At 43.4% G+C, this 457,818-nt stretch carries 492 protein-coding genes, 1 tRNA gene, 1 other RNA gene, 21 pseudogenes, 3 riboswitches and 4 other annotated features (2 of these 522 only partly in view); of the genes and pseudogenes, 98 read left to right on the top strand and 417 right to left on the bottom strand.

From position 1 onward, the window contains the following. From aspB to JMN17_RS03585, 14 genes are all read right to left on the bottom strand, one after another. Nucleotides 1–839, bottom strand: the 5' portion of a protein-coding gene (aspB, locus tag JMN17_RS03650) for an aspartate transaminase AspB (RefSeq protein ID WP_202327423.1). Its footprint begins 343 nt before the window's first position; only the first 839 of its 1,182 coding nucleotides appear in the window; its start codon is at nt 837–839; its stop codon lies beyond the left edge, outside the window. Nucleotides 840–861: 22 nt separating this feature from the next. After that, entirely contained in the window at nt 862–1,347 is a 486-nt protein-coding gene (tseB, locus tag JMN17_RS03645; protein WP_202327421.1) for a cell wall elongation/penicillin-binding protein regulator TseB, read from the bottom strand. An 8-nt stretch (nt 1,348–1,355) separates the two neighbouring features. After that, nucleotides 1,356–1,526: a YpmA family protein gene (locus tag JMN17_RS03640; RefSeq protein WP_003225588.1), complete on the bottom strand. Its 171-nt coding sequence runs from the start codon at nt 1,524–1,526 to the stop codon at nt 1,356–1,358. Between the two features lie 142 nt (nt 1,527–1,668). Beyond that, on the bottom strand, nt 1,669–4,464 hold the full coding sequence (gene dinG, locus JMN17_RS03635; protein ID WP_202327419.1) for an ATP-dependent DNA helicase DinG: 2,796 nt from the start codon (nt 4,462–4,464) through the stop codon (nt 1,669–1,671). A 125-nt stretch (nt 4,465–4,589) separates the two neighbouring features. Further along, nucleotides 4,590–4,973 carry an aspartate 1-decarboxylase gene (panD, locus tag JMN17_RS03630; RefSeq protein WP_087990512.1) on the bottom strand — a complete coding sequence of 128 codons (384 nt, stop codon included), beginning with the start codon at nt 4,971–4,973 and terminating at the stop codon, nt 4,590–4,592. Nucleotide 4,974: 1 nt separating this feature from the next. Beyond that, nucleotides 4,975–5,835 carry a pantoate--beta-alanine ligase gene (panC, locus tag JMN17_RS03625; RefSeq protein ID WP_087990513.1) on the bottom strand — a complete coding sequence of 287 codons (861 nt, stop codon included), beginning with the start codon at nt 5,833–5,835 and terminating at the stop codon, nt 4,975–4,977. Between the two features lies 1 nt (nt 5,836). Further along, nucleotides 5,837–6,670 (bottom strand): 3-methyl-2-oxobutanoate hydroxymethyltransferase, encoded by an 834-nt coding sequence (panB, locus tag JMN17_RS03620; protein ID WP_087990514.1) that lies wholly within the window; start codon nt 6,668–6,670, stop codon nt 5,837–5,839. Between the two features lie 244 nt (nt 6,671–6,914). Further along, nucleotides 6,915–7,892 carry a biotin--[acetyl-CoA-carboxylase] ligase gene (locus JMN17_RS03615; RefSeq protein WP_202327412.1) on the bottom strand — a complete coding sequence of 326 codons (978 nt, stop codon included), beginning with the start codon at nt 7,890–7,892 and terminating at the stop codon, nt 6,915–6,917. After that, complete coding sequence (locus JMN17_RS03610) at nt 7,877–9,070, bottom strand: CCA tRNA nucleotidyltransferase (RefSeq protein WP_202327410.1); 1,194 nt, start codon at nt 9,068–9,070, stop codon at nt 7,877–7,879. Before JMN17_RS03610 ends, JMN17_RS03615 begins: the two co-directional genes overlap by 16 nt. 4 nt (nt 9,071–9,074) lie before the next feature. Next, nucleotides 9,075–10,208 carry an N-acetyl-alpha-D-glucosaminyl L-malate synthase BshA gene (gene bshA, locus JMN17_RS03605; protein ID WP_087990517.1) on the bottom strand — a complete coding sequence of 378 codons (1,134 nt, stop codon included), beginning with the start codon at nt 10,206–10,208 and terminating at the stop codon, nt 9,075–9,077. Continuing rightward, nucleotides 10,205–10,915 (bottom strand): bacillithiol biosynthesis deacetylase BshB1, encoded by a 711-nt coding sequence (gene bshB1, locus JMN17_RS03600; protein ID WP_202327408.1) that lies wholly within the window; start codon nt 10,913–10,915, stop codon nt 10,205–10,207. The genes bshA and bshB1 overlap by 4 nt, the downstream gene beginning before the upstream one ends. Continuing rightward, a complete protein-coding gene (gene mgsA, locus JMN17_RS03595) occupies nt 10,908–11,321 on the bottom strand; it encodes a methylglyoxal synthase (protein ID WP_087990519.1) in 414 nt (137 codons plus the stop codon). The genes bshB1 and mgsA overlap by 8 nt, the downstream gene beginning before the upstream one ends. Before the next feature lie 15 nt (nt 11,322–11,336). Then, nucleotides 11,337–12,140 carry a 4-hydroxy-tetrahydrodipicolinate reductase gene (gene dapB, locus JMN17_RS03590; RefSeq protein ID WP_202327406.1) on the bottom strand — a complete coding sequence of 268 codons (804 nt, stop codon included), beginning with the start codon at nt 12,138–12,140 and terminating at the stop codon, nt 11,337–11,339. Nucleotides 12,141–12,151: 11 nt separating this feature from the next. Beyond that, a complete protein-coding gene (locus tag JMN17_RS03585) occupies nt 12,152–12,487 on the bottom strand; it encodes a nucleotide pyrophosphohydrolase (protein ID WP_039074303.1) in 336 nt (111 codons plus the stop codon). Between the two features lie 139 nt (nt 12,488–12,626). Between JMN17_RS03585 and JMN17_RS03580 the strand changes: the two genes are divergently transcribed. Further along, nucleotides 12,627–13,499 carry a YitT family protein gene (locus JMN17_RS03580; protein WP_087990521.1) on the top strand — a complete coding sequence of 291 codons (873 nt, stop codon included), beginning with the start codon at nt 12,627–12,629 and terminating at the stop codon, nt 13,497–13,499. A gap of 286 nt (nt 13,500–13,785) precedes the next feature. Here JMN17_RS03580 and ypjB read toward each other — a convergent pair whose 3' ends face one another. The 36 genes from ypjB to JMN17_RS03400 all read right to left on the bottom strand — a co-directional run bounded on the left by ypjB (nt 13,786) and on the right by JMN17_RS03400 (nt 45,608). Further along, complete coding sequence (gene ypjB / locus JMN17_RS03575) at nt 13,786–14,580, bottom strand: sporulation protein YpjB (protein WP_087990522.1); 795 nt, start codon at nt 14,578–14,580, stop codon at nt 13,786–13,788. Between the two features lie 68 nt (nt 14,581–14,648). Then, a complete protein-coding gene (locus tag JMN17_RS03570; protein WP_176365269.1) occupies nt 14,649–15,242 on the bottom strand; it encodes a DUF1405 domain-containing protein in 594 nt (197 codons plus the stop codon). A gap of 112 nt (nt 15,243–15,354) precedes the next feature. Continuing rightward, nucleotides 15,355–16,122 carry a menaquinol-cytochrome c reductase cytochrome b/c subunit gene (locus JMN17_RS03565; RefSeq protein ID WP_087990523.1) on the bottom strand — a complete coding sequence of 256 codons (768 nt, stop codon included), beginning with the start codon at nt 16,120–16,122 and terminating at the stop codon, nt 15,355–15,357. Nucleotides 16,123–16,156: 34 nt separating this feature from the next. Further along, the gene (qcrB, locus tag JMN17_RS03560) at nt 16,157–16,831 is read right to left on the bottom strand and encodes a menaquinol-cytochrome c reductase cytochrome b subunit (protein WP_003225560.1); all 675 of its coding nucleotides are present in this window, start codon (nt 16,829–16,831) and stop codon (nt 16,157–16,159) included. A 1-nt stretch (nt 16,832) separates the two neighbouring features. Next, complete coding sequence (locus JMN17_RS03555; protein ID WP_003230627.1) at nt 16,833–17,336, bottom strand: ubiquinol-cytochrome c reductase iron-sulfur subunit; 504 nt, start codon at nt 17,334–17,336, stop codon at nt 16,833–16,835. A gap of 142 nt (nt 17,337–17,478) precedes the next feature. Further along, a complete protein-coding gene (locus JMN17_RS03550) occupies nt 17,479–17,925 on the bottom strand; it encodes a YpiF family protein (protein ID WP_202327404.1) in 447 nt (148 codons plus the stop codon). 54 nt (nt 17,926–17,979) lie between these two features. Further along, a complete protein-coding gene (locus JMN17_RS03545) occupies nt 17,980–18,519 on the bottom strand; it encodes a ReoY family proteolytic degradation factor (RefSeq protein ID WP_087990525.1) in 540 nt (179 codons plus the stop codon). Nucleotides 18,520–18,590: 71 nt separating this feature from the next. After that, nucleotides 18,591–19,862 (bottom strand): tetratricopeptide repeat protein, encoded by a 1,272-nt coding sequence (locus JMN17_RS03540; RefSeq protein WP_087990526.1) that lies wholly within the window; start codon nt 19,860–19,862, stop codon nt 18,591–18,593. Nucleotides 19,863–20,209: 347 nt separating this feature from the next. Then, nucleotides 20,210–21,496: a 3-phosphoshikimate 1-carboxyvinyltransferase gene (aroA, locus tag JMN17_RS03535; RefSeq protein ID WP_202327402.1), complete on the bottom strand. Its 1,287-nt coding sequence runs from the start codon at nt 21,494–21,496 to the stop codon at nt 20,210–20,212. Nucleotides 21,497–21,507: 11 nt separating this feature from the next. After that, nucleotides 21,508–22,623 carry a prephenate dehydrogenase gene (locus JMN17_RS03530; RefSeq protein ID WP_087990528.1) on the bottom strand — a complete coding sequence of 372 codons (1,116 nt, stop codon included), beginning with the start codon at nt 22,621–22,623 and terminating at the stop codon, nt 21,508–21,510. A gap of 48 nt (nt 22,624–22,671) precedes the next feature. Then, nucleotides 22,672–23,754 carry a histidinol-phosphate transaminase gene (gene hisC / locus JMN17_RS03525; RefSeq protein ID WP_087990529.1) on the bottom strand — a complete coding sequence of 361 codons (1,083 nt, stop codon included), beginning with the start codon at nt 23,752–23,754 and terminating at the stop codon, nt 22,672–22,674. A gap of 6 nt (nt 23,755–23,760) precedes the next feature. Beyond that, complete coding sequence (gene trpA, locus JMN17_RS03520; RefSeq protein ID WP_202327400.1) at nt 23,761–24,567, bottom strand: tryptophan synthase subunit alpha; 807 nt, start codon at nt 24,565–24,567, stop codon at nt 23,761–23,763. Beyond that, on the bottom strand, nt 24,560–25,762 hold the full coding sequence (gene trpB / locus JMN17_RS03515; RefSeq protein WP_087990531.1) for a tryptophan synthase subunit beta: 1,203 nt from the start codon (nt 25,760–25,762) through the stop codon (nt 24,560–24,562). Before trpB ends, trpA begins: the two co-directional genes overlap by 8 nt. Beyond that, the gene (locus JMN17_RS03510) at nt 25,743–26,390 is read right to left on the bottom strand and encodes a phosphoribosylanthranilate isomerase (RefSeq protein ID WP_202327398.1); all 648 of its coding nucleotides are present in this window, start codon (nt 26,388–26,390) and stop codon (nt 25,743–25,745) included. The genes trpB and JMN17_RS03510 overlap by 20 nt, the downstream gene beginning before the upstream one ends. 4 nt (nt 26,391–26,394) lie before the next feature. Beyond that, nucleotides 26,395–27,147 (bottom strand): indole-3-glycerol phosphate synthase TrpC, encoded by a 753-nt coding sequence (gene trpC / locus JMN17_RS03505; RefSeq protein ID WP_202327396.1) that lies wholly within the window; start codon nt 27,145–27,147, stop codon nt 26,395–26,397. After that, complete coding sequence (gene trpD, locus JMN17_RS03500; protein ID WP_087990534.1) at nt 27,140–28,156, bottom strand: anthranilate phosphoribosyltransferase; 1,017 nt, start codon at nt 28,154–28,156, stop codon at nt 27,140–27,142. Before trpD ends, trpC begins: the two co-directional genes overlap by 8 nt. Next, entirely contained in the window at nt 28,128–29,675 is a 1,548-nt protein-coding gene (trpE, locus tag JMN17_RS03495) for an anthranilate synthase component I (RefSeq protein ID WP_202327394.1), read from the bottom strand. The genes trpD and trpE overlap by 29 nt, the downstream gene beginning before the upstream one ends. Nucleotides 29,676–29,888: 213 nt before the next feature. Beyond that, nucleotides 29,889–30,272 (bottom strand): chorismate mutase, encoded by a 384-nt coding sequence (gene aroH, locus JMN17_RS03490; protein WP_087990536.1) that lies wholly within the window; start codon nt 30,270–30,272, stop codon nt 29,889–29,891. Further along, the gene (aroB, locus tag JMN17_RS03485; RefSeq protein WP_087990537.1) at nt 30,269–31,357 is read right to left on the bottom strand and encodes a 3-dehydroquinate synthase; all 1,089 of its coding nucleotides are present in this window, start codon (nt 31,355–31,357) and stop codon (nt 30,269–30,271) included. Before aroB ends, aroH begins: the two co-directional genes overlap by 4 nt. Further along, nucleotides 31,357–32,529 (bottom strand): chorismate synthase, encoded by a 1,173-nt coding sequence (gene aroC / locus JMN17_RS03480; protein WP_202327392.1) that lies wholly within the window; start codon nt 32,527–32,529, stop codon nt 31,357–31,359. Before aroC ends, aroB begins: the two co-directional genes overlap by 1 nt. Nucleotides 32,530–32,603: 74 nt before the next feature. After that, nucleotides 32,604–33,374, bottom strand: coding sequence for a protein-glutamate O-methyltransferase (locus tag JMN17_RS03475; RefSeq protein WP_202327384.1), 771 nt, complete (start codon nt 33,372–33,374; stop codon nt 32,604–32,606). A 233-nt stretch (nt 33,375–33,607) separates the two neighbouring features. After that, complete coding sequence (ndk, locus tag JMN17_RS03470) at nt 33,608–34,057, bottom strand: nucleoside-diphosphate kinase (protein WP_087990540.1); 450 nt, start codon at nt 34,055–34,057, stop codon at nt 33,608–33,610. A gap of 114 nt (nt 34,058–34,171) precedes the next feature. Beyond that, nucleotides 34,172–35,134, bottom strand: a complete 963-nt coding sequence (gene hepT / locus JMN17_RS03465) for a heptaprenyl diphosphate synthase component II (RefSeq protein WP_176365272.1) — start codon at nt 35,132–35,134, stop codon at nt 34,172–34,174. A gap of 25 nt (nt 35,135–35,159) precedes the next feature. Further along, the gene (gene menG, locus JMN17_RS03460) at nt 35,160–35,861 is read right to left on the bottom strand and encodes a demethylmenaquinone methyltransferase (protein WP_087990542.1); all 702 of its coding nucleotides are present in this window, start codon (nt 35,859–35,861) and stop codon (nt 35,160–35,162) included. Nucleotides 35,862–35,867: 6 nt separating this feature from the next. After that, nucleotides 35,868–36,623, bottom strand: coding sequence for a heptaprenyl diphosphate synthase component 1 (gene hepS / locus JMN17_RS03455; protein ID WP_064812849.1), 756 nt, complete (start codon nt 36,621–36,623; stop codon nt 35,868–35,870). A gap of 163 nt (nt 36,624–36,786) precedes the next feature. Next, complete coding sequence (gene mtrB / locus JMN17_RS03450) at nt 36,787–37,014, bottom strand: trp RNA-binding attenuation protein MtrB (RefSeq protein ID WP_087990544.1); 228 nt, start codon at nt 37,012–37,014, stop codon at nt 36,787–36,789. A gap of 21 nt (nt 37,015–37,035) precedes the next feature. After that, nucleotides 37,036–37,608 (bottom strand): GTP cyclohydrolase I FolE, encoded by a 573-nt coding sequence (gene folE, locus JMN17_RS03445; protein WP_202327382.1) that lies wholly within the window; start codon nt 37,606–37,608, stop codon nt 37,036–37,038. A 187-nt stretch (nt 37,609–37,795) separates the two neighbouring features. Next, nucleotides 37,796–38,074, bottom strand: a complete 279-nt coding sequence (hbs, locus tag JMN17_RS03440; protein ID WP_003153447.1) for a non-specific DNA-binding protein Hbs — start codon at nt 38,072–38,074, stop codon at nt 37,796–37,798. A gap of 375 nt (nt 38,075–38,449) precedes the next feature. Next, nucleotides 38,450–39,928 carry a stage IV sporulation protein A gene (spoIVA, locus tag JMN17_RS03435; protein ID WP_087990546.1) on the bottom strand — a complete coding sequence of 493 codons (1,479 nt, stop codon included), beginning with the start codon at nt 39,926–39,928 and terminating at the stop codon, nt 38,450–38,452. Nucleotides 39,929–40,110: 182 nt separating this feature from the next. After that, entirely contained in the window at nt 40,111–40,845 is a 735-nt protein-coding gene (locus JMN17_RS03430) for a hypothetical protein (protein ID WP_087990547.1), read from the bottom strand. 21 nt (nt 40,846–40,866) lie between these two features. Beyond that, the gene (locus JMN17_RS03425; RefSeq protein ID WP_087990548.1) at nt 40,867–41,070 is read right to left on the bottom strand and encodes a DUF2768 domain-containing protein; all 204 of its coding nucleotides are present in this window, start codon (nt 41,068–41,070) and stop codon (nt 40,867–40,869) included. A 338-nt stretch (nt 41,071–41,408) separates the two neighbouring features. After that, the gene (locus JMN17_RS03420) at nt 41,409–42,446 is read right to left on the bottom strand and encodes an NAD(P)H-dependent glycerol-3-phosphate dehydrogenase (RefSeq protein ID WP_202327381.1); all 1,038 of its coding nucleotides are present in this window, start codon (nt 42,444–42,446) and stop codon (nt 41,409–41,411) included. A gap of 17 nt (nt 42,447–42,463) precedes the next feature. Further along, entirely contained in the window at nt 42,464–43,774 is a 1,311-nt protein-coding gene (gene der, locus JMN17_RS03415) for a ribosome biogenesis GTPase Der (RefSeq protein WP_202327380.1), read from the bottom strand. A gap of 153 nt (nt 43,775–43,927) precedes the next feature. Next, the gene (locus JMN17_RS03410; protein ID WP_087990551.1) at nt 43,928–44,122 is read right to left on the bottom strand and encodes a capping complex subunit for YIEGIA; all 195 of its coding nucleotides are present in this window, start codon (nt 44,120–44,122) and stop codon (nt 43,928–43,930) included. Further along, the gene (locus tag JMN17_RS03405; RefSeq protein ID WP_202327373.1) at nt 44,119–45,012 is read right to left on the bottom strand and encodes a YIEGIA family protein; all 894 of its coding nucleotides are present in this window, start codon (nt 45,010–45,012) and stop codon (nt 44,119–44,121) included. The genes JMN17_RS03410 and JMN17_RS03405 overlap by 4 nt, the downstream gene beginning before the upstream one ends. Then, entirely contained in the window at nt 45,009–45,608 is a 600-nt protein-coding gene (locus tag JMN17_RS03400) for a YphA family membrane protein (RefSeq protein ID WP_202327371.1), read from the bottom strand. Before JMN17_RS03400 ends, JMN17_RS03405 begins: the two co-directional genes overlap by 4 nt. 77 nt (nt 45,609–45,685) lie before the next feature. Between JMN17_RS03400 and JMN17_RS03395 the strand changes: the two genes are divergently transcribed. Then, nucleotides 45,686–45,817 carry a YpzI family protein gene (locus JMN17_RS03395; RefSeq protein ID WP_141113372.1) on the top strand — a complete coding sequence of 44 codons (132 nt, stop codon included), beginning with the start codon at nt 45,686–45,688 and terminating at the stop codon, nt 45,815–45,817. A 41-nt stretch (nt 45,818–45,858) separates the two neighbouring features. On the opposite strand, the gene fni is transcribed toward JMN17_RS03395, so the two are convergent. The 17 genes from fni to JMN17_RS03310 form a co-directional block, all read right to left on the bottom strand. Then, the gene (fni, locus tag JMN17_RS03390) at nt 45,859–46,908 is read right to left on the bottom strand and encodes a type 2 isopentenyl-diphosphate Delta-isomerase (RefSeq protein WP_202327369.1); all 1,050 of its coding nucleotides are present in this window, start codon (nt 46,906–46,908) and stop codon (nt 45,859–45,861) included. A gap of 12 nt (nt 46,909–46,920) precedes the next feature. Then, nucleotides 46,921–48,069, bottom strand: coding sequence for a 30S ribosomal protein S1 (gene rpsA, locus JMN17_RS03385; protein WP_087990555.1), 1,149 nt, complete (start codon nt 48,067–48,069; stop codon nt 46,921–46,923). Between the two features lie 232 nt (nt 48,070–48,301). Continuing rightward, nucleotides 48,302–48,976: a (d)CMP kinase gene (cmk, locus tag JMN17_RS03380; RefSeq protein WP_202327367.1), complete on the bottom strand. Its 675-nt coding sequence runs from the start codon at nt 48,974–48,976 to the stop codon at nt 48,302–48,304. Between the two features lie 78 nt (nt 48,977–49,054). Continuing rightward, nucleotides 49,055–49,231 carry a YpfB family protein gene (locus tag JMN17_RS03375; protein WP_087990557.1) on the bottom strand — a complete coding sequence of 59 codons (177 nt, stop codon included), beginning with the start codon at nt 49,229–49,231 and terminating at the stop codon, nt 49,055–49,057. Nucleotides 49,232–49,275: 44 nt separating this feature from the next. Continuing rightward, a complete protein-coding gene (locus tag JMN17_RS03370) occupies nt 49,276–49,929 on the bottom strand; it encodes a flagellar brake protein (RefSeq protein WP_087990558.1) in 654 nt (217 codons plus the stop codon). Nucleotides 49,930–50,022: 93 nt separating this feature from the next. Then, entirely contained in the window at nt 50,023–51,375 is a 1,353-nt protein-coding gene (gene ypeB, locus JMN17_RS03365; protein ID WP_087990559.1) for a germination protein YpeB, read from the bottom strand. A 36-nt stretch (nt 51,376–51,411) separates the two neighbouring features. Beyond that, on the bottom strand, nt 51,412–52,323 hold the full coding sequence (gene sleB / locus JMN17_RS03360) for a spore cortex-lytic enzyme (RefSeq protein ID WP_087990560.1): 912 nt from the start codon (nt 52,321–52,323) through the stop codon (nt 51,412–51,414). A gap of 149 nt (nt 52,324–52,472) precedes the next feature. Then, nucleotides 52,473–53,129: a glutamic-type intramembrane protease PrsW gene (gene prsW / locus JMN17_RS03355; RefSeq protein ID WP_087990561.1), complete on the bottom strand. Its 657-nt coding sequence runs from the start codon at nt 53,127–53,129 to the stop codon at nt 52,473–52,475. Nucleotides 53,130–53,251: 122 nt separating this feature from the next. Beyond that, a complete protein-coding gene (locus JMN17_RS03350; protein WP_202327362.1) occupies nt 53,252–54,223 on the bottom strand; it encodes a YpdA family putative bacillithiol disulfide reductase in 972 nt (323 codons plus the stop codon). A gap of 110 nt (nt 54,224–54,333) precedes the next feature. Further along, nucleotides 54,334–55,608 carry an NAD-specific glutamate dehydrogenase gene (gene gudB, locus JMN17_RS03345; protein WP_087990563.1) on the bottom strand — a complete coding sequence of 425 codons (1,275 nt, stop codon included), beginning with the start codon at nt 55,606–55,608 and terminating at the stop codon, nt 54,334–54,336. A 158-nt stretch (nt 55,609–55,766) separates the two neighbouring features. Further along, nucleotides 55,767–56,351: a genetic competence negative regulator gene (locus JMN17_RS03340; RefSeq protein ID WP_087990564.1), complete on the bottom strand. Its 585-nt coding sequence runs from the start codon at nt 56,349–56,351 to the stop codon at nt 55,767–55,769. Nucleotides 56,352–56,509: 158 nt separating this feature from the next. Then, a complete protein-coding gene (locus JMN17_RS03335; RefSeq protein WP_202327360.1) occupies nt 56,510–57,289 on the bottom strand; it encodes a metallophosphoesterase in 780 nt (259 codons plus the stop codon). An 84-nt stretch (nt 57,290–57,373) separates the two neighbouring features. Beyond that, nucleotides 57,374–57,817 carry a YpbF family protein gene (locus JMN17_RS03330; protein ID WP_087990566.1) on the bottom strand — a complete coding sequence of 148 codons (444 nt, stop codon included), beginning with the start codon at nt 57,815–57,817 and terminating at the stop codon, nt 57,374–57,376. A gap of 66 nt (nt 57,818–57,883) precedes the next feature. Continuing rightward, nucleotides 57,884–58,621 carry a LysM peptidoglycan-binding domain-containing protein gene (locus JMN17_RS03325; RefSeq protein ID WP_087990567.1) on the bottom strand — a complete coding sequence of 246 codons (738 nt, stop codon included), beginning with the start codon at nt 58,619–58,621 and terminating at the stop codon, nt 57,884–57,886. Beyond that, the gene (locus tag JMN17_RS03320) at nt 58,572–59,174 is read right to left on the bottom strand and encodes a CPBP family intramembrane glutamic endopeptidase (RefSeq protein ID WP_176365270.1); all 603 of its coding nucleotides are present in this window, start codon (nt 59,172–59,174) and stop codon (nt 58,572–58,574) included. The genes JMN17_RS03325 and JMN17_RS03320 overlap by 50 nt, the downstream gene beginning before the upstream one ends. A gap of 26 nt (nt 59,175–59,200) precedes the next feature. Continuing rightward, nucleotides 59,201–60,691, bottom strand: a complete 1,491-nt coding sequence (locus JMN17_RS03315) for a RecQ family ATP-dependent DNA helicase (RefSeq protein WP_087990568.1) — start codon at nt 60,689–60,691, stop codon at nt 59,201–59,203. Further along, on the bottom strand, nt 60,684–61,742 hold the full coding sequence (locus JMN17_RS03310) for a helix-turn-helix domain-containing protein (protein WP_202327724.1): 1,059 nt from the start codon (nt 61,740–61,742) through the stop codon (nt 60,684–60,686). Before JMN17_RS03310 ends, JMN17_RS03315 begins: the two co-directional genes overlap by 8 nt. A gap of 265 nt (nt 61,743–62,007) precedes the next feature. Between JMN17_RS03310 and JMN17_RS03305 the strand changes: the two genes are divergently transcribed. Then, a complete protein-coding gene (locus tag JMN17_RS03305; RefSeq protein ID WP_003225461.1) occupies nt 62,008–62,256 on the top strand; it encodes a ferredoxin in 249 nt (82 codons plus the stop codon). Nucleotides 62,257–62,295: 39 nt separating this feature from the next. Here JMN17_RS03305 and fmnP read toward each other — a convergent pair whose 3' ends face one another. Beyond that, nucleotides 62,296–62,868, bottom strand: coding sequence for a riboflavin transporter FmnP (gene fmnP, locus JMN17_RS03300; protein ID WP_087990569.1), 573 nt, complete (start codon nt 62,866–62,868; stop codon nt 62,296–62,298). Nucleotides 62,869–63,019: 151 nt separating this feature from the next. Further along, a riboswitch (FMN riboswitch) is annotated at nt 63,020–63,155 on the bottom strand. Between the two features lie 206 nt (nt 63,156–63,361). Between fmnP and serA the strand changes: the two genes are divergently transcribed. Beyond that, the gene (gene serA, locus JMN17_RS03295; protein WP_087990570.1) at nt 63,362–64,939 is read left to right on the top strand and encodes a phosphoglycerate dehydrogenase; all 1,578 of its coding nucleotides are present in this window, start codon (nt 63,362–63,364) and stop codon (nt 64,937–64,939) included. 42 nt (nt 64,940–64,981) lie between these two features. Here serA and aroD read toward each other — a convergent pair whose 3' ends face one another. From aroD to scpA, 15 genes are all read right to left on the bottom strand, one after another. Continuing rightward, complete coding sequence (gene aroD / locus JMN17_RS03290; RefSeq protein WP_087990571.1) at nt 64,982–65,749, bottom strand: type I 3-dehydroquinate dehydratase; 768 nt, start codon at nt 65,747–65,749, stop codon at nt 64,982–64,984. 109 nt (nt 65,750–65,858) lie between these two features. After that, nucleotides 65,859–66,965 (bottom strand): GerMN domain-containing protein, encoded by a 1,107-nt coding sequence (locus JMN17_RS03285; RefSeq protein WP_202327358.1) that lies wholly within the window; start codon nt 66,963–66,965, stop codon nt 65,859–65,861. Beyond that, on the bottom strand, nt 66,901–67,485 hold the full coding sequence (sigX, locus tag JMN17_RS03280) for an RNA polymerase sigma factor SigX (protein ID WP_202327357.1): 585 nt from the start codon (nt 67,483–67,485) through the stop codon (nt 66,901–66,903). The genes JMN17_RS03285 and sigX overlap by 65 nt, the downstream gene beginning before the upstream one ends. A 204-nt stretch (nt 67,486–67,689) precedes the next feature. Next, nucleotides 67,690–69,459: a sensor histidine kinase ResE gene (resE, locus tag JMN17_RS03275; protein WP_202327355.1), complete on the bottom strand. Its 1,770-nt coding sequence runs from the start codon at nt 69,457–69,459 to the stop codon at nt 67,690–67,692. Continuing rightward, nucleotides 69,456–70,178: a DNA-binding response regulator ResD gene (gene resD, locus JMN17_RS03270; protein ID WP_087990574.1), complete on the bottom strand. Its 723-nt coding sequence runs from the start codon at nt 70,176–70,178 to the stop codon at nt 69,456–69,458. Before resD ends, resE begins: the two co-directional genes overlap by 4 nt. A gap of 81 nt (nt 70,179–70,259) precedes the next feature. Then, nucleotides 70,260–71,435: a cytochrome c biogenesis protein ResC gene (gene resC / locus JMN17_RS03265; protein WP_202327353.1), complete on the bottom strand. Its 1,176-nt coding sequence runs from the start codon at nt 71,433–71,435 to the stop codon at nt 70,260–70,262. A gap of 37 nt (nt 71,436–71,472) precedes the next feature. Then, the gene (gene resB / locus JMN17_RS03260; RefSeq protein ID WP_202327350.1) at nt 71,473–73,083 is read right to left on the bottom strand and encodes a cytochrome c biogenesis protein ResB; all 1,611 of its coding nucleotides are present in this window, start codon (nt 73,081–73,083) and stop codon (nt 71,473–71,475) included. Next, nucleotides 73,080–73,619: a thiol-disulfide oxidoreductase ResA gene (gene resA / locus JMN17_RS03255; RefSeq protein ID WP_087990577.1), complete on the bottom strand. Its 540-nt coding sequence runs from the start codon at nt 73,617–73,619 to the stop codon at nt 73,080–73,082. The genes resB and resA overlap by 4 nt, the downstream gene beginning before the upstream one ends. Nucleotides 73,620–73,713: 94 nt before the next feature. Beyond that, complete coding sequence (gene rluB / locus JMN17_RS03250) at nt 73,714–74,448, bottom strand: 23S rRNA pseudouridine(2605) synthase RluB (RefSeq protein WP_087990578.1); 735 nt, start codon at nt 74,446–74,448, stop codon at nt 73,714–73,716. Nucleotides 74,449–74,539: 91 nt separating this feature from the next. Continuing rightward, nucleotides 74,540–75,076, bottom strand: coding sequence for a spore maturation protein SpmB (gene spmB, locus JMN17_RS03245; RefSeq protein ID WP_087990579.1), 537 nt, complete (start codon nt 75,074–75,076; stop codon nt 74,540–74,542). 4 nt (nt 75,077–75,080) lie between these two features. Further along, nucleotides 75,081–75,671, bottom strand: coding sequence for a spore maturation protein SpmA (gene spmA, locus JMN17_RS03240; protein WP_024121904.1), 591 nt, complete (start codon nt 75,669–75,671; stop codon nt 75,081–75,083). Next, entirely contained in the window at nt 75,659–76,807 is a 1,149-nt protein-coding gene (locus JMN17_RS03235) for a D-alanyl-D-alanine carboxypeptidase family protein (RefSeq protein ID WP_202327348.1), read from the bottom strand. Before JMN17_RS03235 ends, spmA begins: the two co-directional genes overlap by 13 nt. 122 nt (nt 76,808–76,929) lie before the next feature. After that, the gene (locus tag JMN17_RS03230; RefSeq protein WP_087990581.1) at nt 76,930–77,469 is read right to left on the bottom strand and encodes a YpuI family protein; all 540 of its coding nucleotides are present in this window, start codon (nt 77,467–77,469) and stop codon (nt 76,930–76,932) included. Between the two features lie 55 nt (nt 77,470–77,524). Beyond that, on the bottom strand, nt 77,525–78,118 hold the full coding sequence (gene scpB, locus JMN17_RS03225) for an SMC-Scp complex subunit ScpB (RefSeq protein ID WP_087990582.1): 594 nt from the start codon (nt 78,116–78,118) through the stop codon (nt 77,525–77,527). Next, nucleotides 78,108–78,863 carry a segregation/condensation protein A gene (gene scpA / locus JMN17_RS03220; RefSeq protein ID WP_202327346.1) on the bottom strand — a complete coding sequence of 252 codons (756 nt, stop codon included), beginning with the start codon at nt 78,861–78,863 and terminating at the stop codon, nt 78,108–78,110. The genes scpB and scpA overlap by 11 nt, the downstream gene beginning before the upstream one ends. A gap of 273 nt (nt 78,864–79,136) precedes the next feature. On the opposite strand from scpA, the gene JMN17_RS03215 reads away from it, so the two are divergent. Then, the gene (locus tag JMN17_RS03215; RefSeq protein ID WP_202327340.1) at nt 79,137–79,661 is read left to right on the top strand and encodes a DUF309 domain-containing protein; all 525 of its coding nucleotides are present in this window, start codon (nt 79,137–79,139) and stop codon (nt 79,659–79,661) included. 13 nt (nt 79,662–79,674) lie between these two features. On the opposite strand, the gene ribT is transcribed toward JMN17_RS03215, so the two are convergent. The 8 genes from ribT to JMN17_RS03175 all read right to left on the bottom strand — a co-directional run bounded on the left by ribT (nt 79,675) and on the right by JMN17_RS03175 (nt 85,492). Next, nucleotides 79,675–80,049 (bottom strand): GNAT family N-acetyltransferase RibT, encoded by a 375-nt coding sequence (gene ribT / locus JMN17_RS03210; protein WP_087990585.1) that lies wholly within the window; start codon nt 80,047–80,049, stop codon nt 79,675–79,677. A gap of 113 nt (nt 80,050–80,162) precedes the next feature. Then, on the bottom strand, nt 80,163–80,627 hold the full coding sequence (gene ribH / locus JMN17_RS03205) for a 6,7-dimethyl-8-ribityllumazine synthase (protein WP_202327339.1): 465 nt from the start codon (nt 80,625–80,627) through the stop codon (nt 80,163–80,165). A gap of 32 nt (nt 80,628–80,659) precedes the next feature. Beyond that, entirely contained in the window at nt 80,660–81,856 is a 1,197-nt protein-coding gene (locus JMN17_RS03200) for a bifunctional 3,4-dihydroxy-2-butanone-4-phosphate synthase/GTP cyclohydrolase II (RefSeq protein ID WP_202327338.1), read from the bottom strand. A gap of 14 nt (nt 81,857–81,870) precedes the next feature. After that, entirely contained in the window at nt 81,871–82,518 is a 648-nt protein-coding gene (gene ribE / locus JMN17_RS03195) for a riboflavin synthase subunit alpha (RefSeq protein ID WP_087990587.1), read from the bottom strand. A gap of 10 nt (nt 82,519–82,528) precedes the next feature. After that, nucleotides 82,529–83,614 carry a bifunctional diaminohydroxyphosphoribosylaminopyrimidine deaminase/5-amino-6-(5-phosphoribosylamino)uracil reductase RibD gene (ribD, locus tag JMN17_RS03190; RefSeq protein ID WP_087990588.1) on the bottom strand — a complete coding sequence of 362 codons (1,086 nt, stop codon included), beginning with the start codon at nt 83,612–83,614 and terminating at the stop codon, nt 82,529–82,531. Between the two features lie 130 nt (nt 83,615–83,744). Next, nucleotides 83,745–83,889, bottom strand: a riboswitch (FMN riboswitch). 119 nt (nt 83,890–84,008) lie between these two features. Then, nucleotides 84,009–84,353, bottom strand: a complete 345-nt coding sequence (locus JMN17_RS03185) for a hypothetical protein (RefSeq protein ID WP_087990589.1) — start codon at nt 84,351–84,353, stop codon at nt 84,009–84,011. Between the two features lie 232 nt (nt 84,354–84,585). Next, nucleotides 84,586–85,140 (bottom strand): signal peptidase I sipS, encoded by a 555-nt coding sequence (gene sipS / locus JMN17_RS03180; protein WP_202327336.1) that lies wholly within the window; start codon nt 85,138–85,140, stop codon nt 84,586–84,588. Between the two features lie 94 nt (nt 85,141–85,234). Next, complete coding sequence (locus JMN17_RS03175; protein WP_202327334.1) at nt 85,235–85,492, bottom strand: hypothetical protein; 258 nt, start codon at nt 85,490–85,492, stop codon at nt 85,235–85,237. A gap of 15 nt (nt 85,493–85,507) precedes the next feature. On the opposite strand from JMN17_RS03175, the pseudogene JMN17_RS03170 reads away from it, so the two are divergent. After that, a pseudogene (locus JMN17_RS03170) lies at nt 85,508–85,745 on the top strand (hypothetical protein). On the opposite strand, the gene JMN17_RS03165 reads toward JMN17_RS03170, so the two are convergent. Next, on the bottom strand, nt 85,688–85,894 hold the full coding sequence (locus JMN17_RS03165; RefSeq protein ID WP_087990592.1) for a zinc ribbon domain-containing protein: 207 nt from the start codon (nt 85,892–85,894) through the stop codon (nt 85,688–85,690). The pseudogene JMN17_RS03170 and the gene JMN17_RS03165 sit on opposite strands and share 58 nt — an antisense overlap. 299 nt (nt 85,895–86,193) lie before the next feature. Between JMN17_RS03165 and JMN17_RS03160 the strand changes: the two are divergent. Next, nucleotides 86,194–86,400, top strand: a pseudogene (locus JMN17_RS03160) (spore germination protein). A 173-nt stretch (nt 86,401–86,573) separates the two neighbouring features. Here JMN17_RS03160 and JMN17_RS03155 read toward each other — a convergent pair. Beyond that, nucleotides 86,574–87,005 carry a peptidylprolyl isomerase gene (locus tag JMN17_RS03155; RefSeq protein WP_087990809.1) on the bottom strand — a complete coding sequence of 144 codons (432 nt, stop codon included), beginning with the start codon at nt 87,003–87,005 and terminating at the stop codon, nt 86,574–86,576. Between the two features lie 257 nt (nt 87,006–87,262). Between JMN17_RS03155 and JMN17_RS03150 the strand changes: the two genes are divergently transcribed. Then, a complete protein-coding gene (locus tag JMN17_RS03150) occupies nt 87,263–88,135 on the top strand; it encodes a DUF1002 domain-containing protein (RefSeq protein WP_087990593.1) in 873 nt (290 codons plus the stop codon). 30 nt (nt 88,136–88,165) lie between these two features. Here JMN17_RS03150 and lysA read toward each other — a convergent pair whose 3' ends face one another. The 23 genes from lysA to ansA all read right to left on the bottom strand — a co-directional run bounded on the left by lysA (nt 88,166) and on the right by ansA (nt 108,040). Continuing rightward, complete coding sequence (gene lysA / locus JMN17_RS03145) at nt 88,166–89,485, bottom strand: diaminopimelate decarboxylase (protein ID WP_202327723.1); 1,320 nt, start codon at nt 89,483–89,485, stop codon at nt 88,166–88,168. Nucleotides 89,486–89,591: 106 nt separating this feature from the next. After that, the gene (locus JMN17_RS03140) at nt 89,592–91,073 is read right to left on the bottom strand and encodes a spore germination protein (RefSeq protein ID WP_087990595.1); all 1,482 of its coding nucleotides are present in this window, start codon (nt 91,071–91,073) and stop codon (nt 89,592–89,594) included. Further along, on the bottom strand, nt 91,018–91,635 hold the full coding sequence (spoVAEA, locus tag JMN17_RS03135) for a stage V sporulation protein SpoVABEA (protein ID WP_087990596.1): 618 nt from the start codon (nt 91,633–91,635) through the stop codon (nt 91,018–91,020). The genes JMN17_RS03140 and spoVAEA overlap by 56 nt, the downstream gene beginning before the upstream one ends. 7 nt (nt 91,636–91,642) lie before the next feature. Next, nucleotides 91,643–91,993, bottom strand: a complete 351-nt coding sequence (gene spoVAE / locus JMN17_RS03130) for a stage V sporulation protein AE (RefSeq protein ID WP_087990597.1) — start codon at nt 91,991–91,993, stop codon at nt 91,643–91,645. Nucleotide 91,994: 1 nt separating this feature from the next. Beyond that, nucleotides 91,995–93,011, bottom strand: a complete 1,017-nt coding sequence (gene spoVAD / locus JMN17_RS03125) for a stage V sporulation protein AD (protein ID WP_087990598.1) — start codon at nt 93,009–93,011, stop codon at nt 91,995–91,997. 13 nt (nt 93,012–93,024) lie between these two features. Continuing rightward, a complete protein-coding gene (gene spoVAC / locus JMN17_RS03120; RefSeq protein ID WP_202327333.1) occupies nt 93,025–93,477 on the bottom strand; it encodes a stage V sporulation protein AC in 453 nt (150 codons plus the stop codon). Between the two features lie 12 nt (nt 93,478–93,489). Then, nucleotides 93,490–93,915 carry a stage V sporulation protein SpoVAB gene (gene spoVAB / locus JMN17_RS03115; protein WP_087990599.1) on the bottom strand — a complete coding sequence of 142 codons (426 nt, stop codon included), beginning with the start codon at nt 93,913–93,915 and terminating at the stop codon, nt 93,490–93,492. Further along, nucleotides 93,905–94,525: a stage V sporulation protein SpoVAA gene (gene spoVAA / locus JMN17_RS03110; protein WP_202327331.1), complete on the bottom strand. Its 621-nt coding sequence runs from the start codon at nt 94,523–94,525 to the stop codon at nt 93,905–93,907. Before spoVAA ends, spoVAB begins: the two co-directional genes overlap by 11 nt. A gap of 126 nt (nt 94,526–94,651) precedes the next feature. Continuing rightward, entirely contained in the window at nt 94,652–95,419 is a 768-nt protein-coding gene (gene sigF / locus JMN17_RS03105) for an RNA polymerase sporulation sigma factor SigF (protein WP_087990601.1), read from the bottom strand. Nucleotides 95,420–95,430: 11 nt separating this feature from the next. Continuing rightward, complete coding sequence (spoIIAB, locus tag JMN17_RS03100) at nt 95,431–95,871, bottom strand: anti-sigma F factor (RefSeq protein WP_087990602.1); 441 nt, start codon at nt 95,869–95,871, stop codon at nt 95,431–95,433. Then, nucleotides 95,868–96,221, bottom strand: a complete 354-nt coding sequence (spoIIAA, locus tag JMN17_RS03095; RefSeq protein WP_087990603.1) for an anti-sigma F factor antagonist — start codon at nt 96,219–96,221, stop codon at nt 95,868–95,870. The genes spoIIAB and spoIIAA overlap by 4 nt, the downstream gene beginning before the upstream one ends. A gap of 95 nt (nt 96,222–96,316) precedes the next feature. Next, nucleotides 96,317–97,486, bottom strand: coding sequence for a D-alanyl-D-alanine carboxypeptidase DacF (gene dacF, locus JMN17_RS03090; RefSeq protein ID WP_202327324.1), 1,170 nt, complete (start codon nt 97,484–97,486; stop codon nt 96,317–96,319). A gap of 153 nt (nt 97,487–97,639) precedes the next feature. Further along, nucleotides 97,640–98,455 (bottom strand): purine-nucleoside phosphorylase, encoded by an 816-nt coding sequence (locus JMN17_RS03085; RefSeq protein ID WP_087990605.1) that lies wholly within the window; start codon nt 98,453–98,455, stop codon nt 97,640–97,642. A 12-nt stretch (nt 98,456–98,467) separates the two neighbouring features. Further along, entirely contained in the window at nt 98,468–99,652 is a 1,185-nt protein-coding gene (gene deoB, locus JMN17_RS03080) for a phosphopentomutase (RefSeq protein WP_202327317.1), read from the bottom strand. A 161-nt stretch (nt 99,653–99,813) separates the two neighbouring features. Next, entirely contained in the window at nt 99,814–100,704 is an 891-nt protein-coding gene (gene xerD, locus JMN17_RS03075; RefSeq protein ID WP_087990607.1) for a site-specific tyrosine recombinase XerD, read from the bottom strand. A 7-nt stretch (nt 100,705–100,711) separates the two neighbouring features. Continuing rightward, complete coding sequence (locus JMN17_RS03070) at nt 100,712–100,939, bottom strand: YqzK family protein (RefSeq protein ID WP_003223970.1); 228 nt, start codon at nt 100,937–100,939, stop codon at nt 100,712–100,714. Nucleotides 100,940–101,063: 124 nt separating this feature from the next. After that, a complete protein-coding gene (gene fur, locus JMN17_RS03065; protein ID WP_010328189.1) occupies nt 101,064–101,513 on the bottom strand; it encodes a ferric iron uptake transcriptional regulator in 450 nt (149 codons plus the stop codon). 112 nt (nt 101,514–101,625) lie between these two features. After that, a complete protein-coding gene (gene spoIIM, locus JMN17_RS03060; protein ID WP_202327315.1) occupies nt 101,626–102,270 on the bottom strand; it encodes a stage II sporulation protein M in 645 nt (214 codons plus the stop codon). Between the two features lie 101 nt (nt 102,271–102,371). Then, nucleotides 102,372–102,587 carry a hypothetical protein gene (locus JMN17_RS03055; protein ID WP_087990609.1) on the bottom strand — a complete coding sequence of 72 codons (216 nt, stop codon included), beginning with the start codon at nt 102,585–102,587 and terminating at the stop codon, nt 102,372–102,374. Nucleotides 102,588–102,690: 103 nt separating this feature from the next. Beyond that, complete coding sequence (locus JMN17_RS03050) at nt 102,691–104,010, bottom strand: NAD-dependent malic enzyme (RefSeq protein WP_087990610.1); 1,320 nt, start codon at nt 104,008–104,010, stop codon at nt 102,691–102,693. A 17-nt stretch (nt 104,011–104,027) separates the two neighbouring features. Next, nucleotides 104,028–105,434, bottom strand: coding sequence for a malate-H+/Na+-lactate antiporter MleN (gene mleN / locus JMN17_RS03045; RefSeq protein ID WP_087990611.1), 1,407 nt, complete (start codon nt 105,432–105,434; stop codon nt 104,028–104,030). Between the two features lie 143 nt (nt 105,435–105,577). Then, entirely contained in the window at nt 105,578–107,005 is a 1,428-nt protein-coding gene (aspA, locus tag JMN17_RS03040; RefSeq protein WP_087990612.1) for an aspartate ammonia-lyase, read from the bottom strand. Nucleotides 107,006–107,050: 45 nt separating this feature from the next. Continuing rightward, entirely contained in the window at nt 107,051–108,040 is a 990-nt protein-coding gene (gene ansA / locus JMN17_RS03035; RefSeq protein ID WP_202327305.1) for an asparaginase, read from the bottom strand. 180 nt (nt 108,041–108,220) lie between these two features. Between ansA and ansR the strand changes: the two genes are divergently transcribed. Further along, complete coding sequence (gene ansR / locus JMN17_RS03030; protein ID WP_202327303.1) at nt 108,221–108,571, top strand: HTH-type transcriptional regulator AnsR; 351 nt, start codon at nt 108,221–108,223, stop codon at nt 108,569–108,571. Between the two features lie 8 nt (nt 108,572–108,579). Here ansR and JMN17_RS03025 read toward each other — a convergent pair whose 3' ends face one another. Further along, nucleotides 108,580–109,743 (bottom strand): TIGR00375 family protein, encoded by a 1,164-nt coding sequence (locus tag JMN17_RS03025; RefSeq protein ID WP_202327301.1) that lies wholly within the window; start codon nt 109,741–109,743, stop codon nt 108,580–108,582. Continuing rightward, a complete protein-coding gene (gene nudF / locus JMN17_RS03020; protein WP_202327300.1) occupies nt 109,740–110,297 on the bottom strand; it encodes an ADP-ribose pyrophosphatase in 558 nt (185 codons plus the stop codon). The genes JMN17_RS03025 and nudF overlap by 4 nt, the downstream gene beginning before the upstream one ends. A gap of 74 nt (nt 110,298–110,371) precedes the next feature. Between nudF and mciZ the strand changes: the two genes are divergently transcribed. Together mciZ and JMN17_RS03010 are read left to right on the top strand one after the other, a co-directional pair. Further along, the gene (gene mciZ, locus JMN17_RS21625; RefSeq protein ID WP_014114281.1) at nt 110,372–110,494 is read left to right on the top strand and encodes a Z-ring formation inhibitor MciZ; all 123 of its coding nucleotides are present in this window, start codon (nt 110,372–110,374) and stop codon (nt 110,492–110,494) included. Between the two features lie 63 nt (nt 110,495–110,557). Then, complete coding sequence (locus JMN17_RS03010) at nt 110,558–111,478, top strand: aldo/keto reductase (RefSeq protein ID WP_087990617.1); 921 nt, start codon at nt 110,558–110,560, stop codon at nt 111,476–111,478. A gap of 289 nt (nt 111,479–111,767) precedes the next feature. On the opposite strand, the gene JMN17_RS03005 is transcribed toward JMN17_RS03010, so the two are convergent. Continuing rightward, complete coding sequence (locus JMN17_RS03005; protein ID WP_087990810.1) at nt 111,768–111,992, bottom strand: YqkE family protein; 225 nt, start codon at nt 111,990–111,992, stop codon at nt 111,768–111,770. Nucleotides 111,993–112,157: 165 nt separating this feature from the next. Between JMN17_RS03005 and JMN17_RS03000 the strand changes: the two genes are divergently transcribed. Then, entirely contained in the window at nt 112,158–113,078 is a 921-nt protein-coding gene (locus JMN17_RS03000) for an alpha/beta hydrolase (RefSeq protein ID WP_087990618.1), read from the top strand. Nucleotides 113,079–113,156: 78 nt separating this feature from the next. Here JMN17_RS03000 and JMN17_RS02995 read toward each other — a convergent pair whose 3' ends face one another. The 7 genes and pseudogenes from JMN17_RS02995 to JMN17_RS02965 form a co-directional block, all read right to left on the bottom strand. Beyond that, on the bottom strand, nt 113,157–113,396 hold the full coding sequence (locus JMN17_RS02995; protein WP_003236767.1) for a YqkC family protein: 240 nt from the start codon (nt 113,394–113,396) through the stop codon (nt 113,157–113,159). A 14-nt stretch (nt 113,397–113,410) separates the two neighbouring features. After that, nucleotides 113,411–113,734 (bottom strand): iron-sulfur cluster biosynthesis family protein, encoded by a 324-nt coding sequence (locus tag JMN17_RS02990; protein WP_087990619.1) that lies wholly within the window; start codon nt 113,732–113,734, stop codon nt 113,411–113,413. Then, the gene (locus tag JMN17_RS02985; protein WP_202327293.1) at nt 113,731–114,762 is read right to left on the bottom strand and encodes a bifunctional GNAT family N-acetyltransferase/GrpB family protein; all 1,032 of its coding nucleotides are present in this window, start codon (nt 114,760–114,762) and stop codon (nt 113,731–113,733) included. Before JMN17_RS02985 ends, JMN17_RS02990 begins: the two co-directional genes overlap by 4 nt. Next, nucleotides 114,755–115,100, bottom strand: a pseudogene (locus JMN17_RS02980) (antibiotic biosynthesis monooxygenase family protein). The gene JMN17_RS02985 and the pseudogene JMN17_RS02980 overlap by 8 nt, the downstream one beginning before the upstream one ends. Nucleotides 115,101–115,109: 9 nt before the next feature. Further along, nucleotides 115,110–115,580: a GNAT family N-acetyltransferase gene (locus JMN17_RS02975; RefSeq protein ID WP_087990621.1), complete on the bottom strand. Its 471-nt coding sequence runs from the start codon at nt 115,578–115,580 to the stop codon at nt 115,110–115,112. A gap of 192 nt (nt 115,581–115,772) precedes the next feature. After that, on the bottom strand, nt 115,773–116,111 hold the full coding sequence (locus tag JMN17_RS02970) for a YolD-like family protein (RefSeq protein WP_087990622.1): 339 nt from the start codon (nt 116,109–116,111) through the stop codon (nt 115,773–115,775). Further along, on the bottom strand, nt 116,108–117,346 hold the full coding sequence (locus tag JMN17_RS02965) for a DNA polymerase IV (protein ID WP_087990623.1): 1,239 nt from the start codon (nt 117,344–117,346) through the stop codon (nt 116,108–116,110). The genes JMN17_RS02970 and JMN17_RS02965 overlap by 4 nt, the downstream gene beginning before the upstream one ends. 167 nt (nt 117,347–117,513) lie before the next feature. On the opposite strand from JMN17_RS02965, the gene JMN17_RS02960 reads away from it, so the two are divergent. Next, nucleotides 117,514–117,720 carry a YqzH family protein gene (locus JMN17_RS02960; RefSeq protein ID WP_148961969.1) on the top strand — a complete coding sequence of 69 codons (207 nt, stop codon included), beginning with the start codon at nt 117,514–117,516 and terminating at the stop codon, nt 117,718–117,720. Nucleotides 117,721–117,783: 63 nt separating this feature from the next. Here JMN17_RS02960 and JMN17_RS02955 read toward each other — a convergent pair whose 3' ends face one another. After that, nucleotides 117,784–117,957 carry a hypothetical protein gene (locus JMN17_RS02955; protein ID WP_202327287.1) on the bottom strand — a complete coding sequence of 58 codons (174 nt, stop codon included), beginning with the start codon at nt 117,955–117,957 and terminating at the stop codon, nt 117,784–117,786. Between the two features lie 303 nt (nt 117,958–118,260). Between JMN17_RS02955 and JMN17_RS02950 the strand changes: the two genes are divergently transcribed. Next, nucleotides 118,261–119,493 carry an MDR family MFS transporter gene (locus tag JMN17_RS02950; RefSeq protein ID WP_202327285.1) on the top strand — a complete coding sequence of 411 codons (1,233 nt, stop codon included), beginning with the start codon at nt 118,261–118,263 and terminating at the stop codon, nt 119,491–119,493. Nucleotides 119,494–119,698: 205 nt separating this feature from the next. Here JMN17_RS02950 and JMN17_RS02945 read toward each other — a convergent pair whose 3' ends face one another. The 5 genes from JMN17_RS02945 to JMN17_RS02925 form a co-directional block, all read right to left on the bottom strand. Continuing rightward, complete coding sequence (locus tag JMN17_RS02945) at nt 119,699–120,085, bottom strand: VOC family protein (protein ID WP_087990626.1); 387 nt, start codon at nt 120,083–120,085, stop codon at nt 119,699–119,701. Nucleotides 120,086–120,089: 4 nt separating this feature from the next. Beyond that, nucleotides 120,090–121,049, bottom strand: a complete 960-nt coding sequence (gene coaA, locus JMN17_RS02940; protein WP_087990627.1) for a type I pantothenate kinase — start codon at nt 121,047–121,049, stop codon at nt 120,090–120,092. Between the two features lie 71 nt (nt 121,050–121,120). Beyond that, complete coding sequence (gene dsdA, locus JMN17_RS02935; RefSeq protein ID WP_087990628.1) at nt 121,121–122,455, bottom strand: D-serine ammonia-lyase; 1,335 nt, start codon at nt 122,453–122,455, stop codon at nt 121,121–121,123. Between the two features lie 78 nt (nt 122,456–122,533). Then, nucleotides 122,534–123,313, bottom strand: coding sequence for an SDR family NAD(P)-dependent oxidoreductase (locus tag JMN17_RS02930; RefSeq protein WP_087990629.1), 780 nt, complete (start codon nt 123,311–123,313; stop codon nt 122,534–122,536). A 5-nt stretch (nt 123,314–123,318) separates the two neighbouring features. Then, on the bottom strand, nt 123,319–124,278 hold the full coding sequence (locus tag JMN17_RS02925) for an MBL fold metallo-hydrolase (protein ID WP_087990630.1): 960 nt from the start codon (nt 124,276–124,278) through the stop codon (nt 123,319–123,321). A gap of 402 nt (nt 124,279–124,680) precedes the next feature. Between JMN17_RS02925 and proC the strand changes: the two genes are divergently transcribed. Further along, nucleotides 124,681–125,511 (top strand): pyrroline-5-carboxylate reductase, encoded by an 831-nt coding sequence (gene proC / locus JMN17_RS02920; protein ID WP_202327283.1) that lies wholly within the window; start codon nt 124,681–124,683, stop codon nt 125,509–125,511. Nucleotides 125,512–125,554: 43 nt separating this feature from the next. On the opposite strand, the gene JMN17_RS02915 is transcribed toward proC, so the two are convergent. Then, nucleotides 125,555–127,189, bottom strand: a complete 1,635-nt coding sequence (locus tag JMN17_RS02915) for a M20/M25/M40 family metallo-hydrolase (protein WP_202327281.1) — start codon at nt 127,187–127,189, stop codon at nt 125,555–125,557. Nucleotides 127,190–127,362: 173 nt separating this feature from the next. Between JMN17_RS02915 and namA the strand changes: the two genes are divergently transcribed. Together namA and JMN17_RS02905 are read left to right on the top strand one after the other, a co-directional pair. Then, the gene (namA, locus tag JMN17_RS02910; RefSeq protein WP_148961976.1) at nt 127,363–128,379 is read left to right on the top strand and encodes an NADPH dehydrogenase NamA; all 1,017 of its coding nucleotides are present in this window, start codon (nt 127,363–127,365) and stop codon (nt 128,377–128,379) included. 109 nt (nt 128,380–128,488) lie between these two features. After that, nucleotides 128,489–129,250, top strand: a complete 762-nt coding sequence (locus tag JMN17_RS02905) for an alpha/beta fold hydrolase (protein WP_202327280.1) — start codon at nt 128,489–128,491, stop codon at nt 129,248–129,250. A gap of 42 nt (nt 129,251–129,292) precedes the next feature. Here JMN17_RS02905 and rpmG (JMN17_RS02900) read toward each other — a convergent pair whose 3' ends face one another. Then, a complete protein-coding gene (rpmG, locus tag JMN17_RS02900) occupies nt 129,293–129,442 on the bottom strand; it encodes a 50S ribosomal protein L33 (RefSeq protein ID WP_003226511.1) in 150 nt (49 codons plus the stop codon). Between the two features lie 81 nt (nt 129,443–129,523). Next, on the bottom strand, nt 129,524–130,447 hold the full coding sequence (gene rnz / locus JMN17_RS02895) for a ribonuclease Z (RefSeq protein WP_087990635.1): 924 nt from the start codon (nt 130,445–130,447) through the stop codon (nt 129,524–129,526). Nucleotides 130,448–130,673: 226 nt separating this feature from the next. Here rnz and zwf point away from each other — a divergent pair, with 226 nt between their 5' ends. Beyond that, nucleotides 130,674–132,143: a glucose-6-phosphate dehydrogenase gene (gene zwf / locus JMN17_RS02890; RefSeq protein WP_087990636.1), complete on the top strand. Its 1,470-nt coding sequence runs from the start codon at nt 130,674–130,676 to the stop codon at nt 132,141–132,143. 111 nt (nt 132,144–132,254) lie between these two features. On the opposite strand, the gene gndA is transcribed toward zwf, so the two are convergent. Together gndA and JMN17_RS02880 are read right to left on the bottom strand one after the other, a co-directional pair. Beyond that, a complete protein-coding gene (gndA, locus tag JMN17_RS02885; protein ID WP_087990637.1) occupies nt 132,255–133,664 on the bottom strand; it encodes an NADP-dependent phosphogluconate dehydrogenase in 1,410 nt (469 codons plus the stop codon). A 109-nt stretch (nt 133,665–133,773) separates the two neighbouring features. After that, the gene (locus JMN17_RS02880; RefSeq protein ID WP_202327278.1) at nt 133,774–135,018 is read right to left on the bottom strand and encodes a DNA polymerase IV; all 1,245 of its coding nucleotides are present in this window, start codon (nt 135,016–135,018) and stop codon (nt 133,774–133,776) included. A 72-nt stretch (nt 135,019–135,090) separates the two neighbouring features. Here JMN17_RS02880 and mifM point away from each other — a divergent pair, with 72 nt between their 5' ends. From mifM to JMN17_RS02865, 3 genes and pseudogenes are all read left to right on the top strand, one after another. Beyond that, complete coding sequence (gene mifM, locus JMN17_RS02875; RefSeq protein ID WP_075746683.1) at nt 135,091–135,378, top strand: membrane protein insertion/folding monitor MifM; 288 nt, start codon at nt 135,091–135,093, stop codon at nt 135,376–135,378. Nucleotides 135,379–135,407: 29 nt separating this feature from the next. Then, nucleotides 135,408–136,235: a membrane protein insertase YidC gene (locus JMN17_RS02870; protein WP_202327276.1), complete on the top strand. Its 828-nt coding sequence runs from the start codon at nt 135,408–135,410 to the stop codon at nt 136,233–136,235. Nucleotides 136,236–137,447: 1,212 nt separating this feature from the next. After that, nucleotides 137,448–138,176, top strand: a pseudogene (locus tag JMN17_RS02865) (YqjF family protein). A gap of 47 nt (nt 138,177–138,223) precedes the next feature. Here JMN17_RS02865 and JMN17_RS02860 read toward each other — a convergent pair. The 3 genes from JMN17_RS02860 to mce are packed head-to-tail and all read right to left on the bottom strand — an operon-like array spanning nt 138,224 to nt 141,292. Beyond that, a complete protein-coding gene (locus JMN17_RS02860) occupies nt 138,224–139,339 on the bottom strand; it encodes a tripeptidase T (RefSeq protein ID WP_087990640.1) in 1,116 nt (371 codons plus the stop codon). A 17-nt stretch (nt 139,340–139,356) separates the two neighbouring features. Then, the gene (locus JMN17_RS02855) at nt 139,357–140,880 is read right to left on the bottom strand and encodes an acyl-CoA carboxylase subunit beta (protein ID WP_202327722.1); all 1,524 of its coding nucleotides are present in this window, start codon (nt 140,878–140,880) and stop codon (nt 139,357–139,359) included. Beyond that, nucleotides 140,873–141,292: a methylmalonyl-CoA epimerase gene (mce, locus tag JMN17_RS02850; protein WP_087990812.1), complete on the bottom strand. Its 420-nt coding sequence runs from the start codon at nt 141,290–141,292 to the stop codon at nt 140,873–140,875. The genes JMN17_RS02855 and mce overlap by 8 nt, the downstream gene beginning before the upstream one ends. Before the next feature lie 89 nt (nt 141,293–141,381). On the opposite strand from mce, the gene prli42 reads away from it, so the two are divergent. Next, nucleotides 141,382–141,474, top strand: coding sequence for a stressosome-associated protein Prli42 (gene prli42, locus JMN17_RS02845; protein WP_003226489.1), 93 nt, complete (start codon nt 141,382–141,384; stop codon nt 141,472–141,474). A 20-nt stretch (nt 141,475–141,494) separates the two neighbouring features. Here prli42 and JMN17_RS02840 read toward each other — a convergent pair whose 3' ends face one another. The 6 genes from JMN17_RS02840 to brxB all read right to left on the bottom strand — a co-directional run bounded on the left by JMN17_RS02840 (nt 141,495) and on the right by brxB (nt 146,048). After that, a complete protein-coding gene (locus JMN17_RS02840) occupies nt 141,495–142,028 on the bottom strand; it encodes a L,D-transpeptidase (RefSeq protein ID WP_087990641.1) in 534 nt (177 codons plus the stop codon). A gap of 51 nt (nt 142,029–142,079) precedes the next feature. Continuing rightward, on the bottom strand, nt 142,080–143,048 hold the full coding sequence (locus JMN17_RS02835) for an aromatic acid exporter family protein (RefSeq protein WP_202327274.1): 969 nt from the start codon (nt 143,046–143,048) through the stop codon (nt 142,080–142,082). Nucleotides 143,049–143,120: 72 nt separating this feature from the next. Then, nucleotides 143,121–143,843: an arginine ABC transporter ATP-binding protein ArtR gene (gene artR / locus JMN17_RS02830; RefSeq protein ID WP_087990643.1), complete on the bottom strand. Its 723-nt coding sequence runs from the start codon at nt 143,841–143,843 to the stop codon at nt 143,121–143,123. Continuing rightward, nucleotides 143,836–144,495 carry an arginine ABC transporter permease ArtQ gene (artQ, locus tag JMN17_RS02825; RefSeq protein WP_087990644.1) on the bottom strand — a complete coding sequence of 220 codons (660 nt, stop codon included), beginning with the start codon at nt 144,493–144,495 and terminating at the stop codon, nt 143,836–143,838. Before artQ ends, artR begins: the two co-directional genes overlap by 8 nt. An 80-nt stretch (nt 144,496–144,575) precedes the next feature. Further along, on the bottom strand, nt 144,576–145,343 hold the full coding sequence (artP, locus tag JMN17_RS02820) for an arginine ABC transporter substrate-binding protein ArtP (protein WP_087990645.1): 768 nt from the start codon (nt 145,341–145,343) through the stop codon (nt 144,576–144,578). Between the two features lie 267 nt (nt 145,344–145,610). Next, nucleotides 145,611–146,048, bottom strand: coding sequence for a bacilliredoxin BrxB (gene brxB, locus JMN17_RS02815; RefSeq protein ID WP_087990646.1), 438 nt, complete (start codon nt 146,046–146,048; stop codon nt 145,611–145,613). A 156-nt stretch (nt 146,049–146,204) separates the two neighbouring features. On the opposite strand from brxB, the gene JMN17_RS02810 reads away from it, so the two are divergent. From JMN17_RS02810 to JMN17_RS02800, 3 genes are all read left to right on the top strand, one after another. Then, entirely contained in the window at nt 146,205–147,098 is an 894-nt protein-coding gene (locus tag JMN17_RS02810; protein ID WP_202327272.1) for a YegS/Rv2252/BmrU family lipid kinase, read from the top strand. A gap of 101 nt (nt 147,099–147,199) precedes the next feature. Further along, on the top strand, nt 147,200–148,369 hold the full coding sequence (gene bmr / locus JMN17_RS02805) for a multidrug efflux MFS transporter Bmr (RefSeq protein ID WP_087990648.1): 1,170 nt from the start codon (nt 147,200–147,202) through the stop codon (nt 148,367–148,369). Between the two features lie 71 nt (nt 148,370–148,440). Continuing rightward, nucleotides 148,441–149,280, top strand: coding sequence for a MerR family transcriptional regulator (locus JMN17_RS02800; RefSeq protein ID WP_087990649.1), 840 nt, complete (start codon nt 148,441–148,443; stop codon nt 149,278–149,280). Between the two features lie 57 nt (nt 149,281–149,337). Here the strand turns inward: JMN17_RS02800 and JMN17_RS02795 are convergent, their stop codons facing one another. The 8 genes from JMN17_RS02795 to JMN17_RS02760 all read right to left on the bottom strand — a co-directional run bounded on the left by JMN17_RS02795 (nt 149,338) and on the right by JMN17_RS02760 (nt 159,408). Then, on the bottom strand, nt 149,338–150,612 hold the full coding sequence (locus JMN17_RS02795) for a dihydrolipoamide acetyltransferase family protein (RefSeq protein ID WP_202327262.1): 1,275 nt from the start codon (nt 150,610–150,612) through the stop codon (nt 149,338–149,340). A 21-nt stretch (nt 150,613–150,633) separates the two neighbouring features. Next, complete coding sequence (gene bfmBAB / locus JMN17_RS02790) at nt 150,634–151,617, bottom strand: 3-methyl-2-oxobutanoate dehydrogenase subunit beta (RefSeq protein WP_087990651.1); 984 nt, start codon at nt 151,615–151,617, stop codon at nt 150,634–150,636. A gap of 13 nt (nt 151,618–151,630) precedes the next feature. Next, nucleotides 151,631–152,623 carry a 3-methyl-2-oxobutanoate dehydrogenase subunit alpha gene (gene bfmBAA / locus JMN17_RS02785; RefSeq protein WP_202327260.1) on the bottom strand — a complete coding sequence of 331 codons (993 nt, stop codon included), beginning with the start codon at nt 152,621–152,623 and terminating at the stop codon, nt 151,631–151,633. A gap of 21 nt (nt 152,624–152,644) precedes the next feature. Further along, a complete protein-coding gene (gene lpdA, locus JMN17_RS02780; RefSeq protein WP_202327258.1) occupies nt 152,645–154,069 on the bottom strand; it encodes a dihydrolipoyl dehydrogenase in 1,425 nt (474 codons plus the stop codon). A 20-nt stretch (nt 154,070–154,089) separates the two neighbouring features. Next, nucleotides 154,090–155,181, bottom strand: a complete 1,092-nt coding sequence (gene buk / locus JMN17_RS02775) for a butyrate kinase (RefSeq protein ID WP_087990653.1) — start codon at nt 155,179–155,181, stop codon at nt 154,090–154,092. 18 nt (nt 155,182–155,199) lie between these two features. Continuing rightward, on the bottom strand, nt 155,200–156,294 hold the full coding sequence (gene bcd / locus JMN17_RS02770) for a Leu/Phe/Val dehydrogenase (protein ID WP_202327256.1): 1,095 nt from the start codon (nt 156,292–156,294) through the stop codon (nt 155,200–155,202). 11 nt (nt 156,295–156,305) lie between these two features. Further along, nucleotides 156,306–157,205, bottom strand: coding sequence for a phosphate butyryltransferase (gene yqiS / locus JMN17_RS02765; RefSeq protein WP_202327249.1), 900 nt, complete (start codon nt 157,203–157,205; stop codon nt 156,306–156,308). Between the two features lie 124 nt (nt 157,206–157,329). After that, complete coding sequence (locus tag JMN17_RS02760) at nt 157,330–159,408, bottom strand: sigma 54-interacting transcriptional regulator (protein ID WP_202327247.1); 2,079 nt, start codon at nt 159,406–159,408, stop codon at nt 157,330–157,332. Between the two features lie 151 nt (nt 159,409–159,559). Here JMN17_RS02760 and JMN17_RS02755 point away from each other — a divergent pair, with 151 nt between their 5' ends. Next, a complete protein-coding gene (locus JMN17_RS02755) occupies nt 159,560–159,796 on the top strand; it encodes a DUF2627 domain-containing protein (protein WP_087990657.1) in 237 nt (78 codons plus the stop codon). Between the two features lie 43 nt (nt 159,797–159,839). On the opposite strand, the gene prpB is transcribed toward JMN17_RS02755, so the two are convergent. The 7 genes from prpB to JMN17_RS02720 form a co-directional block, all read right to left on the bottom strand. Then, complete coding sequence (prpB, locus tag JMN17_RS02750; protein ID WP_202327240.1) at nt 159,840–160,745, bottom strand: methylisocitrate lyase; 906 nt, start codon at nt 160,743–160,745, stop codon at nt 159,840–159,842. 16 nt (nt 160,746–160,761) lie between these two features. Beyond that, nucleotides 160,762–162,180, bottom strand: a complete 1,419-nt coding sequence (locus tag JMN17_RS02745) for a bifunctional 2-methylcitrate dehydratase/aconitate hydratase (RefSeq protein ID WP_202327238.1) — start codon at nt 162,178–162,180, stop codon at nt 160,762–160,764. 21 nt (nt 162,181–162,201) lie between these two features. Further along, nucleotides 162,202–163,320 carry a citrate synthase gene (gene mmgD, locus JMN17_RS02740; protein ID WP_202327230.1) on the bottom strand — a complete coding sequence of 373 codons (1,119 nt, stop codon included), beginning with the start codon at nt 163,318–163,320 and terminating at the stop codon, nt 162,202–162,204. A 37-nt stretch (nt 163,321–163,357) separates the two neighbouring features. Continuing rightward, nucleotides 163,358–164,491 carry an acyl-CoA dehydrogenase gene (locus JMN17_RS02735; protein ID WP_202327228.1) on the bottom strand — a complete coding sequence of 378 codons (1,134 nt, stop codon included), beginning with the start codon at nt 164,489–164,491 and terminating at the stop codon, nt 163,358–163,360. 31 nt (nt 164,492–164,522) lie between these two features. Then, nucleotides 164,523–165,386 carry a 3-hydroxybutyryl-CoA dehydrogenase gene (locus tag JMN17_RS02730; RefSeq protein ID WP_087990661.1) on the bottom strand — a complete coding sequence of 288 codons (864 nt, stop codon included), beginning with the start codon at nt 165,384–165,386 and terminating at the stop codon, nt 164,523–164,525. Nucleotides 165,387–165,411: 25 nt separating this feature from the next. Beyond that, entirely contained in the window at nt 165,412–166,593 is a 1,182-nt protein-coding gene (locus JMN17_RS02725) for an acetyl-CoA C-acetyltransferase (RefSeq protein ID WP_087990662.1), read from the bottom strand. Nucleotides 166,594–166,720: 127 nt separating this feature from the next. After that, complete coding sequence (locus JMN17_RS02720; RefSeq protein WP_087990663.1) at nt 166,721–167,452, bottom strand: glycerophosphodiester phosphodiesterase; 732 nt, start codon at nt 167,450–167,452, stop codon at nt 166,721–166,723. Nucleotides 167,453–167,859: 407 nt separating this feature from the next. Between JMN17_RS02720 and JMN17_RS02715 the strand changes: the two genes are divergently transcribed. Next, nucleotides 167,860–168,978 (top strand): NADH-dependent flavin oxidoreductase, encoded by a 1,119-nt coding sequence (locus JMN17_RS02715; protein WP_087990664.1) that lies wholly within the window; start codon nt 167,860–167,862, stop codon nt 168,976–168,978. Nucleotides 168,979–169,194: 216 nt separating this feature from the next. Here the strand turns inward: JMN17_RS02715 and JMN17_RS02710 are convergent, their stop codons facing one another. The 28 genes from JMN17_RS02710 to JMN17_RS02575 form a co-directional block, all read right to left on the bottom strand. Continuing rightward, on the bottom strand, nt 169,195–169,380 hold the full coding sequence (locus JMN17_RS02710; protein ID WP_207194082.1) for a hypothetical protein: 186 nt from the start codon (nt 169,378–169,380) through the stop codon (nt 169,195–169,197). 123 nt (nt 169,381–169,503) lie between these two features. Continuing rightward, on the bottom strand, nt 169,504–170,307 hold the full coding sequence (gene spo0A, locus JMN17_RS02705; protein WP_003226427.1) for a sporulation transcription factor Spo0A: 804 nt from the start codon (nt 170,305–170,307) through the stop codon (nt 169,504–169,506). Between the two features lie 275 nt (nt 170,308–170,582). Beyond that, nucleotides 170,583–171,863 (bottom strand): SpoIVB peptidase, encoded by a 1,281-nt coding sequence (gene spoIVB, locus JMN17_RS02700; RefSeq protein WP_202327226.1) that lies wholly within the window; start codon nt 171,861–171,863, stop codon nt 170,583–170,585. Between the two features lie 174 nt (nt 171,864–172,037). After that, the gene (gene recN / locus JMN17_RS02695; protein WP_202327224.1) at nt 172,038–173,768 is read right to left on the bottom strand and encodes a DNA repair protein RecN; all 1,731 of its coding nucleotides are present in this window, start codon (nt 173,766–173,768) and stop codon (nt 172,038–172,040) included. 37 nt (nt 173,769–173,805) lie between these two features. Continuing rightward, nucleotides 173,806–174,255 carry an arginine repressor ArgR gene (gene argR, locus JMN17_RS02690; RefSeq protein ID WP_087990667.1) on the bottom strand — a complete coding sequence of 150 codons (450 nt, stop codon included), beginning with the start codon at nt 174,253–174,255 and terminating at the stop codon, nt 173,806–173,808. Between the two features lie 96 nt (nt 174,256–174,351). Then, the gene (locus tag JMN17_RS02685) at nt 174,352–175,197 is read right to left on the bottom strand and encodes a TlyA family RNA methyltransferase (protein WP_202327222.1); all 846 of its coding nucleotides are present in this window, start codon (nt 175,195–175,197) and stop codon (nt 174,352–174,354) included. Further along, the gene (gene dxs / locus JMN17_RS02680) at nt 175,194–177,095 is read right to left on the bottom strand and encodes a 1-deoxy-D-xylulose-5-phosphate synthase (RefSeq protein ID WP_087990669.1); all 1,902 of its coding nucleotides are present in this window, start codon (nt 177,093–177,095) and stop codon (nt 175,194–175,196) included. The genes JMN17_RS02685 and dxs overlap by 4 nt, the downstream gene beginning before the upstream one ends. A gap of 180 nt (nt 177,096–177,275) precedes the next feature. Next, on the bottom strand, nt 177,276–178,166 hold the full coding sequence (locus JMN17_RS02675) for a polyprenyl synthetase family protein (protein ID WP_202327220.1): 891 nt from the start codon (nt 178,164–178,166) through the stop codon (nt 177,276–177,278). Beyond that, nucleotides 178,156–178,410, bottom strand: a complete 255-nt coding sequence (locus JMN17_RS02670) for an exodeoxyribonuclease VII small subunit (protein WP_003226409.1) — start codon at nt 178,408–178,410, stop codon at nt 178,156–178,158. Before JMN17_RS02670 ends, JMN17_RS02675 begins: the two co-directional genes overlap by 11 nt. Next, nucleotides 178,407–179,753 carry an exodeoxyribonuclease VII large subunit gene (xseA, locus tag JMN17_RS02665; protein ID WP_087990672.1) on the bottom strand — a complete coding sequence of 449 codons (1,347 nt, stop codon included), beginning with the start codon at nt 179,751–179,753 and terminating at the stop codon, nt 178,407–178,409. Before xseA ends, JMN17_RS02670 begins: the two co-directional genes overlap by 4 nt. Nucleotides 179,754–179,890: 137 nt before the next feature. After that, nucleotides 179,891–180,742, bottom strand: coding sequence for a bifunctional methylenetetrahydrofolate dehydrogenase/methenyltetrahydrofolate cyclohydrolase FolD (gene folD / locus JMN17_RS02660; RefSeq protein WP_087990673.1), 852 nt, complete (start codon nt 180,740–180,742; stop codon nt 179,891–179,893). Between the two features lie 11 nt (nt 180,743–180,753). Next, nucleotides 180,754–181,149 (bottom strand): transcription antitermination factor NusB, encoded by a 396-nt coding sequence (nusB, locus tag JMN17_RS02655; protein WP_087990674.1) that lies wholly within the window; start codon nt 181,147–181,149, stop codon nt 180,754–180,756. A gap of 264 nt (nt 181,150–181,413) precedes the next feature. Then, a complete protein-coding gene (gene yqhY / locus JMN17_RS02650; protein ID WP_010328286.1) occupies nt 181,414–181,821 on the bottom strand; it encodes a fatty acid biosynthesis protein YqhY in 408 nt (135 codons plus the stop codon). A gap of 20 nt (nt 181,822–181,841) precedes the next feature. Then, the gene (accC, locus tag JMN17_RS02645) at nt 181,842–183,194 is read right to left on the bottom strand and encodes an acetyl-CoA carboxylase biotin carboxylase subunit (protein WP_202327218.1); all 1,353 of its coding nucleotides are present in this window, start codon (nt 183,192–183,194) and stop codon (nt 181,842–181,844) included. Nucleotides 183,195–183,205: 11 nt separating this feature from the next. After that, nucleotides 183,206–183,688 carry an acetyl-CoA carboxylase biotin carboxyl carrier protein gene (gene accB, locus JMN17_RS02640; protein WP_087990676.1) on the bottom strand — a complete coding sequence of 161 codons (483 nt, stop codon included), beginning with the start codon at nt 183,686–183,688 and terminating at the stop codon, nt 183,206–183,208. 156 nt (nt 183,689–183,844) lie between these two features. Continuing rightward, the gene (spoIIIAH, locus tag JMN17_RS02635; RefSeq protein WP_202327216.1) at nt 183,845–184,507 is read right to left on the bottom strand and encodes a stage III sporulation ratchet engulfment protein SpoIIIAH; all 663 of its coding nucleotides are present in this window, start codon (nt 184,505–184,507) and stop codon (nt 183,845–183,847) included. Next, on the bottom strand, nt 184,508–185,197 hold the full coding sequence (gene spoIIIAG, locus JMN17_RS02630; RefSeq protein ID WP_087990678.1) for a stage III sporulation protein AG: 690 nt from the start codon (nt 185,195–185,197) through the stop codon (nt 184,508–184,510). Beyond that, nucleotides 185,190–185,810, bottom strand: coding sequence for a stage III sporulation protein AF (gene spoIIIAF, locus JMN17_RS02625; RefSeq protein WP_087990679.1), 621 nt, complete (start codon nt 185,808–185,810; stop codon nt 185,190–185,192). The genes spoIIIAG and spoIIIAF overlap by 8 nt, the downstream gene beginning before the upstream one ends. Nucleotides 185,811–185,823: 13 nt before the next feature. Further along, entirely contained in the window at nt 185,824–187,023 is a 1,200-nt protein-coding gene (spoIIIAE, locus tag JMN17_RS02620) for a stage III sporulation protein AE (RefSeq protein ID WP_087990680.1), read from the bottom strand. A gap of 18 nt (nt 187,024–187,041) precedes the next feature. After that, the gene (spoIIIAD, locus tag JMN17_RS02615; RefSeq protein ID WP_003230228.1) at nt 187,042–187,443 is read right to left on the bottom strand and encodes a stage III sporulation protein AD; all 402 of its coding nucleotides are present in this window, start codon (nt 187,441–187,443) and stop codon (nt 187,042–187,044) included. A gap of 6 nt (nt 187,444–187,449) precedes the next feature. Then, nucleotides 187,450–187,656 (bottom strand): stage III sporulation protein AC, encoded by a 207-nt coding sequence (spoIIIAC, locus tag JMN17_RS02610; protein ID WP_003153142.1) that lies wholly within the window; start codon nt 187,654–187,656, stop codon nt 187,450–187,452. Nucleotides 187,657–187,678: 22 nt separating this feature from the next. Then, nucleotides 187,679–188,194: a stage III sporulation protein SpoIIIAB gene (spoIIIAB, locus tag JMN17_RS02605; RefSeq protein WP_202327206.1), complete on the bottom strand. Its 516-nt coding sequence runs from the start codon at nt 188,192–188,194 to the stop codon at nt 187,679–187,681. Beyond that, nucleotides 188,188–189,111, bottom strand: a complete 924-nt coding sequence (gene spoIIIAA / locus JMN17_RS02600; RefSeq protein ID WP_087990682.1) for a stage III sporulation protein AA — start codon at nt 189,109–189,111, stop codon at nt 188,188–188,190. The genes spoIIIAB and spoIIIAA overlap by 7 nt, the downstream gene beginning before the upstream one ends. Nucleotides 189,112–189,187: 76 nt before the next feature. Next, complete coding sequence (locus JMN17_RS02595) at nt 189,188–189,469, bottom strand: YqhV family protein (RefSeq protein WP_003226379.1); 282 nt, start codon at nt 189,467–189,469, stop codon at nt 189,188–189,190. Between the two features lie 143 nt (nt 189,470–189,612). After that, entirely contained in the window at nt 189,613–190,170 is a 558-nt protein-coding gene (gene efp / locus JMN17_RS02590) for an elongation factor P (RefSeq protein WP_148962031.1), read from the bottom strand. A 24-nt stretch (nt 190,171–190,194) separates the two neighbouring features. After that, a complete protein-coding gene (gene papA, locus JMN17_RS02585) occupies nt 190,195–191,256 on the bottom strand; it encodes an aminopeptidase PapA (RefSeq protein ID WP_087990684.1) in 1,062 nt (353 codons plus the stop codon). Beyond that, nucleotides 191,253–191,699, bottom strand: coding sequence for a type II 3-dehydroquinate dehydratase (gene aroQ, locus JMN17_RS02580; RefSeq protein WP_087990685.1), 447 nt, complete (start codon nt 191,697–191,699; stop codon nt 191,253–191,255). Before aroQ ends, papA begins: the two co-directional genes overlap by 4 nt. 88 nt (nt 191,700–191,787) lie before the next feature. Beyond that, on the bottom strand, nt 191,788–192,327 hold the full coding sequence (locus JMN17_RS02575) for a YqhR family membrane protein (protein WP_087990686.1): 540 nt from the start codon (nt 192,325–192,327) through the stop codon (nt 191,788–191,790). Between the two features lie 224 nt (nt 192,328–192,551). Between JMN17_RS02575 and JMN17_RS02570 the strand changes: the two genes are divergently transcribed. Together JMN17_RS02570 and JMN17_RS02565 are read left to right on the top strand one after the other, a co-directional pair. After that, nucleotides 192,552–193,508 carry a DUF1385 domain-containing protein gene (locus JMN17_RS02570; protein ID WP_087990687.1) on the top strand — a complete coding sequence of 319 codons (957 nt, stop codon included), beginning with the start codon at nt 192,552–192,554 and terminating at the stop codon, nt 193,506–193,508. Nucleotides 193,509–193,547: 39 nt separating this feature from the next. Further along, entirely contained in the window at nt 193,548–193,943 is a 396-nt protein-coding gene (locus JMN17_RS02565) for an SA1362 family protein (RefSeq protein WP_003226367.1), read from the top strand. Here the strand turns inward: JMN17_RS02565 and JMN17_RS02560 are convergent. The 3 genes from JMN17_RS02560 to lipM form a co-directional block, all read right to left on the bottom strand. Continuing rightward, nucleotides 193,940–194,815: a patatin-like phospholipase family protein gene (locus JMN17_RS02560; protein ID WP_087990688.1), complete on the bottom strand. Its 876-nt coding sequence runs from the start codon at nt 194,813–194,815 to the stop codon at nt 193,940–193,942. The genes JMN17_RS02565 and JMN17_RS02560 overlap by 4 nt on opposite strands. 126 nt (nt 194,816–194,941) lie before the next feature. Then, nucleotides 194,942–195,370 (bottom strand): transcriptional regulator MntR, encoded by a 429-nt coding sequence (mntR, locus tag JMN17_RS02555; protein ID WP_003236923.1) that lies wholly within the window; start codon nt 195,368–195,370, stop codon nt 194,942–194,944. A 99-nt stretch (nt 195,371–195,469) separates the two neighbouring features. Further along, the gene (lipM, locus tag JMN17_RS02550; protein ID WP_087990689.1) at nt 195,470–196,306 is read right to left on the bottom strand and encodes an octanoyltransferase LipM; all 837 of its coding nucleotides are present in this window, start codon (nt 196,304–196,306) and stop codon (nt 195,470–195,472) included. A gap of 190 nt (nt 196,307–196,496) precedes the next feature. Between lipM and JMN17_RS02545 the strand changes: the two genes are divergently transcribed. Beyond that, nucleotides 196,497–196,877 carry a rhodanese-like domain-containing protein gene (locus JMN17_RS02545; protein ID WP_014664580.1) on the top strand — a complete coding sequence of 127 codons (381 nt, stop codon included), beginning with the start codon at nt 196,497–196,499 and terminating at the stop codon, nt 196,875–196,877. 36 nt (nt 196,878–196,913) lie between these two features. Here JMN17_RS02545 and gcvPB read toward each other — a convergent pair whose 3' ends face one another. The 3 genes from gcvPB to gcvT are packed head-to-tail and all read right to left on the bottom strand — an operon-like array spanning nt 196,914 to nt 200,837. Beyond that, nucleotides 196,914–198,380, bottom strand: a complete 1,467-nt coding sequence (gcvPB, locus tag JMN17_RS02540) for an aminomethyl-transferring glycine dehydrogenase subunit GcvPB (RefSeq protein WP_202327204.1) — start codon at nt 198,378–198,380, stop codon at nt 196,914–196,916. Then, entirely contained in the window at nt 198,373–199,719 is a 1,347-nt protein-coding gene (gene gcvPA, locus JMN17_RS02535) for an aminomethyl-transferring glycine dehydrogenase subunit GcvPA (protein ID WP_087990690.1), read from the bottom strand. Before gcvPA ends, gcvPB begins: the two co-directional genes overlap by 8 nt. 29 nt (nt 199,720–199,748) lie before the next feature. Further along, the gene (gene gcvT / locus JMN17_RS02530) at nt 199,749–200,837 is read right to left on the bottom strand and encodes a glycine cleavage system aminomethyltransferase GcvT (RefSeq protein ID WP_087990691.1); all 1,089 of its coding nucleotides are present in this window, start codon (nt 200,835–200,837) and stop codon (nt 199,749–199,751) included. Between the two features lie 172 nt (nt 200,838–201,009). Beyond that, nucleotides 201,010–201,111, bottom strand: a riboswitch (glycine riboswitch). A gap of 168 nt (nt 201,112–201,279) precedes the next feature. On the opposite strand from gcvT, the gene JMN17_RS02525 reads away from it, so the two are divergent. The 4 genes from JMN17_RS02525 to sinR all read left to right on the top strand — a co-directional run bounded on the left by JMN17_RS02525 (nt 201,280) and on the right by sinR (nt 204,494). After that, entirely contained in the window at nt 201,280–202,953 is a 1,674-nt protein-coding gene (locus tag JMN17_RS02525; RefSeq protein WP_202327203.1) for a DEAD/DEAH box helicase, read from the top strand. A gap of 20 nt (nt 202,954–202,973) precedes the next feature. Next, nucleotides 202,974–203,768, top strand: coding sequence for a YqhG family protein (locus JMN17_RS02520; protein ID WP_202327201.1), 795 nt, complete (start codon nt 202,974–202,976; stop codon nt 203,766–203,768). 183 nt (nt 203,769–203,951) lie between these two features. Further along, nucleotides 203,952–204,125 carry an anti-repressor SinI gene (gene sinI / locus JMN17_RS02515; RefSeq protein ID WP_087990694.1) on the top strand — a complete coding sequence of 58 codons (174 nt, stop codon included), beginning with the start codon at nt 203,952–203,954 and terminating at the stop codon, nt 204,123–204,125. Between the two features lie 33 nt (nt 204,126–204,158). Further along, entirely contained in the window at nt 204,159–204,494 is a 336-nt protein-coding gene (gene sinR, locus JMN17_RS02510; RefSeq protein ID WP_003226345.1) for a transcriptional regulator SinR, read from the top strand. A 91-nt stretch (nt 204,495–204,585) separates the two neighbouring features. On the opposite strand, the gene tasA is transcribed toward sinR, so the two are convergent. The 3 genes from tasA to tapA all read right to left on the bottom strand — a co-directional run bounded on the left by tasA (nt 204,586) and on the right by tapA (nt 206,751). Beyond that, nucleotides 204,586–205,371, bottom strand: a complete 786-nt coding sequence (tasA, locus tag JMN17_RS02505) for a biofilm matrix protein TasA (protein ID WP_087990695.1) — start codon at nt 205,369–205,371, stop codon at nt 204,586–204,588. A 62-nt stretch (nt 205,372–205,433) separates the two neighbouring features. Then, complete coding sequence (gene sipW, locus JMN17_RS02500) at nt 205,434–206,006, bottom strand: signal peptidase I SipW (RefSeq protein WP_202327721.1); 573 nt, start codon at nt 206,004–206,006, stop codon at nt 205,434–205,436. Further along, the gene (gene tapA / locus JMN17_RS02495; protein ID WP_202327199.1) at nt 205,990–206,751 is read right to left on the bottom strand and encodes an amyloid fiber anchoring/assembly protein TapA; all 762 of its coding nucleotides are present in this window, start codon (nt 206,749–206,751) and stop codon (nt 205,990–205,992) included. The genes sipW and tapA overlap by 17 nt, the downstream gene beginning before the upstream one ends. Nucleotides 206,752–207,012: 261 nt before the next feature. Between tapA and JMN17_RS02490 the strand changes: the two genes are divergently transcribed. Further along, nucleotides 207,013–207,342 carry a YqzG/YhdC family protein gene (locus JMN17_RS02490; protein ID WP_202327720.1) on the top strand — a complete coding sequence of 110 codons (330 nt, stop codon included), beginning with the start codon at nt 207,013–207,015 and terminating at the stop codon, nt 207,340–207,342. 43 nt (nt 207,343–207,385) lie between these two features. On the opposite strand, the gene JMN17_RS02485 is transcribed toward JMN17_RS02490, so the two are convergent. The 10 genes from JMN17_RS02485 to JMN17_RS02440 all read right to left on the bottom strand — a co-directional run bounded on the left by JMN17_RS02485 (nt 207,386) and on the right by JMN17_RS02440 (nt 213,216). Continuing rightward, nucleotides 207,386–207,565, bottom strand: a complete 180-nt coding sequence (locus JMN17_RS02485) for a YqzE family protein (protein WP_087990697.1) — start codon at nt 207,563–207,565, stop codon at nt 207,386–207,388. 68 nt (nt 207,566–207,633) lie between these two features. Beyond that, entirely contained in the window at nt 207,634–208,008 is a 375-nt protein-coding gene (comGG, locus tag JMN17_RS02480) for a competence type IV pilus minor pilin ComGG (protein ID WP_202327198.1), read from the bottom strand. Beyond that, complete coding sequence (comGF, locus tag JMN17_RS02475) at nt 208,009–208,416, bottom strand: competence type IV pilus minor pilin ComGF (protein ID WP_284690388.1); 408 nt, start codon at nt 208,414–208,416, stop codon at nt 208,009–208,011. Nucleotide 208,417: 1 nt separating this feature from the next. Next, nucleotides 208,418–208,765 carry a competence type IV pilus minor pilin ComGE gene (comGE, locus tag JMN17_RS02470; RefSeq protein ID WP_087990700.1) on the bottom strand — a complete coding sequence of 116 codons (348 nt, stop codon included), beginning with the start codon at nt 208,763–208,765 and terminating at the stop codon, nt 208,418–208,420. Continuing rightward, the gene (gene comGD, locus JMN17_RS02465) at nt 208,749–209,180 is read right to left on the bottom strand and encodes a competence type IV pilus minor pilin ComGD (RefSeq protein WP_087990701.1); all 432 of its coding nucleotides are present in this window, start codon (nt 209,178–209,180) and stop codon (nt 208,749–208,751) included. Before comGD ends, comGE begins: the two co-directional genes overlap by 17 nt. Further along, a complete protein-coding gene (gene comGC, locus JMN17_RS02460; protein WP_087990702.1) occupies nt 209,170–209,466 on the bottom strand; it encodes a comG operon protein ComGC in 297 nt (98 codons plus the stop codon). The genes comGD and comGC overlap by 11 nt, the downstream gene beginning before the upstream one ends. Before the next feature lie 13 nt (nt 209,467–209,479). Further along, a complete protein-coding gene (gene comGB, locus JMN17_RS02455; protein ID WP_202327196.1) occupies nt 209,480–210,517 on the bottom strand; it encodes a competence type IV pilus assembly protein ComGB in 1,038 nt (345 codons plus the stop codon). Continuing rightward, nucleotides 210,504–211,574, bottom strand: coding sequence for a competence protein ComGA (comGA, locus tag JMN17_RS02450; RefSeq protein WP_087990704.1), 1,071 nt, complete (start codon nt 211,572–211,574; stop codon nt 210,504–210,506). Before comGA ends, comGB begins: the two co-directional genes overlap by 14 nt. A gap of 215 nt (nt 211,575–211,789) precedes the next feature. Continuing rightward, on the bottom strand, nt 211,790–212,200 hold the full coding sequence (locus JMN17_RS02445; RefSeq protein ID WP_087990705.1) for a CBS domain-containing protein: 411 nt from the start codon (nt 212,198–212,200) through the stop codon (nt 211,790–211,792). A gap of 62 nt (nt 212,201–212,262) precedes the next feature. Continuing rightward, complete coding sequence (locus JMN17_RS02440; protein WP_202327194.1) at nt 212,263–213,216, bottom strand: magnesium transporter CorA family protein; 954 nt, start codon at nt 213,214–213,216, stop codon at nt 212,263–212,265. A 143-nt stretch (nt 213,217–213,359) separates the two neighbouring features. On the opposite strand from JMN17_RS02440, the gene JMN17_RS02435 reads away from it, so the two are divergent. Next, the gene (locus JMN17_RS02435; RefSeq protein WP_087990707.1) at nt 213,360–214,688 is read left to right on the top strand and encodes a hemolysin family protein; all 1,329 of its coding nucleotides are present in this window, start codon (nt 213,360–213,362) and stop codon (nt 214,686–214,688) included. Nucleotides 214,689–214,747: 59 nt separating this feature from the next. Here JMN17_RS02435 and JMN17_RS02430 read toward each other — a convergent pair whose 3' ends face one another. Next, a complete protein-coding gene (locus tag JMN17_RS02430) occupies nt 214,748–215,587 on the bottom strand; it encodes an STAS domain-containing protein (protein ID WP_087990708.1) in 840 nt (279 codons plus the stop codon). 88 nt (nt 215,588–215,675) lie between these two features. On the opposite strand from JMN17_RS02430, the gene JMN17_RS02425 reads away from it, so the two are divergent. After that, a tRNA-Gln gene (locus JMN17_RS02425) sits at nt 215,676–215,746 on the top strand. Nucleotides 215,747–215,812: 66 nt separating this feature from the next. Here JMN17_RS02425 and mgsR read toward each other — a convergent pair. Next, a complete protein-coding gene (mgsR, locus tag JMN17_RS02420) occupies nt 215,813–216,190 on the bottom strand; it encodes a transcriptional regulator MgsR (RefSeq protein WP_202327193.1) in 378 nt (125 codons plus the stop codon). A gap of 231 nt (nt 216,191–216,421) precedes the next feature. Here mgsR and JMN17_RS02415 point away from each other — a divergent pair, with 231 nt between their 5' ends. Next, entirely contained in the window at nt 216,422–216,667 is a 246-nt protein-coding gene (locus JMN17_RS02415; protein WP_003226300.1) for a DUF2626 domain-containing protein, read from the top strand. Nucleotides 216,668–216,706: 39 nt separating this feature from the next. Here the strand turns inward: JMN17_RS02415 and JMN17_RS02410 are convergent, their stop codons facing one another. Continuing rightward, a complete protein-coding gene (locus JMN17_RS02410) occupies nt 216,707–217,342 on the bottom strand; it encodes an MBL fold metallo-hydrolase (RefSeq protein ID WP_202327185.1) in 636 nt (211 codons plus the stop codon). A 155-nt stretch (nt 217,343–217,497) separates the two neighbouring features. Between JMN17_RS02410 and JMN17_RS02405 the strand changes: the two genes are divergently transcribed. Then, on the top strand, nt 217,498–217,671 hold the full coding sequence (locus tag JMN17_RS02405; RefSeq protein ID WP_202327183.1) for a DUF2759 domain-containing protein: 174 nt from the start codon (nt 217,498–217,500) through the stop codon (nt 217,669–217,671). Nucleotides 217,672–217,702: 31 nt separating this feature from the next. Here JMN17_RS02405 and JMN17_RS02400 read toward each other — a convergent pair whose 3' ends face one another. The 12 genes from JMN17_RS02400 to JMN17_RS02345 all read right to left on the bottom strand — a co-directional run bounded on the left by JMN17_RS02400 (nt 217,703) and on the right by JMN17_RS02345 (nt 227,966). After that, entirely contained in the window at nt 217,703–218,017 is a 315-nt protein-coding gene (locus JMN17_RS02400) for an MTH1187 family thiamine-binding protein (protein WP_202327181.1), read from the bottom strand. 2 nt (nt 218,018–218,019) lie between these two features. After that, nucleotides 218,020–219,075: a YqgU-like beta propeller domain-containing protein gene (locus tag JMN17_RS02395; RefSeq protein ID WP_202327178.1), complete on the bottom strand. Its 1,056-nt coding sequence runs from the start codon at nt 219,073–219,075 to the stop codon at nt 218,020–218,022. Nucleotides 219,076–219,143: 68 nt separating this feature from the next. After that, entirely contained in the window at nt 219,144–220,274 is a 1,131-nt protein-coding gene (locus JMN17_RS02390) for a M14 family metallopeptidase (protein WP_202327719.1), read from the bottom strand. 81 nt (nt 220,275–220,355) lie between these two features. Beyond that, a complete protein-coding gene (locus tag JMN17_RS02385; RefSeq protein WP_087990715.1) occupies nt 220,356–222,272 on the bottom strand; it encodes an LTA synthase family protein in 1,917 nt (638 codons plus the stop codon). Between the two features lie 115 nt (nt 222,273–222,387). Beyond that, on the bottom strand, nt 222,388–223,353 hold the full coding sequence (gene glcK / locus JMN17_RS02380) for a glucose kinase GlcK (protein WP_087990716.1): 966 nt from the start codon (nt 223,351–223,353) through the stop codon (nt 222,388–222,390). 17 nt (nt 223,354–223,370) lie between these two features. After that, nucleotides 223,371–223,574: a YqgQ family protein gene (locus JMN17_RS02375; protein WP_087990717.1), complete on the bottom strand. Its 204-nt coding sequence runs from the start codon at nt 223,572–223,574 to the stop codon at nt 223,371–223,373. Nucleotides 223,575–223,684: 110 nt separating this feature from the next. Next, nucleotides 223,685–225,211 (bottom strand): rhomboid protease YqgP, encoded by a 1,527-nt coding sequence (yqgP, locus tag JMN17_RS02370; protein WP_202327176.1) that lies wholly within the window; start codon nt 225,209–225,211, stop codon nt 223,685–223,687. An 88-nt stretch (nt 225,212–225,299) separates the two neighbouring features. Next, nucleotides 225,300–225,473 (bottom strand): hypothetical protein, encoded by a 174-nt coding sequence (locus JMN17_RS02365; RefSeq protein WP_087990719.1) that lies wholly within the window; start codon nt 225,471–225,473, stop codon nt 225,300–225,302. Nucleotides 225,474–225,540: 67 nt separating this feature from the next. After that, nucleotides 225,541–226,104, bottom strand: coding sequence for a 5-formyltetrahydrofolate cyclo-ligase (locus JMN17_RS02360; protein WP_087990720.1), 564 nt, complete (start codon nt 226,102–226,104; stop codon nt 225,541–225,543). An 82-nt stretch (nt 226,105–226,186) separates the two neighbouring features. Beyond that, nucleotides 226,187–226,336, bottom strand: coding sequence for a 50S ribosomal protein L33 (gene rpmG / locus JMN17_RS02355; protein ID WP_003153056.1), 150 nt, complete (start codon nt 226,334–226,336; stop codon nt 226,187–226,189). 83 nt (nt 226,337–226,419) lie between these two features. After that, nucleotides 226,420–227,499, bottom strand: coding sequence for a glycosyltransferase family 4 protein (locus JMN17_RS02350; protein WP_087990721.1), 1,080 nt, complete (start codon nt 227,497–227,499; stop codon nt 226,420–226,422). Continuing rightward, nucleotides 227,496–227,966, bottom strand: coding sequence for a hypothetical protein (locus tag JMN17_RS02345; protein ID WP_202327161.1), 471 nt, complete (start codon nt 227,964–227,966; stop codon nt 227,496–227,498). The genes JMN17_RS02350 and JMN17_RS02345 overlap by 4 nt, the downstream gene beginning before the upstream one ends. A 179-nt stretch (nt 227,967–228,145) precedes the next feature. Here JMN17_RS02345 and JMN17_RS02340 point away from each other — a divergent pair, with 179 nt between their 5' ends. Both JMN17_RS02340 and JMN17_RS02335 read left to right on the top strand, forming a co-directional pair. Continuing rightward, nucleotides 228,146–228,499, top strand: a complete 354-nt coding sequence (locus JMN17_RS02340) for a hypothetical protein (RefSeq protein ID WP_087990723.1) — start codon at nt 228,146–228,148, stop codon at nt 228,497–228,499. Beyond that, on the top strand, nt 228,496–228,960 hold the full coding sequence (locus JMN17_RS02335; RefSeq protein ID WP_087990724.1) for an endolytic transglycosylase MltG: 465 nt from the start codon (nt 228,496–228,498) through the stop codon (nt 228,958–228,960). The genes JMN17_RS02340 and JMN17_RS02335 overlap by 4 nt, the downstream gene beginning before the upstream one ends. A gap of 29 nt (nt 228,961–228,989) precedes the next feature. Here the strand turns inward: JMN17_RS02335 and pstB (JMN17_RS02330) are convergent, their stop codons facing one another. The 9 genes from pstB (JMN17_RS02330) to JMN17_RS02290 form a co-directional block, all read right to left on the bottom strand. Next, nucleotides 228,990–229,772, bottom strand: a complete 783-nt coding sequence (pstB, locus tag JMN17_RS02330) for a phosphate ABC transporter ATP-binding protein PstB (RefSeq protein ID WP_087990725.1) — start codon at nt 229,770–229,772, stop codon at nt 228,990–228,992. A gap of 10 nt (nt 229,773–229,782) precedes the next feature. Beyond that, entirely contained in the window at nt 229,783–230,592 is an 810-nt protein-coding gene (pstB, locus tag JMN17_RS02325; protein ID WP_087990726.1) for a phosphate ABC transporter ATP-binding protein PstB, read from the bottom strand. 20 nt (nt 230,593–230,612) lie between these two features. After that, entirely contained in the window at nt 230,613–231,497 is an 885-nt protein-coding gene (gene pstA / locus JMN17_RS02320; protein WP_087990727.1) for a phosphate ABC transporter permease PstA, read from the bottom strand. Further along, nucleotides 231,497–232,426, bottom strand: coding sequence for a phosphate ABC transporter permease subunit PstC (gene pstC / locus JMN17_RS02315; RefSeq protein WP_087990728.1), 930 nt, complete (start codon nt 232,424–232,426; stop codon nt 231,497–231,499). The genes pstA and pstC overlap by 1 nt, the downstream gene beginning before the upstream one ends. Before the next feature lie 68 nt (nt 232,427–232,494). Next, nucleotides 232,495–233,397, bottom strand: coding sequence for a phosphate ABC transporter substrate-binding protein (locus JMN17_RS02310; protein WP_202327159.1), 903 nt, complete (start codon nt 233,395–233,397; stop codon nt 232,495–232,497). Nucleotides 233,398–233,552: 155 nt separating this feature from the next. Then, the gene (pbpA, locus tag JMN17_RS02305) at nt 233,553–235,694 is read right to left on the bottom strand and encodes a penicillin-binding protein 2A (protein WP_087990730.1); all 2,142 of its coding nucleotides are present in this window, start codon (nt 235,692–235,694) and stop codon (nt 233,553–233,555) included. Between the two features lie 113 nt (nt 235,695–235,807). Continuing rightward, entirely contained in the window at nt 235,808–237,100 is a 1,293-nt protein-coding gene (locus JMN17_RS02300) for an MFS transporter (RefSeq protein WP_087990731.1), read from the bottom strand. A gap of 106 nt (nt 237,101–237,206) precedes the next feature. After that, nucleotides 237,207–237,815 carry a superoxide dismutase SodA gene (gene sodA / locus JMN17_RS02295; RefSeq protein ID WP_087990732.1) on the bottom strand — a complete coding sequence of 203 codons (609 nt, stop codon included), beginning with the start codon at nt 237,813–237,815 and terminating at the stop codon, nt 237,207–237,209. A gap of 181 nt (nt 237,816–237,996) precedes the next feature. Next, nucleotides 237,997–238,479 carry a DUF456 domain-containing protein gene (locus tag JMN17_RS02290; protein ID WP_087990733.1) on the bottom strand — a complete coding sequence of 161 codons (483 nt, stop codon included), beginning with the start codon at nt 238,477–238,479 and terminating at the stop codon, nt 237,997–237,999. 109 nt (nt 238,480–238,588) lie between these two features. Between JMN17_RS02290 and JMN17_RS02285 the strand changes: the two genes are divergently transcribed. From JMN17_RS02285 to ispG, 3 genes are all read left to right on the top strand, one after another. Beyond that, nucleotides 238,589–239,350: a DUF1189 domain-containing protein gene (locus JMN17_RS02285; RefSeq protein ID WP_087990734.1), complete on the top strand. Its 762-nt coding sequence runs from the start codon at nt 238,589–238,591 to the stop codon at nt 239,348–239,350. A 94-nt stretch (nt 239,351–239,444) separates the two neighbouring features. Then, nucleotides 239,445–239,744 carry a LysM peptidoglycan-binding domain-containing protein gene (locus tag JMN17_RS02280; protein ID WP_087990735.1) on the top strand — a complete coding sequence of 100 codons (300 nt, stop codon included), beginning with the start codon at nt 239,445–239,447 and terminating at the stop codon, nt 239,742–239,744. Nucleotides 239,745–239,865: 121 nt separating this feature from the next. Further along, on the top strand, nt 239,866–240,999 hold the full coding sequence (gene ispG, locus JMN17_RS02275; protein WP_087990736.1) for a flavodoxin-dependent (E)-4-hydroxy-3-methylbut-2-enyl-diphosphate synthase: 1,134 nt from the start codon (nt 239,866–239,868) through the stop codon (nt 240,997–240,999). Nucleotides 241,000–241,023: 24 nt separating this feature from the next. Here ispG and JMN17_RS02270 read toward each other — a convergent pair whose 3' ends face one another. Then, nucleotides 241,024–241,410: a hypothetical protein gene (locus JMN17_RS02270; protein ID WP_087990737.1), complete on the bottom strand. Its 387-nt coding sequence runs from the start codon at nt 241,408–241,410 to the stop codon at nt 241,024–241,026. Between the two features lie 132 nt (nt 241,411–241,542). Here JMN17_RS02270 and JMN17_RS02265 point away from each other — a divergent pair, with 132 nt between their 5' ends. After that, nucleotides 241,543–242,124, top strand: coding sequence for a hypothetical protein (locus JMN17_RS02265; protein ID WP_087990738.1), 582 nt, complete (start codon nt 241,543–241,545; stop codon nt 242,122–242,124). Between the two features lie 37 nt (nt 242,125–242,161). Here JMN17_RS02265 and zur read toward each other — a convergent pair whose 3' ends face one another. Beyond that, nucleotides 242,162–242,599: a zinc uptake transcriptional repressor Zur gene (zur, locus tag JMN17_RS02260; protein ID WP_087990739.1), complete on the bottom strand. Its 438-nt coding sequence runs from the start codon at nt 242,597–242,599 to the stop codon at nt 242,162–242,164. Nucleotides 242,600–242,731: 132 nt separating this feature from the next. After that, on the bottom strand, nt 242,732–243,613 hold the full coding sequence (locus JMN17_RS02255) for a YitT family protein (RefSeq protein ID WP_087990740.1): 882 nt from the start codon (nt 243,611–243,613) through the stop codon (nt 242,732–242,734). 115 nt (nt 243,614–243,728) lie between these two features. On the opposite strand from JMN17_RS02255, the gene JMN17_RS02250 reads away from it, so the two are divergent. Then, complete coding sequence (locus JMN17_RS02250) at nt 243,729–243,983, top strand: DUF2624 domain-containing protein (protein WP_202327157.1); 255 nt, start codon at nt 243,729–243,731, stop codon at nt 243,981–243,983. Between the two features lie 25 nt (nt 243,984–244,008). On the opposite strand, the gene JMN17_RS02245 is transcribed toward JMN17_RS02250, so the two are convergent. Continuing rightward, nucleotides 244,009–244,902, bottom strand: coding sequence for a deoxyribonuclease IV (locus JMN17_RS02245; protein ID WP_202327156.1), 894 nt, complete (start codon nt 244,900–244,902; stop codon nt 244,009–244,011). A 9-nt stretch (nt 244,903–244,911) separates the two neighbouring features. After that, nucleotides 244,912–246,228 (bottom strand): DEAD-box ATP-dependent RNA helicase CshB, encoded by a 1,317-nt coding sequence (cshB, locus tag JMN17_RS02240; RefSeq protein WP_087990742.1) that lies wholly within the window; start codon nt 246,226–246,228, stop codon nt 244,912–244,914. Nucleotides 246,229–246,395: 167 nt separating this feature from the next. Between cshB and vrrA the strand changes: the two genes are divergently transcribed. Together vrrA and JMN17_RS02230 are read left to right on the top strand one after the other, a co-directional pair. Continuing rightward, entirely contained in the window at nt 246,396–247,118 is a 723-nt protein-coding gene (vrrA, locus tag JMN17_RS02235; protein WP_087990743.1) for a VrrA/YqfQ family protein, read from the top strand. 122 nt (nt 247,119–247,240) lie between these two features. Beyond that, a complete protein-coding gene (locus JMN17_RS02230; RefSeq protein WP_087990744.1) occupies nt 247,241–248,185 on the top strand; it encodes a 4-hydroxy-3-methylbut-2-enyl diphosphate reductase in 945 nt (314 codons plus the stop codon). A 24-nt stretch (nt 248,186–248,209) separates the two neighbouring features. Here the strand turns inward: JMN17_RS02230 and JMN17_RS02225 are convergent, their stop codons facing one another. From JMN17_RS02225 to rpsU, 25 genes are all read right to left on the bottom strand, one after another. Beyond that, on the bottom strand, nt 248,210–249,331 hold the full coding sequence (locus tag JMN17_RS02225) for a Nif3-like dinuclear metal center hexameric protein (RefSeq protein WP_202327154.1): 1,122 nt from the start codon (nt 249,329–249,331) through the stop codon (nt 248,210–248,212). Beyond that, on the bottom strand, nt 249,324–249,974 hold the full coding sequence (locus tag JMN17_RS02220) for a tRNA (adenine(22)-N(1))-methyltransferase TrmK (RefSeq protein ID WP_242519863.1): 651 nt from the start codon (nt 249,972–249,974) through the stop codon (nt 249,324–249,326). The genes JMN17_RS02225 and JMN17_RS02220 overlap by 8 nt, the downstream gene beginning before the upstream one ends. Before the next feature lie 254 nt (nt 249,975–250,228). Next, nucleotides 250,229–250,591 carry a cytochrome c550 gene (cccA, locus tag JMN17_RS02215; RefSeq protein ID WP_087990746.1) on the bottom strand — a complete coding sequence of 121 codons (363 nt, stop codon included), beginning with the start codon at nt 250,589–250,591 and terminating at the stop codon, nt 250,229–250,231. A gap of 328 nt (nt 250,592–250,919) precedes the next feature. Further along, nucleotides 250,920–252,035: an RNA polymerase sigma factor RpoD gene (gene rpoD, locus JMN17_RS02210; protein ID WP_003226225.1), complete on the bottom strand. Its 1,116-nt coding sequence runs from the start codon at nt 252,033–252,035 to the stop codon at nt 250,920–250,922. A 199-nt stretch (nt 252,036–252,234) separates the two neighbouring features. Beyond that, a complete protein-coding gene (gene dnaG / locus JMN17_RS02205) occupies nt 252,235–254,046 on the bottom strand; it encodes a DNA primase (protein WP_202327146.1) in 1,812 nt (603 codons plus the stop codon). 33 nt (nt 254,047–254,079) lie between these two features. Beyond that, nucleotides 254,080–254,574: a YaiI/YqxD family protein gene (locus JMN17_RS02200; RefSeq protein ID WP_087990748.1), complete on the bottom strand. Its 495-nt coding sequence runs from the start codon at nt 254,572–254,574 to the stop codon at nt 254,080–254,082. A gap of 255 nt (nt 254,575–254,829) precedes the next feature. Next, a complete protein-coding gene (locus JMN17_RS02195; protein ID WP_087990749.1) occupies nt 254,830–255,642 on the bottom strand; it encodes a pyruvate, water dikinase regulatory protein in 813 nt (270 codons plus the stop codon). A 25-nt stretch (nt 255,643–255,667) separates the two neighbouring features. Beyond that, on the bottom strand, nt 255,668–256,306 hold the full coding sequence (ccpN, locus tag JMN17_RS02190) for a transcriptional regulator CcpN (RefSeq protein ID WP_003237058.1): 639 nt from the start codon (nt 256,304–256,306) through the stop codon (nt 255,668–255,670). 133 nt (nt 256,307–256,439) lie between these two features. After that, nucleotides 256,440–258,479: a glycine--tRNA ligase subunit beta gene (glyS, locus tag JMN17_RS02185; protein WP_202327144.1), complete on the bottom strand. Its 2,040-nt coding sequence runs from the start codon at nt 258,477–258,479 to the stop codon at nt 256,440–256,442. Then, nucleotides 258,472–259,359, bottom strand: coding sequence for a glycine--tRNA ligase subunit alpha (gene glyQ / locus JMN17_RS02180; RefSeq protein WP_087990751.1), 888 nt, complete (start codon nt 259,357–259,359; stop codon nt 258,472–258,474). The genes glyS and glyQ overlap by 8 nt, the downstream gene beginning before the upstream one ends. Before the next feature lie 87 nt (nt 259,360–259,446). Then, nucleotides 259,447–259,623: a binding site (T-box leader), on the bottom strand. Nucleotides 259,624–259,662: 39 nt separating this feature from the next. After that, nucleotides 259,663–260,430, bottom strand: coding sequence for a DNA repair protein RecO (gene recO, locus JMN17_RS02175; RefSeq protein WP_087990752.1), 768 nt, complete (start codon nt 260,428–260,430; stop codon nt 259,663–259,665). Between the two features lie 36 nt (nt 260,431–260,466). Continuing rightward, entirely contained in the window at nt 260,467–260,610 is a 144-nt protein-coding gene (locus JMN17_RS02170; protein ID WP_087990753.1) for a YqzL family protein, read from the bottom strand. Between the two features lie 143 nt (nt 260,611–260,753). Further along, entirely contained in the window at nt 260,754–261,659 is a 906-nt protein-coding gene (era, locus tag JMN17_RS02165; protein ID WP_087990754.1) for a GTPase Era, read from the bottom strand. Next, nucleotides 261,640–262,050, bottom strand: a complete 411-nt coding sequence (locus JMN17_RS02160; RefSeq protein WP_010330699.1) for a cytidine deaminase — start codon at nt 262,048–262,050, stop codon at nt 261,640–261,642. The genes era and JMN17_RS02160 overlap by 20 nt, the downstream gene beginning before the upstream one ends. 121 nt (nt 262,051–262,171) lie before the next feature. Then, complete coding sequence (locus tag JMN17_RS02155; protein WP_087990755.1) at nt 262,172–262,543, bottom strand: diacylglycerol kinase family protein; 372 nt, start codon at nt 262,541–262,543, stop codon at nt 262,172–262,174. Next, entirely contained in the window at nt 262,524–262,997 is a 474-nt protein-coding gene (gene ybeY / locus JMN17_RS02150; protein ID WP_087990756.1) for an rRNA maturation RNase YbeY, read from the bottom strand. Before ybeY ends, JMN17_RS02155 begins: the two co-directional genes overlap by 20 nt. After that, complete coding sequence (pgpH, locus tag JMN17_RS02145) at nt 262,998–265,133, bottom strand: cyclic-di-AMP phosphodiesterase PgpH (RefSeq protein ID WP_087990757.1); 2,136 nt, start codon at nt 265,131–265,133, stop codon at nt 262,998–263,000. A gap of 78 nt (nt 265,134–265,211) precedes the next feature. Further along, nucleotides 265,212–266,171: a PhoH family protein gene (locus JMN17_RS02140; RefSeq protein ID WP_087990758.1), complete on the bottom strand. Its 960-nt coding sequence runs from the start codon at nt 266,169–266,171 to the stop codon at nt 265,212–265,214. Continuing rightward, nucleotides 266,168–267,364, bottom strand: a complete 1,197-nt coding sequence (gene yqfD / locus JMN17_RS02135) for a sporulation protein YqfD (RefSeq protein ID WP_087990759.1) — start codon at nt 267,362–267,364, stop codon at nt 266,168–266,170. The genes JMN17_RS02140 and yqfD overlap by 4 nt, the downstream gene beginning before the upstream one ends. 18 nt (nt 267,365–267,382) lie before the next feature. Beyond that, entirely contained in the window at nt 267,383–267,664 is a 282-nt protein-coding gene (gene yqfC, locus JMN17_RS02130; protein WP_003237082.1) for a sporulation protein YqfC, read from the bottom strand. Nucleotides 267,665–267,720: 56 nt separating this feature from the next. After that, a complete protein-coding gene (locus JMN17_RS02125; protein ID WP_087990760.1) occupies nt 267,721–268,137 on the bottom strand; it encodes a hypothetical protein in 417 nt (138 codons plus the stop codon). Between the two features lie 24 nt (nt 268,138–268,161). Next, nucleotides 268,162–269,157: a flotillin-like protein FloA gene (floA, locus tag JMN17_RS02120; RefSeq protein WP_087990761.1), complete on the bottom strand. Its 996-nt coding sequence runs from the start codon at nt 269,155–269,157 to the stop codon at nt 268,162–268,164. A 21-nt stretch (nt 269,158–269,178) separates the two neighbouring features. Beyond that, nucleotides 269,179–270,492, bottom strand: coding sequence for an NfeD family protein (locus tag JMN17_RS02115; RefSeq protein WP_202327137.1), 1,314 nt, complete (start codon nt 270,490–270,492; stop codon nt 269,179–269,181). Between the two features lie 129 nt (nt 270,493–270,621). Next, a complete protein-coding gene (locus JMN17_RS02110; protein ID WP_087990762.1) occupies nt 270,622–271,068 on the bottom strand; it encodes a GatB/YqeY domain-containing protein in 447 nt (148 codons plus the stop codon). A 14-nt stretch (nt 271,069–271,082) separates the two neighbouring features. Then, a complete protein-coding gene (gene rpsU / locus JMN17_RS02105) occupies nt 271,083–271,256 on the bottom strand; it encodes a 30S ribosomal protein S21 (RefSeq protein WP_003152957.1) in 174 nt (57 codons plus the stop codon). A gap of 172 nt (nt 271,257–271,428) precedes the next feature. Between rpsU and JMN17_RS02100 the strand changes: the two genes are divergently transcribed. Further along, entirely contained in the window at nt 271,429–272,352 is a 924-nt protein-coding gene (locus tag JMN17_RS02100) for a Na/Pi symporter (protein ID WP_202327718.1), read from the top strand. Nucleotides 272,353–272,386: 34 nt separating this feature from the next. On the opposite strand, the gene mtaB is transcribed toward JMN17_RS02100, so the two are convergent. The 12 genes from mtaB to gpr form a co-directional block, all read right to left on the bottom strand. Beyond that, on the bottom strand, nt 272,387–273,742 hold the full coding sequence (gene mtaB, locus JMN17_RS02095) for a tRNA (N(6)-L-threonylcarbamoyladenosine(37)-C(2))-methylthiotransferase MtaB (protein WP_087990764.1): 1,356 nt from the start codon (nt 273,740–273,742) through the stop codon (nt 272,387–272,389). After that, nucleotides 273,742–274,512 carry a 16S rRNA (uracil(1498)-N(3))-methyltransferase gene (locus JMN17_RS02090; RefSeq protein ID WP_148962092.1) on the bottom strand — a complete coding sequence of 257 codons (771 nt, stop codon included), beginning with the start codon at nt 274,510–274,512 and terminating at the stop codon, nt 273,742–273,744. The genes mtaB and JMN17_RS02090 overlap by 1 nt, the downstream gene beginning before the upstream one ends. Before the next feature lie 22 nt (nt 274,513–274,534). Then, nucleotides 274,535–275,470 (bottom strand): 50S ribosomal protein L11 methyltransferase, encoded by a 936-nt coding sequence (gene prmA / locus JMN17_RS02085; RefSeq protein ID WP_202327135.1) that lies wholly within the window; start codon nt 275,468–275,470, stop codon nt 274,535–274,537. A 24-nt stretch (nt 275,471–275,494) separates the two neighbouring features. Beyond that, nucleotides 275,495–276,622, bottom strand: coding sequence for a molecular chaperone DnaJ (dnaJ, locus tag JMN17_RS02080; protein WP_087990767.1), 1,128 nt, complete (start codon nt 276,620–276,622; stop codon nt 275,495–275,497). Between the two features lie 200 nt (nt 276,623–276,822). After that, complete coding sequence (dnaK, locus tag JMN17_RS02075) at nt 276,823–278,658, bottom strand: molecular chaperone DnaK (RefSeq protein WP_148962094.1); 1,836 nt, start codon at nt 278,656–278,658, stop codon at nt 276,823–276,825. Nucleotides 278,659–278,681: 23 nt separating this feature from the next. Further along, entirely contained in the window at nt 278,682–279,245 is a 564-nt protein-coding gene (gene grpE / locus JMN17_RS02070; protein WP_202327133.1) for a nucleotide exchange factor GrpE, read from the bottom strand. Between the two features lie 71 nt (nt 279,246–279,316). Further along, nucleotides 279,317–280,348, bottom strand: a complete 1,032-nt coding sequence (gene hrcA, locus JMN17_RS02065; protein WP_148962096.1) for a heat-inducible transcriptional repressor HrcA — start codon at nt 280,346–280,348, stop codon at nt 279,317–279,319. 80 nt (nt 280,349–280,428) lie between these two features. Next, nucleotides 280,429–281,568, bottom strand: coding sequence for a radical SAM family heme chaperone HemW (hemW, locus tag JMN17_RS02060; RefSeq protein WP_202327131.1), 1,140 nt, complete (start codon nt 281,566–281,568; stop codon nt 280,429–280,431). Nucleotides 281,569–281,624: 56 nt separating this feature from the next. After that, entirely contained in the window at nt 281,625–283,460 is a 1,836-nt protein-coding gene (gene lepA / locus JMN17_RS02055; protein ID WP_087990772.1) for a translation elongation factor 4, read from the bottom strand. Between the two features lie 133 nt (nt 283,461–283,593). Beyond that, nucleotides 283,594–283,932: a YqxA family protein gene (locus JMN17_RS02050; RefSeq protein ID WP_087990773.1), complete on the bottom strand. Its 339-nt coding sequence runs from the start codon at nt 283,930–283,932 to the stop codon at nt 283,594–283,596. Between the two features lie 17 nt (nt 283,933–283,949). Continuing rightward, nucleotides 283,950–285,155: a spore autolysin SpoIIP gene (gene spoIIP, locus JMN17_RS02045; protein ID WP_087990774.1), complete on the bottom strand. Its 1,206-nt coding sequence runs from the start codon at nt 285,153–285,155 to the stop codon at nt 283,950–283,952. 62 nt (nt 285,156–285,217) lie between these two features. Continuing rightward, the gene (gene gpr, locus JMN17_RS02040) at nt 285,218–286,324 is read right to left on the bottom strand and encodes a GPR endopeptidase (RefSeq protein ID WP_087990775.1); all 1,107 of its coding nucleotides are present in this window, start codon (nt 286,322–286,324) and stop codon (nt 285,218–285,220) included. Between the two features lie 203 nt (nt 286,325–286,527). Here gpr and rpsT point away from each other — a divergent pair, with 203 nt between their 5' ends. Then, complete coding sequence (gene rpsT / locus JMN17_RS02035; RefSeq protein ID WP_087990776.1) at nt 286,528–286,794, top strand: 30S ribosomal protein S20; 267 nt, start codon at nt 286,528–286,530, stop codon at nt 286,792–286,794. 14 nt (nt 286,795–286,808) lie between these two features. Here the strand turns inward: rpsT and holA are convergent, their stop codons facing one another. Beyond that, entirely contained in the window at nt 286,809–287,852 is a 1,044-nt protein-coding gene (gene holA / locus JMN17_RS02030; protein ID WP_202327129.1) for a DNA polymerase III subunit delta, read from the bottom strand. 39 nt (nt 287,853–287,891) lie between these two features. Next, nucleotides 287,892–288,041, bottom strand: a complete 150-nt coding sequence (locus JMN17_RS02025) for a hypothetical protein (protein ID WP_202327128.1) — start codon at nt 288,039–288,041, stop codon at nt 287,892–287,894. Nucleotides 288,042–288,081: 40 nt separating this feature from the next. On the opposite strand from JMN17_RS02025, the gene JMN17_RS02020 reads away from it, so the two are divergent. Next, nucleotides 288,082–288,216 carry a YqzM family protein gene (locus JMN17_RS02020; RefSeq protein ID WP_003229983.1) on the top strand — a complete coding sequence of 45 codons (135 nt, stop codon included), beginning with the start codon at nt 288,082–288,084 and terminating at the stop codon, nt 288,214–288,216. Between the two features lie 40 nt (nt 288,217–288,256). Here JMN17_RS02020 and JMN17_RS02015 read toward each other — a convergent pair. From JMN17_RS02015 to JMN17_RS02005, 3 genes and pseudogenes are all read right to left on the bottom strand, one after another. Continuing rightward, nucleotides 288,257–290,586, bottom strand: a pseudogene (locus JMN17_RS02015) (DNA internalization-related competence protein ComEC/Rec2). 3 nt (nt 290,587–290,589) lie between these two features. Further along, a complete protein-coding gene (locus tag JMN17_RS02010) occupies nt 290,590–291,159 on the bottom strand; it encodes a ComE operon protein 2 (protein WP_003237106.1) in 570 nt (189 codons plus the stop codon). 66 nt (nt 291,160–291,225) lie between these two features. Beyond that, a complete protein-coding gene (locus JMN17_RS02005; protein WP_202327126.1) occupies nt 291,226–291,840 on the bottom strand; it encodes a helix-hairpin-helix domain-containing protein in 615 nt (204 codons plus the stop codon). An 83-nt stretch (nt 291,841–291,923) separates the two neighbouring features. Between JMN17_RS02005 and comER the strand changes: the two genes are divergently transcribed. Then, nucleotides 291,924–292,745, top strand: coding sequence for a late competence protein ComER (gene comER / locus JMN17_RS02000; RefSeq protein WP_087990781.1), 822 nt, complete (start codon nt 291,924–291,926; stop codon nt 292,743–292,745). Nucleotides 292,746–292,810: 65 nt separating this feature from the next. On the opposite strand, the gene JMN17_RS01995 is transcribed toward comER, so the two are convergent. The 8 genes from JMN17_RS01995 to JMN17_RS01960 are packed head-to-tail and all read right to left on the bottom strand — an operon-like array spanning nt 292,811 to nt 297,823. Then, nucleotides 292,811–293,554 (bottom strand): class I SAM-dependent DNA methyltransferase, encoded by a 744-nt coding sequence (locus tag JMN17_RS01995; RefSeq protein WP_087990782.1) that lies wholly within the window; start codon nt 293,552–293,554, stop codon nt 292,811–292,813. Continuing rightward, nucleotides 293,551–293,907, bottom strand: coding sequence for a ribosome silencing factor (gene rsfS / locus JMN17_RS01990; RefSeq protein ID WP_019258939.1), 357 nt, complete (start codon nt 293,905–293,907; stop codon nt 293,551–293,553). The genes JMN17_RS01995 and rsfS overlap by 4 nt, the downstream gene beginning before the upstream one ends. Nucleotides 293,908–293,924: 17 nt before the next feature. Further along, nucleotides 293,925–294,485 (bottom strand): bis(5'-nucleosyl)-tetraphosphatase (symmetrical) YqeK, encoded by a 561-nt coding sequence (gene yqeK / locus JMN17_RS01985; RefSeq protein WP_087990783.1) that lies wholly within the window; start codon nt 294,483–294,485, stop codon nt 293,925–293,927. Beyond that, the gene (locus JMN17_RS01980; protein ID WP_087990784.1) at nt 294,475–295,044 is read right to left on the bottom strand and encodes a nicotinate-nucleotide adenylyltransferase; all 570 of its coding nucleotides are present in this window, start codon (nt 295,042–295,044) and stop codon (nt 294,475–294,477) included. The genes yqeK and JMN17_RS01980 overlap by 11 nt, the downstream gene beginning before the upstream one ends. Before the next feature lie 11 nt (nt 295,045–295,055). Then, nucleotides 295,056–295,346 (bottom strand): ribosome assembly RNA-binding protein YhbY, encoded by a 291-nt coding sequence (yhbY, locus tag JMN17_RS01975; protein WP_003226133.1) that lies wholly within the window; start codon nt 295,344–295,346, stop codon nt 295,056–295,058. Further along, nucleotides 295,340–296,182: a shikimate dehydrogenase gene (gene aroE / locus JMN17_RS01970; protein WP_202327125.1), complete on the bottom strand. Its 843-nt coding sequence runs from the start codon at nt 296,180–296,182 to the stop codon at nt 295,340–295,342. The genes yhbY and aroE overlap by 7 nt, the downstream gene beginning before the upstream one ends. An 18-nt stretch (nt 296,183–296,200) precedes the next feature. Then, on the bottom strand, nt 296,201–297,301 hold the full coding sequence (yqeH, locus tag JMN17_RS01965) for a ribosome biogenesis GTPase YqeH (RefSeq protein WP_087990786.1): 1,101 nt from the start codon (nt 297,299–297,301) through the stop codon (nt 296,201–296,203). A 3-nt stretch (nt 297,302–297,304) separates the two neighbouring features. Next, on the bottom strand, nt 297,305–297,823 hold the full coding sequence (locus JMN17_RS01960; protein WP_087990787.1) for a YqeG family HAD IIIA-type phosphatase: 519 nt from the start codon (nt 297,821–297,823) through the stop codon (nt 297,305–297,307). Between the two features lie 357 nt (nt 297,824–298,180). Between JMN17_RS01960 and JMN17_RS01955 the strand changes: the two genes are divergently transcribed. Beyond that, complete coding sequence (locus JMN17_RS01955; RefSeq protein ID WP_003226124.1) at nt 298,181–298,321, top strand: sporulation histidine kinase inhibitor Sda; 141 nt, start codon at nt 298,181–298,183, stop codon at nt 298,319–298,321. A 304-nt stretch (nt 298,322–298,625) separates the two neighbouring features. On the opposite strand, the gene JMN17_RS01950 is transcribed toward JMN17_RS01955, so the two are convergent. From JMN17_RS01950 to JMN17_RS01945, 3 genes and pseudogenes are all read right to left on the bottom strand, one after another. Beyond that, a complete protein-coding gene (locus JMN17_RS01950; protein ID WP_087990788.1) occupies nt 298,626–299,357 on the bottom strand; it encodes an SGNH/GDSL hydrolase family protein in 732 nt (243 codons plus the stop codon). A gap of 248 nt (nt 299,358–299,605) precedes the next feature. After that, nucleotides 299,606–299,701 (bottom strand): annotated as a pseudogene (locus tag JMN17_RS22055) (peptidoglycan-binding domain-containing protein); the annotation flags it as partial. A gap of 12 nt (nt 299,702–299,713) precedes the next feature. Beyond that, a pseudogene (locus JMN17_RS01945) lies at nt 299,714–300,147 on the bottom strand (peptidoglycan recognition protein family protein); the annotation flags it as partial. A gap of 254 nt (nt 300,148–300,401) precedes the next feature. Between JMN17_RS01945 and JMN17_RS01940 the strand changes: the two are divergent. Further along, complete coding sequence (locus tag JMN17_RS01940) at nt 300,402–301,028, top strand: TVP38/TMEM64 family protein (protein WP_087990789.1); 627 nt, start codon at nt 300,402–300,404, stop codon at nt 301,026–301,028. Nucleotides 301,029–301,046: 18 nt separating this feature from the next. Here JMN17_RS01940 and gnd read toward each other — a convergent pair whose 3' ends face one another. After that, nucleotides 301,047–301,940, bottom strand: a complete 894-nt coding sequence (gene gnd / locus JMN17_RS01935) for a phosphogluconate dehydrogenase (NAD(+)-dependent, decarboxylating) (RefSeq protein WP_202327124.1) — start codon at nt 301,938–301,940, stop codon at nt 301,047–301,049. Nucleotides 301,941–302,321: 381 nt separating this feature from the next. Here gnd and JMN17_RS01930 point away from each other — a divergent pair, with 381 nt between their 5' ends. Next, a complete protein-coding gene (locus JMN17_RS01930) occupies nt 302,322–303,044 on the top strand; it encodes a YqeB family protein (RefSeq protein ID WP_087990791.1) in 723 nt (240 codons plus the stop codon). A gap of 32 nt (nt 303,045–303,076) precedes the next feature. Here JMN17_RS01930 and JMN17_RS01925 read toward each other — a convergent pair whose 3' ends face one another. Continuing rightward, the gene (locus JMN17_RS01925) at nt 303,077–303,451 is read right to left on the bottom strand and encodes a sporulation protein (RefSeq protein ID WP_202327123.1); all 375 of its coding nucleotides are present in this window, start codon (nt 303,449–303,451) and stop codon (nt 303,077–303,079) included. A 198-nt stretch (nt 303,452–303,649) separates the two neighbouring features. On the opposite strand from JMN17_RS01925, the gene sigK reads away from it, so the two are divergent. After that, nucleotides 303,650–304,378: an RNA polymerase sporulation sigma factor SigK gene (sigK, locus tag JMN17_RS01920; RefSeq protein WP_013308023.1), complete on the top strand. Its 729-nt coding sequence runs from the start codon at nt 303,650–303,652 to the stop codon at nt 304,376–304,378. Between the two features lie 120 nt (nt 304,379–304,498). Here the strand turns inward: sigK and JMN17_RS01915 are convergent. The 12 genes and pseudogenes from JMN17_RS01915 to JMN17_RS21615 all read right to left on the bottom strand — a co-directional run. Then, nucleotides 304,499–304,603, bottom strand: a pseudogene (locus JMN17_RS01915) (recombinase family protein); the annotation flags it as partial. Beyond that, nucleotides 304,561–304,739 (bottom strand): annotated as a pseudogene (locus JMN17_RS21980) (hypothetical protein). The pseudogenes JMN17_RS01915 and JMN17_RS21980, both read right to left, overlap by 43 nt. 451 nt (nt 304,740–305,190) lie before the next feature. Continuing rightward, the gene (locus JMN17_RS01910) at nt 305,191–306,204 is read right to left on the bottom strand and encodes an NADP-dependent oxidoreductase (protein ID WP_087990821.1); all 1,014 of its coding nucleotides are present in this window, start codon (nt 306,202–306,204) and stop codon (nt 305,191–305,193) included. Between the two features lie 463 nt (nt 306,205–306,667). After that, entirely contained in the window at nt 306,668–307,417 is a 750-nt protein-coding gene (locus JMN17_RS01905) for an SDR family NAD(P)-dependent oxidoreductase (RefSeq protein ID WP_087990793.1), read from the bottom strand. A 359-nt stretch (nt 307,418–307,776) separates the two neighbouring features. Then, entirely contained in the window at nt 307,777–308,562 is a 786-nt protein-coding gene (locus JMN17_RS01900; protein ID WP_087990794.1) for an SDR family NAD(P)-dependent oxidoreductase, read from the bottom strand. Nucleotides 308,563–308,898: 336 nt separating this feature from the next. Next, complete coding sequence (locus tag JMN17_RS01895; RefSeq protein WP_087990795.1) at nt 308,899–309,957, bottom strand: alkene reductase; 1,059 nt, start codon at nt 309,955–309,957, stop codon at nt 308,899–308,901. A 14-nt stretch (nt 309,958–309,971) separates the two neighbouring features. Beyond that, nucleotides 309,972–310,820, bottom strand: coding sequence for an alpha/beta fold hydrolase (locus tag JMN17_RS01890; protein WP_087990796.1), 849 nt, complete (start codon nt 310,818–310,820; stop codon nt 309,972–309,974). Between the two features lie 111 nt (nt 310,821–310,931). After that, nucleotides 310,932–311,507, bottom strand: coding sequence for a TetR/AcrR family transcriptional regulator (locus JMN17_RS01885; RefSeq protein ID WP_087993865.1), 576 nt, complete (start codon nt 311,505–311,507; stop codon nt 310,932–310,934). Between the two features lie 217 nt (nt 311,508–311,724). Beyond that, nucleotides 311,725–311,867 (bottom strand): annotated as a pseudogene (locus JMN17_RS01880) (tryptophan--tRNA ligase); the annotation flags it as partial. A 224-nt stretch (nt 311,868–312,091) separates the two neighbouring features. Beyond that, nucleotides 312,092–313,096 (bottom strand): NADP-dependent oxidoreductase, encoded by a 1,005-nt coding sequence (locus JMN17_RS01875; RefSeq protein WP_202327122.1) that lies wholly within the window; start codon nt 313,094–313,096, stop codon nt 312,092–312,094. Nucleotides 313,097–313,106: 10 nt separating this feature from the next. After that, nucleotides 313,107–313,409 (bottom strand): annotated as a pseudogene (locus tag JMN17_RS01870) (zinc-binding dehydrogenase); the annotation flags it as partial. 128 nt (nt 313,410–313,537) lie between these two features. Then, a pseudogene (locus tag JMN17_RS21615) lies at nt 313,538–313,659 on the bottom strand (TetR family transcriptional regulator); the annotation flags it as partial. A gap of 526 nt (nt 313,660–314,185) precedes the next feature. Between JMN17_RS21615 and rapE the strand changes: the two are divergent. The 4 genes from rapE to JMN17_RS01845 all read left to right on the top strand — a co-directional run bounded on the left by rapE (nt 314,186) and on the right by JMN17_RS01845 (nt 317,884). Further along, complete coding sequence (rapE, locus tag JMN17_RS01860; RefSeq protein ID WP_087993863.1) at nt 314,186–315,313, top strand: response regulator aspartate phosphatase RapE; 1,128 nt, start codon at nt 314,186–314,188, stop codon at nt 315,311–315,313. After that, the gene (gene phrE, locus JMN17_RS01855) at nt 315,303–315,437 is read left to right on the top strand and encodes a phosphatase RapE inhibitor PhrE (RefSeq protein WP_014114495.1); all 135 of its coding nucleotides are present in this window, start codon (nt 315,303–315,305) and stop codon (nt 315,435–315,437) included. Before rapE ends, phrE begins: the two co-directional genes overlap by 11 nt. Before the next feature lie 220 nt (nt 315,438–315,657). Further along, nucleotides 315,658–317,583: a ribonuclease YeeF family protein gene (locus JMN17_RS01850; RefSeq protein ID WP_087993862.1), complete on the top strand. Its 1,926-nt coding sequence runs from the start codon at nt 315,658–315,660 to the stop codon at nt 317,581–317,583. A 13-nt stretch (nt 317,584–317,596) separates the two neighbouring features. Continuing rightward, entirely contained in the window at nt 317,597–317,884 is a 288-nt protein-coding gene (locus tag JMN17_RS01845; RefSeq protein ID WP_087993861.1) for a hypothetical protein, read from the top strand. A gap of 66 nt (nt 317,885–317,950) precedes the next feature. Here the strand turns inward: JMN17_RS01845 and JMN17_RS01840 are convergent. The 4 genes and pseudogenes from JMN17_RS01840 to yrkP form a co-directional block, all read right to left on the bottom strand. Further along, nucleotides 317,951–318,201: pseudogene (locus tag JMN17_RS01840) on the bottom strand (IS3 family transposase); the annotation flags it as partial. 888 nt (nt 318,202–319,089) lie between these two features. Continuing rightward, the gene (gene psiE, locus JMN17_RS01835) at nt 319,090–319,506 is read right to left on the bottom strand and encodes a phosphate-starvation-inducible protein PsiE (RefSeq protein ID WP_087993860.1); all 417 of its coding nucleotides are present in this window, start codon (nt 319,504–319,506) and stop codon (nt 319,090–319,092) included. A 45-nt stretch (nt 319,507–319,551) separates the two neighbouring features. Then, the gene (gene yrkQ / locus JMN17_RS01830; protein ID WP_087993859.1) at nt 319,552–320,850 is read right to left on the bottom strand and encodes a two-component system sensor histidine kinase YrkQ; all 1,299 of its coding nucleotides are present in this window, start codon (nt 320,848–320,850) and stop codon (nt 319,552–319,554) included. Further along, a complete protein-coding gene (yrkP, locus tag JMN17_RS01825) occupies nt 320,837–321,532 on the bottom strand; it encodes a two-component response regulator YrkP (protein WP_087993858.1) in 696 nt (231 codons plus the stop codon). Before yrkP ends, yrkQ begins: the two co-directional genes overlap by 14 nt. A gap of 267 nt (nt 321,533–321,799) precedes the next feature. Between yrkP and JMN17_RS01820 the strand changes: the two genes are divergently transcribed. Next, entirely contained in the window at nt 321,800–322,996 is a 1,197-nt protein-coding gene (locus JMN17_RS01820; protein ID WP_087993857.1) for a DUF418 domain-containing protein, read from the top strand. Nucleotides 322,997–323,527: 531 nt separating this feature from the next. Further along, entirely contained in the window at nt 323,528–324,085 is a 558-nt protein-coding gene (locus JMN17_RS01815; RefSeq protein WP_202327121.1) for a GNAT family N-acetyltransferase, read from the top strand. A gap of 60 nt (nt 324,086–324,145) precedes the next feature. On the opposite strand, the gene JMN17_RS21610 is transcribed toward JMN17_RS01815, so the two are convergent. Together JMN17_RS21610 and JMN17_RS01805 are read right to left on the bottom strand one after the other, a co-directional pair. Next, a complete protein-coding gene (locus JMN17_RS21610; RefSeq protein ID WP_242519851.1) occupies nt 324,146–324,523 on the bottom strand; it encodes a hypothetical protein in 378 nt (125 codons plus the stop codon). Nucleotides 324,524–324,604: 81 nt separating this feature from the next. After that, nucleotides 324,605–325,053: pseudogene (locus JMN17_RS01805) on the bottom strand (ArpU family phage packaging/lysis transcriptional regulator). A 257-nt stretch (nt 325,054–325,310) separates the two neighbouring features. Here JMN17_RS01805 and JMN17_RS01800 point away from each other — a divergent pair. Next, the gene (locus tag JMN17_RS01800) at nt 325,311–325,577 is read left to right on the top strand and encodes a transcriptional regulator (RefSeq protein ID WP_087993855.1); all 267 of its coding nucleotides are present in this window, start codon (nt 325,311–325,313) and stop codon (nt 325,575–325,577) included. A gap of 135 nt (nt 325,578–325,712) precedes the next feature. Here JMN17_RS01800 and JMN17_RS01795 read toward each other — a convergent pair. After that, nucleotides 325,713–326,229: pseudogene (locus JMN17_RS01795) on the bottom strand (DUF421 domain-containing protein); the annotation flags it as partial. 200 nt (nt 326,230–326,429) lie between these two features. Between JMN17_RS01795 and JMN17_RS01790 the strand changes: the two are divergent. Together JMN17_RS01790 and JMN17_RS01785 are read left to right on the top strand one after the other, a co-directional pair. Continuing rightward, on the top strand, nt 326,430–327,293 hold the full coding sequence (locus JMN17_RS01790; RefSeq protein ID WP_202327717.1) for a ferritin family protein: 864 nt from the start codon (nt 326,430–326,432) through the stop codon (nt 327,291–327,293). Between the two features lie 345 nt (nt 327,294–327,638). Next, nucleotides 327,639–328,016, top strand: a pseudogene (locus JMN17_RS01785) (glycosyltransferase); the annotation flags it as partial. Between the two features lie 799 nt (nt 328,017–328,815). Here the strand turns inward: JMN17_RS01785 and JMN17_RS01780 are convergent. Together JMN17_RS01780 and JMN17_RS01775 are read right to left on the bottom strand one after the other, a co-directional pair. Then, complete coding sequence (locus JMN17_RS01780) at nt 328,816–329,172, bottom strand: hypothetical protein (RefSeq protein WP_242519850.1); 357 nt, start codon at nt 329,170–329,172, stop codon at nt 328,816–328,818. 115 nt (nt 329,173–329,287) lie between these two features. Next, entirely contained in the window at nt 329,288–329,455 is a 168-nt protein-coding gene (locus JMN17_RS01775) for a hypothetical protein (protein WP_202327120.1), read from the bottom strand. 274 nt (nt 329,456–329,729) lie between these two features. On the opposite strand from JMN17_RS01775, the pseudogene JMN17_RS01770 reads away from it, so the two are divergent. From JMN17_RS01770 to JMN17_RS01760, 3 genes and pseudogenes are all read left to right on the top strand, one after another. Further along, nucleotides 329,730–329,900: pseudogene (locus JMN17_RS01770) on the top strand (transcriptional regulator); the annotation flags it as partial. A gap of 335 nt (nt 329,901–330,235) precedes the next feature. Then, nucleotides 330,236–331,078 (top strand): sialate O-acetylesterase, encoded by an 843-nt coding sequence (locus tag JMN17_RS01765; protein ID WP_202327118.1) that lies wholly within the window; start codon nt 330,236–330,238, stop codon nt 331,076–331,078. Next, on the top strand, nt 331,075–331,602 hold the full coding sequence (locus tag JMN17_RS01760) for a PadR family transcriptional regulator (protein WP_202327716.1): 528 nt from the start codon (nt 331,075–331,077) through the stop codon (nt 331,600–331,602). The genes JMN17_RS01765 and JMN17_RS01760 overlap by 4 nt, the downstream gene beginning before the upstream one ends. A 196-nt stretch (nt 331,603–331,798) precedes the next feature. On the opposite strand, the gene JMN17_RS01755 is transcribed toward JMN17_RS01760, so the two are convergent. From JMN17_RS01755 to JMN17_RS01740, 4 genes are all read right to left on the bottom strand, one after another. After that, on the bottom strand, nt 331,799–332,059 hold the full coding sequence (locus JMN17_RS01755) for a hypothetical protein (protein WP_087993830.1): 261 nt from the start codon (nt 332,057–332,059) through the stop codon (nt 331,799–331,801). Nucleotides 332,060–332,683: 624 nt separating this feature from the next. Continuing rightward, on the bottom strand, nt 332,684–333,253 hold the full coding sequence (locus tag JMN17_RS01750; RefSeq protein WP_087993829.1) for a flavin reductase family protein: 570 nt from the start codon (nt 333,251–333,253) through the stop codon (nt 332,684–332,686). 413 nt (nt 333,254–333,666) lie between these two features. Then, nucleotides 333,667–334,512: a MerR family transcriptional regulator gene (locus tag JMN17_RS01745; RefSeq protein WP_202327117.1), complete on the bottom strand. Its 846-nt coding sequence runs from the start codon at nt 334,510–334,512 to the stop codon at nt 333,667–333,669. Between the two features lie 440 nt (nt 334,513–334,952). Next, a complete protein-coding gene (locus JMN17_RS01740) occupies nt 334,953–335,303 on the bottom strand; it encodes a DUF2200 domain-containing protein (protein WP_087993827.1) in 351 nt (116 codons plus the stop codon). A gap of 404 nt (nt 335,304–335,707) precedes the next feature. Between JMN17_RS01740 and nikA the strand changes: the two genes are divergently transcribed. The 5 genes from nikA to nikE are packed head-to-tail and all read left to right on the top strand — an operon-like array spanning nt 335,708 to nt 340,800. Beyond that, entirely contained in the window at nt 335,708–337,327 is a 1,620-nt protein-coding gene (nikA, locus tag JMN17_RS01735; protein WP_087993826.1) for a nickel ABC transporter substrate-binding protein, read from the top strand. A gap of 9 nt (nt 337,328–337,336) precedes the next feature. Next, the gene (gene nikB, locus JMN17_RS01730; protein WP_202327116.1) at nt 337,337–338,281 is read left to right on the top strand and encodes a nickel ABC transporter permease subunit NikB; all 945 of its coding nucleotides are present in this window, start codon (nt 337,337–337,339) and stop codon (nt 338,279–338,281) included. Beyond that, nucleotides 338,278–339,108 (top strand): nickel ABC transporter permease subunit NikC, encoded by an 831-nt coding sequence (gene nikC, locus JMN17_RS01725; RefSeq protein ID WP_202327114.1) that lies wholly within the window; start codon nt 338,278–338,280, stop codon nt 339,106–339,108. Before nikB ends, nikC begins: the two co-directional genes overlap by 4 nt. Before the next feature lie 18 nt (nt 339,109–339,126). Then, on the top strand, nt 339,127–339,954 hold the full coding sequence (nikD, locus tag JMN17_RS01720) for a nickel import ATP-binding protein NikD (RefSeq protein ID WP_202327113.1): 828 nt from the start codon (nt 339,127–339,129) through the stop codon (nt 339,952–339,954). Between the two features lie 24 nt (nt 339,955–339,978). Further along, the gene (gene nikE / locus JMN17_RS01715) at nt 339,979–340,800 is read left to right on the top strand and encodes a nickel import ATP-binding protein NikE (protein ID WP_087993822.1); all 822 of its coding nucleotides are present in this window, start codon (nt 339,979–339,981) and stop codon (nt 340,798–340,800) included. Between the two features lie 203 nt (nt 340,801–341,003). On the opposite strand, the pseudogene JMN17_RS01710 reads toward nikE, so the two are convergent. Together JMN17_RS01710 and JMN17_RS01705 are read right to left on the bottom strand one after the other, a co-directional pair. After that, nucleotides 341,004–341,602 (bottom strand): annotated as a pseudogene (locus tag JMN17_RS01710) (autotransporter-associated beta strand repeat-containing protein); the annotation flags it as partial. A 149-nt stretch (nt 341,603–341,751) separates the two neighbouring features. Continuing rightward, nucleotides 341,752–342,507, bottom strand: coding sequence for a metal-binding protein ZinT (locus tag JMN17_RS01705; RefSeq protein ID WP_202327112.1), 756 nt, complete (start codon nt 342,505–342,507; stop codon nt 341,752–341,754). A gap of 425 nt (nt 342,508–342,932) precedes the next feature. Here JMN17_RS01705 and JMN17_RS01700 point away from each other — a divergent pair, with 425 nt between their 5' ends. The 5 genes from JMN17_RS01700 to JMN17_RS01680 are packed head-to-tail and all read left to right on the top strand — an operon-like array spanning nt 342,933 to nt 345,250. Further along, nucleotides 342,933–343,178, top strand: a complete 246-nt coding sequence (locus tag JMN17_RS01700) for a spore gernimation protein GerQ (protein ID WP_087993820.1) — start codon at nt 342,933–342,935, stop codon at nt 343,176–343,178. A gap of 17 nt (nt 343,179–343,195) precedes the next feature. Beyond that, a complete protein-coding gene (locus JMN17_RS01695; RefSeq protein ID WP_087993819.1) occupies nt 343,196–343,564 on the top strand; it encodes a spore coat protein in 369 nt (122 codons plus the stop codon). Between the two features lie 18 nt (nt 343,565–343,582). Continuing rightward, nucleotides 343,583–344,719, top strand: a complete 1,137-nt coding sequence (locus JMN17_RS01690; protein ID WP_087993818.1) for a zinc-dependent alcohol dehydrogenase — start codon at nt 343,583–343,585, stop codon at nt 344,717–344,719. An 18-nt stretch (nt 344,720–344,737) separates the two neighbouring features. Then, nucleotides 344,738–344,935: a hypothetical protein gene (locus tag JMN17_RS01685; RefSeq protein ID WP_087993817.1), complete on the top strand. Its 198-nt coding sequence runs from the start codon at nt 344,738–344,740 to the stop codon at nt 344,933–344,935. Between the two features lie 15 nt (nt 344,936–344,950). Continuing rightward, nucleotides 344,951–345,250 (top strand): spore coat protein, encoded by a 300-nt coding sequence (locus JMN17_RS01680; protein WP_202327110.1) that lies wholly within the window; start codon nt 344,951–344,953, stop codon nt 345,248–345,250. A 112-nt stretch (nt 345,251–345,362) separates the two neighbouring features. Here JMN17_RS01680 and JMN17_RS01675 read toward each other — a convergent pair whose 3' ends face one another. Both JMN17_RS01675 and adhR read right to left on the bottom strand, forming a co-directional pair. Then, nucleotides 345,363–345,641 carry an HPr family phosphocarrier protein gene (locus JMN17_RS01675; RefSeq protein ID WP_087993816.1) on the bottom strand — a complete coding sequence of 93 codons (279 nt, stop codon included), beginning with the start codon at nt 345,639–345,641 and terminating at the stop codon, nt 345,363–345,365. 237 nt (nt 345,642–345,878) lie between these two features. Then, nucleotides 345,879–346,277, bottom strand: a complete 399-nt coding sequence (gene adhR, locus JMN17_RS01670; protein WP_087993815.1) for an aldehyde stress transcriptional regulator AdhR — start codon at nt 346,275–346,277, stop codon at nt 345,879–345,881. A gap of 180 nt (nt 346,278–346,457) precedes the next feature. Here adhR and JMN17_RS22050 point away from each other — a divergent pair, with 180 nt between their 5' ends. The 3 genes from JMN17_RS22050 (at nt 346,458) to yraA (ending at nt 348,655) form a co-directional block, all read left to right on the top strand. Further along, the gene (locus JMN17_RS22050) at nt 346,458–346,757 is read left to right on the top strand and encodes a 4-carboxymuconolactone decarboxylase (protein ID WP_087993814.1); all 300 of its coding nucleotides are present in this window, start codon (nt 346,458–346,460) and stop codon (nt 346,755–346,757) included. Nucleotides 346,758–346,945: 188 nt separating this feature from the next. After that, complete coding sequence (locus JMN17_RS01660) at nt 346,946–347,995, top strand: NAD(P)-dependent alcohol dehydrogenase (protein ID WP_087993813.1); 1,050 nt, start codon at nt 346,946–346,948, stop codon at nt 347,993–347,995. A gap of 150 nt (nt 347,996–348,145) precedes the next feature. Beyond that, nucleotides 348,146–348,655 (top strand): cysteine protease YraA, encoded by a 510-nt coding sequence (gene yraA / locus JMN17_RS01655; protein ID WP_087993812.1) that lies wholly within the window; start codon nt 348,146–348,148, stop codon nt 348,653–348,655. Nucleotides 348,656–348,751: 96 nt separating this feature from the next. Here the strand turns inward: yraA and JMN17_RS01650 are convergent, their stop codons facing one another. From JMN17_RS01650 to JMN17_RS01615, 8 genes and pseudogenes are all read right to left on the bottom strand, one after another. Then, a complete protein-coding gene (locus JMN17_RS01650) occupies nt 348,752–350,785 on the bottom strand; it encodes a GH32 C-terminal domain-containing protein (RefSeq protein WP_202327108.1) in 2,034 nt (677 codons plus the stop codon). Further along, nucleotides 350,718–350,860, bottom strand: a pseudogene (locus JMN17_RS01645) (hypothetical protein). Before JMN17_RS01645 ends, JMN17_RS01650 begins: the two are co-directional and overlap by 68 nt. Before the next feature lie 85 nt (nt 350,861–350,945). Continuing rightward, nucleotides 350,946–351,773, bottom strand: a complete 828-nt coding sequence (gene levG / locus JMN17_RS01640) for a PTS fructose transporter subunit IID (RefSeq protein WP_014114571.1) — start codon at nt 351,771–351,773, stop codon at nt 350,946–350,948. A 22-nt stretch (nt 351,774–351,795) separates the two neighbouring features. Next, entirely contained in the window at nt 351,796–352,602 is an 807-nt protein-coding gene (gene levF / locus JMN17_RS01635; RefSeq protein WP_087993810.1) for a PTS fructose transporter subunit IIC, read from the bottom strand. 16 nt (nt 352,603–352,618) lie between these two features. Continuing rightward, a complete protein-coding gene (gene levE, locus JMN17_RS01630) occupies nt 352,619–353,107 on the bottom strand; it encodes a PTS fructose transporter subunit IIB (protein ID WP_087993809.1) in 489 nt (162 codons plus the stop codon). Then, the gene (gene levD / locus JMN17_RS01625) at nt 353,107–353,547 is read right to left on the bottom strand and encodes a PTS fructose transporter subunit IIA (RefSeq protein ID WP_087993808.1); all 441 of its coding nucleotides are present in this window, start codon (nt 353,545–353,547) and stop codon (nt 353,107–353,109) included. Before levD ends, levE begins: the two co-directional genes overlap by 1 nt. A gap of 189 nt (nt 353,548–353,736) precedes the next feature. Continuing rightward, complete coding sequence (levR, locus tag JMN17_RS01620; protein WP_202327107.1) at nt 353,737–356,544, bottom strand: transcriptional regulator LevR; 2,808 nt, start codon at nt 356,542–356,544, stop codon at nt 353,737–353,739. Between the two features lie 363 nt (nt 356,545–356,907). Further along, nucleotides 356,908–357,498 carry a hypothetical protein gene (locus JMN17_RS01615; protein WP_242519848.1) on the bottom strand — a complete coding sequence of 197 codons (591 nt, stop codon included), beginning with the start codon at nt 357,496–357,498 and terminating at the stop codon, nt 356,908–356,910. A gap of 431 nt (nt 357,499–357,929) precedes the next feature. On the opposite strand from JMN17_RS01615, the gene JMN17_RS01610 reads away from it, so the two are divergent. After that, nucleotides 357,930–359,318 carry an amino acid permease gene (locus tag JMN17_RS01610; protein WP_087993805.1) on the top strand — a complete coding sequence of 463 codons (1,389 nt, stop codon included), beginning with the start codon at nt 357,930–357,932 and terminating at the stop codon, nt 359,316–359,318. A 123-nt stretch (nt 359,319–359,441) separates the two neighbouring features. Here the strand turns inward: JMN17_RS01610 and JMN17_RS01605 are convergent, their stop codons facing one another. After that, nucleotides 359,442–360,071 (bottom strand): LysE family transporter, encoded by a 630-nt coding sequence (locus tag JMN17_RS01605; protein WP_087993804.1) that lies wholly within the window; start codon nt 360,069–360,071, stop codon nt 359,442–359,444. A 151-nt stretch (nt 360,072–360,222) separates the two neighbouring features. On the opposite strand from JMN17_RS01605, the gene JMN17_RS01600 reads away from it, so the two are divergent. Further along, the gene (locus JMN17_RS01600) at nt 360,223–361,050 is read left to right on the top strand and encodes a TrmB family transcriptional regulator (RefSeq protein WP_087993803.1); all 828 of its coding nucleotides are present in this window, start codon (nt 360,223–360,225) and stop codon (nt 361,048–361,050) included. Between the two features lie 355 nt (nt 361,051–361,405). Here the strand turns inward: JMN17_RS01600 and JMN17_RS01595 are convergent, their stop codons facing one another. Beyond that, the gene (locus JMN17_RS01595; RefSeq protein ID WP_087993802.1) at nt 361,406–362,665 is read right to left on the bottom strand and encodes an MFS transporter; all 1,260 of its coding nucleotides are present in this window, start codon (nt 362,663–362,665) and stop codon (nt 361,406–361,408) included. A 21-nt stretch (nt 362,666–362,686) separates the two neighbouring features. Next, the gene (locus tag JMN17_RS01590; protein ID WP_202327101.1) at nt 362,687–363,082 is read right to left on the bottom strand and encodes a hypothetical protein; all 396 of its coding nucleotides are present in this window, start codon (nt 363,080–363,082) and stop codon (nt 362,687–362,689) included. Between the two features lie 183 nt (nt 363,083–363,265). On the opposite strand from JMN17_RS01590, the gene JMN17_RS01585 reads away from it, so the two are divergent. After that, entirely contained in the window at nt 363,266–363,562 is a 297-nt protein-coding gene (locus tag JMN17_RS01585; RefSeq protein WP_087992244.1) for a YrhK family protein, read from the top strand. Nucleotides 363,563–363,797: 235 nt separating this feature from the next. Here JMN17_RS01585 and cypB read toward each other — a convergent pair whose 3' ends face one another. The 7 genes from cypB to JMN17_RS01550 form a co-directional block, all read right to left on the bottom strand. Continuing rightward, nucleotides 363,798–366,962, bottom strand: a complete 3,165-nt coding sequence (gene cypB / locus JMN17_RS01580) for a bifunctional cytochrome P450/NADPH--P450 reductase CypB (RefSeq protein ID WP_202327100.1) — start codon at nt 366,960–366,962, stop codon at nt 363,798–363,800. A gap of 18 nt (nt 366,963–366,980) precedes the next feature. Then, a complete protein-coding gene (fatR, locus tag JMN17_RS01575; RefSeq protein WP_087992246.1) occupies nt 366,981–367,571 on the bottom strand; it encodes a transcriptional regulator FatR in 591 nt (196 codons plus the stop codon). Nucleotides 367,572–367,793: 222 nt separating this feature from the next. Further along, nucleotides 367,794–368,345 (bottom strand): class I SAM-dependent methyltransferase, encoded by a 552-nt coding sequence (locus tag JMN17_RS01570; RefSeq protein ID WP_301272139.1) that lies wholly within the window; start codon nt 368,343–368,345, stop codon nt 367,794–367,796. 178 nt (nt 368,346–368,523) lie between these two features. After that, nucleotides 368,524–368,682, bottom strand: a complete 159-nt coding sequence (locus JMN17_RS01565; protein ID WP_003229817.1) for a hypothetical protein — start codon at nt 368,680–368,682, stop codon at nt 368,524–368,526. 156 nt (nt 368,683–368,838) lie between these two features. Next, nucleotides 368,839–368,988 (bottom strand): YrzI family small protein, encoded by a 150-nt coding sequence (locus tag JMN17_RS01560; RefSeq protein WP_087992248.1) that lies wholly within the window; start codon nt 368,986–368,988, stop codon nt 368,839–368,841. A 394-nt stretch (nt 368,989–369,382) separates the two neighbouring features. Continuing rightward, entirely contained in the window at nt 369,383–370,183 is an 801-nt protein-coding gene (locus tag JMN17_RS01555) for a formate/nitrite transporter family protein (RefSeq protein WP_087992460.1), read from the bottom strand. Nucleotides 370,184–370,444: 261 nt separating this feature from the next. Further along, complete coding sequence (locus tag JMN17_RS01550) at nt 370,445–370,813, bottom strand: DUF2294 domain-containing protein (protein WP_024714924.1); 369 nt, start codon at nt 370,811–370,813, stop codon at nt 370,445–370,447. Between the two features lie 314 nt (nt 370,814–371,127). Here JMN17_RS01550 and fdhF point away from each other — a divergent pair, with 314 nt between their 5' ends. Next, the gene (fdhF, locus tag JMN17_RS01545) at nt 371,128–374,070 is read left to right on the top strand and encodes a formate dehydrogenase subunit alpha (RefSeq protein WP_202327091.1); all 2,943 of its coding nucleotides are present in this window, start codon (nt 371,128–371,130) and stop codon (nt 374,068–374,070) included. Nucleotides 374,071–374,088: 18 nt separating this feature from the next. Further along, nucleotides 374,089–374,571, top strand: coding sequence for a DUF1641 domain-containing protein (locus JMN17_RS01540; RefSeq protein WP_202327089.1), 483 nt, complete (start codon nt 374,089–374,091; stop codon nt 374,569–374,571). Between the two features lie 35 nt (nt 374,572–374,606). Here the strand turns inward: JMN17_RS01540 and JMN17_RS01535 are convergent, their stop codons facing one another. The 5 genes from JMN17_RS01535 to JMN17_RS01515 form a co-directional block, all read right to left on the bottom strand. Then, a complete protein-coding gene (locus JMN17_RS01535; RefSeq protein ID WP_087992250.1) occupies nt 374,607–374,837 on the bottom strand; it encodes a YrhC family protein in 231 nt (76 codons plus the stop codon). Between the two features lie 82 nt (nt 374,838–374,919). Beyond that, a complete protein-coding gene (locus JMN17_RS01530; RefSeq protein WP_202327088.1) occupies nt 374,920–376,059 on the bottom strand; it encodes a bifunctional cystathionine gamma-lyase/homocysteine desulfhydrase in 1,140 nt (379 codons plus the stop codon). 1 nt (nt 376,060) lies between these two features. After that, the gene (locus tag JMN17_RS01525; protein WP_202327086.1) at nt 376,061–376,984 is read right to left on the bottom strand and encodes an O-acetylserine dependent cystathionine beta-synthase; all 924 of its coding nucleotides are present in this window, start codon (nt 376,982–376,984) and stop codon (nt 376,061–376,063) included. 61 nt (nt 376,985–377,045) lie between these two features. Continuing rightward, nucleotides 377,046–377,741 (bottom strand): 5'-methylthioadenosine/S-adenosylhomocysteine nucleosidase, encoded by a 696-nt coding sequence (gene mtnN, locus JMN17_RS01520; protein WP_087992253.1) that lies wholly within the window; start codon nt 377,739–377,741, stop codon nt 377,046–377,048. A gap of 20 nt (nt 377,742–377,761) precedes the next feature. Beyond that, a complete protein-coding gene (locus JMN17_RS01515) occupies nt 377,762–378,403 on the bottom strand; it encodes a class I SAM-dependent DNA methyltransferase (protein ID WP_119996184.1) in 642 nt (213 codons plus the stop codon). Between the two features lie 191 nt (nt 378,404–378,594). On the opposite strand from JMN17_RS01515, the gene JMN17_RS01510 reads away from it, so the two are divergent. Next, a complete protein-coding gene (locus tag JMN17_RS01510; protein WP_003225924.1) occupies nt 378,595–378,798 on the top strand; it encodes a YrzA family protein in 204 nt (67 codons plus the stop codon). Nucleotides 378,799–378,815: 17 nt separating this feature from the next. Here the strand turns inward: JMN17_RS01510 and JMN17_RS01505 are convergent, their stop codons facing one another. From JMN17_RS01505 to cymR, 22 genes are all read right to left on the bottom strand, one after another. Beyond that, nucleotides 378,816–378,986: a hypothetical protein gene (locus tag JMN17_RS01505; protein ID WP_202327085.1), complete on the bottom strand. Its 171-nt coding sequence runs from the start codon at nt 378,984–378,986 to the stop codon at nt 378,816–378,818. Between the two features lie 102 nt (nt 378,987–379,088). After that, a complete protein-coding gene (locus tag JMN17_RS01500) occupies nt 379,089–379,796 on the bottom strand; it encodes a YrrS family protein (protein WP_087992254.1) in 708 nt (235 codons plus the stop codon). Between the two features lie 64 nt (nt 379,797–379,860). Then, nucleotides 379,861–381,615, bottom strand: coding sequence for a peptidoglycan D,D-transpeptidase FtsI family protein (locus JMN17_RS01495; protein WP_202327083.1), 1,755 nt, complete (start codon nt 381,613–381,615; stop codon nt 379,861–379,863). 53 nt (nt 381,616–381,668) lie between these two features. Then, complete coding sequence (gene greA / locus JMN17_RS01490; protein ID WP_087992256.1) at nt 381,669–382,142, bottom strand: transcription elongation factor GreA; 474 nt, start codon at nt 382,140–382,142, stop codon at nt 381,669–381,671. Between the two features lie 250 nt (nt 382,143–382,392). Beyond that, complete coding sequence (gene udk, locus JMN17_RS01485) at nt 382,393–383,028, bottom strand: uridine kinase (protein ID WP_003225916.1); 636 nt, start codon at nt 383,026–383,028, stop codon at nt 382,393–382,395. Nucleotides 383,029–383,034: 6 nt separating this feature from the next. Then, a complete protein-coding gene (locus JMN17_RS01480; RefSeq protein ID WP_087992257.1) occupies nt 383,035–384,303 on the bottom strand; it encodes a peptidase U32 family protein in 1,269 nt (422 codons plus the stop codon). A gap of 18 nt (nt 384,304–384,321) precedes the next feature. Continuing rightward, on the bottom strand, nt 384,322–385,251 hold the full coding sequence (locus JMN17_RS01475) for a peptidase U32 family protein (protein ID WP_087992258.1): 930 nt from the start codon (nt 385,249–385,251) through the stop codon (nt 384,322–384,324). A 5-nt stretch (nt 385,252–385,256) separates the two neighbouring features. Continuing rightward, nucleotides 385,257–385,910 carry an O-methyltransferase gene (locus JMN17_RS01470; RefSeq protein WP_087992259.1) on the bottom strand — a complete coding sequence of 218 codons (654 nt, stop codon included), beginning with the start codon at nt 385,908–385,910 and terminating at the stop codon, nt 385,257–385,259. A gap of 152 nt (nt 385,911–386,062) precedes the next feature. Further along, on the bottom strand, nt 386,063–387,145 hold the full coding sequence (mltG, locus tag JMN17_RS01465; protein WP_202327081.1) for an endolytic transglycosylase MltG: 1,083 nt from the start codon (nt 387,143–387,145) through the stop codon (nt 386,063–386,065). Between the two features lie 135 nt (nt 387,146–387,280). Then, complete coding sequence (locus JMN17_RS01460) at nt 387,281–387,562, bottom strand: DUF1292 domain-containing protein (protein WP_087992261.1); 282 nt, start codon at nt 387,560–387,562, stop codon at nt 387,281–387,283. 17 nt (nt 387,563–387,579) lie between these two features. Then, nucleotides 387,580–387,996: a Holliday junction resolvase RuvX gene (ruvX, locus tag JMN17_RS01455; protein ID WP_087992262.1), complete on the bottom strand. Its 417-nt coding sequence runs from the start codon at nt 387,994–387,996 to the stop codon at nt 387,580–387,582. A 7-nt stretch (nt 387,997–388,003) separates the two neighbouring features. Then, nucleotides 388,004–388,270: an IreB family regulatory phosphoprotein gene (locus JMN17_RS01450; RefSeq protein WP_003225903.1), complete on the bottom strand. Its 267-nt coding sequence runs from the start codon at nt 388,268–388,270 to the stop codon at nt 388,004–388,006. Nucleotides 388,271–388,354: 84 nt separating this feature from the next. Further along, nucleotides 388,355–390,991: an alanine--tRNA ligase gene (alaS, locus tag JMN17_RS01445; RefSeq protein ID WP_202327079.1), complete on the bottom strand. Its 2,637-nt coding sequence runs from the start codon at nt 390,989–390,991 to the stop codon at nt 388,355–388,357. 337 nt (nt 390,992–391,328) lie between these two features. Then, nucleotides 391,329–392,390, bottom strand: coding sequence for an AI-2E family transporter (locus JMN17_RS01440; RefSeq protein ID WP_087992264.1), 1,062 nt, complete (start codon nt 392,388–392,390; stop codon nt 391,329–391,331). A gap of 96 nt (nt 392,391–392,486) precedes the next feature. Continuing rightward, complete coding sequence (locus tag JMN17_RS01435) at nt 392,487–392,618, bottom strand: YrzQ family protein (protein ID WP_087992265.1); 132 nt, start codon at nt 392,616–392,618, stop codon at nt 392,487–392,489. Between the two features lie 21 nt (nt 392,619–392,639). After that, entirely contained in the window at nt 392,640–392,831 is a 192-nt protein-coding gene (locus JMN17_RS01430) for a hypothetical protein (protein ID WP_087992266.1), read from the bottom strand. A gap of 11 nt (nt 392,832–392,842) precedes the next feature. Beyond that, nucleotides 392,843–393,367 (bottom strand): PRC-barrel domain-containing protein, encoded by a 525-nt coding sequence (locus tag JMN17_RS01425; RefSeq protein WP_087992267.1) that lies wholly within the window; start codon nt 393,365–393,367, stop codon nt 392,843–392,845. A 55-nt stretch (nt 393,368–393,422) separates the two neighbouring features. Continuing rightward, on the bottom strand, nt 393,423–395,819 hold the full coding sequence (gene recD2, locus JMN17_RS01420) for an SF1B family DNA helicase RecD2 (RefSeq protein WP_202327077.1): 2,397 nt from the start codon (nt 395,817–395,819) through the stop codon (nt 393,423–393,425). 23 nt (nt 395,820–395,842) lie between these two features. Then, nucleotides 395,843–396,463 carry a tetratricopeptide repeat protein gene (locus tag JMN17_RS01415; RefSeq protein ID WP_242519862.1) on the bottom strand — a complete coding sequence of 207 codons (621 nt, stop codon included), beginning with the start codon at nt 396,461–396,463 and terminating at the stop codon, nt 395,843–395,845. An 85-nt stretch (nt 396,464–396,548) separates the two neighbouring features. Continuing rightward, nucleotides 396,549–397,664 carry a tRNA 2-thiouridine(34) synthase MnmA gene (mnmA, locus tag JMN17_RS01410; protein ID WP_202327074.1) on the bottom strand — a complete coding sequence of 372 codons (1,116 nt, stop codon included), beginning with the start codon at nt 397,662–397,664 and terminating at the stop codon, nt 396,549–396,551. A 28-nt stretch (nt 397,665–397,692) separates the two neighbouring features. Beyond that, nucleotides 397,693–398,835 carry a cysteine desulfurase family protein gene (locus JMN17_RS01405; protein ID WP_202327072.1) on the bottom strand — a complete coding sequence of 381 codons (1,143 nt, stop codon included), beginning with the start codon at nt 398,833–398,835 and terminating at the stop codon, nt 397,693–397,695. Between the two features lie 18 nt (nt 398,836–398,853). After that, complete coding sequence (gene cymR / locus JMN17_RS01400) at nt 398,854–399,270, bottom strand: cysteine metabolism transcriptional regulator CymR (RefSeq protein ID WP_003225879.1); 417 nt, start codon at nt 399,268–399,270, stop codon at nt 398,854–398,856. Nucleotides 399,271–399,470: 200 nt separating this feature from the next. Here cymR and JMN17_RS01395 point away from each other — a divergent pair, with 200 nt between their 5' ends. Beyond that, the gene (locus tag JMN17_RS01395; protein WP_202327070.1) at nt 399,471–400,736 is read left to right on the top strand and encodes a replication-associated recombination protein A; all 1,266 of its coding nucleotides are present in this window, start codon (nt 399,471–399,473) and stop codon (nt 400,734–400,736) included. 43 nt (nt 400,737–400,779) lie between these two features. On the opposite strand, the gene JMN17_RS01390 is transcribed toward JMN17_RS01395, so the two are convergent. The 5 genes from JMN17_RS01390 to JMN17_RS01370 form a co-directional block, all read right to left on the bottom strand. Further along, the gene (locus tag JMN17_RS01390) at nt 400,780–401,544 is read right to left on the bottom strand and encodes a tRNA threonylcarbamoyladenosine dehydratase (RefSeq protein WP_087992273.1); all 765 of its coding nucleotides are present in this window, start codon (nt 401,542–401,544) and stop codon (nt 400,780–400,782) included. Nucleotides 401,545–401,626: 82 nt separating this feature from the next. Continuing rightward, nucleotides 401,627–401,819, bottom strand: a non-coding RNA gene (gene ssrS, locus JMN17_RS01385) — 6S RNA. A gap of 60 nt (nt 401,820–401,879) precedes the next feature. After that, nucleotides 401,880–403,658: an aspartate--tRNA ligase gene (gene aspS, locus JMN17_RS01380; RefSeq protein ID WP_202327068.1), complete on the bottom strand. Its 1,779-nt coding sequence runs from the start codon at nt 403,656–403,658 to the stop codon at nt 401,880–401,882. 13 nt (nt 403,659–403,671) lie between these two features. Next, a complete protein-coding gene (hisS, locus tag JMN17_RS01375; RefSeq protein WP_087992275.1) occupies nt 403,672–404,946 on the bottom strand; it encodes a histidine--tRNA ligase in 1,275 nt (424 codons plus the stop codon). Between the two features lie 90 nt (nt 404,947–405,036). Continuing rightward, nucleotides 405,037–405,268, bottom strand: a binding site (T-box leader). Nucleotides 405,269–405,328: 60 nt separating this feature from the next. Then, nucleotides 405,329–405,499 (bottom strand): YrzK family protein, encoded by a 171-nt coding sequence (locus tag JMN17_RS01370; RefSeq protein ID WP_087992276.1) that lies wholly within the window; start codon nt 405,497–405,499, stop codon nt 405,329–405,331. A gap of 132 nt (nt 405,500–405,631) precedes the next feature. Here JMN17_RS01370 and JMN17_RS01365 point away from each other — a divergent pair, with 132 nt between their 5' ends. Further along, complete coding sequence (locus JMN17_RS01365) at nt 405,632–407,185, top strand: SH3 domain-containing protein (RefSeq protein ID WP_087992277.1); 1,554 nt, start codon at nt 405,632–405,634, stop codon at nt 407,183–407,185. Nucleotides 407,186–407,210: 25 nt separating this feature from the next. Here the strand turns inward: JMN17_RS01365 and dtd are convergent, their stop codons facing one another. From dtd to comN, 8 genes are all read right to left on the bottom strand, one after another. Next, nucleotides 407,211–407,651, bottom strand: a complete 441-nt coding sequence (gene dtd, locus JMN17_RS01360) for a D-aminoacyl-tRNA deacylase (RefSeq protein WP_087992278.1) — start codon at nt 407,649–407,651, stop codon at nt 407,211–407,213. 12 nt (nt 407,652–407,663) lie between these two features. Continuing rightward, nucleotides 407,664–409,868 (bottom strand): GTP diphosphokinase, encoded by a 2,205-nt coding sequence (relA, locus tag JMN17_RS01355; protein WP_087992279.1) that lies wholly within the window; start codon nt 409,866–409,868, stop codon nt 407,664–407,666. Between the two features lie 167 nt (nt 409,869–410,035). Continuing rightward, nucleotides 410,036–410,548 carry an adenine phosphoribosyltransferase gene (locus JMN17_RS01350; protein ID WP_087992280.1) on the bottom strand — a complete coding sequence of 171 codons (513 nt, stop codon included), beginning with the start codon at nt 410,546–410,548 and terminating at the stop codon, nt 410,036–410,038. A 5-nt stretch (nt 410,549–410,553) separates the two neighbouring features. Beyond that, a complete protein-coding gene (gene recJ / locus JMN17_RS01345; RefSeq protein WP_202327066.1) occupies nt 410,554–412,914 on the bottom strand; it encodes a single-stranded-DNA-specific exonuclease RecJ in 2,361 nt (786 codons plus the stop codon). Between the two features lie 66 nt (nt 412,915–412,980). Then, a complete protein-coding gene (locus JMN17_RS01340; protein WP_202327064.1) occupies nt 412,981–413,313 on the bottom strand; it encodes a LapA family protein in 333 nt (110 codons plus the stop codon). Nucleotides 413,314–413,389: 76 nt separating this feature from the next. Then, nucleotides 413,390–413,887, bottom strand: a complete 498-nt coding sequence (locus JMN17_RS01335; protein WP_087992283.1) for a cation:proton antiporter regulatory subunit — start codon at nt 413,885–413,887, stop codon at nt 413,390–413,392. A gap of 159 nt (nt 413,888–414,046) precedes the next feature. Then, a complete protein-coding gene (gene secDF, locus JMN17_RS01330) occupies nt 414,047–416,260 on the bottom strand; it encodes a protein translocase subunit SecDF (RefSeq protein ID WP_087992284.1) in 2,214 nt (737 codons plus the stop codon). Nucleotides 416,261–416,298: 38 nt separating this feature from the next. Continuing rightward, the gene (gene comN / locus JMN17_RS01325) at nt 416,299–416,595 is read right to left on the bottom strand and encodes a post-transcriptional regulator ComN (RefSeq protein ID WP_087992285.1); all 297 of its coding nucleotides are present in this window, start codon (nt 416,593–416,595) and stop codon (nt 416,299–416,301) included. 116 nt (nt 416,596–416,711) lie between these two features. On the opposite strand from comN, the gene spoVB reads away from it, so the two are divergent. Further along, nucleotides 416,712–418,268, top strand: coding sequence for a stage V sporulation protein B (gene spoVB, locus JMN17_RS01320; protein ID WP_087992286.1), 1,557 nt, complete (start codon nt 416,712–416,714; stop codon nt 418,266–418,268). Nucleotides 418,269–418,271: 3 nt separating this feature from the next. Here spoVB and JMN17_RS01315 read toward each other — a convergent pair whose 3' ends face one another. After that, nucleotides 418,272–418,928: a DUF421 domain-containing protein gene (locus tag JMN17_RS01315; RefSeq protein WP_202327062.1), complete on the bottom strand. Its 657-nt coding sequence runs from the start codon at nt 418,926–418,928 to the stop codon at nt 418,272–418,274. A 197-nt stretch (nt 418,929–419,125) separates the two neighbouring features. On the opposite strand from JMN17_RS01315, the gene JMN17_RS01310 reads away from it, so the two are divergent. Next, on the top strand, nt 419,126–419,515 hold the full coding sequence (locus JMN17_RS01310; protein WP_202327061.1) for a TIGR04086 family membrane protein: 390 nt from the start codon (nt 419,126–419,128) through the stop codon (nt 419,513–419,515). 68 nt (nt 419,516–419,583) lie between these two features. Here the strand turns inward: JMN17_RS01310 and yajC are convergent, their stop codons facing one another. The 9 genes from yajC to iolG form a co-directional block, all read right to left on the bottom strand. Further along, nucleotides 419,584–419,850, bottom strand: a complete 267-nt coding sequence (yajC, locus tag JMN17_RS01305) for a preprotein translocase subunit YajC (RefSeq protein ID WP_087992289.1) — start codon at nt 419,848–419,850, stop codon at nt 419,584–419,586. 40 nt (nt 419,851–419,890) lie between these two features. Then, nucleotides 419,891–421,036 carry a tRNA guanosine(34) transglycosylase Tgt gene (gene tgt / locus JMN17_RS01300; protein WP_087992290.1) on the bottom strand — a complete coding sequence of 382 codons (1,146 nt, stop codon included), beginning with the start codon at nt 421,034–421,036 and terminating at the stop codon, nt 419,891–419,893. 26 nt (nt 421,037–421,062) lie between these two features. After that, nucleotides 421,063–422,091, bottom strand: a complete 1,029-nt coding sequence (gene queA / locus JMN17_RS01295; RefSeq protein WP_202327060.1) for a tRNA preQ1(34) S-adenosylmethionine ribosyltransferase-isomerase QueA — start codon at nt 422,089–422,091, stop codon at nt 421,063–421,065. Between the two features lie 29 nt (nt 422,092–422,120). Next, on the bottom strand, nt 422,121–422,321 hold the full coding sequence (locus JMN17_RS01290) for a DUF2905 domain-containing protein (protein WP_087992292.1): 201 nt from the start codon (nt 422,319–422,321) through the stop codon (nt 422,121–422,123). After that, nucleotides 422,314–423,318 (bottom strand): Holliday junction branch migration DNA helicase RuvB, encoded by a 1,005-nt coding sequence (gene ruvB, locus JMN17_RS01285; RefSeq protein WP_072183425.1) that lies wholly within the window; start codon nt 423,316–423,318, stop codon nt 422,314–422,316. The genes JMN17_RS01290 and ruvB overlap by 8 nt, the downstream gene beginning before the upstream one ends. A gap of 10 nt (nt 423,319–423,328) precedes the next feature. Continuing rightward, entirely contained in the window at nt 423,329–423,934 is a 606-nt protein-coding gene (ruvA, locus tag JMN17_RS01280) for a Holliday junction branch migration protein RuvA (RefSeq protein WP_087992293.1), read from the bottom strand. Nucleotides 423,935–424,072: 138 nt separating this feature from the next. After that, on the bottom strand, nt 424,073–424,585 hold the full coding sequence (locus JMN17_RS01275; RefSeq protein WP_087992294.1) for an intercompartmental signaling factor BofC: 513 nt from the start codon (nt 424,583–424,585) through the stop codon (nt 424,073–424,075). 47 nt (nt 424,586–424,632) lie between these two features. Further along, a complete protein-coding gene (locus JMN17_RS01270; protein ID WP_202327058.1) occupies nt 424,633–425,940 on the bottom strand; it encodes an MFS transporter in 1,308 nt (435 codons plus the stop codon). Nucleotides 425,941–426,012: 72 nt separating this feature from the next. Further along, entirely contained in the window at nt 426,013–427,038 is a 1,026-nt protein-coding gene (gene iolG, locus JMN17_RS01265) for an inositol 2-dehydrogenase (protein ID WP_087992296.1), read from the bottom strand. A gap of 236 nt (nt 427,039–427,274) precedes the next feature. On the opposite strand from iolG, the gene JMN17_RS01260 reads away from it, so the two are divergent. After that, nucleotides 427,275–427,922, top strand: coding sequence for a phosphotransferase (locus tag JMN17_RS01260; protein ID WP_087992297.1), 648 nt, complete (start codon nt 427,275–427,277; stop codon nt 427,920–427,922). Between the two features lie 45 nt (nt 427,923–427,967). Here the strand turns inward: JMN17_RS01260 and JMN17_RS01255 are convergent, their stop codons facing one another. After that, entirely contained in the window at nt 427,968–428,090 is a 123-nt protein-coding gene (locus tag JMN17_RS01255; RefSeq protein ID WP_141113410.1) for a hypothetical protein, read from the bottom strand. Nucleotides 428,091–428,274: 184 nt separating this feature from the next. On the opposite strand from JMN17_RS01255, the pseudogene JMN17_RS01250 reads away from it, so the two are divergent. Both JMN17_RS01250 and JMN17_RS01245 read left to right on the top strand, forming a co-directional pair. Continuing rightward, a pseudogene (locus JMN17_RS01250) lies at nt 428,275–428,597 on the top strand (DUF5412 family protein). Between the two features lie 259 nt (nt 428,598–428,856). Continuing rightward, nucleotides 428,857–430,311, top strand: coding sequence for an alanine/glycine:cation symporter family protein (locus JMN17_RS01245; protein ID WP_087992298.1), 1,455 nt, complete (start codon nt 428,857–428,859; stop codon nt 430,309–430,311). 40 nt (nt 430,312–430,351) lie between these two features. Here the strand turns inward: JMN17_RS01245 and JMN17_RS01240 are convergent, their stop codons facing one another. From JMN17_RS01240 to nadB, 6 genes are all read right to left on the bottom strand, one after another. Further along, complete coding sequence (locus JMN17_RS01240) at nt 430,352–431,074, bottom strand: YebC/PmpR family DNA-binding transcriptional regulator (RefSeq protein WP_087992299.1); 723 nt, start codon at nt 431,072–431,074, stop codon at nt 430,352–430,354. 101 nt (nt 431,075–431,175) lie between these two features. Next, on the bottom strand, nt 431,176–431,772 hold the full coding sequence (locus tag JMN17_RS01235) for a YhcN/YlaJ family sporulation lipoprotein (RefSeq protein ID WP_087992462.1): 597 nt from the start codon (nt 431,770–431,772) through the stop codon (nt 431,176–431,178). A gap of 146 nt (nt 431,773–431,918) precedes the next feature. Then, nucleotides 431,919–433,094 carry a spore coat assembly protein SafA gene (gene safA, locus JMN17_RS01230; RefSeq protein WP_202327056.1) on the bottom strand — a complete coding sequence of 392 codons (1,176 nt, stop codon included), beginning with the start codon at nt 433,092–433,094 and terminating at the stop codon, nt 431,919–431,921. 114 nt (nt 433,095–433,208) lie between these two features. Then, nucleotides 433,209–434,315 (bottom strand): quinolinate synthase NadA, encoded by a 1,107-nt coding sequence (gene nadA, locus JMN17_RS01225; RefSeq protein ID WP_202327054.1) that lies wholly within the window; start codon nt 434,313–434,315, stop codon nt 433,209–433,211. Next, complete coding sequence (gene nadC, locus JMN17_RS01220) at nt 434,302–435,171, bottom strand: carboxylating nicotinate-nucleotide diphosphorylase (protein ID WP_202327052.1); 870 nt, start codon at nt 435,169–435,171, stop codon at nt 434,302–434,304. Before nadC ends, nadA begins: the two co-directional genes overlap by 14 nt. Further along, nucleotides 435,125–436,717 (bottom strand): L-aspartate oxidase, encoded by a 1,593-nt coding sequence (gene nadB / locus JMN17_RS01215; protein WP_087992302.1) that lies wholly within the window; start codon nt 436,715–436,717, stop codon nt 435,125–435,127. The genes nadC and nadB overlap by 47 nt, the downstream gene beginning before the upstream one ends. Before the next feature lie 102 nt (nt 436,718–436,819). On the opposite strand from nadB, the gene JMN17_RS01210 reads away from it, so the two are divergent. Together JMN17_RS01210 and JMN17_RS01205 are read left to right on the top strand one after the other, a co-directional pair. Beyond that, nucleotides 436,820–438,007 (top strand): IscS subfamily cysteine desulfurase, encoded by a 1,188-nt coding sequence (locus tag JMN17_RS01210; RefSeq protein WP_202327050.1) that lies wholly within the window; start codon nt 436,820–436,822, stop codon nt 438,005–438,007. Next, complete coding sequence (locus JMN17_RS01205; RefSeq protein ID WP_087992304.1) at nt 437,967–438,509, top strand: transcription repressor NadR; 543 nt, start codon at nt 437,967–437,969, stop codon at nt 438,507–438,509. The genes JMN17_RS01210 and JMN17_RS01205 overlap by 41 nt, the downstream gene beginning before the upstream one ends. A 23-nt stretch (nt 438,510–438,532) precedes the next feature. Here the strand turns inward: JMN17_RS01205 and pheA are convergent, their stop codons facing one another. The 4 genes from pheA to spo0B are packed head-to-tail and all read right to left on the bottom strand — an operon-like array spanning nt 438,533 to nt 441,806. Further along, nucleotides 438,533–439,390 (bottom strand): prephenate dehydratase, encoded by an 858-nt coding sequence (gene pheA / locus JMN17_RS01200; protein WP_087992305.1) that lies wholly within the window; start codon nt 439,388–439,390, stop codon nt 438,533–438,535. 16 nt (nt 439,391–439,406) lie between these two features. Next, the gene (gene thrR, locus JMN17_RS01195; RefSeq protein WP_003222630.1) at nt 439,407–439,850 is read right to left on the bottom strand and encodes a transcriptional regulator ThrR; all 444 of its coding nucleotides are present in this window, start codon (nt 439,848–439,850) and stop codon (nt 439,407–439,409) included. Between the two features lie 57 nt (nt 439,851–439,907). Continuing rightward, entirely contained in the window at nt 439,908–441,194 is a 1,287-nt protein-coding gene (obgE, locus tag JMN17_RS01190; protein ID WP_087992306.1) for a GTPase ObgE, read from the bottom strand. 33 nt (nt 441,195–441,227) lie between these two features. Then, the gene (spo0B, locus tag JMN17_RS01185) at nt 441,228–441,806 is read right to left on the bottom strand and encodes a sporulation initiation phosphotransferase Sop0B (RefSeq protein ID WP_087992307.1); all 579 of its coding nucleotides are present in this window, start codon (nt 441,804–441,806) and stop codon (nt 441,228–441,230) included. Between the two features lie 62 nt (nt 441,807–441,868). Here spo0B and JMN17_RS01180 point away from each other — a divergent pair. Next, nucleotides 441,869–442,007 (top strand): annotated as a pseudogene (locus JMN17_RS01180) (hypothetical protein). Between the two features lie 118 nt (nt 442,008–442,125). On the opposite strand, the gene rpmA reads toward JMN17_RS01180, so the two are convergent. The 16 genes from rpmA to valS form a co-directional block, all read right to left on the bottom strand. Continuing rightward, nucleotides 442,126–442,410: a 50S ribosomal protein L27 gene (gene rpmA, locus JMN17_RS01175; protein ID WP_003152662.1), complete on the bottom strand. Its 285-nt coding sequence runs from the start codon at nt 442,408–442,410 to the stop codon at nt 442,126–442,128. 12 nt (nt 442,411–442,422) lie between these two features. Next, a complete protein-coding gene (locus JMN17_RS01170; RefSeq protein WP_003229669.1) occupies nt 442,423–442,761 on the bottom strand; it encodes a ribosomal-processing cysteine protease Prp in 339 nt (112 codons plus the stop codon). 2 nt (nt 442,762–442,763) lie between these two features. Then, nucleotides 442,764–443,072 carry a 50S ribosomal protein L21 gene (gene rplU, locus JMN17_RS01165; protein WP_087992308.1) on the bottom strand — a complete coding sequence of 103 codons (309 nt, stop codon included), beginning with the start codon at nt 443,070–443,072 and terminating at the stop codon, nt 442,764–442,766. Nucleotides 443,073–443,085: 13 nt separating this feature from the next. Continuing rightward, nucleotides 443,086–443,159: a sequence feature (ribosomal protein L21 leader region), on the bottom strand. A gap of 57 nt (nt 443,160–443,216) precedes the next feature. Next, a complete protein-coding gene (gene spoIVFB, locus JMN17_RS01160) occupies nt 443,217–444,083 on the bottom strand; it encodes a stage IV sporulation intramembrane metalloprotease SpoIVFB (protein WP_087992309.1) in 867 nt (288 codons plus the stop codon). Further along, complete coding sequence (gene spoIVFA, locus JMN17_RS01155) at nt 444,076–444,870, bottom strand: stage IV sporulation protein SpoIVFA (RefSeq protein ID WP_087992310.1); 795 nt, start codon at nt 444,868–444,870, stop codon at nt 444,076–444,078. Before spoIVFA ends, spoIVFB begins: the two co-directional genes overlap by 8 nt. Before the next feature lie 154 nt (nt 444,871–445,024). Then, on the bottom strand, nt 445,025–445,831 hold the full coding sequence (gene minD, locus JMN17_RS01150) for a septum site-determining protein MinD (protein WP_087992312.1): 807 nt from the start codon (nt 445,829–445,831) through the stop codon (nt 445,025–445,027). 1 nt (nt 445,832) lies between these two features. Further along, nucleotides 445,833–446,513, bottom strand: a complete 681-nt coding sequence (minC, locus tag JMN17_RS01145; RefSeq protein ID WP_087992313.1) for a septum site-determining protein MinC — start codon at nt 446,511–446,513, stop codon at nt 445,833–445,835. A 51-nt stretch (nt 446,514–446,564) separates the two neighbouring features. Continuing rightward, nucleotides 446,565–447,083, bottom strand: coding sequence for a rod shape-determining protein MreD (gene mreD / locus JMN17_RS01140; RefSeq protein WP_087992314.1), 519 nt, complete (start codon nt 447,081–447,083; stop codon nt 446,565–446,567). Further along, the gene (mreC, locus tag JMN17_RS01135) at nt 447,080–447,952 is read right to left on the bottom strand and encodes a rod shape-determining protein MreC (RefSeq protein WP_087992315.1); all 873 of its coding nucleotides are present in this window, start codon (nt 447,950–447,952) and stop codon (nt 447,080–447,082) included. The genes mreD and mreC overlap by 4 nt, the downstream gene beginning before the upstream one ends. A 30-nt stretch (nt 447,953–447,982) precedes the next feature. After that, a complete protein-coding gene (gene mreB, locus JMN17_RS01130; protein WP_087992316.1) occupies nt 447,983–448,996 on the bottom strand; it encodes a cell shape-determining protein MreB in 1,014 nt (337 codons plus the stop codon). A gap of 91 nt (nt 448,997–449,087) precedes the next feature. Further along, nucleotides 449,088–449,783 carry a RadC family protein gene (radC, locus tag JMN17_RS01125; protein WP_087992317.1) on the bottom strand — a complete coding sequence of 232 codons (696 nt, stop codon included), beginning with the start codon at nt 449,781–449,783 and terminating at the stop codon, nt 449,088–449,090. 36 nt (nt 449,784–449,819) lie between these two features. After that, a complete protein-coding gene (locus JMN17_RS01120; RefSeq protein ID WP_087992318.1) occupies nt 449,820–450,389 on the bottom strand; it encodes a Maf family nucleotide pyrophosphatase in 570 nt (189 codons plus the stop codon). Between the two features lie 151 nt (nt 450,390–450,540). Next, nucleotides 450,541–451,539, bottom strand: coding sequence for an SPOR domain-containing protein (locus JMN17_RS01115; protein WP_202327048.1), 999 nt, complete (start codon nt 451,537–451,539; stop codon nt 450,541–450,543). 133 nt (nt 451,540–451,672) lie between these two features. Beyond that, the gene (locus JMN17_RS01110; protein ID WP_202327046.1) at nt 451,673–452,419 is read right to left on the bottom strand and encodes a prepilin peptidase; all 747 of its coding nucleotides are present in this window, start codon (nt 452,417–452,419) and stop codon (nt 451,673–451,675) included. Between the two features lie 135 nt (nt 452,420–452,554). Further along, nucleotides 452,555–453,847, bottom strand: coding sequence for a bifunctional folylpolyglutamate synthase/dihydrofolate synthase (locus tag JMN17_RS01105; protein ID WP_202327044.1), 1,293 nt, complete (start codon nt 453,845–453,847; stop codon nt 452,555–452,557). A gap of 59 nt (nt 453,848–453,906) precedes the next feature. After that, complete coding sequence (gene valS, locus JMN17_RS01100; protein ID WP_202327042.1) at nt 453,907–456,549, bottom strand: valine--tRNA ligase; 2,643 nt, start codon at nt 456,547–456,549, stop codon at nt 453,907–453,909. Between the two features lie 59 nt (nt 456,550–456,608). After that, nucleotides 456,609–456,832: a binding site (T-box leader), on the bottom strand. A gap of 165 nt (nt 456,833–456,997) precedes the next feature. Between valS and JMN17_RS01095 the strand changes: the two genes are divergently transcribed. Next, nucleotides 456,998–457,189, top strand: a complete 192-nt coding sequence (locus JMN17_RS01095) for a hypothetical protein (RefSeq protein ID WP_202327033.1) — start codon at nt 456,998–457,000, stop codon at nt 457,187–457,189. 18 nt (nt 457,190–457,207) lie between these two features. Here the strand turns inward: JMN17_RS01095 and cotN are convergent, their stop codons facing one another. Next, nucleotides 457,208–457,818: the 3' portion of a spore coat protein CotN gene (gene cotN / locus JMN17_RS01090; RefSeq protein WP_202327032.1), read on the bottom strand. 415 nt of this gene lie beyond the right edge of the window; the window shows 611 of its 1,026 coding nt (coding positions 416–1,026); its start codon lies beyond the right edge, outside the window — the gene reads right to left on this strand; the stop codon is at nt 457,208–457,210.

Here is a 457,818-nt window from a genome sequence, read left to right as displayed (position 1 = left end):
GCAATCGCTCCGTACTGTGCGATTGATGTCGGATTTGACGTGCTGTGGCTTGCAAGGTTAGTCATTGCTTTAATAATGTCTTCGGCCCCCGCCGCATAACCGATTCTCCAGCCCGTCATGCTGTGTGACTTCGACACGCCATTAATAATAACCGTTTGCTCTTTCAGGCTGTCAGACAGCTGTGCAATGGAAACGTGTTTCTTTCCGCTGTATGTAAGTTTTTCATAAATTTCGTCAGACACAATCAGGATGTCATGTTCAAGGCACACTTCACCGAGCGCCGCCAGTTCGTCTTCCGTATACATAACACCAGTCGGGTTGCTTGGAGAATTAATGACGATCGCTTTTGTTTTTTCCGTGATCGCATATTTCAGCTGTTCAGGAGAAATTTTGAAATGATTTTCCTCAAGCCCTTCTACATAAACAGGCTTTCCGCCAGCGAGTTTCACCTGCTCCGGATAGCTCACCCAGTAAGGTGTTGGAATAATAACTTCATCTCCTTCATCCAAAATCACTTGGAAAAGGGTGTACAGAGCATGTTTGGCACCTGTGCAGACAATCATTTGAGACGGTTTGTAATCAATATTCTGGTCACGTTTAAATTTCTCTGCAATGCTGTTTTTGAGTTCAGCCAGACCACCTGAAGGCGTGTACTTCGTATGGCCTTCGTTCATAGAACGTACAGCGGCATCAATGATGTGCTGCGGTGTATTAAAGTCAGGTTCGCCTGCCCCTAGGCCGATGACATCATGGCCTGCCGCTTTCAGTTCTTTCGCTTTTGCTGTGATTGCCAGTGTGGTAGACGGTGTTAATGCGGATACTCTTTTTGCCAGTTTCAACTTGAACTCCCCCTAATTCGTCTTAAGGCGTCATATTTTTGAGAATCTTTCCAGTTGTAAAGTCCACATAACTTAAACTGTATTGACCTTCTTTGTCTAAGTACGTTACTTCCCAAAGCAGGACATTTCCCTCTCTTGCCAGATGAACCTCTTTTTGCTTTGAAACCAGTCCTTCATCCTGTATGATTTTCGCCGCTTTGTCTTCGGAGATTCCCTCTTTTGCTTCTTTTGAGAGAATTTTTGCTTTTTTATCGGCCGGAACCCAGACATATAATTTGCTTCCTATTTTGTCCGTTCCCTTTACAACATAATATTTTTCTTTTCCGACAAATGTTTCGACTTGATCAACGTTGGCGAGATCGGTTTCTTTTTTAGCTTCAGCAGCTGCTGCTTCGTGCCCCTCTTCCTTTTGTGCCATGGCTGATTTATAAATGCTTGCCGAGACAAGAAGTACTGCTAAAAAAATAATACCAAAAATGGCGGTAAATATTAATGCTTTTTTTCTCATCTTCTCACCTACGTACGATAAATGGTAAAAACGGCTTGGTTTTTGTTTTCTTCATCCAGCGCAAGACCGAACATCAGATTATCTCTTTTCAGTGTCCGATTCAGTGTGTCTACAATTTTATAAAGGTCATCAGAATGCTCTACATTAATTGTTGAAAGAATCTCGATTTTGCTTTCCATTTTTTCATCCTCCAGTTTGAACAAATATTGTTAGTCATACTCCGTTTTAGGACATGCCATACTAGTATCACAGAGCGGCAAAACCGCTTTTAAATAAAACACCATCCTATTCCCACACCGCAAAAGCCGCTTTATGCGGCTTTTATTCTTTTTCCCATGCAACGTAAGCCTCAAGCTCGCTGTCAGTCATTTCGGATACGTAAGTTGTCGGCAGGGCATCAAGAAACAACCGGCCATAACCTGCCGTTTTAATCCGTCTGTCCAATATGACAATCGTCCCTTTGTCTCCCGCTGTCCGCAGCAAACGGCCGATTCCTTGCCTGAAGGTCAGCACAGCTTCCGGAAGTGATACTGTTTGAAACGGATTCCGCCCTTGTTTTCGGGCAAGCTCACATTTCGCAGCATGAAGCGGATGATCAGGGGACCGGAATGGAAGCCTTGCGATCATTACCGTTGTCAGCTCATCACCAGGAAAATCAACGCCTTCCCAAAAGTGATTTGTACCAAGCAAGATCGCCTGATTGGATGTTTTAAAAGTTTTCATCAGTTTGCCTGGACTTCCGCCTGAAATTCCTTGCGCCAAGAGCTGAATGCCGGAAGCACTCATCGCTTGCTTCAGCTCCTGATGAACCTTTTTCAGCATATCATGAGACGTGAACAGCACAAGGATTTTGGGCTGTTTTTCCTTTGCCATCAGTTCAATATAACGGGCCGTATCCTGTATAAATTCAGTTTGCCCTGTATCTTGAATTGATTTCATTTCTTTTGGAATCATCACCCGCATGCGCTCATCGTAATAAAAAGGCGACTCAATTCTCATTGTTCGCGGGAAAAAGTCATCCAGTCCCAGACGTTCAATCATAAATTGAAATGAATCTTCGACAGTAAGGGTTGCAGATGTCAGCACCACACTGTTTTTGCGCGCGAAAAACTGATCAGCCAGGAGTTCACCAGGTTCAAGCGGCTGTGCGTAAATGGCCACTGCGTTTTTTGCTCCCTTTGCGTCTATTTCAACCCAAACCGCTTCATCGTCATCAGACTCGAAGAACAGCTTCTGCAACGTTAGACAGTAATGCTGCAAGCCTTTCATGACTCTTTGATATTCATCGGCTAAATAAGCGGTTTTGCTCTTCATACTCGTCAGATGTTTTTCCATCAGAGCCGACTGTGCCTCAAAAAGCTGCTGCAAATGTGTCAGCATGGAACAAAGCCTCTCTGCTCCATCCGTTAAAATAGGCCAGCTTTTATCTTGGCTTTCTTTGTTCACCTTATAGACTAGACGGTTTAAGTCTTCTTTAGGTTTTCTTCGTTTGACAAAAGAATGCACAGAGCTGAAGAAAGCATCACTTTCTGCTTGGATGTGCTGAATCCACTCTTCCAATTCGAAAAAAGAATCAACGGGCAGGCTGTTTCGCTGAAATAGCTGTCTCATCTTTTTTAGAAGCCCCTGTTCCTTCAGAGTGCCGATTCTGTTCAATTTAGAATGCAATTCTATATACGTGGCTCTTTTTCCTAAATGTTCGCTCGCCGCACGTTCAAAATGATGGGCTTCATCGATAATAAATGTGCCGCTTTCAGGGAGTCTTTTTTTCTGGCTACCTTCATCGGTCAGCAAAAGGGAATGGTTGGTAATCACCAAATCGGAACGCATGGCAATCTCCTTGGCACGCTCATAAAACCCGGTCACACTTTCATGTCGACTTCTTTTATAGGAGCCCTCGTCATAAGCCAATCTGTCCCACAGCAATTTTCCGCCTGAAGGCAGATTCAGTTCAGCTACATCTCCTGTGTTTGTCTCAGTCAGCCAAACGAGGAGCTGTGCCTTTGTCAATACGGCATCATAATTATCATCTTCTTCATGAAGCACCTGCTCGAATTTATACAGGCATAAATAATGCGATTGTCCTTTTAAAACCGCCGCTGTTACCGGAAATGGAAACAGATCTTGGACAATCGGCAAATCCTTTGTCAAAATCTGCTGCTGTAAAAGCGTTGAATACGTGCTGATAATGACCGGTTTTTTTGATTTCTTGGCAAAAAGCGCAGCCGGAATGAGGTAGCCAATCGTTTTTCCGATTCCCGGAGGAGCTTCAATCAGCGCATGCTCACGATTCGCAAACGCTTCAGCCACCTCTTTGATCATCATCATTTGGCCGTCTCTTTTTTCATAACCGGGCATTAACGCAGACAGCGCTTTTTCATTGCCCGCTTCCCAATTTTCCATCTCAAATGAGAAGTTTCCGTCTTCATTGACACGTTCATCGATCGTTGCAGGTTCTCTGACAGAAAAGGAAGAAAAGCGCGCATAGCCGGGTATTTCGGTATGTTTGTTTTCATAAATGAACATATCCAACAAATGCGTCAGATCACTGATAAAATGCTGCGAAAGTCTTCTTAACTGTTTTAATGTCGGATCAGGAAGCTGCCGCAGCTTTTCAAGGATTTCCAAAAAAATAAGCCCTGTCACTTCAGCGTCGCTGTCAGCCCGGTGCGGCTGATCATGCCGCAGTTGAAGCTCCTCGCTTAATTCGGTCAGCTTATACCCTTCAAACCCCGGAAAAACAATACGGGAGAGTTCGACAGTATCCAGCACTTCACAATCTGGGAGCTGAAAGCCCGCCTTATGTAACTCATACTTGACAAATCCAAGGTCAAAATGGATATTGTGGGCGACAAAATAAGCGCCGTCAAGCAAATGAAACACTTCCTCAGCGACAGCCTCAAACGGCTGTTCATGCTCTACCATTTGATTGGAGATTCCTGTAAGCTGCTCAATGAAAGCAGGAATGGATTTATTTGGATTAATGTATTTTGAAAACCGCTCAGTAATTTGTCCATTTTCAATTACAACCGCTGCGATTTGTATGATTTTATCGCCTTTCTTCGGCGAATTCCCTGTTGTTTCTACATCTATAACAACGAACCGTTGCTTATTCATTAAAATGGACACCTCAATTCTTGCATACGACAAAAGTGTAACACGTTTTGTACGGAAATGGAGCGGCAAAACCGTTTTACTCTCAAAATCTTAAAAGAAAACCCCCGATAAAGGGGGCTTTTCTTCTACAACATTGTACGGGCTGGTTCGTTCCCCAGCATTTGTTCAATTTTGTTTTGATCATTCAGAACAGCCACTTTTGGCTCGTGGCTTGCCGCATCTTGATCAGACATCATTTTGTAGGAAATGATAATAACCTTATCTCCTACCTGCACAAGGCGTGCGGCTGCACCGTTTAAGCAGATGACGCCGCTTCCGCGTTCACCAGGAATAATATACGTTTCCAGACGCGCTCCATTATTATTATTCACAATTTGCACTTTTTCATTAGGAAGCATTCCCACTGCATCAATAAGATCTTCATCAATTGTAATGCTTCCCACATAGTTCAGATTTGCTTCCGTAACGGTTGCCCTGTGAAGCTTGCCGCTCATCATCGTGCGATACATATTATATTCTCTCCATTTCTCGAATATCAATAATGATATTATCTATTAAACGCGCTTTTGAAAAAGCAACTGCAACAGCCAGAATGACCTTTCCTTCCATTTTGTCCGCAGGCTCGAGTTTCGGATAGGAATAAAGCTCCACATAGTCAATGGTGCCGCTTGTCGTTTCAATGATTTCTTTCGCCGCTTTTATCACCGCTTCAGGGTCTCTTTCGCCGGCTCTGATCAGCTCCGCACTTGTTTGAAGGGCCCGATACAGCTTAGGCGCTTCTTTTCTTTCCTCAGCAGTTAAGTATACATTGCGGGAGCTTTTGGCTAAGCCGTCTTCCTCTCTGACTGTATCGACAGCAACCAGTTCAATATCCATGAAGAAATCGCTGATTAAGCCATCAACAACCGCCACCTGCTGTGCATCCTTTAAACCGAAATAGGCACGGGTCGGCTGCACAAGATTGAACAGCTTCGTCAGTACAATTGCAACACCGTCAAAATGTCCTTCTCTTGAGCGTCCGCATAAAACATCCGTGCGTCTTTCGACGCGAATCGTGACATTCTTTTCGCCAGGATACATATCATGGGCACTAGGCGTAAAAAGAATATCGACGCCTGCGTTATCTGCAAGGCCCGCATCCCGCTCAATATCGCGCGGATATGCCTCAAAATCTTCATTAGGACCGAATTGCGCAGGATTCACAAAAATACTCATAACGACGGCGTCATTTTCTTGTCTTGCTTTGTCTGCCAAGGTTAAATGCCCCTCATGCAGAAAGCCCATCGTCGGAACAAATCCGATTGACTTCCCCTCTGACTGGTATTGTCTTATGGCTTCTTTCAGCTGTGAAATATCTGTAATCTGTCTCATCTTATTTTCCTCCGTACAAGCCGTCCAGCACTGTCTGATTCATTTGAAAGGAATGTTTTTGTTCAGGGAAAGCACGATGTCTTACATCCTGGACATATCCGCTGATTGCTGTTTCGATTGTTTCGTCAATTCGCGTATATTGCTTTACAAATTTAGGTGTTCTCTCTACACCGTGGCCGATAATATCATGATAAACGAGAACTTGTCCGTCCGCTTTCACACCGGCACCGATTCCGATGACAGGTATGCTTAGCATCTCGGCAATTTTGGCTGTGAGTTCTGCAGGCACACATTCCAGCACAAGCATCATAGCTCCTGCTTCTTCGCATTTTATACTGTCTTCTATTAATTTTTTGGCGCTTTGTTCGTCTTTGCCCTGTACTTTATATCCACCCAATACACCGACTGACTGCGGTGTCAGGCCTAAGTGACTGACTACCGGAATGCCCCCAAGCGTCAATGCGCGAATGGATTCAAACACGCCTTCTCCGCCTTCAAGCTTCAGTGCGTCGGCTCCGCTTTCCTGAACGATAGCCGCTGCATTTTTCAGCGTATCTTCCTTGGACAGGTGATAAGACATAAACGGCATATCCGTTACGATAAATGTATTTGGCGCGCCCCTTTTAACGGCTTTTGTATGATGGATCATGTCCGCAACTGTCACGCCGACAGTTGAATCAAGTCCGAGGACGACCATTCCGAGTGAATCACCGACTAAAATCATGTCAACTCCCGCTTGTTCAGCAAGCTTAGCTGCCGGATAATCATAAGCGGTCAGCATCACAATCGGTTCTTCAGTCTGCTTCATTTTTAGAAAATCGAGTTTTGTTTTCATGTTTTCTCCTCCTCATGTTTAGAGGAGATGAGCTGCCGTTTTCTTATACAAGCCAAAAAACCTTCCGTTACACGAGAAGGATTCTTCACTTTCTAAAGTTCGGCGAGTTTCATCCCTCTGTCCCAGTCCTTTTTTGGATCAAGGCAGACTGCTGCAATGTCAATCTATTTTTATAATAGGTGCAGTTCGCAGGCGATACTGCCCAATGGAAGTATACCAAAATCAACGGGCTTGTACCAACACATTAACCTAATTCTATATCGGCAGAATAGATTTTTTTAATGCCTTCCTTCGTTTCTAAAAGAAGAACACCTTCATCATCTATACCTAACGCCTTCCCGTAAAATGTTCCATTTAATGTTCTGGCCCTCATATTAGTGCCGATTCCCAGCGCATAGCTTTCCCATAAAAGCTTAATCGGCGTAAAACCGTGCGTCATATAATCCCGGTACCGTTTTTCAAAGGAAAGCAAGATATGCTGGATGACACCGGCCCGGTCAATTTTTTCTCCGGCGGCTTGGCTGAGGCTTGTCGCAATGTCCTTCAGGTCATCTGGAAAATCATCCGACTGCTGATTGACGTTAATGCCGATCCCGATGATGACCGAACGTACGCGGTCTTCCTCGGCCTGCATTTCTGTTAAGACGCCGACTGTTTTTTTTCCGTTAATCAAAATATCATTAGGCCATTTTATATCCGTTTGGATGCCTGCTGCCTCTTCTATTCCCTGCACAACAGCTACTGCAGCAAGTAATGTGAGCTGCGGTGTTTTTTGGAGCGGAATGTCAGGCCGTAAAATCAGGCTCATCCAAATACCGTTTCCCTCTTGGGAATGCCACACCCTTGACATTCGCCCTCTGCCGGCTGTTTGTTTGTCAGCCACGACGAGAGTGCCCTCTGCTGCGTTATTATTTGCAAGCTCATGCGCCGTTTTTTGCGTGCTTGATAGAACGTCGTGATAAATAAGGTGCTGGCCCATCACTTCCGTTTTCAGTCCGAAGCGAATTTCACTTTCACTGAGTTTCCCGGGCTTTTTGATGAGACGATATCCTTTTCTCCTAACAGCTTCTACTTCATAGCCCTCTTTCCGAAGCTCTTCAATATGCTTCCACACAGCAGTTCTGGAACAGCCGAGGGCGTCACTGATTTTTTGGCCGGAAATAAATTCATTTCCAGCCTGAGAAAATAATTCAATAAGATCTTTTCTTAATGTTGACCGCATGTCTTCAGCCACTCCTCTATGTGCTTCTTTTGATTGGAGAGCTTTCCCGTCAAAACAGCCTGCTCAATCCGCTGTAATTCTTCCGACACCCATTGTCCGGCAGGCCGGTTTCGCAGAGCAAGCAAATCCTTACCCGTGATATCAAGATCCTTAAGGTTTTTAATCGGCAGGCTTTGATAAGCGTTTTGGATGTCCTTCAATTTTTCTTCATCTAGTTTTTCGTTTTGCCGAAGCTGTGATATTCTGGCCGCTGAAAGAAGTGCTTTTTCCCCAGCCTCGTACATTGACATAGCGTCAAGGCTTTGGCCAAACGTATAGGCAATGTGAATGGCTTCCTTCATTACTTTTCCCGGAAGCTTCCATGCTTTCAGGAAAAGCGGCGCATCTTTCAAATCTATTTCAAGATCAATTAAAAGCGCAGCCCAAAGCTCCTCACGGGATGTTAAAGAGTCAAACGAAAACTCACTCGCCGCAAGCAGGTTCTCTCGTTTATGATAAAAACCAGGCAGTTCTTCGTACAACCCAGTTTGAATGAGAGTTTGAAGCGCCTGGCGGGACGCTCTTCCCTTTAGCAGTTTCTCGAACTCTATTGTTTTTCGTTCAACTGAAACATGGGATAAGAGTGTTTTTTCCTTCGTGATCGCTTCTTCTGTTTCTAGTGAAAGCGTAAAGCCAAGCTGGCTCATAAAACGTACGGCTCTCAGCATGCGAAGCGCATCCTCTTGAAATCTGTCCTTGGGCCTTCCGACGGTTCGAATCAGCTTCTGATCAATATCTTTCTTGCCGCCAAAATAATCAAGCACTTGACCTTCCGCTGTCATGGCCATCGCGTTAATCGTCAAATCCCTGCGTTTCAAATCCTCTTCTAATGATGTGATAAAGTTCACTTCTGAAGGTCTTCTATAATCCTCATACTCTGATTCAGTCCGGAATGTCGTGACTTCATAGGTTTCATCTTCCCAGAGCACAATAATGGTCCCGTGCTCTTTTCCTACATCAACCGTCCGCTGAAACAGCCGTTCTACTTGATCCGGTGCCGCATCAGTCGCAATATCGACATCTCCGATCGTTCGTTTCATATAGCTGTCTCGAACTGCGCCTCCCACAAAATAAGCCTGGTGGCCCGCTTCAATTAAGGTGTGGAGCACGGGAAGCGCTTTGATAAAAACTTGTTCCATATGATCACTCCGGTTCTGCTAAATCGGCATAAATCTGTTCATACTGGCTGACAATTTTTTGTGAAGAAAATTCATTTTTTAGCATTTCCATTGCCGCCTTTGTAAAACCCTTGCTTAGCTGTTCATCTTCTAAAATACGCATCGCGCAGGCTGTTGCGGCTGCAACGTCGCCGACATCCACCAAAAATCCGCTCACACTGTTTTTAATAACCTCCGGGATACCGCCAGTGTTTGTTCCGATACAAGGCACTCCGCAAGCCATCGCTTCAAGCAGGACAAGTCCGAAGCTTTCTTTTTCGGACAGCAGCAGTTTCAGATCGCTAATAGAATAAAGCTCCTCAACACGGTCTTGATTTCCAAGCATTAAGACTTGGTTTTCCAATCCATATTTTCTGACAAGCTCACAGGCCGTCGACTTCTCCGGGCCGTCCCCGACTAAAAGCAGCTTGGCTTTCGTTTTGCCGGCGATATTCCGGAACACGCGGATGACATCCTGCACGCGTTTGACCTTTCTGAAGTTAGACACATGGATGACGACTTTTTCGTCTGGTAAAATACCATGTTTCTCTTTAATCGCTCCATTGTTTTTCTTCAAATACACGCGCTCATCTATAAAGTTATAAATCGTTTCTATTTTTTTCTCCGGTTTAATTAAATCGTACGTTTCAGCTGCAAGCGCTGAGGAGACAGCGGTCACCCTGTCTGATGCCTCAATGGCAAAACGGATAAGATCTTTTAGAGACGGGTCATAGCCTAGCACCGTAATATCCGTGCCATGCAAAGTTGTCACAATGCCGATATTCCGTTTCAGCATCTGCTTTGCTAGATAGGCGCAAACGGCATGCGGGAGAGCGTAGTGAGCATGTATAATGTCTAAATTCTCCCGTTCCGCCACCTCAGCAATTTTGCTTGCCAATGCCAAATCATACGGCGGATACTTAAAAACAGCATATTGATTAACCTCAACCTCATGAAAATGAATATTGGGGTGATATGTATTCAGTCTAAACGGGATGCTTGATGTGATAAAATGGATTTCATGTCCTTTTTCAGCAAGCTGCTTCCCCAGTTCTGTCGCAATGATACCTGAGCCTCCGACGCTCGGATAACATGTGATCCCTATTTTTAGTTTTTTCATTGTTCGCCCCCAAGCACATCATGATCGAGCAACAGCATCCGTTTGGAAAAGAAACCCTCGGCATACTCCACACCCGCTTCTTTACCGTAAAGCTTTTCTCTCGCTTCAACGATCTCGATATAGCCATTCGTCAGAGGAGTTGAAACTGAATTCTTTGACGGTATAAACTGGCTTTTGTAGGCATTAAGGCTTTGTTTCTTGGCCTCTATTGTATCCGATATATCAATGACAAAATCAGGCTGATGAAAACCATTTATCATATAGTAGTAAACCTTGCTTATTTTATGCGCGGGAAGGCTCTTTTCATCTTTATATTTATGGATTCCTGCGGAAAAGATTGCTTCTTCCACCAGTGCAGCGGCATTGCCGTGATCCGGATGGCGATCCTTTTTATATGGCATAAAAACTGTTTTTGGCCGGCAGGTTCTGATCACACTGACAATCGCCCGAATGGCCTGATCACTCATCATCAGGCTGCGGTCTGGAAGCGTCAGCTGCATTCTTTTTTCTGCGCCTAATATACGGGCTGCGTCAGCTGCTTCTTCTTTACGTAAACTGACCGTTCCGTTTGAAGAGAGTTCCGCTTCGGTCAAATCGCATATCATTACTTTTTTTCCTTGTTTGACAAACTTTGCGATTGTGCCGCCCATTCCGATCTCGACATCATCACTGTGGGCGCCAAAAGCAAGAACGTCAGCATTATACATTCGGCTCTTCTCCCCTAAGAAGATTGCGGAATTCGAAAACACCTTCATCAAGGGTGCGGACAAGAATCTCCGCGGTACCCATATTTGTGGCGAGCGGAATGGAATACACGTCACATAACCGGATTAATGCCGAGACATCCGGTTCATGCGGCTGCGCGGTCAGCGGGTCGCGCAAAAAAATGACAAGGTCGAGTGCATTGGCTGCAATCAGTGCGCCGATTTGCTGGTCTCCCCCTAAAGGGCCGGATTGAAAACGTTCAATTTGAAGACCTGTCGCCTCTTGAATTTTCAACCCCGTTGTTCCGGTTGCGTATAGGTCGTGATGCCTCAAAATATTCCGATAGGCAGTCGTGAATTGAATCATATCCTGTTTTTTCTTGTCATGCGCGATCAAAGCAATTTTCATCATTTATCCCCCTGTCTAATCAATGATATTTTCTAATCCATACACAAGCTGGTCAATCTTCATGACTTGTTCGACTGACAGTTTAACACCTGACATGAAAGAAGCGCGGTTATAGGAATCGTGGCGAATCTGAAGCGTTTGGCCATCCATGCCGAACATGACTTCCTGATGTGCGATCAGCCCCGGAAGACGCACGCTGTGCAAGCGGATACCGTTTTGCTCCGCTCCTCTTGCTCCTGGGAGAATTTCTTTTTCATCGGGATGTCCTTGTTGTTTTTCTTTACGGACTTCTGAAATCATTTCCGCTGTTTTAAGTGCAGTTCCGCTCGGTGCGTCAAGCTTTTGGTCATGGTGAAGCTCAATAATTTCTACATCCTCAAAGTAGTTGGCAGCCATTTTCGAAAATTTCATCATCAGCACCGCACCAAGTGCAAAGTTTGGAGCGATGATGGCTCCGATTCCCTTCTCTTCTGTTAGAGACGTGAGCTCATTTAAATCATCTTCTGAGAAACCGGTCGTTCCGACAACAGGACGAACTCCGTACTCTAATGCAATTTTTGTATGTATTTTCCCAATTTCAGGCGTTGTTAAATCAATTAAGACATCCGGCTGTGTTTCTGTAAAGCAGGCATGGATATCTGTGTAAATCAGAGCCTCTGACTCAACAGACATCACATCAGATAATTTTTGCCGGTCGTATGTATGGTCAATGGCCCCAACAAGGTCAAACTGAGGTGTTCGTTCCGCCAATTTCACAGCTTCCTGCCCCATTCTTCCACGCGGCCCTGCAATGACTACTTTAATTGTTTCGTTTGACATCATGATCTCCTCTACTTTCCTTCTTCTATTCTAGTCCAGCGATCTTTATCTCTCGTATTAAATTTATACATCACTCGGTCGTGGGCTTCCTCTAATGAAATATCAAGTGAGTTGGCTAAACAAACCAACACAAACAGCACGTCGCCCATTTCCTCTTCCATGCTTTTATCATCTTCAGTCGCTTTTTTTGGTTTTTCTCCATAACGATGATTGACTTCTCTGGCAAGCTCGCCCAGTTCTTCGGTCAGCCTTGCCATCATGGCAAGCGGGCTGAAATACCCTTCTTTAAATTGGCCAATGTAACGGTCTACCTCAGCCTGTATGTCTTTCATTGTTTTTTCACTCACTGCACGAAACCTCCTATCATCCTCTTACATGTTAGCTAATTCAGATACGTTTGACAAATGTTTAAGCACGTTTGCTGTTTTCTTTTTCATCCACTATAATATAAACGCTATCCAATGGAAGGAAAAGGGGTTTTGTGTGATGCTTGGAGAAATTAGATTAAAAAACATATTTTTCATTTTAATCGGAGCGGCAATTTTTTCATTCGGCTTGGTTCATTTCAATATGCAGAACAATCTGGCTGAGGGCGGTTTTACAGGTATTACACTTTTGCTTTATGCCCTTTTCCATATCAGCCCCTCTATCTCGAACCTGGTTTTGAACATCCCGATCTTTTTTATCGGCTGGCGTTTACTTGGCAGGACTATGTTTGTTTATACCCTTGTCGGCACTGTCGCCTTGTCTTTGTTCCTCAGCATCTTTCAGCGATATGAAATACATATGCCTCTTCAGCATGATTTAGCGCTCGCTGCTTTATTTGCCGGCGTGTTTATCGGAGCCGGATTAGGAATTATATTTAAGTTTGGCGGAACGACAGGCGGGGTTGATATTATCGCCCGTTTGGTCAATAAGTATTTTGGGATTCCGATGGGCAGAACGATGTTTGCTTTCGATGCCTGCGTCATCATTTTGTCTTTGCTTACTTATCTCTCCTATAAAGAAGCGATGTATACCCTGGTGGCTGTATTTGTAGCTGCAAAACTCATTGATTTTATTCAGGAAGGCGGATACACTGCTAAAGGCGCTACGATCATCTCATCGAAAAACGACCGGATTCAGAAAAAGATTCTTGAAGAAATGGAACGAGGCGTCACCATTTTGAAAGGACAGGGTTCCTATACAAAAGAGGATATAGATGTCCTTTATTGTGTGGTGCCGAAAAACGAATTGGTAATGCTGAAAAGTGTGATTAACTCCGTTGATCCTCATGCCTTTGTGGCGGTAAGCGATGTCCACGATGTGCTCGGAGAAGGATTTACGCTTGATGAAAATAAAAATCCGCTTCCCCGCTGATATTTAATTATAAAAAGGCGGCTGCCGCCGCCTCAGATTGTTGACAAAATCCTAAAACGACTTTCGTTTTAGGATTTTGTCATCTTTTCAGCGTGATTGAAAACCTTTGAAGTCTAGGAAGGACGAGCATTGGAGCAGGCTTCCGCAGGATGCGGTGACAGCGGCGTCTGAGCAGGGCGCTCTAGCTTTTAGCCGCTGATCTTTTTTTACGCGAGCACCAACGCGCAGGACTGACAACGAATGCGAGGGTTTGCCGACACGCTGAGGCAGCTGCCGCCCCTCATGCTTATTTAGGGTAGTCCCGTTTTTTCAGCTTGTTTTTTTCCGCTTTGTATTTTCTGTAGCCGACATAGGTGAGAGCAGTAATAATGATACTGCCGGTTGTGATCATCACCCAGAGCAAAGACGGATCAGCATCATCCTCTTCCACCCTGTCAAATACGTTTTTCAGATCATGCTGAAGAAGGGATAGCCGTTCAAGCTTCGTGCTCTCGGTCATTTGCTGAAATTCCTCTTGCTCAATGACTTCTATATGTTTTCCGACTGTTTCAAGCTGATCCTCTGATACATCGATTGTAAGACTGGGATAAATCAAATCATATAAACTGATAAATTCATTCCATTTTTCATGAAAGCTCGTGCTTTCATTCTTTTGAACATCCTGCTTAAGTTCAGCAAAGGCTTCCATAATCGGTTTTTCCAGTGAGCCCCAAAGCGGAACGGATCGATTCTCAACCGCATCCACCAGCATTCTGAATTGCGCGGCTGCTCTGAGTTTTTGTATATCTGATGTATCAGTCTGCTTTAAGCTCCGTACCATATCGTTATAGCCCAGTGTGATTTGACGGATTTGGGCTCCGGTTAGCATGAGGTCTTGCTGTTTTTTTTCAGCGGATTTTAATGTTTTTTCAAAATAATCCAAGACTTGCAGCGCCTCTTCATATTTCGACTGGCGGGTCATTTGAAAGACTGTATCGGATAAATCATTCAATTCTTCGAGGCTTCCCCGCTCTGCAGCCTTGGCATTTCCATTATAAAAAATAAGAGCAATCAACAAACAGATCGTCAGCTTTCGTTTCATGCAGGTCCCTCCCACTCTCTCTCCTTACAGAATATGAAGAAAGGGACAAGGATAGACCAAGATTGTCTTTACATCAGGTCAAGCTTTGTTTGCTTTTTTGAAACCACTAAAAAGTAAGCTAGCCCGATTGAAAAGATGCTGAGCCAAAATGTTCCGTACCCTATATCTGTCATATAATCAGAAAGCATAGAGTATTGAGGCATCATGTCAAACAAGTAATCAATGACATCGTTATGCAGCGTCCAGACTGCAGCAATTGCAAGATGCCAAAAAGAAAAACGAAAATACGGACTGTACAATACGCCTTGGACCGCCATTGCAAAATGCGAGGCAATCAGCATATAGCCCTCCCACGGCAAGTCACCTGTTACAGCCAGCACAAGAAAATTCATAGCGACCGCCCATAGACCGTACTTTACGAGGGTGACTAGCGCAAGCGCCTCAAAGAGCGGAGCGTTCCGTTTCATGATAAAGGCGAGCAGCACAAACAGAAAGAAAAATGTTGCTGTCGGACTGTCCGGAACAAAAATCAGGAAACGGGCCGGTGTCTCCAGAAGCTGCGGCAAGTACCAATAGTACCCGTAAACCGTTCCCAGAAAATTAATGGCTAAGACAAGAATCAGCATCGGGCGCTGTCCTAATACATATTGAAACCATTTCACATCATATCAACTCTCAGTCTGTAAAAAATAAGGTGTCCATATAAAAAAGCTGACGCCGGGTCAGCTTTTGATATTCAAAGTATATCCTTCCATTACACCATTCACAATATGTTTATTTTGCGGTTGTTTCCGAAATGAATTTCGCAAGTTCTTCGAGCTGCTTATCATTCCCTTTAAACACACCCGCCGGCATTTGGCCTTTCCCTTCGACAGCGATTTTTTTGATTTCTTCCGGTTTCAGTCCAGTGTCCACTAATGAAGGCCCGGCCGCTCCCCCTTGAAGGTTATCCCCATGGCAAGAAATACAGCCCTGCTCCTTAAAAATCTTATATCCTTCCGCATTGGTGTCAATGTCGGCTTCTTTTGTGATTTTTCCCTGTTCTTCTGCCTTGGCCCAGTCGTGAGTCGCAACTGACTGCCACGTCAAAAATACAGCAGCGGAAATGGCCAGAAGCATCATACCGACAGCAACAGGACGCTTCCAAGGCCTTCTTTCCGTTCCTCTGTCAAGAAATGGCGCCAAAAGCAGGGCGCCAAAAGCGAGCCCCGGCATAATCATGGCGCCGACCACTGTAAAGCTCCCGGCGGCGTATTCATACTTCAACAGCTGGTATAAGAAAAGAAAATACCAATCCGGCAACGGAATATAACCAGTATCAGTCGGGTCCGCCATCCGCTCCAAAGGCGGCTGATGCACAATCGTCAAAACAAGAAAACCGATCAGAAAGACAGCGCCAACCATCCATTCCTTCAACAAGAAATTCGGCCAGAAAGCCTCTGTTTTCCCGGGATACTCCGAATAATCCTTCGGTATATTCGGCTTTTTTTCAGCCGGTATCCTTGAGTCGCCTACAAATTTCATCCCTTTGCCCCGGTGCATGTCATCCCCTCCCTTTTATTCGCAGATCAAGAGTTTAAAGCGGTCCTGAAATCCCCTGCTTTCGGATCATAATAAAATGTGCAGCCATCAGCCCGAACAATGCGGCAGGAAGAAAGAATACATGGATCGCAAAAAACCTAGTCAGCGTTTGGGCGCCTACAATATCCGGGTGCCCCGCAAGGAGTGTTTTGACTTGCGTCCCGATCAAAGGCGTGGCTTCAGCGATCTGCAGCCCGACTTTTGTTGCGAACAGAGCCTTCATGTCCCAAGGCAGCAAGTAACCTGTAAAGCCAAGCCCGAGCATGACAAAAAAGATCAGCACACCGACAATCCAGTTCAGCTCGCGCGGCTTTTTATACGCCCCTTGGAAAAAGACCCTCAGCGTATGTAAAAACATCATCACAATGACCAGGCTCGCACCCCAGTGGTGCATCCCCCTGACAATCTGGCCGAATGCCACTTCATTTTGCAAATAATATACCGATTCCCAGGCATTTTTAATATCAGGCACATAGTACATCGTTAAAAACATTCCAGATAACACTTGGATAACGGTTACAAAAAACGTCAATCCTCCAAAGCAATACACAAACGCAGAGAAATGATGGGCGGGATTTACATGTTCCGGTACTTCGTGATCGGCAATATCCCTCCACATCGGTGTAATATCAAGCCGCTCATCTACCCAGTCATAAATTTTGTTCAGCATGTCACCCTTCCCCCTTAGGCTTTGCTTTTCCAAGATACAGGAAGCCGTCTTTTACTTCTTGCTCATAATGATCAAGAGGCGCTAGCGGCGGCGTGCCCGGGACATTGGTGCCGTCCTTTTCATAGAGTCCGTAATGGCATGGACAAAAGAATTTATTCGGATTTTTAGGATCACTATTCCAGTTCACCGTACATCCTAAATGTTTGCAAATTGGCGAAAGCGCTACAATTTCATCCCCGTTTTTGAAGACCCAGGCTGATCTTGACTCTTCTGACTCATACCAGGCATCGACTTGATTAATTTTGAAATCAAAACGCTGCGGTTCTTTTGTCAGCTCATCTACGCTGACAACCTGAACCATATCCTGCTTTCCTGTCGATTTTAATACCGGGTCGAGTGCGAAGCGAACCATAGGCATGAGCATACTAGCCGCCATAAAACCCCCTACGCCTGTAAGCGTATAATTTAAAAATTGACGTCTGGATATATCATGTTTTCCGCCCATCTTTTCTCCCCCCTCTAGGTCACCCCTGCAAACTGACTAAAATAGAAAATATTGCAATAACACTAGACACCCTCATAATATATGAATCTCTCAACAAGGTCAATATAGCCAAAATATTGTTTATCAGGAAATGTAAGTGTTTTTATGAAGCGCTCCACAACTGTAACAAAACGTTCAAAATTTCAGCAGTGCGTTCATCTAATATTTTTCTTTTTAAAGAGTCATTCAAATGCTCTAACGGAACAGACGGTGTCACAATGATTTCACCTAATGCATGCTCGTTTTTCCAATTTTCGTCAGATGTGAGCAACACAACATGCGGAAATTCTGATATGAGCTCTTCCCGTAAATCTTGTAGTCCATGAACGGTTTTTTCATTTCTATCAACATATGTATAAGGGGGCAGTAAATATACCCGTCCCTTTAGCTGCCTTTCCAGTTCTTCTGACAGAAGCTGCGTGAATTCGCCTTTCTCGGCCGCCATTTTGAAATGGCCCCCTACTTTAATGTTAATTAGTGGAATGACAGCGGTATCAATATAATCTTTTGCTTGTAAATAGTCCTTGGCATCAGTGATTCTCCACCTCATCGTTCTCCCCCTTTACGACAACAAGCCTTGCAATACGCTGCAAGGCTGGTCTTATTATGTGAGCTGATTCAATTGGCGCGATAATTGTTCAAATGCGTCTTTATCATGACGATCTAGCGCGTCGTCAATATCTTTTAATAATTTTTCTTTTTGGAATGTAGAAATAGCGTGCTCCAAAATTTGTTCAGCCAACCCCTGATCTTTTTTGTTCTCAAACAGATCCTTTGGAATATGCGGATTGGACTCCAGCACCGCCGCATACTCAGGTGAGCTGTAAGCTGAACGGAAATTAAGCTGGATAAACAAATCCTGCTGTTTATTTAATCTAATATCATGAAAAGATTTTTCCGCGTCGGTTGTCATGACATTCTCTTTATAGAACCGAAACGGAACTTCTTCAACACAATGTGTTGACATGATGATGCCTCTCGGACAAAATTCTGCCTGCTCTACAAAATGAACCTTCTCCATGAGAGAATCATGGCTCATTAAGTAGTTCAAGATCCAAACGCACTCTCGGCGCTTTAACTGATAATGGTTTAAAAACCAACGGATAAAATCCTTTTTCTCATTGACAGAAACAGGGGTCTGCATGTAATTCCCTCCTCTATCGTTCGTATAATCTATATACTTATATGTTCCACATGAATGGTGATCATTCCTGCTTATCTAGAAAATTCATCTTCGATTCGCAAAATCGTTTCTTCCAGCTCTTCATTGGTTCCGTCAATTTCAAGAACCTTTTTCAAAAGCGGCAGCGCTTCTTTTTGAAGGCCTTCTTCTAACAGGAAGCTTCCGTATTCATATAAGAAATCTCTGTCATCCCGGTAGTGAAGAAAGGCAGCCTCAAAGGATTGTTTTGCTTTCTCGTAATGCTCCAATTCGGTATATGCGCTTGCAAGATACCAGTTGTATTTCGGATCTTCTTCTCCGTAGCCGCGCACCTCTTGAATAAGATCAATGATCAGTTCATAATCCTCTTCTTTATGATACACGGCAAGCAGTGTATGAAGTGCTTCGACGAAGCCCGGATCAAGCGCAAGCGCCTCCTGAAGCAGCTTTTTCCCATCTTCTGACTTCCCGATTTTCAAGGCCATTTTTGCAGCATAGAGGAAAAGTTCTTTGTTATATTCATCATAACTGATACCCTCTTTTGCCGTTTTTAATGCCTCTTCATACATTCCTTCAGCTTCATAGCTTTTCGAAAGCGGCATATAAAGTGAAGAATAAGACGGATCAAGCCCCTTTAAATCAGACAGCTGCTTAATCGCTGTTTTAACAAACCCCGCCTGTAAGGCTGTAAACCCATAGCCGAAAATCGTATTAGGATCAGGATTCTCATCAGCAGCTTTCTCGTACCACGGAATGGCATCCTCAAATTCACCTGAGGCACTTAACGATTCTGCAAGTCTTTGATGGACGTTAACGCCACCGATCTCACTCTGCTCCTCAGCCGTTGTTTTAAAATATTGAACCGCTTTTGCATAGGCTCCCTGAGTAAAGTAAAGTTCACCCAGTGCGAAATCAATAATGGGTTCATTGGCCAAAATGGACTTTGCTTGTAAAAGCTTTTGTTCACTGACTTCGAATAACCCCTGCATCTGATAAAGATCCGCCATAAGCAGCAAACTTTCCGGATATGATGGATCTGTTTCCGGAATGGTTTCCAGCACAGCGAGGGCTTTTTCTTCTTCGTCAATATCTATTAAAAGTTCAGCATAAAAATTCGTCAGTTCTGTTTCATTCGGATATAAATCATGTAAGTCACTGATCAGTGAAATCGCTTTTTCTACATTGCCCCACTCGTAATACAGCTGGGCTGCGATGGCTTTATCTTCATCATGGAGCTGTTTTTCGGCTTTTGACAGAGTATTGAGGCCTTTTTCTGTTTCACCTGCTTCAACTAATTTTATGGCTTCTTGAATCAATGTATTCAAATCGGACCGGTCCTTTCTTTTCCTATACAACATCAACCATACAAAAAACTTTATTTGTTGGGGTTAATCTTATCATAATTCAGACGATTGCCCCCGGCAAATAAGATGCTTGCTGTACGGCAGGGAATGATTGAGTCTTTTTAGTTTACCAAAAGATCTTGAGATAGAAAATGAAAAAAGGAAGATCGCCCTCTGTACAGTAAAGCAGCTCTCTGACCTGCCGGCTTGTAAGTAAAGCAAATCCCCCCTTTTCGTTTTTCTTTTCCCTCTATAAGACAAGCTATGTTTTTTTCCTTGAATTGTGATTCTTACAGCCAATCCGCACAAAAAATCCTGAAGCAAGAACTTCAGGATTTGTTTGAAAGCGTCGTTAAATGCTCGAAGAAGGTTGGATAAGAGACATGAATGGCATCTGTCTGCTCGATTTCAATCGGCTCCTCCGTTATAGAGGAAGCGATGCCAAGCATCATTCCGATTCGATGATCTCCATGACTGGACACTGTGGCGCCGCCTTTTAGTGTTTGTTTGCCATGAATCATCATTCCATCTGCTGTCGGTTCAATCTCAGCACCCAGCTTACGAAGCTCGGAAACCACAGTGTCAATGCGGTTTGTTTCTTTTACTTTAAGCTCTGCCGCGTCCTTAATTACGGTGATTCCTTCCGCCTGAGTCGCAAGAAGCGCGATGATAGGGATTTCATCAATTAAACGCGGAATAATATTTCCTCCGATTTCAACCGCTTTTAGAGATGACGTTTCTATGACCAAATCTCCGTAAGGCTCCGCACTGCTGTCAGCAGACGGTTTGATGTCAAGTTTTGCCCCCATGTTTTGAAGGACGTCAATGATACCTGTCCGAGTCGGATTTAAACCTACGTTTTTCAGTACAATGCTGCTGTTTGGAACCATTGCACCCGCAGCAAGGAAAAACGCCGCTGAAGAAATGTCCCCAGGAACAAAAATATCTGCAGCTGTCAGTTTCTGGCCTCCTGCAATAGAAACACTCGTTTGATCTTCAGAAAGTTTAACCCCAAAAGCAGAAAGCATCCGCTCAGTGTGGTCACGAGATTTATGAGGCTCTGTGACGGTTGTTGTGCCCTCAGCTTGCAGTCCGGCCAGCAAAACAGCCGATTTAATTTGCGCGCTTGCAACAGGTGAGACAAAATCAATTCCTTTTAATGAAGCGCCGCTCACTGACAGAGGTGTAAATTCTCCGCCGGATCTGCCGTCGATTTTAGCCCCCATTTGTTTCAAAGGCTCAGTTACACGTTTCATAGGGCGCTTTGCAATGCTCTCATCTCCAGCTACCGCACTGTAAAAAGGACGGCCCGCCAAAATTCCGAGCATCAGGCGAATCGTTGTGCCTGAATTTCCGACGTCTAAAAAGCTTTCTGGCTCGCTCAGGGAATCGATTCCTTTTCCGTAAATCACTACATCGCTGCCGTTTTGCTCGATTTGAACACCCATTTTTCTAAAGCAATCGATCGTGCTCAGACAATCCGCTCCCGGCAGAAAGTTTTTAACAGTTGTTGTGCCTTTCGCCAGCGCCCCAAACATGACGGAGCGATGAGAAATGGATTTATCACCGGGAATCTGTATTTCTCCGTTTAAAGCCTGCACCTTTTCTCTTTTCATTATTTTCCACCTCAATCAGCATAAAAAGTTTCATATTCCGCCCGGGCTTCAATGCAATGTTCAGCCCGTTTGCGGTCGTCATCAGACTGAAAACTGATCCTTAAAATCCCGTTAATATCTTCTCGTGTTTCAATAATGCGGATATTCGTAATACTGATGCGCTCCGCAGCTAATATAGCCGTTATCTCGGAAATCACACCCGGATGGTCGGGAACATCCACATATAAATCATAAAATGCAGGGATCGCACCCTTCTGCCGAAGCGGCAGCCCGTCGCGATAATCCTTAGCGTTTTTAAAATAACGAAATAGATTTTCCGCATCTTCTTGTTCTACATATGTCCGGATCGTCTCGATTTCTCGAATCCACTCATCAAAACGATCCAAGATTTTATCTTTATTATGTAATAGAATATCCCGCCACATTGCCGGGCTGCTCGATGCAATCCTCGTAATATCCCTGAACCCGCCGGCAGCAAAACGCTTAACAAGCGGATAAAGCTCTTCCGAATGATGGGTTTGGTGAACAAGGCTTGCTGCGACAATATGCGGAAAATGACTGATCACACTTGTCACGCCATCATGCTCTTCCGGTGACATTTCCACAAAATGGGCATTTGTCCCGTTCAGCAGGTTTTTTAACTGTTCTACCGCTTGTCTTTCCGTTTTATGCCCTGGCGTTAAAATATAAAATGCATTTTCAAACAGGAATTCCTTCGCAGCAGCCACTCCTGATTTGTGTGACCCCGCCATCGGATGCCCTCCGACAAATTGATAGCGGCTAGGCAGCACTTGATCAGCATATTGAACCACTTTTTGCTTTGTGCTTCCTACATCGGTAATCAAAAGCTGGTGTTCAATTCCTGAATGAGCCAGCTCATCAAGCATAAGCAGCGTTTGCGCGACAGGTGTCGCAATGATCACTGTAGCTGCCTCTTTCGCACCGCTAATAAACGAATCAGCACGCTCGTCAATCACACCTAATTTTAAAGCGGCTACCGCCTGTTCATCAGAAATGTCGATCCCGATAATCCGTTTGCCGGGATGCTTTTTTTTGATCGCTAACGCAATCGAACCGCCTATCAATCCGAGACCGGCGAGCAATATTGTGTCTTTCATTCGATTCATACGTCATCACCTGGTTTATAGACTAAAGAGGTGATATTTAATCACCTCTTATAAAATTTCAGCTAAAATTGCAAGGATTTCTTCATTTTGCTCTTTTGTTCCGATCGTTATCCGGAGTGATGTCGGGAAACCTAATGCATTTCCTGACCGGACAATATAGCCTTTTTCCAGGAGAGCCTGAAACAGTTCATCGGAAGGACGGTTACAGTCTATTAACACAAAATTTGTTTCTGAAGGGTAGCACTTTAAACCATGAGTCTGAGCAAAATCAAAATATTGCTGAAGGCCTGCTTTATTTTGCTCGACACAGGACGTAATAAACGCTTGGTCATCAAGCGCTGCGATCGCCGCAGCCTGGCCTAGACGGCTCGTGTTAAAAGGCTCTCTGGCCGGCTCAATCTGGCGAATCAGGTTCTCGTCAGCAATTCCGTATCCGACTCTGAGCGCTGCCAGTCCGTAAGCCTTTGAAAATGTGCGCAATATCATTAGATTGGAATAGTTGCTTAAGAGCGGCACGGTTTCCGGGTAATCCTCTGCTGTTACATATTCATAATATGCTTCGTCAAGCACAACGAGGACACGAGAAGGCACGCGCTCCAGAAAAGCAAGTAATTCTCCTTCTGATGTATAAGTGCCAGTCGGGTTATTCGGGCTGCATATCCAAACGACTTGTGTCTGTTCGTCAATCGCTTCAAGCATGGCGTCTACATCATGTGAGCCGTCAGGACGAAGTGCGATTTCACGAACTTCAGCACCTTCAATGACCGCATTGTGTTTATATTGCGGAAAAGTCGGTGCAGCTGTTATCGTGTTGGTTTTCTCATTTAAAAATGCCCGGCAGATGATCTGAATGATTTCATCTGAACCGTTTCCGAAAATAAGCGATGTTTCGCTGACATTGAGGTGCTCACTGAGCCTTGTCCGCAAAGCGGCGCTATACCCATCGGGGTAAAGGGCAAGCTGTTGAATCTCATGATGAAGCGCCTCTTTTGCCGCTTCTGAACAGCCGTAAGGGTTCTCATTTGAAGCTAGCTTCACGACTTTATCCAAGCCATATTCTAATTTCACTGCTTCAATCGGCTTACCAGGCTGATAAGGCTTCAGCTGTTTTAAATGTTCTTTGATACGCAAATCCAGTCACCTCTTTAAACTGTACAAGCCGCCAAACGCCGTTGCGTAATCTTCAAACTCCTGCAGCGCTTGATCTCTCGTTTCAGCGCTGATGAGCCGGTCCTTTAGCTCTTCTATTTTTCTGACGAGCGCACTTCCCACTACGACACCGTCACAAATTTTATTCATCTTCATAACCTGTTCGCGGTTTGAAATACCGAATCCTACAGCAACCGGAACAGTACTGAGATCCTTCACTGCCCGGATGAACGGATAGACGGATGAATTGAACTCATTGCGGACACCGGTCACACCTAGAGAAGATACACAGTAGACGAAGCCCTCGGCTTGTTCAATAATGGTTTTCAAACGGCTTTCGCTTGTCGGCGCAACCAAAGAAATATACGTCACCTCATGATTTTTGCATTCCGCTTGGAGGCTGGCGCTTTCTTCTAATGGCAGATCCGGAACAAGCAGACCGTCAATATGATTTTCCCGCAGTAAAGCGAAAAAGTATTCTTTGTTCAATTGTAACACAGGATTATAATACGTAAAGAGGATAATCGGAATATCCACTCCGTTTTTTTTCATTTTTCCGCCTAATTCGATTGCCTTTACGATATTCATTCCATGATCAAGCGCCCGCTTTGAAGCTCTCTGGATCACCGAACCGTCTGCAAGCGGGTCTGAGTATGGAACACCAAGCTCCAATGCCGTGGCACCTGCTTTTTGGAGAGACTTCGCCAGTTCAATCGAAACCTCAGGCAATGGATCACCCGCTGTAATAAACGGGATAAACAATTTTTCTGGCGATTGAAGGTTTAATTTAAACATGCGCTTTCACCTCTTCTTCCAATACATTCATTAATGTGTTGACATCCTTATCTCCCCGTCCTGATAAACAGACAAGAATGATTTGATTGCGATCCATCTCTTTGGCGAGTTTGAATGCTTTCGCTAACGCATGGGCAGATTCAATCGCCGGCAAAATTCCTTCTTTTTCTGATAAGAGTTTTAATGCATCCACCGCTTCTTCGTCTGTGATACTGTCATAAGTGACACGGCCGCTCTTATGCAAATAAGCGTGCTCCGGACCGATTCCAGGGTAGTCGAGTCCTGCTGAAATGGAGTAAGGCTCAATAATTTGCCCGAACTCATCTTGAATGAGATAAGTCAATGAACCGTGAATAACGCCTACGGTTCCTTTCGAGATAGTAGCGGCATGAAGAGGAGTATCAATTCCTTTTCCGGCTGCTTCAGCACCGATCAGTTCAACGTCTTCATCTAAAAACGACTGAAACATGCCCATCGCATTACTTCCTCCGCCTACACACGCCACTACTTTATCAGGCAGAGCGCCTTCAATGCGTTTCAGCTGATCCTTCGCTTCTTCTCCGATCATTTTTTGAAATTCACGAACCACTTGCGGATAAGGGTGCGGTCCGACAACTGATCCAATCATGTAAAAATGATCCTCGCAATGTTGAACCCAGTACCGAATCGCCTCATTTGTGGCATCCTTCAATGTGCCGTTTCCGCTTGTTACAGGCACAACTTCCGCTCCAAGCAGCTTCATGCGGAAAACATTCAGAGACTGGCGGGCAACATCCTCCTCGCCCATAAACACAGTGCAGGAAAAGCCGAATTTAGCTGCGACTGTCGCTGCGGCAACACCGTGTTGACCAGCGCCGGTTTCAGCAATGATTTTCGTTTTTCCCATTTTCTTAGCGAGCAGCGCTTGACCTAACGCATTATTGATTTTATGAGACCCTGTATGGTTCAAATCTTCTCGTTTCAAATAAATTTTCGCGCCGCCTAAATACTCAGTAACTCGATCAGCAAATGTGAGTGCAGTCGGCCTACCGGAATAGTCATTTAACAGCTTGTAATATTCATTACGAAAAACAGGATCATCCTTGATTTCTTTAAATGCGGTTTCAATTTCTTCTAACGGCTGCATCAGTGTTTCCGGAACAAACTTTCCGCCAAAATCGCCGTATCTGCCTATTTCATTCGGGTATGGATACATATTGATTCATCCTTTCTTCTAAAAACCTCATCAGATTCTGATCTTTTTGTCCGTTTTTTTCGATTCCGCTGGCTAGGTCAATTCCTGCCGGATGATATTTCAATAGGTCTGTGATGGTATCAGGATTCACGCCGCCTGCGATAAAACAGCGTTTGCCTATAGCCGCCTGCTGGTATTCCGGCACACAATCCCACGAAAAAGCAACACCAGTGCCGCCTCTTGCCCCTTTGACAGATGAATCAATCACAAAGCCGTCCACATCACCTTTAAAGCGGGCTATTTCTTGAGTTGTGTTCTCATGATGGTGAAGCGCCTTCCATATTTCACAATCTGTCAGCATGCGAAGCGCCTCGGCATCCTCAGGTTCCTCATCACCGTGAAGCTGAATGACGTCGAGATTCAAGTCTTCGGCAATGCGTGACATCATCTCTATCGATTCATTAACAAAAACCCCTGCAACCTGTTTTTCGACACGAACTTGACTCAGCCACTTTTTCACATCTTGCGGAGATACTTTTCGTTTGCTTTCAGCAAAAATAAAGCCCAGATAATCAGCCTGTGAGTCCGCTGCAAGCTGCAAATCCTGCAATGACCGTATGCCGCAATATTTTAATGCCGGCTTCTTCACATCCTCACTCCCCAAACAAAGCATAGATTGCTTTTTGCTGTGATGTTTGTCTCATCAATGATTCACCGATAAGCACAGCTTGTGCCCCTTGTTCTTTGACGAATGTTAAGTGTTCTAAAGAACCGATCCCGCTTTCGCTGACTAGCAGTGATTCTTTCGGAACTAGAGTTGCGATTTGTTCTGTCTGTTTTATAGAGGTTTCAAATGTTTTTAAGTTTCGATTGTTGATGCCGAGAATATCAGGTGTGAACACTTTCAATATTTGTTCAAGCGTTGATGCATCATGAACCTCCACTAACACGTCCAGCTGCTTTTCACCTGCTTCCAGATACAGTTCGTGAAGTTGGAAAGGATCAAGCGCCTCACCGATTAACAATATGGCATCCGCTCCGATTCTTTTTGATTCCTCCACTTGCAGAGAATCAATAATAAAATCTTTTCTAAGTACAGGTATTGAAACAGCGCGCTTCACGTCTGATAAATAGCTGTTTTCCCCTTGAAAAAACGGGGTGTCAGTTAAAACGGAAAGCGCATCTGCCATCGCATTTTGATAGTCTTTTGCAATCCGCTCAGGGACAAAATCCTTTTTAATAAGCCCCTTAGACGGCGAAGCTTTCTTCACTTCGGCAATCAACCCGATAAACCGATTCGGGCTTGCCAGCGCCTCTTTAAATGAACGTTTTTCGAAAGGCTGCTCTTCCGGCAGGACCAGTGTTTTTACTTCTTCTTTCTTTTGTTTGATGATGTTTTCAAGCATAGATCTCTTCCTCTTTCTGCTTTAGTCGTTCGAGCTGCGCGGCTGCGCCTCCGCTTGTAATCGTCTCTAACGCTAGCTCGGTTCCTTCCTTCAATGAGGCGGTAATCCCCGCCGTGTATATCGCAGCCCCTGCATTAAAAGCAGTAATAGATAAAGCGGAACTGCTGCTTTTATTTTCAAAAATATTCTGAATGAGATAGGCACTCTCTTTCGGTGACTGCACCTGTAAATCTTCAAGTCTGCCATTTGTGAAACCGAAATCTTCGGGTGATACGGTATATTCCCGGCGCTCCCCGTCCTTTAATTCAATTACATCAGTCGGTGCTGTAATGGAAAGCTCATCTAAACCGTCACGGCTTGCTACGAACAGGACGTGCTTCGGCTGAAACGGCTCCAGCGCGCTTGCCATTAGTCCCGCTTTTTCAGCGGAATAGACTCCGATCACCTGACGCTTCGCTTGTAAAGGATTGCTGAGCGGTCCGAGCAGATTAAATACCGTTCTAAAACCTAGTTCTTTTCTTGTACCGGCTACATGTTTCATAGACGAATGATAAAGCGGGGCAAAGAGAAAACCCATATTGTAAGTTTCAATGCTGCTTTTAACCTTCTCGGGAGTAGTTTGAATCGGAACCTCTAACTCCTCTAGTACATCAGCGCTTCCGCTTTTAGAAGAGACAGAGCGATTGCCGTGCTTAGCGATTTTTGCACCGGCTGCAGAGGCAACAATTGCCGATGCTGTTGAGATATTAAAAGTGGAAACACCATCTCCTCCGGTACCGCATGTATCAACTACATCAGGAAGTCCATCGACTGCAAGAGCTCGCGCCCGCATCGCCTTCACAAAACCCGTAAGCTCTGCTGGCGTTTCTCCCCGATGGGCAAGGATAGACAATATACCGCCCATTTCAGAAGGAGCCATTTCCGCTGTCATCATCATATTCATCAGTGCTTCAGCCTCACCGGCAGTAAGTGTTTTTCCGTCAACGCACAATTGTAGAAATTTGTTCATCAGCTTTATCCTCCTTGCTATGGAACATGTCTTCTGCAATATGAATCGTTTTCAGCAGCGCACCCGCTTTATTGCAGCTTTCTTCATATTCGGATTCCGGAATAGAATCAGCAACAATACCAGCTCCTGCTTGTATTGATGCAACACCGTTCTTTACACTCATCGTGCGAATCGTAATACAAGAATCGATATTCCCGTCAAATCCGATGTAAGCGATACAGCCGCCGTATGTCTCTCTCGGCGTGGGCTCAAGCTCTTGCAAAAGCTGCATGGCACGGATTTTTGGAGCACCTGTTAAAGTTCCTGCCGGGAAAGCGGACATCAGTGCATCGACAGGATGAACACCTTCTTTCAAGCGGCCAGTAACCACTGAGATAATGTGCATAACATGCGAAAAGGAGACAATTTTGGTGAACTCCGGCACAGAAACAGATCCGTATTCTGCTACTCTGCCGACATCGTTCCGAGCAAGATCAACGAGCATGTAGTGCTCCGCTTTTTCTTTATCATCCTTCATCAGCTCAGCTTTGAGTTTTTCATCCTCCTCTTTGTCTGCGCCTCGTTTTCTCGTTCCGGCAATCGGATGGATTTCCAAGTGCCCGTCCTGAACGTGGATTAACCGTTCTGGAGAGCTGCCGACTATTTCTCTGTCTTGGAGTTTCATATAATACATATACGGAGAAGGATTGACGATCCTAAGCACTCGGTATAATTCAAAGGCCTCTGCTTTTATCGGAATCTCAAATTTCTGTGACAAAACGCCTTGGAAGATATCGCCCGCTTTTATATATTCTTTGATTTTCTCTACATCAGCCATAAAAGCCGATTTTTCATAATTAGAAGACACGGTTTCAAAGCTGGGTGTCTGATATGAATCAGCAGATAGAAACAGCTCTTTTATATTTTTTTGATTCATCATTTTTTCAATGAGATCTTGGAGCTCCTGATGATGTTGATGAAACACATCGATTTTTTCGTTTTCTGTTTCTTGTCCATTGAGTCTCGCATATTGGATAAAGTGGACATTTTTGGTTTCATGATCATACGCAATTAATGTCCGACAAACAAAGAGCATACACTTTTCCAATCCTGTTTCCTTTGCGTGCGGAGGAACAGATGACTCAATCAGCGGAATCATATCATAGCTTAAGTATCCGACAGCACCGCCGACAAAAGGAATACCAAGCTCCGGCGTTTTGATTTTGTACGTGGTATTCATCCAGTTCAGCACTTCTTTTAATTCGTTTCCTGTGTAAAGAGATCTGCCGTCCTGATCAGCAGCTGTAAAACGGCTCTCCTCTTCTTTAATCGTGAGAAATGGATTCAGGCCGATAAACGAATATCTTGACCAACTGGATGTATCATCCTTGCTTTCAAGAAGATATGTAATCTCCCTGTCGAGCTTCTCTATCATTTGAATGGGTGTCAGCGTATCGACTGTGAAGGTCTCCACAATCGGTATAGTGTGGGAGGACAAGCTGTCCTCTAAAAATGCAGAAATGTTTGATTGGAAATTCATAACTCTCACTCCTTTTGGCAAGGAGAATGAGAAGATGGCATGAGAGGATAAAACGATATAACAAATAAACCCAAAAGAAAGGCTTCTTTTGGGTAGAATAAACATACATGTCTCAGCTCAACTAAACTCATTCTCTGCTACCCTATTCTCTGACTCAACTCATTTAATCGCTTTATACACGCTCTTGTGTATTTCTAAGCTGTTCTTATCGTATTACAATTCAGTATTTTTTGTCAATGATAAATCGGGTCTTAATACGACGGCTTTTTCTAAATATACATGTCTGATCTGATCCTGAGGAACATCTGTCTGGACGGTCATCATGACTCTTATGCACTTTTTCAGACCGCCGGCCACATCCATTTCCTGCATACATGTTACCGGCACATACTGCCAGCCTGAAAGCTCACGAACAGCTTTTGCCGGAAAAACGGAGTGCAAATCAGGTGTCGCCGAAAGAAGCATTTGAACAACATCTTCGGGCTTTGTTTTGTTTTCTTCTATGATTTTCTCTAACAGCTGTTTTGTTTTTTGTAAAATTTCTTCTTCAGTATCCCGTCCAACTGTAGTTGCTCCGCGAATTCCGCGAATCATCATGATGTTACCTCCAATCGCCATTTGTTCAGCCAGCTCTCTAGTTCATTTTTGGAAAATGTGCGATCAGCAACTTTTCCTAATTCGTTGAGCACGATAAACTGAATCATCCCGCCGCGGGTTTTCTTATCATTCATCATGCGATCTAAAAGAACTGAAGATTGCGCCTCTTTTTTGATTCGACTTGGATACCCCAAGCTTTTTAGCCAGCTGACCAAACGTTTTCTGTCCATTTCACAGCCCGCTGTCTTTTCGCTTAAATATAAAGCAAACTGCATCCCGAGGGCTACGGCATCACCGTGAGTGATCTGCCCGTATCCATATTCCGCCTCAACGGCATGGCCGAGCGTATGTCCAAAGTTTAAGTAAGCTCTTATCCCCTCTTCTTTTTCATCCTGCTGAACAACAGACGCTTTAATTGAAATGCCTTTAAAAATCATATCATTCAGCTGATCACTTGTAATATCGTGCAATGAATGGATATTCAGCAGCTCTTCCAGAAACGATTTGTCATAGATAAAAGCGTGTTTAATCACTTCTGCCATCCCGGACCGAAGCTCCTTTTCGGACAGAGAACGAAGGAAGTCTGTATCGTAGAGCACGGCTTTCGGCTGATAAAACGCACCGATTAGATTTTTTCCGAGCGGATGATTCACGGCCACTTTTCCTCCGACGGCGCTGTCATGCGCTAAAAGCGTCGTAGGCATTTGAATAAAATCAATGCCGCGCATAAAAGTAGCAGCCACAAATCCGGCAAGATCTCCTACAACACCGCCACCGAATGCGATGATGCATGAGGAGCGATCCATATGAAAACGAATCGCTTCACTCTGCAGTTTTGTGTACATGTCCATAGATTTCGCCTGCTCTCCGCTCGGCACCGTCACTTTTTTCACAGGCCATTTTTCTTCCAGCAAATGAAGCATTTCATCACCATACAGGCGATCCACCTCTTCATCTGTGACAAGCATAATTCGTGTTAAAGGCCTGTTTAAAGAGGTTAATAGTTCACAAACCTCTTTTCTGATGCCTTGTCCGATAAAAACAGGATACGACGAGGAAGCGGTTTGAACATGCAGTGTTCTCATTAAAATTCCCTCGACAGTTTTCTCATATTCTCCACATTTTCTCTAATGCGGTCGATTTGATCTAAGCCGAATTGTTCAACGACTGCGTTCGCAATTTCCCATGCGACAGCGGCTTCAGCTACTACACTTGCCGCAGGCACTGCACAGCTGTCTGAACGTTCAATGCTGGCAGAAAATGGTTCTTTTGTTTCAATATCCACGCTTTTCAGCGGTTTATACAAAGTCGGAATCGGCTTCATGACCCCGCGGACAACAATCGGCATACCTGTTGTCATGCCGCCTTCCAGTCCTCCAAGTCTGTTTGTAGCGCGAGTATATCCCTTTTCCTCGTCCCAAATGATCTCATCATGAACTTCGCTTCCATTTCTGCCGGCCGCCTCAAAGCCGATGCCGAATTCAACACCTTTAAATGCGTTAATTGAAAGTACAGCAGCAGCAAGCTTGCTGTCCAGCTTGCGGTCATAATGGACGTAGCTGCCCACGCCTACTGGCATTCCCTCGACAATGACTTCTACAATTCCGCCGATGGAATCGCCGTTTGCCTTCGCTTCATCAATGGCAGCCATCATTTTGTTGCCTGCTTCTTCATCGTAGCATCTGACCGGAGACTCCTCCGTGACACGCTGCAGGTCATCAATTGACGTATATTCTGTTTTCTCAGCTTTAACTGCGCCAATTTGCAATACATGGCCCGCCACCTTAATGCCCAGCTCAGAAAGAATCTTTTTAGCGACAGCTCCTGCCGCCACTCTGACAGTTGTTTCCCTTGCTGAAGAGCGCTCCAGCACATTTCTCATATCGCGATGATTATATTTAATCGCACCGTTTAAGTCAGCGTGACCTGGTCTCGGTCTGGAAATTTGACGCTTCATTTCCTTTTCTTCATCCTCTGTAATCGGAGCCGGACCCATGATTTTAGTCCAATGTTTCCAGTCGTTGTTTTCTACTGCGAGAGCAATTGGTGAACCGAGCGTTCGGGCATGGCGCACCCCGCTCATAATTTTGGCCTGGTCTTTTTCAATCTGCATGCGGCGGCCGCGGCCGTGGCCTTTTTGGCGTCTGGCAAGCTCAAAATTGATATCTTCCTCCATTATGTAAAGCCCGGCAGGCACACCTTCAATAATGGTCGTCAGTTGGGGGCCGTGTGATTCTCCGGCTGTTAAATATCTCATGACTTCTTCTCCCTTCATCGCATTAACGCTTTTAAGTAAAACTACTATAACATATTTTTCAGCAAAAAGTCAGTCTATCTTTTTTGATAAAAGAATGTATCAGCTGAAACCAGGCCGAATTTCTCAGGATTGAAGATTTGCTCGGTGCTGCCGACAAAAAGAATCCCATTCTTTTTCAGGCTCTGTGCCATTTTTAAATAAAGCTCATCCTTTGCGCTTTCTGTAAAATAAATCAATACATTTCGGCACACGATTAAGTCAAATTCTTGTTCATAACGGTCCGCCAGCAGATTGTGCTTTTTGAATGTAATATTATTTTTGATTTCCGGTTTTACTTCATAACTTCTATTTGCATGCTGAGTAAAATAACGATCCTTCACAGATGTCGGCACTTCCTGTAAAGACCGCTCCTGATACACGCCTTTTTTCGCTTTCTCCAATGCTTTTTCATCAATATCAGTCGCCAGAATCTGAAAGCCGGGAAGACCTTTTTGCTGATTCAAAAGCATGGCAAGCGTATAAGGCTCCTCACCCGTTGAGCAGGCGGCACTCCATATCTTTAAAGGCTTAGAATGCTTGATTAACGGCAGAATAGCAGTCTCAAGCACTTCCCATCTTTTATAATTACGATAAAATTCAGAAACATTAATCGTCATTCTGTCCAGTGTTTCATTTAAGAGCGCTTGATCCTTTTCCAAGGCTGCCGCAAAATCCTTAAAGCTTTGAAACCCCTTTTTCTCATAAAGCGACGTCAGCCTTCTCTTCATTTGTGCTTCTTTATATAAAGTTAAATCAACACCGGTTAATTGTTTCCATTTTGTTATAAATAAGCTGTATGTATCCATCTCTACTCTCCCAGTCTCGCTGTCTTTTTGTCCTAGTATAGCTTGTTTTCTCAGAAAATTGTATTGTTTCAATAAAAAAATCAGCTTTTCAGCTGATTTTAGATCATTGGGAAGGCAGGAATCTGATCAACATTGCCATTAACCCCTTATTCACTTAATGTAAACCTTTACAAAAGAAAACGAAAACCGGCGTCATTACATAGTGCCGGCCCTGCTACTTATTTTCATAATGATTAATAGATCCAGCCTGCCATGAGCTGTTGATATGATACTAATTCTTCATTCTTAAAGAAAATGTTAATCTCGCGTTCAGCACTTTCGAGAGAATCAGAGCCGTGGATGATGTTTTTTCCGACAAACATGCCATAATCTCCACGAATTGTGCCAGGCAAAGCTTCTTTAGGATTTGTCTTTCCGATCAGCTGTCGTGTCACTTCAATGACATTTTCGCCTTCCCAAACCATTGCGAATACAGGTCCTGAAGTAATAAACTCAACGAGCTCTCCGAAGAAAGGCTTCCCTTGATGTTCGGCGTAGTGTTTCTCAGCTATTTGTTCAGTCACTCTCATTAACTTGGCACCAGATAATTGTAAGCCCTTACGTTCGAATCTCGACAAAATATCACCAATGAGCTGACGTTGGACACCGTCTGGTTTCACCATAATAAAAGTCTTTTCCATCACATTCTCCACCCCATCATTATGTATGTATAGGCTTTCACACTGCACACCGAAATCGTAACATCTTTCTGAAAATTAATCAATCCGGGGCGGAGAAATTTCTAAATATCTACAAAATTAAAATTTTCTTTTTCCGATATATTTTGCGATGGCCGCAAGAGACGAACGTGCACGCCCTCTCGGAAGCGTGTTTAATTTCTGGAAAGCTTTCTGCAGATACATTTCGCTTACTGCCATAGATGCTTCAATTGCATCTGTTTTTTTCATTTCTTCAATGATCGGCTCAAGCTGTTCCTGCGTTGTCTCGGTGTTAATCAATTTAAGCTGATTTTTTAATGCTGGATTTTTCAGGGCATACAGCACTGGCAATGTAACATTTCCTTGAAGTAAATCTCCTCCAACAGGTTTGCCCAGCTCTTCTTCCGTTGAAGTAAAATCAAGAATATCATCAATGATTTGATAAGACATGCCGACGTAATACCCAAACCAGTACAGCGCCTTATGAATCTTTTCATCAGCGCCGGACGCAATGGCACCGAGCTGGCAGCTGACCGCGATAAGGAGCGCCGTTTTTCTTTTGATGCGGCGGAGATATGTTCTGAGGTTTTGTTCCATGTTGTATTTGTCTTTGATCTGCTCGATTTCCCCAAGACAAACTTCAACAATCGTCTGCGACAAAATCCTATGGGCTTTCGGTTCGTTAATTCTCGTCATCATTTCAAGAGATCCCGCAAGCATATAATCACCTGTGTACATCGCAATGCGATTGTCCCACTTTGCTTTGATTGTCGGCTTCCCTCTGCGAAGCTCCGCATCGTCAATGACATCATCATGAACCAAAGATGCCATGTGAATCATTTCCAAAGTGACGGCGACATATTTAATCTTATTAATGTCATAATCGCCAAACATGCCGGAAAGCAGCACGAAAACAGGGCGTATGCGTTTCCCTCCCGCCTGCAGCAGATGAAGACCCGCCTCGCTTAAAAGCGGGTAATCGGAACGTACGGTTTGTTCAAGTTCTCTTTCAATTACATCAATATCGTCATTTAAAAAAGAGTAGGCCATTTTAAATTTCATATCATTCACCCAAACATCTGTGTTTTCATTTCCATCCGATATGCGTGGCAGCGACTCCGCCAGTAAACGAATGATATTTGACATTTTTCAAGCCCGCCTCTTCAAACAGGCCCGCCAGTTCTTTCATTCCAGGGAATTCTCTGGCTGATTCTTGAAGCCAAGAATATTCTTTATAGCTCTTCGCAAACAATTTCCCGAAAAACGGCATAATATACTTAAAGTACATAAAGTAAGCCTGTCTGAATCCGAACGTTTCCGGCTGGGACGTTTCCAGACATACCACCTGGCCGCCCGGCTTCACCACACGTCTCATCTCTTTCAGTACGGTCAAGTAATCAGGGACATTGCGCAGTCCGAAGCCAATGGTCACATAATCAAATGTATCATCATCAAAGGGAAGCTCCATCGCATTTCCGTGCAGCAGTTCAATTTGGCTGAATCCGCCGTCTTTTACTTTCTGCTGGCCGACACTCAGCATATTTTCACTGAAGTCCAAGCCCTTGATCTCACCGCTTTTACCGGCTGCTTTTGCAAGAGCGATCGTCCAGTCAGCCGTTCCGCAGCAGACATCAAGTGCCTTGGCGCCTTCTTTTACATTCATGATGCGCATCGTTTTGTCGCGCCATTTTTTATGCTGCTGAAAACTGATGACAGAGTTCATTTGGTCGTAGTTTTTATATATTTTTTCAAATACTCCGTGTACGCGCTGTTCTTTTGAGTCCTGCATAATGGTTTACCCTTCTTCCACTTTCTGATGATAGGTTTGATCTTGGCTGATTGTCTTCAGGCGGTTTAATAAAATATGCTGAATAGGTGAATTTAGAGGCAGAAGTGACTCAATGCTGTTTTTCGCTTTTTTAAAACAATCTTCTAATATCTCTTCTTTTGTTTTTCCCAGCTGTATAAAACTGCCGATCACATCCAGAAATGTATCATTCCCGTTCATAAGCCGCTTAAATACAAAAAAATCACTCGACAGCTTTTTCCAGCGCGGGAGGTTGAAGTGTTCCGCCACCCGATGGAATAAAGCTGACTCAACAATGCCGACACTTTCGAAAAAATCGTGTTCATCCTTGAAAGAACGGTCATATAGCCGAATTTTGTGTTCATTGATTTCTTTGATAGCTGTAGCAAGCGTCCGAATCATGTAGATATCCTTCATTTCAGATAGTAAAGAGTAGTACAGCCCGCTGAAATAATCGCCTGCGAGAACAGTCAATTGGCGGTTTTTGTTTTCGTCTCGTTTTATGACTCTGGCTGTCGTCACTTCATCATGGGTATCAAGGGCGCTTTGTACAAGCATCGCTGTTACAATATAATTTTCTCTGTCATTGTTTTTTATGTCGGCTTCTTCAAATAAAGCATGAAAAAGAAGAAGCTTATCCTCATCAATTTTCGGCGCAGAAATATGCTTCGCTAAATAAGGATGAGACAGCTTTTGTTTTAATTTTGTGTTCAGATTGGCTAAAGTTCCGTAGATGTCTTGCAAAAATATCACCCTTGTCCCCAAATTCACATTTATTTCTTAATCTATGTATGAGTTTTATCTTTTCATTCACTTACGCATGTATCATTATAGCATAAAAAAAAGAAATTGGCTGTATCCTCCCGCTGTTTGCGAGCATTTGCTTTTAACAGCGGGGACAGCCAGCTTATTTTTTTTCGCTTTTCATTTCTCCGTATGCGGTTTGAATGAGTGCCTCTCCTCTGATTTTAATGGCCGAAGTATGCTCTGTAAACTGAGCGATGATTACTTCTCCCTTGTCGAGTTTTTCGGAATGGTGAAACTTTGTATCGGTTCCTCTTGTCAGGCCGATCACATTCACTCCGTCTTCAACCGCTTTTATGATGACAAAATCACTTGAATGCTTTTCGTTCATTTCTAGCACCCTCTATCTTTATTAGTCCTGGTGTTTAATATGTTCCAATACTTCGGCACGGGCAGCTGCATCATCTTTAAAAATGCCTCTGACTGCTGAAGTGACGGTTTTTGCACCCGGTTTTCTCACACCGCGCATCGTCATGCACATGTGTTCTGCTTCAACCACTACCATGACGCCATACGGGTCAAGCGTTTCTACGATGCTTTCCGCAATTGTAGATGTGATACGCTCCTGAAGCTGCGGACGCTTTGCAACGGCTTCAACGGCACGCGCCAATTTACTGAGCCCTGTGACCTTTCCGCCTCGCGGTATATATGCAACGTGCGCTTTTCCATAAAAGGGAACAAGGTGATGCTCACACATAGAATGAAACGCGATATCTTTTACAAGAACAAGCTCCTCATGGTTTTCACCGAAGATAGTCTGGAAATGTTCTTTTGGGTCTTCATTCAAGCCGGAGAATACTTCGGCGTACATCTTTGCGACTCTTTTCGGAGTATCAAGAAGCCCTTCTCTGTTCGGGTCTTCTCCGATCGCTTCTAAAATTTGACGAACAGCTTGTTCGATTTGCTCTTTATTAACTTCTTTCATGTTCTATGTCCTCCACCAATGAATACATTTAATTTCGATTCTAGCACACATGCCCCGCTAAAAGCAAAGTGAATGCCCTGTCAGGAAGCCCATGCCCTTGAAATATGAAAAGCCCCTTGGAAAGGGGCTTTTCTGTGAAGAAATAAAGTGTATGTAAGCTAGATGCATACACGATCTATATTCACAATTATTTTCCGGCAACTGCGTCTTTAAGCGCTTTACCTGGTTTGAAAGCAGGTACTTTGCTCGCTGGAATTTCGATTTCTTCACCTGTTTGAGGGTTGCGTCCTTTACGTGCAGAACGTTCACGCACCTCGAAGTTACCAAAACCGATCAGTTGAATTTTATCACCGTTTTTAAGTGCATCTAAGATCGTATCAAAAACAGAGTCAACTGCTTTTGTAGCGTCTTTTTTAGACAATTCGCTTGCTTCTGCAACCGCATTGATAAGTTCTGTTTTGTTCATGCCTTTCACCTCCTCCCAAAAGGGATACATTCAGTTCGTTTATTATCATTTCTTCACAGTTCAGTCTGATTCTAAACCTGGCCCAGAAAAAAATCAGAGCAGGCAAGAGAAAGACAATTAAACGGCTTTTTAAGAAAAACTGCACTCTGAGGAATGTTTGTCCAACAAAGTGAAGAATTTCTGTATGTAGAGTAACACATATAAAAAGCCATATCAAGCATTTTAAAGCGTCAATCCCTTGCTCGTCAAGGATTTAACGTGGTTTACCGAACAAATATTCCTTTTTTTTGCTTTTTTCATCCTATTCTTTGATCCTTTTCCATTATTAAGAGCAAAGAAAAAAGACCTCCCATTCTATAAAGAGGTCTTCCGGTATTACAGGATGATGGCGATTAAGCCGCCAGAGCCTTCGTTTATAATTCTTTCTAACGTTTCTTTTAATTTATACCGCGCGTTTTCAGGCATTAATGACAGCTTTGCCTGAATCCCTTCTCTCACAATTGAGCTCAGTGATCTTCCGAAGATATCGGAGTTCCAGATGGAGAGCGGATCATCCTCAAAGTCCTGCATTAAATAGCGTACAAGCTCTTCGCTTTGTTTTTCCGTTCCGATAATCGGCGCGAATTCGCTTTCGACGTCTACTTTGATCATATGGATCGATGGCGCGACAGCTTTTAGCCTCACACCGAATCGTGAGCCCTGCCTTATAATTTCCGGCTCATCGAGACTCATATCAGTTAAAGCAGGCGCTGCAATGCCGTATCCCGTCTGTTTGACCATTTTTAAGGCATCAGACACTTGATCATATTCTGTTTTCGCATGGGCAAAGTCTTGCATGAGTTCAAGCAAATGGTCTCTTCCTCTGATTTCAACACCCACCACTTCTTTCAAGATTTGATCATATAAGTGGTCCGGCGCGTACAAATCGATTTCTGCGACCCCTTGACCCAGCTCAATTCCGGCTAATCCGGCACTTTCAATAAATTCAAACTCGCTGAATTGGCCGACAACCCTGTCTACGTCCCGAAGCCGCTTAATATCCTTAACAGTTTCCTTCACGGATTCCTGGTAGCTTTCACGCAGCCAATGGTTTTCTTTTAGCACCATTACCCAGCTTGGGAGGTTGACATTTACCTCAAGCACCGGAAACTCGTAGAGGGCTTCTCTGAGCACACTCAGCACATCTGATTCCCGCATGCTTTCCACGCTCATTGCCAAAACCGGGATATCATATTTTTCGCTTAAATCCTGGCGCATGGCTTCTGTTTCCGGATGATACGGCCTGACTGAGTTGATGACCATAATAAAGGGTTTGCCAACCTCTTTCAGCTCTTCAATGACTCTTTCTTCAGCCTCTATATAGTCACTTCTGGCGATATCACCAATGGTGCCGTCTGTTGTAATGACAACTCCGATGGTCGAGTGTTCTTGAATGACTTTTCGCGTGCCAATTTCAGCAGCCTCATGAAATGGGATCGGTTCTTCGTACCAAGGCGTGTTAATCATCCGCGGCCCGTTTTCATCTTCATATCCTTTAGCGCCGGGTACTGTGTAGCCTACACAATCTACTAATCTTATATTGACATCGAGTCCGTCTGACACGTGAACAGACATCGCCTGATTCGGAACAAATTTAGGCTCTGTAGTCATAATCGTTTTGCCGGCCGCGCTCTGCGGCAACTCATCCTGCGCACGGGCCCGGTCTGCTTCGTTACCGATATTCGGGAGCACCACAAGCTCCATGAATTTTTTAATGAACGTGGATTTTCCTGTACGGACAGCACCTACGACTCCTAAGTATATATCGCCTCCTGTTCGTTCAGCGATATCCTTGAAAATATCGACCTTTTCCAAGTGAATCCCTCCCGGACTTCCTATCCTTATCAATTTTATTAAGCTCTTTCAATCAAACACAGGACACTATATGTGTATGACGTTGTCCTATTTCAATATGACATCTTTAGAAAATTTTCCGTCCTCAATCTATTAAAGTATAAAAAAACCTTTCTCCCTATTTGTATGCAAGGGAGAAAGGTTCATTCCTTTTTCATATCATTTTCTAAAAAAACAGGTTCCTGTTTGTCATTTACCGTATATTTCACAGAAAACGCCGGGACGAAAGGCGTTTCTTGCCAAATCATATCCTGAATTTCAGATCCGGGCTTAAACGTTTTTTTGCTTTTTTTGAGCCAAGAAGCCAGCTCAGTCCGGTAATCGGCATATATTTCTCCGTCTCCGTCAATCATAAGCGGCAAGGAATTCCCTGAGATTGGGCTTGTCACTGTAAGAGAGCTTCCAACCCCCAGCTTCTTCTCATCTAGTGTAAATAAATCACGTGACAGCACATCCTGATAAGGCGGATATTGATGCTCCTGGCGGTACATTTGGACACGCAATTTCACATCGCGGATTTTTTCAGCCATCTTTAGATCAATCAATTTAACAGTCGGATCGTTCTCTACGTCGACAAGCACGTATTGATAGTCTCCTCCGCTTTCATATGCCGTGCTTGGAGGTTCGGCCATATACCTCGGCGCTAAACGGTTAAAGTCTATCGGATATTTTTGATACAGAGGTGTCGACATATCTTTTGTTTGAATGGGAAGCAGTCCTCCATTTGCCTTTTGGAATTCGTCAACAGCAGACTGGACCTGCTCTAACTGGTCCTGATAAGGAATGGCATGTACACTGCTTTTCCGCTCATTTGGATATAAACAGCCTGATAAAAACACGACTGCCGCAAAAATCATAGCGCACTTCAGTTTACCCATACAGCACTTCCTTTTACAGCTTTATTCATTGACAGGACCGCTGAATACCACGACAAACACAATAATTCCCGATATGAGCATACACATGTAAGCAAACGATGAAACCGCAATCTTCAGAAAACGATTCCGAAACTTAAACCGGCTTAAATAGATGGACGCTACAGCCAGAAACATCAGGCCCATGGACCCCAGTGCAAACCACATTTTCATCAATGCCAGACTCAATGACCTGCGCCTCCCCCTAATATGTATGATGTAAGCGTTATATTTCATTTTAATATACAGCGCCGGTAAAGATCAACCAGATTTTCCATCCTTTGATAGAACAAAAAACTGAAGCAAAGAGGGGGACCTTCGCTTCAGTCAAATTGACTATATTCACCTGCACGTTTAAGAAACACTCTCTTGGACTTCGATGCTATAGTATGCGACTTGGCATACAGATGCATCCTCTATTGCCTAAATCAGCAAAATGTTTCAGGAGATCCCAAGACTTGGGTGTTCTACTGTTTTTCGGGCTTTCGTTCAATTAAGATATGCGGTCGTCAATACAATTGACACTTTTACTTCACTTGATTTTCAAACGTATTTACCAGATCCTCCATCTCGTGGGTTTTCCCTCTCGCCATTAAAGATTCAACAGCAGTTTCCACTTTTTGTCCGTTAAATAGAACTTGATGGAGTGCTTTTGTAATCGGCATTTTCACATCATATTTCTCCGAAAGCTGGTAAGCCGCTTTTGTCGTACGGACGCCTTCGACTACCATTCCCATCTCTTCAAGAACGTCTTTGAGCTTGTACCCTTTTCCGAGCAAATTGCCGGCACGCCAGTTTCTGGAATGAACACTTGTGCACGTCACAATCAGATCGCCCACTCCTGTCAATCCAGAAAACGTCAGGGGATTCCCGCCCATTTTCGTTCCGAGTCTCGCGATTTCGGCAAGTCCGCGCGTAATCAATGCAGCTTTGGCATTGTCGCCATACCCTAAACCGTCTGTAATTCCTGCGGCAAGTGCAATGATATTTTTTAAAGCCCCGCCGATCTCAACTCCGATAATGTCAGGGTTTGTGTACACCCGGAAATTGTGATTAATAAATAAATCCTGCACCTCTTCTGCTGCCCGCATGCTTTTTGAAGATGAAGTAACGGTCGTCGGATGGCGCAGCCCCACTTCTTCCGCATGGCTCGGGCCGGAAAGGACCACAACATCTTTTCTGACATCGCTTGGGAGCTCGTCTTCCATAATCTCAGAAATGCGAAGGAGCGAATCAGGCTCTATTCCCTTGCTGACATGAACAAAGACTGCCTTTTTCGTGATAAAAGGCACAGCCTGTCTCAGCACTTCCCGAATCGCTTTTGTCGGAACCGCAACAATAATGAAATCTGCGTCCGAAACAGCTTTCCCGATATCCGTTGTAGCCTCTATTGATTCCGGCAGCTTGACGTTCGGCAAATAATCCTTATTTTCATGCTGATCATTGATTTGATCAATCAGATCTGCACGGTGCCCCCACATGGTTACATTGTGATGATTATCGGCTAACACTAAAGCCAGTGCCGTCCCCCAGCTTCCCGCTCCGAGCATAGTGACTTTTTTCATATTTGCTTCACACCTTTTTATTTTCTAGCTCTTGCAAATATTTTGATTGGTGTCCCTTCAAAATCGAACGCGTCTCTGATTCGGTTTTCTAAAAAGCGTTCGTACGAGAAATGCATTAATTCCGGATCGTTTACAAACACAACGAAACTCGGCGGTTTTACCGCCACTTGGGTCGCATAATAAATCTTCAAACGAGAACCGTTATGAGTCGGCGTCGGATTCATTGCCACAGCGTCCATGATGACATCATTTAAGACATTCGTTTGAACCCGCAGTGAATGATTTTCACTCGCTTTGATAATCGCAGGCATCAGCGTATGAATCCGTTTTTTCGTTAAGGCTGACATGAATAAGATTGGCGCATAATTAAGAAATTGAAAATGGTCACGGATATTTTCTTCAAATTCTTTCATCGTGCTTTCATCTTTGTCAACAGCATCCCATTTGTTTACGACGATCACGACAGCTTTGCCCGCTTCGTGTGCATAACCGGCGATGCGCTTATCCTGTTCAATAATGCCTTCTTCGCCGTCCAGCACAACCGCAACGACTTCTGAGCGGTCGATTGCTTTCAGCGCCCGCAGTACACTGTACTTTTCAGTCGTTTCATAGACTTTCCCTTTTTTTCGCATGCCGGCAGTATCAACAATGACAAACTCCTGCTGGTTGTACGTAAATGCCGTATCAACAGCATCTCGTGTCGTTCCTGCCACGTTGCTCACAATGACGCGCTCTTCGCCGAGCATCGCGTTCACTAGGGAGGACTTTCCGACGTTCGGGCGTCCGATCAGGCAGAATTGAACCACTTCTTCATCGTATTTCGTTTCAGGAATGTTTTTAAAATGCTCTGCAACGGCATCCAGCAAATCACCTAATCCGAGTCCGTGTGTTCCCGAAATTGGATACGGCTGGCCAAAGCCAAGCGAATAAAAATCGTAAATATCCGCTCTCATTTCTGTGTTATCCAGTTTATTAACTGCCAAAACAACTGGCTTTTTCGTGCGGTACAAAATTTTCGCTACTTCTTCATCAGCAGCAGTCACGCCTTCACGGCCGTTCACCATAAAGATAATGACATCCGCTTCATCCATGGCGATTTCAGCCTGCTGGCGAATCTGCGCTAAGAACGGCTCATCACCGATATCAATACCGCCAGTATCAATTAAATTAAAATCATAATTCAGCCACTCAGCCGAGCTGTATATCCGATCCCTTGTCACACCAGGGGTATCTTCTACTATTGAAATTCTTTCTCCCGCAATCCGGTTAAAGATTGTGGATTTTCCTACATTTGGTCTCCCGACAATGGCTACGACAGGTTTACCCATAGTACCCTTCCTTTCGATCCAGCCGCTTTCATTTTTACATAAATTTTCAACCGGTTATTAAAATCATTTCATTCACTTTTATGAAAAGAAACCCTTCAGAGGAAGGGCTTAACTCATTTATTATATCAGTTTTTACTGGGATCACAACTATTCTTAAAAATGTTTCACGATCAAATACACGTCATCTCCAATTCTGTGCGCTATTCCATCAAGGATCGCCTCAAGATTTTTAGCGAAAAGCTCCATCTCCTTTTTGTCATTACAAAAAAAGACAGGAGCTCCCCCCGCAGCCCTGTTTCGGTTCGTCGTAATCACAGACAAAATCATTTTCGTAAGAGATTCGCTCATTCTATCACCTTATCCTGGTTCTTGATAAATTCCGTCGGCATTCTGATCGCGTTTTCCAAAGTTGGAACATTGCTGATAATCTGAACAGCTGTTTCGGGGTGGTTAATTTGCGGAAGAACAAAAACTGCCACTCTCCCGTCATTTAAATCGCGTTTTGCAATTGGAGTGAGAGACGGCTCGCCCGAATCCCGATAAACCCCGAGTACATTCGAAACATCAAATAAAATGGCCTGGCGCTGCCCTAAGTTGGCAATGGTCGCTGCTGAATTAAAGTTTTTTGGCGTTAAAATAAATCCCATTCCGTGCTTTAAAATCAGCTCCTGTTTTTCCGGAAGCCCAATATTCATCATATAAATATTATCAACAAACAGTCCCGGGCCGTCAAAGCGCGGCTTTATGTACTCGATATCTACAATCTCCTTCAACACACTGCCCGACATAAATTTCATTGCCAGCAAGAAACAAACAATAGCCGCTATGACTGCAGCCCAAATGGATAAAAGCACATACGCAGAGGTTGTCAAAAGAGCTGTAAAGATCACGATATAATTTCTGCTTTCAAACGCAATCGCAATTCCCTCAATATATGTGCTTCCCCTTGAGACAAGTTCATACGAATCCATTTGCGTCAGTGTGTTCCGCTCCATGTTTCGAACATCTCTAAATTGCGTCGCTGCCAATGTTAAAAACGTGATGGCCGTAAATTCCTCCTGCAAAAGCGCCGGCATAATAATGGCCCCTAAACCAGCCGCAATCAGCCCTAGTGCAATGTGAATGACTTTCCCATGAACATAGGTCGGATACTGGCGGTAATCCGTTTTCAGCATATAAAGCCGTGTCGCGACCCCGGCAATGACCCCAGCAATAATTGGATAAATGTAATCACTCATGACATTTTGGTAGCTCCTTTGTTTGATCTTTTGCTCTTTTGACCAACCTGGCTTGCCAGCTGTTCGTATCTCGATATGCCAAACAGCAATATAATACCCGCGGAACACGTATTCAGCCATTGAAAGCCACCGACAGCCAAAGCCCCGGCCAGCTTCTGAATCACAAACGAATACATCAGTTCGCCTTGGCACATCCCTAGCACAAATAATGTAAGCTGTTTCTGGAACTCCCTTTCAACCGAAGCTGTCAAAAGCACTAATAATATTACGGCAGCCCACTCAGGTTTTATGATAAACCAAACTGGATCATATAATGCAAAAAGATAAACAAACGCATACCCGGCAATAAGCATCAGATAGACCATGAGATAACGAAAACGATACATTCTCAAATACCCTGCATAGACACACCCGCAGAAAAAAAACATCATATAAGCAGTATTTAGGGAAAAATATAAAGTGATGTCATGTATGCTTAGAATCATATTAGTCAAAATAAAGACAGAGACGGCAAATCGCCTTTTCGTCTTTTCAAAAATAAAGGTCGTCAGAACCCACAGAAACCACATTGACCAATAGTAATAAAATTGTTCCATTTTGCTTCCTCCATACTCCCAGTATGGAGCCCGAGCGCTTTTTTTAAACAATCCACTTCACAATAAGGAGTATGATCATGGGAAAAGACAGACAGGAAAAAAAACTCAAAGCTTCTGGCAGAGTCGAATCAGATCGCGACCATTCCATTCACTATGACGGAGCAACAAGCCTTGAACAAAACGGAAAATTCAAAAAGCGAAAATCATAATCAAAAGCCCAAAACTCATAAGGTTTTGGGCTTTTGATCATTCATCGCACACTATAGCTGGACGTATCAATCCCTCTCTCTGTGAGCCAGTGATGGGTTTCACCTTTGATCACAAGAGGTGTCTTTTGCAAATCAGTAATCGTTCTGGCGCCCAGTACGGTCATAATCATTTTTAATTCGTCAAGGATCAGCTGAACCTCCTCAAGCAGTCCTTCCTCTCCTCTTTCAGTCAGCGCTTTTAAAAAGTGTCCTGCCATTCCGGTGCAAGAGGCACCCAGCGCTATTGCCTTTGCCACATCAAGCGCATCCTGCAGGCCTCCAGACGCCATCATTGTACTTGCGGGAAACGCAGAGTGGATTTCCGCCAAACTTGCTGCTGTCGAAATGCCCCACGAGTTAAAAAAGGTGATTTGCCGATGTCTTCGGAGATTTTCGATTTTCGAGAAATTCGTGCCCCCGTAACCGCCGATATCTACAGCCGCAGCACCAGCTTCATAAAGCTTCCTTGCTGATTCTTTGCTCATACCGAAGCCGACCTCTTTCACAATGACCGGCACACTGACCTGACTGCAAATTTGTTCAATACGGTCCAGAGCTCCGCTAAAGCTTCTGTCTCCTTCAGGCATCACAATTTCCTGAATCACATTCAAGTGAATCTGCAGTGCGTCTGCTCCAATCATTTCCACTGCTTCCTTTGCCTGATCAGCTGTCGCCTCGCTTCCCAAGTTGGCAAAAATCAGTCCGTTTGGGTTTTCTTTTCGAACGATTTCATACGAAAAACGCTCTGAGGGATCTTTTAATGCTGACATTTGTGATCCGACAGCAAGAGGTATACCGGCCTGACGAGCCGCTCGTGCAAGTGATTGATTAATATCATATGTAAGTTGTCCGCCGCCGCCAGTCATTGCATTGATAAAAATCGGCGAACTGCTTGAAAGTTCGCCGATTTTTGTGGAAATATCTACTTGTTCTAATGCAAGATCGGGCAGACTGGCATGAACAAACGTAATATCATCAAGACCCGTGTCCCGCTTTTGTCCAGTGGACAGGGCATGATTGATGTGTTGTTTTTTCCGTTCTGCTCGAGTCACGTTTATCACCAATTATTTTAGTTTATTCAGCTTATCTCCGATCAAATCACCAAGCTGGAAGCCAGTGCTTGTTTCTTCCTTCGCCTGATATTGACGGTAATCTTCCTGATCGGCTTTAGGCGCTTCTTCAAGTTCACGCATACTTAATGAAATGCGCTCCTCATTTTCATTCACATCAAGAACCTTCACTTTTACAGTCTGTCCTTCTTCAAGGACTTCATGCGGCGTGCCGATGTGTTTGTTGGAAATTTGAGAAATATGAACGAGACCTTCAACACCCGGAAAGATTTCAACAAAGGCTCCGAAGCTTACAAGACGCTGCACAGTTCCTTCAAGCACATCGCCTGGTTTCACTTTCTCGCCGATTTGGCTCCACGGTCCAGGCAGTGTGTCTTTGATAGATAAAGAAATACGTTCATTATCACGGTCAACGGATAATACTTTCACTTTTACTTCTTGTCCTTCTTCAACAACGTCAGACGGCTTCTCCACATGGGAGTGGGAAAGCTGCGAAATGTGTACAAGTCCGTCGATACCGCCGATATCAACAAACGCACCAAAATCAGTCAGGCGCTGCACTTTGCCATCAAGTACACTTCCAACTTCGAGAGACTGAAGAAGTTCTTGTTTTTTATTTACTTGCTCACTTTCAACAACGGCACGGTGTGAAAGGATCACGCGGTTTTTATCACGGTCAAGCTCTACAACGAGCAGAGACAGTGTTTTTCCTTTATAATCAGTAAAATCTTCAACGAAATGCGCTTCAACAAGTGATGCCGGAATAAAACCGCGAACGCCGATATCAACGACAAGTCCGCCTTTCACGACATCTTTAACTTCAGCTTCAAACACTTCTTTTGTTTCAAATTTTTTCTCAAGGTCTTCCCAAGCGCGGTCTGCATCAACAGCACGTTTAGATAAAATCAAAGCATCGTCTTCCACTTTTGTTACTTTCAGGTCAAGCTCGTCGTCTACTTTTACAACATCCGATGCTTTCTCTACATGAAGACTTGATAATTCACTGATTGGAATAATACCGGACTGTTTGACATTGATAATTTCAACATCCACATGCTTATCCTCTACCTTTGTCACAATCCCTTTAACTACATCTCCAACCTCTGGCACTTGAACATCAATTTGATTCATTTCCTCTGTCATTTGAATAACCTCCTTGGTCCAAACCTACACAGCTTAATTAAAACGGTTTGAAAGCTGGACATATAACATGCCCGCTTTTAGCCGAATATGTATTAAAGAATCATCCAAAAAAGTTTTTTGAATGATCAATAAAAAGTTTTATTAGTATTAACTTCTAATAAAAGGACAGGTTTGTCAAGCAATAACATTCTTTCTTGGCTGAAAAAATCCAAAAAAGTGGCATTCGCCATAATCAGCGGGACTTTTGCTCCACTGCCTTGAGGATTTTATCAGCTACCTCTTGAATGGAAAGAGATGTCGTATCGATTTCAAGAGCGTCTTCTGCTTTGCGCAATGGTGATACTTCGCGCTCTGAATCAAGCTTGTCTCTTCTTGCAATTTCCTCAATCAATGTCTCATAGTTGACATCGTAGCCTTTTTTCACGTTTTCTTCATAACGGCGTTTCGCTCTTTCCTCAACAGAAGCCAAAAGAAAGATTTTCACTTCAGCATTCGGCAGCACGTGAGTCCCGATATCACGTCCATCCATGACGACGCCGCCTTTTTCCCCAAGCTGCTGCTGGCGTTTCACCATTTCTCCCCTGACGCTTCTGTGCTTTGCTGCTATTGAAACTTGGTTGCTGACTTCGTCTGTTCGGATCGCCTCAGTTACATCGGTGCCGTTAACGAGCACTTTTTGTCCTTCTTCTGTTGTCATCAGTTCAATGTTTGTCCGCTTTAGCAGCTCAGCCAGTTTTTCTTCATTTGCCAGGTCAATGTTTTCTTGCAAAGCCGTATACGTTATCGCCCGATACATCGCTCCTGTATCAATATATATGTACGATTTCTTCTCAGCCACAATTTTGGCAACGGTGCTTTTCCCCGCAGCTGCCGGGCCGTCAATTGCAATCGATAATTTCTTTTCCATAATTCCTCTCCTTGCTCTTTTCTCCTCTATGGATTGTATCACGAACTTTATGAAAAAGGGTGGAAAATTGATGAATAATTAATGTTTGAAGGTTTCAATCCTATTGTTCTCCTCCATTTTATCCACCCCTTCATATTGAATCACTTTTGATACATAAGGCTCAATATGCTCATAGTGAAAAAGAATCTGGACACCAAGTAAAATGATGGCCTGAATGAACAATAATTTGATCAGCAGCCGTTCAAATGTTTTCATCGGAGCACCTCCATCACAAATAGTATGGAAGTGTTTGCCGATGTTTATTCCATCCGTGCCTTTCTTCTCTTATTTAACTGGCGCCGGATGCAATATTGAAGCAGAAACTGCTGGTCACTCGCTGAGATTCCCGTATACTCAAGGGTCATTTTATGCTTCCCTGTTTTCGGATCGTCAAAGACTCGTCTGACAACGGCTTCTGTTTCTATTTGACGTATGTTTTCATTTTCAGAAAGACTGATAATCAGGCTTAATGATTCCCCGGATTGAAAGGAATGGCCATCCGCTAAAATTAAGGCGATGCCGCCCGCGCTGATATTATAGGAAAGTGTGCTGAACTCTTCCTCAGCTGCCGGCTGCATTCGCACATCCAATACCGCATCAGTTCTCACATACTGGCGGCGCTGGATCCGTTTCACCTTTTCACGGGGAGGCACTTCAAGACAGATCATTTGAAGTTTGTCCTTCACTTTACCTTTTATACGGCTTGTAAAGCGGTAAGGAACTTCGTCTTTGCCCACAAACTCTACCGTTACTTCCATATCGTTATGCAAAATCACAGTTCGCCCTGTAGCTACATCAACCGGGTACGCGATCAAAAGCTCATTGTTTTCGTTGCTTACAGCTTTACTTTTCGCTTTTTTCAATTCATTTTCTTCTATATATTCTAAATATATATTTTCCCCAATCTCAATCATTAACTTCACTCTTTCGTATTCAATATACTCTCATTTTTATTAAAGCACGTTATGAAAAAAAGGAAAAGACATTTAGTCCTTTCCTCCTGTTTTTTATAGGTCTTTATATATAGGTTCAGCATTTTTTAATTTTTCAACCTTTTCTTCCGAACCATCACTGGCATTTATATACATTCTGAATGTGTCATTTTCAATTGTCCCGAGCATTTCATAGCATAACACTTCTTGGCCAAGTTCATTTGTAATCAAAGCAAGCCTTGTTTCTCTTACTTGTACATTTTTATTTAATTTCGATTTCGCTTCTGCCTCAGTAATGGCCGGCTTAGGAATATTTCTTTTTCTGTGGGATGTTAGGAAGTCCCTTGCTGAAAAGCCTACAACCTCACCGTCATCCAAAGCCACTTTCATGCGAATGGCTTCCGGGTACATTCGGATTTTATTTTCAACAGGCACATATGAAAATACGCCGATTTTATCATATTGGGCACTTTCATCAATTTCCAAATCATCTGTTTCAAATCCGTTTTTCTTTAAAAAGGCGAGCGCGCGGTTCGACCCGTCATTCAAACTGAATTTCTGATTCTTCACTTTTCTGTTTTGGATCAAATATACCGGATGCCCGCCCTTTCTCGTAATATCCATATAAATCGCTGCTTTATGGTCTGGGTCTTTCATGCTGACGCTATATACGTCGCGGTTTGTTTTTTTTCCACTTTTCACCACTTTAATTGAATAATTGTCATCCGGGGCAAAACGCTCAGCAATTTGTTTTGCTTCCTGTTCGGAAATTTGTTTTCCTTTCAGATGGCTGAAGCCCTTCTCTTCTTTTTTGGTGCTGGTGAAACTCGGGCCAAGGTCTGTTCCGGTGGAGAATGCACCGACATTTTTTTCGACGGTTTTAAAGCTGTTGATAATCGTATTATCGCTTTGTTTTTCGTCAGAAGCCAGTGCCATCTCTACGTCCATCCAGCGAAGGTTTTTGCTCATAACAAGGTGCTGAACATGACGCAATTCATTTTGTATATCTTCGGATTGCTGATATAGCTTATTTAGTGATGTATACTCTTTTTTATCTAGCGGCTTTTGCTCCAAATCTCTGACTGACGTTTTATAACTGAAATCGCCGATCTTTGATAATAACTCTTCTGTTTTGTTAAACGGCATTAATGTAAGCGGCAGCTGACTGACACTGTTATGGGCTTCAGATGTAATCCTCCACACATCTACCAATGCAGGTGACAGTGATTTTTGGCTGTTCATGGCGAGTGTTGTTCCGATTTTATCGTGAAGCTGATCCATCTGATAGGTAAGTTCATGGAACGCCCGCTGGTAGTTATTTTCAGCATGAAGAAGAACTGCGTCTTTTTCCTGGTGTTCTTTGTATCCCCAGTAGCTTGTACCGACAATTGCAATACCGAGCAACGCGATTAAAATACCTCTGATCATTTATCACACCTCATTTTTATGCTTTCTTATATCCTGCTACTCACAGAAAATGTGTTTTCCGATTCTCTTGATCTGCGGGCGTCCCCAAATCCATGCGCTGGTCGCTGTATCCGGATTAAAGTAGTACAGTGCTTCCTCGGTTGGATCCCAGCCATTAATGGCATCCAGCACTGCTTCTCTTGCCGTTTCATTCGGCTGCATATAGATTTGCCCGTCAGCCACTGCTGTAAAAGCAAGCGGTTCAAAAATAATACCAGCAACTGAATTGGGAAATAACGGACTGTTCAACCGGTTCAAAATAACTGCCGCGACGGCAACCTGACCCTCGTACGGTTCTCCCCGTGCTTCCCCGTAAACCGCTTGAGAAAGCAGCCGAATATCATTGTTGGAAAATCCGCCAGGCATGTTAGCTGCGACCGCGTCCTGTTTTCTTGTTTTTTCAGGTGTGTTGTTTTGCTGTTTATCCGCTTTAGGCTGCTGCGTTGTTTTTTCCGCAGGCTGTTTCTGCCGCGCTTCTGCTTGCTGTCTTGCTTTTTGTGTTGCTGCTTTTGACGGTTTCGTCTGATACTTTAGCGGAATTTTTCCGTAATGCGTGAACGTATTCCCTTTTTGAAGCTGTTCCATGACATATTCACGATAGTATTTAGATTTAGATATTAGGGTTTGCTTTGTTTTAGCCCCTACAAGGCCATCAACCTCTTTTAACCCGAATTGATCCTGAAAATTTCGAACTGCCCAGTACGTTCCCCATCCATAAACCCCGTCAATTTTTCCGTTATAGTATCCATTATATTGAAGGCGCGCTTGGAGTTCGATCACATCGTCTCCTGTAGCCCCTCTTTGAATGACCTGATTGGAAAAGGCAGAGATGGTTTCAGTATTGATAAACGTCGTTATTGTAAAGGAAAAAAGGATGAGACATGCCATAATCGTTCCTTTGGACTTCATCTTTTCAAGCCTCCTACAGCAAATTTTTGAGTGTAATCGTATTTTCTGTAACGAGGTTATTTTTATACACTCTTTCCTTGTTATCCCTCAGAACATAAATCTCATTTGATAAATCGGCACACAAAAAGCCGCACGGTTCTGTGCGGCTTCTATACTTGCATCATATTGACGGAACGGGCTTTTTTCGCTTTGCGCAAACCAAACCACCATAAAAACAACATAAATGGAAACATATAATAAATCCAATTGCTGAGTGCTGTCAGAATAAAATCATACGATCCATGCAAAAGTGACGGAACAGCTAAAGAAAGAATAAGCCACTTCACACGCGCCTTATGAGCGGAAAAACGGGCTTTCCCAAGGTAAAATCCCATAATAACACCTATCAAGGCATGGCATGAAACTGGCAGCAGCGCCCTGACAAACGCATGCTCCACACCGTGGCCGATTAAGTAAAGAATATTTTCGAGAGTTGCAAAACCGAGCGATACACTGGCCCCGTACACAATCCCGTCATAATGCTCATCAAAGTGGGCGTGCGGGTATACACTGACCATCAGAATAAACCATTTCAGTGATTCCTCCAAAAACCCTGAAGTCAAAAAAGAAACGAAAAAGCTTCCGCCTCCCACATTCTCTTTTTCAAGCACGTACTGGATAAACATTGTGGGAAATACAAGAACAACTCCCAGAAAAAACGACCGAAGCACCATATGTACAGGTTCATTATCATACTGATCTTTTAAATAAAAATAACTTAACAGCGCGATGCCGGGAGCGATTCCTGCAGAGATGATTGCAAACATCAGGCAACCTCTTTCCTTTATATTCCTAAGTCTATCCTACCATGTTGTTTATGATTTTACATCTGTCTGAACTTAAAAAAACAAAAAGAGCATACGAATTCTTCATATGCTCCCCTTCTTTATCAATTTTCTCTTTTGGCGATTTCTGCTGCGATATGTCCCCCGTGAAATCTGCCGTTTTCAATAAATATTTCATTTGCATTGTTCCCGGCAACAATGACCCCGGCAATAAAAATGCCTTCAACGTTTGTTTCCATCGTTTCTTCATTAAAAAATGGACGTCCTGTTTCTTGATCAATTTTAACACCCATTTTTTCAAGAAATTGATGATCGGGATGATAGCCTGTCATGGCAAATACAAAATCATTTTTAATGGTAATGGGTTCCTTCTCGCCGGAGCGGAATACCACTTCATCCTCGGTGATTTTTTCGACACATGCCCCAAATTCCATGCGAATTGTCCCGTTTCTGACGAGCGACTCAAATTCAGGCAGGATCCACGGCTTAATGCTTGGCGAATACTCATTGCCCCTGTATAAGACTGTGACACGCGCTCCAGATTTCACGAGTTCAAGCGCAGCGTCTACGCTTGAATTTTTGCCGCCGATGACGACGACATCTTTATCAAAGTACGGATGGCCTTCTTTAAAATAATGGAATACTTTTGGCAAATCCTCACCGGGTACGTTCATATAGTTTGGATGATCATAATAGCCTGTTGCAATAATACAATACGGTGTCGTGTAAGTTCCTTTTGACGTCTCTATAACAAATGAATTGTTTTCCGCTTTCGTGACTCTATGCACCATTTCAAACGCATTGACACGGATGTTTTTCCGTTTGACGACTTCCCGGTAATACGACAAAGCCTGAATTCTGACAGGTTTTCTGTTTTCCGTAATAAATGCCACGTCTCCAATTTCAAGCTTTTCACTTGAGCTGAAAAAGGTTTGATGCGTCGGATAATTGTAAATGCTGTTAACGACATTGCCTTTTTCAATGACGAGGGCATCAATGCCAATTTGTTTTAGGTGAATGGCAGCAGATAGTCCACAAGGTCCTCCACCAATAATTATTGCTTTTTCTTGAATCATTTCCGTCAACTCCTGCGATTGGCATTTCACTTCATATTTTTATATATCCGAATAAAAAAAATCTCCTATTTTATCATAGGAGATTTTTTATTTTTATGCAAATTATCAACTTATATCCAGCCTCTAAAGCGCGAAGCTTCAGCCATTTTGCGAACACCGACCATATAAGCAGCGAGCCTCATGTCAATTCTTCGGTTTTTAGCCATTTCATAAATATTGTTAAATGATTTGATCATCATTTTTTCTAATTTCTCTTCTACCTCTTCTTCACTCCAGTAGAAGCCTTGGTTATTCTGAACCCATTCAAAATATGAAACCGTTACGCCACCGGCGCTTGCCAGTACGTCTGGCACAAGCAGAATGTCCCGGTCTGAAAGAATTTTTGTTCCTTCAAGCGTTGTTGGCCCGTTTGCCGCTTCAACGACAATTCCAGCCCGGATATTATGGGCATTTTCTTCTGTAATTTGATTTTCAATTGCGGCAGGAACAAGGATATCACAATCCAGCTCCAGCAGCTCCTGGTTCGTAATAGTATCGTTGAAAAGCTTTGTTACGGTACCGAAGCTGTCGCGGCGGTCGAGTAAGTAATCGATATCGAGGCCTTCCGGATCATAAAGTCCGCCATACGCATCTGAGATGCCGACAACCTTTGCTCCCGCATCATGCATAAATTTAGCTAAATAGCTTCCCGCGTTTCCGAAGCCTTGAACAACGACACGCGCACCATTAATATCGATGCCTTTTTTCTTTGCCGCTTCTTTAATACAGATCGTTACGCCTTTTGCTGTCGCAGATTCTCTCCCGTGAGATCCGCCAAGCACAAGCGGCTTGCCCGTAATAAATCCAGGCGAATTAAATTCATCAATTCTTGAATACTCATCCATCATCCAAGCCATGATTTGTGAGTTTGTAAATACATCCGGTGCCGGCACGTCTTTTGTCGGGCCGACAATTTGGCTGATTGCTCTGACGTATCCTCTGCTCAGACGCTCCAGCTCTCTAAACGACATATCCCTTGGATCACAAACAATTCCGCCTTTACCACCGCCATATGGAAGATCAATTATGCCGCATTTTAAACTCATCCAAATAGAAAGCGCCTTCACCTCTTTTTCTGTTACGTTCGGGTGAAAACGTATCCCGCCCTTCGTCGGACCGACAGAGTCATTGTGCTGCGCACGATAACCTGTAAAAATCTGTACTGAACCGTCGTCCATACGAACAGGTATTTTTACCGTTAATAATCTCATCGGCTCCTTTAACAGTTCGTAGACTTCTTCGGGATATCCCAATTTTTCCAGAGCCTTATGTATTACGGTTTGGGTTGATTTTAACACATCAAGTTTGTCCTCTTCTGTATGACCGGTGTTTCGATCGGCTGCCATTTGAGTTAACCTCCTAGAATCTTCTGTTTCTCACATGCTCCCTTTCAGAGAATAGTATACACCTTCATATGATTTATGCATAGAATAAACGTTATGTTTTTCCATGTTTTTTAACTCAAAAAAAACTGCTGTCAAATCAGCAGTTTTCCGTTGCATTTTTATAAAAAATGAGTCTGTATCGTCTCAACAGCATTATCGTCCATAATAAGCTTACCATACTCTTGCAAGCGATAAATCGTTAAAGTTGTCGGATTGCCGTATTCAGCCAGAACCGACACAACTCCCTCAGTCGTATGTGACCCCAGGTCTTCAAGGCTTAAAAAGTACTGTCCCTCATAGTGGTAGACAGTCCCCCCTGTGATACCGATTCGCTGTAAGCTTTCTGAAAGCTGAATGATATCTTCAAAGGAATGGAATTGATAAATGATGTCCGCGCTTTCATCAAGCTTGACTTGCATTTCGATGTAATCATCATCATACTCATCGTCTTCGGAATCTGCTTCCTGGTTCTTTGTTACGATCACAACCATCCCTTGTGCTTGGAGAGAATACACTTCCACTGCAATCGGTCCATTCGCTTCAAAGCCGAGCTCTGTATTAGCTTCATTCATCATATCTTTAAATAACTGGTGGACTTTAAATGAGTCCTTCCAGAGGTCTTCTTTTGTCAATCCCCGGTCTGTCAAATCATCGAGGGTTAAAAAGATTTTAATCTTATTATAATTCAGACGCTCAAGCCGCATAACGTTCCCTCCTGCCTCTACTTGCACACAAATCATATAACACATTATATGAGATGATGAGTCATAGGTTCTTAATTGTTATCAGTTTACACTGAGTTCACTAGTAAGACAAGCACAATGCAGTTTTTATTGCCTTATGGATTTTTGCTTTTGAGAAGTTATTCTGGCGCGCAAAGAGTTACAATATGTGTTTCCGGCTCAGCACCTAAACGAAAAGGCACTTTTGTCGTGCCATATCCGTTGCTGATCAGATACGCCGCATGTTTAACAATACCTGTTTTTCCAAGCTCATACGGGCCGAATTTCCCAAATCTGATCTGACCGCCATGGGTATGTCCGCTGAATATCGCATCAATACCGTCGGTTTCATTGATTTGTTCGTGGATTTCCGGGTTATGGCAAACCAGAATATTCAGCTGGCTTTTGTCGAGCTCTTTAATGGCTTCCTCATAATGATCCATCTCCATCTTGATATCATCAACTCCCGCAATCGCAATCGTATGCCCATTGTGCGAAAACGAAACTGATTCATTCCTCAGGCTGATGACACCGTATGCTTTGAATATGGAATACAGCTTATGCTGTCTGACTTCATAATCGTTATTTCCCCACACAAACACAACAGGGACCCCAATATTTGAGAGCCGTTTGATGTTTTCCTCGATTCTCGTACTGGGCACCCCGCCCTCGGCTAAATCACCGCCGATGATAACCAGGTGAGGGGCATGACTACGCGCTTTTTGTAAAAGGTCTTGATCGATGGAACGTTTATGAATGTCCGAAATAAAAAAGATTGTAAGAGGCAATTTGCCCTTCATTTTTGATAAAAGAAACGTATGTGTTTTCAAATGGTTGCCTTTTGCTGTTGAATACATTTTTGCCGTCATAGCCGCTGCGGCAACAGTTAGCACACCGGCAATTTTCACTGATAGCTTCATAAAAACTCTCCATTCTTTTTAGAACTTATCAATAAGACGGACAATAAAAAAAGACGTTTCTATCGTTTGAGAAAACGCCCCATTTTATTTACTTTCAAAATATAGATTAATATCATATTTGTGCTTCATCATTTGAAAAACAGACTCTCTCGCCTTCCATTTATCCGGCTGCGGCCAAAGATCAGTGCTCTTCTGAATAATTTCGCATCTCAGTTTATGGAAATCGCCCTCAGCTTTATCTTCCTTTTTCTTAAAATAAAATGAAGTGCAGTATGCAAAAGCGGTGGCCATCATCCAAAATAAATAAAAGGTACGGCTTAGCATTTCTTGAAGAACGAGCTGAGGCGCCGGGCTTTTGATCATGATCATAAGACATAATAAGCCCAAGCAAATGAGTGAAGCCCATCGCCATCTGCGGCATTGCGCTGCATAATTTTCAAATTTTTGTTTTCGTTTCACCAGCGCTTGGAGCATCTGTTTAGTCGGCGCATCTGTAAACTGATCGAGCTGATTCCATAAGGATTCCATACGCTTCACACCTTGTCCATTTTCATTGCTACAATATATGAGCGTGAATTAAAAAAAATGCCCTATTCATCCATCAAGGGGGATGTCCAAAACTTGTCCGGTGTATACGTCATTTCCATTCAAATGATTATACGCACGGATTTTTTCTTCTCCCGACCGGCTTTTATAATATTTCATGGAAATGCGGTACAGCGTTTCTTTCTTTTGGACGGTGTGCTTAACTACTCGTTTCGCCTTAGATTGAACTGGTTCTGCCGGCTGCTGTTCTTTTTGGGCTGCTGTTTGTTGGGAAGAGGAAGCAGCCGCGGCGGTTGCTTCCTCCTTATTTTCTGAGTCTTCTGTTTCCGCTAAAGCAGGCTGTTTTTTATCAGTTGTTGTTTTTGCCGGCTCTTTAGCCTTTGTATTCTCAGACTTTTTTTTGGACGCTTGCTGCAGTGCAGTCTCTTTGGTGTCGTCTTCTTTGGTGTTTTTTTTACCCTCTGATTTCGATACAACCTCATATTTGCTTTGGCTGCTGTCGATAAAAACATCTTCATAATCGTCACGGTGATCCGGGTGGTTTTTTAGATAAAATAAACTGACTAAAACGATAACCGGGACAAATACAAATAATACAGCGAGCACAGTGAATAATGGCGTTTTTGTTTTACCTTGCTTTTTTTTCTGTTCTCTTTGATTTTTTACAGATTGTCTTGTCGGAAGGCTTTCTCCATCATCATCGAAATATTCGTCCGCCAAGGCGGCGTTTTGATCTTCATAAAGATTCTGGTTTTTTCTTCGCTCTACTCTCGACATGTTCGTCATGTTTATCCCTCCTCACATGTTCAAAACGAATCTGACAGGCAAACACGGCATCAATGATAAAATGCGCCGTCATCGGAACAAATAAGTTACCGGTCCATTCATACATCAGTCCGAGCAAAAAGCTGATTGCTGTCACCATGATAAATAACAGCCATTTTGACAAATACCGAAAATGAAGAACGGCAAATACAAGGCTGGCCGCCCATAAACCGATATGAGTCTGCAGCACTCCTCTGAATAACATTTCTTCCGCGAAAGCAATCAGAAGCGTTAAAAATATAATATGAGGGATTGACCTCTTACTGAATATTTTTTTATTGATTCCCCCGTCATCATATAGATGGGGCGGGCACCATTTCATCACTGCCATATCGGCTAAAATCACAATAACAGCAATAGAAACACCGTACCATATGATTCGCATATCGCTAATATCCCAGAGTTTTAGTACGTCTCTGACATCCTTAAAAAAGAACAATCCTGCTGCAGCTGCGGCGATGAGGATCAAAAGCTGCGTCAAATATAACTGCTTCAGCATATCACGGTCTGACATTTGCTGAATGAAATCCTTTTGCTGTTTCAGTCCAGTTCACCTACAGTCTGCAAGCTGAATATTCGGTGCAATTCCGAACTCCAGCTGTCTAATGAAGCCTTTTTATTCCGTTCTTCTTTTTGTTCATACAAGGATAGATCGAAACCGCAATGAGAACAGCACGGGAGGTTTCCGTCCTCAGGATCGTATGATTCATCAAAATAGGTTAACAGCGATTGTCTTATACAGCCATCACGCTGAAGCAGCAAAGATACGCGGCGAACTTTTTCCAGCTTAAGTTCCATGCGATAAGAAATCTCCCGCTTCACCAGTTCAATTGATGTTTTGCCCTGCATGAAGAGATGTATTATCATACGGCCTTGGGTCTCTCCGATATCATATTGCATTAATAAGTCACGCAGCCTTCTCTCATCCCGCTCCTCCGTCTCCTCAAGCACACGGATCACATTGGCGATTTCTTCAGCTGTAACACTCTCCATTTGGATAATCTGCTCCTGAAGTTCAAAATCCCCTGGCGCCCGCAGCAAAATGCTGACACTCGGTTTTCCATCGCGTCCCGCTCTGCCGATTTCCTGCATAAAAGCTTCAGCCGTTTGCGGGAGGTGAAAATGGATCACATATCTGATATCAGGTTTATCGACACCCATTCCAAACGCATTCGTACAACATATCACATCAAGCTGGTTATGAATAAACTGCTGCTGAATTAAAATCCTGTCGCCAGATTCCATACCGCCATGGTAAAAGTCGGCTCTGCTGCTCGTTTTGCTTTTAATTTCACCCGCTAATTCCTCAGCCCATTTCCTTGTCGGACAATAAACAATTCCCGGACCTTGCAGGTTTTCAACCAGCTGAATGACCCTATCTATTTTTTCGACAGTATCAGCCGCATGTTCAACCCTGAGCGCGATATTTGGACGATTGACTGAATTGAGATGCCGTTCGGCATGCTGCAGCTCAAGCAGGTCCGTGACATCTTGCAGCGTAGCCTTTGTAGCTGTAGCGGTCAATGCCAGAACCGGCGGATGCCCAAGTTTTTTTCTCAGCTGTCCAAGCTTTGAATAGTCAGGCCTGAAGTCATGCCCCCATTCAGATATACAATGCGCCTCATCAATAACAAATAGGCTGATCGATACGCTTTTCAATTTTTCCAATACATATGGGGACTGCAAAGCCTCAGGAGACAAGTACAAAAATTTATAGCGATGAATATGATCTAAAACGAATTGTCTCTGCTGCATGCTAAGCATGCTGTTCAAAGCTGCCGCACGCTTTTCACCCCGCGCCTTCAGCTGCTGTACCTGATCCTCCATTAAGGAAAGCAATGGAGAAACGATTAATACCATGCCGTCAAGCATATAACCAGGCAGCTGGTAGCAAAGCGATTTTCCTCCCCCAGTCGGGAGCATCGCAATGGTATCCTTCCCGCTAAGTATGCTTCTAATAATGTCCTCCTGCCCTTTTTTAAAGGAAGTAAAACCAAAAAACTGATATAACGTTTGCTGTAATTTAGTCATATTGCTGCACCTGCTTTGTCAATGCCAATCTGATTTGAAAATAGCTGAACCGCTGTTCCATCCCGTCGCGAATTTGTTTGATTTTGTTCGTTCTCATCCGTTTGGCAAACTCTGCAATTTTGAGCTGGTCTTCCGCTGATACATAGTCATCTATCTTAAACGCAGGCTCGTGGAGAGAAATCTCGACAATATGGTCTTCGATCGTCGCTGTTTTCAGCTTTCTGATTTCTGCAATTCGCTGTATCGGGATCCCTTGTTTGACCATCTGCCATGTTTTTCTCGTTGACTCTGTCAGGGCATTCTCAACATGCACATCAGAGAGGAGGTCCTTTAACAGAGAATGTTCACACTCCGGAAGAGAATGTATAAAATAATGTACGGAAGCCCAAAACATGATATAAACATACCATTCATCTTCTTCCAGCGTGTCAGCAAGCTGTCTGCTCGTATAGCCGATCCTATCGTGCGAGGTTAAAGAGTAGACAAAAATTTTCGCTTCTTTGTCATCAATCTTATACAAATGCTCCTCCAGCATGGCAAAAAAGCTGCGTGCCATCTCTATATGATCCGTATGGCTGGAGAGGTATTTCTTTACCCAGTGAAGCGTCTTATAATCCTTTGTGACAGGAATATACTGCCTGCTCCCTTGCAGTTTATTAGATAAGACCTGCACAAGCAGGGAAAGCCTTCTCCAAAGCACACCGGCAGCCTGCTGGTAATAAGCGCCGTGGCAATGAACAGGCCAAGGCCGTTCATTGAGAGCATGACTCAATGCCGCTGCGCCGCTGGCTGTCACTTTATATGTATCTGTTTCAGCCATTGGTTCGAGATATGAATGCTGTTCGAGCTTGGTGATTGACGCTAAAATATCGCTTCTCGAACATTTCCGCGCCATTCCAAAGTATTTTGCAGTCTGAAATAAGCCGGCGTCTTGAATGGTTTGTGACGATCTTTTGCCTTTGAATAGGTGAAAAACAGCGCTTCCCGAACGTTCTCCGTTTATTTTGCAAAGGCAATCGAGAACCATAATATCGAAGTAATTTAATGACAACCTATCCACCCACATTCTTCCTGACAAAAATCGTTGATTTGCTCTTTTTATTTTAACAGATTTTAAACAGAAATCGACGTTTAAAGTCATCGTTAGGGGGGATGTTATGTAGATAACCCCTTATGTGATAAGCATTCTCAATCATTTTTCTGTTGAAATGTGGCAGCAACATCATTACAATAAGTAAGAGGAATAGGTGTTAAATTGATTAAATATAAAGATTGATCCATTTGTTCCACCAAGAACAATCTGGGAGGTTTTATTCATGGCAAAGTACACAATCGTAGACAAAGATACATGTATTGCATGCGGCGCTTGCGGAGCTGCTGCACCAGACATTTACGATTACGATGATGAAGGCATCGCGTTCGTAACGCTTGATGAAAACAAAGGCGTTGTTGAAGTTCCTGAGGTACTGGAAGAAGATATGATTGACGCATTTGAAGGATGTCCTACTGATTCCATCAAAGTGGCGGATGAGCCATTTGAAGGCGACCCGCTTAAATTTGAATAGAAGTATGGAAAAAGCTCCCCTGCGGGAGCTTTTTATATTTTAATGGATATGAGCGCTTCGCTGCTGTTCAATCCATGGCTTCAACTTGATGAAAATAAGTGAGAAAACAATCGTAATCACAATGCCTTTTATGATGTTAAACGGCAGAATACCAGCGACGACGGCTGTTTTCAGCGCGCTGTCGGATAATGCCGGCGAATGTAAAAACCACGTGTAAGCCGGAAGAATCAGTACATAATTTAAAATACTCATCAAAACGGTCATCGCTGCAGTTCCCAGAAGCAGACTGACAGCCATCCCCTTTGCTGAGCTCAGCTTTTTAAATAAGAAAGCAGTCGGCAAGATAAAGAGTGTTCCTGCGATAAAATTCGCAGTCTGCCCGACAGGAACTCCGGCCATGCTTCCCTGAATAATATATTGAAGAACGTTTTTTATCGCTTCGACGGCAATTCCCGCCAAAGGACCGTAAATCAGAATGGCAATAATAGCGGGCACGTCGCTAAAATCAATTTTCAAATAATCCGGAAGCCCCGGAAACGGGAAATTTAACAGCATCAAAACAAATGCAATGCTGCTCAGCATACTGATCACAACTAATTTTTTCACTTTCACTTCACTCTCTCCTTTTCGATCACATCTTACTCGAAAACGGAAAGGTTCTTTTCCAGCCAATAAAAAAACCGCTTCATCTAAAAAGCGGGGTTTCGAAAATTAGGCTAGGCAAAGAAACGTTTGAGAAATAAATTTCAAAACGCTTATGAACCTCCATCTTCTCCCATCCAGACTGTACTGTCGGCTCCGGAATCTCACCGAATCCTGCTGTAAAAAACAGCTCGCGGGCTTAGAGCCATCGGCTCATCACCGCCGGTAGGGAATTTCACCCTGCCCCGAAGATTGATCATATGAATTTAGTTCCATTATAAACGATAACTTGTTGCCTGTATAGAGAATTGCTTCAAATTATAAATAATACCCAAAAGCTGTGAAAACATTGATTTTCAAGCTTTCCTTTTACCCTTTACTGCGTCAATACACGTTGACACTCTATTGAGAATATGTTAAATTATCAGATATTTAGTTTGTCAATTTAGGAGGAAATCTAACGATGTTTCGAGTATTGGTCTCAGACAAAATGAGCAACGACGGCTTACAGCCACTTATTGAATCAGACTTTATTGAAATCGTTCAAAAAAACGCAGCAGAAGCAGAGGATGAATTACATACTTTCGATGCTCTTTTGGTGCGAAGCGCAACAAAAGTAACAGAAGACCTTTTCAACAAAATGACTTCTTTAAAAATTGTCGGAAGAGCCGGTGTCGGTGTAGATAATATCGATATTGACGAGGCGACTAAACACGGCGTCATCGTAATTAACGCTCCAAACGGCAACACCATTTCGACAGCTGAGCATACATTTGCGATGATCTCTTCTTTAATGAGACACATTCCTCAGGCTAATATCTCCGTGAAATCCAGAGAGTGGAACCGCACGGCTTATGTCGGTTCAGAGCTTTACGGGAAAACGCTTGGGATTGTTGGATTAGGCCGCATTGGAAGCGAAATCGCACAGCGTGCGAGAGCGTTCGGTATGACCGTTCACGTTTTTGATCCTTTCTTAACTGAAGATAGAGCGAAAAAAATCGGTGTAAACAGCCGTACATTTGAAGAAGTTCTTGAAAGCGCAGATATTATTACTGTTCACACACCTTTAACAAAAGAAACAAAAGGCTTGTTGAATAAAGAAACGATTGCAAAAATGAAAAAAGGTGTTCGCTTAATTAACTGCGCACGAGGCGGTATTATCGATGAAGCTGCACTTCTCGAAGCTTTGGAAAGCGGGCATGTTGCCGGAGCGGCGCTTGACGTTTTTGAAGTTGAACCGCCTGTTGACAATAAACTCGTTGATCATCCATTAGTCATTGCAACTCCTCACTTGGGAGCATCGACTAAAGAAGCACAGCTGAATGTCGCGGCTCAAGTCTCAGAAGAAGTTCTGCAGTTCGCAAAAGGTCTTCCTGTCATGTCAGCTATCAACCTGCCAGCCATGACAAAAGATGAATTCGCTAAGATTAAGCCTTACCATCAAATCGCAGGAAAAATTGGCAGCCTAGTATCCCAATGCATGAAAGAGCCGGTACAGGATGTTGCCATTCAGTATGAAGGCACAATTGCTAAACTTGAAACATCGTTCATTACAAAAAGCCTTCTGTCAGGCTTTTTAAAACCGCGCGTTGACTCAACTGTTAACGAAGTCAATGCCGGCGGTGTCGCAAAAGAACGCGGCATCAGCTTCAGTGAAAAAATTTCCTCTTCTGAATCTGGATACGATAACTGCATCAGCGTAAAAGTAACGGGAGACCGCAGCACCTTTACTGTGACGGCTACGTATATCCCTCATTTCGGAGAACGTATTGTCGAGATCAACGGCTTTAATATCGATTTTTATCCGACAGGTCACTTGGTATATATCCAGCATCAGGATACAACAGGTGTCATCGGCCGAGTAGGACGTATTCTCGGAGATAACGATATTAACATTGCAACCATGCAGGTTGGCCGTAAAGAAAAAGGCGGAGAAGCCATCATGATGCTTTCCTTTGACAGACATTTGGAAGATAAAATCGTGAAGGAACTAACAGAAGTTCCCGATATTGTATCTGTTAAGCTCATTGATCTTCCATAAATCAAAAAAACTCAAGCTATATAGCTTGAGTTTTTTATTGTTTTATTTTCGTATGTTTTTGTGCAAAATGTCTAAGACACTCCTCAGCTCAGAAACAGGTATTTGACCAGGTGCCGAGGCCTCTTCTCCGGCGCCAAAAGTACAAGCTGATCCAAAAACCTCGCCGCTCAGTCTGCTGATCAGTCCTGTTGCAGCCATGGACATTGTAATGATTGGACGGTTTGCATATTTTGTTTTCATTGTATACGTTGCATCAAGCAGCGTTAAGAGATCTCCTGTATCATTCGGCATGACAGCCATTTTTGGAATATGCGCCCCTAAATCCTGCATTTTTCGAAGTCTCGAAAGAATTTCATCTTTCGCAGGCGTTTTCTCAAAATCATGATTTGACATCACCACATAGACATTATGTTCTTCTGCCAGCGATACTAACGCTTTCACATTTGCATCTCCTGAAAATAATTCAATGTCAATAAGATCGATGTCTTTTGTCTGGACTGCCGCTTCCAACAAGGCAATATATGAGCTTTCATCCATTTCCATACTGCCGCCTTCTTTATGGGTTCTGAAGGTAAATAGAAACAGCTTGTCAGCTACAGACTCCCGAAGCTTAGAAATCATCTGTGTGACAGCTTCTTTGTCGTTTGCTTTTTCAAATAGGTCGACTCGCCACTCCACAATGTCCGGATCCAGTAATTTTACAGCTTCTGCTTCGTTCAAAATTTGTTTTTCCGTTTTTCCCATCAACGGAATGATGATTTTCGGCATCCCTTCTCCGATGGAAACTCCTTTGATTGTTAACACGTTCACTCATCTCAAATCCTTTCAATCGTTACCTTGTTTTATTATACACGCACAACTATTTTTTGAAAATTTCTATTATATGAAAGGCAACTAAAAAAGACCCTGAGGGCCACTTTTAGTTTAAAGAGATGGGGTTTGGAGCAGCAGGTACCGGAATAGCACCTGATACGTCATACCTGCCGATTTTTTTTGTTCTGGTTTCCGTAAAGGTCACCTTTGTAAAACCAAATTCCTTTGCTGTTAAAAGAAGTCCTTCAAGCATTAAGATACCAGCAATAGAATCGTCAACTTTTGAGTCTTTTGAGAAGTGGATATATAAGTGTTTCTTTTTCTTCGTTACAGATTTGACAGCTCCCGCTTGAAAAAGAGGTGTTGTATCTTGTTGGTTGCTCGATTCCATTTCCTTAATCGCTTCTTTTACCGTATCAAATGTTTTTTCTGATGGTACGAGAAAGTCTTGTCCTTGTTTATTTCGGTACAAGTAGTAGGCTCTTTTCGACTGTTTGGGAATCGAAATTTCCGTAAAAGTGCCATATGAGCCAATACGGATGCCACCATCGTTTTGATCCGATAAAAATTTGATTTTTTCATAAGGACTCCATTTTAAAGATTCTTTCAGCAATTTTTTTAACAGTGTATCATCTTTTACAGAAAAATCCTGAACCGGCTGATGGACTCGTATACTCAATTCCTTCTGGTTTGGTTTTTCCTTTACCTCTATTTCATCTATGAAGGATGGGATCGTAATGGCATGATCCAAAATACCCAGTTCACTACTTTCAAACAACATCTCCTGTATCGTTTGGTCTTCGTTTGTTTTTTTGATGCTAAGAGGTATAATTGCGGATGTTTCGGCATCAGCAATCGCTACAGTGATGTAATTGTTCTGTTCCTTTTCAGAAACAACATACGATGTCTGATCCAGGGATGATGCAGCCTTTGGGCTGTCTGCTGTCTCAGTTTTCGTCACAGCGTTCTCTTGGGACGCTTCTTTTTGTTGAGGTTGTGCCTGATCAAAAAATTGAGGAGAAATAATGAAGGCGATATAAACCGCAATTGCAGTGGCACACGCGGGGCCAATCCACCTAACAGCTGGCTTTTTTTTGATTTTTGCCATCGTCAGCCGCTTGTAAATATCTTGGGGCGAACGATGGTCTTTAACTGCCGGAAGTTGACTTAACAACTCCTTTATCTGCTCTTCGTTCCAATCTGACTTCATCATCCATTAGCTCCTCCCTCAAAAGCTCCATATGTTTCCGAAGTACTTTGAGCCCTCTGTGTTGGGTCGTTTTGACTTTGCTTTCCGAGAAGCGCAGAGCATTGGCTGTTTCCTGTATTGAATATCCCTGAATAAACCGCAAGATAATCACAGCTCTTTGATCGATCGTACATTGATCAAGCGCAGCATAAATTTCCCGGACATTTTCATTTTGAACCGCAAGTTCATCCGGAAGCAATTGCTGATCTCTGACATCCTGTGTATCCCAATCAAATGTGCCGAGTATACGCTGTCTGATCGTCTGCTGTTTACGGAACCAGTCTATCGCAACATGGCGCGCGACAGACAAAAGCCATGTTTTTTCACTGCTTCTTCCTTCAAACGTATGATAAGAATGTAATACCCGGATATAAACCTCCTGAAGAAGATCTTCAGCCTGGTTTTTATCCTTTACCATATAAAATAAAAACTGGTATAAATCTTGATGATAAGTATCATATAACAATTGAAAGGTTTCTTCCATTTGAAACCCCTCCGTTCACTTTTTTGTCGTATTAATAGCTTGAAAAGTTACATTACAACTATATTACGAGAAACTGGAATTTGGAAGGGAATTTATATTAACATATCCTTAAATTTTATTAATATTGGCTTTTAAAAAAACACCCGCTAAGATCAGCGGGTGTTTCTTATGGAACAAGATTCTTCGGCAAATTCAGACTCGATTTTATGGTTTTGTCGGAATATAAAATGTAAATGTCGTTCCTTTATCCATTCGGCTGTGCACCGTAATTGACCCGTTGTGGGCCTCCACGATATTTTTAACAATAGCCAGCCCAAGTCCGGTTCCTGCTCTGCCTCTAGTCCTCGCTTTATCTGCCTTATAGAACCGCTCAAAGATAAAAGGGAGATCTTCTTCCGGTATACCGGATCCAGAGTCTTTGATATCGATTTTCAATCCATCCTTCACAGAATGGACTTCAATAGAAACACTGCCGCCGGATGAAGTATGCCGCAGCGCGTTATCGACCAAATTGGTAAATACCTGCTCCATCTTGTCTTCATCAAACATAAATTCCTCTTCTATGAGAGAAACGTCTTGATGTAAAGCGATATTTTTTTCTTTAGCAACGCCGGAAAATTTCCGGATGATCTTCTCTAAAAATTCATTAACATTGATTTTTTCATAATGCAAGCCTGTATGGCCTGATTCCATTCGGGCTAAATCAAGCAGATCGTTGACTAAGCGGCCCATTCGCAGCGATTCATCATAAATGATTTGAGCAATTTCTTTTCGGTCTTCTTCAGAGCTTGCAATGTCATCGACAATCGCTTCACTGTATCCCTGAAGCATGGAAATCGGTGTTCTCAACTCATGACTGACATTTGCGATAAAATCCTCACGCAGCTTATCAAGGCGTCGTTCTTCCGTCATATCGCGCAGCACGGCAACCGCTCCTCTGACGTGCGCTTCCGCATAAAGCGGCGACATCAAAAGCACCCATGATCTGCCTTGCAGCGTCATTTCTATCATTTGTTCTTTTTCGGTGCTGACAGCGTTTTGGAACAGCTCTTTTGCTTCAGGCGGAAGATTATCCCCTTCTTTAATATTCATGTTCTGCTCATAATACCAAGCTTGAAGAAAACGTTCAGCCGGCGGGTTTGTCACAAGAATCGTACCGTCAATATTAATGGTAATGACCCCGTCAGCCATACTGCTCAAAATATTAGAAAGCTGCTCTTTTTCTTGATTGAGCGCATTAATATGAAAGTTAAGCTGCCGCCCCATTTGATTAAAAGCAGTTGCCAGTTCACCGATTTCATCCTGAGTTAAAATTGGGATTTTTGTATCAAACTTGCCCTTAGCCAAGTCCTGTGCGCCCTCTCTCATTTTGCGAAGCGGATACGTGACCCTGCTTGATAAGAAGAAAGCGAAAAACGTGGTCAGTACAATCGCAATCCCCGCGGCCAGAAAAATATAGCGGGTCGTGTGTTTTGTTGTATCTTTAACGGCAAGCAAAGACTGGGATAAAAAGACCATGCCTTTCTTTCCGTCTTTTTCATACGGGACACCTACAATCAGACGCTCATTATCCGTGTCTGTATCGCTCAGCCCCGATCGTTTGCTTACTTTTTTATGATCTTGGAGAGCTTGATTTAAGTCATTGTCATGCTGTATTTGCTCAACCGTAATAGACGACAGGCGATTTTTATCATTCGGAGAATACCAATACTGTTTCTCATCTTGAATGATTGCAATGCTTGTTAAGTTATCAGCGAGCTCCCAAGTGATTGATCTTGCCAGCGCCTGGTCCTCGTGATTTTCTAAGATGACAGCAACTTTATTCGCAAGCTGTGTTAAATCATTCTCGGCTTCTTCCACATGGTAATTTTCAATAAACTCCAACAAAAGAACCGTTAAAATAAATAATACGATCAAAACGAGTGAAAGGATCGTAAACCACAGCTTGCCTACTACGCTTTTCCAAAATTTCATTCAGCGCCTACCTCAAATTTATAGCCTACACCCCATACGGTGACAATTTTTTTCGCAGCTTCCGGGGATACCTTGTTCAGCTTCTCTCTCAGGCGTTTAACATGAGTGTCCACTGTCCGCAGATCACCAAAAAACTCATATTGCCACACTTCTTTGAGAAGCTTTTCCCGATCATACACTTTGTCAGGAGTTTTCGCTAAGAAGTGTAGGAGCTCATACTCTTTCGGCGTTAGGCTTACTTCTGTTCCCTCAGCCGTTACGCGGTGGGCATCATGGTCAATGGACAGATGTGAAAACACAAGCACATTTTTCGTCGGTGTATTGGCGTTGATATAAGAGGTTTGGGATGCTCTTCTCAAAAGGGCCTTTACCCGCAGCACGACTTCTCTCGGGCTGAACGGCTTGACAATATAATCATCTGTTCCCGCTTCAAACCCCTGCACCCGATTTGTTTCTTCTCCTTTTGCGGTCAGCATGATGATTGGTGTCGCTTTTTTTTCCCGAAGTTGCCGGCACACTTCAATTCCATCAGTCCCCGGCATCATCAGATCAAGCAAAATCAAGTCATAATTGGCTTCAAGTCCTTTGGCAATGGCTTCATCACCATTTTCCGCTTCGTCTATGACATAATTTTCACGTTCCAGATACATTCTTAAAAGGCGGCGAATTCTGGCTTCGTCATCAACTACTAATATTTTGGTTTCGTTCGTTTGGTCCATCGTTTTCCCCCTGCTTTCCTTCTGTTACTTTCATTTTATCAAATCGTGAGAAAGTTTGAGAACTGTGTCGCTTTCTTAGGACTAAGCATAAGAATGAAGTCCGGCAAGCACTAGATTTACGAATATTAAATTAAACATAATAATAGCAAAACCAATTACGGCCAGCCATGCTGACTTCTCACCGTGCCAGCCTCTTGACAGTCTTAAATGCAAATACGCGGCATAAAACAAAAAGGTGATCAGCGCCCATACTTCCTTCGGGTCCCAGCCCCAAAATCTGGTCCATGCGAGCTGAGCCCAAATCATTGCAAAGATCAGCGCGCCGAGCGTAAAGATCGGAAACCCGATTGATACGGCCCTGTACCCAACCTCATCCACCAGATCAAGATTGACGTTTTTCACAAGCGGATGTAAAAGGGCACTGATTCTTTTTCTGATAATCAGACGAAGCGCGCCGTACAAAACCAGCCCTGTGCCAAATGACCAAATGACAGTGTTCACCTTTCTGCCTGAGAAAAGAGCAGGAAGCTCAACAAGCGGCTCCATTTTTTCCTCGGTCAAAAGCTCTCCCTGATGCGGGCCGACAAGCGCAGGCATTTCGTACACCATCACGCTTTTTTCCTTATTTTTATCCACCCAGTTGAACTCCGCCTCATAGCCTGCAAGACGAAATGCTGATGTGATCAAAATAAAAGCGACGGTTGTGACGAGGATAAACATAATCGCTTCAAGCCAGAAGGTTTTTTTGCTGCGTTTTGTCTGGTCTACATGCTTCAAAAGAAAGATGACACCTGCGACAAAGCTGATGGCAAGTATAGCTTGCCCAAGCGCGGCCGTTGTTACGTGAATATACAGCCAATTGCTCTGCAGGGACGGAATTAATGGCGAGATATCCGTCGGAAACATGCTGGCGTATGCAATCAGCAATAAAGCGATTGACAGCGTAAACAAGCCTAATGAAGGCAATCTATAGATAAAATAAAGAATAATAAACGCTAAAACGAGCATCATGCCAAACGCGGTGGTGAATTCAAACATATTGCTGACAGGCGCATGGCCGCTGGCAGCCCACCTTGTGCTGAAATATCCAAGGTGGCAAAGAAAACCGATAATAGAAAGAGTGATTCCAATGTTTGCCCATCGGTTTGGCTTGCCCTTTTGATCTTTATTTCCTCGTATGGCCCCGCCGAAAATCGGGACAGCGATTAAATACACAAGAAAGGCCGCATAAAGAAAATTTCCGCTCAGCTCTGCCATGTCATCACTCCCTTTTCGCCTATTTCTGTGTTTTGATTCATTCTTTTTGGTCCGCCGGTTCAGTCAGTCCGGAATCAGCCAATACAAATGCTAAATCCTTCTTAAGGCCATACCAGTTTTTATTGGTATGCGCCGCCACCATAACTGCCCCGCCCTGTGAGCGCAGCCAGATTCTTCGGTGCTGCCAGTACATTCCTTGAATGACACCGATCATAAAAATAGCTCCGCCGACGGCAAGCACCCAAAGTGTCAGATCCTTTCTGACTGTAAGTCCGGTAATGCTTTTCGTTTCGACATGGTCAAATTTCAGCTTGTATTTATTGCTGCCGGAGCCTTCGATTGTTTCTTGGATGGCGACAAAGCTCTTTTCACCCTTCGGTTTGTCCGGTGTTATGACATTAAAGACAAAAGCCGGATTGTTAGGGAGCTTTGTTTTCGTGCTCGGTTCCCCGTCCTGATTAAAATAGAAGTCTGGCAGGTAGCTGGCTATTTCAATTTTGTAACCGTTGCCAAGATCATAAACCGAATCTGGATCCAAAAGGTTGATCTTCATGCTCCCAAAGGATTTTTTTGTTTTTTTGTCTATAAGCTGAAACACCATTTGATCAAGCTGATTCTCTTTATAATCCACCTGGTAAACGGAAAAAGAATCAAAACGCAGCGGCTGATTGACTCGGATATCCTCTTCTGATACTTTTTTCAGTTTTGGCTTCTCACCGTAAACAATTTTTCCTTCTCTCTTGTAGAGTACGGCATCTGTTTGAAAGTTCTTTGCCACTTTCCCGTCCCCGACTCTGTCAATGGCATCTGCGAATACCTTTTTTTCCGTTTTACTGTTATAGGTCTCTACGCTGAATTGATTGTTTTTTAAATAATATTTACCGTCTGTTCCCGGGATTGCCGCGGTCTCGCCTTCTCTGACCCAAAGCGTCTCATCAACGTACATGCCAGGCACAAATCTCAGCATCGCACCAATCAGAAAGATAATCAATCCAATGTGGTTGACATACGGGCCCCAGCGGGAAAAACGCCCTTTTTCGGCAAGGATGCTTCCCTCTTTTTCTCTGATTCTATAATGCTTTTTCTTTAAGAGAGCTACAACCTTTTCTTTTGCTTCCCCATCCAATCCAGTATCCGTTTCACTGAACAAGCGCTGCCTTCTTAAAAAAGCAGGACTCCTTTTGACACCTTGTTTCTTTAACGCCCTGTACAACGGAATGACCCGATCGAGGCTGCAAATCACGAGTGAAATGCCGATCGAGGCGATAAGCAGCAAATACCACCAAGAACCATATAAATGATGAAATCCGAGCAAATAATAAAGCTGACCAAATGTGCCGTACTGCTCTTTGTAATAAGTGTCAGCCTGTGCGCCCGGAGGCAAATAGGCTTCTTGGGGAAAAATGGTACCGAACGCTGATGCAGCAAGGGTTATCATGATAAGCCAGATTCCAACCTTAACCGAAGAAAAGAAATTCCAAATTTTATCAATAATTGTTTTGTTATAAGTTTGTGAACGCCTTGCGCTTCCGTCATATCTCATATCAGCAAGCGGAGGCTGAGTGACTTGGAGAGCTCTTCCGCACGATTCACATAGAACGGTTCCGACCGGGTTTACATGTCCGCATTCACATTTGACTTGCTTCATCCCGAAGTCTCTCCGGGTTTTATCAGATTCATATAATCATGGATCATGCTTTCTGTCATAGTGCCGGTCACCACCTTGACAACTTTTCCTTCCGGATTGATTAAAAAGGTTGTCGGAAGCGGAGATACGTCATAGGCATCAAGCACTTGGCGATCTGTATCCAGAACAACCGGGAAATTGACTCCGTAGGATTTCATAAAATTATGTACTGCTATCTTTGACTCCCCAACATTTACCGCGACAACTTCAATACCTTTGTCTTTAAAATGCTTATATTGGTTCGCCATATAAGGAAATTCTTTTTTGCACGGTTCACACCATGTACCCCAGAAATTCAAAAAAACACCTTTCCCTTTTAAATCACTGAGCTCGATACGCTTCCCATTCGTATCTTCAAGGACAAAATTCGGTGCGTCGGACCCTTCGGATATGCTCTCTTTGCCGGCAAATACAGCATTGTAAATCGTATAGCCAAGCGCGCAGATTAAAACGAGAAGGATGCCGGTCCGAATGAATAAACGCCTTTTTTTCTTCATTGTCCACTGCCCCCTTCCCCCTATTGCAGATCCATTCAATTATATCATTGCACATTCATTTCACATTTCTTACTTTTTGAAGGTTATGTGAAATTTAGAAAGCGTTTTTACCGTGCTCCGCCAGCGCTCTGAGTCTTTTGACTTCATGCGGCGTAAGTTCTCTGGCATCTCCCGTGTGCAAGCCTCGCAGGTTTAAAAACGCGTATTCTTCGCGCTTCAGCTTGATTACCTCATGCCCGATCGCTTCGAACATGCGGCGCACCTGTCTGTTGCGTCCTTCATGAATTGTCAGCTGAATAATGCTTGTCTGCTTTTTCTTATCCAAAGACAGAAGCTTCGCTTTAGCAGGCGCCGTTTTGCCTTCTTCCAGCATAATTCCGCGCTCCATCTTTCTGAGCAGCTCTTTAGGCGGAATGCCTTTCACCTTCGCCACGTATGTTTTGTCTATTTCATATTTAGGATGCATCAGCTTATTGGCAAACTCGCCGTCATTGGTTAAAAGCAAAAGACCGCTCGTATCATAATCCAAACGCCCGATCGGATAAATGCGCTGCGGGACTTCTTTAAAAAAGTCTGTCACGACTTTGCGTCCTTTGTCATCTTGGGCTGCAGAAATAACGCCTCTTGGTTTATATAAGAGAAAGTAAACCGGCTCCTCACGTTCAACCTTTAACCCGTTTACCTCAACCTGATCAGAACCGGTGACCTTAACACCAAGCTCTGTTACTACTTTGCCGTTCACCTTTACTTTTCCTTCTTTAATCAGCTCTTCTGCCTTTCTGCGCGATGCAAATCCGGCATGAGCAATCACTTTTTGCAGTCTTTCCATGTCTTTCACCTCAAGTATTATCTTACTTTTTTCGACCTGAACAAACAAGCTTTTTCAGACTGTATGCGCCCAATCTAAAAAAACGCCGTTTTCAGGCGCCCCCAAATAATAACGTAACGATGATGATAGATGCAACTACACCGATTAAATCAGCAAGAAGTCCCACCTTTAATGCATCACCCATTTTTTTAATGCCGACTGCCCCGAAGTACACAGTCAGCACATAAAGCGTTGTATCCGTTGACCCCTGCATAACGGATGCCAGTCTGCCAATGAAGGAGTCCGGCCCGTAAACTGCAATTATATCGGTTGTCATACCGAGTGCAGCCGTACCCGAGATCGGGCGGATCAGGGCAAGCGGAACCACCTCAGCGGGTATACCGATAGCGGAGAAAACCGGTTTTAATAGGTCCATTATAAAATCAAGCGCGCCTGATGATCTGAAAACAGTAATGGCGACAAGCATTCCGACTAAGTAGGGGATAATGGAAAAGGCGATCTCTATGCCTTCTTTTCCGCCTTCTACAAATGATTCATATGTGGGAACCTTTTTGATTGTTCCATAAAGAAGAATGCCGGCAATAATGATCGGAATCATGGCTAAAGACAGCCAATTAATGATTTCCATCCGCTCACCTTCCCTTCTTTTTGCGGCGGTAATAAAAATACCTGTCAATGATAATGGCGCCGATTCCAGAAATGAGGGTCGCCAAAATACTTGGTCCGACGATATCTGTCGGTGTTTTGGAGGAATAAGCCATTCGGACAGCGATTACGGTTGTCGGAATGAGAGTGATGCAGGACGTATTGACAGCTAAAAAAGTAATCATCGACCGGCTTGCTTCCGATCGGTTTCCATTCAGCTTTTTCATTTGCTCCATTGCTTTAATGCCCAGCGGAGTTGCCGCATTCCCAAGGCCGAAGAAGTTCGCCATGAGATTAGATAAAATGTAGCCCATCGCCGGGTGATCCGGAGGGATATCCGGGAACAGCTTAGATATAAAAGGCCTGCACATCCGGCTGAAAATATCCAAAAGCCCTGACTGCTCGGCTATTTTCATTAAGCCAAGCCAGAAAACAAGCACGCTCATCAGCCCGAATGAGATCGTAACGGCTTCCTTTGCCCCCTTAAACACAGCTTCATTTACATCTTGCAAGGTTCCGTTGCACATCGCAAAAACAAGTCCGATCACAGTTAAGCTGACCCATATTATATTGACCATTTTGCCCCGCCAGCCGCATTCAGAAAGATTGATTTGAACGTTTCAAAAAATTGTTTCTTCGGTTTTTGATTTCGTTCATTTTCATAATAGATCGGCACTTTTGCGATGGTTTCATCGTTAAACATGATCTTCATGTGCCCTACGATGTCGGGAATCTTTGAGGCGTCTTTTTCCCATGCTTTTTTCGGTTTAAGCAGCGTGGTTTGAATGTTGACCTCTTCTTTTTCCTCTTCGGTTAACAAATAGGTGATGTCCCGTTTAATAAAAGCCTTAGATTCATAAAATGTGCCATTCAGCTTTGGAATGTCCCCTTTTTTCGCGATTAAATAGGTTTGATAATGATTAAACACATAGTTAAACATTTTCATATGATCATCCCAATCGTCAGGATCATTGATGGTCACGGCTATCAGGTCAATGCTATCCTTTGTGGCTGTTGAGACCAGTGTCCGTTTTGCAAGTTTTGTATAGCCTGTTTTCCCTCCTGTGCTGTATCGATAAAGCATCGTCAGCAGTTTATTTTTGTTTTTCCAAACGCTTTCCATCGTTTCTGCTCTGTATACTTTTGTGCCTGAAATTTTTTGATAGTCTTTCAGCTTCATAGCGTATTTGGTTAAAATGGCCATATCAAAGGCTGTTGAATAATGGTTTTTGTGGTCGTCCAATCCGTGCGGGTTTTGAAAACGGGTATTCTCCATACCAAGCTGCTCGGCTTTTTGATTCATCATATAAACAAATCCATCAAGACTTCCGCCGACATGTTCAGCAATCGCAACAGCGGCGTCGTTTCCTGATCTCAGCATGAGGCCGTACACAAGATCTTTTAGTTTCACTTTTTGGCCTTCTGTTAAATAAATGGCAGAGCCTTCTGTTCTGACAGCATTTGCCGAAACCGTCACCGTTTCATCCATTTTGCCGGATTCGATGGCGAGAACAGCCGTCATGATTTTTGTGATGCTTGCAATCCGCCTTTTTTCATGCTCGCTCTTGGCAAATAACACTCTGCCTGACGCTCCATCAATGACAATCGCACTTTTTGCACTGACATCTATAGCAGCATGTGCTGTGTTCACATTTACATTTGCAAAAAGAAAAGAAATCATAACCATGAATACTGCTTTTTTGAAAATGCGCATGTTTGCTCACGTCCTTGTGGTGGTTTGTACAAGTTTATGCGCATGTCCACCAGTTATGAATACCAATTATAGATCTGCAGGCAAACATAAAAAAACTCTCCCTGAAAAAGGGAGAGTAAACGTTATCTGATTGGCGCCATGCTTGATCCGGACGCTTCGTAATGAGCCAGCTCTTCTCTCATTCTCAGAAAGGCTGCGCTCAGCGGCAATAATAATTGCTCAAGCGACGCAGGAACAGCATGGTAAAACTCAATTGCGCTGACCCCGGTATAAGACGCCCGGCTATTTTCACACCACGTGTCCTTTTTGGGCATAAAGAACTCTTCAATGCATTGGTGATACACCTTGTAAAGTGTTTTTCCCGCTCTGGCTTCTTGAAAAGGCTCCTGCATCAGGAGACGGCGGCACGCTTCTGCGCCTCCTTCACAATATACTGTCATTCTTCTCAGAGTGCTCAGCACATCACAGCAGTATCCTTTCTCAATAGGCAATTCAGCCTGCAAGGACGCAAGCGTTGTTTGGTTTAGGTAATCGTTAACAGTATTGACAACCATTGATAAGAATTCGTCTGTTTTTTGAGTCTGCGCTCGCACAATCGAATGTCTCATTTCGTTTGGTATCTTCCCCTCATGTCTTTGTCTCTCACATTTTGCTTCTTTCATAATAGCTTCTTTCCTTATATCTTATGTTGATGAAAAAGCGCGATTCATTAAACATCTATTTTATATCTTCGAAGGTTTGGTTAAAGTTTTCAAAAAATAAATCTGCTTCTTCTTGAAGAACGTCTTCTTCCGCATTTTCAGGCAGCGGCGGAAGCTCGTCCAGCGTTTTCAAACCGAATTGTTCAAGAAAAGTCGGCGTGGTGCCGTATAATATGGCCCGTCCCGGACCGTCAGCCCGTCCAACTTCACACAATAAAGCCTTCGCGACGAGGCTATGTAAAATCCGCTCTGATTTCACGCCTCTGATTTCTTCAATTTCTGCTCTGGTAATCGGCTGTTTATAAGAAACAATGGCCAGCACTTCTAATGAAGCTTGAGAAAGGCCCTTTGACGGCACTTCTATTAGTTTTTTCAAATACGGCGCAAAGGCTTTTTTGGTAGAGAGCATGTACGTATCTGCATATGTAATAAGTTCAATGCCCCTTGCATCCCCGCGGTATTCTTCCGCCACATCCGCCATAATGGTGTTCAGTTCAGGCTCTTCGATTTCAAGCACTGTTAACAGCTGCTTTTTTGTGAGCCCTTCATCGCCTGCCGCATAAAGAAGGGCTTCCACTATAGCTTTCCAATTCACGATATCAAGCCCCATGAATGGATTCACTCCCCGTAATGTAAATATCTGAAAAATTGTGCTCCTGTTCAATGAGAATCCGCTGATTCTTCATCAGCTCGAGAACAGCTAGAAAAGTTACAACCAAATGGTCTTTTTGCTCATACGGAAACAGCTCCATAAAGTTGATTCTCGTTCCTCTAGATTTCAGGCTGTGCACGATTTCGTTCATTCTGTCTTCGATTGGTATTTCTTGTCTGGTAATTGTTGTTTCCATCGGTTTTGTTATTTTTTTGCGTTTCAGCACTTTTTGAAAAGCCCCGATCATGTCATAGACCGTGACTGAGAGCTTTTGCTCAGACTGTTTGACTTCTTTTGCATATTCACTCAAATCACTCGGCGGTTTCGTGAACGATTTTTGTCTTTCTTCTTCCCGTTCTTTTAAATCCTTCGCCGCATCTTTATATTTTCTATACTCAATCAGCTTTTCAATCAGTTCCTCCCGCGGATCCTCTTCTTCAAGTAATTCATCTTCAAAAAGCTCCTCCTCTTGCTTCGGGAGCAGCATTCTGCTTTTAATGCTGAGCAGCGTGGCAGCCATGACCAAATACTCGCTGGCAATATCGAGCTCAAGCACACGCATCGTATGTACATATAATAAATATTGTTCAGTGATCTTTGCCACAGGGATATCATATATGTCAATTTCAAGACGATTGATTAAATGAAGCAGCAGGTCCAATGGGCCCTCAAACGTATCAATTTTCACTTGATATTCTTCCATCATCTCACCATTTTCAAGTATCACTCTCATTGCCGGTTAAACTGGCTATCCTTTAGTATAAGGCACCAAAAAGCTCTCGTCCAATACTATTTCATTTCCTGTTTTGAAGCTATTTGTACTGAATATTCAAAACAATAAAGGAGTTGCGAGAAAGGCCCCCGCGGCGGTTTCCCTTTCAATTGTCGTGATAAACAAAAAATCAATCAGGGCTGAGCGTTTTTTTCTTTTATTCTTCCTATGTTACACTGAAAGCAGATTAAAGGAGGAAGCATCGTGTACCCGAAAGCTTATATCGATTATCTCGTTGAGTTTCACGCAACACGGGATTATTTTGAATGCCATGAAATTTTAGAAGAATATTGGAAGGAAGACCCTCCAAATCAACGAAAAATGTATTGGGTCGGCTTTATTCAGCTTGCGGTTGCTTTGTATCATCATAGAAGGCAGAATACAGCCGGTGCAAAAAGACTGATGGCGAACAGCATCCGGATTCTTCAAGCCGAAAAACAAGCGGTCGAAGACTTGGGACTTGATCATAGCCGTTTACTCGAACTTATGCAGTCGGTTTACGAACAAATCGAAATGGGATCTTCCTATAAAAGCATCATGCTGCCGATCAAAGATGAGAAGCTGGAGGAAACATGCCGCATTGAATGTCAGAAAACAGAGTACACATGGGGGCAGCCCAGCACAATCACCGACACATTTCTTATTGACAAGCACCGTTTGCGGGATCGGACTGAGGTCATCCTTGAGCGTGAAAAAGAGATAGAACGGAGAAAAAAAAGCAGAGGCTGATGACAGCCTCTGCTTAATTATTGTATGAAATGTCTTGATCCTGCTGATCTTGACAACGTTCGAAAAAGCTCTGCGTTAATTCATTCGGAACCAGTATCTGCGTTTTGAATAAATGCTTTAAAGCATCCATCATCTGTTTTCCGATTCCTTGATGGCGATGAGAAGGATTCACACTGATATGCCGGATTTCAACCTCGGAATCCTTTTTTTCGACTCCGATTGCTCCGACGATATCCTCGTCCTCTTTCCAAAGAAAGAGCTGGCGGTCTGTATCCGTTTCGTAGTCCTTAATTGTCTGCTGAAGCTGCTTAAGGTCTTTTTCATTCGGCATGAACGAAAGAAGCCCCATCGCAATCTTTTCAAACGATTTTTTATAACGAATTAACATAAAAACCCCTCTATATCCAAAATGTCCAGTCTGGCTATTAACGGATACGAATAGGTGATCCGTTTTCTCACATTATATCATTTTCGCCATATTTTTAAACTGTTTTCAACAAATTATTCAAATGAGCGGTTTAAATTTGCCATTTCTATGGCAGAAACAGCGCAATCTACACCTTTGTTGCCTGCTTTCGTGCCGGCACGCTCAATTGCCTGCTCAATGTTTTCAGTGGTGACAATGCCAAAGATGACAGGTACGCCTGTCGTGTTTGCTGTTTGCGCGATGCCTTTTGCAGCTTCATTGCAAACATAATCATAATGTGTCGTTGCACCTCTGATAACAGTGCCCAATGTGATAATCGCGTCATATTTTTTTGTTTCCGCCATTTTTTTGGCGGCAAACGGTATTTCAAATGCGCCTGGAACCCAAGCCACATCAATATCATTTGTGTCTACGCCGTGTCTGAGCAACGCATCTTCTGCACCGCTTAGCAGCTTGCTTGTAATAAAATCATTAAATCTTCCTACTACGATTCCGATTTTAAGACCTGTACCAACTAAGTTTCCTTGTATGATATTCATATGATTCCCATCCTTTTTTGTGATATTTGTGATTAGAAATGAAGCAAATGACCCAGTTTATTCATTTTGGTTTGTAAATATTTTTTATTGTGCTCTTTTGCCTCCATTTGAAGGGGCACTCTTTCTGAAATGCTGAGTCCATAGCCTTCAAGACCGGCGATTTTTCGCGGATTATTCGTCAGAAGCTTCATATTCCGCACACCGAGATCGCGTAACATTTGTGCCCCGATGCCATAGTTGCGAAGGTCCGGTAAGAACCCGAGAGCTTCGTTGGCTTCTACGGTATCATAGCCTTGTTCCTGAAGCTTATAAGCTTTTAATTTATTGATTAAACCGATGCCTCGGCCTTCTTGGCGCAAATACAAGAGCACTCCCCGCCCTTCAGCGGCAATTTGCGCTAGCGCGGCGTGCAGCTGCGGGCCACAGTCACAGCGATGAGATCCAAACACGTCACCTGTGAGACATTCTGAATGAACCCGGACCAATACCGGTTCTTCACCGAACGGCACGTCTCCCATCACAAATGCGACATGCTCTTTTCCGTCTACCTCGTTTGTGTATCCGTAAATCTTGAATGTGCCAAAATCAGTGGGCAGCGTAATGTCGACTTCGCGCTCGACAAGTGTTGTCAGGTTGTAACGGTATTGAATTAAATCTTTAATGGTGATCATTTTTAATTGATGCTTTTTCGCTATTTCAATGAGCTCAGGCACTCTTGCCATCGTCCCGTCTTCATTCATAATTTCACAAATGACGCCGGCCCCTTGGGATCCGCAGGCTTCAGCAAGATCAACAGCGGCTTCTGTATGGCCTGCTCTTTTCAGGACACCTCCTTTTTTCGCAATGAGCGGAAAAATGTGCCCCGGACGCTGAAAATCAGACGGCACGGATTTGCTGTCCAGCAATGCTTGAACGGTAAAAGATCTTTCTTGAGCACTGATACCCGTTTTCGTTTTGCGGTGGTCAATGCTTACCGTAAATGCAGTATGATGAGAATCTGTATTGTGCTCAACCATTGGGTGAAGATCAAGCTTGTCCGCGATTTCCTCACTAAGCGGCGTGCAAATCAGTCCTCTTCCGTGGGTCGCCATAAAGTTAATGACTTCTGGGGTTGCATGCTCGGCAAGAGCGACAAAGTCTCCTTCATTTTCTCTGTCTTCATCATCTACAACGATGATAACTTCGCCTTTTTTTAAAGCGTCTAGCGCTTCTTCTATTAGATGAAACATGCGAATCTTCCTCTCTAAAAGCCGTTTTCGCTTAAGAAGGCTTTTGTAATGGTTTGTTGGGTCTTATTTTCATTGGCTTTATGCAAAAATCGATACATATATTTTCCGATCATATCGCACTCGATATTCACTGTAGAGCCGATTGTTTTTTCTGAAAAAATCGTTTCGCTGATGGTATGCGGTATTAAAGAAATCGTCACTTTATCTTCCGACAGGCCGAATATGGTCAAGCTTACACCATCCACGGTAATGGATCCCTTTAAAACCAATGTTTTTGTTAAAGACGGGTCCATCTTTAAATCATAGTAAACAGCGTTAGATTTCTCTTCAATTCGTGTAATTTCAGCAGTTCCGTCAACATGTCCTGAGACGAAATGGCCTCCGAATCGGCCGTTTGCCGCCATCGCTCTTTCCAAATTTACTTTGCTTCCTTTTGATAATTCATTCAGTGATGTCGCTTTGACTGTTTCAGGCATTACATCTACTGTGAATTGATTTTTTGTAAAATCGGTGACAGTCAGGCAAATGCCGTTCACCGCAATGCTGTCGCCCAGATGAACATCCTCTAATATCTTTGAGCATTTAATTGTTAAGGCCATTGAATGCCCTGCTTTTTTCATCGATTCGATTGTGCCTGTTTCTTCTATAATTCCTGTAAACATGGTCACCATCCTACTCGTTTATCGGTTTTGCCGTCAGTTTGATATCACGGCCGATTTGGGTTATATCAGTGAATTGCAATAAGGGGACATCTTTCATTGATTGAAAACCTTCACCGGAGATTAAGCTGGGAGCATGCGTTCCTCCGATTAGTTTGGGGGCAAAATAGAAGATGATTTCTTGAAAACAGCCTTCTTGGACAAAGCTTCCGTGAACAGCAGAACCGCCTTCCACATACACAGACATAATGCCTTCTTCTGCAAGGATTTTCAGAACATCAGGAACTTGAATGTGATCTGTTTCAAACGTATATATCTTCACTCCCAAAGCTGAAAGCCGTTTTTTCTTTTCCTCGTCTGCGCGTGCCGTTGTGAAAATCCATGTCGGCGCTTCCTGATCGCAAATCACTCGGGCGTCCTCAGGAATCGAGAGTTCGGTGTCAAGGATTACCCGAACCGGCTGTTTGGCCACATTCGGCAGCCTGCAGGTTAAACTCGGATCGTCGGCTTTCACGGTGCCAACTCCGACTAAAATGCTTTGGTTTGTTTTCCTGTATTGCTGAGCATCCTGTCTTGCAGCCTCTGACGTGATCCATTTGCTCTCGCCCGTGCTGGTGGCTGTCTTTCCGTCAAGGCTGGCGGCAGCTTTTAGTGTGACGTAAGGGAGGCCTGTCCTCATGAAGTGCAGGAATTTTTCATTCAGCTTCTCCGCCTGGTCTGCCAAGATGCCTTCCTTTACTTCAATACCGGCTTCTTCAATCATGTTGACTCCTCTTCCAGCCACAAGCGGATTAGGGTCTCTCATCGCCACAAACACTCTTTTGATTCCAGAGTTGATAATCAGCTCTGCACATGGCGGTGTTTTTCCGTAATGGCTGCACGGTTCGAGTGTCACGTAAATATCAGCACCCTTTGCGTGGGAGCCGGCCATATGGATGGCATGAACTTCTGCATGAGCTTCCCCATATTTTAAATGGGCGCCCATTCCGACAATTTGTCCGTCTTTTACCACAACAGCGCCGACGAGCGGATTAGAATCGGTCTGTCCTTCGCCCTGCTTCGCAAGATCTAATGCCAGCTTCATATAATACTCTTCCATTTATTTCCCTCCCCTCTTTTATTGATTTACCGTCAAAAAAGCCCCGAATTTATGAAAAATCCGGGGCTTTAGGTATTTTACGCAATAAGAAATAACACTATGCATTTTTGAACCATTTGCATAGCGGCTCATCATCCTTCTCCCATCCAGACTCTCACTGTCGGCTTCAGCTTAAACTGAATCCACCGCGCGCTGATGCACACGGGTCACGGGCTCTAAAGCGCATTCGCTTTACTACCGCCGGTCGGGATTTCCACCCTGCCCCGAAGGATACAATCTTTATTCATTTGTCCTTATTGGCTATTATAGCGATCCTTCTTAAAGTACGCAATGAAATAAACTTACAATTTGAGAAAACAAAACATCACCCTTCAATCCGAAAGGTGATGTTTTGTTAATCATTCACTTTGGCAACTTTAATTAATCCGTCGATCCGCTTTGATTTGCTGAAGTATGCCTTAATCTTGTCGCCTTCTTCTATATCAGACAAATCCTGATTTAATTTCTTTCCATTGAAGATGATTTTCGTACCGTTTTCGGCTTCTCCATGATATTCAGAGCCGTCAATTTCCGTCACTTTATATTCCTGAATGGTGTATTCCTCTTCTTCCGAGGACAAGGTTTGTCCAATTGCTGTCGGAACATCCTTCAGCTCAACGCCATTTATGTACATATAACCGCCTGCAAGTAGAAGCAAAAGCACTAACAGAATGGTAATCTTGGTTTTTATTCTTCCCATTTTTAAACCTCCAGCCGATATGAATCTATTCATTCATATGAGTTATTCCACTTTTTCATGAATAAAAAACCGTCATTTCTCGTAAATTATTAATATAACGATGCATAACGAGAATATGTTTCACCTTTCTGCAATTTCTTTTCTATAGTTATACGAATTTATGTTCTGGTTTTGGGGGATGAATATAAAAAAGAAATAAAAAAAGCAGCCCCTGTTCGGAAGCTGCTCGATCCTAATTTGTTTTACGCATTTCGTTAAATGGGAAGAAAACAAACTTTGACGTGCCGGCAATTTGTTTTTTTGTGAAGAGGCCAAGCCCGTTTCGGCTGTCCATTGAGTTCCGCCGATTATCCCCCATCACAAAATACTTGTCATCAGGCACTTTCACCGGGCCGAAATCATCGGTCAGATGGTCATAATTGTCCTGTTTTGCTCTCTTTTTATTAGCTGCCAAATAAGGCTCGGCCACCTTTTTCCCATTGATATAAAGCTGGTCGTTCTTCATTTCAACCGTATCTCCAGGCAGGCCGATAATCCGCTTGACATAGTGGACATCATCCCCGTTTAATACGACGATGTCTCCTCTATCAAACTCACCGATGTACTTGATTGTCATGTTGACAAAGACTCTTTCCCGGTTATGAAGTGTTGGATACATAGAGTCACCGTCAACGACATACGGCGCAAAAATAAAATGGCGGATGAGCAAAGCGAGAACGACAGCAATCACAATTGCTTTTGCCCATTCTAACATTGTTTTTTTCTTCGAAACATTTTCTGATTTCAACTGATTTCCTCCAATAAACAACGGTCTTCAAATTTATGTTATCACGAATCGAAAAGAAATCCTATCAGGACCATTGACATGATTTTATACTCTATTAATCTTCATCTTCTACCCAAATCATGCCTAACTTTTTCTTGTCAGCCACAACCAGCCCTGCATCAAATGTCGCTTGGGAAATTGGAGTCCAGCTGCTTAGTTCAACATAACCGGACTGAACAACAACATCAGCATTTGTATAATACGTAGGCACATCCGCAAAGTAATCAAAAAAATAATCGCATAATTCAGAAGCAATGGACTTGGATGAAAGAGTGAACTCGTATGCTAAATCTTTAGATAGGATATAAGTCATGAGGTGACGGGCAGTCTGTTCATCTACTGCATTCCATTGATCGCCAAGTTCATGATACCCATAGCACTTGACAAAATGATTCACGTCATGAAGGGTACTGGAATGTTTACGGCAGCCTATTTCACAGGTGATATAACCGGCATCCCGTTTGGCTTTCAGGATGTGTTTAAAATCATTGAAGCTCGAAAACATGGATCAGCCTCCAAAAAACAAATCCAATATGTTGCCGGCTGTTGAGGATTCTTTATTATAAAACTCTGAATATCCGCAATTCTTGCAGTACACCACTAGAAAACGGTTATGCTGCACGTCAAACAACTTTGACAATCCCGTGCCGGTTGTGGCGATTTCTTTTTGGCCTGCTTCAGAGCTTCCGCATTTTATACAGCCTTTGTTGTTCATAACGCCAAACTCCTTTTCATCACATTACGTTTGTTTTTGATTTATTTTACTACAAAATACCATTTTTTTGAACGATGTAACTTTAAAGTTTTCTTAATTTTACATATAACTCCACACAAAAAATCCCAGTATGCATGCTTGAATTGGAAGCGAATACGCATGACTCGCTAAACAAGATGCAATGCACCTTTGCACGACATCATATAAAAGTTAATTATTTTTACCAATAAGTTTACGCTTAACGCCTCTAGCACTAATACATATAAAAAATAGAATAATATGAAAGGAGACTCGATAGTGTGATTGTTTATCCTATCAATATAAACAACATTTCCGGAAACAGCGTAGTGAACGTAGGCGGCGCTTTTATGATCAGGCCATTAACTGTGTCCAATCTGTGTCTGGTTCCGGCGGCTCGAATACGGGAATTGTTATTGAAAACAACTTTGTAAGCCAAACTAATTAACCATCAATTTACTGATCAGAACGTGACCAAAATATTTTAATTACATTTCATCATGAAGCGAAAGGCGGGGAAACACTCGCCGCAATGTCTTCACTTCAACCTAATCAAGCCTGTTTGTTTTTACAGCCTCCAGCACTCGGGCGGTTTTTTATTGGTATATTTTTCGCAAATAAAAAAGCTTCCCCCGATACGAGGAAGCCTTTTGCCTGCCTATTAGCCTTCTACACGAACTTCTTTCATGACGTCGCCGTTAGACATGTTTTTCGCGAATTCTAGTCCGCTTGTTACTTTACCAAATACAGTGTGAACCCCGTTCAAATGAGGCTGTGGCTCATGAACGATGAAAAATTGGCTGCCGCCAGTGTCTTTTCCTGCATGTGCCATAGAAAGCGAACCCGCTTCATGAGTGTGCGGGTTTCCTTCTGTTTCACATTTGATTGTGTATCCTGGACCGCCTGTGCCAGTTCCGTGCGGGCAGCCTCCTTGGCTGACGAAGCCCGGAATCACTCGGTGGAATGTAAGACCGTCATAGAAGCCTTCGTTCGCAAGCTTTTCAAAGTTTGCGACAGTGCCCGGTGCAGCTTCAGGATAAAGTTCAAATTCAATTTTGTTGCCGTCTTCTAATAAAAAGTAACCTGTTTTCAATTGTATGCCTACTTTCTTTATTTTAATTTTCAAAGGAGATTATGTATGATAGGTTATAGCCTGTCTCTCCTTGTCGCGGCTATTATACCACACCTTTCGGGGGAAAACGAATCTCCCGGCTTTAGTAAAAAATAAAAATGAAACCTGAATGTCTTTATCTCCGTCTTACCTAACGGAACTGTCTTTTCATCATGATTCAGGTCCTCGCAAAGCAGCTCTACCCCGCTGCTTGTGAAATTGAAGGAGGTCAAACTGCTTTGAAAAAAATATGGATTGGAATGCTGGCAGCGGCCGTTTTGCTGCTGACGGTTCCGAAAGTCAGTCTCGCGGATGCCGCAGTTGGAGATGTCATTGTCACACTGGGTGCTGATTTGTCAGAATCTGATAAACAAAAAGTGCTTAATGAAATGAATGTCCCTGATAATGCCACAACGGTAACGGTGACCAATAAGGAAGAGCATGAATATTTAGGAAAATATATATCGAACGCTCAAATCGGATCAAGAGCGATTTCTTCATCGTCAATAACCATCGCCAAAAAAGGCTCTGGACTGAATGTTGAGACACATAATATTAGCGGCATTACAGATGAAATGTACCTAAATGCGCTGATGACAGCCGGTGTTAAAGATGCGAAGGTGTATGTGACAGCACCGTTTGAGGTATCCGGGACTGCGGCTTTAACCGGATTAATTAAGGCGTATGAAGTTTCTTCTGATGAAGCGATCTCAGAGGATGTGAAGCAAGTAGCCAACCAAGAGCTTGTCACGACATCAGAGCTTGGAGACAAAATCGGTAACGAAAATGCGGCTGCACTGATTGCAAAAATCAAAGAAGAATTTGCTAAAAACGGTGTGCCTGACAATAAGGCTGACATTGAAAAACAAGTGGACGACGCGGCTTCTGACTTAAACGTCACACTTACAGACAGCCAAAAAGATCAGCTTGTCTCCTTATTCAATAAAATGAAAAATGTTGACATCGACTGGGGACAGGTCGGTGACCAGCTTGATAAAGCGAAAGATAAGATTACGAAATTCATAGAATCAGATGAGGGCAAAAACTTCATCCAGAAAGTTATTGATTTCTTCGTATCTATCTGGAATGCGATTGTTTCTATATTCAAATAAGAAAAGGCGCCGAGAGATTCGGCGCCTTTCTTATTGCTTTACACTCGTTTTAAAGGGCAGGTCAAGTTTGACTACATCCTCGTATGTTTCTCGCTTCACGACTAAATGGGCCTCTCCATTTTCTACAAATACAACAGCAGGTCTCGGGATTCGATTGTAATTATTGGCCATGCTGTATCCGTATGCGCCTGTACAAAAAACGGCAAGAAGATCGCCTTCTTTTACTTCTGGCAGATCAATATCCCAAATCAGCATATCACCGCTTTCACAGCACTTTCCGGCAATCGATACCGTATTGTCATGCGCTTCTCCGATACGATTGGCTGTCGCTGCTTCATACTTAGCCTGATAAAGTGCAGGACGAATATTGTCGTTCATGCCTCCGTCTACAGCCACATACTGGCGGACGCCCGGCACTTCTTTTTGAGAGCCAACCGTATAAAGGGTTGTGCCAGCATCTCCCACGAGAGAACGTCCCGGTTCGATCCAAATTTCCGGAATGTTAAAACCGTAACGGGCAGCATTTTCTTTCACAGCATCGATGATTTTTTCAACGTATTCAGTAGCGTGAAGCGGTTGATCTTCTTCGGTATAACGGATGCCGAAACCTCCTCCGAGATTCAACACCTTGGATACAAACGAGTATGATTCTCTCCACTCGTCGAGTTTTTTGAAGATTTTTTCCGCTGCTAACACAAAACCGGCCGTATCAAAAATTTGCGAGCCTATATGGCAATGGACACCCAGGAGCTGAATGTGTTCTGATTGTAATACTTGCTCAATCGCCCGTTCAGTTTGTCCGTTATGAAGATCGAAACCAAACTTCGAATCTTCCTGGCCAGTTGTAATGTAGTCATGCGTATGCGCTTCTACTCCGGGCGTGATTCGAAGAAGAACATCGATGGAGTGTCCCGTTTCTTTACATAGGTCTTCCAAAAGCGAAATTTCATAGAAATTATCCACCACAATGCAGCCGATGCGATGCTCAAGTGCCATCCGCAGTTCTTCCCTGCTCTTGTTATTCCCATGAAAGTGAATGCGTTCTGCAGGGAAGCCCGCTGCAACAGCTGTATAAAGCTCTCCACCGGACACGACATCTAAAGAAAGTCCCTCTTCCTCAGCAAGCTGAATCATTGCAACTGATGAGAATGCTTTGCTCGCATATGCCACCTGTGCTTTAAGCCCTGCAGTCATAAATGCCTGCTTAAAGCTTTTAGCACGCTCACGTATTAAAGCCACATCATATACGTAAAGAGGTGTTCCATATTTTTCCGCTAAATAAAGAGCGTCCACACCTCCGATTTCTAAATGCCCATGTTGATTTTGTCTGCTTGTGCCATGTAAGAACAATGTCATTCCCTCTTTCTTCGCTTATGGGTGAAAAGGACAGTTTTATGGACTGTCCCTTCATAATTAAGACATACATTATCATACTCTTCAGTCAGTTTCAATGCGATTATGAATTGGTAGGTTGCCTTAAGCGATTTCTTGGGTGAACGATACTTGGTCTTACTTTTGCGCCTGGTTTCGCTGTGCGGACCAGTACCTGCCACAGCGCCTTGCCGTTAAAGGGCATCAGCGGCCATAAGTACGGTGTTTGCAGGGATTTGATACTGGCCATGGCAATAATCAGCACTGTAAAACCGATAACAAGCCCTTTTACATGAAATAAGGCGACGAGTATCATGAGGGCAAGTCGGCTCATTTTATTTGCCAAACTCAATTCATAACTAGGCGTCGTAAAGGTTCCGATCGCTGCAAGTGAGACGTATAGAATCACCTCTGGTGAAAACAGGCCGACTTCAATGGCAATCTGTCCGATCAGCACAGCAGCAATTAATCCCATTGCTGTCGATAAAGCGGTCGGTGTGTGTATGGCGGCCATTCTGAGAAATTCGATTCCTAAGTCAGCTAAGAATATCTGCAGGATGATCGGGATATGCGTATCTTTATTTAAACCGATAAATTTCATATTCTCGGGCAGCAGGTCCGGCTGCAGCACAAAGAGAAACCAGATTGGGAGAAGTATAGTGGATGCCATGATACCGAAAAATCTCACCCATCTTAAAAAAGTACCGACTGCAGGCGCCTGCCTGTATTCTTCAGCATGCTGGACATGGTGGAACATTGTCGTCGGTGTGATAATCACACTCGGCGATGTATCAACCATGATGACGACATGGCCTTCAAGCACATGATTGGCCGCGACATCGGGTCTTTCGGTATAACGGACGAGCGGATACGGGTTGTAGCCTTGTTTAATAATGAATTCCTCTACTGTTTTGTCAGCCATCGTTAAGCCGTCGACATCAATGGCAGCAAGTTCTTTTTCCACAATATCTACCAGATCCGGATCTGCAATATCTTCAATATAAATAATGCTCAGATCCGTTTTTGATCGCTCGCCAACCTTTGTCATCTTAATGCGAAGTCGTTCGTCTCTGATCCGCCTTCTGAGAAGGGCCGTATTGACGACGATATTTTCAACAAATCCGTCTCTGGCTCCCCTGACCACCTTTTCCGTATCAGGTTCTTCCGGATTTCTGCCCGGATAGCTTCTGACATCAATAATAAATGCGAAGCCCGTGTCTTCAACAATAACTGCGACTAATCCCGACAGCAACTGGTCAGTCGTTTCATCCAGCGTTTTTACTTTTTCGACCTGGGCGTTAAGAAGCCTGTTTTCGACAATATCGACCAGATGATCTGGATCCTCATCCCGATTGTTAATGGCAACGAGTTCTCTCATTAAATGAATGATAAAGGCCGTATCACATAATCCATTCAAATAGTAGAGCTGGATTTCTTTATCTAAAATGGTGAGCTTGCGAACCCCTACATCGTAGCTCGTTCCCATCCCGACACGGTTTTTAAAGTATGCTTCATTTTTGTCTGGATTCCGATAAACCCGGGTTTTCTCTTTCTTTTGGTCCGGCATGATACCCGCTCCTTTCTAAAATAAACTCGACCGCTTTCATGGTGATGGGCGACCCTTTTGAGATATCGTCTTTTCTGCCCATTTTGCCAATATCCCCGATACCGACAATAAGCGGGAGATCAAGTTTATCAAGGCAATAGACTGTATCTCCGTTCATTCTGTGTTCATCAAATTCCCGTTCCCCGACTTTATCTACACCGTATTCAGTTATTTCTCCATTGCGGTCAATGCTTACGTCAACCCTAGTCCATTCAGCCTGATGTGTTTTTGATGCGACCGCAATCACACCGAGCACTTCAATTGACGGATGCGTGGCGACATAGGTTAGAGCGGCTTCTCCCGGACCCTCTCCTTGAAGGCCGGAGTCGTCAAACATGACAAATACGGGATCATACGGTGCTGAGGTGATCAACTTGACAAGCTCCGCGCCGCTGCGAATGGAGGGATTGCCCTTTGATTGTGATATACATCGCCCTCCCACTTTGCTTGCGGCGTATTCAATTGTTTTAGCGGCGTATACATCCCCGTCTGTTACCAGTATGACCTTTCGTTTTGTCGTCATGTCGGCATTATCCTTTCGGTTTGAAAATAACAGCTACGATAAAGGCGAAGAGAATGGCGGCTGAGATACCAGCAGAGGTCAGCTCAAAAATCCCCATGCCGATTCCGATAAATCCATGTATATGAGCCTGGTGCATGGCACCGTGCAGAAGGCTGTGGCCAAAGCTGACGATCGGAACGGTGGCGCCTCCTCCGGCAAATTCAATAAATTTATCGTAAATGCCAAAACCATCTAAAATCGCGCCACTCACAACAAATGATGTCATGACGTGGGCTGGCGTCAATTTAAAAATATCCAAGAGCAGCTGGCCGACAATACAAATGGCCCCGCCGCATACAAAAGCCAAAAGGTAGTCCATGTTAAGATGCACCTCCCGCACGCTCAAATACAACCCCGTGTGCAATGGTCGGGATGGTTTCTTTTTGCTGGATCATCGTCGGGCTTAACAGCGCTCCAGTCGCCACGACGAATACACGGTTTAATTTTCCTTCTCTCAGCTGCTTAAAAATGTGAGAGTAGGTGACAAGCGCTGAACAAGCACATCCGCTCCCTCCGGCAAAGACCTGCTGATCCGGTGTATAAACTAAAAGCCCGCAATCATCATGCTTTGTGCCGACCGGATAGCCATCTTCTTTTAAGAGATCTTTTACGATAGGAGATCCGACGCCGGATAGATCACCTGTCAGGATTAGATCATAGTCATCCGCTGTCCGGTTGAGATCTTTAAAGTGCTGCTTAATCGTATCTGCTGCCGCCGGAGCCATGGCGGATCCCATATCAAACGGATCTGTAATTCCTAAGTCAGAGACCTTTCCGACAGTCGCGCTTGTGATTTGGATATCACCCCGTGTCTGACTGATAACAACGGCTCCGCTTCCGGTCACAGTAGAGGTGGCGGTGTCCGGTTTTTGCCCCCCGTATTCCGTCGGATAGCGAAACTGTCTTTCCGCTGTAGCATTATGACTGCTGGTGGCAGCGAGCGCTCTCTTGGCAAATCCGCCGTCAACTAAGGCTGATGCGACAGCCACTGTTTCCATTGATGTTGAACAGGCGCCAAACATACAAAGAAACGGGATGTTTAAGTGTCTTGCCACATAGTTGGCCGTTACGTTTTGATTCAGCAAGTCGCCTGCCAGCAATAGATCAATATCATCTTTTGTCAAATTATTTTTTTGAAGTGTTGCATTAACAGCATCTTCCATCAGCTGACGTTCAGCCATTTCCCAGCTTTTTTGATTACAGTGCATTTCATCATAGGTTTTATCATATAAAGAGCCGAGCGGTCCGTCTTTTTCCTTCGGTCCTGCTGCTGTTCCTGCCGAGTTTACAAATAACGGATGTTCAAATACCCAGGTTTGCTTTCCTGTTAATTTCATTTTTCTTCTCCTCCTATGACATCAGTTTCTCAAAAGCAAACCGAATCATTCCGACGATGTACGCAGCCACAACACCGAAAACGATGACATTCCCCGCCAGTTTAAACATGTTTGTCGCTACTCCGAGCACGAACCCTTCGCTTTTATATTCAAGAGCCGCGCTTGCCATGCTGTTGGCAAAACCTGTGACCGGCACGGCTGAACCGGCGCCTGCAAACTGCCCGATTCTGTCATAGATGCCAAACCCGGTAAGCAAGGCTGAAATTAATATCAGTGTTGCCGCCGTTGGATTTCCCGCTGTTTTTTCATCAAAATCGAAAAAATGAATAAAAAAATTTTGCAGACCTTGTCCGATCGCACAGATCAGCCCGCCTACAAGAAAAGCTTTGACACAATTCCAGACGTAAGGCGGCTTAGGCTGATATGTTTTCACTTTTGATTTGTAGTTTTCTTTTATGTTTGTCATCTTGAAACCTCCTTATGAATGATCAATAAAATACAGCCAGTGAAATAAAGACCCCGCGATTTTCCCAATCACGATGGCCATTAACAGAATAATAATTTTACTTCTGAGCCCGATTCGTTTTGCTAAAATCGGCAGGACATTTAAAACCTCTGTAAGGGCAGCTGCGAGCATCCCGACAAACACACCTGCCAGCAGCCCGACCGGTACGGCAATCCATTTTGTTAAAAAAAGATGGTTCATATGAAGCGTCTCCCATCCCCCGAAAACAGCGCCAAGTATAACAGCTGCTTCATAGGCCTGAACGAATCTCATCGTTTTGGTGAGCTGCATCAGCCGCGGAATGATTCCCATTACGGTTAAAAAAGCAACGAAGCCAGCCCCCACCGTGATGCCTCCGCCGAGCCCGACAAAAATAATGAACAATGCACTAACGATCATGCAGGTCCTTTATTGTCTCTTGATTCTCATGCATGGACACATAGTGATCGAGATCAAGCTGATAGTTAAACATCTCAACCTCCAGCGGACTGGGCTCTTCATTAAGGCGCTTTTTAAAGATGTGGTTAAAAAAAACGATCATCCCCAGTCCCAAACCGATGCTGTATGGGATTTGAAGCAAGTATGGATAGTCATTCCTCTCTCCGGTTATGATTTCATATAGTGCGATATGAACATCTCTCATGCTTACATCCTCATGAAAGTTCATGATAGCAAGACACGATCCGATAAACAGAAGCAGCCAGACACCGATAAACAGAACCGTTGACATTTTCCGTTTGCGATATTGAATTTCGACAATGGTTTCTGCTCCGCCAACTGTTTGAACATCAAGTGCCGGATCTTGTAAATGAATGGCTTTAAGGACTTGTATGATATCCAGAATTACGATATTTTTATCTTTTTCGCTCACCTGATAAAGCGGCATAGCCGAAAGTTTCTTTTTCAGCTGAATCTGTCCTTCAATTTGCGCTGCATCTCCAACCGTGATGATATCTCCCGGATGGGCCAGCACCCTGTGGCGAAGTCGGATAAATATACGTCGTTCCATTATTGATCACCATCTTTCGGTGGTTATATATGTAGTATGTGGTTCGATTTTGTTCTCATTCATCCGCTCGAAAAGACCATAAATTACCACGCTTTTACACACAAAAAAGCCAGCCTGCATGGCAGACTAGCTATCCGGATGGTCCATTTGAACCTTGATCTGTTTTAATATTTTCTTTTCAAGCCTGGAAACCTGAACTTGAGAGATCCCAAGCCGCTCAGCCACCTCGGACTGCGTTTGGTCTTTATAATATCTGAGATAGACGATTAGTTTTTCCCTTTCTTCCAAATCTCTGATTGCTTCTTTCAATGCAATTTTGTCAAACCACTTTTCTTCAGAGTTGTCAGCGATTTGATCAAGCAGGGTGATTGGATCTCCGTCATTCTCATATACTGTTTCGTGAATTGAAGACGGCGCCCTTACCGCCTCTTGAGCGAGTACGACATCTTCAGCTTCAATCTCCAAATGCCCGGCGATCTCCTGCACTGTCGGCACTCTGCCCAGTGTTTTTGAAAGCTCATCTTTCGCGCGCCGGATTTTGTTTCCGAGTTCTTTTAATGACCTTGATACCTTTACCGTTCCGTCATCGCGGATAAAACGCTGAATTTCACCGATAATCATCGGAACTGCATACGTTGAAAAACGCACATCATAGGTTAAATCAAATTTGTCAACAGATTTTAACAGCCCAATGCAGCCGATCTGGAAAAGATCATCAGGCTCATATCCTCTGTTTAAAAACCGCTGTACGACAGACCAAACAAGACGCATGTTTTTTTCTATGAGGAGGTCTCTTGCCTGCTGGTCGCCATTTTGGCTTTGTTTGATTAATTCCTTTACTTCATGGTCCTTCAGCTGAGCGTTTTTGCCGTTTTTCTTAACCTCCACATCCATAACAAATCTCCTTAATTACAAAGCGCTTTGCTTTTTGATAAGTGCTTTGTTAAGCGAATCGTTGTTCCCATCTCAGGCGAGGAATCGATACTGACATCATCCATGAAATTTTCCATAATGGTAAAGCCCATTCCAGATCGCTCAAGTTCAGGCTTAGTCGTGAATAAAGGCTGGCGGGCTTCGTCAAGATCTGTAATGCCCATGCCTTCATCACGAATGGTCATATATACGACATGATCTTCCAGCGTCACTGAGATGTAAACTTTCCCGTCACAGTTCTCTTCATATCCATGGATAATGGCATTCGTTACAGCCTCTGACACGACTGTTTTGATTTCGGTCAGTTCGTCCATAGTCGGGTCTAGCTGGGCAATAAATGAAGCAACTGTCACACGAGCGAACGATTCATTCTGGCTGAGGGCAGAAAATTCAAGATGCATTTCATTTTTCATGATGCCACCCCCAGTGTCAGCAGCGCCTTCTGCTCAGATTGTTCAAATCTGATAATTTTAAACAGGCCCGACATATCAAACAGCCGCTTTACCGCAGGGGAGATAGCGCAAACGACCATTTCCCCGCCAGTTTGCTTAATTTGCTTGTATCTTCCTAAAATGACGCCAAGCCCCGAGCTGTCCATAAAGGAAAGGTCCTCCAAGTTCAGTACGATGTGGCAAATATCATCCTTCTCCAGTGATTGAGTCACTTTGTGTTTCAGGGTTTCAGCCGTATGGTGATCGAGTTCGCCTGTTAATCGAATACAAAGCACAGATTCTTTGACATGCATGTCAATTCCAAGGCTCATGCTCATTCCTCCTTGATATGATCGGATAATGAGTGTTTCGATTTCGACGGAATAAATTCCTTCACCGTGACAAAACTAGTGGTCATTCGGCATAATTACTTAAATTTTGTCCAGTCTCCCATCGTCCGCTTCAAGAATGTTAAGAAACCGGCTTTCTTCATATCTTCTTTAGCAGCAACAGGACTTTCAGCAAGCACTTCTCCATCCTTTTTCAGAACGAGTGTGCCAAGCTCCTGGCCTTTTTGAATCGGAGCACTTACATTGTCATTCATTTTGATTTCTTTTTTCACATTTTTCATATCCTCGCCTTTTTTCGTCAATATTGAAATCGGCTCAGAAGTAGTGAGTTCGATAAATGTTTGTTTTCCTTTTTTGACCTTTACTTTTGCTACTATTTCATTTCGTTTATATAAAGGATGTGTTTCGTATTGACTAAAAGCGAAATCAAGCATCTTTGTGACTTGCGCGTTTCTTTCTTTAGGTGTACTCGCCCCGAACACAACCGCAATGGCCCGCATGTTTCCTTTTTTAGCCGAAGCTGTCAGACAATATTTCGCCTCTCCTGTATAGCCCGTTTTCACGCCGTCTACACCATGGTAAAATTTAATAAGCCGATTCGTGTTGACGAGCCAAAACTTTTTATCTGTATTTTCCCGCAGGTAATCCTCATACGTGCCTGTAAATTTCGTGATTGATTCGTATTTCAATAATTCCTTAGCCATGATTGCCATGTCATAAGCAGAGCTGTAATGGCCCTCCTCGGTCAGTCCGGTCGGGTTTTTAAAAGATGTGTTTTTCAAGCCCAGCTCTTTTGCTTTTTTGTTCATCTTGTTTACAAATTCTTCTTCAGAGCCGGAAATAAATTCAGCCATCGCTACGGAAGCGTCATTTCCCGAAGCGATTGCGATGCCTTTCAGCATTTCTTTGACAGTCATTTCCTCACCGGGCTCGAGGAAAATTTGAGATCCGCCCATTGAAGCCGCATGCTCACTTGTCCGGACCTTATCATTCATTTTGATTTTGCCTTCATCTAAAGCTTCCATAATTAAAAGCATCGTCATAATTTTCGTCATGCTTGCGGGAGCCAGTCTCTCATTGCTGTTCTTGTTGTAAAGCACTTTTCCCGTGTCACGTTCTATCAGCACCGCAGACTTCGCTTCATGAGCAAGCTCCGATGTGCCTTTTCCGTCTTGTTTTGCAAATGCAGACGGTGCAAATGTAAGCAGCATGATACCAATCAACAAAGTGGATAAAAGACGTTTCATCTCAAAAGCCCTCCATTTCATAATCTTTTTTATTTTTTCCAAGCGGGATGGTTTTATACGCCACTGATGGAAAATGTTTCGTATCTTTTTTGGGCATAAAAAAAGACAGCTGCGTCATATCAGACACAGCTGTCTTTTGATCTTACTATTGTTTTATTCGTATTGAGCGACGACTGCTTTTACGAGCTGCAAGAATCCTGCTTTTACTTTTTCCGTCACTTCCATTACTTCAGCATGACTTAAAGGCTGATCCAGAATTCCGGCTGCCGCGTTAGAGATGCAGGAAATGCCAAGGACACGCATTCCGGCATGATTAGCCACAATAACTTCCGGAACAGTGGACATGCCGACTGCGTCAGAGCCCATTGTTCTTAAGAAACGGACTTCTGCCGGTGTTTCGTAAGAAGGTCCTGTCACAGCGGTATACACGCCTTTTTGGATCGGAATGTTAAGGTTTTTCGCAACCTTTTCAGCCAAGCCGGATAGATCTTTGTCATAGGCTGAAGACATATCTGGAAATCTGGCGCCGAAATCGGCTTCGTTTGGCCCGATTAACGGATTTGTTCCCATAAAATTGATATGATCGGTAATGATCATTAAGTCTCCCGCACGGAATTCAGTGTTGACGCCGCCAGCGGCGTTTGTCACGATCAATGCTTCCACGCCGAGCGCTTTCATCACACGTACAGGGAAAGTGACTTTCTCCATTGAATAGCCTTCATAAAAATGAAAACGGCCCTGCATCGCAATGACGGAAACTCCTTCAAGGGTGCCAAGCACAAGCTGGCCGGCATGTCCTTCAACAGTAGATACCGGGAATTCTGGTATGTCTTCATATTTCAGTTTGACCGGATTTTCGATTTCGTCTGCCAAAATACCAAGACCAGATCCTAAAATAAGGCCGATCTTTGGAGATTCCGGCAGTTTTTGCTTAATAAAAGCGGCTGCGCGTTCGATTCTGTCTTTCAAGAAACAGTCCCCCTATTGTAATGAAGATAAAAAGCTTTTTCCGTATTTCGGTTTATTCGCTTGGAAATTATCAGCGATCGTCGCGCCGATATCAGCAAATGTATCTGCAAGCGGCAGCATTTGCACGTTCTTATGTTTTTTGCTGTAAGCGAGAATCGGCACATACTCGCGTGTATGGTCGGTTCCGTGATGAACCGGATCGTTGCCGTGGTCGGCTGTAATGATTAACAAATCGTCTTCTTTCATTTTCTCAAATACTTCCGGAAGCCGCGCATCAAATTCTTCAAGCGCGCGTCCGTAGCCTTCCGGATCGCGGCGGTGTCCGAATAAGGCGTCAAAATCAACAAGGTTCGCAAAGCTCAAACCTGTAAAGTCTTCTCCCAGCGTGTCGATCACCTTGTCCATTCCATCCATATTGGAAACTGTTCTCCGTGAAGAAGTAATGCCTTCTCCGTCATAGATATCAGAGATTTTTCCGATTGAGATCACATCTAAGCCGCTGTCTTTCAATTCGTTCATGACAGTGCGGTCAAACGGCTTAAGCGCATAGTCATGACGGTTTGGTGTCCGTTTGAATTGTCCCGGCTCTCCGACGAACGGCCGTGCGATAATGCGGCCTACCATATACTTCGGATCAAGCGTCAGCTCTCGCGCCGTTTCACAAATACGGTACAGCTCCTCAAGCGGCACAACCTCTTCGTGAGCGGCAATTTGCAGAACAGAGTCAGCAGATGTGTATACAATTAAAGCCCCTGTCTCCATGTGCTCTTGGCCAAGTTCATCCAAAATCGCTGTGCCGGAAGCCGGCTTGTTTCCAATAATTTTGCGTCCAGATCTCTTTTCCAGCTCTTGAAGCAGTTCATCAGGAAAACCTTCCGGGAACACTTTAAACGGTTTATCAATATACAAGCCCATGATCTCCCAATGGCCGGTCATGGTATCTTTACCGTTAGACGCTTCTTGCATTTTTCCATAATACGCAAGCGGATGTTCTGTTTTTTCCACACCTTTGATATCTCCGATGAGACCAAGGCCGAGTTTTGCCATATTCGGCATATGTAATCCATTCATATGCTCGGCAATATGCCCGAGCGTATTGGCGCCTTCGTCATTAAAGTCAGCGGCGTCCGGCGCTTCGCCGATTCCGACTGAGTCCATCACAATTAAAAACACACGATTATATTTGTATGCAGGCATCTTGAAAGCCTCCTTTTTTTCTATACGTCTATTGTATCGCTAAGAGGTCTGACAACTCAAGTATAAACCGTTTTCATTCCCGTTGACAATGAATTCGGAAATAATGAGAAACTTCAATATTTTCTGTCGCGCTAAACAAAAAAGCCGCAGCCCCCCTGCGGCTAGGCGCGCGGATGAAACTGCTTGTACACATCCTTCAGCCTTGTTTTCGTCACATGCGTATAAATTTGCGTCGTGGATATATCCGCATGGCCGAGCATTTCCTGCACCGCTCTAAGATCAGCCCCGTTCTCAAGCAGATGCGTCGCAAAGGAATGCCTGAGTGTATGCGGGGTCAGCTCTTTTTTGATTCCGGCTTCAAGGGCGATTTTCTTTAGGTTTTTCCAAAACCCCTGACGGCTGATTTGCTTGCCGTGATGATTTAAAAAGAGGGCGTCAGACACTTTGTTTTTCAGTAGTTTCCCCCTGGCTTTCGTCATATATTCCTCAATGGCGGAAGCGGCAGCTTCACCGATTGGCACAATCCGTTCTTTTCTTCCTTTCCCGAAGCAGCGGACAAAACCCATGGATAGATGAACATCTGCCGTTTTCAATTCTATCATTTCACTGACTCGTATGCCTGTTGCATAAAGCAGCTCCAGCATCGCTTTATCCCGATAGCCGAAAGGGCTCGTCAGTTTAGGCGTGTCCAATAATCGCTCGACCTCATTAAGCGCGAGCACCTTCGGAAGCGCCCGTTCGGTCTTTTGTGTTTCGATATGAACGGAAGGATCCTTGTCCGTCACCTTTTCCCTGAGCAGAAATTGGTGAAAAGAGCGAATGGATGCCAAATGCCTCGCTGATGTCTTGCCGGATTTCCCCGAGTCCTTCAAATGCTTTAAATATTGGATAATATGTATGCGGGTTACGTGATTCCAATCTGTAACATGAAGGGTTTCTGTTACATAGAGAGAATAGCTTTTCAGGTCCCGTTCATAGGATACCACCGTGTTTTGTGAAAGCCCTCTCTCTACCATGACGTAGTGGATGAAATCCTTTATTTGATCTTTCACTCTAGATCTACTCCCCGTTTTGGTAAAAAAAGATCAACCGGTCGAACCATCCGCCTTTTTCATCCTGATCCATTTCAACAACTTTTACAGCGGAGCCTTCCGGTTTATCGTACCGATGATAGTTTTCATATTCTTGATTCACCCATATCATAGCATAATAGAACAGAGCGGTAAAACCGGTAAACAGGATGAAAACTTTCAATGCATCGAGAGCTGTTTTCAGGAATCTTCCCATGTCTTAATCGATCCTTTCCCTATGGTTCCAGTTATTTAAACCATATGCCAAATCAGAAAGGTTTTATACATAGAAACAGCAAAAAACCCTTTCCCCGTGAGAAAAGGTTCGCGCTCGGCATCGTCTATTCAGTTTCTGTTCCGTTACAGCGGTGGCAAATGCCGTGAAACGTCAATCTATGATCTTTAATCTTAAATTTCCAATCACGTTCAATGATTTCTTCCACGTCTTCAAGCAAATCTTCTTCAATTTCATCAACGGCTCCGCACTCCATACACACCAAGTGATGATGAAAGTGAGCTGCGCCCTCTTTCCGTAGGTCGTAACGGGACACGCCGTCTCCAAAGTTAATTTTATCAACGACTTTTAATTCAGTTAATAATTCAAGCGTACGGTATACTGTTGCGAGACCGATCTCAGGAGATTTCTCTTTTACGAGGAGGTATACGTCTTCTGCGCTTAAATGGTCTTCTTCGTTTTCAAGCAGCACTCTTACTGTCGCTTCACGCTGAGGCGTAAGTTTGTAGCTGGATGAGTGCAGTTGTTTCTTAATTCGATCAATACGGTTTTCCATGTCTTTCCCTCCTACGCCGCATTCCATGACTCATTATAACAAAATACGCGCAGAGTTCCAACTATAATTATTATAAACTGATAAATAAAATGTTTTTCTTTTAATAATCATTTTAAAAAAGTCTCAATGTAAGCTTTTCCATTAACACAGGAGATAAATATGCTTCAAAGAGAGATGAGATCAGTGCTAAAAACAGAATGACCAGAAGCACGAGGGCATATTGGCCGAACCACTGAATCGGCGCATCATGCAGGCTTCGTTTAACGAACAGCTGCCTGATTAACTTTAATGAAAACGCAATTGCACATGTGCCCATAATGAGATAAGCCGGAATTAGCAGTACATTTTGCGGCAAAACGGAGACAAAGGATAAGAAAAAACCGCTGATTCCCATCTGATTGACGAGAAATCCGACAGTAAAGCCGACAACAATTCCTTTCAGAAAGATCATGATGAAAATAATCGGCATCCCAATGACGGAAATCCCCAATATCCACATCAGCCCTAAATATTTTACATTATGAAAGATACTTTGCCCAAACATATCGGATGAACTTGCCTGTTTTCCATCCGAAAGCTGTCCGAAAAATTGGCTTAAATAGTAATATAAATCTTCTTTCTGGCTGATGGTCATGCTGTTGACAATAATCGCCCCAAAAATGACACCCATGAAAAACAGGACTGAGACAAATATATAAAGAGAGAGATGATCTTTGACATGTCTGAGAAAGATGTCCTTATAAGAAATTTTTCGCATTCCGTTTCCTCCCGCCCGCTCTAGTGATTTGATTTAATAGATTGTATGAAAGAAACGGAAAAACATGCCCTTTTTCAAAAAGGAACGCTAGGAGAAGAATGCTAGGCGGCTTTTTTGGGCACAAAAAAACCCTTATCATCAACTGATATATGATCATAAGGATTCTTGGGCTTTCTTGTATTCAACATCTCTTTTTTGCTTTTCGTCATTCTTTCATGTGTACTGAAGGATGGTGTGCTGCCTCTTGATAATAAGACGTCACGTCCGCCGTTTCTCAGCAAATGCTCCCGCTTCTTTTTCGCTCGGCTTTTTGCCATGCTAATCACTCCCTTATTGATTTTCATAGCAATTATAGCAAAAAAATGAACTCATGATGGAAAAAAAGCAGCACCTTGTATGCCAGGTGCTGCTTTACTTCATTTATTTCACTGCTGTAAGAGCTGCTCGCTCGACCGCAGCTGCTACCTCATGATGGACTTTTGAGTCAAGCGGCTGAGGAACCACATCGCCTTGCTTTGTGCAGGCTGCGATGGCCTCTGCTGCAGCGACAAGCATATCATGATTAATCTCCTTGCTTTTTGCGTTGAGCGCCCCTCTGAAAATACCCGGGAAGCCAAGCACATTATTAACAGAACGCCCGTCAGCTGCATATGCGGCGCCAGCCTGCAGCGCGGCCTCCGGCTCAATTTCCGGCTTCGGATTCGATAAAGCCAAAATCACCTGGCCAGAACGTACAAATGCTGGTTTAATTAACCCGGGAACTCCGGTTGTGGCAATGATAATATCGCATGTTTCCATGAGCTCCTCGATGCTGGCAGCTGCCTGTCCGCCATATTGTTCGAGACGGTTCATCGCTTCCTCAGATTTGTCTGTTCCGTATACAGCTTTTACGCCATAGGCCATAAACATCCGGCAGATAGCCACGCCTGCTGCGCCCAGACCGATTTGCCCCACCTTCGCTTCTTTCAGGTCAACACCCGCGCTCCTGCATGCCGAGATGGCAGCAGCCAGCGTCACAACAGCTGTACCGTGCTGATCATCGTGCATAACAGGGATGTTCAGCTCCTCTTTTAGGCGGTCCTCGATTTCGAAGCAATGCGGCGAGCCGATATCCTCAAGCAAGATGCCGTTAAAACCTGGTGAAATATGTTTTACTGTTTTGATGATCTCTTCAGGATCACTCGTATCAAGCAATATCGGTATGCCGCTGATACCCGCCAGCTGATCAAACAAAGCAGCCTTTCCTTCCATGACAGGCATGCCTGCCACAGAGCCGATATTCCCAAGACCGAGAATTGCCGTTCCATCCGTTACAATCGCGACAGAATTGCTGATTGTTGTATAAATAGAAGCTTTTTCGGGGTCTTTTTCGATCAGCCTGCACACGTCTGCAACACCTGGTGTATAGACACGCCCGAGCTCTGCCAGTGAGCGGATCGGCATTTTGCTTTTCATTTGGATTTTTCCGCCTTCATGTGCGGACAGGACTTCATCAGATACGGTGTGAAGCCTGATCCCTTCTCCCAGGCCCTGTACAGCCGCGATCACTTCCTGAAGCTGTTCTTCATTCTCCACTTGAACGGTAATATTCCGCATTGTGTAATTGGGTCCGACTTTTACTGTCTCCACTTCACCAATATCCCCGCCCAGAAGGCCGATTGCCGTCGCTACCCTTCCAAGATTTCCGGGAACCGAAGGCGTTTCAATCATCAGTGTCCGAATCATGTGTTTCGCTATCATTCAGTGATCCTCCCCAATTAGCCTAGTTTTTCGGCTTTAGCTGTATTGTTTTTTGTATACCATATAAATTTTCCTGTATAACCATAGATAATAGCAAGACCTATTGCAACAAAACTGAGCCACATAAACGGCAGATAGGCGAAGGTAGAAACCCCTAAAATACCAGCCATGTAAATACCGTTATCAGACCAAGGGACCATACCTGACGTTAATGTTCCCCCCACCTCTGAGTTACGGGATAGCACCCTTCTGTCTAGATTCAATCGATCATAACTGTTTTCCATAATCTTCGGTGTCAAAATAAGAGATACATACATCGCACAGCCGAAGATGTTCGCTAAAAATGCTACAATCAGCGTAGATATAGTGACGTTGCCCGGTGATGTTAATTTCTTTTCAAACATAGAGACGATCACTTTTAAGACGCCAAGCTTTTCAAGCAGCCCGCCAAATCCGAGACCAAAGATAATGACGACAAGGGAACCGAGCATTCCGACGATGCCTCCGCGATTTAACAGGCCGTTCAAGAATTCAACATCTGTTTTAATAGAGAAGCCGTTGTAGGCAGTTGCAATCGCATCCGCTGGATTCATGCCTTGGAAAACAACAGCCCAGATAGCGCCAAGCAAAGCGCCAATTACGATAACCGGCATTGACGGCTTTTTCATCGCCAATAAGACGATGACGACAACAGCCGGGATCAGCATCCAAATATGAATGTCAAACGTATTTTGCAAAGAAGATTTCAAAAATTCAACTTTATCAAGATCAATATTTTTCCCGCCGTACATAAAACCGGTAATTGTAAAGAGGATTGCCGTAATCACATAAGCTGGCACAGATAAAAAGAGCATGGCTCTGACGTGGTCTAAGACGTCCACTTTCGCTAGTGAAGATGCGAGAACTGTGCTGTCTGAAAGAGGTGACAGCTTGTCCCCGAAATAAGCGCCTGAAAGAATAGCGCCCGCTACAAGAGGAAGCGGAAGGCCTAATCCTTCTCCAATTGCGATCATGGCAATACCGGCAGTCCCGACTGTTCCCCACGACGTACCTGTTGCTACAGACATAATGGAACAAATAATTAACGTTGCAAGTAAAAAGATACTAGGATGAATAAATTCTAAACCATAGTAAATCAGAGTCGGTACGATCCCTCCGGCGATCCATGTTCCAATAAGTGCTCCTACTGAAACAAGAATCAGAACAGCTTCAAGACCGTTTGATATACCATACAGAATGGCATTCTGCATATCTTTATAAGAATAACCGAGTCTGATACCGAGAATCATTGCGATAAACCAGGAAATGAAAAGCGCAAGCTGTATCGGCAAGTCTAAAAAGACTGTAAACGACATGACAAGTGCTAAAAATGATCCTAGAACAATAATTATTTCGAATAATGTTGGCAGTCTTACATCCTTCAAAAGAAGTCCCCCTTCATGTAAAAAGCTAAAACGCTTTCAATAAATAGTGCAATACACGTATACTATACTTCCTCATCCCTATGTTGTAAACAGCTTATTCATCCGATTATCCGGAGATGAATAAGCTGTATTTTGTTCAAATTTTATTTTTCTAATAGTTCTTTCCCTGCAATCCCTGGTTTTGTCATCTCATACGGGTTTAAAATAGTATCCAATTCTTCCTCTGTCAGCACATCATGCTGCAGGCAAAGATCACGGACTGATTGGCCTGTCATAATGGCTTCCCGGGCAATTCGGGCTGCCGCTTCATATCCAAGATGCGGATTGACTGCAGTGATCACACCTGCGCTTTTTTCCACGTACTGTTTCAAGCGTTTTTCATTGGCCTCGATGCCTTTTAAACAATTGTCAGTGAACGAACGGAAGCCGTTGTTCATGATGCTGATGGATTGAAGCAAATTAAAGACAAGCACGGGCTCCATCACGTTCAATTCAAGCTGGCCGGCTTCTGAAGCAAGGCAGATTGTATTATCGTTTCCGATGACCTGAAACGCAATTTGGTTGATCAGCTCTGCCATAACCGGATTGACTTTACCCGGCATAATGGATGACCCCGGCTGACGTGCAGGCAGAGAAATTTCCGCAAGTCCGGCGCGCGGGCCTGATGCCATTAAGCGAAGATCGTTTGCGATCTTAGACATGTTCATCATGCAGACCTTTAATGCTGCTGACACCTCTGTATAAGCATCCGTATTTTGTGTGGCATCAACAAGATGATCAGCGCCGACAAGAGGAAGCCCGCTAATATCAGCAAGATGCTTCACTACCTGTTTGATATATTCTGGATCTGCGTTCAGGCCTGTGCCGACAGCAGTTGCGCCCATGTTGACCTCATACAGGTGCTGGCGTGATTGCTTGATTCGTTTGATATCACGCTCCAGAACGCGGCTGTACGCTTCGAATTCCTGGCCGAGACGAATCGGAACAGCATCTTGAAGGTGTGTCCGCCCCATTTTAATAACAGAATCAAATTCCTGTGCTTTTTGTTTGAACACACTATGCATATCTTCCATTGTTTTCAACAGTTTTTCTAAAAGATTCAACGTGGAAATATGAATAGCAGTCGGGAACACATCGTTGGTTGACTGTGACATATTCACATGTGTGTTTGGGCTTAAATGGATATAATCGCCCTTTTTATGTCCCATAATTTCGAGCGCCCGGTTTCCGATCACCTCATTTGCATTCATATTCATAGAAGTTCCGGCACCGCCCTGAATCGGATCGACGATAAACTGATCGTGCCATCTGCCTTCCAGAATCTCGCCAGCGGCTTGTACGATAGCTTGGCCAATTCCTTCATACAGCCGTTTCACGTCCATATTGGCAAGAGCCGCAGCTTTTTTTACGATCGCCAGCGCGTTAATCATTTCTTCATGGATCTTGTATCCCGTAATCGGAAAGTTTTCAGAAGCACGGAGCGTCTGAATTCCGTAATAAACATCCGCTTCAATTTGTTTTTCCCCAAGGAAGTCTTTTTCCACACGGTATTCTTTTTGGCCGTTTAACATAATCTTTAACCTACTTTCTCTTTGGTGGTTATCGTTTTTGACCTTTTAGAGGACAACGTCATCAGCAATCGGCGTTTCCATAATTCTCTTGACGACAGCAAGATCCGAAGACTGGCCGAGTGCCCACATTAATTTTGGCACGATTGCTTCTGTGTTCATATTTCTGGATCGGATAATTAAATCTTGGTTGACTCTGCGGCCGACTTCGTAAATGCTCATGTCTTCGCCTTCTTCCAGACATTGAGTTGTGATGACGACGACGATTCCGCTTTCGATCAGCTCATTCACTTTCGACAAAATGTCTCTGCCTTCAAACGGCACGCCTCCGCTGCCGTAACTTTCAATGACGATTCCTTTGAAGATGCTTTTTAAGGCATCAAACATTTCAGGCTTTAAGCCCGGATGCAGCTTCAGCAGACATACATCTGTGCATAGTGAAGTATCAACTTTAAAGGTGTCGTTCTCAGGTTCCGTTACTTGTTTGTTGTATTCGATCCCGTCTTCATTGATAAAAGCGATATATGGGTAATTGATGCTTTCAAATGCGTCGTAGCTTTTCGTTCTTAATTTGATCGCACGTGTTCCTTGGATGACTCTGCCGTCAAACACAACATAAACGCCGCCCACACCTTCACAGGCAAAGCGAATGGCGTCTGTGATATTTTTTTTGGCGTCCGTTTTTTGAAACGTGATTGGAATCTGCGAGCCAGTGATCACAATCGGTTTATTGGCATGCTGCAGCATATACGATAATGCGGCAGATGTATAGGCCATTGTATCTGTACCGTGAGTAATAACAAACCCGTCATAGGCATCATAATTTTCCTTAACAGCTTGTGCTATTTCCACCCAGTATTCAGGCTGCATATTGGTGCTGTCTATATTCATAAGCGACTGAGTTTCCATCGTGTAATCGTTATCAAGTTTTGATACGTAACTTAATAATTCATCAGCCTTGACCCCGGGAGCCAGCCCATTTTCCCCTTCAACTGAAGCAATCGTTCCCCCAGTTGTCAACATCAATAATTTTTTCATACCATGCACCTCTTCACTGTATCTAAAGATGGGTTGCGAGAAGTATTCGCTTTTCGCATACTTTTAATGCCATTATAGACACGGAAAATAAAATACGCAAGACATTATTATTCAATTCGCGTACACTTCCTAATACCTATATGATATAATCAGCTCAAGGTGAAAAAGGAGCGAAAGTTCATGAATCTAGATCGTTTAACTGAATTGAGAAAAAAGAAAAATTGGTCGCTTCAATATACAGCTGACCTTCTGGGTATCGCAAAAAGCACATATGCCGGCTACGAATCAGGCTACCGGCGGCCTTCACTTGAGGCGCTTGCCATGCTGGCTGACCTCTTTGACACAACCTGCGATGAACTTTTGGGCCGCGAGAAACAAAAGCAAACTGCTCCTCAGACCATTGAGTTGACCACGTGGAGCAGCCTTGACTTGACTATTTCTGTTGATGACAAGCCGCTGAGTGAAGACGAAATCATCCAGCTGATCACCTTTATCCGGACGAAGAGAAAAGTACAGGAGGAAATGAGTTAATCTTTCACTCACGGTTTAATTTTACCGTAGGTTCCTCCTCCTCCGGCTTTTAATTCCAGCTTTCCGGATCTCGCTTTTACAATCAACGCCGCGGTTTTCGGCGGGACAACGCGAGCCAAATCTTCTTCTGCCGCCTCATGAAGAACAGCCATTTCTGTTCCGAAGGCTTTTTTTAGTTTGTCCAGCGTTTTCGGACCGACACCCGGAACAAATTGCAGCGGGATCTGATGAACATATCTTGGACGCGAGACGCGAACTTCAGTCTGATCACTCAATTCACGCAATCTTTCGCTAACTCCCTTTGTAAACTTGGCATTTCCGCAATTCGCGCACACCGTTTCCCCGCTCACAGCAGGTTCTCCGCATGCTTCGCAAGCTGTCTGATAATATTTTCCCAATAACGGATCCAAGCCATAATTTGCGGTAATTTTCCTGTCACCCTGCACCTTTAATGCAAGAGTAAATTCGATAAAATCAGCTGACTGCACATATAGTTCATTATATTCTCTGCCGATTTTCGCTAACGAATGCGCATCAGAATTTGTTAAAAAAGGATACTGATTCAATTCAGATACATGTGAAGCCATGTCTGTATCACAGCTTAATCCTAGTTCCACCGCATCTATCATAGAGGGATCAAAAACCTGGGTTAGGCTTGATGCAACCCCTTTTCCATATAAGCTTTTATGCGGTGTAAAGATATGGGCGGGGATAAACAGTCCGCCCAATTCCTTCACTTTTTTTTGCAGGTTCAAGCCCGTTTCATAAATCCGCTGTGAGCTTAAATGAATGTTTTTCAGCCGCGATGACAGCCAGTTTGAAAACCGCTTCATTTCAGCAAGCGTTGGCATAAACACGAGGACATGGATCGGCCCGCTGCAGGCTTCGTCATAAATCTCCAGCTCGCTTCCTAATAAAAGAGTCGTGCTGCGGTACCGAATCCCCCCGCCATCAAGCTCGCGATATGTTCCTGATGAAATGCCTTCTTCTAGCTCCAAAATGACTTCCGGAGAATGGCAGTCGATAATGCCAAGAAGTTCTATCCCTTTATGCTCACTGGCTTCTATCAAAATTCGGTCCAGCGTAAGTGTTTTGGCGCCTGTTATTTTGACAGCCCTTCCTGTAAAGGTCCGGCCGATATGAATGTGCAAATCCGCGTAAATCTTTTTCATTTTTGTGCTTGTAGCGCTTCTTTTAGCTGAAGATACTGAATCGCATAGGCTGTCTTAGCATCATATACTTCACGCGATTCAACCAGCTTCTGCGCATCTTCAAGCGTCACCTCCATCACTTCAACAAACTCGTCCTCATCAAGCTCCCGTTTTTCTTCGAGAACAGAAAGCTCTTCAGCAAGAAACACGTGAACGATTTCATCAGCAAAGCCGGGCGATGTATAAAACGCAGTGATTTTTGTCAGCTTTTTCGCTGTATAACCCGTTTCCTCTTCAAGCTCCCGAAGTGCCGTATACTCCGGCTCCTCCCCTTTTTCAAGCTTTCCGGCCGGAATTTCAACGATCGTCCGCTCAAGCGGCTTGCGGAATTGTTTGACCATAATGATTTTCCCTTCATCAGTAACAGCTAATATCGCTACAGCCCCAGGGTGTTTCACAATTTCACGTTTACTCGCTTTGCCGTTTGGCAGCTCCACGTCCTCCACATATAGATCAATGACTTTACCTGAAAAGATCTGTTCTTTAGCAATTGTTTTTTCTTCTAATGATTTCATTTCTTCATCTCCCGTTCTGTCTCTATATGATGCCCCATACATTTTATCATACTAGAGAAAAGGGGGGCTTCTTCGTGAAAGTGCATCGCATGCCAAAAGGTGTTGTCTTAGTCGGAAAAGCATGGGAGATTCGGGCGAAATTAAAGGAATACGGGCGCACATTCCAATATGTGAAAGATTGGGTCTCTAAGCCGTAAAAGTTGAAACTTTAGCTCCTTTATATTACGGTCAATACAAAGCTTTAAAAAAGGAGTGTGCACATGAGAAAGCGCAAACTGGGTACATCTGATTTAGAAATAAGCGAAGCCGGACTCGGCTGTATGTCTCTTGGTACTGAAAAAAACAAAGCTTTGTCTATCTTGGATGAAGCCATCGAGCTTGGCATCAACTATTTGGACACAGCGGATTTGTATGACCGCGGACGCAACGAAGAAATCGTCGGTGATGCGATCCAAAACAGACGCCAGGATATTATTTTGGCAACGAAAGCGGGAAACCGCTGGGATGACGACAGCGAAGGCTGGTATTGGGACCCATCAAAAGCTTACATAAAAGAAGCCGTGAAAAAGAGCCTTGCACGGCTGAAAACAGATTATATTGATCTCTATCAGCTTCACGGCGGCACGATAGAGGACAACATTGATGAAACGATCGAAGCGTTTGAAGAATTAAAGCAAGAAGGTGTCATCCGTTACTATGGCATTTCTTCCATTCGCCCGAATGTCATAAAAGAATATGTAAAAAAATCAAACATCATCAGTATTATGATGCAGTTCAGCCTGTTTGACAGACGCCCCGAGGAATGGCTTCCGCTTTTAGAGGAACATCAAATCAGCGTAGTCACCAGAGGTCCGGTTGCCAAAGGGCTCTTGACAGAAAAACCGCTTGAACAAGCAGCGGACAGCATCAAACAAAACGGGTACTTGTCTTATTCCTTTGAGGAATTGACAAATGCCCGCAAGGCAATAGAGGATGTTGCTTCCGATCTTTCCATGACAGAAAAGTCGCTGCAGTATCTGTTAGCACAGCCGGCTGTCGCTTCAGTGATTACAGGCGCGAGTAAGATTGAGCAGTTACGGGAAAACATTCACGCTGCAAACGCACGGCGTTTAAGCGAAGAGGAAGTCAAAGCGCTCCAATCTCATACGAAACAAGACGTTTACGAAGCTCACCGCTCATAACAGAAAACAAGCACCTGTACGGGTGCTTGTTCATATGGTTGACAAAATCCTAAAACGGTTTTCGTTTTAGGATTTTGTCATCTTTTCAGCGTGATTGAAAACCCTTGAAGTCTAGGAAGGACGAGCATTGGAGCAGACTTCCGCAGGATGCGGTGGCAGGGGCGTTTGAGCAGGACGCTCTAGCTTTTAGCCGCTGATCTTTTTTCACGTGAGCACCAATGCGCAGGACTGACAACGAATGCGAGGGTTTGTCGACACGCTGAAACCAGCACCTGTACGGGTGCTGGTTTTATTTATATTGATGCCAATCCATTTGGCTTTCATCAAGGAGCTCTTCAAAGCTTTTATTTTTTTCGATCTCTTTTTTCTTTCTGAGCTGTTCTGCTTTTTCTCTTTCCTGCCTCTTTTCGTCCTCTTCCTTCAACTGACTCTTCATCTCCATAAGCTTTGCTTTGATGTCGGTTTGAAGGCCGTCTTTTAATTGGTGTTTGTCAGCGGATTTTTGTTTTTTCATGTAGACTTCCCCCGTGTTTTGTTTTGAAGCCAGTTTATCACGGAGCATACAGACTGAACAAGCGGGCTCTCTTCTCAAAACTTTTTTGATCCGCGCAGAAGTGTTTAGGTATAATGATTTTAAGTGTAAATTTCCTGTATTTAGTTGAAAGGTGCTGTGACTCTTTTGAAGAAAATCCTTTTGGCCATTGGCGCTCTCTTAACCGCTGTTATCGGAATCGGAGTTGTTTTTTCGAATATCATTCTATTTATCAAGAAAAAGACAGATGAAGACATTATCAAAAGAGAGACAGACGACGGACATGATGTGTTTGAATCCTTTGAACGAATGGAGAAAACTGCTTTTGTGATACCATCGGCTTACGGATATGATATAAAAGGATACCATGTCGCTCCGCATGACACACCAAACACCATTATCATCTGCCACGGGGTGACGATGAATATATTGAATTCTCTTAAATATATGCATTTATTTCTCGATTTCGGCTGGAATGTAGTGGTTTATGACCATCGCCGTCACGGTCAAAGCGGCGGAAAGACGACTGGCTACGGGTTTTATGAAAAGGATGATCTCAGTGAGGTTGTTAATTGGGTCAAAAACAAAACAGGTCATCGCGGATTGATCGGCATTCACGGTGAATCAATGGGAGCTGCGACCGCCCTGCTTTATGCTGGTGAACACTGTGATGATGGGGCTGATTTTTATATTGCTGATTGTCCGTTCGCACGTTTTGATGAACAGCTTGCCTATCGGCTGAAAGCGGAATACAGGCTCCCGTCTTGGCCGCTGCTCCCCATCGCCGACTTCTTTTTGAAGCTGAGAGGCGGCTATCGGGCACGCGAAGTATCTCCGCTTGCTGTCATTGATCAAATCCAAAATCCGGTCCTCTTTATTCACAGTAAGGATGATGATTATATTCCGATTTCTTCAACCGAGCGGCTTTTTGAAAAGAAACCCGGACCGAAGGCACTGTATATTGCCGAGAACGGTGAACACGCCATGTCGTATACCAAAAACCGGGACACGTATCGAAAAACGGTGCAGACGTTTTTAAACAAAATGAAGGGTTCAACAACATGCTGAAATCTTAGGCCTTGCCTCGTTTTTTTCTTTTCCATAATAAAAAGCGAAAGGCCACTTCGGCTCTTTCGCTTTTCCATTTCATAAAACGTCGGTAATGCCATCCATATTTTCTCTGATCCATTCAATCGCAAGATCTATTGTTGTGAACTCTTGTGTTTCGAATGTCATTTCATCCTGCAATAGCCAAACATCTTTCTTGATAGACTCTGCTCCTCCAATTGACCAATGGAGCAAGGTATAGGGATGGTTTTGGTTTAGGAAGGATACCCACGTTTTATTCTGTGCTGTGTTCTTCATTGACTTCAGCTTTTGTTCCACGTTTTCGTGTCTCCCTACTTTACTAATATGCTCATTCTGGGGCTGAGCATTTCAGCCGGACTTTTCAGCGCCAGTGTTTTAGCTTTTTCATTGTAATCGATCGTCATTTGATCGTCAAAAAACACTTTTTGCGACGATTGGATATAAAGCGGGATGCCGTTCGTTTCCAGCTGCTCGCACTGTCCCGTTAATTCTTCTGCCAGCCAGATTGTCGGTACACCGCTTACCGCGCAGCCGCATCCTTCTGCATCGTAACGAAGCTGGGCTTTTTTCCTTGGGTTGGCGTCAAACGCCTGCTGCAGTGCTTGTTTTGCTGCATCTGTCACGTGTATGTTCATAAGGTGAGTCCCCCGTTTCCATCATTTTCGCTATTGTAGCATACAACGTTTCTATCCGCATTGTTTCCGCCTTCCTTCCACCGCTTCGCATTTTCTTCTGCAGCCTTAATCCAATCATCTTTCCCTTGTATGTACTGATTGATACTATCCGGATGTTGGGCCGCCAGTCGTTTTTTGAGATTGGCGTATTCGTTCGCTATTGCTGGATGAGCTCTGAGATAATCTCTCAATAGCAGATGCCTTTCAATAGCAGGGTTTCCCTTTTCGTACATATGGAGATGATGAGTGCGTTTATTACCGCCCTTTTGGAAGTAATGCCTGCCCGCTGCGCCATTTTCTCCTTTCGGTGTGTAGCCGATTGCCTTCATTTGTGTATCATATTGGCTCACAGCTTCAATTCTTCTTACTTCAATCAGAATATCAATGATTGGCTTTGCCGCCATGTTCGGGATCGATGTGCTTCCGATATGATGAACAGCGATGATCTCCGGTCCGAACACAAGCTTCAGCCGTTCTTTTTCTTCACTGAAAAGTTCCGCCCATTTTTCATTGTAGGGAACGACTTCAACTTTTCTTTTCGGATACAAATAAAAGACAGACAGCAAAAGACCCTCCGCCGCTTCGACAGTTTCTGCCTTTTGAAATCCCGCCTGTGTATAGAGCGACATGGCCGGTGTATTTTTCTCAGCTGTGACTACTTCGATTTTCTCAGCGTCTTTGTTTTGATCGATGACAAATTGCAGAAGTGCCCGTCCAATCCCTTTTCTGAAACCGCCGGGATGCACGACAAGCCTGCAAATGGTGAGATGATGCATGTTTTTCTCATATGAAATGACACCTATCAGTTTGCCGTCTTTCCGATATCCCGCAAACTGTTCATGGGATGCTTGAATATCCTTCGTCTTCTCTTGTAAGGCGGGGATACCGTCAAAACCGATAAGCTCCGCTTCTTTTATGTAGGCGGGCTGCTGTACGGCAATAATCTCACGCGCTGTGTTGTCTTTCTTATGTTGAAGAGATTCAATCATTTCTGTTCTCCTGAAAATAGCAGCTGTCTCTCGACCTTTGCAACGCGGACTGCATACGACGCGTACCAAACGCTCTTTCCTTTTTCTTTTGCCGCTTGATGTTCGGTGTGATGCTTCCAGCGATTAATGGCGTCCATACTGTCCCAATAGGACACCGTTATGCCCCTTCCATTCGCTTCACGAACGCTTTCGACGCCTAAAAATCCGGGCTGATCCGCCGCCAGCGATACCATCCGCTCTGCTGTTTCTCCATATCCTGTGTCACTTTCGCTTTTGACAGATGAAAAAATAACTGCATAGTAAGGAGGTTCAGGTGTTTTTGATAAAAAATCCATCATATTTCCCCCTCATATGTTTTTGACAAACAGGACCTTGTCTTGGCCCGGGCCATCGTAGTTTGCAAACACTGAGATGCCATTTAGCGTTTTGGTTCCTTTTTCAATGTCAAAGCCCAATTTTGTGTGATACGCGATTGATACCTTATTCACCGGTGAAGTGACGCACTTGACCCGGGTGCATCCTCTTTGTTTTACCATTTCAATAAAGACATCGTATAATTGTTTTCCAATTTGCATTTTTCTGAAATCAGGGTGCACACCGGAAAAATGGATGTATGCCGTTTCAGGATCCGATTGCGATTGAAACCCGATTAAAAACCCTGTCATGCTGTTATGTTCAGATGCAATAAAGCTTGTGTCCTGAAAATGCTCAAAAAATAGCCTCGGCAATTTTTCTTTCAGCGGTCGGCCGCCCCACCATTCATTCATTACAGACGTTACCATTTCATAATCTGAAGACGTGATTGTTCGAATATCCATTTACGATTTAATCTCCCTCCGTCTGGCAAAACGAATGTCAGCTCTTTTTTTTTCTACAATACAAAAATTATATTTTGCCTGACTGGAATTGTAAATGCCTTCTTTTCGGTATCATACGTTTCGGAGACTGCGGAGGGAACAATGTTTGATCATTTTACACATATTTCTCCCACAGTGCAGGAGGGAGAAACTTTACAGCACAATATCAAGCACCTGATCAAGTTTCAGCTTATAAAGCTGATCCTCGTCTCCTTTTACCCATACTGTTTTTTCAAACTCTTCATACCGGCAGATTTTCCCGGTGCAGCGGACAATTTCACCGTCCTGAAAGCAGCTGACAGTAATATCCTGAGCAAACTCCATCGCGGCGCAAAGCGTTTGATTCATTTCCTCCAGCTTATCGGGATCAAGGATCGGCTTTTGCAGCTTCTGTTTATGACGCTTTCTCTCAAGCAGGCTTTGTTTATGTTCCGGCAGAAACATCCTGCTCCCTTCCCACAGCAGGTTGCCTCTTTTTAAATGGTCGTTCATTTATAGTGCCCTCCTATTTTAGCCGCACGTTCAAATGCCTGGCCTGCCGCTGTCAGTGACGCCGCCCTGACGATGGCTGTGTCGCCGAACCGGTTTTTAATGCCGTCCATCACATAGCCAAGGCTCATTTTCTTTGCATCATCCTGAAATAAATTGAGCTGCCATATGTCATCAGATGAGAGCTGAGACAGATTGACCCCCAGGCGGCGGACAGGCTTCCCGTCCCAAAACGTAAGAAACAGCCGGCACACAGCCTCATATACATCCTGCGTGGAATTAGTAGGCTCCGCCAACTTCACTTGCCGGTTGAAGCCTGTCGGCCAATCAAAATCAGCCCCCCGGCAGCTTACTGACACCGTCTGTCCCATTGCCCCGGCGTTTCGGCTTCGCCTGCACACTTCTTCACTCAGCTCCAACAGCACGACTTTAATTTCTTTGTCAAAGTGTTCGTAGTCTCTCGGGAGCGTCATTCCATGGCCGATGGCCTTTTGCCCGTCCAGAGATGAAGTTGAAACAGGGGAATAGTCGATCCCGTTCGCCGTCATCCACAGCACGTGGCCGTTAATGCCCCATTTCTTTTTTAAAAGATCGAGCGGAAAAGCCGCGAGCCCGCCGATCGTGCTGATGCCCATTCGGTTTAAATGATGCCTCATGCGCCTCCCTACACCAAACATGCTGCCCACCGGGAGCGGCCACATTTCGATTTTCATACTTTCTTTCGTTAAGGTAAAAATACCGTTCTTATTCTTTTTGGCAAAATTGTCGCATGCGATTTTAGCCAGCGCTTTATTAGGGCCGATTCCGACACGCGCATAAACGCCGATCTCCCGCATAATTCTGCCCTGAATGCTTTTTGCGATCTCATCCGGCGTCCCAAACAGCTTCTGGCTGCCTGTAATGTCCATGAACTGTTCATCGATGGAATACGGCTCTACAAGATCTGTATATTCCTCTAAAATGGCCGTGATTTGCAGTGATACATCAATATACCGCTGCATACGAGGCCGGAGCACAACTGCTTCAGGGCACTTTTCCTGCGCCTCCCACAGCCGGGAAGCATTCGCGACCCCCTTTTGTTTCGCCAGCGGGCAGGCGGCCAATACGACTCCTCCCCTTCTTTCAGGGTCACCCGACACAATGACGGGCCTATTTTTCAAATGTGGATTTTCCGCTTTCTCTACAGATGCATAAAACGATTGCATGTCAACGAGAAAAATCACTTTTTCTTTCATCATACACACCTCTAAAAAGAACTTATGTTCGCTTTTTCTATTATATGCGAAAATATGTTCGATTTATACTGGTAAATGATTCTTGCCTGACAGAAAATATGATCCAAGGGTTTGAGAGAAGAAAAACATTTAGTAGAATAAAAGCGAGGCATAAAGATAGGAGAGTCATAATGGAGAAATTTGTCGAGAAAATGCTGGGACAGGCACTGCGTCAATACGGCCGAAATGTTGCCGTAGATCCGTTAAGCCCGTATGAAAAACAAAGCCTGAAAGCAGCCTTGGAAGAGAGACGGAATGAAGAACCCGATGAAGATTTGCATGCGCATATAGAAGATATCATTTATGACTATGTCACCAACCAAGGACTGTTCTCTTAAACATTGGCCAAAAGAAACAGAGACGCACAGCGCCCCGAATCGGACTGTGAGTTCTTTCAGCCGCTAATGCGGCTTTCCTTTGTAAACACCGCCATGAAAACAAACAAAAGTCTTTGTCATTATGCAGAAAGGCTTGTAAAAAAGCAAAGCCTGAGTCATACCCAGTGCCGCCTGTTCTGCCGGTCCATGCAGCGCTCCGTCAGCTTGAATCAGCGGATGATCGCCTTTTATATTCAAACAGACACCATCTGCTTCCACGGTCTGCCGAATCGCTTTGAAATGCACGGCATTCCAGCATCAATCACATCAAATAATATGCTTTCACCAATCATAAAAACATCGGATATATTATCATTTTACTCCCGAACGCCTCAACCTCAATTTCAACGATGTAACCTCCGCCAGCGACGTGCATCATCCTCAGGTAAGATATGTTTCACATTCATATCAACAATAAAATATTTTGAATTTCCCATTGGATAAGGAAATTTTTTCATATATGATAGAAAAAAATCCTACATACAGGAGAGAATACGATTCATGAAGAAATGGAAAGATATCCACCCCATCAGCTGGACAATTATAATCGGAACTATTTTCGGCAGGATGGCAACATCAATGAGCATACCTTTTTTAGTGATTTATTTAACAGCCGTCCAAGGCACATCAGCTTCCTATGCAGGGCTGGTTATCGCTGCAAGCTCATCAGTCGGCATCCTCGCAAGCTTTTACGGCGGATATATCTCGGACAAATTCGGCAGAAAAAACATGATGCTAGTGTCCATTTTCGGCTGGATGCTGGTATTTGCAGGATTTGCGGCGGCATCTCATCTCTGGGTGTTTTTTGTGGTAAACGCATTAAACGGCCTTTGCAAATCACTATTTGAACCTGCTTCAAAGGCTTTGCTGTCTGATATGACAGAAGAAAAAACGAGACTGCTTGTTTTTAATTTACGCTATGCAGCTATAAATATCGGCGTTGTCTTCGGACCGATACTAGGCCTGTATTTCGGCTCATCGCAATCGACCGCACCCTTTTTGGCGCCCGCAGTCATTTACGGACTATACGGACTCGTGCTTGTTATCCAATTTAAAAAGCATCCATCCTTATCAGGATCAGGCCAATCCCGAAATATGAGCGTGCGGGAAGCATTTATGGTGACGCAAAAGGATCTTCTTTTTACAATTGCTCTGGTCGGCATTACGCTATGCACCTTCGGCTACTCACAATTCAGTTCCACATTTCCGCAGTATATGGCGCAGAACCCCTTGTTTGGCAATGGAACGAAACTGTACGGGCTGATGCTGACATTAAACGCAATCGTTGTGCTGGCAACGCAATTTCCCATCGTCCATTTTGCAAAACGTTTTTCGCCGCTTTGCTCCTTGATGCTCGGTAATGTGATGGTGAGTATCAGCATGGCTATTTTCACCGTATCACACGGTGTTTCATCCCTTGTGCTGATTGTGGTCACATTTACAATCGGCGAAGTGCTTTTATTCTCTATGATGGATTTGTTTGTAGACCAAATTGCAAAACCCGGGTTAAAAGGCACTTATTTCGGGGCCATCGGTTTTTCACAGCTCGGAAACGTCATCGGCCCTTGGATCGGGGGTATATGTATAGACCTATTTGGCGCTGGCCGGCCGATTTTTATTTTTTCTGTTCTGAGAGGGATCACCCTGCTCGGCCTGCCATTTTTGGTGTTCGCCTATCGGCAGATGAAAACGGGAATGACAAAACACCGGCCAGGGCTGGAAAAGCCGCTTTAAATTAAAAAACGGGAGAGAACCAATCTCTCCCGCAACAATGGGGTGATGAACACGAATATAGGCAATGGGATGTTTCAGCTTTAAGTATTTATTATGTTGCCGCTGTCATCTTTGCAGCTGTTACAGGCTTCAAGTACGCGAAGAACCGAAAAGCGCAGCTGGATCGCATTGAGGAAAAGCTTAACAGCCTGTCCGAAGACCATGATTAACCGCTTGGGGCAACGAGCTCTACCTTCATCCGGTCCGGATCCTCGCAATAAACGGCATAATGCCCGTCTCCTCCGGCAAAAGGATGGCGGTCCCGATACAACACACGATAGCCTTTTCTCATCAGTTTTTCGGTCATCTGGTCAACTTGAAGCTTGGATTCAGCATGAAAGGCGAGATGGTTCAGCCCGATACGGCATCTGTGGTATGCCGGCTCGAGAAATGGCTCTTTCGCCTGCACAATCACAAGATAAAAATGATCTTTCTTCCAGCTAATGCCTGAGCCCCATTTTTGATACTCTCTATAGCCAAGTTCTGTTAAGAACCATCCCCAAAACCGCCGAGACGCTTCCAAATCGGAGACATACAGTTCAATATGGTGCACGATATTACACCCGCCTTACCAGCACTTCTTCCACCTTATGCCCGTCCCCCTTACGCAAAATGAGATCGGACCTGAATTTAGTCGGCAAGATATTTTCATATAAATTAGGCCGGTTGACACTCTGCCAAATCGAAGCTGCCATCTCGTCAGCCTCCTGATCAGACAAGTCTTTAAATTTATGAAAATAAGAATCGGGATTTTGAAAAGCCGTTTCCCGAAGCAGACGAAAACGCTCTAAATACCATGTGAAAATCCGGCTTTCGTCCGCGTCCACATAAATCGAAAAATCAAAGAAATCGGAGACAAAAATACGCGGATCTTCCCGGTCATCCTCCAAGGTGGGCGACTGAAGAACATTAATGCCTTCGATAATCACAATATCGGCCTGTTCTACAATCTCGAACACCCCTTCCTCGCGATCATAGGTCAGATGGGAATACACCGGAGCCTTTACTCTGTCTTTTCCTGATTTTAAGTCATTCAAAAATTCGAGCAACGCCTTTACGTCATAGCTTTCGGGAAACCCTTTTCGTGACAGCATATTTTTCTTTTTCAGCTCGGCTGTAGGAAATAAAAAACCATCTGTCGTGATAAGGCTCACTTTAGGGCGGTCCGGCAAACGCGAAAGCAGCTTCTGCAATATCCGCGCCGTCGTGCTTTTTCCGACTGCCACACTGCCGGCGATGCCAATAATAAACGGAATTTTGGCTGAATGAGGGTGCTTCAAAAAAACATTGACATGCTTATTGCGCTCGGCGGCTGACTTCACATGCAAATGAAGCAGGCGAACAAGCGGAATATAAATCGTTTCCACTTCTTCAACAGATAAATAATCATTCAGCCCTTCCACGGCTTTTGCCTCTTCTTCAGATACAGCAATCGACAAATGTCCCCCAAAACCAGACCAAGACTCGCGATTGTGCTGTGTATATAAAGTATGTAAGTTAAGCTCTTTATTTTTCACTGTTTACACCTGACTCTCTGTAGGTTAAAACCCTTACAAAGATTGTAACGGAAAACCCTTTCACTGTCTGCTTATTTTTTCAGCAAATCCGCACCGATTCGATTATAAGCGGACATCTCTTCTTTTGGAACCATGCTTCCTCCCGTTCCCCAGACGACATGTACGGCATGTTCCATGTTATGCTTCTGACTATATAGCCTTCCTTCTTCTGTCGAAAAAAGCTGAATGGCCCCGAACATGCCGGCAAGAGCAGAGGGCTCTAAATATTTACTTTCAGATACAGCCAGCATATGAAGCAAGGCATAAAGCGTATTGTCCTCTACGGTATAACAGCCGCTCAGCAGCGGTTCAATCAGCTTGCCCACAAACCCTGACGGCCTTCCTACAGCAAGCCCGTCAGCAGCCGTCCGATTATCCAGACCGATATCATGGACGGAAATCTTCTCGTGGAGGCCGGAATAAAGCCCCAGCAGCATACACGGTGAATGAGTCGGTTCTCCGAAAAACACATGGACATGGTCGCCGTATAAAAGCTTCAGCCCAAATGCCACACCGCCCGGCCCTCCGCCGACTCCGCACGGCAGATACACAAACAGCGGTGTCTCTAGACTTGGCTGTATATTCATACAGTCGAGCTGCGTTTTTAATCGGCTGGCGGCAACAGCATATCCTAAAAACAGCTGACGGGAATGTTCATCATCAATAAAATAACAAAATGAATCTTGCTCCGCCTGCCGTCTCCCTTCTTTCACCGCTTCACTGTAATCTGATTCATACTCCATGACAGTGACACCTTTTTGGCGAAGGAGATCCTTTTTCCACTGCTTGGCATCAGCGGACATATGCACTGTCACGCGAAATCCGAGTGTCGAACCGATGATGCCGATACTTAATCCAAGGTTTCCTGTCGAACCGACAGCAATCGAATAGCGGGAGAAAAACGCGGCAAACCGCTCTTCCTGTAAGATGCGGTAATCATCGTTTTCCAGAAGCATTCCTTCTTGAAGCGCCAGCATTTCAGCATGCTTCAATACTTCATAAATCCCGCCCCGCGCTTTAATCGATCCTGAAATCGGAAGTTCATGGTCGCACTTTAAAAGCCATCTTCCCGGAAAGGGCTGCTGATACGCCGCTTCCAGTTTTCCCTTCATATGCTGCATTTCAAAAAGCGGAGATTCGATTATTCCTTTGGCATCTTTCGTCTCAGGAAACACCTCGGCAATGTAAGGAGCAAACCGCCGCAGCCTATTTTCCGCTCCCTCTATCTCGCTTTCCCACTCATCTGCGTGAAATAACGGGCTCTCTTTCTTGCCGGAATTTGCCCAGAATACAGGCTCTGCGTCAATCAGTTTCTGAATGAACGGATCTTTGAGCAGAACATGAAGGGCTTCTTGATTGATTGACATCCAATGATTCTCCCTTCCTCTATAAAAAACTGCCTGTGGGTATGCGAACAAGCCATCTCACCACAGGCAGTTCCACCATTATTTTTTCATAAGCACGCGTCCTGCCAGCTTTTCAACCAGAGCTGGAAACAGCTGGTACAGCTTGGTGCCGGCATTCATGAAACGCGGAAGATTGATCTCCCGTTTGTTCGTGAAAATAGCAGCTGTAATGTGAGCTGCCACGTCATCAGGATCAAGCATCCAGCGACTCACATTTTTGGCGTATTCCCCGCCTTTATCAGCAATGGAAAAAAAGTCCGTCTGAATCGGTCCCGGATTAACTGTTGTCACATAAATGCCTGTTCCCGCCAGCTCCATCCGCAAAGCGTTTGAGTAGCCGAGCACGGCATGTTTTGTCGCGGAATAAAGGCTCGACTTCGGTGTTGCAATTTTCCCCGCTTGAGAAGCGATATTGATGATATGGCCCTTTTTTTGCTCAAGCATATGCGGAAGCACCGCTTTTGTACAGGCGATCAGGCCGAAGACATTCACATCAAACATCGCTTTCATATCATCCAGCGTCGAGTCTAGGACCGTTTCAAATATACCGAAGCCCGCATTGTTAATCAGTACATCAACCGAGCCGATCTGACCGCGGACACAGGCGATATCCTCCAGGCTGCCGACATCCAGAGGGAAAATCTCACACTGTCCGCTCCATTCCTCGGTTATCTTCCTTTTAATTTCTATTAAACGCTCCTCACGTCTTGCCGACAGCAGGACATGGGCTCCTTCAGCCGCGCATAAGTATGCGATTCTTTCACCGAGCCCTCCTGAAGCGCCGGTTATCCATATCCGCTTTCCCGCTATATGCTTCATCCATTTCACCTCTTCATTGTTCTAAAATATGCAGTATTTCCTTCCCAATATGACGTGATGGATTCTTCAGCCGCCAACACATCAAGATGCCCTGCCGTTTCTGACATCGTTAAAAATAAGTCCTTTTCATACACAGCAGGAAAAAGCTGCTGGCAGACCTGAAAAGCGGTCATCGGCTTTTCATCCAGCATGCGCCGCACATCCTCCGTCCTGTTCCTCTGCTTGTCAAAACGCTTCTCTATCAGCGCCTGTACGTTGGTGATCGTCTCGCCGTGGCCGGGAAACACGATTGTTGGATCAAGTTCAGACAGCCTTCGCAATGACCGCTGATAATCAACTAAAGGCTTTGATCTTATGTCTCCCGTTTTCGGCGCTTCCAGAATCGGATTAGACGAGCTGTTGGCCAGCAGAAGATCGCCGCCAATCATTCTACCGCTTTTTTCATGGAAAAGAACAATATGCGATTCAGCATGTCCAGGCATCTCCAAAACAGTCCAGCCCCCAAGCCCATCAACGCTCATCCCTTCTCTGACTGTTTTCGTCAGGGATCTCGTACAGGAAAACGCGTACGCTGACCGAATCAGCTTTTCTGTCTTTCCCGTATCAAACGGAACGCCTAATTCAGGCAGAAGCTTTTGAAAAAAACATTTTTGCCAATCCCTAAAAGCTTGATTTCGGCTGATATAAGGTTCGTTGAACGGATGCCCAATCACTTCGATTTCATCAGAAAAGGCATCAAGCAAGCCTGCATGATCAGCATGATGGTGAGTCAGTACAACCTGCTCGATATCTGACATTTTCACATTTACAGCGGCAAGCTGCTCTTGAAGGGCTCTAACAGCCTCTTTTGTATTCGGCCCGGCATCGATAAGTGTCAGCGCATCACCTTTTACGAGGTAAACGATAACATCGCCCACAGCAAAGGGTGTCGGGACGCGGATCGTCATAACATCTGCAGTTGTCATCCTTTCGCTCCTTGTCTTCATTCATTACTCATATTTTAGCTTTTTCTCAGTCTTGTGTCATTATTGCCGAATGAGAAAGTCCCTTTTTGAAAAAGCTATTGACATGAGCTTGTCCGCATTGCATAATGAACAACAAAATAAAACGAGAACCATTGGAACGCTATGACGAGGAATCGTATACAAGGCAATGGCCAAAGAGAGCGATGCCCCCGGCTGAAAGGCATTGCGGTTCGCTTGTTTGTAGAACCTGCCCTCAAGTCGCGGTTAGGAAAACCTAAACGTTTCCCGCGTTACGGGATTAGAGCTGAGCACAACTTGTGCTAATGAGGGTAGTACCGCGAACCTTTTCGTCCTTTACGTGATGAAAAGGTTTTTTGCTGTTCTGATTAAAGGAGGATATCAATGAAAAAGATAGGATTTGTCGGCGCCGGGTCCATGGCAGAAGCAATGATTAACGGTATTTTGCAAAGCGGCATCACAAAACCAGAACATATCTATATCACAAACCGCTCAAATGACGAGCGTTTGATTGAATTAAAGGAAACGTACGGCGTGTGTCCCTGCAGAGATAAAAATGAGTTTTTCACTCAAACCGATATCATCATCCTCGCTTTTAAACCGAAGGACGCAGCGGAAAGCATTGACAGCATTCGTTCGTATATCAAGGACCAGCTTGTGATTTCAGTACTTGCAGGTCTTACCATCGAAACCATTCAGCACTATTTTGGCAGAAAGCTCGCGGTCATTCGCGTCATGCCTAATACATCTGCAGCCATCCGCAAATCAGCAACCGGATTTTCCGTAAGCGCTGAAGCAAGCCAGGAAGATATGACCGCGGCAAAAGCTTTATTGGAAACAATCGGTGATGCCACACTTGTTGAGGAACGGCATCTCGACGCTGTCACGGCAATAGCCGGCAGCGGCCCGGCCTTCGTGTACCGTTATATTGAAGCAATGGAAAAAGCGGCGCAAAAAATAGGATTGGATGAGGAAACGGCAAAGGCTCTCATTTTGCAGACAATGGCAGGGGCAACAGATATGCTCCTTCAAAGCGGCAAACAGCCCGCAAAACTGCGCAAGGAAATCACGAGTCCGGGAGGCACAACAGAGGCAGGTCTTCGCGCTTTACAGGACTCACGCTTTGAAGAAGCGATTATTCACTGTGTTGAAGAAACCGCTAAACGCAGCGCCGAGATTAAAGAGCAGTTTTCCGGTGCCGCCTTAGAGACGTAAGCCCAGAGACAGAAGGGGCAATGCCTTCTGTCTTTTGTTTTTCCTAAATCAGCCGGCTGGCAGTTTCTGATGGTTTTAATAGCGCGGAGATCGTAAATAAAAGCAAATCGGGAAGCACTTCAAAGGAATAAGGCATATACAGCCTTTCCGTCCATTTGTGCGGGTCTTTTCCAGCCGGACCGACATTTAAAACCGGGACATATAAAGCCTGATCTTTGCCGCTTGGCAGTGAATATCCTCTATTAAAGAGCGGCATATTGCTTGTGTACACGTCGACTTCCTGCTTTTCGAGCTGTAGATAGCTTAAGTCTGAAAGTCCCGGGAAATACTGAACCTCCTGTAACGCTATGCCGTATCTGTCAGCCGCATAATGCATAAGCTGATCAGCTGTATTCCTAATCAAGTGATCGTCCTTTGAAGAAACCGCCGGATAAAACGGCGGGCTGTAAAAAAGAACAATCAGCGGCGCATCCTCCTTACAAAGCGAAGCAAGCTCAGATACCATTTTCGTCGAAAAATCCCTGTCCCCAAGATCTCCCCTGTTGGCAAAGGCATAATTCAGAACCCGCTCTATTTCAGAGTTTCCGGCACGCTTTCTCGCACGCGCGGCCAGCTCATCAAATGTCAAAACAGAGACGTCGCGTTCCATCGGCGTAAACGACTCAAATTGCTGAAAATCCTGTGTTTTCTTCCGAATATTCGCGGTTATTTCTCTCGCCGCCTGTTCCGCGGTTTTAAGCAGCATCTGATGCAGTTCATTGGCCGAGCGTTTCATGGACAGCACATTAAATAACGTGACAGCTGTATGCGGTGTCTGAACAGAATACGCCTCTTTCAAGTCCTTTTGCATTAAGTTTACCGGAGGCGGGGTGACTTCACCTTCAACCTTCTCGCAATAATCAGAATTCAGTTCAAGCAAGCGGTTAATCTCCGATACCATTAAATTTGCGTTTATGCCTGAAAACGGCTCTCCGACATGGGTTTCAATCCCCTTGCAGAAAAATCCCGCAAGCACCTTGCCGATACTTCCTGTATAAATATATTGCTGCTGGTCGCCGGGAAATTTTTCGAACATCGGTTCAGCATTCAGACAAGCGGAAAATGAGAGATCATGCTTTTTCTCCATTTCCTTCAGTACAGGAACCGCTTCAATCATGCCTCTCGAATTCACTTCCTCGTCAGGAACCGTAATCAACAGCAGATTGCCTTCAAATTGGCCGTTCATTGCCCGCTCCAGCATCGACAGCTGAACGGCAAGTCCCGCTTTCATATCCATCGTGCCTCTTCCGAACAGCCAGTCTCCGCTTTCAGCGTCTGTTCTCACACGTTCCGGAAGCAGCTCTTTTTTCTCTAAAAAGGAGCTCAAAAGCTCAGCAGGCTTACAAGCCATATGTTTGAATTCTCCGTAATCCTCTATGTCCACGACATCAAAATGGCTCAGCAAAAGCACTGTCTTTTTGACATTCTTCTTTTTGACAAGAGCCGTAAGAAAGGATCTGCCGTCGTCCATCGGATGAAGTGTTACATCATCAGGATGTTTTTGAAAATAAGGCTTGTCTTTCAAAATAAAATAAAGATATTCTGCAAGTGCTGCCTCTCCCTTCGAACCGGTGATGCTTTCGTATTGCACAAGAGAAGTTAAAAGGGTCAGTAATTCGTCCTTCGTCTGCCAATTCATCGATCTCCGCCCCCTCCTATGTATAAAAACGCTTCTAGCTTGAAAAATAAAATGATTCCATATCTATTATACAGAAATGTTTGACAAAAACGGATCTTTTGAGCAGTTTATATGACGGGAAAGAAATGACTTGATATAATCAACCTCTAAAAACCTTACGGGAGGCGAAAGAAATGGCCAGAAAATTATTCACACCGATTACCATTAAAGATATGACGTTAAAAAACCGCATTGTCATGTCGCCAATGTGCATGTACTCTTCTCATGAAAAGGACGGAAAATTGACGCCGTTCCACATGGCACATTACATATCGCGCGCAATCGGCCAGGTCGGGCTGATTATTGTCGAGGCATCAGCAGTTAATCCTCAAGGACGAATCACAGACCAAGACTTAGGAATTTGGAGTGACGAGCATATTGAAGGCTTTGCCAAACTGACTGAGCAGGTCAAAGAACAAGGCTCAAAAATCGGCATTCAGCTTGCCCATGCCGGACGTAAAGCAGAGCTTGAAGGAGATATTTTCGCTCCATCGGCGATTGCGTTTGACGAACAATCAGCAACACCTGTAGAAATGTCAGCAGAAAAAATAAAAGAAACAATCCGCGAGTTCAAACAAGCGGCTGCCCGCGCAAAAGAAGCCGGCTTTGATATGATTGAAATTCATGCGGCACACGGATACTTAATTCACGAATTTTTATCTCCGCTTTCCAACCATCGCACAGATGAATACGGCGGCTCACCAGAAAACCGCTATCGTTTCTTAAGAGAGATCATTGATGAAGTCAAACAAGTATGGAACGGCCCTTTATTTGTCCGTGTATCTGCTTCTGACTATACAGATAAAGGCTTAGACATCGCCGATCACATCGGTTTTGCAAAATGGATGAAGGAGCAGGGTGTTGACTTAATTGACTGCAGCTCAGGCGCCCTTGTTCACGCAGACATTAACGTATTCCCCGGCTATCAAGTCAGCTTCGCTGAGAAAATCCGTGAACAGGCCGACATGGCAACTGGTGCTGTCGGCATGATTACAGACGGTTCAATGGCTGAAGAAATTCTGCAAAATGGACGTGCCGACCTCATCTTTATCGGCAGAGAGCTATTGCGGGATCCTTTCTTTGCAAGAACAGCAGCGAAACAGCTCAATACAGAGATTCCGGCCCCTGTTCAATATGAGAGAGGCTGGTAATGCCCACAAGAGATATCCTCAAACGGATATCTCTTTTTTTATTTTTAGAGAAACGATCAGCTCAGGTTCTCCGTCTCCCTAGTAGAACCAATTAGAGGAGATGACTCCAATGAACTCAGCTTGGATGGAAAAGACATATACAATTGACGGATGTGCGTTTCATACACAACACCGGAGAGGATCAAGCGGTGTAACGATTGTCTTTGAGGCCGGCTACGGTACTTCTTCTGAGACGTGGAACCCATTAATAGCGGACATTGATGATGAATTTGGCATTTTCACATATGATCGGGCGGGAATTGGAAAAAGCGGACAAAGCAGCGCTAAACGAACAGCTGAACAAAAAGGGGAAGAATTGGAGAGTTTGCTTAAAGCAGCAGATGTAAAACCTCCTTATCTGGCTGTTTCACATTCATATGGAGCTGTCATCACCGGTTTATGGGCTTGCAAAAACAAGCGAGATATTATCGGCATGGTTCTCCTTGATCCAGCTTTAGGAGATTGTGCAAGCTGCTCCTTTATTCCTGAAGAAATGCACAATGCTGATACAAGAAAGATGATGCTTGAGGGCACACATGCAGAATTTTCAAGAAGCCTGCAGGAGCTCAAACGGAAGCAAGTCCATTTGGGAAACATGCCTCTCCTTGTGTTGTCATCGGGTGAACGGACTGAGAAATTCACCGCTGAACAGGAGTGGCTAAACATGCACAGCAGCATATTGTCTCTATCTCATCAAAGCGGCTGGATTCAAGCTAAAAACAGCTCTCACAACATCCATCATGATGAACCTCATATCGTTCATTTGGCTATTTATGATGTATGGTGTGCAGCGTGCCAGCAGGCTGCTCCACTTTATCAGGCAGTCAATTAACATAAAAGAAGACCGGGTATGGACGCCCGGTCTTCTTTTCTATTATTTCGTTTCACGATGAAGGGTATATTTCTTTAAACGCGGTGAATATTTTTTCAGCTCTAAACGGTCTGGGTTGGTGCGTTTGTTTTTTGTTGTGATGTAATTCCGGTCTCCCGTTTCAGTGCAGGCTAAAGTAACATTGACTCTCATATTAACATCTCCTTATAAAACGTAATGATTACGTTTTATTATACAACATAATTACAAATTGTCAAATAAGAGCTCTTGGCCTCAGCCCCGGGGGACGTTTACCTCTAAGAAATCATAAGCCGCTACGCTGTTCGGGAAAACGTCATCCGCTTCTTTCTGAAGCTCCAGAGAGGCATCTCCCTGATATCTGGCGCTGATATGGGTTAAAATGAGCTTCTTCGCCCCCGCTTCTTTCGCTGTTACGGCCGCTTGTTCCGTTGTACTGTGAAAATAATCATAAGCAAGCTTCCGATCTTCCTTAGCAAAGGTCGCTTCATGAACAAGCACATCACAATCTCTTGCAAGGTCTTTTAGCTTATCACTTACTCTCGTATCTCCGGAAAATACCACAGCCCTTCCCTTCTTAGGAGGCTCCAGAAAATCATTTCCATTGATGATGCGCCCGTCATCAAGCGTTACCGTTTCGCCTTTTTTGATTTTTTGATACACAGGCCCGGGCGGGATGTTCATTTCCTTTAATAAATCCGCCTTTAAGGAACCAGGCACATCTTTTTCCTGCACACGGTATCCGAAAGCTTCCACTCCATGAATAACAGATACGGCCGTGACCATAAACTGCTCGTCTTCAAACACGATTCCTTCTTCGATTTCCTTGATCATAAGCGGATATGTCAGATGGGTTTTCGTGACGGCATGGCTTGTTTCAATAAACGCCTTGATCCCTTTAGGTCCGTACACCGTCAGCTCGTCCTCTCCCCCTTGAAAAGAACGGCTCCCCAGAAGCCCTGGAAGTCCGTATACATGATCGCCGTGCATGTGGGTAATGAAGATTTTTTCGATTTTACGCGGTTTAATCGTGGTATGTAAAATTTGATGCTGTGTGGCTTCCCCGCAGTCAAACAGCCATACCGAACGTCTTTCTTCAAGCAATTTTAACGCCACCGACGTTACGTTTCTCGCCTTAGCGGGAATGCCGGCTCCCGTCCCTAAAAAAAGTAATTCCACATTTCCTTCCTCCTACTAGAACTAGTTAACTACAAGAATACAGGATCATGCGTAAAATGTGAATCTTGCCTCTGAAAGGAACAATCCTTTTGTTCTAGAGACATTTTTACGGTATTCTGCAAAAAAAGGGGCTGAAATGTTTGCTTTCGTTCAATTTTAGATTTAAAATGAAGAAAATATACGGGGTGTACTAAAATAAAGCTTCGAATAAAGTGAGGTACTTTTAGTGAAAACAAACCAACAACCAAAAGCAGTAATTGTCATATTCGGCGCAACGGGAGATTTAGCAAAACGAAAACTGTATCCGTCTATCCACCGTTTATATCAAAACGGACAAATCGGAGAAGAGTTTGCAGTAGTAGGAGTTGGAAGAAGACCTTGGTCTAATGAGGATCTTCGCCAAACGGTTAAAACATCCATTTCCTCATCTGCAGATAAACATATAGATGATTTCACGTCTCATTTTTACTATCACCCGTTCGACGTGACAAATCCTGGCTCTTATCAAGAGCTTAACGTATTGCTTAACCAGCTGGAAGATACATATCAAATTCCGAACAACAGAATGTTCTACTTGGCAATGGCTCCTGAATTCTTCGGGACAATTGCAAAAACATTAAAATCAGAAGGTGTGACAGCAACAACAGGCTGGTCCCGCCTTGTCATTGAAAAGCCGTTCGGCCATGATCTGCCAAGCGCACAGGCGTTGAACAAAGAAATCCGCGAAGCGTTTACAGAAGATCAAATTTACAGAATCGACCATTACCTAGGCAAACAAATGGTTCAGAACATTGAAGTGATTCGATTTGCCAATGCGATTTTCGAACCGCTTTGGACGAACCGCTACATCTCAAATATTCAAATCACATCTAGCGAATCACTTGGCGTCGAAGACCGTGCGAGATATTACGAAAAATCTGGCGCCCTGCGCGACATGGTGCAAAACCATATCATGCAAATGGTTGCCCTTCTTGCAATGGAGCCGCCGATCAAATTGAACACAGAAGAAATCCGCAGCGAAAAAGTGAAGGTGCTGAGAGCACTGCGCCCTGTTGCAAAAGACGAAGTAGATGAGTATTTTGTACGCGGACAATATCAAGCCGGTGAAATTGACGGTGTGATGGTCCCTGCTTATACGGATGAAGATAATGTCGCTCCTGACTCAAATACAGAAACCTTTGTTTCAGGAAAGCTCTTGATCGACAACTTCAGATGGGCTGGTGTTCCATTCTATATCCGCACCGGAAAACGAATGAAAGAAAAGTCCACGAAAATCGTCGTTCAATTTAAGGACATTCCGATGAACCTGTACTACGGCAATGAAAACAACATGAATCCAAACTTGCTCGTGATCCATATTCAGCCTGACGAAGGCATTACGCTTTACTTAAACGCTAAAAAGCTCGGCGGAGCAGCACACGCGCAGCCAATCAAACTGGATTACTGCAGCAATTGCAATGATGAGATGAACACCCCTGAAGCATATGAAAAATTGATTCACGACTGTCTTCTGGGTGATGCCACAAACTTTGCACACTGGGATGAAGTTGCCTTGTCTTGGAGTTTTGTCGACGCCATTTCTGAAACATGGGCAGCAAACAAGACCCTATCTCCAAACTATGAGTCAGGCTCTATGGGACCGAAAGAATCAGATGATCTTTTGGCGAAAGACGGCTTGAACTGGTGGAATATATAATACAGAAAAAGCCGAAAATGCTGTAGCGCATTTTCGGCTTTTTTTGCGGCTGTCAACGTTCATTCAATAACCAAAAACCCCCGAAGCCCTAAGGGCTTCGGGGGTTTTCTATTACTTCATCCATTCAGTATGGAAGATACCTTCTTTATCTGTACGCTCATAAGTATGGGCGCCAAAGTAGTCACGCTGCGCCTGAATTAAGTTTGCAGGGAGTACAGCTGTGCGGTAGCTGTCATAGTAAGCTAATGCGCTTGAGAATGATGGCACCGGCACACCTTGGGCAACAGCAAGTGAAATCACTTGGCGAAGCGCTCCTTGGTAGCTTTCTACAATATTTTTGAAGTAGCTGTCAAGAAGCAGGTTGTCGAGCGCAGGTTCGCGATCGTAAGCTTCTTTGATCTTCTGAAGGAATGCCGCGCGGATGATGCAGCCGCCGCGGAAGATCATAGCGATTTCGCCGTATTTCAGATCCCAGTTGTATTCTTCAGAAGCTGCTTTCATTTGGGCAAATCCTTGCGCATAAGAACAGATTTTACTCATGAACAGCGCTTTTCTGACTGCTTCAATCAGCTCTTCTTTATTGTCTGTAACAGGCTTCACTTCAGGTCCTGAAAGAAGGCCGCTCGCTTTCACACGCTCTTCCTTCATCGCTGAGATAAAGCGCGCGAATACAGACTCAGTAATAATCGGAAGCGGAACACCTAAGTCAAGCGCGCTTTGGCTTGTCCATTTTCCTGTTCCTTTTTGTCCTGCTTTATCGAGAATGACATCAACAAGCGGTTTGCCTGTCTCTTCGTCTTTTTTCGTAAAGATGTCAGCCGTGATCTCAATCAGGTAGCTGTCAAGCTCGCCTTTATTCCATTCAGCGAAAATGTCATGAAGCTCATCCGCTGAAAGGCCAAGCACCTGTTTCAAAATGAAGTAAGATTCAGAGATCAGCTGCATATCTCCGTATTCAATTCCGTTATGCACCATTTTCACATAATGGCCGGCACCGTCTGGACCGATATATGTCGTACAAGGTTCTCCGTCAACTTTTGCAGAAATCGCTTCAAGAATCGGCTTCACAAGCTCATGTGCTTCTTTTTGTCCTCCAGGCATAATAGAAGGCCCTTTAAGCGCTCCTTCTTCACCGCCGGAAACGCCTGTTCCGATAAAGTGAATGCCGCTTTCTGCAAGTTCTTTGTTACGGCGCTGTGTATCTTTATAGTATGTATTACCGCCGTCAATTAAAATATCATCCTTTTCTAGATGAGGAAGAAGAGATTGAATTGTCGCATCTGTTGCAGTTCCCGCTTTCACCATTAATAAGATTTTACGCGGTGTTTCCAAGGATTGGACAAATTCTTCAATGCTGTATGTGCCAACAACATTTTTTCCTTTTGCCTCCTGCAAAAACTCCTCCGTTTTACTGCTTGATCTGTTGTAAACAGAAACAGAAAATCCCCGGCTCTCGATATTTAAAGCCAGATTTTTACCCATGACCGCAAGTCCGATAACTCCGATTTGTTGTTTTGACATATTCTAACGTCCCTTCTGCAAACGTTTAATCATTTTAAAATTTAAATTAAAATAAAATGATATTTATAATAAAGAAATTACCATACTTTCACCCTTTTTTTCAAGCTATTCACCTTTTCTTTTCATCCTGAAAAAAATCTTTATTAAAGCTTGTTCCCTTCGTTTTGCTCTCCTCCTTTTTTATCCTTGCCCCTTTTCTGATCAGCTTGGATCCGTACCTATCATTCAGCTTTTCCATCATCTGCTGAATGGGCTCATCCTTCGCATCTTCATTAAAACTGAACAAATCGAGCTGCTTATAGGCCTGTTCTTTTTCTACTAAATCGGTTCCGGTAATGCCAAGCAGCCTGACAGGATTTTTATTCCAGTGTTTAAAAAAGAGGTGCTCCGCTTCTTTCATTATTTCACTTTTTTGATCGATCGGATTTTTCAGCGTGATGCTTCTCGTGATGGTTTTCCAATCTGCATATCTAATCATAATAAAAAGCTTCGAAGCCATGACTTCCTTGCGCTGTAAGCGGTCACTCACGGAAGCGGCAAGCTTTCTGAAAACGCCTAACAGCTCTTCTTCATCACTGGAATCGTGTGATAGTGTCGATGAGTTGCCGACGCTTTTAAATTCGTAAATGCGCTCCGGGTCAACCGGCGCATGGTGAATGCCGTTTGCTTTATGTTTAAGGCGCGGGCCGTTGATGCCAAGCAGGCGTTTCAGCGAGTGTTCATCAGCTGCAGCTAACTCTCCAATCGTATGAATGCCGAGTCCCTTCAGCTTTTCCGCTGTCTTTTTGCCGACTCCGTGCATCTCTCCAACAGGAAGCGGCCAAAGGATATCAGGCACTTGCCTCTTTCTTAAAATCGTGATGCCGAGCGGTTTTTTCATATCAGACCCCATCTTAGCGAGAAATTTATTCGGCGCGATCCCTATGCTTGACGGAAGCAGCAGCTCTTTTTGCAGCCTGCTTTGGATTTCTTTTGCCGTCTCCAGAGCGCGGCTGCTGTATGGTGTATCGGTCATATCCATATAGCCTTCGTCGATGGAGACAGGCTCCACCAGGTCAGTATATTCACGGAGAATGTTAAACATCGCTCTTGAAGAGTTTCTATAGCGGTCAAAGTTCGGCGGAAGCACGATTAGCTCAGGACAATTGCGCTTCGCTTCCCAAACCGGCATCGTTGTTTTAACGCCGCGCGCTCTTGCTTCGTAGCTGCATGTCACCACGATGCCCTTTCGCTCCTTTACATTTCCGGCAACTGCGACCGGCTTCCCCCGGAGAGCCGGATCATATGCCATTTCCACCGATGCATAGAAGCTATTCATATCAATATGGAAAATAATTCGGCCCTTTCCCTGCATAAATAAATCTCCTTTTCGTTCATTAGACAACGGCTTGTACATATAGTAAAATGAAGGTATTGAATGGATGTGATGACAATGTTTGTGGAATCGATAAATGACGTTTTATTCTTAGTCGATTTTTTCACAATTATTCTTCCGGCTCTGACAGCAATCGGGATTGCGTTTCTTTTACGAGAATGCCGTGCCGGCGAGCAATGGAAATCAAAACGAACAGACGAACATCAGACGGTCTTTCAAATAAATCGAACAGACTTTCTCATTATTATATATCATCGCATTACAACTTGGATACGTAAAGTCTTCCGCATGAATTCGCCTGTGAACGATGATGAAGACGCCAGTTCCCTTCTTTTATAAACCGCATTTATAAAAAGGAGGAGAACAAATTGTTAAAAACATATCAAAAACTTTTGGCTGTAGGAATCTTTTTGATCGTATTATGCTCGGGCAATGCAGCGTTTGCGGCGACTAATCAGGTGGGAGGCCTCAGCAACGTCGGTTTTTTCCACGACTATTTAATCGAACCGTTTTCCGCTCTGCTTAAAGGTGTTGCCGGACTGTTTCATGGAGAATACGGACTGTCTATTATTCTCGTAACCATTATTGTGCGTGTGGTTGTACTGCCTTTGTTTGTCAATCAGTTTAAAAAACAGCGTTTGTTCCAAGAGAAAATGGCGGTTATTAAACCTCAGGTTGACAGCATTCAGGACAAATTGAAAAAGACGAAGGACCCAGAACAGCAAAAAGAACTGCAAACGAAAATGATGAAGCTGTATCAGGAGCACAATATCAATCCGCTTGCCATGGGATGTCTCCCAATGCTGATTCAGTTTCCTATTTTGATTGGGTTTTATTACGCGATTCGCTCTACACCTGAAATTGCGTCACACTCGTTTTTATGGTTCAGTTTAGGACAATCTGACATTCTCGTGTCTCTTAGTGCGGGAGCTATGTACTTTATTCAGGCCTATGTTGCTCAAAAACTGAGCGCAAAATATTCCGCTGTTCCGCAAAACCCTGCAGCTCAGCAATCAGCCAAACTGATGGTGTTCATCTTCCCTGTGATGATGACGATTTTCTCACTTAACGTTCCGGCAGCCCTTCCGCTGTACTGGTTCACAAGCGGGCTGTTTTTGACCGTGCAAAACGTTGTCCTTCAAATGACACACCATAAAACAAAAAAAGCAGCTGCTCTTACTGAGCCGGTGAAATAAAAAGCAGTTTCATATTTGTGGATATTATCCCCTTTAAGTAAGTGGACCGGAGAAGAAGAGTCCTACTTACTTAAAGGGGCATTTTTATGAAAAAATCTAAAAAACGTATATAAAAGAAGTCAACAAATCAACTGATCTAAACCTCGTCAATGTCCAATAAATAAAGCAGAATCAACCACGATTGAGGAGTTTTCATATCATTATATATGTAAAAAGCTTTGCAAAATGTACAATCAGATATCCTAAAAAGACAGATCAAAATCGTGTGACAATTGACAATGTTAATTAGAGAATACATTAATCTGCGTATCTAATTAAAATCCACAACCAACTAATTCAGTTTCAACCAATTAAGATAATCCGTCTAATAAATGAAATTAAGCATAATGAATAAAAAAAGGATGTAAGTGAATTCCTTTAGACAGTGACCGAGGATTTCTTTCACCTTACAATAATCCAATAAGTTATGGAAATTACACCGCGAAACAAAACACGTCAGAATACATACTTTAGCCTACCACCTGCATTTTTAACTTTTATAACATTTTTTAAAAAAGGCTTCTTCTGTAAAACTCAACAATCTACTTTCCTTCTCCTTATACTTTGTTAGTAATCTACTTTAACGGAATTAAGTCTATAACTATTAGGGTATCTATGGTCTATCCAATGAATATGCTAATGATAAAGAAAGCTTTGATTAGAAAATAGGTACTGATAAGCAAATAAACGATTGATAAAGAAAGTCTTTTTTTGTTTTTAATTTCTTGAACTAATTTAAAAATGAAAAATATAGCCAAAAATAAAGTTATAATATAGTCAATATTTCGAAAGATGACTTCCATAAATTCTCCCTCACTTTTTTTGGTTGCCCTTAAATATAGAGCAAGAAGCAAATATTAATGTCATTCCTAAGTTGATTTTTTGATTTAAAATCTTATATATTCGATATTATTTATTAATAATAAATCCAAGGCAATCATGGCAATTGCAAATGATACAAGCCCCTTAAAGAAACCAATCGCGAGATGAAAACCTATAGAACCTATTAAAATCATTCATTTTAATTAAAAAGGAAATTTGGCATAAGATCGCACTGTAAGGGGACCTAAAACGACTAAATATGGATTATAAGTGTCTACTTGTGTTGTCTCTATCAGCTTCGTTTAAAAAGGGAATACCTTTACTCATATCCAACTGAAAGGAGCATATACGTTGACGGAATGCTTTCAGCAAAAAAACATTTCTGTACCTGAAGGAATCTGGATCATGAGACAAACCTGGAATGATGTCTTATAAGCCCGCTGGCCTGTTGATGTTTCTATCCTTCGCCCTTTAGTACCGCCAGTTTTAGAATTAGATACATATAACGGGCAAGCTTGGGTCAGCTTGCTTCCCTTTATGCTCACGAACTTGAGGGCCTGATTTCTTCCTGCCCTTCCCGGTGCGCGTGCATTTCCTGAGCTTAACTTCCGCACCTATGTCACATATAAAGGCAAGCCCGGCATTTATTTTTTCAGCTTAGATGCTGATCATCGGCTGGCGGTCATGGGCGCTCGCACGTTCTTTCATTTACCTTATTTTTACGCGGATATGAAAGCTGAAAAAAGTGGTGATGGCATTGACTATGTCTGCAAGCGGAGAGGCGACGGAGAAGCAGCATTCCGCGCCGCATACCGGCCCATTTCAGCTCCTTTTACAGCGGAAGAGGGTTCTCTCGATTATTGGCTGACAGAACGATACAGACTCTACACCACTTATCGCAACAAGCTCTATTTCGAAGACATTCATCATCATCCTTGGCTGCTGCAACATGCTGAGGCCGAGTTTTCCGTCAATACGGTGGCTGATGCTCACAACATCGCATTGCCAGCGTCAGATCCATTGCTTCATTTCGCTAAAAAACAGGACGTGTTATTTTGGCCGCTTAGGCAATGGAGCTGAATGCAAAAAAACCCGATGCGGTACTAGTCCGCTCGGGTTTTCCTTTTTTATTTCGCCGCCTCTTCAATAATGGCAACAACCATTTCCGCGGTTTTAACGAGTTCTTCAATCGGCATTTTTTCATTTTTTGTATGAATTTGCTCATAACCGACAGCAAGGTTGACCGTCGGAATGCCATGACCTGCAATCACGTTCGCGTCGCTTCCGCCGCCGCTTGTTTGCAGCTCGCTCGGGCGCCCGATTTTAGCTGCCGCTTTCTTCGCGATTTCAACCACTTGGTCGCCGTCTTGATATTTGAAGCCCGGATACATCACTTCAATTTCGACTTCCGCGCGTCCGCCCATATCAGCAGCGGCCGTTTCAAAAGCAGCTTTCATTTTTTGAACCTGAGCTTCCATTTTCTCAGGAACTAAAGAACGTGCTTCCGCAAGAATATGGACTTCATCGCACACAATATTTGTTTGTGTGCCGCCTTCAAACCGGCCGATGTTTGCTGTTGTTTCTTTATCGATGCGGCCTAATGGCATTTTTGAAATGGCTTTGCTAGCAATTGTAATGGCAGAAATGCCTTTTTCAGGTTCAACCCCGGCATGTGCGGTTTTCCCGTAAATTGCCGCTCTTACCTTCGCCTGTGTCGGCGCGGCCACAATGATATTCCCGACTTTTCCGTCTGAGTCAAGGGCATAGCCGTAGGATGCCGTGATCATAGAACGGTCAAGCGCCTTCGCTCCGATCAGGCCTGATTCCTCACCTACTGTGATGATGAATTCAATCGTGCCGTGCTCAATGTTTTCTTCTTTCAGCACTTTAATCGCTTCAAACATTGCAGCCAGCCCCGCTTTATCATCGGCGCCTAAAATCGTTGTGCCGTCTGTTTTGACATAGCCTTCTTCAACAACCGGTTTTACGCCGTTTCCGGGTACAACTGTGTCCATATGAGATGTAAAGTATATCGTATCTGCTTGTTTTGTCCCTTTTAATGTGCAGATCAGGTTTCCGGCTCCATGACCAGTGATATCCATTGTATCGTCTTCTTTTACATCCACACCTAAATCAGAAAATTTTCGTTTCAGCACTTTGCAGATTTCTGCTTCGTGTTTTGTTTCTGAGTCAATTTGGACAAGCTCTAAAAATTCTTCCAGCAGGCGTTTTTCATTCACCATTTGTAAGTCCCTCCATATTATAGCGGTATGTTACCGTGCTTTTTTTTCGGCCTCTCTTCTGTCTTATGTGCAAGCATGTAAAAGGCTTGAATCAGCCTTTTCCTAGATTCTTCAGGCAAAATGATGTCATCGACCATTCCGCAGGCCGCCGCTTTGTACGGGCCGGCGTTTTGCTTTTTGTATTCAGCTGTTTTTTCACGTTTTGTCTTTTCCGGGTCTGCCGAAGTTTTTATGTCCTTTTCATACAAAATCGAAGCCGCGCCTTCTGAACCCATCACTGCGATTTCAGCATTCGGCCATGCAAACACAAGGTCCGCTCCGATCGCTTTGCTGTTCATGGCCACATAGGCGCCGCCGTACGCTTTTCTGATAATGAGCGTGACTTTTGGGACGGTCGCTTCTGCATAGGCATACAATAATTTTGCGCCGTGCCTGATAATTCCGTTATGCTCCTGCTGAATACCAGGAAGAAATCCCGGCACATCCTCGACAGTTAACAGCGGGATATCAAATGCGTCACAAAAACGGATGAACCTTGCCGCTTTATCAGCAGCGTCAATCGTCAGGCTGCCCGCCAGATGCTTCGGCTGGCTCGCAACGATGCCGATTGTTTTTTCACCCAGCATTGCAAACCCGATGACAATGTTTTTCGCAAAAAACGGCTGAATTTCAAAAAAAGACTGCGGATCTGCCAGCTCTTTAATCACCGTCCGCACATCATACGGCTTTGTCGTGTCAGCGGGCACGAGACGGTTTAATAACGGCCTTGAGATCTCTTTATCTGGCTGCGGCACTGTTGTCTGGCCATTCAGCGGCAAATAAGACAGCAGTTTTTTCACCCCTGTCAGAACCTCCTTCTCCGTATGTCCGGAAAAGTGGGCGTTCCCGCTGACGGCATTATGTATCCCCGCTCCGCCTAAGCTCTCCGCATCTACCTGTTCTCCTGTCACTTTTTCAATCACCTTCGGCCCGGTAATAAACATCCGGCCGGTCTGTTCAGCCATAAAGATAAAATCTGTGAGGGCCGGAGAATATACAGCGCCTCCAGCGCATGGCCCTAAAATAACCGATATTTGCGGAATGACTCCTGAATATAAGACGTTTCGGTAAAATATGTGACCGTATCCATCTAATGATACCACACCCTCTTGAATTCTCGCACCACCTGAGTCATTCAGCCCGATAATCGGCGCCTTATTTTTTGCCGCCAGATCCATCAGAGCGCAGATTTTTTTGGCGTGGGTTTCGCCAAGGGCCCCGCCGAACACTGTGAAGTCCTGCGCAAATACATATACAGAGCGGTCGTCAATTGTGCCGTACCCTGTTACGACCCCATCACCTAAAATGCGCTGTTCTCTTGTTAGCGCTTGGCTTTCCATGAAGGGATGCAGCTCGATAAAGCTGTCCTGATCAAGAAGAAATGTGATCCTTTCCCGTGCTGTGAGCTTTCCCTTTTGCCGCTGCTGGGCCAGCTTTTCATGTCCTCCGCCTTGTTCTGCCTGCCTGCGCCTCGTGTATAAATGATCAATGTGCTCATTCATGTTCATTGGTTTCTCCTTTCGGCTCGCAAAGCTCTACAAGAACGCCGTTTGTTTCCCGCGGTGAAAGAAAAGCGATCCATTTCCCGTTTGCTCCCTGTCTTGGATACCTGTCGATCAATTGAACTTGCCGGTCAGACAATACTTGAAGCTGTTCAGATAAACCGGTGCATAAAAATGCAACATGATGCAGCCCCTGCCCTTTCTTCTCCAAAAAGAAACGGACGGGGCTGTCAGTTGTCAGCGGCTCAATCAGCTCAAGCTTGACGCTTCCCGCTTGAAAAAAAGCAACATTCACCTTTTGCTCTTCAACCGTTTCTTGATGAAGAAACGCAAGCCCCAATACTTCTTCATAAAAGCTCCTCGCTTCTTCTATCGAAAATACGGCTATCCCGATATGGTCAAGCCTGTTCATTTTCATCCCTGCTTTCCGCCAATAGATATTACTTGTCCGCCCCCTCAAAACACGCTAAAATATAGACAGATTGTCTAAGGAGTGAAATCATGTCTCAGAAACTGATGAAAAGCGTTTTGATCGTGATTTTGGGAGTTTTTATTCTTTCAACTGTACTCTCAGGAATCGTCATGTTCTTATAATGATAAAAAAGCAGGCAGCCTTATTGAATGGGAACATCCTGCTTTTTTATCAGAGCTTTATGTTCAATGGCAATCTCTTCAAAAGAGCGGGAGTCGTCCGTTATCAACACTCTCGTACCCACCGGAATCGTTTGAAACAAATGAACGACTTCATCATTATGCATACGTATACAGCCGTTAGACACAAATTTCCCTACGGATTCATCCCGGTTTGTCCCATGAATTCCGTAAATCCGCCCGTCTGTCCCTTTCGCGTCAAATCCGAGCCATCTTGCTCCAAGCGGATTGTCAGGAGATCCCCCTTCAATATTTTTCTTTCTGTAGTAAGGATTCGCCGCTTTTACTGTTATCGAAAATTCTCCTTCAGGCGTTAAATCGTCTGTTTTTCCGGTCGCCACGCTGTACACGCCTTCTACTTTGTTGTCGAGGATGACAGCGAGTTCGTTTGTTCTCTTGTTGACAATGACATACGGATCACCCGGCAGCGGATTGTCGCCGAGCGGCCAAATCGGTGACATCATCATGATAAAAATCGAACATAAGAAAAAACGCATAAGCCCCTCCTTTTTCATTAGGTTGACCAATGAAGGAAGAGCTCATGCGAATCATGCGAGTGATTTTTGCGCTTTTATTCCTTTAAAATAACTTTTAATCACTAAATATTGTTCCATTTCCCCGAGAAGATGGAAGAGAGCGGCTCTCGCTTCAAATTCCTCTCTTGTCGCCGGAAGCGGCATCTCCTCAAATTCTTTTCTCATATCGGCAAGCCTTTTCAGAAATTTGTGCGCCGTATTTCCCGGGTGTATCGCTTCCCGTAAATCGTGAATAAATGCTGCGATCATTTTTCCCTGATCTACCGTAATGGAGATAGAAGTCACTTTAGGGAGAAGGCGTTCGATAATTTCAAATTGCTTTTCTCTCATTTTAAAATAATGATAATGCAAATTTTCGTAGCGCAGAATGTGGTTTTGCACATCTCGGTATGCCAGATTTTTAGCTTCCGTGATGAGCTGATGTGTTTCCGGAATTTCTTTTCCAGTCCAATCTTGCTCACCAGTTAACAAATACCGCTCTATTTCTGCGAAAATGACGGCAAAGTTATCCTCTATCTTTTTGCGATAGGCAATCAGCTTTCGGTCAAGGCTCGGCATATACAAGTTCATCAAAAGAGCGACGCCGATACCAACCGTAATCAATTGAACTTCATTCCAAATGAAAGCAAGCGTTATGCCGCCCGACATATACAGATGAAGAATAATAACGGAACTTGTGACGATTCCCTCATTAATTTTTAACAGGACCGTTATCGGGATGAATATCAAAAGGAGCGCTCCGATAACAAACGGGTGATAGCCAATCAGCTCGAAAAAGAGATAAGAAAAAAGAATTGCCAAACAGCATGCCGCAAAGCGGGCCCACGATGCCTGAAGCGACCGTTTTTGTGTGATTTGAATGCACAAAATGGTGATGATTCCTGCTGATGCGAAGTTTTGCAAATGCAATAGCTGGCTTAAATAAATAGCCAAAGCTGTTCCAAACGCTGTCTTTATTGTGCGGTAACCAATTTTAAACATGTCGGACTCCATTTCTATTTGTTTCTTCAATAAAAAAGAAGAAGCTACCAGCCTTCTTCTTTTTTCTATATTCTATAATATTTTTTCTAAAAAGTCCTGCGCTCTTTTGGATTTTGGCGATAGAAAAAATTCTTTCGGATTGCCGTCCTCGACAATCATTCCCTGATCCATAAACAGCACGCGGTCTGCCACTTCTTTTGCGAAGCCCATTTCATGCGTGACAATCACCATGGTCATACCGGTTTCAACCAGCTCTTTCATCACCTGGAGCACTTCTTTGACCATCTCCGGATCAAGTGCAGAGGTCGGTTCGTCAAACAGCATGATGTCCGGATTCATCGCAAGAGCCCGGGCGATGGCGACACGCTGTTTTTGCCCGCCTGATAAGCGGTTTGGATAGTCATTTCGCTTTTCAAACAAACCGACTTTACGGAGCAGCTCTTCGGCTTTTTCCTGCGCAGCCTGTTTTGATTCTTTTTTGACATTGACAGGCGCGTACATAATATTTTCGAGAACTGTTTTGTGCGGAAAGAGATGAAAATGCTGAAAAACCATCCCGATGTTTTCCCGGACCTTTAATGTGTTGGTTTTCGGCTTCGTGATCTCTTTGTCTTTGATTGTAATGGTGCCGCCGTTGGGTTTTTCCAACAGGTTTAAACAGCGAAGGAACGTTGATTTGCCTGAGCCTGAAGGGCCGATCACGGCAACAACCTCACCTTCAGAGATTGTTGTTGAAATGTCTTTTAGTACTTCATGTTTCCCAAATGATTTTGACAGCTGTTCAACCTTAATCATTGGATTTCAGCTTCCTTTCTACAGCCTTGCCGATAAACGTTAGAATCAGGACAAGCACATAATAAATCAATCCGGCGATAATGAGCGGCTCAAGGTAATTGTACGTGGCGGCGCCAGCTTGATATGCGCGTCTCATAACATCACCAAGCCCGATAACAGTGACGATCGCCGATTCTTTTGTTAATGTAATTAATTCATTCAAAATTGCAGGTGATATATTTTTAAAAGCCTGCGGCAACAGGAGATCCTTCATCATTTTGCCGTACGGAACCCCCAGTGCGACAGCCGCTTCTCTTTGGCCTTTATCAATGGCGTTGATTCCGGCTCTGATAATTTCCGATACATAAGCGGCGGAATTCAATGACAATGCGACAACTGCTGCCCAAAACTGGTCAATTTGAAATCCGAGCAGCTGAGGAAGCCCGAAATAGACAATCATAAGCTGCAGCACTAAAGGCGTGCCGCGGAACACTGATGTGTAAAAATCAGCGATCCAGACAAGCGGGCGGAACGTGCTGATCTTGCATAAGCTTAGCACAATACCGAGTATAAGTCCGATAATGGCTGATACAACGACAATTTTCAAAGTAATTGCCAAACCTTCTAATATAAAAGGAATTTGGGGGATCGTTGCTGAAAAATCCAAATTCATAGTCTTTGTCTCCTTTTCTTACAGGAAAAAAGATTTCCTATTCAATAAAAAGGCTCAACGAAAAAGTTGAGCCGCTTTTCTTACTTCTCGCCAGTGAACCATTTTTTCTTCAAATTCTCAAGCTCTCCGTTATCTTCCATTTCCTTGAGCGCTTTATTGAATTTGTCTGTCAGTTCACTGTCCTTTCTGAAAGCAATCGCTGAACCGGCTTCCTCCGCTTTGGCATCAGGAATCACGAAGCCTTGCAGGTCGTCGTTTGACTCGAAATACCCTTCTGCTACCATGTCTTCGATAATCGCAGCTTCAAAGCGATCTGATTTGATTTCCTGCACCAAATCAGAAATTCTGTTGCGGTCTTCTGTTTTAAAACCATATTCCGGAGAAAGCTCTTTCCCCTTCTCTTCCTGAATAGAGCCAAGCTGAACGCCGACTGTCTTTCCTTTCAGGTCTTTCAGAGATTGAATGCCGCTGTCTTTTTTGCTGACAATCATATGGTTCGCTGTATAGTACACATCGGAAAAATCAACTTGTTTTTTACGATCAGGCGTCGGAGTCATTCCTGACAGAACCAGATCCACCTGTTTTGATTTCAGCGCTGTGATTAAGCTGTTGAAATCCATATCCTGCACTTCAATTTCGTAGCCCGTCTTCTTCGCCAGCGCTTTTGCCAAATCTACATCAAAGCCGACAATTTGATCGCCTTCTTTATATTCAAACGGTTTGTAATCCGCCGAAGTTCCCATAATTAATTTTTTCTTGCCGCCTTCTGAACCTGAATTGCTTGAGCCGCAAGCGGATAGTGCTAAAGTGATGCAGGCAGCTACAAGTAATAAGAGCCATTTTTTCATGATCCATTTCCCCCATATTCATTACTTTTAGTGTATTTGAATATTTATTCGTTAATTTGTATTTTAAACAGTTTCTTATTTTTATGCAATAGTATTTTTAAAAATTATCTTTAAGCTTATTTTTCCAACGATATCTTTTTGATATTACTTAAGGAAAATAGATTAACTGTACAATCTAATTGAATAATCCCTTAATAATTATTCATATCTTCTGGGTATTTTATGCATGAAAAAACCCGAGCCACTTAGGCACCCGGGTTTTTCGTCTTATACTTCTTCACAATATTCTTCAAAGGCTTCTTGCAGCTTTGCCACAACTGCCATCGGCTCATGGCCTTCAATTTCATGGCGCTCGACCATTTTCATGATTTTTCCGTCTTTCAAAATCGCAAAGGATGGGGAAGATGGCGGATATCCTTCAAAATAGTCACGCGCTCGCGCTGTCGCTTCTTTATCCTGTCCGGCAAAGACGGTGACGAGGTGATCAGGTCTTTTATCATAGTGAACGGAATGGTATGCGGCCGGTCTTGCAATTCCTCCGGCACATCCGCAAACAGAGTTTACCATGACTAACGTCGTTCCTTTTTTCGCAAGTGTCTCATCCACCTCTTCAGCTGTTTTCAGCTCAGTGTATCCGGCAGCTGTTATTTCTTGTCTCGCTTGGCGGACAATATCATTCATAAATAAATTAAAGTCCATGTTCAATGAAGACCTCTCCTTTTTTATCATCTGTTCTTATCATAGCAAGGAAACGTCTATATCGGCAAATGACATTGCTTGGCCGTACACTTTTCTATTTGTTTACAGCTTACAGAAAAAGGGGATGATATAACCAGATGTAAAATAAAGGAGCAGTTTTGTATGAGCCATCGGAAAGCATTACTGATTCATAACGGAAATGCCGGCAACAAACATATAGAAAAAGCATTAGGAGCTGTGGTGCCGGTCTTATCACAACATTTAGATGAGGTGATCATTAGACAAACAAAGAATAAGGATGATGCGTTTCATTTTTGCCAATCCATTGATGGTTCTGTTGACACCGTCTTTATTCTCGGCGGCGACGGCACAGTCCATCAATGCATTAACGGCATCAGCGCTTTAGAAAGAAAACCCGCTGTCGGAATTTTGCCCGGCGGCACGTGCAATGACTTTTCAAGAGTGCTGGGCATCCCTCAAAATCTCGCAAAAGCGGCGGAAGCACTTCTGTCAGGAACAAAAACGAACGTAGATGTATGTCAAATGAACGAGCATTATTTTTTAAATTTCTGGGGAATCGGCCTGATTACAGAAACGTCGAATCAAATCAACGAAACGGCCAAAGCATTATTTGGAAAAATCAGCTATTTTACAAGTGCATTAAAAACCGTCTCAGCTGCTGAATCGTTCCCGATGACATTAAGAATTGATGGAAAAGAAATGAAAGAAGACGCCGTTATGCTGCTTGTGATGAACGGACAATACATTGGAACGAACCGAATTCCCCTGCCGAATGCCAGTATAGAAGACGGCTTACTCGATATCCTCATTTGCCGCAGCACCAACCTCTCCGCATTGCGGGAGCTGATGAGCATGGAACAGGGCACAATTGACCGATTTACCGGAGAGCTGTCCTATATCCAAGCCGCCCGGATCGAAATTGAAACAGACACCGCCCAAAAGGCGGATACAGATGGAGAAGTCTATACTCATACGCCCGCTGTGATTCAAGTCCTGCCGCAGCACATTGAAATGCTTGTCCCGTGCAGTGAATAAGGATCGGAACACTGTTAGAAAGATGATGTAAATCCGTTGACTCTCCCCTAAGAGGAGGCCTTACAGTATAGGAGATACACTTTCGAAAAAGGGGAAGTCACATGAAGAAACAAAATATGACCTTAACGATATTATTAACTAATTTATTTATTGCTTTTTTGGGGATCGGGCTAGTGATTCCGGTAACGCCTACTATTATGAATGAATTGCATTTATCGGGAACCGCGGTTGGCTATATGGTTGCGTGCTTCGCTGTTACACAGCTTATTGTATCACCAATAGGCGGACGATGGGTTGACCGCTTCGGACGTAAAATCATGATCGTGATCGGTCTGTTTTTCTTTAGTGTTTCGGAGTTTTTATTCGGCATCGGAAAAACAGTTGAGATGTTATTTATCTCCCGGATGCTTGGCGGGATCAGCGCCGCCTTCATTATGCCCGGGGTCACGGCTTTTATCGCAGATATCACAACCATTAAAACACGGCCCAAAGCGCTTGGTTATATGTCAGCCGCTATTTCAACAGGCTTTATCATCGGCCCAGGTATCGGGGGATTTTTAGCGGAAATTCATTCCCGTCTGCCTTTTTTCTTTGCGGCAGCCTTTGCATTGTTAGCAGCCATTTTATCAATGCTCACGCTGCGCGAGCCGGAACGAAACCATGAGAATCGGGACATAAAAGGGCAGAAGACGGGCTTCAAACGGATTTTTGCCCCCATGTATTTCATTGCTTTTCTCATCATTTTGATTTCGTCTTTTGGCTTAGCGTCATTTGAATCGTTATTTGCGTTATTCGTTGATCATAAATTTGGATTTACGGCCAGCGACATTGCCATTATGATTACAGGAGGTGCGATTGTAGGCGCCATTACGCAAGTCGTCTTATTCGACCGTTTTACAAGGTGGTTTGGCGAAATCCATTTGATTCGATATAGCTTAATCATCTCAACGAGTCTGGTTTTCTTGCTGACAATCGTGAATTCTTATTTTTCGATTCTGCTGGTTACTGTCACCGTATTTGTCGGATTTGACCTCATGAGACCGGCGGTAACGACTTATCTGTCAAAGATTGCGGGAAATGAACAGGGATTTGCCGGTGGTATGAACTCAATGTTTACAAGTATCGGCAATGTATTCGGACCTATTATCGGCGGAATGCTGTTCGATATTGATGTAAACTATCCATTCTACTTTGCAACGGTAACTTTAGCCATAGGCATTGCGCTGACCATTGCTTGGAAAGCGCCTGCACATATTAAAGCCAGCACGTGATAAAAAGCGTATTCTTTGTATACTGCAAAGAGTGCGCTTTTTCATTATACTGATATAGAAGGAGTGATGGCATGAAGGAATCGTATTACTCAATTGGAGAAGTATCAAAACTGGCAAACGTGTCGATTAAAGCGCTCCGTTATTACGATAAAATTGATTTATTTAAACCCGTCTATGTCGACCCGGATACAAGCTACCGCTATTATACGGATTCCCAGCTTTATCATCTGGATCTCATCAAATCATTGAAATATATCGGCACACCTTTAGAGGAGATGAAAAAGGCACAAGACTTAGAGATGGAAGAACTGTTTGCTTTTTATACAGAGCAGGAGAAGCAAATCAGGGAGAAATTGGAGTTTTTATCAGCATTGGAAGAAACCATTTCACTGGTGAAAAAGCGGATGAAACGGCAGATAGAATACCCTGCGCTCGGGGAGGTGTTTGTTTTAGATGAAGAAGAAACACGCATCATTCAGACAGAGGCAGAGGGAATCGGACCTGAAAACGTGCTCAACGCCTCCTACAGCAAATTAAAAACATTTATCGAATCAGCAGATGGATTTGCGAACAATAGCTACGGTGCCACTTTCTCGTTTCTCCCGTACACCAGCATTGATGAAATGACTTACCGCCATATCTTTACGCCTGTATTGACGAATAAACAAATTTCCGCCGTTACCCCGGATATGGAAATCACAACGATCCCTAAAGGCACATACGTTTGCATCGCGTACCATTTTTCGCCTGAGCATTATTTTCTCAACTTACAGAAGCTTATCAAGTATATCATAGACCGCCAATTAACAGTTGCCAGTGATGTTTACGAGTTAATCATACCGATTCATTACTCGCCTAAAAAACAAGAGGAATACCGGGTTGAAATGAAAATCAGAATTGCTGAGTCATGATGCATAAAAAAAGAGCATTTTTTGAAGTTATGTATCAAAAAATGCTCTTTCTGCTTATTAGTAAACAGATGTTTTCTCGTCAATCGATTCTAAAATTTGTTTTACTCGTCCGAGGAATCGTCCGCACACAAGGCCGTCAAGCACTCTGTGATCCAAGGACAGGCACAGATTGACCATGTCTCTGACAGCAATCATGCCATGATCCATGACAACCGGGCGCTTGACGATGGATTCCACTTGAAGAATCGCAGCTTGAGGGTAATTGATGATACCCATCGACTGAACAGATCCGAACGAACCTGTATTGTTGACGGTAAACGTCCCTCCCTGCATGTCATCTGCTGAGAGTTTTCCCTCTCTCACTTTTTTAGCAAGGCCGTTAATTTCTCTCGCAATGCCTTTAATTGTTTTTTCATCAGCGTTTTTAATCACCGGAACAAATAAAGAATCCTCTGTGGCAACAGCGATTGAAATATTGATATCTTTTTTTTGAATGATTTTGTCTCCCGCCCACATGCTATTCATTTGCGGGAATTCTTTTAACGCCTGAGCGACCGCTTTTACAAAAAAGGCGAAGAACGTTATATTAAAGCCTTCTGTCTGCTTGAATGAATGTTTTATACTGTTGCGATATGCCACCATATTTGTGACGTCGACTTCCATCATCGTCCAAGCATGCGGAATTTCTGTTTTGCTGCGTTTCATATTGGAAGCAATTGCTTTTCTTACAGCTGTGACAGGGATTTCTTTATCTCCCGATGCAGACGCAGGATATGAAATCTCGTCCTTCGGCTCTGTTTTTGGTGCAGACTCTGCTGCAGGAGCTGCTGTTGTCGGCTCCTCAGGCCGCTTTTGCACACCGCCTGTTTCAATGATGCGCTGAATATCTTTTCGCGTAATGCGTCCGCCTGCACCTGATCCTGTCACTTGATCAAGATCAATGCCGTGCTCTCCGGCCAAACGGAGTACAGCTGGCGAGTAGCGCTTTTTATTGGGCTGACTGTCTGCTTCGGAGCGGCTTTCTGCGGCAGGCGTCTCAGCTGCTGCTGACGCCTCTGGCTGCTCTTGTTTTTGTTGAGACGGATTCCCGCCTTCTGTTTCGATTTTGCAGATCATTTCTCCGACTTGCAGAGTCTGGCCTTCTTCACCCACAAGCTCTGTTATCGTACCGGTAAAAGAAGATGGAACCTCTGCATTGACCTTATCTGTCATGACTTCCGCTATCGGATCGTATTTGTTTACTTTATCACCGGGGGCAATTAGCCATTTGCTGATCGTCCCTTCCGTCACGCTTTCTCCAAGCTGCGGCATCGTCATTTGTTCAATTGCCATGATTGTGTCCTCCTTACGTCTTTAAAACTCCGCTAACTCTCTCATCGCCGCTTCCACTTTATCAGGGTTGAGCATAAAGTATTTTTCCATTGTCGGCGCATAAGGCATAGCCGGAATATCAGGACCCGCAAGCCGTTTAATCGGCGCGTCTAAGTCGAAGAGACAATGCTCAGATATAATTGCGGCCACCTCACTCATGATGCTGCCTTCTTTTGTATCTTCTGTAACCAAAAGCACCTTACCGGTTTTGGATGCGGCTTCGATGATTGCTTCTTTATCAAGCGGATAAACCGTTCTTAAATCTACTACATGCACTGAAATTCCATCTTTTTCGAGACGCTCTGCAGCCTGTAACGCGAAGTGGACACACAGGCCATATGTGATCACTGTGATGTCGTCGCCTTCCCGTTTAACATCAGCCTTGCCGATTGGCAGGACATAATCGTCTGCCGGAACCTCACCTTTTATCAGACGGTACGCGCGTTTGTGCTCAAAAAACAGCACCGGATCTTCATCACGAACCGCGGCTTTTAAAAGTCCTTTCGCGTCATATGGTGTTGATGGCATGACAATTTTCAGTCCGGGCTGATTGGCAAAAATCGCTTCGACTGATTGAGAATGATAAAGGGCCCCGTGCACGCCTCCGCCGTATGGCGCTCTGACGACAATCGGACAGCTCCAGTCATTGTTGCTGCGGTAGCGGATTTTAGCCGCTTCAGAAATAATTTGGTTGACCGCCGGCATAATAAAATCAGCAAACTGCATTTCAGCAATTGGTCTCATCCCGTACATAGCCGCTCCGATGCCGACTCCGGCAATCGCAGATTCAGCAAGCGGCGTATCCATCACACGCTCTTCTCCAAATTGTTCGTAGAGGCCGGCTGTCGCTTTAAATACACCGCCTTTTCTCCCTACATCTTCCCCAAGGACGAAAACGCGAGGGTCTCGTTCCATTTCTTCTTTCATCGCCAAATTGATTGCATCAATATATGACATTACTGACATTTGTTCTTCCTCCCTACTTCGCATACACATAATCAAGCGCTGACTCAGGAGCTGCATAAGGGGCGTTCTCCGCTTCATCCGTCGCTTCGTTTATGATGGCCATTATTTCATCCAGCATGGTTTGTTCTATCTCATCGGACAGCAGGCCTGTTTCCTTTAAGTAAGCTTGATAAGTAAGCAGGGGATCGCTTTTTTTCGCTTCCTCTACTTCGTCACGGCCTCTGTAACTGCTGTCATCGTCATCACTGGAATGCGGTGTAAGGCGGTAAGAAATTGTTTCAATTAATGTCGGGCCTTCTCCTCTGCGCGCTCGTTCGCGTGCTTCTTTGACCGCTTGATAAACCTCCAGCGGATCATTTCCATTCACGGTTACGCCAGGCATTCCATAGCCTACGGCACGGTCGGAAATGTTCTCACATGCGACTTGCTTATCGTAAGGCACAGAGATTGCGTATTTGTTATTTTCACACATGAAAATAACCGGCAACTTATGGACAGCGGCAAAGTTTGCCCCTTCATGGAAATCGCCTTGATTTGAAGAGCCTTCACCAAATGTAACAAAGGCCGCAACATCCTTTTTCTCCATACGCCCCGCAAGCGCAATGCCGACCGCGTGCGGCACTTGCGTTGTAACTGGAGAAGATCCTGTCACGATCCGGTTTTCCTTTTGGCCGAAATGTCCCGGCATTTGGCGCCCTCCTGAATTCGGATCTGCTGCTTTGGCAAACCCGGACATCATTAAGTCTTTTGCTGTCATGCCAAATGCGAGCACAACTCCCATGTCTCTGTAGTACGGCAGTACATAATCCATTTCACGGTCAAGAGCAAAAGCCGCCCCTACCTGCGCTGCTTCCTGTCCTTGACAAGAGATTACGAATGGAATTTTTCCAGAACGGTTTAACAGCCACATTCTTTCATCGATTTTTCTTGCTAACAGCATGGTTCTATACATATCAACGGCTTCCTGATCAGTCAGCCCTAGTGCTTGATGTCGGTTTGTACTCATTCAAGCCCCTCCTTTATGCTTTTAAAAATGAATGGCTTTGCCGTCTGCGGCAAGCGCTGCTTCTCCAATCGCTTCAGAAAGCGTCGGGTGCGGGTGAATTGTTTGCCCGACCTCCCACGGCGTTGCGTCCAGCACTTTGGCAAGACCCGCTTCTGAAATCATGTCGGTGACGTGCGGGCCGATCATATGCACGCCGAGAATATCATCCGTGTCACGATCCGCTACGATTTTTACAAATCCATCGCTTTCTCCGTATACAAGCGCTTTTCCAATTGCCATAAATGGGAACTTGCCGATCTTGACATTATGCCCGTTCGCCTTCGCTTCTTCTTCGGTTAAACCCACACTGGCAGCTTCAGGGCTTGAGTAGATGCACTTCGGTACAAGCGTTGGATCAAGCGGATGCGGATTGAGTCCAGCAATATGCTCAACAGCAATGATTCCTTCATGCGATGCGACGTGAGCTAATTGCAGACCTCCGATTACGTCCCCGATTGCATAAATATGAGATTCCTTCGTTTGGCAGCTTTCATTGACTGAAATAACGCCATTTTCAGTGACAATATCAGTATTTTCAATGCCGATGCCTTCGATATTTGCCTGTCTGCCAATGGAAACAAGCATTTTTTCAGCAGAGTAAGTGACGGTTTCTCCGTCTTTTTCCGCTTGTATGCTGATGTTCCCCGCCGTTTTTGTCATTGTGTCAGGCAGCACTTTTGCCCCTGTGACGAACTGAATGCCTTTTTTCTTAAGAAGACTTTCCATTTCTTTTGAAATGTCTTGATCTTCAGTCGGCAATATGCGATCCGCATATTCAATAACCGCTACCTCCACACCAAAATCATGAAGCATAGACGCCCATTCGATCCCGATCACGCCGCCGCCGACGATGATGATCGATTTTGGCAGCTCCTCCATTTGGAGCGCCTCATCCGATGTCAATACAGACTTTCCGTCCGCTTCCAAACCCGGAAGCATTCTCGGTCTTGATCCTGTTGCAATGATGACTTGTTTCGGAATCAGCATGTCATTTTCTTCGCCATTTCCCCGCTCAACAGAAATCGTTCCCGGCAGCGGAGAGAAGATTGACGGTCCGAGGATACGGCCATATCCGTTGAACACGTCGATTTTTCCTTTTTTCATTAAATGATTCACACCGGCCGCCAGCTTATCAACAACAGCTTGCTTGCGCCGCTGCACTTTTTCAAAGTTGAGGGACACGCCTGCCGTTTCTACTCCGAATTGATCGGATTTACGAGCTGTCCGGTATACCTCTGCGCTTCTAAGCAGCGCTTTACTCGGGATACAGCCTTTATGCAGACATGTTCCCCCGAGTTTTTCCTTTTCCACAACGGCTGTCTTTAAGCCAAGCTGAGCGGCTCTAATCGCCGCAACATAACCGCCGGTACCGCCGCCCAAAATGACTACGTCATACTCAGTTGCCATGGTGACTCACTCCTGTCTGTCTATTCAATACGATATTGTTTGGATTGCTCTTCGCCCAGCAATACCCTGAGCGCCCCTTGGGCCAGAGACTGCAGTTCATTTTCTCCCGGATAGACTAAAACGTCTGAAATCCAATCTATGTATGAGCTGATACTGGAAACAAAGCTTTTGCCGTACGCCAAGCCGCCCGTTAGCACAATCGCTTCCACTTCGCCTTTTAATGCCGCGCTGGCTGCCCCGATTTCCTTCGCTACCTGATACGCCATGGCATCAAAAATGAAGCGGGCTTTTTCATCGCCCCCCTGGATCATCTGTTCCACTTTTACTGCGTCATTCGTACCGAGATAGCCCAAAAGCCCGCCAGTGCCCACCAGTTTTTTCATGATTTCTTCTTTTGTAAACTGTCCTGAAAAACATAAATCGACAAGATCCCCCGCAGGCACTGTCCCTGCACGTTCAGGGCTGAATGGCCCCTCTCCGTGAAGGCCGTTATTGACATCGACCACCCGCCCGCGGTCATGGACGCCTATTGTAATACCGCCGCCCATATGGGTAACAATCATTTTCATGTTCTCATATCGTTTGCCGAGAGAGGCTGCCGCCTTACGGGCGACAGCTTTTTGATTTAACGCATGAAAAATGCTTTTCCGTTCAATCTCAGGCATGCCTGAGATTTTTGCGAGTACTGACATTTCATCTACGACAACAGGATCGACGATATATGAAGGGATATTCAGCCCGTCAGCGATTTCCCGCGCGATAATGCCGCCTAGATTCGAAGCATGCTGGCCGGCGTAGCCGCTTTTCAAATCCTCAATCATGTCATCATTCACTTCATACGTTCCGCCTTCAATCGGCCGGAGAAGACCGCCTCTGGCGCAGACTGCATCAAACTTTGAAATATTGATTCCCTGTTCATGAAGCGTTTCAAGAATCTGTTTTTTGCGAAATTCATACTGATCAATAATATGGTCAAATCGCTGCAGCTCTTCTATGTTGTGTCTCAATGTTTTTTCAAAAATGCCTCGTTCGTTATGAAAAACACCGATTTTCGTTGAAGTTGAGCCTGGATTAATAGTGAGAATGCGTTTTTCATCATGTAACACTTTCATAACCTCCAGATCAATTTCTTAACGTCTGCTTAATACACTGTGGCCGTTTTGCAAAAACTGGCTTCTTGAGTGGCGCATGCGTTCAATCCGTTCCTCTGCCAAGCGGTCAGCCGCTAAATACGTCGGAATACCATCACGCTGAGAAATTTCAAGTACACGCTCAATATTGCCGTAAATGCCTTCAACTTTCTTCAATGCGCGTTCTGCATTATAGCCGTAAAGCTCATCTGCCACGTTGATGACGCCGCCCGCGTTAATGACATAATCCGGCGCGTAAACGATGCCCATTTCGTGAATTTGATCGCCATGGCGTGTTTCTTTTAATTGGTTGTTGGCCGCACCCGCGATGACTTTCGCCTTCAGCTGTTTAATGGTGTCGTCGTTGATTGTCGCACCGAGTGCACACGGCGCATAAATATCGCAGTCTTGTGAATAAATCTCATCCGGATCAACTGCACGGGCACCAAAATCTGCAACTGCGCGCTGTACTGATTGTTTATTGATATCGGTCACGATTAAGTTTGCCCCTTCCTCATGAAGGTGGCGGCATAGGTTATAGGCTACGTTCCCTACACCCTGTACAGCGATGGTTTTTCCTTCGAGAGAGTCAGTACCGAAAGCAGCTTTAGCAGCAGCTTTCATACCTCTGTATACGCCGTAAGCCGTAACTGGGGATGGATTTCCTGAAGATCCGAAAGCAGGAGAAATCCCTGTGACATAGTCTGTTTCATCATGAATGATGTCCATATCCTCAACCGTTGTGCCCACATCTTCAGCTGTAATGTACCTGCCGTTCAAACCTTGAATATAGCGGCCAAACGCGCGGAACATTTCCTCATTTTTATCTTTGCGAGGATCACCGATAATCACTGTTTTTCCGCCGCCAAGGTTTAAGCCTGCCGCCGCGTTTTTATAGGTCATGCCTCTTGCCAGCCTGAGCGCGTCTTCAATCGCCGCTTCTTCATTTTCATACGTCCACATTCTCGTTCCGCCAAGTGCCGGACCGAGCGTTGTATCATGAATCGCGATAATCGCTTTTAAGCCGGATTGTTCATCTTGGCAAAATACCATTTGTTCGTAATCGTATTTCTCCATATATTTAAAAAGTTCCATGTTCGTTCCTCCTAATGTGTGTATTCTTCTGATGCGCATATCGCGAGCGCAATGGAATACAGTTTATTTTCAGCGGAGTCCGCTCTGCTCGTTAAGGCAATCGGCGCTTTTGCTCCCGTAATGACAGCCGCCACGCTGGCCTTCGCAAAATAAATAAGTGATTTATATAAAATATTGCCGGCCTCAATTGTTGGGACGAGAAGGATATCAGCGCTGCCCGCTACGTCTCCCGAAATCTTTTTCTGGGCCGCGGCAATTTGCGAGACTGCGTTATCCAAAGCAAACGGCCCATCAACAATACAGCCTTTGATCTGGCCTCTTTTGCACATTTGAGCAAGAGCAGCTGCATTTACTGTCGCTTCCATTTTCGGGTTTACCGTTTCGACCGCTGCCAGAGCAGCTGCTTTTGGCATATTGTTCCCTACTGCACGGGCCACATGAACGGCATTTTGCAAAATCTGCCGAAGCTCTTCAAGTGAAGGAGCAATATTCATTGCCGAATCTGTCACAAACATCAACCTGTCAAAGTCCGGTATATCAAACACAGCCACGTGGGAAAGGACATTAGATAGCCGAAGCCCCTCCTGTCTGTTCAATACCGCTTTAAGCAAAACAGAAGTCGGCACATTCCCTTTCATTAACACGTCCGCTGTTTTGTGATGCACAGCACGAACCGCTAATTTTGCCGATTCTTCAGGCGTATCGGCATGAACGATTTCCACTTGATCCCCTTGCATAGATGATGTCAGATCGTTCAGTTTTTTGCTGTCGCCCACTAACAAAAAACGGGCAGATAGGTGCTCGGCTGCCAGCTTTACAGCCCGGATCACTTCCTCATCCTCAGCATGAGCAACCGCAATAGTCTTGTTTTTGTACATCGACGCTTTACCGATCAAATCTTTCAGCTTCATCTGTTACCACCCTTCTTGTTTCGACTCCGCCTTTTATTATGCAAGTTCCATGCCAGCTCCTCAGCGTACTGTCATACCAGATCTATTGAAAAACTCGTGCAGATGTTTGCGCTTATTCTGCAAATTATTGCATGCCTTCATTTGCAAGGCCATATTTATCCATTTTGTAATATAAATTCCGTATGCTGACTCCGAGGGCTTTCGCTGTTTTTGTCCGGTTATAATGATGCTTCTCGAGCGTTTGCTGGATCAAATGCGCTTCAAATTTTTCTACTGCAACAGACAGCTTCTCGCCTTCAATATTCGGAGAATCAAAGCCTGCACCCTGTTCTGGGTCGCTTTCTTTTTGTTCAACTTCGAATACAGGCAAGTGATCTTTTTCAATCCATTCCATATGCGGATTCAGAAAAATCATGGCTCGTCCTAGGACATTTTCCAATTCGCGGACATTCCCCGGCCAATGATAAGCGGATAAAACACGCAAAGCTTGCTGCGAGAGACCCTTTACATTCCTGCCGTAATCCCGGTTAATCTTTTGGATAAGCCTGACGCTTAGTGCCTCAATGTCTTCCAGCCGCTGCCGCAATGGCGGGATGGAGATGGGGTAGCGGTTGATTCGGTAATACAAGTCTTCACGGAACGCACCATCCGCCATCGCCTTTTCGATATTTACATTTGTCGCCGCGATCACTCTGACGTTGACAGGAATCGCCTTCGTACCGCCCACTCTGACGATTTCCTTTTCTTGAAGGACGCGGAGCAATTTCGCCTGCATATTTTGTGTCAGTTCGCCGATTTCATCTAAGAAAATACTGCCGTTATTGGCTTCTTCAAATAAACCCTTTTTACCGCCACGCTTCGCTCCTGAAAACGCACCATCCTCATAACCGAACAATTCTGATTCGAGCAGGTTTTCAGAAAGGGCAGCACAATTCACCCGAATAAATTTATTGTACTTCCGGTCGCTTTCGTTATGGATGGCATGGGCGAACAGTTCTTTTCCTGTTCCTGATTCCCCGCGCAGCAAAATGGTTGCCGGCGTTTTCGCCCCGAGCTTGGCCTGTTCAAGCGCAACCAGCATTTGCTCACTTTTGCCGATAATGTCATCAAACGTGTATTTCGCCTCAAGTGTGCGAATGATTTGTCTGGCCCGGTTAAGCTCGGCTGTCAGCATTTTAATTTCGGTCACGTCGTGAATCACACCGACGCTGCCTTTCAAAATCCCGTCTACAATCACCGGCGCTACATTGACGATGACCTCTTTTTCATTCGGGCCGACCTTCATTCTGACACCGCGGACAGGGCGTCTCGTTTCAAGCACCTTTAAATGCATGCTTTCGCCTTCAGAAATATCAGTGTTGGCAGGCTTGCCGATGACTTCTTTTTCGGAGAGCCCTGTCATTTTCGTATACGCTTTATTAATCAGGAGTCCGATGCCGTTTTCATCAACGACAGAAATCGCCTCATCGGAGGATTGAATAATCGCCTCCAGCATCGTACGGACCTGCTTTAAGTTTGTCACTTCCTCTGCCAGCTCAACAGCATCGGTGATATCTTTAAACACACAAAGCGCCCCGAGCAAACGTCCGCCTTCATCAATAATCGGCAGCCTCGTCGTCACAATTTGCAAATGATCGCCCAAAAGCTGCTTCTGGTTGTATTCAGGCACTCTTGTTTTTAAAATCCGCGGCAACTTCGTGCTCGGAATGACTTCTTTTATCGGGCGTCCAATGACTTCCTCACGTTTTTTCCCGACCATTTTTTCGGCCATATGGTTAAAGAGAATGATTTCTTCATTGATATCAATAAAAATCATCCCGTCATGGGTAGAATTAAAAATTCGGTCGTGTTTGTATGTTTGCTCTTTCAGCATTTGAATCAGGTGCTGCTTTTCTTCCATCAGCTGAAAAACGATGTACGCCATTTTTCCCGGCATAATAATGGTCTCTTCATGCTTTTCTTGAAGGAGTTCGTCAAACACGGCTTGATCGCCGGTGGTATGAATGACGATATCCGGTTTTAGTTGTATGTAAGGTTTCCAATCAGATGAAACGGCAATCCCATACTGTTCTGCTTCTTTCAATCCCGGCGCCTCGGGGTCTTTGTCAACTACGGCAATGACCTCTATGATGGCTGTTTTGATCAGAATATGTAATAACGCCGTTCCCCTTTTGCCGGCACCTACAATCAGTACCTTTTGCATCCCGCTACCCCTTTGTATGAAAAAATTTGCACACCTATTTATTCCGTTGCAATAATTTGCACAACCCTATGTTACCACGTTTTCTTCTCTTGACAAAATATTTTCCCCGCTGGACAATAAAGAAAATGAAAGATAAAGGGGTTTTCTGAGGATGAGCCGACTTCTTGCGCTTTTGATATTAGTCGTCCCCGGCGCCATATCCGCTTTAGGCATTAAACTGATGAGAGATACACTTTTCGGTCATAGTGTAAAGCCATTTGCAGCTCTTTGGCTCCAAGGTTTGTCAGGGTTCATCTTTTTTGCGTTCGGCCTTTATGTGCTGGCAGGGTTCGTTTTATACAGGGACAGAAAACGCCATCAAGTCAGCCCGCGATTCAGAAAACGATAGCTGCAAAAAAAGCCGGAGAACACTCCGGCTTTTTTTGACCGCACTATTCGTCAGGCAAAACGGTCTTGGCAATCGTTTTATCTAACGTTTCATAGTCATAATAAGAAATCGTCTCGTACAGTTCTTTTCGTGTCTGCATATGATGAAGCCCTTCTTTTTGTGAGCCGCGCTCCTTAATCAAATCAAATAGCCGTGCATAAGCTTTTGCCGCCGCTCGAAGCGATGTGACAGGATATATCACCATGTCAAACCCCATAGCTTCGAATTCATCGGCACGATAATACGGCGTTTTCCCAAATTCGGTCATATTTGCAAGGAGCGGAACGGAAATGTGTTCAGCAAACTGGCGGAATTCGTTCTCCGTCTGAAGCGCTTCCGGAAAAATTGCGTCCGCTCCAGCCTCAATGTAAGCCGCTGAGCGCTTCACCGCGGCGTCAAGCCCTTCCTGCGCTCTGGCATCAGTACGGGCAACAACGACAAGGGTGGGCGCCGCTTGTTTGATCACTTTTATTTTTTGCGCCATTTCCTTTATCGAGACAAGCTGTTTGCCATTTAAATGCCCGCATTTTTTCGGAAGCTGTTGGTCTTCTATTTGAACGGCGGCTACTCTGGCTTCAAGCATCTCACGGGCGGTTCGGGCGGCATTTAACACACCGCCGAATCCCGTATCTATATCAACAAGGAGAGGCAGATCAGCTGCACGCACAAGATCCTTGGCTCGATCAGCCATTTCTGTTGACGTGATGATCCCTAAATCAGGGAGCCCCCTGCTGGCTGTATATGCCGCACCAGACAAATAAACAGCAGAAAAACCGGCCTCTTTCGCAAGCAAGGCGGCCATCCCGTCATGAGCGCCGGGAATCTGCAAAATGTCCGGCGCTGACATCAGCTTGCGGAAACGAACGGCAAGCTCTTCTTGTGACGATTGCTTATTAACGATCCACGACATGACGTAAGTCCTCCTTTTACATGCAAAACATATCTATGAATTCATTTACACGCATCGTTTGTAATGTCTCATAGCTGGTACAGCGCTTATAAATGTGTTTTTGCTGTTTATTAGAGAAATGGGTTTTAAGATTGGCAGAAAACTTTTCCAGCAGCTTCGGCACTGCCTCGTCTCTTCGAAAACGATGGCCGAGCGGAAATTCACATTCCACCATTTCCGTGCTCGTTCCGTCTTTAAAATGAACTTGAACTGCATTTGAAATGGAACGCTTGTCGGGTTTCAGGTAATCCTCGGTATATGTTTTATTTTCAGTCACTTCCATCTTATCCCGAAGTTTATCTATTCTCGGATCACTCGCTGTTTCAGCCTCATAATGCTGCGCGGTGATATCACCAAAAAGCAATCCGATTGCTGCGATGTATTGGAGGCAGTGATCACGATCTGCCGGATTGTGAAGCGGGCCTTTTTTATCAATGATTCGGATAGCGGATTCATGCGTTCTGATGACAACACGGTCAATCTCATCAATCCGGCCCTTTACCTGCGGATGAAGAATGACGGCGCACTCTACCGCTGTCTGAGCGTGAAATTCCGCAGGATAAGACACTTTAAATAACACATTTTCCATGACATAAGCGTCGAGCGGGCGGGCGAGTTTAATCTCTTGTTTATTGAATAAAACGTCTTGGAAGCCCCACCCCGGTGCGCTCAAAGCTGTCGGATAGCCCATTTCCCCTTTTAACGCCATCAGCGCCAAATGAACTCCTCTGCTCGTTGCGTCTCCTGCCGCCCACGATTTGCGCGAACCGGTATTCGGTGAATGCCGGTATGTCCTCAAGGCTGCATTGTCAATCCATGCATTTGAAAGCGCATTTTTGATTTCTTCTCTTCCGCCGCCCAAGAGCTTTGCTGCAACAGCGGCTGTAGCGACTTTGACAAACAGCACATGATCAAGGCCAACTCGGTTTAAGCTGTTTTCTAAAGCAAGCACGCCTTGAATTTCATGTGCTTTGATCATCATTTCAAGTACGTCGCGTACCATTAAAGGTTCGTTCCCTTCAGACAGCCTTACTCTCGATACATAATCAGCAGCCGCAAGGATCCCTCCCAAATTATCGGACGGATGCCCCCACTCCGCCGCCAGCCATGTATCGTTATAATCGAGCCAGCGAATCATGCAGCCGATATTAAACGCTGCTCTCACAGGATCGAGAACATATGACGTTCCCGGAACTTTGCTCCCATTCGGCACAGTCGTTCCGGGAACAATCGGGCCGAGCAGCTTGGTGCATTCGGGATACCGGAGCGCCAAAATCCCGCAGCCCAGCGTATCCAGCAGCACGTGCCCCGCTGTTGTAAACGCCTCGGAGCTTGTAATCTCTTTCTCAAGCACATAGTCTGTGATTTCTTCAATGACATGATCCGTTTTCAGCATTCTACCAGTTCCTTTCATGATTTAAGATTCGGCCTGATACCGCGGGCCCAAATAACTGACACGTGGACGAAAGAGACGGTTATTGGAATGCTGTTCGATCACGTGGGCGCATAAACCGGATGTTCTCGCACTGAAAAAGACAGGCGTATACAAAGGTATCGGTATGCCGAGCATCCAATACACCGGGGCAGCGTAGTAATCCAAATTCGGGTAAAGCCCTTTTTCCTTCTCCATCAGCCGCTCGCCTGCTTCACACATCTCATATAAACGATGGTCGCCGGCTTTATCGCATAATTGCTGCAGCGCCTCTTTCATCATGAGTGCTCTCGGGTCCATTTTTTTCATATACACTCGGTGGCCGAATCCCATAATTTTTTCTTTTCTTTGCAGTTTTGATTGCAGAAGCTGCTCAAAATCAGACGGTGTTTTCGCCTCCAAAAGCATATACATTACGGCTTCGTTTGCTCCTCCGTGAAGATTCCCTTTCAGAGAGGCTACAGCTCCTGTCAAAGCGCCATAAAGATCTGAATGTGTAGAAGCGATGACTCTGGCAGTAAAGGTTGAATTCGGCATTTCATGTTCACTGTACAGGATGAGGGACCGGTCAAAAATGCGTTCTTCCAGTGAGGACGGCAATTTCCCAGTCATCATATATAAAAAATTCGCACTGTAGGATAGGGTTTTAAGCGGAAGAATCGGCTCTTTCTTATTGATGATCCTATAGCTGGCAGCAGTGAGGACAGGCATTTTCCCCAGAAGCTGATAGGCGCGTTCTTTGTTTGCAGAAGGAGAGCGATCATCAATTTGCCGGTCATAGCCGGCAAGAGCAGACAGCCCGGTCCGCAGACTATCCATCGGATGAGTGTGTTTGGGGAGCAGCTCAAGCAGACGGAGATGATCTGCCGGCAGGTCTGATGCGCTGTTTATGTTTCTTTCCAGCGTTTCCGTTTCACTTTCTTTCGGCAGCCTGCCCTCCAGCAATAAATGGATAATCTCCAGATAGCTTTTGGTTTTAGAAAGATCGATTAAATCATAGCCTCGTATCAAAATCTGGCTGGACTGCGTGTCAAGATAAGAAATTTGAGTTTCTGCCGCAATCACACCGTCCAAACCCGGAGAATAATGCGGTTTCTCCACCATATCCTCAACCTCCGTTTTGCATTTTTGTCGATCAGGTTTAACCAAGCAGATGTTTTGAAATAATCAATCTTTGAATCTCGTTCGTCCCTTCATAGATTTGCGTCACCTTTGCATCGCGAAGCAGCCGCTCGACCGGATAATCCTTCATATAACCGTATCCTCCGTAAATTTGCACGGCATCTAACGCCGCCTTCACCGCAGAATCGGAAGCAAATTGTTTAGCCATAGACGCTTCTTTTCCACAGGACAAGCCGCGGTTATGAAGGTCTGCGGCGCGGTAGACAAGGTGCCTTGCCGCCTCTGCCCTTGTCGCCATATCAGCCAGCTTAAATGATATGCCTTGATTGGCTGCGATAGGCCTGCCAAATTGCACCCGCTGCTTCGCGTAAGCAACGGCATGCTCAAGAGCCGCTTCTGCAATGCCGAGCGCCTGGGCCGCAATACCGATGCGGCCGACATTTAAATTCGCCATGGCGATGGTAAAGCCATCTCCCTCTTTGCCAAGCAAATTTTCTTCAGGCACTTCTGCATTGTCAAAAATCAATTCCGTAGTATTGGAGCCATAGAGCCCCAGCTTTCTTTCTTTTTTTCCAACGGTAAAACCGGATGTATTTTTTTCAACGATAAAAGCGGAAATCCCGTGCCTGCCTTGATCCGGAGCTGTTAAAGCAAACGTGATATAGACATCGGCGGCTCCGCCGTTCGTAATAAACATTTTTGATCCGTTTAATAGGTATTTGCCGTTCTTTTTGATGGCTGTCGTGCGAAGGCTCCCTGCATCCGACCCTGAAAGAGGCTCCGTCAGTGCAAATGCGCCCAAATGGTCTCCTGAAGCGAGCTTCGGGATATATTTACTCTTCTGTTTTTCGTTTCCAAAGTAAAAAATAGGATTTGTGCCGACCGAGGTATGAACGGAAAGAATGACACCGACAGCCGCGCTGATTTTAGAAATCTCATGAATCGCCAAAATATAAGAAATAACATCCGCCCCAGCGCCGCCGTATCGTTCCGGCACCGGTATTCCCATCAGGCCGTGTTCACCCATTTTTTTGATGAGCTGAAACGGAAATTCGTCCGTTTCCTCCATGATTTTCGCAGCGGGAGCAATTTCTTTTCGGGCAAAATCACGCACCATTTTTCGCATCATGACTTGCTCTTGGGTTTCATGCAACTCGCCACCCCCGGATGAAATGAAATGAACTTCAGAAAGTCCTCTCCACATATTGATAAAAGCCGCGTCCGCTCTTTTTGCCGAGCCAACCCGCTTTGACGTATTTACGAAGCAGCGGACAAGGACGATACTTGGAATCGCCAAGGCCGGAATGAAGAACTTCCATAATCGCTAAACACGTATCAAGCCCGATAAAATCCGCTAGTCTAAGCGGTCCCATGGGATGGTTCATACCCAGCTTCATCACCTCGTCTATTGCCTCGGGCTTCGCCACCCCCTCATACACGCAATAGATGGCTTCATTAATCATCGGAAGAAGCACGCGGTTGGAAACAAACCCCGGAAAATCATTGACTTCTACCGGTGTTTTCCCCATCTTTTCCGCTAATCCCATAACATCTAAGGCCGTTTCCTCTGATGTAGCCAAGCCGCGAATCACTTCAACCAGCTTCATCACAGGGACAGGATTCATAAAATGCATGCCAATGACTCGTTCAGGCCGGTTTGTCACAGCAGCGATTTCTGTAATAGGCAAGGAAGATGTATTGCTGGCCAAAATCGTATGAGGCGGGCATATGTGATCAAGTGTGTTAAACATTTCGGTTTTCGCCGCCATGTTTTCTGCGATAGCTTCAATCACAATGTCCGCGTGTTTTGCCTCCTCAAGCGTTTGAGAAAGCGAAATGCGGCTAATTATACCCTTCATTTCCGCTTCGGTCTTTCTCCCTTTCTCAACATCACGGGTCAGCTGTTTCTTCAACCGTTTCAATCCTGCCTCCGCAGCCTCTGGGTTCACATCGTACATCCTCACATCAAAGCCTGCGTCGGCAGCTGTTTGAGCGATCCCGCTTCCCATCTGTCCTGCACCGGCCACCATGATATGTTTCATCTCCATTTAAATCCCCTTTTTCGTCATTGTTTTAATGAACATGCACTAAGACAGCATCTCCCTGAGCCGCACCGCTGCAAATGGCGGCAACGCCCAGCCCCCCTCCCCGGCGCTTTAATTCATAAACAAGCGTCATGAGAATTCTTGCTCCGCTTGCACCGATCGGGTGGCCGAGCGCGATCGCACCGCCATTCACATTTACTTTTTCAAGATCGAAACCGACGATTTTTTCACATGTCAAAACAACAGAAGCAAACGCTTCATTTATTTCAAACAAGTCAATATCTTGAATGGTTAAACCGTTCTTTTTCAGCAGCTTGTTGATTGCAAATCCCGGGGCTGCCGCCAGCTCGTGCGCTTGCATTCCCATCGTCGAAAAACCAAGAATGGTAGCCAGAGGCGGTGTGCCAAGTTCAGCAGCTTTGTCCTCAGACATCAGCACAAACGCGCCAGCTCCGTCATTGACCCCGGGAGCATTGCCGGCTGTGACAGAACCGTCACTTGTATAAATCGGTGAAAGTTTCGCAAGTTGATCCAGACTTGTGTCACGGCGAATCGCTTCATCTTTGTCAACAATGTTTGTTTTACCTTTTCGTCCGATCCAGCTGACGGGAACCATTTCATCCTGAAACTTTCCTTTATCGGCAGCCTTAGCTGCCCGCGCATGACTTCTTAGCGCCCATTCATCCTGATCCCCGCGTGAGATTCCATATTCCTTGGCCGCTGTATTTCCGTGAACAGCCATATGCACCTCGTCAAACGCGCACATTAACCCGTCATAAACCATTAAGTCCCTAAGCTCGCCGTCTCCCATCCGTGCTCCCCAGCGCCCGGCGGGGACGGCATACGGAATATTACTCATGCTTTCCATTCCCCCGGCAACAAGAATGTCCGCATCTTGCGCCCGAATCATTTGATCACATAAGGTGACAGCGCGCAGTCCGGATGCGCAGACTTTATTCAGCGTTTCTGACGGCACATGCCAAGGCATTCCAGCCAAACGGGCAGCTTGCCGGGAGGGTATCTGCCCTGAGCCGGCTTGGACAACCATGCCCATGACAGTTCCTTCAACCTCGTCTCCAGAGACGCCAGCGCGATGCAACGCCTCCTTCATCGCAATGCCTCCAAGCTCCGCAGCTTTCACCTCTTTCAACGCTCCGCCGAACTTGCCAAATGGTGTTCTTGCGGCACTTACAATGACTGTATTCCTCATGGTTTCACCTCATTCAGAAGATAGACAGCGCTTACAATTTCTAGTTGTCTTCTATGAATGTATGCTTTGTAACGGGCTTGAATGAATGAAAAAAGAAGGCTGCGCCAACAGCCTCCTTCTAAAACAACTATTTATTTTTCAGCAATGCCAAAGCCTTTGCAGGAAAATCGGTGAAAATGCCGTCTACCCCCGCTTCAAAGAGACACTTCATATCTTCCGGCCGATTGACTGTATACGGCCTTACCTTGATCGAACTGTTCCTCATTTTTTTCAGTACTTCATCTGCGGTCCCCGGGCTGTTCAGCTTAGGGTGATAGCCGGAAGCCGGAATCGATGTGATATACCGGTCAGCCTGATAAAGCACATCTGAAGTCAACACCGCCCGTTCAATATGGGGAGCGAGCCGTCCGCATAGCGCCAAGCTTTCATGGTTAAATGTGGACAGGATCACTCTTTCCTCTATTTTGAATCGCTTCACTGACTCCAGCAACTTTTCTTCCATGCCTTCATATCGGATCACACTGTTTTTTAATTCAATGTTAATAAGGAAATCCTTTTTTTCCGCCCACGAGAGAACGTCTTCTAGCAGCGGCACTTGGACATCACTGTATGTTCGACCGTGACCAGCAGCCGCATTCGCAGTCTTTATCACATCATACGCTGTATCCTTCACGAATCCTTTGAGCGATGTCGTCCGGTCAAGCCTTTCATCATGGATCACAACAATACGTCCGTCTTTTGACAGCTGCACATCAAGCTCTATCCCCTCCGCTCCGGCTTCAATTCCTTTTTCAAAGGCTAGCATTGTATTTTCGGGAAATTGGCCAGATGCCCCCCGATGGGCAAAAATCTTTGTCATCGTTTCACCTCAAGCCCTAAAGTTTCCTGTTTTCTCCATTATACTGTTTTTAGTGCTTCCACTCTAGGATTAAGGCTGTATCACAATCTACTGTTCGTAATAAGAATCAATGCCATTGGACAATCACATCCGCGGCCTTTTGCTGATATTACGCGAAAACCAGCATGAGGGTTCCACATTTTTCAAAAACCTTTTAAAGAATATTTCTTTACAGAAGTTAAAGCCATGAAAAATTCGTTCTCCTCTGGCTGCAGCGGTCTTTACTTAAACCTTCAAGGACCCCGAATAGGAGCGAAGAAAATACCTCGCTGTAACTCAAGATATTCAGCCGGTAAAGCAGATCAATTGCATTAATTTTTATATATAGGCTAGAATATTTGCGAATCCAAACGAAGGAAGATGATCAAATGAACCCTAAGTATAAACCGCTGTTTGAACCATTTACGTTTAAAAGCGGGGTTACAATCGACAACCGGATCACAGTAGCACCAATGACTCATTACGCTTCTAATGAAGACGGTACGATATCTGAAGCAGAGCTTGACTACATCATCCCCCGCTCAAAAGAGATGGGAATGGTGATTACAGCCTGCGCAAACGTCACACCGGACGGAAAAGCATTTCCCGGGCAGCCGTCCATACATGATGACTCGAACATTTCAGGTTTAAAAAAATTAGCGCAAGCCATTCAGGCGCAAGGCGCTAAAGCCGTTGTGCAAATTCACCACGGCGGCATTGAATGCCCGTCTGAGCTCGTTCCGCAACAAGATGTCGTAGCGCCAAGTGACGTATTTGATAACGGCAAGCAAATTGCCCGCGCTTTAACAGAAGAAGAAACGGAAAATATCGTAAAGGCATTTGGAGAAGCGACAAGACGCGCCATTGAAGCCGGCTTTGACGGTGTTGAAATTCACGGCGCGAACGGATACTTGATCCAGCAGTTTTATTCTCCGAAAACCAATCAGCGCACAGACCGCTGGGGAGGAAGCGATGAAAAACGGTTAGCCTTCCCGCTTGCTATTGTCGATGAAGTGAAAAAAGCTATTGCAGAACATGCGAAGGACGCGTTCTTAGTGGGCTACCGCTTGTCTCCGGAAGAACCTGAGACACCAGGATTAACAATGGCTGAAACCTTTACGCTTGTTGATGCTTTAGGGAATAAAGAATTGGATTACCTTCATATCTCACTGATGGACGTGAACTCAAATGCACGCCGCGGTGCAGATCCGGATCGCACACGCATGGACTTATTGAATGAACGTGTCGGAAACAAAGTGCCGCTGATCGCCGTCGGTTCCATTCATTCCGCAGATGACGCGCTGGCCGTGATCGAAAGCGGCATTCCGCTAGTCGCAATGGGACGCGAAATTTTAGTTGACCCTGACTGGAGTGTGAAAGTAAAAGAAGGGCGGGAAAAACAAATCGAAACCGTAATCAAAGGCACAGATAAAGAAAAATATCATTTACCTGAACCGCTATGGCAAGCCATCGTGAACACGCCTGGCTGGGTGCCTTATAAAGACTAATGTGTTGAGACTGCCGAAACGATTCGGCAGTCTTTTTTCAACTTTAAATAAATAGTTTATGTAAACATCTAAACAGCAAGGGTAGGAGCTCGCCAGCTGCTTCTGGAAGCAAATCTAGGAGAAGCCCGTCACGCTTTCTTGCTTTTTTCTTTTTCATTCGTACGTCTCCTTTGTTCATGTATGCTTCCTTACTTACGATTTTACAGAGAATGGGTTTCAATTTGATTCTGATTGTTTGGTTTTGATTCTCCAAGCAGAGAAAACACAAGAAACCATGACTGTAAATGAGATAAAGTCGATCAAGATGCCTAGTATGCGTGATTCTGTAATGATGTTCGAATTGACGCAAAGCGCAAGAATAAATAGCGCAATGAACAATCCATACTTTTCAAACACATGCATCACTCCTTGCGGAAAATAGATCCTTCCTATCATTATATCCCCAAAACAAAACGCCTCCTATTTATCAGCGCGAACCAATAAATAAAAGACGTTTGATTTAATCATCGCTTGATATTCTCATGCTTAAGAAGCCTTATGTTCTAATCTCAGCTTATCCGCAACCATCGCAATGAATTCGCTGTTAGTAGGCTTAGCTTTTGTCATGCTGACTGTATAACCGAACAGCGAGGAAATGGAATCAATGTTTCCTCTGCTCCATGCGACTTCAATCGCGTGGCGGATTGCTCTTTCTACACGGCTAGCGGTTGTGTTGAATTTTTTGGCGATGTCCGGATAGAGAACTTTTGTAATGCTGCCGAGCAATTCGATGTCATTGTATACCATTGAGATTGCTTCGCGCAGATAGAGATACCCTTTAATATGCGCTGGGACGCCGATTTCATGGATAATGCTTGTAATGCTCGCGTCGAGATTTTTCTTCTTTGGTTCAGGCTGGCTGCTGCGTATAATGCTGCTTTGCGATGATGGCGCGCGATGCGTCACGCTGCTTGCATTCCCGCTGACCTGGCGGATATGTCCAACAAGGTTTTCCATATCAAACGGTTTGAGAATAAAGTAAGAAGCGCCTAAATCGACGGCCTTTTTCGTGACATCTTCCTGTCCAAAGGCTGTCAGCATAATGACATTCGGCTGTTTCTTCAGATCTGATTCCCTCAGCCGCTCTAAAACCGCAAGTCCGTCCAAATGCGGCATAATAATATCTAATACGAGCACATCGGGATCTTTTTCTTTAAACAACGACAGGCATTCCTGTCCATTATAAGCAACACCGATGACTTCCATGTCTTCCTGTCCTTCAATATATTCACTCAACAGGCTTACCAGCTCTCGATTATCGTCAGCAACACAAACTTTAATTTTCTCCACGTTTCTTCCTCCCCAAATGTAGTTAACAGGATTCACCCTTGCTACATGTTTACATTCGACAAAACCGCTATATACCCTCTAAAAAAATCATCATAACCAATATTAGTGGTATATCTTTATTTTTCTATGTTTTTCTCCGTTTTTCGACTAAATATGAAATTTGACAAATAAGGAAACGTGAATTTGTCGAAAAATCTTCTTTTGTACATTTTACCGTATGTATTCTGAGAAGTGAAGAGGGATCAAAGCAAAAAAACTGCCGGAAATTCCGGCAGTCAGCTTGCTTTTTCTTTTCCGTAAATATCAATTCCCGCTTCTGACAGCATCCATTCAATATGAACGCCGTAGCCGCTTGTCGGGTCATTTACAAACACATGGGTGACAGCGCCGATCACTTTGCCATTTTGGATGATCGGGCTTCCGCTCATCCCCTGGACGATGCCGCCTGTTTCTTTTAATAGCCTCGGATCGGTTATTTTCAAGACCATTCCTTTTGTTGCCGGGAATTTTTGCGGGGTTGTGCTGACGATTTCAATATCAAACTTTTCTACCTTGTCATCATTAATGACCGTTAAAATTTCAGCCGGGCCTTTTTTGACTTCAGTAGAAAACGCAACCGGCAGTCCTTGATCTGAAATCTTGTTTTGAATCGGCTGATGCAGTGTCCCGAAAATCCCAAACGGGCTGTTTCTGTTAATATCCCCGATCGTTTTGCGTTCTGAGGAAAATCGCGCCAGTTTTTCTCCCGGATTTCCGCCTGTCCCTTTTTCAATTGATGTTACAGTTGATTTAACGATTTCGCCATTCTCCACTACAATCGGTTTCTTTGTGTCCATATCGGAAATCACGTGGCCAAGTGCTCCGTATTTTTTTGACTTCGGTTCATAAAAGGTCATAGTGCCGATCCCAGCGGCAGAATCCCTGATATATAACCCAATTCTGAACTTACCTTCTGCTTCATCCTTTTCCGGAATGAGCTTTGTTTTGATTTTCTGTTTATCACGTTTAATAAGCAAATCTAAAGATTCGCCGGTTTTACCGGCATTCTGAATAAATGGGGCCACATCATTCATTTTTTCAATTTTCTGTCCATTCATCTCAATAATGATGTCGCCCGCTTCAATACCGGCCGTTTCTCCCGGGGATTTTTTACCTTCACTAGTGTTGATCTGATGAAATCCGACGACAAGAACACCGACGGAATGAAGTTTAACACCAATCGATTGTCCGCCAGGTATGACTTTTAAATCAGGAAGAACTTTTACTTTTGTTTTTTTGATTGGAAATCCTGCAAGATCGTATACTAACTCTGATTCACCTGATTTTTTGCCTGTCACCTTGACTTCATGCGGGTCTTTCTTTACTGTAAACGCTTCTGAAGATTCTTGTGTATGAGCGTTTACCGATAAACCCGTTTCAATCGCTTGTGTTTGGGTTTCAAATACTCTCATTTGCGTTGGAATCAGTAAATACTCTTTTAGCGGTTTGCATAAACCTACACTTAATAACGAAACAAGGAGAATTAAACCTACTGCTTTTCTGATGTTATCGGGCATTTACTACTTCACTCTCCTCGCTCCTATCCCACACCTTCTTTATGACTTGCTGCTACATCATTTAATTTTGCCTTCTGACGCCTTATTTATAACTGTCATATAAAGAAAAACATTGGATATACTGATGAACGAATGGATGTGCGTGAAAAAAATAAGCTGCGCTTTTCGCGCAGCTCACCCCGTTGTTTTGACTTGGTCCGCTTGTCTTAAAAGTTCTTTTGCATGGCGTTTCGTTAAGTCTGTTACTTCGACTCCTGCAATCATACGCCCGATTTCCGCTACCTTTTCCTGCTTAGACAGCGGCTTGACATGTGTTGTCGTTCTGCCGTCTTTTAACTCCTTCGCAATATAAAGATGCGTATCTGCCATGGCAGCCACCTGAGGCAAGTGTGTAATACACAGCACTTGCGATCCTATTGACACTTTATGGATCTTCTCAGCGATTGCCTGTGCGACTCTGCCGCTTACACCGGTATCAACCTCATCGAATATAATCGACGTCACATCCTGTTGAGAGGAAAAAATGCTTTTAATAGCTAGCATCACCCGTGACAGCTCTCCTCCGGAAGCGACTTTCGAAAGGGATTTCAGCGGTTCGCCTGTATTGGTTGAAATTAAAAACTTCACCAAATCAATCCCTTGTTCAGTCATCTGAACAGGCTGGCCGTTTACAATCGGCGCCTCCTCATTTCGGGGCGCTGTTCTGATCTTAAATTCCGTATCAAAAGTTGATTTTTCCATGTAGAGGCTTTTTAATTCCCGATGAATCTCATCAGCCAGCTTTTTCGCCCATGCTTTGCGGATTTTTGAAACATTTGCCGCTTCCACTGCGACATCTTTGCCGACTGAGTCAAGCTCCTTCTTCACGCTTTGAAGATGGCTGTCCCTGTTTTCAATTTGGTCAATCTCTTCTTCAATTTTAGAAGCGTATTCCAAGATATCCTCAACAGATGCACCGTATTTTCGTTTCAGCTGTTTGATTTCATTAAGGCGCGTCTCAATATAGTTCAGGCGTTCCGGATCATATTCAAGTTCATCCAGCATATTTCTCATCTGAAATGTAGCGTCCTCCAGAAGATAGTAGGAGTTCGAAACATTTTCAGACAGTTTTTTCAGCGGTTCGTTAATATCGGATATATCTTCAAGCTGCGCTGATGCCATTCCGACCCAGTCCAGTCCGCCCTGCTCGCTGCGAAGCGCGTTATATGCATTTTGCAGCGATTCATATATCTTCTCAAAATTTGAAATTTGCTGGCGCTCTTCCTGAAGCTGCTCATCTTCATTAAGCTCGAGCTTAGCCGATTCGATTTCTTCGAGCTGAAATTGAATGAGATCAAGACGGTGGGCCATTTCCTGTTCGCTTTCAGAAAGCTGCTTTAGCTTTTTAAGCAGCTTCATATACCGCTGGTACCCTTCCTGATACGTTTGAAGCGCGCTTTCCGCTTCGGCTCCGGCAAACTTGTCCAAAAGCTGGAGGTGATTTTCGTCCTCCATTAACAGCTGGTTATCGTGCTGCCCGTGAATATCTAATAAAAGCCTGCCGATCTCTCTTAGCGAGGCAATCGTGACAAGCTTGCCATTAACTCGGCAAACGCTTTTTCCGCTCGTGCTGATATCCCTTCTCATGATGATCATTTCGTCTGAAATGTCAATTCCCTGCTCAGCGCATACGTCAAAAACGGGATGGCCGCTCTCCAATAGAAACAGCCCTTCAAGCTCGGCTTTTGTCTCCCCATATCTGACAAATTCGGATGAGCCGCGGCCTCCGACTAAAAGAGAAATGGCATCTATGATGATGGACTTGCCGGCTCCGGTTTCTCCTGTTAAAACCGTGAGCCCGCGTTCAAAAGAAACCGTCAGTTCCTCAATAATGGCAAAGTTTTTAATGGATAGTTCAGCTAACAAACAGCATTACACCTCTTTATCTTTGTTAGATTTTCTATTACAGCAGCTCAAGCAGCCTGTTTTTTACGCCGTCTGTATCTTCAGGAGTCCGGCAAATCATTAAAATCGTGTCATCTCCGCAAATGGTTCCCATTATTTCATCCCAGTCCAAATTGTCCATCAGCGCCCCGATTGCCTGGGCGTTGCCGGGCATCGTTTTCAGCACAATCATATGGCTTGCTGAGTCTATTTTCACAAATGCGTCCATCAGTGCCCGCTTCAGTTTGGAAAGCGGATTGAAACGCTGGTCTGCCGGAAGACTGTATTTGTAAGAGCCGTTATTCGTAGGCACTTTCACTAGGTGAAGCTCTTTAATATCGCGTGAAACCGTGGCTTGCGTCACTTTGTATCCATCCTGCTTCAGCATGTCAACCAATTCGTCCTGCGTTTCGATTTCATTGCTTGTAATGATCTCTCTGATTTTAATATGCCTCTGGCCTTTGTTCATGTAAGCACCTCTATTTCCAGCTTATCTGTTCTTTTATGTTATATGTTTCTCTGCAAAATGTACATAAATGCAGAAAAAAGGAATAATAGCGCCCTATTATTCCGGTACATCTGCTTTTTTTTCTTTTAACGTCTTATGTGCCTCTTCTACAATGCGATTGATCTCTTCTTCTGACAGCTCCTGTCCTTCCTGTTCCTCTCCCGGCCAATGCAAATGAAGGAGAAATTCAATATTTCCGTCTCCTCCCGTGATTGGAGAAAATGACAGGCCTTTGCAGATATAGCCTTCAGCAACAGAGAAACTGACCATACGCTTGAGAACATCAGCATGTACTTTAGGATCTCTGACAATCCCTTTTTTGCCGACGGATTCCCGTCCCGCTTCAAACTGCGGCTTAACAAGAGCCATGCAGTCACTGCCAGGCACAAGCAATGTTTTGAGGACAGGCAGGATAAGCCGCAGTGAAATAAAGGACACGTCAATCGTAGCAAACTCCGGCATGCCCTTTGTAAAGTCTGCCGGTGTTGCGTAACGGAAGTTTGTCCGTTCCATCACGACGACCCGTTCATCCTGTCTAAGCTTCCACGCAAGCTGATTGTAGCCTACATCTACCGCGTATGACTGTTTAGCACCGTTTTGCAGAGCGCAGTCCGTAAAACCGCCGGTGGAGGAGCCAATATCAATCATGATTTTATCCTTAACAGAGATGGGAAACTCCTTCAGCGCTTTTTCAAGCTTTAAGCCGCCTCTGCTCACATATTTCAGCGGGTTTCCTTTGACTGTTAACGGCAGATCGCGGTCAATTTTTTCCCCAGCCTTGTCCAAGCGGTTTTCGTTTGAATAGACGATTCCCGCCATAATGGCTCTCTTGGCTTTTTCCCGCGTTTCCGCCAACCCTCTTTCTACTAGTAATACATCTAATCGTTCTTTCTTTGACGTCATGATCCAATTCCTTTGTGTGTCTTCGGCGGCATCAGTAATCTAATGCGGTTTGCCGCCTGCTGTTTTGTTAGTCCAATTTCTTCAAGGAGCGCCGTTACGCTTCCGTGTTCAATAAACCGATCCGGGATACCCATTCTGTCAATCGGTGTAAGGAATTCACCTTGATCATGAGCGAATTCTAAAATCGAGCTTCCGAAACCGCCTTCTAAGACCGCTTCTTCAATCGTTAAAATCGGCAAGCCTTCTTTTAAGATATCCTTCATCATTTTTTCATCCATCGGCTTAATAAAACGCGCATTGACAACGCGCACGGACAGGCCTTCTTTTTGCAGCTCTTCAGCTGCTTCAAGCGCCATTTCGATTGTTGTTCCAAATGTTAAGATGACTGCGTCGTTCCCCGGGCGCAACACTTCCCACGTGCCGATCGGAATCGTTTTCAGCTGTTCATCCATTTTTACGCCGAGTCCGTTTCCGCGCGGAAAACGCATCGCAATCGGGCCTTCGTCATAGCTGAGTGCTGTATGAACCATATGCTGTCCTTCATTTTCATCTTTCGGCATCATTAAGACCATGTTTGGAATGTGGCGCATAAATGCAATATCAAACACGCCTTGGTGTGTCTCTCCGTCAGCGCCCACAAGCCCTGCACGGTCAATGCCAATAAACACATTGGCGTTTTGGCGGCAGATGTCATGAACCACTTGGTCATATGCCCTTTGCAGGAAGGTTGAATAAATCGCCAAAAACGGCTTCATCCCCTGCATTGCCATAGCTGCAGCCATCGTTGCCGCATGCTGTTCGGCGATTCCTACGTCAAACATGCGATCAGGGAATTCGTTTGCGAAGCCTTCAAGCTTTGAGCCGACAGGCATAGCCGGCGTAATGGCTACAATGCGTCCGTCCTCTCGCGCCATTCGCTGCACAGTCCCGCTGACAAGACCGCTCCATGAAGGTGCTGCGGCTTTCGGTTTTACAAAGTCACCGGTATTAATTTTATATGGTCCGGTACCGTGCCATGTTCCGATCGTATCGGTCTCAGCCGGTTTGTACCCCTTCCCTTTTTTTGTGATGACATGCAGGAGAACAGGGCCTTTCGTTTTTTTGGCGTATTGAAGATTCTCAATCAACTCATGGTAAGAATGTCCATCCACCGGGCCTAAATACGTAAAACCAAGCTCTTCAAAAAACATGCCCGAGACAAGCATGTATTTCAGGCTGTCTTTCACGCGTTCCGCCGTGGCGGCAAGTTTGCCCCCAACTGCCGGGATCTTTTTAAACAAGTATTCGAGCTCATCTTTCACCCACTGGTATTTTCCGGCAGTGCGCAGCCGTCCGAGCATAGAATGAATGGCTCCGACATTCGGGGCAATACTCATTTCATTATCATTTAGGATGACAATCATGTCTTTTTTCTCGTCGCCGATGTGGTTCAGCGCTTCGAGCGCCATTCCGCCTGTCAGCGCACCGTCACCGATGATCGGAATAATAAATTCATCGGTTCCTTTTATATCACGCGCGGCTGCCATTCCCATCGCACCTGACAGAGAGGTTGAGCTATGCCCTGTTTCCCAAACATCATGCTCGCTTTCACTCCGCTTTGGGAATCCGCAAAGCCCTTTGTACTGGCGAAGCGTCGCAAATTCTTTTCCGCGTCCTGTCAGCAGCTTGTGGACATACGACTGGTGGCCTACGTCCCACAGAAATTTGTCTTTCGGGCTGTTAAATTCCTTATGCAGCGCAACAGTAAGCTCTACGACACCTAAGTTTGGGCCGATATGGCCGCCGGAAGCGGATAACGTTGTAATTAAAAATTGGCGGATTTCATCACTTAATTTTTCTAATTCATCAATGGACTTGTTTTTTAAAAATGACGGGTCCTGTATTGATAAAAGATCCAAAGCGGATCAACTCACTTTCAGCATGAATTTCTGCAATGATACATGTCTTCCGCATGCCGAGCTGGACAATGGCCAGTTCTCAGACATAAAAAAAGACAAACGGGCTTTTCTCTTTCATTTTTCATATAAACTGCTTACATTTTACCATATCTCGTGCAGCCGCTTCAAATTAGGATCGGTTTAGTGATCTCTAGCCGCAATTAAATCACAAAGCTCATATAAAAGCTCTTTTTGAAGAGAGAGTCCGCCGATCAAACGCTTCGCCTCTTTTATGTGAACATCCAATTTATGTTTGGCCCCTTCCAGTGACAGAAGGGACGGGTAAGTCGATTTGTCGTTTGTTGTATCCGAGCCGACACGTTTGCCGATTTTCTCTTCACTGCCTTCTAAATCTAAAATATCGTCTCTGATTTGAAAACCAATTCCAATATGGCTGCTGAAGGTACGCAGTGTTTCAATGTCTTCTTCAGGCGCATCCGCCAAAATAGCACCGGCGGTAACGCAAAAACCGAGAAGCTTAGCGGTTTTCCGTTCATGAATGGATTCAAGTTCTTCAAGCGTGACCTGGCGGTTCTCCGCTTCCATATCAGCTACTTGTCCACCGACCATGCCTTCAGTGCCTGCCGCTGAAATCAGTTCATTCACAAGCCGAAGGCGCTTTTCTGCTGACACCCCGTCCGACAAGTGGGAGGTGATCAGCTTAAAGCTTTCCGTGAGCAGCCCGTCACCCGCTAATACTGCTGTCGCTTCACCGAACACTTTATGGTTTGTCGGCTTCCCGCGGCGTAAATCATCATCATCCATACAAGGAAGGTCGTCGTGAATTAACGAATACGTGTGAATCATTTCGACAGCACACCCCACCGGAATGCCGTCCTTTTCACTTTTCCCATATGCGTTTAAAACGGCCAGTACAATGAGAGGACGCAGCCGCTTTCCGCCAGCCTCAAGGGAATACAGCATAGACTTTTTTAATGAATCCGGCATATCGAGCTTTTCTGTATAGACAGAAAGCTGATTTTCAATCGTTTTTTTCCGCTCCGCCAGAAAAGCCGTTAATTTATTTGTCACCTTCGTCTTCCTCCTGAACACTAAAAGGTGCCAGTTCGCCGTCTTCTTTTAAAATGAAGTCCATTTGTTTTTCGACTTTTTGCAGCTTTTCGTGGCACATTTTTGAAAGAGCCATGCCTTCTTGGAAATAGTTAATCGCTTGCTCTAAAGGCACATCGCCCTCTTCAAGCTTTGACACAATGCTCTCAAGCCCTTTCATCGCTTCTTCAAATGTCATGTTTTCATTTTTTTTCACGTCTGTCATTTTTCTTCCCCTCTCTTTTCTAATACTTCACAGGTCAGCACGCCATCCTTCAGCTTGACTTCAAGCTGGTCCTTCTCTTCTATCTGACTGACACTTTTAATGAGTTCGTCTTCTTTATAAGCCAAGCTGTATCCTCTTTCCATCACTTGAAGAGGGCTCAACGCATTCAGCTTGCCAAGAACCGTCTGAAATTGGGAATGCAGCTGTTTCATTTGGATAGTCATATTTTTTCTCAGCTGATTTGTCTGTTCCTCATATCGTGTTCTCGCTTGCTTCAGCTGTTCATGAGGGTGCAGCGCTTCTAATCTGTACGTTTCACGCTCCAGCTGTCTGCTTTTTCGATCTAAAAGAGCGGTTAACTGTGATTGAAACTGCTGATAGGCAAGGTCAAACTGCTGCTCTTTTTGGGCATACAACCGCTTTGGAAAACGAAAGGCATACGAGGATTGCAGCGTTTGAATCCGTTCTTTTTTCTGGCCGAGATGCTGTTGCATTGCTCTTGTCATTCTAACTTCCGCTGTTTTTGTCCGTTCGATTAATTCAGTTGTATGCGGTACGGCAATCTCAGCTGCTCCTGTCGGCGTCGCGGCTCTGATATCAGCGACAAAATCACTGATCGTAAAGTCCGTTTCATGCCCGACTGCCGATATAACCGGAATGTTAGAAGCAAAGATCGCGCGTGCTACAATTTCTTCATTAAATGCCCACAGTTCTTCTATCGAACCGCCGCCTCTCCCAACAATTAATACGTCGCAAACCTCTTTTTCATTTGCCTCTTCAATGCGCGTAACGATGGATCTGCTCGCATTTTCGCCTTGTACGAGCGCTGGAAGAACAATGACTTTGACAAGGGGATATCTTCTTTTTAGAGTTGTAATGACGTCTCTGACAGCGGCACCCGTTGGAGATGTCACAACCCCGATTGTGGCTGGAAATGCGGGGATTTGTTTTTTGTAGCGGTCGTCAAATAAACCTTCTCCGGCAAGCTTCTTTTTTAATTCTTCGTACGCTAAATAAAGCGCTCCGACCCCGTCAGGCTGCATTTCTTTGGCATATAATTGGTAGTTTCCGCTCGGTTCATATACGGAAATTCCCCCTCTGACCAGCACTTTCATGCCGTTTTCAGGTTTAAACGGCAGACGCTCGCTTTGTCTTGCAAACATCACCGACTGCATTCTGGCGTTTTCGTCTTTCAATGTGAAATAAATGTGGCCTCTTGTATGTATTTTTACATTCGATAATTCGCCTTTAATCCAAATATTTTCAAGGTGAGGATCTACATCGAATTTTCGTTTTATATACTTTGTCAGCGCTGAGACGGTAACATACGCTGTTTCACCCATGTCTCAAACTCCTCTCATAAGCATTCCTGCACCATAACTAAAGAAAACCCGCCCTGGCTGTAGGAGCCTGAAGAAGCGGGTATCGTGCTCATATTCACGGCGGGCAAAATCTCCCGCCTGTGAACATCTCCAATTATCTATGATAACGTACGTTTCGCAGATTTAACAGTATTATGCGCAAGCATCGTGATAGTCATTGGACCAACTCCGCCAGGGACTGGCGTGATGAAGGACGCTTTTTCCTTTGCTCCTTCAAATTCAACGTCTCCGCAAAGCTTTCCGCTTTCCAGTCGGTTAACGCCGACGTCAATCACAACAGCGCCCTCTTTGATCTGATCTGCATTGATGAAATTGGCTCTGCCGACTGCCACCACCAGGATGTCCGCTTTTTTCGTATGTTCGGTTATATTTTCTGTTCTTGAATGACAGTAAGTAACCGTCGCGTTCTCATTTAATAAAAGCTGGCCGACAGGTTTGCCGACAATATTGCTTCGGCCGACTACAACAACCTCTTTACCGGAAAGGTCGATATTGGTTTTCTTCAAAAGCTCAACAATTCCGTGAGGCGTGCAAGGAAGAAACGTATCTTCGCCAAGCAGCATTTTCCCTACGTTTAACGGATGAAAACCGTCTACATCTTTATCAGGAGAGATACGTTCGATCACCGCTTTTTCAGAAATATGGTCTGGAAGCGGGAGCTGAACGAGGATGCCGTGAAACTCAGGGTCTTGATTGTATTGATCGATAATGGAAAGCAGTTCCGTTTCTGTTAGACTGCTGTCGAATTGATCGAGCTTGAAATTCATTCCCATAGTTTCAGCCGCTTTTTTCTTTCCTCGCACGTAAGAGTGAGAAGCAGGATCATCTCCAATCAAAATAACCGCGAGCCCGGGAGTGACGCCTTGCTTTTTAAGCTCTTCTACCTCTTTTGCCAATTGTTCGCGTTTTTCTCTAGCCGTTTCTTTTCCGTCGATGATTGTTGCAGTCATTTTCTTTCCTCCTATGATTGTTCAATATCAGATTTAATGTTAGAAAGAACCCCGTTTACAAACTTTGTCGCTTTGTCATCACCAAACCGTTTTGCCAGCTCAATCGCTTCGTTCATAGAGACATTCACCGGAATGTCTTCGGCATACGCCATTTCATATGCTCCCAGACGCAAAATCGCGCGGTCAACATTGGCAATCCGATCGAGCTTCCAATTCACCAGATGATTGGAGATCATTTCATCAAGCTGGACTTGGTGTTCCAATACCCCGTGTACAAGCTGTTCAAAGAAAGGATCTGTTTTTTCTTCATCCAATGCGTGTTCTATGGCTTCATTCACTGCAATATCGCTGACATCAATTTGAAATAGTGCCTGCAAAGCTTTTTCTCTTGCTGTTCTTCTTTTCATTTTCTTTCTCCTTTGATCCTCTTTATCCGCTTGTCGTTAAGCCATAAAGAGATCATAACATATTTTTTTCGTATCCGCATATTGAAATCAAGGTTTTTTCACCCTATTACCGAATATTTTCACACACCTTGATATGATCATTCGGATTTCACGATCATGAAGAAACTCGGCTGCCTTGAGCCGGCTTTCTTCATGCTTTGAAATAAAGGGTAACGTGTAAAAAAACCAAAGGGCCGCCCTCCCCTTGGTTTCTTGTTAAGCCATTTACATTTCTTCGTCGATTTGGACTTCCTGGGCTTTTGTGTCAAATTGAATGCCGACGATATGAATATTGATCTCGTTAATCGAAAGAGACGTCATATTTAATAAGGTTTGACGAATGTTTTCCTGAACGGACGCTGCAACTTTCGGAATCGAAACGCCGAATGTAACGACGCAGTATACATCGATCGTAATGCCGTCATCCGCCAGGTCGACTTTGACACCTTTGCCATGATTTACTTTACCGAAGCGTTCGACGACACCTGTCGCAAAGTTTCCGCGCATTTCGGCAACACCGTCAACTTCTGAAGCTGCTATGCCGGCAATGACCTCGATGACTTCCGGTGCAATCTCAACCTTACCTAAATGCGTATCTTCTTGATTCATTTTAAGCAAGCTGTTGTCTTTCATTCAATTCACCTCCGTAAAAATTATGAGCCCATTACATCATATGTTTCTAAAAATTTCGTATTAAACTCTCCGCCAACAAATGTTTCATGTTCAAGCAGTTTTAAGTGGAATGGGATTGTTGTCTCAATGCCTTCAATGACGAATTCGCTCAATGCGCGCTTCATGCGGGCAATCGCTTCATCTCTCGTTTTTCCGTATGTGATCACTTTTGCAATCATGCTGTCATAGTACGGAGGAATGGAATAGCCCGGGTAAGCAGCTGAATCTACACGGACACCAAGACCGCCCGGAGGCAGGTACATTTTAATTTCACCAGGAGACGGCATGAAATTTTTACTTGGATTTTCTGCGTTGATTCGGCATTCGATCGCCCAGCCTTGGAATTCGACATCTTCTTGGTTAAGGCTCAGTTCCATTCCTGATGCCACTTTGATTTGTTCCTTAATCAAGTCTGTTCCCGTCACCATTTCTGTGACTGGGTGCTCCACCTGGATTCTCGTGTTCATTTCCATAAAGTAGTAGCGCTGTTCGTTGTAGTCATAAATAAATTCAACTGTTCCCGCGCCTGAATAGCCAACTGCTTTTGCAGCCTTAACCGCTGCATCTCCCATCTGCTCCCTGATTTCTGAATCAAGCGCCGGAGATGGTGTTTCTTCCAAAAGCTTTTGCAGGCGTCTTTGAATCGAGCAGTCGCGTTCACCTAAATGGATGGTATTTCCGTAGTTATCGGCAAGCACTTGGATCTCAACGTGACGAAAATCTTCTATGTATTTTTCGATGTAAACACCTGGATTTCCGAATGCTGTTGCAGCTTCCTGCTGTGTAATCTTAATGCCTTTGATCAGTTCCTCTTCGGTGCGGGCAACCCTGATTCCTTTTCCGCCTCCGCCTGCGGTGGCTTTTATAATTACAGGATACCCAATTTCATTAGCAAGTGAAACCGCTTCTTCCACATTTTCTATAATTCCTTGCGAACCCGGCACGATCGGCACGCCGGCCTGTTTCATCGTTTCCCTCGCAACGTCTTTTGTTCCCATTTTTGAAATGGCGTCAGCGCTCGGACCGACAAATGTGACGTTAACTTCTTCACATAATTCCGCGAAATCTGCATTTTCAGCTAAAAATCCATATCCCGGATGAATAGCATCCGTTCCTGTCAACTTCGCAACACTCACAATATTTGTAACATTTAAATAGCTGTCTTTTGATGCTTTCGGCCCGATACAAAAAGCTTCATCAGCCATTTGAACATGAAGGGCATCTTTATCAGCTTCTGAATAAACAGCGACAGTCTCAACTCCGAGCTCTTTGCAGGCTCTGATGATTCTGACAGCAATTTCTCCTCTGTTGGCGATCAATAGCTTTTTAATCATGTTAAGTCTCCTTACTCTGCTTTCACAAGAAATAGAGGTTGTCCGTATTCGACCAGCTGGCCGTTTTCTACTAACACTTCAACGATTTCACCTTTTACTTCCGCTTCAATTTCGTTGAAAAGCTTCATCGCTTCTACAATGCAGACAACTGTGTTTTCATTTACTTTTGAACCGGCTGTTACATATGGGCCAGCTTCAGGTGATGAAGACGCATAAAACGTTCCTACCATTGGTGAAGTGATTTTATGCAGATTCTCATCTTGCTTCGGTGCTTCTTGGGCAGGTGCCGACGCTGCTTGCTGCGCTTGCGGCTGAACTGCCTGCGGAGCCTGTGCCTGCACTGGTGCTGCCGGCGCCTGCTGCATCACTTGAACAGTGCCTGCTTCATGTTTTTTCAGTTTTAAGGATACACCTTCATTTTCATATACGAATTCATCAATTGCAGACTCGTCAATTGCTTTAATCAGCTCGTGGATTTCTTTAATATTTAACATTCAATCGCACTCCTATGTATAAAATGTCTTTTTTTATAGGTTACTACTAAAAGTACATACTATGTTTATCTTACAGGAGCGGACTTTTGAATTCAACTCTAATATGATTGGCACACAAAAAGCCCGCTGCTTAAGCGGGCGTATTTTTCCTCTTATTTACTTGGATGGCTCAAATGTGACAGCGACGTCTTTCATTGTTTTGATTTCTTTTGCCACAAGGTCTATGATGGCTGTCGCCTTAGATTTAGAATGTTTGTCTGATTTGACTGTAATGTTGATTTTGTCTCCTTCAGCATTGACGAGCGCGTCTTTGTAGCCTTGTGTTTTAATAAGGGTTTCCAGCTGTTTTTCTGTTCCTTCCACTTCACTGAGAGCCGTCATTTTATCATATGCTTCGCTCTTTTCCTTTGCTGTCGCATCATCGCTTGACACTATGGCATTCAGCTCTTCTCTTTCTTTGCTTCTGGTATCTTCTAAATCTAGACGGTATGTTGTAAACAAATCATCATCGGCTGTTTCTGTTACCACAGTTCCTTTTTCACTGGCTTCAGCGGATGTTTCCTTGTCTGCTGATGAATCTTTCGTGCCCTTTGTTCCATCTTCTTTTTCCGTTTCTGTTTCAGTTTCCGGACCGCTTTTTTCCTTCGTGTCTTGCTTGGCAGGCGCTTTTTCAGTTGCGACCTCTCCTGAGTCAGACGCATTTTTTTCACTTTTCATTTGCACGGCATTTTTGCTTTCCGGAGACATGATATAGTAGACGCTTAACACCACGACAAGACTGAGCATTGTTAATAGCCAAACGGTTTGTTTTTTGAGCATTTATGAATCCTCCTTTATTTTTTTAGGGGCAACCGCAACCCGGTGGCTTGGAACATCCAGGACCCGTGTCACCGCTTCAATAATCGTTTGTTTTATTTGAACGTTGTCCACTCCTTGAGCAACAACGAGTACACCGCGTATATCAGGTTTTTTCGTTTGGACGACGACGGGTGTTTCTTTATCGCCGTTTTTGATCATCACAATTTCTTCTTCCGATGTCTGGTCTGTGACGCTTCTTGTCCCGCCCTCTTTGTCTGTTTCTTCAGTGGTTGTATTTTTGTTTGATTTGTTTTTTTCATATACTTTCAGCGACGTTGCATCAACATTCACGACAACCGAGACATCGTCTACACCTATGATCGTTTCAAGAATTTCTTTCAGCTGATTTTCGTATTCTTTTTCATAATCATCGATCGAGTTTTTAGGTTCATCAGATTTTGAGGCTTTAAACACTTCGGCTGTTTTCCCTTTGCCGGCTGCGGTATCCTGTGATGATACCGCCGTTATCGGTTTGGCGTTTTCCGTTTTCTCCGGCGATGAAAACAGATGGCTGACGAGCATGAAGGAAACTCCGAGAACAAAAACGAACAGAAAGTAATGATATTTGGTCAGCTTCGGCTTTTCGCCGTGCTTCGTTTGCCCCGGAAGAAACTGCTTTTTCAATACATTCCATAATCCGTTTTTATTCATTGCCGACACTCTCCCCGCCTTCCATTTGAACCGTAATTTTCTCACTTTCGATCTCCCAAATGTCCGCAAGCTGTGACTGGATCTGTTTTGCTTCTTTTTGTTCGGCTGCTTCTTTTGTTGCATACGCATCATCTGTGTCAATGCGAACCGGCGCGACCGTTTGGACCGTGTTTTCAGAAGACGGGGCCATATACACGCTGATTGTTTTAATATCCTCTTCTGAATCTACCTTTTCTCCTGCCGTGAGTTTGATGTGGTCTACTTTGTATTCATCATGACTGAATCTCTCCTCCGCTTTCTTTTTTAGTTGGACAGCCATTTCTTCTAAAATATATGCACGCTGGGAAGCTTGTATTTCTATTTTTTTTGAATTGATTTGATTTTTTATGTCGGCAGACTCTGACTGCCTGTTTTTTGTGAGGTATTCAAAGATGACTTCAGGATCTGTGTTGAAAAGCTTGAAAATCGGTGTAAGCATGACGACAATCAAGAGCAGGCTGACCACCATTTTTGCGTACTTTTGCATGCTGGAGCTCGGCAGCAGCATATCAATCACAATGGCAAATAGGATAAACAACACGATGGTGGTAAGCCATTCAGTTAGAAAACTCATCCGCCAGCCTCCTTTATTTCATCATCATCGTGAGGTTTCCGGCTGTGATGATGACGGTAAGGCTTAAAAAAAACATGAGGGACACAATGGCGAGAGCTGCAAAAATATAAATGACGCTTTTGCTGATGACATCGAGGCAAGTAATGACGGGTCCGCCTCCAAGCGGCTGAAGAATCGCGGCTGCCAGCTTATAAATAAAAGCGAGGGAAAGCACTTTGATTGCCGGAAAGGCCGCGATACAGATTAAAATAGCAACACCGAGAATCCCTACGGTATTTTTCAGCAATAAGGAAGCGCTGATCACTGTATCTGTCGCGTCTGTAAACATTCGGCCAAGAACGGGAATAAAGTTTCCGGTTATAAATTTAGCCGTTCTGAGCGTAATGCCGTCTGTCACTGCAGCTGAGGCTCCCTGAACAGAAATAACGCCGAGAAAGATGGTGAGAAACACGGCCAGTGCTCCGATGGCGATATTCCTGAGCAGGTTGGCCAGCTGCGTTACTTTGTATTGTTCAGTCATTGTGCTGACAATGCTTAGAATCGCTGATAAGAAAATCAGCGGCATGACGATATTCTGAATTAATAGACCGCTCGTATTCATCAGAAAGAGGATAACAGGATGAAAGAAAGCTGCAGATACAGCTCCGCCTGAGGAAGCCAAAAGCGCCAAGAGGAGCGGAATGAGCGCCAATATAAAGCTGGTCATCGTCTGAATGGCCTCCGTCGCATAATTGATTGCCACATGAAAACTGTTCAGCGCAAGAATAATCAACACCATATACACAATTGAATAGGCGACCTTGCTGACGGTGCTTTTCTGAAACGCATTTTGCAGAAGCTGCAGGATGACGCAAAAAATGGTGAGTAAAATTAATGTGCCCAGCAGCTTGCCGTTGGCTAGCACTTCATGAAACAAATAAGAAAAGAGAGCTTTCAGCCATTCTTGCGGTGAAAATGATTTATCGCCATTGATAAACTCAATTAAGCTGCCTTTTTGGCTTTCCGGCAGCAGTCCGCCATATTCTGTCATAATGTCATTCCAAAATTCGCCGATCTTGTCTGTTTCAAGTGAGGCCGCTGTTCTTTCCGCTAATTGCTCAGCCGTTTCAGCATGTTCATCCGCTTGTTCGGCATCACCGGCTGCTTGTACCAATTCTGCACGGCCTGCTATGATCAGCACGGCCAGAACTAAAGCCCAGTGGAAACGCTTCAATCTACCGCCTCCCTTCGGTTATGACATAGAAGGTATAAGTCCGAGAATCGTTTCAATAATGACTGTTAAAATAGGCACAGCCATAACAAGAATTAAAATTTTCCCCGCCAATTCTATTTTCGAGGCGATGGCCCCTTGACCGGCATCTTTTGTAAGCTGCGCCCCGAATTCAGCGATATAGGCGATTCCGATAATCTTTAAAATGGTTTCAACATAGACCATGTTGACGTTTGCGTTAATTGCAATTTTTTCTATCATTCGAATAATGTCGTAGATTTGGTCTACCAAATAAAGAAAAATGGCACAGCCTGCAAACACGACGATTAAAAACGCAAAAGTCGGCTTTTGTTCTTTAACAATTAAAGAAAGGAAGGTGGCGATCAGCCCTAAACCTACAATTTGAACAATGTCAATCTGCAAGCCCCCCTATCCTTGGAATAAAAACACAGCTTTTATCTTTTTAAATAGGTCGTCTACAATTGTGGCGACCATAAATAAAATATAGATAAAACCTAACAGCGTCACCCACTGGGCATATTCTTTTTTGCCCATCTGATCCAAAATCGTGTGTAAAAAAGCCACCACGATTCCCACTCCGGCGATTTGAAATATCACGTTCACGTCTACTCCCATTTTATTTTTGCTCCCCTCACGTTTACATCAATAGAAGAATGAGTAACAAGCCCGCTAAAAAGCCTAAACTTTTTATCATCTTTTCATTTTTCGCCTGTGCCTGCTCAGCATCCGCTTCCGAGGCTTCCAAGTGTGTAAGCGCCAGCTTGATGTGCTTTTGCTGCGAGATTCGGTCATGAATCCCGAGCGTCTCGCCAAATTGCTTCAGCACTTCATATTCGCTTTTTTTCAAAGACATGGTGTCCCACACCTTCTTTAAGCTTTGCTCCCACGCAGTTTTTGCGGAATCGCTGCCCTTGTCCAGCTGATTACTGAATGTGGTAAAAAGAGCCGAAACAGGCTGTGCCAGCTGCTTGGCAATCTGCTGTGAAGCGATATGAAGCGGTGTATGGCCGTACATGATTTCAGCCTCGAGGGATTGGAGCGCCGCACGCAGCTGGCGGATTTGCCGCGGTCGTTCCGTATAAACTTTCGCCATCTCAAAACCTGTCCATGTTGTCGCCACCACAATGAATACAGCACCCAGCAGCTTCAGCATGTCTTCACGCCCATCGTCCCAGACAGCACATTTCCATCTTTGTCATAAATGCGGCTTATTGTGCCCGGCCCCTTCGCTCTCGATAATTCCAAATAGCGGTCAAAGGCTCTTTCTTCCCACAATCGCTTTAATGAAGGCCGTTTCATCAGATCAGATATGCTCCAGCCATGCGCCGATACGATGACTGAAACACCTGCATGCAGCGCTTCAAGAAGTGCGTCTGTATCTTCCATACGCCCGATTTCATCGACAATGATCACCTCAGGGCTCATAGACCGAATCATCATCATCAGGCCCTCAGCCTTTGGACAGGCGTCTAACACGTCAATCCTCTGCCCGAATTGATGCTGGGGAATACCGCGCAGGCATCCGGCAATTTCTGACCGTTCATCGACGATTCCTGTCTTTACGGGCGACATGCGTTTTTTGCCGGTGCTCGAGAGTCTCGCAAGATCTCGGAGAAGTGTTGTTTTTCCAGTTTGCGGCGGACCGATAATCAGCGTATTCAACCAGCTGTCTTGATATAAGTATGGAAGCAGCGGCTCCGCAATCCCCAGTTTTTGCCGGGCAATTCGTATATTAAAAGATGCGATGTCACGGAGGCCTTTCACACCTCCGTTTTCCGTAATGACTCTGCCTGCCAGCCCGACTCTGTGGCCGCCTCTGATCGTGACATACCCTTTCTTCAGCTCTTCTTCGAGCGTATACATACTATAGTTGCTGAGCCGGCTGAGAATCAGATGGGCATCCTCGGCCGTACCCGCATAGGATAAAAAAACAGGTTGTCCTTTTCGAATTAATTCAACAGGGCGGTTGACCCGAATTCTGACTTCTTCGATTTCAAGCCATTGATGTTCCGGTATTTCAGAAAGGGCGTTTTTCATGGATTCAGGGAGAACCTCAGCGATTTCATTCAAACAGAGCCTCCTCCTTTCTACCGATTGGCTTCTTTAAAATGTATGATGTGAGGCAGACTTTATGACAAGCCTCTCTTTATTTATGAACACCCGCCAAAATTAAAACAACACCCGTAAAAATCAGAATCAGCTTTGCATACGACAGCTGCCCGGCAATTTGATAGATTCCGACAGTCATGGTGATGATAAAAATCAGCGGACCGACAATAGCGAGAATGCTGTTAACCACAACCGCCTTCCGGACATCATTTGTCACAAGCATGATAATCGCTGCCGTCAGCTCAATCATAGAGGATAAAACGCGCAATCCGGCCATTGTTAAAACAGTAGAATTGATATTTCCAAGTAAAAATTTCATAGCACTCTCCCAACCTCCCATTTTTTTATATGATATGCTCTAGCTTGCGGAAGTAGTCTTGTCATTTTCGTATAAAAGGAAGATTCTCTTTTTAGGCACAAAAAAAGCCTGCTCCCATTTGGGAACAGACTTCTCTTTTCTTTCTATGCTCTTGAAACGTATGAACCGTCAGATGTATTGACAACAAGTTTGTCGCCTTCATTTACAAAGAACGGCACGTTTACAATAAGGCCGGTTTCGGTTTTCGCAGGTTTTGTACCGCCAGATGCTGTATCACCTTTAATGCCGGGTTCAGTTTCAACAACTTTCAGTTCAACTGTGTTTGGAAGTTCGATACCGAGCGTTTCTTCTTGGTACATCATGATATGCACAGACATGTTTTCAAGCAGGTATTTTAATTCCTCTTCGATTTGAGTCTCGCTTAGTTCAAGCTGCTCATAAGAAGAAGTATCCATAAATACGTGCTGGTCTCCGTTTGCATATAGATATTGCATTGTTTTTGTTTCGATTTGCGCTTTCGCTACTTTTTCACCAGCGCGGAATGTTTTTTCCTGAATCGCGCCAGTTCGAAGATTGCGGAGTTTAGAACGGACAAACGCCGCGCCTTTACCAGGTTTTACATGCTGGAAGTCAACGACGCGCCAAATGCCGCCGTCTACTTCGATTGTTAATCCTGTACGGAAATCGTTAACTGAAATCATGTTTAATGTCCTCCTATATTCCAATCACAAAATAATAAGTTCTTTTGGGGAATGGGTGATTGTCCGGTTGCCGTTTTCTGTAATCACGATGTCATCTTCTATGCGGACACCGCCTGTTTCTGGTATGTAAATGCCCGGCTCCACTGTCACCACCATGCCCGGTTCAAGGATAGCTGAAGATCTGACGGACAATCCCGGTGATTCATGAACCTCCATGCCGAGCCCGTGTCCGGTTGAATGGCCAAAATATTCACCGTAGCCTTTTGCCGCAATGTGATCCCTTGTGAGGGCGTCAGCCTCTTTTCCTGTCATTCCCGGCTTAATATGTGCGACGCCTAATGCCTGAGCATCAAATACGACCTGATAAATCTCCTTCAATTGGTCACTTGGCTCACCTACAGCGACCGTACGGGTAATATCAGAACAATATCCTTTATAATAAGCGCCAAAATCAAGCGTAACTAGGTCTCCGCTTTCAATCAGTTTGTCACTGGCCACACCATGCGGAAGGCTTGACCGAAGGCCCGAGGCAACAATCATATCAAAAGAAGAGCTGTCAGCTCCCTGGCTTCTCATATAAAACTCCAGCTCATTGGCAACAGCGATTTCAGAAATGCCGGGTTTCATAAACGTCAAGATATGTCTGAAGGCATCATCTGCAATCTTCGCAGCTTCCTCTAATATCTTAATCTCTTCATTAGACTTAATCAAGCGCAACTTTTCCACGGATTCAGCCACAGGCACTAATTCAGCCTCACTGATAACCGCGCTGTACGACGCATATGTGCCGTATGTCATGCTGTTTTGCTCAAAGCCGAGGCGTTTGATGCCGAACGCTTCAATCGTGTCGGCGGTGGTCTGAATCAGGCTTCCGCCATGCTCAATGATTTCAAAGCCCTTTACCTGAACCTTCGCCTGCTCTGTATAACGAAAATCCGTAATAAACGCCGCCCTATCACCTGATATAACAGCCAGACCCGCTGAACCTGTAAATCCTGTCATATAGCGTACATTCGTGCTGCTTGTGATCAGCATTCCGTCAATCCCCAGCTGTCCAAACTGGTCTCTTAATTTCTCTAGCTTCATCTTGATTCTCCCCCTTGCTGGCTTAATAAGTAGCGAATCGCAAGCTTATAGCCTTCAGCTCCAAGACCGACGATCTGCCCTTTCGCAACCGGAGCAATGACCGACTGATGTCTGAATTCCTCCCTGGCATATAAGTTTGATAAATGCACCTCAACCACAGGAAGGCCGATGCTCGAAACAGCATCCCTGATTGCATAGCTGTAATGGCTCAGCGCTCCGGGGTTCAGAACTATGCCGTCGTATTGCTCCGCTGCCTCATGGATGGCATCAATCAAATCACCTTCGTGATTAGACTGGAAGAAAGTGATCTGGATATGTAAGGCTTCAGCAAATTGAAAAAGATCTGTTTCTATGTCGGTCAGTGTCTGGCGGCCGAATACCTTCGGCTCACGCTTCCCCAGCCGATTGACATTCGGCCCGTTCAAAATCAAAAAATGAGGCACATGAATCTCTCCTTTTCGTGAGGGTATCTCATGTAAAAAAATGTCCACTTCTCGTGAACATTTTATCATACTGGAAAAGGATAATACACTATTCTCTATGCACTGTTCCCAGCGCACGTGCCAGCTTCTCCGAATTCAGCTCATTGTATTCAAATGAGATGGAATAACCGACAAACAGCCCGTAAAGCAAATAAATGCAAATGGTCGTAATAACTGTATCAGCTTTCAGTTCGGTCACCGCGCGCACATCAGGAAAAATGGGATTAAAAACAAAAAACACGAGCATCCAAAGCAGAAAGCCATATAAAATACCCGGCCACATTGTTTTTAACCGTTTCAATAGAAGAAAATATAGGAATGCTGCGCCGATTGAAAGAATTCCGATTAAAATAATGCTGATTACTGTCCCCAGTCCATGTTTTTTCCACTCTCCGAGTACAAACGGCTGCAAAATCATATTCGGACTGACTTCGGAAAAATGAAACAAATACGCAATATAAGCGATGAAACTCCATAATACGCCTCCGAAAAAACCTGTTGCCGCCACCCTGCTGGCCATCGGAACAGGCGGTCCCTGCTTCTCATTCGATTGTTCATTTTGTTCTGTCTTTTTTTCGCTTGTCATCATGGCACCTCCAGTTAAAGTGTGCCCAAAAAATGAAATGTCAATAAAAAAGCTCACACTTTTTGACAGCTGCGAGTAAAATTTGAAATTAACGGGTATAATGCATGTAGATAAAGCAAGGCTAGACAATTTTTCAGCCTGTCAATCTAGAGGTTTAGCGCTGTTTCCTGTACAATAGAGTGAAAGGAAATGGTTAGCAATCCTAAAGAAATAGGCAGGTTGATAATATGTCAAAACATAAAATTCCGCCCGCTTACGGCGGTCAGGCAGTTGTGGAAGGTGTTATGTTTGGAGGAAAGCATCATTACGTTACAGCAATCAGAAGAACGGACGGAAGCATTGACTTCTTTAAGCTTCCCCGCAAACGCAACCCGAAACTGAACATCGTGAAAAAGATTCCGTTTTTACGAGGGATCGCGGCCATTATTGAAGCGAGCGCAAACGGCACCAAGCATTTGAATTTTTCTAGCGAACGTTACGGGCTTGATCCATCTGAAGACGAGACACTTGAGCAGGAAGAAAAAAAATCCTCCGGGCTGTCTATGTATCTCAGCCTCGCGGTTATCGGCGTCTTATCATTTTTGTTCAGTAAATTTGTATTTACATTGGTTCCTGTTTTCTTAGCTGAACTGACAAGGCCGGTTTTTTCATCGGACACAGCGCAAATCGCGGTTGAAAGCCTGTTTAAGTTGATTTTGCTGCTCGGTTACATTTATTTTTTATCCATGACACCGCTCATTAAAAGAGTGTTTCAATATCATGGAGCCGAACATAAAGTCATAAACTGTTATGAACAGAATTTGCCAATTACAGTAGAGAATGTTCAAAACCAATCTCGGCTTCATTACCGCTGCGGATCAAGCTTTATTTTATTTACGATTATTGTCGGCATGTTTGTCTATTTGCTCGTTCCGACAGATCCGCTTTGGCTGCGTGTTATAGATCGTGTCGCGCTGATACCGGTCGTACTCGGCATATCCTTTGAAGTTCTGCAGCTGACAAACAAAGTGCGTGATATACCCGGACTGAAATTCCTTGGGTATCCGGGGCTCTGGCTTCAGCTGTTAACAACAAAAGAGCCTAAGGATGACCAGGTTGAAGTTGCAATCGAAAGCTTTAACGAGCTTCTCAGACTCGAAGAAATGTCTGCACAAAATCAGAAGCCTTCTCACAACGTCATCTAATATCCGTTGCCCTGCTATTACTTTCGGAGGTGGACAGTTATGAATCATCGTGTACAACCTATTATTGCTGTATTAATTGCGCTGGGAGCGTTCGGTTTCCTCTATGTACTGGTAACCAATCCCGGAGAAATGGCAAAAATGGCGGTAACCGTCATCGTGGCAGGTATCATTATTTATTTTATTGTGAAATATGTAATGAATCGAAATGCGGGCAGCGAAGGAGCGGCCTTCAAAAAAGCGGCGAAACAATCCCGGCGCCGGATGAAAGAACAAAAAGCAAAGCACCGCGCCGGACATAAGGGACGTGTCAGCCACCTGCGCAGCGTTCCGAGCGCCAGCAAGCCTAAGCCGATGATTCTCAAGAAAAAAAGCCAGACTCAGCTGACTGTTATAGAAGGGAAAAAAAATAAAAAGAAAAACAGAGCGCTTTTTTAATAGGTCCACTGTTTTAAAAACTGCTCTGTCCGTCTTTTACCTAGCTCAATCAGGGCTAGTTTTTTTTGTTGTGTTAAATGAAAATCGGTCGCCATGATGTCATCAACCGGGAGAAAAATGATGTTTTGTTCATAGCGTGACGCAATGTGCCTTGCGTCATGTGCATCCTTCATCGTTTCAAACAGGGCGCCGAACAGTTCGAATGCGTTGCGGATATTTTTTCGCGGACGCTCCCTTTCCCGCGGTGCAAGCGTCACACCGATAACAGGGCGTTTTCTTTCCTTTGAAAACAGCCAGATGGGAAAATTGCTTAACACCCCTCCGTCAACAACCGTGGCGGTGTCTGTGTCCGTTTTTAATTTTATCGGTTCAAAGAAATACGGAATGCTGCAGCTCATTCTTACCGCCCTGGCAACCGGAAACATATCGGGATTTAACCCGTAACGGACCAAATCGTCCGGCAAAACAATCATGGTGCCGTTTGTCAGATCAGAAGCGATAAGGCGCAGAGACCCCTTCTGCAAATCACCGAAAACCCTTATGCCTTTCGCTCTTAACAGATCAGCAATCCATTTTTCTATCGTATCGCCTTTATATAAGCCAAGACGCCAGTAAATGGACACCCACTGAAGCATTTTCAAGGGGAGAAATGAGTACCGCTGGTCCAGCAATTTCTCTCCGTCCACTTCTTCAATTAAAGCATGGATTTCTTTACTGGTGTAACCTGAGGCAATGAAAGCGGCTATAATTGCGCCCGCGCTTGTACCCGCAAGCCGTTTAAAGCGGAAGCCTTTTTCCTCAAGCACTTCATAAGCGCCTGCCAGGGCAATGCCTTTTACTCCGCCGCCGGAAAATACACCGTCAATATACATCTCATTCCCCTCCCCCTCCATTCAATCGTTTATTACCATTTTAAGAAAACATGCGAAGAAATAGACCAACGAATGACGCGCGGCGCAGCGAATCAAAAAAAGACGGCCTCCTTCGAGACCGCCTTTTTACTGATTATGATGTTCTGTTTTCTTTTGGATTGATTTCAGATCTTTTTTACGAGCATCATCTTCTTCAAAATATTGAACAAGATCCCCGATGCGATCAATGCTGTTCCAGCTTAAATGATGTTCGATTCCTTCGACATCGTTATATATTTTCTCTTCATCAACACCAATGATTCTTAAAAACTGCTCAAGCAATTCATGTCTGTATACCAGCCGTTTGCCTATTTTTTTCCCTTTAGACGTTAACACGAGACCGCGATATTTTTCATAAATTAAATATTCGTCTTTATCTAGTTTTTGAACCATTTTCGTTACAGAGGAGGGATGGACTGCCAATGCTTCCGCAATATCGGAAACCCGTGCATATCCTTTTTCTTCAATCAGCATATAAATCTGTTCAATATAATCTTCCATACTTGGTGTCGTCATCGAAACCCTCCCAAAAAGCACCTTAACTTTATAAACCATTACAAGTTTACACTAATGAACTTGAAAAAACAAGGATGCTCCGCGGGCCAAAAGCCCTGTTTACCGCTTGTAATTCCATTCATCTGAAGCGTATTTTGTTTCTGCCAAGTGATGTACAAAATCAAGCTCTTCCTGAGATAGTTCGTATGGCTCCAAATGAATGTTAAGGCCTGTTTCAAATCCTTCTTTAAAGGCTTTACGGGCCTCATCCATCGTTACCTGTTTTTCAGTGAGTTCATTAATGGCAACCGCTTTATTTTTGAAATTGCGCTGCATCCGCTCTCTGACTCTTTCACTCGGATACAAGAACAGATCAAACAGCTTGTCCTCATCCAAGTCGAGCAGAATGGAGCCGTGCTGAAGAATCACGCCTTTTTGCCTCGTTTGCGCGCTTCCCGCCACCTTGCGTCCCTCAACCACTAGCTCATACCATGAGGGCGCGTCAAAACAAACGGATGACCGCGGGTTTTTTAAGCTTTCTTTTTCTTTGTCAGTTCTCGGAATGGCAAAATAAGCGTCCAGACCAAGATTTCTAAAGCCTTGGAGTATGCCTTCTGAAATGACCCGGTATGCCTCAGTGACCGTTGCCGGCATTTCGGGATGTTCTTCTGAAACAATCACGCTGTATGTCAATTCCTGATCGTGCAGCACACCTCTCCCGCCGGTCGGGCGTCTGACGAATCCGAGATTATACTTATGTACGGCTTCAAAATTGATTTCCTTTTTAATATTTTGAAAATACCCTACAGAAAGAGTCGCCGGATTCCAGCCGTAAAAACGGATAACCGGGGGGATTTTTTCTTCGCTGTGCCAATATAAAAGCGCTTCATCAAGCGCCATATTGAATGCAGGATTTGCATTGCCTGAGTCTATAAACCGCCAAGTTTCTTTTTCCATTTTGAGACCTTCCTTACCGTTTTAATAGAATTAGTTTATCAAACTGCCGGGAAAATGAAAAATATTTTCGTTTCATTATGGATGACAATCGCGCCATGCTTTACTATAATAGTATTTGTCGAAAACGGCTCTATGGCCTTGTTTTACAAAACAGGGTTTTGATTTTATATGCTAAAGGAGTAGAATCACATTGTCTAATATGATCGTTTTGATTATTTTTGCTGCGTTTATCGTGTATATGATTGCTTCATATGTCTATCAGCAGCGAATTATGAAAACACTTACGGAAGAAGAATTCCGCGCGGGTTACCGAAAAGCGCAGCTCATTGATGTCCGTGAACCAAATGAGTTTGAGGGCGGGCATATTTTAGGCGCCCGCAACATCCCGCTTTCCCAGCTGAAACAGAGAAAAAATGAAATCCGTCCGGACAAGCCTGTTTATCTGTACTGCCAAAACAGCGTCCGCAGCGGACGCGCGGCACAAACCCTGCGCAAAAACGGCTGCACTGAGATTTACAACCTAAAAGGCGGCTTTAAAAAATGGGGCGGAAAGATTAAGGCAAAGAAATAAAGCAAACAGCTGTCTTTTTACAGACAGCTGTTTTTTTCACTTCTCTTTCGTCTCATACCTGAGCACTGGATGTCTCGCCGCTTTTGTTTCATCCATTCTTTTTACAATTGTCGTATGCGGCGCCTCCTGGACGATCTCCGGATTCTCCTCCGCTTCTCTTGCGATTTGAATCATAGCGTCGATAAACACATCCAAGGTTTCCTTTGATTCCGTCTCTGTCGGCTCAATCATGAGGCATTCTTCAACATTAAGCGGGAAATAAATCGTAGGCGGGTGATAGCCGAAATCGAGCAACCGTTTTGCTATATCAAGCGTACGCACCCCCAGCTTTTTCTGCCGCTTACCTGACAATACAAATTCATGCTTGCAATGACGGTCAAACGGAAGATCGTAATAAGGCGCGAGCTTTCTCATCATATAGTTGGCGTTTAACACTGCGTTCTCCGTAACAGCCTTTAACCCGTCAGGCCCCATGGAGCGGATATACGCATACGCTCTGACATTGATGCCGAAGTTGCCGTAATACGGCTTTACGCGGCCGATCGAATGAGGGCGGTCATCATCAAATGTAAAGCGGCCTTCCTTTTTGATTAAAACTGGTTTTGGCAAATAAGGAATCAGATCTTTTTTTACACCGACAGGGCCTGAGCCAGGACCTCCGCCGCCATGAGGGCCAGTGAATGTTTTATGCAGGTTGAGGTGCACTACGTCAAATCCCATATCGCCCGGTCTCGCTTTGCTTAAAACCGCATTTAAATTGGCGCCGTCATAGTACAGTTTCCCCCCCGCTTGGTGAACAATTTCCGCCATCTCGGTGATCTGCTCCTCAAACAAGCCAAGCGTGTTCGGATTCGTCAGCATAAGAGCAGCAGTTTCTTCATTCACTGATCTTTTTAAATCTTCCAGATCGACAAGCCCATTTTCATTCGATTTCACCGTAATCGTTTCAAAGCCAGCTACTGTCGCTGAAGCAGGATTTGTCCCGTGCGCGGAATCAGGAACAATGACCTTCGTCCGCTTGAAATCCCCGCGCGCTTCATGATAGGCGCGGATCATCATCAGCCCCGTCCATTCGCCATGCGCCCCGGCAGCTGGCTGAAGCGTAACCTCATCCATTCCCGTAATTTCCTCGAGGTGCTCACTTAAATCATATAAAAGCTCTAAAGCGCCTTGCACCGTGTCTTCATCTTGAAGAGGATGAATTGCAGCAAAACCGGGAATGCGCGCGATTTTTTCATTGATTTTCGGATTGTATTTCATTGTGCAAGAACCGAGCGGATAAAAGCCTGAATCCACCCCGTGATTCCGTTTGGACAGCGCTGTATAATGGCGCATGATATCCAGCTCCGACACCTCCGGCAGCTCTGCGTCCCCGCCACGAATATAGGTGTCTGATAAGAGGTCCTCCAATTCGACTTCCGGTACATCGAGCTCCGGCAGACTGTAGCCGATGCGGCCTTTTCTGGAAAGCTCAAAAATAAGTGCCTGATCTTGATTACTCATGGCGATCCCCCAATTCCTGAATGAGTGCGTCAATTTCTTCTTTTGTTCTCAGCTCCGTTACAGCAATCAGCATATGACAGTCCAGCTCCGGATACGTCAGCCCAAGATCGTATCCGCCGATGATGCCTTTTGCCAGCAAACGTTGGTTCACAGCTTTCACCGGTTCATCCAGTTTGATGACAAATTCATTAAACATCGGTCCGTCAAATATGACGGGGAGGCCCGCTTTTTTTGCTTCTTGCTTTGCATAGTTGGCTTTTAGGAGATTTTGGCGGGCGATTTCTTTTACGCCGTTTTTCCCGAGAGCTGTCATGGCGACAGAAGCTGCCAGCGCATTTAAAGCTTGGTTCGAGCATATATTTGATGTCGCTTTATCCCTGCGGATATGCTGTTCTCTTGCTTGTAATGTAAGCACAAAGCCTCTTTTTCCATTTTCGTCTTCCGTTTGTCCGACGAGACGGCCTGGCATCTTTCTCATTAATTTTTTGGTGACGGCGAAAAAGCCGCAATGCGGGCCGCCATATGCTGATGGAATGCCGAAAGGCTGCGCATCGCCGACGACGATATCAGCCTGAAACTTGCCCGGCGGAGCGAGCAGGCCTAACGCAAGCGGGTTGGCTGACACAATAAACATGGATTTCCCTTGATGAGCAATAGGCTCAATATCCTTTAACGGCTCGACCCGGCCAAAAAAATTCGGGTACTGAACGATCACTGCGGCTGTATCCTCGCAAACGGTTTGGCGCAAAGCGTCAAGATCGGTGACGCCATCTGCAGCGGGAACTTCAACGACTTCAATATACTGACCTTTTGCATATGTCTTCAGCACTTCTCTCGATTCAGGATGCACGGTTTTTGACACAACGATTTTTTTCTTTTTCGTATGGCCGGAAGCAAGCATTGCCGCTTCCGCCAAGGCTGTTCCGCCGTCATACATAGAGGAGTTGGCGATATCCATTCCTGTCAGCTCACAGATCATCGTTTGGAATTCGAAAATGGCCTGAAGCTCCCCTTGCGAAATTTCCGGCTGGTAGGGCGTATATGCCGTATAAAACTCAGAGCGTGAAATGACATGATCCACAATCACAGGCTGGTAGTGGTCATATACACCCGCTCCCAAGAAAGACGCGTGTTGTAAGGTATCCTTATTTTTAGAGGCCAGCTTTGTCAGTTCTCTTGTGAGTTCCGTTTCTGACTTCGCTTTTTTGATTTGATACTCTTTTTTATATTTGACGTTTTCCGGTATATCAGCAAATAGTTCATCGATGCCCCTTACGCCGATAGCGGCAAGCATTTCTTGTTTATCCTCTTCTGTTGCGGGCAAATAACGGTGCTTCATGTGTTGACTCCTCTCCCCAAGAAAAAATATTAGCGTTTATAAAATGGTGTTTTAACAACCTTTGCTTTCACTAATTTTTTGCGAATCTCCACCTCTACAACTGTCCCGATTTCACTCGCTTCCGCAGCAACTAGGGCAAGGCCGACGTTTTTCCCAAAGGTCGGCGACTGCGTGCCGGTTGTCACCTTTCCGGCAGGCTTGCCATTATAGAACACTTCATATCCGTGCCGCGGTATCCCTTTTTCGATCATTTCGAGACCGACAATCTTCCTCATTGCTCCGTTTTCTTTTTGTTCACTCAATACTGACTTGCCGAAAAAATCAGACTCCTTTTTGTGTTTTACGGCAAAGCCTATACCTGCTTCAATCGGTGTAATATCCCGGGTCAGCTCCTGGCCGTAAAGCGGGAGCTTCGCTTCAAACCGGAGAGTATCGCGTGCGCCGAGACCGCATGGAATCAGCCCATATGCTTCCCCCGCATCAATAATTTGTCCCCATATATACACAGCATCCTCATTGCGGCAGTAAATTTCATACCCGTCCTCACCCGTATAGCCGGTGCGCGAAATAAGTGCTTTGCAGCCGCTGATATCAGCTTCATCGATAAACGCAAACGGCTTTAATGCAGATAAATCTGAAGACGTAAGCGTTTTTAAGATTGTTTCTGCTTTTGGACCCTGTACAGCTAAGAGCGCGATCTGATCAGACAAATTATCAATCTGCACATCACCTGCGGCATGTTCTTTCATCCAAGCCAAATCTTTATCTATATTAGATGCATTAATGACCAGCAAATAACTGTTCTCACCTTTTTGATAGATAAGTAAATCATCGACGGTTCCGCCATCCGAATAGCACATCGCCGTATATTGCGCACGGCCTGGCGTTAACGCGGAAACATCATTGGTCATCAGCCTTTGCAAAAAAGACAGACTATCGTTTCCTGACACTTCGATCTCTCCCATATGAGATACATCAAACAGCCCGGCCGCAGTTCGGACAGCCTCGTGTTCCTTTTTTATAGAAGAAAATTGAACAGGAAGCTCCCAGCCCCCGAAATCAATCGTTTTCCCTCCATATTCCTTATACAGGTCAAATAACGGCGTTCTTTTCAGCATCGAATTCCTCCCCTTTTTTAACGGCGCAGCTAAAAAAACATACAAAAAAGGACAGAGAAACACCTCATGTAAAATGAAGGTTCTCTGTCCTGGCACCTGAAAGTTTACTTTGCATACGCAAAGACGTCCCCTTTGGTGGTTTGCGCATCCGCACAAACACTCTCCAGAGTTGCGTCGAGCAAGAGTTCTTTTGCCTGAGAGATTCACTCCGCAGTTTGCTCCTTCGGCGCCTGTATCCCGAAGTTCTCGGTCAGGTCTCTCCCCTTGCTGTCATTCGCTCATATTTTCATGCTGTTATGGACATACTATAGCAATATCTTACATCAAATACATACTCATATCCTACCACCATCACTATATGCTGGGCAACAGCAATTTGGGCAGATTTTTCTTATATTGTGCATTTTAAGAATCGAAGAATAAGAAAGGCGGTTTCAAAACAATGGACGCTGAAATAATCTACGATGCAAAATGGCCTGATGAATTCGCTGAAAGGCTTCAACATGATGGCCCGTGGGCGAACTGGGAACTGTACAAGCTTTCTGCAGAAATCCAGAAAACATTAGCCATTCCTGAATTTGAAGGCTTACGGGCCCCTTTATACCTGCCTTCCTTTACGCCGCTCCCGCACCAGCTTGAGGTTGCGCAAAAAGTGGTTGAAAAAATGAACGGGAAAGCGATTTTAGCAGACGAGGTAGGCCTTGGGAAAACGGTTGAAGCGGGACTGATTCTAAAAGAATATATGATTCGCGGTTTAGCCAAAAAAATATTGATCCTTGTGCCCGCTTCCCTTGTATCACAGTGGGTCAAAGAGCTTCAGGAAAAATTTTTGATTCCGGCTGTTGAACAAAAAAAAAGCTATGTGTGGGAGCAATGCGATATTGTCGTCTCATCAATCGATACCGCAAAGCGCTCGCCCCACCGTGAAATCGTGCTGTCAATCCCATATGATCTCGTGATTATTGATGAGGCGCACAAACTGAAAAATAGTAAAACGAAGAACTATGAATTTGTCCGGAATCTCGCAAAAAAATATTGCCTGCTGCTTACCGCGACGCCAATTCAAAACCGTATTGAAGAAATTTTCAATTTGGTGTCCTTATTAAAACCCGGCCATTTAGGCAGTCAAAATCACTTTCAGGAAGAGTTCGCTAACAAGAAATCCAGTTTAGAAGCGCATGAGCATTTAAAAGATCTTGTGAATAAAGTCATGATCCGAAACAGGCGGCATGATACCGGGCTAACTTGGAAACAGCGCCATGTTGAAACAGTGCCGATTGAATTTTCTCCATCAGAGCAGGCGCTTTATGATGAAATTTCCCGCCTGAAAGAAGGAATCAATAAACCGGCCAGCATGTTCTCGATTATGACATTGCAAAGAGAATGCTGTTCAAGCAGAGAAGCGGTATATATGACGCTGAAAAAAATGCTTGATCAAAAAGAAAAACAAGCACCGGCCATTGATGAACGCACCATTTCGGTTTTAATAGACCGCATCAACCAAGTCACACAAAACTCTAAAGCGCTGCAAGTCGTTGATCTGATCAAGAAGATAGACGATAAGGTCATCATTTTCACAGAATACCGTGCAACCCAGATTTACCTACAATGGTTTCTTCAGCAAAACGGCATCAGCTCCGTGCCGTTCAGAGGCGGATTTAAACGCGGGAAAAAAGACTGGATGAAGGATCTTTTCCGCGAAAAAGTCCAGGTTCTGATTGCAACTGAAGCCGGCGGAGAAGGGATTAACCTGCAATTTTGCAATCACATGATCAACTATGACCTGCCATGGAATCCGATGCGTCTTGAGCAAAGAATCGGAAGAATTCACAGGCTCGGACAGGAACGTGACGTGCACATTTACAACATGGCGACAAAACATACTGTGGAAGAGCATATTTTAAAGCTCCTGTATGAAAAAATTCACCTGTTTGAAAAAGTGGTCGGCGAACTTGATGATATATTAACGAAAATTCAAGTGAACAATTTTGAAGAACATCTGCACGATATTTTGTGCCATTCAGCAACAGAGGAAGACATAAAAATCAAAATGGACAACTTAACTTCATTTTTGTCTTATAAAAAACAGCAGCCTGCTGAAAAAAGAGGATCTTAACCTGTAAGGAGGTTTTATAAGTGAGACAGCAAGAGATTCACGATTTTCTGCTTCGTTTTTTTCAGGCAAACAGCTGCCCGATCGTCGATCAAGGTTCCGGCTATATGACAGTGCAGCTTACAGTTGAAATGGACAAACAGATCATGAACCGCCCTTTCTACTGGCACTGGCGCGAGAAGACAGGCGGCGATCCGAATCCAATGAAAATCACTTTTATTACAGATAAGGAAACCGCTCCAAAAGACCTAGATGGCGAATTTATTTATTTTGGGGCGCCGCGCCTCTTTCAAATTTTCAAAGCTGTTAAACAAAATGGGAGATTTACCAGAATGTATGAGAAAATTGAATCAGCCGGAGCCAAAGTCCCACTTCAGCCTTGGCTTGGTATAAATGTCACGATTTCATACCAGTCCGACATGAAAAAGGATAAGCTATTGTCACTAGGTCTTCATCTAGTCTCTGGAACCATAATTGAACATTTTCAAAGCAAGCTGACACACCTTTCATTGACGTCGCAAATATGCGACTATTGCTTCACCATATCGCCTATGATCAAACCAGCAAGCGGCCTTACGCGGATGGAAAACTATATTGCTAAATCCGCCATGCAGGAGCCGTCAGACTGGGCAGAACAGGCGGTAAATAGGTGGAAGAATGATATGTCATTGCTTGACAAGTTTTATGAGCATGTAGAAGAAAAACCAGAAGAGTATCATCTAGAAAAACAGGCGCTGAAATCCTTGTATCAACCAAAGATATTGGTGGAAATTGAAAATGGCGGATTATTTTATTTGCAAAATAATATTTCAAGCTAACTTTTTTAACATTCGACATCGTTCTCGTTTTTTTTGAAAAAATGCGATTATAATAAAGGTATACTGGAAAAAAATTCTGGCAATTTCAATGGCAAATGACTTCCAGAGACGCTGAAGGCATACAATGAGTCATGGCCGGACTGGCTGAAATACATAAACAAGTATTTTAGGAGGAGAAACTGCATGAAAAATGCAAAACAAGAGCACTTCGAATTAGATCAAGAATGGGTTAAATTGATGATGAAAGCCAAAGAGGCAAATATCAGCCCGGAAGAAATACGAAAATATTTACTTTTAAACAAAAAGTCTGCTCATCCTGGTCCGGCAGCCAGAAGTCATACCGTAAATCCTTTCTGAATGTGCTATAATATCACAAGGAAGGTGATGACATTGATTGGCCAGCGTATTAAACAATACCGAAAAGAAAAAGGCTACTCACTATCAGAACTAGCTGAAAAAGCTGGGGTAGCGAAGTCTTATTTAAGCTCAATAGAACGAAATCTACAAACGAACCCCTCCATTCAATTTCTCGAAAAAGTCTCCGCTGTTCTGGACGTCTCGGTTCATACTTTGCTCGATGAGAAACATGAAACCGAATACGATGGTCAATTAGATAGTGAATGGGAGAAATTGGTTCGCGATGCAATGACATCCGGGGTATCGAAAAAACAATTTCGTGAATTTTTAGATTATCAAAAATGGAGAAAATCTCAAAAAGAGGAGTAGTGCCCGAGCAGAGGCACTGACTCCTCTTTTGTCAATCAACATAGAAACGGCCCAGTACTCGATATACTGGGCCATGTCTTTTTTATTGCTATTAATTTTTATCCTCACTGTGCGCTTTTTCATTTTCTTTAATGTAACCGTCTTTATCAGTATGTTCCTTTTTGATTGTCAAGCCGTTCCACTGTGTCGCTTCGAATGAGAATTGAAGCTGCACTGAGTTGCCTTGATATTTATTTTGAACCATTAGCCCGTTTTCGTCTTTTGTTTTATCGTCTTTGAATTGGATCTCCATTTGGACTTGGTCAAAATCAATCGGTGTTTTTGGAATACCATCATATTCAGGAGCAGTTTTACCGTCAATAGTTGCTACATTGACTTTACCGCTTGCATGTAAGAATTTAGGGTCAATTTGTTTTTTGATTTTTTCAGCAGCTGCTGCATCATTCTTAGCGGACATCAAATACAAGTCCTTGAGGTTTGCATCATCTAAAATAATATTTTTCGGGTATCCATTGCCGCCCTCTTTTCCAACTGTCAATAGAGTCACTTCAAACTGGCTGAGAAAATCTTCTGCAGATGTATTGCTGCCGCCGTTTGCTTTAAATTCACCGTAATTCAGTGCCATTAATACTTCTTTGATCGCAAGTGAGCCGTTATTTTCAAAATGGAAGTCTTTCGTCAATTTGTCTCCCGGCTTTAGATTTGACAGGTTAACACTCGCTGAATTTTCTTTAGCAGATAAATCAAGTGTACCTGATGCAAAAGTAGCATCCGTTGATTTAATGTCGTTAAATGCTGCCCATGTTCCTCCTCCTACTAAAGCTAATCCTAATGCCGCCGAAGCCACTCCTAAACTTAATTTCTTTTTCATACCCATGGCAAACTCCCCTTTTATTGAATGATTTATATCGAAACCTGTTGCCAGGTTTACAACTGAAGTTAAGTGGACATGGTGCTGTCCTTTGTATCTGTTTCCAAATCTTTTGTCTTTCTTTCAATTTCTCTAATGGCGCTTGTGATCGTCACAAAAGCATACATCAGCAGCATCACGCCGGGAACAATCAGTAAAACAGCTGTTCCGATTGGCTGACTGGCAAAATGAAGCATATAGCCGGCATACGGAAGCTGAAAACCCGTATATTGCGCGCGGATATTTTCTTCCGATACTAGCGCTGAATCAGCTGCGGCGTTATTGTCCCCTTTTGTTTTAAATAACAAATGGCCTCCTTGCTTCGTCACGTCAACAATCCTGTGGGTGACCGCCGTATTTGCATCCTGCATAAATGTAATGACGTCACCCTTTTGGAGCTCTTTCACATCGGTGATTTCCTTGACCAATATTAAAGAACCTGTGTTGAACTCGGGCTCCATTGAACCCGAGAGAACTGATTTCAGCGTGTATCCAAACACTTCCGGCTCTCCCCCGGATGAACGTGTTGATATCACGACAAGCGTAAGTACAATAATGAGAGTAAAGATGATCACGTAGAGAATATTACTGATCATCTTCATTGCTTTTTTCATTCTCATCCCCGCTTTCCTTCACAACTGATTGAGTATCTTTTTCTTCCGTTACCGCTTCTTGAGATGCATCCTCTTTATTTGGTTTTTCTTGCACATCCTTTTGCGGTGTTTCCTTCTCCTTTTTGACGGCAGGCTTCGTTTCTTTTTTCGGGACTGTCGGTTTTTCATCGCACCTTGCAAGCGTCATTGGCTCCGACCACTCAAATGTACTGCCGTCTGCCGGATAGCCGGCCGGTTGATATACTTTAAATGCATAAATGCCGGGTTTCATTTTTTTCTTCGTCTCAATTTTATAAAGTGAATCGCCAATTTGATTGGAAATGAAGCCTTTTTCGATCACGTTCCCATCCTTTAGCGGTTTGCGGGCATTTTTCAGCTTATGAAGCTCCCACTTCCACTTTGATTTCTTCAGTTTCTCACCTGTATTTTTAAGCTCAGCAAATAAAGTGAGAGGTGAGCATACAGTACCTTTTGTATCCGTTTGATCTGACAGATGCAAATCACTTTGATCCCAACGTTTATCGTAATGGCAGTTTTTATCTGTATGCTGAAAATCTTTACATGTTTGAAGCGAAGCATTAAATGTTTCTATATCATGAAAAACAGCGCTTGTATCACCGGAAAATTGTAAGCATATCGCGGCAGTCAGACTGAAAATGACTGAAAGCTGAAAAAAAAGCAGAACTTTTAGTTTCGTCTTAGGCTTTTGCTGATTGCGGAACAATCGAAACATATCTTACCTCCTGTAAAACACTGTAACTTAATACGACAATCGTTCTCTTTAAAGAACTGCACAAATTGAGTATAGTCAACGTTTAATGGATTGAAAAACACCAAAATCGACCTTTTAGTTCGTTTAAGAGAACATTTTCGTCATCTTACTAAGTCTTACTCAGTATTGCTCATCTTTTTGAAATTTTTAGATTGTTATGTGAGAAAGTAAATGCATATCCAAGTTCGATTTGGAAATCATAAACAAGGAAAGGGTGACAGCATAATGTTCAAACAGTGTGTGATTTGTCTTTCTCTTCTCGTTTTCGGCACCCCTGCCGCTCACGCAGAAGAAGGGTCTCTTGTGACCGCCGCCCGTCACATATCTAAATGGGAAGAGCTTGCAGTAAAAGAAGCAAAAAAAAGATACCCGCTCGCACAGGTACTGTTCAAACAAAAAGTATGGGACCGCAAAAGAAAAGATGAGGCAGTGAAGCAATACCATTTAACCCTAAGAGAAGGATCAAAGGAATTCGGCGTATTTGTCACGATTTCATTCAATCCCTATAGCCAAAAGGTTAATAAAATTGCCATATTAGAAGAATATCAATAAGGTCCTCCATTTTAGAAGGACCTTATTCGCTATAGCAGTGCAATTATTTTTTTCGCTTCAGCCATAACCTGAAACCATAGGGTAAAATACCGAACCACTGCTGTGAGGCAGGTGTTTTTGTTTCTTTCCGCACCTCTTTTCGTTCTTTTCGTTCATCTTTCGGAGTATCTATATATTTGACAAATTGCTGAGTCATGTATTTGACATAATCATTTGTTTTCACGTGATCACCTCATCATTCAATTATTATGAGTGTTGGCTCACAGGACTTTTTTTATACCCTTCTTTGCTTTATTCTGTCCAGCTCAGCAGTTGTTTCTGTTTTTGATCAAACACTAGCTGTGCAGTTCTTTCTGTTCCCGACTCCGTCATGGCTTTTAAATTGATTTCTTTTTGCTCTTTTATCGATGTATCATGAATGTCATAAGAAACCTGCCCATATGTAAACTGCTGTGAACCCTTTTGGCCTTTCCGTTGCTCAAGAATATGCCGAATAGACAAAAGCGCGCCATTCTGAAGTAAATTCTCTCCTGTGTAAAACTCTTTTGTTTCCTTTTCAAACATGCAGCGTGAAATATATTGAGCAGCAGTAAAGTTCACGATCAGCAGTACAAGCGCGGATACAAAAAGAACAGCGGGATAAACAAACCCTCTCGTGCGGTACATTCACCCTCCTCCTAAATACCGATAAACCGGAAAAGCAGTTTGATACACTTTTTGATTCTCACTCTCAATTTTTAACAAAACCATTCCATTTTCAATATCGGCTTTCATGACTGTAATATGATCTAGTATCGGAACATGCCCTTTCCCATCTACCCTTTTTCTTATCATTGAATGATAGGTTTCAAAACGGATGTCTTGCCCGGAAAGATTGGTGCAAATCAATACGCTCCCATGCTCAGTTGTTTTGACTGCGCGGGACTGCTTGCACTCGTTCATCATCTGCTCCACCGAAATCATCCATTCTTGCTCTGTGAAACCGTCATATCCCTGTTGGCGCGACAAAAACAGATGGAAGATCATAGCTAACGATCCTGATATGAGTAAAAAGACAGAAAGCGAAAATAATATGTTAAGAAGCGTATAGCCAGTCTGTCCGCATAATGCTGAGGCAAAATGGTTTTTCTTTATAAGCTGCTGCTGAGATGCATACGTTTTGATCATGACCCTCCTCCTCCCACTTCAGCGCATAGATCTTATTGTTTTTTATAACCGTTTTTGAAGCATCTCTTTCACCAGTCATCATATATTTTCCAATGCTTTCATTCATTATCTGGTAGCCGGTTTCTCGTGATTCCGCCATCTTTTCATCAGCTATCAGCTTGCTCCACATGGGAACGACTGTCAGCAGCAGAAACAGCCACAGACTAAGCGCAGACATTGTTTCTATTGTAGAAAAACCTTTATTTTCTCTCCACATTGACTCTCCCGCTCCCTAAATAAACTGTTATGTCGTAAGCGTCATGTCCTTTTACTCGTATTTTTCCGCCTGTATTCGGATGCCCTTTCTCATTAAATTCCAAACGGTCTTTTAATGTCAGCGGCTCTATAGAAAGTCCTGTTGGATAGGGACGTTCAATCACCGTATTATCCATGATTAATTGATAGTCTTTTCTCTGAAAGAGAATTTTCGTTCTTTGATGACTGGACATTGCAGTCTGCTGTGCAAGCATAATATCGTTTTTCAGCTGCCATGCCGCCTGACGAACCGCTGTATTGCCATAAATAGGAGGAAGTGCGGTAAACACGGCAATCAAGAGGATAGAGGCGAGGCTTAACACAAGTAAGCTTTCTAAAAGAGTAAATCCCTCCTCCTCGTTTAATTTAATGTTCAACCTTAACTTCTCCGCCAGTGATGACAATATGCTTCCCATCTGGACAAACCGCATCCTTTTTCACATAGCCCTCTGACTGTAAATCGGCAAGGCTCGGTGTCTGTCCTTCATGATCGAGCTCATATGCAGTCATTTGTGCCTTAATCATGTTTTGCAGGCCCTCACAGCCCTTTTTCTGAATGGTTTGATTATGTTTCGTGACGTTCGGTATCGTAATTAAAAGCAAGATTGAAATAATAAAGAGCACAATTAGCATTTCAACAAGAGTGAATCCTTTCTCATTCATCGGCCTCTTCCTTTCACATTTGATTCATCATCTGATACATAGGCAAGAGCATAGACAAATACACAATTAAGATCATCGCAGCAACAAATCCATAAATCATAGGCTGAAGGATGCCTGTCCATTTCTGCGCCTTGTGTTCCAGCCGCTGCAATATGAACTGGCTGTATGTGAAAAGCTCCCTGTCTAGGCGGCCGCTCAGCTGGCCGTGAGATATGACTTTTGAAAAATCTGTTTCATAAAAAGGGCTGTCACAAATAGCGGCTTCAATAGATTCACCAGCTTTTAACCGTTCAATCACTTGCTCAGCCTCGCAGCGGTAGAAAGGGAGAAACGATTGATGTTTAAATGCATTAAGGCTGTCATAAATTGAGAGGCCTGATTTTAAAAGGCTGCTTAGCTGCAAAGAAAAAAAGTAGCTGTTAAACAGCCTGACAAGTTTTCCAACTAAAGGTATCCTGACACAAATAAGCATTTGCCGGACAGGTGACTTTTTCTTAAACACCAACCAATAATAAAGCCCGATACCTGCTGCAAAAAGAGCAGCCGAAACGACCATCAGATCACTATGCTGAAAACAAGCGAAAAGCATATCGGTTGAACGTGAGGTTTCCATATTCATCGATTGATAAATACCGGAAAACTGCGGAATGATGATGGAATGTAACATATAAAACATGACAGCGACTGTAAAGATGAGGAAAAGCGGATAGCGCAGCACCCTTTTCAGCTGGTCTGCCTGTGCGATTTTTCGTTCCAGCAGCTCTCCGCTCTGGATCATGGAAGCAGGCAATTCACCATGTGTTACAGCAAAATAACAAATACCTATGGCTTCCTTATGAAATGACAAACTCTTTAATACTTGATAAAACGGAGCCCCTTCCCTCAAATGAGTGACCGCGTCAGCCAAGTCGGCCACCTGCCTCTTATTCATCTGAAGCTCCATCAGGCGTAATCCATCCAGAAGCGTATATCCGCCCGCCATCATTTCACCAAGCCGCTTTAATAACAAGGCTTGATCCTTTAGCGGCCAAGTTTTTCTAATCTGTTTCATGATAAACCCACCGGTCATAGTTGTTTGTCGTCAAGTAGCCAAGTGCAATTCCTTTTCTGATAATTTGACGCAGTGTTTGATATTGGTAATTTGCATGATTGCCTTTTGCCTCCTGAATACACTGCTGAAGGTTTTTTCCGTAAAGCAGCTCATAAACGCTTACTCTTCTGGTGTTTCGAGACTGGTGGCAATATACCGATGAACATCTGTTTTCACAAAACGGGCAAGCTAAATCAACCAAGCGCTGAGCCGCTATCGCAATGACGGTCTGTTCGATTTCATTCATATTGATGCCGAATTCAAGCAGCCTGTAAATCGCGCCCTTCGCATCTCTCGTATGAAGGCTCGTCAGCACCAAATGCCCCGTCATCGCTGCTCGCACGGCAATTTCAGCTGTTTCCGCGTCTCTGATCTCACCTAAAATAATCATATCCGGGTCATGGCGCAAAATAGCCTTAAGCCCTGCCGAATATGTCACACCGGCTTTTTCATTCACCTGCACCTGAAGAACATCCTCGTCCCTTGTTTCAACAGGGTCTTCCAGTGTGACAATATTTCGATTAAAGTGTTTTTTTGCATATTGAACGAGAGAGTATAATGTGGTGGTCTTCCCTGAGCCAGTTGGCCCGGTAAAAATGAGCATGCCGTGAGAATGTTTTAAAAATGAGAGTAAAGTGGCTCCTGTCTTAGGAAATAACGACAGTTTATGAATTGATGGGATATTGTATTGAGGCATCACTCTGATCACGAGGCTTTCTTCATTAATAGTGGGAAGTGTTGACATTCTTAAATGAACATTTCCCTTTCCCAGTTTTAACGTAAGCGAACCATTTTGCGGCTTTCTCCTTTCCCCTATGTCCATCGCTGAGAGAAATTTAAAATGTGAAATCAGTCTTACGCACTCTTCTTTTTTCATGTTCCTTTTTTTCAGCAAGGCGTGATCTACCCGAAAATGAATGATGGCGTCCTGCTCCCTCGGCACAATGTGAATGTCAGAAGCCTTTGTTGAATACGCCTCTTCAATCAAGGTTCTGCTTATCGTTTCTATTGAATCCAATTTGATTCCCTCTCCTTTCAATGCGTATTGTAGAAAAATAAGGACTGGTAATCAAACGGAGAAAAAGTGATTTTCCGGAGATGTTATATGCCGAAAAATCAATTTCTGCTGACAGAAAAGATTGTTTCAGCTGAATGTTCCTCCTTGATTTTATTATTTTTCTTAATAAAAAAGCAGGCATGATGACCATCATGCCTGCTTTCCTCTATCTTTCATTATGCTGATTTAGAAATTTCACTTAATGCTTCTCCGGCTTTTTGGTCTGTATTTTTCTCAACGGAAAGATCGCCTAATGCAACAATACCGGCAATTCGTTCGTTTTGAAGAATCGGTAAACGGCGGATTTGGTGCTCTGCCATAAGCTGACTCGCTTCTTCAGCAGACATATCAGGGTGGCCGGATACGATGTCAGCGCTCATGATGTCTCTTGCTTTTGCATCCATCTGATTCTCAGCTAAGCATCTCGTCACAATATCCCGATCAGAAACAATCCCCTTAAGTGTGTCGTTTTCACAGATTGGAATAGAACCGACATTAGAGTCTTTCATCTGTTTCGCTAGTTCTGTGATTGAAGCGGTTGGTTCACAGCATTCTACATTCTTCGTCATAATATCTCTTATTTTCATTTCCATTCCTCCTTTACCGTGTTCTATTTATTTTTTATCCGCTGCACAAAAAATGAAACATCCTACAGTGTCTGCCTTTTTTGAGATTTCTTTTTCTTCTTTCCCTCCTGCAGCATATCTCCCGTCCAGCCTTTCTTCTTCAAATAGAGGTAGATCAGGACCGTAGACGTGCCAATCAATAAGAGCGATAAGAGATATCCGTATTTCCAATTCAGCTCAGGCATCACTGAAAAGTTCATCCCCCAGAGGGCCCCAAGTGCTGTAACCGGCGTAAAAAGCGTCGTGAAAATGGTCAGCGCTTTGAATATTTCATTTCCCCTGTGAGAGGTAATGACTTCCTCTGAATGCAGCAGACTATTAAGCTCCCCTTCAAATTCACTGATGTATGTAAACCCCCTGTCAATTTTGAGTTGTGTCCGCTGATAAACCTTTTTATCTTCATGTTGAGACAAGAAGGTTTCTTTCAATGCCATTTCAATTTTTTTAGTGTTTAGGATTAAGTTTTTCCAGATCATCAGCTCATGGTGCAAGAGATGGACACGGTTTAAAATGCTTTTGCTATTGTCGTCTTTGATTTGCCATCTGAGCTTTCTCAGCTTTACTTCAAATTCATCTAAACCGATTAGAAACGCATTCATTAACTCGCTGAGAAGGATCAAAAATCCCTCCATGGTGCTATCTGCTCTTTCCATTTGCTGGACAACTTGTTTTCCCTTAATCCCATTCAAAATCGAAAAATCAAAGTTTATTGTAAAAAAATATTGTCTGGTAATATAAAAGTGAAAAACGGTATGGTCTTTTTCCTCACCCAGCCCCTGATCATATATAATTGAGCCAAATACTGCTTCATTTTCCGTTTCAGTTGTGTCCACACGCAAAAAGTTAATATGATGGTTATTTTCAAACCACTTTTCGCATTGAGGCCAGTGAGAAAAATGGATCAGATCTCTTGCCTTATCTCTTTCCTGAGGCCCCATTTGGTACCAAAACCAATCCTTTCCCGTATGTGCCTTCATGTCAAGCTCCTCCAAACTTTTATTCTTTTGTTCTTTAATTGCCCAAGAAAGGCCTCGCTAAACCAGTCAGCCGCTTCAACACATGTTTTGTGAGCATTTTCCTGTGGTATGGAAAAAAGAAAGACATCGGAAAAGGGAGGTGCATGCCTTCCTTGGAGAAGGCAGTTGTTTTGGAATTTGTCAATTTACTAGCAGTCGCTATTCTCATTTTGTTAACAGGATTTTTTGTTGCCGCAGAATTTTCAATCGTAAAAGTGCGGCGTTCCAGAATTGATCAGCTTGTCGCAAAAGGAAAGAAAGGCGCTAAAGCAGCAAAGCATGTCATCACTCACCTTGATGAATATTTATCAGCCTGCCAGCTGGGCATCACAGTGGCAGCTTTAGGATTGGGCTGGCTGGGGGAACCGACCGTGCAAACCTTGCTTCGTCCCCTTTTTCATAAAGCAGGCTTGAATGAGTCGCTCACCCACCTTCTTTCACTTGTCATTGCCTTTTTAGCGGTGACGTATTTAAATGTCGTCATAGGGGAGCTGGCGCCAAAGAGCTTCGCCATTCAAAAAGCAGAAAGCATTACATTGATGCTTGCCAAACCGCTTATTTGGTTTTATAAAATCATGTTTCCATTCATTTGGCTGCTGAACCACTCTGCCCGGTTGATTACAGGGTTGTTTGGGCTGAAGCCGGCATCAGAGCATGAACTGGCGTATACAGAGGAAGAACTGCGGGTTCTTTTAGCTGAAAGCTATAAAAGCGGTGAAATCAGAAAAAGTGAATTAAGGTATATGGATAATATCTTCACCTTCGATAAACGAATGGCTAAGGAAATCATGGTGCCGCGAAATGAAATGGTCAGTTTGTCACTTGATGAAGACTCAATCCCAAGTCTGCAGGAAACAGTGAAGCAAACAAAATATACACGGTACCCAGTTGTAAGAGAGGATAAAGATAACGTTATGGGCGTAATCAATATGAAAGAAGTGCTGTTTTCAATGCTGGCGAAAGATTTTTCACTGAACAAGCAGCATATTGAACCTTTCATTCAGCCCGTTATCCATGTTATTGAGACAATTCCTATTTATAAATTACTGCTGAAAATGCAAAAGGAACGCACCCATATGGCGATTCTCATTGATGAATATGGCGGAACTTCCGGTTTGGTCACTGTCGAGGATATTATCGAAGAAATTGTAGGAGAAATCCGCGATGAATTTGACGAGGATGAGGTGCCTCATATCCGCGAGCTCGGAAAGAATCACTACTTATTAAATGCAAAGTTATTAATCAGCGATGTAAACAACCTGCTTGGAACAGATTTATCAGAAGCTGAAGTGGACACCTTGGGCGGCTGGTTTCTGACACAAAACATAGACGCCGAGGCTGAAAGTGTGATTGAATATGATGGCTACTCTTTTAAGGTAAAAGACATTGACAGCCATCACATTTTATTCATAGAAGTTAAAAAAGCTGAATAGCCCACGGGAGGCTGTCCAGCTTTTTTCCAGAATGAACATGGTTGTGATTGTTCAGGGTATTATGATTCTTCTATCTTAAATCCTTTATTGGCCAGGGCTTTAGCAAGACTTTGCTCGGTTTTTACATTCGAAAAATCCAGACCCAGCTTCACCACAGTTTGAGCAATTTCTGGCCTGATTCCTGAAATAATCGTCTCAATTCCGAGTAGTTTGGTGCTGTCAATCACTTTAAAAATTTGATAAGCCACCATTGTATCGACGATGGGAACGCCCGAAATATCTAAAAATAAATAGGAGAGTTTTAACGCTGAGCACTGATGCAGCACCGACTCCAAAATCGTCCTCGCTCTGTACGTATCAATTTCACCGACAAGCGGAAGAATCCCTATCCCCTCAGAGATCGGCATAATCGGCGCACTCAATTCATTAATCATTTCTTTTTGTGCGTTTAATTGTATCATCGTGACCTGGGAATATTCTTCAGTAAACACTTCGATGATCTCATCAATGGTTTGATTCAAGATCCGGCTCCACTCATAAATGTCCTGAATGCTGATTTCTTGAGAAGAGGCTTCGCTGAATGTCTGAATCCATTTAAACATGATGTGCCTGAAGGCGTTAAGTTGGCCGACACTTTCTGTTACAGTCACTTCATGAACGGCACGGTCTCTGGCGCATTGAAGAGACCATCGATTGAGCTCATCCTTTACGTCTTCTGCTTTACTAAGGGGTTTCGCCACGATGGTCACTAATGATTCATGCTGGTCTTTTAACTTTTGTTCTAATTTCTTTTGATCTTGAGCGGAATGCAGCCCACTTCCTTTTGACATGCAAGTTTCCAGCCATTGTTTGATAATATCTTCTTTGTGCTCTCTTAAATACTGATCAAGAGCTATCATCTTAATGAGCTACCTCCTGTTTTTTTGAAAAATATATGTTTCCTATGTATAATGCGTCTTCCTCAGCACATACTATGTTTACATTCGATGGGCTATAGCCAAGCGGTAAGGCAATGGACTTTGACTCCGTGATCGTTGGTTCGAATCCAGCTAGCCCAGTTTCTGAACAGGTGAAAAACCGAAGATAAGCTGATTCATAAAAATCAGCGGATCTTCGGTTTTTCATCATGCAGATTGATGAACCGTTTTCTTCTTCGATAGCTTCAACAGTTCTCCCGGATTATAACCGATCACCAGCTTTTTGTTGTCCACAAGAATCGGACGTCGCAAAAGCTTCGGCTTCTCGATTAAAAGTTCCAGCACCTCATTTACCGTCATCTCTTCGATGTTTAGATTTAAATCTTTGAAGGTCTGGCTTCTTGTCGCTAAAATTTCATCAATACCTTCTGTCGTTAACGATAAAATGTACCTTAATTCTTCTATTGTCGGGGTATCTCTGAATAAGTGCCGTTCGTTAAATTCAATTTGATGCGCTTTAAGCCAATGTTTTGTTTTTCGGCATGACGTGCAGCTTGGATATGAGTAAAAAATTAATTGTTCCATTCGTTTTTTCCTCCTAGTTAACCATCTCTTTGTAGAATAACTACCCGGATCATTTTTTATTTAAACCATTTAAAGAACTTTTTTTCGGATTATTTTTTAAAAAACAGTCATATAATAGAAAACGCAATCAAAGGAACAAATTCCATTTGTATAACAATAATGAAAATGTTTACATTTCTAGGTGTGATCTATTATAATAACAGTCAGAGGTACTCTCGGGAGGGGATAAAAATGAATCGCATGTTCCGGGTGTTAGGATTTTGGACGGGAATTTTCGCAGTCATGTTTTATTTGGGTGATATGAAAGATGCTTCCCTATTATTTTTTGGACAGACGATCCTATTTGTATTTCTATCGTATTTGAACTTAACTGAACGCATGTATATTTATATTTTTGGCGCTTATTTAACGATTTTCTTTGCCGGCTTTACATATTACTCAATTTTTATTATGGTGCCCGGCGGCGGAGGCCATTAAATGCAAAAAGAGACAAACCTTATCGGTTTGTCTCTTTTTTTACAATGAAAACCCATTTAAAAACGGATTTTGATCCTGCTCAGTCAGTACGTCTGTTTCAGGTCCATGGCCGCTTAACACCAGCGTGTGCTCCGGCAGCGTAAGCAGTTTTTCATGAATGGATGTCAGCAGCGTCTCCTGATCGCCGCCTATTAAATCCGTACGCCCTATACCGCCTTGAAACAGGACATCTCCGGAGATCACCAAGTCTGCATCCTTCACGTAGTAAGAAACACTGCCTGGCGAATGTCCCGGCGTAAATAATGTTTCCAAATAAAACGGTCCGATATTGAGCTCACCGTCTCCTTCAATCAGATGATCTGCAGGCTTAGCTGTGATTTCTATCCCTCTCAGCATGCCGGAGCCGTTTAAGGAGGCATCCGTAAGCCAATTCTTTTCATTCTGATGCAGGTAAACAGGGATATCCCATTTTTCTCTCACTTCATCCAGCGCTCCAATATGGTCGAAATGGGCATGTGTAAGCAAAATGGCTAAAGGCGTCAGCCCTTTATCTTTTATGTATTGATTGATTTTATTTCCTTCTCCGCCCGGATCAAAAATCAGGCATTGATCATCATTGATGAGAAAATATGCGTTCGCTTGAATCGGCCCAACTGGCATTCGTCTCCATTTCACTATGATCACCTCTTTCTTTTTATGCTCCTATTATGAGGGTTTTTGAAAAAAGATTCAAACAATCGCAATGAAAACGCTATCGACAAACCTCTAAAAAACAGGTAGAATAAAAATGGAAAGAATTGCAGGTTTTTCAATGTAAAGGGGGCTGCGTAATGTTACTTGTCGTGATTTTCGGCCTTGTCGCTCTTTTCGCTTTATGGGGAGTCTTGCGTTCTGTTAAAAATAGAAATATACTTGGATTTTTAATGGCCGGAGCCACCTTATTTGTCTTTGGCTGGTTTACGGTGATGACCGTGATAAACAGCGGCTATCCAACCGCGCATTAAAACCTGTATCCCATTGGATACAGGTTTGTTTTTATTGCTGTAATCGTTTATTGACACTTTCTATTTTGCTTTCAAGCGTCGTTTTTTTGTCACGTCTGTCATCAATTCGGATGTTTGTTGCCACTCTGTGCAGCCCTTTTTGAAACGGTGCTTCGTGAATTTCCTGAATAACTGTGAAAAGGTCACTGAGTTCTCCCTCGATCAGCGTGTTCATCGGTGTCAGCTGGTATTTGATTTTCCCTTCAGCTTGATATTTTTCTAAAATTTTTTGGACATCGGCCACGTAATCACTCACACTAGGTGTTTCCGTTCCGATTGGGATAATGGTTACATCTGCGATAGCCATCGTTATTCCATCTCCTTTTGATCAATGATGAGTTGCTTCATTTCATGTGATTCCAATAAAATGATCTGCTCAAAATGAAAGCCGTATAACGCATATTTCCCGTTCGGAGAAATTTGTATCGGCTCCATTTTCGGCAGGGAGAAAAGATCGTTTGCCTTTCCCGATGCCACATTGACAGCTGCGAGCTTATATGAATCGCCGCTTTCTTTAAACGTATAAAAAAGAGCTTTTGCTTCATCATAATCATACTCCATCGGAGCCAAATTTGTATATTTTGTTTGGAGCGGCCATTCCGCTGTAACTGGCGATTTTGTTTGCGGCGTATTAAACTGATACGTCCCTTTTTGTCCGGAAGCTGATTTGACAGTAAAACTCATTTGATGGAAAGAATCAAAGAAAAGAACATCATCCTCGAGCTTTTCTTCCGTATTGGAGGCCGTATCGAATGTATATAAAGGCCCTGACTTATCCTCTCTTCCCTCTTTTACATAACCAAATGTATTTTTGGATGTCCAATGAATAAATGGAACCTGTACCGGACTTAAGGAAGACTCGTCTTTTTTGGCATTCACCTGATATGTATGGAAATCCCAGTTTTCAGAGAAGACCGTAACCATCATTTGATAAGGATCATACTGGTTCCAAGCAGCCTCGAGCTCATACGTTTCATATTCTTTTTGGTAAAGCGTCTCTCCTTTTGCATTAAGCAAAACCACTGCTGTCTTTTGGCTGTGCGTAACTTGCAGCAGAATCATCTGCTTTTTCGGATTGATTTGAACATCAACGATTTGGCCATCCGTCCGATAAAGCTTTTTCGCTTTGCCGGTATAGATGCGGTACGAAAAAAGCTCTGTTTTCGTCGGATCGGACGCGGTATATAAAATTGTGCTGTTATTCAGCCATCCTTCAGCTCCATCCGCTTTTTCCGCGGAAAGCGGAATGATGTCTTTTTCCTCATCTTTTGCCGCCGATGTTTGTTTTTGCTGCTGATGAGATGGTTCGCATGCCGTTAAACTAAACAGCAAAGCCGACAGCAGAATGAAACAAACTGATCTCATCAGCCTTCCCCTCCGATCATCTTTATTGTCGCATATTTGCTGCGGCAGAAAAAAGAAAAAGTTTTCAGTTACTCATGAAAAAATAGCGACCTCCACAAAATGCCGTTTGTCGCATTATAAATATGTGAAAACTGCTGAAACGGCAAAGGATTTTGACCTTTTCCAAGTTCCACCGTATATCCTTCTTTAAAATAATAGTGAATAAACCAATCGCGAAATCCCGCATAGCTGTCTATATCCCTTATCCCTTTATAAATGTTCCCGCTTAACTTCTCAAAATCCTTTATGACTGCAGCAGATTCTTCAGGTTCAAGGCCTTTGTAGCCCCAATAAATTTCTTCTCCCTGAGTATGGAGGGCCAGCAGTCTGTCAGGTGGATTCTCCGTTATCAGACGGTACATCGCGATGGATTCCGGTTCCGTAAGCGGAGTGATTCCCGGAAAATCGCGGTAGGTCGGTGCTGTCGGTTTGCGGTGTTTCTCAATTTCCCATAATGACGGAAATTGTTTATTTAAATCAACTCCGTTTATGTTTGCCTTCCATTCATTAAAATTCGGACGATGGCCATTTAGCCGTTCGAGCTCTTCTTTCCTGGTTCCCATGCCTTCTGATCCATTCAAGACAAGATCAACGCCATCCGGATTAACAAGAGGAACGAGAGACAGAGATGTGCTGCTGAACAGCTTCATGGGAGAAAAGCCGAAGAAAGGCGAGTTGCAGCATAATGACATGCAGTATTCCTTAAACCATTTTAGCAGGACAGACGTGGTGATCCACTCATTCGCATGAAACGAGGCGTTCATATGAACCTTTTTTACAGCATGCTCTCCACCTGCCTTCAGCTCCCAGATTGGTCTGCCAAGTACAGAACGGCCAATTTTTCGGCATGAAACAAAGGGAAATACATCAATAATCTTCTTTACTTCCTTTTCAACACCTGCATCATCATAGATTTTTCCTTGCTCTATCCAGTTATCAGAAAGATCAAGCTCTCGAGGCTGTAAAAAGCTCTTGATCTCCTGAATGGTTTGAAGCTCCTTATCGTTATTCTCTTCAATCAAATAACCAGGACAATACAATTGGTGCTTCTGTCCGGTGCGATTTGCGCTTTTAAGCAGTTCCTCGTCTATCTTCAGTTCTCTCGCCACTCTGGTCAAGTTGTGCTTGATCTCAGGTTTCACCGTAATAAACGCCATCATCATCCCCCTTTTTTGTTACTATATGACAGCGTGTTTAAAAAAAGAAAGCCTCCCGCCACTTTGTTGGGGGAGACATTGTGATTACGATGCCTGATCGATCATTTGTTTTTCTTTTCGTTTTGACGAATGGTCCAGCCTTTTCTGATCATAAAAACGCAACAAATCACCATAGATGATTTCATCAGAAAGTGACAGCTCCTGTTTCGCTTTATCAGCAAATGCTTCACATTGTTTTGCCTCTTTTAGCGGCTTACCGGTCTCTTTGTCATAACAAACACCGTCAGTATATACAACCTGATCCGTGATAAAACTCCCGTCCCGGAGCACTGTAAAGTCCATTTTTTCCTCTGAAAGCAGATCGTTGCCAAATTGAATTTGATCTTTCGTTTCAATCCCTAAAAGATTCATCAGCGTCGGCCTGATATCAATTTGTCCGCCTACTGTTTCAATGGTTTGCGGCTTTTTATCAGTAATACCGGGAATATGAATGACAAGCGGCACCTTTTGGAGCTGTACTTCTTCAAATGGTGTAATCTCTTTCCCTAAAAATTGCCCCATCGCTTCATTATGGTTTTCCGATATACCATAATGGTCACCGTATAATATGATAATAGAGTTGTCGTATAATCCGTCTTCTCTCAGCTTTTCGATAAACCGTTTCAGCGCCTCATCCTGATAGCGTACGGTCGGGAAGTATTTATTTAGCGTCTGGCTGCTTGAATCATATCGATCAATCAATTTGTCCTCTTCATCAAGATCAAACGGGAAGTGGTTCGTCAGTGTGATCAGCCTCGAATAAAACGGCTGAGGCAGATTTTTCATCAGCTCTGAAGATTGCTCAAAAAATTCTTTGTCCTTCAGTCCCCAGCCGACTGAATTTTTGTCATTTACATCATAGGCATTACTATCTAAAAAAGAATCATATCCAAGCGATTCATACATTAAATCACGATTCCAAAAGCTTTTATTATTAGCGTGAAGGACAGCTGAATAGTAACCGCTGTTTTTCAGAATCTCAGGTGCGGCTCTGTATTCGTTTCCTGCATTTGTAAAAAACACGGCACCTCGTCCAAGCGGATACAGTGAATTGTCCACGATAAATTCAGAATCCGATGTTTTTCCCTGGCCGGTTTGGTGGTAAACATTATTGAAATTGTAGCTCTGTTTTATAAAGTCATTCAGAAAAGGCGTGATTTCTTTTCCATTCACCTTTTCATTGACCACAAAGCTTTGCGTCGACTCTAAGGATACGAGAATGACGTTCCTGCCTTTTGCAGCGCCGAATAAACTTTTGTTGGCGTCTTTCGCATTAGCGGTTACGTAGTTTTCAATTTCCGTCAGGCTGTTGCTGTCAGCCAAGGCTCTTTGTGCAGACTGCTTCGACTGAAGAACACCGTCGTAAATATGAAAATTAAACAAACTGATGTTTTTAACAAGCATTTCTCTGTCAAATGAACGTGTCAATAGCTGAGGTCTTTCTGCTTCAGACAAGCCCAAATTGAAGAAATAAACAGAAGCAACAAACAGAAAATATGCCGCCCGTTCATTTTTCGTGGAGGGAATGTCCGATTGAAAAGCTTTTTGCCCAATGTGAAGCCATATTAAAACCACAATATCTACAGCCAATAGAAGGTCTGTCGGCTCTAGAAGTGTTCCGATGCTGCTTCCGAGATCACCCATATTGCTCGTTTGAAAAAGAACAGGAATCGTTAAGAAATCATTGTAAAAACGGTAAAAAACCATATTTGCCAGCAATACAAATGTGACAAGACAGCTCATCGCAATCATGTAACGATTTCTGTTTTTGCCTTTTAAAAACAGGCTGAAGCCAAAAATGAACAGCAAAAAGCTCAATGGGTTGATAAACAGAATAAATTCCTGCGTTAGATTGTCGATTTTAATATGAAAACTGGTTTTGTAAACAGCATACGTTTTCAGCCACATCAATAAAATGGCAATCAGCATAAATGAAAACTTCGAAAAAAACGTTTTTCGCATTTCAACCTCCTATGCAGCACGCTCGAAAAATCAGTCTATTCCTAACATTCTCATTATCACATTAATTTAAATCTTAACCTGAACATAACAAAAAATCAATTTCATTTATACAATTTTAACAATTTTGGTGTTTCATCCATTCGTTTTTAGCGATCCAAGCGCCGCCGATAACGCCGGCATCATTTCCAAGTGTGGCAATTGAAATATCAGCCGCTTCTGCCGCCCGTGGAAACGCGCATTTGCGGAATGTTTTCTCGACTTTTGATCTCAGCAGTTCTCCAGCTCTCGAAACGCCGCCGCCCAGAACGATTTTTGACGGATTAAGCGAGCTTGCCAAATTTCCGAGCACCAAACCAAGGTGTTCGGATACATAATCAATGACTTCCAGGGCAATTTCGTCATTTTCATCCGCCGCTTCAAATACATCCCTCGCTGACAATTGTTCAGATGCTTGTAAACGTGTCGTCTGTTTAGCATCTGCAATTTTCTCTTTTGCAATTCTTACAATTCCGGTTGCGGACGCTATTGTTTCGATACAGCCCGTCTTTCCGCAGTTGCAAGGCGCTCCGCCTTCAGGAATGCTGCAAATATGGCCGATTTCCCCGCCGGCGCCATTTATGCCATGTACAATTTCACCATTTACAATGATACCGCCGCCAACTCCCGTGCCAAGCGTCACGAGAATGACGTCTTTTGCGCCGTCACCCGCTCCCTTCCACATTTCCCCGAGCGCAGCAATATTCGCGTCGTTTTCTATCACAGCCGGGATGCCGGTTTCTGTCTCCAGATGGTTCTTTAAAGCATAGTTTTTCCACCCCAGATTTACTGTTTCATAAACGACTCCGGCTGCCATATCTACAGGACCCGGTGCGCCCATTCCGATGTATTTAATGATATGCTTCGGTTTTTGCAGCTCATCCAGCTTGCTGTCGATTGTTTTTGCAATCGCAACGGTAATGGTATCGCCGGTTTTATCAGTCGGGACTTCCCACTTATGCTGAATTTCACCATATTGATTAATAAAAGCGAGTTTAATCGTCGTTCCTCCCAGATCAATGCCTGCAAACCATATCTCGTCCATTTTTATCACCTTAGCCTTTACATCTTTCGTTTTTTTGTTTGTTCCAATTCTTTTCGAAGGACAGCTGCCGCTTTGGCCCATTGCTCCTTCTCAATCATGTGGTTCATGTATAATTCCTTTAATTCATCCAGCATAAACTCTATTTCAAGCTCTCTGTCTCCAAAATAAACAATGTGGCCAAACGTTTTTAACAGCTGCTGCACATCATAAAATGTATTCATTTTTCCTCACCATTCTTGATCTTAACTATCATAAGCGTATTCATATAGATGCAGCCGGTCAAGAAGAAATGACAAAAAAGCCAGTCTCCCTCCCCGGCATATTCCATTCCTTATGATTCTTCTTTATTGTTTTCTATTTGTCGCTGCAGCTCTTTATAACGCTGCTCCTTCGGCTCTAGGTTTACAGCCGACTCGATAGCCTTCCCTGCTTGACCAAGCTCATTTTTTTCCGCATACAGCAAGGCTAAATAGTAATAGGAGTCATGGTCTTTAGGTTCTTTTTCCACTGCTCTTTCCAAAAGGGAAATCGCCTGATCATATTCACCGATTTGAATATCTGAAACAGCCAGAATTTTCAATAGATCAACAGAGGCATCTTTTTGCTCCGCTTCTCCGTTCAGCAATTCCGTTACTTCTTTATACTTTCCTTCCTGATTCAGCTCTCTCGCCTGCTGAATCAGCGCCGACTCCTGATGGGAGGGCGAATGCAATCCGTAGTATAAAAACCCGGCCGCCAAAGCAAGCAGCAAAGCCGCTGACAATAATCTTCTTGCCAATGCTCGGGCTTTGGGTAATCCTAGTGCGGCGGCTGCGAAAAAACCGCCAATCAAGCCGCCGATATGTCCTGAATTATCAATATTCGAAACCGCAAAACCAAAGCCCAGATTGATGATAATAATGACGATAATATTGGTTCCGATCGTTCTAAAAAACATTTTCCGATTTGTCAAAGCTATATACAGCAATGCACCTAAGCATCCGAATATGGCTCCTGAAGCGCCTGCTGAAGGATACGGGCTGAACACAAAGCTTGCGATCGAACCCGTGATGCCAGCAGCCAGATAAATCAGCAAAAATCTGCCCGATCCGTACATCCGCTCAACCGCTGTACCGACCGACCATAAAGCCAGCGTGTTAAACGCTAAATGCGCAATGCCGATGTGAAGCACAATCGGTGTCAAAAGCCGCCACCATTCTCCAGCTGCAATCAGGCTGTTTTCCTTTGCTCCAAAAGCGACAAGCGTCTCCGTATTTGTACTGCCCCCGTTTAATTCAAGCAAGAAAAACATCAAGATCTGAAGCGCGATGAATAAATATGTAAAGATTGGTTTTCCGTTTTGAAAAACCGCCGCTTCATTTTTTCTCTGTTCTTCTTGTTTCAGTACTAGCGAAAGGAAGCGTTCTCTCGCCATTTGCGCGTCTTCAAACGAAGCGCGGGCTTCTGTGCATTCTTCCGCAGGAAATGATGGAAAAACAGCTTGAAGATCATCACGGAGCATCGTTCTCCTCACGATCGCCGGCTCAACTGATACAGGCCCCTTCTCAAAAGGCTTTTCGGCGATCTCTTCCCAGTCATCAACAGGGGCTTCCGCTGAAAAAAATACATTCAGCAGTTTCATCTGACGATTGCCCATCGACGCCCTGATTCGTTCTACTCGTTCAGCCTGCTCTTCTATGTCTCTTGCCATTTCCTGGCGAAAATCAATATCATGTTTATATAGGCGAACCAGATCATAAGAGGACTTGTCCGGTGCTTCCAGCCACATTTCATCTGACTCACCGGCTTGTATGACGCCATACCCGCTATTCACTAAGTGCGCCGCGATTTTCCAATATGTATACTCCAGCAAATACATGTTTACCGCTCCAATGGTTTTTTTTCATTATAACAGCTGATGCTCCGAACGCCTACCGAAAGCAAAAAATCCCGTTTTTCACGGGATTTTAGAAAGCTTGCTGTATAAACTTATTGCGGATAAACGGAATTCTTAAAAATAAATGAATAAAAGACCGCCTGATTCCCGGCTGGCTGAGTACGGTATTCATAAGACGGTAGCGGTTTTGATAAAACATGACGGCAGAAACAGCGAAAATGGCATAAATCATAAGTTTTTTCATCATATCCCTCCTGCCAATTAGGGTTTGTCATTCTTTTTTATTTATTCTTAAATAAGGAGCAGGAACGTTAGGGACAACAAAAAACGATTCGACCCTCTGTTATCAGCTGATGTACCGGGATGTCATGCGGCAGACGGGGAACGTGTGAAAACAGCTGGCACTCCAAAAGCAAAGAGACTGTCTTCCCTTCATAATCGCTTAAAAAACGGTCATAATAGCCGCCGCCAAAGCCGACCCTAAACCCGTCAGTATCGAAACAAACACCCGGAACGATTATCAAGTCAATTTGTGATGGTTCCACTTTTTTTGTTTTTTCGATTACCGGCTCAAGAAGTCCGGCGTAAACGGTTTCGAGCTGATCATCGGTCTGATATGTACGGAATTGCATGTTCTTCGATTTCGGGTCGCATTTGGGAATACAAACTTGTTTCCCTTCTTTCCAAGCCTGCTTAATGACGGGACGCGTCGGTATTTCCAGCCCTCTGGAGATGGTGACGGCAATGGTGCTGGCATTTTGCCACTCCGGCAGAGAAAACAAACGCTTGTACATACGCGCTGTTTTTTGAAGTAGATCTTCATCTGATACAGCAGATAGTGCCTCCATCGTCTTTTTTCTTAATTGTGATTTCATCTCTCATCCCCCTCGGAAAAGAAAAAAGCCAGAACCTTTTTTCAAAGCTCTGGCTTTTTTTACACCTCAAACAGCTGAGCTGTTATTTTGTTTCACGGTGTAACGTAGATTTTTTATCACGTGGGCAATATTTTTTAAATTCAACGCGGTCTGGATTGTTGCGTTTGTTCTTTTTAGAAATATAGTTACGCTCACCACATTCAGTGCAAGCCAAAGTAATATTAACGCGCATTATTTTCCCTCCAAACTAAAATCATTTACTTATTCAGACTTATATATAATACCACTATAATGGACGGAATGCTAGGCTGATTTTCAATGAATTATTGAATTATGAATAATACGCTCATAAAGCTGCAAATATGATTCCGTAATGAGCCGGGGATGGTGTAGTTTGATCACTTGTTCTCTGCCGGCTTCTTTTATCCGGCGGGCTCTTTCCCGGTCTTTTAAAAACCTGTCCAGCAGATCAGCCGCTTCCTGCGCGCGCGTAAAATCAACGGTGAATGCTGTTTTGTCGTGAAGGGCAAAGTCACAAAAACCGCCCGACTGAGAAACGGCAGTCAGCACACCTTGTTCCATGCTTTCTTGCGCGGCAAGCCCAAACGGCTCATAAAAACTAGGGAAAACAGCCATTTCACAGTGAGACAGAAACGTTCTGATGTCTCTTCTATGCAGAAACGGCAGGAACATAACACGTTCCTTCAAATTCAATGCTGCAGCCAGTTTTTCATAGGAGGAGAGAGACGGACCTTCCCCAGCCAGCACCAAATGCAGGTCAGGCTGACGCCGCCTCAGGATAGCAAACACCTTTAACAGCTGAGAAAAACCTTTTTCCGGAACAAACCTACCAAACGAAAATATGAACCTTCCATTCATGTTCCTTGGAACTTCTCCCTTTTCCTCCTCCATAGATGCAGGGCTTGGGATGACAGTTATTTTTTCACGTGCTGCCTTATCAAGCGACCGTTTCATAAAAGAGCTTAGTACAATCAATTCATCAGCAGATTCTATCAGGAGCCGTTCGGTCTGCAGTCTGTATGGATGCGGGGCTTCTTGGCACGCCTTCTTCCTTTCGCTTTCAAGACCGTGGATAGTCACTGCAAGCGGGATGCCAAGCCGTTGTTTCAAATAATGAGCAGCGGGAGCTGTCATATCATCATGGGCATGAATCAGATCGAAACGCTCATTGCAGGATAACACATGCTGAACCATTGTAAAGTTAGCATCAGCCATAAAATCTTCAAACTGCGCATATGAAAACAGCCGCCTGCTTGGAGTAAAAACAGTTATGTTGATATGCGGGTTTAAATAAGAAATAAGACGGTTTAAATGGACACCAAGCCCGCTTTTCGGCTCATGAGGATGTTCAAGTGAAAGCATGAGAACGTTCATCTTTCTTTTTCCCCTCCTCCATAACACGTGTAGGCAGAAAATTGCTTCTCCCACCAGGTGTACGCGTCCTCAGCCTGAAAGCTTTTTAGATCAGTAACCCCATTTTCCGCAAGATAGATGTCCTCTGTATCCGCGAGCTTGAGAGAGACATTCATTGAGTTAACTATTCTGTATTCAGCCCCATATACAGCATCACCAGCTGCCTGTCCAATTGTCCATTCCCCTTTATGATACGTTATGCGTTTCGTCCTGACAGCTTCGATGTTTTTTCTTTTGATGACAATGCGCAATTCTTTTATCATATCCCGCGGGCTTTCGAAAAGCACAGCTTCAGCCAGCCGCATTGTTTCTTCTGAGATGTCCCAGCGTACGGTCAAGGTGCGGGCGTTTTGAATCATCATATCGAATGTATCCCTAAAAAAAGAAAACTTATGTCGTATATTATAGAGAAATGGGTATTGATCCATGGATTTTTAACATTCTCCTTTCCTATCGTTCACTCGGTGTTCCTATTAAATCATTACATAGAGTGGAAGCAAAGAAAGACTTCTCGACAAAATCTCGTTTTTTTCGCGAATACCTTTAGAATCTATTGGTTTTATGGTATAAAAAAGAAGGATAAAAAAAGAATAGAAGGTGATGAAACGTGGAAATTGCTATTATTGCGTTGTTTATCGTCAGTATAGCGCTAATTGCATTCTCATATTCTCAAAGAGATCCGATGAAAGATGTAGAGCAAGAGCTCGAAACACTGCAGCTTTCTGCGATGCAGGAAATTTACAAGCTCAAAAAGAAAATGACAGTGCTTGAGGAAGAATTACTGGAAACAAACCTTGTCATCCGCAAATCAAAGCATAGCGATATCAATCAAAAGATCGCTAAACAAATACTTTCAAAATATAATAATGGCATGTCCGCTGAAGCGATCGCTAAAGCTGAGCATGTATCAGTGGAAGACGTAAATACGATTATCAAAGATAACGAGAGGGTGCTCGTATGACAAAACGGGGCATTCAGGCATTTGCAGGCGGCATTATTTTAGCGACAGCCGTTCTTGCAGCTGTTTTTTATCTAACAGACGAAGACCAGGCCGCTGCTGTAAAAGAAAATAAAACAGTAACCGAACAAGACGTGAGCAATTACCTCGATTCTAAAAAAATGGTTTCTGTTAACCGTGATGAATATCAAAAACTTCTTGATTCAAAAGAGAAATCCTTGAACGATGACAGCAGCTCAGACGCAAAAAAAGACAAAGTCAAAACATACAAGCTCACCATTAAAGACGGCATGAGCACCGCAGATGTATCTGCTATTCTTGAAAAAGAAGGCATCATTTCCTCGGCTCAAAACTTTAACGACTATGTCATTGATGCCGGATATCATAAAGAAATCCGCGCCGGCGAGTTTAAAGTAAAATCAGACATGAGCTTCAAAAAGATCGTAAAAACGTTAACACGATAAAAAAACAGGCTGACAGTCAGCCTGTTTTTTTATCCAAACTTTCCTGTGATGTAATCGAGAGTTCTTTGATCCTGCGGGTTAGAGAACATTTTATTGGTATTGTCACATTCAACAAGCTCGCCCATGTAGAAAAAGGCGGTTTGATCAGAAACCCTTGCTGCCTGCTGCATGTTGTGCGTAACGATTACAATAGTATATTTATTTTTCAGCTCAAGAATCAGTTCTTCAATTTTTCTCGTTGAAATTGGATCTAGTGCAGATGTCGGTTCATCCATCAGCAAAATATCAGGATTTGTCGCAAGCGCTCTGGCGATACAGAGACGCTGTTGCTGGCCGCCTGATAGAGAAAGGGCTGATGAATGCAATCGATCCTTCACCTCATCCCATAACGCCACGTCTTTTAATGACTTTTCCACAATGTCTTGAAGCTTCTTTTTATTTTTGGTGCCGTGGACTCTCGGTCCGTAAGCGACATTATCAAAGATAGATTGCGGAAACGGGTTCCCTTTTTGAAATACCATGCCGATATTTTTTCGTAAATCCACGATATCCACTTTATCCTTTAAAATGTTGCTGCCATTATAATTCAGTTCACCTGCAAGCTTTACATTCGGCGTCATTTGAATCATTAAATTCAATGTTTTAATGAAGGTCGATTTCCCGCATCCTGACGGCCCGATAATCGCGGTGATCTCGTTTTCATGAATACTCAAATTGATATTTTTTAAAGCGTGATGCTGTCCATACCATAAGTCCATTCCATTGACTTGATAGACTTCCTGTTTCATTACAGCTTCGGTAGCAATACTCATTGCCGCCCTCCTATCCGAATTTCCCGTTTATATAATCCTCTGTCTTTTGCTGTTCCGGACTGGTGAAAATTTGTTCAGTCTGCCCGTATTCTACAAGCTCGCCGTTTAAAAAGAATGCCGTCCGGTCAGAAACCCGCAGCGCCTGCTGCATATTGTGCGTGACAATAATAATTGAGTATTCGCTTTTCAGTTGTGTTATTAATTCTTCTATTTTTGCATTTGAAATCGGATCTAGCGCTGAAGCTGGTTCATCCAGCAGAAGAACGGCCGGCTTCATCGCAAGCGTTCTCGCGATGCATAAACGCTGCTGCTGGCCGCCTGATAACGAAAGTGCAGACGAATGCAAACGATCCTTCACCTCATCCCAGAGCGCTGCTTTTGTTAAGCTTTCTTCCACAATCTCATCTAAAACAGCTTTATTCCGCTCTCCAGCATATTTCAAGGCATGTGTGATATTCGCATAAATCGATTTCGGAAATGGATTCGGTTTTTGGAAAACCATTCCGATTTCTCTTCTTAAGCTGACAACATTAATATTGCCGCCCAGTATATTTAATCCTTCATAAAGGATTTCACCTTCAGCCCTTGCAGAAGGAATTAAATCATTCATTCGGTTAATGTTTCTCAAAAAAGTGGACTTTCCGCACCCTGACGGTCCAATCAAAGCGGTCACCGCATTTTTTTCAATATCCATATTCACGCGGTGAACTGCCTGTTTATCTCCGTAAAAAATAGACAGATCTTTCACTTCGAGCACGTGGCGCTGTTTCGGAACGAAAACAGCACGTTCAGGCTTTTCTTTTACCATTTGTTCAGACATGTTTTTCGCCTCTTTCCGTTCTAATTTGCCGTAAGCTTTTTGTAGATCATCGTGCCAAGCCATCTCGCTGCGAGATTAAATACAAGAACAGAAATGACCAGCACCGCAGAACCTCCGTTGGCAATCGCTTCAGCATCCGGAATAATTCCTTGCGTATTTACGTTCCAAATGTGAACCGCAAGTGTTTCAGCGGGCCTGAAGATATTAAATGGCGATGTTTCAGAAAACGGGTTCCATTCCGTAAAATTAAGACGCGGTGTTGTCAGACCGGCTGTAAATAATAATGCCGCCGCTTCCCCGAACACCCTTCCTGACGCTAAAATCGCTCCGGTGATGATAGAAGGGATTGCACTTGGAATTAAAACCGTTTTTACGGTATGCCAGCGTGATACACCTAAAGCGAGAGAGGCTTCCTTCAAATCTTTAGGGACTGAACGAATCGCGTCTTCTGTCACACGCACCATGACAGGAAGGTTAAAAACAGTTAATGCAAGCGCCCCGCCTATGATCGTATATCCCCAGCCTGTTAAGTTAACAAACATCAATAATCCAAACATCCCAATCACAATTGACGGAAGAGATGAAAGCACCTCTATACATGTTCTGATGAAATCAGTCACTTTGTTATTAGGCGCGTACTCAGCCATGAACACTCCGCCGCCCACACCGAGCGGGATTGTAATCAGCATCGTGATAAACAAAATATAAAAGGAGTTGAACAGCTGGTCGCGTATTCCTCCTCCAGCTGCAATGGCACTTGATTTTGTCGTAATAAAGTCGAAGCTGAGCTGGGAAACACCGTTAATAATAATATAGGAAAATAAGCCTACCAGAATTGCCGCGATAATGGCTGCGCATAAACCAAATATTCCAGTTGCCAGTTTATCTGTTATTTTGCGGTTCATTACACTTTCCTCCTAGATGACAAGTAGCGGATAAACAGGATGAACAAGAATGACATCACCAGAAGCACAAGCCCCATTGACCACAGCGTATTGTTTTCAACGCTGCCGTATGTGGTATGCCCCATATTCAGCGTAATGATCGTTGTCAGGGTTCCGGCAGTGTCAAACAGGCTTTCCGGCAATACTCTTGTATTTCCAATGACCATCTGAACAGCCAAAGCTTCGCCAAACGCCCGTGCCATACCAAGCACAACAGCCGTCATTAATGTCGGAAAAGCTGCGGGTACAAGTACTTTTCTGATCGTCTGCCATCTTGTCGCACCGAGCGCATAAGAACCTTCTCTTAAACTCTTCGGAAGAGAAGCCATCGCATCAGCAGAGATCGATGTAATGGTCGGCAGGATCATAATGGAAAGGACAATCGTTCCCGCCAATAAACTGTGCCCTGTTCCGCTCGATTTGAACTGAGCGATAAACGGCACTAATACTGTAAGACCTATGAATCCATAAACAACAGATGGAATGCCGACTAAAAGCTCAATCACCGGCTGCAGTACTTTCTTTCCCCAATTCGGCGCAATTTCTGTCATAAAAATCGCACCTGCAATGCCGAGCGGCGCAGCAATGAGTGCAGAAAGAATCGTTACTGCAAATGATCCAAAAATAAATGGAAGCACTCCATATTTCGGATCCGTATCTGTAGGGTTCCAATTTAGGCTCGTTAAGAATTCAATTGGGCTTACACCATTTACAAGAAAAGATTGCAGCCCCTTCACGCCGAGGAAAATGGTGATCGCAACAGATGCCGAAATCATAATAAGCGCACAAGCTGTCACAATCATTCTTCCCCGAACTTCATCCAATTGCCGATTTTGCCTTGAGCTGATTAAACGCTCGCTCACAGACATATTTTCTCTATTGTTTATCATTGTTTTACACTCCTATGAATGTGTTAAGAGGAGAAACGGTTGCCACCGCACTCCTCTATTTATAAAGATCAGCTTTGCTTCCCGTTGGCATCGCGTGTCACTTTCATATCAGTAACCGGAATGTACCCTTGGTCGGTAACAATGCTTTTTTGAATGTCATCACTCTTTAAATAATCAAGGAATTCCTTAGCTAAATCTGTCGCTTCACCTTTTGTGTAAGAATGCTGATAAGCCCAAATTGGATACTCGCCAGCTGCAACATTTTTCGCTTCAGGTTTTACACCGTCAATAGATAGAGCAGTTACTTTGTCATCTGTTAAATATGAGAATGCAAGATACCCAATCGCTCCCGAAGTATCAGCAATGATTTTTTTCACTGTGTTAGATGAATCTTCAGTAATGCCTTCTGCAGGTTCTTCTCCGTCAAGCGCATATTTCACAAATGTAGCACGTGTGCCAGAAGAATCAGGACGGTTTACAAGTGTGATCTTTTGGTCTTTGCCGCCAAGCTCTTTCCAGTTTTTGATTTTGCCGGTGAAGATTTTTTTCAACTCATCTTTTGAAATATCCTTCACACCGGCATCAGGGTTTACAGCTGCTGCCATACCCACTACTGCGACTTGATGATCGACTAGCGCTTTTGCATCAATTCCTTCTTTTTCTTCAGCAAAAACATCTGAATTCCCGATCTGAACAGCTCCTTCAGAAACTTGAGAAAGCCCTGTTCCAGAACCGCCAGCTTGCACCTGTATATCTGCATCAGGGTTTTCTTCCATAAATTTTTCTGCGGCAGCGAGTACTAATGGCTGCATAGCAGATGAACCAGAAATGGTTAAAGATCCTGATGCCTTTTCTTCCCCTTTTGCAGAATCGCTATTCGATTTTTCACTTTCTCCTGCATTTCCGCATGCAGCTGCAATCATCATAAAAGTAGCCATTAGAAGCATAAGCACCCATTTGTTTTTTTTCATTTCCTGAATTCCCCCTGCATATAATGTGTAATTTGTCCTACACGTATAGAATAAAGGTTCTGTGTAAAAAGGGTTTGAATCGAATGTTAAGGTTTTGTAAATCAATGCGTTTTTTTGTATAAAAAAAAACGCCCACATCATGTGAGCGTTTCATTTTAGTCATTAGAAGACGTTGCGTTTTCTTCGATTTTGTCTTTATTCTTTTGCTGAGTATCTTCTTTGTCCTGCTTCGATTTCAGCTCAAAATATTTATCCAATACTTCTCTGCCGATTTCGTTTGTAATGGTATATTTAGCGCCATAATCAATATAAGCCCAAGGTACTACGACAGAGATCGCAATCTCAGGATTATCGGCCGGCGCATAAGCGACAAGTGTCGTATTATAAGCCGCTGTTCCTGTTTTTGATTTATCAGGCCCATCATAGAAAGACTGCGCTGTTCCTGTTTTGCCGGCAGGCTGATAGGAAGCTGAAGCAAATTGGGTCGCGGCTGTCCCTTTTGTCATCACTCGTCTGAACCCGGCCTGTACCTCTTTAATATAATCGCTTTTCATATCAATTTTATTCAGCACTTCAGGCTGAACAGATTGTACAACTGCTCCGATCCCTTTTTCAGCATTGGGTTCTCTGACTTCTTTTACAAGCTGAGGCTTCAAACGATAGCCCCCGTTTGCAATCGTTGATACGTATTGCGCCAGTTCCAACGGTGTATAAGTATCGTACTGACCGATCGCATAGTCAAGCAAAAATCCCGTCAATCTGTTTGTTCCTTTATAGCCTGTCATTTCATTCGGAAGATCAATTCCAGTTTTGACACCCAATCCAAATTGGCTAAAATGATTACGGAATGTATCAAAGGCCGCAGTATCAATCGGTAAAGCTTGATGTGGTTTATACTCGCCTTTACCGATTGCAATCGCAGTTTTAAACATAAATACGTTGGAAGACTGCTCTAACGCTCTTTGAATATTAACCGAACCTAAATTCTTCCAAGATTTTTTACCATTTTTATCTTGACCGATATATAACGGCTCATCTTGAAAAACCGTATTTAAGTTGATGGCGCCGGTTTGAAGACCCGTTAGTACGGTTGCACCTTTAACAGCTGATCCCATGGCATAGGATGAAGTCATATTTCCTAATGCATAATCATCAAACTTGTATGCCCCATTTTCTAGTTTAATCTGCTTGCCCGCCATTGTCAGCACTTCACCGTTTCTTGGATCCATCATGACAACGAAAGCGCGGTCTAACAATTGAGTGCTTGCTCTTGCTTTAGCTGATTTTAAATTCTTCTCAATGATTTTTTCAACTGACTTTTGCAAATCAATATCAATCGTAAGCACGAGATCTTTACCGGCTTTGCCTTCAGAAACGGTTTTCGTTCCCGTGACATTGCCGTTTGAATCTGTAATGTTTTCTACCTTTGCTTTTTGTCCTTGAAGAAGGCTTTCGTATTGGTATTCCAAATAGCTTTTTCCGACCCTGTCATTTCGGCTGTAGCCAAGCGACAGATAATGCTCGAGCAAATTGGACGGCAATCCTTCATCAGAGCTGGAAACACTTCCGAGCACTGAGCGGAGAAGGTTTTTATACGGATAGTCACGTTCCCAATCGGACGTGACATCAACACCCGGCAGTTCGTCTAAATGTTCACTTACCACTGCCATTTCCTTCGCTGATACATCTTCATTTTTGATATATTGAGGGGTCAATGCGTATCCTGAATCCATCTGTCTTTTGATGGCGAGGATCTGCATGTCTTTATCCGTCAGGTCATTCATCTGCTTGTCAGTAATTCGTTTTAGCTGAAGCTGATATAAATCGTTATCGGATAATTTTTTGTCTTCTGCCTGCTGTCTTTCTTGAGAGGTAATCAGCTTTTTGGCTTCTTTTGGCCTAGTCAAAATCCAATAATCCTTTTTATCCCGTTCTGTTACTTTTTTTGTATCGACTTTAATCATCTCAGACAGCTTTTTTGCGATCTTTAAACGTTGCTCTTGCGAGGTCGATTTAGATCTGGTGTATGTGATTGCGTTTAAAGCCTTATTTGTCACGATGGCATTAAAGTTTCGATCATAAATTTTACCGCGCGGCACTGCGGAGCTGACTTCACTTTGTTCCTGCTTATTGGCTTGATTTTTGTAATCATCGCCTTGCACGATCTGCTTGATCCCCAGTTCCACAATGATCCAGGTAAATATAACAAAGGCGGCCAAGAATAAAATATTCAGCCGGATCGGCAGCGACTTCTTTTTCTCTTTATGATTTTGTGTTTTTGGTTTATTTCTCCTCATAACATCACCTTTTTCTATTTACAGAAAGAAAAGACACTCAAGTAAGAGTGCCAGTTTTCATTTTAAAGGTTTTTTCGACTTTTTTCTACAGATAACCCCTTTTTGACAAAAAATTATCTTTCGCCTTTTAAAAGATTCGGTTCAGTGACCCTTTTTTGGCCATCCTCTTCCATGGTTTGATTTTCCTCTTCTTTCTCCTTAAAACGGATATCTTTGACAAAGTAATAAATCAGCGGATGTCCTACACCCAAGATAGCAAGTGACAAAGGAATTCCCACATCTTCTTTGAGAAGAGCCACGATCAGGAGAAAGCCTAAAATGGAGACAATCCTGCCGGCGTTTAAAAACAATTCCCTCAGCACGATATATTCAATTCTTGCTTTTCTGGCATGTCTCGCCCGGCCTATCACATCATATGTAAGTGAAACATATGGCACGAGCAAAAGAGGATAGCCGATGGCAATAAATACGCCGTACGTCAATAATGTCGCAAAGCTCATATGAAACAGAATCAGAAACAGCGCTCCATACAAAATAAGGCCGCCCAGCAAAATCGATTTTTTTCTGGCCTTTTTCTTAATCAGCCTGGATGCAAAGTAATAGGCAAAGAAAGAAACAGCTGAGTTGACAAGGCCGAATGTGCCGAGGGCCAGTTCGCTGTTTGTCTCAATAAACACAAAAACACTGATTAAAAAAATAAAAATCCCTTCTCTTAAGCCTTGAAAAAAATGCGCATTCGTAATTCTCCGCCAATTCATATTACTATGGCGCTCTCCAAATACTTTGCTCAGCATAAAACGGCCCTTTGATTCTCTTCGTTTTAAAAAAAAGCTCATCACAACAGCCAATGCAAACAAACTGAGGGAGAGGCTGAAAATCACTGTGTAACCCGTATTATTTTCAAGCCTTGAGATAACAAATCCCGCTACAATCGGGCCGATCATTCCTGCCGAGGAAGACAGAATGCCCATAAATCCGTTGAAAAAGTCTCGCGTATCCGGCTCTGTGATTTCAAAGGTCAGAACGTTAAACGCAAGCCAATAAAAGCCATAGCCCACTCCAAGCACCGCGCCGATCAGCACGAGCCGGCTGGCTGCCGTTTCTCCGGCTAAAAGCACACTTAAATAAAAGGCAGCTAAAAAAATGACGCCGAACCTTAAAATGAACACCCTGTCTATTTTTTTGGCTAACCGTCCAGCCAAATAAAAGGTTATCGGCTGCATTGTCACAATGGATAAATTATATATCGCCAAATCAATAAATTTCCCTGACTGCTTCCAAAGATACACATTAACAAATGTATTGGACAGTGCAATTCCCAGTGAGTAAAGCCCGCCAATAGTCAGCAGAAAGAGTAACCCTTTGTTTACGTCTACATCGCCAATCACTTTTTTTAGTTTGCTCATTACTGACTCCCCTTTACTATCCCTTAGTCTGTCTCACTCAAACCGAGATATGTAAAAAGAAGACATAAAAAAACAAGGCCCTGTATCGAGGACCTTGCTAGTGTCATTATTTTGCTTCGCTGTATAGACGAGCCACTTCGTCCCAGTTCACAACATTCCAGAACGCTGAAATGTAATCAGGACGGCGGTTTTGATAGTTAAGGTAGTAAGCATGCTCCCAAACGTCAAGACCTAAGATAGGCGTTTTGCCTTCTGAAAGCGGAGAATCTTGGTTTGGCGTGCTTGTGATTTCAAGTTTGCCGTTGTTAACAACAAGCCATGCCCAGCCAGAACCGAAGCGTCCTGCTGCTGCAGCTGCGAATTGCTCTTTGAATTTGTCAAAGCTTCCAAATACACTATTGATCTCATCAGCAAGCGCGCCAGTCGGCTCGCCGCCGCCGTTTGGAGATAAAAGTGTCCAGAATAATTTGTGGTTCGCGTGTCCGCCGCCGTTGTTGCGGACTGCAGTGCGGATGTTTTCAGGAACAGAATTAATATCTGCAACCAGCTCTTCAACTGATTTGGTTGCAAGAGCAGTGTTTCCTTCAACCGCTTTGTTTAAATTTGTAACGTATGTGTTGTGGTGTTTCGTATGATGAATAGTCATAGTTTCCTTGTCGATATGCGGTTCTAAAGCATCGTACGCATAAGGTAATTCTGGAAGTTCGTAAGCCATGATAATTCCTCCTTTAATATATATATGTACTGAAATGCCGCTTCACAGCGAGCCTTTCTTCATTCAATGTAACAAAAGTATGCTTTGTAAGCAATGAAAAAGCTCACATCTTGGCTCATTTCAGCGAACATATTTCACTTTAACCGATAATTCGCCCCATTAAACATGCCGTCCGCAATTCTTATAGGACCGTCCATAAAAAATATCCGATCATCAAAAGCTGTATCATGCCCTTTGCAATAACCCCTGTTAAAAAGCCAATGAGTGAGCCGAGACCGATTTTAAACGCTGACTTGACGTCCTTTTGGCGGACGATAAGTTCTGCACAAACAGCCCCGATAAACGGACCTAATATGATTCCCGCAACCGGAATGACAAAAGGCCCGATTAATAAACCGATCGTGCTTCCCCATATAGCGGCTTTGCTTCCGCCGAACCTTTTTACTCCGAGCAGATTAGACACGTAATCCGCGGCGAATAATACTGCGGCAAAAACAGCTTCGACGAGCCAGAACATATAAGAATAAGGACTGAATGAAAACAAAAATCCATACAATACAAATCCGGCAACGATAAATATGACACTCGGAATAATGGGATACACCAGCCCAATAAAGGCGATGATAAATACCGCCGCAATCAACAGCCAATACAACATATCCATAGCATTCTTCCTCCCTTTTTCATCTGTTTTCTTCATGTCTTCCTTGTATTCACACGCGGGCAACGATACAATAAGCAACATATATTAGTATAGCTAGGAAGTGAAGATAGTGAATATATTTCAGCTTTTCATCAAAAGTACATACTCTCCCCGCGATATCGCAAAAACACGATTTCAAGGAATCGGTAAAACGATTCTTTATGTATTTTTGCTTTCTGTCCTTTTTGCAATTCCTACCGCTTATTATGTAAGCTCAGGGACCGTAAAATCAATGAACGGCTTTAAAACCGTGTTAAACAAAGATTTCCCTGATTTCACAATTTCAAACGGCAAACTTCAAACGGATGAGAAAAAAGCGACGGAATCACAGGCAAATGGTTTCGTTATCGTATTTGATCCGACGGACGCTTACGGCACCAAGCAAATTGAAGCAAAGCAAAATGCGATCGGCATCCTCCAGAACAAATTTGTTTTGGCCATTGACGGACAGGCTCAGGAGATGCCTTACTCAATGATACCGTCAGAGTTAAAGAAAAAAGATGTCATCGCAGGTTTAAACCAAAATAAAACGATGATCGTAACTGTTCTCTCAGCTCTCATTTTCCTCGTAACTGCCGCAGGAAAATTTATTGAAGTATCATTTTTGGCGCTTATCGGGTTAATCATTAAGAATTCACAAAGAAAGCATCTATCCTACCATCAGCTCTGGAAGCTTTCGGCCTATTCCATCACCCTTTCGACCGTATTCTTTACGATCATGCGCGCATTAGAAGCGGCAGTTCCAAGTGAATTTTTGCTGAACTGGTTTGTCAATATTGTCATCCTGTTTCTCGTGTTGAAAGAGATTCCGTCCAAAAAAGCTGCTGTATAATCCGAGACTGCATTCGCAGTCTCTTTTCTTTTGTCATGGATTAAAAAGGACAAGCATACGATGGTATAAAATCTTGTATGCGGGAGGAAAAGTGATGAAGCGTCTCACCTTTGTATGCAGCATTGTTTTTATACTTTTTATTCTTTTTTATGATCTTAAAATTGGAACAATACCCATTCAGGACCTCCCTGTCTATGAAGCATCAGCAAAAACGGCTGCACAAGGACCAGCGTATAAAACGGTGAAGGTTAAGCCGGGTGACACGGTTATGTCAATTGTCGGACCAGCAGGTTCTCCTGACGACATTGTAAAGGATTTTGAAGCACTGAATCCGAATGTAAGGGCCAACGCCATTCAAGCGGGAACAGCGTACAAATTCCCGGTCTACCCTTAATTAACGTTAATTTCTTGTCAGTTTGGCGAAGACACTGTTACAATGTAATTTGTAAAATAAATTCACATAAACCATACTAGAATTGTTACATCTAGAAGCGGCAACTACAATTAAGGAGCGATTGCAAGTGAGTGAAATCACACATCGTACAAAAACGCGTCCCGTCAAAGTGGGACCTTTAACAATAGGCGGCAACAATGAAGTTGTCATCCAAAGCATGACAACAACAAAAACACATGATGTGGAAGCAACGGTTGCGGAAATTAACCGGTTGGCTGAAGCCGGATGCCAAGTCGTTCGGGTAGCATGTCCGGATGAACGGGCGGCAAACGCCATTGCAGATATTAAAAAACGGATTTCCATTCCGCTCGTTGTTGACATCCATTTCGATTATAAGCTTGCGTTAAAAGCCATTGAAGGCGGCGCTGATAAGATCCGAATCAACCCTGGCAACATCGGCCGCCGTGAAAAAGTCGAAGCGGTCGTTAAGGCGGCGAAAGAAAAAGGGATTCCGATCAGAATCGGAGTAAACGCCGGTTCACTTGAAAAACGGATTTTAGAAAAATACGGTTATCCGACAGCCGACGGAATGGTAGAAAGCGCACTTCACCACATTAAAATTCTTGAAGACCTTGACTTTCACGATATTATTGTCAGCATGAAGGCATCTGACGTCAACCTTGCGATCGAGGCTTATGAAAAAGCGTCGAAAGCATTTGATTACCCGCTGCACCTTGGGATCACCGAGTCAGGAACGCTGTTTGCCGGCACAGTTAAGAGCGCAGCAGGACTCGGCGCGATTTTAAGCAAGGGCATCGGAAACACCTTGCGTATTTCATTAAGCGCAGATCCTGTGGAAGAGGTAAAAGTAGCAAGGGAGCTTCTGAAATCTTTCGGCTTAGCCTCCAATGCTGCCACACTCATCTCATGTCCGACTTGCGGCCGTATTGAGATTGACCTCATCAGCATCGCCAATGAAGTGGAAGAGTATATTTCTAAGATAAAAGCGCCGATCAAAGTTGCTGTTCTCGGCTGTGCCGTAAACGGACCGGGTGAAGCTAGAGAAGCCGATATCGGAATCGCCGGCGCACGCGGTGAAGGACTGTTATTCCGGAAAGGAAAAATTGTCCGTAAAGTTCCAGAGGAAACAATGGTAGAGGAACTCAAGAAGGAAATCGACATTCTTGCTGAGGAACACTATGCAAAGCTTGAAGCTGAAAAAGCTAAATTAAAAGAAGAGACACAAAAAGCTTGACGGGAACCCGTCAAGCTTTTTATGTTAAAAAAACGGAATAATAAATATTCCAAGCACTAATGAAACGACACCGATACCCATCGCCCAAGCTCCCAAGCCCTGAGCACCTCTTCTTCTTGCGATATAGCCGACAATAATACCGGCAGCTCCCAATAAAACAGGCAGTACAAACAATGAAATAATGGACAAGGCTAACGCAATATATCCCATTCCCCGTCCTTCATTGACATTGCCGCCGCTGCGGTCATTGTCTCGATCATTGTTGCGATCAGCAGCACGGTAAGGCTCTGCGATTTCTGCAGCCGTTTCCTCAAAAAAACCATCATTGTCGCGGGTAATATTTGTTCCTTCAGAACCATGGTCAACATAGTAGCTGTTGTTGTCACGTTTTTCGTAATCTGCCACCTTCAATTCCCCCTTCTGTTTTATTAAAGGAGCTTTTATAGTTTGAACCATTTTACCCGTTTCATGTTTGCTAAACTTTTCTGGTAATGTTAATTGTTTATGTTACACTTGAAAGGATGAAACTGAAGGAGTGTGGGCATGTTACGCTTAGGAATAGATATTGACGGCACAATCACGGCTCAGGATACATTCGTCCCTTATTTGAACCGCTCGTTTAATCTTTCCATTTCATTAGAAGATATGACGGATTATGATTTGACAAAGCTGTTAAACATTACGCAGGAAGAATTTTGGGATTGGATGAATCAAAATGAAGCGATCATATATAAGGAAGCAATGCTTGCGCAGCACGCAAAACAGTCACTTGACCTCCTCAAAGAGGAGCACAAGCTTATTTATATTACAGCGAGGCGAACTCATTTAACTGATATTACCTATGAATGGTTTGACAGACAAAACATTCATTTCGACCATATCGAACTCGTTGGCGGCCATCATAAAGTTGAGGCAGTCAAAAATCATAACATCGACTTGTTTTTCGAGGATCATCACGGAAACGCAATGATGATTGCGAAAGAAGCCGATATACCGGTGATTTTATTCAATTCCCCCTATAACCAGCTTCCAATTGATTCGAACATCATCAGAGTCAGCAACTGGCTGGAAGCCGTTCAATGGATGAACAAAAACAAACATCATTTGATACGTGTCAATAACTGAAAAAGGAGCCCAGGGCTCCTTTTTCTCATATATACAATTACGCAGTCGTGTTTTCTTGATTTTCCGCTGTACAATCAGGGCATGTGCCGTAAATCTCAAATTTATGCCCGCTGACCTCATAGCCATCTAAATCATCATAAAGCTTGTCCATCGGACATGACTCAATTTCCTTTGTTTTGCCGCAGGCAAGACAAATAAAGTGATGGTGATGATGAGTAAACGAACACTTAAATCGGAAGAGCTTTTCACCGGACAGCTCAGTTGTTTCCAAAATACCTAGTTCTTCATACAAAGAAAGGTTTCTGTAGATTGTATCAAAGCTTAAGCCGGGATAATCATCATTTAATGCAGACAGTACGTTTTTAGCGGTAAGATACCTGTCTGAATCAGCAAAAAGCTGCAGCATATCTTCCCGTTTATTTGTATATTTATACCCATTTTCTTTCAGTAGGTTCAACGCTTCTTGTACGTTCATGAAGGGTCCCCCTTTTCACTTTGCTTAAGAACACATGTATGAAAAAGAAAATGGCAGCTGTCTGACCAGCAAGCCATTTTCTTTACCGCAGATAAAATTATACCCATAAAATGAATAAAAGTAAATGAAAGCCTAATGGATTGCGTTTTTGAATTTCCCGCCTCTCGTTTCATGGGTATTCATAATGGTAATGAAAGCGTTATGATCAACTTCAAACACGATCGTTTTAAGCTTTGTCACTTCCAGTCTAGTGACAACTGCGTAAATCACGTCCTTTTCTTCGTCAGTATATCCGCCTTTCCCCTTCAGCTTGGTTGTTCCTCGACCAAGACGGTGCAAAATCGCGTCGGAAATCTCATCATACTGATCTGACACAATAATGACAGCTTTTGTTTCATCAAGCCCTTGGATCACGGCATCAATGGTTTTCATTGCAATATAATAAGTCATGAAAGAGTACATTGCTTGCTCAGGACCGAACACAAAACCAGCCCAAATGAAAATGAATACATTGATGAGCATAACGAACTCACCTACTGAAAACGGCAGCTTTTTCGTCAGTAAAATCCCAAGAATTTCCGTACCATCCATTGAACCTCCGTTTCGAATAACGAGCCCGACGCCAAAGCCGAGTAAAAGACCGCCGAAAACAGTCGCCAAAATAGGTTGGGTTGTAATGGCTTCTACATGGTGAAGCGAGGATTCAATAACGGCAAGCCCGACAATCCCAATCATCGTAGAGACAAGGAAGGTCTTACCAATATATTTATAACCGAAGATCATAAAAGGAATGTTTAAAATGACAACAAATATAGCGAAATTCAAAACGGGAGTTGACATGAAGAGATGGTCTAAAATAAGTGATACACCGATGATTCCGCCATCAATAAAATGATTGGGGATTAAAAATAATTCGATACTAACAGCCGCAGATGCAGCTCCTGCCAGAATCATGAAGACCCTGAACATAAAGTGGAAAAATGTTTCTCTTTTATGCTGTTTTGTTGGGGTCATAAAATCTCCTCTCCTGCAATAACTATTTTAAATATATTATAAATCTATTTTACCATTAAACACTGACACATTTTGATGATTTGCCCATACATTAAGTTTGGAGGTGGAATGGTCGATGATTTTATTTCAAAGAATTATTTTGCAGCGACTTAATCAGGCTACTGCTGACGATTTGCTGAAGTACTCAAAACAATACGGAATCAACCTAACAAGACCGCAGGCCATTGAAGTAGCAAACCTGTTATACGGGAAAAATGTGAACATCTTTAATGAAAATGAACGAATGCGGCTGCTGAAACAAGTAGAGGCAATTACATCAAAAGAAACAGCGCAAACCGTTAATGAACTATTCAAACAATTCACAAGCTAAAAAATGGGGGATAGCCCCCCATTTTTTATTGCTGTAAAATCTTTTCGAGCAATGTGTCATCAAATTGTTTTTCTTTCAGCATGTCAATCTCAAAGCGGTATGGCGGTTTTTTATTCTTTTTATCTTCACCGACATACGGTGTTTCAAGGATTTTTGGGATGTCTTTTAACTGGTCATGATGAACAACATATTGCAGTGCGTCAAATCCGATTTCACCAAAGCCGATGTTTTCATGTCGGTCTTTTCTTGCGCCTTTGACATTTTTGCTGTCATTAATATGGAGCACTTTAATACGGTCAATGCCAACGATTTTATCGAACTCATTCAGCACTCCGTCAAAGTCTTCGACAATCTGATATCCGGCATCATGTGTATGGCACGTGTCAAAGCATACTGACAAAAGCTCATTGTGTGTAACGCCATCAATAATCTGTGCAAGCTCCTCAAAGCTTCTGCCGCACTCTGATCCTTTTCCTGCCATTGTTTCTAATGCAATCTGGACATTTTGATTCGGATCAATTACTTCATTTAAGCCTTCAATAATTTTTTTGATGCCTGCTTCAGCTCCCGCTCCTACGTGAGCGCCCGGATGAAGCACAATCTGCTTCGCTCCGATGGCCGCTGTCCGTTCAATTTCAGAACGAAGAAAGTCGACACCCAGCTCAAAAGTGGACGGGTTTGTCGTGTTGCCAATATTAATAATATAAGGCGCATGTACGATAATCTCGTCAATGCCGTTTTCTTGCATGTGTGTCCGGCCAGCTTCTATATTTAAATCTTCAATTTTCTTCCGGCGCGTATTTTGCGGTGCGCCTGTATAGATCATAAACGTGTTCGCCCCATAAGAGGCTGCTTCCTGGCTTGCAGCCAGAAGCATATGTTTCCCGCTCATAGAGACGTGTGAGCCTATTCTCAACAACAGGTTCCCCTACTTTCTTTTCTTAGATTGGTTTCTTCTCTGTTTTTTCTTGATTTTCTCCATCTCGTAGCTCATTTTCTTTTTATATCCAGGCTTAACCTTCTTCGGCTTTTTCACGAGACGATGCGCTATTTCATCCGCTTCATTCTGCGTTTTTTTGCGTTTTTTGCGGCGCTGGCGGTCATCGCCTTTTTTCCACTCGCCCTTTTCAAGCTCTAAGTAATCAAACTCGATGCCCATTTTCTCAAGTCTGGCTAATGCATCCTCATCAGAAAGCTCGTAAATGGTCATCGCTTGTCCTGATGAGCCGGCGCGAGCTGTTCTGCCCACACGGTGAACATAGAAATCGAGATCATCCGGCAGCTCATAGTTGATCACATGGCTGACACCTTTAATATCAATGCCTCGTGCGGCAAGGTCAGTTGCAATGACATAAGTGAATTCCAAATCATTAATCTGCTTCATGACTTTTTTCCGCTCTCGAGGCGTTAATCCGCCGTGCAGCAGCCCGATTTTCATGCCCTTGCCAGTCAGATATTGAGCGATATGATCAGCAGCGTTTTTCGTATTGGCAAACACAATGCCCAAGTATGGATTCAGATGAGACATGATGTCAAAAAGGAGCTTGTCCTTGTCACGATGTTTCGAAGGAATGAGAATATGCTCGATTTTCGCAGCAGTCACCTGTTTTGGCTCCACGTGGGCGTATTTTGGATTTTCCATATATTTCTTCAAAAATGGTTTCAGCTTTTCCGGAATGGTCGCTGAGAACACAAGCATCTGCAGGTCCTCAGGCATGCGGGAACCAATGTAATCTACATCCGCAATGAATCCCATGTCCAGCATTAAATCGGCTTCATCAATAACAAGGGATTCCGCTTTATGAACACTTAACGCCTGTTCTTTGATTAAATCGGCAATCCGACCGGGCGTACCGACGACAAGATGCGGCTGTGTCTTCAGTTTATCAATCGATTTTTGTTTATCTGTGCCTCCGATAAAACATTTCGAGCGAATCTGACTGCCTTCTTCACCCTCGGTGATTTTAAGTGCTTCCTGATGAATCTGGTTGGCAAGCTCTCTTGTCGGAGCCGTAATGACAGCCTGAACGACATCCTTAGCAGGATCGATTTTGTTTAATAATGGCAGTAAATAAGCGTGAGTCTTTCCGGTTCCCGTCTGTGACTGGCCGATGACGCTTTCTTTTTTTAACACTGCAGGGATCAGCCTTTTCTGAATATCAGTCGGTTCGTAAAAACCAAGGCGGTGTACTGCATCTATAATAAACGGTTTCAATTCATATACTTCAAATTTAGTTTCTTTCATTTTTCCCAGCTCCTTAAAGCGGCACATTATGTATCCATCATTACATTATACCCGATCTTGCTTAAAAACACCACGTTTGCAAGGCTTTTGTTTTATTCGGTTATGTAAAGCAAATCCGAAGCACATGCATATTCTAATAGCAGAGAGAGCTGAAAGGAGGTACAAGTATGTTTTCACCACAGCAGCCGATGAGAAATTACCCGCAGCCCGGACCGCCCCGCCCCATGCCAAATCAGCAAATGATGGGAAGAAGACCGCCTAATATGCGAAGACCTTCATTTGGACCGCAGCAGCAAGGTTTTCAGCAATCCGGACAATTTCTTCCTCAGGCAAATGCCGGGGCGAGAAATGGTGCGGGCGGAGGCATAAAAGGAATGCTGTCAAGGTTCTTACCCGGAGGAGGAGGCGCTGGCGGCGCCGGAGTTCCTGGAGCTGGCGCCGCAGCGAGCGGAGGCTCAAGTCTCCAAGGGATTCAAAATATCGCCAATCCTGCATCTTTATCCAGTATGCTCGGGAATGTGCAAAAAGTGCTCGGCATGGCGCAGCAAGTCACTCCCATGATCCAGCAGTACGGCCCGTTAGTCCGCAACCTGCCAGCAATGATGAAGCTGTACAGCCAATTAAGTAAAAGTGATGATACAGAGAGCAATGAGGAAAATGAAAAACAAACAGATTCGGAAGAAACCCCAGAAACAGAGAACGAGGCTGAAGTAAAGACCTCAGGCGGAAACAAAAAATCAAAACCAAAAAGTTCTTCTCTCCCCAAGAAATCAAAAAAACCTGACGGAGAAGAACACACATCAAAAACATCTGCCCCGAAGAAAAATGAAGCCGCCTCTCCTTCTTCAAAAAGAACATCAGGCAGTTCAAAGCCGAGATTATATATTTAACATTCTTTGATATCTGAAGTGAGATTGGCTATAATGAGATCAGAAGAATGCAAGAATAGAGCCGTTTGATTACGGCTTTTTATATTGCCTTTACTCACTTCAGTATTGGAGGACAACCGAAAATGGACGTAATTAAAATATCGCCGCGCGGCTATTGCTATGGCGTTGTTGATGCTATGGTTATTGCCAAGAACGCGTCACTTGATAAGAGCTTGCCAAGACCCATCTATATACTCGGGATGATTGTTCATAATAAACACGTCACTGATGCGTTTGAAGAGGAAGGAATCTTTACTTTAGACGGCGCTAATCGTCTGGATATCCTGAAGCAGGTTGACAAAGGAACTGTGATTTTTACTGCGCATGGTGTTTCTCCCGAGGTCAGAAAAATCGCCGACGAAAGAGGATTAGTCGCAATTGATGCTACATGTCCGGATGTGACGAAAACTCATAATTTAATTCTAGAGATGAAAGAAAAAGGATATCACGTAATCTACATCGGCAAAAAAGGGCATCCAGAGCCTGAAGGAGCCGTTGGCGTAGCCCCTGAGATCGTTCACTTAGTTGAAACAGAAGAAGATGTGAAAAATCTCGATATCCAAGCAGAGAAATTAATCGTGACCAATCAAACAACGATGTCTCAATGGGATGTTCACGACATTATGGAGCTTGTACAAGAGAAATATCCTCATGTCGAATATCACCAAGAGATTTGCCTCGCTACTCAGGTACGGCAGGAAGCTGTATCAGAACAGGCGAAAAAAGCGGATCTAACAATCGTTGTAGGCGACCCGAAGAGCAACAATTCAAATAGGCTCGCTCAAGTGTCGGAGGAAATAGCAGGCACTAAAGCATACCGAATCGGCGACCTAAGCGAATTAAAGCTCGAATGGCTGAAAGGCGTTAATACCGTCGCTGTTACTGCGGGAGCTTCAACACCAACGCCGATCACAAAAGAAGTCATTCGCTTTTTGGAGCAGTTTGATCATGAAGATCCATCAACTTGGACAACTGAACACAGTGTACCGCTCAAAAAAATACTCCCAAAAGTAAAAGCAAAAAACTGAGGCTGTAAAAAGCCTCAGTTTTTTTTATAGAAATGCAAATGGATTTGTATCTGTTTCAGAAACAAAGATATTCACATCCAGTTTTTTATCATTGCACATGGATGTTAGTTTTCTCGTGACGCCTTCTTTCATAATTTTTTCCGCGTAATGGCCCGGATCAACAACATTCAGGCCAAGCATCATCGCATCATGGGCCACATGGAAGTATAAATCTCCTGTAACGTAAACATCGGCGCCCTTTCGTTTCGCATGATGAATATACTTGTTGCCATCCCCGCCAAGAACAGCCACCTTCTTCACCATGCTGTCAGCTTCACCCACCATTCTGACACCATTGACTTCAAGCTTGTCTTTCACAAATAAAGCGAATTCCTTGAGCGTCATCTCATTTTTAAGTGTTCCGACACGTCCAAGCCCTTTTTCAGCTGGAGACTGCTCGACAGGATAGATATCGTAAGCTACTTCTTCATATGGATGGCTTTTGATCATTGCATTTATAACAGCTTTTTCAATGCTTTTAGGAAACACAGTCTCCAGCCTAACTTCATGAACAAGCTCAAGCTCTCCCACTTCACCGATAAAAGGCTTAGCGCCGTCCAATGGCTTAAAGCTGCCGATTCCTTCAGACGAAAACGCACAATGGCTGTATTCGCCGATATGGCCGGCTCCCGCATTTCCGAGCGCCGCTCTGACATGCTCTTCATATTCCTTCGGCACGTATACGGCCAGCTTTTTAAGAGGATCAGTATAAGTAGGCGCCAGCACCTCCGTCTCACTCAGCTCTAATGCTTCAGCAAGCAAATCATTCACACCGCCGTCCGCAACGTCTAAATTTGTATGAGCTGCATAAACAGCGATATCATGCTTCATACACTTTTCAATTAACCTTCCGGCTGGCTGATCTGTTGAAATATGCTTTAGGGGCCTGAAAATAGGAGGATGGTGTGCGATAACCAAATCAACCTCTTTTTCAATGGCTTCATCGATAACGCTCTCCAACACATCAAGCGTAACCATTACATTTTTAATCGGTTTGTTTAAGGTGCCGATTTGCAAGCCGATTTTATCGCCTTCGACCGCATAGGCTTTCGGAGAAAATTGTTCAAACAGCTGGATGATCTGCTGCCCATTTACAGTTTTAGTCACGATCGATAACCTCCTTTAGCAACTCCATCCGATCGGAGAGCTCCTTTAATTTTTGTTTGTTTTGTTCTGTACTTGAAGCTCGGCTGATCTGTTTATAAATGCTTTCTGTATGCTGAAACTCTTGTGTCCATTTTTTCAAAAATACAGGATTCTTTTCTTTTGCCAAGAAAGGGCCGACGAGCATTCCGGCTGATAAGGAAATACCGGCATAAGCCGAATCTCTGTCTCCCGCTTCGGCGACAAGCACCTCATAGCACTTTCCGTCCTCTTCAAGGATCACCTCATCTATCAGCGCATATCCTTCTTTATAAAGCCACTCCCTGATATGAACAGCATGAATATTCGGCTGTAAAATAAGCCGTTCCTTCCCTGTTAATTTGTCTTTACCCGCTTCTAAAATGTGCGCGATCAAAGATCCGCCCATTCCCGCAATCGTAATGGCATCGGCTTCACCTTTTTTAATGACTTCCAGGCCGTCTCCCTGCCTTACAGAAATGTGCGGGGCTAAGCCTGATTTTTCAACCTGCCGCTTGGCGGACAAAAACGGGCCGTCTGTTATTTCTCCGACAATTGCCCCGCTGGCTTTATGATTCAGCACCGCATAACAAGGAAGGTAAGCGTGGTCAGATCCGATATCGGCCATCACCGCTCCATTCGGTATGTACTCCGCTACTGTTTGCAATCGTTTCGATAATTTTAATTCGTTCACTTGTCATCACAACTTTTCTCAATCATTTTTTCCTTTTCTATCATATAAAAAATCAGCCCGGAATCCAAGCTGAGTGAATGATTTTCAGTGTTTTCTTTTGAGACGGCTCTGCACACGGCAGATAAAAATAAAAGGCTGTCGAGAATATCTCGGCGGCCTGAGAACGTATAAGGAGAAAGATAGATCTTTTATTTAATTTTTGACACCCACTCTGCCATATCATCCAGCTTATCGGGCGGAACAAGACCAGAAGGCATTCCATTACCGCCTTTTTCGATCTTGGTTTTAATGTCAGCGACATCTTTCTTATCGCCTACACCTTTTAAGCTCGGACCTGAAACACCTTCATAATTTTCACCATGGCACGCGATACAGTTTGCCTTGTAAATATCCTCAGGTGAAGCGTTTGCATCTTCTTTTTCAGCAGATTTGCTTTCTCCGCCGCTTGCAATCTCTCGAGAATCATCAAGCCCCTTTACTGCTAAAAAGAAAGTCAGACCAATACCTAAAACAGCGATCAGTAAAAATGGAATAAGCGGATTCCATTTCATTTCCCTTCCCCCTTTTTGATCCTTCCCCTATGTAAACACTTCTAATTCTAACTTAATTTTACAAAAAGTAAATGGATTGCTATACAAAAGTTTTTTATTCACACTTTATACAAAATTGAATTGAAACATGCCTATTTCTCCGATATCTATTTTATTCTATTGTATAATGTATTGTATACGCTTACAATAGAAAATATGGATTCATATTTGAATTTTTTCACCACAATGTTCATTTGCAAATGACACCATTTTTCAGTAAAATAAAGGCATATTATCCATATATCTTTTTGATAAAAAAGAAGAACGGATCTACAAGACCCGTTCCATCTTATTCCAGGAAATCTTTCAAACGTTTACTTCTGCTAGGATGTCTAAGTTTCCGCAACGCTTTAGCTTCGATTTGTCGAATACGCTCTCTCGTTACTCCAAATACCTTGCCGACCTCTTCTAGTGTTCTTGTGCGGCCGTCATCAAGACCAAATCGAAGACGCAATACATTTTCTTCACGATCAGTTAACGTATCAAGTACATCTTCCAGCTGCTCTTTCAACAGCTCATATGCGGCATGGTCTGAAGGTGAAGTTGCTTCTTGGTCTTCAATAAAATCACCAAGATGCGAGTCATCCTCTTCACCGATCGGTGTTTCCAGCGATACCGGCTCTTGTGCGATCTTTAAGATTTCGCGTACTTTTTCAGGTGTTAAATCCATATCTTCCGCAATTTCTTCAGGTGTCGGTTCTCTGCCTAAATCTTGCAGTAATTGACGCTGCACACGGATCAATTTATTAATGGTTTCAACCATATGAACGGGAATCCGGATCGTTCTCGCCTGATCGGCAATGGCGCGAGTAATCGCCTGTCTGATCCACCACGTAGCATACGTACTGAATTTATAACCTTTGCGGTAATCAAATTTTTCAACGGCTTTCATCAGACCCATGTTACCTTCTTGAATCAGGTCAAGGAACAGCATTCCGCGTCCGACATACCGTTTTGCGATACTGACAACAAGCCGCAGGTTCGCTTCAGCCAATCTGCGTTTAGATTCTTCATCACCTTCTTCAATCTTTTGAGCGTAGGCGATTTCTTCTTTTGCAGATAGAAGGTTAACCCGGCCGATTTCCTTTAGATACATCCGAACTGGGTCATTGATTTTGACACCCGGCGGTACACTTAGGTCATTAAGGTCAAATTCTTCTTCGGCTTTGGCAAGCTGCTGAATATTAGGATCTTCTGTTTCTTCATTCTCACTAATTAATTCAACACCTTGTTCACCTAAAAATTCATAATACTCATCCATTTGGTCTGATTCAATTTCAAAGCTGGACATACGCTCGGCAATTTCTTCATATGTCAAAACGCCACGTTTTTTACCAGACTCTGTTAATTGCTCTTTTACTTGATCGAATGTTAATTCTGTCTCGTGGGTTTGTTTATCAGCCATTATGGATCCCTCCTTCCAAAGCTTGCAACGAATTCTATAAGCGGTATGATTCTTATTCGGTCCATTCAGGCGTTTTCTATGTGAGCTGCCTTTAATAATGTGCGAATAATGAAATGACAATTCATGATGAGGTCAAGCGATCTATTTGCTCCTCCGCAAGGAATCATTGCCAATAAACGCTTCTCACCAGTTTTTCCAGTTATTTTAAAGATCGGTTCAATGTAACGATTTCTTGAGCAAGAGAAGCAGCTCTTAAAAAATCTTTTTGCCTTTCGGCTTCGGCTCTTTCCGTCTCTTTTTCTTTTATCATTGACCAATTTCTGTGATTCAACACTTTTTTTACATAATCTGATAACTCGGCTTCACTGAGTTCTTGATTAATCTGAAGCATTAAAATATCAGACAAGAGCTGGCTTATATGATCATCCGTCACCCTGGCCATCAGATGCTGAGGCGTAAGCTCGGCCCCCTCCTCATAAAAAGCGTAAAGATAGGCGGCTAATGCGCGGTGCTCATCAATATTAAATTGAAAGCCTACCCGGTCAATCACTTTTTTAATGACGCTCCGATCTCGAAGCATGTGGGCGAGTAACAGCCTTTCTGCATTTTCATACGCCGGACGCAGACGTTTTTGCCTTGCCTTTGTCGTCAGATGCGCAAGCCGTGTTTTCGTTTCACCGCCATTGTCAACAGGTTTACTTTGCTTGCTGAAAACAGTCAGCTGCTCGGTTAAAGACTCCTGTGAAAGCGAAAACTCTGAAGCAAGCTGTTTTACATAGACTTCCTGCTCAAGCGATCCTTTAAGCGTGCTGATTTCTTTCAGTACAGCTTTAATGTAAGTCAGGCGATCACCTTCATCGGACAGGTTCTTTCCTTTTCGGAAATATTGCATTTTGAACGCCATCACGGTGACACTGGCATCGATAATGTCGTTTTTAAATTTTTCCCCGCCGAACTTTTTGATGTAATCGTCAGGGTCCAATCCGTCAGGAATCATTGCAACTCTGACTTTGCAGCCTTTACTTTGGAGAAGCTCAGAAGCTTTTAAGGTGGCTTCATATCCGGCTTTATCAGAGTCGTAGCAAAGAATGATTTCTTCGACATTTCTTCTCAGGATCTTGACATGATCATCTGTCAGAGACGTTCCCATCGTGGCTATACTCTCTTTTACACCCGAGTTTACGGCCGATATGACATCGGCAAATCCCTCAAATAAGACCGCTCTTTCCTGCTTTCTGATATGAAGGCGGGCCTTATAAAAATTGTAAAGCAGTTTACTTTTATGAAAGAGCGGTGTTTCAGGACTGTTCATATACTTAGGCTGCTGGCTGCCAAGAGCCCTGCCTGAGAAAGCAACAACAGCCCCGTGATGATCATGGATCGGAAACATGACGCGGTTTCTGAAACGGTCAAAATATCCGCTCCCGTCTTCACGTCTGATCAGAAGACCCGCTCTTTCCATTTCCGCCTCACTATAGCCCCTCTTTACGAGAAACTTCGTGATGAAGTCCCAGGAATCAAGAGCATAGCCGATCTGAAATTCATCAATCAGCTCTTTCGTAAAGCCCCTTGAAAGCAGATAATCCAGTGCCTCTTGACCTTCTTTTGTATTTATTAACAAATGATGGTAAAATTTCTTCAAGAGTTCATGAACCTCTGCCATTTTTTGTTCTCCAGAAGATTCTGGCCGGGCTCCCGAATGAACTGTTATATCATCTGGAAAATCAATTTGGTATTTGTCAGCAAGGTGAGAAACCGCCTCAGCAAAAGAATAACCTTCCATCTGCCTTAAAAAAGAGAAAACATTGCCGCCCGCTCCGCAGCCAAAGCAATGAAAAATCTGTTTGTCGGGCGATACGGAAAACGAAGGTGTGCTTTCTCCATGAAAAGGACAGAGTCCAAAGTAGTTTCGGCCTTGCTTCTTTAATTGAACATAATCACCTATGACTTCAACGATATCTGCCGACTTTTGCACCTGATCCACAATTTCATCTGGTATCCGATTTCCCATCTTATAACACTCCGTCGTACATTATTCGATGCTTTAGTGCAAAATCCCTTCATCGTTCGACAGGATTTTTTGCAGCAGTGTAATAAATCGTTCTCGATCTTCTTTATTTAATTTTTTAGGCCCTTTGGCGTATATGCCTTTTTTTCTTTGTTTACCGGAAAAATGACGGCTCTCAAGAGCAAAATCAATCGTATCTTCTTTGTAAAGACGCCCTCTTTCCGACATAACTGAGACATTTCTGTTCAGTAGCAGGGATGCTAATCCGATGTCCTGCGTCACAACAATATCTCCCGTTTTTACGTGATTTGCGATATATAAATCAGCAGCTTCTTTATGAGGATCAACATATTTCCATATTTCTTCCTTGCTTCTGGAAAGCTGATAATGTTCAAATGAAGCGACAAAAAGAACTTGAACGTCATAATCGGATGCTGTTTGTAAAATTTCATCTTTTACCGGACAAGCGTCAGCATCGACAAAAATCGTCTTTTCTTGTTCATTAAGAAGAGTAATTCTCCATCCCTCCATTAAACTCCTGCATAAAAGCAAGCAAAATCGCACATCCTTTAGATCATTGCGGATGTATATGAATTTGTCGAAAAATTTCCGGGAGAAATTCTTGACATCTTACCCATAATAGTTTATTCGTATCACACGAACCTTAAACCTAAAATTAATCATTTTATCACAATTTTTTATTATAATACAAACTTCCCAAAGATGCTATTGTTTTTCATTATTCCCTTTTGGCATAGCCAAAAACCCAGGATAGAGCGTCCTGAGTTACATGTTTTTTGTTTTGAGATGATGAATAATATTCGCTGTTTCTTCAACCGCTTTATTTGAAACATCCACAACCTGGCATCCGATCCGGTCCACAATCTTTTCGAAATATTCCAGTTCCTCTTTGATTCTGTTGATATTTGCATAGATCGCTTTGTCATTAAGTCCGAGCGATTTTAACCGTTCTTTTCTGATATGATTCAGTTTATCCGGGCTGATCTTTAAACCGATGCATTTTTTCGGATCGACGTTAAAGAGTTCTTCCGGCGGGTCAACCTCAGGAACAATCGGAACATTGGCAACCTTCAGGCGCTTGTGGGCGAGATATTGAGACAGCGGTGTTTTAGACGTTCTCGATACGCCGATCAAAATGATATCTGCTTTTAAAATCCCTCTTGGATCCCGTCCATCATCGTATTTAACTGCAAACTCGATGGCCTCCACTTTTTTGAAATAGTCTTCATCAAGCTGGCGCACCCGCCCTGGTTCGTATTTCGCTGTTAAACCGTAGGCCGTTTCCATTTTATCAATTAACGGGCCGATAATATCATAATATAAAACATTTGCTTTTTCCGCTTCTGCAATCAAATATTCTCTTATTTCCGGCACCACGAGTGTAAAACAGATAATGCCGCCGTCTGCCGTGGCGAGTGAAATCACTTCATTGATCGTGCCTATATCTTCAACATAAGGAATTCTTCTGACATGTGTATCGTCCGCTGACCCGTTAAATTGGCTGAGTGCTGCTTTTACTACCAATTCAGCCGTTTCACCGACAGAATCTGATACGACATAGATGATGCGGTTATTCATATTATCCCCCCGTTAGTTTGCGATGTTATAGGATTTCATTTTCTGATAAACTGACAAGTATTTTTGTCATATTCGTTTTTGTCACTCTGCCGATCACTTCAAAGCCTTTATCGGTATCTTTGATAACAGGCAGTGCATCAATTTGTTTTTCTATCAAGTGCTTTGCAATGTCCATCACATAATCCTCGCGTCTGCAAACCGTAATGTTCGGCATCCTTGTCATGATGATATGAACAGGGACAGATGTAAGCTCCTGCTGGCCAATGCTCGCTCTCAGCAAGTCTTTTCGTGAAAGCACACCGACTAAAACAGCATCGCGGTCCACCACAAACAGAGTACCTACATCTTCTAAAAACATGGTGCAAATCGCATCGTACACAGAAACGTTTTCGTGAATCACAACGGGGATAGATTGAAAGTCTTTCACCTGAAGCTTTTTGAGTTTATCTGCCAAAAGCTGGGTGCCGGTTTTCCCTGTGTAGAAATAACCGACTCTCGGGCGCGCCTCGAGGAATCCTGACATGGTGAGTATGGCTAAATCCGGACGCAATGTTGCCCTGGTTAGGTTCAGCTTTTCTGCAATATGCTCCCCTGTAATCGGCCCGTTTTCTTTTACAATCTGCAAAATATGTTCTTGCCGTTTATTTAGTTCGATCGTACTCACCACCTTTTCACTTCATATCTATGTAAAGAAATAATAATCCATATTATATCGTAAATATCTTGTAATCAAACAAAAAAACTTATAAATGGGGAAAAGACGATTACCGATCACACAGCAACCGCCTTTTCTATCTTTATTTTACAATAAGGGCATTCATATTCGCAAAGGACTTGATCTCATCCGCCAAGCTTACCATTTGCGCTAAACGGTTTGCCTTTAATGTCTCGTTATGTGCTATAACCATTGTATGGTCGAAGTAAGCATCGATTGGTTCTTTTAAGGCTGCAAGTGAAGCAAGCGCCGCCTCGTAATCTTTTTTGCTGAAGTTTTCCTGCAGGTTTTGCTTCGCTGTTTGGTAGGCATCAAACAGGTTTGCTTCGTATTCATTTTCAAACAGATCAGGCTGAATGTCTCCGCGGACTCCTTTTTTGCTGATAGAGATGACTCGGCCTAAAGCTTCCGCTGTTTCCTTAAAACCTGGTGCACCAAGCTTTTGTTCCAGCACTTGTGCTTTATGCAGCGCTGAGTACGGCTCAAGCATAGAGCTTTCCAGCACGGCGTCGATGACATCGTATCTGATTTGTTCAGCATTCAAGACATATTTCAGACGCTGAGTGAAGAAATCCAGCAGTTCACTTTCTTTTTCCGTTTGTACGAAAGTAAGCAGCTCTTCAAACGAAATTCCCCAGTTGCGGTCAAGAAGAATCGCAACAATACCGCTCGCTTGGCGGCGCAGGCCGTAAGGATCCTGTGAACCAGTCGGAATTACGCCGATAGAGAAGAATGAAGCGATTGTATCCAGCTTATCCGCCATTGCTACAACAGCTCCGGTGAAAGTAGAAGGCGTTTCTCCGCCTGCTGATCTAGGCATATAGTGTTCGTTTACTGCCGCAGCCACAGCTTCATCTTCTCCAAGCATTTTCGCATACTTTTCACCCATAATTCCTTGAAGCTCAGGGAATTCGTATATCATATGTGTGACAAGATCGAATTTAGAAATTTCAGCAGCCCGCTTCACATGTTTTAATGTATCTTCATCAGCCTGAAGACGGACGGCAAGCTTCTCTGCGATTGCAGTGACTCTTCTGACCTTATCAGCAAGAGAACCAAGCTCTTCATGGAAAACAATGTTCTCAAGCTTCTTCACATTTGCATCAATGTTTAATTTCTGATCTTCCTTGTAGAAGAATGAAGCATCAGATAAACGCGCGCGCAGCACTTTTTCATTGCCACGGGCTACATTTTCGATCGCGTGGCTGTTTCCATTTCGGACTGTGATAAAGTGAGGCAGCAAATCACCGTTTTTGTCTTTGACAGGGAAGTAGCGCTGATGCTCTTTCATTGTCGTGACAAGCACTTCCTCAGGAATTGTCAGAAACTCAGATTCAAATGAACCGTAAAGAGCTGTCGGGTATTCTACTAAATGATTCACTTCATCAAGAAGGTCTTCGTCTACTGGAATGTTCCAATTGTTTTCTGCGGCCATCGCTTCCAGCTGAGATTGAATCATATGTTTCCGGATGTTAGGGTCAGCGATGACATGCTGTTCTTTCAGCTGCTCTTCATAGGAAGAAGGTGATTCAATTGACACTTCATGTCCGAGGAAACGGTGTCCCTGTGTTGTCCGGCCAGACTCAACGTTTGTGATCGAAAATGGAATGACATCCTGTCCAAATAAAGCGGCAATCCATTTGATTGGCCGGATATAACGCAAATCTTCATTTCCCCAACGCATGTTTTTCGGGAAGTGCAAGCTCGTAACCAAACCGCTCAGTTCCGGCAGAAGCGACTTCGTTTCTTGTCCGGCTTGGAATTTTTGCACAAATACATACTCTGTGCCTTTTACTTCTTTGATGTACAGATCTTTCACGTCTGCGCCTTGGCCTTTTGAAAAGCCGATTGCCGCTTTTGTCCAGTTCCCGTCTGCATCAAGAGCAATTTTTTTCGCTGGCCCTTTTGCTTCTTCTTTTATATCATCCTGCTTTTCTGCTACATCCTTTACGAATACAGCTAGACGTCTAGGTGTATTGAAGAGCTTCACTTCACCGTGAGTGATATTTTTTTCTTTTAGCCAGCCTGTCAGCTTCTCTCCGAGCTGAACCATGCTGTCATTTAAAAAGCGCGCCGGCATTTCCTCTAATCCAATCTCTAAAAATAAATCCTGTTTACTCATGAGAAGCACCCTCCCCTTTAAGCATTGGGAACCCTAGTTTTTCTCGTTCCTCATAATAGGTTTTTGCTACTTTTCTCGCTAAATTCCGCACTCTTGCGATATAGCCTGTCCGCTCGGTAACTGAGATCGCACCTTTGGCGTCAAGCAGGTTGAAGGTGTGCGAGCATTTTAGCACATAGTCATATGCTGGATGAACAAGCCCGTTATCCATTTGTTTGATCGCTTCTTTTTCATACGTGCTGAACAATTGGAACAGCATATCGACGTCTGACGTTTCAAACGTATAAACGGAATGCTCGTATTCCGCCATCATGAATAAATCTTTTACTGTGAACCCTGACGTCCATTCCAAGTCGAACACATTCTCTTTATCCTGGATATAAGACGCGAGACGCTCAATTCCGTACGTAATCTCTACAGAAACTGGTTTACACTCTAGTCCTCCGACCTGCTGGAAATACGTAAATTGTGTAATTTCCATTCCGTCAAGCCATACTTCCCAGCCAAGACCCGCGCAGCCTAAAGACGGGTTCTCCCAGTTGTCTTCAACAAAGCGAATATCATGCTCAAGCGGATCAATTCCAAGAGCGCGCAAGGAATCTAAATACAGCTCTTGAATGTTATCAGGAGACGGTTTAATAATGACCTGAAACTGATGATGCTGATACAGTCTGTTCGGGTTCTCCCCGTAGCGGCCGTCGGCAGGCCGTCTGGAAGGCTCTACATAAGCCACTTTCCACGGCTCAGGGCCGATACTGCGCAAAAATGTATACGGGCTCATCGTGCCGGCCCCTTTTTCTACATCGTAAGCCTGCATAAGCACACAGCCCTGACTGGACCAATGCTGCTGCAAGGTTAGAATCATGTCTTGAATATTCATTTCAAGCACCTCCACTTTACTTTTCCTTTATCAGATGACTGCGGCGGCAACCAAAAAACTCCCGTCTCTATGCTTGCCAGCCGCAAACATAGGGACGAGAGTTCTCCCGCGGTTCCACCCTAGTTGCTGAGATCAAAATCCCAGCCTCTTTTTTTGAAATTGCTCAAGAATGCCTTTCGTTGCGTGCTCATCCCTTAGCTTACACCGCCCTAAGGTCGCTTTTATGAGGTAAACGCAAGTACTTCTTTCTCTCACTGCAACATATTTTATAATAAATGATCATATAAAAAGATGGACCAGATGTCAACTTTTGTTTTCACCCATAAGATGTTTCATGCTCTCCATTTGATCTAAAAAGCGCTTTGATTTTAAATATAACCCTGAGTATTCTTCATAATATAAATCAATCACTTGCTTCAATTCAGCTTTTGTTTCCTGTTTTAAGGAGACATTGCCCAGCCTTGATAGATCGAAGTAATAAAACAGTCTCAACAGCCTTGCCGTTTGCGGTTTAATCGGAACCCTGTAAGGATCTTTTTCAAAACAGCGGTGGCAAATAAAACCGTTATCACGGATAGAAAAATGAAAGCTCCCATCCTGGCTTTTACAATGCACACAGTGATTGAGCTCGGGATACAGCCCCATGACACCGAGCATTTTCATTTGAACGATAAAGATGATAACATCCGGGTCTGTTCCTTCGTTCAGCTGTTTAAGCGATTCTAAAATAAATTCAAACAAATAAGGGTTTGGCTTTTTTTCTTCAGTGCCTCTGTCGACTAACTCGGTAATATATGCAGCATATGCTGTTAAAAACAAATCTTCCCTGATGCCTCTCATGCTGAGGATCATTTCACCCTGCTGAAGTGTTCCGAGGCCGGTTGTTTTTTGCATTAAGAATGAACCATACAAAAAGGGCTGGCTGACTGCTGATAAACGGCTGTTCGTTTTTTTGGCGCCTCTTGCCATAACACCTACTTTTCCGTGTTCTCTTGTCAGTAAAGTAACGATTTTATTCGTCTCTCCGTAATCATTTGTGCGAAGAACGATTCCTTCACATTTTGTCAGCATTTCCGCACCTTCCTAAAGCAGGAGCGGCCAAGAGGTTTATAAAATTGGATAATCAAATCGGGCTAGCTCATCTTCTAGTTCTTCGGGTCTTTCTATGTTCTCTTTTTCCAGTTCTTTAAAAAGAAGATACGTATCAACATTTCCTGTTTGAGAAAATACGTTCCAGGTAAAATTCAACACAAGAAACCCACCTTTCTGTAGTTAAACTAGCTTACCTAAACTCCAAATTCTTACCTTTATCTTGACCTGATGTCCTCCATTTCATGTTAAACAAAATTTGTTAATGTATCCCTGATCCTGTGAGATAATGACACAGCTAGAGATTAATATTCATCCTCTTTAAAGCCAAAATCGCGCAGCTGGGACATTTTATTACGCCAGTCTTTCTGCACTTTGACCCATAATTCAAGGTAGACACGGGAGCCTAACAATGCTTCAATATCCGCTCTCGCTCTTTTTCCGACCTCTTTCAGCAGGCTTCCTTTTTTCCCGATCACAATGCCTTTCTGGGAATCCCGTTCGACCACAATCGTCGCCGCTACGTGTACAGAACCATTGTCCTGCCCTTTGATTGATTCGATGGCCACCGCAATGCTGTGCGGGATCTCTTCTCTTGTCAAATGCAGCACTTTTTCCCTGATGAGTTCGGAAATGATAAAGCGCTCCGGGTGGTCGGTTACCTGGTCACTCGGATAGAATTGCGGTCCTTCCGGCAAATACGCTTCAATCTGAGTGAGCAATGTTTCGATATTATTTCCTTCTAGAGCAGAAATCGGAACAACTTCCTTAAAAGGATAACGTCCGCGGTATTCGTCAATTAACAGTAACAACTGATCGGGATGAATTTTGTCAATTTTGTTTACGATTAAAAATACAGGCGTGGACATATTCTGCAATTTCTCAATGATGAATTCGTCGCCCTTCCCGTAGCCTTCCTCGGCGTTGATCATAAACAAGACCAAATCGACTTCTTTTAATGTATTTTGCGCCACTTTCATCATAAAGTCCCCAAGCTTATGCTTAGGCTTATGAATCCCTGGTGTGTCAATAAAGATGGTTTGTGATGTACCTGTCGTCAGAACTCCTTGCACCTTGTTTCTCGTCGTTTGGGGCTTATCGCTCATGATAGCGATTTTTTGTCCAATGACTCTGTTCAAAAATGTAGACTTTCCAACGTTTGGTCTTCCAATAATAGATACAAATCCTGATTTAAAGCTTTCGTTCGTCATGTAAATCCTCCGATGAAAATGCGCCTGGCAATAATTCTTCCACAGTCATTTCTTTTATTTGTCCTTGTAAATTAGTCATCACGACAATAACGTCCTTTGTGCAAAGCTCAGAAATCACCTGGCGGCATGCTCCGCACGGAGATACCGGACCAGGGGTGTCAGCCGCAACGGCCAGCATCTGAAACTCTGTATCCCCTTCAGAAACAGCTTTAAATAAAGCGGTACGCTCAGCGCAATTGCACATGCTGTATGCCGCGTTCTCGATGTTGCAGCCTCTGTACACTTTTCCATCTTTGGTAAGAAGAGCGGCTCCGACTTGAAACTTGGAATACGGCACATACGCCATATCACGTGCTTTTAATGCTTCTGTTATCAATTCCTGTCTGTTCATGTGTACATGTTCCTCTCTTACCTATAAAATGGTACCGCTATCACTTTATATTTTACATAATCGCGCGCATTTTTTCACGCCCATTTCTAAAAATGTAAAATAAATGTAAGAATTTTCAATCTTACAGCTTTGGCAAAAAAATAAGTAAACCAATGATACACGAAATGACGGCAAAAACGCAAACAGCCCCTGCGGCAGCGTCCTTAGCCGCTTTAGCAAGTGGATGATGTTTGTCTGTTATTAAATCAACCGTATGTTCAATGGCTGTATTTAAAAGCTCTAGCGAAAGCATTCCGCCGATCAAAAGGAAAATAATCGCCCACTCAATCAGACTGAGCCCCACGAGGAAGCCGCAAATGAGAACAGCACACACGGCTGCAGCATGAAACTGGAAATTACGTTCCGTCCGCGCTGTTTCCCGGATGCCTCGGCCTGCATGCACGAAGCTTTTGAAGAATCGCTGCAGCTCATTTCTATGATCTCTTGAGTCCATAGGCGTCCAGCAAATCCTTTTGCTTAGTAAACATCTCCTCTTCTTCCTCTTTCGTCATATGGTCATATCCTAAAAGATGCAGAAATCCATGCACGGCAAGAAATCCGAGCTCTCGCTTAAAAGAATGGTTATATTCTTCGGCCTGCTCCCTTGTGCGGTCCGCGCTGATGATAATATCACCTAAAACCGGGGGCATTTCCGCGCCCAAAATTTCGACCTCGCCCTCGCCCTCCTCTTCAAGAGCGAATGAGATGACATCTGTCGGGGCATCCTTTCCGCGGTACTCTTTATTAATCTGCTGTATGTCTTCATTGGTAACGATCGTGACAGAAACTTCAGCCTGATCCTGAACGCCTTCACGCTCAGCGGCAAATTGAAGCAGATGCTCTACTTCTTTGAGCATCTCTTCTGAGACACTCCCCGTTTCATCAACAATATCAATCAGTAAACTCATTTATTTCACCTTCTTAGTAGCCTCCGGATATTCGATCCGGGAGTGGAAAATTCCTTTTAATGTTGCACAGAGTGTTTTGGCGATTGTATCCAGCTCTTTAAATGTCAAATCGCATTCGCTGAACTGTCCGTCCTGCAGCTTATCGGATATGATACCCCGGACAAGCTTTTCAATTCGTTCTGGATTTGGATTATGCATGGATCTGACGGCCGCTTCAACACTATCAGCAACAGATATAATCGCAGCTTCCTTTGACTGCGGCTTCGGTCCCGGATAACGGAACTCTTCTTCTGTAATCTGGTCGCCTTTTTCCTTCGCTTTATAATAAAAGAACTTTAACAGCGAGGTTCCATGATGCTGCTCAGCAATGTCGACAAGCTCTTGCGGAAATTTATAGCTTCTCAGCATGTTCGCACCGTCAGTGGTATGCGAGATGATAATATTTTTACTCAGCTGAGGAGACAGCTTGTCATGCGGATTGTCAATATTCATTTGATTTTCAATAAAATATTGCGGGCGCTTTGTTTTTCCGAGATCGTGATAATACGCGCCAACTCTAGCAAGCAAACCATTAGCCCCCACCGCCTCACAGGCTGCCTCTGACAAATTGGCGACCATTACACTGTGATGATATGTACCTGGTGTTTCTGTTAATATTTTGCGCAGCAGCGGATGGTTAGGATTAGACAGCTCGAGCAGCCTCATAGTGGATAAAATGCCAAAGCCTGTCTCAAAAAACGGCATCAGGCCGATGATTAATACAGACGAAGCAAACCCCGAGACAACCCCCATCAGCATTAACGTGCCGATTTCAAGACCCGACAGCGCAGTGTTTTGAATCAATAATAAGGAAAGAACGACAATCATATTAATAAACGCCACGAAAAGCCCGGTCTGCAAAATCTTTGATCTGGCATTGTGTTTTCCTAAAAATAAAACACCTGAAATCCCGCTGATCAAATAATAAATTCCTATGACATAATTGAAAGTTCCCGTCACACCCTGATTAAACATCATACTCCCGCAAATCGCAAGAATGATACTTCCCAAAATGGCAATGCGTTCATTCATCAGCAGCTTGATTAAGATCGCGCCGGCCGCAATAGGAACAAGATAGCCGATATTATTATATTCCATCTTCTGAAATAAACTGACAACCTCCATGATAACAAGCAAAAGCGTTGTGATAATGGAAAACAGCAGGATAGATTGTTTTTTAAACTTCAGGTTTTGTTTTTGTTTTTCAAAGTAGTATACAAGCGTTGCGATGAAAAGTCCGATCATAATTAATAGGCCGCTGATCGGTTTAAAGAGATTTGAGTTATTTAATAACCCGGTCAGCTCGAGTTTCCTGTACACTTCCCGGTCAATGAGGTCATTTTCTTCCACAAGCACCTGGCCCTGTTTGATCTGAACCTGCTGGACATTGTCTGACGCTTCCTGCCTTTTTGCCTCTGTCGCTTTCGGATTGAAGACGTAATTCGGAATAATAGCAAAACGCCCGATTTCTGTCGCAGCTGCCAAGTATTTAGACGGGATCGAATTGCTCTTTAGCTCTTTTTCTACACGATCCTTTGCATCAGATAGTTTATCCGACGAAATTTCACTGCTCATGACTGTATTCACTGCCGTAATGACTGTATCTCTGACAAAAGAAAAGTCTTCACTGTCCGCTTTCAGCAATGTTTTGATGGTATCCTCTGATATGGAATCATTCACATCTGACGTTAGTTTGTTCTTAACAGACTTCACCATTGATTTTTCCGATGGTGATTTGCTGTCTTCTTCTCCTGATTTTTTCACTTCGCTGATACTGTCGAATATAGATGACACAAGGTCAATCCGATTATCTGTGTATTCTTTTTTCAATGTATATTGATCTTCGACCGCGTCCTCAGCGGCTTGTTTTTTTTCTTCTGTGGCTTTTTGATCTTCGACGGTTGCCGGAGCATAAATGGTCTTGTCGCTGACTGAAAACAGGTCTAAATCAAGTGTTTCCGGCTTAACATGTACAAAGAGCAAAGCAAACATAATGGCAGCCAGCAGAAGATACAGCAGTACATGCATGGAGCGGGCATTTTTAAAGCGGCTCCATTTTTTTGAGCTGCTTTTGGTCTTCCCCTTCTTTTTCAACACAAGAACCTCCTCTTGAAACATCAAGCCCATAAGCAATCATAAAAATGACCCGATAACGCGCGATCGGGTCATTCAGCATTAATTTTGCTTATCGTATGCTTCAATAATTTTCGCAACAAGCGGATGTCTGACCACGTCTGTCTGGTCTAGCTCAATCATAGAAATGCCGTCTATTCCTTTCAGCATCTCCTTCGCTACTGCAAGTCCCGATTTGACGCCTTTCGGCAGATCAATTTGGCTAACGTCACCTGTAATGATCATTTTAGAGCCAAAACCCAGTCTCGTCAAAAACATTTTCATTTGAGCAGGTGTAGTATTCTGTGCTTCATCAAGTATAACATAAGCATCATCAAGCGTCCGTCCCCTCATATATGCAAGCGGAGCAATTTCAATGACGCCTCTTTCCATCAGACGTTCTGTATGATCTGCCCCAAGTACATCATGAAGAGAATCATACAGCGGGCGCAAATAAGGATCTACTTTCTCTTTGAGGTCACCTGGCAGAAAACCAAGGCTTTCACCAGCTTCCACGGCAGGTCTTGTTAAAATGATTTTTTTGATATGTCCGTTTTTTAAAGCATGGACTGCTTTTACGACAGCCAGGTATGTTTTCCCGGTCCCCGCCGGGCCGATGCCGAATACAAGGTCATTCCGCTTCATGGCAGCCACGTATTCCCGCTGTCCCATCGTTTTTACACGGATTGGTTTGCCTTTTGCGTTTTTAGTAATTTCTTCTTCATACATGCTTTCAAAGTAATCAAGTTCATTCTTTTTTGCCATTTTGACGGCGTAAATCACATCACGTTCAGAGATCTCTATCCCCTTGCGAATTAAAGCGAGGAGCGATCCCAGCAGGCTATCTGCAACCTGAAACGAATCTTCATCGCCTGAAACGTAGATCGTTTCACCGCGCGTAATGATATTCACATTCAGATCTTTCTCCATCAATTTCAAAAAAGAATCTTGGTTCCCGAACAGTGCAAGCGCCTCGTCCGGGCTTTTCAGTTTTTGATTCATCGCAAGTAAATGTTCTGTCATTCTTCAGTCTCCCTGACAATAGGTGTGGTTTGAACGATATCTTCTATAACTTGGTAAAGAATAATCAACTTTACTTTACCATTCTCGACAGTATGGTGCAAAACTTTTTCACTTTTCACCTCGCCGTTTTCGCCTATTTTATTCTCTACATCCTGTTTACCCATTTTAATGCCTTCTTGAACTGCTTCTTCTTTCGTATATTTTCGCAAAGCCTCTTCACTTTCTCTCGTTTGCTCTTTGATATAGGATACAGGGAGCTTAAATCCGAGAAAATTAAGCGAATGCTTTTCTTGTTCTGTTTTTGGGTGCTTCAATTTCTCTTTTTTAAACGTTATGCCCCAGATCGGGATGGCCAAAGAGCCAAAAGAAAGCTTGTGCTTTGTCCTTACTTTGCCCGTGTAAACGTTAAATAATGTTTCAAGCGGAACCGTCACTTCAGATTTGTACCAGGTTTCTCCGTAAATTTCTGCTTTTGAGGCGACTTCCTGCTGATGCTCTTCACTGCCGATCAGTCCTGAAACAAGCAGCTGCCCCTTTTCTACATGATCGTGTATTGCGGCCATTGGCTGTCCTTTTTGCACAAACATTCTTGTAATGGTTGCTTTCTTTTTGGCGACAATATCGCGCGGGCTTACATACTTTTCTTTTTCAGGCTCATTTTTCTCCACGACTTTCATATGAATGGTCGTCCCCTTTAAATCAACACCGACCCAGGTGATATTGTCTATTCCGTTGGTTAACGATTTTTGTATTTTTTCTGGAGACATCATTAAAAACTGCAGACGACCCTTTTTAACGCCGATTTCATTCAGATGCTGCATCATTTGATGTTCCGTTTCAGGCTTAGCGCCTGTCACATCAATTTTCCACACCATATTGGAAAGCAAAAACAAAAGGATGAAAAACATTGCAAAACCGATCGTAAACCCTATATTCAGCTTTGATTTCAGCAATAAGAAAGGAAATCCCTTCCGATTAATAAATCGGGCTTTACATTTAAATTTTCTTCTCACCCGCCGAAAGGCATGTACATCCTGAAGCTGTATATATAACGATACGGCTTCTTTCTTTTTTTTGACATGAAAGACTGGAATCCCCTGTCTAGTGCATTCATTCAGGAGCCGTTCAATCCCTCTTCCCGTCAATTCAAGCTGGACCTTACCCGAAAAAAAAGACAGCCATTTATTTTTCACAACATTTCCCCCCCGGCTTTATGACTCAACATATCGAACGACATCAATCGTACCCTCCAAAAGAATTTCTTCCGGAAGAATCGCCTTGATGACAAAATTTTTTCCTGATATGATGCACTGGCCCTGCTTTAGCATCAGCCTCACTTCATTCTCACTGAAAAGCAAAAGGCCTCTGTGGTTTTCTATGTAGATATGAAGTCTGCCAACCATTGTAATCCGCGGCAGATCCATCATAACGTCCGGGGGAATTTCCAATGCTCTTGTCAGCCAAGCTTTCACACGATTCTTTCTTTGCCCCATACAAAAAGAACCCCCTTTCATCTCATATGTATGATTTGAAAGGCGGTTCTAACACTTTAATTTTTACGGGCCGTGCGCATCGTATGGTGAGGTTTTTTTGCCCTTGGAGGTCCGAATACCTCCCCTAAGACGATCCCCTGTACCACAGTGTCTTTATTAACCTGAAGCATTTTTTGTTTTGTGTATACTGCTTTTTGTTTAACTGCAGTAAGATCACGTTCCATCCCTTTCAGGTTTCTTTCTGTTTCCCTGCGTCTTTCTTCCGCTTCCCGTCTTGCCTGTTCTATGCGGTTAGGAATAGGTACAGGAGCTTCCTCAGACTGCTTCTTTTGAGGAGAAGCCGTTTGCACCTGCTGAGGTTTTTTCCTGTTTTGGCTGTTTTTATTTTCCTCTTTGCTCTTTTTACCGAAAATCATAGATATGATTCCGATAACCACTGCGATAATGAGCGGATTGGTCAGTATATCTTCCATCAGCGTTCTCCCTTCTTAGAGAGATTATGATTTACTGTCTTCATCAGACGAATCTTTCGTCAGCTTGCCGAATGAATCACGCATGTCTGTGTCAGCATCAATATTTTTGATATTCATGTAGTCCATGACGCCAATATTCCCTTCACGCAAAGCTTCTGCCATCGCAAGCGGCACTTCCGCTTCGGCTTCTACCACTTTCGCTCGCATTTCTTCTACGCGGGCGCGCATTTCCTGTTCTTGAGCGACAGCCATCGCACGGCGTTCTTCCGCTTTTGCCTGTGCGATATTTTTATCAGCCTCGGCCTGATCGGTTTGTAAAATTGCGCCGATATTTTTGCCAATGTCAACATCAGCAATATCGATCGAGAGAATTTCAAACGCAGTTCCTGAGTCCAATCCTTTTCCAAGAACTGTTTGAGAAATCATGTCAGGGTTCTCAAGCACTTTTTTGTGGCTTTCGGATGAACCAATTGTAGAGACAATCCCTTCTCCGACACGGGCCACAATGGTTTCTTCCCCTGCTCCCCCAACAAGACGGTCGATATTCGCTCTTACTGTAATTCTCGCTTTCGCTTTTACTTCAATCCCGTCCATAGCCACACCGGCAATGAACGGCGTTTCAATCACCTTAGGATTAACACTCATTTGAACGGCTTCCAATACGTCACGGCCGGCAAGATCGATAGCGGCACAGCGTTCGAATGATAGTTCAATATTGGCTCGCTGAGCAGCGATCAGCGCGTTGACGACTCTGTCAACATTTCCTCCGGCGAGATAATGGCTTTCAAGCTGATTGGTGGCAACATCAAGCCCAGCCTTATGCGCTTTAATCAGCGGGTTCACCACTCGGTTTGGTATAACGCGGCGAAGCCTCATTCCTATCAGAGTGAAAATGCTGATTCTCACTCCAGCTGCTAATGCTGAAATCCAAAGCATAACAGGCACAAATGTAAAAAATACAGCTAAAACAATGATCCCTACTACGACAATAGCCAAAATCATTAGTGTTGATGGATCCATATCAATTCTCCTCGATTCTGTTTAAATTTCTCTGACGACGATGCGTGAGCCTTCCACTTTTACCACTTTTACTTTCTTATCTTTTTCTGTAAACGATCCCTCCGAAACGACGTCAAGGCGTTCATCTTCAATAATAACGGTACCAGCAGGACGCAGCTGTGTAAAGGTTACACCCACTTTACCTATTAAGTCCGTGCGCGTTTGATTTGATACGTAGCCGCTCTCCGTATTTGTAGAATCATTTAATACAAATTTTTTAAAGAATTTCATACGCTTTCCCAACACCCTTGTCAGTAAAATAAAAGCTGTAATAGAGACAGCTGAGGCGATCAAGAGAGAAATCGCCATGACAGTGAAGCTCCCCGCGGCTAAAAATAGGCTTGCAATAATCGCTCCTAAGCCCAGTAATCCAATGATTCCTCCGGGAAGGAAAATCTCAAGCAGGATGAGGATCACCCCTCCTGCAAAGAGAAGAACTGTCTCGTATCCGGCAAGGCCGGCTGCGAGATGCCCGTAAAAGAACAGCAATAACGCGATGAATCCAACCGTTCCAGGGATGCCGACACCCGGGGAAAAAAGCTCCACCGTCAGACCTAAAAAAGCTATCGTCAGCAGAATAGGCACAATAACCGGGTTCGTCAGCCATCTTGCTGTCTTTTCCGTAAAGCTTTCCTTTGCATAACTGATATGCGCATTTTCGAACCCAAGCTTCTCTACGAGTGCGGATAAATTGTCAGCAGTCCCCTCTGAATAGCCTACATCAATCGCCTTACCAGGGTTAAGTGTAAGCAGATCTCCCTTCGGCGCACCAACTTCCTTGGCATCTATATCCGGGTCAGCCATAGCGAGCGCATATTTAGGATCGCGATTATTTTTCACTGCGGCATCCTCCAGCTCTGCCAGCCAAAGTGATTCAGCTTTTTGGTCAGCGGCATTGCCTTTACCGTCAATAATCGCGGCCGCTCCTATTTTTCCGCCGGGCGCCATATAAATATTATCGGCTTGCAGGGCAATATATGCACCAGCTGACAACGCGCGTTTGTTTACATATGCAGTTATAGGGATCTCGCTTTCGGTTATCGAGTCCGCTATATCAATAGCCGATTTGACCAATCCTCCCGGCGTATTGATATCAAGAATAATATGATCTGCATGCGCTTCTTTTGCATCTTGTAACGAACGGGATAAAAACGAGGCGAGTCCCTGTTCGACATTTTTCTCAACCGGGATCACATAAACCGTTTGTTTTTCTGCTTTGGCGTTCAGCTGTACGCCTAATAAAGAAAGTAAAAATATGCTCAAAAGAGCAGCACGGAATCCTTTGGTTTGAAGCAAGGGCAGTGTATCCCTCCTTCCTTTTATAATAAGTGCCTTCTCTTTATACGTAACAATGTATCAAAGGTTTCATTTTTTTATGTATAAAAAAAGACATCTCTCTTAGAAAGATGTCCTTTTTTACGCCATTTAAGACAATTGATTGCTAACAAGCTTATTAATTAAGCTTCCATCAGCTTTACCTTTTACTTTAGGCATAATTGCACCCATTACTTTCCCCATGTCCGCTTTTGAGCTCGCACCAACCTCAGTAATGGTTTCATTTACGATTGTAAGCAGTTCTTCTTCTGACAGCTGCTCGGGTAAATAAACTTCTAAAATGTCCAGCTCTTTTTGAACTTTATCTACTAAATCTAAACGATTAGCGTTTGAAAATTCCTGGAGGGAGTCTTTACGTTGCTTAAGTTCACGAGAAAGGACAGTGAGTTCCTCATCCTCGGTCAAACTGTCTTTCTTAAGCTTAATTGCTTCATTTTGAAGTGAAGCCTTAACCATTCGAACGACAGTCAGTTTGTCTTTCTCACGGCTTTTCATATATAGCTTCATATCCTGGTTAAGACGCTCAAGAAGACTCATAAATCCACCCTCTTTTAGAATTTGCGTTTTCTAGCAGCTTCAGACTTTTTCTTGCGCTTTACGCTAGGTTTTTCATAAAATTCGCGCTTTCTTGCTTCTTGCAAAGTACCTGTCTTTGATACACTGCGTTTGAAGCGACGAAGAGCATCTTCAAGCGATTCGTTTTTTCTAACGACCGTTTTTGACATTCTCTTTCCCTCCCTCCGAATACACCAATCGACTACCTTTAAGTTACACATATAAACATGTACTTTGACATTATAATATAAGCCATCAGTCAGGTCAACTAAGTGAGTTCACTTTTCCGTCATGAGTACGACTGCCTGTCTATATAATGGTGGAAAGGGGTTGGTGAATAAGATGTTGATTCTGATCGGTTTTACTGCTCTTATAATATTCTTTCTCGCAGGCATGAACATGCTTCGAAAAGGCTTAATTTCAATGGCGTACTCAAAAATTGAAGAACGTTTGCTATTTTTTACGGACCATCCATTAAAAGCGTTCCTGATCAGTATTGTATTTACAGGGATTCTTCAGAGCAGTTCAGCCTTTATGGTCATTGTCATCGGTTTTGTAAGCGCGGGCGTCCTTCCTTTTAAACGGACGATACCGATGATTCTCGGAACAAATGTCGGATCTACCTTTACAACTGAATTTATCGCCATCAAAATGGATGTTTTGATTTGGATTCTTTTGATTGGCGGTTTATTGTTTTTTCTGACTGGCAGGTATCCCTTAAAACAGTTGGGAACAAGCCTCCTCGGACTCGGCATCATCTTTTTTTGCATCAGCGGGTTCAGCCACCTTGCAGGACCGCTTACAAAACTGAAAACGGGAGCCGACATTTTATACCATGTTAACGATTCAAACTGGTCCGCTTTGCTCATCGGTATGGCGCTAACTGCCATGATTCACTCAAGCTCCGTTTGTATCGGCATTTTGATGAGTTTTATGAATGAAGGCATTATCGGACTGACACAGGCGATGAGCGTCGTACTCGGGTCAAATATCGGGACTTGCATTACAGCTGTCATGGCTGCTGTATCCGGCGGATATGCGGCGAAACAGACAGCGTATGCCCATGTGGTGTTTAACATGCTGGGCGTGGCTCTCATATTTCCTTTTCTGGCGGGAGCGACCGGCTTTGTAGAACAGTTATCAGTTGACCCTGCACAAAGGATTGCGCATTTCAGTCTTTTATTTAATGTGGTGACAGCTTTTTTATTTCTTCCGCTTACAAACTTGTTTTACCGCTTGATTCACTTTCTTATCCCAGCAAAATAAAAAACCGGTACATTTAAATGCACCGGTTTTTAGATTAAGAAGACAAACGCATGTGTTCAGTTATTTCGTCCTCAACAACACGGACGAATTGCCCTTCGTTGTAAGGATAGCCCGCTTTAAGGATTTTGACTTTCACGATTTTGCCGATCATCTCTTCCGTACCTTTGAAAACAACCTTCATATAGTTGTCTGTGTAACCGACAAACATGTTCTCTTCTTCTGTTTCTTTATACGCTTCCTCAGGGATAATCTCAAGCACTTCATTTTCATACTGAGAAGCGTATTCCTTCGCAAGCTGGTCGGACAGAGAAATCAGGCGATGCACACGCTCATTTTTGACGTTTTCATCCACTTGGTTTTCCATTCGCGCAGCCGGTGTGCCTGTGCGTTTACTGTAAGGGAAAACATGCAGCTCAGAGAATTTATGTTCTTTAATAAAGTTATAGGTTTCCATAAATTCTGCTTCTGTTTCGCCAGGGAAGCCTACAATGACATCAGAAGTTACAGCTAAGCCAGGCAATGCTTTTTTCAGTTTGCTTAAACGGTCTGCAAAAAATTCCATCGTATATTTACGTCTCATCCGTTTAAGCACAGTGTTTGATCCGGATTGGATAGGAATATGCAAATGATTCACTATCTTATCCGAGCGGTCTAAGACCTCGATCACTTCATCTGTGATTTGGCTGGCTTCGATTGAAGAAATTCTAATCCGTTTAACGCCTTCAACACGAGTGTCTAATTCTCTCAAGAGCTTAGCGAAGCTGTAATCTTTCATATCTTCGCCATAGCCGCCTGTATGAATACCAGTAAGAACAATTTCTTTATATCCGGCATCGACAAGCTGCTGCGCTTGTTTAATGACTTCTTCAGGATCGCGGGAGCGGAGCAGGCCGCGCGCCCACGGAATAATACAGAATGTGCAGAAATTATTGCAGCCTTCCTGTATTTTCAATGACGCTCTTGTCCGGTCCGTGAAAGCAGGCACATCAAGCTCCTCATACACTCTTGCTTTCATGATGTTGCTGACACCGTTAATCGGCTGGCGTTCTTCACGGTATTGGTCGATGTAGCCGAGCATTTTTTCCCGGTCCTGCGTTCCAACTACAATATCGACACCAGGGATCGCCATAATCTCAGCAGGTGAGGTTTGCGCATAGCAGCCTGTGACACAGATGACACCGTCAGGATTTTGACGAATGGCACGTCTGATCACTTGGCGGCTTTTTTTATCTCCCGTATTGGTTACCGTACATGTATTAATGACATATACATCAGCTGTTTGTTCAAAGTCTCTTCTTTCGTAGCCCGCTTCTTTGAAAAGCTGCCAGATTGCTTCTGTTTCATAATGGTTGACTTTACAGCCAAGCGTATGGAAAGCAACAGTTGCCATTATTGATCACCTCTTAATAACTCTGTTTGATAAGAAATCGCACTCAACGCGTATAGCGGTGCGGTTTCTGTCCTTAAAATTCTCGGTCCAAGGCCGCCCGGCACACCGTCTTTCTCTGTGAGCCGTTCAACTTCCGCTTCTGTTAAACCGCCTTCAGGACCAAATACGATCAAAAGGGATGATCCTTTCGGAAGGCTGCTTACAATCGCGCTGAATGCGCTTATTTCTCCTTGCTTTGATGACTCCTCGTATGCAACGACACATTTATCGAAATCCTGCATCCTTTGAAGAAGCTGCTGAAAAGAATGGACATCCATCACTTGCGGCACTTCGTTACGGTACGATTGTTCAGCCGCTTCCTTCGCAATTTTCGTCCATCTTTCCCGCTTTTTCTTTGCCTTTTTGTCATCCAGCTTGACAACAGAACGAGCGGCTTGGAAAGGAATGAAGGCATGAGCTCCAAGCTCAGTCCCTTTTTGGATAATCCATTCAAGCTTATCTCCTTTCGGGAGGCCGCTTGCAATATAAACCTTTATCGGAAGCTCTCTGTTTTCATTCGTCCATTCTACCACAAGACAGGACACATGGTCCTTGGAAACAGATTGAAGTTCACACTTTGCCTCAAAGCCGTCCTGAGAGCAGCAGATGATCTGATCACCTTCATTCATTCTCATCACGTTCACAATATGATGAACATCTTCGCCGGTTATCGAAAAAGCCGGCGCTTCCTCCATTTGCTGCTTCGTGAGCTCGATAAAATATCGTTGCATACGCTGTGACACCTACTAACTGTTATTTTTTCGCAATAATGCTGACCCAATCTTCCATTGAAAGGATTTCTACAATGGTAAAGCCGGCTTGTTCCAGTGCTTCTTTTACTTCTTGTTTTTTATGAGCGATGATACCTGACGTAATAAAATGACCGTCTTCTTTTAACAGGCTGTACGCTTGTGAAGTAAAGCGAAGAATGACTTCAGCCAAAATGTTGGCAACAATCACATCATGTTCCCCTTCAAGTCCGTCTAACAAATTGTTTTGCTTCACTTGAGCAATATCGCTCACTTTGTTCAGCTTGAGATTGAGACGTGCACTTTCTACAGCTACGGGATCAAGATCGTAGGCATGAACCGATTCAGCCTCAAGCATTGCAGCCGCAATACTTAAAATTCCGGAACCTGTACCGACATCAATCACCTTATCACCCTTTTGCACAAAGCGTTCAAGCGCCTGAATACAGAGTACGGTTGTCGGGTGTGTGCCTGTGCCGAACGCCATTCCCGGGTCCATTTCAATAATCAGTTCATCCGTATGGACCGGCGTATATTCCTCCCACGTCGGAACAATTGTAAACTTTTCAGAAATTTTCACAGGATGATAATACTTCTTCCAGGCAGTCGCCCACTCTTCTTCATTCACTTCAGAAATCGTGATATGATTTCTGCCCAAATCAATATTATAAAGAAGCAAATTATTAATCGTTTCTTTAATGCCATCCACCGTTTCGCCAAGAAAGCTGTTGACCGGCAGGTATGCTTTGACAATGACACCCTCGTCTGGATAATCATTGGGGTCGAGCTGGTAGATTTCCCCGTACACATTCTCACGTTCTTTAATTAAATCAAGCGGGTCCTCTATCACAACCCCACTTGCACCAGCTTCATGCAATATATTTGAGATAGGTTCGACCGCTTCATGTGTTGTGTGAATGCTTAATTCGGACCATTTCAAAACTACCAACTCCTCATCCAATAATTAATCGCCTTTAAACGCGCGTTTTACCTTGTCGAAGAAACTCATTTCCTGTTCGTCAGGCAAGTTTCCGCTGACCTCGGCAAATTCGCGGATAATGTCTTTTTGTTTATCTGTCAGGTTTGTCGGCGTGACGACACGGACGACGATATGCTGGTCACCCTGTCCATAGCCTCTGACATTTTGAACGCCTTTGCCTCTTAATCTGAATTTTGTTCCTGTTTGTGTACCGGCTGGAATTTTTAACTTCACTTTTCCATGCAGCGTCGGAACTTCCACTTCATCTCCAAGAGCAGCCTGAGCGAACGTTAACGGCATTTCACAGTAAATATCATCGCCGTCACGCTCGAAGAACTCGTGAGCGCGCACGTGGAACACGACAAATAAATCCCCGGCAGGGCCGCCATTTACTCCTGGTTCACCCTGTCCCGAGAGACGAAGCTGCTGCCCGTCATCTACACCGGCTGGAATTGTGACGTTGATTTTTTTGCGTTTTTTGACTTTTCCTTTACCGCCGCAATCCGCACATTTATTTTTAATGAATTTGCCCGTACCTTCACAGTGGTGGCAAACCCGTCTGTTAACGACTTTTCCAAACGGCGTATTTTGCTCCACGTTTAATTGGCCGGAGCCTCCGCAGTGCGAGCACGTTTCCGGGTTTGTTCCAGGTTTCGCACCTGAACCTTTACACGTATCGCATGTTTCCTCACGCGGAATTTCGATGGACGTCTCTTTACCAAAAACGGCATCCTCAAACGACAAAGTCATCGTATACTGCAAATCGGCACCTTGGCGCGGGGCGTTTGGATCTCTTCGTCTTGTGCCTCCGCCGAAAATACTTGAGAAAATATCATCGAAACCAAAACCGCCGAAATCTCCGCCGCCAAAACCGCCGCCGCCGAAGCCTTGGTTAGGATCAGTATGGCCAAATTGATCGTAATGAGACCGTTTTTGATCATCAGACAGCGTTTCGTATGCTTCTTTTACCTCTTTAAATTTTTCATCTGATCCGGCTTCTTTGTTAATATCAGGATGATATTTTTTTGACAGCTTCCGATAAGCTTTTTTAATTTCATCCTTAGAAGCGCTCTTACTTACTCCCAGCACTTCATAGTAATCACGCTTACTCATCTCGCTTCACTCTCCCGAATTTATCACATAAATTAGATTGTATCATTTTGAATTATGATTTTTCAATTCCTTTTATCCCGGGCAAGAAAAAAAGTCAAAGCCAAGAGATGCCTGACTTTGACTTTCTAATCATTGAATCAGATTATGAAATGTGTTCTTTTCGGTCAGCCCCGGAAGCGGGACTGACTCGGAAAAGCACTTTATTTTTTGTTTTGGTCGTCGTTTACTTCTTCATATTCAGCGTCAACAACGTTGTCATCCGCTTTGCCTTCAGCATTTGCATCGCCTTGAGCTTGCTGTTGTTTGGCAGCTTCTTCATAAAGTTTCATAGAAAGCTCTTGAACGATTGTTTGAAGCTCATCTTTTTTCGCTTTGATCTCTTCAAACTCGTTTTTCTCAATCGCCGCTTTTAAAGCTTCTTTGGCATCATTGGCTTTTTTCACTTGGTCTTCATCCACTTTGCCTTCAAGATCTTTTAAAGTTTTCTCAGTTTGGAAAACAAGCTGATCTGCTTCGTTTCGGACTTCGATTTCTTCTTTTTTCTTCGCATCAGAGTCAGCATTTTCTTCAGCTTCTTTTACCATGCGTTCGATCTCATCATCAGAAAGACCTGAAGAAGATTTGATTGTAATGTTTTGCTCTTTTCCTGTGCCCAAGTCTTTTGCTCTTACGTTTACGATACCGTTTTTATCAATATCGAAAGAAACTTCGATTTGAGGCACGCCGCGCGGTGCTGGCGGGATATCAGTAAGCTGGAAGCGGCCGAGTGTTTTATTGTCGGCAGACATTGGTCGCTCACCCTGAAGAACATGGATATCAACAGCTGTTTGGTTATCAGCAGCAGTTGAGAACACTTGAGATTTGCTTGTCGGAATCGTCGTGTTGCGGTCGATCAATTTTGTGAACACGCCGCCCATTGTTTCGATACCTAGAGAAAGCGGTGTAACGTCAAGAAGAACTACGTCTTTTACGTCACCAGTGATAACGCCGCCCTGAATCGCAGCACCAAGCGCTACAACTTCATCTGGGTTTACGCCTTTATGCGCTTCTTTTCCAGTTTCTTTTTTGATTGCTTCTTGTACGGCAGGGATACGAGTTGATCCGCCGACAAGGATGATTTTGTCGATTTCGCTTGCAGAAAGTCCTGCATCTTGCAGCGCTTGACGGACAGGACCCATTGTACGCTCTACTAAATGGGAAGAAAGCTCTTCGAATTTAGCGCGGGTTAATGTCAGTTCAAGGTGAAGCGGTCCTGCTTCTCCAGCTGTGATAAACGGTAAAGAAATTTGCGTAGAAGATACGCCGGAAAGATCTTTTTTCGCTTTTTCAGCTGCGTCTTTCAAACGCTGAAGCGCCATTTTGTCTTTTGACAAATCAATGCCGTTTTCTTTTTTGAATTCAGACACAAGATGATCGATGATGACTTGGTCAAAATCGTCACCGCCGAGACGGTTGTCACCGGCAGTTGAACGAACTTCGAACACACCGTCGCCAAGCTCAAGGATTGAAACGTCGAAAGTACCGCCGCCAAGGTCGTATACCAGGATCGTTTGATCTTCATCTGTTTTATCAAGTCCGTATGCAAGCGCTGCTGCAGTCGGCTCATTGATGATACGTTCTACTTCAAGACCTGCAATTTTACCAGCGTCTTTTGTCGCTTGACGCTCAGCATCGTTAAAGTATGCAGGAACTGTGATCACTGCTTTTGATACTGTTTCGCCAAGATAGCTTTCAGCGTATGATTTAAGGTGTTGAAGGATGATAGCAGACACTTCTTGAGGAGTGTAATCTTTTCCTTCAATTTCAACTTTATAATCAGTACCCATATGGCGTTTAACAGACATGATTGTGTTAGGGTTTGTGATAGATTGGCGTTTAGCCACTTCCCCTACTTGGCGTTCACCGTTTTTGAATGCAACAACTGATGGCGTTGTGCGGTTTCCTTCAGCGTTAGCAATGACTTTAGGCTCGCCGCCTTCAAGCACTGCCACACATGAGTTTGTTGTTCCTAAGTCGATTCCGATAACTTTACTCACTTGAATAACCTCCTGCTATGTAATTATTGATTCACTTTGACCATGGAAGGGCGAATGACGCGATCCTTCAGCTTATAACCTTTTTGCATTTCTTCAACAACAATGTTGGAGCCGTAATTTTCATCTTCCGCCTGCATAACGGCTTGGTGCAGATTAGGATCAAATTCCTGCCCTACAGCTTCGATGGCTTCCACGCCTTCTTTTTTCAAGGCTTCTACGAGCTGACGGTGGACCATTTCCATTCCCTGAAGCAAACTTTTCGTCTGTTCATTGTCGGCTTCAACCTGCAGCGCTCTTTCAAAGCTGTCAAGAGCCGGCAGCAAATCAGCGACGATATTTTGAGAACGGTATTTTTGGGACGCTTCCATTTCTAAACGGCTGCGTCGTTTATAATTTTCAAAGTCTGCTTGAACACGCAAAAGTTTGTTTTCTTTTTCCTCAAGCAAACCTTGCAATTCGTTCATTTGATTTTGAAGAAGTTCGCTTTCATTTGTTTCTTTCTGCTGTTCTTCAGCGGCAGCTTGTTCCTCAATGACTTCTTGCTCTTCTATTTCGTTTTGTTCAATGGTTTGTTTTTCTTCTGACATTGTGTTCACCTCCCTCAAAGTGTAAGAAGAAGGGCGGGTGCTGCCCTTCGATAAAATTTGCCAAAATTCCCTTATTCATCATACAAACTTGTCAATGCTTTTGACAAGTCCGAAGTCACATGCTGAAGCAGACTGACAACCCTGGAATAATTCATGCGGGTCGGGCCGATGATCGCAATTGAGCCGATCTGCTTCTGATCAACAGAATAAGAAGCCGTAATCAGACTGCAGTTTTCCATCTCTTCATAGTCGTTTTCTTTCCCGATTTTAATCGAAATTCCCGTGTGCGGGGATTGAACCAGCTTTAAAACATCCTGTTCTTTTTCGATTAATGTGAGCAACGATCGCACTCTGGTGATATCATGGAACTCCGGCTGGTTCAGCATATTGATTTTTCCGCCAAAAAACAATTTTTCAACGTGGCTCGTAGAATGAAATGTTGAACGAAGCGCGTCAAGTATATTGTCATAGTTCTTAATGTGCTGTCTTAAATACATGACGACTTCCTTAAATATGTGCTCATTCAGTTCATCCATTGGAACGCCGCTTAAACGGCTGTTCAGTATATTCACCAGTTTTTCAATATCAGACAGATCCATTTTGGCTGGAAAATTAATCGTTTTGTTTTCCACGTGCCCTGTATTGGTAACAAGAATTGCTACCGCCTTATCAGGCTGAATCGGTATGATTTGAATCTGTTTAAGGTAATTCTCACTCAGCTTCGGCCCGAGCACGATGGATGTATAATTCGTTAAATCGGACAAAATTTGCGCTGATTTTTGAACTGTCTTTTCCAGCTCGAAAATTTTCTCTTTAAAGATCGAGTGGATTTGGTCCATGTCGCTTTTTGTCAATTTGACGGGTGACAGCAAATGGTCAACATAGTACCGGTACCCTTTTTCTGACGGAACACGTCCTGAGGATGAATGGGTTTTTTCTATGAAGCCCAATTCTTCCAAGTCAGCCATCTCGTTTCTTATTGTTGCAGAGCTAAATGTGATTTCATCTTTTTTCGAAAGAGTTCTTGACCCTACCGGCTGCGCCGATTTAATAAAATCATTTATAATGACCTGAAGGATCAGCAGCTGACGATTTGTTAACATCATCATCACCTCTGTTAGCACTCTCAATAAGTGAGTGCTAATTCTATAACAAAAGTATCAAACCACAAGAAAAATGTCAATTATAACTCACCCAAAAAAGCGCCAAAAACTTCATTACCTAATAATTTCCCCTGATGAGTCAAGTAAACGGCAGACTCCGAATGATGCATCAGCCCTTTTTCTACGAGGTCTGTTAATACGCTTGGGAACAGTTCATCAAGGGAACGGCCGTATTTTTCTGCAAATCGTTTTTTGCTGACTCCGGCTGTTTTTCTCAAGCCCAAAAACATTTCTTCTTCAATTTGCTCTTCTGTTGTCACTACATGAGTATCTCTGTATGGAAAGCCTTTTTCAGCTATCAGGTCAATGTAATGTTTGACAGGTCCGACGTTTACATTGCGTGTGCCGCCGATATATCCGTGGGCCCCGGCTCCAAATCCGAAATATTCCTCGTTGCTCCAATACGTCAGATTGTGCTTTGATTCCATGCCTTGCTTGGCAAAGTTGCTGATTTCATACTGATGAATGCCGTGAGCTTCCATCCGGCCCATCACCATTTCATACATTTCGGCTTCCTGCTCCTGCGGCGGAAGATGAAGCCGCCCTTTTTGCATGAGATTATAAAATACCGTTTTCGGTTCTACAATGAGGGAGTACACCGAATAATGCTCAGCATCCAGCGATAAAGCAGTGTCTAAGGAATGATCCAGATGCTTGAGGGCTTGTCCCGGGAGTCCGAACATTAAATCAAGACTGATATTGTCAAAACCGATTTCCCGCGCCCTTTCAAAAGAGGCAAATACATCTTTTTGTTTGTGCACTCGGCCGATTTTTTCTAACAAGTCGTCTTCGAACGTTTGGACACCGAAGCTGAGGCGATTCACGCCTGCTTCTTTTAATATTTTTAATTTCGCTGCGGACAGGTCGTCCGGATTCGCTTCAACCGCAAATTCCGATAATGCGCTTGAGGGCTTCAGCACTCGGATGATGATGTCCATCAGTTTTTTAAGCTGTTCCTCAGACAGAGAGGTCGGCGTGCCTCCTCCGATAAAGATGGTTTTGAGGTCAGGCTGCCCTGTTTTTGCAATTGTATTTATCATTTCCTGTTCGAGCGCGTTTAAATACTCGTCTACAGGCTGGCTTTGAATAAAATATTTATTGAAATCACAGTAGTGGCAAATGTGCTCACAGAATGGGATATGGATATAGGCTGATTTCAATGAATTCACCTTCTTTACAGAAAGAAGCCGCAGTACAGGACTGCGGCGGCTTCTATTTATTTTTTCGGGCTGTCGTCCATTTTCAGGACCGCCATAAATGCTTCTTGCGGCACTTCAACTGAGCCGACCTGCTTCATTCGGCGTTTTCCTTCTTTTTGTTTTTCAAGAAGCTTCCGTTTTCGCGAGATGTCTCCGCCGTAACACTTAGCCAATACGTTTTTACGCATCGCTTTAATCGTAGAACGCGCTACGATTTTCTGGCCGATCGCCGCTTGAATCGGTACTTCAAAGTGCTGACGCGGAATGAGCTCTTTCAGCTTCTCAACGATCACTTTTCCTCGTTCATACGCGTAATCCCGGTGCACGATAAAGGAAAGGGCGTCGATTTTTTCTCCGTTCAGCATAATGTCCATTTTGACGAGCTGAGACGGTTTGTAGCCGATCAGCTCATAGTCAAAGGACGCGTAGCCTTTTGTGCTTGATTTAAGCTGGTCAAAAAACTCATAGACGATTTCCGCTAAAGGCATATCATAGACAATGCTGACACGGTTTGCGTCTAGATATTGCATATCAATAAAATTGCCCCGTTTTCCTTGGCAAAGTTCCATAACAGCGCCGACAAAATCATTCGGCACCATCATTGTCGCTTTAACATACGGTTCCTCGATCCTTTCGATCTTTTGAGGATCAGGCATGTTGGACGGGTTGTCAACAACAACCTTTTCGCCGTCTGTCATATATACATCGTATATAACACTCGGCGCTGTTGTAATCAAGTCGATTTTGAACTCACGCTCTATCCGTTCCTGAATGATTTCCATGTGAAGCATGCCTAAAAATCCGCAACGGAATCCGAATCCAAGCGCCTGTGACGTTTCCGCTTCATACTGAAGGGAGGAATCATTCAGCTCAAGCTTTTCAAGCGCTTCTCTTAAATCATTGTATTTGGCCGTATCAATCGGATAAAGGCCGCAGTACACCATCGGGTTGAGCTTGCGGTATCCCGGCAGCGCTTCGTCTGCAGGATTGGCAGCGCTTGTTATCGTGTCACCGACGCGTGTGTCACCGACATTTTTGATCGCAGCAGTTAAAAAGCCTACATCTCCGACCGTCAGTTCATCTGTCGGAGTAGCTTTTGGCGTAAATACACCGACTTCTGTCACTTCAAATTCTTTGCCGGTTGCCATCATTTTGATTTTTTGCCCCGGCTTTACCGTTCCTTCAACGACTCTGATATAAGCCACGACACCCCGATAAGCGTCATAAAGCGAGTCGAAGATCAGCGCTTTAAGCGGCGCCTCCGGATCTCCAGTCGGTGCCGGCACCTTTTCTACGATCTGTTCTAAAATCTCCTCAATCCCGATACCGGCTTTTGCTGAAGCAAGCACGGCTTCTGATGCGTCAAGACCGATAACGTCCTCTACCTCTTGGCGCACACGTTCAGGCTCTGCGCTCGGGAGATCGATTTTGTTAATGACCGGCAGAATTTCAAGGTCATTGTCAAGCGCTAAGTAAACGTTGGCAAGCGTCTGCGCTTCAATTCCCTGCGCCGCATCCACAACAAGAATCGCTCCTTCGCAGGCAGCAAGACTTCGGGATACTTCGTATGTGAAATCGACATGTCCCGGCGTATCAATCAGATGGAAAATATATTCTTCTCCGTCTTTTGCTTTGTATTTAAGCTGAACAGAGTTTAACTTAATGGTTATGCCCCGTTCACGTTCAAGATCCATAGAATCGAGCAATTGTTCTTTCATTTCTCGTTGAGTGATTGCCGACGTTTTTTCTAAAATACGATCCGCTAAGGTCGATTTTCCGTGGTCAATATGGGCAATGATAGAGAAATTCCGTATTCTCGACTGCCTCTCTAAACGCTTTTCTTTATCTGTCACAATCTATCACTCCTACTATTAAACGCAAAATACACTAGCTTAGATTATATCAATAGGATTGTTAAGATTCAATGTAAAACAAGAAAGAGAAAAGTTCCCTGTTAATCTTGGGCTGCTTTTCTCTTTCACACACCTATTGATTCATATCACGTATCCATTCATACATCGACTGGGCAGTGTTGGTTACGGTGTTCGAAAGCGCTTTTCCGGCTTTAGAGAACATATTGAACGTTTCCACCTGTTCCAGCTCTTTTTGTTTTTCTTCTAAATCTTTCGCCGTGACTGTTTCTCCTAAGATCGAAGCTTCTTTTTCATTATTTTTTCCGTCGGTGAGCGTAAACGCGCCCTTAAGTGAAGGGTCTTGATAGCCTTTCATACTCAGCATTCCGTTATTCGCCTGCTGCATGCCGAACAGCACGCCTAAAAACATGATTGTGACAAGCAGCAAGCATTTGCCAAAGTAAGCAATCAAATCAAACCACCTATTTCTTATTGTTTTTTCGTCTCGCCGCTCTCCGCGTTGACCTTTTCAGCATCCCAGTACATTTCGCTGAATACGTCTGCGGCGGCGTCAGCCGCACGCTGCAGCTCCTCGAGGTTATTATCTACTCCGCCAAATTCGAGCAAAAGCGCTCTGTCGGTTAAATCCTGATTGTATACACCATTATCGCCTGGCGAGCCTTTCGAAAAGACACCTGTGCTGAGTCCAGGGTATTTTTTCTCCATCAGCTTATGGAGCTCGCTTGCAATTTTATAGTTTTCTTCGAAATTTTTGCTTTTTTTGCCGACGACAAAGGCCACCCGGGCATAGCTTTTCCCTTTAATCGTTGCCGTCGTATCTTTCTTTCGCCGTGAATCTCTATGGATATCAATGATATATTGCAGATTTTTGTTTGACCCGAGCGCCTCTTTGACGACCGGCCTTGATTCATCATACGATCTGGCATAGTTTAAGCCTTTTTTGTTCAGTTTTGCCTGTATATCGGTTTTATTCACTGTGGCTCCAATGCCTTGGGATTCAAGCGCCTTTCCGAACATAGCTCCTACGAGCGTGACGTTGGCTTTAGAATGGCGTGCCATATCAGGATCAGTCTCGCCTTTTAATAGAGGGAGATATGATTCCGTGTTGTGCGTGTGATAGATAAAAACAACCTTTTTATCACCGGTTGTTTGTTTCGGCGGATCTTTTTTCGCACGATCTGATTGTGTTTGCTGTTTTTCAATCTCTGCCAAGTTCGCTTCTCTTTCTTCCTCCATCACCTTAGACGGCGGCGGCGATTCCGCCGGCATATTCGTATAATCCGTGCCTTGTCCAGCTAACAGAATCTCGGTATCAAATTGTGCAAACCCCGGCAGCTCACGGCCGAGAAAGCTCCGCGGATCTTCGAGGTTGATGCTTGTCGCCAGCTTTAAAGAAAGACGCGAAAGATGAAATGAGCTGTCGGTTTGAGAAAGGTCAGAAGCGAAATAATGGTTCTCCATCCGCAGCAAGTGTGCAAACACGTCACCCGGCATTTCTTCAGTAATCCCGTAAAAAGAGTCAGACGACGGCCTGAGTTCAGGCCGGAGAGACGTCAGCACACCGGATAGAACAAAAATCACGATAAGGCTTACGATAAATAGAAAGATGGCTTTTACCGCTTTCCCGCCATTTACCGCAACAACAATTTGTCTGTTTCTGCGTTTATTTCTCATTGAATCCCTCCAGCGCTTGTCTAGTAATAACTCTATGAACAAGCTAGAGGAAGTAGAACCGTTTAGTGATTGTAGGAGCCTTTGTTTTCTTGTGACACTTTTTCATGAAGCGCTGTGTTTAATCCGTTCGCCAGCACATTTGCCATATCGTCGATGAATGAATCAACTTCCTTCGGCGTAACCATTAAGTTGTGCCCTAAAGGTGAAAGCACCTCGTGAATGAGCTGCCGTTTTTCATCCTCTCCAAGGGTACCAACAATTCCGAGAAATGATTGACGTTGCTTTTGATCGGGAAGATCTTCTTCAGTGAGCACTTTCTTTTTCCCAAACGTCATGCCTGCCGGAACAAGAGATCTTGACGGCCTGTCATCTTTCATTTCTCTTCCAAAGTGTTTTAATATGTAGTCCACCGTGTCGCTGGCAATCGTCACCGCGTCAACGACTGTCGGCACTCCGATTGCAATCACCGGTACGCCAAGCGTGTCTTTGCTTAAATCTTTTCGTTTATTCCCCACACCAGATCCCGGGTGAATGCCTGTGTCCGATATTTGAATGGTTGTGTTAACCCTTTCCACCGCCCGTGCCGCCAATGCATCAATGGCAATGACAAAATCAGGCTTCGATTGCTCAATCACACCTTTAATAATGTCGCTTGTTTCGATTCCCGTAATCCCCATAACACCAGGCGCAAATGCGCTGACAGGCCTGTAGCCCTCCTGCACGTTTTCCGGCTGAAGCTTAAACAAGTGCCTTGTGACCAATAGATTTTCTACAGCCATCGGACCCAGCGCGTCAGGGGTGACGTTCCAGTTGCCGAGCCCGACGATCAAACAGCTCGCATCTTTTGTGATATTAAGGCTTTCAAGGAAAGCCGAAAATTCCTCCGCGAAGACAGCAGAGACCTTTTCCTGCATTTCCGAATCATTCTCTCTGATTCCTTGCGCCTCAAGCGTTAAATAGCGACCTTCTTTTTTTCCTGAGAGCTCCGCGCCTTCCTTGGTAATATCAACAGTGCGGATTTTAATGCCGCCGCGATCGCGTTCTTTTTCAATAAAACCTTTAATTTCTTTTGCCGGCACAGCCTGCTGATTGGCCATCGCTTCCTTCGTTTCAACTGCTAAATCGGTACGTATCAAATACTGATTAACATCCAGTTCACTCTTTTTCATACAGGGGCCTCCTTCACATTCAGTACCTATATTGTTGCCATTTGCTGAATGAATCATGCTAAAAAGAGATCCTTCAATGAAAAATACTTTACATTTATATTGCAATCTAAAGGTGTGTTTGATAGAATACAATTTGTTCTATTGTGAAGAAGATTTAACCTTAAGACACTGTGCTACAGGTTGTATCTTAGGAGGTGAAACACATGCCAAACATTAAATCAGCGATTAAACGTACAAAAACAAACAACGAACGCCGCGTTCATAACGCGACAATCAAATCTGCTATGCGTACTGCAATCAAACAAGTTGAAGCTTCTGTTGCTAACAACGAAGCCGACAAAGCGAAAACTGCTCTTACTGAAGCAGCTAAACGTATTGATAAAGCAGTGAAAACAGGTCTTGTACACAAAAATACCGCATCTCGTTACAAATCAAGACTAGCGAAAAAAGTGAACGGACTTTCCGCATAATATAAAAACGATCCTCAATCATGGGGATCGTTTTTTTCATTTCTTTTTAACAGCTGTAAAAGGAACAGTTCGAGCAGGAGCTGCTTGTCCTTTTTCCCTGTTTTCATCTCGTAGTCCATGACGGCAAGCTGTTCAATAATTGACCGGAGCTCGGCCTCTGAAAAAAGCCTTGCTTGATCCATTGCCAGCTTTACCCGGAATGGATGGACTTTTAAATTAGAAGCGATTTGCTTTTGTCCGTAGCCTTGTTCCGCGAAATACTTTGTTTGCAGAATCAGCCGGAACTGATTCGAAATAAGCGCCATGATTTTGATCGGTTCTTCATTTTGTTTGAGCAAATCATAAAAAATTTGCAGGCTTTCTGTTCGTTTCCGGTTGACGATTTTATTGATCAGCTCAAATATATTTTGTTCAAGGCTTCTCGCTACAAGCATTTTCACATCATCCAGCGTAATTTCTTCACGATCTCCAATAAACGTGCAGAGCTTCTGAATCTCCTGAAAAATCGATGACAGATGTCCATTCACAAGCAGAACCAAATGCTCCGCCGCTTCAGTGCCGATTGTTTTCTGCTCGGTTTTTGCAAGGTTGACAGTAAAATCTGTCGTCTCCTTTGCGTTTAATTCCTTTGCCTCCATCATAAACGAGTGCTTCTTTAATGCTTTCGTCAGTTTTTTCCGCTCATCCAGCTTTTCATACGGGGCAAGCAGGACAAAGACCGTATAAGGCGCAGGCGATTGTAAATATGATTCAAGCGCGCTGACGTTATGCTCAATTTTTTCTTTTTTCTTTTCACCTGTTAAAAAATATGGATTTTTCACAATAACAAGACGCCGCTCCCCCATAAACGGAAACGTTTCAGCATCTGCAATTGCTTTGTCCAGCGGTTCCTCTTCCAGATCAAAAACGGATAGATTGAAATCCTTTGTTTCCTGATCAATGACCGCCTGTCTGATCCTGCTAACGGTTTCCTGCAGCAGATACGTCTCTTTTCCGTATAAACAATAAACCGGATGGACATCTCCTTTTCTCAGGCTTTTCCACACATCAAATACCATTGTTGTACGACTTCCTCTCTTTCATCATCCCCTTCTATCCTAAATTGAGTTTACAAAATAGTAAAGAGGAAGCCTGACTGCTGCTTCCCCATTTATATTAAACGCCTGATCGCAAGCCCCCGGGACAGCTTGTAAAAAGGCGATAATCACCAGAACAGAAAACGTTACCTTAGCTTCTAGATTTTTCAAAACAATTCCATTATACTTAAATCAGTCAGGAGGGATTAAATTGAATGATTTTGAAAAAAACGTTCAAAGCAAACGAAATGATGCTGTAGATTCAGCTGTTGGTTTTGTTGTGTCCTTCGGATTTTTCGCCTTCTTGTTTGTCATGGCAACGGTTATTCACCTGGTTGGTTCATAACAGCGACTGCCCGGGCTGCTGATTTCTCGGCAGTCTTTTTTTAGTTCGTCTCTGTTATTCTGATGTATCATATGGGGGATAGACAGAAAAGGTTCCAACTCTGTTTTTATATCTATATTGGATCGTTCCGCTTTGATCGGTGCGCAGCACGCGGATGGAATGTCTCTGTAATATTTGCAGAACTTCTTGATGGGGATGATGGTACCGATTGTTTTCACCTGCTGAGATAATGGCCGTTTCCGGCTGAATCTGTTTGATGAAATCTTCACCGGTAGAGCCTTTGCTTCCATGGTGCCCCACCTTTAACACGTCTGTTTTTAGATTCGGAAACACGCTTATAACTTCCTGTTCCCCTTCTTTCTCCAGGTCACCTGTCAAGATCCAGCTCATACCGCCCGTTTTCATCCACAGAACGAGAGAAGAATTATTTTTGCTTGCCGGATCAGGTCCTTCCGGTGACAGTACATAGAACTGTAAATCCTTTATTTGCAACACATCACCTCGCTTCACCTCTTCAATTGGCACTCCCTCCTCTCTGGCTGCCTGCAGCACTTTCTCATCCTTCGGTTCAGAAACAAACCCTTTCGGAATCACGAGGCGCTTCACTTTATGATGCTTCAGCAGAGTCTCCGCCTCTCCGATATGATCTTGGTCAGCATGCGTGAGAATTAACGCATCAAGCTGTTTGACCCCCTTAGCGGTTAAAAACGGAATCAGCACCTTTTCCCCGAGTGAAAACGGATGCTGTTTTTCCCGCCAAGGCTCTGACGAATAAGACAAAGTGCCGCCAGTATCAATTAAAACATGCCCCCGCTGATGCGGAGCACCTACATACATGCTGTCACCCTGCCCAATATCAATCATATCGACCTCTCCTTCAGAACTAAGACAAGGATATATAAAGAGAAGACAGAACATCGCGCAGCAAATGCCGCCAGTTACCATCAGCTGAGAAAAAGAGCGTTTTTCAATTGCCATAAACATTAGAATGATTGTGACCGTGAATAAAAAGAGCAGAATAGGTGCGGGACGTGCAATGATGATTGTCAATACATCAATATCTGCGATTCTTGTGATCAGCCTGTTGGTCCAGCTCATCAAGAAATCAAACCAGCTGAAGAACCATCGGCCAGCCGAAGCGGAAAGGATTAATAAAAAAACACCTGCTATAGTCCCCGGCAAAACACAGAATGTATAAATAGGAACAAGCACCATGTTCATCAGTACGCTGATCATAGAAAACTGCTGGAAATGATGCAGGAGAATGGGAAGTGAACCCAGCTGAGCAATCAGTGATACCATTGTCAGCTGACCTAAAGAGGTTTTAACATGCTGAAAAATAGAAGAAGATAGAATTAAAGAAAAACTCACGGCGAATGACAGCTGAAAACCGGCTTCAAAGAGATGGTAAGGATTGAAGAGCAAGAGGACGATGTATGAAGTGCAGATTGCCCCCGCAGCATGTACACGCCATTTAACGAGACTTCCAGCTAAGTAAATACCCGACATCAGAGCGGCGCGCAGCACTGAAGGAGCAGCGCCTGTCAACATCACATAGAGCGGCAGAAATAACAGCAACAGGATTGACGCCTTTTCTCTTGTTATCCCAATACGGATCATGATATAAAACAAGCCGGCTGTCAAAATGCCGACGTGGAGTCCTGAAATCGCCAAGAGATGGATGACACCAAGCTTTTGATACGCGTTAAGCACCTCGGCTTCCACGTAAAATCTGTCTCCTACTATAAGAGCTTGTACGATTCCTGCCGAATCAGGAGGCAGCAGGCTGTTTGTGAATGACACGATGTCTTTTCTTAAACTGAGCAGTTTATAACTGACATTTACAGGTTCGCTGCACTTTTGAATAGATGTAACAGAATAGTTCCAGTGAATATGCTGCCGGTAAAGATATTCGTTATAATCAAATGCGCCCGGCACGGTTGCGTGTTTAGGTTCTTCCAACGCACCAGTCCATTCACATGCCATTCCTGGCTTTAGATATGACAGCTGATCTTTTTCTTCAGCAGACTGAATGCGGTACGAAGCGGCCCATTTTTCGCCATCAGGCGTCTTAACCACCATAGACATACGGTCGCCGTCAATTTTTGGAATACTGTCAATTACTGCCTTGGCTTGATAGGTGCCCCGCTGATATACAGAGACATTCTTGGAATCTGCGACTGCATACAGTGAAAAAAACAATATAAAAGAGAAGAAACAAACCAAAATGAGAACAGCGTGTCTCGTTTTGATTAAAATGATGAGGAGAAAGAGGAAGAAAAGAAAAACAGCGGAGAAATAAGCGGCGGCAGTAATTCCAGCCGTTGCTGAAGCTGCCGCCAAAGGCAATAACAAACGCGAATTACGCATTCATCACACGTAGCTCGTGAAGAGTGTATTCGCCTGTTCATGTATCTTTTTCAAATCTTCCTCTGCAAGACCCGCATCCGCCAGTTTCTCTAAAAGACCCGCTACAAATGAAAGCTTTTCCCTGTTTTTCAGATCAACGATCATTTCATCGAGTTCAACCTGTTCAACAGTTACACCCGCCTGTTCAAATAATTCCTGTGCGTACGGATTCGTTTTGTAATCCTCAGCATAATAAACCGTTTTGATACCCGCTTGAATGATAGATTTACAGCATTGAATGCACGGATAATGCGTCACATAAATCTCCGCTCCATCAGTCGGCACCCCGAACTTAGAGCATTGCAGAATCGCATTCATTTCAGCGTGAATCGTTCTTGCGCAATGGTCATCTATCATAAGGCAGCCTTCGTCTGCGCAATGCACGCCGCCCGCGATTGACCCATTATATCCTCCTGCAATCATGCGTTTGTCTCTGACTATAGTAGCGCCGACAGACAATCTTGGGCAGGTGCTGCGCAGCGCCAGTAAATGGCTTTGAGCCATAAAGTATTGATTCCATGAAATTCGTTCCACGTTGTTCCCTCCAAATGTTGTGTTGCCTGACCTTTAGTTTACCTATCATTATGCATGAGCGTCAAATCACTTTACTGTAATGGAAGACTTTATTTTCTCAAGCGACTTCTCCCCGATTCCTGAAACCTTAGTGAGCTCTTCAATTGTCTGGAAACGCCCGTTTTCTTCCCGGAATGCAATAATAGCTTCAGCCTTTGATGGCCCCACCCCTGAGATGCCTTGTAATTCCTCTAAGGTTGCTGTATTGATATTTACCGGTGCTTCCTTCCCTCCATCGCTTTTCACAGCGCCTCCGAATCCTTGCTGCATTGTTGTCTCTTCTCCCTTTTTCGGGATGTACACCACTATCCCGTCCTGCAGCAGCTCCGCCAAATTCACTTGCATTTCATCTGCTTGTTCACCGGTCCCGCCCGCTTTCTCAATCGCCTGAGATACTCTGTCCCCTGTTCGCATTTCATACACGCCAGGATGCTGAACAGCACCCTTTATATCAATCACAATGGTATCGTTCTCGTCTTTTACCGCCTCCTGCTTTACCTCCGTATTTTCTGTCTCAGTTGATACAGCCTGCTTCACCGGCTCTTTGTTTTCCCCGCTGGCCAAAACGAAAATAACCGCTATGAAAGCAGCTGCAGAAGCCGCTAAAATGATTGCTTTTTTATGCAGATACAACCAATTCATCGTGCATGTTCCCCGCTTTCGTCATAATTTATTTTCATCACACATATGGTTTAGAGGATAATAGCTCAAAGGAGGGGAAATCATTGAAGATTGGTTTTATCGGCACAGGAAATATGGGTACGATCCTTATAGAGTCATTTATTGAATCAAAAGCAGCCGATCCCTCAAACATAACAATCACAAACCGCACAATTGAAAAAGCGTTACACATAAAGAACCGCTACAACAGCATAAACGTAACAGAAAGCCTGGAAAAGCTTGTTTCTGAAAACGAGATGATTTTTATTTGTGTTAAGCCGCTTGATATATATCCTTTACTAGCAAGAGCGGCGCCTTATTTAAGAAAGGACCATATTCTCATTTCAATTACAAGCCCGGTTCAAACTCAACAACTCGAGCAATATGTACCATGTCAAGTGGCGCGAGTAATTCCCAGTATTACAAACAGAGCGCTGGCAGGCGTTTCTCTCGTCACTTTCGGCACAAGCTGCGGAGAATTTGCAAAAACGAAAATCAATGAGCTCATGAAGCATATCTCTCATCCGCTGCAAATTGAAAGTGACATCACGAGGGTGGCATCAGATATCGTAAGCTGCGGCCCCGCTTTTATGAGCTATCTGATTCAGCGGTTTATAGATGCGGCCGTTTCGGAAACATCAGTGTCCAAACAGGATGCTATTCTGATGTGTAAGGAAATGCTTGTCGGAATGGGAAAACTGCTAGAAACCGAATTGTATACCCTGCCCGCGTTACAGGAAAAGGTTTGTGTTAAAGGCGGTGTGACAGGAGAAGGCATTAAAGCGCTGGAAAGCGGTGTGCAGGATATGTTTCACCGGGTATTCCAAAATACTCATATGAAGTACGAGGAGGATATTTCCGCAGTGAAGAAGCAGTTTCATGTGTAGACGAGTATGTCATAATTTTGTCTGCACTGCAAAAGCATAAAAAAGCATTTTAAAAAACCATCGTCTTAGGAAACGATGGTTTTTGATTTCTGCGCCTTGAAAAATAGGCGTTCTGATTGTGTTGTTGGTTCTGAATCTGTAAAATCAGCTGTCACGCCGTGCAGCTGAAAGCCGCAGTTCCTCAGCATTTCTTCATATTCATCCACCGGGAACGTTCTTTGCTCGTGCGTCTCATCAAAACGGTCATACGCTTCTCCGTTCCGCACAAAAAACGACATATCATGAATGACAGAAAGCTCTTCACTTCCGGCAAAGCTCTGCCAAATATAGCTGATATCTTCATCCTGGTCAGCAAATGTGCTATCCGGAAAGACTTCACTGACTTTATAAGATGAATGAACATCAAATAGCAACATGCCTTCAGGTTTCAACACCCGAAATACACTTTTGAAGGTTTCGATCACATCATTTTTCGTTTTTAAATAATTTAATGAGTCACAGCATATCACAACAGCGTCAAACTGGCCGTCAAAGCCGGTAATCTCTCTCATATCCTGCTGAAGAAAAAGAATCGGCTGGTTACTGGAGACCTTTTGCTGGGCGTAAGCAAGCATTTCCTCACTGAGGTCGATCCCCGTGACCTCGAAGCCTTTTTCGGCAAGCCGGACTGAGATTTCCCCTGTGCCGCATGCCAGATCGAGGATACGGCCTTTTTCCGGGAGAGCTGCTTCAATCCACTTTGTCCATTGATCGTAAGGTGCGTGCGACATTAACTCGTCATACACGCTTGCAAAGCCTTGGTAAATCATTGGTTCATTCCAAGCTCAAGATCTGCGAGCGGAGCGTCCCCCCACAGTTTTTCCAGATTGTAGTAGCTTCTTTCATCCTTGTGGAAGACATGCACAATCACATCGCCAAGGTCAACGAGCACCCATCTTGCTTCATCGAAGCCTTCCATCTTTTTGATTTGAATGCCGTTTTCTTCAGCCTGATCCTTGATTTCACGGGCAATCGCCTGCACCTGTTTATCTGAATTCCCGTGGCAGATCAGAAAATAATCAGCAACCAGAGATATGCCTTCCATATCCAGTGCTAAAATATCCTCTGCCCGTTTATCATCACAAGCCGCAGCTGCGATCTTTAAAATGGACTTTTGGTTCATTCACAAATTCCTCCTGTTCAGTTGCCGGACACAAGCCAGTTATACGTTGAAAATGTGTCTGGAAAAACCGGTTGATTTTTTTTCATAAGAAACATCATTGTATTTTTAATGGATTGAATCAGCGCTTGATTCAAATCTGTCTCGGCAAGTTTACGCACCTCATCGACACCGGGAAATGCCCGGTTTGGTTCAATGTAATCGGCAACGTAAATCACTTTTTCTAAAAGTGTCATGCCAGGCCGTCCAGAGGTATGATACCTGATGGCGTCAAGAATGTCTTCATCTTGAATCCCCGCTTCTCTTTGGACCAAATAAGCGCCGACCGGAGCGTGCCACAGCTCCGGATTATGATCCAATAAATGCGAAGGCATTTTTTCTCGCGCAATAATTTGTTTCATTTCTTCTTTCGGGCGGAATTTGGCATAATCATGAAAGATAGCCGCTGTTTCCGCTTTTTTAGGGTTGGCTCCAAAACGCTCCGCAAGTTCGATCGCCGTGTTCATCACACCAATCGTGTGGATATATCGGTGTTCGGTCAATTGCTGCTTAACGCAGGCAAGTGCCTCCTCACGATTCATATAAACCATTCTCCTCTACATACTTCTTCACTTTATCAGGGATTAAGTAGTCAGTGGGTTTCTTGCTTTTAAACCGTTCCCTTATCATAGTTGATGATACCTCAAATTCCGGAACGTCTGCAAAGAGAAGCGGATAAGGGGTTTCAACATGAAAACCGGGGCGCTTTACTCCAATAAATTGAATGAGGTTCAGCAACTCGTCCAGCTTATACCATTTCGGCAAATATTCAATCATATCAGCACCGATAATAAAGAACAGCTGATCATTCGGATAACGCTGGTTCAGTAAAGAAACAGTATCAAACGTATAGGAAGGCCCTTCTCTTTCCATTTCAGCCAACTCCAGCTTAAAGGACGGATTAGACTGAATCGCAAGCTTCAGCATTTCCACACGATGAAAGCTGTCCGTATAGTTTTCTTTCTGTTTATGCGGCGGAATTTGATTGGGCATAAACCAAATTTCATCAAGCCCCGCCTGAAACAGCACCTCATTCGCCATTAAGAGGTGGCCGTTATGCGGAGGGTCAAACGTGCCTCCGAAAATACCGATTTTCTTCATTTCAACCACCTTTAAGGAAGCTCGATTTGTTTATTTTCCTTTGATTCCTTATATAACACAATCGTATTGCCGATTGTCTGCACCAATTGAGAGCGGCTTCCTTTTACAAGAGCTTCCGCAACATCGTTTTTATCCTCTTCACAATTCTGAAGAACGCTGACTTTAATCAGCTCTCTCGCTTCAAGCGCCTCAGCAATTTGTTTAATCATGTTGTCGTTTACTCCGCCTTTGCCTACTTGAAAAATCGGCGTTAAATGATGCGCTTTTGAACGTAAAAAACGTTTTTGTTTACCTGTTAACATTCTGTTCCTCCTAATTTTCCTATAACAATTGATCTCATTTTTTCAATATCAGGCTCTTGTCCAGTCCACAATTGGAAAGACAATGCTGCCTGTTCTACAAACATGCCCACTCCATCTAGTGTTTTCAGGCCTTTTTGGTTTGCTTCTTTTAAAAGAGCCGTCTGAATTGGATTATACACGATATCGCATACGACGGCACTGCTTTGTGCACACTGCAATGAAAGCGGCACATCTTCCACGTTCGGATACATGCCCACAGACGTTGTATGGATGATCACATCATACTGCTCAAGCCGCTCTTCTGCTTCTTTTATGCTTAACACTTCTTTATTTTGAAATGAGGGAGTGGATTCTGTAAGCTGCTTTGCTTTTTCCAACGTCCGGTTGCAAATGTCAAACTTTATCGGAACATTGCGGGCAATTGCTGTGAAAATGGCTCTTGCCGCTCCGCCCGCGCCGATCATTAAGAATGACAGTTCAGAGATGGGCTTGTCCAGTACCTTCATTAATGACTTCACAAAGCCTTCCCCATCGGTATTGTATCCGACAAGCTTGTCTCCCTCTCTTCTCACCGTATTTACGGCACCGATCACTTTTGCACTATCATCAATATGATCCAGGTAATCCATAATGGAAACCTTATGCGGAACAGTCACATTGATTCCTTGTACGCCAAGTGCTCTTATTCCTTTTACCGCATCTTCCAGATCATTCTCTTCTACCTTGAAAGCATGGTAATGTCCGTCTAGACCGAGATCTTTCAATGATGCGTTATGAATATCAGGTGACATGGAATGGCCAATCGGATTTCCGATAACTCCGTACAGCTTTTTCATGCTCCTCTCCCCTTTTCATTAAATTAATGAGCGCCGAACAAATACGTGAACGCCTTTTGGCGCGTAAGCAGTTACTTTTTTATCGGCGTCATGCACTGTTACCCAGCCTAACCCTGAGAAAACGATATCTGTCTTATTGTCTTTTATCGTAAACGTATGGGCGACCAATTCCGGAAACTCATCCATTTCATCTTTTCCCGGAGGTGTGAGCAATTCCCCTGCATGCTTTTCATAAAGCGCGTCTGCATTTTCCAGTTTTGTCCTATGAATCATCAGCTCATTCGGCATATAGCAAATAAAAGGAGCCCTTTCTCCGGACACATAATCGAACCTTGCAAGCCCGCCGAAATACAGTGTTTGCTGATCGTTAAGCTGGAATGTGCGAGGTTTCAGCTCCTTTTTAGGAGATAGTATTTTAAGATCCTTTTTATTGACATAATGCGCCATTTGATGATGGTTGATTATGCCCGGTGTATCATAAAGCGCTGAGCCGTCGTCCAGCGGGATTTCAATTGCATCAAGAGTTGTGCCAGGAAATTGGGATGTCGTAATAATATCTTCTTCACCTGATACTTCTTTAATAATCCGGTTAATAAAGGTTGACTTCCCTACATTTGTACACCCGACAACATAGACATCTTTATCGTTGCGGTAATACTCAATCGCATCAATTACTTCTCTGATCCCCTGGCCGCGTCCCGCACTGACCAAAAATACGTCAACCGGTTTTAAGCCAAGCTCTTTCGCTTCACGCTTCATCCACTGGATCAGACGTTCTCTTTTCAGTGACTTAGGCAAAATATCAGCTTTATTGCCAATCAATAAGATAGGGTTTCCCCCCACCAAACGCTGCAGCCCATTGATCCAGCTGCCGTTAAAATCAAAAATATCAACAATTTTAACAACTAGAGAATCGGTTTCCCCAATACCGTGAAGAATGTTTAAGAAATCATCATCCGTTAAGGAAACATCTTGTATTTCATTATAGTTTTTCAGTCTGAAGCAGCGCTGGCAAATCACATTTTCTTTCGTGAGCGATGCAGGCGGCGCGTATCCCAGACCTGTTTTGTCCTCGGTTTGGATTGTCACTCCGCAGCCGATACAAACAACCTTTTCCATTTCTTACTCCTCCCACTGAATGTGCCCTTTTCGTTTGAGAGCACTCAGTATTCTGCGTTCGACCTGGCGGTTAAAGCGCGTAATAAACCCGTCAGAGGAAGCAACAGGCACGACCAAAATCGTATGGTAGCCGTTTCGATTTCCCCCGAGCACATCGGTCATGAGCTGATCTCCGATGACCACGCAGTCCTCTTTTTTCAGCTCCATATTGCGCACAGCTCTGTTAAAAGCTTTGCCCATTGGTTTTCTTGCTTTGTAGATGAATGGGATTCCAAGCGGCTCTGAGAAAAGTTTTACTCTTCTTTCATTATTATTAGAGACAATCGTCACTTTAATGCCGTGGTCCTTCATTTCTTCAAACCACTCGATCAAACGCGGCGTCGCGTTCGGCCTGTCCCACTCAACAAGCGTATTATCCAGATCAGTAATAATTCCTTTTACATTTCGTTCCTTTAATTTCTCAGGCGTAATATGAAAAATATTTTTCACGAACTCGTCAGGTAAAAAAAACTTTTTTAACAAAACCCGCACCCTTCCCTTTTCTCTTTAAAATGATTGTCGAAAAAAATCGAACTTGTGCCTAAAGAAAAACTGAGCAAAAAAATTTCGACAAAAATTGGGTTTCTTCACCAGTTGTGGATAAAATTACACACACTATCCACTCTTATTACATCACTCTTTAGACAAATTATAAACACGATACTCACAGGTTATCCACTTTCTGGTGTGGATAACAGAACGATTGTTCTTATATGCATTTCATGGTAGATTAAAGATAACTTCAGCCTCAGATGTGCGCAACGTATCAATGTATGCGTTAAAATCATGAATGATTCCAACTTTTAAGGAGGTGCCACTCCCATTAATTGGGTTCCTAGCATGAGAAAACTGTCTGATGAATTACTAATAGAATCTTATTTCAAAGCCACCGAAATGAATTTAAACCGTGACTTTATCGAGTTAATTGAAAACGAAATAAAAAGAAGATCGCTCGGACATATTATTTCCGTATCTTCTTAATAGGAACTTGTCTATTTTTTCCGGGCGTATTTCCTTTTTTTACTCAGATGACTGATATTATATCACTTCGGTTGCGCGCTTTACTACTGTTTTCAGCAAAAAACACCCCTAAAAAGAGGTGTTTTCAAGGGACGGTAACTATGCTAACCAATATATGCCGCCCACAACCAGGAGAACAACAACTAAAACAACGATAAAAGCGTATCCATATGCTCTGCCTGCGCCATACATTGAAGCGCCTCCTTACATAAGGTTTATAACAGCCTATGTAGGAGAAATAAAACGGCTTAGGCCGTTGTCCGGCTCAGTACTTCAAAACCTGCCCATCTTGTATTCCTTCATATACAATCCTTGCCCCTTTAGGTGTCATATGATTGCCTGAAGGATCTATCAGACCGGATTGGATAAGCGCTTCATCAGTTGCTTTTCCGCCGTCTGCTTCTATAAAATGCTTCCAGTTATCTACAAGAGGGACATCTAGGCGCTCCGACACATCTCTTGTAATATCGTTGTATGAATTGTGCCATTTTCTCGCCCCGCCCTTCGGTTCAAAAGCAGCTGCTTTATATCTCGAATAGTAAAACAGATGGTGCTTCCCGTTTCCTTCTATAATTGGGATACATGTCATTAGGATTGGTTTGATCCCGTCTTCTCTGCTTTCTTTAATAAAATAAACGAGATTTTCTCTAAAACGCTGCTTCGATACTCTCGGTTTCCCCTCAGTCAGTATCGCGGCGTCATTTGTGCCGAACATAATAAACAAATACTTCGGTTTTTGATCAAGCACATCTGTCTGAAACCGCAGACGTGCATCCTCTGTTGTCTGTCCGCCAATTCCCGCATTGAGTATATCAAGCTTTCCGCGTTCAGCCGTTTTTAACATATTAACCCACTGCTGTGCTTTTGGATAATCGCGGTAGTCCCAATTAGAGCCTCTCGTATTGCTGTCACCAAATGCTACAACGTCTTCGTATCCCTTACCCTCGCATCCTGCTGTAACGGACAGCAGAAGGAAAAGGATAAAAAAATGCTTCATCTTTACACCCCCAAAAGCCTCACCTTAATGTTATACCTCTGTTCCCTTTCGTTCAATGAAGAGTTTTCTTGTTATTACTTTTTTTTCCTATTGTTAACGTGTCCCCCTTAGTGAAAATCATGCTGCTTTCATTGCGGCATAGGTTGATTCCTTAAAATTCCCTTCTTCTCAATCGAAAAAACACACAAACCATAGAGAAGAAAATAATCTGCATCCGCATTAGAAACAGGTTATCCCTTGCCCTGTGTTCACTTTAACTTCGATTTAAGCTTGGCCTTTGTTTTTGGTCCATAGATGCCGTCTGCAGTTAATCCGTTCATAAGCTGAAAACGCTTGACGGCAGCGGGTAAGATGAACTCTTTTGGAGGTGTATCGGAGAAAGAAATTCTGTTTATAAAAGAACTCCAGTGCTCCAAGAGCTTGCCCGGACAGTCCTTCCCGGACCATTTTTTGTGGGGAACGACATGTTTCAGCGGAATATTGTTTTCTTTCATTAGTTTTCGGATCAGCCACTGGGCATTTGCTGTTGCTTTTTCAAAATCGGCGTCAGCATTTTCGCAGATTTCAATCCCGATTGAATTGCGGTTCCCTGTCCCGTTTGTGCCGTCACCCGCATGCCAGCCATTTTCATCTATCGGAAGATGCTGATAAATGACTGAATCATCAACTGTAAAATGCCAGCTGACAGATGTGCTTCGGTTTGTCACATAATTGGCGTGCATTTTCGCATCAGCGCCTTTGGCGGTATTCGCTGTATTATGATATGAACCGTAATATAAGCAGGAGTCATCGCATAGCCCGGACGATTATCGTTCGATGCCGGAATAAAATCCTTTTTTTATCGTGACCATTTCTATCCCTCCCTGCTATTAAAGAATGCAGAAAACATAGGGATGGGCTGCCTATTTTACAAGATTAAAAAGAATTGTGTTCTAAATCCAAATATCAATTTTAGTTGAATCGCTGAACTGACACCAGTTATACTAACGTAGATGACGGAGGTTTTGGCTCCTGACATCACCTTAGTTGGGAGTGACCATAAACATGTTAAAAAAGATACTAGGTATCATCGTGATTATAACTGTCATTGCAGTCGGTTTTTTTCAGAAAGAAGCTTGGCTTGAGGCGATCAAAGCAGGAGGGATGTTTTCTGTTTTATTCAGTATGCTGCTGATTGCTGCCGATGTTTTTTTCCCCATTGTGCCGTTTGCTTTGGTTGCCGCTTTAAACGGCGCTGTGTTCGGAATCGCAAATGGGATCTGGATTACACTGACCGGCTCAATGCTTGGTACAATCATGCTGTTTTTTCTCGCCAGATACAGCTTTAGAGATTGGGCCAGAAAAAAAGTTCAGGCCTATCCGGCTATCCAAAGCTACGAGGCTTCCTTCAACAAAAATGCTTTTACCGCTGTTTTATTAGGAAGACTCATCCCCGTCATCCCTTCTCTTGTCATGAACGTGATATGCGGGCTGAGTCAGGTTCGCTGGCATGTTTTTTTCTTCGCGTCTCTCATAGGGAAAATCCCGAATATTGTCGTTGTTACCATTGCAGGTGCTAATTTTTCCAGCGACAAATTACTGTCTTTCAGCATTTACGGAGCCTACATTCTGATCATCATGATGATCATTTATAAAAAGTTCCCTCATCTGCTGAACGTGCAAAAAAAATAAGGAGGCGTGTTCGTCCCCTTACTTTTTTTCTGTCGCATGGCCTCCGAATTCATTTCGAAGCGCAGCGACGACCTTTCCTGTAAACGTATCATCTGTTAAAGAACGGTATCTCATCAGCAGCGACATGGCAATCACCGGAGTTGCTGTCTGCAGATCAAGCGCTGTTTCCACCGTCCACTTTCCTTCACCTGAGGAATGCATGATGCCTTTGATCTGATCCAGCCTCGCATCTTTAGAGAAAGCTCGCTCAGTCAGCCCCATAAGCCAAGAGCGAATGACAGAGCCGTTATTCCATACTCTGGCAACCTTTTCGTAGTCAAAATCAAATTGGCTGTTTTCAAGCACTTCGAATCCTTCACCAATCGCGGCCATCATTCCGTACTCAATGCCATTATGAATCATTTTCAAGAAATGTCCGCTTCCCGCCTCACCAGCGTAAAGATATCCGTTTTCGACGGCAGTATCCCGAAACAGCGGCTCTGCAATCTCCCATGCTTCAGGGTCTCCTCCTATCATAAAACAGGCGCCATGGCGCGCGCCTTCCATTCCGCCCGACGTTCCGGCATCGAGATAATGGATACCCGCTTCTTTCATTTGATTGTGGCGGCGAATCGATTCTTTATAATGAGAGTTTCCGGCTTCAATAACAATATCGCCTTTGCTTAATAAAGGCGCCACATCACGCAAAACAGCATCGACAACGCCATGCGGCACCATAACCCATAGTATACGCGGCGTGTCTAATGAAGAAATCAACTCTTTTAGATTCGTTGTCCCCTCAGCCCCATAGGCTTTCAGTTCATCAACAGCCGCTTGATTCACATCATACCCGACAGCTTGATGTTTGCGGTCAATGAATTGCTTTCCTATGTTTATGCCCATTTTTCCTAACCCGATTAATCCAATTTTCATGTCAGTTCCTCCTGAGTGTTTAAAAAGCCTTTACTCTTTATGTTCCCTGTGAACTGTAATGAGATACGTATAAAAACAAATGAGGCCAAAAAGGATTTTACCGTTCCCTCATCCTTTGTGATTTGTATGTTCTTTAGCATCAGCTTTTCTTTTTCCGAAACAGCTTAAGCAGTTTGACTTTCAGCTGCGTGCTTCGCCGAGACGACTGCGAATTCGGATGCGTGTCTTGTGTACCCTGGGCGCTATTGTTTCCAGCTGTTCTAGGCCCATTTTTTGAGCTTTTCTTTTATATCAAAAAAACATCAATTGATCCTTGATTTACCATGTTTTTAAGTTAAAATATGGGAAGAGAATACGATTTTTTCAAATAAAGAAGGTGACATATTGCAGAATCAATCTCACACTTTTGTTGGAGTTACGAAAACTGCTGTTTATTTTTTATACGCTGCACTTGCAATCATCGGCTTTGCGATCGGGTATTTTATCCCGCAGTTTGCAAAATGGACATTATCCCTCCCGTGGATTCCTTTTGAAGGACCGCTCCGGCTGGTCACCTCTTTTCAAGGATCACCAGCTGCATTTATCACTGCGCTGCTTGGCGTGTCTGCAGGAATTTGGTTCGCTCATTCTGTTATTGCAATGCTGCTGTCTGTCAAAATTACAAATGACACAGTGGAATTAATAAAAGGAAAGAAAGTGCAAACGATTCGTTCCGACAGCATTGCTCTTGTGTTTATCGACCACAAACGGCTTGTCCTCCTAGGAACAGCCGGATATGAATTGGCACGGGAAGAAATTGATGAAAAACCAGTGAATGTCGAGAAGGCCTTTAGAAAGCACAATTACGAATGGGCAGCAGAAGGTGATCCGTTTAAAGATCAATTTCGCCGGTGGATACCTGATGCACCAGACCTCTCGCCAGGCGCCCATGCTCTATTGAAAGCTCGTCACAAAGCGCTGAAAGACGAGGAAAAAGACGATGTTGAAGAATTTCGTCTCGAACTTGCACAGATGGGCATCGTTGTTCGAGACGAAGGCATACGTCAGTATTGGCGAAAAGCAGAAACCTATCCTCCGAGAATCCAGCAAAGCGAAGGATCGTAACAACTGAGGCTCAGGAAAGAGCCTCTTCTTTATTACTGCACAATAAACAGCACTCTGGTGCCGTCAGGATAACCGCTCATTTGATTCCCAACCCACGAGCCGGCCCCGCGCGCGCCGCCCTCCTCACAAACCGCCATCGGCCACTCATCCCGGTCATAGCCCGGCTTCGTCGGAATTCCTTTTAATGATTCCTGCCGCCTTTTGTCCGCACCATCCCTATCGATGGTGCAAATATCAGAATGTCCCTCTGCAATCGCATCTCTAATATGATCCCCTGTTTCCGGATAACGAGACAGCGGAAAAGTCAACACTTTGTCATACAAAGAAGCGCCTTGGATCTGCTGCGGAACCATAAAACAAAGAAGAACTGCTGCAGCAAGAAACAGGCCTGCCATCCACTTTTTCATTCCCATCCCCCCATACATTATTTGTTCATTTCAATGTATGGGAGCCTGATTAAAATTATTTTTAAAATTTGAAGTTCGTATGCTGCTCACAAAAGCCAAGCTCCCCCGCGAGAAATTTCCCGGTACAGACACAGACAGCCTCCCGCCTACATACATTTACATATAGGCTTTAGCCTACATACTTTTGTGGAGGTGACGATGGTGACAGGTGTTTTCGCAGCGCTCGGCTTTGTTGTTAAAGAGCTTGTCTTTTTAGTATCTTACGTGAAAAACAATGCCTTTCCACAACCGCTCTCAAGCAGCGAGGAAAAAAAATACTTAGAGCTCATGGCTAAAGGGGATGAACATGCCAGGAACATGCTGATTGAGCATAATCTTCGCTTGGTCGCCCATATTGTGAAAAAATTCGAAAATACAGGTGAGGATGCAGAGGACTTAATCTCCATCGGAACAATCGGGCTGATCAAAGGAATTGAAAGCTATTCCGCCGGAAAAGGGACAAAGCTGGCGACGTATGCCGCGCGGTGTATTGAAAACGAAATCCTCATGCATTTGCGCGCATTGAAAAAAACAAAAAAAGACGTCTCCCTTCATGATCCGATCGGGCAGGATAAAGAAGGGAATGAAATAAGCCTGATCGACGTTTTGAAATCAGAAAATGAAGACGTGATTGATACGATCCAGCTTAATATGGAGCTTGAAAAAGTGAAGCAATACATTGACATTTTAGATGATCGTGAGAAGGAAGTGATTGTCGGGCGGTTTGGGCTTGATTTGAAGAAGGAAAAAACGCAACGGGAGATTGCCAAAGAACTTGGTATTTCGCGCAGCTATGTGTCGCGGATTGAAAAGCGGGCGCTGATGAAGATGTTTCATGAATTTTACCGGGCGGAGAAGGAAAAGCGGAAGAAGGCGAAGGGGAAATAATGTAGAAGAGGCCGGATCTCATATTCCGGCTTTCTCTATTTTACTAAAGTTTCTTAAAAGAAATAGAGAAAGAATATATCCTATATCCAAAGAGTTATGAACATCATTTTTGTTATCACTGATAATCTCTCCAGAAAACCCTTCATCTGCATACTTCAGCACATCCTTAGTCCCTGCTTTCTTTATACAGGCCTCGATCTGGCTGTCGATACTCGATCCCTTGATCGCTTGTTCCTCGGTCGATACCCTTACATATATTGCTATCACCCTGGATCTCCTTCCTATAAAGTTTTATTAAATAATGATAGCAATCGTTAATGCATTTGTCAGCTTGCGGTCCCTCGATGATTATTACCTTTATAAAATGCCTCACACCTTGGGTAATGCTATGTAATAACTGTTTGTCCTAATGAGGTGATTTTCAATGAGTATGAAAACATTATAAAAAACCGATAGTTTGAAACCATCGGTTTTTATTGACATTTACTAATGCCTAAGTCCCCAATAAAGAGTTTTCTTTTATAACTAGGCATATAACATGCCACTGGTGACATTTCTGTTAGAGCAACCGCCTGTCTCAATTTCACCCCAACATTTTTTATAAGAAACAATTAAAATGGCTAATTCTCCATGTTCTATAATTACTGATACAGGACTCCGGCTTTCTGAAGTTTTTCTATGATCTAATCTAGCTTTTTATCTTTACCATTTCTTAATCAGCAGAACTCGCGGTTTGTAACACTTTATTATTGCCTTTCAAAATCCTTTACATAAATGATCTCAACTTTTTGACTGCTTTCTTCATATTCCCCTTAAAAATTAATAATCACTTTCCCTTTTGGTCGTCCATTTGCGACTAGTTTTAGCGCTTCATTTACGTTTTCTATGGTAAATCGTGTTGGATGAATTGCTGGAACAATGTTGTTTTCTTCAATGATTTTGGTAATCTCTTTAAGTTGGGCGCCGTCAGAACGAACGAAGATAAAATGGTATTCCACGTTTTGTTTCTTGGCTTTGCGGTCATAATTTGCACCAGCAAGGGAAAATAGAATTTTTTTCCACGATGGGAAATTTCGGTCTTTTCCGAAACGTTTATTTGGTCCTGTACGGAGAGAGAGCAATCTTCCCCCTGGTTTGATGATACTCAATTCACTGTCAAACTCTTTAGGACCCAGTGTATCAATCACGTAATCCACATCAGACAACAAGTCAACATAGTTTTCTGTTGAATAATCCAAATATTGATCGGCACCCATTTCCAAAGTGCGTTCGCGCGCTTCTGAGCTGCCACTAACAATGACATTTAGGCCCATTGCCTTTGCGATTGGTACAGCCATTTGACCAAAACTGCCTGATCCACCTGGAATGAAAACAGATTTACCTGACTGTGCCTCAAGTTCTTCATGCAGGCCTTGATACGCTGTAAGTCCAGCCAGTGGTGCAGCAGCCGCTTCCACGTAAGACAAATTTTTTGGCATGGGTGCAATTGCGGCAGCGTCAATTGCGGCATATTCCGCAAAAGCACCAATTTTTTCTAGCGGGAGACGTGTATAGATGGCATCTCCTACGCGGAAGTTCGTTACATTTTTTCCTACTTTTTCAACAACACCTGTCAATTCATTACCAAGCGTTAATGGGAATTCATAATCTTGAATCAGTTTCACGCTACCTGTGATAATCAACATTTCGAGCGGATTGACCGCTGCAGCTTTGACCTTTACCAAGACTTCGTTTTCATCGATTTCTGGAATTGGAATGTCATTGACTTTGGCATGGATATTTTTTGAATACTTGGTGATCTGAGCTGCTTTTATGAGTGTTTTCATTTTTTTCATTAGCATCCTTCCATTGAGATTATTACAGCCGGTGTTCCCGCACTCCATCCGTGGAACAGACGTTAAAGTTCATCAGCCCATAGCGTCCGAATGCAGTATACGCCTGCCAGTAAAGCACAATTCATGCGTCAAGCATTTTTCAGTTGTATGCCATTTTTAAGCAAAAACTACTTTTTATTCCCTCTTTTTCTGTACAAAAATAGAGAGTCACTTCCAGTTCCAAACTGTTTGTGGACCTTGATATTTGCCATATAAGTTATGCTTATCCTTTCTGAGATTCTCATTCTTTCACGTAGGATAAGTAACCTTGACCATCGTCAGGAGGTTGTGTACCTTCACTAATAAGTAATCCCATAGATGCTCTTTAAGCATATTAAAGGGAACTTAGTTCTCCTGATGTACCATCTTCTTGCGCACTGCTACGTGTCATTGGTGCCATCGCCAAACGATTATGTTACCATACTAGTATTGGATAGATCGGCTTTCTCAAATTGAATTCATAGTTTTCATCTACAACCCCCACCACTTCATCTTTGTAATAAACCTCCATCATAAAACCTGCCATTTGCTTAGCTGTGTGGTACATAGGGAGATTTGCTTTGTAATCAAACTCTTTCTTATCATTTGCATGTTTTGCGAATTCTGTTTCCGTCATTGCTGGTGCTAAAACTTTTGCCTTCATTTTCGCACCTTTCAGTTCAAGTTCTTTTGCAAGCCCTTCGGTGAAGGCACTAACATAATATTTAGAAGCAGAATAAGCAACACTGCCAACAGCAATTACATATCCAAGTGCTGAGGATACGTTAATTAATTGAGTTCCCTCTACATCAGCATAATCTCTTACAAATAGTGTAGAAAGGATTGTCAAGGATTCTATGTTAACGCGTAACATGGTTTCTACTTTATCTAAATTCTGATCTATGACAGAAGAGGTTTCACCAAGCCCGGCATTATTAATCCAAGTCTCAATTTGATACTCCTTTAAACTGTTATACAGTGTATATGCCTGATCTGTGACAGATAGGTCACTTGTACGAATAATAACATCTAAATCAGGATTTAGATTCTGAATGGTTGATTTAAGTTCTTCTAATTTATCTAATCTTCTAGCTACAATAATTAAGTTTTTGCCACGAGCAGCAAATGCTAATGCTGTCTCATATCCTATACCTGAGCTTGCTCCTGTAATAACTGTGTACTTCATATTATTCTCTCCTTAAAAATATTTTCAGATTGGTGTTAATTAATTCAAATAACAAGATATATCTCAATCTAGTGTTGCCAAAATCAAATCGATAATGGTTTCTAATTCTTTTTTATCATTTGTTGTTTTTGCGAATACTCGTATTCCTACGAGTGAATTATAAATAAATTGAGAAAGCCCTTTGATATCATAGTGTTTAGAAATTTCTCCTTGTTCTTGACCATGTTTCAGCAGATCAAATAAAAAAGTTTCCGTCTTTATAACAGTCTCTGTAACTTTTTTATTAAACGATTTATTCCATTACGAGATCTTGGCTAGGATGGCAGATCATAATCAACTGCCACTCACCCTCAATTAGGTCAATGCCCTGTTCTTTGCTGTGTGGATCTGACCATACGGGTCACCATTTTGCGCGGCATCAACCGCGGAAGGAATGCCATGAACCGGTTGCGAGCACCTGGCATTATGAACGTCTTGCCGCGTAAGAAGCCTCGGTACCCTTCCTCAGCCACCTGCCCGGCCTCCATGATAGCACCACTCTGGAACAACTTCGATTCACCAATACCCGAACGATCAACGAAGCCGGTTGACGTCAGTCCCGGACATAGTGCCGTCACAGTCACCCCTGTGCCGCTCAGCTCGTTCTCCAAAGCCTCGGTAAACGACAGCACGTACGCCTTCGTTGCGTAGTAAACCGACATCATAGGTCCCGGGAAAAAAGCCACCAACGAAGCCACATTCATCACGCCTCCTTGGCCCCGTTTGACCATATCTGGCAAGAACAGTTTCGTCATAACAGTCAGAGCCTTGATATTGACGTCAATCATATTCGTCTCTTGTTCTAACTGCGTCTCCAAGAATGTCCCGTACAAACCGAAGCCGGCATTATTGACAAGATAGTCGACGACGATCCCCTTCTCCTTGAGCTCCGCAAAAATCTCCTCCGGCACGCCGGGTGACGCCACATCCTTGGCGATGACCGTCGCTTGACTGCCATATCTTTTCCGATATTCCTTCGCTAGCTCCAAAAGCTTACCCTCGCTACGCGCCACCAGCACCAAATTATATCCTCCCTTGGCGAAACGATCCGCCAACTCTTTGCCAATTCCACCCGATACCCCGGTGATAAGAACAGTTTTTTTCATTTGACAGCACACCTCCATTTTTAGTTTGAACTTTTAAAACGTTTTACAGCGTTTCTTACTGCGAGTTGTTACTATGGATGTATGTTATCCATAATTCAAATTTTTGTATCAAGAGGATTTATACTTGCCGCATATATCTCAACTAAGACCTCGCCATTATTTATTTTGGGCTTAGGGAAGTAAAAAATTTGTTTTTTTACCGTAGTTTTCAATCGCTAAAGCTTTCGTTACAATCCTCCACATTTTTATTTAACGCACATGTATCTTTTCCTAACGAACCTAAGAAAAAAGAATATGAATATCCCTTCCCTAGATGGGATATTCATATTAAATAAATTATTTTAAGAAAGGATAATCTGTATAACCTTCTTTTCCTCCTGCATAGAGCGTGTTTTGATCAGGTTCGTTTAGGGGAGCACCTGATTTAATCCGTTCTGCAAAGTCTGGATTAGCTAGTACCCAAGTGCCTACTGTGACAACATCTGCAAGATTATTATCTACATCAGACGAAAGTTGATCTAGAGGACGACCTGGACGGTTAACAAGAAGTGCTTGATCCCAAAGTTGACGCACATCTTTTAGGAATTGCTCGTTTCCAAAGTGCATTAAATGCAGATATGCAAGGTTAAGCTTATTTAATTCACTTATTAAATAGCGATACATCTCAAGGCTATTTTCCCCTTCATCAATGCCTTGCAGTGTTCCTTGAGGAGAAAAACGGATGCCTGTTCTTTCTGCTCCTATTTCATCAACAACTGCTTTAGCTACTTCAATAGCGAATCGAGAACGCCCCTCAATCGTACCACCGTATGCATCTTGGCGATGATTGGAGTTTTCACTAAGGAATTGCTGGATCAGATAACCATTCGCTCCGTGAATTTCAACTCCGTCTGCACCAGCTTCAATTGCTGAACGAGCTGCTAAACGAAACTCATTGATAACATCTTTTATCTCAAGCTCACTCAGTTCTCTTGGTGTTGGAATTTCTTTCATTCCTTCTGCCGTGAAAATTTCTACACCAGGTGCAATAGCTGACGGTGCAACTGCTTGGCGGTGGTGAGGGGTGTTATCAGGGTGTGATACACGTCCCACATGCATAAGCTGAATAAAAATATGACCGCCTTCACTATGAACTTTAGAAGTTACTTTTTTCCACCCTCTAATATGATTTTCTGTATAAATACCAGGTGTATTCGTGTAACCTTGCCCATCATCTGAAGGTTGGGTTCCTTCACTTATAATTAAACCGACTGAAGCACGCTGACCATAGTACTCTGCTACTAAACCGCTCGGCGTACCATCTGGTAAAGCTCTATTTCTAGTCATCGGAGCCATACCTATACGATTTTTTAAGTCAATGTTTCCAATACGAACTTTTTCAAATAATCTGCTCATATGAATACTCCTTTTTAATAAGAATTAGAATCAAGAAATAAATTTACGTGTTCTGCAAATAGTTCTGGAAATTGAAACAGATGCCCGTGACCAGAATCAGGATATATAATCAGCTGAGCTTTGGGTAATTTCTCTGCTAAGATGTAACTGTTTTTAGTCGGTACCATTACATCATTAACACCATTAGTAACAAGTACAGGGTGTTTGATGTTTTGTAACCATTCATAATCATGATTAGATTTTTGTTTAGCCCATTTTGCAATGGCTTGTAATTGTGCCTCTTTTACTTGTTCTGAACTGTTTACTTTTTTCTGATTAAAAATTCTTTGTAGTGAAGCCATTCCTGCAGATTTACTTGTTTCGGTTTGTGCGTAGAAAAAGAACATAAAATCATTTATTCCATCTTCCTCCGTTCCGCCGTGACGATTCATTCTTTCAAAAATCTCTGGATTTGGATTAATACCAGATTCAGGCGAAGTACCTGCCATAATAATTTTTCTTACTAATTCTCCTTCTTGTAAAGCTAGCTCTTGTGCAACCATACCACCAATGGAAAAACCAAGAATGTCAACTTGTTCTAATCCAAGAGCTTTTATAAATGTTGCTGTATCTTTTGCCATATCAGCAATTGTAGTAGGCGTTAGTCCATCTGTCTCACCAACCCCTTTATTGTCAAATAAGATTACTGGGCGTTTATTTGCAATAGGTTCAAGCATGTCTGGATCCCAGTTTTCCATCGTTCCTCTAAAGTGAACAAGAAATACTAGTGGTATACCATCTTGTGTACCAAATTTTCTATATGCGTAACGAGTTCCATCTGCTTCAATAAATTCTGATACTGATGGTATTTTAAAGTTTGTCATTTTTGTGTTCCTCCTTAGAAATTAAAAAACGATTTTATAAGTATGCATTATGATGGTTTGTTTCATGCTGATTTTAGAACGAACGTTCTAAATAGGGTAAAAAAAAGAAAGCTAGTCCAACACTGAAAGTGCTAGAGTAATGATGCCTTCTAATTCTTTTTTACTGTAATTAGTTTTTATTAGTACTCTTATACCTACCAAATTGTTGTGTAAGAAACGAGATATGTTATCAGAATCGATTTCTTTTGATATCTCTCCACTAGTTTGGCCCCGTTTTATAAGGTTATTAAACATATCTTCAGTACGGTTAAACATTTTTGTAACTATGCGTCCAATTTCTTTGTCCAACAAAGATAATTCAATGGCTGCATTTACTGATAGACAACCTTTTGGGTATTGTTCCATGGAATTCAGTACGAAAATAAAAACATCACGTATCGCCTGTTTAATGGATGAAGTGCTGCTAATTATGCTTTCCATCTCATTGACGATGAGCTCTTCATAGTGATTAAGGGAAGCTAAAAACAATGAACGCTTGTCACCAAATGTGTCATATATACTCCTGCGGTGTATCCCCATATGATTTACCAAATCTTGCATGGATGTTTTTTCATAACCCTGTTCCCAGAAAAGCTCCATTGCTTTTCTTAATACTGCTTTTTCGTCAAACTCTTTACTTCTAGCCATTTTTTTCTCCTTAAAAAAATCAATGAATCAATACTAACAAAAACAAACGTCATAATCCATTGTAGAATGAACATTCTCAAATTAACACATGAATTTCAAACCATGATTAAATAATACCCTTTTTAGAACGATAAGTAAAGAATTATAAATTTAATCATCAATATATTTGCTCCACATGTTGGATTTGGTCTTTTCCAACGGGAACAAAATCAGACTAAAACAGGAGAATATCAGCAGCCATTAAAATGAGATAGTATATAACCTCATGTTCACACCGGCATCCACATCTAATCCTTCTTCTTTGTTCTTGTCTACTTTTGCTTTGTATGCACGAGCCCTATTTATTAAACCTTTCGGTTTATAGAAGATAAAATCCAACTGGTCAACCGACTTCACTTGACTGACATCCGCAGCAATGCCTATTAAATTAGGGTTATCTTTGATTGCTTGGTCAATATTTTATTTCGAGTGACTAGTGACAATCGCCGTGTTGCTCATTTCAAGAATCTTTTTCGCATATGCATAGCCTATACCTGACGTCCCGCCCCTCACTAAAATCTTTGTCAATTTTATGTTGTTGTTTCTCACTCTTGTATAATCAGAAGAATCTTTCCTTGAGCTTTCCCTTTTGCGATTTTGGCAATAGCTTCGTTCACTTGCCGAAAAGCAAATGTCGAATCAATGGTTGGTTTGATGCCCGCTTCATCAATCCACTGGGTGATGTTTTTTAGTTGTTTGCCATTGGGCTGAACATATAAGAAATCATACGTTTTCTGTTGAAGATGTGCCGCTATATCAAACGGCATGCCGATCACACCGAAAAGAAGCCTCTGCAACGTTGAAAATCCGCCATGTTGAATTGCAAAACGTGCATTTGGACCAGCATTCAATGACAATAATTTTCCGCCAGGTTTTAAAACACGTAATTCATTCCTGAACTCACTTGCACCACGAGTATCAATCACGTAATCGAAATCTTTCAGCACCTCAACATAATCTTGCTTCTGATAGTCGATGAACTGGTCAGCACCAATGGATAGCGCTAAATGACGAGCTGATTCACTACCACTGACAGCTACAAAAAGCTTCTTTGATTTCGCAAACGGAATGGCAATCTGCCCAAATCCGCCTGTTCCACCAGGAATGAACAGTTTTGTGCCAGGTTTCACGTTCAGTACATCGAAGGCTTGAACAACAGTCAGAGCCGATAATGGAATGGCAGCCCCTTCTTCAAAAGTAAGATGTTTTGGCATTTTCGCAACGATATTTGCATCAGCCACAACATATTCTACAAAGGCACCCATTGTATCTAGTGGCATTAGCGCATATACTCTGTCGCCCTTATTAAAGTCTGTCACCGCTTCACCAACCGATTCAATCACACCTGAAAGTTCATTTCCGAGTGTCAACGGGAAATCATAGTGGTCAAAAACGCGCACCTTTCCAGTAATCGCCAATATAAGATGTGGGTCAACGCCCGCCACATTTGTTTTGATTAACACTTGATGTTTGTTTATTCTTGGAATAGGCACATCGTTGATGTGAGCTTCTAGCTTTTTCGAGTAGCTGTGTATTTGGACTGCTTTCATCATGTCCCCCTTAAAAATTAATAATCACTTTCCCTTTCGGTCGTCCATTTGCGACTAGTTCTAGCGCTTCATTTACGTTGTCTATGGTAAATAGTGTTGGATAAATCTCTGGAACAATGTTGTTTTCTTCAATGATTTTGGTAATCTTTTTAAGTTTGTGCGCCGTCAGAACGAAGATAAAATGGTATTCCACGTCGTGTTTTTTGGCTTTGTGGTCATACTTTGCGCCAGCAAGGGAAAATAGCTTTTGTTTCCACAATAGAAAATTTTTGTCTTTTCCGAAACGTTTATTTGGTCCTGTACGGAGAGACAAATAATTTTCGTATAGCCTACTGAACCGTTAATTCTGTTTTCACATCCTTACTCCCATTACTTCTACATAGTGACTTAAGGCCGCATAAATAAAGTATGTTTGTCGCCAAATGTATCATAGATACTTCAGCGGGGAACGCCCATATGGTCCACCAAGTCTTGCGTGGATGTTTTTTCATAACCCTGTTCCCAGAAAAGCCCCTTTGCTTTTCTTAATGCTTTTTTTCATCAAATTCTTTATTTCTAGCCATGTAATCCCTCCTTAGAACGTATTGCCTCTTATTTCTGAGAAAGGATTGACAACTTTAAATCATTCATCCCTCTCTCAATATATTCTATACCAATTGAAGAATGATCATTCTCATTTGAGTAGCAAAACAGTTAGATCTAACGAGTTTCAAGTATATCAAATTTAAGAACGATATCGGTAGAGAATTTAGAATTAATCATGTGTTTTATATGGCTATGTGTGGCTATTACCTGAATTTTAATGAATATCGCTCCATCTTATTTCTACTCAAATCAGTTCTGTAATGTCATTGATGCCAAGTCATTGCACTCCTACAAGGGAGTTTAATAACTCTAAAGCAAAAAACAATAAAGAAAATATAGATGGTATCTTCTATCTTAGAAAAAGCCTCTCAACATAGTAGTGTAATAAAAAAGTTATTGCGGTCTCACCGAAAATTTAAATTGCGGTGCCCTATTGCCTTTTTCTGCGAACACAAACTTGTTAATATTTACATTACTTGTAGAGTTAAGGGAAGGGTGAATATCTTGATATCAATCACATCAGCTGAAGTGGGAATGAAAATTAATGAATGGCATAGGCATATTCAAAAATTCAACGTTACTGATGCTGAAATGTTAAAAGCTGAAATAGAACGTGATATAGAGGTTATGGAAGAAGATCAAGACTTGCTTATTTATTATCAATTGATGGCCTTTCGCCATAAGATCATGCTGGAGTATACGCTGCCATCTGATGAAAACCGAATGAAACTTTCAGAATATTTAAAGAAAATCGAAGGCCATAAGAAAAAACTAGATAATATGCGAGCTTATTATTATAACTTCTTCCGTGGGATGTATGAGTTTAGAAACGGTGAATATACAAAGGCTATTACATATTATAAAAAAGCTGAACGTAAAATTCCTTCGATCTCCGACAAGATTGAAAAAGCAGAGTTTTATTTTAAGTTATCCGAAGTCTATTATCATATGAAAATGACTCACATCTCAATGCACTATGCTGAACTTTCATACAATATCTATAAGAAACACGAGCTTTATTCTGTTCGGCGTATTCAATGTCATTTTGTGATTGCCGGCAACTACGATGACCTTGAAAATCATGAAAAAGCTCTCCCCCACCTTCAAGAAGCTTTAAAAGGTGCCGAGCTGCTTAAAAGTAAAAATACTCACATCTATGCCACTGCATTTTTCAATCTCGGCAACTGCTATCACAAAATGGACAACTTAAATAAGGCTGCACGTTACATCGAACAAGCCTTGGTTCAATACAGAAAAATAAACTCTGACGTACTTCCGCAAGCTTATCATGACCTAGCGTTGATTTATTTTAAACAAGGGAAAAAAGAACAAGCAATGGATTGCTTCCGCAAAGGAATCAGAAGTGCTGTAGATTTTAAAGACGAACTTTTTATGAACTTATTTGAAGCATTAGACGTTCTTTATATAAGAAATGGCGATACACCTAAACTCCTCAATATTTTTTCTCGTTTAGAGAACGGCAAAGGATACCCTTATCTGGAAGAGCTGGCATTGTTAGGAGGCAACCTTTTCGATTATAATGGAAAAATAGAGGATAGTATCATCTGTTTCAAGAAGATGGTATATGCTCAAAAGCAAATATCGAAAGGGGAATGCATGTATGAAATCTAAATTGTTTATCAGTTTATCCGCCGTTTTAATTGGACTTGCCTTTTTCGGATCTATGTCTAATGGCGAAATGAAGGAAGCATCCCGGAATGTAACTCTAGCACCTACTCATGAATTCCTTGTTTGATTCGATAAACAACATTAGTTCTGATTCCCTTTAGCCGTTTCATAACGGCTTTTTCTTATTTTAGCCATCAAAAAACTCTCTCCCCGCTATACAATACCCCGAAACAGGTCAATGACACAGATCAAATGATTCATTTCCACCATTTGATCCACATCACAGTTAGTTTCATCATTCTTCCATGGTAATATTTTGTTATACGATTAAATGAGAGGGTATGATTATGAAAGTCTTGGAAGCTAAAACACTCATGTCTGAAGCTACAGACCGTGCCAAAGAATATAAAGAACTACGGACACAAATGGTCAACTTGAGAAAAGCTTTACAAAGCGTCGCTGAACTGGACGACAGCGAATTCTCAGGTAAAGGCGCTAATAACATTAAAGCATTCTATCACGATCATGTTGGTGTCACTGATCAATGGATCGACTACATTGACATGAAGATCGTATTTTTCAACAGCATTGCCGGAGCTGTCGAGGACAAAGACCTCTCTGATGCTTATATTGAAGAGTCTTTTTTAGAACATGAACTGGCTAACGCCCATCAAAAATCAAAATCAATCATGTCTGAACAGAAAAAAGCCATGAAAGATATCCTAAACGACATTGACGACATCCTCCCGCTTGACCTGTTTTCAACAGAAACCTTCAAGGATGAGCTTGCAGATGCCAATGACAAACGCAAAAAAACCATTGAAAAACTAGGTGACCTTGACGAAGATTTACTGACAGAGTATGCCCTGTCAGAACCTAATGAACAATTCATCAAATCCGACTTCCAAAAGCTCCAAGAAGCAACGGGCAAAGGCAAAAACGCTACACCCATTCACTACAACGCCAAGGCGTACCGTGAGAGTGATATACATAAGAAAAAAGGCGATATTGAAAAGCAAACGGCAGCTTATTTGACGATTAAAAAGAAAGAAGAAAAAGAACGGGAAATCGAAGAATTACAGAAAAAGCTCAATACGTTGGTTGATGATCCTGACGAGTATCTAAAAGTTGCTAAAGAGATTGGATACGACAACCTCACCACTGAACAACAGGAGTATGTTAAATCCCTCGAGTTTTGGGATAATCCTCTTCGAGCGACCAAGGATATTTTGAAAGAACAGATTGACGGTGTATATGAAGGTTTATTAGCCGGGATAGATGATACAGAGAAGACGGTTAAAGAATATTTAGCCCCTATAGATGCAGCGGGTAAAAAATATCTAGGTCCAGTATATGAATACTATAAAGGCAAACAAATGGCATATTATGATTTTTCGAAAGAAACTGGTGAAGGGCTCTTAGGAATTGGAAAATTCGGGATCGATCTCGGTTTAGATCCAAAAGGAACGATAAAGTCCGTTTTTGAATTCGACTATAAAAAAGCCTGGGATTCTACTTGGAATGAGGTAAAAGAAAGCTGGGATAAAAACTTTGTACACGGAGATATGTATTCACAATCGCACTACACCACATATTTCACTTTAAATGTAGCCAGCTTATTCATATCAGGTGGCGGTGGTGCTGTTACAAAGAGTGGATCCGTCGTTTCAAAGGTCGGGAGAGTCACAGAGAAGGGAATCAGCAAGTCGGGTAAAAAAGGGGTAAACAGCGCCGGAAATGTTGGTAAGTCTGCATCAAAAAAAGTAATAAAAGACACCAAAGATTTTGGGGAATTTTTTAAAAAAGGTTTAGAGTCAATACCAAATCCTTTTGCTAAAGAACTTCTGTTAGCTAGTGATGTTCCTATAAATGTGCTAAACTTACAAAAATCTGGACAAGATACAATTCAACAAATTAAAAAGTCTTTTGATGTTGATCATGGTTCTAAGGGGAATGCTACTAGTAGTAAGATAACCAGTGAAGCTAAATCTGTATCGAATATGAAAGAATTTTTTAATGATGGATTTGGAAAAAGTATAAAAAACAATGTTACAAAAACAAAAAATCAATTCCAAGGCCAATCAATCTATGAAGTTAATAAAAAATTGGATAATCCGTTTCTGAAAAAAGGCGATAGATTTTATTTAGATAATTTGCACAAGGATCATTTAGAAGTTTTCGATAAAAGAGGAAATTTAAGAGTAGTGTTGAATTTGGATGGAACATTGAACGAAGTTAAGACTAAGAATGCCATTGGAAGAAAATTAAAATAGGTGGTTAAGATAGATGAAAAATATTGATAAAATCTTTAGTGCTTTAAAAGAATTAAATGAAAAATATAATAGTACATTAATTTCCACAGAAGAACTTTTAGAAGAAGAGGAAAATATTAAAGAACTTCCGCAAATAGATGAAAGAATGAATAAAATTTTAGCTAACTTAAGTCAAATTGAAGATAAAGACAAACTAACTTCTGAGTTACTACAGTTACATTTAGTAATTGGTGATGTAGAATGGCAATTTGACCAAATACATGAGATGGTTAGACAGGTAATCGAAAATATTGAGGATTAATATAATACAAAAGGTCCTCTTGAATGGGACTGCCCCCGGTTTTTGAGACAGGGATCAAAACACCTTTTAAACAGCCAGTTGCCGATAGTGTATCGGTAATTGGTTGTTTAGTTTCGTTTGAATACGAATGTTGTTATCATATTGAATGTAGTCTTCGACGTACGCTCTACGATGATGGCCGTAGTTCGAACTATGTTGTTGAGGTAGAACGTTTCAGACTTTAGTATGAAATGAAACGATTCTATGGCGGCATTATCAGCGGGCGTTCCTTTTCTAGACATGCTCATGGTAATGCCTTTTCCTTTTACAGCCCTCTGTTTGATTTCAACCGGATAACTCACTCTTGTTCCCATAGAAAAACACCTCTTAAAGAAATAGAGAAAAAATAGATGAAAGAGTTATGAAAATCATTTTGTGCATACTAATAAGCTCTATGAGAAAGACAATCTGGATCATAGCAGATAACTTGATTATGAGTTCTTTAATCGCATCGTCCCTGCTTTCTTTATACAGGCCTCGATCTGGGTGCGGTTGCTTGATCGCTTATTTCTCGGTCAATACCCTTATATACTCTGGATCTACTTCCTATCAAGTTTTATTAAATAGAGGAATCGTTCATGCATTTGTCAGCTTGCGGCCCCTCGATGATTATCACCTTCATAAAATGCATCACCCCTTGGGTAATGCTATGTAATAACTGTTTGTCCTAATGAAGTGATTTTCAGTATGAAAACAAATAAAAAACCGATGGCTTGAACCATCGATCTGTTTTCTATATCACTGGGCCCCTATAGGAAATCTATCTCATTGGTTATGAAAGCTTATTTTTATTACACACTCTATATTCATTTCTATACGTTTATATCAATTATGGTTAAAAAATAGTGAGAAAAAAACAAATAACGTCCATTCTAACTTTTTCATCTTATTTATTAAGAATTTTAACCTCATCCTTGTAAAATAAAGAAGCGAATTTCATGTCCGATAGTTAATGCTATGTCATCGGGACATGTCTGTTAAAGTGGCCAAAAAATACATTCAGATATCCACTTGCAACCACAATTCAATTTGATCCACTACAGATTTCTGAACTGACATTAACAGCTAGACTTATAAATGCCGATTATCCATTTTTTTATTCTGTTCCAGTTCCCATTCACAATTAGGCATTTCAGCGGCGTATCGCCATAAAGTGAACTAATTTATTAATGTTCAACAACAGAATTTCGTCGATCGGCAATAAAGAATCCACAAATCATTGCAAGAATGGCCATCGCCCACCAAAACGTTGATATCGCCTGATCATGATCGATGATTATCAGACGAATGACAGCCGTGATGCCAATATAAATGAAGTAGCGAAGCGGGAAATGAAAGTCTGATTTGAAGTATTTGATAATCAAAGCAATGAACTCAAAGTACATGAAGAATATAAGCAGTTCTCCAAGCATCCCATAATAGCTGTCCACTTTGTTGAACAGTGACTTGTATACGAATTGCACAATGTACCATGTCTCGCTGATCAGAAGTGCGCTTAAAGCTATCGCCAGGAAGAACAGACAGACATTGAGAAGCGCTTGTAACAGGTAAGGCACCTTTTTGAATTTGTCGGAAAATCTCATCGTGTTGTCTCCTATTTCAATATATTCGTGGTTTTTATGCTCAGCCTACATCTTGGTGTTCCAAAATCGTAGCACAATGTAGTACTTAGAATTCTTTTGTATACTGTGAAACTGTCCCTGCATGCGGGACATCATTCGCGCAATGCTTCTTTCACCGAGTCCGTTGCTTTCCGGTGTTATATCCGCAAGTTTAATCGTATTGCTAACATGAATCTCAAATATCTCTTGATCCGATACAAACGTGATGCTGATTTCTTCTTCCGGATCTGCGTATTTAAATAAGTTTGACATCACATTATCAAATACACGACCAAGCTCCTCCAAATTCACGTTAATATAGGTTTCCGGCAGCTCGCCTGAAATATGGACTCGGAAATGCTCCTGATGAAGGATAGCAATCTGATCTGATATTAGATCGTAGATCACTTCTCTCACTGCAACGGTTTCCAGATCGGCCTCATATTCCCTGTCCAGCAGGAAATACGCAAACAGATTGTCAGACAAGCTTTTTAATTGCAGTGCTTTACCATAAGCATTGGCTACATACCGATCTTTGCTGGTACCCGCTTCGCCTCCCGCTTTTTTGGCAAACTCCAGATTCATGATCAGCGACGTCAGCGGTGTGCGCATATCGTGCGACATTTCGGTAACCAGGCTGCGGCTCTCAGCTTGCAATTCCTCGATAGCTTTAAGTTTGTCCAGGAAAGCTTTCCGCAGATCCTCAATGCTCTTTGCAATCATCGCTAATTCATCATGCCCTTTTATCGTCATCTCGTAGTCCAGTTCGCCCCCTTCAAGAATATGAATCTCTTGGTGAATCGTTTTAAGGTAGCGAAGACTTTGGCGAATTCCGAAGAGAACAATGATTAAAAAGATGAGGGTTGCCCCGAGCAAATCCAATGTAAAGGCCAGATCATAATATCGGGAAGAGTAGAAACCGTCGATAATGACTCGTCCTTCACCATCGCTAAACTTGACAGGATGGGAATGATTTTGAGCGTACTGAGTCAGCTTTTCCTTTCCATAATCCGATTCGGAATAAATGGAATCATATTGCAGCTCTTGATCCTTGAATATGGTGAGGTTAATGTAATTTTCTTTTTTGACCCACTCGCCAAACGCTTTTCTATCTGATGTAGACAACTCATTTTCTGAAACGTACTTGCTGAATTTTTGAATGTATCTTGCTGACTCCTCGTGATAATACTCATCCGAACTCAGATATCCCTCGATCAGATCATCTGTGATCTTTTGCAACGTCAGAAAGATCACACCACTCACAATCGCAGCAACCATGATCAGCAAAGCCAGTTTTTTGGTTAGCGTAAATTTACGATGCGCCAAATCGATATCCTCTTCCCCATTCAGTTCTTATATAAACCGGACGTGCCGGATCATCCTCAATTTTGGAGCGCAGCTTCCGAATATGCACCATCACCGTATTGTTGGAACAGTAAAAATAAGGCTGTCCCCACACACTCTCATATATATTTTGGGCAGAAAATATTTTGTTGCGTTTGCTCATCAGAAGTTTTAGGATACGATATTCCAGATCTGATAACTTGATTTGCTGCCCCTCTTTCCAGACCTCATTAAATTCTTCGCTCACTCTTAGTTTGCCCCCGATAAGAAATGTTTCTTCCTGTTCCTTCTTTTCCTGATAGATAGTATATCTGCGTAATTGAGCAATCACTCTAGCATGAAGTTCCTCTTCCGAGAATGGTTTAGTCATATAATCATCACCGCCGGCGAGTAACCCCTCAGTTTTATCGAGTGTACTCGATCTGGCAGTCAGAAACAGAATCGGGACGTTAGAGGATTTCCTGATGTGCTGACATGTTTCAATTCCCGAAATGCCTGGCATCATAATATCCAAAATAACCAAATCAAGCGAGTCATTCACAAGTTGCAATGCTCGCTTTCCATCCTTGGCTCTTAGCACCTCGTAACCTGCACGTGTAAGGGATTCCTCCAAAAGATCACCAATATCCTCATCATCCTCTACGACTAATATTCGATGGGTCATGTCTCTCTCACCTCATGATTCTTGTTGTTATTTCTCGTGTGTCCTTACTATATATCGTTCATAGTAATAAGTACGTTATAAGATACTACGTAAATCTTAACAATTTATGAAAGCTGATGGTCCGCCATAAATTTATCACATTTTCTAAAAAAATGATGACTCTTCATAAATTGTTAAGATTCGGTCTTTATATTTATCCATTGTAAGGCTCAGGCTTTTCAGATCCGCACTACACATTGCAATGGTAAATGGGAAAGGAGTATTGATATGATTGTACAAAAAGAAGGATGCGGGCAACCAGTGAGTCTGCGGGAACGGGTTCATTTTCTGGACATCGTACGTGGATTTGCCTTGCTTGGCATTATTATTGTCAATTATTTTCTGATCGTAGATTCAGTAAAAGGATTCGAAATGGCCTCCGATGACGTACTGCACAATCTGGTTTCCTGGTTTGCCGAAGGGAAATTCGTTACATTATTCTCCTTCCTGTTCGGGGTTGGGTTTATGATCTTTATGGATCGAGCCGCGCAGAAGGTAGATAGTCCCAACAAGCTGTTTGCCCGTAGGTTATCTATCCTGTTGGGATTTGGCATTTTGCACATCACATTTGTTTGGGTCGGTGACATATTGACCTTTTATGCCGTAAGCGGCTTCCTGTTACTCGGCTTCTATAAACGCACAGCCAAAACGGTGCTTAGATGGATTATCGCACTTATCGTGTTTCAATTCCTGACTCCTGTTTTCACAATGTTGTACAATGTCATCAATACTGCAGGGTCAAAAAACCCGAATTTTTCAGAGTTTACTTTGTTTAGCCACAGCAGCCTTACCTACATGGAATCCATCAGCACTCGGTGGACAGATATGGTCACGATGGCTGCTAGCTCTTTCTCTATGGTCTATTCCATGTTTCTCATGTTTCTGCTGGGCGTGTACTTTGTTAAGATGGAATTTTTCAAAGACATGGAAGCGAAAAAGTTCATATGGAAACGTATCTGGATCATTAGCACAATCGCTTTTCTAATAACACAAAGCAGTATATTGCTAGACATGTTTAATTTTTCGGACATTTCCTCTGTCTTGAGTCAAAATGGCGGCTTAACTGGAAGTATGTTTTATATGAGCACTTTTGCAATGCTGTTTCTATACGTTCCTCAGCTGCGAGGCCCTATGATGATATTCACCAAAGTCGGACGGATGTCATTGACCTGTTATCTGCTTCACTCTATCCTTGGAACAATTCTGTTCCTCAGGTACGGATTCGGGCTTGCGGGTCATATTCAATCCGCCGGCACGTTCATGTTCAGTCTGGCCGTCTATTTCGTGCTTATGATCTTTAGTACATTGTGGTTGAAACGGTTTAAGTACGGCCCGATGGAATTGATATGGCGCAAGCTGACGTACGGCATAGTAAACGAGCGCTCCAAAGCAGCTCTACATGCGCCAAAATCAATTCAAAAATGACCCCTTTTCCCAGATTGCATGGACTTCAGTTAGTTGTTGACGGAAGTGGGTATTAAACGGACAGATTTGATTAGTATAGACTGGTTATTTTTATATCATTTAGTGCTTCTTTGGGATAACCTAGACAGAAAAATAACCAGAGTTTACTCAATTTGCATAGCTCATGATCAAATCTAACTTGAATCTTTTGCGCAGGCTCATAGTCAAGGGCTACACATTCGACTAATTGATGTGAATGTGATTTGAGATAGGAAAAATTTGAGAAGAATGACTAATCCCGCGCAAGACACTTAATACGGTAGTGAACGATAGTAACTAAGGGTTACATGCAGCTTGTATTCGAAGGAAACAAAGAAAAAGAAATCGTACAAAAAGACAGGAGAAAGCTTTTGCAGCAAGTATTTTAACGCCAAATTTACCGCGGAAGAAAAAGCGACGGAATCACTTTTTGTGAAAAGACCTCGTAGAACAGCTGGAATGTTTTACTGAACGACTGACTCGATATTTCAGCAAATGAAGGAGTGAGCAATCATGAAAACAAAAAAGGAACCAAAAGTTATTTTGGAACTAGCAAAGGAGTCTGATTTGCCAGAATTCCAAAAAAAAATACAAGAAGCATTTTCGATCGCCGTGATTGAAACGTTCGGTGATTGCGAAGATGGACCGATTCCATCGGACAATGACGTTCAGGAGTCTTTCAATGCTCCCGGAGCAGTGGTATATCATATTCTTCAGGATGGTAAGAAGGTCGGTGGTGCAGTAGTACGTATCAACAGCCAAACACATCATAATTCGCTAGATTTATTCTATGTATCTCCAGAATATCACAGCCAAGGGATTGGTCTTTCTGCTTGGAAAGCCATTGAAGAACAGTATCCGGATACTGTTCTTTGGGAAACCGTGACACCTTATTTCGAAAAACGAAATATCAACTTCTATGTGAATAAGTGTGGATTCCATATCGTAGAGTTCTACAATGAACATCACTCTGATCCGCATATACATTGCAATGGACGCGAAGATGACAAGCCCCTGCCGGATGATGATGACTTTTTCAGGTTTGTAAAGATTATGAAAAAAAAGGACTAAACAATTGAACACGAAGGTAATAATGCTGTTTAAAAGGTGTTTTGATCCCTGATCCCTGTCTCAAAAACAGGGGTCAGTCCCCAATTGAAGTGACCCCTCGCCAGAGAAATGAACATTGATAAAAACCAAGTCAGGAGATGGATTAACTAATTTCAGGCAGAGGGGATGAAAGAGCTTGAGGAGAAACGAGGCAAGGCAAAAGGCACTGCGACCGGATATTGGCTTGTTAATCCCTTCACGGCTTTTAAATAGAAATTCATGATCCTCTTTCCCTTCAACATAGGTTTTAAATTCTCTTTGAAGAGCTGGCGTCATGTCGATTTTCTTTTTCGTTTTCTTCTCTATGAGATTGAAGTATGGCCGTTTTTCGTCTCTTACTCTCAGCTGCAGAATATCCGATATGCGGGGCCCTGAATTAATACCGGTCACGAATAGCATGTAATTCCTCATGTTTAGTTCTTTTAAAAACCTCTTGATGTAGAAGATACATTCCGGATTACTTATTGGTAACAAAATTCATTAAGAAGCCGTCCCTTTCTTGTAGGCTTCTTCTCTAAGAGCAAATGCCAACCGATATAGTGCTTTTCCCTTCACACGATAATAACTGCGCTGGCTCAAGCCCATTTCTGCATATGCTCATAACCATACATTTCTTCCGATTGCATATAGAGCATGACAATGATCTGCCGTTCTCTTTGAGAAAGCCGGTTAACAGCCCTTTGAATCCTTTTTAAGAATTTGTCTACGCTGAATCTCCCAATCAAACGCTTTAATGCTGCCTCTTCTGTTGAGGAATGAAACTCATTCGTGATGCTTGACGGAACAATGCTGTAAGTCGGGGTAACCTTTGGTAAAAAATTATCTGGCACTTGTAAGAGATATAACCGATATTGATCCAACAGTTGCTCTACTTTTGCTTTAGTGGCTTCTTCGTCAATTTGGGGCAGGTTTAATGTTAATTGATTCATATTTACCTCCTGATTATTAAAATAAAACGGACACCAAACCAACAGCGTAAATGCTTTAGTTCAGTGTCCGCAGGCTTTCCTTCTTGGACAATATTACCTCTCAGCGCCCGTGCTGTGCCCTCATTTCGGGGTGAGGCATTCGGGAGGAATCTATATTTAGACTAAGTTCACAAAATATTAACAAAAAATACCTTGGATATTTTTGTATATCATGTAATAATACACTCGTATTAAAAAAAACAAAGGGAGTGTTTAAAATGAAATTGAAAAAAGTTTTAACTGGTACTGCATTGTCACTTGCTTTGCTTGTTTCTGCTGCTCCTGCCTTTGCCGCAAGTCCTACTGATACTCATTCTGAAGAAAGTCATACAAAGGAAATATCTGCATTAGGTACCCTAGTTGTTCGTGGACTTCCTTCTGATCCAGACCCAGGACAAACAATCACTATCAACGGAACAACGTATTATTTAGACAGTGTTACTTTTTATCCTGATGGATCTTATATCGCCTACTATTCAAGTTAACTATGAGGAGGTTTATAGCCTCCTTTTTCTTATAGTTTTACTACTTGTTTGACAGTCATTGACTTGACGACCATTTGAAGTTCAACTTGTAATGGCATCCACTATGAAACTTCCCTTCAATTGCTTACCTGACTTGATGATTAACTCGATGGGGAGCTTCCCTTCTTGTGTAGTGGCAACCCATAAATCCTTTTTTGTCACATTTCGAAATTGATGTTTTTTTAATACAGTTAATGTCCCATTTGTTTCAATGATCGCATAGAGCACTTCTTCAATTTTGAAAACTTCTTTTTCCCTTAATTGTTGACTTAAATAGTCAATTGTATAACGCATCTTGCGCATGTTGTGTTCAAGAATTTTCCCGTTTTCAATCACAACGGTTGGATCTCCAGCAAAGAGTTTCCGAGCTTTTTGATTGCAAAGTGATAAGTAGGCAGTGGCCAAGATAACAAATACAAATATAAAGAAAGCAAGTACCATGTGATGAATTTTAAGAGAAGTATTAAAAGCCAGATTTGCAGTAATTGCTCCTAATGTATTGAAGCAATAAAATCAAAGATATTCATTTGTGTTTTCCCAATAATCTTGACCCTACCAATAAAATGCCAAAGGCAAGAATCGATCGAAGGATCACTTCAACATGTTCACTCATAGATCTCACCAACTTATTGTATTTTCTAAAAACATCATAGACAAAAGAGATCTTATATATACTAGAACGATTCTTAAACAATATATACATGCACTCATTGTCGTATCAGACATACGCTACATTAGTAAATTCCGCAATAGGACGGTGAAATTGTGTACCCTTATTTTATTTATAACCCTTATATAAGCGATACATTTCGTATGTCTACTGACAGGAAACTAATTAATGACATCCACAAGGCAATTAACGGAGAGTATAGCGCTATTCTCTGTTATAAGCAAATAGCCACACAAGCCCCCACAGAAGAAATAAGAAAACAAATACTTGAAATTAGACAAGATGAACAACGGCATTTTGAAGAATTCAGCAGGATTTACACTAATCTTACAGGCAGAAAACCAATTCCAAAAATAACGGAAGAATGCCCTAAAAGTTATAGAACAAGCCTAGAGTCTGCTTTTAAAGATGAGCAGGAGACAGTGGATTTTTATTTAGATTTAGCCGATCGAATACAAGATAAGTCCATTAAAAAGATTTTTCAGCGTGCTGCCGCTGATGAACAAAATCATGCAGTATGGTTTCTGTTTTTTTTAAACACTCGGTCTACACAACAAACCCGTCAAGTTAATTATGGGGCAACAGGGGCTTTAAATGCCAGTAGACTCACCTTACCCCAAATGCTTACCTTTGCCATTCAGGATGAGTACTTAGCTCAAGCAAGATACAATGCAATTATCAGAAACTTCGGGGATATCAGCACCTTTCTGCAAATCAAAGAAGCAGAATTACGTCATATCAATGCATTACTTTCTCTTTTTGAACGATACCAAGTACAGATACCTAAAGACACCTCACAATTATATGTCAATACACCAGTAACCCTTAAGGATGCGTATGCTGCTGGAGTCCAAGGAGAAATTGATAATATCGCCATGTATAACAAGTTTCTAACTTTTGATCTGCCAGCAGATGCAAGAATAGTTTTTACTCAATTACACAACGCATCACTAAATCATTTAGAGGCTTTCCGAAGAGGTCTTGAGAGATTAGACTTAAACTTCTAAAATCAACATTACAAAACGAAGTGTTTTATTTGCAGGGGTAGAACCAAAAGGGTTTTTACCATATTAAAGATTGTTACCTTTCATATTCAAACATAACCTCAAAGGTCTATCTTTGGTGGTGTTTCCACCTGCCCCTCCCACTTCGATTCCTTCTACAAAATCGTCTGTTATTAAACCCATAACGTCCATCGTATTTAACAACCGATAAATGTTCTCAGTTCAGTACAAATGATATAGAACCTTCTGAAATGATCACCATTCCCTTTTTTAAAGGATGGAATCATTCCCTTTGAAAAATACAAATATATATATGTAGTACTGACTGTTACAAAGAGGGGCTGAGGTATGTTGAAAACGAGCATTATTGTGCTGACTTATAATGAATTGAATTTAACGAAACAATGTTTGGAGAGCATATGGAAGTATACGGATCATAACTGTATAGAAATCATTGTTGTAGATAACGGCTCTCATGACGGGACACGTGATTATCTTAAAGAGATGTCTTCCATTAAAGCAATTTTCAACGAGACAAACGAAAGTTTCGCGAAAGGCTGCAATCGAGGCTTTGAAGTTGCTTCAGGGGACAATATTCTTTTTTAAAACAATGACACGATTGTAACAAATCAGTGGCTGGAACCTATGATCAAGCTGCTTTACCACGATGAAAAAACCGGCATGGTCGGACCCGTAAGCAATTATGTCAGCGGCGTCCAGCAAGTCCAGTTGACTTTTAGAAGAAGAGGAAAATATTAAAGAACTTCCGCAAATACATGAAAGAATGAATAAAGTTTTAGCTAACTTAAGTCAAATTGAAGATAAAGAAAAACTAACTTCTGAATTACTACAGTTACATTTAGTAATAGGTGATATAGAATGGCAGTTTGACCAAATACATGAGATGGCGATTTTTCACTTCTATCATACTTCAAATTTCAATTTAGTTTTGAAACGAAAATGTTATCATAGGTTTCTACTTTTACCTCAAAAAACATTAATAAAAAAAATACCTAAGCAGCATTCTTGAACCCAGCTAAAGCCGCATAGGTACTCTTTTCAAATTCACAAAACTAAAGCTATACTTTTTGTATCATCCTCGGAATCATGATATTTGTAAGGAAAGAAAAAATCGCTCCTAAATCAGTTTGAATCTGAACATAAAAGAACCGCGCCTGGCGGTTCTTTCAGATTGTTGACAAAGTCATAAAACGGTTTTTGTTTTATGACTTTGTCATATTTTCAGCGTGATTGAAAACCCTTGAAGTCTAGGAAGGGCGAGCATCGGAGCAGACTTTCACAGGATGTGATGACGGCGGTGTTTAGGCAGTACGCCTAAGCATTTAACCGCCGTTCCTTTCATAACACGTGAGCACCGACGCGCAAGCCTGACAACGAATGCGAGGGTTTGTCGACACGCTGAAAGAACCGCGACTGGCGGTTCTTTTAGATTATATTCCTATTTTAGATAAACTGCTTCATTATTATTGGACAGTACCATAATCAAAATCAATATCTTTCTTGTCTAAATCCCCTTAAAATTTTTAGCATAGGTCATGGTTAAATGTACGTTTTTATCTATCCACCAAGTTCCATCATCAGCATTCGTATCCCAAGTAACATCTATATCTCTGCCAAAATTCTCAAAAAACACCAAATTCCCAACAGCTACTGTTTTTCCGTTGATCTTGTAATATATTAGAACAATTTTCTTATCAAATATACCTGTCCCGTGCTTTACGATTGTTAAACTATAAGGCTTATTAGGACAATGCTCTTCAAGTATAATTTCAGGATTTAAAAATAAAACATAACAAATGATTAGAATTGGCACAATCATTAACATTTTTAAAGATTTTTTATTGATATTTACCCCCTCCAACATAGTCCTCCCTTTTAACAATCCATTTCATTTGGGATACACCCCCATCATTTGAACGTACTTCCTATGAAATGAAAACCGGTAAGTATCGAAATGGAAAAAAGGGATCTTCTTATTAAAAACCTTGCAAGGTGTAAGTGAAAAAAATAAACAATACAATTATCGTTACGACAATAATTGTTTCTTTAATATAATGTTTATCATCTTCATGCTCGTGTTTCTTTTTTTTAAGCTCTTCTCTATATTTTCTTTGAACCTCTTTCATCTTTTCATTCATTTTCATGATTAAACTCCTTTGAAGTCCAGTTGGTTTACATGCCCCTGCAATTTTAATACTTTACAAATAATTACACCAGTAAAAAAAGGATTAGCAATGCTTTACACTCAATCGTGCAGCTTTTTAAGTACGGCAGTGGGCTCTCTTTTATTATATTCCATCACCTTTAGACGCATTTTCCTATGAAAAAAATCGTGGTTTTCCTATAATATTTAACGAATCCAATTTTTAGATTGTCGTCTTTAAGGTTTTTTATTTTGAGGTATACAAAAACAATCATTTAAAGGATGAAAGCAGTGAAAAAGAATTCCAAGATGAAGCAAAAAAAGTGTTAAACGATCCTGAAACATTCCTTGCAGCTAAAGACGGTGAAGTAACTGATGAAATTTTACAGGCTGCTTTGGAGATTATAACGGAGCAATTAAAGGAAAGACGGAAATCAGATAAATAAACGCCGTTAGTTTATTATTATTTATTTCTGTTTATTATGTTTAATTCTGTTTACTAATAAGATTTAGATTCTCATTTATGTTATACATATTTTACATGACTAATATGTATAACTCCATTAGTTCTTGTTCAATAATCGCGCCCGATTGTGGAAGATCAGTTATTGAACGAAAGCCCCCGATAGTTGAATAAGAAAAAGCAAAGAACTTGCAATTTCTCAAATACATCCAGCAAATTTTCAATGTTGTTTTTCATACATACTAATAAACTTTACAAGACAAACTGAATTGACTATAGTCTAATTAGACCAAATTGATGTAAAGAAGTGAAAATTAGATGATAAAGTCTTTTTTAATGTTGGGGCAGTCGAATATGGCGGGCCGTGGATTTTTGAATGAAGTAGACCCTATCTATAATGAAAAAATAAAAATGCTGCGCAATGGACAGTGGCAGATGATGACAGAGCCGATTAATTACGACCGTCCGGTTTCCGGCGTTGGTCTGGCGGCATCTTTTGCAGATGCATGGTCGAAAGCTCATCCCGATGAAGAAATTGGCTTGATCCCTTGTGCGGAAGGTGGCAGTTCATTGAATGACTGGCATCCGGAAGGCATCCTTTTTCAGCATGCTTTGGCCGAAGCCCGCTTCGCTCTCCGGTCCAGTCAAATTTGTGGAATCCTTTGGCACCAGGGTGAGAGTGACAGTTATCGTTCGCTACATGAAACTTATTACGAGAAATTAACCCTTATCATCGAGACGCTAAGAAACGAGTTGAAACTTGATGAGGTACCGTTGATTATTGGAGGGCTTGGTGACTTTCTTGGGAAGACCGGTTTTGGACAGCACGCGACCGAATTTCGACAGGTTAACGAACAATTGCTGCGTTTTGCTAATGAACAACAGAATTGTTATTTTGTTACTGCATCAGGTTTGACTGCTAATCCTGATGGCATTCATTTAGACGCAGCTTCACAACGCAAATTCGGTTACCGCTATTTCGAGGCTTTTTCGAAAAAGCACCATATCCTGAAACCCATTTCGGGAGAGGAGCAATCACTGAAAGTGAATGGTGACTATTCTAAAACAGAACAGATTTACCTCCATAGTATGGATTTGGCTTCGGGTAAAATCACGTACGCGGAATTTGAGGCGCGGATGGCGAAGGTGATGAAGCCATAATTCCCTTACTTATCCTTGGCTTGCTAATCCAAAACCCTGGAGCTCACGGCTATGAACTTCTGGCCTTAATGGAAAAACGTCATTACAAATACATTGTTAACTACACGAAAGGTTCATTTTATTACAATCTGCAGCAACTTGAAGAAAAGTGTTTTATTGAACAGATTCAGCAGAAATCCTCAACCAGTGGGCGTGAAATCCGTAACTTTAAAGTCACAGAATCGGGAAGGGCAGAATTCGAAAAATTAATGATCAAATACGGCACCAAATCGGAATATGTGAACCTGCAATTTTATGGGGCGTTACTCTTTGCCGATGAATTCGACAAAAATAAATTACTGGATCTGATCCAATCACAAATCGACCAGACTAAAACTCGAATCGAGCTCCTTGATGAATACCTGTCCATCACTCAAGAAATCCCCGGCACAATCAATTACTTTCGCCGTATGAACGAAAATTCCCGTTCACATCACTTGGTTAATTTAGAGTGGTTCGAAAAATTGAAAGCAGAAATAGAGTGAACTATTGCATAATAAAAAAATGTAATGTTAAATATATAAGAATATTAGTTACCTAAATATAAAACCTGTGTCGTAGATATCTAGTAACATCATTGATACAGGTTTTATACTCCTTCTTTAGTAAACCCGCTAATAGGGTTGTCAACACTTGCCCCCCAACAAGAGCAAGTGACACTGCCCCCCGTTTTACCGATGTTTAAGGCTGATTCCAAAACATCGTCGAAGCAGCTGGTATTACTCCTGCTCCAATAAGAATAATGGCATTCCCGATAAGACCAACAAACTTTGTCCTACCGCTCTTACTTACAAGTGCAACAATAAATCCAATTAACGGTAGAACAATCGAAAAGAATATCATAACTGGTCCTGAAAAAAGGTCCTCATTAAAAAACGAAATTCCAAAAACCATCAACGAGATCAAGAAAAATAAAATTGAAATCCCACCTAAGTTTTTCATCATCCCCATCCTTTCTTAAACATCAACTAACCATAAACATAATCTTGGGTGAAAGACAAATTAATAGCGGACGATTTAGTTGAGTAAATAACAATGATCATTCACTTGTCTACGATATAGAGGCGTATAAAGATGAATTCCCTCATGGAAGAATTCCAATTGCAAATAAGCTTGACTATGAGGGCAATTCAATAGGGAAAGTTCATTTTTGGGATCATGAATCTGCAAATGAACGGGACGCATTTTATTTTGGTTGCGTAAAGCTTTACTGACTTTTTTGATAAATCTGGAAATTCCCTTTCCTTTATGGACTAATGTTGATCGGCAGAGAAAGTTGAAATACTTTCCATCGGAAGATAAATTGAGGCTTAGAAATAAAAAGATCGCAAAGCTATCTTGAAGAAGCTTCACGGTCTTTGGGTCTTTTTTTGCTAAGGCGAAGTCAATGGATTTCCAGCGGAAACCGCTGCACATACATCCATTGATTTTTATTTTGATAGTGGTTTCCTCAACTCTTACGATCATTGTGTCTGAGATGATAAATGCATTTGGGTTTACCCAAGACATAGGGGTTTTATGAGCATGTATACCACACAACAATGAAGTTGAAGGAACTTGCACGTTTCAATCAGCATTGGGACCAAAGGGATGTTGATGTTCCTCTGCTCTACTATTTAGTATTCGATAGCTGGACTCTCCAATATGAAGCGGAATATCCAGCTTCTCTAAATTTGGCATTCCATTTTTTAAGAAAAGCTCTTTATCTTGATATCTCTGTAATACTTCTCCCACAACCCACTCTTGATCGCCCAAAGTGGATATACTGTGTACTTTACACTCATAAGCAAAATACGCATCTGTTAAAATCGGTATCTCAGCTTTTCGTCCTTCTTCGTATTGAATATGAAATGCTTCAAACTTATTTATATCTCTGCCGCTATGTGTGCCTAATGCTTGAATGAATTCCGAACATCTCCCTGGAAGAAAATTCACACCGAAAACACCGCTTTTTTCAATCATTTTGTAAGTATATGTCCCTTTGCCTATTGAGACCCCATACATGCCAGGAGAAGATCCAATATACGTGTGCCATCCAGAAGCCATTGCGTTTTTTTCACCTTCATATTGAGCCGTAACGACAGCTACCATTCCAGGGTAGGAGTACCAAGTTGGTTCGTCTATCGGCGCTCTCATATTCATCGCTCCTTTTGTTTTAGATTTATTTTTTATTAGAATTTGAAATACGATAAAACGTGTTTCAACGTCTTTTTGTTGATATCCTCCAATAATGGAAGTCACTGCAACACATTTTGTAAGTTATACGCATCCAATGGAAAATGTTCTGTAATCCCAAGTCCTGCAACATCATAGGCTTTGGCTACATCCTGGCATTTCTTCAAATGGATCATTCGTTTTAGGTGCAAGCCCGTTAAATAAATGGGCTCCAAGTACATACGGAGGGTTGTTTGCGCCTTGCCATTGCCGCATAAGTAAGCGAAGCGTCTTACCTCTTTTATTTTTCATCTTATACATCCTTCCTTTTACAAATTCATAAGAACGATGCATAAATCATAAACCCTATAGCAACGATAGGGTCAAGGGGTTCGTTATTTTTTCCGCACTCTAAATTCTGTGAGGAAGTCTTCTTCTCTTAATGAGTCGTAGCTGTTTGGAAGAGAAATTTGATATACTTTTTCATCCGTTTGGATGCCATGAGATTCAATAAAATGGTACAGTTTTTGATAGTATGAAAAATAATTTGTTACAGAGCAATCAAATGAGATACACACATATTCACCGGATGGGAAAGAATCGATCGTCATGTTTTGTCCTTCTATCTCTATCTTTACTCCATCATGAATGGTCGTATAAACACTGTTGCAATAAATATCACCGGAATCTTTATAAGGCTTTAAATCATAAATAAGTCCATAATAGTTATCAACCATATCTCCTCTCTCTTCAAGGACTTCAGCCAATTTTCGGTAATACAAATCTGATTGGTCATGAGGATTCACTTGAGGTGTCGCTGCTTTTAAAATGGTTTGGCCTTCTATATGTCGAACATAAACTAGACCTTCTTCTTTTTTAGTGCGTATCTCCACTTGTTCATGAAGCTGGTTCTTTCTTCTATGAAGCAATTGCCTGGCACGTTCGAGTCTTTCCATTTCACGTTCAATCACGCTTTCTTGCTCGTCAAGAAAGGTTTGCATCCGTTCAGGGGTACATGTATGTGAGATAATGCGCTTAATGTCTTCCAAAGGTGTTTTAATACATTTGAGATATTTTATGATATCTAAATAAAAGAACTGTTTAACATGGTAATATCGATAGCCATTATCCTGATCTGTATAATAAGGCTTGAAAATCCCGATCTTATCATAATAGCGCAATGTTTGAATTGAGATGTGATTGAGACGGGCTGTTTCCCCAATCGAAAAGTATTCCTTCATCAAACTCATCCTTTCTTCTTTGTTCGTTCTTAAAAATTTCATTATGCACGATGACAGTCAAAATCCTAACTGAACGATCTCCGAGAAAAAAACCGTTTTAAGACAATCTTCTTTTTCCTCCAGTTCGTTTTTAATCCTACGTCTAATCTTGTCTACAGATGATCTACCGTCAGATCTTCCTGAGTAAAACCATCCCTTTCTTTACCACTTTAATAATATAGTAAAAATGGTAACCCTTGATTTTAAAGATTTTTTAAGGCTTTGAAATAAAAAGGATCTCTAGAAACCCATTTTAGAACAAATAAAAAGAATCCATTTCGAAAAATGTTTGATCAAAATGGATGTCTTTTTTGTGAATTCGTATACATTTTTTATAAAAAAGGTTGATCATTAATGACTTAAAAGTAAACCTATATAAATACAGTGTCTCTTTGTCATTATTATTTCCGCAAAATCTTCTCCATCGATTTCCCCTTTGCTAGCTCATCGATTAATTTATCCAAATAGCGGATTTCCCGCATCGTTGATTCTTCGATATCTTCCACTCGGACGCCGCAGACTACACCTTTGATCAAAGCCCGTGAAGGATTCAGTTGGGGGGCTTTCGCAAAGAAGGTTTCAAAGTCTGTCTGTTTTTCCAGTTGCCCTTCTAACTCTTTCTGGCTATATCCTGTCAACCAACGAGTGATTTCATCGACTTCTGATTTTGTGCGTCCTTTTTTCTCAGCTTTCGAAATATAATAGGGATAAACTTTTGCGACACTCATTGTATAAATCTTATGTTTAGTCATGATAATCCTCCTTTGTGGCTTGTTTGGGGAATAGTTACAATTCAGCTATTAACATAATTGTATCAAATTTTATTTCGATGCCACATATGTTTTTGACTTCAAAGCTTGATACAAAATAAGCACCACCTTTCGCTATAGAAAGATGGTGTTTTTATATTCAAAATCCTCATCTCTAAGAGTAAGATTCATATTCAGATGAGCAAGGATTTGTTCACCGGATCATTTCCGTATAGTGGTAAAATTTTCACTAATTATGACTTTAGGAAAGATATGATGAATGCAGATCTATGAGTTAACACTTTATTAGTTTCAAAATAATCAATACCTATATTCTTACATTGACAAGAGTATGATGCCTCCTTAAAATGAAAATGATTATCAACATCACTTAGGAGGAAATACAGATGCATAGCGGGAAGATTCGTTCGAAAATTAAAATTACTTTCTTATCCATGCTCATCTTTTCTATTTTATTAGCAGGATGTACTAATGCAGGAAATTCAACAGAGATGAAAAAACATAACAATATGGTCACAATTGCTTGGCCTAGAGATATAGGCGAAATGAACCCGCATGTCTATAACCCTTCCCAATTGTTTGCCCAATCAATGGTATACGAGCCTTTGGTCACTTATGGAACTGGAGGGAAGCTTAAACCGCATTTAGCTGAGTCTTGGGATCTATCTAATGACGGTAAAGTGTATACATTTCATTTGCGTAAGGATGTCAAATTCTCGGATGGAACAACCTTTAACGCAAAAATCGCGAAAAAGAATTTCGACTCCATTTTAAAACATCCTGAGTTACATAGCTGGTTAGGATTTATAACAAAAATAGCTCAAACAAAAGTGATCGATGATCATACATTTCAATTGACAATGACTGAACCCTATTACCCAACCATTCAGGAGCTGGCAGTCGTACGGCCTGTTCGGTTTTTAGGAGAGGCTGGATTCCCTAAGGATGGCGATACATCAAAAGGTGTCGCAAAACCGGTGGGAACGGGTCCATGGGTATTGGACGAATATAAAGCTGATGAATATGCGATTTTTAAACGCAACGAAAATTATTGGGGTGAAAAGCCTAAAGTCGAGAAAATCAAGGTGAAAGTCATCCCGGACGCAGAAACAAGAGTGCTCGCATTTGAAAAAGGTGAATTGGACTTAATTTACGGTGAAGGCGTCATCAGCTTGGATGCATACAAGCAGCTGCAATCGACAGGTCAGTATGAAACTAGTCTTTCTGAACCGGTAGCGACGAGACAGCTTGTCATGAATACGAAAAAAGAACAACTTTCTGATGAACGTGTGCGCCAAGCCCTGCACTACGGTTTTGATAAAGACGCCATGGTGGAAGGCATTACCTCCGGGTTAGAAGAAAAAGCAGATCATATTTTGCCGACAACTTTCCCATACACGTCTGATATTGATGTAAAGCCAGTAAAATATGATGCAGAAAAAGCGAAAGCGTTATTAGATGCGGCCGGCTGGAAACTTCCGAATGGCAAAACGGTGCGTGAGAAAGACGGAAAGCCTCTTGAATTTAGTTTAATGTATGATTCAGCGGAATCCATTCAAAAAGCAATGGCAGAAACGCTGCAAGCAGAGTGGGCAGCGATTGGAGTGAAGTTGAATCTTGAAGGAGTAGAATTGGCGACTCAGGTTAAACGGTTCAAAGCGAATGAATTTGATATGAACTTCTTTAGCAACTATGGCGCGCCTTATGACCCGCATACCTTTGTAAACATTGTCGCGTCAAAAGGGTTTGGATTTAATGAAGCGATTTCTGCCTATCCAAACAAAGATAAGTTATTGAAGCAGATGGCAAAGGTTCCTCAAACAACTGATGAAAAAGAGCGTCAAAAGCTTTACTCATCTATTTTAACATCCCTTCAAGATCAGGGAGCCATCGTTCCGATCTCTTATATTAAAAAGACAGCGATCTACCAAAAGAATATGACAGACTTTACTTTCCCTGCCAATCGTGACGAACATCCATTTACAGGTATTCGCATGAAGCAGTAGGAGGCTTTTATGGGTATCTATATATTGAAACGAATCATGTCCATCATTCCAGTGTTTCTTTTAGCTGCGCTTCTGACAACTGGAATGATTCAACTCTCACCGGTTGACCCGGCTGAAGCGTATGTAGCCGCAGCGCATATCCAGCCAAACGATGACATTTTAGAACAAAAGAGACATGAGTTTGGCTTAGATCAACCATTCTTTATCCAATATGTAAACTCTATTTTGAAGATATGCCAATTCGATTTTGGCATATCTTATGTTTCGAATAAGCCGGTTTGGGACGAGGTTGCCCTCCGAATGCCAGCAACGATCGAACTTGCGCTTGGGAGTTTATTGATCGCGGTGCTTGTCAGTGTGCCTCTCGGCTTCTTTACTGGAATCAAAAAAAATCGCGCAATTGATCATATCAGTCGCTTCATTTCCTTTTTCGGGGCATCCATTCCGACTTTTTGGTTAGGGTATATGTTGGTTTTTTTCTTTTCTGTTCAATTAGATCTTTTTCCAGTAGAAGGAATTGGGACATGGCAGCACCTCGTACTGCCGTCAATGACGCTGGCGCTTCCTTTAATTGCAATGTATACAAGGCTTTTGCGCGCCAGTGTGATAGAAAACCTGCAAGAACCGTATGTCCAATACGCAAAAATCAGAGGACTGAAGAATAAAAGCATTATGGCTAAGCATGTATTGAAAATGGCCATTTCTCCGATGATTACAGGCCTAGGAATGAATCTTGGCAAACTTCTCACCGGAACCATTATTGTTGAAGTGGTTTTTTCTCGGCCTGGCTTTGGCCGTTATTTTATCGAGGCCATTTTCAATCGTGACATCCCTGTCATTCAATGCTATGTGTTCATAGCCGCCGCCTTTTTTATATTGAGCAGCTTAATCGTTGATCTCATTCAAATGTATATTGATCCGCGCATTTCCAGGAAAGAAGGGCAGTATCGATGATTACAAGCATACGCAGGATATACAAAAGTCAAAAAGTGATAACGGCATGCATCACCATACTATCCATTCTGTTTCTCATCGCTGTATTTGCCCCTTGGATTGCGCCGAATAATCCTGTTGCTGTTCATTTGGCATATAAGCTGCACCCTCCATCCTTGGAGTTCCCTTTAGGAACTGACCATTTAGGAAGATGCAACTTATCCCGCCTTTTGTACGGAACACGGATTTCTTTGGGATTTGCAATGCTCATTTTTATTTCCTCACTCGTGATCGGTCTCATTGTCGGTACGATTTCAGGATATAAAGGCGGATGGGTTGATCAGCTGTTAATGAGATTTTGTGATGGTGTGATGGCCTTTCCAAACTTAATTTTAGTTCTTGGTCTAGTGGGCATATTCGGCCCTGGACTTCCTCAAGTCATTCTTGCCCTCATGCTGGTGCAATGGGTCTATTATGCGAGAATCTTTAGAGGAATGGTGCTTAGCCTGAAAGAGGAAAACTTTATTAAAGCCGCAAAAATCAATGGATCATCACAATGGAAGATTCTGAAAAAACATATCATACCTAATGTGCTCCCTCCCCTCGTTGTCATGGGTACATTGGAAATGGGCTGGGCCATTATGGACATATCTGCTATGTCGTTTCTTGGATTAGGCGTCCAGCCCCCGGCTGCGGAATGGGGAGCGATGATTCATGAAGGTAAATCGTATATTCGGACGAACCCTGAGTTGATGATTTATCCAGGGCTGATGATCATGGTTGTCGTTATAACATTCAATTTATTGGGCGAGAGTTTATCAGAAAAATACGGAGTTAAACGTCGATGATAAAAAGGAATGAGGAAGTTGGGAACAGAACAATCACCGGTGCTCAAAGTGAGAGATTTGCATGTACAGGCCAAAACGCAAAAAGGAGTTTCAACCCTAGTGCAAGACGTCAATTTCGAACTGAAGCGAGGTCAAATCCTTGGCCTGATTGGTGAGAGCGGATGCGGAAAAACAGTAACGGGCATGTCCATTCTTCAGATGCTTCATCAGAAAACAACCAAGGTGGAAGGAAGCATTTCCTTACAAGGCCGAGAATTAAACGGATTGGCAGATCAAGAAATGCGCAAAATCCGCGGCAAAGATATGGCCTATATTATGCAAAATCCGATGAACGCTTTTACACCCGTTTTTACGATTGGCCATCAATTGATCGAAACCATTCGCTCTCATACCTCTGTTACCAAAAAGCAGGCAAAGGAGCTTGCAATCGAAGCATTGCATCATGTGAGCTTATCCAATCCTGTTAAACTTTTAAAATCTTACCCTTTTCAATTAAGCGGCGGAATGCTTCAACGGGTGATGATTGCAACCGCTGTTTGCTTACATCCGGCCATTCTGATTGCGGATGAACCCACAACTGCACTAGACGTCAATAATCAGAAGACCGTGCTGAAACATTTAGATGACCTGCGCTCTACATGTGGAACGGCGATTTTGCTCATCTCTCATGATCTGGGCGTCATTGCTGAAATGGCGGATGAAGTTGCTGTGATGCAGAAAGGAAAAATCGCAGAAAAAGCAGATGTGTTTCAGCTGTTTGATGCACCAAATCATGAATATACAAAGAAGCTATTGGATGCACGTTTGACATTGCCAATAGATAAACGTTCCATTGGATCATGTTGACAGAATTTGATACGGGGTGATGAAGTGAGTTTATTACAAGTGAGAGGAGTTAGTCATTGTTATGGGGCTCGGACATTGTTTAAATGGCAAACCCCATCTAAACAAGTCCTTTCCGATGTCAGCTTTTCGATTGAGCAGGGTACATGCTTAGGCATGATTGGGCCAAGCGGAGCCGGTAAGAGTACATTGGGAAAAGTATTGCTTGGGTTAGAACGGCCGCAATCAGGTCAAATCCTTTTCCAAGGCCATGATATGTATAGCGCAAATAAATCGATCCGGCGAAAAATCCGTCGTGACCTTCAAGCTGTCTTTCAAGATTCATACTCGTCCGTCAACCCGCGAATGACAGCGGAACGGATTATCGCAGAACCATTAGAAAACTATGAAACACTTACAATAGCGGAACAAAGGCGAACCATCATCGAGCTGTTGGAAAGAGTAGGCTTAAGTGAACAGGATTTAACAAAATACCCGCACCAATTCAGCGGCGGTCAATTGCAGCGGATCAATATCGCTAGAGCAATCTCGCTCAAACCGAAGCTGATCGTATTAGACGAATCAGTCAGCAGTCTGGACATGGTAACCCAAATGCTTATACTCGATTTGTTAAAAGAGCTCAAAGATGAGTTTGGGTTATCGTATTTTTTTATTACGCATGATTTGAAAGCCGCTTATCAATTGAGTGACACACTAGGTGTACTGGATAACGGAAAATTAGTTGAACTTTACGAGTCCAAACATCAGTTCTTTGCGTCAGACCATCCAGCAGTAAAAGAGATGAAAAGCTCCATACTTGCAGAACACCCGCGCTTTCGTTCGATAGGAACAAAAACGGTTCAGCGATAAACTTGCTTAAGCCCTTTCATTACGTCAACTAGCAATGCCTCTTTCCGATGACAAAGGCAATGAAATCGTTCTTCGGTCAGCCTGATCACCGGCGCAATCAATCAGCACGAACACTGATAAACACAAAAAAGCTGGCGCCAAACGAGCACCAGCTTGATACTCTTTATGGTATAACCCCCCAGGCATCAGCACACCACGCAAACTTAATTTCCCTTGACTTTTAATTGGATACTGTTGGACTGATAGACGAGCTTCACTTTGTACTTGCTTGGCAAGCCCGTGGTTTCGATTGAAGAAAAGGATCCATTACGCTTATGACAGGTGATGATCGCGGGTCCGTCCTCCGGTATATAATTGTCCGAAAAATGGAGACGTAATGTCCCTTTTAATTTTTCTTTGCCCTTGATTTTGAGCAGATTATGCTTACCGCTGAGATTGAGTTCAAGTATACCCTTGGCTGATTGTTTGTAGTCTCCGCCGATGATCAGTTTTCCTGAGACACCTTCCTTCAGGATGCCTCTGTTGTTTGAAACATCACCTCTCCCAAAAGCTGTCTCGGAGCCGCCCTCAAGCGTACCCTGATTAATCCGCGTGCCGCCAGAGTATGTATTGTTCCCCTCCAGCTTTAACGTGCCTGTCCCCTTTTTGGTCAGCTTTTCGATGCCGGAGATATCGTTGCGCCAGCGATCGAGTGCATAGAAGCCGCCTTTGGAAGAATCCATAAAAGCGCCATAGCCATCAGCGCGGAAAAGAGATCAAGCCTTCCCCACCCTTCTGCATCATCAAGAACAGGATAGCCGGAAGAGGCGAAAAAGCTGCTGACTCCTCGTCAGCAGCTTTTTCAGAGACATCTGAGTAATCACTCTCTACAAAGGTAGACGTTATCCCTTTCTATCTATTTTCACAGTAAAAAAAAGAAATAATACACTTCATGGGCATGTTACTCCCCAATTAATGCGCCATCATCTCATGGGCAATATCATGTCCGTCCATTTCTGACGGATAGTAGGTAGGCCAGTTTTTGACTTCATCAAGTAAAGCTTCACGGTCAGCACCCCAATACAGATGGTAATGACTAGCTTTAGTCGGATAGATACTATGATCACTAAACTGAATATACTGAGGAAGGCCTTCAGCTTTTTTATCCAGTTTGAAAATGTATCTTACCCCTCTATTGCCCGCATCATATGTTAAAATTTCATACCCGTCATAAGTATACTTACCAGAATATTCTTTTCCGTTTTTGAAGAACTTTACAGTATCTTGCTGGATTAAGATACGGTCAACATCTGTTTTATACCCTTTTTTATAATACTCTTTATATTCTTCAGCTGTCTTGTCACCTTCATGTTCTGATTTATGTGAAAATACTTCATCAAGAGTGCCATCTTGCAGGTACGGATATACTGATTGCCAGTCTCCTTCCCAATCAGAAAGTGACCGATCCTTTACTTGGCTGTTTTTAAAATAGCCTTCATAAATTTTTTCTGTCTCTTTATCATGTGCATGTGCATGACTATGATCGTGTTCATGATCATGATCATGAGATTCAGATGTTTGCTCTTGGGTTTTAGAAGAGTTTTCTGAAACTGATGAACTTGTTTTATGAGACTCACCTTTTGATGAATCTGAAGCCTGACATCCTGCCAATACTAGTAATGAACCAATCGTTAATATACCTAACCTCTTACCAAATAAAATTCCCATTACAACACTCCTTCTCATTAAAACGAAATAATTACGATTTGTATTATACAACGATCTTGTTAAAATATCAAAGGGAAAATGACTGAATCATGACTGAGTGCACTTTCCAGCCCCTCTCTCCTTATAAACACCGTGCGTCTGACTTGCCTACATCCGATCAATAAATTAAGTCCTTTAAAAGTGGAATCATTCCTAAGTTTTCGTTTCAAAGATACCCTATCCTTATAGAAAACCCCCTTTTAATCAGTTGTTTGTAATCATTTCATTAACTTGCAGCAGGAGCCGTTAGGCCGACGTCACCACGTACAGACTGTTTATCATTCAATTTATATTGAATATGCAATTTTTCGCGGCGCAATGTTCTTTCTGTATGCTTCAAATTCATTTAGGGAAAAGTAACGTTGATTAAAGGAGGTTAAATCAATATGGATCATCAAACATTAGCTGCTCACGAGGCTGTAGATTTACATGAAATCGTGAACTTTAAAACACTTTGTATAGCGAAATCGAAATTAATGCAGGGACTTGTGTTTGACCAAGACCTGAAAGACTTGATGCAAAACGATGTGCAGCAAGCCATTCAAGATCTTACTGATTTACAAGCGGTTTATGAGCGTGCGCCATTTCAGGCCCCCGTCCCTCAAAGCCGCCCAACGCCAATCATCAATTGAAAGGAAGGTAAGCAAATTTGAACCATGATCATTTAGACCCTATTAATTCGCTAAATGTGCCTGAACTTGCAGACACTACATTTGCATTGGATTTTCTTATACGAGCAAAAGAAGGCGTGAGAAATACAGCTGTAGCATTGACTGAAACCGCATCATCAGATGTAAGAGCCTTGTTGCGGAAACAGCTGATGCAAGGAATCGCGATGCACCAAGAGATTACAGAACTGATGATAAGCAAAAAATGGTTCCACCCGTATGAGCTGAGCGAACAATATAAACTGGATCGGCTCTCTGCAAAAAACACGATCATGGTCGGCAACATGAATCTCTTTCCTGTTGAAACAAATCGAAAAGGGATGTTTGACCGGACACCTGATGAACACTAACACTGGAGGTTTTACAGCATGAAGGCCGTAACGTATCAAGGCATTAAAAATGTTGTTGTCAAAGATGTGCCAGATCCAAAGATTGAAAAATCCGATGACATGATTATAAAAGTTACCAGTACAGCCATTTGCGGATCGGATTTGCATTTAATCCATGGATTGATTCCTAACCTGCAAGAAGACTATGTCATCGGCCATGAACCGATGGGAATCGTTGAAGAAGTTGGGCCGGGAGTGACAAAGGTGCAAAAAGGCGATCGCGTCATTATCCCTTTTACGATCGCCTGCGGTGAATGCTTTTTTTGTAAACACCAGCTGGAAAGTCAGTGTGATCAATCTAATGACAACGGAGAAATGGGCGCCTATTTCGGCTATTCAGGGGATACTGGCGGTTATCCAGGCGGGCAGGCAGAATATTTAAGAGTGCCATTTGCGAATTTTACCCATTTTAAAATTCCTGAAACCTGTGAGGAGCCCGATGAGAAGTTAAGCGTGATATCCGATGCCATGACCACCGGTTTCTGGAGTGTAGACAATGCCGGTGTAAAAGACGGCGATACAGTTATTGTTCTCGGCTGCGGGCCAGTCGGCCTTTTTGCTCAAAAGTTTTGTTGGTTAAAGGGCGCAAAGCGTGTCATAGCGGTTGACTATGTAAACTACCGCTTACAGCATGCCAAACGAACAAATCAAGTAGAAATCGTTAATTTTGAAGACCATGAAAATACAGGGAGTTACTTGAAAGAAATCACCAAAGGCGGAGCGGATGTTGTGATTGACGCTGTTGGGATGGATGGGAAAATGAGCGACCTCGAGTTCCTTGCCAGCGGATTAAAACTTCATGGCGGAACGATGAGTGCATTGGTCATTGCTTCCCAAGCCGTTCGCAAAGGCGGAACCATCCAAATTACAGGTGTGTATGGAGGAAGATATAACGGTTTTCCGTTAGGTGATATCATGCAGCGAAACATCAATATACGCTCTGGACAAGCTCCGGTGATCCACTATATGCCATACATGTTTGAATTAGTGTCAACGGGCAAAATTGATCCGGGAGATGTTGTAAGCCATGTTCTGCCGCTTAGTGAAGCTAAGCATGGTTATGACATTTTTGATACAAAAATGGATGACTGTATAAAAGTAGTGTTAAAGCCTTAAAAAACGGAGGTTACAGAAATGGAATACGCCTTACATGAAGTGCTTGAGGTCCAAGAAATGACTGCATTTAAGACCCTTTGTTTGACGAAATCCAAAACAATGAAGGCGCTGGTGTCTGATCCGAAGCTTAAAGAAATCATGCAGCAAGACGTTGACATTACGACACGACAGTTACAGGAATTTGCTTCTATTTTAACTAATGCAAAGCATGAATGAGGAGATGAATGAATCATGAATCCTATCATTGAATATCTCACCGGCATGAACGTCTTAACAGACCAAATCATTGCCATGGACTTATTGATTGCAGCAAAAAACGGAGTCAGAAATTATGCGATGGCCGCAACTGAAGCTGGGACGCCTGAAGTGAAAGAGATCCTTACCAGGCATTTGGAAGAAGCTCTCGATATGCACGAACAAATCTCAAGCTATATGATGGAAAAGGGCTGGTACCATCCTTGGAACACAGACGAACAAGTCAAGCTGAATTTAAAAAATATCGAAACTGCGATTCAGTTGCCAACCCTTTAACATACATTAGCTGAGGAGCAGTATGGATTGGCAAAACGGTTCCTCAGCTAATGTTTTTAAAAGTTGAATCATCTTTAAACTTTCGACATTTCATTTTATGTTTATCAATATATTAACTCTTCGTGAACCCGCTTCTTCCCAGCCGGTCTTCTATCGTCTGCAAAGCCTGTTCTTCATCAATCCCTTCAGCTCTGATTTGAATGTGGGTACCAGATGTAATGCCTAATGACATCACATCAATAAGGGACTTGGGCGGATTTTTGAGATCAACGGATTTCTCCTCATATAAAAGAAATATATGAGAGCGAAATTTGCAGGCTGCACGAACCAACAAAGTTGCTGCACGGGCAAAACCTGTACTTGCAATAATCGTATACTGTTTTTCAATCATGCTTCCCTGCTCCTTCTTCCCATATTAACGGTATTTATATGTTATTTTCATTTCGATGAGGAGTCAGGAGCCCTCCTTTTCATATTACCTGAGGGTACTTGTTGTCACACCGATGATGTTTGCAAATCCTCCAATCGAATAAGTAATCGAATCCACCTCTTTTTATTCACCATTTCTTGACGGGGAAATAAGCTCGAAACAACCTGTCCCCCCTCGGAGGCAAAGAATGCTACCTTGTCACTTATCTTCCGTTTTAGGCCTGTTTTTAAGCTTAGCCTCATTTTCACGTAATTTCCCATCATAATCTTCAATTTTTGTATCTAATCTTTTAATTGTTTCATCAATTTCTTTCCGCTTCTCTATGAGCCGCTGTCTTTCATCAGCCAGGATATTTTTGCGGGCTTCTACCGTACGATCTCCTTCAGTAAATAACGATGTATATTCTATTAACGCTTCAATCGATAGACCCGCATTTCGCATGCATTTAATGAATTCAATCCATTTGATATCTTCTTCATCATAATCGCGAATGCCGCTTTCTTTTCGTTTTACCGGCGGGATTAATCCGACACGTTCGTAGTATCTGAGTGTCGCCGCTGTGAGGCCGAACTGCTTTGCCACCTGCGCAATATTCATACTTTTCACCTCTCTGTCCTGCATGTTTTGAAGGTAACACTTAAAGTTAACTTTAAGTCAAGCGGAAACAAGTTTTAACAGCTGAATCTTTTTTCAAAAATTCAAGACTTGCCTTAAAGCACACTTTAAGCTCTATACTTCTCCATGCAATAAAAACAGTTTAGATGGAGGGATTGCTAAATGGCAAAAAAACAAACTGCTGGACGAGATATACGAGGAAAATCAGCGCAAAAGTTTGCTCAACTTAACGATGATGTTCTGTTCGGTGACATTTTGGCAAGAGAGGAAGAACTGTCTCCGCGGGATCGCAGCATGATTACAGTCTCAGTTAATTGCACTGGAGATGTCATAAATATCCCACCCCATGTAAAACATTGGCACGGTGCGACAAAAGACAGTTGGTTTGCGCACTTAGCCATTACACCGGGGGAAACGGTTTGGTTAGAGCCTGTTCATGATGACGTGTACCATACCTTATAAAATGTTCTCGTTTTGAGTTCATCCAAGCTCGTTATCTATCAAATTCAATTAGAGATGAAGTTTTTTTCAAAAAACCCTTGCCTTAAAGCGGACTTTAAGGTTTATCGTTATGTTGAAGATACGATAAAACATAAATAAGTGCATGTTTTTACGAACAACCACTTATGATAAAGAAAGGGTAGGTTCATATGTGTAATCAACATCAAACTCGTGTATTAAGCGTATCACATGCAAAAGCCAAATTTGAGCAAACGACGATTGAGCGAAGAGAATTACAGCCGCATGATGTCTTAATCGATATAAAATTCAGCGGCATTTGCCATTCAGACATCCATAGCGCATTTGATGAATGGGGGGGAGGCATATTCCCAATGGTGCCCGGACATGAAATTGCCGGTGTCGTAACAGCTGTTGGATCAGAAGTGACTAAGTTTGCTGTCGGGGACCGCGTTGGTGTCGGCTGTTTTGTTGACTCCTGCGGAGAATGCGAATACTGTCTCAGCGGTGAGGAACAGTTCTGCACAAAGGGCGTTGTTCAAACTTATAACTCACTAGACTACGATGGAAATCCGACGTATGGCGGGTACAGCCAAAAAATCGTTGTCACCGACAGATTTGTTGTCCGAATTCCAGACAGTTTGGAAATGGATGTTGCCAGTCCGCTATTGTGTGCAGGTATCACAACGTATTCCCCGCTGAAACACTGGAATGTTGGGCCTGGTAAAAAGGTTGCCATTGTAGGAGTTGGAGGTCTTGGACATTTGGCAATTCAATTTGCACATGCGATGGGTGCAGAGGTAACCGTCCTGAGCCGCTCTTTGAATAAAAAAGAGGAAGCGCTGGAACTTGGGGCAGATCATTACTTTGCTACAAGTGACCCAGCGACATTCACTGCATTGTCCGGGCGTTTTGACGTGATCTTAAATACAGTATCCGCGAATCTTGATGTAGACGCCTATTTATCAATGCTTCGTATTGACGGAACACTTGTAAATGTCGGAGCGCCCGCTGAGCAGGACACATACAGTGTGTTTTCCTTAATCATGGGACGCCGCAGCCTCGCAGGTTCTCTTGTCGGCGGTATTGCCGAAACTCAAGAGATGCTTGATTTCGCTGCTGAACATGGCATCGCACCTAAAATCGAAGTAATCCGCGCTAACCAAGTAGACGAAGCATACGAACGTATCCTCCAAAGTGATGTCCGTTATCGATTTGTGATTGATATTTCCACATTGTAATTCTAAAAAATGGATTAGTCCTTAAATGGGCTGACCCGCTTTTATTTAAAAGAAATTCACGAAAAACGATCTTCTTAAGCAAATGTTTTGAAGGCCGGTCAATCTTCCTGTTATTCTATGGGCATAAAGAGGGTATAGGAGGTTTTTTATATGAGCAAAAAAATTGCAGTTCTCGTTACAGACCAATTCGAAGATATCGAATATACAAGTCCGGTAAAAGCATACGAGGAAGCTGGCTATAGTGTCACAGCTATCGATTTGGAAGCTGGCAAAGAAGTTACCGGTAAGCATGGAGAGAAAGTAAAGATCGATAAAGCAATCTCAGAAGTGAATGCAAGTGAATTTGATGCACTTTTAATTCCTGGGGGATTCTCTCCGGATTTGCTCCGTGCAGATGATCGCCCTGGTGAATTCGTGAAAGCATTCGTCGAAAATGAAAAACCGGTTTTCGCTATTTGCCACGGCCCGCAAGTACTAATTGATACGGATCTCCTGAAAGGCAAAGATATCACAGGCTACCGCAGCATCCGCAAAGATTTAATCAATGCCGGCGCAAATTACAAAGATGCAGAAGTCATCGTCAGCCACAACATTGTCACAAGCAGAACACCTGATGATTTGGAAGCATTTAACCGCGAATCATTGAAGTTGTTGAAATAATGAGAAGGCACAGACTGTTTAGGTCTGTGCCTTTTTTTAAGAAAAAATGTTGCTAGCCAGGTAATCGCGTTTGCTATATCACATGAACCCCTCTATTTAAGATCCCTTATTTACATTCTGAAAGACAGCAGTTGCATCCCACACATTTAAGCCGAATTGACCTTCGGAGAATGTAGAATCATTCGTATCAATTACAAGACGATCATCTAAATAGATTTTGAAGTGATCACCCCGAGCCTCAGTTTTCAGATGATACTTTTTATTTACGTCTATCGGTGTTTTGTATTCGGCAATGACAGAAGCAGCACCGTTCTCAAATTTAAAGAATTTCACTAAGTCATGTTTCGCATCCACATTGGCAAGATAACCGTTTTGGGCATCTTTGTCAGAGCGAAACATAAGCGCTCCTGCCCCCCTTCCGTTTCCATCCTTAATAGTGATATCAGATTCATAGGTGAAGTCAGATCCGGATGCTGAAGACAAAATAAAGGAATCACCCTCCGATCTTCCTTGTTTTCCTTCAATTGTGTCGGCCCACGTGCCATTTACAGTCGTCCAGCCAGCCAAATTAGAGATGAAAGGTGATGTTCCCCATACCTTTTTTAAAGGGTATATCTTTAAAGATTTCATCTTTACACCGCCATTCGCCGCATATAATTCAAGACCGTTGCTTGATCGATCCGGGAGAATGATATCGGTTATGACCTGCTGTCCGTCATTCCCAAATACTTCAACTGAAGAGCGGTCGACAAAAATGCGCATCTTTACCCTTCCATTTACCGGTTTCAGCGGAGCTGTTTGTTTTCCGGTGTTAAAGGTCGGATTAAAGGTGACGTTCCCCGACTCGCTTCGGTCAACGAACAGTTTGGCATTTTTTCGATCATAGCCGACTTTTGTGAATTGATTTCTGCCTGTTCGAACTTTAAAACCAAATTCAGCAGCTGAACGTGGTGTCACTTGAAATTCTGCATGTAATTCATACGCATCTCCAGATAGGCCCGCTAACACATTTTGGCTTGTGGTCGATATGGTCTGATTCTTCCACTTTTTAGAGGTTCCGCGAATGGTTTGCAGCTCTTTTACTGGTGTTTGGACGACCCTGACTCCTCCAGTAAGCGCTTTCAATTTTAACTCTCTTGGAATAGACGCCGCACTTCTCCATGGGGAGGTAGGAACATCATTCGCATATTGCCAATTGCTCATCCACCCTAACCATAGCCGCCGGCCGTCTGAGGATGGAATATCGGACCAGGATACAGCCGCATAAAAGTCTTTGCCGTAATCCGTCCAGAGAACTTTGTTTGACGGATTTTCATTTTTAAAATGAGTTCCATCAAAGTCCCCTACAAAATATTGCATGCCTGATCCTCCCGAAACCGCTCCGTTTCCGACACTGACCTGCATCACCCATTTTTTTTGATTCGGATTGCCGTCTACCGGAAGCTCAAACAAATCCGGGCACTCCCATACTCCCCCATGGCTCCCTTGTCCCTGTCCAAACTCACTTGCATATGTCCACTGCTTCAGATTTTTTGATGTATAAATGAGGATTCGGTCACCGGCCGCAAGCACCATCACCCACTTGTTTTCTTTTTCATACCAAAAGACCTTTGGATCGCGAAAATCTTTTTTTCCCGGGTTCGGAATGACAGGGTTTCCAGCGTATTTCGTCCACGTTCTTCCTTTGTCATTGCTATAAGCAATGCTTTGCACTTGATGGCCTTCCCTGTCCTGTGTATAAACAGCCACAAGCGGCTTCTCTTCGCCTGTTTGAAAACCGCTTGTGTTATTTCTATCTACAACTGCGCTTCCAGAAAAGATCGTGCCTTTGTCATCCGGAGCCAGCGCAACAGGAAGGTGCTTCCACGTAACCAAATCTTTGCTCACGGCATGCCCCCAATGCATGGGTCCCCACTGAAGTCCGTATGGATGGTATTGATAGAACAAGTGATATTCTCCAGCATAATATACCATCCCGTTTGGATCATTCATCCAGTTTGCCTCCGGCGTGAAATGATATTGAGGACGATAATCCTCATCATAGTAGCTTGAATCAGCTGCCTCAACCGAAAATGCCATAGTGAATAGCAGGGTGAACATGATGATGACTTGAGAAAGTCTCTTTTTCATTTGTTTCTTCGCTCCTCTCTTCATGTTTGAACACTTCAAGAGAGACTGCTGCATAAGTTGGTCCGTTTCTGGCAATTCTCCTCTGTTTCGCTGTTATCCGAATGATTGATATGTGATAGACTGCCGCAGTTTCCCTCTTCTTTCTTACTTCACACAGAGCTTATGCTAAGAATCCAGCCCAATACCCAAGAATTCCGATGATAAAGATGCCGCATATAATGAGAAGAGGATTCACCCCTTTCCGCAGCATCCATGCCACCAATAACGTTAACCCTAGAGGCAGCGCCCCCGGCATGATGCTGTCTAACACATTTTGTACGGTTTGAACATCCACTTTTCCGCTTTCATCCTTAATCCTGGACACAACGATGGGAATGTTGATGGTGGTCCATTTGGAAACGAGAGCTCCCATTACAAATAATCCGAGAATCGAAGCGCCCTCTGTCAGCTTTTGAATGCGATTCCCCGCTAAATCCTGCAGAATCTCCATTCCTTTCACATAGCCATACTTTAATCCGTAATATTTTGTGCTTAATCTTATGGCGTTCAGCAAGAAAAAGAATAGCAAAGGGCCGGCAATGTTTCCTCCTAAAGCAAGGGATGCCCCTAACGCAGCTAAGACCGGGCGAATCGTTCCCCAGAAAATCGGGTCGCCTACACCCGCTATCGGGCCCATCAAACCGATTTTCATTCCGCTGATCGCTTTTCCATCAATTCCTTTATTGTTCGCCATTTCTTCTTCCATGGCTGCCGTCACGCCAAATATAGGCGCTGTCAGCCACGGATGTGTATTAAACCATTCCAAATGCCGCTGCAAGGCTTCGTTTCTTTTCGCGCCGGGACCGTATAATTTTTTGATCGCCGGTATCATGACATAGCAATAACCCATGGCCTGCACACGTTCGAAGTTAAAGGAGCCGAGCAAAAAGTTTGAACGAATAAACATGCTGAAAATTTCTTTTTTCGTTAATCGCTTTTCTTTCTCCATCTTTTTCATCCCCCCTCATGGTTTAGGCATCAAGATCATCATCGTCATCATAAACACCGACTTGGCCACTGTCAGATGCGGCGGCCACCGCTCCGTGCGCGGTATGTTTTTGCATCATCTGCTGGTATAAAAGCGCCAGACAGAGACCGAGGGCTCCAAATCCTACTAAGTTGAAATCGGTAAACGCTGCTAATAAGAAACCAATATAGAAAAATGGCTTTAAATATGGAATATTCATCATATTGATCACCATGGCATATCCGACAACAACGATAATGCCTCCGCCTATTTGCAGCCCTTTTGTAATCACATCCGGAATATTGCCCAAGAACGCCTGAACAGCGCTGACACTGATCAATGCGACAATCAAAGTCGGTATCATGACGCGAAGTGCTTGAAACACCATCGCGGTAATATGCATAATTTCAATTCCTTTTATATTCCCTTCTTTTGCGTATTGATCAGCGCGATGAATGAAAAAGACAGTGATCGTCCGCACAAAAATCGTCAGCGCCTGACCAGCAGCTGCCAAAGCAACAGCTACGGCAATCCCTTCGCCAATTCCCTGATCAGCGGTAATGACTAAAATGGTTGAGATGACAGAGGCGATCGCTGTATCAGGCGCCATAGCAAGGCCGACGTTCATCCAGCCCAGCGCCATCAGCTCCAGTGTGCCGCCGAGAATAATGCCTGTTTTTAAATCCCCGAGCACCAAGCCAACCAGCGTGCAGGCCACAAGCGGCCGGTGTGTCTGCCCTTCATCCAATACACTTGCGATTCCGGTGATTGCTGCAATGATTAACAACAAAATAATTTGTAATGAAGACATATTCTCATCCCCTTGATTATTTTGTTACGTTCCGTAAAATCTGGACAAAGTCCTCGCTGGCATCTGAAGGCAGCTGCCTCAATTCCACTGTCACGCCCAGATCACTTAATGTTTCAAACGCCTTTATATCTTGCTCTGTGACGCTGACTGATTTTGTGATTTGCCTGCGGTGATTTTCAAAACGCATTCCTCCAACGTTTACTGTTTTGATCGGTACGCCTGCTTCTATAAGAGATACAATATCGGACGGATTTTCAAACAAGAGCATTGCCGTTACCCCTTCATAACGCGGACTATGAAACGCTTTTGCCATTTTTGAAACCGAAACGGCACTCGCTTTTACATTTGAAGGCGCAACAGAAAGGATCAGCGCTTTTCTCATGTCGTCCTGTGCAATATCATCGGAGACAACGATAATTCGGTCTGCCGCATGGACTTTAATCCACCTTGTCAGGATTTGGCCGTGAATAAAGCGGTCATCAATTCTTGCTAACACAATGTTCATCACAATTCATCCTCTCTTGTTTCTTGATTGGCTGTTTTTACTTTTTCTAAATGTTCACTGCACACTTGAAAGCTTTGCTGGCTCATTGCTTTTAAGTTGTTCAGCAAATCTTTAAGTGTCAGATGTTCTCTCAGGCTTAATACCTCCAGCAGAATCGGCAGGTTTACGCCGGCTGCCATATCCATTCTTTGATCTTCAGCAATGAAAGAAGCTGCCGCGTTATATGGCGTTCCTCCAAAAATGTCGACTAAAAAAAGCACTTCATTTTCTTCCGGAATGTCTTTGAGCGCCTGATGATATTTTTCTTGCAGTGTTTGAACTCCTTCTCCTTTAAAAAACGGCACTGCAATCAGGTTATTTTCTTCACCGAATATCATCCCTGAAGACTCTTTTAATGCTATGGGAAAATCTCCATGACCACTGATAATAACTGAAATCATATTCATTGCTCCTTTCCTGTTTTGTACATCCATATATAATGCAAGGATTGTGCCAACAAAGTTGTGTTAAGCGTTTTCATTAAGTTTTCAGCAAATGACAGTCTATTGTTGAAACACTTGAAACCAAAAAAATAAACCTGTATTAAAATGGCGTTCCATTTAATACAGGTTCACATAAAAAAACCGCTTTTAAAACAGCTGGCCAGGCACTTCTTCAGCGAAGATGGCGGCTATAAATAATTTTTCATCATCACTTATGCGAAGTCCAAGCTTGTGTTCATATGGGGCTAATGTACGTTCTGTCACGTTCAGCATTCTTTTTAGCTGTTCATTTATTTCATCTTCCTCTGAGAAAGCTATCGGATTCTGCTTAATCACCCTCTCAAAGGCGAAAGCCGTATGCATGATGACTTTGATTAAAACAGCATTATTGAAAATGACTCCCAGCTCATCTTGAACGGTTTGCAGCCACTCTAATAACATCTCGATCATATGGTGGGGGTTCAAGAAGACAAGGTACTTTTTCAAGCTATCCTCGCAAAGCTCCCTGACAATGATATTCGCTTCGTTCAATCCATTGCTCAAGGGGGTGCTTCCTTTGGTAATCGCCTGTTGAATCAGCTTCTCTCCCTCCCCTTCAATTAACACTTCTAAAGATACATGCGGAGCATTGATTTTAGGATCTTTCGTTCCGACTGTCGCAAGGATCTCATACTCTTTTTCAATTTCTTTTATGTTGTTTGCCAATTTAATGGATGAAACAGTCAATATGTGAATCGGGGTATCAGAGGCCTTGTTTACGATCGTTGTCAGGATGTCTTCCAGCTTTTTGGCCGTCCCGCTGCCTGTCGTACAGATGGAAACCAATGCCTTCTTTTTGCCGGATGCTGCTGGCTGCCGCTCCCATAACTCAATAAAATCTTTCGTGACCGATTGATAGATCGCATGCAAATTTAAATTCAAATAGTTCACTTTTCTGACAGCATCCAGCACCATTGAGGTCGTCACATTGCTGATGGTTTTGATGGCAATGCCTGTCTTTTCCTCCAGCTTGCTTTCCAGCATCGCAAGTGACCCCATATCTACCAGCATTAAAACACCTTCCCCTTCGTCAACCTGTTTCATTTTTTCCGCTACGCATTTGATAATGTCCGAAGGTGAAACAGAAAGCGGCATATCAACTGCTGCAATGGGAGTGCTTCCTAACAGTTCTGTCGCGACTTCAACCATTGAACTCGCCGTGCTATTTCCATGTGCAGCCACGATAATACCGACCCTTTTGTTCTCTTTTAACGATTTGATGGAATGAATCAGCATTGTTAAGTAGATAACTTCTATTTCCGGGATGGCCACTTTAAAATATTTCTGAATTTGATCTTTAAATATCATCGCCACCCGATATTCTTTCACATGAGTGTCACGGATTTCATCAGTCTCCTGTGTATTTAAAACATCAATTTGTTTTCCGCGCTTTAAAAATGCGTCAATATGCATACTCAAGAAATAAATAAATTTACGGTCAAATGTGCAAGCCAGCTCATGCTCAGCTATTTCTTTTAACTGTTTGGTCATTTGAATCACGTCGTCTTCAACGAATGTCAGCAGGCTGTCCTTTTGAAACGCCCGATGATGAAAAAAACTTCTGACATGCAAATGGATATCAGTTAAGATGTACTGATTAATATCCTTTTTGGATAATCCTTCTTTCATAAGGGTTTTCACTTTTTCCTCGATCAAATGATACAAGTTAAATGAGAGGTCTTCGTCAATTTTTGTTGTTTCATCTTCTACAATCGGAGAGATAATCGTTGTAATATTGACATATTCAGAAATAGCTTTGCTTCTTTGCATGTTTTTGCTGCTGGACATCCATTCTTGCTTGATTTCATCCGGCAGATCCCGAACAGTCAGTTCAATAACCTCATTTTTTTCAAGGTTGTGCAAAAACCCGTGTGCACAAACTAACTGGACATTTGATTTCAGCTGTCCCACATTTCCAAATTTCGCAGAATGAATAAGCGCATTATAGACATCTATGTGCACACTCAGATTTTTCTTAATTCGCTCTGCTTCTTTCCCTAATAAAAACGTCGTCAGATCCACTCTTTCTTTAAGCGATCGTTCTTCAAGCGAAGGAATATGTATGGTCATTGGAATTCTTCGCAAAAATGTTTTCAATAAAGCAGAACTCGGATTTTCTGTTGTGGCGGAAATAAACAATACGTTCGATGTTCGTTTATGTTCCGATTCCCCAAGCCGGTTATAAGAACCGCTGTCAATAAAATAAAACAGCATTTCCTGCCCCTCAGGAGGGAGACGGTGGATTTCATCCATAAAAAGAATGCCCCCATCAGCCTGTTCGACTAAGCCAGCCTTATCCTCGCCGGCACCTGTAAATGAACCTTTTTTGTGTCCGAATAATTGAGATAGCAATAATTGAGGATTGTTGTAGTAATCTGCACAGTTAAATGTAATAAATGGTGAGCCGGCCTTCAAAATGTCAGAGTAAATGGCAAACTGGTAAATACGGTTCGCAAAAAGGGATTTACCGGAACCAGTCGGCCCTAGGAGGAGCATATGCAGGCCGTTCGGCGGATAAAAAACAGCTGCTTTTGCCTGGGAAATGGCTTTCTTCAAACTGCCTTTTGCCCCAATCATAAGCTCTAGAGGATTCGTAGAAATAGGTTGTTGTTTCTGTTTGGAATTCCCGGAAAACGGCTCCAGGCTTTTCACTTCCATCAACTCGGTATCCCATTTCTTGTTGCACAATCTTTCCGCTATTTCGACTGGGATGTATCGCACAGGAAACGATTTTATTTTTATGACCTTTTTGGACCGGACGAGATTGTTCAACTCAAAACTGACATTGGACCGCTCCATTTTCAGCTGCTCAGCAATTTCCTTTGCCGAACTCCCCTGTACTTTTAAAAGATGATCTAAACTTGAATCATGAAAATTATGCATAAGCTGATGGTATATTTTATCTATTCTTTTCACGTCTATCATCCTTTGTCCTTATTAGATAAGCCCTGAATATTCCGAATCTTCATGGCGGAAACATCTAATTCTACACTTCCAGAAAGGCCTCTATAGCAGATTGACATGCCGGCCTTTTATGCTTATGTGTTTAGAATGTTGAATCATTTACATCTCATATTAGTATTTTAGATTCGCGTTCCCCAGGGCTGGGCTCCTTCCAAAGTAATAATCAGTAAACAGTTTATCATTCTTGAGGAATGTAAAGATGCCAAAATCACGAATGACAAAAAATGAATCTTAAAGACTGGGTCAAATAACCTAAAATGCATCCAATTGAAACAAAGAAATGGCGGACACTCTATGTGTGTCCGCCGCAGTGATTCACGATAAAAAATCAGGATGCAGCAACTGCTCGATCTTTCTCTTTTCATTATGCAAAACTTCTTCATCTTTACAAAACATCTGGAAGGTCAGTGAATCTGTAAACATAAAAACTTTATCTCCATCGGCAAAAAATAAATATTGATGATTTCTCGCAGCCATCTTGCCCAGAATTGAAAAATCTCCGATATGATCGATTTGATATCCCCTGCTGGTCTCAATCAAAGCGGGCGTATGATCATACAATCCGCTACCTATTAAAAAAGCCTTGTACGCTTCATAAGCATCAGCAAACTCATCATCCAGATGACATTCACCCTCCCAGTCATTACTTAGAAATGGCGTAACAACTGTTTGTCCGAAAGTTGATAGATAAGGAGATATCCATTGAAAAAATAGATCCTCCATATGCACCCACTGTTTTTTTGAGATTTTTATGTTTGAATACGGATTCTCGACTGATTCAAAACCGAATGATTGATAAAAATCTTTTATTTCATGCTTATTCTCCGGGAGGCCAATCAGGATGCGATGTTTATTATTCTTTTGATGCTCCCAATCAAAAAACTGATATTCTGATAAAATTTTCAATAGCTGTGCTGTATGTAAGTTCATTATATGTCCTGCCTCATGTCATTCATTTCGCCTGTATCCTTATGAATGAGCAGCCCTCATAAGCATACTGTTATCGTCTATCCTAGCAAAACAAAAAAGACATCGTCAAAACAATGTCTTTTTGTTTGCCATTACATATTTGTTACTGTTTTCACTCGGTCACGAATGACGGTTACGCCAGTAGGACGTTTTACCAAAATCTCTTTTCCTCACTGAGCATTTACCTTTTTTTCTACTATTCAATAAAACTGGAAGTGAAAATAGAGAGTGAGAGACATTTAGCACCTGTACGAACAAGCAAATGAAAATTATATTTTTAAAATTTAAAAAGTAAACATTGTATTCTTTTAGATGGTATAATATCCGATAAAACTTTATTCATCTTTTATTATTGGAGGAAAATAAAATTGAGAGGCAATTCTAACAAAGACAATTTTGGACAACAACAAAAATTGTCTAGAGGCCTTAAAAACAGGCATATACAATTAATGGCGATTGGGGGTGCAATCGGGACAGGTTTATTCTTAGGCTCAGGAAAATCCATCCACTTTGCGGGACCATCTATTTTATTTGCTTACATGATCACCGGTGTATTTTGCTTTTTCATTATGCGTTCGCTCGGAGAACTGCTCTTATCAAATACGGGATATCACTCTTTCGTTGATTTTGTAAGGGACTATCTAGGAGACATGGCAGCGTTTATTACTGGCTGGACCTACTGGTTCTGCTGGATTTCTCTCGCGATGGCTGATTTAACTGCAGTCGGGATTTATACGCAATATTGGCTTCCTGCGGTGCCTCAATGGCTGCCGGGTCTTCTTGCGCTTATCATCTTGCTGATCATGAACCTTGCAACCGTTAAACTGTTCGGAGAATTAGAATTCTGGTTTGCATTGATCAAAGTTATCGCCATTTTGGCTCTTATCGCAACTGGTATTTTCTTGATAGCGAAAGGTTTTTCCGCTGATTCCGGCACAGCCAGCCTCACGAATCTTTGGAGCTACGGCGGCATGTTTCCAAATGGATGGCATGGATTTATCCTTTCATTCCAAATGGTTGTCTTCGCTTTTGTGGGAATTGAACTTGTTGGATTGACTGCAGGTGAAACTGAAAATCCCCAAAAAGTGATCCCTAAAGCCATCAATCAAATCCCAGTTCGGATTTTACTTTTTTATGTCGGCGCACTTTTTGTCATTATGTGTATCTATCCTTGGAACGTTTTGAACCCAAATGAAAGCCCATTTGTTCAAGTCTTTTCTGTTGTAGGCATCGTTGCCGCCGCCAGTATGATCAATTTTGTTGTATTAACATCAGCGGCATCAGCGGCCAACAGCGCTTTATTCAGCACAAGCCGCATGGTCTATTCTCTCGCCAAGGATCATCACGCCCCTGGATTATTGAAGAAACTGACTTCTTCTAAAGTTCCAAGCAATGCGCTGTTCTTTTCAACCATCGCCATTCTGATTGGCGTTAGCCTGAATTATATAATGCCCGAGCAAGTCTTTACATTGATTACAAGTGTTTCTACCATATGTTTCATTTTCATTTGGGGCATTACGGTGATTTGCCATTTAAAATATCGAAAAACAAGGCAGGATGAAGCGAAAGCAAACAAATTTAAAATGCCCTTTTACCCATTATCCAACTATTTAACACTCGCATTTCTCGCGTTCATTCTTATCGTATTGGCACTGGCGAATGATACACGTGTTGCTTTATTTGTCACTCCGGCCTGGTTTGTTTTATTGATTATCATGTATAAGGTACAGACCACCAGGGGACATAAGATAAAATAACAAAAAGACAAGGGATACACACTCCCTTGTTTTTTTTGTATTAAAAATGATACTGCCGGACTAAAAGAGGATTCGAAAGGCAAAACAACTGCTTGACTGATCTCCAATTCATGTAAGCTAATTTCAATTCATACCAGTTTTGATGCCGAAACCCACTAATATAATACCAGTTATTTTTTGAAACGCTTTCTGGAACTTCGAGTTTTTCATCCATTTTTTTGCGAAATCAATCATATAAACGAGAAAGAGGAACCACAAAACCGCTAATAAGGTTAGGATTGAAGCTAAAATGATGAGCTGCTGGTTTATGTTTCCCTTTAGATTGATAAATTGGGGCATGATTGTAACATAAACCAAAACAGTTTTAGGATTGAGAATATTACTAAGTGATCCTTGCATAAAGGAAGTTTTATAATAACGTTTCGGAGAATTTTCCTTGCTTGCTTGAGATTGCGTTTCATCAAAAGAAAACATGCTTTTGGCAAAAAAACTCTTGATTCCTAAATAAATTAAGTATGCTGCTCCCAAATATTTGATCGTTGTGAAAAGAAATACCGACTTTGCAATAACCACTGATAAACCTAAAATGGCGATAACCGTCCAAAAGGAAAGTCCTGTTGCCAATCCAAGGATGTTATAACGGCCAGCCTTTGCGCCATATCTAAGGGTATTTTTCATCACAAGCATCGTATCTGCTCCCGGTATGATAACCATCATGGCAGCAATCGGTATGTATGTGAGTATGCTGTGCATTTCTTCTCCCCCTTTAAAAAATCTCCGCAATATATAGTGACTACGATAGTAACTACTTATAAAATTGTATCAATGCGTTTGGAATAAATCAATATGGTTTGTTAAAATAGCGATTACAAGGGCAGCGACTGCTCTTTATATTGGAGGATGTATGAAGGAAAATATGTTAGACATTTTAAAAAACCTTAATTTTACCGAATATGAATCAAAAGCATATCTTGCTTTATTGCAAGAATCGCCTTTAACAGGCTATGCCGTCGCCAAAAATTCCGGAGTGCCCCGTTCTAAAATTTATGAAGTCTTGGAAAGTCTTGTCTTAAGAGGAGATGTTTTTGTAAGTCATGGAAATACACCTCAGTATGTGCCTGTCCCCGCTAAAGAACTGATTAAAAACCGCCGGCTCAAAGCGGAAGAGCATTTTGATCAGGCTGAGAAATACTTTGAAAAATTCGAGCAGACCGCAAATGACCGGGAAAATATCTGGAATATCACCGGACGCAATGAAATTCTTGAAAAAGTGAAGGCTTGTATCTTATCCGCCAAAAAAAGAATTCTCTTGGAAATATGGGAAGAGGATTTTGAAGAAATAGAATCAGAGCTAAGACAAGCGGCAAATCAAGGTGTCATTGTGACCATTATTGCGTACGGAGACATCACATCTGATTTTGCTGCTGTTTACCTTCATGATATGAGCAGTGAAATTACAGAAGAGTATGACGGGCGGTGGCTTGTCTATAGCGGAGATGATTCAGAAGTTGTAGCAGGTATCGTCTCTCTTGGCAACGACAGCCGTGCTGCATGGACGATGCATGTAGGTTTAGTCATGCCTATTACTGAAGTCATCATTCATGATCTGTACCTCATGGAAATCCTGAAAAAGCATAGAGGGCTTTTAGAAGAAAGCTTTGGGAAAAATCTCATCCAGCTGCGCCGCAAATTTTCAATCCACTCTGATTTCAAAAAACATTATTTGGAATAGAGCAAATGATGTTTCTGATATCATTATTTAACCAAAAACATTGCTTATATCAATACAAAGAACTTGTCGAGAAAAACTATTTTTCGGCAAGTTCCTTGTATTGCAAAATTTTTTTACCGATTGATCAGTCTGGCGTGGCTTTGAGGAGAATTTGTTCACTCATTTAAATCGCAATAAGGTGAGTGGGATCAGACAATAAGACATATTCCCCATTTTTATGATTGTCTTTTTTGTTAATTAATTTATTTTGCAAGGCTTAGAAATGTTTAAGCACTATTTATTGATTCTGAGAGGAATCTGGTCAGCAAACGACATTTCCTCGTATTCATTATGATCGAATATCTATACTCTGTAATCATACACCTTCAAGCCTTTCCTTACTGAATAAGCGAATGGCAATAAAGAAAAAGATAATATACACACATAAAAGCACCAAATAAGGAAGACGGAGAGCCCATTCACGATTAAAAGCCACTTCACCCACACTGACTAGAATACCGCCTAAAATTGTTCCAATGGAACTGACTCCCCAGGACAAAAAGCGAAATACTGTATTCACGCGCCCTAACAGCTCTTGGGGAACAATTCGCTGTCTATACGTTACATTCAAGACACCCCATACCACAATAAAAAAAGAGGCAATAATATAGGATAGACAGACAATATACCAATTACTGCTAAGACCTGCAATACCGTAACATATTCCCATGGTCAAAATCGAGATAAGCAAACTCTTTCTTGCCCCCAATTTTGTTTTTAGATTTGAAACTGCTCGTCCCCCGATCACACTGCCTACAGTTGCAAAGGAAATCAGCAAACCAAACTCAAAAGAACTCAAATGCAAAATCTCTTTCATGAAGAAAACTTGCATAGCAGTAATCATTGAGAAAACCATAGTGACACCAGATCCAAACAATGCTAAAGGTCTTAGCAAAGAATCATTCCAAACAAAGAGTATACCTTCTTTTAAATCAGCTTTGAAAGTAACCTTTTTTCTTTCCTCTCTCGCTTGAAAGTTACCTTTCATTCTTATTAACAAAGGAATTGAAGTGACAGAAGTAATCACATCTATAACGAAAGGCGCGGGAAGGCCAATTAGAATTAGAATGCCTGCGAGCGCTCCCCCTAAAAGATCGCTTGCGATTAATTGAACCGAAGCAAAAAGACCGTTCGCCTTCTCAAGTTGTTTACTATTAACAACCATTGGCACTATCGTTTGTGCTGTGCAGTCAAACATTACCTTAGCAGTACCAAAAAGAAACGTTAAGATAATCAAAAGCGGTACAGTCGCCCATTCATAGATTATCAGAACAGTTAACAGCAATATCATTACTGCCCTGACTGTTCCCGAAACAGCCATTAGTAAATTGCGGGGATAGCGATCAATTAAGATTCCAAAAGGCAAACTAAACAGTAACCAAGGCAGAAAGATGGCTGAGGATACCAATGACGCTAATATTGTATTACTTGTTAGTGAAGCTGCAACCCAAGGAAGCGCATTAAAAGTGAGGCCATCTCCAATACTTGTTAAGGTTACAGCAGTAAAAAGACGGCGAAAAGAAGGATCAAAAGCAGGAGTTTTTGATTTGCGTTTAATGTTCAGTTCAATTTTCATTTCTTTCTCCTTTAACCTTCATTACATAGGATTAGTTAGGTTAAGTTTCGTCACAAGCTGTTGAATATCACCTGCCCAGTGATCAAAATGAGCATAAGGGTTTGCCGTCATAGCCAACAGCTGCCAAAGAGCTGTGTTTATAAACCACTCTGCATTTAGTTTCATTAATTTTTCAGCATCCTCGGTCATCCATTGAAGGTACCATTCTAATCCTTTAGGTTTTTCAAAGGCGTATGCTCCGATTAAAACAGGTATGAGAGAACTTTCAGCTGATTCTTTAACTAGTAAGTATTCTGTTAAAATACGAGCTTTTAAAGAATCGTAAGCAAGTTCTGATATCTTGTTAATACCGGAAAGTCCACATTCGTGTAATGAAAGATTGCATACGTTAATGAGATGTGACCATCTGCTGTACATTTCACGAGTATTTTAAAAATGAGGTATTATTCGATAATACTCATCTAACAACAATTATAAGATTTGATGTCTAATAATAAAATAATTATAAAATAAAGAGAGATTTCCCATTGTCACTCACTCTACTTATATGTTTTCTTCTATTCACGTTAGGGAATGAACATGTTGAATGGAGGGAGAATAATGGCACCTAAAGAAGAAAATGAGATCAAAAAAGAACTGAAACGATACGAGCTCTTTTTCAAAAAACGATATAAGATTCTTTATACAGTAAATGATTTTATCATTGGTGCCTTGTTTCTTGTCGGAAGTATTTTCTTTTTTTATGAGCAGTTCAAGTCGGCAGGGATATGGCTGTTTGCGATTGGGAGTTTGCTGCTGTTAATCAGGCCGACGATTCGGCTGATTCATGACTTTCATTACCGTAAACATGTGGAAAACCAATTTAAACATCGATCTTCAACAGATGGTTCATCTTGAGGCATACGCGAGAGCAAAATGCCATAAAACTAATGCGTAAACCAAAAACAAGACTTTCAGACTATTTATTTTTAAAAATAAGACAAAAGAACTAAACTTTTCACCCTGTTTGACGATATGAACAATAAGGCCGGCGCGATACTCCCTATAACATCCTTTTCAGTAGATTTCATTATCGTGCCGGTTTTCTCACATGCAAAATTATCCCGCCAATCTGATGGCGGGATTTTATTTTTTACATTCCTGTCCAAACGTCTTTGCCATATCGTTTTTGGTTTTGCAGCTTCTGCAGCCATTCAGCTGATTCTTCCCGGCTCGCTCCTTTTTCAGCTTCATACGCCAGACGCAGCGTATTCTCTACATCAGGAGCCATTTGCGATCCATCACCGCATACGTATATGTGTGCCCCTTTTTCAATGAGTGATATCAATTTCTGCGTATCTTGTTTGAGCAAGTGCTGGACATATCCCTTTGGTTCGTTTTCGACGCGTGAGTAGCATCGGCGGATGGTGACAATACCATCCTGTTCCGCTTGATCCAGCTCTTCTCTGTATAGATCGTCATGATCGGGGCGCCGGCAGCCGAAGTATAAAAGAGCTTCTCCAAGCGTGCTTCCTTCCTTCTTCAAAACAGATCTTGCCTGAATAAAGCCCCTGAATGGTGCAATTCCTGTACCCGGTCCAACCATAATCATAGGCGTTTCAGGGTCATCTGGCATTTGGAATCCGGATTGAGGCGTTCGGATGAAACAGGCTGCTGCATCACCTGTATTCAGCTCTGCTAAATAATTAGAAGCAACGCCCCGGTATTCACCACGCCCGCTCCAAGCTGATGCTTTAACAACGCCTACTGTCATGCTCACGATATTGGCTTGGACCTTCGGTGAGCTTGAAATGGAATAATATCTTGGTTTTAATGATGGCAAAAGTTCTAAAAACCGCTCAAACGGCATTTCGCAAGCAGGGTAATCCTCTAAAAGATCAAGCATGGTGAGACGTTTTGCCAATACCTGCTCTTTATAAATGCCATCTTCTGAAACGAGCTGTTGCAACTTTTTTTTATGCGGCGGACAGACTGTATAAGAAGCCAGCTCCCGAAGTTGAAGTCTTGAAGCCGGGTCCTGCAGCTCCACATAGGACGCCAATACATCCGCCACTTTAATCGGCCGATCCATCGGAAGATGAGCCATATGAGGGCTTCCGCTCATTTTTATGACATGATTGGCCTGCAAACTGAATCGGCTCAGGACCCGCTGAACAAGTTTCCGGCTGTTTTGCGGCAGAATTCCGATATGATCGCCTTCTTGATATGTTTTGGCATCAGAAATTTGCAATTCAATATGGCGGGTAGAACGCGGACTATCTGCTGTCTGGAGCTCCCGGTTCTCTAACACAATCCCTTCAAACGCGCCATATGCCTTAGCAAGCGGCGTTTCTGTCGCTTCACTGAGAAAAGTAATGGATAATGAAGGTCTGTCTTCTTTCTGAGATATTTCGTTTATATCAAATGCGTCCATCGTTTCCTTCCAGAAACGGTTTTCCCAAGACTCGCGATGGCTTTCAAAATCATCGGCGGCATCGCCTTCCCCAATCGCTATTAAACGCGTTGCCCCCTTTGCTTTCATCATGTCATCTATGAGTCGGGGAATTCGCTGATACGTGCTGGCCCAGCTCCGGTTTCCGCAGCCGAATACCGCATAGGAAACACCTTTCAATCGGCCCTCCTCAAGCTCCTCCAGCCACTCCACAAAGCCGGCAGCATTATCAGGCGGCGCCCCGTTATAAGAAGCCGTAACAATGACCACGGCACCTTGGTCGGGAAGCTTGCCAATATAATCGTCAAGCGGAGCGATTTCAGCTGTAAAGCCCAGCTGGCGGCCGTAAGCAGACAGTTCACCGGCTATTCCTTCCGCTGTTCCAAGATTAGAACCGTAAAGAACAAGTAAAGGTGTGCCGTGTTTAGGTTTTGTTTCTTTTGGCTTCGTTTCTGTTTTGATGTCAGCCTGTTCTTTTCTCTGTACGTTGATTGCTGCTGTTTTCCGCGGTTTCACAGTAATTTTAAATTCATCCGGCTTGATCGTTAATGCCTCTTTGATTTTCAGTTCGTATCCAGTATGGTTCATCAAATCAAAATGCTTTAATACAAGACCTAGAACCATCGTCGCTTCCTGGAGAGCAAACTGCATGCCGATACAAGCGCGCTGTCCATTTCCAAACGGCTTATACGCATGGTGAGGAATGCGCGAAGGGTCTTCAAACCGTTCCGGACGAAAATCTTCCGCATCCTCTCCCCAAGCATTTTGATCCCTGTGCAGTTTCGGAATCAAAATAGTGACAGGCTGCCCTTTACTGATCGGATATTCCCCGCCTAAAACAGTATCTTCCTTAGCGTAGAGAGAAAAGGCCGGAGCTGTTGGAAAAAGTCTGAGAGTTTCATTTAAAACCATCCGAATGTATTTCAGCTGCTGGATTTGTCTATATTCCGGCGTGTCATCCGTTAACACGCGATCTGCTTCCTCTTGCGCTTTTTCCAGTTTTTCCGGATGTGTAAGCAGACAGTAGATCGCAAAGGAAAGCAAACCGCTTGTGGTTTCATGTCCTGCAATCAAAAACGTTATGATCTGGTATCTAATGTTTTCATCATCCAGCGTTTCACCTGTTACAGGATCTTTGGCATAAAGCATAAGTGATAAAAGATCCTTAATGTTTTCATCCGGGTTCGCTTTTCGCTCCGCTATCATTCTATCGACAAGAGCGTTCATGACTTCTATATCCTTTTGGAACTGCAGCTTTGTTTTCACCATCACCTTATCTTGCAGACCCAGTCTTTTCGATTGATTCATCGCCTCTTTTAAGGCACGGAGCATACTGGTGATAAACGGATGCTGTGAATCACGGTAAAAGCTGTTGAAACGGTAGTTAAACCCGCATAACCCAATCGTATCAAGCGTCAGACGGGTCATGTCGTCCGCTACATCAATTTCTTCATTAGGATTAAGCCGGCTCCATTTTTGAATCAGCTGGGTTGCGATATCCAGCATCATAGAATGATAGCTTTTCATCGCTTTTTGACTGAAACTCGGCAGCAGAATGCGGTGGGCTTTTTGCCAATTCGGCTCATGCGTCCAGCTTGTAAATAACCCGTCTCCGCCAAACTCGCGCACCTTTAGCAAGCCTTTGCCAAGATTTTTATCAAAACGGCTTTCATCACACACTTCAGCCACAAGACTGTGGCCGGATACAAAAACACTGGATACCCCCGGAAAATCGAAACGGAAAATCGGCCCCAATTCATCTGCTATCTTCCATAATGACTGAGAAAGCTGCTCTTTTTCCAGATGCGGAAGGTTTTTTAAAGGTCCGTATGTTTTGGGCTGAGGTATTGCGCTTGCCTGTTTCATCAACATCTTCCTTTCCTATTATTTTTGTGAAGTAAATGAATGAAGCTTAATGGCGTCCCAGCAGCATTGTTCCAATTCAGTCCTTAAATCCATGTCCATCTCTATATCACCCGTTTGGACAAGCTGATATATCTTGAGAAACGCCCCTAACACAATCGCAATTAACACGTTTGAGGGCAGGCTGCGAATTACACCTTCCGCTTTTCCCTTATTAAAATAGTCATCAAGCATTTGAGTCAGATTTTCTATCATTTTTCTGCTTGTGGCATTTAAGTAATGAGCGTCTTTCTTCGTTTCAAGAAAGAAAAGCGCATAGTCGCTCTCTTTTGTAAATTGAATGAGACAGCAAAATACATGGTGAAAGCCTTCTCTGACACTCAATTCCGAAAAGTCTTGTTTCAGCTTTTCCATAAAGCGCTGAATGCTTTCTTGAAACAATACGTTGACGAGTGTTTCTTTGCTGTCAAAATAGCGGTAGATCGTTCCTGTCCCCACATGGGCTCGTTCAGCTATCATTGGGATCGTGGTAGCGTCAAATCCCCTCTCTGTAAATAGTGAAACCGACGCTTTCATAATCATGTCGTATTTACTGCTGGATGCGGATAACATGGAATGTTAGTACCTCCGATTCGTTGCGGAATGAATATTCATTCCTTTTGTTCATAATGAATATCTGACCTGTCTGATATCACCTCTTTACCCTTTCTTATGATATCAGTTTATATGAAAAAAACTTTTTTTAATATAAAGTATATGCAAAAAATAAAAAATTAAGAAAATATACCCAATCCCCAAAATAAAGGCTCTGGATATATTTCCCGAGAAATGATTTTATTTAACAGCCACAATGCAAAGACAGGAATCACGTCTGATGATAGAAAGATCCCTGAAATGCTGATCTTCCAGCAGTTGAATATACATGTTCTCTTTCTCACCGGTATTTGTATCAATATTGATGTAAAATTGGCCGTCAATTTGAAGCACACGGTAAATTTCCCTTAATGCAAGCCTAATATCAGTACAGCTCTGAACCGTATGTAAGGAAAACACTTTATTAAAGGTACGGTCATCAAAGGGAATGTTCTCGGGATAGCCATGAAAAATCTCCCCTTTCCCCATGTTCTTTCGATTTGCGTGTGATATTTGCCTTACCTTTCGCTTTGAAGGGTCAATGCTTTTTAAGCTTCCCTTTTCTAGTTTCTCGGTTATGTTCTTAAAAACAGTGGCATTTCCGATTCCAATTTCTAAAATTCTGTCATTTTCTTGTATGTCTATAGAGTCAATCATCATATGCTCAATTGTTTTGGTTTGCTTATATTTCCGAGAAAATAATTTCAAAAGATTCAATTGTTTATAGAGTCTATTTTCTAGCATTTTAAACACCTGCTTTTGGTTTCCTACGTTTATTTATTATATTCGAAAAATAAACCTCATCTTCATTTCCAAATGGGAATGAAGATATCAACTAGACGGCAATGTGTTTAAAAATGTTTCAATAGAACTGAACTTTTTCATTTTTTTCCGCAAAAAAAGCAGAAAACAAAATGTTTTCTGCCCTCTTTCAGTGCCAATGATAAGGGAATACATACAACCTTTGCTGCTGCATGGCCATCAGCCTCTGCTGGCGGAATGGATTTCCATAACCATGTTTGAAGGAATGCGGCATGGACGCATAACCATGGCCAATCGACGGCAGCCTTTTCTGATAATCGTTCATCATGCCATCACCTGCCTTACCGTAACGTTGATTTATCATATGCAGGCAGACATTTTCTTGACAGCTGTTTCGCTAAACTTGGTCCTTCTCCATCGTATAATGCATCAATAATTCCATTCTAAGCATATGTCATCTCCCCCTTCAGTTTTTCATTGCTTTTTAGCGCCAGTTTGTTAAATAAAGATGCTTTAACTGAGACTCTTTCATTTCATCATAAATCTGCTCAATCTGCTGTTCTCGTTCGAATTCTTCCGGGTTTTTAAACCGTTTGTTAATCGTTAACGTTAAAAAGAATAGGTTAATCGTCATATCGCTCACCCCCTTTCAAAGTCCGCTTCAAGCGAAATAACCCGCGGCATCATTTCTTCTGCCGCGGGCAAATAAAAACCGCAGACAAAAGAAGACACCAAACCAATGCCTCTACTGCCTGCGGGGAGTTGCGTATGTCCGTCTATTCCGAATTTAATGCGTGCGATAAGCATCGGTTAAGGAAGGACACGAACTCTTCCACAGGCTGAATGAACCATGAATTTTTTCTTGTGTATCACGTACAGGTTGACGTCGTTGTCTCATTGTCATTTTGTTCAGCCTCCTTTGCTTTTTTCTTCCTTTGTAAGTATATCCACCAAATTCCATTTTGTAAACATCTTTTTCTAAAAATGGACTGAATTTGTACGTTTCATCGAGTGGATTTGCCCTTTATTCATGATACCTGCTTCATTTCTTTTCTGGAGCGGTCTTTCTTATGATATCCAATAAAATAAATGAGACCGACAAACACGGCTCCGCCGATGACATTGCCGATAAAAGCCGGAATGATGTTTCCGATAAACTGCCCCCACGTGAACGAGCCAGCAAAAATGGCAGCGGGAATCACAAACATGTTGGCGACAACGTGCTGAAATCCGATTGCAACAAAAGCCATAATGGGGAACCAAATGCCAAGGATTTTCCCTGCTCCGTCTTGGGCGCCGAAAGAAAGCCACACCGCAAGACATACAAGCCAGTTACAGCCGATGCCGGAAATGAGAACCTTGCCGAAGCTCATATCAAGCTTTCCTTGCGCAACGGCGATCGTTTTTTCTAAATAAGGGCCTGTTTCAGTCAACCCAACCAAATGCCCGAAAAAGTAGGCAACAAACAATGCGCCGATTAGGTTCATAATCGTGACGATTCCCCAGTTAACCGCCAATTCTTTTACTGATATTTTTCTCGAAAATAAGGCCATCGCAACGGACATCATATTTCCTGTGATCAACTCAGCGCCAGCGAGCACCACAAGGATCAGACCGACAGGAAATACGGCAGCCCCGATAAGGCTGGAAAGGCTTCCCCATTCTTTCGGCAGGTCGCCGATTACCCTGATATCAAGCAAGTACCCGAGCGCGATAAATGCGCCGCCTAAAAACCCCAATACAAGCAGAGACGGCAGCGGAAGCTTTACTTTTTTCATCCCTGCTTCAATTGCTGCATCCGCTATTTCATCCGGTTTTCGAAAAGCCATACTAAAACCCTCCATTATTTCTTCTTTTCTCACAGTTATGGCAGAAAGGCAATAAAAAAAGGCAGCACTCAAATAACCTGTGTCAACCAGGCGTTTGAATGCTGCCTAACTTGTATGCATACCCATACAACAATATCAAGCAGAATTTAAGATATTGAAAGAGAATATATACAGTTCGTGCATACATTCCATTGCTTTTGCCTTCTATAACTGTAGCCACATCATATCAAATGTGACAAATTTGTGTCAATGACAAATGTGCTAGCTTTGCAGGGCTTCTTTTTGATCATCTATTTTTTGGTCAAAGACAAACACAGATACAGCGATATTTTCCTCAATTTTTATATCAGAAAACAAATGGACTAGCTTAGCCCCAATCAGCTCTTCCATTCCCTCCGGCGTTTGTTTGGAATAAAGGTCTTGAATCAGGCTTGTCCGGGCCGCATGTACCATTTCTCTTCCTTCAGGTGTGCGGGCGATAAACTGCTCGCTTGCACTCAGATTTCCGTATAGTGTTGAAACTGCCATGTTTTCTACAAATACAGTATGAATTCGTTCAGGCCCTTTGCCGAATAATTCTTTACGAAGTTTTCGAATAATATCATTGAACTCATGAATTTTTTTAGACATGCAGATTACCCCTTCCGATATTGCCTCATAAGGCTTTTCCCGGTTCCCCTCAGGACATTTCACTTGGTTAAAATTTTCCTGCTATATTGTATTATAATAAATATCACTTTATAATAAAAGCAGTGTTGATGGATTTGTAATAGGATCTTGTTATGAGTCTATCGGTTTATAAAAATCAAGGATTGGTCTGTTAGTAAGACTTGCTAGTGAACTATTCCGCCATGTGTGTTTACACCTTCTTAGAATGAAAGACAGGTGTATCTATACATGGCTTTTTTTGACTTCTTGAAAGAAAGATGGAGGGGAATATGAATATGATGGACGTTAAGTCGATCAGTGTCCGTGTAGACGGAACAGAAATTCAAGCACGAGCAGGGGCCACAATTTTAGACATTTTAAATGAAAATGGGATTGAATACCCGCAGATTTGCCACGTTCCAGAGGTTGATCCGCTTCAAACTTGTGATACTTGCATTGTAGAGGCGAACGGCAAGCTGGTTCGTTCATGCTCTACTGTCGCAGAAAATGGAATGTCAATTGATCTTTCGGGAAATCGGGTGAAAGAAGCACAAACCGAAGCGATGGACCGCCTTCTTGAAAATCATTTGCTGTATTGTACGGTTTGCGATAATAACAATGGGAACTGTACGCTGCATAATACAGCGGAAATGATGGGGATCGAGCATCAAAAATACCCATACACGCCAAAAGAAGATCCGTCTTGCGCGATTGATATGTCTCATCCTTTTTACCGCTATGATCCAAACCAATGTATTGCCTGCGGTCAGTGTGTTGAGGTGTGTCAAAACCTTCAGGTAAATGAAACACTTTCAATCGACTGGGAACGTGAACGCCCACGCGTTATTTGGGATGAGGGAGTTCCGATCAATGAGTCTTCTTGTGTCAGCTGCGGCCAGTGTGTCACAGTATGCCCATGTAATGCGCTGATGGAAAAATCAATGCTCGGGCAGGCTGGCTTTATGACAGGCATCAAAGAGGATGTCATGGAGCCGATGATTGACCTCGTGAAAAACGTTGAACCAGGGTATGGCAGCATTTTTGCCATTTCTGAAGTCGAAGCGGCAATGCGTGAAACGAGAACGAAAAAAACCAAAACCGTATGTACGTTCTGCGGTGTCGGATGTTCCTTTGAAGTATGGACAAAAGGACGGGATATTTTAAAAATCCAGCCTGTTTCTGACGCTCCGGTTAACGCGATTTCTACATGTGTCAAAGGGAAATTCGGCTGGGATTTCGTCAATTCTGAAGAGCGGATCACAAAGCCTTTAATCCGTAAAAACGGGGCTTTTGTTGAATCTTCTTGGGAAGAGGCCCTGGATCTTGTCGCAAGCAGATTAGGATCAATTAAGGAGCAGTACGGCAACGGATCTGTCGGATTTATTTCTTCTTCTAAAATCACGAATGAAGAAAACTATGCCATTCAAAAATTAGCGCGTCAGGTATTTGAGACAAACAACGTCGATAACTGCTCACGTTACTGCCAGTCTCCTGCCACAGACGGATTGTTCCGCACTGTCGGCATGGGCGGTGATGCCGGAACGATTAAAGATATTGCCAAAGCCGGTCTCGTCATCATTGTCGGCGCCAATCCGGCGGAAGGACATCCGGTGCTTGCAACACGTGTCAAACGGGCGCACAAGCTTCATGGACAAAAACTGATTGTTGCCGACCTGCGTAAAAATGAGATGGCTGAACGGTCTGATCTGTTCATCAGCCCAAAACAAGGCACAGACCAAGTTTGGCTGATGGCCGTTACGAAATATATGATTGACCAAGGCTGGCACGATCAGGCATTTATTGATGAGAACGTGAATTACTTTGAAGATTATAAAGAAACGCTAAAAACCTATACGCTTGATTATGCGGAACGCGTCACAGGCCTTTCAAAAGAAAACATGATTGAAATGGCGGAAATGATTCGTGACGCTGATGGCACTTGTGTCCTTTGGGGAATGGGTGTCACACAAAATACAGGCGGTTCTGATACATCAGCAGCGATTTCAAACCTGCTTCTCGCTACGGGCAACTATCGCCGTCCTGGTGCCGGCGCGTATCCTCTGCGCGGACACAATAACGTACAAGGCGCTTGCGATATGGGAACACTGCCTGGCTGGCTGCCGGGATATCAGCATATTACAGATGACAATGCCCGCGCTAAATTTGAAGAGGCGTATGGTGTCGAAATTGACGGCAAGCCGGGTTTAGATAATATTCAAATGCTTCATTCCATTGAAGAAGGAAAGATGAAGGCTATGTATCTTGTCGGCGAGGATATGGCACTTGTCGATTCAAACGCGAACCACGTACATGATATTTTATCAAGCCTTGATTTCTTCGTGGTTCAGGATATCTTCCTGTCAAGAACAGCTCAATATGCCGATGTCGTCTTGCCGGCCACTCCTTCACTTGAGAAAGACGGCACATTTACCAATACAGAACGACGCGTTCAGCGTTTATATCAGGCGCTTCCGACGTTTGGTGACGCGAAACCGGACTGGTGGATTATTCAAGAGGTGGCAAACCGCTTAGGAGCCGGCTGGAATTACAGCCATCCTAGTGACATTTTCTCAGAAATGGCGAGCCTTTCCCCTCTGTTTGGCAAAGCAAGCTATGAGGTTCTTGAAGGCTGGAACAGTTTCCTATGGGGCAGCTTCTCAGGTGAAAGCACACCGCTTCTGTATGAAGACGGATTTAATTTCCCTGACAAAAAAGCCCGCTTTGCCCTTTCTGATTGGACTGAGCCTGCCGCTTTTCCGGAAGAATATGATCTTCACATTAATAACGGACGTATGCTTGAACATTTCCACGAAGGAAATATGACGAATAAATCGAAAGGCATCCAAGCAAAAGTGCCGAATGTATTCGTTGAAATTTCGCCTGAGCTTGCACAAGAGAGAGGTGTTTGTGACGGTTCGCTTGTACGGCTCGTTTCTCCGTTCGGAGCAGTCAAATTAAACGCGCTGATTACAGACCGCGTACGGAAAAATGAACTTTATCTGCCAATGAACTCAACAGACAAGGAGTCAGCGATTAACTTCCTGACAGGGCCTGCGGCTGATAAACGCACGAACACGCCTGCTTATAAACAGACGAAGGTACGCATGGAAGTGCTGGGAGGCTGCGAAAGCACACCGCTTCCTAAAACAAATCCGCGTAACAAGAAACGGAACCCGCAAAACGGCGTCGAGGCAGAAAGAAAATGGAATCGTCCGGGCTATGTTCATCTAACTGATTAAACGAAAGGGGGAAACAAAATGGCTACTCCGATTACAACGATCAAAAAAGAAACAAAAACACCGGAGCAAATCAAGCTTGAAAAAATTGAGGAGCTGAAAGGGCTGCTGGCGGAAAATGAAGATGCTGTCTCGAAAACGATGACGTTAATGAGTGAACTGAATGAACTTGGAATCTTTGATGCGGCAGCAAGTATGCTGAGGGCGAAGGAAGACATCGCCAAGATTGCGCTTGGCCAAGTCTCGCGTGAGCCTGTCACCAACCTCATCAACACGATGATGGCCGCTGGAGGCGCATTGACAAAAGCAGATCCTGAGTTTACAGGAAAACTTTTAGAAAGCGTAATGGCTGGAACTGAACAGGCGCAAAGCTTTTTAAAAGAAGACAAGAAAGTCGGGATTTTCGACCTTTTAAAAGCAATGAATGATCCTGATATCAACAGAGCCGTCGGCTTCGGCCTTCAGTTTTTAAAAGGCATGGGAAAAGAACTGCAAGAAAAATAACAAAAAACAGCCATCGCTGATTGATGGCTGTTTTTTTATTCGTCGGCTTCTTCCAAACGCTTCTTGTAAATTAATGAACGATCTACGCAAAAGAAGGCACCGGCTAAAAATACGCAATCCGCTAAAAGCATCATCGATTTTTGGCCTAAGGTTAAGCCTTGATCGGGGAGAACTGCGCCTATATATAAAAAAGTGCTGACTGCAAGCAACGTAAAAGCAAAATGCTTGTAATCTTCTTTTAAAGATTTCATTCTATTTTTATTCAAATGAATCACCTGCCAGATTCGTAGTATACGACTATTATAATATAATCTGGCGGCTTACAGAGAAAGTAATTGTATCCATTTGTTATATATTTTTAAGCGCTTGCTCAATATCTTCCAGCAAATCTTCTGCATCTTCAATTCCTACAGAAATTCTGATTAAGCCATCCGTAATACCGAGTTCAAGCCGGCGTTCTCTCGGAATAGAGGCATGTGTCATTCTTGCCGGAACAGAAATTAAGCTTTCTACCGCGCCGAGGCTTTCAGCAATGGTAAACAATTTCAGATTTCCTAAAAATGCATCAACCTTCTCTTCACTGCCGATATCAAAAGAGATCATGCCGCCGAAGCCAGACCCTTGCGTTTTTGCAAGCTCATGTCCGGGATGATTTGAAGAACCAGGATAATATAACGTTTGGACAGCAGGGTGATTCTCAAGAAAACTCGCGATTTTCCGCGCATTTTGATCGATCGCTTCCATTCTGAGACCCAATGTTTTGATTCCTCTCATTAACAGCCAGGAATCTTGAGGGCCAAGAACGCCGCCTGTGGAGTTTTGCACAAAATGCAGCTCTTCCCCAAGCTCTTTCGATGCGGTCACAACTAAACCGCCGACGACGTCACTGTGTCCGCCAAGATATTTTGTCGCACTGTGAAGCACGATATCAGCCCCTAAAGTAAGCGGCTGCTGAAAATAAGGGGTGTTAAAGGTATTGTCTACGATAAGAAGTACACCGGCTTTTTTTGCGATATCAGCCATGAGCGACAAGTCGGTGATTTTGAGCAGCGGGTTTGTCGGTGTCTCAATATAAATGGCTTTTGTGTTAGGACGAATCGCTTTTTCAACTTCTTCTCCGCTGCTTGTATCGACAAATGTTGATTCAATGCCAAGACGATTGAGCACCTTTGTCATCACGCGGTATGTTCCGCCGTACACATCATCAGTTAAAACAACATGATCTCCGCTGTTAAACAGCATCATAACCGCTGTAATGGCAGCCATTCCTGAACTGAACGCATAGCCTGCTTCCCCACCTTCCAGCTCTGTCACAAGCGCTTCGAGAGCGGCCCTTGTCGGATTGGCCGTTCTTGAATACTCATAGCCGGTATGCTGCCCTGCTTTTGGCTGCTTGTACGTACTCACTTGATAAATAGGCACGGACACTGCGCCTGTTTTCTCATCACCTGTGATTCCGCCGTGTATCATCAAAGTTTTTTTCTTCATATCAGATGCCTCCTTCGTAAATTTGTTTGCTGATATATCGATCACTGCTGTCAGGGAATACCGTGACAATGTTTGTTCCTGCGGATGCTTTTTTCGCTTCCTCCAATGCTGCATAAAGCGCTGCACCTGAAGAGCTACCGATCAGCAGTCCTTCTTTTTCCGCCGCTTCTTTTACAAGTCTAAACGCATTCTCATCTGTTACGGTGTAGATCTCATCAAAATGGCTTTTATTCATATAATCGGGGATAAACTCCATGCCGATGCCTTCTGTTTTATGAGCGTGAGGCTCTCCTCCGTTTAAAATGGAGCCCTCCGGTTCGACAATCACTGTTTTAACTGCTGGGTTTTTTTCTTTTAAGAAGAAAGCTGTTCCTGCGAATGTGCCTCCTGATCCTGCCCCTGCGACAAACGTATGAATATTGCCGTCAAGCGCTTCCCAAATTTCAGGCCCAAGCGTTTTATAGTAAGTCGATGGATTTACTTGGTTTTTAAATTGCAAAACGCAATAAGAATTTTCAATTTCAGTCTCCAGCTGAATGGCTTTTTGAATGGCTCCCTGCATTCCGTCTTGACGCGGTGTATGGATGATCGATGCGCCAAGCGCTTGCATAATTTGCTGTTTCTCTGTGCTGAAATGTTCAGGGACACAGAAAATTGCTTGTAATCCATATTTTCTGGCACTCAGCGCAAGGCCGACTCCTGTATTTCCTGCCGTAGCTTCTATAATCACTCCGCCGGGCTTTACTTTGCCCGAATCCAAAGCGTCACGGATCAGCATATCTCCCAGTCTGTCTTTGATGCTTCCGCCGGGATTCATCATTTCAAGCTTGGCATACACTGCGACCCCGTCTGGAACATCAAAGTTCTTCAGGCGGAGAAGCGGTGTATTCCCAATCAGCTCGGTAATGTCCGTAATAACAGTCATATATGTCCTCCTCCTTGATAGAGGTTGTTTTTAGGGAAAACGGAGGAGAACTCTCCCCCGTTTAATGAATTCGTTTGATCACTTTTAACACAAGCTCTGTGGAATTGACAGCGGCCTGCTCTAAAAATTGGTCAAATGATACATGTGATTCTTTTCCAGCGATATCAGATAAAGCTCTGATGACGACAAACGGCGTTTTAAATTGATGACACACCTGAGCCACTGCCGCAGCCTCCATTTCAACCGCATACAGCTCAGAAAATCTCGCACGCACTTCTTCAACCCGCTTCGGATCGTTCATAAAAGAATCACCTGTTGCGATCGTTCCTTTTGCAACCTGAATGCCGTCAAGTTCAGAAATCGCTTCTTCAGTGATGCTGATCAGCTTTTCGTCTGCTGCATAAGCAGCCGGAAGACCCGGAACCTGGCCGTATTCATAGTCAAAGGCCGTTACATCTACATCATGATGGCGAACGTCAGTTGAAATGACGACATCTCCTACATTCAGTGTATGATGAAATCCGCCCGCTGAGCCTGTGTTAATCACATAATTGGGCTTATATCGGTCAAGCAAAAGCGTTGTGCTGATGGCAGCATTTACTTTTCCAATTCCAGATTTTAAAAGAATCACTTCGGTTCCTTCATATTCACCTGTTGTAAATTCACAGTGTGCGATTGTTTCTGTTTTTGCATTTTCAAGTTTGCTTCTTAGGATGGTAACTTCCTCTTCCATTGCTCCGATGACTGCTAGTTTCATCTATTCACATTCCCTTCACTTTACCGTTTGATCGCCTCCATTATCCACACGAAGTCGTTTTGCTGAGTGAATTGGACTGCAAAACCTTCAGCTGTAAACATCTCTTTCAGCGCATCCAATGTGGGATAATGCTCTGTCTCTAAATCATTTGCAAGCTGATAGAAGCCTTGAGAACGGGCTTTATCGATAGCCTGTTGATACGCTTGCGCATCTTTAAAGACGGTATCGGCAAACACTATTTTATCATGCAAGTGAAGGTATTTGCCATATTGCTTTATTGCAGCCCGCTTTTCTTCATCGGTCAAATGATGAAAAGCATATGAACTGACAATTGTGTCAGCATGAAATGGCGGCTCGGGAAATGTCAGGAAGTCTCCGTCAACGAATTCCGCCCTGCCTGAAAGCTTGTCAGCAGCCAATTTTCGCATGGCGGGAGACGGTTCGATTCCAAATACAGATTTGCCCGCATCCAGCAGCTTGGCTGTCAAATTCCCTGTCCCCGGGCCAAATTCTAACACATGTGTTCCAGACCTGCTGACGATGGCATCAAGGATATCATCGTAGCCTCTGAATGCTTCTTTATACTGAATATCAAAACCTTGTACTGTTTGATCATAAGTTGCTGCCCAATCTTCAAAAAGAGGGATAAATTCACGTCCCATATTTGTCACACTCCATATTTTATAATTCCTATAAGCATACTATGAATTAATGATGGAACAGTTCCTATCATACCACATCTTCTGAAAAGGAGGTACTAAAACACTTTGTGTATTTTATGCCAACGATATTGCGCGTTTACGGCAAAAAAGCTTATACTTCATATGACTTGTGAAAGTAGGAGGGCCGAGAGATGAATTTTCAATTAGATTTGATAAAAGACAAAGTGGAATTTTTCGAAGCGGCTTCATTGCAGGAGCTTGAAAAGAAAATCAATACACAAATTGAAAACAATAAAGCCATCATGCTCCGGGTGAAGTCTGTTTCACACCAGACCGCTGTGGCAGACGGTAGAATATTGTACAGCGCGGTTGTTCATTTCGCAGCTGAAGCCTAAAACAAACGCAGCCGGCTCTAAACCGGCTGTTCACCGTGTCGACAAACCCTCGCATTCGTTGTCAGGCCTGCGCGTCGATGCTCACTTGAGAAAAGATCAGCGGCTAAAAGCTGAGCGTCCTGCTCAAACGCCGCTGTCACCGCATCCTGCGGAAGTCTGCTTCGATGCTCGTCCTTCCTAGACTTCAAGGGTTTTCAATCACGCTGAAAAAATGACAAAAAGCTAAAATGAACACCATTTTAGCTTTTTGTCAACAATCTGAGCAGCCGGCTCTAGACCGGCTGCTTTGTTTATTTTAGTTTTTCTACTTTTGTCGGCTTCCAGCCTTTGTCATCAACCCATGTAATCGTGACTTGATATTTATCTCCGGTCGTCTTGTCTAAAACCTTGCCTTTGGCATCCTGAGGGCTGCCGTTATTCCCGAGCCAGAGCACCGTCATGTTATCTTTTGAAACACCGGTTGCATATGAAATAGCTTTCAGCATCTCAGCCCAGTCTTGTGAGCTTGAGTCATAAGTGGCGGCATGTTCGCCCGTCTGCTCAGTTCCGACTGCTTTCCAATCAGAATTTACATACGTTTTTTCTACATCGCTTGATGAGCCGCCTTCTGTTACTTTTGCGTCTTTAAGCGGGTCACCTGAATCTGAGCTTGAGTCTGAATCGGAATCAGAGTCATCACCTTTAGAAGAATCATCTTTTTTCGAATCTGAGTCTGAATCAGAAGACTTCTCAGCATCCTTTTCGCTGTCAGATGTATCTTTCTTGCTGTCTTTTATATCCTCATCCGATTTCTTTTCCGTCTTTCCTGAAGCCGGAGATTCTTGTTTTTGCGCCGTTTCAGAATCCTTGCTGACATCTTTGCTAGAAGGACTGTTAATGAAGAGATTAGCTGCTACCACGACGATTAGTATGGATACGATTGCAATTAAAATGTTAAGCACTAAATTAGTTTTCCTGCGCTTATCACGGTTTTCATAACGAGATTGATTATTGCTCAATAATTCTGCACTCCTTTATCCCTCTTGGCTCAGCATATATTTTACCATGTGCTGAGAAGTTGTTCTATTTCTGATTGATTTCAATTTCGTGTACTTTTTTAACAATATCATAAAACACGGAATTTGTCAGAGCCTTATCCCCCGGCGTATCCATGTGTAAAACGACAAGAGCGTATTTCGGCTTATCCGCCGGAAAATATCCGGCAAACCATTTTTCATAGAGTGCTTTTTGCTCTTTTGAAAGCTTGCCTGTCTGGGCTGTGCCTGACTTCCCTGCTACAGTATACGGAAGATCCTGAAACCTTCTGCCCGTTCCGGAAGGAGATTCCACCACCCGCCGCAGCATTTTTTGAAGCTGTTGTGCCGTATATTTGTCTATCGTTTCTCCGCTGAGCTTCTGATCTTTAAACTTGGCGAGCGTTGTGCCGTTTTTATATTCAATTTGTTCAGCGATTTTCACCTGCCGCTTTTCTCCGCCGCGGGCGATGGCCGCCATCATATTGGCTACCTCGAGTGGCGTTACCTTCACATTTTTCTGCCCGATCGCTGTTTGCGCAATGGCTTTTTTGACTGATTTGTCTTTTTCATCCCCCCAAACCACGCCGCTTTTTTCATTATACAACTGACGGAAATTTGATTCGTGATACAGTTTTCCTTCCCAGCCTGCGCGATCTGTGAGAGCCAGCTTTTCTGCCATATCTTCAATAACCGAGCTGTCTTTTTTCATTAATTGTTCTGCAAGACTCGTAAATGTGTAATTGCAGCTCTGGGCAAAACTTTCATCAAAAGACAAGGTTCCTTTGTCGTCGCCCGGTTCCCCATACAGGTTTAAATTGCAATTAAAGGTTTGACTCGGCTTCACCGTATCATTTTCGATTGCAGCTGCGGCAATGACTGTTTTAAAAACAGAACCGGGATAGATTGGCGTCAGCATGTAATTTTGAAGCGTGTTTTGCCGGGACACATCCGCATTCGGTTTGCTTACAATTCCCAGAACACTGCTATTTTCGATGTCCAGCAGCACAGCTCCTCCTTTTTTCAGCCCCTGTTCATCCAATACCTCCTCCATCGCTTTTTGAATGCTTTGATCGATCGTTGTTTTGACCTGAAGCGGATAAAACGTATTGGCTTCAGCAGTATATTTGACGTCCATGCCAAACAAAGGATTTCCTCTTCCGTCCACATGATATAAAAGTTTTGTATCTTGTTCTGGAAGCAAAAACTCATCAAATGTCCGTTCTAAACCGGTTGTTCCGATTTTCGTTGTAATCGGGAGGTTCTTCTGGTCCGGATATTTCTTCCGGAGAAGCGCCGGATCTTGATTTGTGTTTCCTATCGTATGTGAAGCAAGGCTTGGCTTGTCTTCATTCTCCATATATACGCCGTAAATGCCGGGATATTTCAAAGAATTGATTTTTGTAATGGATTGTTTCGAAAGTGTTTTGATTTTCCTTTGATGCAAAATGACCGGTTTTTTCGCTTTTGTGAGTGTCTGGTGCAATTCATCTTCAGACATGCCGATGATGTCCGCAACTTTTTTGATCGGCCAATCCTGCGTCAGCAGAAAAGGGAACAAAACAACTGCAGGCTCGCTTTTGCCGGTCAGCGCCTGCCCGTTTCGATCTAAAAAGGAACCTCTTCCGTCAGAAATGAGCACTTCCTCCGTCCGCTGTTTCACACTTTCCTGGATCAAATTGATTTTCTTTTTAGAAAATGATTCGGTGAAAAACAGCTGGATTTCCGCCAGCCGCAGCAACAGCAAAAAAAATACGATCAAAAAAGCGATGACTGCCAGCTTCATTCGTTTCGATATCTTCATAAAAAAACACCTCACCCACATTGTGGACGAGGTGTTTATCCGCTAAACGGATATTATGAAATTTTCACAATTTTCACGAGCATTTCTCCGCCCGGTGTTTGAACTGTGACTTCATCATCGACTTTTTTGCCCAGCAGGCTTTTTGCGATCGGTGAGTCGTTTGAGATTTTCCCTTCAAACGGATCAGCTTCAGCGCTTCCAACGATTGTATATGATTCTTCTTCACCGTCAGGCAATTCGACGAAAGTGACCGTTTTACCCAAACCGACATCGTTAGAGCCGCCGTCATCTTCAATGATTTTCGCGTTGCGGATCATATTTTCCAGAGTCGTTACACGGCCCTCTACGAATGCCTGCTCTTCTTTTGCTGAATCGTATTCAGAGTTCTCGGAAAGGTCTCCGAAACTTCTCGCAATTTTGATGCGCTCTACTACTTCTTTTCGTTTAACCGTTTTCAAATATTCCAATTCTTGTTCAAGTTTTTGTTTTCCTTCTTCAGTCATAGGAAAAACTTTCTCTTGTGCCATGTCCCTTCACTCCTTCTGGTTGTCCCTCAACATCTTCGATTATGTATGAGAGCATAAACTAAAAAATACAAGAATGAGAACACAGGGCAGTCCTCGTTCTTCTCTCCCATATAGGTACTGTTTATCTTAAACTGAATCTTGTCGTTCTGCAAATATTTCGCGTTTATAAACAGGGAAAGAAGGGAATTCGCACATCCCCTTCCTGCCTATACATAATATGGTCAGAGTTATTTATGTCTATGCTATGGTATTACAAAATCGCGTTTTGTTCAAGGATGGTCTGTATTTTCGTGACCATCAGATCAATTGCGACGTGATTCTGTCCGCCTTCCGGGATAATAATATCAGCGTATCGTTTTGTCGGTTCAACGAATTGGTTATGCATCGGGCGGACAACTGACACATATTGTTCAATGACAGAATCAATAGAGCGGCCGCGCTCATTAATATCTCTCATAATCCGTCTGATGATACGCAAGTCAGCATCTGTATCCACGTAAAGCTTGATATCCATCAGATCACGGAGTCTTTTGTCTTCAAGAACAAGAATGCCTTCAAGGATAATAACATCCTTTGGCTCTACGTGAACCGTTTCTTCTGAACGTGTGTGAAGCTTATAGTCGTAAATCGGCTTTTCAATCGGGCGGTAATTCAATAGATCTTGAATATGCTCGATTAAATAGTCATTATCAAACGCAAGCGGATGATCATAGTTTGTGTTCAGCCTTTCTTCAAATGGAAGATGGCTTTGGTCTTTATAATAAAGGTCTTGCTGGATCATTAAAATCGAGTGCCCTTTAAATTGTTCATAAATGGACCGTGTGACACTCGTTTTTCCTGAACCGGAACCTCCTGCGATTCCAATGACTACTGGATTCTTACCCATGGGTTGTTACTTCCCCTTTCTCATCATGTTGCTCGGATAAATCTTTTTGTCTAGTTTGAATTTGACAATTTGCAGGGGATGGCGGGCAGCATCTAGCTCATTTCCGTCTTCGTCCCAAATGGCTTCAATCGTATGTGTAAAGTTTTCAATTTCCGGACCGAAAAATTCCACTTCGTCGCCTTTTTTGAAGAAATTACGCTGCTGAAGCGTGACCATTTGTGTGTCTTCGTCATAATTCAGTACCAAGCCGACAAAATCAAACGTCGTTTTTTTGGCGTGCTCGCCGAACATTTGCTCTTCATAGCCTGGCGTTCCTTCAAAGAAAGCTGTCGCAGTGTCCCGGTTGGCGCACTTATCAAGCTCTTCCAGCCATTCTTTTTGAATCACAAAGTGATCCGGATCAGCGCAATAAGCGTCAATGACTTTGCGGTATACGCTGACAACTGTCGCTACATAGTGAATTGACTTCATGCGTCCTTCAATCTTTAAGCTGTCGATGCCCATTTCGATCATTTTCGGAATGGATTCAATCAGTTTCAAATCTTTAGGGCTCATTGCAAATGGCGCATCTTCTCCACCATACAAAGCGACGGCGTTGGCACCGTCTGTTTGATACAGATCATAATCCCAGCGGCATGACTGGCAGCAGCCTCCGCGGTTGGAATCCCGCGCTGTCATGTGATTGCTCAACACGCAGCGGCCGGAATATGCGATACACATCGCGCCGTGAATAAAGGATTCGATTTCGATATCTACCTTTTCTTTCATTTCTCTGATTTCGAGAGCGCTTGTTTCACGTGCAAGCACAACGCGGTCAAGGCCTTCTTCCTTCCAGAACTGGACAGCCTTCCAGTTTGAAAGAGACTGCTGCGTGCTCAAGTGAACCTCAACATTCGGCGCCACTCTGCGGCATGTTTCGATAATAAGCGGATCTGCCACAATGATGCCGGCGACGTTGGCGTCTCCAAGCGCTTTTAAATATTCCTCTAGCCCGTCCATGTTTTCATTATGGGCGAAAATATTCGTCGTCACGTAAATCTTTGCGCCATATTGTTTCGCGAATTCTACGCCTTCTGCAATTTCTTCGATCGTAAAGTTATCGGCATTCGAGCGCAGACCGTATTCCTGTCCTCCGATAAAGACCGCGTCCGCTCCGTAATGAACAGCAATTTTCAGCTTTTCAAGATTACCCGCGGGTGCGAGAAGCTCGGGCTTTTTCGTAATCACACGCTTACCATTGACAATTTTGGATATCTTATCATTTACGGCAGTCATAGCTTAACCTCCTTTTGATTAATAAACCGTTTCTTTGAAGAAGAATCCGGTATCGATTTTTCTGTTTACTGGCTGGATGCTTTCAATGCGTTCGATCCAGTCTTCTTTTTTCGCTTCATATTCGTCACGGTTTTCCACACACAGATCAATGGCTTCTCTGTACATTTTGGTGACTTCTATTAAGTATTCAGACGTTTTCAGGACACCGTCGATTTGGAAAGAATCAATGCCGGCATCTATCAATTCTTCGAGCTCATCAATGATGCACACATCGTTCGGGCTCATGATGTGCGTGCCGTTTTCATCTTCGAAAATCGGATATTTATTGTCACGTTCTTTATCGTGCAAAAACATGCCCGATTCCTTTTTCTTTCCTTCAATGTCCATGACTTTGCCTTGGTATTCAAAATAGTTTCCAATCAAAGAACGCTTCGATTGGAACATGCACGTCATTCCATGCACCTGGATTTCAATTTCGACTTCGGCGTTTTCTTTGATCTCCACCATACTGTCCATGTTTAACTCTCTGGCAAGCACAGAACGCGCCGCGCCTTTGCGTCCCCAGTAGTTGCATGTATAGTAGTTGGTGCCTGTCGTTTCTGTGCTCCAATGAAGCTTCAGGTCAGGCGCAGATTCACGAGCAGCCATAAGCACGGCAGGATCGCCAAACACGGCTGCATCGACACCGGTTTCCGCTAAATAAGCCAGATATTCGCCAAGCTCTCCCACTTTATCGTTATGGAAAATGGCATTTACAGCAACGTATACTTTTGCCCCTTCTTTGTGAGCGATCTCTACAGCTTTTGTTACATCTTCACGAGAAAATTCCCCGGCTAATCTCAAGCCGTATCTCTGTTCCCCAACTAAAAACGCAGTTGCCCCCGCCTGTATCAGCGGCAAAATGTCCGCCGTACTCGTCGGCGTTACTAAGAGCTCTGGTTTTTTCATGACGTTCACCTCTTCTTTTTACTAATCGCAAGTCCGTCCCCGACTGGAATAATCGCAGTTTGATAATCCGGATGATTCATCAGCCAATGATTATATTCATCAATTTTTGCTATCAGCCTGCGCCTTCTTTTCGGTTCTATTTTGCTGTAATCCTCTGCCACCAGACCTTTAAACAGCACATTGTCTGTTATAATCACCCCGTCCGGCGAAAGCATCGGTTCATATAAATGAAAAAAGTTTTGATACTGACCTTTTGCAGCGTCAATAAAAATAACATCGTAAGGCGCGGTTACATGAACGGCGGCGGCTAATTCAAGCGCGTCTCCGTAAAAAACATGAATCCGGTCATCAAGCTGAAACTCCTTGATATTGTTTACCGCTTCTTCATGCCGTTTCTCATTGCGTTCAATTGTATATATTTCGGCAGACGGCAGCTCCAGCGCCATACGAATGGCGGAATAACCAATGGCCGTTCCGATTTCTAGTATTTTTTTCGGCTGTTTCACAGACAAAATTTGAAGCAGCACCGCCATGCCCGCTTTTTCCATAATTGGGACATGATGTTCATCTGCATATGCTTCAAGCTTCTTCACGTTTTCCGGCCGAGGCTTCAATAATGCTTCTATATAGTCATTTATTTGTTCATACCGGTCAGTCACTACAAACAGCCTCCCGTTCTAAAAAGGAGTGCCCCCGTCTTTTTACACAGGACACTCTCTGAATACGTCATGATACATCGGTAAACAACCCGATATATTTTATCATAAAACCTTGCGGAAAGCGAATAAAAGGAGAGCTTTTTGCTCCCCTTTTATTGCTCATTTTTTGAGAAAATGTATTTTTCTTTTGCTTTATTATGCTCTTTTAACGTTTTTGTAAATACAACCTCACCACTTGATTTAGCCAAGAAGTACAGATAGTCCGTTTGATCTGGATGCAACGCCGCCTCCCATGACGACATGCCGGCGTTGGCAATCGGTCCTGGCGTCAATCCCGGGTTTTTATACGTATTGTACGGTGAATCGATTTCCAAATCCTTATAAAGAACACGATCTTTATGCTTGCCTGCCGCGTACAGCACGGTCGGATCTGTTTGGAGCGGCATGTTCTTCTTCAGACGGTTATAAAAGACGCTCGCAATTTTATGGCGATCGACTTTTTCAGTCGCTTCTTCTTCAATCAAAGAAGCCATCGTCAGCAGCTTATGCACGGAAAGGTTATTTTTCTTCATTTCTGCTTTGTATGTTTCGACATAAGAATTTGTCTGTTTAACCATTGCCGTGATGATGTCTTCAAGTGACGTGTCTGGATCATGAAAAGGGTATGTAGCCGGGAATAGGTACCCTTCCAGCGGATGCTTAATGTTTTTATTGAAAACATCGTTTGTAATAGTGTCCGGGAATTCTTTCTTCAGCTGATTGATAAATGTTTCATCGTCCAGCTTCGCCATGACTTGTTTTTTAGAGTATTTCGTTTCATCAGCAATAGCGGCCGCGATTTGTGTCAGCTGCGCTCCCTCAGTTGCCGTAATTTGAAATGCATAGCCTGTAGCCCCGCTCGTCAGCTTATGAATAATGGCATCTACATCCATTCCTTTATTCAAATGGTAGAATCCCGCCTGAAACCCGGAAGCGCCTTTATATTTGACATAATACTGAAATGCCTTCTCGCTTTTTATGACATCGTTTTTCTTCAATATCGATGCGATGGCCGAAACAGACGAGCCGCTCGGAATGTTGATGTTAACTGTCGTTTCACTGTCTTTTTCAACAGGTTCAAGCAATGTTTTCCCATATAAAAATGCCCCGCCAATGATGAGAAGCAGCACTATAATGGAAGACAGTATGATTCTTTTTTTATTGAAGAATGATTTTTTTTGCTGATTGATATACATTAGGTCTCCTCCCATCAGCTCTTATACTACATGATTCATTGGATTTCGGCAATTTATTACAAAACAAGGGTGAAAGAGGCCTTATACAGCATAAAAAAAGCCGGAGCAGTATGGCTCCGGCTTTGGCGCGGTGTTTTATTCTTCGTCTTCGTCCGCTAAGAATGTGTTAAGGGTTTCTTCAATCATATCCCATTCTTCGTCAGTTTCGATCGGATGTAGCTCACCGTTTTCACTGCCTTCGTTTGGCGTGAAGCTGGAAGCAAGAATTTCTACTTCTTCATCATCTTTTGCTTCCATTGGGTAGTACAGCACATAAGACTTCCCAAACTCTTCGTTTTCAAATGTAAACAGCACTTCACAAAGCTGTTCATTTCCTTGATCGTCAACAATTGTAATATTATTTTCGCCGTGTTCCATTTTCTTCACCCCTGGCTTTAATTTAAACTGTCAAGATATCCTTGCAAAATCATAACAGCCGCCATTTTATCAATGACTTTTTTTCGTTTTTGCCTGCTGACATCAGCGGCAATCAGCATTTTTTCAGCCGCCATTGTGGTAAGACGCTCGTCCCACAGCACAACAGGAACATTGTACGTTGTTTCAAGCATTTTCGCAAATGTTTGGCTGGCTTCGCCTCTCGGGCCGACTGTTCCGTTCATATTCTTAGGAAAGCCGAGCACGATTTTATCTATAGTATACTCCTGAATCAGATCAGATAAACGGGAAAAACCATAATCGCCTTCAGCTTCATTGATCTTTATGGTCTCAATGCCCTGAGCAGTCCAGCCCATTTCGTCGCTCAGAGCAACACCGAGTGTTTTGGTTCCTAAATCGAGTCCTAATATTCTCATACTTTTTTTACGCCTCTTTATGCTGTTCTAAATAAGACTTCACCAATTCCTCGATTAATTCGTCTCTTTCAAGTTTGCGAATTAAATTACGAGCGTCACGATGCCTAGGAATATAAGCGGGATCACCTGACAGCAAGTATCCGACAATCTGATTGATTGGATTGTAGCCCTTTTCCTGAAGCGCGTCATACACTGTAATCAGCACCTCATTTACATTAGTCTCAGCAGAATCATCGGAGAAATTAAATTTCATCGTTTTATCAAACGAGCTCACCGTTTTGCACCTCTTTCCCAAATTCGCAGGCAAAGTTCAGCCTGGGGTCCTAATCTTACCATCATTCTACACTACATGGGCAAATTATAAAACGGATTTGACCCAATCTTCTACAGAAGTCAAAGCTTCTTCTAATTTTTCCGGCTGTTTGCCGCCTGCCTGCGCCATATCCGGACGGCCTCCGCCGCCACCGCCGCAAACTTCCGCAGCTTGTTTGACCAGCTTGCCGGCATGTAGGCCTTTCTCAATGAGATCCTTTGTTACGCCGGCGGAAATATTGACTTTATCGTTTTGTACCGCACCGAGCACAATCACCGCAGATCCAATCTTCGCTTTCAGTTCGTCCACCATTGCGCGGAGATGATTCATGTCTTTCGCATTTACTTTTTCCGCAAGCACACTCACACCGTCAACATCTTTCACTTTTGACAGAATCGCTCCTGCTTCCACGTTGCCTAGTTTCGCAAGAAGAGATTCATTTTCTCTTTGTGCTTCCTTCAGTTCAGCCTGCAGAGCCGCAACCCGTTTCGGCACTTCTTTGATATTTGTTTTCAGCTCGTCTGCAGCGTGCTTCAATACTGAAATTTGGCTGTTCATTTCTTCGTAAGCGCCTTGCCCCGTTACAGCTTCAATCCGTCTTGTGCCCGCGCCGATTCCAGATTCAGAAGCCACTTTAAACAAGCCGATTTCCGCTGTGTTTCTGACATGGCATCCGCCGCACAGCTCTAAACTGTAATCTCCGACTTGAACGACACGGACAATATCGCCGTATTTTTCGCCGAACAGAGCCATCGCGCCCATTTCTTTTGCTTCAGCGATCGGTTTTAAATCAATGCTGACCGGGATACTCGCCCAGATCTTTTCGTTTACGATTCTTTCAATTTGTTCAAGCTCTTCTTTTGTCACTTGACCAAAGTGCGAGAAATCAAAACGAAGGCGGTTTTCAGTCACAAGAGATCCCGCCTGATTGACATGAGTTCCAAGAACGTCTTTCAATGCCTGATGCAATAAATGCGTTGCCGTATGGTTTTTAATGACGCCGCTTCTCATATGGTCTTCAACTTCAGCAGTAACATGCAGGCCTTTTTGAACAGTGCCGCTCTCCACAACACCTTCATGCACATGCTGGCCGTTCGGCGCTTTTTTTACATCTTTAATTCTTACCACTGCCTGTTCGCTGCGGAGATAGCCTTTATCGCCGATTTGGCCGCCGCTTTCTGCATAGAACGGTGTTTCATCAAGAATCACTTGAACGCTGTCTCCTTCATGAGCCTCTTCAATGAATTGGCCGTCTTGAAGAAGCACAATGACACTGGCATCAGCTTTTGTTTGAGAGTAGCCGACAAATGTGCTTTCATCGCTCACGTCGCGCAATGCGCCGCCCTGCACCTGCATGCTGCCGACATCTTGGCGAGCGTTTCTTGCCCGTTCACGCTGCTGATTCATTTCTTCTTCAAAGCCTTCATGGTCAACCGTCATATTCTCGTCTTCGGCGTATTCTTCCGTCAGCTCAACTGGGAATCCATACGTATCGTACAGTTTAAACACATCGGCCCCTGAAATCACGCTGCTGCCCTTGCCTTTTTCTTTTTTGATCATTTCTGACAAGATCGCAAGCCCTTCGTTAAGAGTTTCGTGGAAGCGCTCTTCTTCAGTTTTGATGACTTTTGCGATAAAATCCGCTTTCTCTTTTACTTCAGGATAGAAATCAGCCATGATTTCAGCAACAACCGGCACTAAGTCGTACATAAACGGACGGTGGATGTTGATTGTTTTGGCATAACGCACTGCCCGGCGCAATAAGCGTCTTAAGACATAGCCGCGGCCTTCATTGGACGGCAGCGCCCCGTCACTGACAGCAAAGGCGACCGTTCTGATGTGGTCGGCAATCACTTTAAACGCAGTATCTTTCACATTGTCTGTGCCATATGTTTCACCAGAAATGCTTTCTGTTGCTTTGATGATCGGAACAAATAAATCGGTATCAAAGTTAGTCGGAACATTCTGGATGACAGATACCATTCTTTCAAGCCCCATGCCCGTATCAATGTTTTTCTTCGGAAGCGGCGTGTACGTGCCGTCAGGGTTATGGTTGAACTCAGAGAACACAAGATTCCATACTTCCAGGTAACGGTCGTTTTCTCCGCCTGGGTAAAGCTCCGGATCTTCCGGATCGTTTCCGTATGCTTCACCGCGGTCGTAGAAGATCTCTGTGTTCGGTCCGCTCGGTCCTTCACCGATGTCCCAGAAGTTCCCTTCAAGACGGATAATTCTGTCCTCAGGAATACCGATTTTTTTCGCCCAGTACTCATACGCCTCTTCATCCTCGGGGTGAACCGTAACAGAGAGAAGCTCTTTGTCGAAACCGATCCACTTGTCACTGGTTAAAAACTCCCAAGCCCATGTAATGGCTTCTTCTTTGAAATAATCGCCAATGGAAAAGTTTCCGAGCATTTCAAAGAATGTATGATGGCGCGCAGTTTTACCTACATTTTCTATATCGTTTGTTCTGATCGCTTTTTGAGCGTTTACGATTCTTGGATTTTCCGGAACGACACGGCCGTCAAAATATTTTTTCAGTGTCGCAACACCGCTGTTGATCCAAAGCAGTGAAGGATCCTCATGTGGCACTAATGATGCGCTCGGCTCTACCGCATGTCCTTTTTCTTTAAAGAAATCCAAAAACATTTGACGAACTTCAGCAGAAGTTAGGTGTTTCATTGTATTTCCTCCTCTATAAAAATCGAAATTCTCTTTAGTGACAGCAAAAAAGCCCTCCCCCTATGCAAACCACACGTTTACACAGGGACGAGAGCTGTCTCGCGGTACCACCCTGATTACGGGCTTCATTTATCATTCGCCCGTCACCTTTTACCCTGTAACGCAGGATGTGCGGCAGTGATTAACTGCACTCAGGATTAGCTTCCTCCGATCTTCTGATAAAGCTCCTTTCAGCTTGCGGAGCTTCTCTCTTTAACAGGGCTTCGGCGTACTCGGATCCGTCACTCGAGATTCGTATGTATTCTACGAGAAATTATAGACAAGCTGCACGTCAATGTCAATGCTCCGTCCTCATCCGCAAAAAATGGATCATCATCACTTTTAAAACAGCCGTCGCAGGAACAGCCAGAATCATCCCGACGATTCCCGCAAGCTCTCCTCCGGCAAGCAGCGCAAGCATGATGACGACAGGATGCATTTTAAGGCTTCTGCCAACAATGAACGGACTGAGGATATTCCCTTCCATAAACTGCAGAGTAAACACTGTAATCACCACAACAAGAATCGCATTCACTGAGATCGTCATCGCAATTAAAAGCGCCGGAACCGCTCCGATAAACGGACCAAAATAAGGTATGACATTCGTTATCCCTGAAATCAGGCCTAAGATCAACGGATAGGGAAGTCCAAATATCCAGAATGTAACGCCCGCCAGCACGCCGAGAATGAAACAGACCAGAAGCTGGCCGCGGACGTAATCGCCAAGAGAGTCATCCACATCCCGCAAGAAGGCGCTGCCCCGCTTTCTCCACGACTTCGGAGTCAAGTACCATACCGTCTTTTTCATCAACTCAATATCCTTTACCATATAAAACACGAGAAAAGGGATTGTTGCCGCAATGATGAAGTAATCAAGCACGTTGCGAATTCCGCTGATTGCACCCTCGATCGCTCCCGCGAAAAACGCCTCCGTCTGGCGGATCATTTTATCTATCCGATGGTGCATGCCGTCCGGCCAGTCATCAGTATGGTTATGCACATGAAGAAGGAGCCCGTTATACGTATCGGCAAACATAGGTATATTCTCAGATAAATCCGTCAGCTGCACAATTAAAACAGGCACCCCTTTATACAGCGCCCAGCCAATTCCGCCAAAAAAAAGAACATAAATAACCAAGATGCTCAAGGTCCTCGGCAATCCTTTGCCGTGCAGCCACTCCGTGACCGGGAGCAATAAATAAGAAATAAAAATTGAAATGATCAAGGGAATAAAGATTGTTTTTATGACGAGCCAAAAGGGCGACCATAACACATCAAGCATAAAAAAGACGTAGACTGTTAACAGGACCAGCAAACAAATGGCCACCCACAACAAAAGCTGCACCGGTTTTTGAAGCATCTGCTTTCACCTCTTCTATATCTTTTGAGGAACGGTACGAATTATTCTCTCTCCTTATAACAAAAAGGATACTCTTCGGAGAGTATCCTTTTTCACTTAAAACATTTTCGTTATTCTTCTTCTCATCCGCTTCATGCTTCGATTATTCAGCATGTTGGATTGAGTCGTCATTCGGTACACGAGAGCCCCAGCTCCCAATGCCAAAAGAGAAGTCATCGTCCGATTCATCCTGCGCATCTCCCTTCATCATTAAAAATTGATGCTGCGTTCATCCTCAGAAAACAAATCATCTAAGCTGCTTAACGTTCCGTCTTCTTCCACCTGATGAGTTGCAATCTTCCCTTTGGCTACTGTCAGTTCAATAAAACAGCTCCAGCAATAATATTGGTTCACGCCGATTTTCCCGATATCCTTACTTTTGCAATTCGGGCATATAAGCATATCTCACACCTCTATCCGTTCAGAACGATCTCGTCTTTCCGCACCTCGACAAGCGAATCCGCTCTTTGGATCTGATGCTTGCTTCCCGCCAGATCAGAAAAGAAACCGTCCGAGAGTTCATATGCTACGATTATGCCCCTGTCCAAACAAAAGTATACATCTTCCAGCATCCCCAATATATCTCCCTCTTGCGATTTTACAAGCTTCATTTTCATCTGCTCGTATGTGAAGCATGATTTCGGAAGAGGCAGAAGCTGGTCTGAACTGATCGAGACCAATATGCGGTCATCAAGAATGCAAGAAATATCACACGCCCGTAATAACGCGTGATGATGATGCAAAAACCGTTTTTGTGCAACAATAAACCCGAGACAATCTCCCTTAAGAGAAAAACAAATATCGGAAATTGTCCCAAGATAACAAGAAGTTCGTTCTGAGTATACTGGGAATCCTTCTATCTCATGGCATGTTCTCAAAGTGTGATCAACCACCTTTTGTTGAACAAGCTTAGGTTTTGCTTTGCACCTTAGACTCATACGATGAAATCACTTCCACCGCAAAATAAAAAAACTCCCGCAGCGCGGGAGCCTTTTACAGCTGTCCTTCTTTCATAAAATCGAATGGTGTAATGCCTTCCATACCAATATTGGCATCGTGTACGCTGAATGGGAGCTCTTTTTGCAAAGCCTCAAGCTCAGCATCCATTTCCTCAATCTGTATTGAGAGCCTGTTTCTCAAGGCGGTCTGCCTGACCGTTGCGTCATTATTTTTCACGCCCCACTCCAGCGCCTCCTCTTCTCCGCATAAAATGAGAAACTTCTTCGCTCTTGTAATCGCGGTATAAAGAAGGTTTCTTCTGAGCATTCTATAATAGCCTTTCACCACAGGCAAAACCACAATCGGAAATTCACTTCCCTGCGATTTATGAATAGAGCAGCAATACGCGTGTGTAAACTGGTTAAAGTCTTTTTTCGTAAACGTCATTTCATTCCCGTCAAAAGAAACGACAGCCATATCTTCTTTTTCTGTATTTTCCTTCGCATAAAATATCGACGTAATTTCGCCAATATCTCCGTTGAATACATTGTTTTCCGGCTGATTGACGAGCTGCAAAATTTTATCTCCGGTTCTGTAGACAACATCTCCGAATTTCAATTCCCTCCGTTTTTCTTTAGGAGGATTTAAAATGTCCTGCAGCATTACATTTAGTTCATTGATCCCGGCTTTTCCTCTGTACATCGGAGCGAGAACCTGAATGTCCTTTGCCGTATAGCCTTTTTTCAATGCATTGGCGACGACCTTTTCAACTACCTCTTTAATTTGCGATCCTCCGCAGCGAATAAAGGAACGGTCCTTCGTCGGGGCAGTCAAATTGTTTGGCAGCAAACCATTTTTCATCTGATGGGCAAGCTCGACGATTGATGATCCTTCCGCCTGGCGGTAAATATCTGTCAGTCTCACAGTGGGTATCACCTGAGATGCCAAAAGGTCTCTCAGCACTTGGCCCGGACCGACAGAAGGCAGCTGATCTTCGTCTCCGACGATGATGATTTGAATATGATCAGGGATCGCCTTGAACATATGGTTTGCAAGCCATATATCAAGCATACTCGCTTCATCGATGATTAACAGCTTCCCTTCGATCGGCTGATCCTCTGTATGGGTAAAGCCCTCTGCGCCATTCCAGCCAAGGAGCCTGTGAATCGTGACTGCCGGAAGGCCCGTTGATTCACTCATCCGTTTCGCCGCTCTCCCTGTCGGTGCGGCCAATACAATCGGAAAGACTTCATCCTTTTTATAAGCTGACGGGTCTAGCGACACACCGTGAAGCTCTCCGTACAGTTCGACAATCCCTCTGATTACCGTCGTTTTCCCTGTTCCCGGGCCTCCCGTTAAAAGCAGCATCGGTGAGGAAAGGGCTTTTTGAATCGCTTCCTTTTGGCTGGGGGCATACTGAACGTTCATCCGTTCCTCCAGTTCTCCCAAAGCGAGCAGAAATTCTGATTCAGGAAACTGGTCGTCATATTCGGTTTGGCTTGCGATATGTTTCACGCGCTTCGCAACATTTTGTTCCGCGTAAAACAGCGATGGGAAATAACAGCGGCCATCTTCTATGACAATGTCTTTATTTTCTCCAAGGGCAATAATCGCGTTAGCTGCATCCATTTCTGTGATGCGCTGCCCTTCCTTTGCTGACTGATTTAACAGTGATTGGGTATCGATAATGAGCTGTTCCGTTTCTATGTACGTATGCCCATCTGACAGACAAGTTGTTTCAAGCGTGTACAAAATGGCGGCTTTTACCCGCTCAGGATGATTACCCGAAAGCCCCATTCTGCTGCCCAGTTCATCCGCTTTTCCAAACCCGATGCCTTCTACATCTTTCACAAGCTGATAAGGGTTTTCCTGAATCTTTTCAAGCGTCTCCGATTCATAGGCTTGATAGATTTTCATAGACAGCTGCGGACCGAATCCAAACTGATTAAGGGATATCATGATTTGTTCCAGTCCCTGATGCCGCTGCAGGGCGCCGGCTAGCGTGTCGGCCTTCTTTTTTGACAGCCTTGGAACATCGTAAAGCACTGAAGTGTCAGCTAGTATTTTATTAATCGCGCTGTCACCCAGTTTTTTCACAATTTCTTCAGCTGTTTTTTTGCCGATTCCCTCGAACAAATCACTCGATAAATAGTGAACGATGCCTTCTTTAGTCGTCGGAATCTCCTTTTTGAAATGCTCCGCCTGAAATTGGAGCCCGAATTTTGGATGGGTTACGATCTTGCCGTAAAACGTGTAGGTCTCTTCTTCTTGAAGCGCAGGGAAGTAGCCCGTCACGGATACGGCTTTATCTTCAATGGCTTCGGAGGTCTCTCTGACTTTCACTTTCAGAACCGTATATAAATTGGTGTCATTATGATAGATGACTGTGTTGACTGTCCCTTTTAGATAGGGCTCTTCCTCCATGTTAAGCTGATCCGGATGCTGCTGCACGAGCTGTCCCTCCTCCTGTGCTGTTATGATGGATCGATCAGTTTTTTAGCATGAAGCGCAAGCATATGATCCGGCTGGATGGCGATCGCCTTGTCCAACATTTCCAGCGCTTTTTTTCGATTTTCTTTATATGCATAAGCGACACCGGCATTGTAAAATGCATCAGCGTGCCCCGGATTTAGCTCAGTTACAGCTGTGAACTGGCTGAGCGCTTCGTCCAGCATGCCCTCGTTCGCTAAGCACATCCCAAATTGAAAGCGCGCTTCCGCATCGTTTTCATTCAGTTCGACCGCTCTTTGTAAATATGGCAGTGCAAGTTTAGGTTGTTCGAGTTTGACAAGAACCGTTCCGAGCATGTAAAACAGGTCGCCGTTTTCCATCCCGGCACGAAGCGCTTTTTCAAACATGTCTTTCGCTTCTTTGTACATTTCTTTTACAACATAGACATTTCCTGCCCCATAATACGCAGTGGCTGCGCTATTGTCTAATTCAAGCGCTTTATCATAAAACGCAAGCGCCCGTTCCAGCTCGTTTACGGATGAAAGCAGGTTAGCAAAGTTGATATACGGAATCGCGTCTTCTTTATTTTCTTCAATCGCTTTTGTAAATGCCTCTGCCGCTTTCTCGTAATCGCCTTCCTGCATCGCCTCTATACCGAGTTGATTATAATCCACCGACCATCTTCCTTTCATTAAAAAACCCCAACTCAGTGTTGAGGTTTTTCATCTTTTATACGTACCACAATTTTGTTCCATCTTTGTACACATCATCAATTGTTCCGCCGCCAAGGCATTCTTCGCCATCATAGAAGACAACGGCTTGTCCCGGCGTAACAGCGCGGACTTGTTCATCAAAGATGACTTCCGCTTCGCCTTCACCCGTCATGCGCACCGTCACTTTATGATCTTCTTGACGGTAACGGAATTTAGCCGTGCAGGAAATCTCTTCGCCCTTCATGATGTCCGGACGAACCCAGCTAATATTCGTTGCTGTAATTTTGTCGGAATAAAGAAGCGGGTTATGGAACCCTTGATCCACGTAGAGGATGTTCTTTTCAAGATCTTTACCGACCGCAAACCACGGCTCGCCGCTTCCGCCGATGCCAAGCCCGTGACGCTGTCCGATCGTATAGTACATCAACCCGTCGTGGCGTCCTTTTACTTCGCCGTCCATCGTCATCATATCACCCGGCTGTGCAGGGAGATATTGGCTGAGAAACGTTTTGAAGTTGCGCTCGCCGATAAAACAGATGCCCGTACTGTCTTTTTTCGCCGCCGTAGCAAGATCTGCTTCTTTGGCAATTTCACGCACACGGCTTTTTTGAAGCTCGCCGATCGGGAACATGACTTTGCTTAGCGTATCTTCTGTCAGCTGATTCAAGAAGTACGTTTGATCTTTGTTTTCATCAATGCCTCGCATCATTCTGACTTTGCCGCCGCTTCTGTCAACCCTTGCATAGTGGCCAGTCGCTAGATAGTCGGCGCCAAGTGACAGGGCGTGCTCCAAAAACGCCTTGAATTTAATTTCTTTGTTGCATAGCACATCCGGGTTGGGTGTTCTGCCTGCTTTATATTCATCAAGGAAGTATTGAAATACCTTCTCATAATATTGCTTTTCAAAATTTACGGCATAGTACGGAATTCCGATTTGGTTGCAGACGCGGATCACATCTTCATAATCCTCTGTCGCCGTGCAAAAACCGTTTTCGTCCGTATCATCCCAGTTTTTCATAAAGATTCCGATAACATCATAGCCCTGTTCTTTTAACAGAAGGGCCGCCACAGATGAGTCTACACCGCCGGACATACCGACGACGACTCTTGTATCTTCCGGCCGTTTTTCCAATTTCATTCACTCCAATAACTAAGCCGCCTTATTGTGTCAGCCGTTTGACAACGTCGGCCACATGTTTGGCAGCAGTTTTCACTTGCTCAGCGGTATTGCCGAGGCCGAAGCTGATCCGAATTGAGGACGTCAGCCGGTCACTCTCTTCTCCGAACATAGCAGTCAGAACATGTGACGGCAGGACCGAACCGGCCGTGCACGCTGATCCGCTTGAAACGGCTACTCCCGCCATATCCAGATTCACCAGCAGCGCTTCCACTGATACACCGGGGAAATAAAGGTTCAGAACATGCGGCAGGCAATGCTCTTTGTCCCCGTTGATCTCGAATGCCACACCGGCATTTTCAAGCGTGTCGGCGATGATTGTTTTAAACGATTGATACTTCTCGTTTTTTTCGTCCCGTTCTTCACTTGACAGCTTGATGGCTTCTTTCAGCCCGACAATGCCGGGAACATTTTCTGTTCCGGCACGGCGTTTTCTTTCTTGCTCTCCCCCGAATAAGAGCGGGGAAAGCTTCACATCTTTACTTGCATATAAAAAGCCTGTCCCTTTTGGCCCGTTGAGCTTGTGCCCAGAAACAGACAGAAGGTCGATATGGCTGTTGTTCACATCAATTGGCAGCAACCCGAATGCCTGTACAGCATCGGTATGAAAATAAGCCTGGTGTTCCTTCAGCAGCTCACCGATTTCATCGATCGGCTGCAATGTTCCGACTTCATTGTTTCCATACATCACTGTCACAAGGATTGTATCATCACGCAGTGCTTCTTTCACCTGTTTTGCACTGACTCTACCATTTTGGCCAACGTCCAGATACGTAACTTCAAATCCGTCTTCCTCTAGTTTTTCACAAGCATGAAGCACGGCGTGATGCTCAACTTTTGTCGTAATGATGTGTCTGCCCAAATCTTTTCTTGCAAGCGCGGTTCCCATAATGGCCAAGTTATCAGCTTCCGTCCCTCCGCTTGTAAAAATGATCTCCTGCTCCGCCGCTCCGATTTCGGCTGCAATCTGAGCTCTTGCTTCGTCCACCCATTTTCGAGATTCTCTACCAAATGAATGAATACTGGATGGATTCCCAAAATTGCCGGAGAAATGAGGGATCATTTTTTCCAGCACTCGCTCATCCATCGGAGACGTTGCGGCATGATCTAAATAAATCCGTTCCATTATATTTGCACCTCTGATCTAAATATAGAACATATAAGCTTCTTGCTCTCCGTCTGTATAGCTGGCAAGATCCTCTAATGTTGTACTGTCTAAAACCTCTTTCACAGCATCACGTATACGAATCCAGAGCTCCCGCTTGGCAGGCTCCTCGTCTTCCAGCACTTCAACAGGACTGATCGGCCCCTCGAGTACACGGATAATATCTCCCGCCGTGATCGCATCCGGCTCGCTGCCTAATACATATCCGCCGTATGCGCCTCTAATGCTTTTCACTAAGCCGGCATTTCTGAGCGGCGATACGAGCTGCTCCAAATAATGCTCGGAAAGATTATTCGTCTGTGCGATGCTTTTTAATGAAGTCGGGCCTTCACCATGCTTTTTTGCAAGCTCGATCATAATGGTGAGCCCGTATCTTCCCTTAGTTGATATTTTCAACATGAACACCTCTGTTATTTCATGATTTTCCACGTTTATAATGGCAATTTCTATATGATTCGTCCGTTTATTATCTAATAGACCAACTGTTATTATAACATACCTTCAGCGATTTTTCATTGAGGCGGGGGGAAACGGGCTTCCCTCTTTCCTAATGTCCGGTTTTCCGTTACCCTGTAATTATGTAAGGAGAGATGATGATGAAGCCATTGGCATATCGGATGCGTCCGACAAAAATTGAGGATATTATCGGCCAGCAGCATCTGGTGGCTGAAGATAAAATAATCGGCAGAATGGTTCAGGCAAAACATTTGTCATCCATGATTTTGTACGGGCCGCCCGGAATTGGAAAAACATCAATCGCAACAGCAATCGCCGGTTCAACAAGTATTGCTTTTCGGAAGCTGAATGCTGTCATTAACAATAAAAAAGATATGGAAATCGTAGCCCAGGAAGCTAAAATGTCAGGCCAAGTGATTTTGATTCTGGATGAAGTTCACAGGCTGGATAAAGGGAAACAAGATTTTCTTTTGCCCTATTTAGAAAACGGGATGATCATTTTGATCGGAGCAACCACGGCTAACCCGTATCATGCCATAAATCCGGCGATCAGAAGCCGGACACAGATCTTTGAGCTTGAGCCGTTAACACCGGAACTGATTAAACAGGCTCTGGAACGGGCGCTTCATGATGAGCATCGCGGCCTTGGCACCTATTCTGTATCCATTGATGATCAGGCGATGGAGCATTTTGCCCGGGGATGCGGAGGGGATGTCCGCTCCGCTTTAAATGCGCTTGAGCTGGCCGTGTTGTCAACAAAGGAGTCACCAGATGGTGTGATTCACATTACATTAGAAACCGCGGAAGAATGTTTGCAGAAAAAGAGCTTTACTCACGATAAAGATGGTGACGCGCATTATGATGTTTTATCCGCTTTTCAAAAATCGATCCGCGGCTCTGATGCCAACGCTGCTCTTCACTATTTGGCAAGATTAATTGAAGCAGGCGATCTGGAAAGCATTGCAAGAAGACTGCTTGTCATCGCCTATGAAGATATCGGCTTAGCAAGCCCCCAAGCTGGCCCAAGGGTGCTGCACGCTATTCAGACTGCTGAGCGAGTCGGATTTCCCGAAGCACGAATTCCGCTGGCCAACGCAGTCATTGAACTTTGCCTCTCGCCGAAATCAAACTCAGCCATTCTGGCAATCGATGAGGCGCTTGCAGATATCAGATCCGGAAAAATCGGGGATGTCCCTAAGCATTTAAAAGACGCGCATTATAAAGGAGCTCAGGAATTAGGAAGAGGAATCGACTATAAATACCCGCATCATTACGACAACGGATGGGTCGAACAGCAATATCTCCCTGATCCTTTAAAAAACAAGCAATATTACAAGCCGAAACAGACAGGCAAGTTCGAACTCGCATTAAAGCAGGTATACGACAAATTAATGAAAAGAAAATAAATTAAAAACAGCCTTGAAGCATCATCAAGGCTGTTTCTATGCGTTATTTATCCTTCACGCGTTTGATTTCAATGTCTTTTACAAGATCCATGACAACATGCCCGCCCATAATCAAACCGGCAACTGACGGCACAAAAGCATTAGAAGATGGCGGCATTTTTGCTTTGCGGATGTTCGCTTCGTCATTTCCCACTTCTTTTCTGACATCTTCCCGAATAACAATCGGGCTTTCGTCAGAGAAAATCACTTGAACACCCTTTTTGATGCCCTCTTTCCGTAATCTCGTACGGACGACCTTCGCAATGGGATCAGTGTGCGTTTTTGAAATATCAGCGATTTGGAAGCGTGTCGGATCTGTTTTATTGGCGGCGCCCATGCTGGAGATGAGCGGAATATCCCGTTTCAAACATTCTTTCATTAAATGGATTTTATAATGAATGGTGTCTGACGCATCAATGACATAATCAAGCTTATATTCAAAAAATTGCTCATACGTTTCTTCCGTATAGAACATTTTTAATGCGATCACTTCACACTCCGGGTTAATGTCCGCGATCCGCGCTTTCATTAAATCAACTTTCGGCTGTCCGACTGTTGAAAGGAGCGCGTGAAGCTGACGGTTTACGTTTGTAATGTCCACATCATCTTTGTCGACAAGCAAAATGCGGCCGACGCCTGACCGCGCGAGAGCTTCCGCCGCGAACGATCCGACTCCGCCGACCCCAAGCACAGCAACCGTGCTGTTTTTCAGCGTTTCTAGGCCTTCTTTTCCGATAGCTAATTCATTGCGTGAAAACTGGTGTAACAAGAACCTCACTCCACATTCGTATTCTGGTTTCATCTATTAAATGGCTGAATCATGTGCAGCCGTTTTTTCTGCGCACAAAAAATAAAGTCCCAATAGTGCCGTTGCAGCTTTCCTTTGTTTTGAACCCGCTCTCAGCAGGTGGGTGCCCTCTTTCAAATCTTGTAAGTCCTCTTTACCGAATGAAAAGAGGCATGTACGCCATTTAAAAATACGGGCTCCCAAATCAAAAAAATGTTCGGTCAAAACTAGGTGTACAACTAACACATCAGGACTTTATTTAACTTGTCAAAATCATATCATAGACGATTTTGATTTTCAAGAATCGAACTGCTCATTCAGCTCTTTACTTTTTTCTTGATAGAAAGGTGAAGCTCGTCCAGTTGGGCGTCGCTTACTTCGCCTGGCGCTTCTGTCATCAGGCAGCTTGCACTTGCCGTTTTCGGGAATGCAATCGTATCTCTTAGGTTCGTACGTCCTGCGAGAAGCATGACGAGACGGTCTAAGCCAAGCGCGATTCCGCCGTGCGGAGGAGCGCCGTAATCAAATGCTTCAAGTAAGAACCCGAACTGCTCAGCCGCTTCTTCTTGTGAGAAGCCAAGAAGCGCAAACATTTTTTCCTGAATGTCCTTTTCGAAAATACGGATTGAGCCTCCGCCAAGCTCATAGCCGTTTAAGACGAGGTCATAGGCTTGTGCTTTCATGTCTTCAGGCGCTGTTTCAATCAGTTCAAGGTCTTCACGGACAGGCATTGTGAACGGATGGTGGGCTGCGTAAAAACGGCCTTCCTCCGGATCATGCTCTAAAAGCGGCCAGTCGATAACCCATAAGAAATTGAACAGGTTTTCGTCAATCAGTCCGCGTTCTTTCCCAAGCTTTAAGCGCAGGGCGCCGAGCGATGCGGCAACCACTTCGAATTTATCCGCTCCGAACAGCAGCAAATCACCTTCAGCAGCATCAAGCGCCTCAATCAGCTTGGACTGCTTGTCTTCATCAAAGAATTTGGCGATCGGGCCTTTCACTCCGTCTGCCTCAACTTTCACCCAAGCAAGTCCTTTTGCCCCGTAGTTTGCAGCAAAAGCGCCAAGAGCGTCAATATCTTTTCTGGAGTAATCGACCGCTCCGCCTTTTACGTTGATTGCTTTTACCACGCCGCCGTTTGCCACAGCTGATGAGAATACTTTAAACTCTGTATCCTTCACAATGTCAGACACATCTGTCAAAAGCATATCAAATCGAGTATCCGGTTTATCAGAACCATAACTGTTCATCGCCTCATCATACGTCATTCGAGGAAGAGGAAGCTTGAGCTCCACACCTTTTGTTTCGCGCATAATCTTTGCCATCATATCCTCAGCCAATGACATAATATCTTCCTGGCTCATAAAGGACATTTCAATATCAATTTGCGTAAACTCAGGCTGGCGGTCCGCACGCAAGTCTTCATCTCGGAAACAGCGGGCAATTTGATAATAGCGTTCAATGCCTGACACCATCAGAAGCTGTTTAAATAGCTGCGGAGACTGAGGCAGCGCATAGAACTCACCTTCATGCACTCGGCTCGGCACCAAGTAGTCACGGGCTCCTTCAGGTGTGCTTCCTGTTAAAATCGGCGTTTCAATATCAAGAAATCCTTTTTCATCTAAAAAGCTGCGGACAGCTTTCGTCACGTTATGGCGCAGCTGCATCGTTTGGAACATAGTCGGTCTGCGCAAATCCAAGTAACGGTGTTTTAAACGGACGTCCTCTGATACGTCTTCCGCTTGATCTGAAATCGCAAATGGAGGTGTCTTTGCAGCATTTAATACGTTCACTCCATCAGCGTGAATTTCGATCGCGCCTGTTTTCAAATTCTGATTGACTGTTCCCTCTTCACGCGCCACTACTTTCCCTTGAATATCAAGCACGTATTCGTTTCGGATGCCTTCCGCGATAGCAAGCGCTTCTTTTGACACATCAGGGTTAAACACGACTTGAACAATTCCCGTACGGTCGCGCAAGTCAATAAAAATCAATCCGCCGAGGTCCCGTCTTTTTTGGACCCAGCCTTTCAGCGTTACAGATTCACCAATTGCTTTTTCAGTTATTTCGCCGCAATAATATGTTCTTCCAAACAATAGATTCCACTCCTTATCCCTTTTGGTTTGCCTTCATCACATGTATCAATTCATCAAGTGCCACTTCAATCTGTTCGCCCGTCTGTGCATCCTTAACATTGATTTTATTTTGGGCTAGCTCATCTTCACCCAAAATCGCAATAAATCTGGCATTCAGGCGGTCAGCTGTTTTGAACTGGCCTTTCATTTTCTTATTTTCATAATCGATTTCGCTGGAGATTCCTGCTTCTCTCAGTTTGTACACCAATGAAACAGAATAATCCTTTGCTTTCTCGCCGAGGGTGACGACATAGCAATCGATTCCCTGATCGACAGGCAGTTCTCTTTTTTCAGCATCAATGGCGGCAAGCAGGCGTTCAATGCTCATCGCAAACCCGATGCCCGGCGCTTCAGGCCCGCCGATCTGTTCGACCAAACCATCGTAGCGTCCGCCGCCGGCAAGAGTTGTAATCGCGCCAAACCCCTCCGCATTGCTCATGATTTCAAATGCGGTGTGGTTGTAATAATCCAGCCCTCTCACAAGATTAGGATCAATTTCATACGCAATGCCAAGATCGTTTAAGTATTGCTTTACTTTCTCAAAATAAGCGGCTGATTCTTCATTTAAATATGTCAAAATCGAAGGTGCTGATTTCATCAGTTCATGATCGCGGTCTTTTTTGCAGTCCAAGATTCTGAGCGGGTTTGTGTGCAGACGTGACTGGCAGTCTGAACAAAACTCTTCGATGCGAGGCTCAAAATGTTTCACGAGCGCTTCTCTGTAGCTTTTGCGGCTTTCTTGGTCGCCGAGACTGTTTATGACAAGCTTGACGTTTTGCAAACCTGCTTTTTGATAAATACTCATCGCAAGCGCCATGACTTCGGCATCAATCGCAGGGTCACTCGAGCCTATTGCTTCAATTCCAAACTGATAGAACTGGCGGTACCGGCCCGTCTGCGGACGTTCATAACGGAACATCGGCCCGACATAATAAAGCTTTGTCGGCTGGACAGGATTTGCAAATAGCTTATTTTCATTAAAAGCGCGAACCGCCGCAGCTGTTCCCTCTGGTCGAAGCGTCAGGCTTCTTCCTTTGCGGTCCTGGAAGGTATACATTTCTTTTTGTACGATATCTGTAGACTCTCCGACACCTCTGGCAAATAGTTCTGTATGCTCAAAAATCGGTGTGCGGATTTCTTTATATTGATAAGTGCGGCAAGTGTCTCTCATAATTTGTTCAACAAACTGCCAGCGATCTGATTCTCCGGGCAGAATATCCTGTGTTCCTCTTGGAATGTTATATCCCATATGTAGACCTCCTTATGTATCCCTTATAAAAATATACAATGATCGTTAATGATGAAAATAAAAAAACTCTCGTCCCTACTATACATGTATAGTAGGGACGAGAGTTATACCCGTGGTGCCACCCTAGTTGGAATATGTTCATATTCCCGCTCGATCCTTTAACGCAGGTTCACGTTCACTGCCTAATGACGGGATTAACGCGTTCAGCAGGAAACCTCCGGAGTGTTGTTTCGAGAAAGACGCAATGGGATCCGCTTTCAGCCTGGGGCGGTTCCTCTCTATCCATGCAATCTGACCTACTCTTCTCCATTATTGGTTCAAATCTTTCATCATTTTGCTATGTACTCAATTTCTATTATAATAATGGGATTGAGGTTCTCTGTCAAGCTTTATTCCGGTTGTTTTTCCTTATCGCTGCTTCTTTGGACATAAGACCAAATTCAGATGCCGTTTCAGTAAGATAACCAGTCGTATCAGGTTCAGCGTGATCGCTGTAATGCAGATTTGCTTCACCGTCGTGAAACGCGCGGCCCATTTTTGGATGATATTTCATGATTTGCACACCTTTTTGATTGTATTTACGCCTAGTATAAACAAATCATTTTATTTTTATTTAAAAATCAGAAAGGACTTTACGATATTAAGCAAGAAAGCTTTTTTTATGATCATCTGAAAGGAGGACACAATGAGCAAGAAATACTTTGTTCTTATTGTATGTATTATCGTCGCGGGGGCGCTTTTCCCGCCTTTTTCTTCCGTTACAGCCGCTCAGGGAGAAGCGGTCATCGCAACAGATGAAATGAACGTCAGAAGCGGCCCGGGGCTTAGCTACGGGATTACAGCGAAAGTAAAAAAGGGAGAGCATTACCCGATTTTAAAAGAAGAAGGAGACTGGGTGCAGATACAGCTTGGTTCCGGAGACAAAGGATGGGTGGTGTCATGGCTTATTACAAAAGAAGATCAGGGCAGCTCAAGCTCTTCGGAAAGCAGTGATACTGTTACATCAACAGATCCAGATCTGCGAATGAGAACCGGACCGGGCACTTCATACGACGTCATCGGCAAATTCCCGCAAGGCAGCCAAGCGTCTGTCATTGATAAAGATTCGGGCTGGATCAAGATATCCTATCAAAACGCCACCGGATGGGTGTCATCTGAATATGTCACGTCAAGCGGCAGCAGTTCAGTATCTGATGGGAATGATCAAACCGAATCTCCCGATGCATCAACGAGCACGGTCGGTGTTTCCTCACTAAATGTAAGAGCCTCCGCCTCACATGACGCGGCGATTATAACGAAACTGGATCGCGGAACGAAAGTGACGATTCTCAACGAGAAAAATGGCTGGGCTCACATCGAAGTGAACGGGTTGAAAGGCTGGGTTGCAAGCCATTACCTTTTGACTAGTTCTGATCCAGCTGAAGATTCAGCAAATGCCGGCAGCTCCTCCTCCGCTAAAAAAGCCTATATCGTATACGGAGGAACGAATGTAAGAAGTGATGCGTCAACATCATCTTCGATCGTAGAACGTGCTGCCAAAGGCGATTCCTATCCGATAACCGGTTCAAAGGGCAGCTGGTATGAGATAAAGCTTGATAACGGACAGACTGCTTATGTCGCCAATTGGGTGGTCCAAACGTCTAAAAGTGCGGAAGAATCAGGAGAACCCCCTGTCGCTGATTCCCCGTCCGGAAACGGCTCTCTAAACAATAAAACGATTATTGTTGATCCGGGACACGGAGGAAAAGACAGCGGAACGATCGGCTACTCGGGTAAATTCGAGAAAAACCTGACGATTAAAACAGCAAAACTGCTCGCCGGCAAACTTAGATCGGCTGGAGCAGATGTGTATGTGACACGCCAGGATGATACCTTTGTCAGCTTACAGTCACGGGTCTCTACGTCTCACTATCGCAACGCTGACGCCTTTATCAGCATTCATTATGACAGCTATGCGGATGCTTCCACGAGAGGCAGCACCGCTTACTACTACAGCCCTGCCAAAGATCAGGGACTGGCGTCAGATGTACATTCAGAAGTGGTGAAGCGTTCTTCCATTCCTGACCGCGGCGTGTTATTCGGAGATTATTATGTGCTTCGGGAAAACAGACAGCCCGCTATGCTGTATGAGCTGGGGTATTTAAGCCATCCGCAGGAAGAGGCCATCGTACATAGCAGCTCTTACCAAGAAAAAGTAACAGACGGTATCGAGAGCGGATTGGAGAAATATTTCCAATAAAAAAAGCTGCCTTTTGGCAGCTTTTTTATTTTGAATCCATCATGAGCGTGACCGGTCCTGAGTTTGTAAGCTGAACATCCATCATCGCTCCAAACATTCCGGTCTCCACTTTGATTCCTTTTTCACGAAGCAGGTCGTTCCATTTTTCATAGAGACCTAAAGCTTTATCAGGTTTTGCGGCGTTCATGTAGTTCGGCCGGCGCCCTTTTTTCGTATCTCCGTAAAGCGTAAACTGTGAGACGGATAAAATCTCTCCTCCTATATCTAAAAGAGACAGATTCATTTTCCCTTCACTGTCATCAAATATACGAAGATGAACCATTTTATCGGCCAAATAAGCTGCATCCTCTTCTGTATCATCGTGAGTGATGCCGACCAGCACCATGATGCCTTGTCCAATTTGACCGACAACCTCTTCATTCACTGTTACGCTTGCTTCAGTTACTCGCTGAACAACTAATCTCATTTTCTAACCCCTTTAGTTCATGACGCGGCGCACAGAATAGATATCTCTTATCTGTTTAATACGCTCGACGACTTTGTGCAAGTGATTGATGTTCTGAATAAAAATCGCCATATGAATAGTTGCCACTTTATTGCGATCCGATTTGCCAGAAACAGATGAGATATTTGTTTTCGTTTCATTCACTGCCTGAAGCACCTCGTTCAGCAATCCGCGGCGGTCATACCCAAGAATCTCTATCTCAACATTATATTCCTTGCGCTTTTGAACCTGCGACTCATGTTCCCACTCTACCGGAATCAGCCGCTCCAGGGCTTCATTCGTTTTGACATTCGGGCAATCTTCACGATGGACCGAAACCCCTCTGCCTTTTGTGATAAATCCGACAATATCGTCACCCGGTACAGGATTGCAGCATTTTGATAAACGGACAAGAAGATTGTCGATCCCCTTGACGCGAACGCCCGCTTCCCGTTTCCTGCCTTGCGGGTACGGCTTAGATTCCGCAGTGACTTCCTGAACGCTCTTTTCCTGTTCTTCCTGATCGCGCTGCTTTCTCTCTTTTTCCGTCAGGCGGTTTGCGACCTGCAAGGCTGTAATGCCGTTATAGCCGACCGCTGCGTACATATCCTCTTCATTTGAGAAATTAAACTTGTCAGCAACCTTCTGGATATTCTCCGGCGTTAAGACATCCTTCACTTCAAAATCCAGATTCTTAATTTCTTTTTCTACCAGCTCACGACCTTTTTCGACATTTTCTTCGCGCCGCTGTTTCTTAAAGAATTGACGGATCTTATGCTTCGCCTGGGAGGTTTGAGCAAGCTTCACCCAATCCTGGCTCGGACCATAGGAGTGCTTAGACGTCAGAATTTCAACGATATCACCTGTCCGAAGCTTATGATCCAGCGTTACCATTTTTCCGTTTACTTTGGCACCGATTGTTTTATTGCCGATTTCAGAGTGAATCCGGTAAGAAAAATCAATCGGAACAGAACCGGACGGAAGCTCGATTACATCTCCTTTCGGTGTAAAGACATACACCATGTCAGAAAACAAATCGATTTTGAGCGATTCCATAAATTCTTCAGCATCTGTTGATTCATTTTGGAATTCTAAAATTTCACGGAACCAAGAAAGCTTTTTCTCAAAGGTTGCGCCTTCGGTGGCCGCTTTCCCTTCTTTATAAGCCCAGTGAGCCGCAACTCCGTATTCCGCAATTTCATGCATTTCAAAGGTGCGGATCTGCACCTCCAGCGGATCGCCTTTAGGCCCGATAACCGTTGTATGAAGCGATTGATACATATTCGGCTTCGGCATTGCGATATAATCTTTGAATCTGCCGGGCATCGGTTTCCAGCATGTGTGAATGATGCCGAGCACCGCGTAGCAGTCCTTTATGCTATTCACAAGAATGCGGACAGCCAATAAATCGTAAATTTCGTTAAATTGCTTATTTTGCAGCACCATTTTGCGATAAATGCTGTAAATATGTTTCGGACGTCCCGAGAAGTCAGCTTTGATGTGCACTTCTTCGACACGTTTCTTCACTTCATCGACTACCTCTTCGACATAAAGCTCACGTTCTGCGCGTTTCTTCTTCATGAGGTTGACAATTCTGTAATATTGCTGAGGATTCAAATAACGGAGCGCCGTGTCTTCCAATTCCCACTTAATTTTGGAAATCCCGAGTCGATGCGCCAAAGGCGCAAAAATCTCCAGCGTTTCATTGGAAATTCTCCGCTGTTTTTCCTGAGGAAGATGTTTCAGCGTCCGCATATTGTGAAGACGATCCGCCAGCTTGATCAGTATGACCCGGATATCTTGAGCCATAGCGACAAACATTTTGCGATGATTTTCCGCCTGCTGTTCCTCTTGAGATTTATATTTAATTTTGCCGAGCTTCGTTACGCCGTCCACAAGCATTGCCACTTCTTCGGAAAATGCTTCTTTCAGGTCATCAAGCGTCACATCTGTATCTTCCACGACATCGTGAAGAAATCCGCCCGCGATTGTGGAAGGATCCATTTCAAGATCCACGAGAATTCCCGCAACCTGAATCGGATGAATAATATATGGCTCGCCCGATTTGCGGTATTGCTCGCGATGAGCATCCTCAGCGTACAGATATGCTTTTTCGACAAATGCGATATGCTCATCAGATAAATAGCTGCGCGCTTTATCAATAACTTGCTCGGCAGTCAATACTTGTTCGTTCGCCATGGAATCACCTTTTTTAGAATGTAAACTGTATTGTAGTTTATTATCAAGAAAAAAACGAAAGATGTAAAGAGCAGAAGTTCAAATCGCCAAATATTATATAAAATAAATGCAAAACAATAGGAAAAAAGCACCCTGACATGGAGTGCTTTTTCGTTATGCGATTATCCTTAGTATTTCATCAATGTTAACATGTCATAATCTTTAAGCTTTTCTCTGCCGTCAAGGTAAGAAAGCTCGATTAAGAAAGCGATACCAGCAACCACGCCGCCAAGTTCTTCAACAAGTTTGATTGTGGCTTCAATTGTGCCGCCTGTCGCAAGCAGGTCATCTGTAATGAGCACACGCTGACCCGGTTTAATCGCATCTTTATGGATCGTTAATACGTCTTTTCCGTATTCCAAGCCGTAATCCACTTTAACCACTTCACGAGGCAACTTGCCTTCTTTGCGGACCGGCGCAAAACCTACGCCAAGCACGTAAGCAACGGGACAGCCGATAATAAAGCCGCGCGCTTCAGGGCCGACGACCAAATCAATTTGTTTTTCTTTCGCATATTCAACAATTTGGTCTGTGGCATAGCGGTATACATCGCCTTTATCCATCAATGTCGTAATATCTTTAAATTGCACGCCCTCTTTCGGGTAATCCGGTACAATTGTTACGTATTGTTTTAAATCCATCTGTTTTATGTCCTCCTCGTACTTTCATAAGCCTCTGAATCTTGTTTCATCAGCTTATTCAGCCATTCCTTCAGCTCTTCAGCAGAAGAATAATTCAGCTTTTGATCCAATTCCATCAGCTGCTTCTTCGCCTGATAGGTTTGTGAGTCTGTTAAGTCGCGTTTCTTGACTCCGCTAATCACAGACAGCACACCATTCTCTATTTTAACAAAACCGAGATCAAAAAACACCTTTGTCATGAAATTGATTGTTTCAACGGACCAGCCCTTATGTCTCGCAAGCTCTGAGCCGTGTTGTTTCACGTCAAAAGAACCTCTTTTCAGAAGAAACCCATAATACCATTTAAAGTGGTCTCTTGCTGGAAAAGCTGATAAAAAGTGATCCTCTTGATTAAGAAAAATAAAATATATCCGCTCAGGCATCTTGCCTTCCAGCAAATGTGCGAGCATGTCCAACGAAGGCGGCGGATCCAGTAATACAATATAAGCACCATCGAGATCTAACGCCTTCGCCTGATCTTCAGAACTGATGACGTGCACTTCACGGCGAAGATCTTCAGTCTGAAGAAGTGTTGTTGAGTCTTCTTTGAAAGAGACAATGGCCCGTTTAGCAGATGGAAGGGCAGAAACTGTGTCTTCCCACATCCGTTTCCCCCTTAAATCAAACAGCTGCCATTCAGAAACAGCGGCATCCTTAATCATAAGCTGCGGTTTTTTTCTATTGTTCCATTCGTTGATAGACATCTCACCGACAATTGAAATTCTTGAGCCGCGGACGATGCCTTCTTCAAGCTCACCTTTATTAAAACCGACGCAATCAAGCTGAGATGACTCGTTTCTGACCGTCATTTTGACATGATTTTTATTTGCTCCAATCTTCCGGACATCTTCCAGCACAGCGTTTTCTACGAGAACGTGCGGTTTCGGGTTTAGCATGCCAAAGGGGGACAGCAGGTTCATTTCTGTAATGCTATCAACCGTAATGTCCTCGACACCGCAGACGAGATCGACTTCCTGTACAGGAATAAAATCCTCTTCCGTAAGCGTATTGTCCGCTATTTGATTCAGCCTGTTTCGCAAATCCGGCACATCTTCGGCATTCAGCGTCATCCCCGCCGCCATTGGATGGCCGCCGAAATGAGGAAGAATATCTCTGCATTCAGAAAGGCTTTCGAATAAATTAAAACCCCTGATGCTCCGGGCCGAACCTTTAGCGATCCCTTTTTCTTCATCAATGCCAAGCACAATGGCCGGGCGGTAGAAACGGTCCACAAGCTTTGAAGCCACAATTCCGACGACTCCTGGATTCCATCCGGCTTTGGCCACGACGATTGCAGTTTGATCGAGGCTTTGCTGTTCAACCATTTCAATCGCTTCATCCGTCATTTTACTGACCATCTTTTGGCGCTCTTTGTTCAGCTGGTCAATTTCAGCGGCAAGCTCTCCCGCTTCAAACGAATCCTCTGTCATGAGCAAATGAACAGCGGGATCCGCCTGTTCAATTCTTCCGACGGCATTCAGCCTTGGTGCAAGCTGGAACCCGACTGTTTCTTCGTTCGCTTCTCCGATGTCTCCGCCTGACAGCTTGATCAGCTCTTTTAAGCCCAGCCGATTCGTCCGACGAAGCCTTTCAAGTCCCAGTGTTGCAATTAATCTGTTTTCGTCATGCAACGGGACTAGATCGGCAATGGTGCCGATTGCCGCCAGGTCAAGCAATTCATCTGGGAGTTCGCCCAATAAAGCGTGGGCAAGCTTAAACGCGACTCCGACTCCGGCCAGTTCTTTAAACGGGTAGGTGCAGCCCGGCTGCTTCGGGTGGACGATCGCGTAAACATCCGGAAGTTCCGGTCCCGGCTCATGGTGATCTGTAATGATGACATCCAGTCCGAGTTCCTTTGCCACCTTTGCTTCATGTACAGCGGCAATTCCTGTATCAACCGTAATAATCAGAGAGAAGCCCCGTTCCTTAATCGAACGAAATGCCTGTTCATTAGGGCCGTAGCCTTCTTTAAAGCGGTCAGGTATATAAAAATCAACTTGAGCCGACAGCTTTTGCAGTGTGTGCAGCATCACTGACGTACTGGTAACTCCATCGGCATCATAATCGCCATATATCATAATCTGTTCTTGTTGTGATATCGCCTGTTTTATTCGCTCTGCCGCTTCTTTCATGCCCTTCATTTCAAAAGGATCATTAAAATCGGCATCCTTTGTATGTAAAAACAGCCTTGCGCTTTCTGCTGTATCAAAGCCTCTTTTTACAAGCAGGGACGCAACAAGAGGTGTTATATGCAATTGTTCTGTGAGTGATTTGACCTTATTCTGATCTGGTCGCTGGATTTCCCATCGCATTTTTGACGCTAACATAAATTCACCCCTCAACCACCCTATTATACTAGAGCAGGCTGAGGGGTTTCAAATATTATTCGAAAACTAGTCTTTTTTCTCAAGTCTGGCTGATGCATCCTGTGTGTCATTCAGGTCAGCATGCAACGTATCCTCTTGTTTATGTATCGTTCCTTGTACAGTTTTCTTTTCTTTCCGCAGCGCTTTTATTTCCCGCTTTAGTTTCATCACCTGAAAAACGCCGGCAGAAAATACGATCAGCGCGCCCATTAGAACTGAGCCCAAAATAACTAAAATAAGCGGCCACTCCGATCTGCCAAACAGGTAATCAACTTCTACCGATCTTACATTAATAACTGCAAAAATAGCGACAATTAAGGTAAAAATAAGTGCGAAAATAATGGTCCATTGTTTATTCATTCTCTTCCTCCAAAACTTCAGAATATTAGGTAACTTTCCCTGTCAAGGCTTGTTTTAAACATGGCTTGACACTAGGTCAAGCCTCATTTGCGGTTAATTTTTCCCGGATCAACCTCTTCAATCCGTTTCCCTCACCGGAAATCACAAGGGTATCTCCCTCATCAATAACTATTTCCGATCCCGGATTCAATTGTTTTTCCTGATTCTTCTTAATGATCGCAATGACAGTCACATGATATTCCTGTCCTGCGTTCAAATCACCAATTGTATGATGAATGGCAGGCGCTCCCGCCTCTGCTTTACACCACTCTATGATTAAATCATTAAGGGCTGCCTCGACGCTTTCTAATGCTTTCGGTTTATATGCCATTCCGCCGAGAATGGCAGAAATTTGCCTGGCTTCAGCATCGTCAAATTGCACGGAGGCCACACATTCTTCATGATCATTTTCGTCAAAATAGTACAACTCTCTCCGGCCGTCATGATGAATGATAATTGAAATTTTATCGCAGTTTCTAGTGATGATTTCAACTTTATGCCCTATGCCCGGCAGCACTGATTCACGAACCCTCATAGATAAACCCTCCCACATATCTGAAAACCAGCCACAAATACTCTTAACACCATTTATATGTTTAAATGTAAGCGCATGTCATTATAGCAAATGTCTATTTTAAGTTCAATGAAACTTCAAAAAAACAAGCTGCCCTGCAAAGGACAGCCTGACATTTTTTTATTGCACCGAATCTTTTTTCAGTTCTTTCCCTTTCCATACAAGCCAAATTTGTGCGGCGATATAGAGGGATGAATATACACCTGTTAACAGCCCGATTAACAGTGCGACTGAGAAGTTTGTAATAGAGGCCGCTCCAAAGATCAACAGCGCCACTACAACAATAACTACAGTCAGTACAGTATTAACTGAACGAGTAAAGGTTTGCTGCAGGCTTAGATTTACGATATGGTTCAGGTCAGCAAACGTTTTCGGCTTACGTTTTTTCATATGCTCGCGAATCCTGTCAAATGTAACAATTGTATCGTTTATCGAATAACCGATAATCGTCAGGACGGCGGCAATAAACGTCACATCTACTTCCAGCCTTGTAATGCTGAAAATCGTGAGGATGAAGAAAGCGTCGTATAACAGTGAAGCAATAGCAGCAATCGCCATTTTGTATTCAAACCGGATCGAAACGTAAATAATGATACCGATAGAAGCGATCGCGACTGCGTACAGAGCACTTCTTGCCAGCTCTTTACCGACTGTCGGTGAAACTGTGCTGACATTCGGCTCTGTTCCGTATTTGTCTTTGAAATACGTTTTTACTTTGGCAATCGTTTCTTTATCTGGGACCCCGACAAAACGCGCAACCCCAATATTGCTCTTGTCACCAGAAAGAACAACTGTATCAGGGTCCATGCCAAGTGATGCAAAATCTTTCTCCACCTGCTCTGTCGTCAGCTTATGGTCGCTTTGCACTTCAATTCGTGCGCCGCTTGCAAAATCAATGCCCAGATTCAGCTTAAACACAAGCAGAATGATAATCCCTATAACAGTGATGGCACTGGATAATATGAGGAAAAATTTACGTTTGCTTGTGAAATCCCATTTTTGGAACGGCGTATACGGCTCGGTATTTTCATCTGTATGCTGAATATCCATGATATGTTTCTTTTTGACGCCGAACCAGCCTTTTTTCCGATCAAACCATCTGCTCTCCACAAGAAGCGACAGCAAAAATCTAGATAAGAAAACCGCTGTGATAAAGCTTGTTAAAATCGACAGAATCAGCATTGTCGCAAACCCTTTTACAGAGCTTGTCCCAAAGATGAAAAGCACAACGGCCGCAATAATTGTTGTAATATTCGCGTCAAGAATCGTTGCGAATGACCGTCTGTTTCCTGAACGGAAGGCAGAGCGGACTGACTTTCCTAGCTTAAGCTCCTCTTTAATCCGTTCATAGGTGATGATATTCGCATCAACAGCCATCCCGACACCTAATATCAGCGCGGCAATTCCCGGAAGTGTGAGTACAGCGTTCATCCAGTCAAAGACCTGGAGAGTAATATAGATGTAAACTGACAGCGTAATCACCGCAATAAATCCAGGCAGACGATAATAGAAAAGCATAAATAAGAAAATAATTGCGATTCCGATAATGCCTGCAAACACCGTATCCTGCAGCGCCTGCTGACCAAATTGCGCGCCTACTGATGTTGAATATTTTTCAGTCAGTTTTACAGGAAGCGCGCCGGCGTTTAAAATGCTGGCTAAATCTTTCGCTTCTTGAACTGTAAATTGGCCTTCAATTGTAACATCTTTTGTGTTTAATTCTTGACTTACATTCGGAGCGGATACATATTTAGGATGCTCTTTTTGAACTTCTTTCTTAAAGGAGTCTCCTTTTTCGTAATCCATCCAAATGACAAGCTGGTTGTTTGGCGCCATGTTCATGACTTTTTTGGTCACTTCACCGAATTTATCAGCGTCTTTCAATTTAATGCTGACAATGGGTTCATTTGTTTTGGCGTCATATGTTTGTTTAGCCCCGTTTTCCACTAGGTCAGAGCCGTTCAGCAATTCTTTGTCATTTGTATCTCTGAAAGAAAGCTGCGCTTCAGTGGCCAAGATTTCACGCGCTCTGTTTTGGTTTGTCACCCCAGCGAGCTGAACGCGAATCCGGTTATTTCCTTCAATTTGAATGTTCGGTTCACTGACACCGAGAACATTTGCCCTCCGGTTCAACGCCTCTACTGTGCTGACCAGAACGTCTTTTGTGATTTTGTCACCTTTTTTTACGGGCTGTACATCATACAGCACCTCAAATCCGCCTTGCAAATCCAATCCTAACGTAATATTGTTAGCGGCAGGCTTCGTAAAGTAGCCCAAGCTCGTGCCGATCAATAAAACGAGAAGGAAAAACGCAATCAAGCGTCCTTTTTTCATTATGTATATCCTCCCTTAAACCTATGTGAATCAGCCTGCTATCTCAGCAGTTCTTCCAATGCTTCCTGGCCTTCTTCACTTCCCAGCCAATTAGACGTTTTAAATGACTCAACGGTTGCATAGTTCATAAATTCGCCAATTTTCACTGATAAAATATCGCTCGTCAGTTCATAAATGTGCAGTTCCGTTTTCTTTTTCCACTTCTTATGTGTTAAGTATGACCACAAACTTTCGAGTTCAACATCATCATACCCGAGAATCTTAAACTCTTCCAGTTTGCTGTAAAGAAACGGCCTGACGTGGTCTTTATATAGATCGGCGGGATGCTTCTCCATGAATTCCACGCTCCTTTTTTTATTGTTTTTCAAGAAGACTTGTCATGCTTGGACGATATATACGCATATCTTTATTGTATATGATTACAGGTAGTTTGAGAAGGCAGGGGGTAAAAATGGCGAAACAGACGTTTTTAAGGGGCACTCTTATCCTGATCGCAGCAGGAATGGTTACAAGAATGCTCGGGTTTGTCAACCGGGTGGTTATCGCCCGTTTTATCGGTGAAGAAGGAGTCGGGCTTTACATGATGGCGGCGCCTACCTTCTTCTTGGCCACTACATTAACTCAATTCGGTCTGCCGGTCGCGATCAGCAAGCTTGTCGCTGAAGCAAGCGCGCGCGGGGATCATCAAAAAACAAAAAATATTTTAGTCATGTCTCTGACCATCACAGGAGTGCTCAGCCTGATCTTTACACCGCTGTTTCTGTTTTTCGCTCCGGTTATGGCGGAAACGATGCTGACAGATAAGAGAACACTGTATCCGCTCCTGGCCATTACGCCGGTTGTGCCGATTATTGCCATATCGAGTGTGCTGAGGGGATACTTTCAAGGAAAACAGAATATGAACCCGCTTGCCGTGTCACAAGTTCTTGAACAGGTCGTCCGCATTTCACTTGTCGCTGTATGCACGACGATTTTTCTCCCTTACGGAATTGAATATGCCGCAGCGGGAGCAATGATATCCTCCGTCGCAGGTGAACTGGCGTCACTTCTTTATTTGTTCATTTGCTTTAAGTATAAAAAGACAATTAAAATCAGAAAGCATTTTTTCCAGTCAATTAAAAACGGAACACAAACCTTTACCCAATTAATGAGCGTGTCCCTTCCAACGACCGGAAGCCGGTTTATCGGCAACCTCTCTTGGTTCTTCGAGCCGATTGTCGTCGCTCAAAGTCTTGCCATCGCCGGTGTGGCAACAGTTGCCGCCACGAAGCAATACGGGGAACTGACCGGCTTTGCCATGACGCTGCTGACCCTGCCCAGCTTTATTACATATTCTTTGTCGACTGCACTTGTTCCTGCGATCAGTGAAGGAATGGAGCAGAAAAAACTGCAGGTGGTGGAATACCGGCTGGAACAGGCTATGCGTCTATGCCTGCTCAGCGGAGGCATTGCGGTTGTCATTTTATATGTTTTTGCGGATGAGCTGATGAGGGTGATGTATGGTTCCTCAGGCGCAGCTGTATTTATAAAAGTCATGGCCCCGTTTTTTCTGCTTTATTATTTCCAGGGCCCTCTTCAAGCTGTGCTGCAGGCGCTTAATTTAGCGGGTGCTGCGATGATGAACAGCTTAATCGGAGCACTTGTCAAAACAGGCCTAATTTTCGTCCTTGCCACCAGACCGTCTCTCGGCATCATGGGCGCGGCATTAGCGATCGTAACAGGCATGGTGCTCGTTACGCTTTTGCACGCGGCAACAGTCAGTAAGGTGCTGCCGATCAGTATCAAAATCAAGGAGTATGCACTCAGTTTCGCTGTGATTGCGATATGCGGATTCATCAGCTCCGCCATCAAACAATATGTCACCTTTGGAGCGTCCGAGGTTGTGAATGTCGCCGGATGGATTGCGACGAGTGCTGCTGTCTATATCATCCTCCTGCTTGTATTCCGTTTAATTAAAAAAGATGAGCTTCGCCGTATTCCTATTATCGGACGTCTGATTGTCCGATAAAGATTACGTGCGGGGCCCATCTTTTTCATCAATAAATAATTCTCCGTCAGTAAACGAGCAAAATGAAATGTTTGAAGGATTTGTATATCCGTGTTTTCTTAATTTTTCAAGCAGCCATTGTTTATCTTTACCGATTCTTGATAGGTTTTCTGTTTGAATAGAACCGTCTATAATGAGCGGTATTTCGAGCTGCCGATGCTCCCCGCTGTTTTCTTTCTTTACAACAGTCAGTTTACCTGACGGCTCTAAAATGGCAAATGATACATCAGCTACTCTGTCGATATTATTTTCTCTGAGCTGAACCATTAAATCATCAAAATTATAACGCTGTGATTTCATGGCGTTTTCGTCAATTTTTCCATATTTGATAATAATGGTCGGCTTGCCGTCCAGAAGCTGGCGGATTTTTCGGTTTTTTAAAGAAAAGTATGCGAATGTCACTTGAATGATCATTAAAACAAGCATTGGCAAAATGGTGTGAAATAGATGATCTTCTACGTTTTCTATAGCTAAAACGGCAATTTCAGCCATCATAATAAAAACAACGAGGTCTAAAATGCTAAGCTCCCCGATCTCCCGTTTGCCCATGAAACGAAAAATGACCAATATCACAAAATACAATATGATTGTGCGAAACGTAATAGTGAGAAGCTCTTCCATCATACACCTCCAACTCATCATAGGATGCAACAAAACGGACAATTTATGTAAGATGAATGGATCGTATTTCATAAAGCTTTTACGTCTAATTCATGGGGCAAGGGAATACATTTTTACAAAGACGAGCCATCAGCATGTCTGACGGCTTTGTTCAAAAAGAACAGAAGCCTTTTAATACAGGCAGAGAGGAGACATTCATGGAGGAAACGAAACAAGTTGGAAAAGGCATTCTTTACGGCTTAATCGCCATTTTTTCAGCTATGCTCCTGACGAGCTTAGCCGTTTCACTTTTACTGACGGCAACCTCGCTGGAAGAGTCATCATTCAACTGGCTGATCACTGCCATCTCATTTCTTTCTTTATTCATCGGCGGGTTTATTTCAGGAGGAAAAGGGAAGGAAAGAGGCTGGATGATCGGGGCATTAACCGCCTTAAGTTTTTCAGTGATTATTTTATTGTTTCAGTATTTAGGGTTCGGAAAAACATTTACAGCGGAGCAGCTGCTCTATCATCTTGGATTTTTAGGGGTGTGCATGCTGGGCGGGATTTTCGGCGTGAACATGAGGGGAAACAGGTCTTCAACATAAAAAAGACGACAAAAAAAAGAGCGGGATCATCCGCTCTTTTTTTTGTTTGCTATGTACAGCTCCTGCTGTTATTCAGCAGCAGAAACTTCTCTGATCGCGCGGCGGTCGAACGTAAGACGTGTGTTTTCACCAGTCTTAACGACGACTTTGCTTTCGTCGATAGAGTCAACAGTACCGTGCAATCCCCCGATTGTCACTACTGAATCGCCTTTTTTCAGTTCCTCCTGCATTCGGCGTACTGCCTTTTGCTGTTTTTGCTGAGGACGAATCAGCAAGAAGTAAAGGACCGCAAACATTAAAATAATAGGAACCAATGTGCCTAAAGTGCCTGTCATGATTTTCACCCCTTTCTGTAAGCCTGTGATTTATTTTTATTTAGAAGCTTTTCGCATTTGGCTTGTTGTAGCCGTAACGCTCAAAGAACTCTTCTCTGAAATCACCCAGACGATCCTCACGAATAGCCTGTCTTACCTGCACCATTAAGTGTAACAGAAAATGAAGGTTATGGTAAGTTGTTAATCGAAGGCCAAATGTTTCGTTGCAGCGGATCAAATGTCTGATATACGCGCGAGTGTAGTTTTTACATGTATAACAATCACACTCTTCATCAATCGGACGGAAATCTCTTTCGAATTTCGCATTTTTCATATTGAGACGGCCTTCAGCTGTAAACACCGTACCGTTTCTAGCAATCCGCGTAGGCAGCACACAGTCAAACATGTCGACCCCGCGGATCGCTCCGTCGATCAGCGCGTCCGGAGAACCGACTCCCATCAGATATCTCGGTTTATCCTTCGGCAAGAGCGGTGTTGTAAACTCGAGCACACGATTCATGACATCCTTCGGTTCACCGACAGATAATCCGCCTATAGCATATCCCGGGAAATCAAGAGAAATCAAGTCCTTCGCGCTTTGCGTGCGCAAATCTTCATATTCTCCGCCTTGCACAATGCCAAACAGCCCCTGTTCGTCCTGACGGGTGTGGGCATTGAGGCAGCGTTCCGCCCAGCGGCTTGTCCGCTCAACTGAGCGCTTCATATAATCGTACTCTGCCGGATATGGCGGGCATTCGTCAAACGCCATCATAATATCGGAGCCGAGTGCGTTTTGGATCTCCATCGCTTTTTCCGGAGATAAAAACAGCTTGTCTCCATTTAAGTGATTGCGGAAATGGACGCCCTCTTCCTCTATATTACGAAACTTGCTTAAAGAAAAGACCTGAAAACCGCCTGAATCTGTTAAAATCGCGCGGTCCCAGTTCATAAATTTATGGAGCCCGCCCGCTTCTTTGACAATATCTTGACCCGGGCGGAGCCATAGGTGATACGTGTTGCTTAAAATGATGCCCGCATCCATTGATTTAAGCTCTTCAGGCGACATCGTTTTGACTGTCGCCAGTGTGCCGACCGGCATAAAAACAGGCGTTTCAAAGGAGCCATGAGGCGTATGCACTTTGCCCAGCCGCGCCCCTGTTTGTTTGCATTCTTTTATAAATTCATAGCGTATTGGTTGTTCAGCCACTTTTGATGAGGCCTCCTGTTCTCGAATTATAGGATCAGCATCGCGTCTCCGAAGCTGAAGAAACGGTATTCCTCTTCCACCGCATGGTTATAGGCGCGCAGAACGTTTTCTCTTCCCGCAAGCGCGCTGACCAGCATAATCAATGATGATTTCGGCAAATGGAAGTTTGTAATCATTCCGTCAATGGCTTTAAATTCATAGCCCGGATAAATGAAGATAGATGTCCAGCCGCTTGATGCTTTAAATTGCCCGTCATGCTCCCCGGCAATCGTTTCAAGCGTGCGGGTCGAAGTCGTACCGACAGAAATGATCCGGCCGCCATTTCCCCTTACTTTGTTTAAGACCGCAGCCGTGTCTTCTGACATTTGATAAAACTCCGCATGCATATTATGCTCTTCCACGTCATCGGCACTCACAGGGCGAAACGTTCCAAGGCCTACGTGCAGTGTGATGAACTCAATTTGCACACCTTTGTCTTTCAATTGCTGTAAGATTTCTTCGGTGAAGTGAAGGCCTGCTGTAGGCGCAGCGGCAGAGCCAATTTCTTTTGAAAACACTGTTTGGTAGCGCTCTCTGTCATCAAGCTGTTCTTTGATATATGGCGGGAGCGGCATCTCTCCAAGAGATTCCAGCACCTCGTAGAAAATGCCTTCATAGTGAAATTCCACTTTTCTGCCGCCATGCTCAAGCTCTTCCGTGCAGACTGCCTTTAACCTTCCGTCTCCAAACGTCACTACGGTTCCTTTTTTCACCCGTTTCGCCGGTTTGACAAGCGTCTCCCACTTGTCACCAGCTTCTTGTTTGAGCAAAAGAAGTTCCACTTTCGCGCCGGTATCCTCTTTTGTTCCGAATAACCGCGCCGGCAGCACACGGGTATTGTTCAGCACAAGACAATCTCCTTCTTTAAAGAAGCTGATAATGTGTTTAAACGAGCTGTCAGTCAGCTCTCCTGTATGTTTATCAAGCACCATAAGCCTTGAAGCATCGCGCTGCTCCAACGGCACTTGTGCAATTAAACGTTCCGGTAGTTCAAAATCAAATAAATCGACTTTCATGATGATTTCACCTTTATTCTAGTCTTTTGTTATTTCATTCTGCCGAAAAGATTAAGCAAAATTGATAATACCACACTTATGATGATACAAGTGACAACCGGGAAGAAAAACGTGACATTTCCCTTTTTCACAAAAATATCTCCCGGCATCTTGCCGACAAAATGCAATACTGCTCCGATGATAAGCAAAACAGCACCAAGAATCATAATGATCTTAGGGAATTCAATCATATCGTGGAGCCTCCATTTGGAAATGATGATACACGGCCGGTGTCACGATCCTTCCACGCGGCGTTCTTTGGATAAAACCGATTTGCAGCAGATACGGTTCGTATACGTCTTCAATCGTATGAGGTTCTTCACCGATAGTGGCTGAAATGGTGTCAAGACCCACCGGGCCTCCATTAAACTTTTCGATCATACCCATTAGCAGCTTGTGATCAATATGATCCAAACCGAGGCGGTCAACCTGAAGCCGTTCCAGCGCATCCTGTGAAATCTCTTCCGTGATCCGGCTGTCACCCAGCACCTGGGCGAAATCGCGGACTCTCCTCAGCAGGCGGTTCGCTACGCGGGGCGTACCTCTCGATCTCCTCGCAATTTCAAGAGCTGACGGATTATCAATTTCAACCTCGAATACATCAGCGGTTCTTGTGACGATATCCGCCAGCTCTTCTTGCGTATAGTACTCAAGGCGCGACATCACGCCGAACCGATCTCTTAACGGCGCCGTCAAAAGCCCTACCCTCGTCGTTGCGCCTACCAGCGTAAAAGGAGGCAAGTCGAGCCGAACCGAGCGGGCAGAGGGGCCTTTTCCAATCACAATATCCAGACAAAAGTCCTCCATCGCCGGATACAGCACCTCTTCTATCGATCTGTGCAGCCTATGTATTTCATCAATAAATAATACATCACCCGGTTCTAGCGCCGTTAATATGGCAGCCAAATCACCAGGTCTTTCAATCGCGGGCCCTGATGTCGTCCGCAATTCCACTCCCATTTCATTGGCAACGATGGAAGCAAGCGTGGTTTTCCCGAGTCCGGGCGGCCCGTACAGAAGAACATGATCCAGCGTCTCCTGTCTCATTTTCGCCGCATCTATAAACACACGCAAATTTTCTTTCACCTTATGCTGTCCGATATACTGCGCCAGATTTTGCGGCCTCAAACTTTGCTCTATCACTGATTCATGGTTGTCTGCTTCACTTGAGACGAGCCGTTCATCCATGAACATCACCTTACTTCAATAGTTTTTGTAATGCTTTTTTTACATATTGGTCTGTTGTCAGCCCTACTTCTTCTTTTAAGTGAGGAAGCACCTTTTTGATTTCTTTTTCAGCATATCCTAGAACCCTGAGGGCCTCAAGCGCTTCTTCGAGAGCAGTTTCTGCTGTTTGCTTTTCAAGCCTTTCTTCATGATTAAACAGATTTTCAATCATTTCAGGCACAACATCAGCGAGCTTTCCTTTTAAATCAAGAATAATCTGGCGCGCAGTTTTCTTTCCTACACCAGGAAACTTGACCAAAAAGGCTTCATCCTCACTTTCAATTGCTTGGATAACCGCTCCCGGATCACCTGAGCCTAAAATAGCGAGTGCCCCTTTTGGACCGATTCCGGTCACGTTTAACAGCTTTGTAAAGAGCGCCTTCTCCTCCCTTGTTGAAAAACCGTAGAGCGAAAAAGCATCCTCTCTGATATGGTGGTACGTAAAAATCGTTTCTTGGTTTCTCTCCTTATATATAAACGGATTCGGCGTGAAAATCTGATAGCCAATGCCGCCGTTCTCTATCACAATATATTGGGGAGATACATAATCAATCGTCCCTTTAACAAATTCAATCACGCAAATTCACCTCTTTGACTGTTCTTCATTGTACCATAAAAACAGCCAAAGTCTTATAGAAAAGTTAACATACGTTCGCTTCTCTCTCATTCTTCCACGAAAAAAAAGACATGAATACATGTCTTCAATCAGCGGACGTCACCCGCTGTATGTCTTCATATGTTCTATGACGTCCTCAAACTCCGCTTTTGTCCGAAATGGAATGCCTCTCAGCAGATTTTTTTGCATATGGCTTTCCAGCCTTTCTAAATCAATTTGAAAAAAAGACTGAATCGGTTCGGAAGCTGACTCGGGCCGCCCATGAAAAGTGGAAATCACGCCATTATCCGATACACCGATATACCCGTTCACCTTGCTGAGCGGAGAAATATCGTCCATTTGCTTCCGGAAGAGCACATATCCCTTACTTTGTTCGACAAGCGTCCAGCCGGTATAAGCTGCCCAAAACTCATCCATAGAAAGCACTTTTTCACGCTTATGCTCAATGCTGACATCTCCGTCCAAATACACTTTTTCAAGCTGCACATGCACCTGCAGCGGTTCATAGTGCTCCACTTCCGCCCCTAGCGCGTGGGGCGGAGCACCTAATAGAAATGCTGCGGCTGAGCAAAGAATGCCCAGCAAAAGATACGCCGTGCTGAATCGTTTCACCCTCTACACCTCTTTGCACACGTTTATGACTAGTTTGACCAAAGAGGCTACTGCTTAACCGTTTTCTCGAAATTTGTTTGCATGTTTTCCGTGACAAGCCTTTCCTCCGTATACATATCAGCGTTTTGCTCAGAAATCGTTAAAAATTGTGTCAGAAAAGCGCTGAAAAAGTACAATGCCGCAAAGATCCAAATGACACCGCCAGCACCGAGCGGTCCAATGAAAAGACTGACGATGCCCGGCGCGATAAACGCACATAAACCGGACCCTAAGTTCAAGACTGACATGGCAGCGCCTTTATTATCAGGTGCAAGTGTCGGCAAAAGCGCGCTCAATGGCACGTAGCCGGCCAATGCTGCACCGTAGCAGCAGGCGATAATCATCAGCACCCAATACTGATGCCCGATCAACTGAGGCGTGTAATAAAGCGCCAGCGTAAAAATACCGCACCCGACACCGCCAAACCACATCACGGTATTGCGCCAGCCAAGTTTATCTCCGACTGCACCGAAAATGATATTAAACACAATATTCACGAAAAACAGCGTTCCCCATATTTGCAGCCATTCTGAAACGGAATACCCGTAACGCGCTAAATAAGTGGGGAGAAAAATCGCAAATCCAAATTGTCCTATGGCATTAATTGTCTTGACCACACCGCCGATGCCGACTTTAGGGTTTTCAAACATAATTGTAAATGCCTTCGATAGTTCTTTCCATTTCGGCTGATCTTGTTGTTGTACCGGTGTGAATTGATCTTTGTTAACAAATAGGGCGAGGAATCCGCCTGCCGCGACAAACAGCAAAGCGCTCCAAAGCGTATTGATTTCTCCAAAGGCCGGAACCGCATAGCTGGAATAGAACGGACCGAGCACATTTAAGCCGCACGTAAACATAAACCAAAACCAGCCAACGGCTTTTCCGAGAATATGATGAGAAGTGCTGTATGACACCCACACGAGAAAAGAATATGCAAACAGCGGATATCCCAAGCCTCTAAGTGCATAGCTGCCCAGGAGAGCCGGATAATGCATATGAGGAATTGCCCAGCCGATAAAAGCGGCCGAACCGAGGATAAATGCAAGCAAGCCGACAATCATCGTTTTTCTCGGCCCCCAAGTTTGGACAAACGTGCCTGAAAGCCAAGCCGAGATGGTGACAGCAATGCCGTACATGGTAAATAACGAAGCGGATTGCTGCATGCTGAGACCATGTTCAACGAGAAAAGGAGACAGCCATCCTTGTTCGAGTCCGTCTCCAACCATAAAGATAACAACGCCAATATAACCCCAAATCATGTGAGAAGGAATTCCGATTTTATTCAAAAAATTTCCTTTATCTTGTGCTGTATCCATTTTCTCCACCGCCTACTTAAAGTATCAATGGAGGTTATATACCCAAGCTTTCTGAATTGTAATCCTGCTTGATCAAAAAGCGATTTTTTCATTGTGCTCGACACTGACAGGCATGCCGATAGCGAGCGACTGCTGAGCCGCTCTGGCGATCCGTTCCGCCTGAAAACCGTCGTTTCCGGTGCACGCAGTTTCCCGGTTTGTGCCGATCGCTTCCGCAAACCGAATTATCTCTTCCTCATACGCATCCTTATAGCGTTCAAGGAAAAAGAAATGCGGTTTATCTTTCATCACAAAATCAGCAGTTGACACTTCGACTGTCGTCGGTCTGCTGTTGTCCGCCGCTGCCGAGCCTTTCGTCCCGAAAACCTCGATTCGCTGGTCATATCCGTAAACAGCTTGGCGGCTGTTGTCAATCACAGCCATGGCACCGTTTTCAAAAGTAAGCGTAATGACAGCCGTATCAATATCTCCCAGCTCTGCAAAGGAAGGATTCGCCAAAGCCGCCCCTTTTGCATACACTTCCGCCACTTCGCTTCCCATAATATATCTGGCCATATCAAAGTCATGGATCGACATATCCATAAACAAACCGCCAGAAGTACGGACATAACCTATATTCGGGGGTTCTGGGTCCCGCGATGTGATTTTTAATAAGTGGGGCGTTCCAATTTCACCTTTTTCAACAATGGTTTTGATTCTTTTAAAATGAGGATCAAAACGGCGGTTAAAACCGACTTGAAGTGCAACCCCGTGTTTCCGTACGGCCGCAAGCGCTTCTTTTGTTTCATCTAAAGAAAAACTGATGGGCTTCTCACAAAAAATATGCTTTTTCGCCTCAGCCGCTTCTCTGATCATCTGTGCATGTGTGGCTGTCGGTGAGCAAATAAAAACAGCGTCAATATCAGAGTCATGCAATAAATCACGATAGTCAGAGGTTATGTATTCAATTTGATGACTGTCAGCCCAGCTTTTTATACGGCTTACCTGAATATCAGAGACCGCCTTTATTTTCATATGAGGAATCCGGCGTATATTTTGAACATGAAGTTTGCCGATGCGACCTGCACCGATAATCCCTGTTACAATCTGTTTTGTCATAGCTTGTTCCCCCTTGAACATTTACGAAAGCGCTTTATTTTAAATTAATACTATCCCATTTGTAAGCGCTTTTCAAGAATGGAAATGATCGCTTTATGTCTCTTTTATCACAATCGAGGTTTATAGGTAGCCTTCTTCTTCAAGACCAGATACACTAGATATAGGCTCTTTTTCCTGAACAGTTTATGATTTTCCTATAAACAGCTGCATAAAATAGAGCAAAGAGGGTGAATGAAATGCTGACAAAAGCAGAGGCACTGGCCCATTCAGTCATATACCACAAAAACAGCAGATTTGATAAAGTGAAAGAAAAGCCCGGGGAATTGACACTCATCGGCAAGGGAAGAAGTGCTTATGTGTTTGCCTTAACAGAGGGCGATCGAAAATTGGCGCTGAAAGTATTTTTCCCAGAGTATCAAGCGACAGCCGTCAAAGAAGCCGCGATCTATGAAAAATTAGCCGGTTCTGCGTTCTACCCTGACATCTACGAAACTGGTGATTCATTTATTCTCATGGAATATATTAAAGGTGAAACCTTTTATAACTGTCTGAAGAAAGGCATCGCGATCAGTGATGACATGATTCAGCAGGTTGAGGAAGCACTTTCTGACGCCCGGGCCGCCGCTCTGAACCCGTCAGACATTCATTTGCGGAATCTGATTTTGACAGAAACCGGGGCAGTGCGGGTGATTGATGTTGCAAGATTCGAACAGACCAAAACGTGCACCCAGTGGGACGATTTAAAATCAGCGTATCATGCACTCTACAAAAAACCGATATTCCCCAAAAAGATTCCGGGTTTTTGGCTGGAGGTCATCGCATTTTTATATAAGAAAGATTGGTTCCAAAAGCATTTCGCACAACGGAAAAGAAAATATTCTTAAAATGAAAAGGCAGCCGCACAAGCGGCTGCCTTTGTTGGTTTATATTTACTTTCTGACAGCAGAAATCAGTTTCATTTGTTCAGGTGACAGCTTAATTCGATAGCCTCTCACAGTTAAGTAAACCGTTTCTGAGTCTTTCTCCCAGGAATGACAAAATATTTTCTCCATTTCTGTCTCCCCCACCCTTTATTTGATTAGTCCATCATACCACCGCTTTATTGAGTGAATTTTAAGGAAATGTAAAGATCGTATGAACATGAGAGAAAAAAAGGGGAGCATTACATGTTACACGCAGTAAAATCCCACTCATCCTATTTGCACTTCTGATATTCTTCGGCCCGCCGTCTATTGAATGTTATTTTCACTGAAGAGCGTTCCGAAAGGCCATTTCGAACAATCGGTTGAATCGCCGGATGGCAGTTATACGTTACACACTTATGTATCCCGCAATACCTTTAGCTTAGATGCGGCCCGAGGAACTTGTGAATGAAAAAACACTTGTCAAGGAAACAATTTACTGGAATGATCCGGACAGCAGCCCAAGTCACATGGATCAATCACAATACAATGAAAATCGACAATCAGACTTTACACCCTGCTATTGATGAAACGTATGATTGGCGAAAGGTTGATCATTGGTTACGTGAAGAACTGCCGCAGGCGCCATTGAGATGATGAAATATGAATGATATGAACTGAACTAGTGAAAAACGAATCAACAACTGACAGAGCTGGGCCATTTGCTGCTAAAGAATCTTATGACAATTCCTCTCAGTTTGCCTCTATAAGAAAAACGTGGCGTTTTCTTTTTTTCCTTCCTCTTCTTATTGATAATTACCCGTCATATAATGTGACAAACCAATTGTAGAAATAGTTCGATTAGCCCAAAATCCTTTTTATACATGTATTCGAAATGAAGTGAGGAGGAAGCTTGATGGAAGATTTTGTTACGAGTTTAAATGCTGTCTTATGGAGTACGCCCGTTATTTATATTTTATTGGGAATTGGATTGATTTTTTCTATTATGACTCGTTTTTTACAAGTCAGACATTTGAAAGAAATGATTGTTCTGATGTTCAAAGGTAAGAGCTCTGAAGCCGGCGTTTCTTCTTTTCAAGCATTATCGATTGCGCTGTCCGGCCGAGTGGGAACAGGAAACATCGCGGGTGTGGCGACAGCAATCGCCTTCGGCGGACCCGGTGCGGTGTTCTGGATGTGGACGATTGCCTTTATTGGTGCGGCGAGCGCCTTTGTTGAATCAACTCTTGCCCAAATTTACAAAGTGAAACAAGACGGCCAATATCGAGGAGGCCCCGCTTATTATATAGAAAAAGGATTAGGCATTAAGTGGTTTGCCGTCTTATTTGCCGCTGCTGCCCTTATCGCAATGGCCCTTCTGATGCCGGGCGTCCAGTCCAACTCCATTGCGGTCGGCGTCAAAAATGCATTCGGCATCTCTCCTGTCATTACAGGCGGTGTTCTCGTTTTATTGTTAGGATTTATCATTTTTGGCGGCGTCAAACGTATTGCCAATGCCGCGCAAATGATTGTTCCGTTTATGGCCATTGGCTATATCCTGCTGTCTTTGATCATTATTGTCATGAATGTTTCTGAATTGCCTGCTGTGATCTTATTAATTTTCAAAAGCGCTTTTGCATTGGATTCCGCTTTTGGCGGCCTGATCGGCATGGCAATTTCTTGGGGTGTCAAACGAGGCATTTACTCAAACGAAGCCGGCCAGGGAACAGGCCCGCATCCGGCGGCCGCCGCAGAAGTTTCCCATCCGGTCAAGCAGGGGCTGGTTCAGGCATTTTCGGTTTATATTGACACCTTATTTGTATGTTCGGCTACAGCTTTCATGATCTTATTTACCGGCATGTACAATACCCAGACTGCAGATGGTTCTTTTATCGTACATCACCTTAAAGGCGTAGAGGCTGGACCTGGTTTCACTCAAGCGGCCATTGACAATGTCCTTCCCGGATTTGGCGCTGGTTTTGTTGCCATCGCTTTATTCTTCTTCGCATTTACAACGATTATGGCATATTACTACATCGCAGAAACAAATATCGCCTATTTAGCCCGAGGCAGAAAAAGCAAATGGGCAATGTTTGGTTTAAAACTGATTATATTAGCCGCGACGTTCTACGGAACTGTAAAAACCGCATCACTTGCTTGGGCATTAGGTGATGCAGGACTTGGCATTATGGTATGGCTGAACGTCATTGCGATTGTGCTGCTTGCCAGACCGGCGCTTCTCGCTTTAAAGGATTATGAGCGCCAAAAGAAGCAGGGCTTAGACCCCGTCTTTGATCCGAAAGCGCTGGGCATCAAAAACGCTGATTTCTGGGAGAAAGAATACACACAAGAAAATGAGCGTGTCTCTTGAATACACCAAAACGGGCCCGATATGACATCGGTCCCGTTTTTTATGAGCGGTAATTTGTATATACTTCTTGAACATCATCGTCATCTTCAAGAATGTCGATCAATTTTCCCAGCTTCTCAACAGCCTGATCATCGGCATCCGTATAGGTTTTCGGAAGCATGGTCACCTCTGCCGAAGAAATTGGATATGTCGATTCAAGGGCTGTTTTTACGTCTTCAAAATGCTCGGGCTCCGTTAATACCACATATTGATCTTCTTCTGCCTGCATCTCTTCTCCCCCTGCTTCCAGCACATCAAGCATGAGTTCATCTTCATCTATTTGATGTTCTGTACAGTCAATTGTCATAAATCCCTTCCTTTCAAATAAAAAGGACACACATCCACTTTCCCCCAGACTCCCGCCATTTTTATTAAATGCTGTCCGCACATTTGATGCCGTACGATTTTTGTTATCTGTTACACATTCAACCATAACAGCAATCCCTGATGGGCCGTAGCCTTCATAGGTGATTTCCTCATAGCTGCTTCCGTCTTGGTTCCCCGCGGCTTTTTTAATGACGCGGTCAATATTTTCATTCGGCATATTGGCGCCTTTAGCTTTTTCGATGACAAGACGCAATGCTGAATTCACTTCAGGATCAGCTCCGCCTTCTTTTGCTGCCACATAAATTTCTTTCACAAGCTTCATAAATATTTTCCCGCGCTTTGCATCCTGCGCATTTTTCCTTTTTTGTATGTTTTTCCATTTGGAATGGCCTGCCATGCTTTCACCTTCTTTTGACATTTTCTATGTACACTTTAATAGGTATTTTTCGCTGATGCAAAGAAAAAGGCTGCCGATTATTTTCCGGCAGCCTGTCACTCCTAGCGGGTGTTCATTTTATGCAGTCTTCTGAACAGCCCTTTATCTGTAGACACTTGAACGTCACGGTCATTCGCATAGTTGCGTGCGGCTTTTGTAACGTTATCCCTGTCGGACTTTGTGAATTCTCTGTGGCTTCTGACTGCGACAACTACTTTTTCATCCGTTACCATTACTTGTGTGTCATTGACGTTTTTTACTTGTTTCACACGGTTGGCAATCTTCGCAGCTAGTCTTTTGTTTTCTTGGTTGTCATATCCGTTGTTTGTCACGTTCCGATTCATGTTTCTGTTATTCGTGTTATTATATGTTCCATCAGTTGCCAAAGGAACGCGATCATTAGCAGTAACACCGTTACGGTTATTCACATTAGCAGTGTTTCGGTTACCGTCGTTCTGGTCCTCCATTAATTCAGTAACAGGACCATCGTTGTCGATTCCTTCTCCCTGTCTGTCAGCATCATTTTCATTTGTATAATATCCGATTGGACGGGTATTGCCGTTATTACGCGTATCATTCTGAGCATTATCGTTTGCTCCGCATGCTGTTAATCCGGCTGTCATTAGAATCAAGCTCGCGATCGTCATTTTTTTACCCAATGGAAAAACCCCCCGTGGACGAATTGAGCATGTTTGCTCTGTTTTATCATGTACGTTCGAGGGACATGTTAAGCTTGTCAGTTCTGTCCATTTGGCGGAGATCTGCGCAAAACAAAAAAAGGAACGATTTGCATCGTTCCGAATCATCACTCATTTTCTTCTTCCGGCCGGCCAAACATTTGGTTGACAGAAGGCTGATTCGACATTGGCATAGAAGCTCCGGCCGCATATGGATTTGGGTTTGGATTTGGGTTTGGGTTAGCTGCGCCGTAAGGCATATAAGGGCTTCCATAAGCTCCAAGTCCCGAATAGCCAGGTGCAGAGAAATATGGCTGATGATCATCGTCACAGCCGCAGTCGTCAGGATCTTTGTACGGCATGTAGCCAGGGGCCGCAGCCGGCTGGTATGCTCCCATCACTTGAGGAGTGCCATAATGAGGGCCATAAGGCATTTGTCCATACGGAGATCCATAAGCCGGAGATGCGTATTGAGGCGCTCCGTATGAACCGTAATGTCCGTGGTGGCTGTTTTCATGGTGCTGGTTTTCATATTGACCCGGATCATACTGAGGCGATACAAAGCTTGGCTGGTATCCGTAAGGCTGGACCATTGGGTAAGCTTGAGCCGGATAGTACGGGTAGCATAATCCTGATCCTGGAAGGACCGGTGAAATAGGGACCGGACACGGTACGAAATGAGCTGGATAATGATAATAAGGTTGAGCAGCCGGCATATTCGGAACTGTGTGATGAATATTTTCTTCTTCCATACCGCCTACCTCTGGCGCCTTTGGCATATTAGGCATATTCGGATAATTTGCATTTTCCATATTACTCATAGCCTCCTGTTGTGGAAATTGATCTTGCATGTGATGCATATGATCCATATTTCCGTCATGATGTTTTTTCGGCTCCTCCGGTTTAGGAGGCGACCAAGGCTGGAAAAGCTGTTTCATATCATAATAATCGTTCACATCAGCTTCAGGATACACATCTTCCTGCAAATTAGGCATCGGCGGGACATACGGCACAGACTTCTTTTCTTTCGGCTTTGTGTCCTCTACGTCAACAACGGATTTAGGTTTTTCTTTCGCATATGGATGCTCTTGCTTCATACTCCCGGCCGAAGCCGGACTTTTGCCTGCTTTCGGCTCTTTTCTGACCGGGACAGCTTCAGACGGCACTTTTATTTTCATTCCAGGCATGATTAAGTCTGGATTGCTAAGCTGCGTATTGAGTTTCTTCACTTCCTCAATATCAACTCCGTACTTTTCAGCTATTTTCCAGAGCGAATCGCCTTTTTGAACGATATGGATTTTCAACGTTTTCCCCTCCTATGCAAAACGTGAACAGTTCAGCTGAGATTACAATATGTTTCTTCACAACATATGCCCGAACAAAAGAAGTTATGAGTCAGGAGGAGAAATATTTCTGATTTACGTAATCAAAAGCATACGATTCAGGGCAAGGAGGGCATCTTGCTGAATGGCTTTTGGCACCTTAATCACGCCTGAAGGTTCTCCTTTTTCTATTTGTTCTAAAGACCATAGCAAATGCGGCAAATCGATTCGGTTCATTGTCAAGCACGGGCACATGTTCGGATTGAGTGATTCGACTTGTTTATCAGGGTGCTCGTGAATGATCCGCTGAACAAGATTCATTTCTGTGCCGATTGCCCACTTGCTTCCCGCCGGAGCCTGATTGATCGTATCGATAATATATTTCGTTGATCCGCTGTCGTCACTTAGCGTCACGACTTCATGTGAGCATTCCGGATGCACAATGATCCGAATGTCAGGGTCACGTTCTTTCACATCATGGATATTTTTCACAGTGAATTTTTCGTGGACAGAACAATGCCCTTTCCACAAAATCACTTTCACATTCTTATGCTCAGATTCAGCCGATAATTCATCTTTTATCGGATCCCACACAGCCATATCCTCAAGCGCGATGCCCAGATCATAAGCCGTATTTCTCCCTAAATGCTGATCAGGCAAAAATAAAATTCGTTTTTTCTGTGTAAACGCCCATTCAAGCACCTTTTTCGCATTCGAAGAAGTCACAGTCGCTCCGCCATGCTTACCGACGAAAGCCTTGATCTCCGCAGTGGAGTTTACATAAGTTAAAGGTATGATCGTATCTCCGAATGTATGCTGAAGTTTCTCCCACGCCCTATTGGTCTGCTGCATGTCAGCCATGTCAGCCATAGAACACCCCGCTCTCATATCAGGCAGGATGACCGTTTGTTCCTCGCCTGTCAGCATATCAGCGGTCTCTGCCATAAAGTGCACACCGCAAAAAACAATATAATCCGCTGCTTTGTTTTTTTCCGCTATTTGGGCCAGCTGAAGGGAATCGCCTGTTTGGTCAGCAAATTGCACGACTTCGTCTTTTTGATAATGATGGCCTGGTATAAAGAGCCTGCTCCCAAATTTTTTCTTAATGGCTGCAACCCGCGTTTCCATATCCTTTCTTGACATTCCTTTATAACCTTCAGGCATCATATCATTCGATTGTTTGATCACATCAAGAATTGACATAAAGGCATTCCTCCATAGATTCATTTGATAATGTAACATCCATGCTGATGTCTAAACTTTTGACGGAATGCGTCAGGAATCCTAATGAAATATAATCCACACCCGTCCCCTTAAAAGCAGCCAAAGATTCTAACGTAATTCCGCCTGAAGCTTCAGTTTTTATATGGTCCGGTGTGAGATCTGCAAAATGGCGGACCATATCAGGCGGACAGTTGTCAAACATAATAACATCCGCTCCTGCTTCAATCGCTTCTTTCAGCTGTTCCTCCGTTTCAATTTCCACCTCGATATTTACCATATGCCCGGCGGCCTGACGCGCTTTTTGGCACGCCTCTGCAATAGAGCCGCATGCTGCAATATGATTATCTTTAATCATGATGCCGTCATACAATCCGAATCGATGATTATATCCGCCCCCGGCTCTGACAGCGTGTTTTTCCAGCATTCTCAGCCCCGGTGTTGTTTTTCTCGTGTCACAGATTTTTATCTGTTCATCATCCAGCCGCCGCACAGCCCCGCTTGTCATCGTCGCAATTCCAGACAGCCTCTGAATAAGATTTAATACAACCCGCTCTCCTGAAAGAAGTACAGCCGCCGGACCGCGTAAAACGGCAATCACTTCCCCTTTTCGCAACATGTCCCCATCTGTTTTATGTAAATGGATTTGAACATTTTCGTCTAATAAAGCAAAGCCTTCTTTTATCACCGCAGCTCCGGCAAAGATGCCGTCTGACTTTGCAACAATCTCCGCTTCACAGCTCTGTTCTCCAAAGATAGCCTGCGATGTTAAATCCCCCGTACCTATATCCTCAAGAAAAAAGTGATTCAGCAATTTTTTCAGCTGTAAATGATTCATTTCTCCAAATCCCCCCGTTTTTTCTAATCTTCGTTCCTTTTTTTGTGTGGACAATTTGTCTTCCTTGCCAGCGCTCATCAGCTTGAGGAAAATCGGTGCGAAAGTGCGCCCCTCTGCTTTCCTCCCGCAAAAGCGCAGAAAACGTCATCAGCTTTGCAGTTTGCCATAAATGAGAAAGTTCCAGCTGCGGTATTGTGATATCCTTCACATTCACTTTTTGAAAAGGCAGCGTATGGAGCCAGATGCTCAGCTCAATCAGACTGCCTTTTTCTCGTAAGATAGACATGTGGCTTGTCATTCTGCTTTTCAATTCATACACCTCTGTATTCGGCACCTCGTAGACGACGGTTTCTGGAGATGATTGATATTGGCTGTTATAAACCGGTTTTTGCATAATATGCTCTGCTGTTCTTTTTCCAAATACCAGCGCCTCCAGTAAGGAATTGCTCGCAAGCCGATTGGCTCCGTGCAAACCGGTGCATGAGGTCTCGCCAATTGCATAAAGCCCCGGCACTGTTGTTTCTCCCCATCGATTAACAAAAATACCTCCCATCAAGAAGTGCATTCCCGGGGCAACAGGTATTTTCCCGCTTTGAATATCAACCCCTGCTTTTTCACATATAGCGGTGATGGTAGGGAAACGCGCTTCGAAATCAGAAATCGCACTGCAGTCGATAAAAACGCGGTTTCCTTTTGTCATTTCTTCGTGAATAATCCGTGAGACGATATCTCTTGGAGCCAGGTCACCCAAAGGATGCCGCCCAGCCATAACCCGGCGGTCGCGTTCATCAACTAAACATCCGCCTTCCCCTCTTACAGCTTCTGAAACAAGCCCGAAGGAAACACCGTTTTTCACAAGCAGTGTCGGATGAAATTGAGTAAACTCTAAATCAGTTAATTCCGCTCCGGCCCGGTAAGCTAAAGAAAGGCCGTCACCGGTGACGGATGGATCGTTCGTATGGTGAAGAAACAGGCTTCCGCATCCGCCGGCCGCCAGCACCACTTCATCCGCATGCCTTACCTTGATCCGCCCCTGGCTGTCTTTTGTCATGACGCCGATACAGCGTCCGTTCTCCATAAGCAAATCTGCCGCTGTTTCATGCTCGATTAACTCGATTTTGCTGTTGATCTGTTTCAGCAAATACTCGACAAGCAGCCTTCCTGTTGCGTCTCCGCCTGCATGAAAAATGCGGTTGTACGAGTGAGCCCCTTCTCTGCCAAGACAAAGATCGCCTTGCTCATTTCGATCGAATGGAAATTCACTCTCCAATAAGTTTTGAATCATAATTTTTCCATCGTGCAAAACGTCTGCTGCAATAGCTAGATCGTTATGTCCGCAACCTGCATATAACGTATCTTCCAGATGGGCTTCAATCGAGTCACTCTTTGCATAAGCCGCAGCAATTCCACCTTGTGCATAGACTGAATTGCTGTTTTTGGCGCTTTTCTTTGTGATGACAGTCACTTCATATGAGGGCGGGAACGCTGACGCTAAGGAAAGTGCCGCCGCCCCTGAACCGATGACTACAACCGTCTTTTTAGACATATGCCACCCTCCTGTTGTTTACACCTGTCTTGACACTTATATTTACACAAGGATAAAATAAACTCAAGAGTTTTTTATGGAGAACGGATGGAGGACGACCGGATGATTTATTTAGATTATGCAGCGACAACGCCTATTTGTGAGGAAGCCCTTAACGTATATCAAAAGCTCAGTATGGATATGTACGGAAATGCAAGCAGCCTGCATGACGCAGGAGGAAAAGCAAAGCACATACTGGAGTACTGCCGTGAAAAAATCGCTGACATCATTGGCGGAGATGCAAGTGGCATCTATTTTACCAGCGGCGGCACGGAATCCAATTTTCTGGCCATTCAATCATTGCTAAACGGCCTGCCAAAAACAAAAAGACATTTTATTACGACTGCCATGGAACATCAGTCCATTCACAACTGTGCAGCTTTTCTGGAACAGCACGGATTCGATGTAACAATCATTGAACCGAATGAATACGGTCTTATTACCGAGGAAATATTAGCAGCTCATATCCGCCCGGAAACAGGCCTGGTTTCTATTCAGCATGCCAATTCTGAAACCGGGATCATCCAGCCTATTCAACGACTGTCTTCCTATCTGCACGAACAGGACATTCTTCTCCATTGCGATGCTGTGCAAACGTTTGGAAAAATCCCGATTCATACAGAACAACTGGGGGTGGCTGCACTCTCAGTGTCCAGCCATAAAGTCCATGGACCTAAAGGAGTGGGTGCGGTCTATATTCGGCCAGGAGTGCCTTGGAAACCCGTTTACCCTCTTACCGCTCACGAACAAGGATTCAGAGCCGGCACGGTGAATGTTCCCGGGATCGGAGCCTTCACTGCCGCTGCAGAGCTGATTATAAGCGAAATGGATAAACAGATATCCCGCAATGAGACATTAAGAACATACTTTTTAGACCAAATCAGCATTCGGTCTCTCCCTGTGTCCCTTGCGGCTGACACTTCACAAACGGAATGTCTTCCCCATATTGTCGGGTGTTTTTTTCACTCATTTGAAGGACAATATGTTATGTTAGAATGTAATCGGAGTAATATTTGCATTTCAACGGGCAGCGCTTGTTCCGCCGGTTATCACGGGCCGTCTGAAGCGATGAAAGCATTAAGAAAAACAGAACAAGAAGCCCTGCAATTTATCCGCATCTCTTTTGGAAGGCATACAACGGCTGAACAGCTGGATAAGTTATTACATACGTTTACAGCGCTTTGGGAACAAAAGAAAGGAGAATTTGATATTGACCGAAGAATTAAAGCTCATGGGCGCCAACAGGCGTGACCAGCTTCTTCTGTGGCTGAAGGAATCCGTATCACCGCTGACAGGAGGAGAACTCGCAAAAAAAGCGAACGTTTCAAGACAGGTAATTGTTCAGGATATATCGCTCTTGAAAGCGAAAAATGAACCAATTATCGCCACAAGCCAAGGATATGTGTACATGGATGCAGCCGCTCAGCAGCACCAGCAGGCAGAAAGAATCATAGCTTGCCTGCACGGTCCTGAACGGACAGAAGAGGAACTGCAAATCATCGTGGACGAAGGTGTTGCCGTAAAAGACGTAAAAATCGAACATCCAGTATACGGAGATTTAACTGCAGCCATCCAAGTAGGCACTCGGAAGGAAGTTAGCCATTTCATTAAAAAAATCAATTCTACGAATGCCGCCTATTTATCACAACTGACTGACGGCGTGCATCTTCATACACTGACAGCACCCGATGAATATCGTATCGACCAAGCCTGCCAAGCACTCGAGGAGGCCGGCATTTTAATTAAAGATTAAAAAAAGCCCTTTACGGGCTTTTTTTATAATTGGTAAGACTGATATGCACCAAGAAGTTTCACTTTACAGCCGAGCGCTTCGAGCTCCTGCATGGCACCTGGAATCAATACCTCATCAAACGCTTTCTCAATATCAACAATAAAGAAATAGTGGCCTAATCCGGTTTTCGTCGGACGTGACTCAATCTTCGACAAGTTTAAGTTTCTCCAAGAAAATGCAGACAGCACTCTGTGCAGCGCCCCAGATTGATCATCCTGCGGAAGCATTACCATCAGTGTCGTTTTGGGCCTTGAACTCAATTTTGAATTCACTTCAAATGATATGTTTTCATCAGGAGACAGGATAACAAATCTTGTATGATTATCCTTGTAATCCTGTATATCTCGTTTCACGATTTTCAATTCGTATGTAGAAGCGGCCATGTCATTGGCAATTACCCCGATATTCAGCTCGGGATGGTCACTGACAAATTTCGCTGCCGCTCCGGTTGAATTAGCGTATTCATAAGGTACGGAAGGAAATTGACGATGGAGAAATTTATGGCATTGCGCGATCGCGTGTGAGTGCGAGTAAATTTTGTCGAGCTCTTTCCATGCATTTTCTCTTGAAGGATGGACGAGCAAGTGCTGATGAATCGGCAACGTCATTTCACCCACGATTGGCAAGGGCTGTTCATGTATTAAATAGTCTATCGTTAAATTGACCGATCCTTCTAATGCATTCTCTAAAGGAACAAAAGCGAAATCAACTTCGCCTGCAACTGCCGCATCTATACACTCCGGTATGGTGCGGTAGGCAACATGTTCGGCGCCGTTTTGAAAACAAGAACTAACTGCTAGATGTGTGAATGTTGCTGCTGGACCTAAATAACCGACTTTCATGACGATATTCTCTCCCTTATGCACCTGAACCTAATATTTCAACCTTTTCTACAAAATCAAACTTCCTGAGTTTATTCATTAACGTATGAATGTCCTCTTCCATTGCAGACGTACTGATAGACAGTGTCACATTCGCCCTGCCTTGAAGCGGTATGGTCTGGTGAATGGAAAGAACGTTGCTTCCAGAATCAGCTACCGCCTGCAGGAGCTGAGATAACGCGCCTGACCTATCCTCCAAATGAAAGAAAAGTGTGATAATTTGTTCTTTAACCATAGTGTAGAACGGAAAAACAGCATCTCTGTATTTATAAAACGCGCTTCTGCTTAAATCCACCTTTTGAACGGCATCTGCCACTGAATCTGCTTTTTTTCGATCAAGCAGCTTTTTGACTTCCAATGTTTTTCTCATCGCATCGGGCAATACATCTTCACGGACAAGATAAAATGTCTCCTCTTTCATTTGCATCCCCCCTTTAAAATAGAGAGCCTGACATCCAGGCTCTCCTCTCAGTCATCATTAATCAATAAATTCAAATTCGAATTCCAGAAGCCTGATAATATCTCCATCCTTGGCTCCGCGTTCTCTGAGCGCTTCATCAACACCCATTCCGCGCATCTGTCTTGCAAACCGTTTAACCGATTCATCACGGGAGAAATCAGTCATCTTGAATAACCTCTCAAGACTGTCTCCTGAAAGCACAAATACACCGTCTGGATCCCGTGTAATGTTAAATGGCACTTCTTCATTCTCCATCGTGTACATGACACGGTTTTGTGTAAGCTCTTCCTCGTCATACAGCGGGAATTCCGGCGTGTTCTCCAGCTGATTGGCGACTTCAAACAGAAGCTCGCGAAGACCTTCTCTTGTCACCGCACTGATTGGGAATACCGGGTAATCATCCGTCAGCTTTTCTTTAAAGGCTTCCAGGTTTTCCGCAGCCTGCGGCATGTCCATTTTATTTGCAACGATAATTTGCGGACGTTCAGTGAGACGCAGATTGTACTCGCTCAGTTCCTGGTTAATCGTGACATAATCCTCATATGGATCGCGGCCTTCCAATCCGGACATATCAATAACGTGAACAATAACCCGTGTCCGTTCAATATGGCGCAAAAACTGGTGGCCGAGTCCGACGCCTTGGTGTGCGCCTTCAATCAGTCCAGGCAAATCGGCCATAACAAAGCTGCGTCCGTCATCCGTTTCAACCATGCCGAGATTCGGGACAAGCGTTGTAAAGTGATAGTCCGCAATTTTCGGTTTTGCAGATGAGACAACAGACAGCAAAGTGGATTTTCCCACACTCGGGAACCCGACAAGGCCGACATCCGCTAGCACTTTTAATTCAAGAACAATATAACGCTCTTTTCCCGGCTCGCCGTTTTCTGAAAGCTGAGGCGCGGGATTAGCCGGCGTAGCAAAGCGGGTATTCCCTCTTCCTCCTCTTCCGCCTCTTGCGATGACAGCCTGCTGCCCGTGCTCTGTTAAATCAGCAATGACCTGCTTTGTATCATCATCTGTCACAACGGTGCCTGGCGGAACTTTAATAACCATATCATCGGCATTTCGCCCATGCTGGTTTTTGGACATGCCGTGCTCGCCGCGAATCGCTTTAAAGTGTTTTTTGTACCTAAAGTCCATCAGGGTGCGGAGACCTTCGTCCACTTCAAAAACAACGTCTCCTCCATTTCCCCCATCACCGCCGGCAGGGCCGCCCTTCGGCACATATTTTTCACGGCGAAACGCAACCATTCCGTTGCCGCCGTCGCCGCCTTTTACATAAACTTTCACCTGATCTATAAACATAATGTCCTCCGTTCTAAACCGTTAAAAACTCCGCTAGTCCAACCCAATTTCAACCATACATTCGTGACTTGTGATCTCAAAACGCAAGATATCAATGTCCACATATCCATTTTGCCGAATATCGTCAAAAGCAGATGAATCGGCAAAAGCGCCGTGAAAATCAAGATACAGAATGAGCTGTCTGTCAGGATGATCCGTTTGCAGTGAAACCGTTAAATGATTTTCGCTCTCTCTGCTGACTGCTTGATCAAACAGATAGAACAGCTTTCTCATCAGTTTCGTCAGCTTTTGATCATAAGCCGATAAATCCTTAATTTCTCCAAGAACTTCATATTCAAGTGTCATATAATGGGTTTTCCAATTAAACGTAAGAAAATCAAACGCCAAGTGCGGTGTTTTCAGGTTTGAGAGCTTTGATTCGTGCTTTGCGTCTATAACCATTTCTTCAATCATTTCAAAGACGCGGTCATACTTCTGCAAGCTTAAGTTTCCTTTAATCAGCTGCAGCTTATTCATCCAATCATGCCGGGAATGGGCAAGCAGATGAATCAGTTCATTTGTTAATGCCGTGTCGTTTATATTTTCTTCTTGTTTTTTTGAAACATCCTTCATTTTCGCACTCCCAATCATTTAATTTCTTATTTAGGAGTCTGTATAAGTGTGTATTATGAATTATAACAGAGAAGGCTTTATTAGAAAAACAATTGTTTTTCCCAGAAATATCATGTTCCTTTTTTTCTGGCTAAGGTTGATTTGCAGCCAGGCAGAACATTTTATGTATTACTGCTTGGGGAACATATCCAGTGGGTTTGAGACGTTTATTCTCATTCTTGGCGGGGTCTGCTCGCACATACTCTGCATTTCATTCTTGGTGTTTACTCCGCATTATTGCAAAAAAAACTCCAGTCATCGACCGGAGTTTTTTGAATCATTATTGAGCTACAGGATATACGCTCACTTTTTTGCGGTCACGGCCGAAACGTTCGAATTTAACAGTTCCGTCGATTTTCGCAAATAGAGTGTCATCTCCGCCGCGGCCCACGTTTTCACCTGGGTAAATTTTTGTTCCGCGTTGACGGTAAAGGATAGAACCGCCTGTTACGAATTGACCGTCAGCACGTTTAGCACCTAAACGTTTAGACTCAGAGTCACGTCCGTTCTTTGTAGAACCTACTCCTTTTTTAGAAGCGAAAAACTGAAGATCTAATCTAAGCATGTAGCTCACCTCCTATATTATGTTTGTGGTCACACGCAAGTTATCTTTGTAATCCCGTTCAATTGTCTCCAACGAAACAATCATGCCTTCAATCAGCAGCTGAGCTTTTTGGCGCGCCTCCGGATCAAGTGATTCAGGGAATTCAAAGTAAAAATAACCCCCGTCCTCCCCTATATCAAGAAGCGGCTCGAAGCCCGCGAGCACAATGACTGCGTTAACAGCTCCAAACACAACGGCTGTTACTCCGGCACAAACAAGATCTTGTCCATGTTCAGCAAAATTCGCATGGCCTGTCATTTCAAAAGACAATATGCCTTTATCATGAGACCTTCTGATTGTTGCCTGAATCATGCTTACGCGTTGATTTTTTCGATCGTCACTTTAGTGTAAGGCTGACGATGACCTTGTTTTTTATGAACGTTTTTCTTTGCTTTGTATCTGAAAACAGTGATTTTTTTCGCGCGGCCTTGTTTTTCAACTTTAGCCGTTACTGTCGCGCCTTCAACTGTAGGGTTGCCGACTTTCACGTTGTCTCCGCCAACAAACAAAACGTCTTCAAAAGTAACTGTTTCACCTGCTTCAACAGCAAGTTTTTCGATGAAAACAGTTTGGCCTTCTTCAACTTTGATTTGTTTACCGCCTGTTTTAATGATTGCGTACATTCTCTGCACCTCCTATTAGACTAAGACTCGCCAGATACCAGGGGGCTTTAAGCTCTTAACACCTGTACTGAGCGGTTGTAGCAATGGTGCTACATCCATAACATTAAAAAATATACCAAAACACAAGACGTTTGTCAAACCATTTTAGTAAGGCAGCAGCAGTTCTTCCATGGAGGAATTCGTCCGCTTATCGGCAAAATAAGCATGCAGCACTTCATTCTCGTCAAGCTGACTGAGTTTCTGCCCTGATTTCTCTATAATAATCGGATGTTTGCAGCCGCGCTTGAACTCGGCCATCACATGATAGACTTTGTCCTCTGCCTTTACATTGAGCGGCAGCAGTTTTTCGAGCTCACGGTTTTTTCCGTAATACCGTTCAAGCAGAAATCTCACATGGATATAGTGCCTTTGCCTGTATTCCTCAAACAAAGAAACAGCCAGAAAGACAAACAAAATCCATGCACTGATTTGCAGAGGAACCACAAATAAAACCCAACACCCAAGCAGCAGGCAGAAGCAGAGCGATGTTTTTAAATTCAGCCTGTGAGCTCTTTGAAAGGGAAGCTGCTTGGAAAACAACAAAAATAACAGCTTTCCGCCATCAAGAGGCCAGATCGGCAGCAGATTGACAAATAAAATAGAAAGGTTATAAAAGGTGAAGAGTTCAAAGGTATGCTGATGAATCAATGAGAATTCTGCAAACATCCAGGCTGCAAACTGAAGCCAGATGTGCTGAAGAGGACCGGCAATAATCACCGCAAACTCTTCCTTTAACGGCCGATTCCCGTGCTCTTCCACTTCAACCGTCCCGCCAAACGGCAGCAAAAAAACTCGCTTGATTCTCCAAGAAAAAAACACGGCCAGAGCAGCATGCCCCAGCTCATGGATCAGCACAATCAGAAGCAGGCATAACAATGCTTTCATATGGCCTGTGACTAGCCCCAGCGCAGCGATAATCCAAAGAAAAGGATGCACATGAATTTTCAAGATAAGGTCGAGCCATTTATTCAAATGAAATCACCTGAATCGGATCAATAAATTTATCGCCGTCTTTCATGGCGAAATAATAGACCCCTTTATTATGATCATCCAGTTTAATCGAACCGAGCTTTTTGCCTTTATCTACAAAATCATATAACGCAACTTCGACATCTTTGAGCTTGCCATAAATACTATAGGTGTTGTCAGCATGCTGCACCTTAACTGTCAGTCCCGTCTGGCTGTCTTTGCTGACTTCAACTACATAGCCTTCTTTTATGCTATCAATTGTATCGCTGCTTGTTTCAACTTTAATCCCTTCCCCATTGTCCTGAAAATCCTGCTGCACTTTCCCGGATGCAGGCGCGATCAGATCTTGTCCCACTGCGATCTGCTGTTCCTTATTTTTATGTTCAGGAGCCAGAAAAGCAAGCGGATTGCCAAATTTCGTTTCAAACCAATGGCTTGCTGAGGCAAATTGAAATTCAGTTTCGAAGGTTTTGGCAACGACGGGTTTAATCTGGCTGACGGGTCCCATATTCGTTTTATAGACTATGGCGGAAACGAGAACAAGGCAGGCCGACAGAAGACATTTTAGGATAATTGAATCTGTTTTAACCAAAGGGTGTTTTCCGTGGAATTTCGAAATGTTATCTTCATAGACCGGAAGAGTTCCATGCTTTTCCTGATCCGTTACCATTACCCAAGACGGGGGTTTCTGTTTTTCAGAAACTGTCTGAGTAGAGAAACGTTTTGAGCCGGAAAACTGTTTTCTTCTTTTCTCTAATCGTTTTCTGATTTCATCTGCTCTGTGACTCATTGCCATCATCCTTTGCATTCGTTGGGTTTGTACATCATATGTCTTGTCCAGGGCAAATATTCATTTTACTCTTACTCAAGCACAAAGCAGACAAAAACAAAAAAATCTGACACAGCATTTGCTTTGTCAGATTCTTGTCTTTGATTCTATCACATTAAGATCTTACTCCGAAAAACGACTTAATCTTAGCCATCATTCCTTTGTTTTGCTCTTCAAGCACCTGCAAAGGAACAGATTCGCCTAAAATGCGGCGGGCAATATTGCGATATGCAATGGAAGCGCGGTTTTTCGGGTCCATTGCAATCGGTTCGCCATGGTTGGAAGCTTTAATGACTTCATCATCATCAGCCACGATTCCGAGCAAATCGATCGACAAATGCTGTGCAATTTCGTCGATGTCCATCGTATCACCGTTTTTCATCAGGTGATTTCTGATTCTGTTTACAACGAGCCGCGGCGGTTCAATGTTTTCCTCTTGCTCCAGCAGCCCTATAATACGGTCAGCATCACGAACAGCTGAGATTTCAGGCGTTGTGACCACAATTGCTTTATCAGCTCCGGAAACGGCATTTTTGTATCCTTGTTCAATTCCGGCAGGACAGTCTATGATGACATAATCAAATTCCTGTTTGAGCTGTTGGACCATATTTTTAATTTGTTCAGGAGCAACAGCCGTCTTATCGCTCGTTTGAGCAGCAGGCATTAAATAGAGCAGATCATCGAAACGTTTGTCTTTTACGAGCGCCTGATGCATTTTGCATCTTTCCTCTACAACGTCTACAAGATCGTAAATAATTCTATTTTCAAGCCCCATTACAACATCTAGGTTGCGCAGCCCTATATCAGTATCTACTAAGCATACACGCTTCCCTAAAATGGCTAAGGCGGTACCGAGATTCGCAGATGTTGTCGTTTTACCTACTCCGCCTTTTCCCGAAGTTATTACGATAGCCTCACCCAATTCACATTCCTCCCTCAAGCCTTGTTAGATCAGGTCTTAAATGAGCCAAATGTTGAAGGCGTTCAATGACCATATTTCCGTCTGTATCTAAGTAAGCACATTCCATTTCGTTCCCTTTTTGAATGTGGTCTGGGGAGCGATTTAACACATGATTGATTCTTAATTGTGTCGGCAGCATTTCAGAGGCAGCGATGACCGCTTGATTATTTCCGTTAAATCCCGCGTGCGCGACACCTTTCAGTGAGCCCAGAACAAAAATGTTCCCTCCGGCCCTGACTGTTCCGCCGGGATTCACATCACCGATCAGGAGCAAGTCGCCTTTCACCTGCAGCACTTGGCCTGATCGGACAATTTTTGAAACAGAAATAATTTCAGCTTCCTCTTTCATACGCTGTGCTTCTTTTTTAGTAATGACTTCACTGTCAATAGAATGAACAAACAAATCCTTCTTTGACGCGATCAACTCGGTCAGCTGTTCCTCTTGCTCTTTATATAAAAAGCGATTTCCCAGCTTAACATGGACGCTGATTTTCTGGCCTTTACCATCCGTATATTGTTCAATTGACAGCATATTCTGAAGACCATCGAGAAGCTCATCAAAAGAACACGCATCATCCAGATGCAATGTTAACCCGTTCTTTGTTCCTTTTATTGTTACATATTGCTGCTTTTTGGTCTTCACAATATCACCTCAACAACATACTTATTTCGTCAAAAAAAGATAAAATCCTTTTTACTCATCTCTCAATTCTTTCTTTAGACTCATAAAAAATAATCTAAATGGCAGAACCAGAATAAGAGCGGCTGCAATATTTAATAAAACTGTCGGTATAAACCGGTCAAGCACAAATCCGTTAAACGTCATGATGTCTTTATGAATCAAAGACTGGATGCCGAACACGAAAAACTCGAGCACGCAGACAGCGAGAACAGCTATTAATATTACCACAAATGCGTTTGTATGCAGTACTTTAAACGCTTTTGAAGCCAAATAGCATAACCCGGCAAACCCAAACATATAAACGCCTAATAGACTTGTATAGTTCATGTCATATAGAAGGCCAAAAATAAATCCGTAAATCATCGCGTGTTTTTGATTGATGAAAGCCGACATGAATATCAATACTAGCATCAGAAAACGCGGGACAAGCACCTGATCATCTGTAACGAACGGAAAATGCACCAGATCTGTAAAAATGCTTTCCGCAGAAAAAACAAGCATCATAACGAAAGGGAGAAGGAAACGTTTCACGATCCTTCCTCCTCTGTATCGACTGTCGGCACATCACGGTTAACAACGATCACATTATTTAAATCGGTAAGATCAGCCGCAGGTTTTACATAAGCAACTTTCGTTAATCCATAGGAATCCGACTCAATATCCGTCACTTCACCGATTGTCAGCCCCTCTGGGAAAACTCCGCCTGTTCCAGATGTTTCAATAAGATCGCCTTTTTTCACGTCTTGTTTATCCTTGCGCTCAATAATTGACATCTTAAGCCGTTTCTTGTCTCTGTCATAGCCTTCGATCAATCCGTAGCCTTTGCCGCCTTTTTTTCCGGAAATTTTCGTCGCGACTCTGTTATTGCGGTCAGTATCGCTTAAAAGCTGAACAGCAGACGTAAAATTGTTAAGTCCGGAGCTTTTGATCTTGCCGATTAATGCGCCTTTTTCGTTTGTAACAGCCATATCTTTCGCTACGTTTTGCTGAGTCCCCTTATTAATGGTGACCTGTTTCGCCCAATTGTCTGGGCTTCTGGCAATGACCGTCGCTAAAATCGGCTTGTAATCTTTAATCGAATTGACATGGCCAAGCTCGTCACGCAAGGATTTGTTTTCTTCTTCAAGTTCTTGAAGTTTGGCTTCATATTGTGTCTGTCCGTCAAGCTTCTCTCTCAGACGCTCGTTTTCTTTGTATGTGTTTTTTAAATCATTAATGTTCTCAAATATCCCTGCAAAAAATTCGGCAGGCGTATGAAAAATATTTTGAAATACTCCCGTCGTATCGCCGATCACTTTCTCAGGCCAGGTGGTATTGCGGCCGCCCTTCAGCGAAAATCCAATCATAGCCACCAATATGATAATACACAGAAGTAATAGCATTAACCGTTTATTCGGCATCGTGTTACACCTCTTCTATTGAACTCCCGATTATCTAGTTTTCCCTTTGAAAAGATGGATGTGCTCCAGTGCTTTTCCTGTTCCGATCGCTACACAATCAAGCGGGTCTTCGGCGATAAGGACCGGCATTTTTGTTTCTTCGCTGATGACTTTGTCCAAGTTGCGAAGAAGCGCTCCGCCGCCGGTTAACACAATGCCTCTGTCCATAATATCAGCTGCAAGCTCAGGCGGTGTTTTTTCAAGTGTGCTCTTCACCGCTTCCACAATTGTAGATACAGTGTCGCGCAGAGCACCAGAAATTTCTTTTCCTGTAATTTCGATTGTTTTCGGCAGACCTGTCAATAAATCGCGTCCGCGGATTTCCATTTTATCGGATTCTTCAGGAGCTTCTGCAGATCCGATCTCCATTTTAATCGCTTCAGCCGTACGGTCACCAATCATCAGGTTGTACGTTTTTCTGATGTAGTTGATAATCGCATCATCCATCTCATCACCGGCTACGCGGATTGACTGTGACGTTACAATGCCGCCAAGGGAAATAATCGCAACCTCTGTCGTACCGCCTCCGATATCAACTACCATGCTTCCAGTCGGTTCCCAAACCGGCAGATTGGCTCCGATTGCTGCGGCAAACGGCTCTTCAATCGGATACGCGTCACGCGCTCCGGCCTGTCTTGTCGCATCGATGACAGCGCGTTCTTCAACAGCTGTAATGCCTGATGGGACACAAACCATGACATATGGTTTTCTGGCAAACATGCCTTTATTTTTAATGGCTTGATTGATGTAATATTTCATCATTGTAGCCGTTGTTTCATAATCAGCGATAACGCCGTCTTTCATCGGGCGAAGGGCCACCACGTTGCCCGGTGTCCGTCCGATCATATTTTTTGCATCATTTCCGACAGCAACAATCGACTTCGTATCCGTTTGCAAAGCGACTACTGACGGCTCTCTCACGACAATTCCTTTTCCTTTTACAAAAACAAGCGTATTCGCAGTTCCAAGATCTATACCAAGGTCTCTTGCACCAATTCCAAACATATGTATGTATCTTCCTTTCTTAAAGCAAAAATACCCTAAAGGGAAAAACTCATAAACTCTATTATAGCTTAATTCGACGAAAAAAAAAGTGTTACAAATATCCTTTTTCCTTTAAACTCACAAATTTTTTATCCCCGATCACCAAATGGTCAAGCAGCTCGATGCCAATCAGGTTTCCGCATTCAAACAGGCGTCTTGTCACTTCAATATCTTCCCTGCTCGGCGTCGGATCTCCAGAAGGATGATTATGAACACAGATAAAGGAAGCGGCAGATCGTTTAAACGCTTCTTTAAACACCTCCCGCGGGTGGACAATAGATGAATTCAGGCTTCCGATAAATACGGTGCGTTTATGGATGACTTGGTTTTTTGTATTTAAGTATAAACAGACAAAATGCTCCTGGGTTAAAAAGCGCATATCCTCCATGACAAGATTTGCGCCGTCTTCCGGGGAGCGAATGACGAAATGTTCTTCGTTGGCTAATTTATGAATACGGCTTCCAAGCTCAACTGCCGCCAGTATTTGAACCGCTTTTACCATACCGATTCCCGGGATGCTCGACAGCTCTTCAACTGATGCTTCTTTCAGCAGACGCAGTCCGTCAAAAGTGAGCAGGAGCCGGTTTGACAGGTCCATAACAGATTCGTGTTTCGTGCCTGTCCGTAATAATATAGCCAAAAGTTCATGATTGGCTAAGTTCTCGGCTCCGACTTTCAGAAGCCGTTCTCTTGGCTTATCTTTCGTTGGGAAATCTCTAAGTTTTAATGGCAGATCGTGTATGATCAAGCACTCCTTTTCTTTCCCTTCCCGTTTATAGAACCGTCATGCCTTTATATCAAAATGGCGAAGAGCTCTCATCGTTTTTGATATAGGCAGTCCCATGACTGAATAATAATCTCCGTCTATTTTCTTTACAAAAAGCGCGCCTCTTCCTTGGATGCCGTATGCACCTGCTTTATCCATCGGCTCTTTTGTTTCAATATAAGTCCAAACCTCTTCTTCACTGAGGGGCCAAAACACAACTTCTGTCTTATCATAAAACGTCTCGCTGTGATTTTCAGCTTGTATACTGACCGCGGTGATTACTGAATGACTTCGGCCTGAAAGCCTCCGCAGCATAGAAGCAGCTTCTTCTTGATCTTGCGGTTTGCCGAGACATTCGCCGTCTAGGCATACCATTGTATCAGCGCCGATAACGATTGCATGCGGGTGGAGATCAGATACAGCCTTAGCTTTTTGTTTTGCCAACCATTGGACGTTTTCTTCTGGTGAAAAGTTTCGATTTAATTTTTCCTCTACTTCACTGACAATAATGGAGTAGGGCAGCTGGAGAAGATCGAGGAGTTCTTTCCTGCGTGGAGATTGTGAAGCAAGTATTAGCGGCTTTGTCATGTTCGTCATCCTTTCAGGGTTTGCTTAAGAAAAAAAGATACTCGTTTATCCTATCAAATCATGAGGCTTGTCACAATTTCAGAAAAATAACTTTTTCATGACAAAATAAAAAAAGCCTGTCGCTAAAGGACGAAGGCTCAGGTACTTTCTCTTATTTAATGACGGCTAACAGCTGCTGCTGAGCCTTCCACCCGGCTTCAGCACTTGGGTCCTCTAATTCCTTTAATGCCTGCAAAATCGCTTTTTTCTCTCCTTCTCCTGATGCTTCTGTTTTACCAAGCGACTTTTCTATTTTTTCTACACTCGCTTTTGTAATGTCTTCGCCGAGAATCGCCTTTGCTGCAAGCTCAGCTGTTTCCTTGAAAGAATCTGTCATATCTGACTCTATTGATAAGGAAAGCTCCTTGCCTCCCCAGGCTTCAAAATCACTGTCGATTAAAAGCTGCCCCAATTGCTGTGACACGTCCTTATCACTGGCTAAACCTGCGATGACATACGTATACCCGTCATCCTTTGACAGTGACACTGCGGAATAACCTTTTTCGGTCAGTTGTTCTGTTAACGTTTCGGCACCCTTTTCATTTGAGAATTTTCCGGCTTGTACAGCGTATGTTTCATATGTACCTTCAGCTGGTGCCGCCGGTTTTTCTGCGCCTGAGCTTTGTTTATCAGCAGAAGCATCTCCGGCTTTTGCCGTTTGGCTGCCTAGTGAATCATCTAAAGAGGCCGGGGCTGACGCTTCTTTATTGCCCGAGATGTTCAACGCGAATAAGCCTAATCCGGTGCCTATGACAGCTGCAAAGGCAATCGTCGCCGCCACTCTTTTTACGGGTTTGGCCGTCCCCGCTTTTCCTTTTGCATACAGCTTTGTTTTCTTCTTTTGATAGGGCGGAACGACTTTTGGATCCTCTTTAAACACCTTGTCCTCTTCGGAATTCCAGTTAAATTCATCTTCATCAGGATGTTCATGGGATGCCGCGACCTCTTGTTCTGCTTTTCTCTTTTCCTCCCAATTTGAAAATGTCATGTTTTTTTCCATCTCAGTTTCAGGCGTTTCTTGTTCGTAAACCGTCTCTTCTTTTCCATTAATCGTCACCTTGAGGGCTTTTTCTGCGGCTTTATTGTTTTTTTTATTCTTCCTTTTTTTCAATTCCGCTTCCTCCCTTTGTTTGCTTGACCGTTCATGTCGGCTTTTCATGCTACACACTTTAGCACAGGCGAAAAAAAAAAGAACAAGACTTTTGTCGTCTTGTCCAAAAAACGTTCGTCAAATTTTTCAGCGGTCAGCCCAATGCCACCTTCATATAAAAAGAAATAATAGAGTCGCCGTATAAATAGGCTAAAATGCTCCCTGCCGCAATTGCGGGGGCAAAGGGAAGCGGCTGCCCTTTGGCGAGTCTTCCAGTCAGGACGGCTGCCGCTCCATACACTGCACCTATCAAAATAGAAAAGAAAAAGGCAGCTGCCAGCACTTTCACACCAAGCACGAAGCCAATCACCGCAAATAATTTAATATCTCCTCCCCCTATTCCCCCATGGGTGAGTAAGGCAATTAAGACCAGGAAAAGAAATCCGGCTGCCGCACCTAACAGGCCGGCATACCAGGAATCAAGCGGAGAAATCAATCTGGCTGCCGCTAAAAAGGGGAGAAAGAAAATCAATATTCGATTTGGAATCAGCATAAAATGAATATCTGTCACTGCAACAATGATAAGAAGAGAGGTAAACACAACAGCGGGAAACAGCTCCGGAGACGGGCCAAAGCGTATTCCTGCAGCGGCAAATAAACACGCTGTCACAAGCTCTGCCGCAGGATACTTAAAAGAAATTCTATGCCCACAGCTTTTACATTTGCCTTTTTGGAAAAGGAATGACAGGATGGGAATTAATTCTGCGGGAGTTAATGTCCGCCGGCAAAACGAGCATGCTGAACGAGGCTTGACAATAGATATACGCAAGGGGATACGGCACCCGGCCGTATAATAAAACGAGCCAAGGATCAGCCCGAGGATAAATAGAATGGGAAGCATAGACAACACACCTTTACAAGATACTGGCATGGATTGTAGCAGAATGAGCGCCTAAACTCTAATCGGGAATTTTCGATTTTACGCGTAAAAAGCCCCGGCAAAATCTCATTTTCGATACTGCCGGGGCTAGACCTATTATTTTAACCTTTTGCGAATGTCAGAAATAAAATAGAGCGATCCGGTAATCAGCACAATTTCATTTGAGCCCTTTTTGCTTTCTATGAATTCGATCACATTGTCCGGATCTTCATCCCAGCTTTTATTGCTGATTTCACTTACATCATAGAGATCTTTTGCAAAAGAAGCACGCGGGAAATCAAAAGAAGTAAAATGAATCGCATGCGCTATGGTTTCCAATTTCTTAATCATATCGTGATACGGTTTGTCCTTTAACGCGCTAAACACCACAGAAATGCGGGAATCAGGGAAACGCTGTTTCATCGTTTCCGCCAGCTTTTCAACGCCTTCTTCGTTATGTGCACCGTCTAAATATACCGGCGGATGTTCTTGAACAAGCTCTAATCGTCCCGGCCAAGCAGCCTTTACCAGCCCGCTTCTTAACGCTTCATCACTGATATGAACAATCTTCTCCCTATTGAGGCACTCAACAGCCAAAATGGACAAAGCCGCATTTTGTCTTTGATGGGTGCCGATCAGAGATGTCCGAATATCGTCATAGCACTTCTCGCCCGTTTTAAATGAAAACTGTTCTCCGGCAGGCAGAGCCAGTTCATTGAAAATAACAGATGTATCATGTAATGACTGAAACGGCGCAGCATGTCGTTCAGCTTCATGACGTATGACCTGTAAGGCTTCCGGCTGGGTAACAGCTGTAACGATTGGAATACCTTCTTTAATAATTCCGGCCTTTTCTCCTGCAATTTCTTCAATGGTGTTTCCTAAAATGTTCATATGATCGTGCCCGATGCTTGTAATCACTGTTAAAAGCGGTTCAACCACATTCGTAGAATCGAATCTACCGCCTAGACCTGTTTCAAAAATAACAAAGTCGACCTTATGAAACTCAGCAAAATATAAAAACGCACACGCCGTCATAATTTCAAATTCGGTCGGCTGTCCGTATTTCGTTTGATCAAGCGCTTCAACGTGCGGTTTCATCTGATTGACAAGTGCTGTCCATTCCTCATCTGAAATCGGTGTCCCGTTAACGCTGATCCGTTCATTAAACGTAATGATATAAGGTGACGTAAACGTTCCAACCGTATATCCGGCTTCTTGCAGTATAGAACGGATAAAAGCGACAGTTGATCCTTTACCGTTTGTTCCTGCGATGTGGAACGCGCGGATTTTCTTTTCAGGATGCCCTAACCGCGCCATCAGCTGCTCCATTCGGCCGAGTCCGGGCTTCACACCGAATTTCAGCCGCCCGTGAATCCAGCTGCGCGCTTCTTCATATGCACTAAACAATGATAATCCCCTCTTTTATAAGACAAGGCGGTTTCTCTAGAAACCGCCCCGGCTTTTCATTAGCCCTTCAGCTCAGCCATTCGTTTTTGAACAGCGTCACGCTTTGCCACATAATCTTTTTCTTTTTCACGCTCTTCATCAATTACGTGCGCAGGCGCTTTTTTCATAAATCCTTCATTTCCAAGTTTCTTTTGGACGCGCTCGACTTCTTTTGTCAGCTTATCGAATTCTTTTTGCAGACGAGCAATTTCTTCATCAATATTAATTAAGCCTTCAAGCGGAAGAATAACCTCTGCTCCTGAAACAACAGCCGTCATCGCCTTATCAACGGCCTCGATATCCGTGCCGATTTTAAGTACGCTCGGATTCGTAAAGCGTTCAACGTATGAACGGTTCGCTTCAAGACGGGCTGCTATTTCGTCTGTGCTTGTTTTAATATACAGTTCAACCTGCTTGCTCATTGGCGTATTGACTTCACTGCGGATATTGCGCACAGAACGAATCAGCTCAACAAGAAGCTTCATGTCAGCTGCCGCTTCAGTATCGGTATGCTCCGGTACTGCAACAGGCCATTGGCTTACTGTAATGGATTCGCCTTGGTGAGGAAGGTGCTGCCAAATTTCCTCCGTTAAGAACGGCATAAACGGATGGAGCAGGCGCATCGTTTGATCCAGTACGTAAGCAAGGATGGAACGGGTTGTTTTCTTAGCCGCTTCGTCTTCTCCGTAAAGAGGAAGCTTCGCCATTTCAATATACCAATCACAGAAATCGTCCCAAATAAAGTTGTATAAATGGCGGCCGACTTCACCGAATTCATATCGATCAGCAAGCTGCGTCACGTGCTCGATCGTTTCATTTAATCGCGTTAAAATCCACTTGTCAGCAACTGATTTTTCGCCTGACATATCAAGCTCATCGTATGTCATGCCATCCATGTTCATTAATGCAAAACGGGAGGCATTCCAAATTTTATTGGCAAAATTCCAAGTCGATTCCACTTTTTCATAGCTGAAGCGCAGATCCTGGCCAGGAGAGCTTCCAGTCGCAAGGAAATAACGCAGAGAATCGGCTCCGTACTTGTCAATGACATCCATCGGATCGACACCGTTGCCAAGAGATTTACTCATTTTCCGGCCTTGCTCGTCACGGATTAAGCCGTGGATTAAAACATCTTTGAACGGGCGCTCGCCTGTAAATTCAATGCCTTGGAAAATCATGCGTGACACCCAGAAGAAAATGATATCGTACCCTGTCACGAGAACGTCTGTCGGGTAGTAGCGTTTAAAGTCTTCAGCTGTTACATCAGGCCAGCCCATCGTGGAGAAAGGCCAGAGCGCAGAACTGAACCATGTATCCAGTACGTCTGTATCCTGTTCCCAATTTTCGCTGTCCTCAGGCGCTTCAAGCCCGACATATAACTCGCCCGTTTCTTTATGATACCAAGCCGGAATGCGGTGGCCCCACCACAGCTGACGGGAAATACACCAGTCGCGGATATTTTCCATCCAGTGTAAATACGTTTTTTCGAAACGGTCAGGCACAAAGTTGACTTTCTCGTCTTTCTTTTGCAGCTCAATCGCTTCATCAGCAAGCGGCTGCATGCGCACAAACCATTGTGTAGAAAGATATGGCTCAACAACAACCCCGCTTCGTTCACTATGGCCGACAGAGTGCATATGATCCTCGATTTTGAAGAGAACTCCTGCCTCCTGTAAATCTTTTACGAGCTTTTTGCGGCATTCAAAACGATCCATACCTTGATATTGCAAAGCATTTTCATTCATCGTTCCGTCTTCATTCATGACAAGAATGCGTTCTAAATTGTGGCGGTTGCCAAGCTCGAAATCGTTCGGATCATGAGCAGGCGTAATTTTCACAGCACCTGAACCAAACTCCATATCAACGTAGTCATCACCGACAATCGGGATTTCACGATTTGCAATTGGCAGGATCACCGTTTTTCCGATCAGGTGCTTATAGCGCTCATCTTCAGGGTGAACGGCAACGGCTGTATCACCGAGCATCGTTTCAGGACGTGTCGTCGCAATTTCAATTGAGCCTGAACCGTCAGCGAGCGGATAGCTCATATGGTAGAACGCGCCCTGAACATCCTTGTAAATGACCTCAATGTCGGATAGGGCTGTTTTTGTCGCAGGGTCCCAGTTAATAATATATTCGCCTCTGTAGATCAAGCCTTTTTTATAAAGCTTAACGAAAACTTCACGAACCGCTTTGCTTAGGCCTTCATCCAGCGTGAAACGTTCACGGGAATAATCAAGGCCAAGGCCTAATTTCGCCCACTGGCTGCGAATAAAGTCAGCATACTCTTCCTTCCACTTCCACGTTTCTTCGAGGAATTTCTCGCGGCCCAAATCGTAGCGGGATGTGCCTTCTTCACGAAGTTTCGCTTCCACTTTAGCCTGTGTCGCGATGCCGGCATGGTCCATACCCGGAAGCCACAGCACATCATAGCCCTGCATGCGTTTCATTCTTGTTACAATGTCTTGCAGCGTTGTGTCCCACGCGTGGCCAAGGTGAAGTCTTCCTGTTACGTTCGGCGGCGGAATGACAACAGAATACGGCTCTTTTGTCTGGTCACTGCCCGCTTCAAAAAATTTGCCTTTCAGCCAAAAATCATATCGGTCTTTTTCAATCGCTGCCGGATCGTATTTCGTCGGCATTGTTTGTTCATTCGTTTCCATGATAACCCTCCAGCATGTTTAAAAATGACTGAGAACGAAAAAAGAGCTCTTCATCCCTATAAAAGGACGAAAAGCTCTTTCGCGGTACCACCTTTTTTCATGAACTCTAATCAGTTCATGCACTTACAACGGATAACGGGTGTTTCCCGAATTTCTCTACTCTTCTTTCAAGAAATTATGCTCCCGGGCGACCTTCCAATCAGACAACATAAGAAGCCTTTCAGCAAACGGCTTCTCTCTCTGCATGCGCCTTTTTTGTACTCTTCCCGTTCTAAGCAGGTGTATTTATCAGCTCATTATATACATTATTTATGTTCTTTATTATAGTAAAAGTGTTTTTGATTCGTCAATCATCTTTTCCAAAAACGCCGCTTTATATACAGATAGGCAGGCACCTATTGCCCAAGTTTACATATGATGCTTGTAAATGCGTAGAGGAGGATGCACCGTGAAGAAACGTTTCAGCTCTTATTCGCTGCCGCCGTGGGTCAAACAAATTCGGCTTGTATCCACGCAAGTGATTATACCCATTACAATTTTTCAAGGAATCAGAACCATTTTCTTTCCGACAACCTTTGATGTTTTGCTGCTCGCAATCCTAATCTTTTTAGCTTGCGCCCTTCATTTAGAATGGATATAAACAAACAAGTCCGCGCCATTAAGACGTGGACTCGTTTTCAGCCTGGAATTTTTTCTCTTGTTCAATCTGATGAATCTTCATCACAAAAGGCTCTATATTTTTCATTTGCCAGTAAGCCTTTAATAATTGTGTACATTCATCTTTTTCAAGTTGCCTTTTCCCTGTTTGATAACGGTTGAGCACCTTGTACATGGCTGCCGGGTATGCCATATAGCTAAGAAAAAGGCTGACTTCCGCTTCACGCAAAGGGAATGATTTCGTATATGCATAAAACCATTCGACGCATTCCGGACAAGCTTTTGGAAAGCCCCTGAACATTTTTGTATAAAAACCGAGCAAATCGTTTTGCGGCGGGCCGACAGACGCTCTTTCAAAGTTTGTCAAATACCCTGTCCCGGCATCATTATATAGAAAATGGTGAATAGACAGACTGCCGTGGTTCATGACAACCCTTGAGACACCCTTTTCTTTAGCCGACTCATACCAGTCCTCTATCCGCTCCAGTGCAAAGTTCACCGCGGAAATGGTTTCTGAAAAATAGGTTGCGGCCTGCAGTTCAAAAGGGGAAAGGTACCATTCCTTCTCAGCTCTGTCTACAAACTGTTCATAGAAAATTTTATCATGTTCCC

It is taken from the genome of Bacillus sp. RHFS10 (genome assembly GCF_016757475.1).
GTDB lineage: Bacteria > Bacillota > Bacilli > Bacillales > Bacillaceae > Bacillus > Bacillus subtilis_G.
The sequence above is the reverse complement of the archived record's forward strand: the minus strand, read 5'-3'. Positions and strand labels throughout refer to the sequence as shown.

What these genes read in the sequence shown, in the direction of transcription:
- tseB (WP_202327421.1), bottom strand. Translation starts at nt 1,347, where the DNA reads ATGAGAAAAAAAGCATTAATATTTACCGCCATTTTTGGTATTATTTTT.
- JMN17_RS03640 (WP_003225588.1), bottom strand. Translation starts at nt 1,526, where the DNA reads ATGGAAAGCAAAATCGAGATTCTTTCAACAATTAATGTAGAGCATTCT.
- dinG (WP_202327419.1), bottom strand. Translation starts at nt 4,464, where the DNA reads ATGAATAAGCAACGGTTCGTTGTTATAGATGTAGAAACAACAGGGAAT.
- panD (WP_087990512.1), bottom strand. Translation starts at nt 4,973, where the DNA reads ATGTATCGCACGATGATGAGCGGCAAGCTTCACAGGGCAACCGTTACG.
- panC (WP_087990513.1), bottom strand. Translation starts at nt 5,835, where the DNA reads ATGAGACAGATTACAGATATTTCACAGCTGAAAGAAGCCATAAGACAA.
- panB (WP_087990514.1), bottom strand. Translation starts at nt 6,670, where the DNA reads ATGAAAACAAAACTCGATTTTCTAAAAATGAAGCAGACTGAAGAACCG.
- JMN17_RS03615 (WP_202327412.1), bottom strand. Translation starts at nt 7,892, where the DNA reads ATGCGGTCAACATTAAGAAAAGATCTTATTGAATTATTTTCTCAGGCT.
- JMN17_RS03610 (WP_202327410.1), bottom strand. Translation starts at nt 9,070, where the DNA reads ATGGAACAAGTTTTTATCAAAGCGCTTCCCGTGCTCCACACCTTAATT.
- bshA (WP_087990517.1), bottom strand. Translation starts at nt 10,208, where the DNA reads ATGAAAAAACTAAAAATAGGGATCACATGTTATCCGAGCGTCGGAGGC.
- bshB1 (WP_202327408.1), bottom strand. Translation starts at nt 10,915, where the DNA reads ATGTATAATGCTGACGTTCTTGCTTTTGGCGCCCACAGTGATGATGTC.
- mgsA (WP_087990519.1), bottom strand. Translation starts at nt 11,321, where the DNA reads ATGAAAATTGCTTTGATCGCGCATGACAAGAAAAAACAGGATATGATT.
- dapB (WP_202327406.1), bottom strand. Translation starts at nt 12,140, where the DNA reads ATGTCAAACGAAACAATTAAAGTAGTCATTGCAGGGCCGCGTGGAAGA.
- JMN17_RS03580 (WP_087990521.1), top strand. Translation starts at nt 12,627, where the DNA reads ATGCTTGGAGAAATTAGATTAAAAAACATATTTTTCATTTTAATCGGA.
- ypjB (WP_087990522.1), bottom strand. Translation starts at nt 14,580, where the DNA reads ATGAAACGAAAGCTGACGATCTGTTTGTTGATTGCTCTTATTTTTTAT.
- JMN17_RS03565 (WP_087990523.1), bottom strand. Translation starts at nt 16,122, where the DNA reads ATGCACCGGGGCAAAGGGATGAAATTTGTAGGCGACTCAAGGATACCG.
- qcrB (WP_003225560.1), bottom strand. Translation starts at nt 16,831, where the DNA reads ATGCTGAACAAAATTTATGACTGGGTAGATGAGCGGCTTGATATTACA.
- JMN17_RS03555 (WP_003230627.1), bottom strand. Translation starts at nt 17,336, where the DNA reads ATGGGCGGAAAACATGATATATCCAGACGTCAATTTTTAAATTATACG.
- JMN17_RS03550 (WP_202327404.1), bottom strand. Translation starts at nt 17,925, where the DNA reads ATGAGGTGGAGAATCACTGATGCCAAGGACTATTTACAAGCAAAAGAT.
- JMN17_RS03545 (WP_087990525.1), bottom strand. Translation starts at nt 18,519, where the DNA reads ATGCAGACCCCTGTTTCTGTCAATGAGAAAAAGGATTTTATCCGTTGG.
- aroA (WP_202327402.1), bottom strand. Translation starts at nt 21,496, where the DNA reads ATGAAAAGAGAAAAGGTGCAGGCTTTAAACGGAGAAATACAGATTCCC.
- JMN17_RS03530 (WP_087990528.1), bottom strand. Translation starts at nt 22,623, where the DNA reads ATGAATCGAATGAAAGACACAATATTGCTCGCCGGTCTCGGATTGATA.
- trpA (WP_202327400.1), bottom strand. Translation starts at nt 24,567, where the DNA reads ATGTTTAAATTAAACCTTCAATCGCCAGAAAAATTGTTTATCCCGTTT.
- trpB (WP_087990531.1), bottom strand. Translation starts at nt 25,762, where the DNA reads ATGTATCCATACCCGAATGAAATAGGCAGATACGGCGATTTTGGCGGA.
- trpC (WP_202327396.1), bottom strand. Translation starts at nt 27,147, where the DNA reads ATGCTTGAAAACATCATCAAACAAAAGAAAGAAGAAGTAAAAACACTG.
- trpD (WP_087990534.1), bottom strand. Translation starts at nt 28,156, where the DNA reads ATGAACAAATTTCTACAATTGTGCGTTGACGGAAAAACACTTACTGCC.
- trpE (WP_202327394.1), bottom strand. Translation starts at nt 29,675, where the DNA reads ATGAATTTCCAATCAAACATTTCTGCATTTTTAGAGGACAGCTTGTCC.
- aroH (WP_087990536.1), bottom strand. Translation starts at nt 30,272, where the DNA reads ATGATGATTCGCGGAATTCGCGGAGCAACTACAGTTGGACGGGATACT.
- aroB (WP_087990537.1), bottom strand. Translation starts at nt 31,357, where the DNA reads ATGAGAACACTGCATGTTCAAACCGCTTCCTCGTCGTATCCTGTTTTT.
- aroC (WP_202327392.1), bottom strand. Translation starts at nt 32,529, where the DNA reads ATGAGATATTTAACAGCCGGAGAATCACACGGCCCCCAACTGACGACC.
- JMN17_RS03475 (WP_202327384.1), bottom strand. Translation starts at nt 33,374, where the DNA reads ATGGATACATACAGCTTATTTATAACAAAATGGAAACAATTAACCGGT.
- hepT (WP_176365272.1), bottom strand. Translation starts at nt 35,134, where the DNA reads ATGAAATTTAAAATGGCCTACTCTTTTTTAAATGACGATATTGATGTA.
- menG (WP_087990542.1), bottom strand. Translation starts at nt 35,861, where the DNA reads ATGCAGGACTCAAAAGAACAGCGCGTACACGGAGTATTTGAAAAAATA.
- mtrB (WP_087990544.1), bottom strand. Translation starts at nt 37,014, where the DNA reads ATGAACGAAAAGCATTCAAGTGATTTTGTCATCATAAAAGCGGTTGAA.
- folE (WP_202327382.1), bottom strand. Translation starts at nt 37,608, where the DNA reads ATGAAAGAAGTTAATAAAGAGCAAATCGAACAAGCTGTTCGTCAAATT.
- hbs (WP_003153447.1), bottom strand. Translation starts at nt 38,074, where the DNA reads ATGAACAAAACAGAACTTATCAATGCGGTTGCAGAAGCAAGCGAATTG.
- JMN17_RS03430 (WP_087990547.1), bottom strand. Translation starts at nt 40,845, where the DNA reads ATGGGTAAACTGAAGTGCGCTATGATTTTTGCGGCAGTCGTGTTTTTA.
- JMN17_RS03420 (WP_202327381.1), bottom strand. Translation starts at nt 42,446, where the DNA reads ATGAAAAAAGTCACTATGCTCGGAGCGGGAAGCTGGGGGACGGCACTG.
- der (WP_202327380.1), bottom strand. Translation starts at nt 43,774, where the DNA reads ATGGGTAAACCTGTCGTAGCCATTGTCGGGAGACCAAATGTAGGAAAA.
- JMN17_RS03410 (WP_087990551.1), bottom strand. Translation starts at nt 44,122, where the DNA reads ATGAGCGAATCTCTTACGAAAATGATTTTGTCTGTGATTACGACGAAC.
- JMN17_RS03405 (WP_202327373.1), bottom strand. Translation starts at nt 45,012, where the DNA reads ATGAGTGATTACATTTATCCAATTATTGCTGGGGTCATTGCCGGGGTC.
- JMN17_RS03400 (WP_202327371.1), bottom strand. Translation starts at nt 45,608, where the DNA reads ATGGAACAATTTTATTACTATTGGTCAATGTGGTTTCTGTGGGTTCTG.
- JMN17_RS03395 (WP_141113372.1), top strand. Translation starts at nt 45,686, where the DNA reads ATGGGAAAAGACAGACAGGAAAAAAAACTCAAAGCTTCTGGCAGAGTC.
- rpsA (WP_087990555.1), bottom strand. Translation starts at nt 48,069, where the DNA reads ATGACAGAGGAAATGAATCAAATTGATGTTCAAGTGCCAGAGGTTGGA.
- cmk (WP_202327367.1), bottom strand. Translation starts at nt 48,976, where the DNA reads ATGGAAAAGAAATTATCGATTGCAATTGACGGCCCGGCAGCTGCGGGG.
- JMN17_RS03375 (WP_087990557.1), bottom strand. Translation starts at nt 49,231, where the DNA reads ATGAAAACATTTGAACGGCTGCTGATCAAATTATTGTTCATTCAGGCC.
- JMN17_RS03370 (WP_087990558.1), bottom strand. Translation starts at nt 49,929, where the DNA reads ATGATTGAGATTGGGGAAAATATATATTTAGAATATATAGAAGAAAAT.
- ypeB (WP_087990559.1), bottom strand. Translation starts at nt 51,375, where the DNA reads ATGATCAGAGGTATTTTAATCGCGTTGCTCGGTATTGCAATTGTCGGT.
- sleB (WP_087990560.1), bottom strand. Translation starts at nt 52,323, where the DNA reads ATGAAGTCCAAAGGAACGATTATGGCATGTCTCATCCTTTTTTCCTTT.
- prsW (WP_087990561.1), bottom strand. Translation starts at nt 53,129, where the DNA reads ATGTTTGCAATCATCTCTGCAGGAATCGCTCCCGGCATCGCGCTGTTA.
- JMN17_RS03350 (WP_202327362.1), bottom strand. Translation starts at nt 54,223, where the DNA reads ATGATTCAAGAAAAAGCAATAATTATTGGTGGAGGACCTTGTGGACTA.
- gudB (WP_087990563.1), bottom strand. Translation starts at nt 55,608, where the DNA reads ATGGCAGCCGATCGAAACACCGGTCATACAGAAGAGGACAAACTTGAT.
- JMN17_RS03340 (WP_087990564.1), bottom strand. Translation starts at nt 56,351, where the DNA reads ATGCGGCTTGAGCGTCTGAATTATAATAAGATTAAAATCTTTTTAACC.
- JMN17_RS03335 (WP_202327360.1), bottom strand. Translation starts at nt 57,289, where the DNA reads ATGAAGCTATCAGTGAAAATTGCCGGTGTGCTAACTGTTGCCGCAGCG.
- JMN17_RS03330 (WP_087990566.1), bottom strand. Translation starts at nt 57,817, where the DNA reads ATGGAATCCTTATGGAATCAGCTCGATCAGTTTACAGATGCGCCGACT.
- JMN17_RS03325 (WP_087990567.1), bottom strand. Translation starts at nt 58,621, where the DNA reads ATGACGAACATGTCGAGAGTAGAGCGAAGAAAAAACCAGAATCTTTAT.
- JMN17_RS03320 (WP_176365270.1), bottom strand. Translation starts at nt 59,174, where the DNA reads ATGTCAGACCGTGATATGCTGAAGCAGTTATATTTGACGCAGCTTTTG.
- JMN17_RS03315 (WP_087990568.1), bottom strand. Translation starts at nt 60,691, where the DNA reads ATGACTAAATTACAGCAAACGTTATATCAGTTTTTTGGTTTTACTTCC.
- JMN17_RS03305 (WP_003225461.1), top strand. Translation starts at nt 62,008, where the DNA reads ATGGCAAAGTACACAATCGTAGACAAAGATACATGTATTGCATGCGGC.
- serA (WP_087990570.1), top strand. Translation starts at nt 63,362, where the DNA reads ATGTTTCGAGTATTGGTCTCAGACAAAATGAGCAACGACGGCTTACAG.
- JMN17_RS03285 (WP_202327358.1), bottom strand. Translation starts at nt 66,965, where the DNA reads ATGATGAAGTCAGATTGGAACGAAGAGCAGATAAAGGAGTTGTTAAGT.
- sigX (WP_202327357.1), bottom strand. Translation starts at nt 67,485, where the DNA reads ATGGAAGAAACCTTTCAATTGTTATATGATACTTATCATCAAGATTTA.
- resE (WP_202327355.1), bottom strand. Translation starts at nt 69,459, where the DNA reads ATGAAATTTTGGAAAAGCGTAGTAGGCAAGCTGTGGTTTACGATCCTT.
- resD (WP_087990574.1), bottom strand. Translation starts at nt 70,178, where the DNA reads ATGGACCAAACGAACGAAACCAAAATATTAGTAGTTGATGACGAAGCC.
- resC (WP_202327353.1), bottom strand. Translation starts at nt 71,435, where the DNA reads ATGGCAGAGCTGAGCGGAAATTTTCTTTATGCGGCCTTTCTTGTGTAT.
- resB (WP_202327350.1), bottom strand. Translation starts at nt 73,083, where the DNA reads ATGAAGCAAGTCAAATGTGAATGCGGACATGTAAACCCGGTCGGAACC.
- resA (WP_087990577.1), bottom strand. Translation starts at nt 73,619, where the DNA reads ATGAAGAAAAAAAGGCGTTTATTCATTCGGACCGGCATCCTTCTCGTT.
- rluB (WP_087990578.1), bottom strand. Translation starts at nt 74,448, where the DNA reads ATGGAAAGACTGCAAAAAGTGATTGCTCATGCCGGATTTGCATCGCGC.
- spmB (WP_087990579.1), bottom strand. Translation starts at nt 75,076, where the DNA reads ATGGAAATCATTAATTGGCTGTCTTTAGCCATGATTCCGATCATTATT.
- spmA (WP_024121904.1), bottom strand. Translation starts at nt 75,671, where the DNA reads ATGGTCAATATAATATGGGTCAGCTTAACTGTGATCGGACTTGTTTTT.
- JMN17_RS03235 (WP_202327348.1), bottom strand. Translation starts at nt 76,807, where the DNA reads ATGCGCATTTTCAAAAAAGCAGTATTCATGGTTATGATTTCTTTTCTT.
- JMN17_RS03230 (WP_087990581.1), bottom strand. Translation starts at nt 77,469, where the DNA reads ATGAAAGAAGCAAAATGTGAGAGACAAAGACATGAGGGGAAGATACCA.
- scpB (WP_087990582.1), bottom strand. Translation starts at nt 78,118, where the DNA reads ATGGGGCTTGATATCGTGAATTGGAAAGCTATAGTGGAAGCCCTTCTT.
- scpA (WP_202327346.1), bottom strand. Translation starts at nt 78,863, where the DNA reads ATGGAAGAATATCAAGTGAAAATTGATACGTTTGAGGGCCCATTGGAC.
- ribT (WP_087990585.1), bottom strand. Translation starts at nt 80,049, where the DNA reads ATGTTAATTCGTTATAAAAAATCGTTTGAAAAGATTGCGATGGGGCTT.
- ribH (WP_202327339.1), bottom strand. Translation starts at nt 80,627, where the DNA reads ATGAATATCATACAAGGAAACTTAGTTGGTACAGGTCTTAAAATCGGA.
- JMN17_RS03200 (WP_202327338.1), bottom strand. Translation starts at nt 81,856, where the DNA reads ATGTTTCATCTAATAGAAGAAGCGCTAGACGCTTTAAAAAAAGGCGAA.
- ribE (WP_087990587.1), bottom strand. Translation starts at nt 82,518, where the DNA reads ATGTTTACAGGAATTATAGAAGAAACAGGCACAATCGAATCGATGAAA.
- ribD (WP_087990588.1), bottom strand. Translation starts at nt 83,614, where the DNA reads ATGGAAGAGTATTATATGAAGCTGGCATTAGATCTTGCGAAGCAGGGC.
- JMN17_RS03185 (WP_087990589.1), bottom strand. Translation starts at nt 84,353, where the DNA reads ATGGGAAGAATAAAAACCAAGATTACCATTCTGTTAGTGCTTTTGCTT.
- JMN17_RS03175 (WP_202327334.1), bottom strand. Translation starts at nt 85,492, where the DNA reads ATGACTTATATCCTATCTAAAGATTTAGCATACGAGTTCACTCTTTCA.
- JMN17_RS03165 (WP_087990592.1), bottom strand. Translation starts at nt 85,894, where the DNA reads ATGAACAACAAAGGCTGTATAAAATGCGGAAGCTCTGAAGCAGGCCAA.
- JMN17_RS03140 (WP_087990595.1), bottom strand. Translation starts at nt 91,073, where the DNA reads ATGCCGGACCAAAAGAAAGAGAAAACCCGGGTTTATCGGAATCCAGAC.
- spoVAEA (WP_087990596.1), bottom strand. Translation starts at nt 91,635, where the DNA reads ATGACGACAAAACGAAAGGTCATACTGGTAACAGACGGGGATGTATAC.
- spoVAE (WP_087990597.1), bottom strand. Translation starts at nt 91,993, where the DNA reads ATGGACTACCTTTTGGCTTTTGTATGCGGCGGGGCCATTTGTATTGTC.
- spoVAD (WP_087990598.1), bottom strand. Translation starts at nt 93,011, where the DNA reads ATGAAATTAACAGGAAAGCAAACCTGGGTATTTGAACATCCGTTATTT.
- spoVAC (WP_202327333.1), bottom strand. Translation starts at nt 93,477, where the DNA reads ATGACAAACATAAAAGAAAACTACAAATCAAAAGTGAAAACATATCAG.
- spoVAB (WP_087990599.1), bottom strand. Translation starts at nt 93,915, where the DNA reads ATGATCGTTAGTGCATTGTTCATTATTTTTGTCGGGCTCGGCGGAGGC.
- spoVAA (WP_202327331.1), bottom strand. Translation starts at nt 94,525, where the DNA reads ATGGAACGACGTATATTTATCCGACTTCGCCACAGGGTGCTGGCCCAT.
- sigF (WP_087990601.1), bottom strand. Translation starts at nt 95,419, where the DNA reads ATGGATGTGGAGGTTAAGAAAAACGGCAAAAACGCTCAGCTGAAGGAC.
- spoIIAB (WP_087990602.1), bottom strand. Translation starts at nt 95,871, where the DNA reads ATGAAAAATGAAATGCATCTTGAATTTTCTGCCCTCAGCCAGAATGAA.
- spoIIAA (WP_087990603.1), bottom strand. Translation starts at nt 96,221, where the DNA reads ATGAGCCTTGGAATTGACATGCATGTCAAAGAATCTGTGCTTTGTATT.
- dacF (WP_202327324.1), bottom strand. Translation starts at nt 97,486, where the DNA reads ATGAAACGTCTTTTATCCACTTTGTTGATTGGTATCATGCTGCTTACA.
- deoB (WP_202327317.1), bottom strand. Translation starts at nt 99,652, where the DNA reads ATGCCTGCATACAAATATAATCGTGTGTTTTTAATTGTGATGGACTCA.
- JMN17_RS03070 (WP_003223970.1), bottom strand. Translation starts at nt 100,939, where the DNA reads ATGGGAAGATTCCTGAAAACAGCTCTCGATGCATTGAAAGTTTTCATC.
- fur (WP_010328189.1), bottom strand. Translation starts at nt 101,513, where the DNA reads ATGGAAAACCGTATTGATCGAATTAAGAAACAACTGCACTCATCCAGC.
- spoIIM (WP_202327315.1), bottom strand. Translation starts at nt 102,270, where the DNA reads ATGCGAAAAATTTCTTATAAGGACATCTTTCTCAGACATGTCAAAGAT.
- JMN17_RS03055 (WP_087990609.1), bottom strand. Translation starts at nt 102,587, where the DNA reads ATGGCAAAAAGCCGAGCGAAAAAGAAGCGGGAGCATTTGCTGAGAAAC.
- JMN17_RS03050 (WP_087990610.1), bottom strand. Translation starts at nt 104,010, where the DNA reads ATGATAGCGAAACACATGATTCGGACACTGATGATTGAAACGCCTTCG.
- aspA (WP_087990612.1), bottom strand. Translation starts at nt 107,005, where the DNA reads ATGTTAAACGGCCAAAAAGAATACCGTGTGGAAAAAGACTTCCTTGGG.
- ansA (WP_202327305.1), bottom strand. Translation starts at nt 108,040, where the DNA reads ATGAAAAAATTATTGATGTTGACAACTGGGGGAACGATTGCTTCAGTT.
- ansR (WP_202327303.1), top strand. Translation starts at nt 108,221, where the DNA reads ATGAATCTAGATCGTTTAACTGAATTGAGAAAAAAGAAAAATTGGTCG.
- JMN17_RS03025 (WP_202327301.1), bottom strand. Translation starts at nt 109,743, where the DNA reads ATGAAAAAGATTTACGCGGATTTGCACATTCATATCGGCCGGACCTTT.
- nudF (WP_202327300.1), bottom strand. Translation starts at nt 110,297, where the DNA reads ATGAAATCATTAGAAGAAAAAACAATTGCTAAAGAACAGATCTTTTCA.
- JMN17_RS03010 (WP_087990617.1), top strand. Translation starts at nt 110,558, where the DNA reads ATGAGAAAGCGCAAACTGGGTACATCTGATTTAGAAATAAGCGAAGCC.
- JMN17_RS03005 (WP_087990810.1), bottom strand. Translation starts at nt 111,992, where the DNA reads ATGAAAAAACAAAAATCCGCTGACAAACACCAATTAAAAGACGGCCTT.
- JMN17_RS02990 (WP_087990619.1), bottom strand. Translation starts at nt 113,734, where the DNA reads ATGAACATACACGTGACAGATGCAGCAAAACAAGCACTGCAGCAGGCG.
- JMN17_RS02985 (WP_202327293.1), bottom strand. Translation starts at nt 114,762, where the DNA reads ATGATTGAATCTCTTCAACATAAGAAAGACAACACAGCGCGTGAGATT.
- JMN17_RS02975 (WP_087990621.1), bottom strand. Translation starts at nt 115,580, where the DNA reads ATGGATATTCGAACAATCACGTCTTCAGATTATGAAATGGTAACGTCT.
- JMN17_RS02970 (WP_087990622.1), bottom strand. Translation starts at nt 116,111, where the DNA reads ATGAACGACCATTTAAAAAGAGGCAACCTGCTGTGGGAAGGGAGCAGG.
- JMN17_RS02965 (WP_087990623.1), bottom strand. Translation starts at nt 117,346, where the DNA reads ATGATGAAAGAAAAAGTGATTTTTCTCGTTGACATGCAATCGTTTTAT.
- JMN17_RS02960 (WP_148961969.1), top strand. Translation starts at nt 117,514, where the DNA reads ATGGAGAAATTTGTCGAGAAAATGCTGGGACAGGCACTGCGTCAATAC.
- JMN17_RS02950 (WP_202327285.1), top strand. Translation starts at nt 118,261, where the DNA reads ATGAAGAAATGGAAAGATATCCACCCCATCAGCTGGACAATTATAATC.
- dsdA (WP_087990628.1), bottom strand. Translation starts at nt 122,455, where the DNA reads ATGTCAATCAATCAAGAAGCCCTTCATGTTCTGCTCAAAGATCCGTTC.
- JMN17_RS02930 (WP_087990629.1), bottom strand. Translation starts at nt 123,313, where the DNA reads ATGAAGCATATAGCGGGAAAGCGGATATGGATAACCGGCGCTTCAGGA.
- JMN17_RS02925 (WP_087990630.1), bottom strand. Translation starts at nt 124,278, where the DNA reads ATGACAACTGCAGATGTTATGACGATCCGCGTCCCGACACCCTTTGCT.
- proC (WP_202327283.1), top strand. Translation starts at nt 124,681, where the DNA reads ATGAAAAAGATAGGATTTGTCGGCGCCGGGTCCATGGCAGAAGCAATG.
- JMN17_RS02915 (WP_202327281.1), bottom strand. Translation starts at nt 127,189, where the DNA reads ATGAATTGGCAGACGAAGGACGAATTACTGACCCTTTTAACTTCTCTT.
- namA (WP_148961976.1), top strand. Translation starts at nt 127,363, where the DNA reads ATGGCCAGAAAATTATTCACACCGATTACCATTAAAGATATGACGTTA.
- JMN17_RS02905 (WP_202327280.1), top strand. Translation starts at nt 128,489, where the DNA reads ATGAACTCAGCTTGGATGGAAAAGACATATACAATTGACGGATGTGCG.
- rpmG (WP_003226511.1), bottom strand. Translation starts at nt 129,442, where the DNA reads ATGAGAGTCAATGTTACTTTAGCCTGCACTGAAACGGGAGACCGGAAT.
- gndA (WP_087990637.1), bottom strand. Translation starts at nt 133,664, where the DNA reads ATGTCAAAACAACAAATCGGAGTTATCGGACTTGCGGTCATGGGTAAA.
- JMN17_RS02880 (WP_202327278.1), bottom strand. Translation starts at nt 135,018, where the DNA reads ATGCAGGGAAAGGGCCGAATTATTTTCCATATTGATATGAATAGCTTC.
- mifM (WP_075746683.1), top strand. Translation starts at nt 135,091, where the DNA reads ATGACAATGTTTGTGGAATCGATAAATGACGTTTTATTCTTAGTCGAT.
- JMN17_RS02860 (WP_087990640.1), bottom strand. Translation starts at nt 139,339, where the DNA reads ATGGTGAATGAAAAACGCCTGCTGGAAGAATTTTTAGAGCTTGTCCAA.
- JMN17_RS02855 (WP_202327722.1), bottom strand. Translation starts at nt 140,880, where the DNA reads ATGAATGAGCACATTGATCATTTATACACGAGGCGCAGGCAGGCAGAA.
- mce (WP_087990812.1), bottom strand. Translation starts at nt 141,292, where the DNA reads ATGAACAGGCTTGACCATATCGGGATAGCCGTATTTTCGATAGAAGAA.
- prli42 (WP_003226489.1), top strand. Translation starts at nt 141,382, where the DNA reads ATGTCTCAGAAACTGATGAAAAGCGTTTTGATCGTGATTTTGGGAGTT.
- JMN17_RS02840 (WP_087990641.1), bottom strand. Translation starts at nt 142,028, where the DNA reads ATGCGTTTTTTCTTATGTTCGATTTTTATCATGATGATGTCACCGATT.
- JMN17_RS02835 (WP_202327274.1), bottom strand. Translation starts at nt 143,048, where the DNA reads ATGTTTAAAATTGGTTACCGCACAATAAAGACAGCGTTTGGAACAGCT.
- artR (WP_087990643.1), bottom strand. Translation starts at nt 143,843, where the DNA reads ATGATTAAGGTTGAACAGCTGTCAAAATCATTTGGGAAACATGAAGTA.
- artQ (WP_087990644.1), bottom strand. Translation starts at nt 144,495, where the DNA reads ATGAATTTGGATTTTTCAGCAACGATCCCCCAAATTCCTTTTATATTA.
- artP (WP_087990645.1), bottom strand. Translation starts at nt 145,343, where the DNA reads ATGAAAAAATGGCTCTTATTACTTGTAGCTGCCTGCATCACTTTAGCA.
- JMN17_RS02810 (WP_202327272.1), top strand. Translation starts at nt 146,205, where the DNA reads ATGAGCCATCGGAAAGCATTACTGATTCATAACGGAAATGCCGGCAAC.
- bmr (WP_087990648.1), top strand. Translation starts at nt 147,200, where the DNA reads ATGAAGAAACAAAATATGACCTTAACGATATTATTAACTAATTTATTT.
- JMN17_RS02800 (WP_087990649.1), top strand. Translation starts at nt 148,441, where the DNA reads ATGAAGGAATCGTATTACTCAATTGGAGAAGTATCAAAACTGGCAAAC.
- JMN17_RS02795 (WP_202327262.1), bottom strand. Translation starts at nt 150,612, where the DNA reads ATGGCAATTGAACAAATGACGATGCCGCAGCTTGGAGAAAGCGTGACG.
- bfmBAB (WP_087990651.1), bottom strand. Translation starts at nt 151,617, where the DNA reads ATGTCAGTAATGTCATATATTGATGCAATCAATTTGGCGATGAAAGAA.
- bfmBAA (WP_202327260.1), bottom strand. Translation starts at nt 152,623, where the DNA reads ATGAGTACAAACCGACATCAAGCACTAGGGCTGACTGATCAGGAAGCC.
- lpdA (WP_202327258.1), bottom strand. Translation starts at nt 154,069, where the DNA reads ATGGCAACTGAGTATGACGTAGTCATTTTGGGCGGCGGTACCGGCGGT.
- buk (WP_087990653.1), bottom strand. Translation starts at nt 155,181, where the DNA reads ATGAAAGTGTTACATGATGAAAAACGCATTCTCACTATTAATCCAGGC.
- bcd (WP_202327256.1), bottom strand. Translation starts at nt 156,294, where the DNA reads ATGGAACTTTTTAAATATATGGAGAAATACGATTACGAACAAATGGTA.
- yqiS (WP_202327249.1), bottom strand. Translation starts at nt 157,205, where the DNA reads ATGAAGCTGAAAGATTTGATCGGTAAAGCGTCGATGTACAAAAACAAG.
- JMN17_RS02760 (WP_202327247.1), bottom strand. Translation starts at nt 159,408, where the DNA reads ATGCAAAAGGTACTGATTGTAGGTGCCGGCAAAAGGGGAACGGCGTTA.
- JMN17_RS02755 (WP_087990657.1), top strand. Translation starts at nt 159,560, where the DNA reads ATGAGCCGACTTCTTGCGCTTTTGATATTAGTCGTCCCCGGCGCCATA.
- prpB (WP_202327240.1), bottom strand. Translation starts at nt 160,745, where the DNA reads ATGTCGTGGATCGTTAATAAGCAATCGTCACAAGAAGAGCTTGCCGTT.
- JMN17_RS02745 (WP_202327238.1), bottom strand. Translation starts at nt 162,180, where the DNA reads ATGCTGAAAACGGATCATGTCATTGAAGAAATCACAGACTATGTGCTT.
- mmgD (WP_202327230.1), bottom strand. Translation starts at nt 163,320, where the DNA reads ATGGTGGAGAAACCGCATTATTCTCCGGGTTTGGACGGTGTGATTGCG.
- JMN17_RS02730 (WP_087990661.1), bottom strand. Translation starts at nt 165,386, where the DNA reads ATGGAGATGAAACATATCATGGTGGCCGGTGCAGGACAGATGGGAAGC.
- JMN17_RS02725 (WP_087990662.1), bottom strand. Translation starts at nt 166,593, where the DNA reads ATGAGGAATACAGTCATTGTAAGTGCCGCAAGAACACCATTTGGCAAG.
- JMN17_RS02720 (WP_087990663.1), bottom strand. Translation starts at nt 167,452, where the DNA reads ATGACAAAGATTTTTGCCCATCGGGGGGCATCTGGCCAATTTCCCGAA.
- JMN17_RS02715 (WP_087990664.1), top strand. Translation starts at nt 167,860, where the DNA reads ATGAACCCTAAGTATAAACCGCTGTTTGAACCATTTACGTTTAAAAGC.
- JMN17_RS02710 (WP_207194082.1), bottom strand. Translation starts at nt 169,380, where the DNA reads ATGCATGTGTTTGAAAAGTATGGATTGTTCATTGCGCTATTTATTCTT.
- spoIVB (WP_202327226.1), bottom strand. Translation starts at nt 171,863, where the DNA reads ATGCCCGATAACATCAGAAAAGCAGTAGGTTTAATTCTCCTTGTTTCG.
- argR (WP_087990667.1), bottom strand. Translation starts at nt 174,255, where the DNA reads ATGAACAAAGGCCAGAGGCATATTAAAATCAGAGAGATCATTACAAGC.
- JMN17_RS02685 (WP_202327222.1), bottom strand. Translation starts at nt 175,197, where the DNA reads ATGACGTCAAAGAAAGAACGATTAGATGTATTACTAGTAGAAAGAGGG.
- JMN17_RS02670 (WP_003226409.1), bottom strand. Translation starts at nt 178,410, where the DNA reads ATGACAGACGTGAAAAAAAATGAAAACATGACATTTGAAGAAGCGATG.
- xseA (WP_087990672.1), bottom strand. Translation starts at nt 179,753, where the DNA reads ATGGGTGAAACAGCGTATGTTACCGTCTCAGCGCTGACAAAGTATATA.
- folD (WP_087990673.1), bottom strand. Translation starts at nt 180,742, where the DNA reads ATGACTGCAACAATCATCGACGGAAAAGAAACGGCTAGAGAAAAACGC.
- nusB (WP_087990674.1), bottom strand. Translation starts at nt 181,149, where the DNA reads ATGAAAAGAAGAACAGCAAGAGAAAAAGCTTTGCAGGCACTATTTCAA.
- yqhY (WP_010328286.1), bottom strand. Translation starts at nt 181,821, where the DNA reads ATGAAAGACAACAGCTTGCTTAAAATGAATCAAGAAGATACGCATTTA.
- accC (WP_202327218.1), bottom strand. Translation starts at nt 183,194, where the DNA reads ATGATTAAAAAGCTATTGATCGCCAACAGAGGAGAAATTGCTGTCAGA.
- accB (WP_087990676.1), bottom strand. Translation starts at nt 183,688, where the DNA reads ATGTTAAATATTAAAGAAATCCACGAGCTGATTAAAGCAATTGACGAG.
- spoIIIAH (WP_202327216.1), bottom strand. Translation starts at nt 184,507, where the DNA reads ATGCTCAAAAAACAAACCGTTTGGCTATTAACAATGCTCAGTCTTGTC.
- spoIIIAG (WP_087990678.1), bottom strand. Translation starts at nt 185,197, where the DNA reads ATGAATAAAAACGGATTATGGAATGTATTGAAAAAGCAGTTTCTTCCG.
- spoIIIAF (WP_087990679.1), bottom strand. Translation starts at nt 185,810, where the DNA reads ATGAGTTTTCTAACTGAATGGCTTACCACCATCGTGTTGTTTATCCTA.
- spoIIIAC (WP_003153142.1), bottom strand. Translation starts at nt 187,656, where the DNA reads ATGGGAGTAGACGTGAACGTGATATTTCAAATCGCCGGAGTGGGAATC.
- spoIIIAB (WP_202327206.1), bottom strand. Translation starts at nt 188,194, where the DNA reads ATGCTGAAGCTGCTGGGTGCTGTATTCATTGTGGTGGCGACAACATGG.
- JMN17_RS02595 (WP_003226379.1), bottom strand. Translation starts at nt 189,469, where the DNA reads ATGAAATTTTTACTTGGAAATATCAATTCTACTGTTTTAACAATGGCC.
- efp (WP_148962031.1), bottom strand. Translation starts at nt 190,170, where the DNA reads ATGATTTCAGTTAACGATTTCCGTACAGGATTAACAATCGAAGTAGAC.
- papA (WP_087990684.1), bottom strand. Translation starts at nt 191,256, where the DNA reads ATGAAGCTAGAGAAATTAAGAGACCAGTTTGGACAGCTGGGGATTGAC.
- JMN17_RS02575 (WP_087990686.1), bottom strand. Translation starts at nt 192,327, where the DNA reads ATGATGACAAGCGAAAAAAAGACAGAACAAAATGAACAATCGAATGAG.
- JMN17_RS02570 (WP_087990687.1), top strand. Translation starts at nt 192,552, where the DNA reads ATGTCAAAACATAAAATTCCGCCCGCTTACGGCGGTCAGGCAGTTGTG.
- JMN17_RS02565 (WP_003226367.1), top strand. Translation starts at nt 193,548, where the DNA reads ATGAATCATCGTGTACAACCTATTATTGCTGTATTAATTGCGCTGGGA.
- JMN17_RS02560 (WP_087990688.1), bottom strand. Translation starts at nt 194,815, where the DNA reads ATGTATATTGACGGTGTATTTTCCGGCGGCGGAGTAAAAGGCATTGCC.
- mntR (WP_003236923.1), bottom strand. Translation starts at nt 195,370, where the DNA reads ATGACGACACCAAGTATGGAAGATTATATTGAACAGATTTATATGCTG.
- lipM (WP_087990689.1), bottom strand. Translation starts at nt 196,306, where the DNA reads ATGGAAAAAGAAACTTGGCGGTTTATAGACTCAGGCAATGCAAATCCT.
- gcvPB (WP_202327204.1), bottom strand. Translation starts at nt 198,380, where the DNA reads ATGAGTAATCAAGATCAGGCACTTATTTTTGAGCTTTCCAGAAAAGGC.
- gcvPA (WP_087990690.1), bottom strand. Translation starts at nt 199,719, where the DNA reads ATGAAGCACCGTTATTTGCCCGCAACAGAAGAGGATAAACAAGAAATG.
- gcvT (WP_087990691.1), bottom strand. Translation starts at nt 200,837, where the DNA reads ATGCTGAAAAGAACGCCGTTATTTGACCTGTATAAGGAATATGGAGGG.
- JMN17_RS02525 (WP_202327203.1), top strand. Translation starts at nt 201,280, where the DNA reads ATGGACGCTGAAATAATCTACGATGCAAAATGGCCTGATGAATTCGCT.
- sinI (WP_087990694.1), top strand. Translation starts at nt 203,952, where the DNA reads ATGAAAAATGCAAAACAAGAGCACTTCGAATTAGATCAAGAATGGGTT.
- tasA (WP_087990695.1), bottom strand. Translation starts at nt 205,371, where the DNA reads ATGGGTATGAAAAAGAAATTAAGTTTAGGAGTGGCTTCGGCGGCATTA.
- sipW (WP_202327721.1), bottom strand. Translation starts at nt 206,006, where the DNA reads ATGAAGATGATCAGTAATATTCTCTACGTGATCATCTTTACTCTCATT.
- tapA (WP_202327199.1), bottom strand. Translation starts at nt 206,751, where the DNA reads ATGTTTCGATTGTTCCGCAATCAGCAAAAGCCTAAGACGAAACTAAAA.
- comGG (WP_202327198.1), bottom strand. Translation starts at nt 208,008, where the DNA reads ATGTACCGCACGAGAGGGTTTGTTTATCCCGCTGTTCTTTTTGTATCC.
- comGE (WP_087990700.1), bottom strand. Translation starts at nt 208,765, where the DNA reads ATGTGGAGAGAAAATAAAGGTTTTTCTACAATAGAAACAATGTCTGCG.
- comGC (WP_087990702.1), bottom strand. Translation starts at nt 209,466, where the DNA reads ATGAATGAGAAAGGATTCACTCTTGTTGAAATGCTAATTGTGCTCTTT.
- comGB (WP_202327196.1), bottom strand. Translation starts at nt 210,517, where the DNA reads ATGAAACAGATTAGAAAAACTTGGCCGCTAAAGGATCAAGCCTTGTTA.
- JMN17_RS02445 (WP_087990705.1), bottom strand. Translation starts at nt 212,200, where the DNA reads ATGAAAATAAGAGATATTATGACGAAGAATGTAGAATGCTGTGAACCA.
- JMN17_RS02440 (WP_202327194.1), bottom strand. Translation starts at nt 213,216, where the DNA reads ATGAAGGCACATACGGGAAAGGATTGGTTTTGGTACCAAATGGGGCCT.
- JMN17_RS02435 (WP_087990707.1), top strand. Translation starts at nt 213,360, where the DNA reads ATGCCTTCCTTGGAGAAGGCAGTTGTTTTGGAATTTGTCAATTTACTA.
- JMN17_RS02430 (WP_087990708.1), bottom strand. Translation starts at nt 215,587, where the DNA reads ATGATAGCTCTTGATCAGTATTTAAGAGAGCACAAAGAAGATATTATC.
- mgsR (WP_202327193.1), bottom strand. Translation starts at nt 216,190, where the DNA reads ATGGAACAATTAATTTTTTACTCATATCCAAGCTGCACGTCATGCCGA.
- JMN17_RS02415 (WP_003226300.1), top strand. Translation starts at nt 216,422, where the DNA reads ATGAATCGCATGTTCCGGGTGTTAGGATTTTGGACGGGAATTTTCGCA.
- JMN17_RS02405 (WP_202327183.1), top strand. Translation starts at nt 217,498, where the DNA reads ATGTTACTTGTCGTGATTTTCGGCCTTGTCGCTCTTTTCGCTTTATGG.
- JMN17_RS02400 (WP_202327181.1), bottom strand. Translation starts at nt 218,017, where the DNA reads ATGGCTATCGCAGATGTAACCATTATCCCAATCGGAACGGAAACACCT.
- JMN17_RS02395 (WP_202327178.1), bottom strand. Translation starts at nt 219,075, where the DNA reads ATGAGATCAGTTTGTTTCATTCTGCTGTCGGCTTTGCTGTTTAGTTTA.
- JMN17_RS02390 (WP_202327719.1), bottom strand. Translation starts at nt 220,274, where the DNA reads ATGATGGCGTTTATTACGGTGAAACCTGAGATCAAGCACAACTTGACC.
- JMN17_RS02385 (WP_087990715.1), bottom strand. Translation starts at nt 222,272, where the DNA reads ATGCGAAAAACGTTTTTTTCGAAGTTTTCATTTATGCTGATTGCCATT.
- glcK (WP_087990716.1), bottom strand. Translation starts at nt 223,353, where the DNA reads ATGGACGAGATATGGTTTGCAGGCATTGATCTGGGAGGAACGACGATT.
- JMN17_RS02375 (WP_087990717.1), bottom strand. Translation starts at nt 223,574, where the DNA reads ATGAATACATTTTATGATGTGCAGCAGCTGTTAAAAACGTTTGGCCAC.
- yqgP (WP_202327176.1), bottom strand. Translation starts at nt 225,211, where the DNA reads ATGTATTTGCTGGAGTATACATATTGGAAAATCGCGGCGCACTTAGTG.
- JMN17_RS02365 (WP_087990719.1), bottom strand. Translation starts at nt 225,473, where the DNA reads ATGAAAAAACTTATGATTTATGCCATTTTCGCTGTTTCTGCCGTCATG.
- JMN17_RS02360 (WP_087990720.1), bottom strand. Translation starts at nt 226,104, where the DNA reads ATGAAATCACAATTAAGAAAAAAGACGATGGAGGCACTATCTGCTGTA.
- rpmG (WP_003153056.1), bottom strand. Translation starts at nt 226,336, where the DNA reads ATGCGCGTTAATATTACTTTGGCTTGCACTGAATGTGGTGAGCGTAAC.
- JMN17_RS02350 (WP_087990721.1), bottom strand. Translation starts at nt 227,499, where the DNA reads ATGAACGTTCTCATGCTTTCACTTGAACATCCTCATGAGCCGAAAAGC.
- JMN17_RS02345 (WP_202327161.1), bottom strand. Translation starts at nt 227,966, where the DNA reads ATGGATCAATACCCATTTCTCTATAATATACGACATAAGTTTTCTTTT.
- JMN17_RS02335 (WP_087990724.1), top strand. Translation starts at nt 228,496, where the DNA reads ATGACAAAACGGGGCATTCAGGCATTTGCAGGCGGCATTATTTTAGCG.
- pstB (WP_087990725.1), bottom strand. Translation starts at nt 229,772, where the DNA reads ATGAGTATTGCTACCGAAGCTGTAATGAAACAGGAAGTCTATCAAGTC.
- pstB (WP_087990726.1), bottom strand. Translation starts at nt 230,592, where the DNA reads ATGTCTGAACAAATGGTAAAAGAAAAGCCTGAACGTGCTGTTTTCGTT.
- pstA (WP_087990727.1), bottom strand. Translation starts at nt 231,497, where the DNA reads ATGAACCGCAAAATAACAGATAAACTGGCAACTGGAATATTTGGTTTA.
- pstC (WP_087990728.1), bottom strand. Translation starts at nt 232,426, where the DNA reads ATGATAAACAATAGAGAAAATATGTCTGTGAGCGAGCGTTTAATCAGC.
- JMN17_RS02310 (WP_202327159.1), bottom strand. Translation starts at nt 233,397, where the DNA reads ATGAAAAAAAACAAATGGGTGCTTATGCTTCTAATGGCTACTTTTATG.
- pbpA (WP_087990730.1), bottom strand. Translation starts at nt 235,694, where the DNA reads ATGAGGAGAAATAAACCAAAAACACAAAATCATAAAGAGAAAAAGAAG.
- JMN17_RS02300 (WP_087990731.1), bottom strand. Translation starts at nt 237,100, where the DNA reads ATGAGCAAACTAAAAAAAGTGATTGGCGATGTAGACGTAAACAAAGGG.
- sodA (WP_087990732.1), bottom strand. Translation starts at nt 237,815, where the DNA reads ATGGCTTACGAACTTCCAGAATTACCTTATGCGTACGATGCTTTAGAA.
- JMN17_RS02290 (WP_087990733.1), bottom strand. Translation starts at nt 238,479, where the DNA reads ATGGATATGTTGTATTGGCTGTTGATTGCGGCGGTATTTATCATCGCC.
- JMN17_RS02280 (WP_087990735.1), top strand. Translation starts at nt 239,445, where the DNA reads ATGAAGCGTCTCACCTTTGTATGCAGCATTGTTTTTATACTTTTTATT.
- JMN17_RS02265 (WP_087990738.1), top strand. Translation starts at nt 241,543, where the DNA reads ATGTTACGCTTAGGAATAGATATTGACGGCACAATCACGGCTCAGGAT.
- zur (WP_087990739.1), bottom strand. Translation starts at nt 242,599, where the DNA reads ATGAACGTACAAGAAGCGTTGAACCTACTGAAAGAAAATGGGTATAAA.
- JMN17_RS02255 (WP_087990740.1), bottom strand. Translation starts at nt 243,613, where the DNA reads ATGACCCCAACAAAACAGCATAAAAGAGAAACATTTTTCCACTTTATG.
- JMN17_RS02250 (WP_202327157.1), top strand. Translation starts at nt 243,729, where the DNA reads ATGATTTTATTTCAAAGAATTATTTTGCAGCGACTTAATCAGGCTACT.
- cshB (WP_087990742.1), bottom strand. Translation starts at nt 246,228, where the DNA reads ATGAAAGAAACTAAATTTGAAGTATATGAATTGAAACCGTTTATTATA.
- vrrA (WP_087990743.1), top strand. Translation starts at nt 246,396, where the DNA reads ATGTTTTCACCACAGCAGCCGATGAGAAATTACCCGCAGCCCGGACCG.
- JMN17_RS02230 (WP_087990744.1), top strand. Translation starts at nt 247,241, where the DNA reads ATGGACGTAATTAAAATATCGCCGCGCGGCTATTGCTATGGCGTTGTT.
- JMN17_RS02220 (WP_242519863.1), bottom strand. Translation starts at nt 249,974, where the DNA reads ATGGCCGATATCGGATCTGACCACGCTTACCTTCCTTGTTATGCGGTG.
- cccA (WP_087990746.1), bottom strand. Translation starts at nt 250,591, where the DNA reads ATGAAATGGAATCCGCTTATTCCATTTTTACTGATCGCTGTTTTAGGT.
- rpoD (WP_003226225.1), bottom strand. Translation starts at nt 252,035, where the DNA reads ATGGCTGATAAACAAACCCACGAGACAGAATTAACATTCGATCAAGTA.
- dnaG (WP_202327146.1), bottom strand. Translation starts at nt 254,046, where the DNA reads ATGGGAAATCGGATACCAGATGAAATTGTGGATCAGGTGCAAAAGTCG.
- JMN17_RS02200 (WP_087990748.1), bottom strand. Translation starts at nt 254,574, where the DNA reads ATGGAGGGATGGAGAATTACTCTTCTTAATGAACAAGAAAAGACGATT.
- JMN17_RS02195 (WP_087990749.1), bottom strand. Translation starts at nt 255,642, where the DNA reads ATGAATAACCGCATCATCTATGTCGTATCAGATTCTGTCGGTGAAACG.
- glyS (WP_202327144.1), bottom strand. Translation starts at nt 258,479, where the DNA reads ATGAGTAAACAGGATTTATTTTTAGAGATTGGATTAGAGGAAATGCCG.
- glyQ (WP_087990751.1), bottom strand. Translation starts at nt 259,359, where the DNA reads ATGAATATTCAAGACATGATTCTAACCTTGCAGCAGCATTGGTCCAGT.
- recO (WP_087990752.1), bottom strand. Translation starts at nt 260,430, where the DNA reads ATGCTGACAAAATGTGAAGGAATCGTTCTTCGCACAAATGATTACGGA.
- era (WP_087990754.1), bottom strand. Translation starts at nt 261,659, where the DNA reads ATGACGAACGAAAGCTTTAAATCAGGATTTGTATCTATTATTGGAAGA.
- JMN17_RS02160 (WP_010330699.1), bottom strand. Translation starts at nt 262,050, where the DNA reads ATGAACAGACAGGAATTGATAACAGAAGCATTAAAAGCACGTGATATG.
- JMN17_RS02155 (WP_087990755.1), bottom strand. Translation starts at nt 262,543, where the DNA reads ATGGACTCAAGAGATCATAGAAATGAGCTGCAGCGATTCTTCAAAAGC.
- ybeY (WP_087990756.1), bottom strand. Translation starts at nt 262,997, where the DNA reads ATGAGTTTACTGATTGATATTGTTGATGAAACGGGGAGTGTCTCAGAA.
- JMN17_RS02140 (WP_087990758.1), bottom strand. Translation starts at nt 266,171, where the DNA reads ATGACAGAACATTTACTTGCGATGAATCAAAAACTGAAAAGCCCGGAC.
- yqfC (WP_003237082.1), bottom strand. Translation starts at nt 267,664, where the DNA reads ATGGGGCAAAGAAAGAATCGTGTGAAAGCTTGGCTGACAAGAGCATTG.
- JMN17_RS02125 (WP_087990760.1), bottom strand. Translation starts at nt 268,137, where the DNA reads ATGGAAGATATACTGACCAATCCGCTCATTATCGCAGTGGTTATCGGA.
- floA (WP_087990761.1), bottom strand. Translation starts at nt 269,157, where the DNA reads ATGGATCCATCAACACTAATGATTTTGGCTATTGTCGTAGTAGGGATC.
- JMN17_RS02110 (WP_087990762.1), bottom strand. Translation starts at nt 271,068, where the DNA reads ATGAGTCTTCTTGAGCGTCTTAACCAGGATATGAAGCTATATATGAAA.
- rpsU (WP_003152957.1), bottom strand. Translation starts at nt 271,256, where the DNA reads ATGTCAAAAACGGTCGTTAGAAAAAACGAATCGCTTGAAGATGCTCTT.
- JMN17_RS02100 (WP_202327718.1), top strand. Translation starts at nt 271,429, where the DNA reads ATGTTGATTCTGATCGGTTTTACTGCTCTTATAATATTCTTTCTCGCA.
- mtaB (WP_087990764.1), bottom strand. Translation starts at nt 273,742, where the DNA reads ATGGCAACTGTTGCTTTCCATACGCTTGGCTGTAAAGTCAACCATTAT.
- JMN17_RS02090 (WP_148962092.1), bottom strand. Translation starts at nt 274,512, where the DNA reads ATGCAACGATATTTTATCGAGCTCACGAAGCAGCAAATGGAGGAAGCG.
- dnaJ (WP_087990767.1), bottom strand. Translation starts at nt 276,622, where the DNA reads ATGAGTAAGCGTGATTACTATGAAGTGCTGGGAGTAAGTAAGAGCGCT.
- grpE (WP_202327133.1), bottom strand. Translation starts at nt 279,245, where the DNA reads ATGTCAGAAGAAAAACAAACCATTGAACAAAACGAAATAGAAGAGCAA.
- hrcA (WP_148962096.1), bottom strand. Translation starts at nt 280,348, where the DNA reads ATGTTAACAAATCGTCAGCTGCTGATCCTTCAGGTCATTATAAATGAT.
- spoIIP (WP_087990774.1), bottom strand. Translation starts at nt 285,155, where the DNA reads ATGAGAAATAAACGCAGAAACAGACAAATTGTTGTTGCGGTAAATGGC.
- gpr (WP_087990775.1), bottom strand. Translation starts at nt 286,324, where the DNA reads ATGAAAAAGAGTGAACTGGATGTTAATCAGTATTTGATACGTACCGAT.
- rpsT (WP_087990776.1), top strand. Translation starts at nt 286,528, where the DNA reads ATGCCAAACATTAAATCAGCGATTAAACGTACAAAAACAAACAACGAA.
- holA (WP_202327129.1), bottom strand. Translation starts at nt 287,852, where the DNA reads ATGGTATTTGATGTGTGGAAAAGCCTGAGAAAAGGAGATGTCCATCCG.
- JMN17_RS02005 (WP_202327126.1), bottom strand. Translation starts at nt 291,840, where the DNA reads ATGAATTGGTTGTATCTGCATAAAAAAGCAATCATTTTAGCGGCTTCT.
- JMN17_RS01995 (WP_087990782.1), bottom strand. Translation starts at nt 293,554, where the DNA reads ATGATTTACCAAGGCTTTGCAAGCGTGTATGACGAGTTAATGTCGCAC.
- rsfS (WP_019258939.1), bottom strand. Translation starts at nt 293,907, where the DNA reads ATGAACCAAAAGTCCATTTTAAAGATCGCAGCTGCGGCTTGTGATGAT.
- yqeK (WP_087990783.1), bottom strand. Translation starts at nt 294,485, where the DNA reads ATGAATCGTGAGGAGGCACTTGCCTGCGTTAAGCAGCAATTGACCGAA.
- JMN17_RS01980 (WP_087990784.1), bottom strand. Translation starts at nt 295,044, where the DNA reads ATGAAGAAAATCGGTATTTTCGGAGGCACGTTTGACCCTCCGCATAAC.
- yhbY (WP_003226133.1), bottom strand. Translation starts at nt 295,346, where the DNA reads ATGTTAACAGGTAAACAAAAACGTTTTTTACGTTCAAAAGCGCATCAT.
- aroE (WP_202327125.1), bottom strand. Translation starts at nt 296,182, where the DNA reads ATGAAAAAGCTGTACGGAGTTATCGGAAATCCGATTGGCCATTCCATG.
- yqeH (WP_087990786.1), bottom strand. Translation starts at nt 297,301, where the DNA reads ATGGAAAAGGTTGTTTGTATCGGCTGCGGAGTGACAATCCAAACCGAG.
- JMN17_RS01955 (WP_003226124.1), top strand. Translation starts at nt 298,181, where the DNA reads ATGAGAAAACTGTCTGATGAATTACTAATAGAATCTTATTTCAAAGCC.
- JMN17_RS01950 (WP_087990788.1), bottom strand. Translation starts at nt 299,357, where the DNA reads ATGAAGCATTTTTTTATCCTTTTCCTTCTGCTGTCCGTTACAGCAGGA.
- JMN17_RS01940 (WP_087990789.1), top strand. Translation starts at nt 300,402, where the DNA reads ATGTTAAAAAAGATACTAGGTATCATCGTGATTATAACTGTCATTGCA.
- gnd (WP_202327124.1), bottom strand. Translation starts at nt 301,940, where the DNA reads ATGAAAATTGGATTAATCGGGTTAGGAAAAATGGGCATAAACATAGGA.
- JMN17_RS01925 (WP_202327123.1), bottom strand. Translation starts at nt 303,451, where the DNA reads ATGAAAAAGTGGATGGCAGGCCTGTTTCTTGCTGCAGCAGTTCTTCTT.
- sigK (WP_013308023.1), top strand. Translation starts at nt 303,650, where the DNA reads ATGGTGACAGGTGTTTTCGCAGCGCTCGGCTTTGTTGTTAAAGAGCTT.
- JMN17_RS01910 (WP_087990821.1), bottom strand. Translation starts at nt 306,204, where the DNA reads ATGAAAACACTCATAAAAGCAGCTCAGATCACCAAGTATTCAAAAAAT.
- JMN17_RS01905 (WP_087990793.1), bottom strand. Translation starts at nt 307,417, where the DNA reads ATGAAGTACACAGTTATTACAGGAGCAAGCTCAGGTATAGGATATGAG.
- JMN17_RS01900 (WP_087990794.1), bottom strand. Translation starts at nt 308,562, where the DNA reads ATGAAAAAAACTGTTCTTATCACCGGGGTATCGGGTGGAATTGGCAAA.
- JMN17_RS01895 (WP_087990795.1), bottom strand. Translation starts at nt 309,957, where the DNA reads ATGAGCAGATTATTTGAAAAAGTTCGTATTGGAAACATTGACTTAAAA.
- JMN17_RS01890 (WP_087990796.1), bottom strand. Translation starts at nt 310,820, where the DNA reads ATGACAAACTTTAAAATACCATCAGTATCAGAATTTATTGAAGCAGAT.
- JMN17_RS01885 (WP_087993865.1), bottom strand. Translation starts at nt 311,507, where the DNA reads ATGGCTAGAAGTAAAGAGTTTGACGAAAAAGCAGTATTAAGAAAAGCA.
- JMN17_RS01875 (WP_202327122.1), bottom strand. Translation starts at nt 313,096, where the DNA reads ATGAAAGCAGTCCAAATACACAGCTACTCGAAAAAGCTAGAAGCTCAC.
- phrE (WP_014114495.1), top strand. Translation starts at nt 315,303, where the DNA reads ATGAAATCTAAATTGTTTATCAGTTTATCCGCCGTTTTAATTGGACTT.
- JMN17_RS01850 (WP_087993862.1), top strand. Translation starts at nt 315,658, where the DNA reads ATGAAAGTCTTGGAAGCTAAAACACTCATGTCTGAAGCTACAGACCGT.
- JMN17_RS01845 (WP_087993861.1), top strand. Translation starts at nt 317,597, where the DNA reads ATGAAAAATATTGATAAAATCTTTAGTGCTTTAAAAGAATTAAATGAA.
- psiE (WP_087993860.1), bottom strand. Translation starts at nt 319,506, where the DNA reads ATGAGATTTTCCGACAAATTCAAAAAGGTGCCTTACCTGTTACAAGCG.
- yrkP (WP_087993858.1), bottom strand. Translation starts at nt 321,532, where the DNA reads ATGACCCATCGAATATTAGTCGTAGAGGATGATGAGGATATTGGTGAT.
- JMN17_RS01820 (WP_087993857.1), top strand. Translation starts at nt 321,800, where the DNA reads ATGATTGTACAAAAAGAAGGATGCGGGCAACCAGTGAGTCTGCGGGAA.
- JMN17_RS01815 (WP_202327121.1), top strand. Translation starts at nt 323,528, where the DNA reads ATGAAAACAAAAAAGGAACCAAAAGTTATTTTGGAACTAGCAAAGGAG.
- JMN17_RS21610 (WP_242519851.1), bottom strand. Translation starts at nt 324,523, where the DNA reads ATGCTATTCGTGACCGGTATTAATTCAGGGCCCCGCATATCGGATATT.
- JMN17_RS01800 (WP_087993855.1), top strand. Translation starts at nt 325,311, where the DNA reads ATGAAATTGAAAAAAGTTTTAACTGGTACTGCATTGTCACTTGCTTTG.
- JMN17_RS01790 (WP_202327717.1), top strand. Translation starts at nt 326,430, where the DNA reads ATGTCTACTGACAGGAAACTAATTAATGACATCCACAAGGCAATTAAC.
- JMN17_RS01775 (WP_202327120.1), bottom strand. Translation starts at nt 329,455, where the DNA reads ATGAAAATGAATGAAAAGATGAAAGAGGTTCAAAGAAAATATAGAGAA.
- JMN17_RS01765 (WP_202327118.1), top strand. Translation starts at nt 330,236, where the DNA reads ATGATAAAGTCTTTTTTAATGTTGGGGCAGTCGAATATGGCGGGCCGT.
- JMN17_RS01755 (WP_087993830.1), bottom strand. Translation starts at nt 332,059, where the DNA reads ATGAAAAACTTAGGTGGGATTTCAATTTTATTTTTCTTGATCTCGTTG.
- JMN17_RS01750 (WP_087993829.1), bottom strand. Translation starts at nt 333,253, where the DNA reads ATGAGAGCGCCGATAGACGAACCAACTTGGTACTCCTACCCTGGAATG.
- JMN17_RS01745 (WP_202327117.1), bottom strand. Translation starts at nt 334,512, where the DNA reads ATGAAGGAATACTTTTCGATTGGGGAAACAGCCCGTCTCAATCACATC.
- JMN17_RS01740 (WP_087993827.1), bottom strand. Translation starts at nt 335,303, where the DNA reads ATGACTAAACATAAGATTTATACAATGAGTGTCGCAAAAGTTTATCCC.
- nikA (WP_087993826.1), top strand. Translation starts at nt 335,708, where the DNA reads ATGCATAGCGGGAAGATTCGTTCGAAAATTAAAATTACTTTCTTATCC.
- nikB (WP_202327116.1), top strand. Translation starts at nt 337,337, where the DNA reads ATGGGTATCTATATATTGAAACGAATCATGTCCATCATTCCAGTGTTT.
- nikC (WP_202327114.1), top strand. Translation starts at nt 338,278, where the DNA reads ATGATTACAAGCATACGCAGGATATACAAAAGTCAAAAAGTGATAACG.
- JMN17_RS01705 (WP_202327112.1), bottom strand. Translation starts at nt 342,507, where the DNA reads ATGGGAATTTTATTTGGTAAGAGGTTAGGTATATTAACGATTGGTTCA.
- JMN17_RS01700 (WP_087993820.1), top strand. Translation starts at nt 342,933, where the DNA reads ATGGATCATCAAACATTAGCTGCTCACGAGGCTGTAGATTTACATGAA.
- JMN17_RS01690 (WP_087993818.1), top strand. Translation starts at nt 343,583, where the DNA reads ATGAAGGCCGTAACGTATCAAGGCATTAAAAATGTTGTTGTCAAAGAT.
- JMN17_RS01685 (WP_087993817.1), top strand. Translation starts at nt 344,738, where the DNA reads ATGGAATACGCCTTACATGAAGTGCTTGAGGTCCAAGAAATGACTGCA.
- JMN17_RS01680 (WP_202327110.1), top strand. Translation starts at nt 344,951, where the DNA reads ATGAATCCTATCATTGAATATCTCACCGGCATGAACGTCTTAACAGAC.
- JMN17_RS01675 (WP_087993816.1), bottom strand. Translation starts at nt 345,641, where the DNA reads ATGATTGAAAAACAGTATACGATTATTGCAAGTACAGGTTTTGCCCGT.
- adhR (WP_087993815.1), bottom strand. Translation starts at nt 346,277, where the DNA reads ATGAATATTGCGCAGGTGGCAAAGCAGTTCGGCCTCACAGCGGCGACA.
- JMN17_RS22050 (WP_087993814.1), top strand. Translation starts at nt 346,458, where the DNA reads ATGGCAAAAAAACAAACTGCTGGACGAGATATACGAGGAAAATCAGCG.
- JMN17_RS01660 (WP_087993813.1), top strand. Translation starts at nt 346,946, where the DNA reads ATGTGTAATCAACATCAAACTCGTGTATTAAGCGTATCACATGCAAAA.
- yraA (WP_087993812.1), top strand. Translation starts at nt 348,146, where the DNA reads ATGAGCAAAAAAATTGCAGTTCTCGTTACAGACCAATTCGAAGATATC.
- JMN17_RS01650 (WP_202327108.1), bottom strand. Translation starts at nt 350,785, where the DNA reads ATGAAAAAGAGACTTTCTCAAGTCATCATCATGTTCACCCTGCTATTC.
- levG (WP_014114571.1), bottom strand. Translation starts at nt 351,773, where the DNA reads ATGGAGAAAGAAAAGCGATTAACGAAAAAAGAAATTTTCAGCATGTTT.
- levF (WP_087993810.1), bottom strand. Translation starts at nt 352,602, where the DNA reads ATGTCTTCATTACAAATTATTTTGTTGTTAATCATTGCAGCAATCACC.
- levE (WP_087993809.1), bottom strand. Translation starts at nt 353,107, where the DNA reads ATGAACATTGTGTTAGCAAGAATTGATGACCGCTTTATTCACGGCCAA.
- levD (WP_087993808.1), bottom strand. Translation starts at nt 353,547, where the DNA reads ATGATTTCAGTTATTATCAGTGGTCATGGAGATTTTCCCATAGCATTA.
- JMN17_RS01605 (WP_087993804.1), bottom strand. Translation starts at nt 360,071, where the DNA reads ATGCACAGCATACTCACATACATACCGATTGCTGCCATGATGGTTATC.
- JMN17_RS01600 (WP_087993803.1), top strand. Translation starts at nt 360,223, where the DNA reads ATGAAGGAAAATATGTTAGACATTTTAAAAAACCTTAATTTTACCGAA.
- JMN17_RS01595 (WP_087993802.1), bottom strand. Translation starts at nt 362,665, where the DNA reads ATGAAAATTGAACTGAACATTAAACGCAAATCAAAAACTCCTGCTTTT.
- JMN17_RS01590 (WP_202327101.1), bottom strand. Translation starts at nt 363,082, where the DNA reads ATGTACAGCAGATGGTCACATCTCATTAACGTATGCAATCTTTCATTA.
- JMN17_RS01585 (WP_087992244.1), top strand. Translation starts at nt 363,266, where the DNA reads ATGGCACCTAAAGAAGAAAATGAGATCAAAAAAGAACTGAAACGATAC.
- cypB (WP_202327100.1), bottom strand. Translation starts at nt 366,962, where the DNA reads ATGAAACAGGCAAGCGCAATACCTCAGCCCAAAACATACGGACCTTTA.
- fatR (WP_087992246.1), bottom strand. Translation starts at nt 367,571, where the DNA reads ATGTTATCCGCATCCAGCAGTAAATACGACATGATTATGAAAGCGTCG.
- JMN17_RS01565 (WP_003229817.1), bottom strand. Translation starts at nt 368,682, where the DNA reads ATGATGAACGATTATCAGAAAAGGCTGCCGTCGATTGGCCATGGTTAT.
- JMN17_RS01560 (WP_087992248.1), bottom strand. Translation starts at nt 368,988, where the DNA reads ATGACGATTAACCTATTCTTTTTAACGTTAACGATTAACAAACGGTTT.
- JMN17_RS01555 (WP_087992460.1), bottom strand. Translation starts at nt 370,183, where the DNA reads ATGGCTTTTCGAAAACCGGATGAAATAGCGGATGCAGCAATTGAAGCA.
- JMN17_RS01550 (WP_024714924.1), bottom strand. Translation starts at nt 370,813, where the DNA reads ATGTCTAAAAAAATTCATGAGTTCAATGATATTATTCGAAAACTTCGT.
- fdhF (WP_202327091.1), top strand. Translation starts at nt 371,128, where the DNA reads ATGATGGACGTTAAGTCGATCAGTGTCCGTGTAGACGGAACAGAAATT.
- JMN17_RS01540 (WP_202327089.1), top strand. Translation starts at nt 374,089, where the DNA reads ATGGCTACTCCGATTACAACGATCAAAAAAGAAACAAAAACACCGGAG.
- JMN17_RS01530 (WP_202327088.1), bottom strand. Translation starts at nt 376,059, where the DNA reads ATGAAGAAAAAAACTTTGATGATACACGGCGGAATCACAGGTGATGAG.
- JMN17_RS01525 (WP_202327086.1), bottom strand. Translation starts at nt 376,984, where the DNA reads ATGACTGTTATTACGGACATTACCGAGCTGATTGGGAATACACCGCTT.
- mtnN (WP_087992253.1), bottom strand. Translation starts at nt 377,741, where the DNA reads ATGAAACTAGCAGTCATCGGAGCAATGGAAGAGGAAGTTACCATCCTA.
- JMN17_RS01515 (WP_119996184.1), bottom strand. Translation starts at nt 378,403, where the DNA reads ATGGGACGTGAATTTATCCCTCTTTTTGAAGATTGGGCAGCAACTTAT.
- JMN17_RS01510 (WP_003225924.1), top strand. Translation starts at nt 378,595, where the DNA reads ATGAATTTTCAATTAGATTTGATAAAAGACAAAGTGGAATTTTTCGAA.
- JMN17_RS01495 (WP_202327083.1), bottom strand. Translation starts at nt 381,615, where the DNA reads ATGAAGATATCGAAACGAATGAAGCTGGCAGTCATCGCTTTTTTGATC.
- greA (WP_087992256.1), bottom strand. Translation starts at nt 382,142, where the DNA reads ATGGCACAAGAGAAAGTTTTTCCTATGACTGAAGAAGGAAAACAAAAA.
- udk (WP_003225916.1), bottom strand. Translation starts at nt 383,028, where the DNA reads ATGGGTAAGAATCCAGTAGTCATTGGAATCGCAGGAGGTTCCGGTTCA.
- JMN17_RS01480 (WP_087992257.1), bottom strand. Translation starts at nt 384,303, where the DNA reads ATGACTGCCGTAAATGATAAGATATCCAAAATTGTCAATGGTAAGCGT.
- JMN17_RS01475 (WP_087992258.1), bottom strand. Translation starts at nt 385,251, where the DNA reads ATGAAAAAACCAGAGCTCTTAGTAACGCCGACGAGTACGGCGGACATT.
- mltG (WP_202327081.1), bottom strand. Translation starts at nt 387,145, where the DNA reads ATGTATATCAATCAGCAAAAAAAATCATTCTTCAATAAAAAAAGAATC.
- JMN17_RS01460 (WP_087992261.1), bottom strand. Translation starts at nt 387,562, where the DNA reads ATGGAACACGGCGAAAATAATATTACAATTGTTGACGATCAAGGAAAT.
- ruvX (WP_087992262.1), bottom strand. Translation starts at nt 387,996, where the DNA reads ATGAGAATATTAGGACTCGATTTAGGAACCAAAACACTCGGTGTTGCT.
- alaS (WP_202327079.1), bottom strand. Translation starts at nt 390,991, where the DNA reads ATGAAACACCTAACTTCTGCTGAAGTTCGTCAAATGTTTTTGGATTTC.
- JMN17_RS01440 (WP_087992264.1), bottom strand. Translation starts at nt 392,390, where the DNA reads ATGCTTCAAAAACCGGTGCAGCTTTTGTTGTGGGTGGCCATTTGTTTG.
- JMN17_RS01435 (WP_087992265.1), bottom strand. Translation starts at nt 392,618, where the DNA reads ATGAATCGGACGATGACTTCTCTTTTGGCATTGGGAGCTGGGGCTCTC.
- JMN17_RS01430 (WP_087992266.1), bottom strand. Translation starts at nt 392,831, where the DNA reads ATGCTTATATGCCCGAATTGCAAAAGTAAGGATATCGGGAAAATCGGC.
- JMN17_RS01425 (WP_087992267.1), bottom strand. Translation starts at nt 393,367, where the DNA reads ATGAGTCTAAGGTGCAAAGCAAAACCTAAGCTTGTTCAACAAAAGGTG.
- JMN17_RS01415 (WP_242519862.1), bottom strand. Translation starts at nt 396,463, where the DNA reads ATGCAGGAAGGCGATTACGAGAAAGCGGCAGAGGCATTTACAAAAGCG.
- JMN17_RS01405 (WP_202327072.1), bottom strand. Translation starts at nt 398,835, where the DNA reads ATGGAACGGATTTATTTAGATCATGCCGCAACGTCTCCGATGGATGAG.
- JMN17_RS01395 (WP_202327070.1), top strand. Translation starts at nt 399,471, where the DNA reads ATGAAGCCATTGGCATATCGGATGCGTCCGACAAAAATTGAGGATATT.
- hisS (WP_087992275.1), bottom strand. Translation starts at nt 404,946, where the DNA reads ATGGGATATAACATTCCAAGAGGAACACAGGATATTCTGCCCGGAGAA.
- JMN17_RS01370 (WP_087992276.1), bottom strand. Translation starts at nt 405,499, where the DNA reads ATGAAATATCATCCAAAAATGGGCCGCGCGTTTCACGACGGTGAAGCA.
- JMN17_RS01365 (WP_087992277.1), top strand. Translation starts at nt 405,632, where the DNA reads ATGAGCAAGAAATACTTTGTTCTTATTGTATGTATTATCGTCGCGGGG.
- dtd (WP_087992278.1), bottom strand. Translation starts at nt 407,651, where the DNA reads ATGAGATTAGTTGTTCAGCGAGTAACTGAAGCAAGCGTAACAGTGAAT.
- relA (WP_087992279.1), bottom strand. Translation starts at nt 409,868, where the DNA reads ATGGCGAACGAACAAGTATTGACTGCCGAGCAAGTTATTGATAAAGCG.
- JMN17_RS01350 (WP_087992280.1), bottom strand. Translation starts at nt 410,548, where the DNA reads ATGGATTTAAAACAATACGTAACAATTGTACCGGATTACCCGAAAGAG.
- recJ (WP_202327066.1), bottom strand. Translation starts at nt 412,914, where the DNA reads ATGTTAGCGTCAAAAATGCGATGGGAAATCCAGCGACCAGATCAGAAT.
- JMN17_RS01340 (WP_202327064.1), bottom strand. Translation starts at nt 413,313, where the DNA reads ATGAATAAACAATGGACCATTATTTTCGCACTTATTTTTACCTTAATT.
- JMN17_RS01335 (WP_087992283.1), bottom strand. Translation starts at nt 413,887, where the DNA reads ATGAGGGTTCGTGAATCAGTGCTGCCGGGCATAGGGCATAAAGTTGAA.
- secDF (WP_087992284.1), bottom strand. Translation starts at nt 416,260, where the DNA reads ATGAAAAAAGGACGCTTGATTGCGTTTTTCCTTCTCGTTTTATTGATC.
- comN (WP_087992285.1), bottom strand. Translation starts at nt 416,595, where the DNA reads ATGGAGAAGCATCCCGCCGATCTATATAAAGACCACGTCAGGCCGTTT.
- spoVB (WP_087992286.1), top strand. Translation starts at nt 416,712, where the DNA reads ATGGCGAAACAGACGTTTTTAAGGGGCACTCTTATCCTGATCGCAGCA.
- JMN17_RS01315 (WP_202327062.1), bottom strand. Translation starts at nt 418,928, where the DNA reads ATGGAAGAGCTTCTCACTATTACGTTTCGCACAATCATATTGTATTTT.
- JMN17_RS01310 (WP_202327061.1), top strand. Translation starts at nt 419,126, where the DNA reads ATGGAGGAAACGAAACAAGTTGGAAAAGGCATTCTTTACGGCTTAATC.
- yajC (WP_087992289.1), bottom strand. Translation starts at nt 419,850, where the DNA reads ATGACAGGCACTTTAGGCACATTGGTTCCTATTATTTTAATGTTTGCG.
- queA (WP_202327060.1), bottom strand. Translation starts at nt 422,091, where the DNA reads ATGAAAGTCGATTTATTTGATTTTGAACTACCGGAACGTTTAATTGCA.
- JMN17_RS01290 (WP_087992292.1), bottom strand. Translation starts at nt 422,321, where the DNA reads ATGATTGAATTCCCTAAGATCATTATGATTCTTGGTGCTGTTTTGCTT.
- ruvB (WP_072183425.1), bottom strand. Translation starts at nt 423,318, where the DNA reads ATGGATGAACGGCTCGTCTCAAGTGAAGCAGACAACCATGAATCAGTG.
- JMN17_RS01270 (WP_202327058.1), bottom strand. Translation starts at nt 425,940, where the DNA reads ATGGATACAGCACAAGATAAAGGAAATTTTTTGAATAAAATCGGAATT.
- iolG (WP_087992296.1), bottom strand. Translation starts at nt 427,038, where the DNA reads ATGACAAAACAGATTGTAACAGGGATTATCGGTGCAGGTCGCATCGGC.
- JMN17_RS01260 (WP_087992297.1), top strand. Translation starts at nt 427,275, where the DNA reads ATGCTGACAAAAGCAGAGGCACTGGCCCATTCAGTCATATACCACAAA.
- JMN17_RS01255 (WP_141113410.1), bottom strand. Translation starts at nt 428,090, where the DNA reads ATGGAGAAAATATTTTGTCATTCCTGGGAGAAAGACTCAGAAACGGTT.
- JMN17_RS01245 (WP_087992298.1), top strand. Translation starts at nt 428,857, where the DNA reads ATGGAAGATTTTGTTACGAGTTTAAATGCTGTCTTATGGAGTACGCCC.
- JMN17_RS01240 (WP_087992299.1), bottom strand. Translation starts at nt 431,074, where the DNA reads ATGGCAGGCCATTCCAAATGGAAAAACATACAAAAAAGGAAAAATGCG.
- nadA (WP_202327054.1), bottom strand. Translation starts at nt 434,315, where the DNA reads ATGTCAATTCTTGATGTGATCAAACAATCGAATGATATGATGCCTGAA.
- nadC (WP_202327052.1), bottom strand. Translation starts at nt 435,171, where the DNA reads ATGAATCATTTACAGCTGAAAAAATTGCTGAATCACTTTTTTCTTGAG.
- nadB (WP_087992302.1), bottom strand. Translation starts at nt 436,717, where the DNA reads ATGTCTAAAAAGACGGTTGTAGTCATCGGTTCAGGGGCGGCGGCACTT.
- JMN17_RS01210 (WP_202327050.1), top strand. Translation starts at nt 436,820, where the DNA reads ATGATTTATTTAGATTATGCAGCGACAACGCCTATTTGTGAGGAAGCC.
- pheA (WP_087992305.1), bottom strand. Translation starts at nt 439,390, where the DNA reads ATGAAAGTCGGTTATTTAGGTCCAGCAGCAACATTCACACATCTAGCA.
- thrR (WP_003222630.1), bottom strand. Translation starts at nt 439,850, where the DNA reads ATGAAAGAGGAGACATTTTATCTTGTCCGTGAAGATGTATTGCCCGAT.
- obgE (WP_087992306.1), bottom strand. Translation starts at nt 441,194, where the DNA reads ATGTTTATAGATCAGGTGAAAGTTTATGTAAAAGGCGGCGACGGCGGC.
- spo0B (WP_087992307.1), bottom strand. Translation starts at nt 441,806, where the DNA reads ATGAAGGATGTTTCAAAAAAACAAGAAGAAAATATAAACGACACGGCA.
- rpmA (WP_003152662.1), bottom strand. Translation starts at nt 442,410, where the DNA reads ATGCTTAGATTAGATCTTCAGTTTTTCGCTTCTAAAAAAGGAGTAGGT.
- JMN17_RS01170 (WP_003229669.1), bottom strand. Translation starts at nt 442,761, where the DNA reads ATGATTCAGGCAACAATCAGAAGGTCTCATGATAAAGGCATATTGTCT.
- rplU (WP_087992308.1), bottom strand. Translation starts at nt 443,072, where the DNA reads ATGTACGCAATCATTAAAACAGGCGGTAAACAAATCAAAGTTGAAGAA.
- spoIVFA (WP_087992310.1), bottom strand. Translation starts at nt 444,870, where the DNA reads ATGAGTCACAGAGCAGATGAAATCAGAAAACGATTAGAGAAAAGAAGA.
- mreC (WP_087992315.1), bottom strand. Translation starts at nt 447,952, where the DNA reads ATGCCGAATAAACGGTTAATGCTATTACTTCTGTGTATTATCATATTG.
- mreB (WP_087992316.1), bottom strand. Translation starts at nt 448,996, where the DNA reads ATGTTTGGAATTGGTGCAAGAGACCTTGGTATAGATCTTGGAACTGCG.
- JMN17_RS01120 (WP_087992318.1), bottom strand. Translation starts at nt 450,389, where the DNA reads ATGACAAAGCCGCTAATACTTGCTTCACAATCTCCACGCAGGAAAGAA.
- JMN17_RS01110 (WP_202327046.1), bottom strand. Translation starts at nt 452,419, where the DNA reads ATGCTTCCCATTCTATTTATCCTCGGGCTGATCCTTGGCTCGTTTTAT.
- valS (WP_202327042.1), bottom strand. Translation starts at nt 456,549, where the DNA reads ATGGAAACGAATGAACAAACAATGCCGACGAAATACGATCCGGCAGCG.